Consider the following 461,373-nt stretch of genomic DNA (forward strand, 5'->3'; position numbering starts at 1 on the left):
CGCGCGGTGCTGGAGAAAGAAGGGTTTCGCTACCGCAACTATATCGACATTTTCGACGGCGGGCCGACGCTGGAGTGCGACATTGACCGGGTGCGGGCGATTCGTAAAAGCCGGCTGGTGACCGTGGCGGAAGGGCAGCCCGCGCCGGGGGAATGGCCGGTATGCCTGGTGGCCAACGAGCAGTATCTGCAATTTCGCGCGCTGCTGGTGCACGCCGATCCGCATACCGATCGCCTGCTGTTAAGCGCGCGCGAACTGGATGCCCTGAAATGCCATGTCGGCGACCAGGTGAGACTGGTTGGTCTGATTCCGGAGGAGAAAAAATCATGAGTTTATGGATCAACGGTGAGTGGCAGAGTGGACACGGTCCGGCGCGCAGCAAAATCAACCCGGTCAGCCAGGCGCTGCTCTGGCAGGGCAACGACGCCGACGCCGGGCAGGTGGCGCTGGCGGTCAGTGCCGCGAGACGGGCCTTCCCGACATGGGCCAGGCAGCCGTTCAGCGTCCGTCAGGCGATCGTGGAAAAATTTGCCGCGCTGCTGGAAGCGAACAAAACCGAGCTAACCGCGGTCATTGCCGCAGAAACCGGTAAGCCGCAGTGGGAAGCGGTAACCGAAATCAGCGCGATGATCAACAAGATCGCTATTTCCCTGAAAGCCTACCATAGCCGCACCGGTGAGTCGCAAACGGTCATGGGCGATGGCTCGGCGACGCTGCGCCATCGCCCGCATGGCGTGCTGGCGGTGTTTGGTCCGTACAATTTTCCCGGCCATCTGCCTAACGGGCATATTGTGCCGGCGCTGCTGGCGGGGAATACGCTGGTGTTTAAGCCCAGCGAACTGACGCCGCACAGCGGCGAGGCGGTGGTGAAACTGTGGGCCGAGGCGGGACTGCCGCCGGGGGTGCTGAACTTACTGCAGGGCGGACGGGAAACCGGCGAAGCGCTGAGCGCCCAGCCGGATATTGACGGGCTGCTGTTTACCGGCAGCTCGGCGACGGGGTTTCAGCTGCACCGCCAGCTCGCCGGCCAGCCGGAAAAGATTCTGGCGCTGGAGATGGGCGGCAACAATCCGCTGATTGTCGACGACCCGCAGGATATCGATGCGGCGGTGCATCTGACCATTCAATCGGCCTTTATTACCGCCGGACAGCGCTGTACCTGCGCTCGTCGCCTGCTGGTGAAGCGCGGCGAGAGAGGCGATGCGTTTCTCGAACGACTGGTGACAGTGTCACAAACCCTGGTGCCCGACGCCTGGGATGCGTCGCCGCAGCCGTTCCTTGGCGGGCTTATCTCGGCCCAGGCGGCGCAAAAGGTGCACCAGGCCTGGCTGGGACAGGTTGCGAAGGGCGGAAAAACGCTGCTGGAGCCGCGGCTGTTGCGGGCTGGTACTTCGCTGTTGACGCCGGGAATTATCGAACTGACGGCGGTGGCTGAAGTGGCCGACGAGGAAGTTTTTGGTCCGCTGCTCAGCGTCTGGCGCTATGACGATTTTGCCGAGGCGATCGCCCTCGCGAATGCCACCCGGTTTGGTCTTTCCTGCGGGCTGATTTCCGCAGAGCGCGAGAAATTCGACCGCCTGCTGCTGGAAGCGCGGGCCGGAATCGTCAACTGGAACAAACCGCTGACCGGCGCCGCCAGCACCGCGCCGTTTGGCGGCGTGGGGGCCTCCGGTAACCACCGGCCGGGGGCATGGTACGCGGCCGATTATTGTGCGTGGCCGATGGCAAGTCTCGAAACGCCGGAACTGACGCTACCGGCGACCCTCAGTCCCGGTCTCGACATCCTGCGAGGAGCCGCCCGATGAAAGCTTTTGAGGTAAATTTTGACGGACTTCCCGGTCTGACCCATCACTACGCCGGGCTCTCCTTTGGCAATGAGGCGTCGACACGACATCGCTATCGGGTATCTAACCCGCAGCTGGCGGCGAAGCAGGGGCTGAAAAAGATGAAGGCGCTGGCGGACGCGGGCTATCCCCAGGCCGTCATCCCGCCACAGGAACGGCCGAATGTTCCTCTGCTGCGCCGGCTCGGATTCAGCGGCAGCGACCCGCAGGTCATCGAGAAGGCGGCGCGCCAGGCGCCGGATCTGCTGTCGGCGGTGAGCTCGGCTTCGTCAATGTGGGTGGCCAACGCGGCGACGGTTTCGCCCTCGGCCGATTCGCTGGATGGCCGGGTTCACCTGACGGTGGCCAATCTTAACGATAAATTCCACCGCGCCAGTGAAGCACCAACGACCGAAGCGTTGCTGCGCGCTATCTTCCCTGATGAGCAGCGCTTTGCCATCCATCCCCCTTTGCCGCAGGTGGCGTTGTTTGGCGATGAAGGGGCGGCGAACCATAACCGCCTCGGCGGCGAGTATGGCGCGCCGGGCGTGCAGCTTTTTGTCTACGGTCGCCAGCAGGGCGGCGAGGGCGAAAGCCCGCTGCGCTACCCGGCACGACAGACGCTGGAAGCCAGTCAGGCGGTTGCGCGCCTGAATCAGGTGAATCCGCGGCAGGTTATTTTTGCCCGGCAGAATCCGGCGGTGATTGATAAAGGGGTATTTCACAACGATGTGATTGCGGTGAGTAATCGCCAGGTGCTGTTTTGCCATGAACAGGCGTTCGTCGATCAGCCTCAGTTGATGCGCGAGCTTGCCGGGCAGGTGGCCGGGTTTACGCCCGTTATTGTACCGACCCGCGCGGTGACGGTAGAAGAGGCGGTAGCGACCTATCTGTTCAACAGTCAGCTATTGAGTAAACCCGATGGCACGATGCGGCTGATTCTTCCCCAGGAGGCGCAGGAACATGCTGGGGTCTGGCGTTACCTGAACACGCTGCTGGACGCTGACAACCCGATTGATGAACTGCAGGTTTACGATCTGCGCGAAAGTATGGCCAACGGCGGGGGGCCGGCCTGTTTGCGCCTGCGAGTAGTGTTGACGGAGGAGGAACTGCGGGCGGTGAATCCGGCGGTATTGATGAACGAGGCGCTGTTTGTGACCCTCAATGACTGGGTCGATCGCTACTATCGCGATCGTCTCACCCAGGCGGATCTGGCGGATCCACAGCTGCTTGTCGAAGGTCGCGAGGCGCTCGATCGGCTGACGCAAATCCTGCAGCTGGGTTCCGTTTATCCGTTTCAGCAGGCGCTGTGACTTCGTTTTCGTTTCAAGGAGGCGTCGTGGACGACTTTCTGGCATTAACTCTGGCGGGGCGTTTGCCCCACCATTTTCATGGCGAAACGGCGCATTTTCGCTGGCACTGGCTGGATTGCGGGGTGTTGCAACTGACGCCGCATGCGCGCTGCGAGCGGTCGCTGGTTCTGTCCGCGGGTATCCACGGCAATGAAACCGCGCCGGTGGAGATGACCCATCAGCTGCTACAGCAGCTGTTTAGCGGTGAGCTGCCGCTGCACTGGCGGATGCTGGTTATCTTCGGCAATCCGCCCGCGCTGCGGCAAAATAAGCGCTACCTGGACTGCGACATGAACCGGATGTTTGGCGGGCGCTGGCAGGGTTTTCCCGTCAGCGACGAAACGGCCAGAGCGCGTCAGCTGGAGCAGGTGTTGACGCGGTTTTATGCTGGCGGAACGGGCGGCCGCTGGCACCTTGATTTACATACCGCGATTCGCGGGTCGCTGCATACGCGCTTTGGCGTGCTGCCGGCGCGTGAAGCTCCGTGGGATGAGGATTTTTTGCGTTGGCTGGGCGGCGCCGGGCTGGAGGCGCTGGTCTTCCATCAGCAGCCGGCGGGGACATTCACCCATTTCAGCTGTGAACGTTTTGCCGCGCTCTCCTGTACCCTGGAACTCGGGAAGGCGTTACCGTTTGGCGCTAACGATCTGGCGCAATTTAGCGTCACCCAACGGGCGCTAATGCGTTTGCTGGTGGGCGACATGACGGTTGTTGACGCCGAGCCGGCGCCGCTGCGCTATCGGGTGGTGCAGCAAATTACCCGCCATAGTGATAAATTTCATCTGTTTATGTCGGATCGGACGCTCAATTTTACCGCCTTTCCCGGCGGAACCCTGCTTGCCGAAGATGGCGATATTCGCTATGTGGTAGAAAAAGCGCAGGAGTTTGTTCTGTTCCCTAATCCGTCCGTGGCGCGGGGGCTACGGGCTGGGTTGATGCTGGAGCGTTTACCGTAGCCTCGGGCCGAATATTTTGCCGCTCATCCGGGCGGCTGTTTAATTTCGGATGGTGACTTTTTCGCGCAATCTTATTTTTTCGTGCGCTGGAGTCTGATTGCGGATTATTCCTGGATAAATGCTTTGTTTTTAATCTTTGCTGCTTTATAATCCATAAAAACCATCTAAAAACAGTAAGTTATTTATTTTCTGTTGCAATTCCCTCCTTAATTTCCTTATTTTCTCCACAATTGGTGAGAAAATGTTTTTTACACTTTCATTGTTTTACTCTTGCTCTGACTAATTGACGATAAACGTCGTAAAGTTTATCTCGTCAACACGGCAACACGCCGTAAAAATAACTTAAAGTAAGGACCAGATATGAAGAAGATGACTGCTCTGTTTGTTGCCTCTACACTGGCTCTGGGTGCGGCTAACCTGGCTCACGCTGCCGATACCACCGCCGTTCAGACCGATAGCAAACCGATGATGCACCATAAGGGTATGCATGGCGGCCAGCATGAAATGATGTTTAAAGGGCTGAATCTGACCGATGCGCAAAAACAGCAGATTCGCGACATCATGAAGGACCAGCGTGAAAATATGAAACGCCCGTCGCTGGATGAACGCCGCGCGATGCATGAGCTTATCGCCAGCGATACCTTCGATAAAGCGAAAGCGGAAGCGCAGATCGATAAAATGGAGGCGCAGCACAAAGCGATGGCGCTTTCCCGTATGGAAACCCAGAACAAGATTTACAACATTCTGACGCCGGAACAGAAAAAACAGTTCAATGCGAATTTTGAGAAGCATCTGACAGAACGCAACGCGGCAGAAGGTAAAATGCCCGCATCAGCTGAATAACTCAGCGCTTTGAATGAAGACCGCCGGTCTTGCCCAACATACGCCGTCAGGCATTGGGCAGGACCGGCGGTTTTTTTTGCCCTAACGGGGGGGAGAGCGGATGCAGCGTAAAGCAGCCACTCAGCAGCGGTTTACAGAGAATTTTGTAGCCGTCATGATCGAAACTGGCCGACTGGCGCGTTAAGGACTCTGCCTGCTCCAGCGTCTCGACCGCTCCCAGCCACAGCCAGTTATGAATGACGTGATAGTGGGTGAGGTCTGGACCTTTCTCTTCCAGCGCGATGGCCCCAGGCCACGGCCAGCACACCAGCTGCATCTGCGCCATCCGGGCGCGAAGTCTTTCATGATGCGCGGCAAGAGTTTCCTGGCCGCAGCAGGCGCCGGCGCAGCGTCCCAGCGCGTGCCGGAAACAGGCGCGGCCCGCAGTGAGCGTCTCCAGTCCCAGCAGCCCGTAACAAAGATGCTGTTCGTCTGCGAGGGTTTGCAGCGCCTGCAGCGCTGCCCGCCGGTTGGCGAACAGGCCGTACAGATGATTCTGGTGGGAGAAATCAACCTCGCGGGCGTACACCACCTGCGGGCGAGCCCCTTCCAGCCGCAACGAGCAGAGCTGCTTATTACGCCGCAGGCGCTTATTAAACAGCGGCTGGCGTTCTTTAATCAACTGCGCCTCCAGCAGCAGCGCACCCAGCTCTCCCGCGGTACGCTGCCAACTGATGCTTCGCGCCTGGCGCAGCATGGCCGCCTCTTCGGGCGTACGCAGGTGCGACAGCACCCGACTGCGGAGATTCACGCTCTTACCGATATACAGCGGGAGCGTCTCGCTCTCACCGTGAAACAGATAAACGCCCGGCAGAGTAGGCAGCGCCTCCACCCATGGACGCAGATGTTCGGGATATTCATAGATAGCCGCCGCCTCGAATTCCAGACGCGGGGCAGATTGCCTTCTCACTACACGGGCTCCTGATGCTGGTTATTTGTCCAGTATAGCAGGGCGTTCAGGCAGCGAAAAGTACAAAAAATAACCCCGGCGGTGGCCGGGGTCAGCGAAATGCAGGGCGCGCGTTATTTTTTCCAGAAGTCGTCGAAAACGGTGATCGGCGTCCGGCGCTTATGCTCGGTTTTCAGATACCAGCCTTCAATAATTCTGGCGATGCCCGCATCCAGCGTTTTGCCTTCCAGATAGTCATCGATATTGTCGTAGGTCACCCCCAGCGCAACTTCATCCGGCAGAGAGGGGCGGTCGTCTTCCAGGTCGGCGGTCGGCAGCTTCTTATACAGATGCTCCGGGCAGCCCAGCAGCGCCAGCAGCTGCTTGCCCTGGCGCTTATTGAGACGGAAGATAGGGTTGATATCCGTGCCGCCGTCTCCGTACTTGGTAAAGAAGCCGGTAATCGCCTCAGCCGCATGGTCAGTGCCTACCACCACACCGTGGGTCATCCCGGCAATGCTGTACTGCGCTTTCATGCGTTCGCGAGCTTTCTCATTGCCGCGAACAAAGTCGCTAAGCTCAATACCGGCCTCCCGCAAGGCCTGCTCGCTGGCCAGGACGGCGCCTTTAATATTTACCGTCAGCACCCGATCCGGCTGGATGAAGGCGATCGCATCCTGGCAATCCTGCTCATCCGCCTGGACGCCATAAGGCAGGCGTACGGCAATAAACTGCAGCTTTTCATCGCCGGTTTCGGCCCGCAGTTCAGTGATGGCCTGCTGACAAAGTTTGCCTGTCAGGGTTGAATCCTGGCCGCCGCTGATTCCCAGAACCAGTGACTTAATAAAAGGGTAGGTCTGCAAGTACGACTTCAAAAAGTCCACGCTGCGGCGAATTTCACCCTCAGCATCGATCTGGGGCTTTGCGCCCAGCGCCTGAATAATTTCTTGTTGTAGCGTCATCGCGCCCTCCGGAAAGTGAATCTGTTTGGCTGCCAGTAAGGGTTAAAGCTACCTCTTTGCCGGGAAAACGACAAGGATCACAGAATTGAGTGGCGTAAAAGAAAGCAATCAACGACATAGGTTTTTTTTATTAGAAAGAGCTTAAATTTGCCCCTTTTGTACCTTCGGCTTGAAAAATAACGCTATTTATTCCAGGCTTATTAACACGCAGAATAAAAGAGGACGGAATATGAACAACAATTTAACTGGATTTCTGGGCGCAGCAGCCGTTTTGACCATGCTGGCAGGTTGTACGGCTTACGATCGTACCGCCGATCAGTTCACGCAACCGGTCGTCAAAGATGTCAAAAAAGGTATGACCCGCTCGCAGGTCTTACAGATTGCGGGTAAACCGTCTTCTGAGGTTACCATGATCCATGCCCGCGGAACCTGTCAGACCTATATCCTCGGTCAACGGGATGGTAAAATTGAAACCTACTTTGTTGCCCTCGACGATACCGGCCGCGTGATGAACTCCGGCTACCAGACCTGTGCGGAGTACGATACCGACCCGCGTAACAGCAAGTAGTGCAACATGCTGGGATCTACGAAAGCCCGACCACTGGTCGGGTTTTTTTATGACCGCTAATGCTTATTTAATTGCGCGAATTATTTGGGGGAAATGTGAAGGTAGTCAAAACGCGAGGTCAATGAGAGACAATTTTGATTAACCAGGAATTATCCAGGCATCCGAACGATGCCGTATACTCAATGCATAAACAATACTAATTGAATGATGACCTGTCTTACCCGGCCTTCAGACAGAAAATGGTACTGAGGCCGCCAGGTTTTACACATTGAGGAAGCGCTCATGGAAAAGAAACACATCTATTTGTTTTGCTCGGCTGGAATGTCAACTTCACTGCTGGTCTCTAAAATGCGTGCGCAGGCGGAAAAATATGAAGTGCCGGTCATCATCGAGGCTTATCCTGAGACACTTGCGGGAGAAAAGGGCCCTGAAGCCGATGTCGTATTATTAGGCCCACAAATCGCGTATATGCTTCCTGAAATTCAGCGGCTGTTACCAAATAAGCCGGTGGAAGTTATCGACTCTGTACTGTATGGCAAAGTCGATGGTTTAGGTGTACTGAAAGCGGCCGTTGCGGCCATTAAGAAAGCTGCTGCACATTAATTTAATTTTAAAACTCAATATCTTTTCGGTTTTCGCTGAATCAATAGTGCGCTAAGGCACTATCTTATTTGCCGGAATAGCGCAAGGTGAGAGTTTATTTTCCCGTCAAAGAGTAATTTCATACATCTATGCCGTAATGATTCGATTACGGCTTTTAAGGGTATTTGCTATGAGTAAAGTGATTGATTCGCTTGAAAAGGTACTCCTTCCTTTCGCAGTGAAAATAGGAAAGCAACCGCACATTAATGCGATTAAAAACGGCTTTATTAAATTAATGCCGTTGACCCTCGCCGGGGCTATGTTCGTATTAATCAACAACGTTTTTCTGAGTTTTGGTGAGGGTTCTTTCTTCTATTCAATGGGGATTCGCCTGGATGCTTCCACCATTGAAACGTTAAATGGCTTTAAGGCCATCGGCGGCAACGTTTATAACGGGACGTTAGGAATTATGTCGTTGATGGCGCCGTTCTTTATCGGTATGGCGCTGGCTGAAGAGCGTAAAGTCGATCCGCTGGCCGCGGGGCTGCTATCGGTCGCCGCCTTTATGACCGTCACGCCGTACAGCGTGGGCGAGGCCTATGCGGTCGGCGCGAACTGGCTGGGTGGGGCAAACATTATCTCGGGTATGATCATTGGCCTGCTGGTGGCGGAAATGTTCACCTTTGTTATCCGCCGCAACTGGGTTATTACCTTGCCGGACAGCGTTCCGGCCTCGGTATCACGCTCATTCTCGGCGCTGATTCCGGGCTTCCTGATCCTCTCCGTGTTCGGCATTATCTCCTGGCTGCTGGCCAACCATGGCAGCAACTTCCACCAGATCATCATGGACTCCATCTCCAGACCGCTGGCGTCGATGGGCAGCGTGGTGGGCTGGGCCTACGTTATCTTTAACTCCCTGCTGTGGTTCTTCGGCGTACACGGGTCTCTGGCGCTGACCGCGCTGGACAACGGCATCATGACCCCGTGGGCGCTGGAAAACATCGCGCTGTACAACCAGTACGGTTCCGTTGAGGCGGCCATCGCTGCGGGCAAAGAGTTCCACTTCTGGGCCAAGCCGATGCTGGACTCTTACATCCTGCTGGGGGGCTCCGGGGCCACACTCGGTCTGATTATCGCTATCTTCATCGGCTCACGCCGCGCAGATCACCGTCAGGTGGCGAAACTGGCGCTGCCGTCAGGCATCTTCCAGATTAACGAGCCGATTCTGTTTGGTCTGCCGATTATCATGAACCCGGTAATGTTCATCCCGTTTGTCCTGATTCAGCCGATTCTGGCCGCGATTACGCTTGTTGCCTACTCGATGGGGATTATCCCGCCGGTGACTAACCTGGCGCCGTGGACCATGCCTACCGGCCTCGGGGCGTTCTTCAACAGTAACGGGAGTATCGCCGCACTTTGCGTGGCGCTGTTCAACCTCGGGGTGTCGGTGCTGGTTTACCTGCCGTTCGTCGCGGTCTCCAACAAGGCACAGGCGGTTATTGAAGAGCAGGAAAGCGAAGAAGATATCGCTAACGCGCTGAAATTCTGATGTCGAGCGGTACGGGAGCTTTCCCGTACCGCCTGAGAAATGAGGAAATAGTATGTTTGATCTGGATAATATCGAAGCGGTTGACGTACCTGAGAACGATCTCGAAGAGGTGGTGATGGGGCTGATTATCAACTCCGGACAGGCCCGTAGCCTGGCCTATGCTGCACTTAAGCAGGCCAAGCAAGGGGATTTCGCCGCCGCCAAAAATATGATGGAACAGTCGCGAATGGCGCTGAGTGAAGCGCATCGCGTGCAGACGCAGCTCATTGAAAGCGATGAAGGCGAAGGCAAAATGAAGGTCAGTCTGGTACTGGTCCATGCGCAGGATCATTTGATGACCTCCATGCTGGCGCGTGAGCTGGTCGCCGAATTGATTGAGCTGCATGAGAAGGTACAATAGGCCATCTACACGATGAGGCAGCCAAAGATGATCACCACTGAAATCAGTACCGCGCGGGAACAGCAGCTTTTCAACGGGAAAAATTTTCATGTGGTTATCTACAACAAAACGGAAAGCGTAAGCGGGCTTCACCAGCATGATTATTACGAGTACACCATCGTTTTAACCGGGCGCTATTATCAGGAAATCAATGGCAAGCGGGTATTGCTGGAGCGCGGGGATTTCGTCTTTATCCCGATGGGGTCGCACCACCAGAGTTTTTATGCTTTTGGCGCGACTCGCATTCTTAACGTCGGTATCAGCAAAAGTTTCTTTGAGAAACACTATCTGCCGCTGCTGCCGTTTGGTCTGGTTGCTTCGCAGGTCTACGCGGTAAAAAGCACCTTTCTCAGCTACATCGAGTCGGTTATCGCTTCGCTGAACTTTCGCGAAACTGAGTTTGACGAATTTATTGAACTGGTCTCGTTTTATACCATTAACCGTTTACGGCATTATCGCGAGGAGCCAGCGCAGGATGTCATTCCGCAATGGCTGAAAAATACCGTCGAAGATATGCACGATAAGCTGAAATTTGGCGAAGGCGCGCTGGAAAATATGGTCGCCCTCTCCGGGAAAACACAGGAATATTTAACCCGGGCAACCCAACGCTATTATGGTAAAACGCCGATGCAGATTATTAATGATATTCGCATCAATTTCGCCAAGAAGCAGCTGGAAATCACCAACTACTCGGTAACCGATATTGCTTACGAGTCGGGGTACAGTAGCCCAAGTCTGTTTATTAAAACATTCAAGAAGCTGACCTCATTTACGCCAAGCAATTACCGAAAACAGCTGACCAGCATTAATTAACCGGAGCGGGTTATTCCGCGTCAGGACATATTCAATTTAACTTTCCGTTTCTATGCGGAGGGCGGACTACGGTCAATTCGTAGTGCCACAAGGGAGAATATAATGAGCCAGAAACTAAAAATTGTCACTATCGGCGGCGGCAGCAGTTATACCCCGGAGTTACTGGAAGGGTTTATCAAACGCTATCACGAACTGCCGGTAACGGAATTATGGCTGGTTGATGTCGAAGAAGGACGGGAGAAACTCGATATTATCCATGCGCTGTGCCAGCGTATGGTGGAAAAAGCGGGCGTTCCGATGCAGGTTTACAAAACGCTGGATCGTCGCGCCGCGCTGGAAGGGGCGCATTTCGTCACCACGCAACTGCGGGTTGGCCAGCTGAAGGCGCGTGAAAAAGATGAGCGCATTCCGCTCAGCCACGGCTACCTCGGGCAGGAGACTAACGGTGCTGGTGGCCTGTTTAAAGGTCTGCGTACCATTCCGGTGATTTTTGATATCGTGAAGGATGTACAGGAGATCTGCCCGGATGCCTGGATCATCAACTTTACCAACCCGGCGGGGATGGTCACCGAGGCGGTGTATCGCCACACCAACTTTAAGCGCTTTATCGGCGTGTGTAATATTCCGATCGGCATGAAAATGTTTATCACCGATGTGCTGCAGTTGAGCCCGGAAGATGAACTGCATATCGACCTGTTTGGTCTCAATCACCTGGTGTTCGTTCGCGATGTGCTGGTGAATGGCAAATCGCGCTTCGATGAACTGCTCGATGGCGTTGCTTCCGGTACCCTGAGCGCCAACTCGGTGAAAAACATTTTCGACTTACCGTTCAGCGAAGGGCTGATCCGCTCGCTGCGCCTGATTCCGTGCTCCTATCTGCTCTACTACTTTAAACCTAAAGAGATGCTGGCCATCGAAATGGGTGAGTATTACAAAGGCGGCGCGCGAGCCCAGGTGGTGCAGAAGGTCGAAAAACAGCTGTTCGAGCTGTATAAAAACCCGGATCTGAAGGTCAAACCAAAAGAGCTGGAGCAGCGCGGCGGCGCCTATTACTCCGATGCGGCCTGTGAAGTGATCAATGCTATCTACAATGACAAGCAGGCCGAGCACTACGTAAACATCCCGCATCATGGCCACATTGATAATATTCCGGCGGACTGGGCGGTGGAGATGACCTGCACGCTCGGCAGTGAAGGGGCGACGCCGACGCCGCGCATCACCCATTTCGATGAGAAGGTGCTGGGGCTGATTTATACCATCAAAGGCTTTGAAGTGGCGGCCAGCCAGGCCGCGATCAGCGGCGAGCTGAACGACGTACTGCTGGCGCTTAATTTGAGCACGTTGATTCACTCTGACCGCGATGCCGAGCAGCTGGCGCGTGAAATGATCCTCGCGCACGAAAAGTGGCTGCCAAACTTTGCCGCGACAATCGAGCAACTGAAACAGTAACGGGAGGGCTGATGGAACGCGTGTTAATCGTTAATGCCGACGATTTTGGCCTGAGTAAAGGCCAGAACTACGGCATTATTGAAGCCTGTAAAAATGGCCTGGTCACCTCGACAACGGCGCTGGTTAACGGGGCGGCGATTAGTCATGCGGCCCAGCTGAGCCGCAGCGTGCCGGAGCTGGGGGTCGGGATGCATTTTGTCCTGACCCTGGGCGAGCCTTTATCGGCGATGCCGGGTCTGACCCGCGACGGGCGACTGGGGAAGTGGATCTGGCAAATGGCGGAAGAAGATAGCCTGCCGCTGGATGAAATCGCCCATGAGCTGGAGTGCCAGTATCACCGGTTTATTGCGCTGTTTGGCTGCGAACCGACGCATATCGACAGCCATCACCACGTGCATATGATCGCCGGGATTTATCCCATTGTCGCCGCATTTGCCCGCGAGAAGGGGGTGGCGCTGCGTATTGATCGTCAGCTCGCTCAACGTGACAAACTGGCGCAGGATACCGCGCGCAGCAGCGACGGTTTTACCAGCGAGTTCTACGGCGAGGCCATCTCGGAGGCGCTGTTTTTACACACCCTGGACGCCTCTATCCAGCGGGGAGAATCATCGCTGGAGGTGATGTGCCACCCGGCGTTTGTGGATAACACCCTCATGGGCAGCGCCTATTGCTACCCGCGACTGGCGGAGCTGGATGTCCTGACCTCGGCATCACTGAAGTACGCGGTGGCCGAGCGTGGGTACCGTTTAGGCACCTACCGCGACGTTTGATATCAAAGCGCAGGGGAAGACCTCATCTTCCCCGCTATTTTACCGGTTCCTGCCAGACTTCACATCCGTATGCGAAGAGACACGTAAGGGGCGACGAAAGGGGATGCAATCGGCTATGATAACCCTTCTGTCTCCCGCTTTGTTTAGTGAATCTATCGGTTATGAAAACACTTCGCCAACAAAATCGCCCTGTCATTAGCTACGTGCCTCGGGTGGAACCCGCCCCGCCGGAACACGCCGTCAAAATGGACGGTTTTCGCGATGTGTGGCTGTTGCGCGGCAAGTATGTTGCCTTTGTGCTGATGGGAGAGCATTTCCGCCGTTCGCCGGCGTTTAGCGTACCGGAGTCGGCGCAGCGCTGGGCCATACAAACGCGACAGGAAGGCGAAATCGCCTCCTGAATACGGCTTAAAAATAAAAAACCGCAGAGCGGTGGGCTCTGCGGTTTTTTTATGCCTGCCAGCCTGAGGTTATGCTGTCGTCAGTCTGGCCACGGCGTCGGCGATACCTTGCCGGGAGGGCGATTAGCGATGCGCCAGTTCGGCGTCGTCTTCGCTGTCGAGAATCGTTTTATCGGTCTGGCGCAGCCATTGGCTGGTCAGGGTACCGGCGGTCATTGAACCGCTGACGTTCAATGCCGTACGACCCATATCGATCAGCGGTTCGACGGAAATAAGCAGGGCCACCAGGGTCACCGGCAGGCCCATGGCCGGCAGGACGATCAGCGCCGCGAACGTTGCGCCGCCGCCGACACCTGCAACCCCTGCGGAGCTGACGGTGACGATGCCGACCAGCGTGGCTATCCACAGCGGATCAAACGGGTTGATGCCGACAGTCGGTGCCACCATCACGGCCAGCATCGCCGGGTAGAGACCCGCACAACCGTTCTGACCGATGGTGGCGCCAAAGGAGGCGGAGAAGCTGGCAATTGATTCCGGTACGCCCAGACGACGGGTTTGCGCTTCGACATTCAGCGGAATCGACGCGGCGCTGGAGCGACTGGTGAAGGCGAACGTCAGGACCGGCCACACCTTGCGGAAGTATTTCAGCGGGCTCACGCCGTTAATCGCCAGCAGCAGACCGTGAACCACAAACATAATGCCGAGGCCAATGTAGGAGGCAACCACGAAGCTGCCGAGCTTGATGATGTCCTGCAGATTGGAACCGGCCACCACTTTGGTCATCAGCGCCAGCACGCCGTACGGCGTTAACTGCATGACCAGGCGCACCAGCTTCATCACCCAGCTTTGCAGGGTATCGATGGCAGTCAGGACGCGTTGGCCCTTCTCAACGTCATCTTTCAGCAGCTTCAGCGCCGCGACGCCGAGGAAGGCGGAGAAGATAACGATGCTGATGATCGAGGTCGGGTTCGCGCCGGTCAGGTCGGCAAACGGATTCTTCGGTACAAAAGAGAGAATCAGCTGCGGTACGCTGAGATCGGCGACTTTACCGACATAGTTGCTCTGAATCGCATTCAGACGTGCGGTTTCCGCGCTGCCCTGCACCAGCCCTTCGGCGGTCAGACCAAACAGGTTGGTCACCAGCACGCCGACCAGCGCCGCAATCAGCGTGGTAAACAGCAGGGTACCGATGCTCAGGAAACTGATTTTCCCCAGCTGCGAGGCATTATGCAGACGGGCGACAGCGCTGAGAATAGATGCGAAAACCAGCGGCATGACGATCATCTGCAGCAACTGGACATAGCCATTGCCGACGATATTGAACCATTGAATGGAGTCTTTCAGCACCGGGCTGTCGGAGCCATAAATCAACTGCAGCGCCAGGCCGAACACCACGCCAATGACGAGGCCGAGCAGTACTTTTTTGGCGAGGCTCCACTGTTTGTGGCGGGTTTGCCCCAGCGCAAACAGCAAAACCGCGAACACGATAACGTTCGCTATTAATGGAAAATTCATCCCCGTTCTCCTGATAGGTTTTTATCTGGCCGGTCTGTTACCAGCTCTAATGGCGCAAGGTTAGCAGAAGAGGAATTCATTACTTATATTCAAATGGAATGGGTTATAACTATTTTGACTGTTTCGTTTGTTTATCGTCCGGTCTGGTGACTAATAAAACGATTAAAGGTTATCTGCAGTGAATTAATCATCCCCGAAGACCAGCGCACCGCGCTGTTTTCAGCGAAAGTTTGCGGCATCCAGACGGCGTAAACGAACAGCGCCATACAGAGCGCTCGCTCCAGCTGGTTACCTTTACGCGGCGCGAGGATCGGCAGGCGGAAGCGCCAGCGGCAGGGCCACAGCAGCGGCACGCCCGCCGGGGTGAGCATATCGGCAAGAATATGGCTGAGATAGCCAAGCACCAGCCCCTGCACGGCGTCGGCGGGCACGAACCAGCTTTCCGGCACTTTCAAATAAAACAGCGTGATAGCGCCAAAAACCGCCAGCAGACTATGGGTGAACCCGCGGTGACCAAAGGCGCGGGCGACGGGCTTCGATATCCAGCTTAGCCGCTGCCCGAGAAATGACCTGGGATGATCGATATCCGGCAGCAGGCAGGTCAGTACCGCTGAGGGAACAATATGCCACCAGTCACCCTGTGCCAGTACGGGGGTTAATTCCGCATTTTTCGCAAATACCGCACAGGCGATAGAAAAGAGGAGATGGCCTTCCGCCGTCATGATAAAAACCCTAAACTGTCAATTCATACAGTATAGGGTTTTTATACAGTGCGCGAAAGAGGTGACGGTGTAACTCTTTGTCACAAAATTATCAACGCGCCAGCCAGCCGCCATCAACCGCCAGCGTATAGCCATTGACGTAATCCGCGGCCTGCGACGCCAGGAATACCACCGGACCCTGTAAATCACCCGCAACGCCCCAGCGTCCGGCCGGGATACGGTCGAGGATCTCTTTGCTGCGATCGGCATCATCGCGCAGTTGCCGGGTATTCTCGGTGGCCATATAGCCGGGAGCGATGGCGTTGACGTTAATATTCTGTCCGGCCCATTCGTTGGCCATCAGGCGGGTTAACCCGAGCACGCCGCTCTTTGATGCCGTATACGAGGGGACGCGAATCCCGCCCTGAAACGAGAGCATAGAGGCGATGTTAATGATTTTTCCGCCGCTGCCCTGCTCAATGAACTGTCTGGCGACCGCCTGCGATAAAAAGAATACCGACTTGAGGTTGAGATTGAGGACGTCGTCCCACTCTTTTTCGCTAAAGGTAAGCGCATCGGCGCGGCGTATGGTACCGGCGTTATTCACCAGAATATCTACCCGTCCCATGGCGGAGACGGCTTTCGCGACGATGTCGGCGATAGCATCCTGATGGCTGAGGTCTGCCTGGATGGCGGTAAATCGCCGTCCCAGCGCCAGCACCTGTTCGGCCGTTTGATGTGGGATCTTACGATTGACGCCGACGATATCGCAGCCGGCCTGGGCAAGGGCCAGCGTCATTCCCTGGCCCAGACCGGTGTCACATCCCGTCACGATGGCGACCTTACCCGTCAGGTCGAAGGCGTTAAGTACCATATGCACCTCTGTATGCTGATTTATGCGCGTAACCACGCCGTTTTTTCAAGCATAGGGGGTGCAGAACGGAAAAACAATAAAAAATAAAACGGTGTTTTATTTTTTATAATCGGGCAACCGCGCCGATCACTGGCCGGAAAGGGGGCCGCAAAGTCCGCTGGCGGTGAGGGATTCCAGCGTCGTGAGCTTAACGTCTGCCAGTACAAAACGCGGATCGTGGTGATTTTCCTCGGCCGGAACGACGACAGAGCGCATGCGGGCGGCCTTACTGGCGATCATACCGTTGACCGAATCTTCCAGCGCGACGCAGGCCATCGGGTCCACGCCCAGGCTGGCGGCGCAGTTGAGATAGACCTGAGGATGGGGTTTGCTGTACGGCAGCGATTCGGCAGAGGAGAGGGCGTCAAATTGTTCGCGCAGTTCAAACATGGTGAGGACCTTTTCCAGCATCCGCAGCGGCGAGGCCGACGCCAGGCCAACCTTCAGCCCCTGCGCTTTACACAGGGCAACGGCTTCGCGTACGCCGGGTAACAGAGGGCGGGAGGCTTCAACCAGCTCAATCGCGCGGCTGATAATGCGGGCGGTGACTTCGTCACGAGCCGGGCCTTGCCACGGCTGCTGGGCAAACCACAGGTCCACCACCAAATCGATGCGCAATCCCAGCATATCGGGCAGCTCATCGCGGCGGCTGATATCGACTCCGAGGCTTTCAATGACCTCCAGCTCCGCCTGATCCCATAGCGGCTCGGAATCAATCAGTAATCCATCCATATCGAAAATAGCGGCATGAATTTGTCGCCTGGCTGACATAAGTCCTTCTCCTGTAGCGCAAGTAGATAACGAATTTGTCCTCATGGTATATCATACCGCGCATTATTGGGCGAAATTCGCCGCTGAGGGTAGACTTAGACGGTGATGAAAGCGTCTTAAACAAGGGGAATCCATGACGTATCAACAAGCTGGACGCATTGCAGTGCTTAAACGTATTTTAGGGTGGGTGATTTTTATCCCCGCGGTGATTTCAACGCTGATTTCGGTACTGAAGTTTATGTACGAACACAGTGAAAAAAAACCGGGCATTGATGCGGTACTGATGGATTTTGCACACGTCATGATTGAAATGATGCGTTTTAATACGCCATTCCTTAACTTTTTCTGGTACAACTCGCCGCTGCCGGATTTTAAACACAGCCTGAATATTGGCTTCTGGATTATCTATATTCTGGTGTTTGTCGGCATGGCGCTGCAGGCGTCAGGCGCGCGCATGAGCCGCCAGGCGAAGTTCCTGCGTGAAGGGGTGGAAGATCAGCTGATTCTTGAGCAGGCGAAAGGAGCGGAAGGGCTCACGCGCGAGCAAATTGCGGAGCGTATCGTGGTGCCTCGTCATACGATTCTGGTGCAGTACTTTCCACTGTACATCCTGCCAGTTGTCATGATTGTCCTCGGCTATGTCTTCTTCTCGCTGCTCGGATTCCTGTAAAAATGGCCCGGCACGCCGGGCGCTTTGTTACTCGCCGGGTATCGCGCGCGGCTTACCCTGATTGTCGACCGCCACGTAGATAAACAGCGCTTCCGTGGCTTTGTAACGTTGGCCAATCGGCTCAGACGACACTTTTTTCACCCAGACTTCGATGTTGATGGTGATCGAGGTGTTACCGCGTTTCACGCAGCGCGCGTAGCAGCACACCACGTCACCCACGGCGACCGGCCGTAGAAAGGTCATGCCGTCAACGCGCACGGTTACCACACGGCCTTGCGCAATCTCTTTGGCCATAATCGCGCCGCCGATATCCATCTGCGACATCAACCAGCCGCCAAAAATATCGCCATTGGCGTTGGTGTCCGCTGGCATTGCCAGGGTGCGTAAAACCATTTCACCCTTTGGGGTGAGATCTGATGTTGTCATTCTGTACTCTGTGCTGGTCAAAGAGGATCAGCGCGATGCTACTATGAAAACGGCGGGGTGAAAACAGGGGAATACGCCCGCGGCTGCGGATGTGGGGATTCAGAAGCAGAGGATAACGCTGGCGCTACTGGCGCGCCGGGATTGTGACAGAGCGAAGCGCGCGCGTTTTCGCGATAAATTTGCTTAACGAACAGGCTGCTGATACCGGTAGCCCGCCAATAAACGGCCTGAGAGGTGCGTAGGCCGCTCAGCAGATGTGCTGTATCGGCGAAGAGGCAGACAGGCGATTCTCAAGAGAAAGCGCGGCCAACGCCGAAAACGAGAAGCAGGCGATGAGAGGGGAACAGGCAACGCAAGAAGGGCGGGGGCAGAAGCGCTACCCCCGGCTTCGCAATTAGTGGTTATCATCCTGCGGCATATGGCGATAGATATATACGCCGCTCAACAGGGTGAAGACCAGCGTCAGCGCCGTCAGGCCGAAGACCTTGAAGTTGACCCAGATATTCTGTGGCAACCAGAATGCGATGTAGATATTGGCCAGACCGCAGAGAATAAAAAACAGCGCCCAGGCAAGGTTCAGACGTGACCAGACCTGCTGTGGCAGGGTCAGCTCTTTTCCGAGCATGCGTTGAATCAATGGTTTTTTCATCACCCATTGGCTGAACAGCAAGGCGCCGGCGAACAGAGCGTAGATCACCGTGACCTTCCATTTTATAAACTCATCGTTATGGAAGAAAATGGTCAGGCCGCCAAATACGGCAACCAGCACAAAGGTAATCAGCGCCATCTTTTCGACTTTACGATAGCGTACCCAGGTATAGATCAGCACGATAGCGGTGGCGATAATCAGCGCGGTGGTTGCGGCATAAATATCGTAGAGCTTGTAGAAGGCGAAAAAGACTACCAGCGGTAAAAAATCCAGAAACTGCTTCATACATCGGACCCGTCGTTCAGATAGGGCCGGAGAATCCCGGCCCAGGTTAATTTAGTTGCGGATAAGCATATACAGGCGGAACAAATAGATCAGCAACAGCGCAGATATCAGATTGCTGATCGTATTGATAACCACCGCGCCGACGTTCGGCGTCAGTACCGCGAAGCTGGATGCAAACAGCAGCAGCAGTGTTTTCGCCAGCAGCCAGCCCATCACCGCCGGGGCGACCAGACGCATATTGGCCCACGCCAGACGCATACTGCTGCGCATAGCGCTAAAAATCCCCAGCTTATCCTGCACCAGCATGACAGGGGCGAAAGCCAGCACGATAGCCAGCAGTACGCCCGGCACCAGCACCAGCATGATCCCCATCTGCACCACAAAGGTGGTGAACAGGATCAGCAGCAGCAGCTTCGGCAGTACCGGCGCAGAAGCCCCGATAGCGCGCAGCGCGCTGACCCGCTGTCCGGCGGAGACCAGTTGAATCAGCAGCAGCACGCCGCCGGCAAGAATGGCATTACCCACCAGACCGGAGAAGGTCGATGCGGCCGAGGCGCGCAGCAGGATCTGCTGTTGCTCTGGCGTCATGTTTTGTACCAGCTCAAACAGCCCGACGCTCCCCGCCAGATTATCCCCTTCGCTCAGAATCGAGAGCTGCTCTTCACTGGGTGAAAAAGCGTGGCCAAGGACTACCGTAATGAACGCGCATAACAACGCAATCAGTAAAATGGTGACAAACTGATTACGAAAAAAATTTCCCGTGTCACGGTAGACGGTCTTCGCCGTGATAGACATGCACTCTCCTTGAGTATTGCAGGTGTTAACTAGCCGGCGATTGTACCGCAAATCCCTCCTGGGTAGCAGCCTCTGCCGTTGTCAGGCTAAGTATATCTTTGTAAAGAGGGATGAGCGGCGGCAGGCCGTAGCGGGCGCGGGCCCGGTTGCAGGCGTCGTTTAGCTCGCCGCCTTCGCCGGACTGAGCGAATTCGCGGCAGGGAGAGGGGCGATGCTGATAGATAGCGCAGTGCACCGATTCGCCGATTTCACCCGTGAGGGCGGCGCAGCGGATTTGTCGTTGGTTGGTGCCGCTCATGCAGCGCAGAAAAGGGGTCAGCGGCTCGGTAAGCTGCGTCGGCACAATGCCGCCAGCATCGTCGGCTTCCGCCCAGTAGAAAGAGACTCGAAAATACGCACAACAGGCACCGCACGTCATGCACGGGTTGATTTCACTCATGATTACACCTGATAAAAACGCATCAACACAGATTGTCGGCAGATAAATTATCCAGACGCATTGAGGGCGGCAAGAGGTGGCGGAAAATTTTTTTGCTGTTCGAAAAGTCAAAATTGACGCGAAGTTGTGTTTTTTGGTATCGCCATGAAAGTAAAAATTAATCTGGATCAATAAATGTTAAATCTCACGACTTTATGTGATCCAGAACGGATCAAAAGTAACTCGTTATAGGTATATTGACCGGCGCTAAATAACCATAACGGGAAAGTGGATATGAAAAAGTTAGCAGCGGTTGGCATTATTTTGAGTACCCTTTCCGGCAGCGTCTGGGCGCATGAAGCCGGGGAGTTTTTTATTCGTGCGGGTTCTGCCACCGTTCGGCCGACGGAAGGGTCTGATAACGTGTTGGGCAGTCTGGGTGGTTTTAACGTCAGTAACAACACGCAACTGGGGTTGACCTTCACCTATATGGCGACGGACAACATCGGCGTTGAGCTGCTGGCGGCCACGCCATTCCGTCATAAGGTTGGCACCGGCCCGACCGGGACCATCGCCACCGTGAATCAGCTGCCGCCAACGCTGATGGCGCAATGGTATTTCGGTGACGCTCAGAGCAAAGTACGTCCGTATATCGGTGCAGGTATTAACTACACCACCTTCTTTAATGCCGACTTTAATGACACCGGTAAAAATGCCGGATTGAGCGATCTGAGTCTTAAAGACTCCTGGGGAGCGGCAGGGCAGGTAGGGCTGGATTATCTGATTAACCGCGACTGGTTGCTGAACATGTCGGTGTGGTACATGGATATCGACACCGACGTGAAATTTAAAGCCGGCGGCGTGGACCAGAAAGTCAGTACCCGCATCGATCCGTGGGTGTTTATGTTCTCTGCCGGTTACCGGTTCTGAGTTCTTCTGCAAACCCCCTGCAAAACTGGTCATGATATGGCCAGTTTTTTTGTCTGTTTTTAATGTTAAGACGGCATATCAGGAAAAATTTTCCGCCACCATTCAGGTTTCATATCTTCGAAAGAATGAGACTCCGGGGCAAAAATGTCACTCTGACACGGGTCAAAAACGCCTGACAATAACCCTATTCCCGAATCGTCATCAATAGCACCGAGAGAACTGCCGCATCGTGGGCAAAAAGCCCGGCTTGATGTTTCAGAAGAACGATACAAAGAAGGTTTACCGCCTGCGCCAGTCCACTGCACATCCGCTGAAGAGAACTCCAGCCAGACAACAGTCTGGCTTCCGGTATGTTTCTGGCAAAGGTCGCAGGAGCAGGAGTGAGGACTTCCAGGGTTAATAGCCCTGAAGCGTATAAACTGGCACAAACAACCGCCAGATAATGCAGTCGTCATAAATAATTCCCTTCCGCAGTTGGTATGCGGAAAATATAGCAGAAAATTTGAACAGTTCCTGCGACAGGGAAGTCCCTATATAATTAGCGTGTATTGATGGGGTTATTCTGAAGTTTTTCTCGCCGGTTGAAATACGGAGATCCTCTCTATCCCTGTGCTCAGCGACACGGTGCCGTGTGGTTTTCCCCGATGAACAGCGCCTGTTCCTCTTCTTCATACTCAGCGCGAAGAAGAGGAACGGGATGCGCAGAATTATCTCAGCAGGACGATCCCGCTGTGGATAGCCAGATAGAGACCCATTGCGGCAATCAGCAGGCTTGAAAAATAGGGGGCTCTGCGGGCAAGGGTATGAAAACCTTCCCAGCGTCTGGCGACCTGACGGACGCCGATTGCGGCACCCACGCCCACCGTCACCAGCGTCAGGGCAAGTCCAATACTAAAACTCACGACCAGCGTTGCGCCCAGCGCCAGAGCTTTGATCTGGATACAAATCAACATCACCGTAATGGCCGCAGGACAGGGGATTAACCCGCCGGTCAGGCCAAAGAGTAAAATCTGCCCGTTGGTGACCTCTTTATTGGTGAACCGTTTTTCTATGTCGTGCGCGTGGGCCAACTCATGCGCATCCCGGTACGCTGTGGAATCGACATCCAGCCCTTCAAGTTCCGTATGATCGTGCGCATGTTCATGCTCGCAAAATTCCAAATCGTAATCATGGACATGGCCGCGATGCCCCAGCGACAGGCGCACGCGAAAATCGTGCGGTTCCGGAATGGGGGATGTTGACTGCAGATAGCTACCGCAATCGATAAAATCAAATGACTGCGTACCCGCGGGCGTTTCTCGCTGCGTGACTAACGAAACAGTCCCGGCATCCCATTCTCTGCCGCTGAGCGTACGTATGCGCCAGTGCGGCGGCTGACCCTCTTCAAAAATGGACAGTTCCACTTTGCCATGACCGGTATCGATCAGTCTTGATTCATCATGATGGTGCCGCTCGCTTTCCTGCTGGCTGGTCAGCCAGTTTTTTTCTCCCTTCCAGGTTCGGCAGAACATCCAGACGGCGGTACCCAGAATAATGATGGCAGAAACCAGCTGCAGCCACGGCTCAGCCGATTCGGCGGTAAAGCGGTTACTGATATACATGCCGCCAAAAGCAATCAGCCAGACGATGGCGGTGTGTGAAAGGGTGGCAGCCAGTCCAAGCATGGCCGCCTGCCTGGCCGTGCCTTTTATCGCAATGATGAAGGCCGCCATCATCGTTTTTGAATGTCCTGGCTCCAGCCCATGAAGTGCGCCGAGAAGCACCGCGCCTGGAATGAAGAACCAGGCGTTTCCTTGCTGAAGTAGCGTTGTAAAGTCGGTCATGAGTTGTGCTCTGGGTTATGGAAGATGGGCGGGATTCTACTCCCCCCTAGTACATAATACTACCCCCCAGTAGAATTGTAATAGTATAATCAGCCAGGATTTTTCCATGGGAGATTGCAGCATGTCGCATACCATCCGCGATCAAAAAAAGCTTAAAGCCCGCACCAACAAGATTCAGGGCCAGGTCATTGCGCTGAAAAAAATGCTCGATGAACCGCATGAATGTGCCGCCGTACTTCAGCAGATCGCCGCGATACGCGGGGCGGTCAATGGATTAATGCGTGAAGTCATTAAAGGCCATCTGGTCGAACATATCGTTCATGAAGGGGACGAGGCGAAGCGGGAAGAAGATCTGGACGTCGTGCTCAAGGTCCTCGACTCCTATATCAAGTAAGCACTCCGTCGAGAATCATAAAACAGGTGCCATACTCTGCTACGAGAGTCAGGGGGCGCCGGGACGGTCGATAGGCCTTCGCACGGATCACCACGGCACGGTTTTTCCCTGATAATCCAGGTACTCCAGACCAGGCCTCTGCTGTTTTGCCAGCAGCACGGCAACCAGATGAGGAATCGTCTCTTCGATACTCAACGGCGCCTCATCGCCGCCCAACGCGGTACGAATCCACCCCGGCGCCATCACTACCAGCGGACGTGATGGCGAACGGGCGGCGAAACTGCGCATAAACATATTGAGTGCCGCTTTGCTGCCGCGATAGAGCTCGCGCTGACCGCGGAGGTTATTGGTCAGGCTGCCCTGGCCTGAGGACATCGCCCCCAGCAGTCCCTGCGGCACCACATGGTGCTGAAGGCGCTCAAGTACCCGCATTGGCGCAAGGGCGTTCGTCAGCATCACCTCAATAAACTCCTCGGTGGAGACCTCGCCGATGGTCTGCGTCGGATCGCGATTGGTGGTCCCCGCATTAACAAACAGCATATCCAGACGGTCAGCGGCGAGCTTTGTATCCAGCGCGGCCAGCTGGTCATCGTCACACACATCCAGCGTTTCCAGACGTACCCGTTCGGGGTTTTCCAGCGCGAGTTGATGCAGCGGAGTGGTGTGTTGCATATCGCGTACGGTGCCGATCACATTCCAGTCATGGCGCAGAAATTCAGCGGCCATCGCGTGGCCGAGGCCGCGTGAAGCGCCGACAATCAGTACGGTAGGGCGAACGTTCGTGGTCATAATAAAACTCCCTGAGTAAAACGTGAGTTTATGACTATAGTCATAAGACATATCAGGCGGAAGGCGCAGCATTTGCAGTAATAAGATGCAGCAGACGCCATGACTAAACACAGGACGCACATGACCGATCCCGATTTTAATTTGCTCGTGGCGCTGGATATTTTACTGGCGGAAGAGAGCGTGGCGGGGGCAGCGCGGCGCTCAGGACTCAGTGCCTCGGCGATGAGCCGCACTCTGAGCCGTTTGCGTGAGGTCACCGGCGATCCGTTACTGGTGAGAGCCGGGCGCAAAATGGTCTTAACGCCGCATGCGCAAAACTTAAAAGCGCGAACGCAAAACGTGGTGTCTGAGATGCGTTCGGTGCTCAACAATTCCGCGGCACCGCTCCATCTTCCGACGCTGGAGCAAACCTTTACTCTGCGTACCAACGAGGGATTTGTGGAAACTTTTGGCCCGGCATTAATTTGCGCCTGTGCGGCGCAGGCGCCAGGGGTGAAGCTTAATTTTGTCGCCAAAAGTGAAAAAGGACCGCAGTTTCTGCGCGACGGGAGCGTGGATCTGGAGATCGGGGTCCTGAAAAATATGGGGCCGGAAATTCGTCTGCAGGCGCTGTTTCGCGATCGTTTTGTTGGCGTTCTGGCTAAAACACATCCGCTGGCGCAGGGCGGAAAAATCACTCGCGAGCGCTATGCCGCCTGCGAGCATGTGATTGTTTCCCGCCACGGGATGGTACGCGGGCCCGTTGATGACGCGCTGGCGGAATTTGGCCTGAGCCGCAAAATTGCGGCGGTGGTGCCGGGTTTTACCGCGGCGCTGGCGGTTGCCCGCGGCTCGCAACTGATGGCGCTGGTCCCGGCTTCCTGTCTGCGTCATGGCATGAATGACGGCATCGTCATGTTCGAACTGCCGGTCAGTACACCGGAGATTACCGTCTCGCAGATGTGGCATCCGCGTCAGGAGCTTGATCCCGGTCATTACTGGCTGCGCCAGCAGGTGTTGAGCGTTTGTCGGCAGGGGATATGATGGCAAAAAAAGCCCGCACAAGTGCGGGCGAAAAATACTGGAAGCAATGTGAGCAATGTCGTACCAAATACCTGAGTGTTTTGCTCAACTATTCGGTAATGAGAAAGATAACGATTATCATCTAAGATATCAACCCCAACTTTTGTGCGGAAGCGACTTTTTTAGCTGAGCAGAAATACGGTCCGTTTCTGGCTGTTATCACGCGGCCATGCGCGCGCCACTTCGCTGAGCGCGAGCGGGGTGGTGGCGATGGTAAAATCGCCTGCAACGGCGGCCTGCAGCATTTCGCCGGTAGCCGCCAGAAGTTGCGGCATCGACAGGCTACCGATACCGCTGCCCATCAGCTGTAGCGGGGCCGCTCTCAGTACCGCGCCGTTGAGCGCAATTTCAGCGCCGGAAAGCGAACCCACCTGTACGTAGCGCACTGGCGCGTTGCCTGGACTGTGTTGCGCCAGCGCGGGCAGCAGCAGTTCCGCGCTGCGGCCCCATAAATAATCCACCACTACATCAACCTGCTGTGCCGCCTGTTCGCTGAATTGTGCCTGTAGCGTCGGGTCATCGGCCGTTAAGTCGATACAGACGTCGGCGCCGAGGGCGGCCAGTATCTGCATATTTCGACCGGTGGCAACGATCTTCCTTGCGCCGAGGAAACGGGCAATCTGTACCGCTAGCTGACCGGCGCTGCCGGTTGCGCCGTTGATCAGCACGCTCTCTCCGGCAGCCAGTCCGGCACGTTTCACGAGCGCGGCCCACGCGGACATTCCGGGATTAGCCATCGCCGCGGCGGTAATATCGTCCAGGCCATCTGGTAAAGGCAGGCAGTTTTCGACGGCGACCGGTGCCCACTGCGCCATGCTGCCCCACGGCGCCATCGGGAAAGCGAAATAAACGCGCTGTCCTCCGGCCAGCGTTCCAACGCCATCAATGCCGACCACAAACGGCAGTCGGCCGTCGAAACTGTAATGCTTACCGGAAGCGCGACCTTTCACCACATGGCTGATGGCGGCGGCATTCACCTTCACCAGGGCGTGACGGGCGTCGGCCTGCGGATCGGTAAAATCGGCCCATACCGGACCCTGTTGCAGATCAAAAACCACGGCTGCTTTCATAATGTTATCTCCTGAAGGCAATTATGTGTAAAATGCACATAATAGATAACGGCACTATACCCGGTTAAAAAATACATGCAAGATGCACATAATAATTACGACATTACCGATTTCCACGGCGCGCTGCTCGATATCATTAGCGTGATGAATCAGCCCGTGCGTGATGAGCAGCTGCTTCAGGCCGCAGATGTCCAAATCGATCAAATTCTGTTTCCGCTGCTGGTGGCCATCGGACGTTGCGGGCCGGTGGGAGTCGTGGAGCTGGCGGATAGCCTGGGGCGCGATTACACCACCGTCAGTCGGCAGGTAAAAAAACTGGAGGCGCAGGGACTGGCGCTAAAACAGCCTAATGCCCACGATCGGCGGATTAGCGAAGTCACCTTGAGCGAGCGGGGAAAAACACTGATTGAACGCATCGCGGTGGCGAGGACACGACTTATCAATCAGGTACTGGCAGGGTGGGCTGAGGAAGAGGTAGCGGCGCTGTTCCGTCTGACGCGCAAATACGCTGACAGCTTGCAGAGGAAGTAGTCCTCTGGTGTCGATATTGACGGCAGAGAAGATTCTGCCGTCAGATGGCCACTTGCAACATCTGGATAAATGTCTGTAACCGAACTGCGGTTTTTTGATTGTTGGCATTGCAGCCCTCCCAGGCTTGTTGCGGCGTGTTCTTCAGCCGCAATAATAATCCGTTGGTGAAAAAACAGCGGGGCTTGCGGCTGAGCATGTTGTCGGATTAGAGGATAAAGGCAAGGTCAGTGATGAAATCGAGAAACCGAGGTCTTAATTTATCAAGGTGGCGAATGAAAAAGATAAAGGTATAAAGTTTTTTAATTATTCACGCTGAAATAAAAGCGTGGTTTTCTTTTATTGGTTTCTTTGGTGAATGTCATTTTTTATTTAATAAATGCTATGAATGAATATACTTGCTTTCTGTTATGAAGGAACAGGTTAATATATTGAATTTTATAATAATAAAATTATCTTCTGATTTCGTTTGATCTCATTGAAGAACAGGAGTAAATAAAATCCAGTAAATGAATATTAGCAAACATAAGGATTTTATATGCAAGGTCAGCCCTGTTTCACTTCCAGGCGAAGGCCGTTTGATTCTTGCCAGAAAATATTTTCCATAAAACGATGCTGGCGTATTGTGGCTGTGTTGGCAGGATTGTTTCTCCGGGTCATAACGCCATATACCCGCGCGGATCAATCTAGTGCTGCAGTGGAGCAATCCACAGCAAAGGGGGGCACTGCTAACAAGTCATTAAGAAAACTGTCTCCTAAGCAGTTCTGTGTGGACGTGGAAATTCCAGGGAAATACAGTATCAGTATTCTTTTTGATATAGGGTTTTCAACCAATGAAAGCAGTAAGGACTATCAGCCTGAAATAAATAAGTTCATGGAAAGAGAACGTGAGGTTTTAACTTTGTTAAAAAATGAAGTTGAAGGTGAAATTAATGTTTATAGAATTGCGAATGATAAATTTGTTCGAAAAATAAAAATTCCAACAGAAAATGGGGGCTATTTATCTCATTGATCGTGCTGGAACTGATCGGTACTATGCCAGTTTTTGGCTAGATAAAGGACGGCACATAATTGTTCCAGACATATGATATTGAATTAACATATAAGAGGCAATAATGATAGATAATCCAGATGCAAGGGAGAATAAAATTTTCGCGAGAGCTGATTTTTTTATATTGATCTTTTTACCATTGCAAGGAATAGGGTATTTGTTTTATAAAAATATAAATACCAGTAATCTGGCTGGGTGGTTTTCTGTTGTTATTTTTTCTATGACTATTTTTTGTTTGATTTTATCTTGCTGGTTTGTTACATCTTTCTTAACTATATCAAGAAAGAGTACTGAAAAAAGAGAGCCGCCATGGCTTGTGTTTTTACAGTTAATACGATGGTATGTGACCTCTTTTCTTGTTATTACATATGACTTGTCATTTATTTTTAATGTTATCAGAGGAGGGTATTTATGAGTCATGACGAGGAACGCGTATCCGAAAAGTATGAGTTGTCATTTGTGTTGGTTGATAATGTTCAAAACTATTTTGAGATAATTCGTGCTGACCGCGTCCCTGACAAAGCACAATTTATCCGCGTTGTGAGTGGGAAATTTGGCGCGACCGCCTCTTTTATCAACTTGATGGATAAATATAAAAATGGAACCGATACGGTTAGTGACTGATTAGGTGTAGGGGCCGATTTAGCCACAATTGTTGTAGGATATACGGCTAATCCTTTTGTTGCTGGAGTTGCAACAACCCTGGGAATTGCATCATTTCTGACATCAGATACGGCGAAAATTATGGCAGGAATCTGGCTTGATAGTGTGAATAAATATGGGCTTTTTGATGCGGAAACAGGCCGGTTTATTCTTCCTCCTGGTATGTTGGATTCGTTTCTTTCATCGGAAGGGCCCGATATGTCAAACGTGGAAAACAATGCCAGCCCCATTATTATTGACCTCTACGGCGATGGCATCGAAACCTTATCCGTCAGCAGCGGTGTTTTCTTCGAACATGCTGATAACCCGTTTGTGGGGAAGCCAGCAGTGTTTACGGTAAAGCATTTTTCAGATTGAACTATAGTGGTAATGAGAATTATTAAATTCAGAGTGGAACTGAATGTATTGATTTATCAAGATGGAGAATGAGAAAGATAAAGGCATGAGGTTTTTATATTTTTTGCGATAAGATAAAGGAATGATTTTCTTTCATTGTTTTATTTGGTGAATGTTATTCTGCATTTGATAAATGCAATGAATGAATATACTTGCTTTCTTTTAGGAAGTAACAAGTTAATACATTGAATTTCATAATAATAAAATTATCTTCTGATTTCGTTTGATCTCATTGAAGAACAGGAGTAAATAAAATCCAGTAAATGAATATAAGCAAACATAAGGATTTTATATGCAAGGTCAGCCCTGTTTCACTTCCAGGCAAAGGCCGTTTGATTCTTGCCAAAAAATATTTCCCACAAAACGATGCTGGCGTATTGTTGCTGTGCTGACTGGACTGATTTGTCTGGCAGTGTCGCCATATACCCATGCGGAGCAAACCATTGCAGAAACGGGGCAATCCACAGCAGAGGGGGACACTGGTAACAAGTCATTGAGGCAACTGTCATGAGTGATTCTCTATATATTAATATAATAAATGATTTGAATATGGTTTTTATTTAAAGATGGCGAATGAGCGATTTAATAGAGTACTCATTGGGGTTGTTATTTAACGGGGTATTTAAAGGGGTGATTTAATGAGATATGATGGGGTTGAGACGAAAGATTTATTAAAAAGTAATTCTTCAAAGATGAGTTTATTACTTTTGTGCTCTCTTGTCTTTGAAGTTTTGGGGTATGTCTTATATAAAAGGTCAATAGATAATCATCAATGGACGGTTTATTTTTCTGTTTTTCTATTTTCTGCAGTTATATTTTGTTTTGTTTTAATATATAAAACGTTGCTCTTTCCTAAGGCATTAACACTTGTTTATGGCAGGATTGATGTCCCTGAAAAGTATTTTTGCTCCACTGTTGATTTATTGAGGCATGGTGCAGTCGCTTTAGCGGTGGTGCTATATGATCTCATTTGCATATTTAGGATTATTAGTGGTGATAGTATATGAAAGATAGTGAAGGTGTTGCCTCAATGGATGTGGTCGGAACCATTGCCGATCTTGTTCAGTCTGTTCTTGAATTGCAATTTAAGTATAAATTTCCGGCCGATGAGCAGTTTTCCAAGGTTATTAGTGGAAAGTTTGGTGCTGTTTTTTCCACTGCTAACTTAATGGATAAATATAAAAATGGAACCGATACGGTTAGTGACTGGTTAGGTGTAGGGGCCGATTTAGCCACAATTGTTGCAGGATATACAGCTAATCCTTTTGTTGCTGGAGTTGCGACAGCCCTGGGAATTGCATCATTCCTGACTTCAGACACGGCGAAAATTATGGCAGGAATCTGGCTTGATAGTGTGAATAAATATGGGCTTTTTGATGTGGAAACAGGCCAGTTTATTCTTCCTCCTGGTATGTTGGATTCGTTTCTTTCATCGGAAGGGCCCGATATGTCAAACGCGGAAAACAATGCCAGCCCCATTATTATTGACCTCGACGGCGATGGCATCGAAACCTTATCCGTCAGCAGCGGTGTTTTCTTCGATCATGATGGTAACCCGGTTGCGGGAAAGTCAGCAGGGTTTGCGGCAAAGCATTTTGTCAGCTTGAGCTATAGCGGTAATGGGACTTATTAATTTCAGAATGGAATTGTACGTGTTGATTTATCACGATGGAGAATGAGAAAGATAAAATCATTAAATTTTTATATTATTTGCGATAAGGGAAAGGAATGATTTCCTTTCATTGGTTTATTTGGCGAATGTTATCCTGTATTTGATAAATGTAATGAATGAATATGCTTATTTTATTTGATGGAGAAACAGGTTAATGCATTGAATTTTATAATAATAAAATTATTTTCTGATTTCATTTGATCTCACTGAAGAACAGGAGTAAATAAAATATATTAAATTAATTTAAACAAATATAAGAATTTTATATGCAAAGTCAGCTCTTTTTCACCTCCAGACAAAGGCAGTTTGATTCGTCCCAAAACATATTTTTCACAAAACGCTGTTGGCGTATTGTTGCTGTGCTGGCCGGATTGTTTTGTCTGGCAATTTTGCCCTTTATCCGTGCGGAACAGTCTGGGGCAGAGGCAGAATCCGGTGAAAAATAGAAAAATGGCTCGCATTTGTCATGTTTCTTTCGGAAAAATCTTTCATGAAATATTGATACCGGGTAAATAGGTTGTAATTTAATGCCTCAGTCATTAGCAGAGAGTAGATAGTGTAGTTAATACAGTATCCGACTTGCAGGATAGTGAGTGTAAGATACAGGAGAAGTTCGAATGGTATATATAACAGATAAAAAACTTTCTGCAAAAGAGCGGATTCAGAAAGAAATAAGAAATAAAATTCTTGTGTGTGCTTTCACTTTCCTGGTTCTGGAAAGTGTTGGTCATATTATATATGATCATTATCTTAATACATTATTATCTGAGTTGATTGTTGTTTTTTGTTTCGTATCTGGTTTTTTTCTGGTCTGCTTTTTTACTAAATTGATATTAATTCAGGGGCGTTTGTGGAAAAAAGAGAGAAAAAAAGAGTCGCCTGATTCTTTCTGGGATAATGTGGAATATTGGGGGAATGTATTTATAGGTGCTGGCACGGTTCTGTATAGTATGATTTTGGTGTTTAAAATAATTATTTCGTGGGGTGCTAAATAATGGGTTCTGAGTCTGAAGATATAGAGTTAAATAAAGTTGACTTTACAGATGAATGGGATAAGCTAACAAATTTAACTCAGTTTATTTTAACTAATATTGTAGGGGGGATTGATATTAAAGGTAGTAAACAATTCTTCCATGAAAATAAACAATTCATCCGGGTAATAAGTGGAAAACTTGGTGCAGCAGCTTCCCTTGCAGATCTGATGGCTAAACATAAAGCAGGCGAAGCGACTCTGAGCGACTGGTTAGGTGCCACTTCGGATATTACGTTGTTAGTGGCCGGGTATACCGGTAACCCGCTGCTTGCAGGTGTGGCAACCGCGCTGGGTGTGGCCTCTTTTCTGACTTCTGAGGGTGGTCAGAAAATGGCTAAATCTTTATGGGATGCGATTCAAAAATACGGTATTGCCGATCCGGATACCGGTGGTTGGTTATTGCCTCCACATGACTTTCTTATGGAACAGTTATTCGGTAGTTCAGGACCGAGTATGTCAAACGCGGAAAACCAGGCCAGCCCCATTATTATTGACCTCGACGGCGATGGCATCGAAACCTTATCCGTCAGTAGCGGTGTTTTCTTCGATCACGATGGTAACCAGTTTGCGGAAAATACCGGCTGGGTGGCCCCGGACGACGGGTTACTGATATTTGATCGTGATGGTAACGGGCAGATTGATAGCGGCAGTGAACTCTTTGGCAATAATACGCTACTGAAAAATGGCAAACTGGCGGCCAATGGCTATCAGGCCTTGCAGGAACTGGATGAAAATAAAGACGGGCAGTTGAACAGCAATGACGCTATCTGGGCATCGTTACGTATCTGGCAGGATGGTAACAGTAATGGTCGGGTTGACGAAGGAGAGTTACTTTCTCTTGAAGAAGCCGGTGTGGCTGCCATTGGCACCGGATACAGCACGTCACAATATGTTGACGTACAAGGAAATGCCCACCGGCAAACTGGCAGCATTACGCATATAGATGGATCTGTCGGCCAATCGACGGACGTCTGGTTTGCGGCGAACAAAGGATACTCACGTTACACAGGTGATGTGACCCTGTCCGCTGAAATTCAGGCTCTGCCGTATATTCGCGGGTTTGGGAATATGGCCGACCTGCATACGGCGATGAGTCTTAATCCGCAACTTATCGCGCTGGTTCAGCAGTTTGTGGCCGATCCCTCGGCGGCTAAAGCGTCTGGCCTTATCGAAAAGCTCCTTTTTACCTGGGCTGGCGTAGCGGATATCGCTGAAAACAGTCGCGGGAGCTATATCGATGCCCGCAAGCTTGCGGTTATCGAAACCGCTGCTGGCAGGGGATACCAGAACACGGTTAACGGTACGGTTAACCCTCTGAGCAACGCCGCGGCCTTATTACAGGATGAATACCGCCGTTTTGCTGCCTATACCGAAGCCTGCCTGCTGACCTCAACACTGTATGCCAGCGATTTTGATTTCATTCATCTGCAACTTGACTCCGATCTCAGCGGTTTGACGCTGAACTTTGAAGCATTTGAGGTACATCTGAATACTTTGATGCATACGGATATGGAGCGTTATTTGCGGGTGAGTAATGTCTTGTATGCATATATGGAATACCTGCCATCCTTTGCGGACGTCCGGGTGAGATTAGGTATTCCTGAGGCGTTGACATTTACCGGCAGTGACGATGTGGATGTCGTGACGGGAAAAAACACGAACGATGTGCTGTGGGGAGGAAAAGGAAATGACCTGCTGAAGGGCGGATACGGGGATGACACCTACCTCTTTAACGCCGGAGATGGGCAGGACACGATTTTTGAGGGCAGCGGAACGGACACGCTGCGGCTGGGAGAGGGGCTGCTGGCGGAGCAGGCGGTGGTCAGCCGCCAGTCCGTGCAGGGGTATGACAGCCTGGTACTCGGCTTCTGCGACCGGGCGGACAGCGTGATTATCCAGGGGTACTTCAGTCTGGACTACTATCAGGTGGAGCAGATTGTCTTTGCCGACGGCACGGTATGGGACGTGCCCGCAGTGAAGGCGATGCTGCTGGCGGGAACGGAGGCGGCGCAGAGCCTGCAGGCCTTTCGGGAGGGGAGTGAGATCCACGCCGGAGGCGGGAATGACGTGCTGACCGGGGACAATGGCAACGATGCGCTGTACGGCGAGGCGGGGGACGATACCCTCGACGGCGGCTTCGGCAACGACCTGCTCCACGGCGGAACGGGAAAAGACACCCTGAAAGGCGGCAGCGGTAACGATATTTACCTCTTTAACGCCGGAGACGGGCAGGACACGATTATCGAGAGCGGCGGAACGGACACGCTGCGGCTTGGGGAGGGACTGCTGGCGGAGCAGACGGTGCTCTCCCGGCAGCGGGTACAGGGCTATGACAGCCTGGTGCTCAGCTTCCGCGACCGGGCGGACAGCGTGATTATCCAGGGGTACTTCAGTCTGGACTACTATCAGGTTGAGCAGATTGTCTTTGCCGACGGCACGGTATGGGACGTGCCCGCAGTGAAGGCGATGCTGCTGGCGGGAACGGAGGCGGCGCAGAGCCTGCAGGCCTACCGGGAGGGGAGTGAGATCCACGCCGGAGGCGGGAATGACGTGCTGACCGGGGACAATGGCAACGATGCGCTGTACGGCGAGGCGGGGGACGATACCCTCGACGGCGGCTTCGGCAACGACCTGCTCCACGGCGGAACGGGAAAAGACACCCTGAAAGGCGGCAGCGGTAACGATATTTACCTCTTTAACGCCGGAGACGGGCAGGACACGATTATCGAGAGCGGCGGAACGGACACGCTGCGGCTCGGGGAGGGACTGCTGGCGGAGCAGACAGTGCTCTCCCGGCAGCGGGTACAGGGCTATGACAGCCTGGTGCTCAGTTTCCGCGACCGGGCGGACAGCGTGATTATCCAGGGGTACTTCAGTCTGGACTACTATCAGGTTGAGCAGATTGTCTTTGCCGACGGCACGGTATGGGACGTGCCCGCAGTGAAGGCGATGCTGCTGGCGGGAACGGAGGCGGCGCAGAGCCTGCAGGCCTACCGGGAGGGGAGTGAGATCCGCGCCGGAGGCGGGAATGACGTGCTGACCGGGGACAATGGCAACGATGCGCTGTACGGTGAGGCGGGGGACGATACCCTCGACGGCGGCTTCGGCAACGACCTGCTCCACGGCGGAACGGGAAAAGACACCCTGAAAGGCGGCAGCGGTAACGATATTTACCTCTTTAACGCCGGAGACGGACAGGACACGATTATCGAGAGCGGCGGGACGGACACGCTGCGGCTGGGAGAAGGGCTGCTGGCGGAGCAGGCAGTACTCTCCCGGCAGCGGGTGCAGGGCCATGACAGCCTGGTGCTCAGCTTCCGCGACCGGGCGGACAGCGTGATTATCCAGGGGTACTTCAGTCTGGACTACTATCAGGTTGAGCAGATTGTCTTTGCCGATGGCACGGTATGGGACGTGCCCGCAGTGAAGGCGATGCTGCTGACGGGAACGGAGGCGGCGCAGAGCCTGCAGGCCTACCGGGAGGGGAGTGAGATCCACGCCGGAGGCGGGAATGACGTGCTGACCGGGGACAATGGCAACGATGCGCTGTACGGCGAGGCGGGGGACGATACCCTCGACGGCAGCTTCGGCAACGACCTGCTCCACGGCGGAACGGGAAAAGACACCCTGAAAGGCGGCAGCGGTAACGATATTTACCTCTTTAACGCCGGAGACGGGCAGGACACGATTATCGAGAGCGGCGGAACGGACACGCTGCGGCTCGGGGAGGGGCTGCTGGCGGAGCAGACGGTGCTTTCCCGGCAGCGGGTACAGGGCTATGACAGTCTGGTTCTCAGCTTCCGCGACCGGGCGGACAGCGTGATTATCCAGGGGTACTTCAGTCTGGACTACTATCAGGTGGAGCAGCTCGTCTTCGCCGATGGCACGCTATGGCTGCCGGAGGATGTGCTGAATTATATCGAACACAATATTCCTTTACCGGTCATGGATACCGCGGAAAGCACAGCAGACATCGCGCTGTTGAAGCAGGAGATCTGCCAGTTTCTGGCCTCGGGTGACGTTGATGATGCGGACGATGCCGGGGTGGCTATACCGCTGGCTACCGCGCAAACGACGGCGGAAAACTGGCGAACGGCCATTGGCTATTAGTGGAGCTGCGTTATGTCATCGGATGATAATCTATGGCAGGGGCTGCGGCTGATCGCCCGCTACCACGGTACGGCGGTGAATATCCGCGCCCTGCGTGAGCAATTTTTTGTCGATGCGGAACATCACATCACCCTGCAACTGGTACGTGCGGCCCGCCATTGTGGCTTTCGTTGTCGCTACTATCCCCGCCTGCACGTTACCTCGCGCTTACCTCTGCCGGCGCTGGTTCATTTACCCGATCGGGGATATAGCGTGCTGTTGGCGGTTAAGGACGGGCAATGGCTGGTTCAGGAGATCGATCGGCCGCAACCCTCCGTGTACTCGCCTGTGGAAGGGGCCAGGGTAGGCGGTTTTTTATTTAGCCAACGCTTCTCTGTGGAAAAGCTGGTCAGCGAGTTCAATCTGCGCTGGTTCTGGCAGGCATTTATGCAGTATCGCAGGCTGGTTGGTGAAGTCTTGCTGGCCTCATTTTTTATTCAATTGCTGGCATTAGTCACCCCCCTTTTTTTCCAGGTCGTGGTCGATAAGGTTTTGGCCCATCAGAGTCTGACGACGCTGGACGTCCTGGCGCTGGGAATGCTCGGTATTACCGTTGCTGAAGTCGTACTGGATGGACTACGAACTTACCAGCTGGCGCATACCGCGCAAAGAATTGATGTCACCTTGAGCTCATTGCTCTTTCGTCATCTCCTGGCGCTGCCGCTGGCGTGGTTTAAAGAACGACAGGCAGGCGTTACCGTAGCGCGGGTTCACGAACTCAAAACGGTACGGGAATTTCTCACCGGCAGCGCTCTGACGCTCTGTACCGACCTGCTCTTTATGGTGCTCTTCTTCGTCGTCATGGCGCTCTACAGTATTCCATTGACTCTTATCGTCATTATTTCACTGGTTTTTTACGCCATTTTATCGGCGCTTATCACGCCATCTCTGCGCCGTCGTCTCAACGATCAGTTTCGCCAGGGAGCGCAGAATCAGGCTTTTCTGGTGGAGAGCATCACGGCGATCGAACCGCTGAAAGCGATGGCGGTTGAGCATCATATGGTCCGTCGCTGGGATACCCGAATCGCCGCTTTTGTCAGCAGCAGCTTCAGAACGCAGAATTTGGGGAATATTGCCGGGCAGATTTCCCGCTTTATTAGCCGGGCAACCAGCGTGGCTATCCTGTGGTACGGCGCGCAGCAGGTTATTCAGGGCGACATGACGGTCGGCGCGCTGATTGCCTTTAACATGTTTGCCGGCCAGGTTACCGCGCCGGTGCTGCGCCTCGTACAGCTATGGCAGGACATACAGCAGGTCTCGGTTTCCATCAAACGGCTGGGGGATATTCTGAATATGCCTACCGAGCAACAGCCTGCGAGCGGCATCGTTCTCGCCCGGATGAAGGGGGCGGTAAGGTTCGCCGGGATCAGTTTTGCCTATCATCCCGGCGGCGCTCAGGTGCTGAACAGCGTGACGCTATCCGTGCGGCCAGGCGAGGTGATTGGCATCGTAGGGCGCTCGGGATCGGGTAAGAGTACGCTGGCGAGACTGATGCAAAGGCTGTATTTACCCTCGGCAGGCCAGATATTTATTGATGGCACGGATATCGCTCATACCGATCCGCAATGGTTGCGCCGTCAGGTTGGCGTCGTGTTACAAGAAACTCTGCTTTTCTCCGGCACCCTGCGGGAGAATATCGCCCTTGCCGTACCCGATGCCTCGCAGCAGCAGGTCATGGCCGCTGCCGCGCTGGCCGGCGCCCATGAGTTTATCAGTGAACTTCCGATGGGCTATGACACACCGGTTGGCGAACACGGCGGGCAACTTTCCGGCGGGCAGAAACAACGTATCGGCCTTGCCCGCGCCCTGATAACTGACCCGAAGGTATTGATTCTCGACGAAGCCACCAGCGCGCTGGATTACGAGTCTGAACGGATTATTCACCACAATATGGCGGAAATCTGTCGGGGAAGGACGGTATTCATTATTGCTCACCGCTTGTCCGCCGTGCGGCTGGCCGACCGTATTATCGTGATGGAAAGGGGCGGGATCGGCGAGCAGGGAACGCATGCTGCACTCCTTACGCAGAACGGTCTGTACGCACGTTTATATGCGCTACAGCAGGGGATGGTCGGATGAAGCGCTATCGGGAATTTCTCCCCGCGGTGCTGGAGGTTCAGGATACGCCGCCTTCGCCTGCGGGCAGGGGCATCATCTGGTGCGTGATGTTGACGATGTCCGCGGCGTTCTTATGGGCGGCCTGGGGTAAGGTTGATATTGTTGCCGTGACGCAGGGGAAAATTGTGGTGAGCGAACTGTCGCGTCCGGTGAATGCCGCGGTCACCGCTGAAGTCGCGGCGGTGATGGTGCGGGAGGGGATGCACGTGGCTCAGGGCCAGCCGCTGATCAAATTTAACGATGGTCATTTGCAGGCGCAAATAAAAGAGAACTGGCTGCGCCAGCGTATTAACCGGTTTCACATTGCGCGTCTGACCTTGCTTAACCGTTATTATCATCAGGGGATCGTTACCGCTCAGCTTTCTCCCGCGTACCAACAAGAGGATGTCGCGCTGGCGGAACAGGCGGCGTTGCGGCTAACGGCGGAAATCGAGGCGGACCGTCGTGAAAAAGCGGTGTTTGACAGCAGAAGAGCGGTACTGCTGGCGCAGCTGGCCGAGGGGCAGGGAGAAAAAGCGCTGGCTGAAAAGCTGCTGCCGGTTTTCAGAGAACAATATCAGGCGCTGGAATCGCTGTATCAAAAGAAGCTCACCAGTCGGGACAGCCTGCTGGAGAGTGGGAAAAAATATACCGAGTCCCGGCATCGGGTGGTGGCCGCAGAAACTCGTTTACAGGAGGTACGCGACAGTCTCCATCAGACAGAGCAGGAAGCCTTGGCCAGAACGGCCGATAAAACCAACGCCCTTGCCAAAGAGAGCGCTGAGCGCAGCGATGAAAACCGGGTGCTGGAAACCCAGTTAAGCCAGCTCCAGTCCCTGAGCGCGCAATACCTGTTGCGCGCGCCGGTCAGCGGAACGGTGGAGTCTTTGGTCTTCAGGGATGCGGGCGGCGCCGTGGAGCCCGCGCAGGAGCTGCTGAAGATAGTCCCGGATAGCGGTGAACGGGTGGCGGAAGTCATGGTCAGGAACCAGGATGTCGGTTTTCTTCGGCCCGGACAAAAAGCGGCGGTGAAAATCAGTACCTTTGACTTCACCCGCTATGGGTGGGTGACGGGAGAGCTCCGGCAGGTCTCGGCTGATGCCGTTGAAGATCGGGAGCTGGGGTTGGTTTATCGGGCGGTGATTTCCCTGAAACAGCGAACGTTGATGGTGGAAGGAGAGGAAAAACCTCTTGAACCGGGGATGCAGGTTACCGGTGAAATAAAAACGGGACGCAGAACAATCCTGAGTTATCTGCTGAGTCCCGTTATGGAAGCGCTGGATGGGGTGGGTAAACAGCGCTAGTAACGGCTTTTCGCTTAAAGCCGTTACCGTATGCCGTGTTCGATTAGCGCGTCGCCGCCTTCAGGCTCTGCACGAATGCTTTGAGCTCGGCCAGCATGGTCTGCGGATCGTTAACGTTGCGCTCGATGATCTTCACGATCGCCGAACCGGAAATCGCCCCGGCGGCCCCGGCTTCAAGCGCGGCGCTCACCTGCTCCGGCGCGGAGATGCCAAAGCCCTGCAGCGGCGGCGCGGCGTTATATTCGGCCAGCTTTTCCACCAGGTGGTGCAACGGCAGCGCGGCGCGGTTTTCCGCTCCGGTCACGCCGGCGCGCGACAGCAGGTAGGTATAGCCGCGGCCCCAGGAGGCAATCTGGCGCAGCAGGTCATCATCGGCGTTAGGCGGGCAGATGAAGATCGGCGCGATATTATGGCGCAGCGCCGCCTGACGGAATGGGGCTGACTCTTCAATCGGGACATCGGCGACCAGCACCGAATCGACGCCCACGCGTTCGCACTGGGCATAGAATTCGTCGATACCCGGGCTGAATACCAGGTTGGCGTACATCAGCAGGCCAATCGGGATAGTCGGGTGTTTGTGGCGAATCGCCGCCAGCATTTCAAAACATTGCGCCGGGTTAACGCCTGCGGCAAAGGCGCGCAGGGTCGCGCCCTGAATCGTCGGGCCATCCGCCAGCGGATCGGAGAACGGAATCCCCAGCTCCAGTGCGTCGGCGCCAGCTTCAATCAGCGTATCGATGATCTTCAGCGACAGCTCAGGGTTCGGATCGCCGAGGGTGACGAAGGGAACAAACGCGCCTTCCTGGCGGGTTTTCAGTTGTGCAAACAGCGTCTCATAACGTTCCATCAGATTTCCCCTCGCGCTTTCAGAATATCGTGTACGGTGAAGATGTCTTTATCGCCGCGGCCGGACAGGTTAACCACCAGCAACTGCTCTTTCTCCGGGTTTTCGCGCATCATTTTCAACGCATGCGCCAGAGCGTGAGAGGACTCCAGCGCCGGAATAATCCCTTCATGGCGGGAGAGCGCTTTGAAGGCTTCCAGCGCTTCGTTATCGGTAATCGACACGTAATCGGCGCGGCCGGTACTGTTGAGGAAGGCGTGCTGCGGGCCAACGGACGGGAAGTCCAGACCGGCGGAAATGGAGTAGGATTCCTCAATCTGACCGTCTGCGGTTTGCATCATCGGCGACTTCATCCCGAAGTAGATGCCGACGCGACCGTGTTTCAGCGGCGCGCCGTGCTCACCGGTTTCAATCCCATGACCCGCAGGCTCTACGCCGATCAGACCGACGTTGGTTTCATCGATAAAGTCAGCAAACATGCCGATAGCATTAGAGCCGCCGCCGACGCAGGCAATCACCGCATCCGGCAGACGACCTTCTTTTTCGAGAATTTGCGCTTTGGTCTCTTCGCCAATCATGCGCTGGAATTCACGCACGATGGTCGGGAACGGATGCGGGCCCGCTGCGGTACCGAGCATATAGTGCGCGGTCTCGTAGCTACCGGACCAGTCGCGCAGCGCTTCGTTACAGGCATCTTTCAGCGTGGCGGAACCGCTGTGCACCGGAATCACTTCGGCGCCCATTAAACGCATGCGGAACACGTTCGGCGACTGGCGTTCAACGTCTTTTGCGCCCATATAGATGCGACACTTCAGGCCGAGCAGGGCGCTGGCGAGTGCGGATGCCACGCCGTGCTGACCGGCGCCGGTTTCGGCGATAATTTCGGTTTTACCCATTCGTTTAGCCAGCAGCGCCTGGCCCAGCACCTGGTTGGTTTTGTGCGCGCCGCCGTGCAGCAGATCTTCGCGCTTCAGATACAGCGTGGTGCGGGTTCCCGCGGTCAGGTTACGGCATTTGGTCAGCGCCGTCGGGCGACCGGCGTAGTTTTTCAGCAGATCGGTAAATTCCGCCTGAAACGCAGGATCTTTCTGCGCGCTGACGAACGCTTCTTCCAACTGGCGCAGGGCAGGCATCAGAATCTGCGGGACATACATACCGCCAAATTCGCCAAAGTAGGGATTAAGTAAAGTGCTCATTATTGCTCCTTAATATGCGCGCAGTGTTTGAAACACCGAAGCCAGTTTGCTGGGATCTTTAATACCCGGCTGTGACTCTACGCCTGAATTGAAATCGAGTCCGGCACAGCCGCTTTTCGCGGCTTCTACACAGTTATCGGCACCCAGGCCGCCTGCCAGAATGACATTACGCAGGTCCTGGCCCTGCAGCAGCGTCCAGTCGAAACGCTGGCCGCTACCGCCCTGGCCATTATCGAATACATACTTGTCGACATGGGCGAAGTTGCGCGCGGGCAGGGTATCGCTGACGCTGAGGGCTTTCCAGATCTGGACGCTGTCCGGCAGCGCGGCGCGTAGAGCGTCGATATACGTCTGGTCTTCGCTGCCGTGCAGTTGAACGGCAGCCAGCTGCAGATTGTCAGTCCGGACAACGATCTCTTCTACCGGGGCATCACGGAATACGCCAACGTAGCGCAGCGGGGCGGACTGAATAATCTCTTGCGCCTGGACATCGTTCACGGCGCGCGGCGAGGAGGGCACAAAAATCAGCCCGCCATAAATCGCTCCGGATTCACAGGCGATCTGCGCATCCTGAGGACGGGTCAGGCCGCAGACTTTATTCTCGCCGAGCAGCACGCGCTTCACGGCGGCATCAAGATCGGCCTGTTCCATCAGGGCGGAGCCTATCAGGAAACCGTTGGCAAAATGGCTGAGCTCGCGCACTTCGGCGTAAGTATGGATACCGGATTCGCTGATAACCGTCACATCATGATCCAGGCGCGGCGCCAGCTGGCGGGTGCGGTTCAGATCAATCGACATATCGCGCAGGTTGCGGTTGTTAATCCCGACCACTTTGGCCTTCAGCGCGATGGCGCGCTCCAGCTCCTCTTCGTTGCTGACCTCGGTCAGCACGCCCATGTTCAGGCTATGGGCCACGGCAGCAAGCTGGCGATACTGGTCGTCGTCAAGCACCGACAGCATCAGCAGGCAGGCGTCGGCCTGGTAATAGCGCGCCAGGTAGATCTGGTAAGGATCGATGGTGAAATCCTTGCACAGAATCGGCTGCGGCGCGATGGCGCTGACGATCGGCAGAAAGTCGAAGCTGCCCTGGAAATATTTCTCGTCACACAGAACGGAGATGGCCGAGGCGTAATTTTTATAGACACCGGCGATGGTCGCCGGGTCAAAATCCTGGCGAATCAGTCCTTTCGACGGAGACGCCTTTTTGCACTCCAGAATGAACGCGGTGCGGGTACCGGCGAGCGCATCGTAAAAATTACGCTGAGTCGGGACGACGTCGTTCTGAAAACTGGCTAACGGTTGCTGTTGTTTGCGGGCTTCTACCCAAATCGCTTTGTCGGCAACGATTTTTGCTAAAACGGTCTGCATTGTTTACCCTCTTGCCGCTAATGCGGTCACTCTGTCATAGGCCGCTCCGCTGCGCAGCACATTGATCACCTGCTGAGCGTTGGCCTTCAGGTCTTCGTGGCCGTACAGGCGCATCAGCATGGCGACGTTGGCGGCGACGGCGGCTTCGTGAGCGGCTTCACCTTTACCTTGTAGCAAGCGCGTCAGAATGTCACGGTTTTCTTCCGGCGTGCCGCCAGCCAGCTGCTCCTGATGGTAAGGGGTAAGACCAAAGTCATTGGCTGTCAGCTGATAGCTTTTGATTTCCCCGTTATTCAGCTCGGCGACGACCGTCGGCGCATGCAGCGACACTTCATCCATCCCGCCGCTGTGAACCACCGCGGCACGCTGGTAGCCCAGCACGCGCAGGGTCTCGGCAATCGGCAGCACCAGTTCCGGGCTGTAGACGCCAATCAGCGCCAGCGGCGGATGCGCCGGGTTAATCAGCGGCCCGAGCACGTTGAACAGCGTGCGGGTTTTCAGCTGCTGGCGAACCGGCATCGCATGGCGGAAACCGGTGTGATACTTCGGTGCAAACAGGAAGCAGACGCCCAGTTCATCCAGCGCGGCGCGGGACTTATCGGCATGCATATCCAGGTTGATACCGAACGCCGCCAGCAGATCGGAAGAGCCCGACTTGCTTGAGACGCTGCGGTTGCCGTGTTTGGCGACTTTCAGGCCGCAGGCCGCGGCCACAAAGGCGCTGGCGGTGGAGATGTTGATGCTGTTGCTGCCGTCGCCGCCGGTACCGACGATATCGGCGAACAGGTAATCCGGACGCGGGAACGGCGCGGCGTTTTCCAGCAGGGCGGTGGCGGCGCCGGCAATCTCTTGCGGTTGTTCACCGCGCACCTTCATGCTCACCAGCGCGGCAGCCAACTGCTCGGGTTTGACCTCGCCGCGCACCACCGCAGAGAACAACTGGTGACTTTCCTGCTGGCTCAGGGTTTCCGCCTGATACAGTTTTTCGAGGATCGGCTGAATCACGTTGGTCTGTTCGAGTTTCTGTAGCGCCCATGCCAGGGTCTGCTCCAGCAGACGTGCGCCCTGGGTGGTGAGAATCGACTCCGGATGGAACTGGAAGCCGCAGACGCGGTCGGCATCATGACGCACCGCCATGACCATCCCGTTAAAGTTGGCGTTAATGGTCAGCCCGGCCGGAATATTGCTGCCGACCAGCGAGTGATAGCGCGCCACCGGCAGCGGGTTGCTCAGCCCGGCAAACATTGCCTGACCGTCATGTTCGATGCTGGAGGCTTTGCCGTGGAGGATTTCGCCAGCCTGGCCCACGTAGCCGCCGTAGGCTTCCACAATGGCCTGATGGCCGAGGCAGATACCGATGATCGGCAGCTTGCCGCGCAGCCGGGTCAGCAGCTCCGGCATGCAGCCGGCTTCGCTGGGGGTACCCGGCCCCGGGGAGAGCATCAGTACCGGGTTGTCCATAGTGCCGATACGCTCAATTAAGGTCTGTGCCGGAACCGAGTTACGGTAAATCACCACGTTATGGCCGTTCGCGCGCAGCTGGTCTGCCAGGTTGTAGGTAAAAGAGTCGATATTATCGAGCAGCAGAATGTCGGCCATCAGAAAGTCTCCTTAGCGTGGTGGGCCTGAGCGATTGCGCGCAGCACCGCGCGAGCTTTATTGCGGGTTTCATCCGCTTCGGACTGAGGCACTGAATCCAGAACAATACCGGCGCCAGCCTGGACGGTGGCGATGCCGTCCTGCACGTAGGCAGAACGAATCACGATGCAGGTATCAAGGTCGCCGTGGGCGGTAAAGTAACCCACCGCGCCGCCGTAACTGCCGCGGCGTTTGCCTTCGGCGGCGGCGATAAGCTGCATGGCTCGGACTTTCGGCGCGCCGCTCAGGGTGCCCATATTCATACAGGCGCGATAGGCGTGCAGCACGTCGAGGTCGCTACGCAGTTCGCCAACCACCCTGGATACCAGGTGCATCACAAAGGAGTAGCGGTCTACTTTGGTCAGGTCGGCGACGTAGCGGCTGCCCGGCGTACAGATTCGCGCGAGGTCGTTACGCGCCAGGTCAACCAGCATCAGATGCTCGGAAAGCTCTTTATGGTCGGTGCGCATTTCCAGCTCGATACGGCTGTCGAGATCGCGATCCAGCGATCCGTCGGCACGGCGGCCGCGCGGGCGGGTGCCGGCAATCGGGTAGATCTCAATCTGGCGGCTGACGGCGTCATATTTCAGCGAGCTTTCAGGCGAGGCGCCAAACAGAGAGAAGTCGTTATCCTGCATAAAGAACATGTACGGGCTGGGGTTGCTCTTTTTCAGAACGTCGTAGGCCGCCAGCGCCGACGGGCAGGGCAGAGAGAAGCGACGGGACGGCACAACCTGGAAGATTTCACCGGCGCGAATGGCGCGCTGCATTTTGCGTACCACCGCACCGTACTCTTCATCGCTTTGATCGCAGTCGCAGGTCATCGATTCAACTTTGGTCACCGGCAGCGGCGCAGGCGGCTCGTTAAGCTGCTGGCGAAGCTGGGCAATTCGCTGTACCAGACGCTGTTTTTCATTTTCCAGCGGGGTGAACAGGCTCGACTGAATGCGGGTATTTTTGGTTTGATGGTCGATAACCAGCAGGGTTTCGGCCAGATAGAAGCAGTAGTCCGGGCAGGCGGTGTCGCTTTCCAGCGCCGGCAGATTTTCAAAACCGGCCACCAGGTCATAGGCAAACAGGCCGCCGAAGAACATCGCTTCGCGCTCGTCCGACGGGACGGTCACCAGCTCCTGCAGCAGACGGAAGGCGTCGAAGACTGATAAAGAGCACAGGCGAGCATCTTCATCCAGCAGCGCGCTGACGGGCGGGAAGGTCAGGATCCGGCTGTTGGGCTGACGCTGATTGCCGATGCCCGAAGGCAGGGTGTTATCCAGTAAATCCAGCAACGCCGCGCCGTTAGCGGACAGCGCCTGTAAAGTGACGGTGTCACCTAGCGCGGTAATGCGCAGCGCGCTGTCCACCAGCAGCAGGCTCTTTAAATCATCTTTGCTGTCGATATCCGCGGACTCCAGCAGCAGCGTGGCCGGGCGAGCGCCGCAAAGCTGGTGGAACAACGCCGTGGGATTCTCGCGGTAAATGGCGTCGCTGGTGAGAAGCTCAAGTGCCGGTTTTGATGTTTGCATTATTGTTGTCGCCTTTCGGTATTATAATTTGTCCAATAAAAAGCCCGCTCATTGGCGGGCCGGGTATCTGTATGCTGAGTGCAAAACGCGATCACGCCGCCCGATATCAGGAGGTGCGCCACCAGCCGTGCAGAGTGATATATTGCGTTGTCATCGTGATACCCCTTCATGTGAACTTGCGTACTAGTTAACTGGTCCAGAGGAATAAAGTCAACCCCTGTTTGCAGATTTTCTCCGTGAGTCGTTATGATAATGCGCTAATTTAAGCCCATGTCCAGCAGGAGTCTCTTTGAGCGACACCCAATACGCAGTGATTTACGATCTGCACAGCCATACCACCGCCTCTGACGGGCGGCTGACTCCGCAAGAACTGGTTCATCGCGCTCACCAGATGCGCGTCGGGACGCTGGCGATTACCGACCACGATACCGTGGCGGCGATCCCCGCAGCGCGTGCCGAAATCGCCCGCGCCGGTTTACCGCTTACGCTGGTGACCGGGGTGGAAATTTCAACATTGTGGGAAAACCACGAGATTCATATTGTCGGGCTGAATATTGATATTGCGCACCCGGCGCTGACCGCGCTTCTGGAAGAGCAGAAGGCGCGTCGCCAGCTGCGCGCGCAGATGATCGCCGAGCGGCTGGAGAAAGCGCGGATTTCTGGCGCCTGGGAGGGCGCCATGAAGCTTGCCGACGGCGGGGCGGTCACCCGCGGACATTTCGCGCGCTTCCTGGTGGATGCCGGGCATGCCAGCAATATCGCCGACGTTTTTAAAAAATACCTCGCCCGCGGGAAAACCGGATACGTTCCGCCGCAGTGGTGTACAATAAAACAAGCGATTGATGTCATTCATCATTCTGGCGGCAAAGCGGTTATCGCCCATCCCGGGCGTTACGACCTCTCCGCCAAGTGGCTGAAACGGCTGTTGGCCCACTTCAGCGAGCAGGGTGGCGATGCGATGGAACTGGCGCAATGTCAGCAGGCACCCCATGAACGTACGCAGCTTGCCGCGTATGCCGCGCAGTTTGGTCTTCTGGGTTCGCAAGGCTCTGATTTTCATCAGCCTTGTCCGTGGATCGAACTGGGCCGCAAACTTTGGCTACCCGCTGGTGTGGAAGGGATCTGGCACAGCTGGGAAACGGCCGCAGAATAAAATTGAGAGGGAAGTATGAGCCAGTTTTTTTATATCCATCCGGACAACCCGCAGGTACGGTTGATTAACCAGGCGGTGGAGATTGTGCGTAAGGGCGGGGTGATCGTTTATCCCACCGATTCCGGTTACGCGCTGGGCTGTAAGATTGAAGATAAAGGCGCGATGGAGCGTATTTGCCGTATTCGTCAGCTGCCTGATGGCCACAACTTCACGCTGATGTGCCGCGATCTGTCGGAGCTGTCCACCTACGCGTTTGTCGATAACGTGGCGTTTCGCCTGATTAAAAACAACACTCCGGGCAACTACACGTTTATCCTCAAAGGGACCAAAGAGGTACCGCGTCGCCTGCTGCAGGAGAAGCGTAAGACCATCGGCATGCGCGTGCCGTCGAACCCGATAGCCCAGGCGCTGCTGGAGACGCTCGGCGAACCGATGCTGTCGACCTCGTTGATGCTGCCGGGCAGCGAATTTACCGAATCCGATCCCGAAGAGATCAAAGACCGGCTGGAGAAGCTGGTGGATCTGATTATCCACGGCGGCTATCTGGGTCAGCAGCCGACCACCGTTATCGATCTGACCGAAGACGCGCCCGTGGTGCTGCGCGAAGGCGTCGGCGATGTGAAACCGTTCCAGTAAACCCTTTCCTCCGGGCGGGACTTCCGCGACCGCCCGGCCTTAGCGCACCGCCCAATGTTTATTTCAAGAGAATAGTGGTGTTGTGGTGGGTTATTTCCATTACGACTCGCATCCTGCTGGCGATATCTGCTGAAAACAGCGCGCTAACAGCATCCTAATATCATGCGTCAACCGACAAAATATCCTTCCGGTTATTTTTAGAGGGAGAGCCACTATTGCCGCCGGGGAGTCTGGATATGACAGACCTTGTTAACCCTCCACAGGTTTCGCTTACTTTGAGATGGCATTTCTGTCTTAACAGAGACCAGAATCTGGCTGCGGCTAGTACCGCTGGGCGCAATATCTTCAGCGGGCAGGGAATGGATTTCGCTGAAAGGTGACGAAAAAGTGTTCTTCACCTCGGCGCGGCTGGCGATGCCCTGCAGGGAAGCAGCGGCTGGTCAACTTAACGATGAGAAAGGGGATTTCGGCACCACTATGTAAACAAATTTAAATTCTCTTGTTAAAAACCACTGTATTTGTGAGGTTGTTCACTGTTCCCATTCAGCTTTTCCTTAACATTAACTACACATGTTCAGTCAGCGCTTTTATTCTCATCACCCGTTGTCCTGGGATGCTAAGCCGCTGATAGGGTCATCTGGCGTTTAAACACAGTAATGAACAGTATAACAATCACATTGATTAATAGAGGATGAGTCATGTCGACATATTATTTTCTGCCTGCACGAAATATATTTGGTGAAGGCAGTGTGCAGGAAGCGGGTACTTTGGCAAAAACGTTAAATGTAAAAAAAATCCTTATTGTCACCGACGCGTTTCTCGAAAAGAACGGCATGGCGGATAGTGTTGCGAAAATCTATCAAGAAGCCGGGATCGATGTATATATATTTGGTGGCGCAGAGCCAAACCCCACGGATAAAAACGTCGCGGCAGGCATCGAATGCTATCGTGAACACGGTTGTAACGGGATTGTTTCACTCGGTGGCGGTTCCTCTCATGACTGTGCGAAAGGCATCGGACTGGTCGCGGCAAATGGCGGAAAGATCAGTGATTATGAAGGGGTGGATAAATCCAACAACGATATGATTCCGTTGATGGCTATCAATACCACCGCAGGTACAGCCTCCGAAATTACCCGTTTCTGTATTATTACGGATACCAGTCGCAAGGTGAAAATGGCGATCGTGGACTGGCGTGTAACCCCGCAAATTTCTATTAACGACCCGGTATTAATGGTTGGAATGCCGCCTTCTCTTACCGCCGCCACCGGCATGGATGCGCTGACTCATGCTATCGAAGCCTACGTGTCGACAATGGCTAATCCGCTGACAGATGCTGCCGCATTACAAGCTATTAAGATGATTACTCAATATCTGCCCAAAGCGGTAGCGAACGGTGAGTATATGAAGGCAAGGGACAATATGGCCTATGCCCAGTACCTCGCCGGGATCGCGTTTAATAACGCCTCGCTGGGCTATGTACACGCGATGGCGCACCAGTTGGGCGGATTCTATAACCTTCCTCATGGCGTATGTAACGCTATTCTCCTGCCTTACGTCGAATCTTTTAACCTGATTGGGAATCTTAATCGCTTCCGCGATATTGCAGAAGCCATGGGGGAAAAAGTCGCAGGACTGTCGACCGATGAAGCGGCAGTGAAAGCGATTGCCGCCATCCGTCGTCTGAGCAAACAGGTTGGCATTCCCGCCGATCTGAAAAGTCTGGGGGTCAAAACTGAAGATTTTGCCATTATGGCGGAAAATGCCAAAAAAGATGTTTGCCAGCTAACTAACCCAAGAAAAGCGACGAAAGAGCAGATCATTGAGCTTTATCGTCAAGCTTATGAAGGCGAAGGCTCGCTCTAGACAAGCGCTGTTGTCGCATTCACTGAGGATTTATTACCCCTTACAGGTAATAAGTCCTCAGGCCAGCTTATCGTTGATTAACACTTCCCGCTATCAACCAGGCTTATATTGTCTTTAATAGACATCCCCTGCAAAAATTTTTACAGTAACCCCTCTGGAGAGAAAACGAGTATTACAATAAATCCTAAGGCGTCAGTCCGTCCTTGGACCGTTCAGATTTTGGGGACAGAGAGCTTGCCTGTACTGATTATGGTGACTTCGTGGCGTAAGGGGGCGGAATGAACGATATTGAATTTAAAAAAATTTATTTGTCGCTTCCGATTGCTGCATGCGTCATTGATCGATCCTTATGTTTTGTTGCCGCGAACTCGATGTATGCGGATCTCATGCGCGCGCCGCTGGAAAGCATACCCGGCCGCTCTATGATTGGCTTTAACCCGCCTGAACACATCAGTAATGTTCGTCGTGACTTTGCAATATTAGATGAAGGGAAACAGCTCCAGGATCATGAAATTGAGTTGTGGGATGGGAATTATTGGGTATCGGTCCGGCCTGTCGTGGAGGAGGCTGACGCGCGGGTTATGTGTATTTCGGTGACGTTAACCAATATTACCCATCATATGCAAAAAGAAGAAACGCTCCATCAGCTCATTGGGCAAATGTCTATCGTTAATCAGGAGATTCAACGATTATCAGAAACCGATGCGCTTACCGGCCTCGGAAACCGTCGGGCTCTGGATGCGATACTCAAGCATGAAATGACAAATATATTTCAGGTATCGGGTAACATTTCCGTATTAATTATTGATATCGACTATTTTAAAGGCTTCAATGACACCTACGGACATCTTGCCGGAGATGATTGCCTTCGCTGTATCGCCGAGGTGATTCAAAAAAGCCTTCACAATCCTACGTACGTTGCAACCCGGTTTGGTGGCGAGGAGTTTGTGGTAGTCCTGCCTCATACCGCCATCGAGGAGGCGAATTTGCTTGCCGAAACGATACGGCGCCAAATCGCGGCGATGGGACTTGCAAACCTCAGTAGCCCGTACAAGGTCGTCACGGCAAGCGTGGGAGTCGCAAATTATAATACTTCAGGCGAAAACGCCGGCAATGAAGCGGAGATCATGCAGTGTCTTTTGGCTGGGGCTGACTCGGCACTCTATGACGCAAAACTTCATGGCCGCAACAAGGTTTGTCTTCTTCGCTAACGTCTTTCAGGTCGTACTTCCTGAATCACTCCGTACTCTACTTTTACGTTGGGCCTTTGCCGCGGGAGCCCGGCACATGAAGGCGAACAGGACGGCTGGTCTCTATCGCCGGGCGTACCCGCGCTGAATCCGGCTTCAGCGCAGCGTCCCTCGCTTCACCAGCCGCGCATCAAAAACCCGGCTTTCCGGTCGTTGCGCATCCGGGGAAAGCAGCAGTTCACAGGCCGCTTGCGCCATCTCCGCCAGCGGCTGCGAGAAGGTGGTGAGCTGATAGCCGAGCCAACTGGCTTGCTCAATATCATCGAAGCCGATCACGCAAAGATCCTGCGGAATGCGCAGGCCAAATTCGTGGCGCGCGGCGTCGATAAAACCGCAGGCGATCAAATCGGTGACGCAGAATACGCCGTCCGGGCGCAGCGGCTGGCTTAACAGTTTACGCGCGGCGAGAACGCCGGTCTGGTAGCTGGTGCTGCCGGGGCGGATCAGCGATACGTCGGTCTTCGCATCGGCTGCGGCCTGCATAAAGCGGGTTTCACGAATGACCATGCTGGGCGAGCGTGCGCTGGAGGAGACCACGGCAAGATGCTGGCATCCGGCGACAATCAACTGGTCAAAAGCCTCTTTCATCGTCGTGCTGTAGTCGATGTCGATAGTGTCCGCACCGGCATACTGTCCCATACGGTTAATCAGAATCACCTGCTGGCCGCTTTGCAGACAGATCTCAATTAGCGAGCCGGGTGGTTTGCCCGACAGCACGATGGTGGCGGTGGAGCGGTAGTTTAAGGTCTGTTGCAGCGCCTCTTTCGCACTTGCTTCGCCGTCATCGGTATTGATAACCATCACCGCGCGTCCGGCTTTGTTCAGGCGGCGGGTCAGGTGCTCCAGCAGGCTGGACTGATACGGCGACGCCAGGTTGCCGCCGAGGATACACACCGGGCGGCTGGCTTCTTTCGACAGGCCGCGTGCCAGATGGTTAACGTGGTAGTTCAGCACCTCTGCGGCGGCGAGCACCTTGCGCCGGGTTTCCGCCGAAACGCTGCTGCCGGGGGTAAAGGTACGCGATACTGCCGATCGTGACACGCCCGCCAGGCGCGCCACCTCGGTGGCGCTGGCAAATCCGGACTGTTTACTCTTATCGTTCATCATGCGGTTCCGCTGCGGCTATCGCCCGTTCGCGAAGGATGGCATGTTCCGCCAGGCGGATCAGTGACGGCTTTGGCGCTTCAAACCATTCATCCGGATGGAGCTGTCGGCGATCGCGGATTAACGCCATTGCGGCATCAAGCGTCGGGAAGCGCTGCGGGCACTCCAGGTGCATAAACAGTGCGACTAACGCCACCGAGCGGCTGCGGCCGCCGCGGCAGTTGACCAGGACATTGCCGCGTCGCCGGTTGCGGTAGGAGGCTTTATCCGGGATTTGTTGCAGCAGCGCCGAGCGCATCAGTTGATAGCCCGCGTGCAGCATCTCCGGCGCGTTGCCGTCGCCATCGATCAGCCCCAGCTTGTAGTAACGAACCGGCCCGCCGCCGTGGGAGAGCAGATGTGCGGCGGCTCCGGCTTCCGGCACGTTGACCCAGTCGATGTCGAGATTCACCGCACAGTTAATCACCACCCCGATATCGTGCTCCGCCAGCAGCGCGGCATCGCTCACCCCGACGGATCCGCCGATATAGATATCCATTTCCCAGCCGGGAAAATCTTCCACAATCAGACTGATCGGCGGGCGGGGATATTGCGGCGCCGGGGGTATCTCCGCCGCGCCCGGTAGTGCGCTGGCGCAAGCCGGAGCGGCCTCCGGTTCGCGGTGTGTCATCGTCTCGCCAGTGTTGACCATTGTTCCCGCCGTCGCGGTTTTCGCAGCCGTGTCTTCCGCCAGCGGAATACCCGCCGCACGGGCCAGTTCGGCGGCGATGCCGGGGGCAACCGCCAGCACCGGCAGACCGTTGAAAATCCCTTCTGCCGTGTCGGGCGCGATGCCAGTTCGTCCACCGGCTTCGCGCACCAGCAGCATTCCGGCCAGGCAGTCCCAGGCGTTCATATGAATTTCCACGTAGCCGTCGGTGCGGCCTTCCGCCACCCACGCCAGCGCCAGCGCGCCGGAACCGCCGCGCCGCACACTGGTGCCGAGATTCAGGAGCGATGCCATCACCTCCAGATAGCGGCGCTGGCTGTGGCGGGCAGACCATCCCAGCTCAACGGCGGCGCGCTGCGTGTCGGTAACCGCCGTGCAGCGCAGCGGCTGGTCGTTTTTCAGCGCGTAGTGGCCGCGCCGCGCCAGATACAACTCCTGGCTTGAGGGATTATAAATCGCCCCCAGCTCGGTAACGCCGTGGTGCACCCAGGCAATGCAGACGCAGAAGTGGGCGATGCCGCGGGCAAAGTTGGCGGTGCCGTCAATCGGATCGACTACCCACAGACTCTCCGCGCTGGCAGGCTGGCTGGCGGACTCTTCGCCGAGGATCAGATCATCGGGGAAGGCGTCGCCAATCGCCTGTAGAATCAGCGCCTCAACGAAGGTATCGGCCTCGGTGAGAATATCCTGGTGGCCTTTCAGTTGGTATTCGCCCGCCTGACGGGAGTGGAAGAAGCGCAGGGCGGTGTCCCCGGCCTCGGTAATAATGCGTTTGAGCGCCGCTTCGCGCCGGGCAATATCGAGAGTGGTCAAAGTATGCTGCCTGTTGAGAGTGAATAGGAACGGCTTCGTTGCTACACGATGCGCTATTTTTTGTAGTTCAGGTTCCAGATATCCTGCCAGTCCTGGCGGCTTTTCCAGTCCTCTTTCGCCGTCGCTGTCAGGTATTCCATCAGCTCGCCGCGATATTTTTCGATACCGGAAGCCTCATCGGCAGGCAGTTTTACCGCCGGGTTGGTGGACATTTTGCCATCCACGCCCTGCGGACCAATGCCTTCGGCAGTCAGCAGATAGTGAATAAACAGCTTCGCGGTGTTCGGGCTTTTGCTGCCGGTGGCCACCACGCCGAGGCTCGGATAATTCCAGCCGATAAACGGCTTCAGTCCACCGCACAGGCCCAGCTTCATGCCCTGCTTGTTGTCACGGAATTTGGCGGTGGATACCAGGCCAACGAAGTCGGTTTTACCGTCCGGTGCACCGATAGCCGAGGCCGCATCGTTATCGGAATGGGTCAGCAGCACGCCGTTGCCCGCCAGCGCTTTGACAAAGGCCGCAGTGGCGGATTTCTCATCGGTTTGCAGCGGCTTGCCGAACTGCTGCTGATAGGCATCGCGCATCTGCTGGTCGTAGTGGGTTTCCATCTGGCTGAACCAGTCGGTGTAGGCCGGTTTGCTGGTCGGGTCCTGCATTGCCACACGGCCCCGCCAGGCCGGTTCGGTCAGCTGCCAGAGATTCGTCACCGGGCAGGTGGCGTGATGGGCAGTGTTATAGGCAAAAACGTTCGGGGCCAGTACCACGGTCAGCGGATCCTGATAGCGCGCGGGAATGCTGCCTTTCAGATCGTCCGGAACCCAGCTCTGGACATACCCTTTGTTCAGCAGCTGCGTCATCCCCGCCGGGGCATCCTCAACGATGGCGACGTCGGCCCGCACGTTTTTTGCCTGCGCTTCCCGGCTGATAATTTCAATAATCTGCGGGGCATCGGCCTTGACGCCGTTAGCCTGTAGCCCGTACCGCTCGCTGAAGGCTTTCGCCTGCTGAACGATTTTACCGGTGGAGGCATAGACGGTAATCGGCTGCTCCTGCTTCGCGGCGGCGATCAGTTGCTGAAGATCGACGGTTTCAGCCTGAGCAAATGTGCTGCCCAGCAGGGCGCTGGTGACAACGGCGGCGGTCAAATTGCGCTTCATGGTGGTTCCCTTCAAAGTGATAAAGACGAGTTAACGTGCGTAAATGTCGTGACGCAGCCCGCTGCTGTTAAAGAAGTGCAGGGAGTGGGTCGGGAGCTGGCAGTGCACCTGCTGGCGCGGTTGCCAGCGCGGCCGCAACTGCGTGGAGTGGAACAGGCGATCTTCACCGGCCACCAGCTCAATCACCCAGCTGCCGCCGGTGGGCATAATGTTGTCGATGGTCATCGTAATACCGTTGTTGCCAGCCCCTTCGCTGAGCACGATCTCCTCCGGGCGAATGCCGCAGTGCAGGGTGCGATCGAGCAGGTTAAAGCGCTGCTGAAGGTGCGATGCGAGCAGGCTGACCGGCTGGTTCAGAGGGATCATATTCAGCCGCGGCGTACCGATAAACTCGGCGACAAAGCGGTTGGCCGGGGTGGCGTAAATCTCATCCGGGGTCCCGACCTGCTGCATATGCCCGGCGCTCATCACCGCAATGGTCGTGGCGAGGGTCATCGCTTCCCACTGATCGTGGCTGACGAAGACGATGGTGGTGCCAAAGGTTTCATGCAGACGACGCAGCTCGGCGCGCATCTCCAGACGCAGGGTGGCATCAAGGTTGGAAAGCGGTTCGTCCAGCAGCAATACGCCGGGGTTCACCGCCAGCATGCGCGCCAGGGCCACGCGCTGCTGCTGACCGCCGGAAAGCTGTGCCGGATAGCGTTTGGCGTAATCGGCAATGCGCAGCTTTTCCATCACGTCCTGGCAACGGGCGATACGCTCGTGGGTAGGCGCCTTTTGCAGACGCAGGCCAAAATCCACGTTCTGTTCGACGGTCATATGTGGCCAGAGCGCGTAGCTCTGGAACACCAGGCCGATGCCACGCTTTTCAGGTGGCACGTAAGTGCCATGGGCGATGGAATCGACGAGCTTATCGCCAATGCGGATCTCGCCGCCACTGGCATGCTCAATCCCGGCGATCATCCGCAGGATGGTGGTTTTCCCGCAGCCAGACGGCCCCAGCAGGCACATAAACTCGCCATCTTTCACCGTCAGGTTGATATTGTTGACCGCCGGCGTATCGCTGCCGGGGTAGGTTTTGGTGAGATTGTTCAAATGAATCGTCGGCATCTTATTTCTCCAGTCCGTCAGCCAGACCGGTACCGGTGATCTTCTGGATAATCACCGTGCCAGCCCATGAAATTAGCGCAATCATCAGCACCACGGCGTTGGCCGCCTGCTGGTAGTTGTAGTCAATCAGGCGCAGGGAATAGGTGGTCAGCACATCGGTCGCCGGGGTGGCGAGGATCACGAACAGGCTTACGCCTTTAATCCCTGAGATAAACGGCAGCAGTACCCCGGTGGCCAGCGGCGCGGCCTGAATTGGGATCACGATGCGGCGGATACGGGCGAACCAACCCGCTCCGGCAATGCGCGCCGCCTCTTCGGCTTCTTTGCCCAACTGGGTCATCGCGGCGATACCGGAACGGCTGGCGTACGGCATTTTTTCCGCGATCAGTGCCAGTACCAGAATCAGCGGCGTACCGTACAGCGCCGGGAGCGGTCCTCTGGCCACCGCAAACAACGACAGGAAGGCGGCGGCGAAGGCGATGCCGGGCACCAGATAAGGCAGGAAAGTTAGCTGGCGCAGGCAGGCGGCCATCCAGCGGAAATGGCAGCGCATCACCGCGTAGCCGACCAGCAGCCCCAGCACGCCGCAGGCGACAGACGCCGAGCCGACGATCAGCAGCGTGTTCCACACCGTGTACCAGAACTCGGTGGTCAAGAGAATGCCGTTACGCAGCGCCACCGTATCGAGGTCATGGCCGATCCAGTAGGCGAGGGTGAAGTTATCGGCGGTAAAGCGCCCCGGCAGGATCATAATGGTCGACAGGAACAGGGTCAGCAGCGGGATAGCCACGCCGAGTGCCACGAACAGTAGCGGTATTGTCCCGGCGGCGATGCGCCAGCGGCCCAGATGGCTGCGGCGCTCCATCACGCCCTTGCCGCCCACGGTGACGAAGCGTTTTGCCTCGCGCAGCATTTTCATATCCAGCATCAGGGTCAGCATACCCATCAGCATGATCACCGTGGCGATGACCGCCGCCACGCCGGACTGGCGCGTGCCGATAGCGCGATACAGCCCGGTGGAGAGCGTATCGAAATGCACCGGCAGACCGAGGATATAGGGCAGGGCGAACTCGCCGATGCAATCGGCAAAAATCAGCAGCGCGGCGGAAAGCAGCGCCGGGCGCACCAGCGGAATAATGATTTTAAAGGCGATCGCGTTGCGGGATGCGCCGAGCACCCTGGCGCACTCTTCCATCTGGCTGTCCATGCGCTTCAGCGCGTTACCGACAATCAGGATCACCAGCGGGGCGTAGTGCAGCACCATAATGGTGACGATAGGGAAGTAGCCATAGGCCATCCAGTTCGGCGTCTGAATGCCCATGGCTTCCAGCCAGCCCGGCTGTCCGCCGATGGCGTGGTTTTTGAAAATCGTGCTCCACGCCAGCGCGAAGGTCCAGGAAGGCAGCATAAACGGCACGATCAGCAGGGTGGCAAACCACTTTCTGCCGGCAATATCGGTGCGGTTGATAAGCCACGCCAGCGCAACGCCGACCACCATCGCCCCGGCCACGGTGCTCAGGGCCACCGCCAGCGTATTGAGCATCGGCGTCCACAGGAGCAGTTCGGACATCCGCGAGGTCAGCGTGCGCAGCAGGTAATAGTCGGTGACGGTGCCTTCGGGCGCGCCGGTGCGGCCTTCATCGCCGCTCTGAACCAGAACCGCATTCAGCAGCACCGAGACTACCGGGGCAAGGATTATCCAACTGAACAGCATCAGCAGCAGCGCGGCCAGCAGATTGGCGGGTTCATGGCTGATAATCGACAGCGTATGACGGATTCTGGGCCACACGCCTGGGCGGTGGCGGATTTCAACTTGGTAAGACACGGGTTTACCCCTGGCTATGAAAGACAGACAGGAATATATCGGCGCAATGTGACAGTTTTGCGAGTTTTTTGCACATATGTGCAAATGTGCGCGAGTTTATTTTATCCCCTGTCAATATGTTGCCCTGTCGGGAGTGAGGGCAGGCAGTCGCTGAGTTATTTTACGGCGGCGAAGGCCGAGGCTACGCGCGCGATATTGCCGCGGTTAAGACCCGCGATACAGACACGCCCGCGGGCAATCAAGTAGACGCCAAATGCTTCACGCAGCTTATCCACCTGTTGCGCGCTGAACCCGGTGTCACTGAACATACCGCGCTGGGTTAGCAACCACGAAAAGTCGTGCTCCGGCAGGGCGTCTTTGAGCGTCTCCACCAGGGCCTGGCGCATTCATTACACCGCATAGCGTCCCGGGCGGTGGTTCATGGCAATAATCGAATTGAGGATCACGGCACCTACAATAGAGGTCGCCAGCATCGGCAGGCTCACGAAGAACAGCGACGCGGTCACGATGCAGGCATCGACCACCATCTGGAATTTACCGGCGCGGATGCCGCTTTTATCCTGCAGGTAGAGCGCCAGAATGTTGACGCCGCCGAGGCTTGCTTTATGGCGGAACAGCACCACAAAACCAATCCCCACCACAATGTTGCCGAACAGTGTGGCGTAATAAGGATTGAGCTGGTCGAAATGGATAAAGCGGCCGTGCAGCTCGGAAAATAACGACACCAGCGCTACCGCACAGAAGGTTTTGAGGGTGAACTGCGCCCCCATTCGGCGAACAGAAAGCCAGTAAAACGGCAGGTTAATCGCAAAGAAGGCGGCGCTAAACGGCACATGGGCGGCGTAGTGGATGAGAAACGCCATGCCGGCTGTACCGCCCGTCAGCGCGCCTGCCTGGCGAAATAAAATAATGCCGAAAGAGATCATCAGCGTGCTGAACAGCAGCGCCAGCGCATCTTCCAGCCAGGAGTGCGCGAGTTTATTGGGGGTCAGGACATTATCCATAAGAAAGTACGATCCAATGATGGCGAAAGATAAGTCATATTCTGCAAAAATCGCACCAGACTGCAAAAATCGCACCAGAAACGCTTGCTGGTGCGATTGAATGCGGAAAATACAGACAGCCTTATCGCTAATGCATTGATATTGTGAAAGAGAGTTTTTGCATGCTTCGCGCGTCTTATGGCCTTATTGTGGGCGATGTGTGTATTTTTTGTTGGTCAAATACATCAATTAAGCAAATGATTGCACCAAAATAAAATGCATTGCCTCGTTTCAGGGCACTAAACCGCTTCCTGGCATCAACTGACCATTTTCTTTCAGCCTGTTCAGCACCACCGAGGTTTTCAAATGGGCAACCCCTTTGTTCTGAGCCAAAATATGGCTGATTAAATGGCTCAGTCCCGGCAAATCCGCTACGGCAACCCGGAGTAGATAATCAGCGTCGCCGGTGGTTTTCCAGGCATCAAGAATGGCGTCTACTTCGCTCAGCATCTGGTGGAAGCTCTCCACATACTCCTGCGTGTGGTTTAAGAGGCGCACCTCAATTAACCCCAGCATTTCACGCCCGGCCACGTCCGGAGCGAGCCGCGCGTGGTAGCCGAGAATCAGTTGCGCCTGTTCCAGCGCGATACGACGGCGTGAGCACTGGGAAGCGGAAAGGCCGACGAGACCGCCCAGTTCCTGATTGGTCAAACGGCCATTGGCCTGCAGCAAGGTGAGGATTTTCAGATCAAAGTCGTCAATGTTATACATGTGAGCCAATACCGGAACAAAAAAGAGGCTATCAGACTAACAGTTTTTTTGATGGCGGGAAGCCTGACGGCGTTGCGCTTTTTCCCTTTGCACCAAAATGGTTCGCTTTCATGCATGTTAAGACTGTTTTTCTCATGGAATGTGCGCATCAGGCTTATTTATTGCGCGATTATGATGATAAATCCGCCAATACTCACAAAGTGTGAATCTGGCTGAAGATTTAATTTTCTATTTTTTCAGTTGGTTAGCCTGCCGTTGTCGATTTCTTCCCACTGGCTGGCCTGGAAGTTGCTCAGGCCGGGAGTGATGTTTACAAACAGGGGGAAGCTTAAAGATGGCAGCACAGCAAGATAATGAATTAAAACGCGGGTTAAAAAACCGCCACATCCAGTTAATTGCGCTTGGCGGGGCCGTTGGCACCGGGCTTTTTTTAGGCATTGCGCAGACCATTCGCATGGCCGGACCATCCGTACTGCTGGGGTACGCGATTGCCGGGCTCATTGCTTTTTTTATTATGCGACAGCTCGGCGAAATGGTGGTTGAAGAGCCGGTGGCAGGATCATTCAGCCATTTCGCCAATCGCTACTGGGGGCCCTTCGCCGGGTTTATGTCCGGCTGGAACTACTGGGTGCTGTATGTGCTGGTAAGCATGGCGGAACTGACGGCGGTCGGGATTTATATTCAGTACTGGTGGCCGGGCGTGCCTACGTGGGTGTCGGCGGCCATTTTCTTTGTGGCCATTAACGCCATCAACCTGACGAGCGTCAAAGTGTACGGCGAGATGGAATTTTGGTTCTCCATCATCAAGGTGGCGGCCATCATCAGCATGATTGCCTTTGGTTGCTATCTGCTGTTCAGCGGCAGCGGCGGTCCGGAAGCTTCCGTGGCGAACCTGTGGCAGGACGGCGGTTTCTTCCCGAACGGTATCAGCGGATTGGTGATGGCGATGGCGGTGATCATGTTCTCCTTTGGCGGTCTGGAGCTGGTGGGGATCACGGCGGCGGAAGCCGATAACCCGCAAAAAAGCATTCCTGAAGCCACCAATCAAGTTATCTACCGCATCCTGTTGTTTTATGTGGGTTCGCTGGCCGTGTTGTTGTCGCTCTATCCGTGGAAAAACGTGGTGGAAGGCGGCAGCCCGTTCGTCCTGATTTTCCATGCGCTGGACAGCAATATTGTCGCAAATGCCCTCAACCTGGTGGTGCTCTCCGCCGCACTGTCGGTCTACAACAGCTGCGTTTACTGCAACAGCCGGATGCTGTTTGGCCTGGCGCGGCAGGGTCACGCGCCGCGTTCGCTGCTCAAGGTGAACCGCCGGGGGATCCCGCTGGCCGCGCTCGGCGTTTCCGCTGTCGCAACGGCGCTGTGTGTGCTAATCAACTATGTGATGCCGGGCAAAGCCTTCGAATTGCTGATGGCGCTGGTGGTTGCTGCCCTGGTGATCAACTGGGCGATGATTTGCATCACCCATCTGAAATTCCGTCTCGCCATGCAGAAAGCCGGGAAAACCACCGCTTTTAAAAGCCTTGGTTATCCGCTGACTAACGTTATTTGTCTGCTGTTTCTGGCGGGGATCCTGGTGGTGATGTTTATGACGCCGGGGATCCGTATCTCTGTGTGTCTGATCCCGGCATGGCTGCTGGTGCTGGGGGCGGGCTATATGTTCAAGAAAAAACGCGCCATGGCATCCGTACAACTGACGGAAGTGAACGAAGGTTAAAGTGAATTTCCCTGCTGACTGGCGGACATCGACACTCTCCGTGGCTGAGCAGGGAGGATAAATCGGGATCGGGATTTGATTCACATACCTGCGGGTAAACAGACGTTATGCCGAGGGGGATTCTGCGCCGGAAATACCGGGTTTTCCGGCTAAGCATCTTTGACAGCTGCTGACGTGTGCACTTAAAACATGTTAACTTACCTTTCGGCCTTGCCGGAATGCTTCGCGCGCTTCGTTCAAACTCATAACGTTAGCCCCGCCTCTGTAGTCAGAGTCCCCTGCTTGAACAGGATAATCCTCCCGGCTGCAGCTGGGAAAATCTCAAAACTACCTTCATCGGGAAATTCATATTGACCGCAGCAAGGGCACGAGTGTTTATTAGCTATCAATTTTAAATTTCTCCGCCTGAAATCTGAAAATCTAGATCGTCCTGATAGAATTCTTTACTTAAAATACCTTCAATAGCTCTAACTTTTTGATCAGTAAGGTTCCAGCCCCCAAGTCCAGCCACAAAATCGTTATAGTCCTCTTTGGTCCACCCCATGACTTTACTAATCTCGGGAAGTTTTTCTTTAGGCACTTCAACCTCAAAAACAAGTAGTTCATCTACGCGATCAAATGCATCAACAGTATAAATAATTGTCATTTCTCAACCCTTCTTGTTGGATCTGCCGGTTTGGTCTGCTCTCCTGATACAGGATCAAACTCCCCGAGATGGTTTCGACCTGAACGATCATACATTTCAACTGTACCGTAGGCAGAGGTTGCGACTCTGGATTATTGAGTGTGATACGCCCGGCGTTGGCACTGAATGCAGGTGGAGGTGATGGGGGCTGTTCGGGGTATAATCAAAGATTTCACGAATGACGTTATTCTTCGTTTTGCAAGCGCTAATCGATTTATGCCTGTCAGTCTGAGTATGGCTGATTCAGAAAAGGCGCAGGCGTCGAAGCTGAAGAAGGGGCAGAAGAAAAATAAAAACACATTTAAAATCAATCTATTGAATTGTTGCTGCTTATGGTCGTCTTCATGATGTGTGACAGCTTTAGCAGCACTTTGTATCACTGCTTTTATGCACACCATTTCCGGGCCTGTGACAGGCCTCACTGTCAAACATAAGCCTGATGAATTCGCCCAATGATTTTCATGTTGCTTTGCTCCAAATGGACAATAATTTCTCTGTTGTAAAAGGGTTGCGGAAGGGGACACTGACGGAATTTTCTGAGATATTTCAAGGGTAGGCCAGCATCACTGCTGGCTTATTTTAGGGATGCTATCGAAAGTATAACACTGCTCCGGCGATAACGATTGATACCAATCCTAAAGCAGAGAAAGCGTACTCGACGATAAACCAGTTTTTGAGGTGAGGTGGCAAGTTTCTGATAAATGCAACATCATCATTTGTACTGTCAACTGAGCTTTTACCAAAGATCAAAGGGTTCACGATAAAGTTGATCTTTGCTGCATAACCTGAGCTAAACCCTATAGAATCGGCATTATCGAAGATAATCGCTCCGGCAGGGAGAGAACCAAACTTTTCTTTATACAGTGTGCAGATCGTGGAGAAACGCTTTTTGTTGAGAAATGAGAGCAACGCGACCGCGATACCACAGCAGAGGCTTAACCCCGCGAATCCGCAGATAATCAGATCAGATAGAGTGAACATTTATTTAACAACCTCATAAATTTTCTCTCCTGCAAACTCCCCAACGTTGCTACCAACCTCACCGACGCCATAACCAACTGCACCAGATACGATTACACCACAAGCTAATGCGCCAACTGCCCCAACTTCTACGGTTAATGCGCCGAGTACAACCGAACATGCCGCAGTAGCGCCGCTGTACACTGCTGAAGATGTGTAAATACCCGCAGCAGTACCAACACTGAATCCGCCAACCTGAGTAAATGCTGCTTTTTCACAATCGCTTCCAACGGTGCAGGCTTCATAAACTTTGTCCAGCCTGTTAGCTCCATCGAGAGCAATACCGACATAGCCAACTGCTTTCATCATCTTCACGTATTTTGCTGCGTTCTCCATGAAGGTGGCGTAGCCTTCAATGTCAGCAACCCCTGTCTGATTCCAGCGGTGAGTGATAGAACTGGTCGAAAGTCCTAATGCTCGCTTGATGTCCGGGTAGTCTTGCAATGCGAGTTTGTGACGGGTGAAATCAGTGAGAATGCTATCAAGTTCACCGAATAGCTGACGTCTTTGAACATAGAACTGCTCGCTGATCAGTGAGCCGCTGGTAATGTACTGATTTTTATACGCTTGCTGAATCTTGGCCAGAACACTTTCGATCTTTTCAAAGTATTTTCCCGCAGCATCTGAGGCAATCCCGGTTGTCGTGCTGGCACGAGAAGTGAAAAGATCAATGGTATCTTTATTCTTATGCAGAAAGTTTGCTTCCTCATGAGTCAACGGGGCTAAAGCGGCATCAACTCGCGCTTTTGCTTTTTGCATATGCGCGATCTGTTCGTCGTCCTGCTTATCAGGGTCAACCACCAGCATAATAGAACCCGCTTTGTATTCCTTACCTGCTTCATTTAATGAGCGGTATAGCTCGCGTGTTCCTTTTGGCTGATCACCAGCAAACAGGAAGCTTTCGAAAGTTTCGGTTGTCGATTTTTGAGGAACTACGCAGAAACCCGCATCTACGCCAGTCCGCTTTTTCTTGGCAGTCTGTGCATGTTGTTCAGGTTCCGTAGTAGCTTTAATCCATGCAGGGTCTGGTCTTGGAGTATTACCCATCCATTGACCCGCGGAAGAGATAAGGATGTTAGATCCTATCGGGCAGCCACAAATAACGGTTGCACCATTTCCAGCGGCGATTCTGCCTTCAAGGTTCATCGTTGGGATGTTACCGATTATCTCGCCAATTTTTCCGCATTTAGGACAGGGCGTAGTTTTATCGCCGTGTCTCAGTGCTCCCAGATGTGCGTTTGAAAAGTTTGGCAAACTACTAAGCCCTTGTGCTCCCGTAGTAGTTTCATCCCCGTGAAGTCCTTCAGGAATTCCATCCCATGTTGAGCGGTTACTCATGCAGTAGCCTCATCAGCCAGAAAATCCTCAGGGAAAGGTATGCCTCGACGCACTGGACACATCACCCCAGATTGTGGGGTACTGATAATCTCATCCCCGTTATCCAGTTTACTTCCCACTAAAGCAATGCCACGACCTTTGCAAGTCTTGCTCTTTCCGGTACTCGTCGCAATACGTGCGGTAGTCCCGTCGGGGTAAACAACTTCATCACCTTTCAGTGCAATGCTCATCATTTCGCCATTTTCAGCCTGCATTTTAGCTTCATGGTTAGTCTCGTGAACGATACCGCCCCGGCGCGTAAGACTCCCAACAGTGGCAAAGCGGTAGATGCCTATAACAGGATGGAGGCGATTCGTTTCTCTCTGTTCGGCAATAATGGCTCGCGCGCTTTCAGCCATACTCGCTATTTGTTCAGGGGTGAAAGTCGGTTCGTTGAAAGATGCCTGGATTTGAGCGGTAAATTCATTGGTGTACTGTTTCATAAGTCCCTCTACGTAAATTGAATTAGTTCAAAACATTATTCATTGTATAAATAATATCCTTTCACAGGAAATGGTTTTTCCAGAAAATGAAACTGTATTTCAAATTATTTGCATGCTGAATGTATTGGTGTGATTCATTCAGCTTGCGAAATATCGAAGGTTTTGACCGCAGGGCATTTTTTTGATTTCGTAATGAAGGTAAACGTGCCAGCGACGCTGCTTGTGTAAATGCAAAGAAGCTCACCTTTGGGCAAAGGTTGCGACTCAGGATTATTGAGGGTGATACGCCCGGCGCTGGCGTTGAAGGCCACCATCAAACTGACCCTGACCCCGAATATGATCCAGCGGGATGTATGGACGGATCTGATTCATGATCACTTCGGCTTGTTTTTGGCGGTCAGTACCGAGACTCATACGTACAAAACTAGTTGAATCATTTAGTCTAAAATTCGTGTAGTATGTGCGCCCACGAATCATTGTGTGTGACAGCTTGTGTGACACGTTGTTTGCCATGCTGTGTACCATGAAATAGTTACAGATCAGTGAGTTAAGTTTATTATTCGACTAACTCGTTGTTTTAAAAAGTATACCAGACGCCTGGGAAGGCTGCGCGAGTGACATTATTATCAATGACTTATCTTGTGATTGTTATCTAACCCTTTGATTTTACAACATTGGATGTCACAAGATGACCAACAAGCGACTGTACAACAATCCGAAATACACCACAAAGCGCGGCAATACTTTTTACATTAACTTTCGTCTTCCCACCGGCGCATTCTTTCGTCAATCCTTGGGCACTGATTCCCTGAAAGTGGCAGAGGTGACAATGTCACGTTTAATGCCTTTTATTGCTCTTGTCCAAAATGGAACGATGAGCGAGGAATCTTTCAAACGGGAGATCCGGGGCGTTCGTAAAGCGACAAAACAGGATGTTGACGCGTTGCAACTACATTGGTTGAAGATCGGTGCGATTGAGGCAGAGACAATCCCAGAGGTTGGACAATACCATCTGAAATTGACGGGGGGAGAGGAGATTGATCCCGATCGTTCACAGCAGGTTGCCCGGCAATATGCCCAAGAAAATTTAAAACAACTCTACAAAGGCAAAACCGAGTTCACGGGATTGCTCAAGTATGCGCTCATCAATCAGGATCTGGATGTTTCTGATGTAGGCACGGAACTTGATAAAGCGGCGAGCGAAATAACGATGAGTCGTGCGCTTCTCTATCAGGCGTATGATGCCTTCTACAGTGGTGACCTGTTCAAATTTAAGCAACTGACCTCGCAAATGGTGGAACAGACGGAGGTGTATCAACGCAAGGTTGCTGCCACTTTACCGCAACCAGAACCACAATCAGCAGAACCAGAGAATGATGTCACCCCATCCACACCATTACTTTCTGCTGCCTGGAAGATGTACACCACAGAGAAGGGTAAAGGCTGGGCGGCGACCATTGCCAACGAGAACAATCGCTACTACGAAGTTTTAATGTATGTTGTTGGTGATCTTCCCGTTGGTTCAATCAACAAACAGCATATTCGGCAGACACTGGAAGTCGTTAAAAACCTCCCACGTAGAAATAAAAAGCCTTACTCAGAGTGGACGCTTGAGCAGTGTATTGAATCTGATGTCCCGGAAGAAGATCTGATCAGCAGTGCCAACGTTAAAAAACACCTCAAGATATACTCTTCCTTTTTCAAAGTGTTCCTGAAAGATGAGAAAGATATCTTAGAAAAATCACCTACTGAGGGGATTAAGTATGAAGTTCAGGAGAACAAAGGTGGGCATTACTCGCGGCCTGAGATGAGGCGCTTCGTCGAACGGCTGAACACCTTCACGGATTGGCGGCGGGATTACTTCCTAACTTTGATTTATACGGGAGCACGACGAGGTGAAATTGCGGCCATCCGTAAGGAGCATCTCCGCAAGGATGAAGAGACCGGGCGCTACTACATCTTTATTGCTGGTGGCAAAACTGAACACGCGCAGCGGCAGATACCAATAAGTAAAACCATCGAGGCGCTTCTTCTGGAACGAACCCAAGGGATTAAGCCGGGGGCGCTTGTGTTTGGTGATTTGCCTACTTACGAGCAGATTGGCCTTGAGTGGCATAGCCTGATGGAACAGTGCAACATTCCAAAATTCAACGAGTTCGATCAGAAGAGGGTGATCCATGCCTGCCGCCATACCTTCATCTCTGAGGCCATAGCGAAGACCCAAAATGCTGCGCTGGTACAGTTTGTCGTTGGTCATAGTCGAACACAATCATTAGGTATCACATCGCGATACACGCACCGACCTCCCTTAAAAGATCTGCTTCCAATTGTTGACTGTATTAAATGGTAAAGGGCTGGATTGTTAACTTATGCCAGGTTTATTATCAAAAATGGATACACGTCGCTACCTCCGCCACGGTAAACACCAAGGCGGATCAGATGCATGGCGCACCAATCCCAGAATGTTTAAAAATCTCTCTGGTGAGTTCGGCGGCTTTACCTTGGATGCGGCGGCGAACGCGGATAATGCGTTGTGTGATCGTTTTTGGTCTGAAGAGAATGACGCCCTTACACAGGACTGGTCACTTGAGGGTCGCGTGTTCTGCAATCCTCCGTTCTCCTTGGCGGCTGAGTTCCTTGCTCACGCTCATAAACCGGTGCTATCTGTTTTTCTGATTCCGTGTCGCCCCCAAACATCATGGTGGCTGCGGTACGTCTGGGGCAATCCCCATTGTCACGAGATCCGTTTCTTGCACCGTGGCCCAAAATTCTTGCATCCTGAGACAGGGAATAGTGATATCCGGGCACCGCTTCCCGTTGCTGTGGTCATATACAGAAGTATTCCATGTAACGGCGATAAACGGATGAGCGTTTGTTGTGCTGACACAATGCTCACCCTTGAGGTGATGTCTAAAGGGAGCAAACCGGGACGGCCAAAACTTTATGATTGGCAGACTCTGGATAACGTGATCAACCTATGGGACAACAAACGGCAGACAGCCAAACAGATAGCAGATACGTTATCGATCCCACTGAGAACAGTGCAAAGAGTAGTTCAAAGATTAACCTGATTGCGCCATATTGCACATGGATTATGACGCAATTTGTATTATTTTCATGCGGTAAATGATCGCTGGATATACTCATCACGGCGCTAAATGGCTACTATTGTTTAAAATCGACGCGCAGAGTATTTTTTACAGGCCTAAGCTAATGATGTTCATGAGGTTATGAATGGTGATCAATCGTCAGGTTTGCCAGTGTTTGGCATTGCTTATACTGGGTGCTGTTGCTTTCGGAGTCGAAGCTGAAATTCAATCTCTAAAATGCGTCTACCCGAAATACAGTGATAGTAAGGGATTACATAAAGCAAAAAATCCGATGGTCTTCTCGTTCATCATCGACACTAAGACGAATAAAGTCTACATGACTGGTAATGTTAGCTCTGTGGAGGTGACTCCTATCCCAAATGGGGTAAGTGGAAACTCTTTCATAGAAACTACACCTGTCGGTAATGTTACGGTTACAACTGTGATGGCTAGCGGCGAGTCGGTACATAGCAGGAGTATGGTTTATCCTGATGGCATTTTAGCCTCTCAATACTACGGGACTTGCGTAGCGAACTGACAACCAATGAAGAGGGTTTAAAAGGAAATGGCTGTTCTGCATTCCTGCCTGGCACTTCGTACAACACGCGAAAATAAGAAGGGAAATTTATGTCTGGTATGTTAGCAAGCACAGCGGCGGCTGTGGGGATCATTGATAAAGCCGTAGGTATCGCAAAAAAACTTGCTGATGATAGCGGTGAACTTGATAAAGCAACGTTAAAACTTGAGCTTGCAAACCTTATGAGTGAACTCGCCAGCGTCAAAATGGAAGTTATTACTACTCAGGCGCTATTGTTCGATGCGGAACAGAAAAACAAGCAACTTGAAGAGCAGTTAAAAGATAGGGCATCGTTTGTCTTTAAAGCTCCTCTGTACTGGAAAGAGGGTGACGAAGTCCCCTTCTGTCCTAAATGCTACGAAGGCGAGAACAAGAAAATTCATCTACGTTCTATTGTGAACGATGGAAACCGAGCTTATGGAATTTCGCCTACGAACAAATGGCTATGTATGCATTGCAGATTTTCTCTGTCAAAGAATCAATTGCGTTGATTCTTTCTCCTTGCCGTTAGTAGTCGATCCCTTGGTAAACATCTTCGATATCCTTATCCATGATCCCGCAGTACGCCAGCGTAACCGCCTGGCTGCTGTGACCATACGTCTTTGTAAGTGTCGGCAGGCTTACGCCACGTTGCAGCGCGTGATAGCCCAGGTTCTTACGTGGGGTATGTGCTGCGATATGCAGATTTAGGATCTCCCCAGCCTCTTTGAATTTTGCTGAGACAGTTACGCGGCTGATCGGCTTGCCTTTGGCCCGGTTGCTGTCCACCTCGAAGATATATTCATGGCCCGGATTATCAGCCCGGCGCTGCGCCACCAGTTCAAGCGCCTTAGCGGTCAGCATAATAGAGCGAGTCTTACCGGTTTTCTTCTCTTTGAGGTGTAACACGTTCCCCTCTACATTGCCAAAATCTACAAAACGAAGTGCGAGGGCATCAGTTATACGCGCGGCTGTCTGGTTCAGGAAAACCCACAAATCACCGTAGATTGGGCTTGTGTTATGTTTGCGTAGCAGGGCTTCAACCTCTGCGATCTTCTCTTTGTCTCTGACTGGCTCAACTCGTTTCATCTTATGTTCTCCCGTGGTCCGTTCTGCAATCTCGTTATGTAAGGTATGAACGTAATATTGATCGTAAAATGATCATTGTAAAGGGTTTTTTATAATAATTATTTTCCCGCCTTCCGAGAGGATTACCAACAAGGGGGAGTGCCTCAGGCTGGCTGAATGGGAAATATACTGCTGGAGTAATCGCAGCAGGGTTAGGCAACCGTTCCGATGCTCCAATAAAAATGAAACATAATTTCAAAATATCTTTCCGCCAACACCTTATACAGGCTGGCAAGGGTGCTAGGTTGCATAAACCTAGCCTATTTCTCTTGAGATGACCTATCAGACTGACCCTGTAACATCACAACCCAGATAAACCGGGGATTTCCTTTCTTACACTTGTTTATTGTGTAAGTTAGAGCGTTGTTCTCCTCCCCTCAGCGTCTGGCGCAATTCCACCAACAAGACGCACTGTTGCCGGTGGCAACCTTGCGGCTGACCATATGGCCCTGGTCTTTACTTCCTCCCACAATATAAACAGCAGAACCACATCCCGCCCCCTACATACCCTCTATAACGCGCTGTAACGCGTTCTGCGACGTTTTCCCACAAAAGGTACATCTCGCTAACCGTGATTGCCGAGCCTCTCTCAGGCGCTCCCAGAGGCCAGAAAAGCGATGATTTTTGATTCTTTTTGAGAATGAAATGGCTTTTTATTTTTTTTCGACAAAACAAAAGGGGAAGCGGGATTGTTGCTTAGACCACATCCGAAGGGGCAATACCACGTTATCGGCAGACAGAACTGACGAAGCCGCGCCAGCCGTGGCGCTCAGGCCATACCGCTGCATACCCCACACCATAGCGAATGTCGCTTGTTACCACGCAGACTCTACTCCCGCGCGCGGAGAGTGTCCTAAGTAGGGCCTGAAAGGTCGAAATACGGTAGGTTTTCGGGCTATTAATGTGCATTTATTTTGAGAAAAGATCGCCAGGTAGCGGGGTCTTAACCACTGAATTTTCTTCAGTGGTTAACGTAACCATGTCCCAAAACAGGACATAGAATTCAAAAACCATGTCCCAAAATGGTACATGAATCATGTCCCAAAAAAGGACACTAATAAGATCAATAATAAAATAAAATCAAGAACACCAATAAGATCAGTAAAACCTTATGCGGTCTTCCCTGGCCGTGAAGACCTTACACAAGGTCAACACCCACACATCGTTTTAGAGATCGCCATTGTGATGGCTATCGTTATTTCTGATCTTGTTCAGTCGCTACGCTCGACGCTTCGCGATAGGCATCGCCCATGCGGTGTCCGGCTAATCTCTCCCTTACCGGGAGAGGCCAGCCACCTTTTGGGCAGCAAGGGCGACAGCCCGCGCAGTAATTTGGAAGCACTGTCACGAGACCGTAGGTCGAGAGTCTAGCCGGCGCGAGGGGGTGGCGCATGGGTTTAAGCAATATCCGTGCCAGCTATACACAACCACGCTAAATCCTTAACGTATGGGGTCTAGAATCGCTTATAACGCTTCAGACAATACGATGGTAGCGCCTGAGTGTTAGAACGCGTTACAGCGCGTTTTAGCGTTAATCAAAAAGATCTTGATATTGAAATCAGGATTGTGTCATAGTAAAATAACGAAATCAATGTATTCTATATTTTTGCTTGCTATTTGCAGAAATTACTGATACAATGGTTTTAACAAATAAGGTGCATCGCCGCCCGGTGATTGCTCCTGACAAATGGGTACAAATGACCTCCGGGAATAATTTCAATAACTCAACGGAGAACCCAATGAATAAATCTAAATCCCAACGCATTACCCCAGCCACCATGACCGGCGAGCAGATCGCAGATGCCATCCTCTATGGCACGTACACCAAAACCGCACTTTGGTCTTTCATTAGCCGTAGTGGCGGTGCAGATGCGGCTCATGCGAAATATCCGCAGCTTGCCGTTGCACTTCATATTCTGAAACAGGAACGGAAAAAAGCAAAGAGTGCCCGCGCGGTCAAGACAATTCTCAAGCCCTTATCCCGCCAGTATGCCGACGGTCAGTCGCTGACTGAGATCCTGGACCCGGTACTCCAGAGCTACCGTCGTCTGTATCGTGAAAAACTCAATCTGGATATGACGCCGGAACAAGTGATCCTCTTCCTGGTTGCCACTGATGGTGTGGAAAACCTGGAAAATTACGGTTATAGCGTCGCGGGCTTTCCTACTGCTACAGCAGCGTGATCCTGTCCGGCGCAGTGCCGGGCTATCAGACCACTGAACAAACGTTAAATACATAATCAAACGCAGGCCATACAGGCCGCTGAATCCTGATCGCTCACCCGCGATAGCAGGATCGCATCCGTATACCTCACCGGAGGGAAAATTGAATGATTAATCTACGATTCACACCTGAACTATTCGCCATCATCCGTGCCAATGCGGCGGCTGAGGGGATCGGAGTCGGCCTGTACTTGGTGCGGCTCATTGAAACTACGTTAATTCCAAAAAATGGGAGAGAGAATGTACGAGAAGGAAAAAACTAACGTCCAGCGCACACCGAGCGAGGGATACGGCGTAATAGAGATGCGTTATCTCTGTGCTAAACAACTGATCATCCGATCTACGGGTGAGATTGTGGATGTAACGGACGCAATGCGCCTCCTGTACATTTACATGCAGAACCAGTTTCTTGGATTCTCAAGCCGAGGGCTGTCATTTTATAAAGATCAACGGGAAATGGCTGCGGCGCTGGGTTGGGACAGAAAAAAGGTGATGCGCTCTTTGGATGGGCTGAAAAAGATCGGACTGGTCGAAGAGGCCGGGAAAATCGGTAATAGCGAAGCGTACACGGTTTACTTTTTCAGTGACATAGCGGAGTCTCTGGAGGTTGTCCACGGGAAGTGGAAGGGTGTCCCGGCCTGGGATCACGACCGTGCAAGCGTAAAGAAAACACGCAGGAAAGCGAAGATCAAAAAATCCGGGGAGATACAGGAGAATGGCAAATCCGAAATACAGACACCTACTGATGCACCCACTAATCAGAATGTTGGCTTGGCCGCTGGCAGTGCCGCGCCTATTGTTGGACAACACGATCGCGTGGCATCTAACGACGACTGTAGCGGCAATGATCGCGCCGATGATGATCATAAAGTAAAGCATACTGTGGCTGACACGACAGCAGAGAGGCCCATTGTTGTGACGGGATATAGAATCCCGACTATACAGAGCAAAGGGACGATCTACACTCCCGAACAGATGGCTCGTTTCGCTGCTGAGGAGCGTACAAAGTATGCCAATGGTGGCACACCTTTTTAATGATGAGGAATAATGACGAATGATGATCGCAACGGCGTAAGCGCCGAACCACTCCCCGACCGACCCGATTTAACCCGCCTGTTTAAAAACCGCGCTCGCGACGGCGACATAATCAAAAAATGCAAAATCATGCTCATAGCTGGCTACCCGCCTGGCAAGGTAGCGCTGATCCTGCGTCTGCCGCTGGAGCGTGTTATGGCATTGTACAATTCAAGCTATAACCCACGCTGCCGCAGGTTCGCTAAAAATAATGCGTACAGCAACGCACAGGTTGCCGTGATCTCGTTCAACGAAGGCGCAAAATTAGCCGAAATATGCCAGACGCTGGCGCTACCCTTGTTTACTGTGGTCCAAATGCTGCGGCAAAACAGTGTCACCGATGCCGAAATGGCACCAAAAATGCCTCCATACGATGATTCGTTATCTGTGGAATATCGGCAGGTGGTCGCCAGAAAAGCGGCCTGCAAACAGAAAACGATCCAAATAAGCCCGGTTCGGCGCGTTAGGAAAGCCACAGGCAAGAAAGCCACTGTCTGATATTTAATGCTTTGAATCTACTAGAAATTTTATCTTTGTGCCCTCTGGGCGTGGCGATTTGTCGCGCCTTGATATATCCCACACGATTTATACGGAAAATAATAATGAAAGCAACTCTCGAAAAAGTAAAGGCGTCAATCGCCGCCGCGCTCCTTGGAAAAACTCCAGAACAATTGGCGGACGAACAACGCAAAGCGGCGGTGAAAACCGCCGTTGATAATTATTTGATCCAGCATCCCGATTGGAGACCATCAACGAAGACCGCGCCAGCAGTCGCGCCAGTTGCCAACACCAAACAGAAATCTAAACGCATTATGAAGACGCTGGGCGCTGGGGCGGGTGGTTTTATACACATTGCGGAAGATGACGCGTTACGCCGTGCTCGCGCCAAATGCCGGGCGATTGTTGCCGCCGATCCGGCTGCGTACTCCCACATTATCGAATCCGCCCCGCTGCGTGACCATCAGGAGGCGTAATGTCGGGAACTAATTACACAGTCACGACGTTAACGAACAAAGTCGTTTGGGATGTCGATGAGAACAGTTATCAACGGGCGCTCAAACGCATCAAAAAACTGAGAGAGGAGAACGAAGCCCCTCAAAAAAAACTTGAGCAGGCCCAGAAGCGGATCGCCAATAACGAAGGCAAGGCCGCGTTGGCGGCAGCTAAAGCACAGACACAGCGTTTAAAACTGGCACAGCGCCTTTCTGCTGAACAGCAGAAACAGGCACAGACTGCCGCGAAAGTTGCCCAGCAAGAACAGACCCACGCGAAGAAGATGGCGGCGCTATCTGCTAAAAATGCCGCCCAGGCGATGAGCCAGGATGAGGCTTTAGCCCGGCAGAATCTCCGTTTGAGTCGGATAAGCGATCGTATCCGCGCGGCGACTGCACATCGCGCGATGACGTATAACCCCAACATGGGTGGCACAGCTTCTGATCCGTCGGTTGTTGGACGTCAGGACGCCGCAATGGCGCGTGGTCATGCTGCTGTTTCTGCCGATATCGCGGCGACCAAACGTCGGATTGCCGACGAAGAGAAGCGCGAGGCAGCGCTCAAACGCGAGGTTAATTACTACAATGCGCTTCGCCGCAGTGCCTTAACGCTGGCTAACGTGAACGGGGCTGACGTGGCGACACGTTATAAAGCTATCTCCGCCGCGAAGGAGGCGTTAAAAGCCCAGAAAGAAGAGCGGTTTACCGTCGAGGAAACACGTTTTGAAATGGCCCGTATCACTCAGGAATTGAGGAAGCAAGCCAGACTGCAAAACCGAATAACCCGCGAGCAAAAAGCCGCCGGGCTACGTGCAGGGCGCGTTAATACAGAGAAGAGAGATAAAAGCGGCGCGTGGTTGTTAGCAGGTGGCGCTGTCGGTGCTGCGACCCTAGCAGGCAGCATGGGAATTTCCCGCGCGGGCGGTGTCTTGAGTGAAAGCCTCGAACGCTCGAAAGAAGCGAAAGCCCTAGAACAATACGGCATCTCGCAATTAGAATTTTCCGCTATCCGTGATGTCACTATGAAGGACACAGGTTTTTCTCTGTCTGCTGATAAATACGCCGACATGCAGAAAGATTTCCATGAGAAGGCTGGCGAGCTACTCCAGGGGAGTTTTAAAACCGACAAAAAAGGGAAAACTACGTTCAGCGGCGGGGGCGAGATTGGCAACGATTTAATCAATGCCGTCCTCAGCAAATCAGACCAAAGAACAGCCCAAACTGTAATTAACGAGCTACAAAAAACCGATATCGGCGGCTTTGTCCGGTACGTAAACCAATTGGGGAATATGAAGCGCTTCGGCTGGTCAGAAAACGAGCGAAGATTCTTCCTTGAGAGTATCAATGATGCCAGTTTGTTATTAAAAACGTTCTCAGATGATGGTGACCGGGTCATTGACCGGATGAATCAATTATCAAAAGAAGGCTGGGCACTCAGTACGGCGCAGCAGGCCAACCTTGAAAGATTATCTTCGCTGGGTGCTGAGTACACCCGAGTGCAAGAATCTTTGGGCGATCATTTTTCTGCGTCGTTTGTTGCCGGATTGGGGCAGTACGCCACCAACACGGATACCCTCCGCCAGTCAATGACTGGGTTAATCCAAATTGCTGACGACCTGGGACAATCGTTAGGTGAATTGAGCACAACCGTATTGGCCTGGGCTAGTCGCGTTGGCGAGCTACTAAAGGGGGGCCAGACCCTGCCGGACGCAATTTATAACACCGCCGTTGATGATGGTGGGAATGCTGCTGCTGATTGGTTCACAGAGAAAACTGGATTCGATCCGCGCAGCATCGGACGCTGGTTCGGGGCTGACCAGAAGCAGGGCGGGACCGCTATCCAGAATGCTGCGTCACCGTCCGATTTTGGATATCAGCCCGGCAATCTCTATCCGCCTGTCATGCCGACGTTCACACCGCCGTCGTTAGACGCTTTGTCATATCGTCAACCGCTGCCTGTGAGCGTTACAGGCCAGCCTGTGGATATCAACAACCGCGTCGATATCTTCGTGAATGACGGAAAGATTGATGGTCTGATCGATGCCAAGGTGCAAGATAGCCAGCGCGAACAGCTCAACCTGATCGCAGGGGTAGTGCAGTAAATAAATAAAGGAGGGGTGTAGCTCGCCCCACTTTTGATTCACAAATAAATTGCACAGTCAACAAATTTAACGTAAATTTTGATTGCGCTTTCAATGATAAAGTGGTAAAATAATTACATAGGATGATTATTAGACTCGAAAGAGTCTGCGTACTACAGCCATGTCACGTATAACCTCCTCTCAGGCGGGATGGTTCCCAGACTAGCCTCTTTGCACCAGCCCGCCTTCTTATTCTCCTGTTGTGGTATGCCACCATGATGGGGTTTGCCCTCCTCGGGTTGTCCGCCGGACAGAAAACGGCATCGGGCGCGGCGCGTTTGGGGTTTCTCCCCCCATCAATTGGCGCTGCCGCCGCCCCCTCATTTCCATCTCTCAGAAAAATAACAAGAATACCTTCATTCATTTCTCCTCAACGGGCGGTATCTCCGCCGCCCGGATTTTTTTCTGAACTGATACAGCGGGGAGAACCCCCGTTAACCAAAGGTTAACCCCGACTGGCGGGGCTGAACTGATACAGCGCCACCAAATAAATGAAGGTCGCCATCGCGCGACCTCTTTTGTACTCGCACATCGTCAATTTTGACGAACACAGAAATCATGCGGCCTTGCAGGCCATACCAAACAAATATTTTGGAGTGAAATTATGAAAATGGGTGAATCCCATCGCACGTATAACGACGTGATCACAAGCGCGGTTAGTGGGAACTTTGACCGCAAAACCATCAAAATCCCAACCCTGGCCGTCGAGGTTCAACCAGGTTCTGTTATCAAATCCGATGGCACCGCGTATACCTCTGGTTCTGATGCTCTGCTAGTCCTGAGCCATCACCGCGCCGGAACTGATGCCAACATTATTGTTGCCGATCGCCTGGTATATATCCGCCCGGAAACCATCACCGCCGTTATGGGCGCGACTGTAGGCGCTGCTGCAATTGCTGCATTAACCGCTAATGGCAATATTCGCGTTGCCCTTGCTGACAAATAATAAATAAGATAAGGAAATCACAAGATTATGGCTCTTTCTTCCAATTTCGAGTACGTAGATTATTCTGCATCCTTTACTAGTGTTCCGTCGCGTAACCGCATCCTGACCAACCTGGGCATCTTCCAGCGCGGCACTACCGATCAGTTTAAAACAAGCCTGGATGTGTTAACCGCAATGGCGGATACAGTAGCGCCAGCCGCTAACCGATTCGGCAGTGAATGGGGTTCTACTCCAAAACCAAAAGCGGCTAACCATTTGATTGAATTGCCGTTATTCCCCACGCAGGACATAATTACAGCAGCCGATGTACAACCATATCGTAAGTATGGATCGCCGCTACAGGCTAGTGTTCTGGATGCAGTTACCGCTAAAAGTCTTGCTCACCACGAACGTTTCTCTGCTACCCGTGAAAAGATGTTCGCCGAGTCATTATTCCGTCATCGTGTCACCGATATGGAATTTACAGCCGATGGCCCGATCCTTGATTGGTCTGATGAGTTCGGCTATGACCAAAGCACAGGGACCCTGTCCATCAATATGACAGATGATCCGCTGGAATCCCTGTCTGATGAGGTCAGTAAGATGAAAGCCCGTATGGGTGGCCTGGCTCCGCTGCTGAAGGGCATTTATCTGTTTGCGGGTTCCAACGTGTTCAAGCGAATCCGGTTCAACCCGCAGATCCGCGAGCTGGTGAAATATCACGTCCTGGGCGCACAGGGTCTGGTTTTCGATCAAGATCTGAATCCAGGTTTCAGCTACTACATCGTTGATAACGTGACCGTCGTCGAGATGAGCGATACCGCATTTTACGGTATTGGACCTGATGAGGCGTACCTCGTCCCGCTGATGGATAAACCTCTGAGCGGTGATCAGAGCGCGGTGTTCACCAACCTGGTGGGGCCAACAAGCCGAAATCTTGAGCTGGCCTTTGCTGATGTCGTGGATTTCCGCATTTATAGCAGCACCGATGCGTATAAGAACATCACGCTATCCAGCGAATTCTCGATGCTTCCCACCACGTTCCGCCCCGACCTTGTTACCCACCTCACGATGAACGCATAAAGAAGTTGGGCGGTGATTGCCGCCCTCTTAATCCTTTGGAGAGGTAAATATATGCAATTGAAAATTCTGGGTGTGGGAAATGCGCCGCTGCTATCGGTCAAGGTCAAAACACTTGACGATGCTGCTGGCCTGTTAAACGTCTCAGCGCTCGCCAGGGCTTTAGGGGTAAAGCGCAGCACCTTCTTAAGCAAGGTCGCCAGCGTGGGCCTTGAGGCCGCGATTCTGCACTACGCGACACAGCAAAAATTGAAAGATGCTATCTGACCGGACGGGTAAAACCGCCCGGTTTTTTTTATGCCTGCAATCCGGCGGGGGTGTACAACAAACAGGGTTACACAGTGGTAAAAAGGCTGTATAATAACAACCAAGAAATCAAGTAAGTTATTGAAAATAAACAAAATTTTATTTTCACAACGACGCCTGGGAAGGCGACACCTTAAGGAAGCTCAATGAGCGAGAAATTACAGAAAGTGCTGGCCCGCGCCGGCCACGGCTCCCGCCGTGAAATTGAATCTAAAATCGAAGCTGGCCGCGTCAGCGTCGATGGTAAAGTCGCCACCCTCGGCGATCGTGTAGAAGTGGTTCCGGGTTTAAAAATTCGTATCGATGGTCATCTGATTTCGGTGAAAGAGTCCGCTGAACAGATTTGCCGCGTCCTGGCGTATTACAAGCCGGAAGGCGAACTCTGCACGCGTAACGATCCTGAAGGCCGTCCGACGGTATTTGACCGATTGCCGAAACTGCGCGGCGCGCGCTGGATTGCGGTGGGGCGTCTGGATGTCAACACCTGCGGTCTGCTGCTGTTCACCACCGATGGCGAACTGGCAAACCGTCTGATGCACCCGAGCCGCGAAGTGGAACGTGAGTACGCCGTGCGTGTGTTCGGTCAGGTTGATGACGACAAACTGCGTCAGCTGTCTCGCGGCGTGCAGCTGGAAGATGGCCCGGCGGCGTTTAAAACGATCAAGTTTGCCGGCGGCGAAGGGATTAACCAGTGGTACAATGTCACGCTGACCGAAGGGCGCAACCGTGAAGTCCGCCGTCTGTGGGAAGCGGTTGGCGTGCAGGTCAGCCGTCTGATTCGCGTGCGCTACGGCGATATTCCGTTGCCGAAAGGCCTGCCTCGCGGCGGCTATACCGAGCTGGATCTGGCGCAAACCAACTACCTGCGCGAGCTGGTTGAACTGCCTGCGGAAACCACCTCGAAAGTCGCGGTAGAGAAAGATCGTCGCCGTATGAAGGCGAATCAGATTCGCCGCGCGGTGAAACGCCATTCCCAGGTGGGAAACAGCAACAACCGCCGTTCGGGTGGCAGCCGTAGCAACGGCTAATCTGCTTAAATCCGGCGGGTTCTCGCCGGATTCCTCTTTAAAGTGGTGCTGGCGTCAGGTGGAGATCCATTGCGCCTGCCGCTGAATGCCACGCTTATCAGTAATCAATCCCCATCTGCGCTTTGATACCGGCATCGAATGCGTGCTTAACCGGTCGCAACTCGCTGACGGTATCAGCCAGCTCGATGATCTCCCGGTGGCAGCCGCGTCCGGTGATGATCACCGTTTGCTGTAGCGGGCGGTTGCGCAGCGCACTAAGGACCGTTTCGAGCGGCAAATAGTCGTACGCCACCATGTAAGTCAGCTCATCCAGCAGCACCATGTCCAGGGATTCGTCGGCCAGCATCCGCTGCGCGTGTTCCCAGACCGCAAGGCAGGCCGCCGTATCGCTTTCACGATCCTGGGTATTCCAGGTAAACCCGGTGGCCATCACCTGAAACTCTACGCCGTGCGGCTCCAGCAGGTTGCGCTCGCCGTTGGGCCAGGTGCCTTTGATAAACTGGATGACGCCCGCTTTTTTTCCATGCCCGATAGCGCGGGTGACGGTACCAAAACCGGCCGTCGTTTTGCCTTTTCCGTTGCCGGTGAAGACGATGACGATGCCGCGTTCTTCCTGCGCCGCCGCCACGCGGGCATCCACTTTATCTTTTACCCGCTGCTGGCGTTCACGGTAGCGTTCATCACTCATTGTGCAATTCCTGGTTTACGCCCTGGCTGGGCATCGAAAGTCATTCCCGTCTTGCGACGGCTGTCATCGCCCATCAGCCATAGATAAACCGGCATAATATCGGCGGGGGTTTTGAGCTTTTGCGGATCTTCCGTCGGGAACGCGTTGGCGCGCATTTTGGTGCGCGTTCCGCCTGGATTGATACAGTTAACCCGCAGGTGACGACTCTGGTACTCTTCGGCCAGCACCTGCATCATCCCTTCAGTGGCAAACTTGGAGGCCGCATAGGCGCCCCAGTTGGCGCGTCCCTGGCGGCCGACGCTGGAGGAGGTGAAGACCAGCGAACCCGACTCAGACTTGAGTAATAAAGGAAGCAGCGCCTGGGTCAGCATAAAGGTGCCGTTGACGTTGACCTGCATCACCTGCTGCCAGACTTCCGGCTTTTGTTGATCCATCGGGCAGACATCGCCCAGCAGACCGGCATTGTGCAGTACGCCATCAAGACGCGGGTAGTGGACGCTAATCTGCTGTGCCAGCTGCTGGCACTCCTGCGGCGTGCAGGTTAACAGATCCAACGTGAACCAACGCGCCGGAAGCCCGCCGGCCTGGTCTATTTCCTGCGCCACGCTGCGCAGTTTCTCTTCGTTACGTCCGACCAGCACAACGCTTGCGCTGTAGCGCGAATAGGTCAATGCGGCTTCGCGGCCGATACCGTCGCTGGCGCCGGTAACCAGGATAATGCGATCTTTTAATAAATGATGCTGCGGTTGATAGTGCACGGCGACTCCTTGGGCAATCTGCTGACGATCGCGCGTTGTATTCGGTCTCATACTTTTGCGTTTTATGCCTGAAACAGCCGGGCATTGCAATCAGCGAAGGGGAAACTCTTCGCGGAATGAACATCTTGCAACGATTTCATCGTCGCTGAAAAAAACGGGAAGGGGGCTCGCGCACCACACAAAGCGCAGAGACTTGGTGACGCCGGCTGATGTACACTGTGCTTCAACGTCAGTGGTTTACACAAGGTGAATACGTGGAATTACTTGCTCAATATGGCCTGTTTTTGGCCAAAATCGCGACCGTTGTCGTCGCCATTGCGGTTATTACCGCCCTCATTGTTAACCTGACCCAGCGGAAGAAACAACGTGGGGAACTGCGGGTAACCAATCTCAGCGAGCAATACAAAGAGATGCGGGAAGAGCTGGCGGTCGCGCTGCTGGATGGTCCGCAGCAAAAGGTGTGGCACAAAGCGCAAAAGAAAAAGCACAAGCAGGAGGCGAAGGCAGCCAGGGCGCGGGCTAAGCTTGGGGCTAGCGAACCAAACAGCAAACCGCGCGCCTGGGTGCTGGATTTCAAAGGCAGTATGGACGCCCACGAAGTCGCCAGCCTGCGCGAAGAGATCACCGCGGTTCTGGCGGCCGTAAAACCGCGCGACCAGGTGATCCTCCGTCTGGAAAGCCCCGGCGGGGTGGTTCACGGCTATGGCCTGGCGGCGTCTCAGCTGCAGCGTCTGCGCGATAAGCAAATACCCTTAACCGTGGCGGTTGATAAAGTCGCGGCCAGCGGCGGTTACATGATGGCCTGCGTGGCGAACAAAATTGTGGCTGCGCCGTTCGCCATCCTGGGATCTATCGGTGTGGTTGCGCAGATCCCTAACCTGCATCGCTTCCTGAAGAACAAAGATATCGATATCGAACTGCATACCGCCGGTCAGTACAAACGTACCTTGACGATGCTGGGTGAGAATACTGACGAAGGTCGACGCAAGTTCCGCGAAGATCTGAATGAGACCCATCAGTTGTTCAAAGATTTTGTCCATGAGATGCGGCCATCGCTGGATATTGAGACCGTCGCCACCGGTGAACACTGGTACGGCGTTCAGGCGCTGGAGAAAGGGCTGGTAGACGTCGTGGAAACCAGCGATGAACTGCTTCTGGGGCTGATCGACAATCACGACGTGATCGGCGTTCGTTACCAGCAGCGCAAAAAAATGCTCGACCGTTTTACCGGCAGCGCCGCCGAAAGCGCCGACCGTTTGCTGCTACGCTGGTGGCAGCGAGGGGAAAAGCCGCTGATGTAATCAGTGAATGTGAACAAAGCAACGCGAGGCAACTGCCTCGCGTTGGCGTTTTATGCCCGCTCAATACAGAGAAGAGGGCTTAATCGGCCAGGTGGTATTTCTCTGACAGCGCATGGGCGAGGTATTTGAACATATTGAATACCGCCGTGCTCTTCGCTGTTGGCAAGCCTTGCTCATCAAGATAAAACTCGCCGCTAAATACCAGCACGCCGTTACGCTGAACGACGTCGGTCGCTTCAATCCCGGCTAGCGTATCTTCATGCTCGCGGATGAGTTTGTTGGCTATTTCAAGCAGCGACTGGCGATCGATAGGTTGGGTTGTACCTTGCATAAGTGACTCCTGTGATTCTTCGCCCGGTAGTTTACGCCGCGCGGCGAGATGGGGCAAATTTTCCATTCAGAGTACAGGGTTAATGGCAAAGCTCTAAGAAACATGACTTTACTGGCAGGATTTGCTTTTGCATGCTAATAAAGTTGCGTAACGAATTTTATCAGGTACAGTGTGACGCTTTCGGCGATCTGGCAACAGATTTGCTTGACATTCGGCCAAAAATTCTTCGTGCTATGTCACCTGACGAGAAAAAGTCAGTAAACTCAGCTATCTGGTTTTATGGATGTGGAACTGGACGTGCAAAGGGTTGATATCCATCGACGGCGTCGCAACATTTGACGTACGTCGTCAGTGGATGGTGAATCAAAATGTGCGATGTATTCCTGGATGAATCAAATTAGGTAAAGGTGAATATGGGTAAAGCTCTCGTTATCGTTGAGTCCCCGGCAAAAGCCAAAACGATCAATAAGTATCTGGGTAATGACTATGTGGTGAAATCCAGCGTGGGTCATATCCGCGATTTGCCGACCAGTGGCTCAGCTTCCAAAAAGAGCGCCGACTCTACCTCCACCAAAGGGGCTAAAAAGCCTAAAAAGGATGAACGTAGCGCTCTGGTCAATCGTATGGGCGTAGACCCATGGCATGACTGGGATGCTCAGTATGAAGTACTTCCGGGTAAAGAAAAGGTAGTTTCAGAACTCAAACAGTTGGCGGAAAAAGCCGACCACATCTATCTCGCAACCGACCTTGACCGCGAAGGGGAGGCCATTGCATGGCACCTGCGGGAAGTGATCGGTGGAGATGACAAACGCTATAGCCGCGTGGTGTTCAACGAAATCACCAAAAATGCGATCCGTCAGGCTTTTGAGAAGCCAGGCGAACTGAATATCGATCGTGTTAATGCCCAGCAGGCGCGCCGTTTTATGGACCGCGTCGTGGGCTATATGGTTTCTCCGCTGCTGTGGAAAAAAATTGCCCGCGGTCTGTCCGCAGGCCGCGTCCAGTCGGTTGCCGTACGTCTGGTCGTGGAGCGTGAACGCGAAATTAAAGCGTTCGTACCGGAAGAGTTCTGGGAAATCGACGCCAGCACCACCACTCCGGGCGGCGATGCTCTGTCGCTGCAGGTGACGCATAAGCACGACAAGCCGTTCCGTCCGGTGAACCGCGATGAAACGATGGCTGCCGTTGCGCTGCTGGAGAAAGCCAGCTACAGCGTGCTGGAGCGTGAAGACAAACCGACCAGCAGCAAGCCCGGCGCGCCGTTTATTACCTCGACCTTGCAGCAGGCAGCCAGCACCCGCCTGGGCTTCGGCGTGAAGAAAACCATGATGATGGCGCAGCGTCTCTATGAAGCTGGCTACATCACCTACATGCGTACCGATTCAACGAACCTGAGTCAGGATGCGCTGAGCATGGTTCGCGGCTATATCGGCGATAACTTTGGCAAAAAATATCTGCCAGAGAGCGCCAATCAGTACACCAGCAAAGAAAACTCACAGGAAGCGCACGAAGCGATTCGTCCTTCTGACGTCAACGTGATGGCTGAAGACCTGAAAGGGATGGAAGCCGACGCGCTGAAACTGTATCAGCTGATCTGGCGCCAGTTTGTCGCCTGTCAGATGACGTCGGCGCAGTACGACTCCACCACGCTGACCGTGAAAGCCGGCGACTTTAAACTCAAAGCGCGCGGTCGTACCCTGCGTTTTGACGGCTGGACCAAAGTGATGCCGGCGCTGCGTAAAGGTGATGAAGATCGGACGCTACCGGTCGTCAATCAAGGCGAGAGCCTGAGCCTGGTCGAACTGATTCCGGCACAGCACTTTACCAAGCCGCCTGCGCGCTTTAGCGAAGCCTCGCTGGTTAAAGAGCTGGAAAAACGCGGGATTGGCCGTCCGTCTACCTATGCGTCGATCATTTCGACCATTCAGGATCGCGGCTACGTGCGGGTGGAAAACCGTCGCTTCTATGCCGAGAAAATGGGTGAGATTGTCACCGATCGTCTGGAAGAGAATTTCCGCGACCTGATGAACTACGATTTTACCGCGCAAATGGAAGATCGCCTCGATCAGGTGGCGAATCATCAGGCCGAATGGCGTCAGGTGCTGAATCACTTCTTCGGTGACTTCACCACCCAGCTGGAAACGGCGGAGAAGGATCCGCAAGAGGGCGGCATGCAGCCGAACCCGATGGTGCTGACCAGCATCGACTGTCCGACCTGCGGGCGTAAGATGGGGATTCGCACGGCCAGCACCGGGGTGTTCCTCGGTTGTTCCGGCTATGCGCTGCCGCCGAAAGAACGCTGCAAGACCACCATTAACCTGGTGCCGGAAAACGAAGTGCTCAACGTGCTGGAAGGCGACGATGCCGAAACCAACGCGCTGCGCGCCAAGCGTCGCTGCCAGAAGTGCGGCACGGCGATGGACAGCTACCTGATCGATCCTAAGCGCAAGCTGCACGTCTGTGGTAACAACCCGACCTGCGATGGCTATGAGATTGAAGAGGGCGAGTTCCGCATCAAGGGTTATGACGGCCCAATCGTTGAGTGTGAAAAATGTGGTTCTGAAATGCACCTGAAAATGGGGCGTTTTGGTAAGTACATGGCCTGCACCAACGACGAATGTAAGAATACGCGCAAAATTCTGCGTAACGGCGAAGTCGCTCCGCCGAAGGAAGATCCGGTTCCGTTACCGGAGCTGCCGTGTGAGAAGTCGGACGCCTTTTTCGTCCTGCGTGATGGTGCGGCAGGTGTTTTCCTTGCGGCAAACACCTTCCCGAAATCGCGTGAAACTCGTGCGCCGCTGGTGGAAGAGCTGTACCGCTTCCGCGATCGTCTGCCGGAGAAACTGCGTTATCTGGCCGACGCGCCGCAGCAGGATCCTGACGGTAATAAAACGCTGGTGCGTTTTAGCCGTAAAACGAAGCAGCAGTACGTCGCGTCAGAGAAAGATGGCAAGGCGACCGGTTGGTCAGCCTTCTATATTGACGGTAAATGGACTGAAGCCAGCAAGTAAGCAGTACTCTCCTGAAGGGCCGCGATGCGGCCCTTTTTGTCACTGATTTTCCTGCCTTATTCGCCATTCCTGTACGCCGGACGATAGCCTTATAACCAGCTTATTATTTTTCGTTAGTGTCTATACACTGTAGATATAAATGATATAGTGGTTATAGCTAATCTCTTTTTTATTATTAAATCGTCTTATACATCATCGTGTTCAGGATGCTTTGTGGCGCCATAGCGGCGAGTCGCAGGGACGGCAAACGTGCAGCTTGCCGACAGGCGGCCTGAACGTAAAATGTATGAACGAATTCATTTTACGCGTTAACGGATATCAGCCATGAAACTACAGCAGCTCCGCTACATCGTTGAGGTTGTTAACCATAATCTGAATGTCTCCTCGACTGCCGAAGGTCTGTATACCTCACAGCCCGGTATCAGCAAGCAGGTACGCATGCTGGAAGATGAACTCGGTATTCAGATTTTCGCCCGTAGTGGCAAACATTTAACTCAGGTGACGCCGGCCGGTCAGGAGATCATCCGCATTGCCCGCGAAGTCCTGTCGAAGGTCGATGCGATTAAATCGGTCGCAGGCGAACATACCTGGCCTGACAAAGGCTCGCTGTATGTGGCTACCACCCATACTCAGGCCCGCTATGCGTTACCTGGGGTGATAAAAGGCTTTATTGAGCGCTATCCGCGCGTCTCCTTGCATATGCATCAGGGCTCGCCGACACAAATTGCGGAGGCGGTGTCAAAGGGGAACGCGGATTTCGCCATCGCGACCGAAGCACTGCATCTCTATGATGATCTGGTCATGCTGCCGTGCTATCACTGGAATCGTTCGATTGTGGTGACGCCTGAACACCCGCTGGCCTCCCGTGGGTCGGTGACGATTGAAGAGCTGGCCCAGTACCCGCTGGTCACCTACACCTTCGGCTTTACCGGCCGTTCTGAGCTGGATACCGCCTTTAACCGTGCCGGGCTGACGCCACGTATCGTTTTCACCGCCACCGATGCTGACGTTATCAAAACCTATGTCCGTCTTGGCCTTGGGGTCGGGGTGATTGCCAGCATGGCGGTGGATCCGGTCTCCGATCCTGACCTGGTTAAGCTTGATGCTAACGGTATTTTCAGCCACAGCACCACGAAAATAGGTTTCCGCCGCAGCACCTTCCTTCGTAGCTATATGTATGATTTTATTCAACGTTTTGCGCCGCATTTGACACGAGATGTGGTGGATACCGCGGTGGCCTTGCGCTCGAATGAAGATATTGAGGCAATGTTTAAAGATATTAAACTACCGGAAAAATAGCCCTGTAAATGATAATGGCATCCTTACGGGGATGCCAGAGCCTATTATGGCCTATAATCGGGCCTCTAAACCTCGTATAAATCACAATTTTCGTTAACTCCTCGTACCACATTTTCAAATATACCCGCCGCGATCAAATTAATGATTAAAGGTCTCCGTTTCTAAGAAAATTAGCTGGATTAATCTTAATCCCATAATTAATATTTAATCGTACCTGATAATTTTAGCGATTGGTGGTGATGAAATGATAAGTGATATCGATTATATGAAGTTTGCGATGTCACAGGAAAGTGACAAAACGGAGATCGATCCTGTGTTGAGGAGTCGGGCCTGGAGCGCTGTTATCCTTGGGCTCGCGATGTTCTGGAGTATTGTGGCGCTAGTCATTTGTAACGTCTGGATCATTAGCTGAACCTTTTTTTCTGAGTCTGAATATATTTCATTTTTATGACAGTTAAAATACGAGGTATTATTTAAGTTAATAAACTAATGGCAGCAAGGAGGATATATTTCGCCACAATGGTTTTTAATCCCTGACCCATACTGTTGAACTAATCGTCAATAAGCCGGCGATTAGTTCTTTTTCGTTTCTGCGTATTAATCAACTCCCTCTCTTACCATCGTTTCATCAATTGTATTCAACATTTTCCCGCGATGTTATTCAGGTTTTCTGTCCTTATCGCTTTTCAATTCGTTCCCGCCGATTTTAGCAATTCGGGTTGTTATCAAAGTGTTATGCCCGGTATGTGTTATCTTTAATATTAACCCTGAGGAGGATCAGGGCATGCCATCCCTGTGATAAAGGAGGAGCTATGTCGTCAACCCTACGAGCAGCCAGTAAGGATACGCTACAGGTCAAAGATAAAACCTACCACTACTACAGTTTACCGCTGGCCGCTAAAGAACTGGGCGATCTGACCCGTCTGCCCAAATCGCTTAAAGTCCTGCTGGAGAATCTGCTGCGCTGGCAGGACGGTGACTCGGTCACCGCCGAAGATATTCACGCGCTGGCAGGCTGGCTTGAACATGCCCATGCTGACCGGGAAATCGCCTATCGTCCGGCGCGCGTGCTGATGCAGGATTTTACCGGCGTACCCGCGGTGGTGGATCTCGCGGCAATGCGTGAAGCGGTCAAACGCCTGGGAGGCGATACGGCGAAGGTCAACCCGCTGTCGCCGGTGGACCTGGTTATCGACCACTCGGTCACCGTCGATCGCTTCGGCAATGACGATGCGTTCGAGGAAAACGTGCGTCTTGAGATGGAGCGCAACCACGAGCGCTACGTTTTCCTGCGCTGGGGACAGCAGGCGTTCAGCCGCTTCAGCGTCGTGCCGCCGGGCACCGGTATTTGCCATCAGGTTAACCTGGAGTACCTCGGCAAAACGGTCTGGAGTGAGGAGCAAAACGGCGAATGGGTGGCCTGGCCTGATACGCTGGTCGGTACCGATTCGCATACCACGATGATCAACGGCCTGGGCGTGCTGGGCTGGGGCGTCGGCGGTATTGAAGCGGAAGCCGCGATGCTGGGCCAGCCGGTCTCGATGCTGATCCCGGATGTGGTGGGCTTTAAACTGAGCGGTAAACTGCGCGAGGGCATTACCGCCACCGACCTCGTGCTCACCGTGACCCAGATGTTGCGTCAGCACGGCGTGGTGGGTAAGTTTGTTGAGTTTTACGGCGATGGTCTGGATTCGCTGCCGCTGGCCGACCGCGCGACCATCGCCAATATGTCCCCCGAATACGGTGCGACCTGCGGCTTCTTCCCGATTGATGCGGTAACCCTCAGCTATATGCGGCTGAGCGGTCGTAGCGATGCACAGGTGGCGCTGGTGGAAGCCTATGCTAAAGCGCAGGGCATGTGGCGTCAGACGGGCGATGAGCCGATCTTCACCAGTACGCTGGCACTGGATATGGGCACTGTCGAAGCGAGTCTGGCGGGGCCAAAACGGCCGCAGGATCGCGTGGCGCTGGGGGATGTCCCGAAAGCCTTTGCCGCCAGCAGCGAGTTGGAGGTTAATCAGACACAAAAACAGCGCCAGCCGGTCGACTATACGCTGAACGGACATCGCTATTCGCTGCCCGATGGTGCGGTGGCGATTGCCGCCATCACCTCCTGTACCAACACCTCTAACCCCAGTGTGCTAATGGCCGCCGGCCTGTTGGCCAAGAAAGCGGTTGCGCTGGGCCTGAAGCCGCAGCCGTGGGTGAAAGCCTCTCTGGCGCCAGGATCGAAAGTGGTGTCGGATTATCTGGCCCACGCCGGGCTGACGCCGTATCTCGACGAGCTGGGTTTCAACCTGGTCGGCTATGGGTGTACTACCTGTATCGGTAACTCCGGGCCGCTGCCGGAACCGATCGAAGAGGCTATCAAAAAAGGGGATTTAACCGTCGGCGCGGTGTTGTCCGGTAACCGTAACTTCGAAGGGCGTATTCATCCGCTGGTGAAAACCAACTGGCTGGCATCGCCGCCGCTGGTCGTGGCCTACGCCCTGGCCGGGAACATGAATGTCAATCTGACCCGCGATCCGCTTGGCACCGGTAAAAATGGTCAGCCGGTCTATCTGAAGGATATCTGGCCGAGCGGCCTTGAGATCGCCCAGGCGGTTGAGCAGGTCACGACCGATATGTTCCACAAAGAGTACGCGGAGGTGTTTGAAGGAACGCCAGAATGGAAAGCCATTCACGTCGATCGCTCCGATACTTACGACTGGCAGGAGGATTCAACCTATATCCGTCTGTCGCCATTCTTTGACCAGATGGGGGTTCAGCCTGAGCCGGTAGAGGACATTCACGGCGCGCGTATTCTGGCGATGCTCGGCGACTCGGTCACCACGGACCACATCTCTCCGGCCGGGAGTATCAAGCAGGACAGCCCGGCCGGGCGCTATTTACAGCAACATGGCGTCGCGCGCGTTGACTTTAACTCCTACGGTTCCCGCCGCGGCAACCATGAGGTGATGATGCGCGGGACCTTCGCCAACATCCGTATTCGCAACGAAATGGTGCCGGGCGTGGAAGGAGGGATGACCCGACATCTGCCGGACAGCGAACCGATCGCGATTTATGACGCGGCGATGCGTTATAAAAATGAGGGGATCCCGCTGGCGGTGGTGGCCGGGAAAGAGTACGGTTCCGGCTCCAGTCGCGACTGGGCGGCGAAAGGCCCGCGGTTGCTGGGTGTGCGGGTGGTTATCGCTGAATCATTTGAGCGTATTCACCGTTCCAACCTGATAGGGATGGGGATCCTGCCGCTGGAGTTCCCGCAGGGCGTCACGCGTAAAACGCTGGGGCTGAACGGGGAGGAGCGGATAGATATCAGCAACCTGCAGGCCTTGCAGCCAGGCGCGACGGTGCCGGTGACCCTGACGCGGGCGGACGGTACGCAGGAGACGATCGACTGCCGTTGCCGCATCGATACCGCCACCGAACTGACCTACTATCAGAATGACGGCATTCTGCATTATGTGATCCGCAACATGCTGTAAAAAAAGGGCCAGCAAGCGCTGGCCCTGTCTTTTTTTGCCGACTTATTTATTCAACAGATGCCCCATTTTGGCGGCCTTGGTGTCCAGATAGTGGGCATTTTTCGGGTTGCGCCCGACAATCAGCGGCACGCGTTCAACGATATTAATCCCGGCTTCGCTGAGAATTTCCACTTTTTTCGGGTTGTTGGTCAGCAAACGCACCTGGTCGACGTGGAGCAGTTTGAACATATCCGCGCACAGCGTAAAGTCGCGCTCATCCGCCGCAAAGCCCAGCTGATGGTTGGCTTCCACGGTGTCATAGCCCTGATCCTGCAACGCATAGGCGCGAATTTTATTCAGCAGACCAATGTTGCGGCCTTCCTGACGGTGGTACAGCAGGATACCGCGTCCCTCTTCGGCAATATGCGACAGCGCCGCTTCGAGCTGAAAACCGCAATCACAACGCAGACTAAAAAGGGCGTCGCCCGTTAAGCACTCAGAATGTACGCGAGCAAGGACCGGGGACTGGCCCGAAATATCGCCGAAGACCAGTGCGACATGATCCTGCCCGGTTGCCAGTTCTTCAAATCCCACCATCAGGAAATCGCCCCAGGGGGTTGGCAGTTTGGCTTCTGCCACACGTTTAAGCTGCATGTGATTCTCCAGATTCTGTCAGCACCTGAATGTGCTTTCTGTTTGGCGCTATTTTGCCACAATGGCGCGACGTTCTCCTAATTACGCACGGCTGCCTGCGCGTAAAGCGCACAAACGTACCACTTTCCGTTATGATAGTCGGAAGAAGAGATAAGGAGAGAAGATGCTGTCGATTGCCAGACGAACCGCCCTCGGTGCGGCATTGCTTATGATTATGCCCGGCGTGGTGTGGGTATCCGGTTGGAAGTGGCAGCCAGACCTTCCGCAAGCGTGGTTAAAACTGCTCTACTGGGTGACAGAGAGCGTGACCCAGCCGTGGGGCATCATTACCCATACGGTTTTATGCGGCTGGTTCCTGTGGTGTCTGCGTTTTCGTCTGCGCGCCGCGGTGATGCTGTTTGTGATTCTGGGGGCGGCTATCCTGTTGGGGCAGGGCATAAAATCCTGGATAAAAGAGCAGGTTCAGGAGCCGCGTCCTTTTGTGGTTTGGCTGGAAAAGACGCAGCAGGTGCCGGTTGAGCAATTCTACGCGTTAAAACGCAAAGAACGCGCTAAACTGGTGCATGAGCAGCTGGCGCAAGAGCAGGATATTCCTCGATTCCTGCGCAAGCACTGGCAGAAAGAGACCGGTTTTGCTTTTCCGTCCGGGCACACGATGTTTGCGGCCAGTTGGGCCTTGTTGGGCGTCGGACTGCTGTGGCCGCGGCGACGCTGGCTGACCATCGCCGTGCTGCTGACGTGGGCGACGGCCGTGATGGGCAGTCGCCTGGCGCTGGGCATGCACTGGCCGCAAGATTTGCTGGTCGCCACCTTTATCTCGTGGCTGCTGGTAACCCTGGCCACCTGGATAACCCAGCGGCTGTGCGGTCCGCTTACGCCGCCGGGAGAAGAGGCGCAGGAGATTAAGACGCGGACGATAAATCAGGGATAACGTTGATTTCCGCGCCGGACGGACGCATATCCGGACAGGGTGCCATGCTTTTCCATTTCACCGCTGCGGCGAAAATGATACTTTATAGGGCTGAACGCGGGATTTTTTCGCTCAACCCACAAAACGGGAAGTAGTGTGAAATATTTACTGATTTTCTTACTGGTATTAGCCATCTTCGTCATCTCCGTGACCTTAGGCGCACAGAATGATCAACTGGTCACGTTCAACTATTTGCTCGCGCAGGGTGAATTCCGTATTTCGACGTTGCTGGCAGTGCTCTTTGCCGCAGGGTTTGCAATTGGCTGGTTGATTTGCGGCCTTTTCTGGCTGCGGGTTCGCGTTTCTCTGGTTCGCGCTGAACGTAAAATCAAGCGCCTTGAACATCAGATTGCGCCAGCCAACGCCGCGCCAGCCGACGCAGGTGTTCCTGCGGTGAAGGAATAATCATTTATGCTGGAGTTGTTATTTCTGCTTTTGCCCGTTGCCGCTGCTTACGGATGGTATATGGGGCGCAGAAGTGCACAACAGTCCAGACAGGACGACGCTAGCCGCCTGTCGCGTGACTACGTGACCGGGGTGAACTTTCTGCTGAGCAACCAGCAGGATAAAGCGGTGGATCTGTTCCTCGACATGCTGAAAGAGGACACCGGTACCGTTGAGGCCCACCTGACGCTGGGTAACCTGTTCCGCTCGCGCGGTGAGGTTGACCGGGCTATCCGTATTCACCAGAGCCTGATGGAGAGCGCCTCGCTGACTTACGATCAGCGGCTGCTGGCCGTTCAGCAACTGGGGCGCGACTATATGGCCGCCGGTCTCTACGATCGCGCGGAAGATATGTTCAAGCAACTGGTGGATGAAACCGATTTTCGCCTCAGCGCGCTGCAGCAGCTGCTGCAAATCTATCAGGCCACCAGCGACTGGCAGTCGGCCATTGATGTTGCCGAGCGTTTAGTGAAACTGGGTAAAGAAAAACACCGGGGCGATATTGCCAACTTCTGGTGCGAGCTTGCGCTGCAGCAGATGGCGAACAGCGATATGGATAAAGCAATGTCGCTGCTGAAAAAAGGGGCTGCGGCTGACCGCAACAGCGCCCGCGTGTCGATTATGATCGGCCGGGTATGGATGGAGAAGGGCGACTACGCGAAAGCGGTAGAGAGCCTGGAGCGGGTCATCAATCAGGATAAAGAGCTGGTGGGCGAAACGCTCGACATGCTGCAGACCTGCTATCAGCAGCTGGGCAAACTTGATGAATGGGAACTCTTCCTCCGCCGCTGCGTCGATGAAAACGCCGGAGCGACCGCGGAGCTGATGCTGGCGCAAATTCTCGAACAGCGCGAAGGCGTGGAGGCGGCCCAGAGCTATGTTACCCGCCAGCTGGAGCGTCATCCGACGATGCGGGTGTTCCATAAGCTGATGGACTACCACCTTAATGAAGCCGAAGAGGGGCGCGCGAAGGAGAGCCTCGGCGTTCTGCGCAATATGGTGGGGGAGCAGGTTCGCAGTAAACCGCGCTACCGCTGTCAAAAGTGCGGTTTTACCGCTCACACTCTGTACTGGCACTGTCCGTCCTGCCGGTCGTGGTCAACGATTAAACCCATTCGCGGCCTCGACGGGCAATAGTTTTTAAAAAAAGCGCAATTTAGTTACAACATACTTATCAGTTTTTATCATCCGCTGCCTTTGACACCATCGCTGCCATCGTCCGCCAGGCGGCGAAAAGCAGCCTGTCAATTTCCCTCCATCGCAGGTAGAATGCTGCCCGTTTACCTTTTTTGCGCCAAACGGCGCCCATCAACAATTAAGGTCTGGTCATGACGTCTACTGCTTCATCTTCGCCTCGCGTTGTCACATCCTCTCCCGTTGTTGTTGCGCTCGATTATGACAACCGCGACAAAGCGCTGGCCTTTGTTGACCGTATTGATCCACGCGACTGCCGCCTGAAGGTGGGTAAGGAGATGTTTACGCTGCTGGGGCCACAGTTTGTTTGCGACTTGCATCAGCGCGGTTTTGAGGTCTTCCTCGACCTGAAATTTCATGATATCCCGAATACCACTGCGCGCGCGGTAGCCGCGGCGGCAGAGCTGGGTGTCTGGATGGTCAATGTTCATGCCTCTGGCGGTGCGCGAATGATGACCGCGGCACGTGAAGCGTTGCTGCCGTTTGGCAAGGACGCGCCGCTGCTGATTGCCGTGACCGTCCTGACCAGCATGGAAGCCAGCGATCTCCAGGATCTTGGCATCACGCTTTCTCCCGCCGATCATGCGGCAAAACTGGCGGCGTTAACCCAGCGCTGCGGCCTCGACGGCGTGGTCTGTTCTGCGCAGGAAGCGGCCCGCTTCAAGCACGAACTGGGGCAGGCCTTTAAGCTGGTGACGCCGGGTATTCGCCCGCAGGGCAGCGATGCCGGAGACCAGCGCCGTATCATGACGCCGGAACAGGCGCAGGCAGCCGGCGTAGACTATATGGTGATTGGTCGTCCGGTGACTCAGTCGGCGGATCCGGCAGCGACCTTACGCAGCATCAATGCGTCACTGACTCAGGGGGTATCATGACCGATTCCAATAGCCGTCTGGTCTATTCGACGGAAAGCGGCCGTATCGATGAACCGAAGGCGGTCGTTGAGCGTCCTAAAGGCGATGGCGTGGTACGTATTCAGCGTCAGACCAGCGGCCGCAAGGGCAAGGGCGTATGCCTGATCGTCGGTATTGACCTGGACGATGATGCGCTGGCAAAACTGGCCGCCGAGCTGAAAAAGAAGTGCGGCTGCGGCGGGTCGGTGAAAGATGGCGTGATTGAAATTCAGGGCGATAAGCGCGATTTGCTTAAATCACTGCTGGAAGCCAAAGGCATGAAAGTTAAGCTGGCGGGTGGGTAATCAATAACAAGGCCACGGTAAATACCGTGGCCTTGATTTTTAGCAGGTGCGTGAGTCTGTAAGTCTACTGATGCGGATTATTTTTATCGTTGATCCAGTTGAGACCTTATTTACCAACCTGGTGACCGATAATCCCGCCAACTGCCGCGCCGCCCAGGGTACCGAGCGTGCTGCCATCGGTTAAGACTGCGCCGCCGAGTGCGCCTGCGCCTGCGCCGATGGCGGTATTACGATCGCGTTTGGACCAGTGGGAACATGCGCTCAGAGACATTGCTACGGTAACGGCCAGAACAGCGGCAGCCATTTTTTTGCTCATTGAAGTCATCATAATTTTCTCCTGAATAATCAATTCATGGATACAACTTCCTTTAAAGCATAGCGTGATGCCAGGTTTTAAGGGCTATTCCATGAAACTTAAGTTGCGCAGGCGGTACTTTAATCACGCAGGTGATAGTCACTTCCTGTTATATCGCTAACATTAATTCTACTTTTTTTTAATTTTGCTGGCAGGTAAAAACTCTTAATTGCGGGCTCGGAATACTCTCAGACAGGGATTCATGCGGTCTGCGCCCACGACGGTGGGCGGCGGGGAAAGAAAAAATGCCGGGCGAAAAAGCAAGTCGGGGCGAATTCAGGAACAACTAACAATATCGACGGTGAGTCCGCTTTCTGTCAGCTGCTGACGTGCGTCATCGTGCAGACCGCTGTCGGTAATAATGCGGCTAAACCGCGCCACCGGACCGAGCGGATAAGGGTGCACGACGCTGAACTTCGAACTGTCGCTCAGGACAATCGCCTCACAGCCCTTTTCAAGAACGGCATTGACCACATCCGCGCGCATCATATCCTTGCCGGTAAAACCGGTTTCCGGCTGCCAGCCATCGATGCCAATAAACGCTTTGCTGAAGTGCACCTGCTGAATAAACTGCCGCGTGAGCGGACCGACCATACTTTCGCTGCGCTTCTGATAGATCCCGCCGAGCAGAATGACCTCTGCGGGCGTCTCTTTAAGCAGATGCGCAATATAGCTGCTGACGGTGATGATGGTAATGTCGCCGCGTTCGGCAAGCGTGCGGGCGAGCAGGGCGTTGCAGCTGCCGTTTTCGATAAATACCGTCTCACCGGCGTTGACCAACTCTGCGGCGCGCGTAGCCAGTTCACGTTTGATCGAGAAATGAGTCATCATCCGGGTTTCGACATCTTCACTATCCAGCGGGACGGCGAAACCATGGGTCCGGCGCAGATAGCTCTGTTTTTCCAGTAAATTCAAATCCTGTCGAATCGTGACTTCAGAGACACCGGTCATTTTCGCGAGATCGGTCACGCTCATGCGGCCTTTATCGATGACCATTTGCAAAATACTTTGTTGTCGGGCGTTCATAGCAACATCACAGTTAGGGGGAAATTTTGGCTGCAATCGACTTCATTGAGCGATTGTGGCGATGTGGGCGATCAGATTTCCCAGGGTGCTTTCGGTTGGCCGGGTTTCGCTTCTGGCTCATCGCTGGCAAGCGCCTGCAGCTCCGCTTTGAGGATCTCCAGATTATGAATTGCAGAGTGATAATCTCCGGCAACCAGAATATCCAGCACGGTATCGATACGTTGGGCGAGCAGGCGGGCATTCAGATCAGACATAGCATTATCCTGGTTACAAAAACGAATGAAATCAATGATGCAAAAAACAGATGAAAAAGAGAAGAGAAAAAAACGCACAACGTAAATCATCTGCGTTATAGCGTCAGAAAAACGAGGAAAAACGGGGCAATAGCAGACAATGCGGAGAAAAAACAAGCGGCCCCCGATAACGGGAGCCGCTGAAGACGGCTATCAGGCGAACGGACGCGCGATGACGCTGCGGGTTTCCATACGGACTTCAGCAATCTTGACGTCGATAACGTCAGTGACTTTGTAGACGGTTTCGCCTTTGATCTGCACGGTACCGTTTTCCTGGCTACAAACCAGTTCATCACGCACGGCGTGCAGGAACGGCGCCGGGATAAAGGCGACGGCGCCGTTGTCCACCAGGCGCACGCGCATCCCGCCGCGGCTGATATCGATGATTTCCGCGGCGAAGCGTGTATCGGTACCTGCCTGCGGGCTCAGATAGCGGGCGTACAGCCAGTCACCCACATCGCGTTCAGCCATGCGGTTCAGGCGGCGGCGCTCGGCCATCTGTACGGCAATTTCATCTTGTGGACGCGTTGCCGTTTCACCTTTAATGATCGCTTTCAGCAGACGATGGTTAATCATGTCGCCATATTTACGAATCGGTGAGGTCCAGGTGGCGTAGGCTTCAAGGCCAAGGCCGAAATGCGGACCCGGTTCGGTGCTGATTTCCGCGTAGGACTGGAAGCGACGAATGCGGCTGTCGAGGAAACCCGACGGCTGGGCATCAAGCTCGCGACGCAGTTTACAGAAACCGTCGAGCGTCAGTACTTCGACCGGATCAACGTGGACGTCGTGGGTCTTCAGCAACGTTGCCAGCTGTTCGGTGTTGGCCGGGTCAAAGCCGGTGTGCACGTTATAAACACCAAAGCCCAGCTGGTCGCGCAGAACGCGGGCGGCGCAGATGTTTGCCGCGATCATTGACTCTTCGACAATGCGGTTCGCGATGCGGCGCGGTTCGGCAACGATATCCAGCACCTCGCCTTTCTCGCCCAGTACGAAACGGTAGTCCGGACGGTCCTTGAACACCAGCGCATGGGTTTTACGCCATTCGCCGCGGCGCAGGCAGACATCCTGCAGCAGTGTAATCTGCTGAGCGATGGACTCGCTCGCAGGCTGCCAGCTGCCGGTATTTTCCAGCCAGTCGGAGACGTTGTCGTAGGCCAGTCTGGCTTTTGACTCAATGGTCGCGGCGAAGAATTCGATATCGTCTTCAATCGTGCCGTCAGCCGTGAGGATCATGCGGCAGGCGAGGACCGGACGCACTTCGTTGGCGCGCAGAGAGCACAGATCGTCAGACAGCTCGCGCGGCAACATCGGGATGTTAAAGCCCGGCAGATAGTTGGTGAAGGCACGAATTTTTGCCGCTTTGTCCAGTTTGCTGCCTTCGGCAATCCAGGCGGTCGGATCGGCGATGGCAACGGTCAAATGCAGCTTGCCGTCGGCGGCAGCTTCGACATACAGCGCATCGTCCATATCTTCGGTGCTGGCGCTGTCGATGGTGACGAAGTCCAGCGCCGTTAAGTCACGACGTTCCAGACCCTCATCCAGCATCTCGGTCGCCACGCCGTCCGGGGCTTCTTTTTCCAGATTGTGGCGAGCCAGCGTGACCCACCACGGAACGAAGTGATCGTCGCTGAAGGTAATAAACTGGGTTAATTCGGCATAAAAGCCGCGGTCGCCTTTCAGCGGATGACGGCGCATTTCAGCAACGGCCCAGTCACCCTCTTTAAAATCATGGTTCACGCTACGATCGGCGCGGCAGGGGATGGCGTCTTTCAGCAGCGGATGATCGGGAACGATAGACAGTCGGTCATCTTTCTTATGCACTTTACCGACGAAACGGGTCAGAAAAGGTTCAATCAACTCTTCCGGCTCGGCGCTTTCACGTTCTTTTTCGGTGTGGATCACGGCGCTGATACGGTCGCCATGCATCACTTTTTTCATTTGCGGCGGCGGAATAAAGTAGCTTTTTTGCGCATCAACTTCGAGGAAGCCAAAACCTTTTTCCGTCCCCTTAACGACCCCTTCAACACGAGGAGTCTGGGAATGCAGTTGCTGTTTAAGCTGCGCTAGCAGCGGGTTGTCCTGAAACATAGTTAGGTATTTTCGTGGCTAAAAGAGCGGCTGACATTTTTACGCGATAATGCCTGTGGCAGCAAGCGATGTTTGGCATTTTACGTCTGTTGACGAACGATTCCGAGGGCGATTTTCAGACGATTCATCCAGCCACACGCTCCGCTCCACGCCAGAATGTCGATGATCTGCGCATGGGAAAGCCCATGTTCAGCGAGGGGCGTTAATTGCGCCGCGCTAAAACGGTCGGGCGCCCGGGTTAAAAGCTGTACCGCCTGCAAGATGCTGCGCTCAGCGGGATGGTTTTGTGCCCAGGACTCAAGCGCGCGATCGTCGTTGCGTAGCGCATCAACAAGCTGCGGGGAAACCGTTCCGCTTTCGGCCCAGGCATTAAAGCAGCTGGCGCTACCGTTGATGCGCGCGGTCATCAGCGCCACCAGCGAAGCAAAAGGCTGATTCACGCGCAACCGGGTGAGTAATTGATGTTGGCTGCTGAGAAGGGTTTCGTGGACGGCAAGCAGCGGCGCCAGCCCGGACAGACCTGGATGCGCTAGCCAGTCGGCCAGCAGCGCCTGGCGTTCGTCACTGGCATAGCGGAGGTCGGTATCGTTGATGTCGGGCGCCCAGGTCAGTTGACCGATCGTAAAATCGTCGGACGGCGCATCTTCCTGCTGCGGCATTCCTGGCATCCAGCGCACCGGGAAGCCGAGACCAGCGTGGAACGCGGCAATTACGCGCGCCTGGAAGCCGACAAAACCGACAATCTGATTAATGAGAATCATATCGCGACTGGTTAACCCGACCTCATCCAGTTGGCTGCGGGAAAGGGTGTTAATGACCGATGGCGAACCGGCCAACTGGCGGGCATACTGGGTCATTTGCGCCAGCCGGCGGTTGCTCTCGCGTGAAGAGTCTGGTCCCGGCAGCGGCGCCAGTCGGGCGGCATAATGGTTACACAGCCGCTGCACGCCATACACCTGAGCGACGGTCAGCGCGGTGCTCAGCCGGTCATAGGCGCTAACGGTTTGTAAACGATTGACGACGACCGAGGCGGGAAAGAGCGCGTCGGCCAGACATCGCGCTGGCGTCAGCCAGCCCGCATGCGCGCGAAGCCACTCTTCCGGTAACGTCAGATCGAGTAAAAAGCGATCTTCGACATGGGCGGCTTCAGGGACGAGCGGCAACACATCCACCGGGCAGATGGTTGACTGGGTTTCATGATACCAGTGGTTTTTGCCATAAACGCGGCGTTGCTCCATGGGCGTTCCTTGATCGGTAGGTGGCGGGCCGCACTTCCGTGGGCCCTGTATGCGTAACTATCCTGGCGTAACCCCGAAGCGGGAGAAAATATTGATACGTGCTAACAAATAGCTGTTTGGAATAACAGGGGGGAATGTTCGTCTCTGGAATGCAGAGAATGCAGAGAATGCAGAGAATGCAGAGAATGCAGAGAATGCAGAGAAGTGAGGAATGTGGCGAAGGCAATCCCTCCTCACCGACGTGAGGAGGGAAAAGAACTTATTTCAGTTCCAGTTCGTTCATGGCCGCGATGCTGAAACCGCCATCGACGTGAACGACTTCACCGGAGATACCGGCAGACAGGTTGGAGCACAGGAAGGCTGCGCTGTTACCCACGTCTTCGATAGTCACGGTACGACGAATCGGGGTAACCGCTTCGCAATGCGCCAGCATTTTACGGAAGTCCTTAATGCCGGACGCTGCCAGCGTACGGATTGGACCCGCAGAGATGGCATTGACGCGCACGCCTTCCGGACCCATCGCGTTCGCCATGTAGCGCACGTTCGCTTCCAGAGACGCTTTCGCCAGGCCCATAACGTTGTAGTTAGGAATCGCGCGCTCTGCGCCCAGGTAGGAGAGCGTCAGCAGGGCGGAACCCGGGTTCAGCATACCGCGGCAGGCTTTCGCCATCGCCACGAAGCTGTAGGCGCTGATATCGTGAGCGATTTTGAAACCTTCGCGGGTGACCGCGTTGACATAATCGCCGTCCAGCTGGTCAGCCGGCGCAAAACCGATTGAGTGAACGAAACCATCAAATTTCGGCCAGACTTTAGTCAGTTCAGCGAACAGAGCGTCGATGCTCTCATCTTCCGCCACGTCGCACGGCAGTACGATGTTGGAACCCAGTGCCGCGGCAAATTCTTCCACACGACCTTTCAGTTTTTCGTTCTGATAGGTGAACGCCAGTTCAGCCCCTTCACGGTGCATTGCTTGCGCAATACCGTAGGCGATGGACAGTTTGCTGGCAACGCCAGTGACCAGAATGCGCTTACCGGAAAGAAAACCCATAGCTTTAATCCTTATCGTTATTGCTTATTTTTACTTTAACAATCATGAAGTTAAGTTTGTTATTTCAAAATAACTCAAATTTAGCCGGGAATTATATCCCACTGACGACCCCTTGTGTCACGATATTTTCGTGCGGTAACACGTAATGATAATCGGACACACTCCAGTATATCACCGGATAGCAGGCTCGTTTTACGCCGCTCGCCCGGCGTTCGGCAGGCGAGCGGCGGGGGATGCGGGCCAGCAGAAACCGGCTTCGGATGAGCGCGGAATCCGTGCGCCGGGCAACAGCCTCTGCCGGCAGTTCCCTGACTGCGCTTACCGGCAAGCTGCCAGCATTTTGCAACACCCGGGTTATGTCGTCGCCATTGTCCCCGGCGTTGCGGCAGGGAAGAGCGCTCAAAGGCCGTTATCTTCGCCGTTTCCCCCTCGTTTGTCGCTTAGTGTAAATTTTTAGTTACACGCAATTTTCAATTTGATCACAAATTATTTACAGTGCAGCTCACAAATCCATCATCGGGAGCGTGTGCTGCTTTGTTAATGCTTGTATATACATGCTCTGTCATCTGAATTTTACCTCCGACTGGCAACCCCAGAACGGCATGACTTAAATGAATCAGGAGAATTACCATGAAGCAGAGCATCACTTTTCGCCAGGTCTGTCTGACAACCCTGTTCTCAGGACTCTTGCTCTGCGGCAGCACGGTCAATGCCAAAGAGTGGAAGTCCATCACCATCGCAACGGAAGGGGGTTATGAGCCCTGGAACCTGACGCTGCCGGGCGGAAAGCTGAGCGGCTTTGAACCCGAGCTGATGGCCAATCTCTGCCAGCGCATGGGCATTGAGTGCAAACTGGTGGTGCAAAACTGGGACGGGATGATCGCCGGACTCAACGCCGGGAAATACGATGTGATCATGGATGCCATCGTCATTACGCCGGAAAGAAAACAGGTGGTCTCCTTCACGATCCCCTACGCCGCAACACCGGCGTCATTTATCGCGGTAAAAGGCACGTTGCTGCCGCCAGCGACGGGGGCCAACCACACCATCAAGCTTAACGATGATGACAAAGCGATTCAGGCAGCGATTGCGCCATTAAAAGCGGCCCTGAAAGGCAAAACGATTGGTATCGCTTCCGGCACCGTCTATACCCCGTTTATCGACAAGTACTTTAAAGATGTGGCCGATATTCGCGAATACAGCAATTCAGCTGACGCCATTTTGGATCTCCAGGCTGAACGTATTGATGCCGTCTTTGACGATATTACCTTCGCCAACTCCACGCTTGCCCGCCCGGAAAACAGCAACCTCAACTTCAGCGGCCCGCAGCTGAGCGGCCCCATCTGGGGCGAAGGCGAAGCGCTGGGCGTCCGTCACGCCGATGCCGATTTAAAAGCGAAGCTGGATACCGCGATTAAGGCCGCGCTGGCGGACGGAACGGTGAAAAAGCTGAGCGAAAAATGGTTTAAAAGCGATGTCACGCCATAAGTGAGGTTGGAGATGCTGAGTCTGCTGAGTTTTGGTGACAACGGTTGGGGAACGCTCATCCTGAGCGCGACGCTGACCACGCTGCTGCTGTCTCTCGCCGCGTTAGCGGTCGGTGCCGTGGTCGGCGGCATCATTGCCGCCGCAAAACTGTCGTCACACGCCCCCGTCCGCTGGTTTGGTTCGGCCTATTCGGTCGTATTCCGCGGGATTCCTGAACTGCTGGTTATTTACCTGTTCTATTTTGGCGGTTCAGGGCTGGTCTCGGCGATTGGCCAGCTGTTTGGCGCCGACGGCTTTATCGAGGTCCCGCCGTTCCTGATTGGCTCGCTGGCTATCGGCTTGATTTCCGCCTCGTATCAGGCTGAAGTTTACCGCGCGGCGCGCCTGGCGCTGATGCCCGGCGAAGTCGAGGCGGCGTCGGCAATCGGCATGCCGCGCTGGCGGATTTTTCAGCGCATCATGCTGCCGCAGATTGCCCGCTATTCGCTGCCGGGGCTGGCAAATGTCTGGCAGATGAGCCTGAAAGATTCGGCGCTGGTCTCGGTGACGGGGATTGCGGAGTTAATGCGCGCCAGCCAGATTGCCGCCGGCTCCACCCGCGAATACTTCCTGTTCTATCTGATTGGCGGCGGCTGCTACCTGCTACTCACTCTGGCGTCCAACCGGGCGTTTATGCGAGCGGAACTGCGCCTGAATCGCGCCTGGCTGCGTCGCAGCGCGGCTCAGGCTTAAGGAGAATCTATGTTTATCGACATTGCCTTTCTCAGCGATACCTTCCTCAAGCTCTGCGCTGCGCTGCCGGTTACGCTGGGGCTGTTTATCTGTTCTTTTCTCTGCGGCGGCATACTGGCGGTGGGGGTTCTGGCGCTGCGCATGAGCCGCTGGCCGCTGCTCAGCGGTTTTGCCAAAGGCTACATTCTGGTGTTTCGCGGTTCGCCGCTGCTGATCCAGCTGTTTCTTATCTACTACGGGCTGGGGCAGTTTGGCGTGATTCGCCACAGTTTTTTGTGGCCGCTGCTGCGCGAACCGTTTATCTGCGCGGTGCTGGCGCTGGCGCTGTGTACCGCCGCTTACACCGCTGAAATCCTGCGCGGCGCGCTGCTGGCGGTGCCTTCCGGGCAGATCGAAGCCGGACAGGCCTGCGGGATGTCCCGTTTTTTGCTGCTGCGACGCATCATCGCCCCGGTGATGCTGCGCTATGCGCTGCCGGCCTACTCGACCGAGGCGATTTTGCTGGTGAAATCCACGGCGCTGGCCAGCCTGGTGACGGTGTGGGATGTGACCGGCGTGGCGCAGCAAATTATCCAGAGAACTTACCGGACGATGGAGGTGTTTCTCTGCGCCGCGGTTATCTATTTGCTGCTCAACTTTATCATCGTACAGCTTTATGCGCTGCTTGAGCGTCGTCTGACGCCGCATACCCGGCAAACCCCTGCCACCGTATCACTCAAACCGGCCGCCAAAGGAGAATAGTATGCACGATCCCCGTCCCGTGACGCTGTCCGTCAGCGATATCCATAAATCCTTTGGTTCACTCGATGTGCTGAAGGGGATTTCCATCCAGGCGCAAAAAGGCGATGTGATCTCGATTCTGGGCGCCAGCGGTTCTGGTAAGAGCACGTTGTTGCGCTGCATCAACCTGCTGGAGACGCCCGATGCCGGCGTGGTCAGCGTGGGAGGTGAAACCATTGAGATGAAGCACCATGCGCGCGGCCACCGTTTAGCGGCCAACCCTAAGCAGATCGAGCGCCTGCGCTCGCGGCTGGGGATGGTGTTTCAAAGCTTTAATCTGTGGTCGCATATGACGGTGCTGCAAAACGTGATTGAAGGGCCGCATTACGTCCTCAAGCGCAGCAAACAGGAGTGCATTGAGCAGGCGGAAAAGCTGCTCGACCGCGTCGGTATGCTGAACCGTAAGGATTTCTACCCGGCCCAGCTCTCCGGCGGTCAGCAACAGCGTGTGGCGATAGCCCGGGCGCTGGCGATGGATCCCGAGGTCATGCTCTTTGATGAGCCGACATCGGCGTTGGATCCGGAACTGGTGGGCGAAGTATTAAAAGTGATGCGCAGCCTGGCGGAAGAGGGGCGCACGATGCTGGTGGTCACGCATGAGCTGGGATTTGCCCGCCATGTTTCCAACCGCGTGGTGTTTATGCATCAAGGCACCATCGACTGCGACGGTCCGCCGGAGGCGCTTTTTGGCGCGCATGGGTCGCCGCGTTTTCAGCAGTTTATCTCCAGCCACCATCAGCCAGGGCAAGCCGTATGAGTCAACAGGTGTTGTGGGGCGATGCCCCGTTATGCTGGCAGGATGTCGTGCGGGTCGCCAGAGGCGAGGCGCAGCTGGCGCTCAGCGCCGATGCCTGGGAGCGCATCGCGCAGGGGCGGGCGATTGTTCAGCATATTATCGACGCGGGGCAGGTAGCCTACGGGATTAATACCGGCCTCGGCGCCTTGTGCAATATCACGCTGCCCGCAGAGCAACTGAGCCAGCTATCGCGCAATACGCTGCTCAGTCACGCCTGCGGCGTCGGCCCGCTGCTCGACGACGCGCAGACGCGAGCCATTATGTGTGCCGCTGTCGCCAACTACAGTCATGGTAAATCCGGGATTTCCTGCGCCATCGTGCAACAGCTGATTGCCTTCCTGAATCAGCACATCACCCCGCAGGTGCCTTCGCAAGGTTCAGTGGGCTATCTGACGCATATGGCGCATATCGGTCTGGCGCTGATGGGGACGGGTGAGGTGAGCTGGCAGGGGCGGGTGCTACCGGCCGCCGAAGCGTTGGCGCAGGCGGGGCTTTCCCCCATTTCACCGGGGGCGAAAGAGGGATTAAGCCTGGTCAACGGGACGCCGTGTATGACCGGGATGGCCTGTCTGGCCCTCGACGATGCACGCTGGTTGCTGGACTGGGCCGACGTCACCGGTGCCATGAGTTTTGAAGCGCTGCGCGGCCAGATTGTGGCGTTTGATGCCGGGATCCTGGCATTGAAGGCCAGTCCCGGCATACAGCATAGCGGAGCCCGACTACGCCAGCTGTTGGCCGACAGCCCGCTGTTGAGCGCCAGCGAGGGGATACGCACTCAGGATGCGCTCAGCCTGCGGTCCATGCCGCAGGTGCACGGCGCCTGTCGCGATCAGTTTGACCATGCTGAGCGGCAAATTAACACCGAGCTGAACGCCTGTACGGATAATCCGTTGATTCTCGGCACCCTGGAGAGCTGGCGCGTGGTGTCGCAGGCGCATCCGCATGGCGAATCGGTCGCTATGGCCTGTGATGTGCTGGCGATTGCGATGGCCGAGCTGGGCGCTATCGCCGAGCGGCGTCTGGATCGCCTGGTCAACCCGTTAATCAGCGGTCTGCCGGCGTTTCTGGTGGCGAAACCCGGCGTCAACTCCGGCATGATGATCGCCCAGTACGTGGCGGCCTCGCTCTGCGCGGAAAACAAGCAGCTGGCGCAGCCGGCGGTGCTCGATAATTTTGTGACCTCGGCGCTGCAGGAAGATCATCTGAGTCTGGGGACCGGCGCCTCGCTAAAGCTACAGCGCCTGCTGGATAACCTGTATCAAATCATGGCGATCGAGTATCTGCTCGCCGCGCAAGGGCTGGAGTTTCATGCGCAGGACATGTTGGCCGCCGGCACGCGTCATGCGTTGGCGCTGCTGCGACAGCATGTGGCGACATGGGAAGACGATCGCTGGCTGGCGCCAGAAATAGCCAAAGCGGTTGCGACTATAAAGAACCATCGCGCAGACTGGCTGGCATAGCGGCGGGATGGTCCACCGCGGTCAATAACAATGCGCTATCGCGAGGCAGCCTGTGGTCGGTTTTATCCGTCGGCGGCTTCGCGTGCGGCCTGTCGCGCGCCGTTCCCGGACCTGAGCTGTCTTACCCGCCGCTGGCGCGGAAGGTTATTTACCGTCTTTGCGCCAGGCATCGGCGGTCAGCGCCTCGCCAAAGTGTCCGGCAATCAAGCGGCGGGTGAGGTCATGCAGCGGTGACGCCAGCACGTCGGCGGTGCTGCCGCGTTCGACGACCTCGCCCTGATGCATCACCAGTACCTGATCGCTGATATGCTTCATCATCCCCAGATGCTGGGTTACGTAGATATACGAAATCCCCTGTTTCTCCTGTAATTCCAGCATCAGGTTGATCAGCTGCGAACGCATCGACATGTCCAGCGACGCCAGGGCTTCATCGCAGATGATCACTTTCGGGCGCAGAATCAGCGCGCGCGCGAGGCCCAGACGCTGCTTCTGGCCGGGAGCCAGCATATGCGGATAGTAGCTTACGTGGTCCGGCAGCAGGCCAACCATCCGCAGCGTCTCAATAATCTGCTTCTCCCGCGCTTCCGGTTCGAGATCGGTATTCAGGCGCAGCGGGAAGTCGAGGATCTGCGAAATACGCTGTCGCGGGTTCAGCGAGGTCGACGGGTCCTGAAAAATCATGCGGATACGCTGGCTGCGGAAAGAGTAGTCGCCGAACGTCAGCGGATGATCGTCAATCAGCAGCTCGCCGGATGTCGGCTCGATCATGCCCGCCAGCATTTTCGCCAGCGTTGATTTTCCCGAGCCGTTCTCACCAATAATCGCCAGCGTCTGGCGCTCGCGCAGCGTAAAACTGAGCGGTTTCACCGCTTCCACCATCTGACGACGAAACCAGCCGGTACGGTAGCGAAAGGTCTTACTCAGATTACGCACTTCGAGCAATGTTTCGACCATTTCACTCTTTCTCCATGTTTAGCGGGAAATGACAGGCGTACAGATGCGTTCTGGCTCCGGTCAGACGCGGCGTTTCAATGCATTCACGCTGCGCATAGGGGCAGCGCGGCCCAAGACGACAGCCGATCGGCAGCTGTTCGAGCAGGGGAATGGCGCCCGGCAGCGTATTCAGGCGACTTTTATGCGGGAGCGCGCTGCCAAAATCCGGGATCGCGCGGATTAATGCCTGGGTATACGGATGATGGGGCGTGGTCACCAGCTCTTCGCTGGGCGCCGTTTCTACCGTTTGTCCGCAATACATGACATTGATTTTATCCGCCCATTTGCTGAGCATCTGCATATCGTGGCTGATCAGCAAAATGGTGGTGTTATTGTTCTGGTTCAGACGGGTAAGCAGGCGGATGATTTGTGCCTGGGTCGTCGGTTCCATGGCGTTGGTCGGCTCATCGGCGATCAGCAGACGCGGCTGGTTGGCGAGGGCGATGGCAATCATCACCTTCTGGCACTCCCCGTCGGTTAATTCGTAGGGGAAACTGCGCATGGTGTCTTTGTGATCTTTAATGCCGACGCGGTGCAGCAGTTCGATGGCCCGGCGTTTCCGCCAGCCGATACGCTGCCACCAGCGGCCTTTAAAGGTCCAGCCGGGGATATTCTGCATTAACTGCAGGCCGATACGCTCCGACGGATCGAGACAGGACTGCGGCTCCTGAAAGATCATCGACACGTTGTGGCCAATCAGCTTGCGGCGCTCGCGGCTGGAGAGACGTAAGAGATCGATATCATCGAAACGCATACGGTCGGCGGTGACCCGCCAGTTGTCTTTGGTGACGCCACAGATAGCTTTGGCTATTAAGCTCTTACCGGAGCCGGATTCGCCCACCAGACCACGAATTTCACCTTCCGCAAGGGTCAGGCTGACGCGGTCGACGGCTTTAACCCAGCCTTCGTTGGTTTTGAACTCAATGGTTAAGTTGCGAATATCGAGTAACGGCATTTATTCCACCCCGGCGATAATGGCGCGGCGGATCCCGTCGCCCAGCAGGTTGACCAACAGGACGCTGATCATAATCGCCGCGCCGGGTAGCATGACCGCCCATGGCGCGACGTAAATCAGCTCCAGCGCGTCGCCCAGCATCGCGCCCCATTCCGGTGAAGGAAGCTGGGCGCCGAGGTCGAGAAAGCCCAGGGCAGCGATATCGAGAATCGCCATGGATAACGCGCGGGTGATCTCCGTGACCAGCCCGGAGGCGATATTCGGCAACACCGCGAACCAGAGAATATTTAATGTCGACGCGCCGTCGAGACGGGCGGCAATGACGTACTCTTTTTCCAGCTCATCATGCACCATGCTGTAGACCGAGCGCACGATCCGCGGCAGCAGCGCCAGCCAGACGGCGAACATCGCGTGGCTCAGATGCGGCCCGGCGAAAGCCACGACAATAATGGCCAGCAGCAGCGACGGAATCGACAGCAGGGTATCGAGGATATGGTTCAACATCGCCGACAGCAGGCCATGGGTTGAACCGGCAACGACGCCGAGCACCAGACCAAACAGCGTGGCCGCGAAGGTGACGACAAAAGCGCCGCCGACGGTCGGCGCCGCGCCGCTCAGCAGACGGCTCAACACATCGCGACCGAGATCGTCGGTTCCGAGGAAGAATGACACTTCGCCATAGCGCGACCATGACGGCGGCAGCAGCTGGTAGCCAAGAAACTGCTGATCGATCCCATAAGGAGCAAACCAGCCGCCGAAGACGCACAGCAGCACCAGACCCGCGCAGCCGTACAGGCCGATCATCGCGGTCGTATCGCCGTAGAATTTTCGCCAGACGGTACGCAGCGCCCCGGGCGGACGCTTTTCCAGATACACGCTATCGTAGGGCATAGGAATCCGTTTTATGTTCGTTAATCATGCTTGACGTCTTTTTAATGTTTCCGCTTTCTGAGCGGCTTTGCCGCCCGTTTTCGCTTTAAATCTGTTTCGCCCGGACAACCCTGAAGGTTCTCAATCTGCAGAAAATGCATATGCTCATGCGTCTATGGTCTGCACAATGCACACAGGCTCGCTGATACTGAGTTAAGAAAGGCCTTCGGCAAGAAAATCGATGTCATTTCAACTGCTCACGGAGTGAATGTCAGGCTCTCTATAACCGGCAGTATAACATTCTTTAGCGCTACGGATGGAACGACGAGGCGGTAGCGCTGACGACTGGCGATTATCCGAGCGTATCCTTAGCTCATGCCAGGGCGCTCAGGCGGCAATACCGATCCTGAGCGCGGGAGGGACTGGCGCGAGGACGCAAGGCGAAAGCGGGCAAGCAGGCGATTCAGCGGGTGAGCGGTCCTGGTAGCGGACGACAAATCACCGCCAGGGCAACGGCGCTACACAAGGGAAACAGCGCCAGCAGTAGCCACGGATAGATGGCCTGGGGTGAGGGTACCAGCGCCGCATCCAGCAACGGACCAAACAATAAATTACCCAGCAGCACCGCGAAGCCGCCGGCGGTGGCGAGCGCGCCATAGTGCGCGCCAAGCGTCGACTCGTCGGCAAACAATGGGATCAGATCCTTTGCCGAGGGTACCAGCAGCATCTGCCCCAGCGTTAACAGCGTCACAAGACATACCGAGGGGATTAACCGCCACCAACCTTCCGGCGGCTCTGTCGCCGCAAACAGGGCCACGCTCATAAAAGCGGTGGAGAGCAGCAAAAAACCAACCGGTAAGATTTTGACCGCCCCCATTCGTCGCGCGAAGCGCGCAAGCGGAAGCTGGAAGGTAATGATCAGGAGCGAAGCCAGCATAAAAAGTGGGCCGAGATCTTTCTCGCTGCCGCCCGATCGCTGAATCTCCACCGGTAGCGCCAGATAAAGCTGGTTGTAGCTTAACAGCCACGAGCTATAGGCGATGATAAAGGCGACAAAACGCGGCTGGCGGAATGTCGTCCACCAGGGCAGAATTTTTAGCGCCTGTTTGCTGTAACGAGGAGCAGGGAGGCAAAAGTACAGTACCACCAGGGCGCCGACAAAGACGCCTGCTCCAGCGAGCGCCACCTGGCGGAAGCCGAACCCCGCCAGCAGCGCGCCAGCAACCGGGCCCAGCACGGCTCCGAGTTCGCCGCACACGGCAAAAAGGGCGAACCACTCCGCGCGGCTGCGCTTACCGTTCGTCTCGCTTTGCGTTCCCGCTTTTGCCAGTAGCGCTTCAATCGACGGGGAAAACAAGGCACCGCCGATGCCCGTCAGACATGCGCCGAGAATGATGGACCACAGGGAGTGCCCGAATGCCAGCAACAGATAACCGGCGACACGAACAATGCAGCCACACAGGATAACGGCCTTCGCGCCGTAGCGGTCAGAGAGCGCGCCGCCGAGGATAAACATCCCTTGCTGCGAGAAGGTGCGCAGCCCGAGGACCAGCCCGATAACCCCGCCGGAGAGCAGCATATCGTCGCGTAAAAAGATGGCCAGGAAAGGGACGACCGCATAAAAGCCAATGTTGAAAATAAACTGGCTGCCCAGTAAAACGGGCGGCCGAAGCGTTGTGACAGGGCGCAGAGAGAAAAGAGACATGCTACCTGAACCTAAACAATAAAATGAATGTGCTGCTTGCCATGAAAGCGCGAGGTCTCAATTTTCGTTTTCACCCGGAACACTTCCCAGAGAAGCTCTTCGGACAGAATGTCCTGCGGCGTCCCGGTCGCGATGATCTCGCCTTCCTGCATCACAATCAGCGCATCACAGAACATGGCGGCATGGTTGAGATCGTGGATGGCCACAATGCTGGTGACGGGTAGCTCACTAATCAATTGCATTAACTGCATCTGGTGGTGAATGTCCAGATGGTTGGTCGGCTCATCGAGCAGGATTTCGCTGGGGGTCTGCGCCAGCGCGCGGGCAATGTGGACCCGCTGGCGTTCCCCGCCGGAGAGACTCAGCCAGCCCTGCGCGCTTTTTTCCAGCATGTCCACTCTTTGCAGGGCGGCGGTGACGGTCTCGTCATCGTGCGTACTCCAGTTCGAAAAAGGAGAGTGATGCGGAATACGCCCAAGTTTTACTACGTCGCGAACGCGCATATTGGCATCGGTCATGCCGTGTTGTTCAACAAAGGCCACCCGGCGGGCAAACTGCTTTTTGCCCATGCGGGAAATGTCCTGCCCGTCCAGCTTCACGCAACCGGCATCCGGGCGCCGCAGCCCCGCAAGGATGCGCAGAAGTGAGGATTTGCCGCAGCCATTAGGGCCGAGAAGTCCTACGGTTTCGCCACGAGAAACATCGAGCGAGACACCGTTGACGATGACTTTTTTGCCTACCTTCCAGGTAATATTGTCGGCAGAGATACTCATTACTTATTTATTCCTTGAGCGGTAGATAATCACGGCAAAGAAAGGAACGCCGACCAGCGCGGTCACCACGCCGACAGGAAGGCTTTGCGGCGCGATCAGCAGGCGTGAAGCAATATCGGCCAGCACCATCAGGACCGCACCTGCCAGAGCGCTGGCAATCAGCAGCGTACGGTGCAGGGGACCAAAGAAGAAACGCATCATATGCGGAACCACCAGACCAACAAAGCCGATAGAGCCGGCCATACTGACGATAGTGGCGGTGATGAGCGCGGTAACGGTGAAGAGAATCAGGCGCACCCACGGCACGGCGATGCCCAGCGACGCGGCGGCATCATCACCAAAAGTAAAGGCATCCAGCGCCCGGGAGTAGTAGAGGCAAATGGCCAGTCCGGTCAGTACCACCACCAGCACCAGCTGAAATTCAGGCCAGCGCACGCCGCTAAAGCTGCCCAGCAGCCAGAACATCACATCGCGCGCCTGCTGCGCGCTGGCGGAGGTGCTGATGGTATAAGCGGTAATCGCATTGAAGAGCTGGGAAGCGGCAACGCCGGCCAGAATGGTGCGTTCATTACCGCCGCGCGCGCCGTTGGTCAGGAAGGCGACAAAGGCGAAGGCGGCAAACGCCCCGGCAAAGGCACCCGCGGACAGAGAAACCGCCCCGGTACCGATGCCCAACACGACAACCGCAACGGCCCCGGTGGAGGCACCGGCAGAAACGCCGAGCACATAAGGCTCAGCCAGCGCATTCTTCAGCAGGCTTTGCAACACGGCGCCGCAGATAGCTAACCCGGCGCCACAGCAGGCTGCCACCAGCGCGCGGCTCAGACGAAAGTCCCAAATCACGCTTTCATAGATGCGGTTGAGCGGAACCTCGGTCAGGCCCATTTTATTACTGATGGCGTAAAAGACGTTTTGCAGCGGGATCGACAGCTCACCCACACTGACGCCAATCGCAATCACCAGAAATAACAAAACGATAGAAAGCAAAAGCGAGATAGTCAGTAACAGCCCCTGGCGGGGCTGAAGAATAGCGGTCGTCATCAGTTCAGTCCCAGCTTTCTGAGCTGCTCGCCGACCTGTTCAGCACCGTAGATAGTCCGGATGGTCGGGTTCATTGCCTGACCGTCCATGACCACGATATGCCCTTTTTTCACCGCGTCCAGTTGGCTGACGGCAGGATCGCTTTTCAGGAATTTGATTTTTTCCTCAGCGTTATCAAGCGCCCAGCGGTTACGATCGAGGCTGGAGACCACAATCACATCCGGGTTTGCAGCGATAATACTTTCCCAGCTTACCGTCGGCCATTCGGTCTCGGAGGTGATGGCGTTATGCCCACCCAGAACGTTGGCAATAAATCCGGAAGAACTGTTTTTACCGCCGACATAAGCATCAGAAGACGGGGATGCGCTGGAGAACCAAAAAACAAAAGAGAGATCCCGTTTGTTTTTACCGAACTCTTTACGCAGGTCCGCTTCACGTTTTTTGAAATCGGCAATAACGGCCTGGCCACGATCTTCTACGTTAAATATTTTGGCGAAATCTTCAATTTCTTTATAGAGATACGTCATATCCCACAGTTTCTGGCGGCTGCCGTACATATCGCCAGAGGCTTTTTTGGTCGCGCACATGCCAGGGGACACATAGCTGTTCACACCCACGGTCATCAAATCTTCGCGCTTCGCGACCTTACTTTCCGGCCCCAGCAACAGCGGTAACTGAGCCGCCACAAAATCCGGATTTTGCGCAAGCACAGATTCAAGGGTTGGGATTTCAACCGTTAGCGTTTTAATTTTTGCATTCTGTTCAGCCAGCTGCGGCAAGACTTTGGTCGGCCAGAATGCACTGGCGGCCACCTTATCCTGCAGGCCCAGCAGGAGTAAAATTTCAACGGTATTTTGCCCCAGCGCCACGACGCGTTCAGGCGATTTGGTAAATGTCTCTTTATACCCGCAGTTTTCAATGGTCAGAGGATACGTGGTCGCCAGAGCGGAACTGACCGACGCAAACACCATACCTAACGCGCAGATGACCTTTTTCATTAAACGCTATCCTTCATTATTAAAATCGTTTTCAAAAATCCCGGAGCTATTTTAATGCAAATGTAACTCATTACTGAAGCGGGGTTTTATACAATGGCGGATATAGGGTGTCAATGATAGCCCCGGCAGTCGCTATCAAAACATGGATTGCCGGGGCAAACGGAAAGGGCCGATGCGGACGTTTTGGCGGACCACAATCAGTAAAATTTGATGACGAAATTTTATATCAAATTGATTTATATTGAATTAATGTTTTTTATCCCTGCTAGCGCAGGGCATACCATTCCTTATGCTTCAGCGGGTTAGCCATCGCCCCCAAAATATCGGATATTACGTTGACGGTAATCACCAGCGCGCCAATAACCATGACGCCGGCCGAAATGGCGGCGTAATCCTGCTGGCGGATAGCATTGATCAACCAGCGGCCGAGTCCCGGCCAGCTGAAGACCATCTCGGTAATCATCGCCAGAGTCAGCATGGTCGAAAACTGTAGCCCGAGGCGGGGGATAACCGGCGGCAGGGCGTTGTGCAGAACGTGGCGGAGCAAAATCGTCCGCCGCGAGACGCCGCGGGTGGCGGCGGCCTTCACGTAGTTGGCATCAAACACTTCGCTGGTGCTGATGCGCATCAGGCGGATCACTTCGGTGGTGGGGGCGACTGCCAGCGTCAGCACCGGCAGCACCATATGGCGTACGGCGCTGACGATCATTTCATGGCGCCACGGCGAGTCGGAGAGCCAGGCGTCAATCAGCGCAAAACCGGTGACCGTCTTCACCTCGTACAGCAGGTCGAAACGCCCGGAGACCGGGAACCAGCCGAGAGTCAGAGAGAAAAAGAGCGTCAGCAGCAGCGCCAGCCAGAACACGGGAATCGAGAAACCAAGCAGCGCCAGGGCGCTGATCAGCGTATCGGGCCACTTGTTGCGCATAATCCCCGCCAGCAGACCGACGGGGATACCCACCAGCAGCGCGAAGCCAAACGCGAGGATACACAGCTCCATGGTGGCCGGGAAAACCTCTTTCAGCTGTTCGGAAATCAGCTGACCGTTAATGCTGGAGACACCGAAGTCCCCGTGCAGCAGCCCGCCGAACCAGAACTGCCAGGCGTTCCACAGCGAGGCGCCCTGCAACGGGGCGTGGGGGGTAAAATAGCTCAGGCTGAAGCCGACGAAGGTCAGGAAAAAGAGCGTGACCAGCAGTAGCAGCAGGCGGCGCAGGGTAAAAATAATCATGGTTTTTTCACCTCGTCTTTTTTCACCTCATCTTTTTTCTCCCGCGAGACCCCCGCAAAGGAGGCGTTGCCAAACGGACTCAGTATCAGACCTTTCATATCATAGCGGTAGGCCTGCAGACGCAGCGATGAAGCCAGCGGCAGCACCGGCAGCTCACGAGCGAGGATATGCTGCGCCTCTTTATAGGCTTCAATGCGCGACGCCAGTTGCTGGGAGCGCAGGGCCTTTTGCAACACGTCGTCAAATTCGCGATTGCACCAGTGGGCGAAGTTGGTCTGTGAGGCAATGGCCGCACAGCTCAACAGCGGGCGGAAAAAACTATCCGGGTCGTTGCTGTCCGTGGCCCAGCCGGAGAGCGTCAGATCGTGGTTCATGTCCATCAGCCGGGCCTCCTGGAAACGGCCTTCGACTGGCACAATAATCACCTTCACGCCAATTTGCGCCATGTCCGCCTGAATCAGCTCGGCGGTCTTCAGCGGGCTGGGGTTCCAGGCCTGTGAGCTGGTGGGCACCCAGAGCTTAAGCGTCAGATTCTCCAGCCCCAGCGCTTTGAGGCGCTCGCGGGCTTCTTTCGGGTTGTATTCGGTAATTTTAGCGTCGTTATCGTAGGCCCACGAGGCGCGCGGCAACATCGAGGCGGCGGTTTCCGCCGTCCCGTAGTAAATAGACTGCATCAGACGTTGGTTATTGATAGCCAGCGCCAGCGCATGGCGCACTTCCGGTTTATCCAGCGGTGGCCGGGCGGTATTGAACGCCAGCCAGGCGATATTCATTCCCGGGCGCAGGGTCAGACGCAGACGGGGATCGTCGCGTAAAATGGTCAACTGGCTGGCGGCAGGCCAGGCCAGAACGTCGCACTCCCCGGTGAGCAGTTTCGACAGGCGGCCGGTGCCGCCGGAACCGAGGTCGATCACCACCTGCGGCATCAGCGGTTTGCCGCGCCAGTAGTCCGGGTGACGCTGCAGGCGTACGTACTGCCCGGCGCGATACTCTTCAAGCTGGAACGGGCCGGTACCGACCGGCTGGCGGTCAAGCTGTTCCGGACGATCGGCTTTGGTCAACTGCGCGCCGTATTCCGCAGACATGACCGATGCATAGTGGGTCGCCAGGTGCCAGAGGAACGAAGCATCCGGGTGCTTCAGGCGAAATTCGACGGTCTGGTTGTCCAGCTTGCGCACGCTTTCTACGCTGTCGGCGAACTGTAAACTGTCGAAATAGGGGAAGCTGCTGCCGTTGACGCTGTGCCACGGATCGTCGCGGTTAAAAATACGACTGAAGGTGAAAATCACATCGTCAGCGTTAAAGGCGCGGCTGGGCTTAAACCAGGGTGTCGACTGGAAAGGGACGTGGCTACGCAGATGGAAGCGGTAAGTCGCGCCGTTATCCAGGACTTCCCAGCTTTCGGCCAGTTCAGGGACCAGACGGTAGGTATAAGGATCGACATCCAGCAGGCGATCGTATAGCTGGGCGGCTAAGGTGTCGACAATCAGACCGCTGCTGACTTTCTGCGGGTTAAAGGTATTAACCTGGCCGCTTACGCAGTAAACAAAGCCGCTATCGCGAATATCGGCATTCGCGGGCAGCGTGGGCGCGGCAAGAGCCTGCCCGCACAGCAGCGACGCTACTGCGAGAAGAGAAGATATTTTCAGGCGCATAATGTTTTTATGATGACGGAGCGGTGCTCCATCTTATTAATATTGAATGACATATTCCATCACCTTCAACGCTCACAGGGATACTATCACGGCGACGGCGCCGGTTCGCATGCCTGTCACGCCGCTACGTCGAGTATACCTCGTAAAATCACCCGGCGTTTTAATCCGCCATCCCCCTGAATAAACGAACAACGCGCACGAACGTATGGGGCTGCCGATCGTGATGCTGCAAAGGGGGTTACGGATTGATATTTATCAAAAACCTGAGGGTATGGTGCTCTTTCAGGCGCTTCCCGGCATATTCATGCGCTGTATGGCGGATAATGAAACATGGTATCTTTTTATCGCCACTTTCTCCAGTTGGCTGTTCGTTCGCCGACGCTTACAGCGCAAGTAAGCGGTTATATCGACCAATGTAGTCCCTGGGGGTGATTTCGATAGCCTTCCCGCCCCGATGGGTGGCAACAAAGCTACGCAGCACCAGCCCGCTATGCTTCTCGCTAATTTCCCAGCCCTGATCCCGGTAGGAATTCAGGGTTGAACGGATACATAAATCGGAGAAGATCATCATCACGGAGAGGGCGGGCGATCGATGGTTTTTCATTGTGTGGGTCAAACTGACATGGGCCGCATAGCGACTAAGAGTATGAATATTAACCGGAATCATGTGCATTTTCAGTCCATTGAACGATGATGCGCAGACTATAATTCACATTGGTAGATCTTACCAGTTACAAGTAATTTACCCGGACGGGGTGACTTCGCTGGTGGCGAGGCGGGATAATGCGGGCGGTCTGGCGACCTGCCCGCAGTGTTTATGCTCTGTCAGGCGAGCGATTGCGACAGATTTGCCAGCGCGAATTTAAGCACGCTGTCGCCGTTGAATGAGGCGTAGGGCAGGCTCTCAATAACCGCAATCTCCTGCTTATCTTGCAGCACGTTAGCGATTTCATCCTTTTTATATTGAATATGCGGTGCCACCAAAACGGCGTGGTAGGCTGGCGCAACGCTAAACACATTCTCCAGGCCTACGGCGCTAATTAACAGCTTCAGACCCTGAGCATCCGCTATTTTTTGCATTTTCTTCGCTAAGATGTTTGCCGTCTCGCCTGACAGGCAACATATCAGTAACTTTTTCACGGTTTTATCCTCGATGGAGTAGCGAAACTACCTTATTCCGCTTCTGTCGGAGAAAATGCGTGGCGCATCAATTTTGTCTGACAAATTTATCCGCACGGCGAGACAGGCGAGAGAAAAGTGCGGCCGCGCCAGCGAGCGCGCGAGTGCTGGTTTTGTGACGGTGTCACTTTTCCAGTGCAGACGACGCCGATTGTCCAGCAGGCCCGGTCCGCCTGGCTGCCCATTCGGCGCTCCATGATGGTGTTTACCCCGGCTACCGAAGCGAGCCGGGTGAAAATCCATGATGGAATACAGTAAGGGAAACAGTGATCCGATGGGGGCGAGATTAGCCACTGAGCGGGGTAAATTCGTAGAGAACCAGGGCGTTGCTTTCCAGCGAGTCGACGACATGCCAGCCGTTTTCCGGCCGCTCCTCTGAGACGCTCAGCGCCGGGCGCGCCCGGTGCATTATCCAGTGATAATCCTCTTCGTCCGGCCCGCTCTGGCTGCGGAATGTGTCAAAAAGGGGGAATAACGCCCCGTGATGGCGATCGAAAAGATGCTGTTTAACCCGCCAGCGGCCCTCAAGTCCCGATAGCTGCACGCTATAGGGCTGGCTGAAGCGTTGGATAAAAGCCTCTTCGCTGGAGAGCCAGGGGTTGAACACCACCGTATTACGTAACAGCAGCTGATAATGTTCCCCGTGGCGTAACAGCAGCAGATTTTTGTCATTCACCAGTACCTCGCCACGCAGTCGCCGCCACAGCCACAGCACCCAGTAAACCGGGCGCGGGAGGCCGTGCAGATAGTGCAGCGCCAGGCTTGAGGTATCCAGCTTGCCGTTGGCCCGCGCTTCGCCCTGCAGGCCAGAATTGAGCCAGAACCCGGCCAGCCACACTTGATCCGCCAGCCCCAGCAGGTTATCCATCAACAGCGCGCCGCGAAAGAAACGGCCGTTGGTGTCGCGGGTGTTGCCGGTCAACGTATTCCAGGAGAGCAGCCAGACGGGGAGCGAAAGCTGGCGCAGGGCGCTGTGGATCTGGCGCAGTTTATGTACCGGGTAGTTTTCGCTGGCGGCCAGCCTGCTGCTATCGAGCTGGGCCAGATCCAGCAGTTCGTTCGCGTCGGCCTGGCAGGCGAGAAAACTGGCTTCGCTCAACAGCGGCGAACGCAGCAGCGGGTCTTCAGCAATGGCGCTCTCCGGGAAGCGATGCCAGATCCCCAGCTGCGGCTGTGGCAGTATCGCCCGCAGCGTGTCGCGTTGCTGTTGCCAGGCGTGTTGGCGCGCCTCTTCGCTGGCCTGCGCTGACCAGTGCCAGACAAATCGCCAGCTGGCGAGCGTCGCCGGGGGGAAATGATTCGCGGCGAGGCGTAAAAAACGCTGGAGCAGATCGCAGCGGGTGGTCAGCCCGGTATGCAAAATCAGCCCCCAGCCCATGCTGGACAGCCAGCTGAAAATTTGCTGCAGCTGGTACCAGCAGGCATAGCCAGCCATCTGCGGATCATCCCAGCCGGTGGCGAACAGTCTGCTGCTGAGAAACGGGTCGTTAATATCAATCGCATAGACCGGCAGAGTAGTGTGCAGCCGTTCCAGTTCGCGGCGGACATCCTCACGCAATAAATCATCCAGCTCGCGGACGGTGATAACGATGCGGGTATGGCGCAATGGTGTGGCCCGGCGCGGCAACTGGCGCAGATCAATCTGGCGGGTCTGCTGCGGATTTAGCCGCGGCGGAGGATTATCCCAGCCGTTTTTCTCCGGCTCATTCAGCCGGGCATAGAGGCGCTCCACGGCCACCGGCTGCCAGATATCGCTCGGGACGGAGCGTAAACGGCCGGACTCCGGCGCAGCCTGCGGATGCTGCTGGCGAAACTGACGCGGGGTTTGCTCATGCAGACGTTTAAACAGATCGCTCATGATGCGGGTGCTGGCGAACCCTTGCTCCTGGGCAATCTGCTGCACTGGCTTGCGGGTGGTGAGGAGCTGTTCCGCCGCTTTATTGAGACGCAGAGCGGTGATGTATTGCACAAAACTTACGCCGACTTCTTTACGAAACAGGCGCGACAGCCAGGCTTCGGAGACAAATTCGGCGGCGGCGACATCGTGCAGTGAAAGCCTCTGCTGATAGTTGGCGTCGATCCGCGCCACCACCCGGGCGATGCGGCGGCTCCACTTCTCCGCTCCGCGCTGTGTCCCGGCGATGACGGGCCGGGTATAGCGCGTGGCCAGCAGCAGGGCGATTTCACTGAGCCAGCGATTGGCCTCCAGGCGGTAGCGGGACTGGTGATTCACCAGTTCAATGACCAACAGCTGGCGTAGCAGATGGCGCAGGTTATCATCGGCATCGCGGGTCGCGTCAGAAATCTGGTAGTCGACGGCGAAAAAATCACCGTCAAGGCGCGTCAGCCAGCCGCAAGACAGGGTCAGCAGCATCACCGCATTGGCCGCCGACGCGCTCAGGCTCCAGCGCTGATGACGGTTCACTATCGCCAGGTCGCCAGCATGCAAAGGCTGGCGGAGATCGCCGTCGTGCAGCCCGACGTGGCCTTCCAGCACCCACAGCAACGTTAATGCCTCGCTATCCTGCTGGCTGTACTGACGAATATCGCGCACCGCGACGCTAAAATCGCCTGAATAGTGTTCCACCGTCACGCCCCCTCAAAGACAAAAAACAACAGGTCGTTTTTTGTCATAACCGATTTGTATGAAAAACACTCATGAATAATCCGTCAATATAAAACAAAAAACAGCGCATAGGCGGCTTTTTAACCGCATAAACTCGGAAGTGTCGCGCAAACCCAATGAAGGAATAACAAAAATGACACATCCACTTATTGAGGCCTTACAGGTTAATGAAGCGCAGTTTATTGCCCTGCGTCGCCAGTTCCATCAGCAGCCGGAGATCGGCTTCGAAGAACATCAAACCAGCGATGAAGTCGCTCGCCTGCTGGCCGAATGGGGTTATGAAGTGCATCGCGGTCTGGCGGGAACCGGCGTGGTCGGGACCCTAACCGTCGGCAGCGGTCAGCGCCGCCTCGGCCTGCGCGCCGACATGGACGCGCTGCCGATGCAGGAAGCGAGCGGTAAAGCCTGGGCCAGTCAGGTCGATGGCCGTTTTCACGGCTGCGGTCATGACGGGCACACCACCACGCTCCTTTACGCCGCCGAGTATCTGGCGCGCACCCGGCAGTTTAATGGCACGCTCCAGCTGATTTTCCAGCCCGCGGAGGAGCTGCTGTACGGCGGTCGGGTCATGGTGGAAGACGGCCTGTTCGATAAATTCCCCTGCGACCTGATCTTTGGCCTGCACAATATGCCGGGGCAAGCGCTGGGGAAAATTGGCCTGCGCGACGGTGCCATGATGGCCTCCTCCGACACCCTGCATATTGAAGTTAAAGGAGTCGGCGGACACGGGGCGGTACCGGAGCATACCGTTGACGCCACGCTGGTTGCCTGTCACATCACGCTGGCGCTGCAATCCATCGTTTCGCGCAATATCACGCCATTTGAACCGGCGGTGGTGACCGTCGGCAGTATTCAGGCGGGACATGCACCAAACATTATCAACGATAAGGTGCTGATGAAACTGACAGTCCGCACGCTGAACGAGCAGGTGCGGGAAACGATCCTGCAGCGCATTCACGGTATTGCCGTTGCCCAGGCGGAAAGCTTCAACGCCACCGCCACCTTAACCCACGTCAACGGCAGCCCGGTGCTGAAAAACGACCCCGCCGCCAACCAGATGGTGCGCGAGGTGGCGACGTCGCTGTTTGGCGACGCGCAGGTCGGGGAGGTGAACGCGTTTATGGGCAGCGAAGATTTTGCCTTTATGCTCGAACATAATCCGCACGGGTGTTATTTCACTATCGGCGCCGGAGATGAAGCGGATCGCTGTATGGTGCATAACCCCGGCTATGATTTTAACGACGAAATCCTGCTCAAGGGCGCGGCGCTGTGGTGCGGCCTGACGGAACATTATCTGCGCTAACGACCCGCCACCGTGAGGACCCTGTTATGAGCTCTGTATCTCTGAGCGACACACCGTTTGTCGGCACCGATCGCCTGCTGGCGGGCATCGTGCTGAGCATGCTGACCTTCTGGCTGTTTGCCCAGTCGGTCATCAACGTCGTGCCGGCAATGAAAAGCAGTCTGGATATTTCCCTTGAGACATTGACGCTTGCCGTCAGCCTCAGCGCGCTCTTCAGCGGCTGTTTCGTCGTCGCCAGCGGCGGGCTGGCGGATAAGTTTGGCCGGATGCGCATGACCCATATTGGCCTCGGATTGAGTATTGCCGGCAGTGCGCTGCTGATCCTGGCCCAGGGGCCAGGGTTGTTTCTCGCCGGGCGCGTTTTACAGGGGTTGTCGGCGGCCTGCATCATGCCCGCCACCCTGGCATTAATTAAAACCTGGTATGAAGGCAAGGCCCGCCAGCGCGCGGTGAGTTTCTGGGTTATCGGTTCGTGGGGCGGTAGCGGGCTGTGTTCATTCGTCGGCGGCGCCATCGCCACCGGGCTCGGCTGGCGCTGGATCTTCGTCTTTTCCATTGCCGTTGCGCTGGCGGCGCTGCTGCTGCTTCGCGGCACTCCGGAAAGCCGTAGCGCCGGCGCGCAGCAGCAAAAGCTGGATATCAGCGGCCTGTTGAGTCTGATTGCGTCGCTGGTGCTGTTGAATCTGTTTATCAGTAAGGGGCACGGCTGGGGCTGGAGCAGCGGCCTGTCGCTGACGATGTTTGCCGGTTCGCTGCTGGCGGCGGGGGTTTTCATCCGCAGCGGCCTGCGCAAAGGGGACGCTGCGCTGATTGATTTTGCGCTGTTTCGCAACCGGGCCTACAGCGCTGCCGTGCTGTCAAACTTTCTGCTTAACGGCGCGATTGGCACGATGATGATCACCAGTATCTGGCTGCAAAAAGGGCACAATATGAGCCCGCTGGAGACCGGCGGCATGACGCTGGGTTATCTGGTGACCGTTCTGGCGATGATCCGCGTGGGAGAAAAGCTGCTGCAGCGCTATGGGGCGAGGCTGCCGATGATGACCGGGCCGCTTTTAACCGCCGTGGCGATTGTGCTTATCTCCTGCACCTTTCTCGATAAGTCGCTGTATATCGTCACCGTCTTTTTCAGCAACGTGCTGTTTGGCCTCGGGCTGGGATGCTATGCGACACCCTCTACCGACACGGCGGTCGTCAACGCGCCGGAAAACAAAGTGGGCGTCGCCTCGGGGATTTACAAGATGGGCAGCTCGCTGGGCGGCGCGATGGGAATTGCGGTGACAGCGTCACTTTTCGCTCTATTTTTACCGCTCGGTATGGCCAGCGCCGCGCAGTATGCGCTGTGGTTTAACGCGGCGATGTGCCTGGGGGCCACGCTGGTCAGCGCCCTGATGCTGCCGCGCAGGTCTCACAGCTGATGTTTTTTGAGCAGCGCCCGCAGCTGGTGGTAGGTTAGCCCGAGCAGCGCCGCCGCCTGTTTCTGATTGTACTTCGCCTGCTGCAGACTGGTCTGCAGCAGGTTTTTTTCTTGTTGCTGCTGGAAGGCTCGCAGATCCAGAGGCAGCGCTGGCCCGGCGGGATTCGCGGCAACGTCTGCGGAAGGCGACTGCAGCGGCAGAGGTTGATGAAAAGGATTAATGATGATGTTGTCCAGTTCGCTGTCGCTGGTGCCGTGGCGATAGACCGAGCGCTCCACCACGTTTTTCAGCTCGCGTATATTCCCCGGCCAGCGGTAGCCGAGCAGCGTTTCGCGGGCGCGGTCGCTGAAGCCGGGAAACAGCGGTAGCCCCAGCTCACGACACATCTGGATAGCAAACTGATTTGCCAGCAGCATAATGTCGCTCTGTCTGTCGCGCAGCGGCGGCAGCTGCACCACATCGAAGGCGAGGCGGTCGAGAAGATCGGCGCGGAAATGGCCGGCCTCAACCATCTGCGGCAGGTCGGCGTTGGTGGCGCACACCAGACGCACGTTGACCTGCAGCGGCTGACTGCCGCCCACGCGCTCCAGTTCGCCATATTCAATCACCCGCAGCAGCTTTTCCTGGACCAGCATCGGCGCTGTCGCCAGTTCATCCAGAAACAGGGTTCCCCCGTCGGCGCGCTCAAAGCGCCCCGGATGACGCTTGCTGGCGCCGGTAAAGGCGCCAGCTTCATGACCAAACAGTTCGCTATCCAGCAGGTTTTCATTCAGCGCCGCGCAGTTGAGGGAGATGAACGGTCCCTGCCAGCGCGAAGAGAGAAAGTGCAGGCGGTTGGCGATAAGCTCTTTACCGGTACCGCGCTCGCCAATGACCAGCACCGGCTTGTCCAGCGGCGCCAGCCGCGACACCTGTTCCAGCACCTCGAGAAAGCTGTTCGCTTCTCCGAGCAGATTGTCCTTGTATTCCGCCATGATGAAATTCGCCATTTAATCGTGTGATTCACCAGGTTACTCTAGCAACCCGTTGTGCAGATAACAACCACTCCTTTTAAAATCAACATGATAAAAAGTTGGCACAGGATTTGTATTAACCAACGTAAGTATCACACAGGCCACCGCCTGAAATCAGAACTATGAGGATCAACGTTATGGGTATTTTTTCTCGTTTTGCCGACATCGTGAACGCCAACATCAACTCCCTGCTGGAGAAAGCGGAAGATCCGCAGAAGCTGGTTCGTCTGATGATCCAGGAGATGGAGGATACGCTGGTCGAAGTGCGTTCGACCTCGGCGCGTGCGCTGGCGGAAAAGAAACAGCTGAGCCGCCGCATCGAACAAGCGCTTGCCCAGCAGGCCGAGTGGCAGGAAAAAGCGGAACTGGCGCTGCGTAAAGACAAAGAAGATCTGGCGCGCGCCGCGCTTATCGAAAAACAAAAGCTGACCGACCTTATCGGCAGTCTGGAAAATGAAGCGCAGATGGTGGATGAAACGCTGACGCGCATGAAAAAAGAGATTGGTGAGCTGGAGAATAAACTGAGCGAAACCCGCGCTCGCCAGCAGGCGCTGACGCTGCGTCATCAGGCGGCCAGCTCCTCCCGCGATGTGCGTCGTCAGCTGGATAGCGGTAAAATTGATGAAGCGATGGCGCGTTTTGAATCCTTTGAACGTCGCATCGATCATATGGAAGCCGAAGCGGAAAGCCACGGTTTTGGTAAACAGAAAACGCTGGATCAGCAGTTTGCCGACCTGAAGGCGGATGATGAAATCAGCGCGCAGCTGGCGGCGTTGAAAAGTAAAATGAACCAAAACAACTAATGGCATACGCCAGCGCCTTCGGGAGCGGCGGGGCGGGTCCGGCGGTCGCGACCCGCTGCCCCGACTTTCTGAAGGATAACGCGTTGCGGCGTGGTCATGCGCCGCTATTCACTCACTGTAAGGAGTACACATGAGTACGCTTTTTATTGCCATACCCCTGACGCTGTTCGTGCTGTTCGTTTTACCGGTCTGGCTTTGGCTGCACTACAACAACCGCACTGCGAGCGGCAGCTTATCGCAGAATGAGCAGCAGCGTTTGTTGCAGTTGACCGACGATGCAAAGCGCATGCGCGAACGTATTCAGACGCTGGAAGACATTCTTGATGCCGAACATCCGAACTGGAGAGACAAATAATGGGTGGACTGGATCTGAATAAAAAACTGTGGCGGGTGCCGCAGCGCGGCATGGTAAAAGGCGTCTGCGCCGGTATCGCGCAGTATCTGGATGTGCCGGTCAAACTGGTACGGCTGATTACCGTGCTGGCGATGATCTTTGGCCTGTTTTTCTTTGTGGTGGTGGCGTACATCATCCTGACATTCGCTCTCGATCCGATGCCGGAAAGTGAGTTGTACGGCGAGAAAATGCCGACCAGCGGTGAGCTGCTGGCGGCGGCGGATCAAGAGCTGGCGGCCAGCGAACGCCGCCTGCGCGAAATGGAACGCTATGTCACGTCGGATACCTTTACGTTACGCAGCCGTTTTCGTCAGCTTTAACTGAAAGATGAGGTCACGCATGAACATAAAATGGCAGCAGGCGGGGCAAAAAGTGAAACCCGGCCTGAAAATCGCGGGCAAGCTGGTTGTGCTGACCGCGTTACGCTATGGTCCGGCGGGCGTTGCCGGCTGGGCGGTGAAATCGGTGGCGCGTCGGCCGTTAAAAATGCTGCTGGCGGTGGCGCTGGAACCGTTGCTCAGCCGTCTGGCCAATCGTTTTGCCCGCGCAATGAAATAATTTATCGAGGCGATGCCCGAGCGCATCGTCGCGGCGTCCACGGGGTGAACTCGCGCAGGCGCGCCTGCGCGCAGCCACTGAGGTGAATGCCATCAGCGCTCAGCCTCCGGCATCACGGGCGGGAATCTTGCTACTTATCCTCACCTAATAGCTTATAATCAAAGCACTTTCCTTCAGAGCATAACAGGATGGCAATGAAGCGATTCAAAACTGAATTCAATGCGCTGGTGAACCGCGGCGTTGACCGCCATTTGCGTCTGGCGGTCACGGGCTTAAGCCGCAGCGGCAAAACCGCCTTTATCACCGCGCTGGTCAATCAACTGCTGAATATTCACTCCGGGGCGCGTCTGCCGCTGCTCAGCGCGGTGAGAGAAGAGCGCCTGCTGGGCGTTAAACGGGTTCCGCAACGTGATTTCGGCATTCCACGTTTTACCTATGACGAAGGGCTGGCGCAGTTGTACGGCTCGCCGCCGGTGTGGCCGACGCCAACCCGCGGGGTAAGCGAAATTCGTCTGGCTCTGCGCTACCGCTCCAGCGAATCGCTGCTCCGCCATTTTAAAGAAACCTCCACGTTGTACCTGGAAATCGTCGATTACCCGGGCGAATGGCTGCTTGATTTACCGATGCTGGCGCAGGATTACCTCAGCTGGTCGCGACAGATGACCGGTCTGCTGCAAGGGCAGCGTGAGGCGTGGTCGGCCCGCTGGCGTCAGCTCTGCGACGGGCTGGACCCGCTGGCGCCGGCCGATGAAAATCGTCTGGCGGAGATTGCCGCCGCATGGACGGAGTATCTGCATGCCTGCAAGCGAGAAGGGCTGCACTTTATTCAGCCGGGGCGCTTTGTGCTGCCGGGGGATATGGCCGGGGCGCCGGCCCTGCAGTTTTTCCCCTGGCCGGACGTGGATGCGTTTGGCGAAGCGAAGCTGGCCCAGGCGGATAAACACAGCAACGCCGGGATGCTGCGCGAGCGCTTTAAATATTACTGCGAAAAAGTGGTCAAGGGCTTTTACAAAGACCATTTCCTGCGCTTCGACCGCCAGATCGTGCTTGTGGACTGCCTGCAGCCGCTGAACAGCGGTCCGCAGGCCTTTAACGATATGCGTCTGGCGCTGACTCAGCTGATGCAGAGCTTCCATTACGGTCAGCGAACCCTGTTCCGCCGCCTGTTTTCCCCGGTGATCGACAAGCTGCTGTTTGCCGCGACCAAAGCCGATCACGTTACCGTCGATCAGCACGGCAATATGGTTTCCCTGCTGCAGCAGCTGATTCAGGACGCCTGGCAGAATGCTGCGTTCGAAGGCATCAGTATGGATTGCCTCGGGCTGGCATCGATTCAGGCGACGCAGAGCGGGTTGATTGAGGTGAACGGCGAGAAGATCCCCGCGCTGCGCGGTAACCGCCTGAGCGACGGTCAGCCGCTGACCGTCTACCCCGGAGAGGTGCCGGCCCGGCTGCCGGGTCAGGCGTTCTGGCAACAGCAGGGGTTTCAGTTTGAGAATTTCCGTCCGCAGGTGATGGACGTCGATAAGCCGCTGCCGCATATCCGCCTGGATGCCGCGCTTGAATTTTTGATCGGAGATAAATTGCGATGAGCGAACCTTTAAAACCGCGTATCGACTTCGACGGCCCGCTGGAAGCGGAGAAAATGGCGGCGCTGAAATCGGCCCGTGCCTTTGACGGTGCAGAGGCGGAGAAGTTTGCCCCGGCGCGAGTCGATGCCCCGGAGGAGGACGAGGGGGCGGCAGAAGCGGTGGTTGAATCGGTTCTGCGGCCGAAACGCAGCTTATGGCGCCGCATGGTCAGCGCCGGTCTGGCTATTTTTGGCGTCAGCGTGGTGGCGCAGGGCGTACAGTGGACCCTGAGCGCCTGGCAAACCCAGGACTGGATTGCGCTGGGCGGCTGCGCAGCGGGAGCGCTGATTGTCGGTGCTGGCGTCGGGTCGGTCGCCACCGAATGGCGGCGGCTGTGGCGCCTGCGCCAGCGCGCCCACGAGCGCGATGAGGCGCGGGATTTGCTGCACAGTCATGCGGTCGGAAAAGGGCGCGCGTTTTGCGAGAAACTGGCGCAGCAGGCCGGGCTGGATCAGGCGCATCCTGCGCTGCAGCGCTGGTATGCGGCGATTCATGAAACGCAAAACGATCGGGAAGTGGTCAGCCTGTATGCGCAGCTGGTGCAGCCGGTGCTCGATGCCCAGGCGCGACGGGAAATCAGCCGTTCGGCGGCGGAGTCCACGCTGATGATCGCCGTCAGCCCGCTGGCGCTGGTGGATATGGCCTTTATCGCCTGGCGTAATTTACGCCTGATCAACCGCATCGCCACGCTGTATGGCATTGAGCTGGGGTATTACAGCCGTCTGCGTCTGTTCCGCCTGGTGCTGCTGAATATCGCCTTTGCCGGTGCCAGCGAGCTGGTGCGGGAAGTGGGTATGGACTGGATGTCGCAGGACCTGGCGGCCAGACTCTCGGCGCGTGCGGCGCAGGGGATTGGCGCCGGACTGCTCACCGCGCGTCTGGGGATTAAGGCCATGGAGCTGTGTCGCCCGCTGCCGTGGATTGCTGATGATAAGCCGCGGCTGGGCGATTTCCGCCGTGAACTGATAGGTCAGTTGAAAGAGACGCTGCAAAAAAGTAAAAGCGGTCCACAGCCCTGATCGCCTTTTGAAAACCGCCTCCCGAACGGCGGTTTTCGCTCGCTTCCGCAGCCGTCGGGGCTTTGAACGGATATCTTTACGCCATAACGGCCGTTTTTCCGCCATGCTGTCAATAATTGTTGACAGCTATCTTCACGCCAGCAAATAACTGTCCTATTATTCATCGGTCATTGGCCTTTTTAGGGTGAATACTCCCATGCGTCTTGAAGTCTTTTGTGAAGACCGTCTTGGTCTGACTCGTGAATTGCTTGATTTGCTGGTGCTCCGCGGGATCGATCTGCGCGGCATCGACATTGATCCCATTGGCCGAATTTATCTTAATTTTGCCGAGCTGGAGTTTGCCAGCTTCAGCAGCCTGATGGCGGAAATCCGCCGGATTGCCGGCGTGACCGACGTGCGTACCGTGCCGTGGATGCCGTCGGAACGCGAACACCTGGCGCTCAGCGCGCTGCTGGTGGCGATGCCGGAACCGGTGCTGTCGCTGGATACCAAAGGCAAGGTTGAGCTGGCGAACCCCGCCAGTTGCCAGCTGTTTGCCCAAAGCCAGGAGCGGCTGCGCAGTCATCCGGTCGCCCAGTTAATTACCGATTTTAACGTCCAGCGCTGGCTGGAGAGCAGCCCGCTGGAGTCGCATAGCGAGCATGTGGTGGTTAACGGCCAGAACTTCGTGCTGGAAATCACCCCAGTCTACCTTGAAGGCGAACACGGCGAACGGGTCCTGACCGGTGCGGTGGCAATGCTGCGTTCCACCGTCCGGATGGGGCGGCAACTGCAAACCATGACCACGCAGGACACCAGCGCCTTTAGCCAAATCCTCGCCGTCGGCCCGAAAATGCGCCATGTCGTCGAACAGGCTCGTAAGCTGGCGATGCTCAGCGCGCCGCTGCTGATCGTCGGCGATACCGGAACCGGCAAAGATCTACTCGCCCACGCCTGCCATCTCGCCAGCCCGCGGGCAAGCAAACCCTATCTGGCGCTGAACTGTGGTTCCATCCCGGAAGATGCGGTGGAAAGCGAGCTGTTTGGCGACGCCATTCAGGGTAAAAAAGGGTTCTTTGAGCAGGCGAACGGCGGTTCGGTCCTGCTGGATGAAATCGGCGAAATGTCGCCGCGGATGCAGACCAAGCTGCTGCGTTTTCTCAATGACGGCACCTTCCGGCGCGTCGGGGAAGATCACGAGGTTCACGTCGATGTGCGGGTCATCTGCGCGACGCAGAAAAATCTGCTGGAGCTGGTGCAGAAGGGATTATTCCGCGAGGATCTCTACTACCGCCTCAACGTGCTCACCCTCTACCTGCCGCCGCTGCGCGACTGTCCGCAGGATATCATTCCGCTGACGGAGCTGTTTGTTTCCCGGTTTGCCGACGAGCAGGGGATCCCGCGACCGAAGCTTTCCGCCGACCTCAGCACGGTGTTGACCCGCTATAGCTGGCCCGGCAACGTTCGCCAGTTGAAGAACGCGGTTTACCGCGCGCTGACCCAGCTCGAAGGCTATGAGATGCGTCCGCAGGATATTCTGTTGCCGGATCACGATGTGGCCTCGCTGCCGGTTGGCGAAGAGGCGATGGAAGGGTCGCTGGATGATATTACGCGTCGCTTTGAACGCTCGGTCCTGACCCAGCTTTATCGCAGCTTCCCGAGTACCCGTAAGCTGGCGAAGCGTCTCGGCGTATCGCATACCGCGATCGCCAACAAGCTGCGTGAATACGGTCTGAACCAGAAAAAAGGCGAAGAGTAGCGCGGTCACCGGCGGCTCAGGCGGCCGGTGACCACCTGATGTCAAGGAGGCTTCTGCCTTTCGTCCGCTTCTGGATATACTCAGTTTTCTTCATCTTTTAGGAATACGGATGTCAACTTCGCCGGGTCATCTGCTTCAATGGATGAAACTGCTGGGACTCTCTGCCGGACTCTCCGGGCTTCTGTTCTGGCTGCACCTGCCTGCGGCATTGCTGCTGGGGCCGATGATCGCCGGGATAACCTTGAGTCTGCGCGGGGCGAACATGCGCGTTCCGCGGCCATTTTTTATTGCCGCTCAGGCCATTATCGGCTGCATGATTGCCCGCACGCTGACCCCCTCTGTTTTTAGCGTCCTCATCGGGCACTGGCCGCTGGTGCTGCTTATCCTCTTCTCCACGCTTGCCGTCAGCGCGCTGGCGGGGTGGCTGCTGGTGCGCTATAGCGCGCTACCCGGGGCGACCGGTGCGTGGGGCTGTTCGCCTGGCGGGGCGTCGGCCATGGTGGTGATGGCGCAGGATTACGGCGCCGACGTGCGGCTGGTGGCGCTGATGCAGTATCTGCGGGTGCTGTTTGTCGTGGGCACGGCGGCGCTGGTGGTGCGTTTTGCCCTGGGCGGCGATGCGCAGGCGATGACCCAGCAGATAGTCTGGTTCCCGCCATTGACGTGGCAACTGCCGTGGACGCTGCTGCTGACGATGGTTGCGGGATGGCTGGGGCTGAGAATGCGTTTCCCGTCTGGCGCGATGCTCTTCCCGATGCTGGCGGGCGCGGTGGTGCAGGGAGAGGGCTGGTGGATGCTGGATCTGCCCGAATGGCTGCTGGCGCTGGCGTATGCCGCCATTGGCTGGAGCGTTGGACTAAAGTTTAATCAAGAGATCTTCCTGCTGGCTCTGAAGACGCTGCCGCAGATTATCGCCGCCATTATCGGCCTGATTGTGGTTTGCGCGCTGATGGCGCTGGGCGTGACCCAGGTGCTGCCGCTCGATTTTATGACCGCTTATCTGGCGACAAGCCCCGGCGGGCTGGATACGGTGGCGATTATTGCCGCGGGCACGCGGGCGGATATGTCGTTTATTATGGCGATGCAGACGCTGCGCCTGTTTACCATTTTGCTGACCGGCCCAATGATTGCGCGTTTTATTTCGCGCTATGCGCCACAGAAATAAACAAGCCTCCGTAGGACGGAGGCTTGAGGTAGCCGGAGGCTGGCGCTGACGCCGCCCTCCGGGATAGCCTGTGGTTTAGCCTTTCAGCGAAGCCAGGGCCGCATCGTAGTCCGGCTCTTCGGTGATTTCGTTCACCAGCTGGCTGTAAACAACCTGGTCATTTTCATCAACAACGACCACCGCACGTGCCGCCAGACCAGCCAGCGGACCGGCTGCAATGGCGACGCCGTAATCGGCGAGGAACTGCGGAGCGCGCAGCGTGGACAGGGTGACGACATTGTTCAGGCCTTCCGCGCCGCAGAAGCGAGACTGGGCGAACGGCAGGTCGGCAGAGATGCACAGCACCACGGTGTTATCCAGCTCGGAAGCCAGTTGGTTGAATTTACGAACCGATGCCGCGCAGACGCCGGTATCGATGCTCGGGAAAATATTCAGTACTTTACGTTTGCCGGCGAACTGGCTCAGCGCGACGTCAGAGAGATCTTTGGCGACCAGCGTAAACGGCTGCGCGGTAGCGCCAGCCTGCGGAATGGAGCCCTGAACAGCAACGGGGTTGCCCTGGAAATGCACGGTTTGTGACATGTTTATCTTCCTGTTTACATATAGTTAACGTCACGGGTAGTGTATGACATCCGTTATCGGCACGGCAAATCCTATTTAATGTTTCCCCTGGAGGAACCTGGGAATGCGAAACCTGCGAGTGTACGAAGAAGCCTGGCCGTTACATACGCCTTTTGTGATTGCCCGCGGCAGCCGCAGCGAGGCGAAAGTGGTGGTCGTGGAAATTGAGGAGGACGGCGTCAAAGGGGTTGGCGAGTGTACGCCGTACCCGCGCTATGGTGAGAGCATCGCATCGGTCATGGCGCAGATCCTCACCATCGGCGAGCAGCTGGAAAGCGGGATGACCCGCGAACAACTCCAGCATCTGCTGCCGGCCGGGGCCGCGCGCAACGCCGTAGATTGCGCGTTGTGGGATCTGCAGGCCCGTCGCGTCGGGAAAACGATTCCTCAACTGCTGGGCATCGGGCTCCCTGCTCATGTGGTGACGGCGCAAACGGTGGTGATAGGCCCTCCCGAACAGATGGCGGCCAGCGCCGCCGCGCTGTGGGAGAAGGGCGCCCGGTTGCTGAAGGTGAAACTGGATAATCATCTGATCAGCGAACGACTGATTGCCATTCGCAACGTAGTGCCGCAGGCGACGCTGATCGTGGATGCCAATGAATCCTGGTCCAGCGATGGCCTGGCGGCGCGCTGCCAGCTGCTGGCGGACATCGGCGTGGCTATGCTCGAACAGCCGCTTGCGGCGGACGCTGACGACGCGCTGGAAAATTTTATTCACCCGCTGCCGATCTGTGCCGACGAGAGCTGTCACACCCGTGATAGCCTGCCGCAGCTGCGTGGGCGCTATGAGATGGTGAATATTAAGCTGGATAAAACCGGCGGCTTGACCGAGGCGCTGTTTCTGGCGCAGGAGGCCGGCGAGCTGGGGTTTGAACGTATGCTGGGCTGTATGCTCTGCACGTCGCGGGCGATTGCGGCGGCGCTCCCGCTGGTGCCGCTGGCGCGTTTCGCCGATCTGGATGGCCCGACCTGGCTGGCGGTGGATGTCGAGCCGGCGCTGCATTTCAGCACCGGCGTGCTTCATCTCTGAGCGTGCCAGCGCAGCAGATCCATCATCGCCGACAGATGCTTTTCCGTGGCTTCGTCGGCCGAGATGGGTGGAAACTCGGCGGTGATACAGGGCAGGTCGATATCAGCGCACCAGCTGCCAAAAGAGCCGGGGGTTTCGTAACCGACGCTGCCGACCAGCGGCAGGGCGAACGCGTCGGCCAGCCACTGTCCCAGCTCGCTGTGGCCGGGATCTTCAATGCAGGCCAGCGGATCGTGGAAGGAGACGACCCACGCCGGGTGGATCTGATGGATCAGCTGGCACAGCGCCTGGGTTTCCGGTTCTGAGCCGGGCCTGTCACCGGTCAACAGCACCACGTCGCGCTGCTCTGCCGCGCTGTTCCAGCGATACACCGTTTCCCCTTCTTTCCAGTTTGCCGCGGGAAAGTTGCGGTTCAGATCGACGCCACGGGCGTTGGCCCGTAGTCCCAACTGACAGCCATCGGGATTCACCGCCAGCACGACGTGATGGCGGCGTAATTCCGGCTTCAGGGTACGCAGCGCACAGGAGAGCGTCACGATCGATGAGTTTTCATCGCCGTGGGTACCGGCAAGAATCAGGCCGCTGCGGCTGTCCGCCAGCGGCGCAGGGAACCAAAGCAGCGGCGCACCAAGATGTGACTGACCATAGCGCTGCGTACCGGGCGGGAAGGCGCCGCGCTGAGGGCGAGGACGGGAAACGGGCATAGGACATCCTGTTAGCAGGTTATTTTCTGCAGTGTTGTGTAAAAGCCTCCCGGAATCAAATAGTTTCCTGAGGCGGTTAAATCGGTAGACATGTCAATTTTCTATCACAAGCCGTTTGCAATTTCAGGTGATGAAACAAATAATTATCGCTCTGCCAGCTCTGGTTTTTTATTTTAAAGGGGATCTCATGAAGTATCCTGTCACATTGACATGCGGCGCGCTGTGGTTAGCCAGCATTTCTTCTCTTGCCTGGGCGGCGGATGTCCCCCAGGGAACCGTATTAGCCGAAAAGCAGCTGCTGGTACGGCACATTAAAGATGAACCCGCATCATTAGATCCCGCTAAAGCCGTTGGCCTGCCGGAAATTCAGGTGATTCGCGATCTGTTTGAAGGTTTAGTCAACCAGGACGCGAAAGGCAATATTATCCCCGGCGTGGCGACCCGCTGGCAGAGTAACGATAACCGCGTCTGGACGTTTACCCTGCGTGATGATGCGCGCTGGTCCGATGGCTCGCCGGTGACGGCGCAGGATTTTGTCTATAGCTGGCAGCGTCTGGTCGACCCGAAAACCACGTCGCCTTTCGCCTGGTTCGCCGCGCTGGCGGGGATCGGCAACGCGCAAAATATTATCGACGGGAAAGCGGCGCCGCAAACGCTGGGCGTCACCGCCGTTGACGCGCGTACCCTGCGCGTGCAGCTGGATAAGCCGCTGCCGTGGTTCAGTAATCTGACGGCCAGTTTCGCGTTTTATCCGGTACAGAAGGCTAACGTCGAGAGCGGGGCCAACTGGACGCGTCCGGGCAATCTTATCGGCAACGGCGCTTACGTGTTAAAAGATCGCGTGGTTAACGAAAAACTGGTGCTCGTGCCGAACAGCCACTATTGGGATAATGCGAAAACGGTCATTCAGCAGGTGACTTTTGTCCCAATCAATCAGGAGTCCTCGGCAACGAAGCGCTATCTGGCCGGCGATATTGATATCACCGAGTCTTTCCCGAAGAATCTGTATCAGAAATTGCTGAAGGAGATTCCGGGCCAGGTGTATACGCCGCCGCAGCTGGGAACCTATTACTACGCCTTTAATACTCAGAAAGGTCCCACCGCCGATGAGCGCGTGCGTCTGGCGCTGAGTATGACTATCGACCGTCGTCTGATGGCGGAGAAGATACTGGGAACCGGCGAAAAGCCGGCCTGGCACTTTACGCCGGACGTGACGGCCGGGTTTACCCCGCAGCCGTCGCAGATGGAAAGCATGAGCCAGGCGGAGCTGAATGCCCAGGCCAAAGCGCTATTGCAGGCGGCGGGCTACGGTCCTGGTCGTCCGCTGAAGTTAACGCTGCTGTATAACACGTCGGAAAACCACCAGAAAATCGCGATAGCGGTCGCTTCAATGTGGAAGAAGAATCTCGGCGTGGATGTGAAGCTGCAGAATCAGGAGTGGAAAACCTATATCGATAGCCGCAATAGCGGCAATTTTGATGTCATTCGCGCCTCGTGGGTCGGGGATTACAATGAGCCTTCCACTTTCCTGTCGCTGCTGACCTCGACCCACAGCGGGAATATTTCCCGTTTTAACGACCCGACCTATGACAAGATTCTGAGCCAGGCGGCGCTGGAAACCTCGGATAAAGCGCGCAATGATGATTATAATGCGGCAGAAAAAATCATCATGAGCAAAGCGCCTGTTGCCCCCATTTACCAGTATACCAACGGGCGTTTGATTAAGCCGTGGCTGAAAGGCTATCCGATTAATAACCCGGAAGATGTTGCCTATAGTCGTACGATGTATATCGAAAAACATCCGTAATTCTTACTTCAGCTCCGTTTAACCCGGGCGCGCTATCCGCGCCCGGTTTTTTTGGCAATATTGCACCACCACGATGGCCCGCTATAACGCCGCGTCAGGGGGACAGGCAAATCTCATTTTCTTCAATCACCGCATGCTTTCGCGGATTGCCGTTATTTTAATCTGCTCAGTTTTTAGATTCTCGCCCCGTGCTCCGCATATTCTTATTAATATGAGGTAAATTCTTCATGGTGCAATACAATAAAAAAGCAATAAAATTCAACGATTGTCATATTGATGTTATACGGGAATTAAGTTCGCTGTCAGAATAATATTATTTGAATGAAATGAGCGGCTTAATAGTGACTTTTTATTGTCGAGCAGCAACGGACTTCGCTGGCTGGCGAGAAGAGCCGTCGTTCTGGCGGCACAGCGGATGAGATGGCCCGGCGTTGGCGCACCCTTCGCGGGCAAGGGGACGGCGGGATGACGGCGGCGAGCGCGCTCGGGTGGCCGGCAGACCACCGAGAGGGCAAACAGCATGTTAATGTCGCGGCACGGCCTGTCAACGTCAATCGCCTTTCGCTGTTGACAAGACAGTCAAATAACGCGCTTGATTAACCGACGAGAAATTAAAATCTTACTAATACACTATGAGTAATTGGATTTTCTTATGCGTAATGTTGCTAATACGCATGACCCGTGTGTTTAAAGCGACGTCAATCGTTGACGAGGTATCGCGTTAAACTGGCCATGTCAGACTATCGATCGTTCAGTCAAATTCATTCAGTCAAATTCATTCGGGAAAGTTCACGGATGTGTATCTCTCCTGTTTTGCTTTTGTTATTAACGTCTTTTTTTGAACGTAAACTGCTGTTTTTTTCTGTCTTTGAGATAAGAAACAAGAGAAAAAACAGCAACCAGAAGCAGTACTATAGCTAATACTAAAAAGAATATGTTTGCCATATGGTTTAGTCCCCGGGAAGTTCATGGATATTCTTGCTTTTATGACAGCGAATCTACTCCAGGATTAAGAAAAATCCTAACTAAATATTTTAATAGAATGTAAGAAAAGTTTTTTTAATTCTTTTTGTGTTTTAAAGGTGTCGTTTTGTGCTGAAAATTAAAATATAATTAGCATTATATTGTTATTAGTGACGGTTTTTTCGCTCAAAGATACCGGATTAGCGATGGCTGGCCTGTGCGGCAGGCAAATACAGGCAAGAGGCCGATAGCTGGCGATATCTGATTAATAACTCACTGAAAATGGCAACCGGGCGGTGTGTCGGGAGCGTGGGGCAACAATAAGCGTGCAGGCCTCGCGGGAGACCTGCTGAAGCGGACGGTTTAGCACAATACGCGCGCGGATCGCCCGCGATGGTCATTCAGGAATGGGGTTCGGCGGGTCGTTCATCCATAAACGCTCAGCGGGGCTGTGTCCGAATGAGGAAGAAAAACGTAGGCAGATTCCGACCGGCGTTAGTCCACGTTATTGAAGTAGTCCCGCGCCACGGCTTCGACGCGCTTAGCATCAATGCCCGTTTTTTCGGTAATCAACTCAATGAACTGCCTGAAATTATCGCTCATCACATTACCTCCGTCCCAATGGGCGACGTAGAAACGGCACTGATAGCGATAAAAGTGGAGGGGGGTATCTCCTGACGTGTCATACATAAGAATCTCCAGTTCAGTATCTCGGGCGCATCGCCGGTACGGTGGGGATAACGATGGCCCATAACGGTCGGCTTCACAGAGACTATCCTCCTCCCAACCGGCGAAAATTTCCAGAGATGCGACTAACTCTTTGCCAATTTTCTGGTCATTTCTCCTGCCGGTGGCCGGCAGGGAGAGTCTATCTGACAAGTGACATATCCTGTCGAGCTGGCTGGTGTTAACGCCCGGCTTTTCTCGCTGCCCGTATCCTCAACCGGAACCGTCTCCCCCGATCGCGCCGCAGATTATCTGCTCGCGTTCCCTCAGCCGCTACCTCATGGAACAGGAGGCGCTGTGGCAGGCTATTTGCCGCTAGGCCAATGCCTCGATGTCGTCACGGTATAACCATTTTGTCCGGCGCTGCGCCAGCATCGCCCGCTGTTGTACCGTCGGCGCACGCTCGCTGACGACATAGTCGAAATCACCTACATGGCCGTTACGACAGAGCGCCGTGCGGCCAAATTTCGTGCTGTCGATGACCAGTACCGTGACATCTGCGCTGGCGGTTAAGGCCAGACGGGCCACCACTTCATCATCGTTAAAATCATACAGATCGCCCGTTTCGCCAATGCCGCCGACTGAAACCACGCCGATATCGACCCGATAGCGGCTGAAGAAGGTCTGGGCATCGCTACCAATAATATCCAGATCGCGTTTGCGGATACGCCCACCGGCGATCGTCAGCTCGCAACCGGGAAGGCGGCTGAGCGGCTGCGCGGCATGCAGGTTATTGGTGAAAACGGCGAGAGGACGGTTCTCTGGCAGGGCGCGCGCCACCATCTCCACCGTCGTTCCGGTGCCAAGAAAGCAGCTTTGCGCTGCGCAGAGCAACTGCGCGACCTGTTCGCCAATCCAGCGCTTGCCGTTGATATTGACGATCTCGCGCTGCTTATAGGCGATATTTTCGCGAGCGAAAGGGGCGACCATGCCGTGGCGACGCAGCAACAGCCCCTGTGCCGTTAGGTCGCGCAGATCGCTGCGGATGGTTTGCAGCGACACGCTAAAGTACCGGGAAAGCGCTTCAATACTGATTTCTCCGCGCTCTGTCACCAGGGTGACAATGGCGCTGCGACGAATTTCGGGGGTCATTTTCCCCTCCTGCGACGTTATTTTTGGTCATGCTAGCGTGGCAATGTGAAACTATTACTACGAAAGAAATTAGTCATATTTTTGTCAGATTCCCTTGTTTTAATCGTCGCAACGAAAACACTGGGGACGGAACGATGAACAAAAAAAACCTGTTGGCGGCGGTGATGTTGACCATGATGAGCGCGTCGGCTTTGGCCAAATCCACGCTGACGCTCTACACCAGCCAGCCCAACGAAGATGCGCAGATGACCGTTAATGCTTTTGAAAAAGCGCATCCTGATATCGAAGTGAAATGGATCCGCGACGGGACCACGAAGCTGACCGCCCGCCTGCAGGCGGAGTTAGCCGCTGGCGGCGCGACGCCAGATGTCCTGTTGATCGCCGACAGCGTCACCATGGAAGCGCTGAAGCAGCAGAATTTACTGGCCGCGTATCACTCGCCGCAGGCCGCGCGTTTTGATGCGCAGCTCTATGATAAAGACGGTTACTACTACGGCACCAAGCTGATTACTACCGGTATCGCCTGGAATAGCAAAGCGCCGGTCAAACCGACATCATGGCGGGATCTCCTGAAGCCGGAGCTGAAAAACATGACCACCTTGCCAAGCCCGCTTTACTCCGGCGCGGCGCAAATTCATCAGGCGACGCTGATGAACTCTCCTGATCTCGGCTGGCAATACTACGAGAAGCTGAAAGAGAACGGCGCGATGCCGCAAAGCGGCAACGGCGCGGTCATGAATGCTATCGCTTCTGGCAGCAAAGCCTACGGCGTTCTGGTGGATTACATGGCGATCCGGGAAAAAGCCAAAGGCGCGCCGATCGAATTTGTCTTCCCGAAAGAGGGGGTCAGCATCGTGACCGAGCCGGTGGCGATGATGAAAAACGCCAAGAACCCGCAGGCGGCAAAAGCCTTTATTGATTTCCTGCTGTCGGTGGACGGGCAGAAACTGGTGCTACAGCAGGGTTATTTACCTGCGGATGCCTCGCTGCCGGTACCCAAAGGCTTTCCGCCACGCGACAGTATTAAGCTGATGCCTTTCGATGCGGCAAAAGCGCTGGCGGATGCTGAAGCCAACAAAAAACGCTTTGCCGACCTGTTTGGAAACCGTTAATTGATGAGCGATATGACATTGCGTCAGAACGCCAGCAGCAGCCCGGTTAAAGGGCTGCTATGGCTATTATTATGCCTCGTTGCATTGATAAGCCTGCTGCCCAGCCTGCGGCTGCTCATCGCGGCGCTGCTTGACTGGCGGCAGGGCGGTGACAGCAGTTTGTGGCGTGTGCTGAGCAATCCCGCCACATGGACTGCGCTATATAACAGCCTTTATACCAGCGGTCTGGGAACGCTTATCTCCCTGCTGCTTGGCAGCCTGTTCGCTTTTTGCCTGGCGTTGACCAATATCCGCCTCAAGCAGGTGTGGGTATTCCTGTTTATGCTGCCGATGATGATCCCGCCTCAGGTTACCGCCCTGAGCTGGCTGCAGCTCTTCGGTCCGAGCAGCATTCTGCTTAACAGCATCGGGCTTGCGCCGGGCTTTGGTAGCGCGAATCCGCTCTATTCTGCCGAGGGCATCGCCTTGCTGCTTGGCATCCAGCATGCGCCGCTGGTGTTTCTGGCTCTGCGCACGCAGCTGCAATGCCTGCCGAAAGAGCATATTGAAGCGGCGAGACTCAATGGCGCCTCGCTGTGGCGGGTCTTTTTCGATATCGTGCTACCGCTGTGCCGCACTGCACTGTGGGCTGGCGCGGCGATCGCCTTCGTCTCCGCGCTTGGCAACTTCGGCATTCCGGCGATGCTGGGGATCCCTATATCCTACTTTGTGCTCCCGGTTTATATCTACCAGACGCTCTCCAGCTTTGGGCCATCAATGCTTAATGAAGTGGCGGCGCTCTCGGTGCTGATGGGCGTGCTGGCGATCGGTATCGTTATCCTGCAAAGCCGTATGCAGCGACGCTACGCGCTGCCGCTGATTGGCATGGCCGGGCGCGCGTTGGGCTTTTCGCTGGGGAAATGGCGGCTGGCGATGGAAGTGCTGCTGGGGATTGTGCTGTTCGCTATTCTGATTGCGCCGCTGCTGGCTTTGATGGCGACGTCGCTGGTGCCGACGCTTGGCGTTCCGCTGAATGGCGATACGCTGACCTTTGCCGCCTGGCGGGGGATCGTCGATGCGCAGAGCGCCACCTGGCGCGCGCTGACCAACAGCATGCTGCTGTCGGTGTCCGCCGCGCTGGTGTTGATGCTGTTAAGCCTGCCGCTGGCATGGCTGCTGGTGCGCCATCCTACCCGGTTGCTACGTTGGCTCCATGGCGTCATTGATATTCCCTACACGCTCCCCGGCGTGGTTCTGGCGATCGCCTGCATCCTGCTGTTTGCGCGTCCGCTGCCGTTGTTGAATATCAGCCTCAGCGGAACATTGACGATTATCTTTTTCGCTTATCTTGCCCGTTTTCTGACCGTCTGCCTGAAGCCGGTGCACAGCAGCATGCTGCAACTGGACCCGGCGATGGAAGAGGCCGCAAGCCTGGCCGGAGCCAATGTCTCCCAACGATTACGCCATATTGTTCTGCCGCTGATGGCGCCCGCCGCGTTCGCTGGCGCGCTGCTGGTGTTTCTTTCCGCGGTGAACGAACTGACCGTATCGGCGCTGCTATGGAGTGCCGGAAAAGAGACGCTTGGCGTGGTGATTTTCAACCTTGATGAAAGTGGCGATAAGGTGCTGGCGTCGGCGGTATCGGTGCTGGTGGTTGCACTGGTCGCGGTGGTGATGCTGTTGCTCAGCGCGCTCGGCAAATATTTACCCAAAGGAGTGATTCCATGGCAGAACTGAGGCTGGAACAGCTTAGCAAAGTCTTTGGCAACCAGACCGTGGTGCGGGATCTTGATCTGACCATCCCGCAGGGCGCATTTACCGCGCTGCTGGGGCCGAGCGGATGTGGCAAAACGACCACTTTACGTATCCTTGCGGGCCTGGAGCAGCTCAGCGGCGGTCGTTTGCTGTTGGGCGATCGCCTGCTGGCGGATACCTCGCTGCATTTGCCGCCGGAACAGCGTGATATGGGAATGGTCTTTCAGTCCTACGCCCTGTGGCCGCATATGACCGTAGCGGAAAACGTGGGCTATTCGTTGAAGCTGCGCAAAGTGCAGGGGGCCGCGCGTCGTCAGCGAGTGAGCGAAGCGCTGGAGATTGTCGAACTGGGCGCTTATGCCGAACGTTCGCCGCAGGATTTAAGCGGTGGGCAACGTCAGCGCGTGGCGCTGGCGCGCTGCCTGGTCTCAGAGCCTCAGGTTGTGCTGCTGGATGAACCGCTGGCTAACCTCGACAGACATTTACGCGCGACGATGGAGCAGACCTTCCGGGAGTTTCACCGTCGTACCGGGGCAACCTTTGTCTATGTCACTCACGACCAGGCGGAAGCGATGGCGCTGGCCAGCCATATCGCGGTGATGCATCAGGGGGCATTAATGCAGTGGGGCGCGCCGCAGCAGTTGTATCAACAACCGCAAAACGCGTGGGTAGCGCGTTTTATTGGCAAGGGGCAGGTTTTGTCTCTGGCCATCCCCGGCGGCAGCCGACAGCTGGATCGCGCTGTTCTGCATGAGGGGTTCTCCGGCGGTCAATATTATGCCCGGCAGTCGGTACTGGTTCGCCCGGAGCATGTGCAGTTAACGGCTGAAGGGCTGAGTGCCGAAGTCGAAAACTGTATCTATCAGGGAGAGCGCTATTTACTGGATTTACGTCTGGCGGACGGGCAATCGCTGAGCGCTTTCCATCACTCGCCGCTGCGGGCGCAGCAGAGCGTGCGCGTACAGCTGACGCAGGGCTGGCGTCTGGAGGCGGCGTGAAGATAGAGATCGTTAGCGGCTTACACCGCAAAGCCCCGGCCGCGATTTTGCTGAGTACGCCGAGCCAACGCATCCTGCTGGATGCGGGCGGCGCGCTGGAGCCAGATGAAGCGCCGTGGCCGGTACCCGCCGATATTGATGCGGTGCTGTTGAGCCATGACCATGTGGATCATATTGGCGGATTGAACCGTTTGCCGGCGGATATCCCCATCTATTGCAGCGCCGTCACGGCCCAGGCGCTGCCGCCCGGGCGTCGCGTCCATCCCATTGCCGTACGCGGGCAGTTTTCCCTTGGCGACATCACCGTGACCACCGGCAGTTGCGGCCATGCCTGGGGAGGCGTGTGGTTTCATCTTAACGTGGCGGGCGGCATTTTCTATAGCGGCGACATCAGTATGGAATCGATGCTGTTTCGCTTTGATGCGCCGCCCCCCGCAGACATTGCGCTGGTGGATGCTTCCTACGGTTTATACGATATTCCCCAGAGCCAGCAGCTGGAGAAACTGCGGGCCTATCTGTCGCAACCCACGCTGTGCCCCGTTCCTCCTTCCGGACGCGCCGCCGAACTGGCGCTATGGATGGCGCGAGATAACAGCCAGCCGGAGATTGCCCTGGATGCCGCTTGCCGGGCGATGCTTGTGCAGATGGCGGAAGATGACGAGGGGAGTCTGCAGCAGGGTATCGCTACGGCGTTACGGACGCTGGCGCAGACCAACCCGCTATTTTCGACTCAGGCGCCACTGGTGTTGGCCGCCGATCCTGACGGGATGAACGGTATGGCGGGCGTGCTGCGGGCGCGCGACGATTTCCACCATCGTGTTTTATTCACCGGCCATATGAACCGGGTCGCATATCAGCAGTGGCTGGCAGGCGAGGTCGATTTTTGCCGCTGGAATGTGCATCCGACGCTCTCCTGCCTGCAAAAGCTGGTCTCTCAACTGTCGTGCCGCTACGTTGTGCCGCTATTTACCGCGATTGATAATCCTGTCCGCTGGCAACAGGCGCTGAACTGCCAGCTGATGACTCATCCCATGATTGAGATGGAATTATGCCAATAATCTGTAAGCCCTTTGTTTTTGTTCGCCACGGCGAAACCGCCCTTAACCGGGACAAACTGATCGGCGGACGAACGGACGTGCCGCTCACCGATGAGGGGGAGTGGCAAGCGCAGGAAGTGCGCTCGCTGCTGAGCCGCTATCGCTGGAGCGGTATTGCCGTCAGTCCGCTATTGCGCGCCCGGCAAACGGCGGAGTTGGCGCTCCCCGATCTGCCCTATACGGTTTTTGATGACCTGCGCGAGCGGGACTGGGGCGATTTAGAGCTGCGCCCGTGGTCCGAACAGCCGCCGTATGAAGAGACGCCGCCGGGAGGAGAAAGCTGGGAGGCGTTTTGCCGCCGGGTGACTGACGTGCTGAACACGATCCTGACGCAGTACGACCGTCCGTTAATTATTGCCCATTCCGGCGTGTTCCGGGTGCTGCGCCGCTATGCTCTCGGTACCCCTTATGGCGCCCGGCCAGGTAACGTTGTGCCGATGTGGATCTCTCCCGGACAACAGGCGAATGAGTGGCGGATTGTTCCGCTGGAGGAAGCCGATGAGCGCTAAGCCCTGCATTATTGTGGATATTGACGGTACCCTGGCGGAGTTTGATGCGGAAAAAATGCGTGACTGGGTACTGGGGAGCGAGAAACAGTGGCCCCCTTTTTTTGCGTTTATGGCGCAGGCGTTACCGAATGCGGCGATCGGCAAACTGGTGGCGTTGTTGCACGCCGGGCAGCAGTCGATTGTGATTTGCAGCGGGCGCCCCGATGGATTTCGTCACCATACCGAGGCGTGGCTGGCGCGGCACAATATTGCGTATGATGGCCTCTATCTGCGCCCGGAAGGCGACGATCATGTGGCAGATGAAGAGGTCAAAAAGGGGCTACTGCAGCAAATCATCGCCGATGGCTATCAGCCATGGCTGGTGATCGACGACCGCCAGGCCGTCGTGGATTTCTGGCGTAGCGCGGGACTGACCTGTCTGCAGTGCGCGCCCGGCGATTTTTGACCTCTGCCACGCGACCTGAGCAAGCCGGAGAGCACTAAAAAGGCGTCAGACAATGTCTCCTCTGACGCCTGTCCCGGGTGGACGCGGAAAAAACTAAAGCGGCGTAATGGCTTCTACAACATGCTGAAAAACGTAGGGGTCGGAAAGGAGTTCAAACTCTTCATCATCTGGATAAGTCACCGCGACGTGATAGTTTTCTCCAGCAAAGGCTTTTACCGCCTGTAAATCCTGCCAGTAAGTCGCCAGAAAGAAATGCTCCCGCTCGCCCTGGGTTTCCCTGCGTACAAATGCACCTTTGTTACCCTCGATACTCCTTGAGTGCTCGACACCTGTTCTTTGCAGATGATTCGCAAAACCTTCTGCATGCTTAAGCGGAACACAACCGTGCCAGGTCCTTACAATCATTAGCTTTTCCTCTATGAACGACAGAATATAACCCTACCACCTAAAGATATCATGTTGTGCAATTTGAGGCGTATCTTCCCGTGACCCGCGCGATAGTTATCCTCTGACCCGTTCACGAAGGCGTTTCTGGCGCATGCTGAATACAGCCCAGACCCGTTAAGGTCTTGTGCACGGCCTCAATAAGAGGGGTATGTGGTTCGTAGCCCAGAAAATTGACCAGTTTTGCATTGTCCATCCGGATTGGCTGTTGCCACAAATATCGCATCTCCTGCATTTCATGCAGCGTGGTGTTGAAAGGTGACAGCGCAAAGATGAGCCACCAGGGAAACGACTTTATCTTTGCCTGAATCCCGCTAAGTTGCGCGACATGCTGTATGGCCGCGGCCATCGCCGTGCCATCGGCGTCCCAGTGTCCGCGCATATGAAAACAGGCAAACGGTTCGAGTTGATCCCGACGCGCTAACAGCGCCGCAAGGGTTTCTGCGACGTCGGGCAGCCAGGCCCACTGATGACCTGTTCCGGCTTTACCCGGGTTTTTAATTATCCGCGGGCATTGTCCCGGCTTGATCCATCCCTGCGAAAACCAGTTATTGCCTGCGGCAGGGCCGAAGAAGTCGCCTGCTCGCAGAATCAGCACCTTTCCGCCACGCTGCGCGTAGGCTAACAGCGCCTTCTCCATCTGTACCCGTATTGCCCCTTTGCGGGTGACGGGATTTTGCGGGGAGTCTTCCCGCAACAGGGGAAAGGCATCCGGGCCGTAGTTATAAACGGTGCCAGGGAGAACGATTAAGGCGCCATTTCGTTCCGCTGCCTGGATAGTGTTATGTAACATTGGCAAAACCAGGTGTTCCCAGTTGCGATAACCCGGCGGATTAACGGCATGGACAATCACATGACACTCTGACGCGGCAGAGGCCACCTGCCGGGTATTCAGCGCATCGCCGCTTACCCACGTTATACTTCCGGGTTGTTCATTTTGCGGGGCGTTGCGGCGCAATGCATGAACGTCCCATTTTTCGCCGATGAGTTTACGCGCGATTTCGCTACCGATTCCACCTGTCGCGCCCAGGATGAGTACCTTGTTTTTGCTTTGCATGGTCTTACCTTTGCCGGATGTCTGCTGCTTGACAGCGTAATGCCAGCGCGAGCTAAATGTAATTGCATGACATCGGATAGCAGGTATGCATTTTTGTATGAAACTAAATATTCCATGGGAATGGTATCGCACCTTCCTGGCAGTGATGAAAGAGGGATCCCTGTCGGGGGCAGCCCGGATGCTCGCCATTACCCAGCCCACGGCAGGACGCCACGTCGCGGCACTGGAATCAGCATTGGGTCTGGTGTTGTTCATCCGTTCTCAGACTGGCCTGCAGCCGACAGATGCCGCCGTCGCGCTGCAGGGCCATGCGCAAGCGATGGAAAACACGGCCAGTATGATTGAGCGATCGGCTGCCGGCTTTAGCACCCGCACTGGCGAATTGCGTGGCGTGGTGCGTGTTTCTGCGAGTGAAATTATCGGCACCGAAGTTCTGCCGCCTCTGATTGCGCAAATTAAAGAGGCTCACCCGCAGGTTGCCATTGAGCTGGTTTTGTCTAACCGCATTCAGGATTTATTGCATCGGGAGGCGGATATTGCAGTACGCATGACCAGGCCGGTACAAGAGCAACTGATCGCACGTCGGATGGGCAGTATTGAAATGGGTCTGCATGCCGCACCTGCCTATCTGGCGCGGCATGCCGCGCCGGAGAGTATGGAGGCGTTGTTCACGCATACTCTGGTGGGCTTTGATAAAATCACGCCATTTATTTTACAGGCTCTGAAACAGTATCCGCAGCTGCATCGTGAACGGTTTACCGTGCGTACTGACAGTGATGTGGCGCAGTTGAACCTTATTCGCGCAGGCGCCGGCATCGGGATATGTCAGGTGCGACTGGCCGACTTTCCTGTCCCGCTGCAGAGATTGCTGCCTGATTTCTTTGCCTTGCATCTCGACACCTGGCTGGTCATGCATGAGGATCTTCGCCAGAGCAAGGCCTGTAAAACGGTATTCGATATTCTTGCCGAGGGGCTACAGGCTTATATCGCGAAGGCGAAACCGTGATATTCCCGCATCCCCCGGGCCGCAGAAGTGTCCGTTTAACTGTGGACGCATTGGCTGGTTGATTTATGCGCGGGCAGATAGCGCAAAGCGGTTTTCAAGGACATGGGCAATTTCATCTTCAGTCAGCAATTGCTTCTCTACTCTGTCCGCTGTAATCGTCTTAAGCGTATCGCCCAGCAGGATAAATCGTCCCTCGGGTCGATGCTGTATGACAAGCAACTTCTGTACAAAGACGGCATCGGGGTGCGTGGAGTTAAGGTAATTAGCCGGAACAAAGTCAATCCATTCCTGAGGTGAGAGGTCGAAACCGTATTGATCGGCCCAGCTTCCTTCAACCTTTGCCTGCAGCAGATAGTCGCCGCTCGCATCGCGGCTAAGCCGGAAGGTATCGAAATCCTGGATGATGTCCGTCTCCAGTTCGTCTAAGGCCATCGGCGCGCGAATACCGTAGCTGCCAAATCCAAGGTCGCAAAGCCACTGACGGCCATCGACTTCGGCGATGACCGCCATATGGGTTTTAGGTCGGCGCGCAGGATAGAACATTGGCCGCGCCGCGACAAAACGGTAGGTCATACCCAGCGCCTCCAGCGCCATGGTAAACAGTCCGTTGAGTTCATAGCAGTAGCCGCCTCGTCTCTGGCGTAATAGCTTATCGGCAATATCATCAGGTACCATCGAAACGATGTGACCGGCCTGGACATCCAGATTCTCGAAGGGGATCGAAAAGAGCTGGTGACGCATGAGCGCGTGCAGCGTAGCGGTATCCGCAGCCGCGTGTCCGCTATAGCCTATGCGCCGGAAGTAAAGGGAAAGGTCAAAATTGTCGCTGTGCATGTGACTTCCTTGGCTGGTTTGTGTTGAACACACTATAGATGGCGCTCTGCATCGCCTGTATAGTCAGATTTATCAAAAACCAGACTATACAGATAGCGATGTCCGACCCCTTCCCGCCGACTCCCCACTACCGCCGAATCGCCGAAACGCTGCGGCTTACGCTCGCGTCAGGCGCTTTACGAGCCGGCGATCGTATTATCTCCGCGCGTAAACTGGCCGAGCGCGAGCAGGTCAGTCTCCCCACGGCGCTGGAAGCCCTGCGCTGTCTTGAGGCGGAGGGGCTGATTATCGCGCGACCGCGTTCAGGCTACTTTGTTCGCCAGATAACCCCCGGCGGGGAGGCGCAAAGCCCCGCGTCTTTACCAGGGCCCGTGCCGGTAACCATGTCCGCTATAGCCCGCTCGCTGTTCGGTAGCGCTGAAGCGCGTCTGGTCCCGCTTGGCGCCGCGCTACCCGATCCCGCCTGGCTGCCCGTAGATGCGCTGCAGCGGGCGTTACAGACAGCCGGTCGTCGGCTTGATGCGCGCGGACAGAGCTACAGCCTGCCTCCGGGGAGAGCAGACCTGCGCCGCAAGATTGCCGCTCGCGCTGCGCAGTGGGGGGGCCTTTTTGGCGCGGATGACCTGATCATTACCGCCGGCGCAACGCAGGCGCTACGTCTGGCGCTCCATGCCGTGTGCCGGCCAGGCGATGCCGTGGCGATTGAGCAGCCCGCCTACTTCGGCACGCTCCTGCTGTTGGAGAGTCTGGGTCTGAAGGCATTACAGATCCCCACGGACCCGATTGAAGGTTTATTACTGGCGCCGCTTGAAGAGGCCATTCTGCGCCATCGTCCTGTCGCCGTTCTGGCCTCGCCCACGGTGCAAAATCCGTTGGGTGCCAGCATGCCCGTTGAACGCAAGCGGGATCTGGTGACCCTGCTTGCCAGTCAGGGCATTCCGTTAATTGAGGATGATGTATATGGCGATCTGGCCGGCGGCGCGCAGCGGCCGCCAGCGTGTAAAGCCTTTGACAGGTGCGGAAATGTTATTTATTGCAGCTCGCTGTCTAAAACCCTGGCGCCGGGCTGGAGAATCGGCTGGATTGCTGCCGGACGCTATCACGCAACGGTATTGCAGGCCCGCATGGCAGGGGAGTGGGCAGGCTCGCCGCTGATGGAAGCCGCGGCAAACGAGATTCTGGCCAGCGGTGATTATGACAGGCATCTGCGGCACCTGAAGCTGCGGATTGCGCAGGGTATCCGGGCTATTATCGCAAAGGTTGAAACCAGCTTCCCTCCGGGCACGCGCGTCGCCGCGCCAGAAGCCGGTTTTCTGATTTGGGTACAACTTCCGTCCGGGATAGAGGCGCTGGAGGTCCATCGTCGCGCTCTCGCCCTTGGCATTGGCGTCAGTCCGGGACCGCTGTTTTCCCCTGGGGCGGCGGAACTGCAAAACTACCTGCGGTTGAACTGCGCGAATGAACCCACCCGCCAGCTTTTACATGCGGTGGAACAACTCGGTAGCTTATGCCATGAATTGGTCAGGGGGCATTGACCGAATCGCCATAAGTTTAAAGATTATGGGGGCACATATTGTCTGTATGGCTCAGTCTGAATATTGCACATTGCCGCTAACGTCCGCTCATAGCGGACTACGCCTGTTTACCGTAGTGTGCGTTGTCCCCAGTGTAATGCCAGCCTGGTACCGTCAGCTTGATAGCGCCAGTTTCAGATCTTCGGCATTAAAAACGGTGTCTGTCTTCAGGACGCCATATCTGGATATTATTGCAGAGAATAACGGTGCAAGAAGAGGTTATGAACGTACCGGGTTTTATGAAATTGGGCGAAAAAACGCTTCTGTTTTCTTGCCAATTAGATTGAATTCCTGAACACCTCTGCACTTGCATCTGTAAGTGTTGATGCCCGGTGTTCAGGGTGCGCTGACAAATAACGGGCAACCAAATCAAAACCCAGAGAATATCCCAGCCATCTGGGCAAATCGCCAGCACCGAAAAACCAGACATTATGGTTATAATCCGTGTTCTGCCATTCTCTTGATACCCGTGCCTTGTAAAGATTCATTTCATGTGAATCAAGACATTCCCAGGGTTCTGGCGGCCCCCCAAAGAGCTGAATAGCGAAATGCCCGGCTAATCCCTCGGAGACAAGAACTTCACCCAGAGAAAAGCCATATCCCGGACCACGCCATCTTGCTGCATGGTGGAGTTCATGAGCAAACATTCGTTCCAGTGATTGATTGGCATTAGCACAAAATGCCGGGTTCGCAGGATCAACCGTAATGTACACAACCCCAGGTTCCGGGCAATATCCCAGATGTCCTTTTTCAGGAATAACATGGACTCCGGCTTTAACGATTACATCCAGAGAAGGTAATGGCATAGGGATATTGGCTTTCATGTACGTCTCTGACAGACATGTTTCAAGCCAGTTGTAATGTGCTGTTAGCTTCTTTTGCGCATTAAGGAAATGAAGAACCATCGATGACATGAGACCTCCTGTTTTAGGGGGTGAGGACCAATGGAACGAGATCATACGTTAGTGGGTAACTTTATGATATATCAAAATATAACAGAGAGAAAAACAGTCTGAAAATGCTGTCTTTATTAAGCGGGAAATGGCATTTAGTGGACCATCATGTCTCATGATCGATTTTTCAGACAATGATTTTTCTCTTCTCGGATGATTCTGGACACAGAAATGCCGTAGCCACGACGTTCGGGAAAACTGATTTATTCAACAACGCCGCAGTATTATTATCTGGAATGAAATTCTGTTGGGACGGTCTCTGAATGACGTCTTATCAAAATAATAATCTGCCTGATGTGAAGTCAAAAACCCGGCATATTATGCCGGGGTAAGATTTTATTGCTGAATGCCTTCGACAGAGATTATCAGCTCAACGTCTTGTGACGCTGGTCCAAGATCGCTTTTAATATTAAAGTCTTTGAGGTGGATGTTGCCCTTGGCTTCAAAACCTGCGCGTTTACCGCCCCATGGATCATCCCCTTTACCAACTAGTTTTGCATTAAGGGTGACTGGGTGCGTTACACCATTGAGTGTCAGGTCACCGGTAATATCAAGGTTGTCACCATTTTGTTTCACTTCCTTCGACAAGAAAGTTGCTTCCGGAAATTTACTTACGTTCAGGAATTCAGCACCACGCAGATGTTTATCTCGTTCTGCGTGGTTAGTGTCGAGACTGCCGGTAGCGATTTTCACACTCACTTTATCAGCCGCTGGGTTAGATTCATCATAGGTGAAAGTCCCGTCAAAGTCTTTGAAGGTACCATATAACCAACTATAGCCGAGATGTTTAATCTTGAAGTTTATAAATGCGTGCTGCCCCTCTTTATCAATTTTATAATTAGCTGCAAAAGCAGGAGCGGATGAAAACAGGACAGCAAACAGCGAAAGACCCAGCAGGTGTTTTTTCATTTTTTAACTCCAGTTTGTGATGACGATTTACCAAGCATTCTGAGAAGTGTTTCGTCTTTATCGATAATATGGTGTTTAACGGCCATCAGCCCATGCATCACAGAGACAATAACAACGGCCCAGGCAACCCATAGATGGATTGTTCCTGCGAGATCCGCTTGTATTGCCGCATCGGTTAATGTTGCCGGAACTTCAAATAAACCAAACACATTAATGGGTTTACCATCTGCTGTTGATATTAGATATCCGCTAATGACAATGGTCAACAGGGTAGCATATAGAAATATATGCGCTAAACTCGCGCCAATGCGTGTCAGTCGCGAATAGCTTTTTAACGGGGCTGGCGGTGGTGAGATGACTCTCCATGCAATCCTAATCACCAATCCCATCATTAAAAGGATACCGATTCCTTTATGGATCTCCGGGGCTTTGTGATACCAGACATCGTAATAGCCTAATGTGACCATCCACAAACCTAAGGCAAACATCGCATAGACTGCTACTGCTGTCAGCCAATGCAAGGTTATGGATATAAGGCCAAACGTTGTTTTTGAGTTTGTCAGACGCATGAAATAAAGGCTCTGTTATGTAACAAAATACTAAAATGACGACATTCTGTTAATTAATCAATCATTAATTTGCGGATGATGTGAAATTAAATTCTAGTTCAAATTTATTGTTTAACCCCCATGTTTTTCCACCAGTTTTTAGCACAATAATTCATATTCCCTATTGGGTTTTATATAGTTAAGTAAATATCGTTTACATTAATTTGAGAAAATATTCATATCTTTATCAGACCGGATGGCGCTTTTATTCACATATTCGGCATGTGACTCCGTTTGTGCTGCGACGCAGAGTCTGCCGTTTTGGCGCGCACGGGTCCTGCCAGCTCATTATTTGTAGCGGAAATTGTTTTCTCTCGTTCTTACGTCTATGGTGGCGGCAAGACATAAGGCATATCTTAATCGCGCAGTGCCACGTTTCTACAATCTGTAACCCCTGTGCTTTTGTCCGCTCTGACGGGCGGAAAGATTAAAACCGCAAAAGTTGAGGTACAGTCGGTAGTGGGGGAAACGTGTCAGATCGCCACTTTCAGCAATGACATAACGGCAATGACCGCGCCAATCCCCGGATCGTACATAAGTGCTCGTAGTGACTCCGCGTCCGGGACATATGCAGAAACTGCCCAGCTTCGGGAAAATAAAGGCGCTGATAGTGGTTATTGCCAGTTTTTACTTACCCCTCGACTGATTATTTCATTGATTCCTTGGTAAAAATGGGCATAAAATAAGCATCTTTTACCAGGGTGGTTTGTCAATTAAAAAATAAGGAATACAAGTGAAACTTACAGTGCTGGTTGACAATAATACATTTATAGATCGCTATTTGATTGGTGAACCTGGGGTATCTTATCTGATTGAATGCGATGGAAAGAAAATACTTTTTGATACCGGGTATTCAGACGTCTTTATAAAAAATGCCCAGTTCTTAAATATTGATTTACTGGACCTCGATAGTATTGTTTTTTCTCATGGTCATAACGATCATACTTGGGGGTTGAATCATTTGATACAATATTATGATCGCGCGACCAATCCCCCGGCTAAAAAAATACAGTTAATCTGCCATCCTGATGCCTTAATCCCAAAGTATTATAATGCAAAGCCGATTGGTATAAACTTCATGTTGGAGGAAAATCATTATTTCTTCACGAAAATTTGTTCGGCAACTCCAGTTAATATAACAAAAAACATTATTTTCCTTGGGCAGATCCCACGAAATAACAATTTTGAGGCAACTGAATCTATAGGCCATACTCTCGATCATTGTGGTGATATATCAGATGACTTTGTTCTCGATGATTCTGCGTTGGTCGTAAAAACAAAAAAAGGAATAGTTGTCATTACCGGGTGTTCCCATGCCGGTATTTCTAATATTATCGAATATGCTAAACTGGTTAGCGGAGAAACACACATTGTTTCAGTGATCGGTGGGTTTCACTTGCAAAATGCGGATAAAAATACCTTGTCAAAAACAGGGGAGTATTTTCAAGAGCTGTCTGCGGACTCGCTTTATCCATGTCATTGTACCGACCTCGCCGCGAAAATAAACTTAGCCAGTTATGTAAAGATAAATGAAGTCGGTGTTGGCCTCAGGCTCCATTTTCCTGTTACAGAAGAGTGATTGCCGCTCATTGTCGGTTTCATCCAGATCTCAGGGGCAAAATCCGCAAGACTGACGCCAGTGCCCGCGCAGTCGTAGGGGCATAATGCTGAATCCAGCGGTAAAGTGTTGTACGCTCGACACTGTATTCGCTATCTGTGCCCCGGCAATGGCGGCTGGCATGATCGCCAGCAACGCCATCTCTCTCAACTGGCTTCACTGTTCAGAACGGATATTTCTGAAGGCTGCTCCTGTGACATCACGGTCAATTGCTCAGGACGTCTTTTCCGCAAGGAACTGACTTATCGATTCATAGCCAGCAAAGGCTAAACATCGTTGCCAGACAGTTCAACAACAGGCCGGATAATACGTTTAGCCAGTTTTTTTTGCAGTATTATGACCATAACAGGAAATCCACAGGCGGCTAATGCACTAACAACCAACAGTCTGTTGAGATTTTGCGTTGTTATTCCCGGGTCAGGTAGTAATAAGGAAGACAGAAAGAATGCGAGAGTTGTTATCAGGTACATTATTGCTGTCTGTAGTGAAGTAAAACTGGCTCGTCGTTCATCCTCAGGATACCGGACTGCAACCGATGAAGCGGCAACAAGTCGGCTATATGCAGCACCAGTAAATAAGGTTATAAATAGAACTGCATTATGATAACCCATTGCAGGCAGCAGCAAGCTTGCGACAAACAACAGAGTTGAAATGGTTGCCAGCATCAGCGCAGATAAATGCGATATCAGAATACCTGTTATTTTTGTAGACAAATAACCTGCTATCCCGCCACTTAAAAACAAAAAGGGTAATAAGTTTTGTGCTGCGCCCATATACTGCGTCATTAATGGAGTCAAAACAGGAATGATCAGCATGGGACTAAATTGTACCAGTGCAGGGCAAGAGGCGAAAAGTAAGGTTTGAGCGTCAATAGACAGATTTCTCTTCACGCCCGCTGGAAGCGTATCCCTGGGGACAATCAATATTATCAACGGTACAGACAGCAGGCAGAGTGAACTGATTAACCACAGCGCGCTATGCCAGCCATTGTGCGTGCACAAAAATAAGACCGCTGGCATGCCGACAATACTGACCATCGAAAATGAGGCAATCACCGTTGCCAGCATTTTTCCACGTAAGTTAAGCGGGGCACAGTTTATCAAAATGCTCATGCCCACTCCCATTGTTGTGCCACCAACCAGTCCTGCGCAAAATCGGAGGGCGAGTAGAGCGCCAAAATGAGTCATCAGTGTGGACAAAAATGTTAACACTGCCAGCAGCACCATATTCCTGATCAGGAATCGTTTTTTATTAACCCGGTCGATCATATAAAAAGCAACCATTCCGGAAAGGACGGCACCCAGTGTGTACATACCGGAAACATAGCCAGAAAATGATACGGGAACTGCAAGCCCGTCTGCCATAAAAGCAAAAACCGGCGTTAACGCCATATACTCCAGCGCATTAGTGAACTGGATAAAAGCCATGACAATGGCTATCCGCATGAGGACTTTATGATTAAACGTCTGCGTGACCTGTAGCATAGCAAGCAACCTATGGATAAAAGATACCCTGAGTTTAACCGCTATCAATGGTATGTATTATATGATAGAAATGGCATTTATTATTATCAAATATGGGATAATTGATGCGTCCGGCTCTTGATTTTAATACCCTGAAAGTGTTCATTGCGGTGGTTGAAAGAGAAAGTTTTGTTGGGGCATCTAAAGTCCTTGAAATGCCGACATCAAATGTCAGCCGCTGTATTTCTCAGTTAGAAGAAAGACTCAATCTTCAGCTCATAGAGCGCAGCACCCGACATATGAAACTCACCCCGGCGGGGCGTCTGCTCTATACCCGAGCGAAGCCATTACTGGAGGCGCTTGAGCAAACTGAGATAGAATTAACGTTGCGGCAAATGCAACTCAAGGGGCCTTTACGCATCTGTATTCCCAATGAAATAGGTCCCGCATTGCTGGGTTCTGTTATTGCCGATTTTGCCTGTCTGTACCCGGACCTGGAGATCAGCTGTATTACAAATTTGTCTGGCCTTGAATCTCTGCGCGATGATCTGGATTTAGCTATCATTATTACCCGTGGTCAGATGGAGGACGGTGACTATATAGCCCGTCATCTGGTGACGATCCCTTGCACTATTGTGGCAGCCCCGGCCGTTATTCAGCGTTATGGTACCCCTTCTCATATCCGGCAATTTGCAGAATTACCCTGTATTACAACGGTAAGTGCACTGAAAGGCGCGCCCTGGCAGTTTGTTAATATCAAGGGGGGATTCGAGACCATTAAGGTTAATGGGCATTATCGGGTAAACAGCGGAGAGATGGCAGGCCGCGCGGCGCTAGCAGGTGTCGGTTTTGCAATTCTATAGAAACAAGCCTGCCAACCCTACATTAGCGATGGACGGTTGATTGAGGTTGAGTTTGAACAAGCGCCGGCGCCATTGCAATTGTTCGCACTGTATTCCGACCGGCGTTACTTGCCCGCTAAAACAAGAGCGCTCATTGATTTCATGCATCAGAAATTGCGCAATGACTGACGGAATACAACAGCGCCTGAATAACCTGCCGCCAGCGGTAAACCCGGAAATCGCAAAACGTGCGTGGAACTAAAACCGGCATGCTGACAGGCGAGCGGCGAAACAAAGCGCCAGGGTGAGCCGATAAAAAGCGGCTGCGCGCAGGCTTTTTATCGGCTCATGGCACGAACGGTTAGGGGTTCTCCAGCAGGGTGGAAAGACGCGCCAGCACAGCGGCGCATCCGGCCAGCACCAGATTGCCGTTTAACAGACCATTATCGGCGAGAAACGCATTACTGACACCGCCCGCTTCGACAATGATCAACATCCCCGCCAGCGCGTCCCAGCTGTTCATATGCTCTTCGTAATAGGCATGCACCTGCCCGCTGGCAACGTGGGCGAGCATCAGCGCCCCGGCGCCAAAGCGGCGATACTCCATTCCGCCATTGAGCACGCGGTCCAGGGCGCGGGTATAGTTTTCGACCGGCGCGCGGCTCGAGCGCCCGATACCGATAACCACCGTTTCCGGATCCGGCTCGCGTAGCGTCAGACGCCGATCGTTAAGAAATGTCCCTGCGCCACGGCGGGCAAAGAAAAACTCATTCCGATCCGGGGCGTAGATAATCCCCAGCTCCGTGGTGTTCTCGCGAACGTAAGCCAGCGAGATGCACCAGTAATCCATCCCCTGAATATAGTTGGTGGTCCCGTCGATAGGGTCCAGTACCCAGGTACCGTGCTCGCCAGCCTGCAGGCCGCTCTCTTCCCCGAGAAAACCATCCTGCGGACAGTGAGCGTTCAGCCAGCTTTTGATCTCTTTTTCCACATACAGATCGGCATGTGAAACAAAATCCTGGCGGGCTTTTTTATCCACTTGTAACCCGGCATTGCGTAATGCCTGCGCTTCTGCGCCCAACCGGCGAATCAATACACATAATGATTGTTGCTGTTCTTCCGTCATGGCCTGCTCTTTTGAGGTGATGGCGACGTGCGCCGGGAAATGAGCTCTACATCCACCCAGGTTGTCCGCGAGGGTTGCAACGGATCGTCCGCGCGCTCCAGCAGGCGGGTTAATGCCTGGCGGGAAATCTCCGCAACGTCCTGATGCAGGGTGGTGAGCTGATAACTGTATTGCGCCGTTTGTGGCGTATTGTCAAAACCGATGAGCTGAAAATCGTCCGGGGCGTGCCTGCCGCGCTGGCGCATCCCGTCAAGAAAACCGCAGGCCAGCTGCGCATTGGCGCAGAAGATGCCATCAAGAGTCTCATCGGCTCCGACTGCGGCCTGAAACCCACCGTCATAACCCTCGTCGGGCGCGATGATCGCCTGCAGATTGCGGGCGGTGTCGATACCGAAGGTCTGTAGCGCCTGATAAAAAGCATCGCCGCGCATTCGTCCGGCCCAGGTGGAGTGCGCGGTATTGAGCCAGCCGAAACTATGGCAGCCGTTGCGCACCAGTTGCCCGGCGGCGAGGGTTGCGCCGTAGACGTTGTCTGAGCTGACGTAATCCACAAAGGGGATACCCGGCTGGCGGTTGATGCCTACCACCGGGATCTGTTGCGACACGCACTCATTCACCAGCGATTCCGGTGGCTGACCCGAGGTCACGATCACCCCGGACACACGGAACTGGGAAAAACGGCGCAGCGTGCGGGCCAGGTCCTTTTCGCTGCGAATTTCACTCACCAGCGCCTGAAAACCACAGCGCTGGATCTCGCTCAGCAGGGCATCCAGCAGGCTGCTGCGAAACGGGTCGCTGATGCGTGAGACAATCACGCCAACCAGATGGCTGCGGCGGCGGTTGAGCCCCTGCGCGAGAAAGTTAACCTGATAACCCAGTTCCTCCGCCGCGCGCAGGACCCGCTCCCGGGTGTCGGGGGAGATACTGCCGTTATTGCTCAGCGCGCGCGAGACCACCGCCCGTGAGACGCCCGCCCGGTGGGCGACATCCTGCGCGGTGACGCTCTGTTTACGGGGGACTGAACTCATGCCGGGCGTTCCTGCGCAGAAATCACGGGGGGGTTGAGCGCGCATTGCAGGCCGTCATGGCTGACGAACAATCCGTTCCACGGCTGGCAAGCGCGCTTAAGGTCATCCAGTATCGCGTCGTGACAGTGATAGAGTCCCAGCGCCGGGAGATTCAGTTGCTGAAACAGCGCCAGACAGGAGGGAAAATCGCCGTGTGACGCCTCACTGCTGAGCGCCGTCAGCGATGCACATTCCTGGAAAGCAAGATCGGCGCCCTCCATAAGCGCCACTGACTCTGGCGTTGGGCGGCCGTCACCGCTGTAAAACAGCGTCTGCTGGCCCTGGGTGATACGAATGGCGCGGTTGGTGAGCTCATGCCGGGTTTCGGCGGTCTGGATATGCCAGTCGTGCCACGTCCATACGTCGGTGGTGTCGCGCCAGTCGAGATCAAAACACAGCGTGGTCTGCGGCCAGGTGGCGAGCGCGGCCAGTTGCCTCAGCACGGGGCGCTGCTGCGGTTGACTGTAAATAATCAACGCTTTGTGGCGCGAGAAGCTGTGCCAGTAGTTGAGCAGTGCCGCCAGCCCGCTACAGTGGTCCGGGTGAACGTGGGTAAAATAGACGGCGTCGATATCATTGGCGTCTCCCCCGCGTTGCCACAAGGCCCGGGGAATGGTGGGGCCGCAGTCAATCAACCATTGCCGGTTCGCCTCATCGATTATCCGCAGCGCAGAGGTATTTTGTTCACGGGAGAAGGCGCTGCCGCACCCAAGTACATCTATTTTCATTTTCCCTCACCAAAAAATGTTTGACGCTTAATTAAATTGTCACAAATACCCGACAAAGTAGGCTCACATAATGTCGAGTCAACATTGCATTTTTTTTACATTCGAATGAACACGTGTTCATTGCAGTAAAAAAAGTCCACGCAGCGATTTTTGGGTAATGAATATGAGTTATTTACAGATTGCCGGGCTTCAAATTAGCTATGGCGAAAAGGTTGTGTTGCATAATATCGATCTGCAGGTCGGGAAAGGCGAGATGATTGCCCTGTTGGGGCCGTCCGGCTGCGGAAAAACAACGCTGCTCAATGCGCTTTGTGGTTTTATTCCGGTAAAAACCGGGGAGATTACCGTTGCCCATCGCGATATTACCCACAGTGCGCCGGAGCAGCGCAATATCACGATGGTATTTCAAAGCTACGCGCTGTGGCCGCATCTGACGGTGGCGCGCAATATTGGCTATGGGCTGAAACTGCGCAAATGGCGTCGTGACGATATTGACCGCCGCGTCACGGAACTGCTCGGCATCGTCAATTTGACCGGTCTGGCGGATGTGAAGGTGACGGAGCTTTCCGGCGGGCAGCGGCAACGTGTCGCTCTGGCGCGGGCGCTGGCCATTGAGCCGGACGTGCTGGTGCTGGATGAACCGCTGTCGAATCTCGATGCCAAAGTGCGTCTCAACGTGCGGCATGAAATAAAAACCCTGCAAAAACGTCTCGGCTTTACCTCATTAATTGTCACCCACGATCAGCAGGAAGCGCTGGTTATGGCTGACCGCATCGCGGTGTTAAATAATGGCCGCATCGAGCAAACAGGCACGCCGGAAGATATTTATCAACGTCCCGCCACACCATTTGTTGCGGATTTTATGGGGGCGGACAATAAAATTTCTGCCAACCAACTCTTTGCCGCTCAGGACATTTCCCTGCGCGTCCAGGGGAAATATTCCGCTGACGATTTTCGCGACCGGACGCTTTATTTTCGCAGCGCCGATACGGCGCTCGGTGCGTTAACCACCCGCATGCCTGACGAGGGCTTAAGCCTGAATGGCGTAGTCGAGCAAAGTGTTTTTCTTGGCAATTTATATCGCCACAGCGTGCGCTGTCGCGATCGCGTGTTACTGGCGGATTCAACCCAGTGCTGGCCCGCGCAGTCATCCGTGCGACTGCACGTTCCGGCCGCCGCGTTACATATTTTTCCATCGTCTCAAGCAAATTAATTTCATTGTGTTCATTTTGGGGATAGACCATGTTGACTAAAACGAAAGCTGCGGTAGTGACTGCCTTGTTTCTGAGCTACGGCGCACAGGCCGACACCATCCTGAACGTTGCCACCGCAGGCGATCAGAATATGGTGGATTACGTGAAAACCTGGCTGGGACCGAAGTTTGAAGCGGCGCATCCGGGCGTAAAAGTGCAGGTGGTGGGGACCGGTCCCGGCGATGCTGGCTCGAATAAAATCATCGAGAAACTGAGCGCGCAAAAAGAGAGTGGCGCGAAGACCTGGGATATTGATGTGGCGGTCGTTCATCAGAAAGCCGGTGGCGAGCTGGTGGAAAAGGGGCTGCTGGAGAAATACCGCCAGCAGATTAGCACCGGCAGCATGGTGAGCGCCGATAGCGCCAAAAATGCCCTCGGCGTGAACGTCGACGGCTACGTGATGCCGATGTTCTTAAGCCAGACCGCTATCGCATGGAACAGCGAAGCCATCAAAACGCCCCCGGCGTCTTACGATGAACTGGTGAGCTGGGCGCAGAAAAACCCGCAGGCTTTCGGCTATAACGGCATCAAAAACGGCATGTCCGGCGTGAGCTTTGTGGTGGGCTGGATGTACGCCTACGGCACGGACGCCCGGCGTCTGTCTGCGCTGCCTTACGACAAAGGCGTGGAGAAAAACTGGAGCCAGGCCTACGAGAAGCTGAAGGCCTTCAATAAGAATGTGACCTTCACGCCAGGTAATGCCGGTACGCTCGATATGCTCAGCCGCGGCGAGATCACCATGGGGCCGGTGTGGGTGGATATGTTCTACAGCTGGAAAGATCAGGGCAAGCTGCCGCCGTCTATCAAGCTGGCGCTGCTGTCGCCGGGGATGCCGGGACAGCCGATGTACTACGTGATCCCGGCGAAGGCGGCAAACCCACAGCTGGCGCGTGAATTTATCGAGCTGGCAACCAGCCCGGACGTGCAGGCGCAGGGGATCGTGAAACAGTTTAACTGGTACCCAGGGATCAATGCGGAGTACGTGAAGCCGAAGCTGGATCCGGCGACCTGGCAGAAGCTGTTCGCGGAAATCTCCCCGAAAGCGCTGGCGGACTACGGCAAAAGCTTCCCGATAGCCCCTTACTTTGACGACATAAAAGAAGGCTACGAAAGCCAGGTCGCCAACTAATTATACCCGTCATACTTCCCGCTGCAGGCGCGTTGGCTACACTCGTTCACTGCCTGCCTGCAGCGGGAATTATTGAGGGTATACCGTCAATGTTCAGGCGCGACATGACGTCGCCCTGAGCGTTTCTTTTTCTGATGTCAGGTTTGCTATGCGCCGTTCGTTGAAATATCTGTTACTGGTCGCGCCTGCCGCGCTGATGATCGCCGTGCTCTTTTTGTACCCGCTGGGGTTCTCGCTGATTGCCGCGTTTACCAACGATGCGCGGCAGTTGACCCTGGGCCATTTCGCTAAGGTCTATGCTCTCTATTCCAGCGATATTGCCTTTACGGTGGTGATTGTGCTGATCTCCGTGGCGCTGCTGGCCGCGATTTCGATCACCCTCTCGGCGGTGATCACATTGTCACCCTGTCGGCCGATTGTGCGCATGCTGGGGTTCTTGTACCGTCTGCCGCTGTTTATCCCTTTTATTGTCGCCGCGCAGATGATGCGGACCTTCCTCGCCAAAAACGGCCTGATGAACAATGCTCTGGTGGCAACCGATCTGTTTACGCCGATGGAGACCGTCTCCTGGCTGGGCTGGAAAGGGATCATCATTACCTTTGTCTGGAAACAACTGGCGTTCGCCACGCTGCTTATCTGCGGCGCGATGGCGGCGCTGGAGCAGTCGCAGATCCTGGCCGCTCGCAATCTCGGGGCTTCGCGCGTGCGTATTCTGTTCGACGTTATTCTGCCGCAGGTGCTGCCTGCTATCGGTGTGGCGCTGGTGCTCTCGACCGTGACCATGATGTCGGTGCTTTCCGTGCCGCTGATGATCGGTGTCGGCACGCCGACGATGATGACCGTGGACATGGCGTTTCGCGTCAACTCTTACGGCGACTACGCGGTGGCCAATGCGCTGGGGGTGGTATCACTGCTGATATGCGGCGCGCTGTCGTGGTTCTACCTGCGCCATAGCCTGCAACAGAAGGGGGGCGATTTATGAAAGAGGTCAGTATGACTTTACCGGAGACGTGGCTGGCGAAAGGGCGGCGAAAACTGAGCGCCAGTCTGCCGCTGCAGACGCTGCTGTTGGTTTTTATGCTGTTGGCGATGTTTGGCCCGCTGCTGAACTTACTCATCTGGACGGTGGCGGAGAGCTGGTTTTTCCCCCATGCGCTGCCCAGCCAGTGGGGGCTGAAATACTGGTATCAGGTGTTCAGTCCCTACAGCGATGTTTCCGGTTCACTCCTCACCAGCGTGCTGATTGCGGTGCTGTCGGTGGGGGTGTGTCTGGTGATTTCGGTGCCGGCAGGTTATGCGCTTTCACGGCGAGGGATGCCGCTGCGGGTGCTGTTCATGCTGCTGTTTTTGATTCCGCAGGCGTTTCCGAACCTGACGGTGTACATGAATATCGCCCGGCTTTTCTATCAGTGGGGGTTAAACGGGACGGTAGCGGGCGTGGTGCTGGTGCATAGCATGCACGGCCTGATGTACTCGGTATGGATTTGCGTGGCGGCCTTTTCCGCCGTGGATCCGTTGCTGGCGAGGGCGTCACGTAACCTCGGCGCCGGGCCGATTTACACCTTCTGGCATATTGTGCTGCCGCAGGCCTCGCCGGGCATTATTGCCGCCAGTATTTTTGTTTTCCTCGAATCGCTGGATGAATTTACCGGCACGTTTTTCGTCGGCGCACCGGACATCAGCACGCTGCCGCTGCTGCTGTACAACGCCAGTATGTCGGGGAACTATCAGGTGTCGTCCATTACCGCCCTGATTCTGCTGGTGCCATCGCTGCTGTTTATGCTGGTCATCCATAAGTTTATGCGCCCGGAGATGCTGTCAAAACTGGGCAAAGGGTGAGGGGAAGGGCCCGTTCTTCATCGTCGAACGGGCATACTCAACGCCTCACTCCGGATAGCAAATCTGCTCCGGCTGACGTTGCATAATCACCTCACCGTGGCGGATAGAGGTCAGCACTTTGGCCTGGCGACGTACCGCGTCATAGTCGTTTTCCGCATCAAGGATCAGCAGGTTGGCCGGGCGCCCTTCGGCAATACCGTAGTTAGCGCCCAGGCACAGCGCCCGGGCGCTGTTCTCGGTAATGAGATCGAGGCAGCGCTGCAAATCTTCATACCCCAGCATATGGCAGATATGCAGTCCGGCGTCGAGAATGCGCATGATGTTGCCATTGCCCAGCGGATACCACGGATCCTGGATGGAGTCCTGGGCAAAGCAGACGTTGATCCCGGCGCGATCCAGCTCTGCGACGCGCGTCACGCCGCGGCGTTTCGGCCAGCTATCGAAGCGCCCCTGCAGGTGAATGCTTTCGGTCGGGCAGGAGATAAAGTTGATGCCTGAGGCTTTGAGCAGGCGGAACAGCTTCGAACAGTAGGCATTATCGTAGGAGCCCATGGCGCAGGTATGGCTGGCCGTTACCTGGGCGCCGATGCCGCGTACCCGGGCTTCTTCCGCCAGCACCTCCAGAAAACGCGACTGCGGGTCGTCGATTTCATCGCAGTGGACATCCACCAGGCAGCCGTGGCGCTGGGCCAGATCCATCAGGAAAACCAGCGAGCTGACTCCCTTATCGCGGGTGTTTTCGTAATGCGGAATACCGCCCACCACGTCGGCGCCCATCTCAATGGCACGGGTCATCAGGTCGCGTCCGCCGGGAAAGGATTCGATGCCCTCCTGCGGGAAAGCGACGATTTGCAGATCGATAAGGTGGGCCGCCTCTTTTTTCACCATCAGCATCGCTTCCAACGCCGTCAGCGAGGGGTCGGTGACATCAATATGGGTACGCACATGCTGCACGCCGTTATCGCGCAACATGCCGATGGTTTTCAGCGCCCGCTGGCGCGTATCTTCAACCGTGACGCGCTCTTTACGCTGGCTCCAGCGGGCGATGCCCTCGAACAGCGTGCCGCTCATATTCCACTCCGGTTCGCCCGCTGTCAGGGTGGCGTCGAGATGGATATGCGGCTCGACAAACGGCGGAATAACCAGCTTGTGCCGCGCGTCGATATCGCCGGTGTCAGCCGCGCGTGCGGCATCCTGCGCGGTGATGCTTTTAATCAAACCATCCTGTAGCTCCAGGGTATAGAGCGCTTCTTTATGGCGCAGGCGCGCGTTGATAATGTTCATGGTTGTTCCCGTAAATGGTTTTGCGACATACGCCAGATAGCCAGGGCGACCGAGGCGTTGAGATGAAATTGCGGATGGCTGACCGGATAGCCGGTCAGTTTTTCAATACGTTGGATGCGCTGATGCAGCGTGTTGCGGTGAATAGCCAACCGCTCGGCGGCCCTGACCACGTTGCCGCTCTCCTGAAGCAGCGTTTCCAGGGTCTCCATTAACAGCCACGGACTTTTGCGGTCGGGTTCGATCAGGCAGCCGAGGGTGTCATGCATAAAGTCGGTGAGTAGAGTCGGGTCGCTGACGGCGGAAAGCAGCTTGATAAAGCCCAGTTGCTGATAGTCGCTGATGCGCTGGGCCGGGCGCAGGTTATCGCTGAGATCCAGCGCCTGGCGCGCCTGCGACAGCGCGCGCTGATAGCCCTGTAGCTGCTGCACCGGCGCCGACAGGCCGCACAGCAGCGACAGCCCGTCGCGGCCTTCCGCCTGGGTCAGCAGCCACTGTTCTAACCCCTTTTTCTGCTGATAAAATTCGCCTTCCTCGTCCGGAAGCAGGAAGAGAAACATATTGCTGCGTTCAACCAGCGGAAAGGGATTGCCCTGCTGGTTGAGCTGCTGCTGCAGGCGCTGGCGCACGGTGCGGCGAGCCTGCTGGAGCCAGGCTTCGGCCTGCTCCGGTGGCAGCTGGCGAAACAGGCGCGGTATCCCCTCAAGGCGCAGCGCCGCCACCCGCAGCGGGCGGGTAAAATCCAGCTGCTGGTGGAGCGCGCGTTGATGCAGGATATGCAGGTCGGGGTAGTCGCCGGTCAGCAGCTGCAGCAGAATATCGCGCTGTGATTGCAGGGCATTCTCGCTACGTACCAGCGCGGTGCCGATGCGTTCGGTCACCATCACCATCTTCAGCAGATAGGGCTGTTCGATCAGCGGAATACCCATCTCGTCGGCCAGCGCGATCAGGCGCGGCGGAATCGCCTGAATATATTGGTCGCCGGTGAGGATCACCATCCCGGCGATCCCGCGCTGTTTGCCTTCCATCAGCAAATGAATCAGGTTGTTTTCATCGCGGGGGTGGTTGATCCCGGTGATAAAGACCAGCTCCCCGCCCATGATCCATTCGGCGATATTTTCATTTTCCGCCACGTAATACCAGCGCACCGCCAGCTGCAGCCCCTGTTGCCCCGCGCGCAGGCGCAGGGGGGAGAGCCCGTCAAGCGCGAGGATTTCACTGACCGTCAGGCCCATGATTACTGCTCCGCGACCGAGTCAGCGGCGGGCTGACGTTTGCTCAGACGCGTCAGGGCGATGTAGAGCAGCGCGGAAACGGTAATACCCACCAGTGGCGCAATCCACGGCGACAGGTAAGCCACCACCGCGCCCACGGCGTAGGCGCCAAGCCCCAGCCAGTTAAAGCGCGGCAGGCGGGCGGTGTGCAGCAGGGGATAGCGGCCGCCGCGATAAAACCAGTAGTCGGCAAGGATAACGCCGCCGATGGGCGGAATGATGCTGCCCAGCAGCACGAGGAAAGGGATCAGCATTTCATACATCCCGCCAATGGCCAGCAGAATGCCGACACCGGCGGCGACTACGGTCATGGTGCGGCGACGTTCGCTGCGCAGCAGGTGGCAGGCGGCCGCCGAGACGTTATAAATCGTCGGCCCCTGAATGGTCAGCAGGTTGAGGCACAGCATTACCACCGCCGCCACGGACAGCCCCTGTAGAATCAGTACCTCCACAATATCGGCCTGCTGATAGACGATGGCGCACCACGCCCCGGCAACAATCATCAGCCCGTTGCCGACGAGGAAGCTGCTCATGCTGGCGACGATGGCGGTACGGCTGGAGTTAGCCAGCCGCGTCCAGTTCGTCGCCTGGGTCGCGCCGCTGGCGAAAGTGCCGAATACCATGGTGATGGCCGCCGACCAGGTCATGGTTGAGCCCGGTTCGATTTGGGTCATCGCTTGCCAGCCACCGGCGTGATGGGCGGCAAGATACATAGAGACCACCAGCAGAATAAACATCAGCGGCACCGACACGCGGGACAGCGCATCCAGCCCCTTGTAGCCGACCAGGGCGGTGACGCAGAACAGGATGCCGAACAGAATCATCAGCACAATAGTCATCGCCTCGGGCAGGGCGAGGATCTTGACCAGCGAGATAGCGACCGTCGCCGTACCCCAGGCGTACCAGCCCAGTTCGGCGAAGCCGAGAATAAAATCGGCGAGCTTGCTGCCGATTTCACCGAAGCAAAAACGGCCCATCAGTACGGTATTCAGCCCGCTGCGCGCGGCAATCCAGCCGAGCGACGCGGCATACAGGGCCAGCAGAAAGTTGCCGATAACCGCGATCCACAGCAGGTTTACGATGGAAAAAGAGACGCCGAGCTTGCCGCCTGCAAACATGGTGCCGGTAAAAAAGGTGAAGCTGAACAGGACCATGGAAATCGAAAACACGCCCTTACGCCCGGAGGCGGGCGCTTCGACGAGTGGAAAATCATTGCTGTTTGACATTGTGGAACCTCTGAGTGGTTATCCGAATAGCGATACCAGAGGTTTAGCAAGAGATATGCCAAAAATATCACTGCACAGGCAACATAATGAAGTGGGCACTTTGCACATAAAACGGCGTTAATCTGCCGCTAAGGGTCATAAGAGTGTGCAGGGTGCAAACTTTCGCACCATGATGGCGCAGTCGCTCAGCCATCCGTTGCGTGGGGCATTTTCCCATCGTCCTGTTTCCTGACCTGAGGCCGCGCGCTTTTTGCCGATCTTTACCGCCGGATATGTCAGCGGGCAGGTCTTTTATCCGGAACAAGAACGGCTGAACAGAGACGCGAAAATCCGCCGCCCCAACGGCTCCTGGTGAAAGTCAAACGAAGGTTAAACGAAACGTTTTCTTCAACCCGGCGCAGTGTATCGCTATTAAAGATGTCACCGCTAAGGATTATATTCACGCAGGGTACTGAATGGATTCATGACCTGATGCTTTGTCTTAGTATTTAACATGGGAATCCATCACCCGGAGAAAATATGACCTTTTTGAACATATTGATTTTGGCAGTCATTCAGGGGCTGGCTGAGCTGTTGCCTGTTTCCAGCTCGGCACACGTTATTATGGCGGAAAAAATACTGGGGCTGAATCCAAGTGCACCAGACATGACATTGCTGTTGGTTATGCTGCACACCGGGACGATGTTTGCTGTTATCGTTCATTTCTGGAAATCCTGGCGCGTCACCTATTTTAGCTCTGGTGCGGCGTTTAAACATTATGCTCTGCGCATTATTATTGCCACCATGATGACGGGGATCGTCGGCTTAACCCTGCAACATATCATCAAGGTTTATTTCTCTGGCAATACGCCAGATTTCGAAATTGAATCACTGTTCAGCAACAGTAAACTGATTGCTTGCGGGCTTGTCGTGTCGGGCATTCTCATTATTGTCTCGTCGCGAATAAAAGAAAGTCATAGTCAGCGTCTCTCTTTAATCCAGTCGGTCATTGTGGGGATGGTGCAGGGACTTTGTCTGCCTTTTCGCGGGTTATCCCGTTCCGGCGCGACAATTTCTACTGCATTATCCGTCGGCGTTGCCCGAAAAACCGCAGAAGAATTCAGTTTTGCGCTGGCGGTTGTGCTGACGCCCATTGTTATCGTCAAAGAAGTGGCGCGCGCTTTCCATGCCAGCGCTGCACTCAAGGCGGTCTCACCGACCGTTTCCTCCATCGTTCTGCCGAGTTTGCTGGGTATGGTTTTCAGTTTTATCGCCGGTTTAGTGGCGCTTCGCTGGCTGGCGGGCTGGCTGGAACATGATAAGTGGCACCTTTTTGGCGGCTACTGTCTTCTTGCCGCCTGCGCCGTTCTTTGGATAGGGTAATTCTTATCGTCGTGGCGCGTAAGATACCCTAAATCATGCGCGTCGCAGGGCAAAGCATCCCCCTTCGGGAATAGCGCAAGTGCTGTTCCCGAAAGGGCAGCGGCCACAGGGCGAATGACACGGCAATGCCGTAGCCCGGCGTCAATGACAGAGATGAGCATCTGCCGCCAACGCCCGTGCAGCGTGAGGTCTTTTAATCGCGGCGACTGGCAGAGCGTGATATTCCCGTAGTGAGCGATACCCCTGTGCACGTGCGGGCGAGGTTGATTGTCATGACTCAACGCCAGCGCAGATTCATCGCCGCCACTTGACCGTCCGGTTTTAGCATGAGGCTGCTGTCATCCCGTTTATCGTCTTCCCGAACGTTTGCTATACCGTGGCTTTGCAGATGGCGTGCCGCTGCTGTGCACCGCGTAGTTCCCGCCATTCGGACGCGTCCCCTCGCTTCATGGACTCTGTAAGCCGAACCATTATCCGTCAGCCATTCCGCATTGCCTGAGCATGGCCGATCCGCACATGAGAAGTCGCTGTTTTCCGCCAGATATCCTCCTTCGCCCCCGGATATGCAACCGTTACATAACATTCCATAATGGAATGTTATGTATTCTAAATATTCACTTTTAGAATACATGGATTAGAGTATGATTGCCCTGTTGTTTTTAATCCGCCAGCCTTGGCTAATGAAAAATGTATATTAATTAAGGCATTTAAATGAAAGATAAATCCTCTTCCTGTCTTATGCGTTTAACCATTCAGGATATACTGGAGTGGATAGAATTTAATTTAACAGAGGAGTTAACACTTCGGGTCCTGGAAGAAAAAACAGGATACTCCCAATGGCACTTTCAAAAAAGTTTCAAAGGAGTGACTGGTATGTCTCCAGGTGTATATATAAGAAAGCGTAAAATGGTTATTGCCAGGGATTTACTGAAGGAAACAAACAGTTCAATCACAGAGATCGCAATGTATCTCGGTTACAGACAGCAGTCAACCTTCTGTCGGTCATTTCGACAGCATTATCATTTAACTCCACGTCAATATCGTCTTAATACACGGAGCTGATCCGTTCAGTAATCATCCTGCACCAGGGATAATCTGAATGATACAGGAATTAAGAAATAATCATTTGCCAATAAAAATCCATTGACAGGTATCATTATGACCCATAAACAAGATTTACGGCAAGCATCTCAACCTGTTACTCGCTGGCTGACTTTCACAGGCACTCTTCTGGCCCAGTTCGCGTTGGGCTCGGTATATACCTGGAGTTTGTTTAATAGTCATTTTGCAACACAGCTCCACACTACGGTTCCAAACGTTGCTTTCACCTTTGGTATCCTGTGTCTCTGTCTGGCTTTTGCATCCAGTTTTGCGGGGAGGCTACAGGATAAATTTGGCGTTAAAGTGCTTACCATATTTTCTGGTATCGCACTGTTACTGGGTTTAGGGCTGACGGGGATCGCTCATAATCTGACAATGCTGTGGATTTTTGGCGGTGTCCTGGTAGGACTGGCTGACGGTATTGGCTACTTACTTACGCTGACCAACTGTATTCGCTGGTTCCCGGAACGTAAAGGACTCATTTCCGCTTTATCTATCGGTTGTTATGGGCTGGGGTCGCTAGCCTTCAAATTCATTAATATGGATCTGCTTGCCAATAACGCATTACATACCGCATTACTGTACTGGGGAGTTATTGCTGCGGTGATTTGCATCATTGGCGGGATATTAATGACAGATGCGCCATATCAAAATGTGAAAGTTGCCAGTGGTGCGGTCCAGAAAGAATATACTCTGCGTGAAGCTGTTTGTACGGCGCAATTCTGGATGTTATGTCTAATGTTCGGAACCGCAATGATGGGAGGGTTGTACATTATTGGTGTAGCAAAAGATATTGCGCAAACCATCGCCCATCTCGATGGCGTGACGGCTGCAAATGCGGTAACTGTTGTTGCTGTCGCCAACTTAGTCGGTCGTCTGGTGATGGGCATAATGTCCGATAGCATACGCATCATTCGAATTGTCACCTTTGGTCAGATAATCCTCCTGATGGGTATGGTTCTGCTTAATTTCTTCCATCTGAATGAGTATAGTTTCTTCTTTGCTCTGGGGTGTGTCGCGTTTAATTTTGGTGGTCACCTTACTACTTTTCCATCCCTGGTGGCTGAGTTCTTTGGTCTGAATAATGTCACTAAGAATTATGGCGTCATTTATCTGGGTTTTGGGATCGGATCTTTCCTGGGGTCTGTGATTGCTTCGGTCTTCGGTGGCTTCCAGTCAACTTTCTGGGTCATCTTCATTTTAGCCATTATCTCTATCATCTTCTCACTAACGGTGAAGCGTCCTGCGAACACTGAGGACGACTCTTATATTCCATGGGGTATCTGAGTTTAACCGAACCCGTTTTAAGTCGAGTCATGTATTCAGCAATGACCATGATAGTCACGATGGTGAGAATCTGTTGGCGTCAGATGTGAGGTGAAAAGTAAATGATTTTTAATATCTGCTGGTCTCTACCGTTAACTTTATGTCTGTTCTTTTCAGCTCGCTGGCTGTCGATGAATAAAATAAAAAACCCTTTGTTCAATCCACTTCTCATTACGCTGATTATCATCATTGCTATCCTGGCATTTGGACACATTCCTTATGCGAGCTATTTCCAGGGTTCTTCTTCACTCAACGCTCTGTTGCAGCCAGCCGTTGTGGCACTGGCTTTTCCTCTTTATGAGCAACTGGTTCAGCTCCGTGCGAAATGGAAATCGTTGATCATCATCTGCACGGTAGGTAGCCTTACAGCAATGTTTTCAGGCAGCATTATCGCCCTGGAAATGGGCGCAACGCCTCAAATGGCCGCGACCATCCTGCCTAAATCAGTGACAACACCCATTGCAATGGCGGCAAGTAGCGCGATTGGAGGTATCCCTGCTATCACTGCAGTATGCGTTATTCTGGTTGGTATTTTGGGGGCTGTGCTTGGTCATGTGTATCTGAACATTGTGCATATTAATCACAAGATCGCGCGGGGACTTTCAATGGGCTCTGCAAGTCATGCGTTGGGCACTTCCCGCTGTGCAGAAATTGACGCGGAAGAAGCCGCATTTAGTTCCGTGGCCCTGGTGCTATGCGGAATCATAACCGCAGTTCTGGCGCCGTATGTTTTCAAAATAGTCATGCTTCTCGTACCCTGGCTACTGAATAGATAATCCAGAGGTTATTATTTATGCATATTTCAGCTTCGGTTATCGACACTATTGTGGAATGGATTAATGAGAATTTACATCGAAAGCTATCTATTGAAGAAATTTCAATTCATTCTGGCTATTCAAAATGGCATATCCAGAGGTTATTTTTTCATTACAAGGGAGAAAACCTGGCAAGTTATATCAGAAGAAGGAAAATGGAGCTTGCGGTTCTTCAGTTAACCCACACTGATGCCTGTATCTACGAAGTTGCCTTGGCTTGTGGGTATGATTCTCAGCAAACGTTTACCCGCGTATTTTCTCGTGCCTTTGGGCTATCGCCCGGTGCCTGGCGTAAAGAGAGAAGAAAACATATGGCAGACTGTTTGCGTCAGATTAGCACCCAACATTATTATTGATGTCGATACTATTAAATATAACAGGGTATTTAATCATGCCTACCTGGATGGTTGTAAGAAAATGCATTTTATACTCATTAAGTATAATTGGATGTGGATATATGGAATATGTTTTTGTTTTTAATCATTACTGGTAGATTTATTATTTTTGGGGGGGGTGTGTTTTAAATGTAATCTGGTTACTTCGAGCCGGTGAGGGATATGTCATGCCTGCTATCATTATGAAATATATACGTGCATTCGTCATAATTTATTTTTGTCTCTATCTGGGTTTATTTATAGCCCCGATATTACCAGTAGCTATTCCAGGAAGTATTCTGGGGTTGATTATTTTGTTCGTTCTTCTCTCATTTCAGATAATCCCTGAAAGGTGGGTTAATCCGGGATGTACTCTTCTTGTTCGTTATATGGCATTGTTATTTGTTCCGATTGGCGCAGGCGTTATACAGTATACGGGTTTACTGCGAGCACAGTTTGGTCTGATTTTTGTTTCCTGTCTGGGAAGCACCATCATCGTGATGGTTGTTGTGAGCTATACGTCGCATCTGGTGCATAATAAACATCATGCCAAAGAGAAGTCATGACTGATGTGTCGGGTATAATTAAATGTATCCTTAGCCAATGTTTTAATTTTCAGATAATGGTATAAAAATTATACTGTTAACAGGGTTTATCAGATAAATTCAATGACTAATCACTGGAGATGTTATGAATAATTCCAGGCCTGACATAAATCATCAACAAAAAATGGCTGATACAGAGCATTTTTTATGGTGTGCGCTTATAGCGCTGCATCTGTCGCGTATTGATGGAAAAACTCCCTCACCACTAATGGAGCATATTTTTCTGCAAAACTGGCTTGTTACCGCTAAAAAACAGAGACGTTTCCCTCAGACTGTTGCAAAAGACATTGACTACCTTATACAACTTAGCAGAGATCTGGGGCCATCAGCGAAGCTAGGTCAACGTTTAGACACGCTGTGGAAAACCAGTATTATCAGGCCACAGGAGGATTCTCCACTCTCACGATTGACACGAGTGATCCGGATACTTAAATGTCAGGGGTGGTCAGATATCACGCTGAAACAACGAAGCTGGACAGCTGTTAAGCATGTGGACATCAATACTGAAGCGCCGGCTATTTTTATCCTGGGAATTGATTTGGTTGAGTGTTTTTCAGATGCTGGCGATCTGACTAAATCAATGGATATCCTGTCAACGGGTGATGCGGACATATTATTCAATGCATTCAAAACCGAAGGTTTAACTATAAAAATACATTCAAAAAAACAGTCTTACTTTACCATCGAAAATTAATTCATCAAAAGCAGACTGTTCGCATCCCGACGCCAGCCAGTACGGGTTGATCTGCCACGTGAGTCTCAGATCTGCCTGATGGCGTTATGAATACAGCAGATGGAGCAGGCGTAAACTCCCCCGGATGCCCATCCCGCCCCCGATAGCGTCGTCGGGCTACGTTGCGAAGTGCGCCGCAATCTTTTTAATATGTCCCGTTCAGCAGTAACCCGCTTTCATTCCTTCTGGAGTCGGTGGAGCTTGCTTTACCGGGTAAATTTACACCGCCAGCTCTCTTTTTCTTCGCCTTATCACCACCGCCAGAACATACCCGTCCACCAGATGAGTTTCCCGGGCTTCCCCGCGTTCTTTTTTTGTGCGCATCCGGCATGACAACTCCTGAGCCCCCCGATGTCGTTCGGTAAAAAAAGACCCGGCAGACTAGCGGTATAGAACTTTAACTCCCGCAGTTCCGTTCGGAAAACCGAACATGTTATCCGTGTTTTTCCGGTTAACCGGAATGTCTGACACCGAAAATTTAATCTAATCGTTATTTATCAATGGGTTAATTATTATTAAATAGTGGCACGCGCAATGCAATATCACTGGTGCGATGAACGTTTCATTCATCAATAGACAATGATTTAATTTGGAGAGTTGAATATGACTGTGTTGCAGAACTCCATCCTGAAAGGGGTCGAATTATTAAAAAATCCAGGCCTGAATAAAGGCACGGCTTTCACCCAATCAGAACGTCGTACCTGTGGTTTAGAAGGGCTGTTGCCATCAAATGTTGAAACGCTGGATTTGCAGGTCAGACGCGCATTGTTAAACGTGGAGAAAAAAGCAAACGATCTTGAGCGCTACAGTTATTTGCAGGATCTGGAAGAACGTAATGAGGTGGTGTTTTATAAAACGATTATGTCGGATCCGAAACGCTTTATCCCTGTTCTTTATGATCCGGTGGTTGCGGATGCCTGTCTGGAATTCGGCCACATTTATCGCCGCCCCCGCGGAATGTACATTACTCACCATATGCAGGGGCGTATCGCGGAAGTATTGCGCAACTGGCCTGTAAAAGATGTGCGCTTTATCTGCGTCACTACCGGTGGGCGTATTCTAGGGCTGGGCGATATCGGCGCCAACGGTATGGGCATTCCTATTGGCAAACTCCAGCTTTACACCGCTTGCGCAGGTGTCCCGCCGGAATGCCTGTTGCCTGTGCTGTTCGACATCGGCACCACGAACAAGGCACTGCTGAACGATCCGATGTATCTCGGCTTGCATGAGGAGCCGATCAGCACGAGTAAGCTGGATGAACTGACCGCAGAGTTTGTCGAGGCGGTACAGGAAGTCTTCCCGGAATGCTGCATTCATTTTGAAGACTGGAAGGGCACTGATGCTATTCGCTATCTCGACCGCTATAAAGATGAGGTGCTCTGCTACAACGATGATATTCAGGGAACAGCGAGCATCGCGCTGGCTGGTATTTCCGCAGCACTGAATATCACCGGCGGCAAGCTGGTCGATCAGCGCGTTTTGTTCCTCGGCGCGGGGTCAGCCGGGCTGGGCATCGCCAAACTGATTGTCAAAGAGATGGCAACAGAGGGGTTGAGCGAGGAAGAAGCCGTTAAGCGCATCCGCTTAATGGATATCAATGGGCTCATCAACCAGAAACGTGAGGATCTCAGCCCTGCGCAGTTGCGCTATGCGCATGATGAGCCTGCAACTAACGACCTGGTTGAAATGATTGAACGCTTCAAACCCACCATTTTGTTTGGTGTCAGCACTCAGGCTGGCGCATTTACCCAACAGGTGGTGGAGGCCATGAGCCGTCTTAACGGCCGTCCCATTATTTTTGCTCTCTCCAATCCGACCAGTAAAGTTGAATGTACCGCAGAGCAGGCATACCGGTGGTCGCAAGGAAAAGCCCTGTTTGCTGCCGGCGTACAATTTCCAGAGTTCAGTCTCAAGGGCAAAACATTCCATCCGGGCCAGGCAAACAATTTCTACATCTATCCAGCAATTGGTCTGGCAACCTATGCCGCCCGCCCCAAACGTCTGACCGACGAGTGTTTTATTGTGGCGGCCCATGCCACTGCAGATCAGATAAGCCCCGAAATGCGGGAAAAAGGGATGCTCTATCCAGGTCAGGACGACATCCTCGCCACCGAGGTGAAAACCGCAGTCCGTGTGGCCGAATATCTGTTTGATGCAGGACTGGCTCAGGTACAACGTCCCGATAATATCCCGCAATGGATAGCGTCTCTGCTCTACAAACCAGAATACTAACTTTTATCACGATATTTCCCCGGAGTTGGCAAACTCCGGGGCTTCGCGTTACGAGGATGGATCATGCAATATATAATGACTCTTTTTCATCAATATCCTGAAGTGGCCGTCTATCTGACGATGGCTCTTGGATTCTGGTTTGGGGCACTGAAGTTCGGGAAATTCAGTCTGGGTGTGGTCACCAGCACGCTGATTGCCGGTTTGCTCATTGGACAGTTTCATATCACCATCCCGACCGTCATGCAGGCGATGTTTTTTGACATGTTTTTGTTCGCTGTGGGTTATTCTGTGGGGCCGCAGTTCATTCGCGCGATTCGCAGCGATGGCCTGCCGCAGGTGATTTTTACGGTTATCGTCTGCCTGTCAGGGCTGGGTACTGCCATTCTGATTGGTAAAGGTCTGCATTATGGCGGACCGATGACGGCGGGATTGCTGGCCGGCGGATATACCAACTCAACGGTACTGGGAGTGGCTTCAAGTCTGGTTCATCAGGACAAAGATGTGAATAGCGCTGCCATTGCGCTGATCCCGGTGGCGTATGCCGTAACCTATCCATTCGGTACTGCCGGTTCAGCCTGGTTTCTCTCATCTTTTGCCCCAAAACTGCTGGGTATTAATCTGGTTGAGGCTTGCAAAGATTATGAGAAGCAGCATGGCACGACAAAAATCAGAAACTCCGCGTATCGGGCCTATACCACCCGTAGCTATAAGCTGACCAACCAGAAGCTGTGGCACAAATCAGTCAATGAGGTGGAAGCAGACTTTGGGCATGAGTTTACCATTCGACGTATGCGCCCTGATGACAAGACAAAAGCCGTTGAATGCGATGCCGCGACAAGCCTGCTGCCGAACGCGATTATCTCTATCAGCGGTCCACTGGCGACTATCGTGAAATATCAGGCAGACTTCGGGCTGGAAATCAAAGATGAAAACCTGCTTGATTATGCCATTGAAGAACTTGATATCGTGGTTCTTGAAAAAAACTACCTTGGCAAAAAACTGGGCGACCTGATCGCTGAATGCTTCGGTACTCCCGGACACGGTCTGTTTTTAACCGGACTGACTCGCGCAGATGTCCGCGCAGAACCCAATATGTCCCTGTCGCTGCAGCGAGGAGATGTACTCAGTGTTCGGGGGCCGAATAAAGACGTCGACAAGCTGGCAGCAAAACTGGGCTATGCCGATCGGCCAAACGAAAACTCTGACATGGCATTTATGAGTTTCGGGATCGTCGTGGGTTGCATTCTGGGCGCCATCACGTTGCACATTCACGGCATCCCGCTCAGTTTAGGAACCTCAGTTGGCGCCATCGTCGCAGGGATTGTATGCGGCTATTTGCGGGCAACGCGACGCACATTTGGTCGTATACCCGGTCCGGCAATCTGGGTATTTAATAATTTGGGCTTAAACGGTTTTATTGCCATTATTGGACTCAATGCCGCCTCCAGCTTCATTGCGGGTCTGCAGAATTACGGTCTGGCGCTCTTTATCAGCGGGATTATTGTCACACTGGTGCCGCTTATTGTTGGCGTGCTACTGGGGAAATACGTCTTCAAATTCCATCCAGGCATTCTGTTTGGCGTTTGTGCTGGCGCCCGCTCCACGACGGCAGCCCTGGGGGCGCTGGAGTCGGCCGCCCAGAGCCACGTGCCTGCTATCGGTTACACTATTGGCTACGCGGTATCACGGCTGGTGATGGCAATCCTGACCATTTTACTGTTAAACGTTTTTTAATCGCCATCCAGTTCTCACGGCCGGGAATACCGTGGGAACTGGATTGAAAACAGCAGGGTGGACAGGCATAATTTCGTCCCGGGCCAGGACCGACCTCCGCACTGAGCGCGCAAAATATGAAAATCTCTTCCCTGGCAGCCAGCGGTAAGCAATGGCTGCTAAACAAAAAAAATCAACTACTGTGGTTTTTGCTGGCGCTCGCACTGGGTGGCATACTGTGGTTTAGTTATTACTCTTTCCGTGTCGATTTCAGGTCACAGACAGATATATTAAACGCTCATCTCTACCAGCAGGGACAAGAACTGACTTTTGATATCAGCCGCTATGAATTTATTCCGCTTTCGCTCTCATTTGATAATAGTATTACTGAAAGCTTAAAAGATACCGCGGGCAGTCGCGCATCCGAAGATATTAACTCGCGCTTAAAAATTCTGCAGAGCAGAATTGGCGCTCAGGCGATATTTGTCGTAAATAATCAGGGAAACATCGTTTTTTCAAGTGATGCACAAGCGCCGGACAGCCTGATTGGGCACAATGTAAAATATCGACCTTATTTTCAGCGAGTGAAAGCGGGTATCACCGATCACTATTTTGCTGTCGGCACGACACATGATATCCCTGGATATTATCAGTCCAATGGCTATTTCTCAGGCAAGGAAAAACTGGGGGTTGTAGTCGTTAAGGTCGATATTAACGATTTGCTTAAAAACGTACAGCCCGGGCAGGAAAATATCCTCCTCGACCAGGCTGGCGTCATCGTCAGCACTCAGCATTCAGCCTGGCTGTACCATTCCCTGACACCATTACCTGCGCCAACACTGAGAGAAGCGAACAAAGAACATAAATATCTGTCCACCAACATTCCTTCGCTGAGTTTTAAAAGAATACGCGCGATCAATGCCCGGACTGATGAAGTTTTTATCGACGGCACCCGATATATCATGGTCAGGCAGTATCTCCCTAAGATCGACATGACACTGGCCACACTTTCACCCGTCAGTTTGCTTTATAAGAATATTGCCGTGCGCATCGCGCTCGGAACCGCAGTGCTGATTTTTATCGTGATTTCAGTCTTTATTCTTGCCCAGCGGAATCAAATAATTCACCTGAGGCTGAAAAACCAGCAGGCGCTCAGAGAGGCGTATAATTGCCTTGAAGAACTGGTGAGACAAAGAACGCAGGAGCTGGAAGCACAACGTTATGAGCTTGAAGTGGCGCTTCGCCAGCGAATAGCCTCTGAAGAGGCGCTTTTAAATATGCAGAAAGAACTGGTTCGTAGCGAGAAGCTGGCTGTCATTGGTCAGCTTTCGGCTGGCCTTGCTCACGAGATTAATCAGCCTCTCTCGGCAATAGGTATCATGGCGGCCAATGCCGTGCGGTTTCTGGCGATTGGTGAATATGATGAAGCGAAAGCTAACCTGGAACGCATCAGCCGACTGGTGGATTTTATCGGTCGAATAAGCAATCAGTTACGTTCATTTTCCCGCAATACCGATGACGCTATTCAGCGTGTCCTGGTGGCCGGCAGCATTGATAATGCCATGCTTCTGCTGGGCCACCGGTTTAAGGAGCATGCAAGTCAGTTTGTGCGCCACCCCCCTTCGCGTAACCTGTACTGCCTCTGTAATGGCGTTCGTCTGGAACAGGTGCTGGTTAATATCATCAGTAACGCTCTCGACGCGATTAAGGAACAACACAGTGAACGCCGCGTCAGTGTGCAATGGTATCAGCAGGGGAATGATGTCGTGATTGCTATCGCAGATAACGGTCCGGGGATCCCTGTCAGCATCATTGAACACATTTTTGAACCCTTTTTCACGACCAAAAAAAATCGCGGACTGGGACTGGGGCTGGCGATATCAGCCGATATTATCCGTTCCTATGGGGGATCCATCAGCGTGGAAAGCCAGGAATCAGGAGCAAAATTCACCCTCCGTTTGCCCGCCGCACCCGAGATCAAGCCGGAGAATAAGCATGACTGAGTTTGACGTGTTACTGATTGAAGATGATCTGGATGTTCAGCTTGGCTGCGTACAGGCGCTGAAGCTTGATAAAATTAAAGCTATCGGAGTGAGTTCAGTGGAAGAGGCCCAGCATCTTCTTCCTGCTCTGCGTCAGCATGGCATCGTGGTCACGGATATGAAGCTCCCTGGCATGAGTGGACTGGCCTTTCAAAAAACGCTCAATGAGCAGGACCCCGATCTACCGGTCATTATTATTACCGGCCATGGCGACGTCGCAACGGCGGTGGAGGCCATGCACAACGGCGCTTACGACTTTTTATCAAAACCCTTTACCCCGCAACAGCTCACGAATGTTGTGCGGCGGGCTCTGGATAAGCGGCGTTTACTGCAGGAAGTTTATTCGTTAAAGCGTCGCCTTGCTGATGTCAGTGCGCTGGAAACCCGGCTGGTGGGGAATTCGGCGGCGATAATGGAGGTCCGCGAGATAATCAAAGACATTGCTGTCACGCCCGCCAATGTCATGATCTATGGTGAAACGGGCACTGGTAAAGAACTGGTGGCCCGCTGCATACATGAGCTCAGTGGTCGCAGCGGGCCATTCGTCGCGATTAACTGTGGCGGGCTTCCGGAAACGCTGTTCGACAGCGAAATTTTCGGCCATGAGTCTGGCGCATTCTCAGGTGCGCTGAAGCAACGCATCGGTAAACTGGAATATGCGAATAAGGGCACTCTCTTCCTCGATGAAATCGAGAGTATGACACTGCCGATGCAAATCAAACTCCTGCGTGTACTGCAGGAGCGGAAGCTGGAACGACTGGGCTCAAACACCCTAATCCCCATTGATATTCGGGTTATTTCTGCCACAAAAGCTAATTTGCTCGAGCTGGCAGAGCAGGGGCAGTTTCGCGCTGATTTACATTTTCGACTGGATGTGGTCAATCTCAAATTACCGCCTTTACGTGAACGTGTGGAGGATATTCCACTGTTGTTCAACCTGTTTGTGAACCAGTCGTCGGTCAGTTTCGATCGCTCTGCGCCGGTGATTAAAGAGGCAAAACTTCATCAGTTGATGGCCTGGCGCTGGCCTGGGAACGTAAGGGAGCTGCGCAATGAAGCGGAGCGATTCGTTCTGGGCATCAAGAGTACCATCACCATGGGCGATATCTCTTCGGATCTCTCTTCCTTATCGCTGACGCAAACCGTTGAGCACTTTGAGAGAGGGTTGATTGCCACTGAGCTGGCGCGCTATGAAGGTAGTCTGTCTCGTGCAGCAGAGTCACTACAGGTAGCCAAAAGTACGCTGTCGGATAAGATAAAGAAATATGGGCTGAAATTTTGAACAAACCGCGGAGAATCATAAAAAAGCCCGCTACGCTTGCTGACAAGCCATCATCAACCTGAAAACTGTCGTCGTGTGAGACTCCGCTCTCCCTTGATTCGTTCAGCAGACCTGACCACGCAAAGCCAGAGGAACGGAAGAGGGCACCGCCTTGACAGTCATTACGCCTCGTCAGGAGCAATGCTGAATATCGCCTGGGGGCCAGAAGCGGGCATTAAGCGCCTTACTCGGTATCCAGCCTGTGCCTCACTCAGGGATCTGCCGCTCTTCGACCGGCAAAATAGTGCGCGGGCGTGCTGCCCATTGTTTTTCTGAACATGGTGATAAAAGCGTTTACCGACTCATACCCCAGATTAGCCGCGACGTTTTGCACCGATACCCCGCTTGCCAGCTCCCGAAGGGCAATAATCAAATGCAGTTGCTGACGCCATCGTCCGAAGGTCAACCCGGTTTCGCGCAGCATCAGGCGTGCTAATGAACGCTCGCTGAGCGCCAGCCGTTTCGCCCAGACTTTAAACGTGCTTCGATCCTCCGGGTGGCTAACCAGCGCATCAGCCATGGCGCGGATCTTCGGGTGCGCCGAAACCGGCAGACTCAATTTCTGCTGCGGCATGGTGGCCAGTTCATCGAGCGTCACTCTGGTCAGCCTGCCGACATGGCTCTGCGCCGGGTAATCAACGTCCTCATGCGTCAAGCGATCAACTAACTCTTTAATCAGCGGAGAAATCGCCAGCGTGCAGCATTTCTCCGGCAGCGCGGCGGCGCCGGGTTCAATAAACAAATAGTTGAGATGCGCATTCCAGGTCGCTTTAGCACTATGGGGGATCCCGCCGGGGATCCACACCGCGCAATCTGGCGGTACTATCCAGATATCGTTTTCCGCGCGACAAATCACCGCCCCATAGCGGGCCACGATCAGTTGTCCCTTACGGTGCGTATGCACCGGCACTTCTGCTGCATAATCAACGAAATCAATATGCCGCGCGACGGCCGGGCCCGGCGTGCTGTCGGGATCAAACAGGGTATGGGCAAGTCTGGATGACATCTTATTGGCAACATTTAGGTATTTTTTGACAGAATAGAGTATTTAAGGACAAGCGCAAAGCGGGAATAATTCCCGGCATGAGCAAATTAACTCCCCATCACCGCCGCGTTTTGCAGGCGATAAGCCGTTGGTCAGGCCGCATGGCCTCTCCCGCGCTACTGAGCGACGCCCATGCGCTACTCTATTCCGTCAGGAGTTTTGTCGCAGCGATGCTCGCGTATTACATTGCCCTGGCGATTGGCCTTGAACGGCCTTCATGGGCCATCATTACCGTCTATATCGTTTCGCAAACGTCGGTGGGCGCGTCTTTGAGCAGGTGCCTGTATCGCCTGGCAGGAACCGTGACCGGCGCGGGGGCCACGGTGTTGATTGTGCCCATGTTTGTGAATACGCCGATTTTATGCAGCGTGATTCTGGCAGGCTGGATCTCCTTCTGCCTCTGTTTATCCCTGCTTGAACGCACGCCCCGCGCCTATGCCTTTGTGCTGGCCGGTTACACCGCAAGTCTGATTGGTTTTCCCGCCGTCTCAGACCCTGGCACGGTATTTAACATTGCCATCATTCGGGTACAGGAGATAACGATAGGCATCGTCTGCGCCGCGCTGATTCACCGATACATTTTGCCTGTCCGGATATCCGGGCTGTTCAACAGCAAATTAGCGCAGACGCTGCAGGCCGCGCGTCAACGGATTGCCGACACCCTGGCAGGCAGGTCCGACGCGCAGTCAGAGCCTCTGCATCTGGCGCTGGCGCTCCAGTTCCTGCAGGGCATCAGCCACCACATCCCGTATGATTTTGCCCTTTCAGTGCCGGTCCGTCAGGCCAGGAAAGCGCTCCATGACAGGCTGGCGCGGTTAGTTATTGTCAACGGTGAATTACGCGATCGTTTACAGGCGATCGCGGAGATGCCCGCCGATATGCAGAGGCTGCTGGATGAAGTTCAGGCCTGGCTGAGCTGCGACGATACCGGGAAACGCAAAAACGCAGCAGCTACGCTACAACAACGCAGCGCGCAGTTAGCACAGCGGCACGCTGCGCAGGCGCTGACGTTCGAGGATGCGCTGCGGGTGAATTTCTTACGCTACGTCGCTGAGTTGCTTACCCTCCTGCAACAGTGTGAGCGCCTTTCGGATGCCATCCATCACGGCAAAACTTCGCCAATGCCGGCGGAAGATCATGCAGTGAAAGGGTATGTTTTCCATCGCGATCCCCTCAGTGCCGCCCGAACGGCGCTGGGCGCTTTTGTCATCATCCTGGGCGGCTGTTTGCTCTGGATTTACTCCGCCTGGCCCGATGGCGGCACGGCGGTGTCGATTCTTGGGGTGTGCTGCACGCTGTTTGGCAGTTTCGATACGCCGGCCCCGCATCTTGTCAAATACATTATCGGCTCCGTCTGGGGCGTGTTGATAAGCCTTATCTATAGCTTCGCTCTGCTTCCCCCGCTCAGCGATTTCCCGGTGCTGGTGGCGGTGCTTGCCCCAGTCTATCTGCTTGCCGGATCGCTGCAGGCGCGACCGCCCACGACCTTTATGGCGATGGGCATCACCCTGACGCTGCCTGTGCTATGCGAGCTGGGGGCACACTACAGCGGCGACTTCGCCGCTGCGGCCAACACCGCTATCGCGCTGTTTTTTGCGACCGGCTTTGCGGTTATCGGCATGAGTCTGCTGCAAACCGTACAGGCGGACGCGGCGATAAACCGTCTGCTAAAACTTTGCCAACGCGATATTCGCCGCAGCGTGAACGGTGTGTTTAAAGGTGATGAAACGCACTGGACCAATCTGATGATCGATCGGGCCGCTCTGTTGCTGCCACGCTTGCCGCGCAGCGGGCCGTCATCCGCACGGGCGCTTGCACGCCTGGTCCATTTTCTGCGCATTGGCCTCTGCGTGATGCGCCTGCGCCGTTGCGATACGCCCGCAGGCAGCGATATCAACGAGGTGCTTTCTCATCTGACCCGCACAACGCACACCGACGCCTTACGCGAGCGTATTGCCGCAATGGCCAGCCTCTGCCTGCCCGCGACAGATGAACAATCATGCCAGTTTGTCGACAGACTGGTGGATCTGCACTGCGCATTACGGACGCAGAACAAGGAGCCCAGCCATGATAAATGACATCAATATCGGGGGTGTTTTTATCCCCGGACTGCTACTGACCGCGTTCCTTGCTGTGGTCTGTACGCTGTTACTCGTGCCGCTTTTTTCTTGCAGCAGGCTTTACCGGCGTTTGCCTTTGCGCCCGTTGCTTGATGTCTCAACCTATATCGTGACCTTTTTCCTGCTTTTGCAGGGCCTGACCACTCTGGGGTTATTCGCATGAAATCTTTACTCTCTTTACTGGGTCGTTACGCGCTGACGTTAATCGCTGTGGCGGTGGCGATTTTCGTGGCGTTTATTTTCTGGAAACAGTATGCGCAGACGCCCTGGACGCGCGATGGAAGGGTCAGGGCCGATGTGGTGCAGATTGCGCCGGATGTTTCCGGGCCGGTGAGCCGCGTGGCGGTCCGCGATAATCAATGGGTTAACCAGGGCGATGTGCTTTATGCTATCGACCCGCGCTGGCTGAAGCTGGCGGTGCTCAGCGCGCAGGCCGACGTTGAAGCAAAACGTCATGAGATGCTGATGCGCCAGGATGCGGCCAGGCGACGCGCGCTCATCAAAGGGGCCATTTCCGGCGAGGACATCCAGCAAACGGGCAGCGCAGCGCGCGTCGCGGCGGCCAATTATCAGGGGGCGCTGGCTGCGCTGGAACTGGCGCAGCTTAATTTATCTCATGCTACCGTGCGCGCACCGGTTGCTGGCTACGTCACGCATCTTCGGCTGCGTCCAGGCGACTACGCCACTGCGGGAGAGACCAGGGTCGCCGTTGTCGATGCGCACAGTTTCTGGGTGGTGAGCTATTTTGAGGAGACCAAACTGCGTCATATTCGTATCGGGAACGCCGCACAAATTTCGCTGATGGGGTTTGACCCGCTCATCACGGGGCATGTGGAGAGTATCGGTCGGGGGATCGATGATAGCAATGATCAGACGGGTGGGCTCGGGCTGCCGGATGTCAATCCCACCTTCAGTTGGGTGCGACTTGCGCAGCGAGTCCCTGTCCGTATCCAGTTAGATAAGATACCGCAAGGGATTGAACTGGTGGCGGGATTATCCGCCAGCGTTTCCATTATGCCTTAAACGTTTTAACCGTCCTGCCGACGGACATCGCCGAAGACCGGTTTGTGTGACTCAGGCAGCGATAAATATGGTGTGGCAAGCTGCTCGCAGATTGCCTGAATATGGATGAGCGCCGACCTGATCCCGCGGGAGCAACGCTCAAAAATACGACATGCGCAGAGCAAACGTTACGCCAGAGTGTCTGGGGCGGCCTGGAGAGCGGAACATATCCAACGCCAGGCAAATGTTATCTCCGACGCGCTCGTTACTCAGCCAGATATCCGCCATCAACAGGATAAACACCGCCGGTACAGAACCCTGATTTTTCTGACAATAAAAACAGGATAAAATCAGCCACTTCGGTCATGGTAGCCATTCTTTTCATGGGATGGCTGTTTGCAAACGCACTGATAATATTTTCAGGAAGTTCATTGATTCGCGGCGTACTGACATAACCCGGCGCAACCGCGTTAACCCGCACACCTTGACAGGCAAATTCCAGCGCCGCGCTTCTGGTTAAACCAATTATGCCATGCTTTGCCGTCGTGTAAGGGGCCAGACCGGGGATACCTGCTAACCCATTTACTGCCGACAAATTCACTATTGAACCGCCTCCTGATTTTAATATTTCTGGTATTTCGTATTTCATACAGTAAAAGACGCTACTCAGTGTGTTTGATATGACGTTATTCCAGTTGTCTACTGTCTGCTCTGTTATTGTTTTATTATGTTCACCGGTGGTGCCTGCATTATTTACGGCATAATCAAGCCTGCCGAAATGATCTACGGCATGATTAATCATGCTGCTGACTTGTTCAGGGTCTGCAACATCACATTCTATGCCGATCGCCGTTTTTTCATCGGGTGATAACGATCTGGCTTTTTGTCTGGCCTCATGTAATGACCGGGATACAATGATGACTCTGGCGCCATATCGGTGTAATTGTCCTGCGACCTCTTCGCCAATACCCGTGGTACTTCCCGTGATTAATGCAACTTTGTTATGAAAGTTCATACGCTCTCCTGTCATCATCCTGGTGTCTTTTCTACAGGAGCGTACACGATCGTTGCGACAATTTTTGTCAGTACTCACTGTCCAGGCTGATACCTTCCGCATCTCGCCATCTTTTCAACAAGATAGCTCTGCTCTCCGGGTAAGTGGTGCTCAGTACAGTGATTTTCTTTATTCTGTCGGTTCTGAAATGACGAAAATCGTTTCTCATCTCGCACCATCCTGCAAGTAGCCAGCAGGACTCCATATATACCAGCGCGACTGGCCAGATTACACGGGATGATACGGTATTATTTTTATCGGAGTAGGTTATAGTGATTTTTTTTCTTTCATTAATTGCGTGGTGTATATCACCAAAGCCGTAACATTCTCTTTCAGTCGGACCTGTCAGATATGACTGATATTCAATGTGTTCCTGTAATCTATCAGGAATAACTGCGCGTATTTTGGCAATGGCTTTTTTTGCATTTTTTTTAAAGTCCGCGTCCGTGTTGTGACACACCCAGTTAAGACCCAGTGTCAGAGCATTCAGCTCCTGCGCGGTGAATACCAGCGGCGGTAAATGATAATCAGAATTAATAATATATCCAATCCCGGCACTCCCCTCAATACATACTCCCTGGTGCTGGAGCGTTTTTATATCCCTGTAAACGGTGCGCACGCTTATCTTTAAGTTTGCAGAAAGCGTCAGTGCAGTGACCGGATAGCGGTGAGCCCGTAATATCTGGAGTAATTCAAGAAGCCTTTGTGTTCGGGTCATATCTGTTGCGCCTCCCTTATCCTGATGACCATGTGTCGGGGTGTCTTACATTCGCGCGCGACCGCGCTTACGCAGTTTCTGGCGTTTAGTTGTTCAGGGCGTGATGCGGTTCACGCCGCCCTGCGCCAGACAGTGTACACGAATATCGGATACCTTCTGGTCGTCCCATCTGGAAATCAGCGTCAGTAAAGCAGGAAAATCGCCAGCGCGTTTGCGTCGCCTACATCGTCAACACAATTTTTTCGGTGTTCAGACCGTCTTCCATACGCTGGTGAGCTTTACTGGCGTCTGCGAGCGGGAATACGCTGTCAATGACCGGGCTCAGCCCGTTATTGCCGAAGCGGGTTAACCAGCACTCTTTAAAGCGACGGTACAGCACTCGCTCCAGCGGGATCCAAGGCCGCGACGTAAGTGGGCCGGTAGTTCACTGGAATGATTCAGGGCAATAAGACAGGCGATGGTCATCAGGCTACGGTCGCGCGGCGCCAGATCCAAGTCCGTCCGGACATCGGAATACAGCGGTTGCTCAACAAAGTCAGAGAGTTTGGGAGTAAAGGCGCGGGCAGCTTCATGCGGACGCGTAAAATCAACAGGTTTCATCGTCAGTTCCTCTTATGTTCTGTCATTAGCGATCGGGTGTTTTAAATTTGGCTGATGAATTTATTCACCAGATAATGGCTGATACCTTCCCGACCGCCTTCAGAGCCATGTCCGCTCTCTTTCATCCCGCCAAAAGGCAGTTCCGTCGCCACCATGCGGTACTGGTTAATCCCGATCATTCCGGCTTCAAGGCCATCGCTAACGTCCAGCACAGTACGGGCGTCACGCGTGAAGGCATATGCCGACAGGGCATACGGCAGACGGTTCGCTTCTGCCAGCCCGTCTTCAAGCGTGTCGAACGGGCGCATCACGGCAATCGGACCAAATGGCTCTTCCTGCATGATCCGCGCCTCCATCGGCACATCGGCAAGCACGGTGGGTTCAAAGAAAAAACCCGGACGCGGGCGTCGTTTGCCGCCGGTGAGTACCCTGGCGCCCAGGGCGACAGCATCAGCAATCAGCGCTTGCATTTTTTCCAGTTGACGGATATTCGCCAGCGGCCCCAACTGGGTGTTTTCTGCCATACCATCACCGATAACCAGCTGTTCCGTCGCGTTCACGAAGCGTTCGACAAACTGTGGGTAAACATCGCGCTGAATCAGAAAGCGGGTTGAAGAGATACAGATTTGCCCGGTGCCCCGGAACCGGTTCGCCGCCCCGCCAGCTGCAGCCGCTTCAATATCTGCATCGGCAAAAACCAGTACCGGTCCATGGCCGCCCAGTTCCAGGGTAATCGGTTTAACACCAGCGGCGGCGCGCCCGGACAACAGGCGACCCACCGGGACGGAGCCGGTGAACGCCACCTTGCGAATGACCGGCGAGGCGATAAGCGTGGCGGAAATCTGATCCGGCGCGCCAAACACAATTTGCAGTACGCCTTTGGGCAAACCGGCATCATCCAGGCAGCGGGCCAGGGCCAGCGCCGTCGCCGGACTCTCTTCACCGGGTTTCAGGATCACGCTGCAGCCTGCGGCCAGTGCCGCCGAGAGTTTGCGTGCCGGGGTAATAGCCGGGAAATTCCAGGGCGTGAACGCAGCAACCGGGCCAATCGGTTCTCTTTTGACCAGTTGCAGGACGCCTGGGCGATTTGACGGCACAACGCGTCCATCAATGCGGCGTGCTTCCTCCGCAAACCACTCAAAATAGTCTGCTGCCCGCAGTACTTCATCACGGCTTTCATAAAGCGGCTTACCTTCCTCCAGCGTCATCAGCATGGCGATATGTTCCGCGCGTTCTCGTATCAGGGCCGCAGCAGACTTCATGATGCGGGCGCGTTCGGCAGGAACGGTATGGCGCCAGACGTCAAAGCCTGAACGGGCGGCAGAAAGCGCACATTCAAGATCGGCAGCGCTCGCCAGCGGCAGGTGGCCGATAGTGGCTTCGGTTGCCGGGTTAATCACGGCGACGGTGTCGCGGTTGCCTGCTTCGATCCAGTTACCGTCGATAAAAAGATACAGGGGATCGTATTGATGATTGTGCATGGTTGTTATCCTCAATGTGTGTGGTTGTGTACTGTCATTCGGCTGAGAGGATATTAAGTTCAGCGCACATCGCTGATAAGATGGCGTCTTCCCACAACAGCTATGCAAGAAATGCACAGATGCAATCAGAGAAATTTGCCGAGTTCCTGGGGGTCTTTGTCGATGTCGCCCGTGAGAGCAGTTTTTCAGGCGCAGGCCGCCGTCGCGGACGCACGCCCTCCTCGATAGGGCGGCAGATTGATGCGCTGGAAGCCTACCTGGATACGCCGCTATTTTTGCGCTCTACGCGGCATTTAACCCTGACCGATGCCGGGGAAACGTTGCTTATCCGCGCCAGACAGATCCTGGATTCATTGGTGGATGCGCAGCAGGAACTGGCGTCAATGAAAGGAGAAGTCACGGGCGTGCTGAGAGTGGCGTGTTATCCCACATTTGGTAAACGTTATGTGCTGCCGGTCATGGCGAAACTCTCCCGCCAGTATCCTGAGCTGAGCCTCGATTTGGATCTGACCGAACGGCTGGCAGACCCCGTCGCTGAACGCCTTGATGTTGTCATTCGCATTGGCGAAATGGCCGACAGCACGCTGATAGCCAGCAAAATAGCGACGCAAATACGCGTGCTGTGCGCAAGTCCAGCTTATCTGGAAAACACGGGAGTTCCCGCCTCGCTGGATGAAATCGTCTCCCATCGTTTAATCGATAAACTGCATGGCGCGGATCTGCTTTGCTGGTCGAGAGTGATTGGCCATCCGGCCAGAGAAAACACCCACTTACCCATGTTTGGCTGCGATGATTTCGAGGCAATGCGTCAGGCGGCGGTTGAAGGGCTGGGTATTGCGTTCCTGCCGGACTGGGTGGCGGGAGATGACATTAACAGCGGCGCGCTCGTCCAGCTCTTCCCGGAACTGGACGAGCAACCGCATATGTCCACAGGAATCTATGCGTTACGCGCATTACGTCACCCGCCTGCCAGAGTCACGGTGTTTCTCGACGCATTGCGTGAGTTCATCGGACACCCTGCAAAATGGTCAACGCGTCGCTGTCAGCCATGAAGAACATCTGACATTGAGGACCTGTACTCCAAAAGGGCGACGACACGATCCTCCCGTCGGGCAGCGGGATTTTCTGTTCAGGGCGCTTCATGATTGTGCTCGTTTGCTTCGGTTTTTCTGGCCCCGGTGGCGTTTTCCTGCTATTCCGGCAAGCCGTCTGAACGTCGGACAGTCCATATGTGATGGGGCAGGGCAACTGGCCACGTGAAGCAGCGTGTCGCGCAGTGCGGTCAGGTCGTTGATTTGCTCGTTCAGCTCCCGGGCTTTCGCACTGCACAGGGGCCGGGAAATATCAGGCTTCCCGTCTCTGCCAAACATTTCCGCGATTTCATTAAGCGAAAAGTTTGCCGCCTTACCCATAATAATCAGGTTAAGCCGCAGGAGCACGTCAGGGGAGTACTGCCTCCGCAGCCCCCGACGGGCAACTGCACAAATCAGACCGGTTTCTTCGTAATAGCGAAGGGCTGACGGGCTGATTCCGCTTGTCTTCGCAACTTCACCAATATCCAGAAGTTTCATGATAACCCCAACGATTGCGACAGAGAAAAGTCCCTGAATGAAGATCAATATCCGTCATCAGATTACTGAAAAACAGACGTTGACTTCAAGTTGACTTGAAGTGGTAAGGTTCAGCGAAATTGACCCGACCAGGAATGAGAATCATGAAAACTGATGAGAAAACAAAGAGTCGCCACAATACAGGCATCACCGTGACGCTTTCTCTGGCAACGCTTCTGGCCTCGCTGGGCACCAGTATTGCGAATATTGCTTTACCGACCCTGGTACAGGCTTTTATGGCTCCGTTTGAGCAGGTTCAGGCTGTTGTCGTGGTCTATCTTGTCGCGCTGACCCTCTCTGCTGTTATTGCGGGCGGGCTCGGTGACAGATTTGGACTGAAGCGGATGCTGGTCAGCGGGCTGATGTTATTTACCGTCGCTTGTCTGCTTTGCGCGGTTATGCCTGACCTGGAGTTGCTGGTTGGCGCACGGGGAATACAGGGCGTCGGGGCCGCCTTTCTGATGACGCTGTCGATGGCTCTTATGCGCCAGGAAGCAGACAGCGCCTGTCTCGGAAGAGCAATGGGTATCCTCGGAACCCTATCCGCACTGGGTACGGCGCTGGGGCCATCGCTCGGCGGTTTACTGCTCCCGCTTGCGGGTTGGCGCGGTATCTTCTGGGTTCAGATTCCTCTGGCCGTGCTCACGACGATTCTGGCTGTCGCCGTCTTACCGGGCGATATGGTCAAACGTAAACCCGCTGGCTGCGGTTTGAAGTCTCCGCTGAGCAGGAAAATCATAAGCAGCCTGTTCGTCAATGTGCTGGTTGCCGCTGTGATGATGACCACGCTGGTTGTCGGACCGTTTTTCCTCAGTTCGGGGCTGGGTATGAACAGCGTACATGTCGGTCTCGTGATGGCTATCGGTCCTGTTATCTCGGTATTCAGTGGGATCCCGTCAGGCCGCTTCGTTGACAGACTGGGTAGCCGTCGTATTGTGGCGGCTGGAATATCCCTTCTGGCTGCAGGCACCTTTCTGATGGCGGGGCTGCCGCAAATAATGGGCGTTTCCGGGTATATTATTTCGCTGGCCGTGCTTACGCCGGGCTATCAGCTTTTCCAGGCGGCGAATAACACGGCGGTGTTATCTGATGTTCCTGATGACAGGCGCGGCGCGGTTTCCGGGCTACTCAGCCTCTCGCGTAATACCGGCCTGATTGCAGGGGCTGCCGCTATGGGAGCCGTATTTGCACACCTGGTGGGAACGCATGACTTCGCGCACGCTTGCGCACAGGCTATCCGCGCCGCAATGGGGGGCACCTTTCTGCTGGCGGGCGTATTCATGCTGGTCGCCGTTGTTGTGGTTTTCCTCAGTGTATTTAACCGGGGGCCGGACGGCTCTCTTGCATCAAAAGCGAAAGATATTACGCATTGATCGTTGCTGATATGATGGTTCTGCGTAAGAAAATGAGGTGTATGGGTATGGATTCGATAGTGACGTTATTTAAGTACAAGCGTTGGATAGACACAGAAACGCTACGAGCAATAAACAGGGTGGATACCGCCGTTAATGCAGATAAACACCATCTCATGCTCAGACTGATGAACCATATTCATGTAGTTGATATGATTTTCAGAGCAAATATTACCGGCCAAAATCACGGCTATACAGCGCTGAATACGCCAGAAACTCCGTCGGGTGATGAGCTTTTGTCAAAGATGGCAGAATGCACAGACTGGTATCTTCAACATGTCAGTGCGATGAGTACCGTTGACCTTTCAGAAACGATAAAATTCCGCTTCGTTGATGGCGGATGTGGTGAAATGAAAGCGAGGGATATGCTTAACCATGTGCTGTTTCACGGTACCTATCATCGCGGCGCGGTGGGTTGGCTGCTTTCAGAATGTGGTATAACCCCGCCTAAGGACGTCTTCACCGTTTTTCTCAGAGATCATAACCACCAGGGTTAAATTTTTAACCCAGCGCGAAATGATATTATCTTTTAAGGCTTAGAACCTGAAAATAGAGAGGGAGAGGCAGTGCGACAAGAAATGAAGGAAAAAATCATCAGGGTCTGCGATTCAAAAATTGCCTCCAGGGGAAGCAATACAGGACTTTTGTTCTATGCTTTTTTTGCCAATAAAAATGACGATCCTGAATTGCTTATGGAAGTTGCGCATTGGTGGATTATCGAGATGAAACTGGACCACTTTGAAAAGGCGGAAAAGATAAGAGCCCTCGTCCAGGCGATGTAACACACCTGCGATTCAGGTAAGGGGTTTAACCGAGAACAGACTTCACCCTGGCCTGACCGGGAACACCATTTTCAGTCACCGGCCATGGTGTAAGTTGTAAGTAGCAATTAATTAAACGGCTATGGCAACATCAGCTGATCTTTTATCCCATCGAACAGGGTAATTAAATGATCGGCGACCACTCTGACGCGCCGCGAATTGGCTAAATCTGAATGCATCACCAGCCATAAGGTTTGATCGACGCCGAGATCCGAATTCACACAATGCAGACCGTTTTTCCGCGCCATAAAGTGTGGCAGCACCCCCAACCCCAGGCCTGCTGAAACTGCCGATAACTGCGCTGCCAGCGTGTTCGCTTCCACTCTGCATGGACTGCCGCGAAGCGTCTGCGTGACCCATCGCGCAGCGGGCAGGTGTTGATGCGATTCCGGCCAGCCCACATACTGAGCGTGACCTGACGCTACGCCAGTGGCGCCATTTAAACAGGCATCGGCGGCGTATAAGCCAAATCCCACGATACCGAGACGCTTTAGCGTCAGGTTTCCGCTGTCTGGTTTGACCATCCGTATTGCTAAATCAGCATCCCGCCGATGCAGATTGACGGATTGCACACCGCTTATCACCTCGACCCGCAGGTCGGGATATTTTTCCATCAACGCGTTGAGCGAAGGAAGAATAAAATACGCCGCCAGGTTATCCGATGTAGCCAGTCGGGTAAGCCCGGCAACGTTCCCTTGCAGCCTGGCCGTCTCGCCGAACGCGAGTCCGGCATGTTCAAGCGCCTCGGCACGTTCCAGAAGCGCCTCGCCATCATCCGTGAGTCGGTAGCCGCTCTGGTGTCTGCTGAACAGAGGGACGGCCAGCGACTTTTCAAGCCTGTCCAGCCTTCTTGAGAGGGTCGCGATGCCCATATCCAGGGCATTTGCAGCGCCGCTAAGGGTGCCCGCTCGGGCGACAGCCAGAAAAACCCGCGTATCGTCCCAGTTAAAATCTGTTGTCATCTATTTTCCGATTATGGAAAACGGCTCTCCGTTTTCAGGTCTGTTTTATCACTTATCTCGGGATGATACTGCACTCCACATAAGGAGATAAACAGGCAATGAGGAACGACGCGGAAAACCGATCGCCTCTGGTAAACATCCCCCTTTCACATATTATTCCTGGGAAATTCATTCAATGAACGACACCGTTTTACAGGCAAACACGGCGCCCATGCGCGCCTGGCTCGCCGTAACTGCACTGGGGATCAGTGCATTTTCGATTGTAACCAGCGAACTTTCGCCGGTTGGCATGCTCAGCGCGTTAGCGAAAGATTTACATCAGACTGAAGCGGGGGCGGGTCTTGCCGTCACCGCATATGGATGGGTTGCCGCGCTGGCGGCTTTGCTGGCCGGCGCAATCCCCGTCCGGCTTTCCCGCAAGGCGCTGCTGGTGGCGTTGATGCTAATTCTGTCGCTCTCTTGTCTGATGGCGACGCAATCGCACACCATGCGGGAATTTATGACGGCGCGAATGACAGGGGCGCTTGCGCACGGCGCTTTCTGGGCATTAATTGGTACCGTGGTGATAAAGCTTCTGCCGGTAGATAAGCTGGGATTAGCCACGTCAGTCATCTTTGCCGGTGTCTCGGCGGCCAGCGTGCTGGGTGTGCCGCTATCAAGTTTTATTGCCGGCCTGGCCGGATGGCGACAGGCGTTTACCGCGATCTCCTTGCTGTCATTTGTCACCGCCGTTGCGTTATTCTGGACGCTTCCCGCGTTGGCGGCTCCGCAACCGCTGAGTCTGAGGGTTTACGGGGCGATCTTTAAAAATCCGTTGCTCCTTTCACTCTTTGGCGCAACGGCCTGCATTATTTCAGCACACTTTGCCGCCTTCACTTATCTTGAACCCTTGCTAACCCAGGCCCGTGGTATACCTACATCTGCTATTTCAGCTCTGCTACTGATTTCAGGTCTCTCCGGGCTGCTGGGAAATATCATTGCCGGTAAACTCATTGATCGATATATCAAGATACTGATTATGACATCGCTGTTGCTCAGTGCGGGCGCACCAGGGATGTCGGGTATCAAGGGCTGGCCATCATGTCCAATGTGGTTTACCGGAACGCTGCTCGCCCTATGGGGCGCAGGTATGGCAATTGTGTTCGTTGGCTTACAAACCTGGCTGCTTTGCAGCGCGGGAGAGGCCACTCAGCCCGCATCAGCCGTCTACGTTGCCATTTTCAATGCTGCGATCGGTACGGGGGCGCTTGTCGGAGGCCTGGTGTCGGCGAAGGTCGGTCTTCAGACCATGGTGATACTGGCGGCGGCGGTCATCGCCTGCGGTATGGTACTGGTTTGGATGCTGAAAAGCCCGGAAAGGCAGGCGTAATTCTGCAGCGTCAAGCCTGATTAGCGACCTAATCAGGCGCCAGTGAGAACGGTGCATCCCGGCGGTGTTAATGTCTTTATTCACCCGGACACTGAGTGCAGAAGAGGTGATTTCTCATAGTGCGCAGGTAACAGTCAGGGAGGGGATATTGTCGTGCTACCGATTAACTGGTCAGCAAGTATGTCAATAATCAAATCGAGTGGAAAGATCGTTTCATTTGTATGTCTGAGTTCTTCTAATGTCCACCAGCGGTGAGCATGGATAACTTTTTTTTCGTTGCTGCTCCATCCGGAACAATCGATATCTGATTTTTCTGTGTGAATAATAAAAAAATGCTCTTCTGCGAGAACCGTTTCCCCGCAGGGCAGCATCATTGTGAAGCTTCTGGAAGCGACTTGCGGCCCCGCAGTGCTTCTTGTCAATCCCGTTTCTTCTCTTAATTCACGTAAGGCTGCCTGTTCAAAAGATTCATTGAGTTCAAGTCCTCCACCGGGCGTTGCCCAGTAAGATTTTCCACTCAACGCGTCATCTTTATGGTTGAAGCTAAAGAGCAGCACGCGGTTTTCAGGCGAAAGCACTATCAAACGGGATGATGGCCGAGTACGCACGATATAACCTCCTGAAATAAATAATAATGGCTACCTCTCATATTTTGAGGTAGCCATTATTCTGTCTGAATCCCTAAAATATCGAGAATGAATTTTATCCGGGCCTTCTTATCTCAGGCAAACAGTTATTTTTCGGAACAAGGGGCGCTGTGGATGAGGAAATGCGCAATCGATTCGATTAAACCTGGCGCTAAGGGAAGGGTGGGGTCGGTGTAGGAAGCGATATTGGCCTCGCGATCGTCCGAAGTGACCTCTTTCATCACATGGTTCATATTGGGCAGTATCACCAGGGAGGCTCGAGGATTGGCCGTTTTAAGCCTTCTTGCATCCATTTCTTCTACCTGGATATCGCGTTGCCCTTGTAGAACTAATACGGGTTTGGAAATGGTCGCAATGAGTTGGTCCGGGTTATATGAAAACGCATCGATCAAAAACCCCTGAATCGCAGGATTAAAGAGATTTTGCAGCGCTGGATGTATATTCGTTGTATCGACTCGCCGCCGATGCTCCAGAGCATCAATTATCGGTAAAGCTTCCTTTAATAAAGGTGCGTTTGCCGGATTAGCCATTAATTGTCCTTTCAACACCTCGCCCATCGGCCTCCCGGGCGTTGCAATAAGAACCACTCCGCACACATCCTCTTCCTGAGCCGAGGCCAGTGCGACAAGACCTCCTTCACTGTGTCCCATTATCCAAATACAGGGAGTTTGCGTCTCACGTCTCAGCACTTTTATCCAGGCCCGAACGTCGTCAACATAGTCAGCAATTGTCACCGCATTGGCATTATCTACCGCCAATGCGCTAGCGAACATTCCTCGTTTATCGATACGAAGCGTGGCAAAGCCTTTCGAAGCCAGGCCTTCGGCAAGAAGTCGGTAAGGCGATGCATTGACACCAGGCGGATTGTTTCCATCCCGATCGGTCGGCCCGGAGCCAGGAACGATAAGAGCAACGGCGGTTGGTTTCGAATTTGGGGTCAGTAACGTGCCTTTCAAAGGGCCTTTTGGTCCAGGAGCATCCAGGAATATTTCGGAAAAGGTCAGCGGCATCGACGCCTGACTTACAAATGGACATGCGCTCAAAAGAGCAATGCAGGCTGTAATATTCACCGATTATGTTCCTGTAGAACTAAGCGTACATGACAATTTATATGATAAATATGTTCTGCTCTTTATTAATTAACACATTAGTGATGGTAGTCAAGTTCACCCCCGATAAAGCCTAATCAGGAACAGATAGCGAGATTAACGCCTGGCTTGAGTTTTCCAACGCGGAGTTATTGTTGAAAAGTTGTGTTTATGGATAGCCATTGACGTCGGCCTGCCTCAAGTCAGAGGATGCGAATATCGGTCAGATATGCCGGGAATATCCCCCTGCGCCATAGGCGGCAGGGGGTTAATCATGTCAGGCCGGTCTGGCCGTGAATAACGTAGGCCGTTATTTTGTGGGGGTGATTTTCGTCACTGAGCCTGTTTGAGCTTTATCCCCGGTCGTCCCATACATAGACACCAGATAAACGGCACCATCAGGGGCGACGGTCAGGTGGTTTGGCGTATCATCCATCGGAATATTAGCAACCAGTTTACCGTCCTTGTCCAGAACAGCAACGGTTCCGCCTGCACGCGTGGCGGCGAAAACCTGCGACGTCACCGGATCCCAGACGACAGATACGCCCCCGGCGCCAATGTAAGTATCGGCGAGAACCTTGCCGTCCGCATCAAGAACCACGACATTGTTCGTCTCCTGGGAAACGACGTAGAGACGACCGGTCTTCGGATCGCGAGCGATGTCGGTTGCGCCTTGCGCCTGAGGTATTTTCACCGTCGTACTCTTACCCGTTTTGAGATCAATCCAGCCCACCCAGGGCGTATCGCGGCTGACGCCATAGAGTTTCTGACCGGCACTGTCGAGGGCAAGATCGGTACTGTAAAACTGGTCGCGGCCGCGGTTGGTCACAAACTCTATCTGACCGATATGCTCCAGCGTTTTTGTATCATATACCTCGATAAAACCGGTTAGCGCTGCGCTGACATAAGCCCGATTGTGGGCTTCATCAATAATCACATCGCGTGGATGTACGACTGACCCCTCCGGGAAGACTTTCACGACGGAAAGGGTCTTTGCGTCATAGACGGTCACCGTCTCGGCAAGCGTGTTCGTCGTCCAGACATGATTATGGACATTATCAACAGCGATGCCGAAGACGCCAATCTGCTCACCCTTTTTGTCTTTAGGCAGCGTAGCCTCCGCTTCGACAGCCAGCGTTCCGGCGTTCAGTCTCATCAGGCGGCTACCATCCTTCGGGCCGCGCGCAGAGGTCACGAACAGCTTCCCGTTGGCCGAAACTGCCGACTGGTAAGCCCGCTCACCGACGGGAACTGTTTGCAGTCTGAAAGCCTCAATGTTTTTCGGCGCAACAATCTGGGACAATTTCAACATGACTTGCGAAACGCTCGCGGGATTTTCAGTGATCGCCGTGAGTGGATGAAGGCCTGTCGCGGCATCGGCCGGAATGGTCAGCGGAATCGTGAGGTTTCCCTTATCATCGGCGGTCAGTGGTTTCGATGTCAGAACTTCAGCACCATTCAGCATGGTGACGGTCGCGCCCGCTGGCAGGCTCTTAATCGTTATCACCGTTTTATCTCCGGGCTTAACGGGAATGTCCCGTGATCCGGCACGAATACTGCCAGGAAAGGTCGTGGTGGCGGCTGCCCATTGGCTATCGGCGTATGCCGTTGTGGCGGTTGACATCGCAAGAGTGGAGGCCAACAGCACTGAACGGATTGACATTCTTCTCATCTTATCTCCATAAGTTGTATTGATGCTGCATCTCAATGCAGTCACCGGTGATTCCCCACGCGCAGCGTCTTACCTTCCGCCATGAGAAATATCACGTGGCATGCGCGCATTGAATGTATCACATCAATGCAAATAATTATCATTACTATTTTGGGTGGTATTGCAGAGGTGGGGGGAGTTTGATGTATAGCGGGTGAACGTACTGGAGATTTTCCGGGAAGGGGGCGGCATTGTGCCAGGAGCGGACATTATTGCCGTCGTGTTATGTCATTAATCGTGAGCAGTTCATGGGTATGCGGTTCGCGCAATGATATATGAGCCTGAAAGGTCATTTAGCTTCGCCCTGCAGCCGGTGCCGATAATATTTCAGGACAACGTGTGTCACGATCTGGCCGTAAATAAAGCCACCCAACCCGGCAAATATTACGGTGCCGGCCATGCCGCCAAAGTACGCTCCCGCGCCGCTGAAGGCTCCGCAGAGGGCGAGGCCGCCCCAAGTCTGCCAGTGCCGGAAGGCCGATATATACGCACTCCGCCACCGTTTTCCGCGCTCCCGAAAAGATAAGTCTTTTAGTTCGTTAATACTTTTTAGGGTCCAGTAGATTTTCACGGTGATTTCCCTGTTCCGTTGCCTAAGCGAAGGAAAACATAAAAAGCCTGGATAGAAAAGGATTACTCAAGGTCCGCTCCTCGCTCATAGCTGCTGGCCGGATGTTTCGCTCAACTGACTCCTCAGCAGCAGAGCAACCTGCTATGGACAGCATCACCTAAAAGCCCTGCCAGGACGAAAATTAATCTTACCCCTACATTTAGCGGTGGTTATGTGAGGGCGGTTCATCTATTCTGCCTTCATCAGCGAGCAGGCCGGAGTCACTGTTGGTGGATAATCCCATACTTCAGAAAATCATCATTATCCTTATTCTCGTCCTGTGGGTAATCGATGAATTCAGGACAAAGAAAAGACAACGTTCTGCCCCCGCCATTGAAGAAGCTGATGCCAGAGAACGCCATGAATGGCGCTACCTCAGATGGACGTTCCGGGCATTGCAAGTGGCAGCAACGGTGTATATTTTTGTTCAGCTGATCCAGTTATTACTGAGATAGATGCCACAGGCAGGCATGACCGGACAGAAGCACCTGACTGTCCAGGCTGATAGCCGTTGAGCCTCGGTGCTAGCTGCTGTGAATGTCTCCTGTGTCCTGGGTTGCTTAACTCGTTTTTTCCCAGCCATACTCTGAATATGTTTGGCCCTTGCTGATAGCCTTTATCGCCTGTCGGACATAAGGGATGGTATCCTCTGGCAATAATGCGATATCTTCCCAGCTAAGTTGCGCGTGTTTTTCTGGCTCGGCGAGAAACGCGATACCATCCCAATTTTGACAAATAAAATAATGCCCTACCCATGAACGGTTTTCGGTCCAGACATGCATTGTGTGGGCAAGGGTCATTTCAAAGGGGGATGCCTGCATACCTGTTTCTTCTGCCAACTCTCTTGCAGCAGCACAGGAAAGTGTTTCACCATATTCAAGCCCACCGGCAGGCAAGCTATAGCACCCGTCCATCCAACCGGTATTAGCTCGTCGCAACATGCAGATTTCATTTCCCCTGAGAACTAAAACGAAAACTGCGATAGAAAGGTTATATCTTTCCCTGCTCATGAGTTGGTTCCTGTTAATCAATATGACTGTATTTATATACAGTATATCGGCGTTTAAGTGAATCGCCAAATTTCAGGATCTGACGAGAGGCGGGAGGCTGAAAGGCGGCCGCCGGGGCAGGGGTATAAATCGTCCCTCACGGTCTGTTCAGGGGCAGATTGGCGCCAGGCGCGGAGTTGAATTCAGGAAGCAGCGCGTCTGTCGCGATTGCACTCTTTTTAATCAAAAAAGCACCATTTGAGTGCATGATAACCATACATATCCCCATCACCAAAAAACCAGCACAGAGCACATCCAGTGCTACATCATAAAATAAATATTATTTTTCATAGTGATAAAAATTTTACTGCTGATTTTAACGTCATTGGCATGCTTCATGCTTTCATTAAATTCAAGTAACTTTCATGTAGTTCATATACCTTTATTGGAGCATGCCATGAAGCTAAATCGTTTTTCTTTACCCGTGCTTATTTCCACCTGCCTTTTTTGCTCTACGGCTTTCAGCGCCGATCTGCTTGAACGAATTAAAGAAGCAAAAGAGATCACCGTTGCCACTGAAGCGCGATACGCCCCCTTTGAGTACGTTGATAACGGCAAAATTGTCGGTTACGACGTTGACCTGATGAACCACATCTTTGCCAAATCATTACCAGGCGTGAAAGTGAAACAGCTGGATCTGCCTTTCCAGGGCATCCTGCCAGGGCTTGATGCGAAAAAATTTGACTTCGTGGTGACCGCCGTCACCGTCAATAAACAGCGTATTGAACGCTTCAGTTTTACCGCTCCGGTGGCGGAATCTACCGTCGCACTGCTCAAAAGAGCAGAGGACAGCGCGATTAAAACTCCGGATGACCTGAGCGGTAAAGTGGTGGGCTCGCAGGCCGGTTCCGGTCAGTTGCAGGTGCTGCAATCCTTCGATCAGGCGCTACGAGCCAGCGGCAAACCGGGCATCAAAGAGATCAAACAGTATGTCGCGTTTGATGAAGCCTATGCCGATCTGGCATCCCGCCGTCTTGATGGCGTCGCCCAGTCGCTCTCGAACCTGGGTCCGCTGATTAAAACCCGCCCGGGCGTTTTTGCCACACTGCCGGAAATGATAGGGCCACAGACCTTCTTTGGCTGGGTAGGGCGTAAAGATGCCGACAGCGCCGCTCTGGTAAAACTGATCGCTGACGGGATCATTGAAGCCAATCGCGACGGCACCATGAAGGCACTGCAGCAGAAATGGTTCGGCTTCACGATGAGCGTTCCGGCAACAGAAATGCCCGCACCGGCGCTGTGAGTGGAAAACGATGACGGATTTCATGACGAGCTTTATCCACTGGCTTCCGATGCTGATGCAGGGAGCACTCACCACCGCAGCGCTCTGCCTGACAGCGATGGTCGCCGGCTTTCTGGTGGGTATTGGCGTATGGCGGATGTCGACCAGTCCGTTACCGATTTACCGCATGACGGCCCATGGATGGGTCAGTCTGTTTCGCGGGACCCCGGTTCTGGCTCAGCTGCTGCTCTGCTTTTATTTACCGTCACAATTGGGGATCGACATTCCCGGCTTTGCCGCCGCCACGCTGGCATTAACGCTGAACACGGCGGCCTATCAATCGCAAATTCTGAAAAGTGGTTTCGCCAGCATCACCCCAGGTCAACTGGAAGCCGCCGCGATTTGCGGGCTGAGCCCACGGCAGACTTTATGGCGCATCCAGGTACCGCAGGTTGTCCGTACTACGCTGCCGTCACTGATTTCCGAGCTGATTGATGTGATCAAAGCCTCTGCGGTGGTGTCGGTCATCGCGCTGACGGATCTGATGCGCGTGGGCCAGCAACTGGCCTCATCTACGTACCAGCCGCTGCAGGTCTATCTGGCCGTGGCTCTGGTCTATCTACTGCTGACCAGCCTGCTGGCGCTGTTGGGCCGTCAGGCAGAACGCCACTGGCAGAGGGAACAACGATGACGGAACTCGCGCAATACCTGCCAGCCTACATTCAGGCCCTGGGCGTGACCCTGTGGATAAGCCTCTGCGCCGCATGCGGCGGCATGCTGTTGGGGTTTGCCTTAAACGGACTCTGCGGCAGACGTGGTCTGGCGTTTCGTCTGTGGCGCGCCTACGTGTGGGTGATCCGCGGCACGCCATTTCTGGCGCAGCTGGCCGTTATCTACTTTGGCCTGCCGTCCATCGGCATCATGCTGAGCGCTGTTGACGCCACGCTACTGTCGTTGACGCTGTATAGCGCGGCCTATTTCGGCGAAATTTTTCGCGCCGCGTGGAACACCATTCCGCCGGGACAGCGAGAGGCGGCGCTGGCAAACAACATCTCTACGGTCCACTGTTTCTGGCATATCCAGACGCCGCAGGCCGTTCGTTTTGCGCTACCGCTGTTGGGCAATCAGTTCATTCTGACGATTAAAGAGAGCGCCGTCGCATCGATCATTACCGTACCGGAACTGACCATGACGACGAGTCAGATCGTTGCTAACACCTACAGCTATATCTTGCCTTATACCTTGCTGATCGTCAGCTACTGGCTGCTGGCGCAGGGGGTGAGTATGAGCATAAAAACATTGAGCCACCTACTACGGACCGGAGAATAACGTGGGCAATACATCTGTGCCGGTGCTCGAAATGCGCCATGTAGGCAAGTCATTCGCAAACCATGTGGTACTGAATGACATCAATTTACGCGTCGATCACGGTGAGATAGTCACGCTGATTGGCCCGTCGGGCTCCGGGAAAACCACCGCGCTACGCTGCATGAATTTTCTGGAAGCCTACGACAAAGGGGACGTGCTGATTAAAGGACAACTGCTCGGCTATTCCGGCACGCAGCGTGGCCTCGCGTATGCCGACAGCGCCAGCCTCATAGCCGATGTGCGCAAACCGCTCTCGATGGTGTTCCAGCAGTTCAATCTCTGGCCGCACATGACGGTGCAGGAAAATGTCGCCGCGCCGCTGGTACTGGGGAAAAAAATGTCCCGCCAGGCGGCAAAAACGGCCGCGATGGCTGCCCTCAGCCGTGTCGGGATGGCGCAAAAAGCGAATGACTGGCCGGTGCGACTCTCCGGCGGCCAGCAACAACGAGTGGGTATTGCCCGCGCACTGGCGCTGAATCCGGAGTTATTGCTGCTCGACGAGCCCACCTCGGCGCTCGATCCCGAACGTGTTGAAGAGGTGCTGGACGTTATCCGGGATCTGGCCGGGCAGGGAATGACCATGGTGATGGTCACCCATGAGATGGCGTTTGCGGCCCATATCTCGTCACGGCTGGTGTTTATGGCCGACGACAACATTATTGAAAGCGGCACGCCGCGACAGATTTTTACACAGCCGAAAAGCGAGCGCCTGCGGAGCTTTCTCGCGCCGCTGTTTCGTCGGCCTCTGCAACCCGAAGAACTGGAGAAACTACCATGATGGAAACAGGCTTACGGGTTGCCCGACAGCTGGATGAGGATTGGCTGAACCAACTGTTGGCGCAGCTTGCAGAATATGGAAAGTTAGCGAATGGCGGCGTCGATCGCCAGGCTTTGAGCGCGGCGGAACTCGATGCCCGGTCCTGGCTTATTGATGTCGCCCGAGAGCTCGGGTGTGAAGTCTACCGCGATGCGGCGGCGAATTTATTCTTCCGTCGTCCAGGACGCGTTGCTGTATCGCCCGTGACCACCGGTAGCCACATCGATACGCAACCGTCCGGTGGCAACTACGATGGCTGTTACGGCGTGATGGCCGGACTTGCGTGCCTGAAAGCGCTCAATGAGGCACGGGTTGTCACCGAACGCCCGGTCGAAGTGGTTATCTGGACCAATGAAGAGGGCAGCCGCTTTGCGCCGGGGGCGATGGGCTCCAGCACCTTCGTCGACCCTGCGAGATTGTCTGACCATCTTGGCGCGGTGGGCGTAGATGGCGTCTCGTTTCGCGATGCGCTGGCAGACCACCAGGCCCGCTTTGCAGCCATCCCGTTACGCCCGGATCGCGAGATGGCCTGCTTCGTGGAATTGCACATCGAGCAAGGTCCGGTACTGGAAAGTCGCCGCGTGCCGCTGGCCATCGTCAGAGGTATCCAGGGCGTGCGCTGGTACCAGATCACCTGCCATGGGATATCGGCACATGCGGGGACCACGCCGATGGCGCTGCGCCAGGATGCGATGACCCTGGCACGCGAACAGCTTGCGATCATTGAGCAGGCGATGGGTGACACGGCAGATGACGAGTTGCGGTTGACGTTTGGCCGTTGGCAGGTCATGCCAAATGCCATCAACACCATCCCGTCGAGCGTGCGTTTTACCCTTGATTTCCGCCACCCATCGGCCGAAACGCTGGCCCGGTTCGACGCGGTGATTGCCTCTCTGGCAAGCGAACAAGTCACCATCGAGCTGCTACTGAATAAAGCGCCGGTCACCTTTGACCCGCGCATCAATCATGTCTTGAAAGCGGCCGGAAATGCGCTGGATATCGCCCATATGGAGCTGTTATCTGGCGCGTTTCACGACGCCATGTATCTGGCCGAACACTGTCCGACCAGCATGCTTTTTGTCCCCAGCCATCAAGGCATTAGCCACAATCCGGCTGAATATACCGATCCTCGTTCACTGGCGGCAGGTGCCCGTACGCTGGCCTGTGCACTGACTGAGCTATCCCAATCACTTGAAGGAGTTAAATCATGACCGCAACTGCACACTACCCAACCTGCTGCGATAAAGACAATGGCGATGCCCTGGGCCTCAACCCAACGGCAACCTCACCGATTTCAGCCGATGGCGCACCGACGTTAAACGAACTGTATACCATCCCGCCGCGCTGCGGACGCGCCGTTTTGCTGAAAAAAGGGCAGGTGATTAAGATCATCAATACCCCAGGCAGCCAGGTCTGCGACACGTGGTTTTTCAATACCGGCGATCTCAGCGAGTTTGCGTCCATGGAACATACCCGTGCCTTTATCGACAAAATTATTCCGCAGCCAGGTGATGTGCTGGTGACCAACCAGCGCCGTGCTATCGCCACTCTGCTCACCGATACCTCACCTGGTGTGCATGACACGTTGATCGCCGCCTGCGATCTTTACCGCTATACCAACATGGGGATTACGGAGTATCACGACAGCTGCGCTGACAATATGCGCATGGCGCTGAAGGCGATTGGCCTGCGCGCGCGTGAAGTGCCGCAGCCGCTTAATTTGTGGATGAACACGCCAGTAAATCCTGATTATTCAATTTCCTGGTTGCCAACTGTCAGCAAAGCAGGTGATTATGTAGAGATTCGTGCCGAGCTGGATTGCGTGGTGGTGATGTCCGCTTGCCCGCAGGACATTGTGCCGATTAACGGCTGCTCACCGAAAGAAATTCAGTTCGCCGTGATGGCATGATTTCTCTTACCAGGCCTGCATGATGCAGGCCGTTGGCAGACTTTAATGAAGCAGACAGATGAAAAAAAACGCTGACATCAAATCTACCGGAACCCCGCTGGGAATGAGGTTGCGCCACGCGCGTCTGGTGCAGGAGCTGACCCTCAAGCAGCTCGCGCAAAAGGTGGAATGCTCGGAAAGTCTGTTATCCAAACTGGAAAATGACGCTGCCTCGCCGTCGCTGGCAATGTTGCACCGCCTGGCAAAAGCGCTGGAGACCAGTATCGCCGACCTGATGGCCGATGACTGGACGGCCGATCGGCCTGTACTGAAGCCTGAACAGCGAAACCGTAAGCGGTTCCTGCAGCGCAGTAAAAAGGGGGGGATCGAACTGGAGAACCTGACCTGGCACCACAAAGGCGGGTTGCTGCAGGGTAATATTCATATTATCGAACCGGGCGTCGCCAGCGATGGCCTGATTGAGCACCACGGCGAAGAGATGGGCTATGTGCTGGAAGGCGCGCTGGAATTGCGTCTGGGAGACAATATCTGGATCCTTGAGCAGGGGGATTCGTTCTATTTTCCCAGCCAGATCCCGCATGGTTACCGCAATATCGGCCCCGTTGTCGCCAAAGTTTTGTGGGTGAATACTCCAGTTACCTTCTGATTAGCCATCATCGGTCGTTTATCGGCTAATCGCCCCTGTTTAAGCCGGAAACTTCGTCATGAAGGCATCGGCCTGGACCGGTGTTTAAGCCACGTCCCGTGCAAAGAAGCGATCGCGGACGAGCAACAACGCCGTCGCTATCGTGCCGAAGAACAATCCCGTTTTGTTGCGCCCGCCATTCACCCCAGCGACATAAATACCGCGATAGCAATCCATAGACTCTCCATCATCTGCGCAATAGAAATCAACAATCCTCTGTCAAAATACTTATCATAAGGAGGAAGAATGAACAAAATAAATTATCATATTAAGTCTATCGAATATTTTTTCAGAAAGTGTAGAGTGTTTTTCATCACCGACCTTTCCTTTCATACCGCCAGACTGAAGAAAATATCAGGGGCTTATGCAAACATACGTGAACCATTAACTCTGAATGAGAAAATCTGTCACCGACTCGTCTATGAACGTGACTTATTTCATACCATGCTTGCGGATAAACTTGCTGTCCGGGAATATGTCACGACACGGACTACCTTAGTTAAACTTACGCCTTTAATTGGTGTTTATCATCGGGTGGAAGATATCGATATCACCAAACTACCAAAAGAATTTGTTTTAAAATGTAATCATGATAGTGGTAGTACTATTATCTGCAAAGACAAAAATAACTTTAATGCTGCCAGGGCGTTAAATAAACTAAAGTTCGCGCTTAAAAAGAACATGTATTACACGACCAGAGAGTGGCAGTATAAAAATATCCCTCCCGTAATTCTCTGCGAAATGTATGTAGATTTATTTTCCGGGAAAGATAAAGATTACACGCCGGAAATGTTAAGGATCCACTGTTTTCATGGCGTGGCCTGTTTTATTGAGGCGGATTTTACCAGCGACGATGGCAGAGAGTTTATTAATGTCTATGACAGGTCCTGGAATCTGCAGCCATTCCAGATGGAGTATCCAAATACGCCAGTTACAATTCAGGAACCCGAGTCATTCCATAACGCATTAATTGCCGCTCAGGATTTGGCAAAAGACATTGACTATTGTCGTGTCGATCTCATGCTAAAAGGAAAGGACATCTATTTTAGTGAAATAACATTAAGTCCCGAAAGAGGTAAGCTTAAAATCACCCCGGCATCATGGAACGCTAAACTAGGGGCAATGTGGGATTTGCATCTGGCTAAAAACAGGCTCAATTGAGCCTGTTTTATCAGGACCGTCAATCGGGCCATGATAGCTTAAAAATTGAGTGGTTTTCTTTTGTTAAGCTATGGCTTACGTTTCCCCCGTGGGCGAGCATGATAGCTTTCACAACCGATAAGCCTAAGCCGCACCCCTCAGGATGAATGTGTTTGGCATATTCGCCACGATGAAAGGGCTGAAATAAGGTTTTCTGCAGCTCGTCAGATATTCCGGGGCCACTATCTTCAACGATAATGAAATTTTCACCATCCTCAATACCATTCTTCACCAGGATCGTTCCTGGCGTCGAATACTTTAATGCATTGTCAAAGATAACAGTCAGGCACTGAATAATACGAAACGCGTCGCAGATACAAGGCTGATGCTTAAGTTCAGTGACTATTTTGAATGGTTTCGCTTCAAAGTCCGGAGAAAATGTATCCAGCGTATTGCTAATGGTTGTCCCGAGATCGACTTCACTGAGCATCAGGGTATATCCTGCGCCTCCAGAGGAACTCACAACACGCAGATCCTCAATTAAGTTGGTCAGCCCTTCGGTTTGTTTAAGTAGATTACGGAAGAGCGCGGGTTCTGGCTTGAATACGCCATCAACTAACCCCTGGAGCCTTCCCCGCAGAATAGTCACGGGAGTGCGCAGTTCGTGAGCGATTGCCGCATTCCATAGATTCCGCTGGGTGTCCAGCGTCTGTAGCTTTTCCGCCATTTCGTTAAAATCATTGACGAGGTTATTCATCTCACCCAGTTGCGAAGTGTTTGCGGATGCTCTCGCATCAAGATTTCCCTGCGAAATTTGTTTCAGGCTATAGGCTACGGCATTTAATGGTTTTAATATTCTTGCCGACAGTGTAACGGTAAAAAAGAGTGAAACGACAAGACTGGTTATCGAAGCTATCAGGATCCATACCCAGTCAAGTAAGGTCATCTCATCTTCATTTCCCGCGCTCATCCCTGCAGGCAGGTAGTCAATCAAGAAACTATAGAATAAGTAGGATCCAAGGACAGCGATGACAATAATAATAAATGTTAACGACAGCATATGCGTCAATATCTGCCGGCTGAGAATTGTTTCTTTGTTCATTTATTGTCGCCCAAACGGTAACCCAATCCTCGGATGCTTTCAGGAACGCCTTTAAGTCCGGCATGTTCAAGCTTTTTCCGCAGTTTACTCATGTGACTGTCTACGGTGCGATCCAGCGAATCCCCCTCGGGCAGACAGGCATCGAGTAACTCTTCACGCGAACACACCTTTCGTGGATTTCGCGCCAGGTAGGTCAGAAGCTTAAATTCAGTGGTGGTCAATACCGGGGTGGATATCTGACCCCGGACAGTGATTTCAACATAAAATTCATCGGGATAAATGGTAAGGCAATATGTTCTTAATGGCCGTAAATGAGCCACTTCTGCGCTGGATTTGGTTCTACGCAGTACCGCTTCGACTCTGGCGACAACCTCTGATGGGTTAAAGGGTTTGATGACATAATCGTCGGCCCCGAGCCGCAGGCCCATCAGTTTATCTACGTCCTGATCCAGTGCGGTCACCATGATAACGGGTACATTGCTCTCCTTTCTCAACGTGGTAAGAACGTTCCAGCCATCGTACACGGGCAGGTGAATGTCCAGTAATATGAGATCAGGTTTATGCACACGAGTAAGATTGATCGCCTGTTCGCCATCCTCGGCTCTTAAGGTTTGCATTCCTGCCTTATGCAAATAGCCTGTCAGTATGGCGGCGATTTCATCATCGTCTTCGGCGACGATAATCAGATTGTTTTTGTTCATTTTTTCTTCCACAGTACCGATGACATCATGCATTGTACCTCGAATGACCTTTTGTCGAAATTTTTAAAGATTATTGACGTAACCAGACGAGGTTATTTTTAATTTAGCCAGATTGACAGCTTCATTTTAAAAAAGTTTCATACACATGATGTAAAATGAAGTGCTGGCGTCGTCCGGTTAATCTCTCCATACTGGCTACATAATCCCGGAATAAAAAATCAACATACTGCAGCGATAATGTTTAATCGAGGAATAACCTTCCCGGGCATCAGGAATAATACCAAGAGAAATCTAGTGATGAAATATGTGGGGTTGCAAATCAGGAAGGTGATGACAGGGCTTGTGGTTAATTTTCGTCGTGAGAATTTCATCGCCGCATTTTTATTTTTCTTGATTTCATGGGAGCTGTTATATTCCTGGCTTTATCTGATGCACTCAATTGATGAAACGGTAGCTTCTACTGTACTCTCATCATCATTGATCCATGTTTTGATAATCACCGCCGCATGCTCTTTTATTTTTCAAAAAAGATCGGGGGTGTTAATCGGGTTAGTCGTCATCACCGCTGGGTTTATTTTTATCTTTATAAATAGCATTGTTATATTTAACCTGATTTTTAACATCACGCCAGACATCAATGATTTTATTTTTTATTATGAATGTTTTTTATTGATCTTTTTTTGTGGGATGCCGGTGTATTCATTTATCAGGATGATTTGAGTACACATATCCTCCATAAACAATCCATCAGGGGCTCACATCATTACTTTATACTTAACGTATCCCCTGGCGCTGGCGATTTTACGCCAGACTATATTTGCGGCGGGCCTGGACGATGCTCTGCTGCTCCTTGAAAAATCGCTCAGCTCAAGGATATCGGTAAGCGGGTCGCAACAGACGATGAGAATCGTGTATCGAATGAGCCATCTTGAGTTTTCTGATCCTCTGTATGTTGACTGGAAGTATATCTGATGCCGCACTTTTTCATTGACCGTCCCATTTTTGCATGGGTGATTGCGCTGTTTATTGTCTTAGCCGGAATCTTGTCCATTCCCCGTTTACCGGTAGCTCAATATCCTGCGGTGGCCCCGCCGGGGATTATTATTTCAGTCAGCTATCCTGGCGCCAGTCTGGATGTCATGAACTCATCGGTCATTTCCCTGATTGAACGTGAGATATCTGGCGTGGACAATTTACTGTATTTTGAATCCTCCAGTGACACCACCGGTATGGCATCAATTACGGTAACCTTCAAACCGGGAACCGATGTCAAACTCGCTCAGATGGATCTGCAAAACCAAATTAAGATTGTGGAGCCTCGTCTGCCACAGGCTGTACGGCAAAATGGTATAAACGTTGAGGCGGCCAACTCCGGTTTCTTGATGATGGTGGGATTAAAATCCCAAAGTGGAGAATATCAGGAGGCCGATTTAAGCGATTATTTTGCCCGAAATGTGACGGATGAACTTCGACGCGTCCCCGGTGTAGGGAAGGTCCAGCTTTTTGGCGGAGAAAAGGCACTCCGTATATGGCTGGATCCAATGAAGTTACACGGCTATGGATTGTCTGTCACGGATGTATTAACCGCGGTCAGTCAGCAAAACGTGATTGTTTCTCCCGGTAGAACGGGGGATGAACCTGCGATTAACGGACAAAGGGTGACCTATCCGATAACCGTCACAGGGCAACTTTCTTCGGTTGAGGCCTTTCGCAATATCACGATTAAATCAGAGACCTCGGGGGCTCGTCTGACATTAGCCGATGTCGCTCGCGTTGAATCCGGGTTACAAAGCTATGCATTTGGAATTCGTGAAAATGGCGTACCCGCAACGGCCGCAGCTATTCAGCTTTCTCCTGGCGCCAATGCTATCAACACGGCATCGGGTATCCGCTCACGATTAACAGAACTATCAGGCGTTCTTCCCGAAGGAATGACCTTTACCGTTCCTTTCGATACGGCTCCATTTGTTAAACTTTCTATCCTGAAAGTGGTTGAGACGTTTGTTGAAGCCATGGTTCTGGTTTTTCTCGTTATGCTGCTTTTTCTGCACAAGATTCGCTGTACGCTGATTCCTGCGATAGTGGCGCCGGTAGCGCTGTTAGGCACCTTTACGATTATGTTATTTAGCGGCTATTCGATTAATATTCTGACCATGTTTGGCATGGTGCTGGCCATTGGGATTATCGTCGATGACGCCATCATTGTTGTCGAGAATGTCGAGCGCTTGATCGAAGAAAAAAACTTAACCCCGCGCGATGCAACGCGAGAAGCGATGCGTGAAATTACGCCAGCAATTATTGGTATTACGCTGGTGCTTACCGCGGTATTTATTCCAATGGCTTTTGCTAGCGGGTCCGTCGGTATTATTTACCGGCAGTTCTGTATTTCGATGGCGGTATCTATTTTACTCTCAGCATTCCTGGCGCTGACGTTAACCCCGGCGCTTTGTGCAACCCTGCTCAAGCCCCATAGCCAACATCAGAGTAAAGGCAGAACCTTTTCCGTATGGTTTAATACCCATTTTCATTCTCTGACGTCGTTTTACGCCTCCGGCCTGGGATTTGTTATTAAGCATGCTGGCCGTACGATGATGATCTACGCCGCTTTATGCCTCGCGCTGTATGCTGGTCTGTCTTCCTTACCTTCGTCATTTTTGCCTGATGAGGATCAGGGCTATTTTATGTCGTCAATCCAGCTCCCTTCAGATGCCACCATGCAGCGAACGCTTAAGGTTGTCGAAAAGTTTGAAGACGAAATCGCCCTTCGGCAGGCGGTGGAAAGTAATATTATGATCCTGGGATTTGGTTTTTCTGGCTCTGGTCAGAACTCAGCAATGGCTTTCACCACGCTGAAGGACTGGAAACAACGCGGCGGGACGACTGCGCAAGACGAAGCTGACCATATTCAGTCCACAATGACGGGTGTGCCGGATGCCGTCACGATGAGCCTGTTGCCGCCCGCGATTTCTGATATGGGAACCTCATCTGGCTTCACCTATTATTTGCAGGACAGAGGCAGTAAAGGTTATCAGGCGCTAAAAAAAGCGGCGGATGATCTGGTTGCGCATGCCAATCAGAATCATCAATTGGCCGATGTCTATATTGATGGGTTAGGTGAGGGGGCGCGTCTGACTCTCAATGTCGACAGGGAAAAAGCGGAAGCGATGGGCGTGTCGTTTGATGAGATTAATCAAACCCTTTCCGTCGCCACGGGTTCCAATTATGTCAATGACTATACGAATAATGGTCGGGTTCAGCAGGTGATTGTCCAGGCCGATGCGCCACACCGGATGCAGCCGGAACAATTGCTGACCTTGTCAGTCAGAAATCGCCTGGGGCAGATGCTTCCGTTATCCACTTTTGCGACGCTTTCGTGGAATGTCGCTCCGCAGCAGTTGAATCGCTATCAGGGATATCCTGCCATTCGCATAACCGGAAGCGCCGCCCAGGGGGAGTCTACCGGCACCGCAATGGCGGCAATGGAAAAACTGGCGCGCGACTTACCGTCAGGATTTGCAGGAGAGTGGGCGGGGAGTTCGTTACAAGAAAAGGCCTCTGCGTCACAGCTTCCGGGGTTGATTGTGCTGTCAATGTTAGTGGTCTTTATGGTGCTTGCCGCACTGTATGAAAGCTGGTCCGTGCCCTTTGCGGTAATGTTTGTTGTCCCCCTAGGCCTGCTTGGCGCAGTGCTGGCCGTAACCGTGGCAAATATGACTAACGACGTATTTTTCAAAGTGGGCCTGATAACCCTGATTGGGCTTTCCGCCAAGAATGCGATTCTGATTATTGAATTTGCACGGCAATTAATCGCTGAAGGCAAAACTCTGCTTGAGGCAACGTTAACCGCGTCGAAGCAGCGTTTACGCCCAATACTGATGACATCGCTGGCGTTTACATTAGGTGTTGTTCCACTGATGCTTGCCAGCGGGGCAAGTGACAGCACTCAGCATGCTATCGGTACCGGCGTTTTCGGCGGCATGATTAGCGCAACGCTGCTTGCCGTTTTCTTTGTGCCGGTATTTTTCGTGGTGATTACCCGCTTTACTGGCATGCGAAAACGTCGCCACAAGAACAACCGGAACGACTAATCGCAGTCATATTTTCCAGCCAGTAAACATCCTGCGTAGCGCGCGACTGGCTGGTATTTTATCAACTGGAAAACTATTTGAGGTCCTCATGAGCATAATGACCACCCCAAGGTTGATTATTCGCCCTTTCAAGGCAAAAGATGCAGCCGCGCTTTTCGATTACCTTGCTTCACCACGTGCCCCTTGTTTTCAGGATGAAAAATTGCATTCAATCGCAGAGGCGCAGGTTGAAGTGGCCAGACGGGCCAATGATCCAGGGCTGTTTGCCGTTTGTATAAAAGAGACTGATGCCTTAATCGGGCATCTGTTTGCGGAAAATAGCGGCGAGCCGGACCGCGACACCTGGTCGGTGGGCTGGCATTTTAATCAGCGTTATGAAAAGCAGGGTTATGCGACAGAATCGGTTACTGCTCTTTTCGATTATTTATTTAATGAGAAAGGGGCAAGGCGTTTGTATGCCTGGGTCGAGGATTATAATCAGGCTTCGCAAAAACTATGCGAACGCTTGCATATGCGACGCGAAGGCTGCTTTAAAGAGTTTGTCTCCTTCGTTACTGAGAATGGTCACAAGCGATATGATGACACCTACATTTATGCGCTGCTGCGTACAGAATGGCTTAAATAGAGAGTCCGTCTAAGCGTGTCATGTCCGTCCCTGGTTGTAAGTTCATAGCGGCCGTCAAAGCCGCTAATAATAGTGGTTGAAAAGCGGTCAGGGATGACGGGAATATATGCCAATATTGCTAAGGTATAAATGGAGTGGGGGCAAGAAGTGGGATCGTCTGAAACCGTAATGAAAATCGTGATGCTGACCATTGTGGTCAGCCTGGCCGCGGGCTGCGCGCCGTTACATCCTTCCGGCTGCCATAAAACCACGGCATTGGGGAGTTGCGGTTCAGGGCGTTGGGAGGATCAGGATGCATGGGGGGCGCAAGCGCGGGCAATCAGGGCGGCGATCAATGCCAAACTTGATGAGCCGCAACGCTGGCAGGGGAAAAAATGCAGGCTGCATATTGAATTTGCTCAGGACGGAACGGCTTTCAACATATCAACCAGCAACGGCAATAAAACCTATTGCGAAGCGATAAAATCGGCAGCCCAAAAAGCCAAATTTCCAGCCTTCAACAATGCGGAAGTCTATCGAGATTTTCAAAAATCCGGCTTCGATATGCGCGGTTAGCCCGATAATAATCCATTCCAGGTCGGCTCCTCGCTCAGAGTGGACCTCTTGACGCTTTAGGCGGTCCGCTTCGTGCCAGGAGTGGACATTGATACCATTGATCTATGTTAGCTTATGAGGATCAAATCAGGATGTCCTCATGGGTGATATGAGGACATTGCTGATGTCGTGATGTGCTCATTAGTGGGAAACAATCACTATCGCTTTGCCTCGCAAGCAATCTTCAGGGCTAACCCTGCCAGTACAGTACCCATAAACCAACGTTGCGCTTTTATCCATGAAGGACGACTTGAAAGAAACCCTGCTATTGAACCTGCAACAAGGACAATCATGGAATTTACCATCAGGCTTATAAAGATTTGGACACATCCAAGGGCCAGTGACTGACTTAGAACGCTGCCATGGTCTGGTTGAATAAATTGTGGAAGCAAAGATAAATACATGATGGCAATTTTAGGGTTAGCGAGATTAGTAATGAAGCCCATCATAAATAGTTTATTAGAGCCATCAACCGACATCTCTTTAACGGAAAAAGGGGCATTTCCACCGGGTTTTACAGCTTGCCAGGCGAGATAGAGAAGGTAAGCAGCTCCACCAAAACGAAGTAAATCATAGGCATAAGGAATGGCAAACACAAATGCTGTTATGCCGAATGCGGCACAAAGCATGTAGAAGACAAAGCCAAGCGCAATGCCGCCCAGGGAAATAAGCCCAGCGCGTTTTCCCTGGCAAATGGAGCGAGAAATTAAATAGATCATGTTTGGGCCGGGAGTTAATACCATTCCTAACGCAACCAGACCAAAAGTAAGAATATGTACGTAATCAGGCATAACTTATCTCCAGGGAAGGTTATGCCCAGACGCGCGGCTAGCAATGACCCATGCTCCCCGATAGTGATCTATCTTTAAGCGTCAGTAACATGAGCGCATTTATTATTACACAATATCAACAACACAGGGCTTCGCAAATCATAAACATTAATTGCTGCGGCAGTGAGCAGTTTACTCTATTCTCAGGGCCTTATGGTTATGGCCGCCGAAATGGGCCTAAATGCCTGTATATGTCGAATTAACCGCTTACTTAAGTCCCAGCTCCTCAGTACTCAGGACACTTCAAGGTGAGTATGGATTCCAAACTTCCACTGCGCGCTTGCAGCTGACGTCCGGCTCTGTTAACTGACCGCACCGTGCCAGAAGCGGACTGATTGCACTTCAGCCGCCCGGCGGGCGGCTCGCAGTCTTATCTTATTTCTCAGAATAAAAGCTCCAGTCCGCTGCTGTCGCGAGCGTCACAAATGGGCCAGCCAGGGTGACGTTATGATGGTTGATGATTTCATTAGCTGACAGGTAGCTGTTATCCATTGTCGTATGCGCATCTGAAATCAGCACAGTCCTGAATCCCAGCCCGGGCGCTGCACGGCAGGTAGTGTCCACACAGAATTCTGTTTTCATCCCGGCGATGACAAGTTGTTTTATTCCCCGCCTGCTTAGCTGAAGCAGCAGGCTCGTATCCCGGAAACAGCTGGGATACTTTTTGACAAAAACGACGTCGTGCTCAGCGTTCACACCCATTTCGGGTATCAGTTGTGTTAAGGGACTTTGCTCAGAAAAGGAGGAATCGTCAGGTCCGGTGTGACGGGCAAAAAAGACTGGCACCTGCGCCTGCCTGGCTTTTTCTATAAGCAGGCAGATGTTTGACAAAATCGTGTCTGCGAGATGCGGTGAAGCGGGGCCACGGAAAAGCCCCTGCTGCATATCAATAACTAAAAGTGCATTTTCGGATGAACTCATGATGTATCTCCATTCAGTAAATCATGAACGGAGAGACATTCTTCCCCGTCCGGTTTGGCGGGGAGTCAGAATCTGTTTTGTCAGGAGCCAGTCACAGATGCGCACACGCCGCCGAAGGTTTCGGTGGTGGTAACGGTGGTCGCTGACTGAACTGGCTTAATCATTTTCCGGCGTTCTCTTTTGAGTTGAGAATCAGTAAACCTAAAAATCTTAAAAAAGGCTCTTCATCTTTTAGCACTGGGAGTTAAAGATTTCAACGGATATGTTTCCTGATTGATAACGTACCCTATTGGTATTTTCCGACAATAATTTAGCTTCCGCTTCTCGCTCAAAGCTGACCCCCACCGGAACCAACGTCGCCTGGATTCTTTTCCGAGATCAAAATGCTTTAGTCGTTCAAGTTGGTGTAAAACGGCATCTTCACTCACAGACCGGCTCAGGGATTAATCATCGCCACTGAATGCCGGTTGTTTGGAATATTACCGGGTTTAATGCGCCCTTCAGGATTGTCATGCAGCATGTAGACAATCCTGAAGGGCGGACCTGCTTGCTATTGGCACGGATAGTCTGGATATCAGCTCATGCATGCTACGGCCAGGCGGGTATCCCGTGTTAAACACCTTTTTGCCTGCTTTTGAAGTAATCTGCCCATTGTAACAACAGGCTAAATGACGCGGGTAATACCGTTAAGGTAACCAGCGTCGCAACCAGCAGTCCGCCGATAATCGCATAAGCCATTGGCCCCCAGAATACCTGATGCGAGATAGGGATCATGCCCAGAACGGCGGCGCAGGCTGTCAGACAGATGGGTCTGGCGCGGTGCTTTGCGGCGGCAATAATCGCCTCATCGTTAACCATGCCCTGCGCAAGATTGCTGTCCACCTCACTAATCAGGATCACCGCGTTACGAATAATCATCCCGGCCAGGGCGATTACGCCCAGCAGCGCGACAAACCCCATCGGCGTTCCGCCGGGTAACATCGCCAGTACGATCCCCGGTAAACCAAACGGGGCCATCAGGAGGGCAAGCAACATCCGGGAATATCGCCGCAGCTGAAGCATCAGCAGTAGCAACATGATGACAAGCGTCACGGGAAGAACGGTAAACACCGAGCTATTTCCCTTAGCGGATTCGGCAACCGCGCCGCCTTCTTCAATGCTGTAACCCGCAGGCAGCTCCGCACGGAGTTTATCTACCGCCGGACGCAGAGCCGCGGATACCGCTTCGGCCCGGCTCCCTGGGGCAAGATCCGTTTGCACCGTGATAAAAGGCAACCGCTGCCGACGCCAGATCACCGGATCATCCACGCCCCAGACCGGCGTCGCGACGGCGCTGAGCGGGATTTTTTTACCGTCATTCCCCTGAATCGTCAGTGAGGAGAGGGTGGCGGTGCTAAGACGCTCATTGTCCCTGGCCCGGAGCACCACATCGACAAGGCGGTCATTATCCCTGAGCGATGTGACAATGCTGCCGGACCAGACCGTATTCAGCGTCCGGGCGAGACTTTCTGATGATATTCCCGCCGCTCTGGCAGCAGTCTGATTCACTTTAAGGGTAATTATTCTCTCTGGTTCTCCCGCCGTCTGGTTAACTTCGCGTGATAATGGCGAGCGGCCAATCACCTCCGTCAGCCGGTTCGCTAGCGCCCGGACCTGCAGATAATCAGGCCCGCTTACCCGATATTTGAGCGGCCAGCCGACGGGTGGCCCAAGCTCAAGGGGCGAGACACGCGTGATGATGTCGCTAAATTGCGTCGCCAGTATCCGGTTCAACTGTTGATGCAGACGATCCCGTGCGTCAAGATCTTTGGCCACCACAACCAGCTGGGCGATATTTTCATTCTCCAGCAGCACATCCATCGGCAGGTAAAAACGTATAGCGCCCGAGCCGACGTACGACGAGTAATGATCGATATTGCTGTTGCCCGTCAGCATTTTTTCAAGCCTTTCTACCTCTCTTTGCGTTTCCGGCTGCGACGCGTTTGCCGGAAGTGTCAGGCTGACCAGCAGCTCTGGCCGATCGGAGGCGGGGAAAAACTCGCCCTGCATAAATGTCGTTCCATAAACTGACAGCCCCAGAGCGGAAAGCGCAAGCAGTACGGTGACCAGCCGGTGGCGCAGCGCCAGGGTTAAAAGCCCCCCGTATCCGCGAGCGATACGCCCCGGTCCTGCCGCGTGATGTCTGACTTTTTCCGGCAGCAGCCATGTCCCCGTCAACGGAGAAAACAGGATCGCGACAACCCAGGAACAAAGCAGGGCAATGAGCACCACCGCAAAGAGGGAAAAACAGTATTCGCCGGCGCTGGAGGCGGCAAAACCCACGGGAATAAAACCGGCAATCATCACCAGGGTGCCGGTGAGCATCGGGAATGCCGTCGTTTTGAAAGCGCAGGTGGCCGCGTGTCGACGGGAATCTCCGGCTTCCAGTCGGGAGACCATCGTTTCTACGGTTATCATGGCGTCATCCACCAGCAGACCCAGAGCAATGATCAACGCGCCGAGCGAGATACGCTGGAGACCGATGCCAGCCAGCATCATGCCGGCGAAGGTCATGGCCAGCACCAGTGGGATTGCCGCCGCCACCACCAGCCCTGCCCGTAAACCGAGAGAGACAAATGAAACCGCCAGAACGATAACAACGGCTTCGATAAGCACCCGGATAAAACCACTTACCGCGTCACTGACCACCGCTGACTGATCGGCGATTTTAACCATCTCTATTCCGTGCGGCAGACCGGCGCTGATGGTCGCCATTCGGGCATTCAGCGCGGCGCCGAAACGCAACATATTGCCTGTCGGCGCCATTGAAACCGCCAGCCCGATAGCCGGTTTTCCGTTAACCCGCCAGGCTGGGGCTGGCGGCTCGGCGGTTTCCCGCGTGAGGGTGGCGATGTCAGTCAACGGGATATAGCGATTGTTAATATGTAGCGTGACGGCCCGTAAACTCTCTTCGCAAGTGAGCGCTCCGCTGACCTTTAGCGCGATATTTTCCTGCCCGGTGCGCATAATCCCTGCCGGGACTACCGCGTTTTGCGCCCTGAGGGCATCGGCGACCTCCTGAATATCCAGCCCCATCCCCGCCAGACGAGCCGGAGAAAAGGCGAGGACCAGCTGTTCCTGCTGTTCACCCAGCAGGGTGGTTTTGCCGATATCCGGTAAGGACATGAGCTCACGACGTATTGTCTCTACGCGATCCCGCGTTTCCCGCAAGGTGTAACCCTCGGGAACAAAGCCGTAAATCGTACCGTAGGTGTCGTCAAACTCGTCGTTCACGGCGGGGCCCTGAACCCCTTCTGGTAAAGACGGGGCGATATCCTGCATTTTTTTGCGGACCTGATACCAGATATCCGCGACTTTTTGCGGCGGCGTATCATCGCGGAGATTGACATGGATAACGCTGCGACCGGCCCGGGTTTCACTTTCGATATAATCCAGCCAGGGGGTTTCCTGTAGCTTTTTTTCAAGCGTGTCGGTCAGCAGACGGGTCGTATCCCCCACGGATGCTCCCGGCCACTGCGCGGATACGACGGCCGTTTTAATGGTGAAAGCGGGGTCCTCATTACGCGGCAGTCGCTCATAGCAAAATACGCCTAGCGCCATCACCAGCAGCATCAAGAAACTGACCAACTGCTGATTTTCAAGCGCCCAGGCGGACAGGTTAAATTTCTCTCCCGCTGCTGTTTTCATGGCTGGACCTCCCCGGCAATGACCGGTTCGCCCGAACGTAATTTGCTTACGCCAGCCGTAATGACCCGATCGCCAGGCTCAAGACCGGAAGCGATAAAGACGGAGGAGGCCGTGTAATATGCCGGCACCACCGCGCGCAGCTGCGCCTGTGAGTCAGCGTTGATCACAAAAACAGCCGGTTTATCGCCGGCCCGACTCAGTGCCGATGCGGGAAGGGCGTACCCGTGGGGGGCGGTGGATGGCAACGTCACGGTGACGCTGGCACCCAGCGCCATGGCCTCCGGCGGGTTTATCAGAGTGGCTCTGACGCGCCAGGTGCGGGTCTGAGGATCGGCCTGAGGCGTGATATCCCGTAGCACGGCGGAAGCGTTGACCGCCTGGTTGCTGAGGAGGGAAACCCGCAAATTCGCATTATTCCCGGCTGGGATCTCATCGGGCGTGGCAATATCAAACACCACGTCGCGGGCTTCGCCGGTCGCCAGCGTGAGCACCGACTGGCCCGCGCTGACAACCTGCCCGGCAGAGGCGCTGACGCCGGTGATCACGCCCGCTTGCGGAGAGATCAAGCGTGTCCAGCTCAGACTTTCGCGCGCATTACGCAACGCGGCCTCGCTGCTTTTTAAGCGCGCGCTGGCGACAAGCCAGTCAGCGCGGGCGCTGTCGAGCTGGGTGCGGGCTATCGCGCCTGTTAGTATCAGCTTTTGCATGCGATTGACGTTAAGCGCAGCAACCTGGGCAGAGGCTTTGGCCCCTTCATAGTCAGCCGTTGCGCTGTCGAACTGATTTTTTCCGGTGGTATTTTCAAGCGTGGCCAGCTGTTGTCCGGCGTTGACCCGATCGCCAATATCGACGTCACGCGTCAGGATCCGGCCCTCGGTACGAAAGCTGAGGGTCGTTTCATCGTGGGCATGGATCTCGCCGGTTCTCTCCTCGGTGGGAAGGGAGCGGGCGGCGCCCACGATAACGTAGCGTACCTTTCGCGCCGGGTCTGGCTTATTTTCGTGTTTATCGCCGCAGCCGGTCAGTGGGAAAATAGCCAGCGCAAGCAGGGCCAGAGGGAGAAAATGCAGCCAGGGAAGGGTGCGCGCCACGCCGTACATATGATGCAGACAGTGGCGGAGGGAGAGAAAAAATTCGTCTGACATAACGCCGCTCCATAAAGGTGATGGCGTTATTAAATGCGCGGTAAGTCGAGAAAGATTCGACGTTGTGTCAAGGGATTATCAAGAGTGACTGTTTTCCTCATCAGCAGGGCGCCAGGGCAACAGAATACGTACCACCAGGCCTCCGGTGTCGGCTAATGAGGCGCTAATGCTTCCCCCGTGCGCCTGACAAATAGCCTGAGCGATTGACAAACCGAGACCGCTGCCGCCGGAATGCCGCGCGCGGGACTGCTCCTCCCGGCTAAAGCGCTTAAACATTTCCGGCAGAAACTGTGGCGATACGCCCGGTCCGTTATCCTTAAATTCGAGGGTGTAACGCCCTTTAGCGTAGTGGATAGTCACCGCAAGATGGCCGCCATCGTGTCCGTAGCGTAGCGCATTTTCCATAAGGATTGTAAACACTTGCCCCATACGGAAGGCATCGCCACTGAAGGGGCAAGCGCGCGGGTTGCGAAGGGTGATGCTAAAATTATGCGCATCGGCCTGGGGCGTCATCCAGGCCGCGCGCTCCTCAATCAACTCGTCGAGACAAAACGGCTGGTCTTCCAGCACAAGGTTACCCGCATCGGCCAAAGAAAGAAGATGGAGTTCATCGGTCAGGCGATTGAGGTGCTGGAGTTGTTTCATCACCATCCCCAGTTGCTCCGGGCTGGCATCAAACACCCCGTCGAGCATTCCCTGCAGACGGCCAATGGCTGCCGTCAGGGGAGAGCGCAGTTCATGCGCCATCGCGACGTGCGAGGCGCGCAGCTCTTTTTCATAGCGGGCCAGTTGCCTCGTCATGGTATTAAAGTCAGTGGCAAAACTGACCATTTCAGCCGGCGCATCCTTGATGAGCTCTGCCTGACGGCCAAATTGTCCGTTGGCGACATCCTTTGCCGCATCACGAAGACGGCTGAACTGCAGTGCCAGCGGCCGCGCGTGTTTTAGCCCCATCACGACAATAAAAGGGATCATGACCAGCACCAGCAGGGCCACGGTGACCCAGTCTGCTGAGGCGATGGACGGCGTTGAATAACTCAGGCCCCACCAGGTATCGACAATGTTGTGAAAGCGGGCCGGGTTGGCCTGTGGATTCTGGCTGAGGGTCAGAAATTCTTGCCGCACCGCCGCCGGCATCCTGCCCATTATCCAGTAGTTCTGGACGGCATAACGTAGCCACATACAGGTTGCAATGACAATCACGCTGCCGATGGCCAGTGCCAGAATACGCGCGCAAATCCAGCGCCACAGAGAAGAATGATGGTTTTTTATCATGGTTGTCTGAACCTGTAGCCCACGCCGCGAACGTTGACCAGTACGCCGGAGATACCCACCGCTTCGAGTTTTTTGCGCAGGTTATAAATATGGGTATCCACGACTCGTTCAAGGGCTTCGCTTTCCGGCAAACAGTGTTCCAGTAAATACTGGCGGGAAAACGGGTGTGCAGGCGAACGCAGCAGGGTTGCCAGAAGAGAGAATTCCGTCGGGGTAAGATCCAGTATCACCGGCGTGTCGTCGCCGTTAACCACGCTTGCCAAAATGGCGGCGACATCCACCTCCAGGGTATGCCAGCGAAGTATCTCTTCCTCTGTCTCTTTTTTATTGCTGCGTCGCAGCACCGCCTGCACCCGCGCCACCACTTCTCCCGGATGATAAGGTTTAACAACATAATCATCGGCACCGTACCTGAGGGCGCCAATGCGATCGGGGGTATCGCCCATGGCGGTCACCATGATCACCGGCACATCGCTTTTGCGGCGCAGGCTCGCCAGCACTTCCGTGCCGTTAAGACCGGGGAGCATCACATCCAGCAGGATAAGGTCAGGTTTCCACCGTTGCGCCATATCCAGCCCGGCCAGGCCGTCTCCGGTAATGGTGACGTCGTAATTCTCGCGACGTAGATAGGCTTCGAGCACGCCTGCTGCATCGGCGTCATCTTCAATAATCAACACTCTTCTGGACAACATCCGTTCACCTTGACCGTTTCTTAACACTATCCGGACTATTCATTGATTTAACCCAATCATACTGCACCCACATTGGGTGGCGATTCCTGTATCAGGAGAAGCCAGAGTCTGTGTGGAGAAACAGTATGATAGCGATAAAAAAAGTCCTGTATATGTCCGTTGCGCTTCTCACTGCCGCTGCATTCGGCGTCCAGGCTGATGATGGCACGTCTTCCGATTCATTAACTCTCGGGGTGGCCGGACAATATGTCCCCCGTTACTCAGGCTCTGACAAGCAGGTATGGCAGGTGGTTCCTGTGCTACAGGGACGCAAAGGCGCATTTTTTATTGATGCGCAAAAAGGAGCAGGATATGACCTGCAAAACGCCAGCGGTTGGTACTTCGAGCATACGTTGGGTTATAACCTGGGCAGGGGGGAGAAAAATGCCAGCTGGCGCGAGGGGGCAAATAATCTGCAAGGCATGGGCAACATTGATGCCACTCTTAATACCGGCCTTGCCATCGGCTGGCAAGTCGTTCCCTGGCTCAGTTTTGAAGGCAAAGCAACACTGCCTCTGACGGACAGTCAGGGAGTAAACTATCAGACATCCGTGACGTTGATTCCCTTCCAGGACAGCCAGGATACGGTCGCTTTTCAGTCTGCGGCCCTGTTTGGCGACAGTCGATATATGAATACCTGGTATGGGGTTAGTCAGCAACAGAGCCGCCGCTCCGGCTATCGCCGCTATTCTGCGCCGGGCGGATTTTATGGCGTAGACAACAGTCTGAGCTGGAGTCACCAGTTCGATGCTCACTGGGGTTCGCTACTGAGCGCTGGCTATACCTGGTCTGGCGAGCATGCGAATGAAAGCCCGATTGTTTCACGGCGTAGTGAGGGCTCGGTAACCGTCGCGGTCACCTGGACATTTTAGTCGGTTAACTTCAGCCAGGCATATCCTGTGTGGTTAAATATGCCGGATATGCTGGGTTTAAAAGTGAGACTGTGTTACATAGTGCTATTCGCCTGACAAAATCTGGATGGGATTATGCTGACAACTCTGATTTACAGAAGTCAAAAGCATTTTATACAAGACGCTGATCTCATATTGCTGGTGGAAAAAGCGAATATCGAGAACGCAGCATGTGGGGTTACGGGCATACTTCTTTTAAAAGATAACTTTTACCTTCAGGTACTTGAGGGTGATGAGTGCGTGCTTGAGCAGCTATTCAACAAGATTAAGCATGACCAACGCCACTATCAGATAGTGGAGTTAATGCGCGATTATGCACCGCGCAGGCGCTTTGAGAACGTGGGGATGATGTTTTTTGACCTGAACAAGCAGCACATTGGTGACGTTCTGGAAAAGATCCATCAGCTTAGCCATTTGAAAAGTTATCTTTCCGCGGAAGAGCGCGCCTACAAATTTATCCATACTTTTATCAGCCAAAAAAGAGATTGCTCGCCGTCACCCTTTTTATGGCCTGAAAAGTGGTCAATTCACCCGCGTAAACATTCATTTCACGCGCCGGAAGAGCCGGTTGCTGCCCATTACTGCTGCCAGTTTGCTTTCCAGCCCATTATTGAACCCATGAGCGGAAATATCACTTCGCTGGAAGCGCTTATTCGGGATAAAGATGGCGGCAGCCCCGCCAGTTTTTTTGCATCGATTCCGCAGGATCAACGCTATGAAGTTGATCTTAAAGCTAAGTCGGTTGCTCTTGCCCAGGCGAAAGCCATTAATATCGGCGACCATAAAATATCGATTAATATTCTTCCGATGTCGTTGGTCGTTATTCCTGATGCCATCGAATTTCTGTTACAGGAAATAAAAAAACAGGGGCTGGTGCCGGAGCAGGTTACTGTCGAAGTGACGGAAGATGAAATGATCTCCGGTTTTAGCCAGTTCAGCAGTGCTATCAAAAAACTGCGCGTCTCAGGAATGGGGCTGGCCATTGATGACTTCGGTGCGGGATATGCCGGGCTGTCGTTGTTAACAAAAATTCAGCCAGATAAAGTCAAAATCGACCGTGAGATTATTACCGATATCCATAAGAGCGGGCCTAAACAGGCGGTGGTGAGATCGATAATCAACTGCTGCCGTGAGCTCGAGATTACCGTGGTTGCTGAAGGCATTGAGCAGATAGAGGAGTGGTGCTGGCTTGAGGCTGCGGGCATTAAGCGCTTCCAGTGGTTCTTATTTGCGTTGCCAAAAGTGAACGGCGTCGGTGAGATTCGCTGGCCTGTGAAAACCGCTGACAGTTCCATCCGACCTTAATCATCCACGATAATCAGGATACAGGTCAGTATCCTGAGCTGTCCCCCGTTGATGACTACATGATTTTTATGAGTTTCACCACCATGGGCCTGTTCCACACGCAAGAGTGACGGCTCATCGCTCATCGCTCATCGCTCACCGCAGACTTAGCGCCCTTGCTTTCTGTCCACTGGACTCACAGTGCCTGTCTGGAAAAAACCGTCTAATGCCCGAACGTTCATCTGAAGGAAACGTTTCTTATTCAGAATGATGGAAGCGGATCGTTAGATACATTTTGAGTGGGGCCTGCAGTGCGTCTTTTCCATTTCAGCGATAGTCCTGATATCACTATCTTCAAACCTCGCCCATTACGGGTGCATGTTGAGAGGCCTGCAGGACAGGAGTGGCTTAACGGGTCACTTATATGGGCTACGGACGAAGCACACGAACTTCTTTACCTTTTCCCTCGCGAGTGCCCACGTATCGTGTTCTGGCCATTGCCTGAGACGACCGGAGAGGACGTTGAAAAATGGATGGGCGATGAGTCTCATGCTACTGCCATTGCCTGCATAGAGCAGGCATGGTTTTCACGCTTTATCAGCGGCAAAATTTACAGATATGAACTGCCCATTGATGGCTTTGAACCTACCGGCGAGGTTGGTATGTGGGTATGTCGAACAGACGTTATCCCTGTCAGCTTAAGAATAATGTCCGATCTTCCAGCAGAACTTGCCGTCAGGAATATCTCCCTGCGTGTAATGGAGAGGCTTGCGCCGCTTAAAAGTATATGGCTGACATCGTTTCACGCCAGTGGCATTCGATTACGAAATGCGCAAGACTGGGGCAAACCAGGCTGGACGCACTCAAAACCGGGCCGTCAGATGAGTGTATAGGGTAATAACCGTTAGTTTTTGAAGATCTGTCTGAAGAAGGAGGCTCCTTGAGCTACGTTTCAGAAATTCGCAGCATTATTGGCCACAGAATGCTATTGCTGGCTGGTGCCAATGTCATTCTTGTTCGGGATGATGGATATATATTGCTTCAACAACGCAAGGACACCACATGGGGATTACCCGGCGGACTGCTGGAGCCTGGCGAATCTTTAGAGGAAACCGCGATCCGGGAAGTAAAAGAAGAAACTAATTTGGATATTAAGCACCTTGATTTCTTAAAAATTTTCTCGGGTGCAGAATACACGTTTACTCTTCCCAATAAAGACGAGATCAATGTTATCACCGCATTATATTCTGCTGAAATCTGGTCAGGAGAAATACTCAACGATCCCACAGAAGGTCTTGCCATAGAGTTTTACCCGCCTGACCAATTGCCCTTACCCATGAATGAGGAGTACTTAACCTATATCCGCTTTTATTTAAGGCATAAGGCTGAAAAGAGATGTCAGCAGGCACTGTGAACTAAAATATCCGCCCTCTGATGAACACGCATGCCCGCAACACCGACATTGGCGTGAGTCCCGGTTTCGCCAGTTCGGTTATGGGAAAATGCGCAGGGCGGTTGCGATTAGCGGTCAATGACAGGCAAAAACTGGTAGCGGAGAATACCGCTTCGCCCGGCTCTTTCCGCTGTTTTTATGGAGGGTAAATTGTCCGGAATAATCGTTCCCATAAGCAGAGAATCTTCCCGGCGGGTAGGGGAAAGACAGTTAAACAGCAAGCGTTGTGCCCGGGAGGCCAGTGAGCGCCCCCGAAAGTCCGGGAGAATAATTTCTTCTGAAATTTTGCAACCCGGTAAAAACGCGATTTCCCCCTTTTCACAAATTATCAGTCCAGCACGATTCGCATGTTCATAAATAATGTACACCTCGCCTTGTGAAATATTATCTATGAGATCTTCATCATCAGCATAGTTCAGGTTGCGGTTGGTTAAGGCAGGAACAGAACGCCACGTATGCTGATAGGCTTCAACCAGAGCCTGTCGGCACCATTCAAAATCGGCGTATACCGCGGGTCTCAGAGTTAATGCGTCATCCTGATACTCTGCTGCGCAGGACAGGCGCGATGCATATATGAGCTGGTCTGTTATACCCTGAACGTTAGAGTGGAACGGAGTGAGAATACGGATGTACTCAGGTTTTAGCTGCGCCCATTCCTGGCTGACAGCCTGAAGGACTAAAGGATTAATGTCGGAATCTGAGGCCACGATATCAATGAAGGGTCTGTTGATATCGCCTCCGTGATAACGGGGGCCGGTGAGAAAATGTCGACCAGCAATGCGTAGTTTTCGCTGTAAAAAGTCATGCTGGGGTAAACCCGTTTCCTGCCATGGAAATTGTGCTGAAAAGGCTTCATCTGTACATCGTCGCTCCTGCTCATAAATCCATTTTTCGAGCCAGCCAGCGAGCGTTTTTTGGGATAAAGGTAGATCGGCATATTGAGAAAGCATATAAGTCATCATCGCGATTTGATATTACTCCTGGTATCAGTCACGCTTCCCGGATTGCCTTGTCTCCTGCTTAAATAGCAAGCGGGGCTCTGGTTTTTATAGCCGGTTCGTCCCCCTGGATCCTGTTTATTACTGCGGTTTCTGCAGTGATAACCGCTTAGTTGCCGTTGAGAAGCGCCATACGTCGGCGATCTTTCTCACGGCCACACAACAGGAAAATCGAGGCCAGTTTTTTTCGTGTCGGTAGAAATAACGTTTGTGATCTGATGAAAAACATCTGTGTTTCGCCGACGGGTACTTCAACCCATTCGTCCATTGTTGATACACGGAAACCACCGAGAATTTCAACAGGCACAGGGCCAAAATTTGGTCTCAGCAGATATTCAGAACGAAATCTCGGGGACTGCGTATTTGCAAAATTTGGCCATGAAAATTGCTTGCTCAGAAAGGCTGCTGAGCTTGATGACAGAACAATATCGATATCTGCAACCGGGCCATCTTCAAAGCCGTAAAGCACCATCGCCGCCCCGCCGATTATCATCCAGGAAAGAGCGTGTTGATTGAGAAACTGCGCCGTATTTTCCAGCGTGTTGATTAGCCCGTATGCATTGGATGGTATGCTCATTTTCGGCTCTTCAGTATGTGAATAAAGGCGTCTCTCGTGCTCCAGAGCTAGCGTCTGAAAAGATTATATGACCACTTTATGACCGTTTGAGAAGCAATGAGTCGGGCATCAATACGCCCCCTAAACCCTAAGTTCATCATAAGAAACCATAATATGCTCACGAAATGCCGGTCGCTGTCGCAAACCTTCATAGTACTTCCTGAGCTGAGGAAGCGTTGTACGGGAAATATCTATGTCGAAGTAGCGAAAAAGCACATGCCCAAATTGTATATCTGCGAGCGTAAAATCTTTACCGGCAAGGTATGGATGTTGCGTTAGCTGCGTTTCGGCAATCATCAGGCGCTTTTCAAAAGATTCTACAGCCTTTTTGATGGTTGAAGGATCTCGCAAATGCGCAGGCGTGCGCACTACTCGCCAGAAAATGGGTTCATTAAAGTTCATTGCAACACTGATTTTTGCCCATTCAGTCCAGCGATCAACATGCGTTCTTTCCAGTAAATCTTTTGGCCAGAAGGTATCGCGCCCGTAACGACAGGCCAGATATCGCAGGATTGCGCCTGTCTCCCAGAAAGACGGCCCCCCGTTATCTCTGATAACGGGTATGGTTCGGTTAGGATTTAACCGGTAAAACTCATCAGAATCTGTTCCTCCATACTTATGCCCTACGTCATATCGTTGATAAGGTAATTCCAGTTCACCGATACACCACATTAAAGCCTGAACGTTCGACGATGTTTTCCTTCCCCATACTTCCAGCATCTGAAAAACCTCTTTGGAATAAACCCGGTTAATTGTTAACTCACTCAGATGGAAAAGAACGCATATACATGACTTGATATGTGTTCTTCGTTTCAAGGCAACATCCCCCTGATCTGTTCCCCATTGATTAATACAACATGATGTTAGTCATGCCTTAGACGCTTTTGTTCCTTGCTCATATCAGCGCCACTTTTCCCGAACTTCTACGATCTGCGCTAAAGGATAGCCTTGCGTCATAAGGCTAATTTTGTCAATGATGTTAATGTCAGGATTTAATGAGGAAGAACGCAATGCTCCTGGAAAAGCTCAAAGCGCTTGAATGTACCCTTCATCACTCAAGGCGGAATGACAGGGAATGGCTTGAGCGACTCCTTCATCTCGAGTTTCGGGAAATCACCCGTTCAGGCGTGATAGTTGACCGTGCAGAGACGATAGCATCTCTGTTAAGTGAGAAAACCCCATCGCCCATTCTCAGCAGCGATTTCCGCCTTACCAGGATGGGAGAAGATTGCGCCATACTTTATTACAGAACATTTTATAAAGACGGCAGCTGCGAATCACTTCGTTCCTCGTGCTGGCTTCGCACTGAGGAGGAACGGTGGACTCTGGTTTTCCATCAGGGTACGCCAGCAGCAGGAGCGGCTTAGGTTCGTCGTCGGGATTTTTTTCGGTAAGACAAGGAAATTGAGGGCGTATTTATGCGGAAAATCGCTGTAGTGCCATACGATGAAAAATGGCCTCAACTGTTTGAAGCTGAAAGTTTATTGATTAAGACAGTGCTCGGCGGGGTGGCTGAAAATGTCCATCACATTGGTAGTACGTCAGTTCCAGGTCTTTCAGCAAAGCCAGTCATTGACATATTGCTTGAAGTTTCCGATATCAGCGCGCTGGATAACTCGGCCATGACCCGTGTCGGATATATTGCGCGTGGTGAGAACGGGATTACAGGTCGTCAATACTTCATTAAAGGCGGCGATCGGCGTAGCCATCAAGTGCATGCGTTTGCGGTTGGAGATATACAGGTTTTAAGGCATCTTGCTTTTCGCGATTATCTTATAAAAAACAAAGATATTGCAGAAGAATACGCGGATATTAAACGTGAGGCGGCAGTGATCTGTCAGAACGATGCTCGTCGCTACAGCGCACTCAAAGAAAAGTTTATCGAGCATCATCTGCAACTGGCGCTGAATGACCTGGAACGATAAAGAAAGATTACGTTTGTTACAGGGTAGGCATGTTCAATGTACTGGAAACACTCATCTGACCTGAGTGAAACGTCTGCTCCTCGCTCATTGCTGCCCTCTGGTGCTGCCGTTCAGTTCGTAGCTTTCACCGTTTGACGCGCCACAGAGTCCCGGCACCGGTGGAGGAGATATCTGGACGCTCGCGATTCCTGGCGGAGGGAAGGGGAGAGTGATCATTAATACCATTACTGATCGATGGCAGAAGCGTGGCGTACTCGATATCTGCTTCCACTCATCACCGCCATTGAGATGTCCCAAATAACTACCATAATCGTCATTTAAGACACTTCTTTCTCACTTATGATTCTCGCATCGAATCAATGGTGACCGAAAGGAGTCTGCAATGAGTCTCGCAACACAATCAGCCAAAGGCACCGCAGTGATAACGGGTGCATCCACCGGTATCGGTGCGATTTACGCCAGCCGACTGGCGCGCATTGGATATGACCTGATTATTATTGCCCGCAATCATCACCGCCTGAATCAGATGGCCAGCCACATTACGGCTGACACCGCCCGCAATGTGGAAGTCCTTGCAGCCGATCTTGGTGATGCCCAACAGTTGGCCGCCGTGGAGCGAAGACTGCGCGACGACGCCAGCATTACGCTGCTGGTGAATAATGCCGGCGTCGGAACACATACGCCCCTGTTAACGAGCGATGTCGATCAGATGCAGGCGATGATTAATCTCAATGTCGTCGCCCTGACGCGTCTGACTTATAGCGTGGTTCCGGGTTTTGTCGAGCGGGGTGCGGGCGCCATCATCAATATTTCATCGATTGTCAGCCTCGCGCCGGAACTGCTGAACGGCGTGTACGGCGGCACAAAAGCCTTTGTGCTGGCATTCAGTCAGTCACTGCATCATGAACTCGCCGACAAGGGCATCCACATCCAGGCCGTGCTGCCGGGTGCTACGGCAACGCCATTCTGGGATAACGGCGGTTTACCTCTTGAACAACTCGATAAGTCGATAGTGATGAGCGCTGATGACCTGGTGGATGCCGCTCTGGCGGGTTTTCTTAACGGGGAACTGGTCACTATCCCGTCATTGCATAACGACGCTTACTGGCTGGCGATGGAAAGCCGTCGCCAGGCCATGATTCCACACCTTTCCAGTCATGTACCCGCCGAACGTTATCGCGTCGGCCTTACTCGCTAACAGGGCATTTAGCCAACAGGAATAACCGTATGAAACTGACAGGCAATACTATTTTTATCACTGGCGGCACGTCGGGTATTGGTCGCGCGATGGCAGAAAAATTTCATCAGCTGGGGAATCAGGTGATCATTTCGGGTCGTCGTAAAGCGCTTCTGGACACGGTTACCGCGGCGAATCCGGGGATGGACTCCGTGGTGCTGGATGTAACCCGTGCCTCAAGTATTAAATCGGCGGCGCAAGAGGTGCTCTCGCGCTATCCGGCACTTAATGTGGTGATCAATAACGCCGGCATTATGCCATTCGATAATGCCTCTGCCGAACTGGATGACAACATGGCCACCACTTTACTGGATACCAACCTGTTGGGCACGGTTCGGGTGAGTTCAGCATTTGTTGAACATCTGAAACAGCAAGCGGATGCGGTCTTGATCAATAACAGTTCGATTCTGGCCTTTTTACCGCTGGCGACCAATGCACTTTACTCCGCAACCAAAGCGGCGATTCACTCTTACACTCTGTCTCAGCGTTTTTTACTGCGCGATGCAGGGGTGACGGTTATTGAAATTTCACCGCCATGGGTCGATACCGATTTGATCTACAAAAGCGGTGATTCCCGTGCGATGCCGGTTGCCGATTTTATCCAGCAGACCTTTGACAAACTGGCGACAGATTCCATTGAAGCAATTGTCGATAGCGTGCTCCCTGCACGTGCGAATCCGGGGGCTAATGAACACGAGATGGTGAACGCGTTTAATCAGTCAATGATGGATAACCCTATCCCGGTTGCCTGACCGACCCTGGGGCAAGTCACTGCCCCATCCCTGGAGTTTATCATGCAAAATCACCTGTCCACATCGCAAAGGCGCGCGCTATGGGCGCTGAGCCTGGCGTATTTTATTCAGGCGACCGGTTCACTTGCCGTGGCGGGCAGCCTGGCCGCAATTTCTCAGGAGTGGGGGATCAGCGACGGGCAAAGCGCTCGTCTGCTCTCTATTTTCGGTCTGACATTTGCGCTGGGCGCTCCGCTGGCACAGGTCCTGTTCGGCAAGTTGATGCGCAGGACACAGGTGCTGGCCGGCATGTTGGTATTTGGGCTGGGCGCCCTGATTTTTGCCATTGCTCCGGACTACAGAGTACTGGTGGTTTCCCGGATGGTGATGGGGCTGGGGGCATCGCTGATAGGACCCGTGCTGGTTGCTCTCGGCGCTGAGCTGGTCGCCCCGCAAGAGCGTGGCAGCGCCATTGCCACCATCCTGCTGGGGGTGTCGATGGCCAGTATGGTTGGCATTCCGCTGGCGACATGGATAGCCAGTGTCGGGGGACCACGCGTGCTGTTCGCGCTTGTCGCGCTGCTCAGCTTGCTGACGGCGGCGAGAGTGTGGCTTCTGGTGCCGAATGTGGTCAAAGGCGTTGATATTCATTTACGGCAGGTCGGGCAGGTGCTGATGGAAGGGAAATCGCTGGCCGCCTTTCTGGTGGTGTTTTTTATTACCTCCGGCGTATACGACATGTATGCCTTTATCTCTCCAATGATCCGCGACCGTTGGCAGGGCGATATCTCTTCCGTATCGATAGCTCTGGCTGTTATCGGCGTCGCGGGTATTGTGGGGAATCTTTTTGTTACTCGGGCCGCCCGGCGCTACAGTGCAGAGCACTTACTGGTTGCCGGTCTGAGCTTACTGGTTGCGGTTATGCTGATTATCATGCTGTTACCGGCTCAGCTGTCATTGCTGTATCTCCTGCTGGTGGTCTGGGCCTTCTCCACGGATCTGTTATGGCCCACGCAACAGCGACGTATCGTGGAGATCTCGACAGCGGAGACGCGTGGCATTTCGCTGGCATTAACCAGCGCCTTTATGTTCTGCGGCATTGGTTGTGGATCGGCGGTGGCATCCTGGCTTTATCCGCTGTCGGGCTTTTACGGAGTAATGATAAGCTCAGTCCTGTTCCTGCTGCTGGCATTGGCCAGTCTGTGGGCTTCTGAGCGCTTACGGGCTCGCTCTGCGCAATATCAGGCGGTTCGCCAGCCATAAAGGAGTTACGATGCACCGTGTGGGATTCATCATTGCCGACCATTTCCAGATGCTGGCGCTGTCTACGCTGACGGTATTTGAGTTTGCTAACCTGGTGGCCGATCGCCCGTTTTACCAGTCCGTGGTCTATTCCGAACATGGCGGAACCGTACGCTCTTCTTCAGGTATTGGCGTGGACTCCGTAAAATTGAGCGAGGAAGCGCAGGTGGATACCTGGCTGGTGGCAGGCGTATTATCACCAATGGACGAACCTGCCAGTTCTGGCGTGATTCACTTTCTGCAAACAACCGCCCGCCAGGCGCGGCGGATTGCCGGGATCTGCACCGGGGCATTTGTGCTGGCCCAGGCCGGGCTACTGGAGCAAAAAAGCGCCACTACGCACTGGGCGCACGCACACAGTCTGGCCTCGCAGCATCCCACGATTCAGCTTGAAGATGACCGTATTTTTATTATCGATGGCACCATCTGGACGTCGGCAGGCATGACCGCCGGGCTGGATATGGCACTCGGGATGGTGGAGAAAGATCTCGGCGCAGACATTGCCCGTATTGTGGCACATCGTCTGGTGATGAATCAGCGCCGTTCTGGTGGTCAGACCCAGCATTCAGAAATGCTTTCCCTGGCGCCTCGCTCAGATCGTCTGCAAACCGCGCTGGAATATGCGCGTAATAATCTGCACAAAACGCTGACGGTGGAAATACTGGCCGATGCGGTTCATGTGAGCGCCCGCCAGCTTAGCCGTCTTTTTCGTCAGGAAACGGGCAAGTCGCCGGCAAAAGCAATTGAAGGGCTTCGGCTTGAAGCCGCACGTTTAATGATAGAGCAAAGCCGACTGTCGCTGGATGCTATTGCCCGCGAGTCCGGTTTTCGCGACAGACGGCATATGCGCGAGGTGTTTATTCGAGGGTATGGCATTCCGCCTCAGTCGCTTCGCGCGGGGCGATAATTTTCAATGGGCTGATAATGGGCTGATGTAAGTGTTCATCGGGGGTATTTTTCTTTTCCGCGTGTGCAGGTTAACGGCATGGTTCGTCACTGAAAGGAAGTGGCAGCCTGCAGGATATATTACGCCCGGTCACCGTTAACCCGCGGTAAGGTTGCCGTGAAGAAGGTATTTTCCCCATTTATACGATACTGAGCAGGCGGCATACTAAATTGCGACGGTTTATATAGACACTCTGGTGGGGGCAGTCCACAGTCCAATGAATGTCTGTTCCTCGCTCAAAGCTGTTCAGGCGGCCCCAAAGTGGGTTATTCGATGCGCGTAACATCGGGGTGACGTGTGCTGGCCGCCTCATGAAAAATATCGCCCAGCCATCCCGCGATCTCGGCTTCTGTCAGCTCATCTGGAATGATGATATCGTACAGACGGGAGAACTTTCTTTCCGTCATATCGGCACGAAATACCTGCCAGTGATTCTCAACCCTTTTGACGCCAACATGCCGTCCGAATACATTGTAAATCAGCAATTTTTATCCTCCTGGTCACCCAAGTTTTTACCTCGATCTTAGCAGAGCATGTTATGTCTCATTTGTCCAACGACAACAGTGACTTCTTAATTTCGTTATCGCCGATGTGAATGCTAAAATTCCTGAAAGTTTCACTATTGCCAAAGAATCCATTTATGAAGAACGCTGATTTTAAACGCCCGCAACTGACGCTGCCGAACGGCGCAGACAAGCTATTGCTGCACTCGTGCTGTGCGCCCTGTTCGGGGGAAGTCATGGAGGCGATTCAGGCCTCGGGCATTGATTACACGATTTTCTTTTATAACCCCAATATTCATCCGCAAAAGGAGTACCTCATCCGCAAGGAAGAGAATATCCGGTTTGCCGAAAAAAACGGTGTTCCTTTTGTCGATGCGGATTATGACACCGACAACTGGTTCGAACGTGCGAAAGGGATGGAGTGGGAGCCTGAGCGCGGTGTTCGGTGCACTATGTGCTTTGATATGCGCTTCGAACGTACAGCGCTGTATGCCGCGGAACATGGGTTCAGCGTGATCAGCAGTTCACTCGGAATTTCCCGCTGGAAGAATATGCAGCAGATTAACGATTGTGGACAACGCGCTGCCGCCCATTATCCGGGAATGGCGTACTGGGATTACAACTGGCGTAAGCAGGGCGGCTCATCGCGCATGATTGAGATCAGCAAGCGCGAGCAGTTTTACCAGCAGGAGTATTGTGGTTGCGTCTATTCATTGCGTGATACCAATATGCACCGTAAATCGCAGGGCAGGCCGCTCATCAAACTCGGTAAACTTTACTACGGTAAGGAAGGCGAAGAACAGTAATACCAGAAGCCCACATTCACATGTGGGCTTCTGTAAGCATTGGCTCATCCACGGCGTTTATCCCACCCATTTCATTTATTCGTGTAACGTAAGGACAGTGCAGTTTAGACTGGTACTGTTTTCCGGGGGAAGGTCACAGGGTAAGTGGAGCTAATGGGTGATAAATGCAAAAAAGCCGGCATGAAAACTTAGATCTGGGGAAATATAAAAAAACACACAAAAAGAGACAGGCCAGCTTTGTTCTGAAATTTACTTACGTTAATGTTCTTCATCTCACTTGGCGGATTAAGAATCTTAAGTCATTAATACAGGGGGCTGTCAGAGTTAGCGTTTTTACCTGCCAGTACGCAACTGCAAGGCGGTATATCTCCAGGCTAATTAAGGATACCTTCTAATGTTCAATCGTTTTATAACCCATTCGGCATCTTTCTTTTTGTCATTGACAGTCTTCATTATAAGTTTACCGGGGCACGCAGAATCTTTAACTGACACGGCCGAATACCAACAGATAAGCGAGCTGATCAGGGAACCACTGACGCTGTCTGTCACTTTAAATAATGGCCAGCCTGCGATACTTGATGCTTTCGTCACACGGCCGGTTAGCAAGAAGCCTTTGCCGGTCGTGTTAATCACCAATGGAACTACCGGTACGGCCGAGTTTGACCGCTGGACGCTTAACCCAAACAGATATTCTTCAACAGCAATCGCGTTTGCACGCCACGGGTATGCTGCGGTGGTTGTCCTGCGAGAGGGATATGGTCAGTCCAGTGGTGCTGCAGAATATACAGGACACTCATGCATCCAGCCCTTTCATCTTCAGGCCGGAGAACAGGACGTCCAAAATATGGTTGCGGCGCTTGAGGCTGTGCGCCGGAACTCATGGGCTTCCGCTGATAACGCGATGCTGGTTGGTATGTCTGCCGGTGGATTTGCTGCTATCGCAACAGGCGCAACGAATCCGCCAGGCGTCAAGGCGGTTATCAATTTTGATGGCGGCAGAGGGGCTATCGACGGAAAATCCCTCTGTGATAAGACAGGGCTAATGAAAACGTATGAACAATACGGAAAAACAGCAAAGCTTCCTTCGCTGTGGCTTTATGCAAAAAATGATAAGTCGTTTCCCCCGGATATGGGCAGAGAAATGTTTAATGCGTATCAGCAGAGTAAAAACCCCGCTCAGTTCATCGTCATGCCTTCTTACGGGAAGGATGGCCATGTCTTTATGGATTCAGCGCCTGAGAGTTTCTGGTGGAATACCGTTGCCGCTTTTCTTGAGCAGAATCATCAGCCCTTCCAGGAGATAATCAAGCTTCCCGTCGTAAATCTCATTGAACCGCCAGCCCTGAATGCTGCCGGAAAAAAAGCTTTTTCCGAGTATGAATCAACGCAGCGATATGAAAAAGCATTTGCTACCGATCCGGACGGAGACTGGGGCGCTGCATACTGGGCCAGAAACAGTCAGGAAGCTGCTGCAACGGCGCTTAGTCTCTGTACAAAGGAACAACGGAGAGGGGCACCTAAATGCTCTGTCTACGCTATCAACAATAATTACGCCTCAGAGAAAACGCACTGAAATAAGCTGATATAACCGCAGCCCTGGTGCTTGTACGAGATTAGGTTTCTTCTTTTCTCACCGCGGATATCCTTTCTTCTGGCGCGTCAGGAGCGGATGCTGCTGAAACTGTGTTACGGTGATAATTGGGAACGATTCATAAGGTGTGTGATTCGAAACTGACTGACGTTTAATATTGTGGAGAACATAAATGACAAATGATTTGATTGCGCTTTCTGCTATTGGCGTTGCTATTCTTTTTGGTGCGATGAGCCCGGGAGTCAGCTTCCTTCTCGTTGCTCGCACGGCCATGTCCAGTTCAAGACGGGCGGCATTATCTGTGGCGGTAGGTATGGGTTTTGGTGCACTTATCTTTGCTGTCATTGCGTTAGCGGGGCTTCACACCCTGCTGACATTGGTTCCATCACTTTACACAGGCCTGAAGATTGCCGGTGGTTGTTATCTATTATGGCTTGCGTTAAAGATTTTTCGGCGCTCTTCAAACAGGTTTATCGACTTGGCCGTTACTGAGAAAGTCAGCGCCTCAAAAGCTTTTCTAACTGGTGTGTTCACGCAAATCAGTAATCCCCATACCGCCCTGATATTTGCCAGTATTTTTTCCGCAGCGCTTAGCAAAAACATTCAGCCTGTTATGTACATCATCCTGCCCATAATGGCATTCGTTATTGATGTGCTCTGGTATGCCATCGTTGCATACTTATTATCCACTGATGGGCCACGTCAGGCTTACATTAAATACCGTAAGCTCATAGATAGATTAAGCGGGGGAGTCATGGCCTTTCTGGGAATACGGCTTCTGTTAAAGTAATTTAAACGATTACAAACTAAGTCTATGGATGAGAAACATTAAGGTCTGCTCCTGCTGTGAGTTCACAACGCTATCCTCAATCAAGGGGGGACGTTGCTATGAAACGAAGAACTCACAGCCAAAAGCGAACATATGTGCAGGGTTACGCTTTTTTACTACTTATAGTCCCTGACTGAACAAAGTTGCTGGCAGTTTTTGAGGCAGCAGGCAGAAAGAACCTGAACGTGAGACTAAAGTGCTTTTATCTACTCCTTTTAAAATCGCACCCAGTACGGTTATGGTAGGAATTCATCGTTAACTGGAAACAGGTGTCGCACATGTCGGCTTTACAATCGAATAAAGACTGGGTCAGAGTTGCACACACGCCGGGAAAAATTGAACGCCTGGAGGCCTACTTCAGTGGGTATGGTTATGAACCCCATCGTCATGATACTTATGCGATCGGCAGGACACTGTCAGGAGTGCAAAGCTTTCGTTATCGAGACAGTAAACAACACAGCTTACCAGGCGGGACAATAGTCCTGCATCCGGATGAAATTCATGATGGAGAGGCAGGAACGACAGAAGGGTTTCAGTACCGGATGCTATATATCGAACCTGCGTTAATTCAGAAAATTTTGGGCGGAAAACCATTACCCTTTATTCCAGGTGGCATATCAGCGGATCCTCGGCTTTTTGCCGCCACCGGACCGCTGTTAAAAGCGTCAGAAGATTCTATTGATGTCCTTGAAGAGGAGGACGCACTTTATGATCTTGCCCAGACTTTGGCCGTCGTAGGAGGGCAACGCTTTCGTCGCTGCCTTGTGGATTATCAGTCTGCAGAGCGCGCGCGAGAATATATACAATCTGAATTCAGCCAGAACATTACGCTGGAAACCTTATCCACCGTCTGTGGTAAAGATCGCTGGAGCCTGAGCCGGGATTTTCGGGCACTTTTTGGCACGAGTCCTTATCGCTATGTAACAATGCGCCGTCTCGCATACTGCAGACATCTGATTCAGACAGGTCTGTCACTTGCAGAATCTGCTTTAGAGGCAGGGTTCTCAGATCAAAGTCATATGACACGGCAGTTTATAAAGGCATACGGTATTTCTCCGGGCCGTTGGCAAACCTTCATTCACCCCCACAGTGCCTGAGTTGCACGATCGTTCAAGACCATCACAGCGACTTTATTTATCCTCGACGTTTCTTGAACATTAAGGAATGTCATCATGTCTTTACCGGTAAATCTAGAACAAAAATTCTCTCTTTTCGAAACCCATTGGCAGCCAAAAGTCATTGCGCAGATGAACGATTATCAGTTCAAAATCGTGAAAATAGCGGGCGACTTTATATGGCACTCACATCCTGAAACCGATGAGGCCTTTATTGTAGTAGAGGGGGTATTGCGTATCGATTTTCGCGACGGCCACGTCCTCGTTAATCCGGGAGAAATCTACGTTGTACCAAAAGGTGTAGAACATAAAACGTCAGCCCAAATGACGGTAAAAATGATGATGATAGAACCCTGTGGTGTCCTGAATACTGGACACGAAGGTGGGGAACGAACCGCTGAAAACGATATCTGGATCTAGCTTGGATTGTATCAGACTACCCGGCTGGCCGATCTGTCTGATAAACCACGACTACATAGATAACCTCAGGCTCAATACGAGCCTGAACGGCAGCTTTTCGCTCACCGTCGACTCTGTCATCTGGAAGGGATACGATGCCCTGACCCGCGAATACGGGGTTTGCCGGTCAATGATGTAAAAAACATGCTAAGCAGATAACTCATTGTTATATAAGTATTAGATCGGATTTTTTCTGAGATAACTATGGCACAAAGCCTGGCCTAATTTAATAGTCCACTTTGTGCTATTGCATAATGCTACGAAAGCTGAAAAACGCCAGCACTCCAGTATCCTTTTCCGGCACGGGTGTGTTCTTTCCATCCCAATGATGTTAACTCTTTCGCTATAAGCCGATTCATAATCCCGTGTCCCATCAGGAGGATTGGTCCATCGTGTTCTTTCGCATGATTGATCAGGATGTCAGCGGCTCGTCGGGCACGCTTTTTCGCCATAGATAGAGATTCAGCCTCTTTTGACATGCCACAAAGCCATATTAGACGAAAGAAAACAATCCAGCTAAAAGGAGATAGTCTGAGGACAGGTATACGATATATTGGCAGTTCAGCTTCCCTGAAAATGTCATCCACAATTTTAGGCTCTAAATTAAGTGTAGTTCCAGAGGATATTGCTCTGGGAAGGTGGCTACTTGCGGTCATCCGCGCCCTACGCGCGATTACCCGGCAGGCTTCGGGTGGTTGATTGTCGCTGATATCTGAAAGGTCGTAATGCTCGATCCATTCGGGCATTTCATGGGCAGCTACTTTTTTTGTGTCGGTGAAGCTAGGTTTACCGTGACGCATTAGGATAATTTCCATATTTACTTTATCCGTTGTGTTTATACCTGAGAGGAAAATGGTAACAATCTCAGCTCCGCTTGTGTTACAAAATCACGAATTTTACTGATGATTGCAGGTTCCAGCTTGAATATCGCTCTTACATGATCGCCTGCACACCCGATTTACTGTAGCGACAGACATTCAGATTTATTTCTGTGATCCTCAATCTCCCTGGCAACGCGGCTCAAATGAAAATACAAACAGATTACTCAGACAGTATTTTCCAAAAGGAACTGACTTATCAGTTCACAGCCAAAAAGACTAAACCGTGTTGCCAGGCAGCCCAACGAGAGGCCGAGAAAAACGCTAGACTATGAGTCACCCGCAGAGCGGTTCAATCAATGTGTTGCATCCATCGGTTGAACTCACAGCCGATATCGGCGATAACCGTGTCGCCGCTGACAAGTAAAATCCCGCCGGTAAAGGGCGGGATTCATCCTCTTATCTACTATTTTTTTATTACTTCGATATAAGATCCAGCTCACTAAGCTACATAGCAGAGAGCAATACACAGCTATTTTTAACGCTCTCACAATATCAACATAAGAGAATAAAAAATCACCACCGATCCAATAATATGCAAATACTCTGATGGAGAAAAATATTGCTACTGCCATGATAAATATAGCGAAAAACCATATCAGCACAGTCATTAAAAAACGCAGAAGGAAAGATTGATACTTCATTTTTTCTTCTCTTGTTGGTTTTTTATCTGATCCTGAATTATAGCTCCTGATCCTTCTGAACCAATTGAAGATCCTATATTTCCAGCAATTCCAGGCGTTGGGTTTGGTGGCAGAGGCTTGCTGATCCCATACCAACATCAGTCCATTCCCAGTTTTTCCAGTTAGGATCAATTACTTTCTCAAGTGGCCCTTGAATAACCTTTCCTACACCATAACCTATTGCCGATGTACCACCACTCATCGCAGCACCAGATAATGGATCTTTCCCATCCAGCCAGTTTCCAAACGCACCACCGGCAGCATTCCAGCCCACGGTACCCGCCAGTCCTGCCGGCAGCGTTGCCAGCGTCGAGACGGTCTGCTTCTGCGTTTCGTCCAGTTCGCTGGCCGGTTTACCGTACATCTGTGTGGCGATGAGGCCGACGATTTCCGCCGTGGCTGCGCCAGCGGCACCGGCGAGGGCGCTCTGGTTCTGCGCGGCGGCAAGGGCGGCGTTGACCACCGCATGCGCGGCGACCTTGCCCGCATCATCCAGATTACTGTAGTGACCGATAATCTCCGCGACATACGGCGCGGCGGCGCCTGCCAGCGCGGCTTTCAGGTCGCTGCCCGCCAGCCCCTGCATGCCCGGATGGAACTGGATAAGCTTTGAGTTTGCAAAAAACTACCCGCCCGGATAGGGCGGGATTACTACTTACGGTTATTCAGGCCATGCTAAGCCAGCACTAAATTTTTCATGCCAATACTTTCTTGAGTAAAAATCATCCCGGTCTAGATGATATATTAAATCTCTAATTCTTTTTTCTGGCTCATATTCATATTTGTATAACATAGTGGCAAGTTCAGATTGCATACCAAAAAGCTCATCAAATAGAGATTGCGCACTATCAAAATCTATACTCCCGATCTGATGAATTAACGATTCAATGCACTCTTCATACAATCGAATGCTACGTTTTATCGATAAAACAGCATCTCGATATCTCTCCAGATCCTGTTGAAACTCAGGCCAAATGTCCATCCAGCCCCCGTTACTTTATTCGTACCCCTTATACTAGGGGTGTTAGCCAGCCAGACCCGGCATGATTACTGCCCCCAGTCGTCCATGATCCGGGGGGTGATGTCACCGGGTCTGGTGGGGCGCTGGTAACCGCTAATAGGGGTCAGGCCAGGCACTTTTGCCGGGGCCGTCTGTAACGTGGATGCCGGTACCTGCTCCCCGAGGTTATCTGGTTAACCCGTTTAAACAGGGAGACAGAATGACCGAATCCAGTGATTACGAATCAGTCCAGGTCTTTATTGGCGTGGATGTCGGTAAAGATACCCATCACGCCGTTGCCGTTAATCGTTCAGGTAAACGATTGTTCGATAAAGCATTACCCAACGACGAAATCAAACTCAGAGCACTGATATCTGATCTGAAACAGCATGGTCAGATACTGCTGGTCGTTGACCAGCCTGCCACCATCGGTGCGTTACCTGTCGCCGTTGCCCGCTCTGAAGGCGTCCTTGTCGGATACCTTCCTGGACTGGCAATGCGCCGTATCGCCGACTTACACGCCGGTGAAGCCAAAACCGATGCCCGCGACGCAGCCATCATCGCCGAAGCTGCCCGAACTCTGCCTCACGCGCTACGCACGCTGAAGGTGGCTGACGAGCACATCGCCGAGCTCTCCATGCTCTGCGGCTTCGATGATGATCTTGCCGCGCAGACCACGCAGGCCAGCAACCGTATCCGTGGTCTGTTGACCCAGATACATCCGGCTCTGGAGCGCGTTCTCGGACCGAGACTGGATCACCCGGCCGTGCTCGATCTGCTCCAGCGATATCCCTCGCCCGAAAAACTCGCTTCGCTGGGAGAGAAAAAACTGGCAACCCAACTCAACAAACTCGCGCCCCGTCTGGGAAAGAGCCTTGCTGCTGACATCAGCCAGGCACTGACCGAGCAAACCGTCGTCGTTCCTGGCACGAATGCTGCTGTCATCGTCCTCCCACGCCTGGCACTCCAGCTCATCACACTGCGTAAGCAAAGAGACGAGGTGGCCCTTGAGGTAGAGCAAAGGGTACTCGCCCACCCTCTTTACCCGGTCCTGACCAGCATGCCCGGAGTCGGTGTCAGGACCGCAGCCAGACTCCTCACAGAGGTCGCCTGTCGCGCCTTCGCCTCCGCCGCACATCTCGCTGCTTATGCTGGCCTTGCGCCGGTAACCCGGCGCTCCGGTTCGTCGATACGTGGCGAACACCCGTCAAGACGGGGCAATAAAACCCTCAAGCGGGCTCTGTTCCTGTCGGCCTTCGCTGCGCTCAGGGATCCGATATCCAGGGCTTACTACACACGCAAAATGAGCCAGGGGAAACGACACAACCAGGCGCTTATCGCCCTGGCAAGGCGACGCTGCGACGTGCTGTACGCCATGATGCGTGACGGTACTTTTTATACCCCTACGGCGTCATAAATATGCTTGACAACTTAATAGGGGCACCCCCCTTATTTAGTCTTAACTGGTTGAATATGACCAACCTGTCCGGTTTTCGGGTTATAGATCATTTCAAGTCCCGCACCTTCATATCTAAAGTAGCCAGGTGCATCTCTAGGGGCTGGCTCAATTTTTGGATTACCATTTAAAACTTCTCTTGCTTGAATGAATGGAGCAGGTCTGCCTTGTGACCATAGTTTCTCATAATAACTTTTGCTGAATTTCATTCCATCAACAGCATAAAAATCGCCATCGAAGGATATCTTTTTCCCTACACCAAGAAACAGAATGGCCAGGAGTTGGAGAAGAGTTTACATTCAATCGATCAACATAAGGAACTGTAATTATCACATGCACGTCCAGTGGAAAGCCGCCGTAGCGGCTTAATATAAAATTAACGAAGTTTATTTTTCAATTGTTTGACAGGGCAAAAACTCAGCTAATCTTTCATGCGTCTCTACCTTTTCGGCATGTCCATTATTCTGATTTATCTGCACTAATTTCATTGAGCAAATATTGCCGGCTTTATTTAGACGATTTCGGACTTCGTAAAGCGCGCCTTTTTCAGGCTTAAACCAATGGGTGCCTAGAGTACACAAGCCACCATCGCTTGCGAATAATGCAGATCTGACTTCAATCCACCCTTTAGCAGGAATGAGTCGTTCTTGATAGTCTAACGGCATGTTTTCCGGTGTTGGAACCGATTTTTTAAATCCTTTATCAACTACTCTTGGTGGGTTTCGTTCTTCATAATGTTTATCTCTAAGGTACCCCAAATCAGATGACTCTGTGCAGGACAATATTTGATGTATAGTTGTATCGTCTGTAAATCCAATTACTCGTATTTTTGCAGTGTCTCCAGTTGCATCTTTATATAACGTGTAAGGCTTTTGTTTTTGAGCACAGGAACTTAAAAAGGCTAATGCCATGATTGTTATAAGTGTCTTATTTGATTTTTTCATCATATTCCCTATTATAAAAATACAGAAACAGTACCATTTAGTGAATTTGATTTCCATAAAACTAATCGAAAATGTTGGGCGCCTCTGCAGAATTTTTCGTCATAGACAGAACAATCTGAACGTCCAGTCGAGTCCGTAGGTGAGATGCCTGACGTATAAAAGGCCACTGTCGCAGCCTGCTCTGGAAAGCTACAGTTCATCAAAATAGCCAGTCTGACCTGCCCCCCGTTGATTAATACACTGAGGTTTGAGAAATACCTTTATCAGTTGAACTCACAGCTCATAGCGGCCACTGGCCGTTACCGTAAACTGCTTTGTGCCAGGAGCTGCCGTTGCCGACTAATTATACTTTATGCAGCTTACAAAATCCTTTATTTCACTAACTTGAATGATTTTGTGCCTTGACTTTTTCAAGTAACTTTAATAGTGGGTTGTCATAAGGGTAATATTCTTTTCTTATATTATCTTTAAAGTGCTCAGATAATATTGGCTTATCCTCCCTATAAAATATTTCATTTTTTGAATATATCTGAACGGTGTCGTTACAGATTGTCACTTCTTCCTCGTTTACCGCTACTGATATCAACGAATCATTCTTTTTTCTTTCTTTTGCATCAATAATGACACATATATGAGGTGTAAGTGGACATACTAATGTTGGTGATCTACTTGGTATAGTGACTGTTGGAATGTCATGATAAAATCCATCACCAAAGATAAACTCTTTTTCTTTACTTAGAAGAAGATAAATGAATGCTTCGTTTTTTATATAGTTTGTAATATTTTTAAGAGCATCTCTCATATTGATAGAGATCAATCTATCCTTCTCTAGCGCCCGTATCTCACCCCTAAGTTTTTCAGCAATAGCTATACATCCATCCCTATACATTGGGCTTCTTACTGCCAAGGAAACAATTATTTCTATGAGTAATTCATGTTCTTCTGACGAACAGATATTAGCTTTGGTAAAGCTTTCACTCTCACATTGAAAGTGCTTAAATCGAATTTCTGATAATAGCTCTATTTATTGTGTTTGAATTACTGTCTGCTTTATCAAAATAATTCGAAATTATGATCAAAACTCGACCGTTTTTCTGGATTATCGCTGAGTTTAATTATATGGCCGTTTTTTATTACAGCTAAGGATTTCGGTTTTACTTCGGTACTTTCTCCCTTTGTATTCACTCTATTAACGAAGCCTCTTGAGTTCCTCCAGTATTTAGAGATTGTTTGTGGCCACCAATGGTTGTGAGTTCAACGGGTCGATGCAACGCTATCCTTAATCAAGGGGGACGTTGCCATGAAACTAAGAATGCCCGTGTTATCTCTGGCGGGGCCATAAGGAACTGGAAAACATAGTTCTCTATTTAGGTATTGAACTTAATGAGGAGCTGGAGATATCTGGGTCACTTAAAGCCTGTGTCTGTAAGGGCTGCTAACGATATCTTTAACCCCTCAGGTGCGATTATCCAACTTTTGAGCGAACTGTTACAAAAGTTGGATTTGGGTATTAACTGGATTTTACATGTTGGTTTATATTATATTTTTTAAGGCAGACTTGCTACCTAAAGCAACAACCTCAGTATCTCTCTCGTCAAAATGACCTAAGAGGAAGAAGATGACTCCATCATTGCGGAGGATATTGTTTATCCAATGAGTAAGACGATCAAATTGAGGGTCGTCATCAGTGCTTATATATGGCTCCAGATTCGAAAGGAATAATTTTTCTTCCGAATTCATTAATTTCTGGAGTTCATTGTCTACATGCTTAGAAATATATCCGGCTCCTGTTAGTACTAGTCCTTTAATACCATTGTCAATGAAAGATGTTTTATTGTGAATATTATTTGTATTTACTCCTGAATTTTCAATCAATCCCCATGTTTTTTTATATTTAACTATTGCCGTATTAGGCTGTTCGGGAACCAACTGCACCATTACGTGAATATTCTCAATATTATCATCAGTTACATATGTATACATATCCTTCAATAGTTTCTCACCATACTCTCTCCGTGCACAACCTGGTAACTCCCAACTTACAGCTGAAATCCCATCCAATGAGAAAGATAGCTTATCGAAATTAGTTATGTCATTTTTGATAGTTAAATCGGCAGCATATCGTTTTACGCAATTAATAGTCATAGTGGTTGCCTTGCTCATCGTTAAAATGTGGGCCGCGGTTTTGGCTGGCATCATCCTCATAAAAATGACTACCGGCATCATCACGAATATACACTTTTTGAGTTCCTCCGCCTGGTTTCGGTACATCAAATTCATATATATAACCGGGCTGAATATTGCCACGCCTATCAACGTTAGGAGATACTTTACTCGGACTTTGGCTAACAGGAACACCAGATTGTCTTTTAGCTTCATTGAATGCACCAGCTCTTGCCGAACCTTCTGGTGATAAGTTCGCCGGTTTATCTCCTGTAGCCAGGTTGGCTAAATCATCCTTATTCGGCCCATCCAGGATCGGCGTTACTGTGGTATTTCCACCTGTATCCGGAGTACCTTCAGTATTTCCGGTATTACTGCCTCTTTGATCGTCAGACTGATCCGGCGTGATAAGCGACGTTCCCTTATTCTCATCCTGAATCGGATTAACCAGTTTTCCACCCGTCAGGTCATCATTCACCGGCAGAGTTTCAGTTCTGCTTCCTGATCCGTCCGTATGTTTCTGACTCTGTTGTGCTTGAACCACAGCCATCAGCACGCACATCTCATTTGCCAGACAACCTGCACTCAGTCCTTCTTTCACTTTCTTCGTCAGCGCAAGAGCGGCCCGATCGTTCGCCGTCCCTTTACCAGCTTCTGCCATAGCGGCTGCATTCAGTGTTTCCTGCGCCATCATCTGCTGCAACATACCGATGCTGGCCATATTATTACTGATTTCGTTCTGTCCCGCCTGTGCTCCGGCCATTGCACTGGCTGAACTGTCACCCGCCAGACCTGCCGCCAGCGTGCCCAGCGTAACCAGCGTCTGTTTCTGATCTTCGCTTAACTGGTTGACCGGTATATCACCATACAGGGTTTTCTTGATGGCTTCACCCATCAGCGCGGTGGTGGCTGCTCCCGCCGCTCCTGCCGCCGCGGAATTACCCTGAACGGCGGCTATCACGCCCGCCACCGCTGCATGAGCCATGATGCGGCTTGCTTCATCCGGCGCGGTCTGCTTAATGACTTCCGCAATATATGGTGCTGCGCCTCCGGCAATGGCCTTCGCTATATCGCCCCCGGACAGCCCCTGAATGGCAGCGGTTGCAGCCTGTAACCCCTGCTGGACCGCACTGCCGGTACCGTATTTTGCCATTTCCGCTTTATAGACATCGCTGTTACGCAGCGCGTCGGTATACGCGGCGCGCTCTTTCTCCGTCGCATTTTCCTTCAGTGGGCCGAGTGCCTCTTTCGCTTTTTCCAGTCCGTTTATTTCCCCCTGTGTCCGCGCAATATCCGCCACCTGGCTGCCAATCTTGCCAATCAGCTGGCTCTGCTGCAGGCGCTGCTGCTCCTTCTCTTTATCGAAGATCGGCGACAGGGTCTGGCTGGCGTGCTCCACGTCGCGGCTGAGGTTCGCCACATCCTGCTGTTGCTTATCCTTATCCCGCACGATGATGGCACCCTTACTGACCGCCGCATGCGTGGTGCTGCTGTCGTGGCCTTCGTTGTTCCCGCCGGTCAGCAGGCCGTTAGCCATGTTCCCCGCGAACTGGCTGCCGATGCTGCCGCCGCTGCTGAAGCCGACGCTCTGGTGCTCAGTTTTAAAACCGGCCCGGTTGTCGATATCGCCCCAGCCCAGCGTGCCGGTGTCGAGGCGGTTTTTGTCCGCCGTCGCCGTGCTGCCAGTCACCGCGCCATCCAGCTGCGTATGCCCGCCCACGGTGATGTCGTAGCCGCCTTTCCCGGCAAAAGCAGGCCGTTGGCCATGTTCCCCGCGAACTGGCTGCCGATGCTGCCGCCGCTGCTGAACCCGACGCTCTGGTGCTCGGTTTTAAAACCGGCCCGGTTGTCGATATCGCCCCAGCCCAGCGTGCCGGTGTCGAGTCGGTTTTTATCTGCGGTGGCAGTGCTGCCAGTCACCGCGCCATCCAGCTGCGTATGTTCACCCACGGTGATGTCATACCCGCCTTTGCCTGCAAAGATGCCGGTCTGCTCCACCACGGAATCGTAGTTGCTGTGCATCCTGTCCTGGCTGAGGTTGACGCTGGCGGAGCCGCTCATGGAGCCGAAGGTGAAGCTGCCCCCGGCGCTGGCATTCTGCTGTTTTGAGTCGTAGCGGTCGCTGTCCTGCTCAGAGGTGAGGGTCAGGTTGCGGCCGATACCGGCGATAACCGTATCCCCGCTGACCTGGGCGCCGGTGAGGGTGGTGTCGCGTCCGCTGTTGAGGGTGAGCCGGTTGCCCGCATCGACGGTGGTTTCGCTGTGGGTGGTGCCGGTGCCGCTTTCACTGCCTTTGCCCTTGTTGGCGCTGGCGGAGACGCTGATCCCCCAGCCGCCGGAGCCGACGCCAATCCCGACGCCGACCGTGCCGCCGTGGCTGTCGTTTTTACCTTCCAGCAGCTGAGTGTTCTGCGCCGATTGTAAGGTGATATCGCGGCTGGCCGACAGCGCCACGTCATTACCGGCCTTCAGCTGGCTGCCGACGGCAGTCAGATCGCCTTCGCGGGCGCTGATGCTGAGGTCGCGGCCCGCCGTGCCGGAGAGGGCCAGGGTCAGGCCGGAGGTTTTCTGTTCGACCACGTGGGTCTGCTGACTCTGGTTTTCGGCGGCGGTGATGGCGACGTTTTTGCCGGAGAGGGCCATGTCGCGACCGGCGATCAGGTCGGAGCCGGTGACCGTCAGGTTGTCGCCCGCGTGCAGGGTCAGGTCGCCGTTGACGCTGCCGACGGTGCTGCCCGCCCGGGTGATATCCGCCCCGGTGTCGGTGGTTTTTACGCTCTGGGTGCCGTAGCTGAAGCCGATCCCGCCGGAGCTCATCAGCCCCGATTTTTTCTCCTGCTTCAGGTGCTGCTCGCTGTTGTACTCATCCCGGGTGTCGATCCGCAGATTGTTGCCCGCCAGCAGCGCCACGTCGCCGCTGCCGGCCACGCTGCTGCCGCGCACGGTGAGATCGTTGCCGGCGGTGATGCTGACGCTGTCGCCGTTGAGTTCGCTGCCCTGGGCCGTCTGCCGCGACACGCTGTCCTGGGTGCGGGTGGTGGTTCTGGACAGCCAGCCGCTGCTGCCGCTCACCTTGTGGCGTTCGTCCAGCGTCTGACGGTTTTCGCCCGCGTCCAGGGTGACGTTGCCTTTGCCGGTCACCTCGCTGCCTGTGCTGCGGCTCTGGCTCTGGTCAAGGGTGTTGTCGGCATCCCACACCAGACTATCGCGCCAGGCGGTGGTGACGTCGTTGAGCCGGATATCGCGCCCGGCGACCAGCTGGACCTCGCCGCGTTCGCCGCTCTGCAGGGGATACTGTTTGCCGAAGGTTATGCCCTGATCCATCAAGGCTTTAAACTGCGCTTCGTCGCTGGTGTAGCCGTCAAGGTAGCGCTGGCCGGTCAGGGCGATCACCTGCTCGCGGATCAGCCGCTGCTCGTAGTAGCCGTCGCCCAGTCGTTTCGCTGTCGTTGGTGAATCTTGATAAATAACATATCGTTAAGTGACAGCAGGCAAGGCTACCGCTCACCCTGATCCACAGATCTGTCCCACAGGGAGTTTAACGAAAAAAGGCACCTCAGTTCTGTAGTATTTTTATTATTTATTAGTGTGTTAGTTAAGTGTTAATGTAATAAGAGAAAGGCGGATGTGCTGTCGGAGGTGAAGGGATTTAAGACTGACGGATAAAGTTGATGAACTGAGCTAAGCCGAGCCTGATGGTCTGCTCTGTGCCAGGAGCAGACGTTAACGTTTTACTTATCGTAAAATGGTGGGTACAGCCAGTATGTGTTCAGGCGGAGCTAATTGTTAGTTTTAGTTCATCCAAGGCGAGATTAAATCCTCTCCAATTAGAAGCTTATCTATCGCAACTTGAAATGGTCTACGATATTTCCAACTAGAACTAATATATTGTCGTTCGAAGTCATTAGGGGTTTCAGGGAAAGCCTCTTTTCCATTCCCGATCTCGTATGAAATCCAGTTCCATGGGCAAAAATATAGCTTCTGATGACCCAAAGTGCTGATTTCAACAAAGGGGCACTCCCCCTCATAAATTGTTTTGGAAACAATTATGGATGGGTTTTCTAATGTCTTCGCGTCGTATTTAATAGTTACCTCCACTTTGTCCCCTTGACTCAATTGCAGGTTTGCAGTTTGCTTTGCCACTGATTTTTCAAATGATTTCAGAAGAGAAAAATAGCTACTTTCCAGGCCCAGTTCGCGAATAGCGGATAATCTTTCTTTATGATTTTTAACTGCTGCTAAGAAATCTTCGTCATTAAAAAAATCAACTTCGAAGCTTATATAGGTTCCCGTGGAGGACCCTATATGCTGACTAATAACATCTTCATAGATATCAAATGCCTCCTCGGGATCGGATGTTTTTAGGATGTTATTCATCCCTTCAACAACATCTGCGATATTAAAAAGTGTAGATTGCAGGAGCTTCTTGTTTTTGAAAAATTCCTTTTTCAGATCTGCATACCCATTATCCAGTGGTAATAAAAAATCATGTTCTATTTGCTCGGGGCATAGTTTTATATAATTGGTTGCCCCCAGGAACAGACGATTACGCATGAAGTCTGATTTTTTAATAGCGTGTTCTATTTTATCAAGCGCCATACTCTTATTTAAAATCTCAATATTTTTATTATTCAGTATATTTTTTCCCGAGGTCTGTAAAATTATCTTCCCTTTGACTTCTTTTTCCTCGAAATTATCTGAAACCTCCTGTGAGGTGATCAAAAAACTTCTTGCTTCATCTTCTTGGCCAGAAAATACAAGCAAAAAAAATTCTCCATACGGTTCACCTGACTGATTAATGACATAGTCTTTATTGATCCTGATATAAGTGTTGCCGTCTTGTATATATTTGACTTGAACAACACCAAGTTTTGGTGGCTCTTTGTCCATAAAGTTTTGGGAGGTGATTTTTCTCTGTATTAAGTAATCAGCACCTTGAATGTCAACAGAACGCTCTAAAACCCAAAATCTTTCCAACAAAAATGCTTTTGCTCTGGCTTCACCAAGGCCACCATTTTCTATTGACTTCAACCAAGACTCAGTATTACTCAATGTATTCTCCTTGAAATCTAATGATTTTATAAAAGATTCAACACTAGATGCGTACTTTTGTACAAAAATGTTAAACCCGATTTTCACTTAGACCACGTATAATATCGTATACCAACACTTTTGTTGACCCTAACTCATGTTCGAGGCTATGTTCCCACTGTCAAAGCTAAGTTCAGATGCCGGGGTAGGGCAAAGTTCAAATGCCCGCTCTGTGCCAGAAGCGGACATCGGTGGGAAGTTTAACCAGTAGTTAGGGTGCAATGGGAAACATAAATACAGAATATCAGTAGCAAAGTCGGGAGCATTCATCTTTCTATTAAGTTGAAATGTGGCATAAATTTTAACCATGGCTGTTGTCAAGACCCGCAAATTGACCCATAGTATCAAAGCTCAGCGGTAGGGTTGTCCAAACCTTAACAGTGCATCAGCCTTTTGGAGAAAATATGAGGTTTTTTCAGGAAGGAGCATTTAATTGGCGTAGTCTGCAGGATCTACCTAATGCCTCATTCGTATGTGGCTACTGCAATATTAATGTTTCATCTGTAAAAGGATACAAACTAGGACAGCATGGTGACGGAAGTGGTTCACAGGTTGGCGCTGTATATGTTTGCCCAAATTGTGGTGGTCCGGTTTTTTTCACTCCAGATAGCCAACAGCTTCCATCCCCTGCTCTTGGAAATTCAGTACAACATGTACCCGCTCATCTAACTGAGCTTTATGAAGAAGCGCGGCGCAGTACTGGCGAGGGTTGTTATACCGGTGCGGTTTTACTTTGTAGAAAAATGCTAATGAATATCGCAGTCGATCAGGGGGCGAAAGAAGGACTAAAATTTATCGAGTACGTTACTTACCTTTCCGATAATGGATACACGCCACCAAATGGAAAACATTGGGTTGACCATATACGAAAAAAAGGCAATGAAGCCACGCATGAAATAACGGTAATGAGCGAAAACGATGCCAAAGAGCTAATCGTGTTTATTGAAATGCTTCTCCGGTTTATTTTTGAATTTCCAAGTATGGTGCCTAACAAAAGTAGCTTTTAGGCTAATTAGGGGATCAACTAGGATACCCTTTGCTTCACACCCATTAGGTATGAGTTATACATATGGACCCTAAGAAGCTATTTATTGATGACCGTATGAAGGGCATTTGCGCCTATTGCGGTGGTACGCCAAATTCACGTGACCATGTACCGTCAAAGGTCTTGTTGGATGAGCCATATCCGAAGAACTTACCCGTTGTGGAATCATGTGCCTCCTGCAATCAGGGGTTCTCGGCAGCCGAAGAGTACATTGCTTGTCTGATCGAGTGCGTGATGCAAGGTACTACGATTCCTAACGAAAAGTTTCGGCCGAAGATATTTGCCACCCTTAATGCCAGACCATCGATTGCAAGTAGAATTGAGAATGGAAAACAAGCTGATCGTCACGGAAATCTATTTTGGCAGCCAGAAGAAGGAAGTGTTAAAGAGGTTGTTCTAAAACTTGCCCGTGGACATATTGCTTATGAACTTGGCATTCAACGCATTGATGAACCAGAATTTATAGATATTTCCCCGCTGCCTAGCATGACTAAAGAACAATTAGAAATGTTTTTCTCGTTAAGCTCAAGTCATCTGTATCCAGAGATTGGTAGCCGAGCGTTTGTAAGTGTGCTCTCGGGTAAGGTCAGCGCTTTTGAGAATTGGTTAGTCGTGCAGAACGGACGATATCAATATGCCATAGGTCAGTCCGATGGCGATTGGGTAAAGATAATAATAAATGGCTACTTAGCTTGCCATGTAGTATGGGACTAATAGTGTATAACAATAGGATAAATGAATATGATTGTTGAAGCGACAGAACTCTTAAGTGCTTTTGTAAAAGAAGAACAAGATAAACTTGAAAGCATCAACATGCCACATATGCCAACGTTGGGGAAAGCCTACGAGGAGATTACAAAACACGGTATTAACCAATCATTTTCAATCCCTAAGGGGTTGAATCTCTCTGTTGTTAGCGGATTCATCCGCGTCGGGGAAGAGCAACTACCCAATCAGATAGATTGCATGTTGGTGAAAGGCAAGGGGGATAAATATGGATTAACGGATGAATATATATATGATATAGAAAATGTAGTAGCAATATTTGAAGTAAAGAAAACTCTCAACAAAGATGATTTTATCGATGCATATGAACATTTAGCTATCCTAAGAAAGAAATATAGCGAATTTTTTTCGGGAAAAATGGATGCTATGGAGTTGAGGCCAAATATAAATGTGGCTTCAGAAATTTTTTCAAAAATAACAGGTGTAAGTGGCCCAAGTAACTACGATGACATTTTTTATTTAGATAAGGAAAGTCAAGTGTTGTTTTACTCGTTAGTAATTGAACAGTTGGCGCCAGTGACAATTATTCACGGGTATGGGGGATATAAATCAGAGAAAGGCCTGAGAGATGTCTTTCTGGATTATTTAGATGAAGATAATTATTTAAAAAACCTTACGAAGAAAAAGAAAAAAGAGGAAGAAAAAAAAGCAGATTCAATTAACATGATTAGAGGCATAAATAGTATTCCGACTCTAATAACTGCAAACGAGTTTTCGTTAGTGAAAACAAATGGTCTTCCTTATTCCTTTTCAAAGGAAAGGAATAAAAATGACTGGGCAGTTATAGCTTCGGGAAGAGATAACCCACTTAGGATTATGCTTGAATTAATTTGGAGTAAAATATCTATTCAGTTCGATATAAGTATGCCATGGGGCAATGATGATCATGTCGAAGGATTAGCTCCATTACTTTATGCTAAGGTTGTTAAAAAAGATGAGTTATTAGGTTGGTACTATAGGTCATTCGAGCTTTCCACGAAAAAATTAAAATCGTTTCTACCTTCAAAATATGAGCCGCTAAGAATTTCTAATGGAGCAATACATTTAGTTCGTAAATTGCCATTAATGCCTGATGGATATATAGTAAATGATGAAAATCGAAATATGTTTGATACAAAAGGATTTGATCTTGATGGGGTGGTTGCGGAGCTAATATCTACATCATATTTTGCACTTAACGGTAGTAATTTGCTCACAATTCATCATACAACATATGTATGCGATTTTGATGAGTATGGTTTCATAGATAGTCAATTTCAGCGGCTAAAGTCATGGTGTGATAATAATGAAGGTAATGCAGGAATTATTCATTGCATCATTTTAAGTTGACTTGGTGAAGAGTCCACTTTCGTCAGGTTACGATGTTAATTAGCGTATTCATCAGTAATACAGAGTAATTTCCTTAGGGAAAATTTATGCCAAAAACTTTACAGAGGTTACTCTACTTCTGGCTTTACCATTTCATCTTGTCCCACCTACAACAAAGCCCTTATCAACAGGGGCTCCATGACTTTCAGGCTGGATGATGAGGTTATTCAGGCCAGCAACACCTTCATCACGTGGGCACCCTCAGCGCTATTCTGGCCTCGCCATCACGACTGTCCCGGTGATTAAAAGTGTATTCCGGCTAACCCTGTGGGCCGTACAGGGTGAAGTGCTCCCCTTTGATAAAACACGCCAATGCTAATAATCCCCGTTCCGACTCGATTGCGAACCTCCGCTTTTCGCTCACAGCGGACCTTCAGCGCCACGTGTTTGTCTGCTGTGTGCCATAATAGGGGACACCTCGGACATTACGACACGTTAGGTTAGATATCAAAAAGTGAATTGTTCGATTTTGCAGGGATACTTACAGAGAGACTGGCGTATGGCGATGAGCCGCTTTATTATCGAGTTCGGTGACCGCTGGACGGTAACTTCTGAGAAAAAGCATTTACACAGAATTGTGTATAGGGTCTGATAAACAGATCCCGGCGCTGAGGGCGGGATTGATCATTACATTACATTTTTTCTGCTTGCTTAACAAGAGACTGGAACTCTTTAAAATTAAAACTCCAAAACCCTCCATCAGGACAATTAAAAATATCAATCCGAAGGCCAATATCCGGTTCATTTGAGATTTCTGCGACTTGGTGAGAGCCATAATAGATCTCATAAACAACATTTTCTCGATCTGGCAAACTGGCAATTTGTGCAATCAATTTATTCGTCATTTAGGTGGCTCCAAAAATCCTATAAGTTTACCTTGTGTATCAATCAGTACCCCATCCTTATAGCCATCCACAATCACTTTTGTGATGTTAGCACCTTCAGGCAGGTCACGTTTAGCCAGTTGATCCAGTCCAGCCTATGTCTGCACCGGCATCAGGTTTTTATCTACTACATACTGATCTGCCGGGAATAAAATGTGACCGCTATGACTGTCTGATCCGAAGTAAGTAGCCGTTATAGGTCAAATCCCGGCTCAGCAGCCGGGATTTGACCATTCAACCCTGGTAAATGATTTTGTATTCATTTCCTGGTAACTGGTTTAATAAGCTGTTTCTTAACTTTTTATAATAAAAACAACCAACCATGTTAAATATAATATTCTTGATAACCAAAGAAATGCAGAGCCGATATTTAAATCTAGTCTTGTTAAGAAAACTTTAACAAAAAAGAAAGGCTTTTCGTATTCAGTGTAATTATGAAAAAAATATTTTCCATATACAGCGAAGAGAAGAAAAGAGACTCCTCCAGATAAGTCAGCAAACAATTTCAAATCATCAAACTCTCTTCGATATTCTAGAAATGCTGCTGAAATATAACCCAGTACGAGAAAAATCAAGGCGATGTTTGAAAGCATCTCCTTCTTGAAAAACATAAAGTTAAAGTATAGCAACGCATCTCTACCTACTTTCGGTCCACCAAGTTTTTTATATACAAATATAAAAAAACATGCTCCCCATGCGGCTAAGAAGAACAACATAACTAGCGCTGATGTATTAAGCGCCATATCATTTGAAATCATGGTGGTAAATTTCCTTAGTAGTATCGCCGTTCAGTTCTATTTTTTCACCGTGAGGGGCAGTGGAAGAACCAGTAAAACCTATACTTGGCCCGACAGAGAAGGAAAAACCAATTCCATCTTTACCTGCAGACACTCCTACAGAGCCGGGACCAAAGCCGATACTGGTTGAATAGTCACGTCTCAAGTCCCCAAATACTCCAGGATAATATGGCCCAAAATCAATACCCATAGAGGCGCCAGCCTTCACACCAAACTCTGGTGTATAACCTGTAGAAACAGAAAGGTAATCATTATTAATCTCTGCTCCCCCCTTCATGGCAAGTCCCATACCACCGGAAACTTCAATTTTTCCATTAGGTTTAACTTTATACTCAACCCCCCATGATGGCCCCATATGTGAAGCATCAATAGCATTACTAATCTCTTCGGCATTTTTCCCATTTTGCGCTTGATCTAGTGCCAGAGATGCATCTTGTTGAACACGCGGAGGCACCAGACTTCCCCAGTTTCCTAAGTCATTATTTTCAACTGTATTTTTCCCAGTCTGCCCACCTGCCAAGACGCTGCTTGTATTTCCCCCGACAAGACCACCTGCCAGGCCGCTTGTCAGTGTACCCAGAGTACTAATGGTTTGTTTCTGGATCTCATTCAGTTTGCTGTAATCATCTGTACCATATAGCGCTTTCGCTATCACTGATGTTCCGATCGCTGCCGTGGCGGCACCCGCAGCGCCTGCTGCAGCACTATTTCCCTGTAATTCTGCCGCTATCCCGGCCATGATGGCATGAGCCATTACCCTGCTAGCTTCATCCGGCGCAAGCTGATGTATCTTTTCCGCAACATATGGTGCTGCACCTCCGGCAATGGCCTGAGCCATGTCCCCTCCCGCCAGCCCCTGCACGGCGGCGGTTGCCGCCTGAATCGCCTGCTGAACGCTGCTGCCGGTACCCCATTGCTGCTGCGCGGCCTTATAGCCTTCGGTCGCCGCCAGCTGAGCGTTGTATTTCTCCCAAGCCTCCTTGCTGGCGCCTTTCCCCGGCTCGTTTATCTTTTCCTTCGCCAGGTCGGCCTTGCCTGCGTTGATGGCGTTAATCTGTCCCTCGGTGCGCGCAATATCCGCCACCTGGTTACCAATCTCGCCAATCAGCTGGCTCTGCTGCAGGCGCTGCTGCTCCTTCTCTTTATCAAATATCGGCGACAGGGTCTGGCTGGCGTGCTCCACGTCGCGGCTGAGGTTCGCCACATCCTGCTGTTGCTTATCCTTATTCCGCACGATGATGGCACCCTCACTGACCGCCGCGTGCGTGGTACTGCTGTCATGTCCTTCGTTGTTCCCGCCGGTCAGCAGGCCGTTGGCCATGTTCCCCGCGAACTGGCTGCCGATGCTGCCGCCGGTGCTGAACCCGACGCTCTGGTGCTCGGTTTTAAAATCGGCCCGGTTGTCGATATCGCCCCAGCCCAGCGTGCCGGTGTCGAGGCGGTTTTTGTCCGCCGTCGCCGTCGAGCCAATTACCGCGCCATCCAGCTGCGTATGTTCACCCACGGTGATGTCATAGCCGCCTTTGCCGGCAAAGATGCCGGTCTGCTCCACCACCGAGTCGTAGTTGCTGTGCATCCTGTCCTGGCTGAGGTTGACGCTGGCGGAGCCGCTCATGGAGCCGAAGGTGAAGCTGCCCCCGGCGCTGGCGTTCTGCTGTTTTGAGTCGTAGCGGTCGCTGTCCTGCTCGGAGGTGAGGGTGAGGTTGCGGCCGATACCGGCGATAACCGTGTCGCCGCTGACCTGGGCGCCGGTGAGGGTGGTGTCGCGTCCGCTGTTGAGGGTGAGCCGGTTGCCCGCATCGACGGTGGTTTCGCTGTGGGTGGTGCCGGTGCCGCTTTCGCTGCCTTTGCCTTTGTTGGCGCTGGCGGAGACGCTGATCCCCCAGCCGCCGGAGCCGACGCCAATCCCGACGCCGACTGTGCCGCCGTGGCTGTCGTTTTTACCTTCCAGCAGCTGAGTGTTCTGCGCCGATTGTAAGGTGATATCGCGGCTGGCGGAGAGGGCCACGTCATTACCGGCCTTCAGCTGGCTGCCGGCGGCAGTCAGGTCGCCCTCGCGGGCGCTGATGCTGAGGTCGCGGCCCGCCGTCAGGGTGCTGCCCTGGGCGGTGGTCTGCGTACTGCGCTGGGTTGATGTCGACGACTGGCTGCCGTAGGAGAGGCTGATACCCACGGTATTGTTGTTGGCCGGATCGTTGCCCTGGGCCGCATCCAGGCGGGCGGCCTGGCTGGCCTGTACGCCTGAGAGCACGGCTTTCACCCCCTGCAGGGCCTGTAACCGGCTGCTGCCGGCGGATTTGGCGTCCTGGGTGGCCTGCACCACGCTGTTGAGGGCGCTGCCCGCCGTGCCGGAGAGGGCGAGGGTCAGGCCGGAGGTTTTCTGTTCGACCACATGGGTCTGCTGACTCTGGTTTTCGGCGGCGGTGATGGCGACGTTTTTGCCGGAGAGGGCCATGTCGCGACCGGCGATCAGGTCGGAGCCGGTGACCGTCAGGTTGTCGCCCGCGCGCAGGGTCAGGTCGCCGTTGACGCTGCCGACGGTGCTGCCCGCCCGGGTGATATCCGCCCCGGTGTCGGTGGTTTTCATGCTTTGGGTGCCGTAGCTGAAGCCGATCCCGCCGGAGCTCATCAGCCCCGATTTTTTCTCCTGCTTCAGGTGCTGCTCGCTGTTGTACTCATCCCGGGTGTCGATCCGCAGATTGTTGCCCGCCAGCAGCGCCACGTCGCCGCTGCCGGCCACGCTGCTGCCGCGCACGGTGAGATCGTTCCCGGCGCTGAGGCTGACGCGGTCGCCGTTGAGTTCGCTGCCCTGGGCCGTCTGCCGCGAGACGCTGTCCTGAGTGCGGGTGGTGGTGGTGGACAGCCAGCCGCTGCTGCCGGTGACCTTGTGGCGTTCGTCCAGCGTCTGACGGTTTTCGCCCGCGTCCAGGGTGAGGTTGTTGCCTGCGCCGAGGTTCAGCGCCGCGCCGGAGGAGAGGGCGGTACCGCGGGCGCTGAGGTCGTTCCCGGCGCTGAGGGTGACGTTGCCTTTGCCGGTCACTTCGCTGCCGGTGCTGCGGCTCTGGCTCTGATCAAGGGTGTTGTCGGCGTTCCACACCAGGTTGTCGTGCCAGGCGGTGGTGACGTCGTTGAGCCGGATATCGCGCCCGGCCACCAGCTGGACTTCGCCACGTTCGCCGCTGGCGACCACCTGCGCGCCGCCGAGGGTGATATCGCGCCCGGAGTGCAGCGTCAGCCTGCCGTCATCGCCCTGAACATAAATGCCGGAGACGCTGTCGAGGGTGGTGCGGCTGAAGCGGTTATCGCCGCTGACGCTCTGCGCGTCGGCGAGGGTGGTGGTGGCGTTGATGTCGCGCCCGGCCACCGCCAGCAGGCTGCTGCCGCCCTGGATGATGCCGCCGGTGTTGTTGATGTCGTTGCGGGCGTTCAGGCGCACGTCGTCGCCGAGCAGGGTGCCCGCCTGATTGGTAATGTTCCCGGCGTCAAGCTGCAGGACGCGGCGGCCGTTCAGGGTGCCGCTGTTGAAGAGGTCACCGTCGAGTTTAATGTTGACGTTATTCCCGGCGATCAGCGCGCCGGAGCCGTCGATGTCGCCGGGTTTAACTTTGGCGTAGACCTGCGGCACCAGCACGGTCTGCAGTGAGCCGTCGGGCATCTTCACGGTGGTGTTCACCAGCCAGACGATGTCGCCGGTCAGCAGTGCCATCTGCTCGGGGGTCAGCGCCACACCGCTCTTCAGCGCGTACTGTTTGCCGAAGGTAATGCCCTGATCCATCAAGGCTTTAAACTGCGCTTCGTCACTGGCGTAGCCGTCAAGGTAGCGCTGGCCGGTCAGGGCGATCACCTGCTCGCGGATCAGCCGCTGCTCATAGTAGCCGTCGCCCAGCCGTTTCAGCGTCGTGTCGCCGTTGCCGACCAGCGCCTGCTGCATATAGTCGCTGCCAAGCCACTGTTTCTGGTTAGTGAAGCGCGGATCGGTCTCCACCAGATAGGGGACGTCGCTGGCGGGATTAAGCGTAAACAGGCTGTTATCCGGCAGGGTGGTGTTCGGGCCGACTATGCGAATCGTCCCTTGTGCGGGCGTGACCTCAAACTGCTGGCCCGCGGGCGGCGTGACCGGCTCGCCGGGCGAGACGGTGTGCTGACCGGCGACGGCGCCCGCCACGCCGATGGCCGCCGCCGTGCCCTGCGGGGTCAGCGGCGCAATGGTGAGCGGCGTGCCCTCGACGCTGCCGCCGCTGATCAGTTGCCCCGGCTTCAGGGCGATACTTTGAATGTTGGTCGGCGGCGTATAGTCAGTACGGTCGCGGCCCTGCTCATCGCCCCCTTTGTGGCGAATGCGGTAGTAATGGGTGGCGCTCCCGACGTCGGTGGTTCGCCGCTCGCCCGGCACATCGTCGTTTTTCACCTCCTGCAGACCGGCTATCGCCAGGGTGCCACCAGCGATGACCTGGCTTTTGTCGTTCAACAGGCGGTCGCCGGTGAGGGTTATATTGCCGCCGGCGAGGAGCTTCGCCGGGTCGGATTCGAGGATCCGCGTCTCTTCCACCGTGCGGGTATAGTCGAACTGGTTGAAGTTGTCGTTATTACTCCCGGTATCGTCCGGGGTGTTGAGATTGCGCAGGCCATCGGCGGAGTTACCGTCGACAAACACCCCGTTGTCCGTGGCGTTCCAGCGGGTAGGGGAGCCGGTATGCTGATATTCGGTCACCTGCTGCTGAGAAACGGTGACCAGGCCGATGGTGAAGCGATCGTTGATGTTGTTAATCTGCCCGGCGGCGAGGGTCATATCGCCTGCCGATTCAATGGTCGCGCTGTGGTTGTTGATGGTTCCCGCCCGGCCGCTGGCCGCGCCGTTATCCGCCAGTGCGCCGCCAATCAGCAGATCGCCGCCGCTGTAGATTAACCCGTGATCGCGGTTGTTCAGCGTCTGCACGCCGAGGTCGACGCGCTCGCGCCCGGCGAGGGTCGCCGCCGTACCGTGCTCTGCCAGGTTATTGAAGGTGAGGGCGTTGACGCCAATCGCATTGCCGTAGATGCGCCCGCTGCCGCTATTGGTGAGAGTATCGGCGTTAATCCGCGTATAGCCGCCGTCAATCAGTCCGGTGTTGAACAGCGTGTCGCTGACGTTAAGGGTGTTTTGCCCGGCATTAATTTCGCCGTTTATCCCGTTGTTCAGGTTGCGGCTGGTAAGGTCGAGACGGCTGCCCGCCAGCAGCTTACCGCTGTTGACGATATCCCCCGCGGAGGTGAGCGTGAAGCGGCCGTTGGCGACCATCGTGCCGCGGTTATTCAGCGACTGTTGGCTGCTTAGCGCCATATCGCCGAGCGACAGCAGCTGGCCGTCACCGTCGAGCGTATCCGCCTCGATGCGCAGTAGCTTGCCGGCTTTCACCGTGCCATCCTGGTTAAACAGCGCCAGTTTATCGCCGCGAAGATCCACCGTCCCGGAGGCCGCCAGCCCGCCGTTGCGGTTGTTGAGTTCGCCGCTGTTGCGCACCGTCAACGACTTATCGGCCAGAATTATCCCGTGCTGGTTATCGAGCGTGTCGGTGGTGAGCGCGATGTTTTGCGCCTCCAGCCCTTTATTGTCGCCGGAGGTATGCTGGTTGATCAGGTTCAGCGCATTGAGCGTTAAGGTCGCGCCGCTGCGCATCAGCCCGGAAATGTTGTCCACGACGCCGTGGGCGCTGTCGATCAGCAGATCGCCGACGCTCTGAATCTCGCCGCCGCCGTTTTGCAGGCGCTGAGTATGCAGGCTGGCCTGTGCGCTGCTGATAATGCTGCCGCCGCTGCGGTTGCTGATGTCGTCGGCGGTTAACGTCAGGCTATCGCCGCTCTGGATCAGGCCGCGGTTATCATTGATCACCTGCCTGCCGTTAACGCTCAGCGCCCGCTGTGCCGCCAGCTGGCCGCCCTGATTATCCAACCGGTCGGCGCGCAGAAGGGCGTCTGCGCTGCTGACCAGGGTGCCCGCGCGGTTGTCGAGGGCGGTGACGCCGATGTTGAGCCCGCCGTCTGCGCCGACAGTTCCGTGAGCGTTGTCCAGCGTGCCGCCGTTCAGCGTCATCGCGCCCTGCGCCTTCAGGCTGCCGTTCTGGTTGAGGAAGGTGCTGAAGCTGGCGTCCAGCGCCTGGGCTGTGGCGAACTGGCCGTCGCGGTTATCAACCTCGCTCCCTTTGAAGGTGAGCGGGCCGCCGCTGGCGAGGAACCCCTGCTGGTTGTTGAGCGCGCCGCTGCGAATAGCCAGCGCGCTGTGCGAGTACAGTGAACCGGACAGGTTGTTGAGCAGGCCGTCGGCGAGCGCCAGCGTGGCCCCGTCGGCGACGATAACGCCCAGCTGGTTATCCAGCCCGGCGGCGTTGAGCGTCTGCGTTTTTGCCGCCTCAATGCGCCCCTGGCGGTTGCTGACCGCCTGCGCGCTGCGGATGTCGCCGCTGCCGGTAGCGGCGGAGATCAGCCCTTCGTTATTGTTGAGCATCCCGGCGTCGATCCGCGTATCGCCTGCCGCCGCGAGGGTGCCTTGACGGTTATCCAGCGTTGTCCGGGCGTGTGCCGTCAGGCTGCCGTGTTGCGCCGCCAGCACTTTCCCGCCCTGGTTATCAACAGACTGCGCGGCGAGCTGAATATCGCCATTGGCGGCAATCTCCCCCTCCCGGTTATCGATGTTGCCCGCCAGTTTCACCGCCAGGGCGCCGTCGCCGGTCTGCACCAGTTTGCCTTTGCGGTTCGACAGATGCTGAGCGGCGAGGGTTATCGCGTCGGCGCTGAGCGTGCCGCCGTCGTTGTTGAGCGTTTGACCGCTGCGCAGGGTCAGCGCGTTGGCATTGACCTGGGCTGCGGACGTCGTCAGGTCGCCCGCGCCGCTGTCCAGCGTGACCTGCCGGGCCTGGGTCTGGCTGCCGCTGACGTCTATCCCCTGGCCGCTGGCGCGCAGGTTTCCGCCCGCCAGTGTCTGGCCGTGGGCGCTCAGCTGGCCGTCGGCCTGCAGCCGCAGGTCGCCGCTCTCCGCCAGCTTACCGTCGCTTTTTACCCCGGCGGCCAGCACGCTGTTTTTCGTGCTGGTGAGGCTTGCCGCCTGAATATCCACATCACGACCGGCGGTCAGCGCGCCGTTGTTGCTGAACTCGCCGGCGGTGCGGATGGCGGCGTCTTCGCTGGCGCGCAGCGTGCCGCTGTTTTCAATGCGGCCGTCGGCGGTGAGGGTCACGCTCCCGGCCTGGGCGCCAATCGCCCCGGCGTTACGCACCCCGACGCCGCGCTCGGTGCCGACCATGCGGATTTTACCCGCGTACATGCCGCCGAGGCTGGCGACATCCACCGCCAGCTGCGGGCGGGTTGCCGGGTCATCGCCGGTTTTTTCGATGCGTTGATGGGCGGCATCCACCCGGTTGCGCCCGGTGGTGACCTGCAGATCCTTCGCCCACAGCCCGGCGTTAACCTTCACCGAGCGGGCGATAATATCGGTGTAATCGGCGGTCGAGCTGTCCATCCCGGTGCCTTCGATGGTCACTTCGCCGCGTTCGACCTGATAGCCGGTGAGATTGCCGTTGGTGAGCTGCGCCTGGCCGGTGGTCAGCGTGGCGCGATTGGCATTGATAAAGCCGCAGCCGTTACAGGTAATACCGGACGGGTTGGCGATGACGACCTGGGCTTTTTTCCCGGCCACTTCAATCATCCCGTTCAGATGGCTGGGGTCGCGCGAGTTAACCTCGTTAAGAATGACCTTCGCTTCGCCTTTCGCCAGCCAGGGGTTCCCCGCCACCATTCCGCCCAGTTGGGTCTGGACGTTTTGATGCGAGTTATTGAGGATCGCCCCCTGCTGGTTGACGTCGAACTGGCTGTACGTATTGTGCGATACCCCGGCGGCCGACGGGGTCTGAATATTGACCTGCGGCGTACCGTTGGCGCTTTGCATTACCGTGGGCTGCTGATTATTTGGCGCCCCGGCATCGGCGACGATATTGGCCTGCGCCGGCTGTATCACGCCCAGCGCCAGCCACAGGCTGAAGCTGATGGTGCTGACTTTGCCGCACAGCTGGCGCGGGAGGGCTCCCGGCGCGGAGGATCGCGCGGAGCCCGCGCGGCCGGAACGGGCGATATCCGCCACCACCATCAGCATGCCGCGCGCTTTGTTGAAGACAATACGGTAGAGGTTCTTATTCATGGTTTAGTCCTTTAAACGCTTCCGGCAGGCCGACGGCGAGCGGGTGAGCCTGCCGCCAGCTTCTGGCCTGTTGGCGGCTGACGCGGCGGCCGTGGAACATCACTACCCGTTTACCGCGCTGTGCGCCGCGGTGATACAGCGCCCGCGCGCAGTGATCGGCAAAGATGTCCTGGCGCATCAGGGCGTTGATGGCGGCGGTATGGCCGAATGGCGCGATCCAGTCGCAAAACCACATCCGGTCGCCGCTGTTCCAGTCGGCCTCCGCCATGTCAATCGCCGGGCGGGTGAGATAGCGGGCTTCTGACTCCGGGTTGAGCCACGCCCAGCTGAGGAAAAATACCGGCCGTTCGTTTTCAATAATCAGCACATACTGGCGGCGCTTGATAATCGGCAGCAGCAGCGTGGGGAGGGCGTGCAGCGGGGCGTCCCGGTGCATCGGCGAGTGCATCCACAGCCAGACGCTGGCCCCCAGCACTTCGGCTTCGTTGTCCGTGCCGCCGAGCATCAGCGGCGCTTTAATTTCGTATTGTCCGACGCGCATCACCAGCTCCAGTTGAGGTTGAAGCCCAGGGAGACGGCGCTGGTGTGGAACCCATCCGGCTTCGACAATGGTGTTCCGGCGAACAGGTCATAGCCGGTGCGCAAGGCGTTGCCGCGCACGCCGATAACGCCGCCCGCCAGGTGTTGGCCGATCAGGTAATCAGAGCTGTAGCCGCCGACTTCACCGTAGTCCGCCCCGAGGTAGAGTTCCTGATTCTCCAGCGGCGTACGCCACGCCAGATCGTTGCGCACGTACCAGCCGTGGCTGGCATTGAGGGTGCGCTCGCCGTCGAACCCGCGTACCGTCCAGCGGTTGCCAATGGCGAACTGATCCTGCGGGGTGAGCGGAGTGTTGCTGATCTGGCGCAGATACTGCACGTTGTAGCGGAAATTCTGGCTGCCGAGGGTAAATGGCAGGTCGAGCTGGGCGTTAAGTTGGGTGATTTTGCTCAGCGCGGTGGCGTCGCCGACGAACTCTTCCGGCGCCGGCTGCGCGCCAAACCAGCGGGTGCCGCGCTGGTAGCTGGCGCCGACGTCAAGCACGGCCTGGCCGATATAATGACGATGCTGTAGCCCCACGCGCCAGGCTGCCGTCTGGCGACGCTGTACGTTGACTTCGGTATCGTCGATGTAGTTGCGGCTTTCGCGCGCCAGCACATCATAGGTAAAGGTTGTCTTCTGCGTCCCGCTGCGGTGCAGGACCCGGCTTAGCTGTACGTCGAGGTTTTTACTTTTGCCGCTGTAGCGGTAATCGCTGTTGAGGCCAGCCACCGTCTGGTGGTAGTCGTAGTCGCTGCCGGTTACCCCCAGCATCCAGTAGCCGTACGGTACCGAATAGTGGCCGACGTAGTTGCGGCTTTTCTTGCCGCCGTTATTGTCGAGATCGTGGCTGGCGGAAAAATAGAGCAAATCGCTGAGCGAGAAGGGATTATCAAGTGACAGTGTCACGCCTCCCTGATAGCGGCCGGTGGTTTCGGTGCCGGAATCGTCCAGTGACAGCCCCAGGCGCCACATCTTCGCCTGCTTGCGGGTAATGACGATGTCGCTCTCGCCGGGATTGTCGCCGGGCACAATTTCCATACTGGCCTCAACCGTGGGCAGGCGCTGGAGGTTTTCCAACCCCTGTTCGATATCGCGCAGATCGAGCAAATTGCCCTCATGTGCCGGAAAGGCGCTGTACAGCCGGATATAGTCGTCGCTCTGCTCCGTCAGCCGTACATGGCGCACGTAGCCTGGCACAATCATCAGTTTCAGCGTCCCGCTTTTCAAATCCTGCGAGGGGGCCAGCACGCGGGTGGTTATCCAGCCATGATCGACCAGCCGGTTTTGCAGAGTGCTCATCAGCAGGTTAATCCCTTTGCCCCCCAGACAATGCCCCTGCGCCTGGTCGGCGATGCGCTGCAGCGGCAGCCAGCGGGGGAGCGCTTGCTGGCCGCTTAACGCCACGCGGTGGATGGCAAAGCAGGGTGTTTCCGTCGGGAAGGGAATTTGACCGAAGCCGGAGGCGGGCCCGGACAGTCGGACGTCCGGCGTCGGCGGCGTCAGCTGTTGCTCCAGCGCCTTCTGCCGCTGCTGCTGAATAATAAACTGGTCGTCAGAGCTTGCGGCGTGGGCCGGTAGCAGGAAAAACAGGCCGATCGCCGAGGCGATCGCTTTGCAGGGTATTTCTTCGCGGCTCATTGGCATCCTTGCAATGTCAGAAAATGAACAACTGTGAATTTGTGTAAAATTGTTCAGCTATCGTCAAGGAAAGGGAATTAGGCTTATTCCGAAAACGCGATCGTTCCCGTCGCGAGATGTGGGGAAATAAAATTAATCTAACTTATTGTATTTTAATTTAAAACCATGAGGTATCGCGCTTTTTTTCGCGTCGCGGATGGGGGCAGAACTACCAGAAAAGGCACCGCAGGCTGCAGAGGGCGCCGTTCGCAGGAGAAAAGGAATAAGAATTTACCCGAAACCATACCCGGCAGCGGGCTAGTGCATCCCGCCAGGCCTCGACGCCGTTGAACGGCGGGCAATCAGCGCCACAGTGCGCCAGAGTGTGAGCAGGCTGGCCCGGCAAATGCCGCGACCCGCCCCGTCCGGCGGTTCATGACCGGCGGAAAAGCGCCGGTCATGGGGGAACGCGAGTTATTGCAACGCCGCCAGCTCATCTGCGGTCAGGGCAACGCTCTGCACCGTACCCGATTCCGCCGACCGTACCGCCGCTTCTAAGACCGCCATTACCGCCAGCGCCTGTAGCGGCTGGACCGGATTCTCTATCTTACCGGTTAGCGCATCGCGCACATGAATATAGTACTGGCGCTGGTCGCCCTGTGGGGTGGGGATTTCGCGCGGCGGCGAGCTGGCATCAAACACCACCAGATTGTCGTCATCATGTCCCCAGCTTTCGCTGCCCGGAACCACCCCGGCCAGCAGCTGGCTTTCCTGCTGGTCGGCTCGCGATTTCACGACGCTGCCCCGGTCTCCGTGGACGGTAAAGCGCGATACGCCGCCGGCCACCAGCATGCTGCAGTGCAAAATCACCTTATGCTGCGCGTAGTTTAAGACCACATGCGCCCAGTCATTAATCTCCGCGCCCTGGCGCAGGGTGGCGATATTGCCCTGTACCGACTGCGGCAGGCCGAACAGCTGTAAAGCCTGATCGATCAGGTGCGGCCCCAAATCGAACCATAAGCCGCTGCCGGGGACATTTTGTTCTCTCCAGCGCACGCGAACTTCCGGGCGGAAGCGGTCAAAATGCGACTCAAAGTGCTTAACGTTGCCGATAAGCCCTTGTTCGATAACTTGTTTAATGCCGAGGAAATCGCTGTCCCAGCGACGGTTGTGGAAGACCGAAAGCAACCGCTGTTTCTCTTGCGCCAGCGCAATCAGCTCGCGCGCTTCCTGCATATCCAGGGTAAACGGCTTATCCACTACCACATGTTTCCCGGCATTCAGCGCCAGTTTGGCTAACGGGGCATGGGTGGCATTAGGGGAGGCGATCACCACGAGGTCAATATCCGGGTGTTGAACGGCCTGTTCTGGCGAGCCGATGACGGTGACATCGGGCAGGTCGCGCTTTACCTTCTCTTCGTCGCCGGACGCCACGACCGCCAGCGTGAGACCTTCCACCGACTGAATCAGCGGGGCGTGAAACGTTTTGCCGACGAAGCCATAGCCGATCAGCGCAATATTCATGTTTTTACCTTCACCTGCGATGACTTTATTCATTACCCTCTCCACGTTATTGAGCGTCAGCAATGTTGACCTGCAGCGCGCCAGTATCCCCGAGTTCTTCCCAGGGCTTGTCTAAAAATAACTGATGTATGTCTGTCAATTCGGCCACCAGATGCGGCTCGCAGTGGTTCAACTTCAGATGATCGGCCACCAGCCAGTGCCCGGTGCTTGCCGCCAGCATCGCGCGTTTAATTTCAGCATCGGCCTCCTGGCTGGCGCTTAAGCCGAGTTGCGCATGGATGGCGCAAGCGCCGAGGATAGCGATATCGGCGCGATAGCGCGCCAGCAAGGCCAGGGTGGCGCTGCCGGCAAACAGTCGCTGCCGCGCATCCCATGTTCCCCCCAGCACGATCAGCTGGATATCCGGGCGGGTGCTGAAATGCGTGGCAATATCTAATGACGGAGTGATGACCGTCATCGGGCCTTGAATCTGGCTAGCGACGGCCAGAACGGTACTGCCGGCATCTAAAAAGAGGGTCGAACCGGTGGGTATTTTGCTGGCGACCATACGGCCTAAACGCTGTTTAGTCTGCGGCAGCAGGGCGTTTCTGCCCTGGCGGTTCATCGCGGAAATATCGAGCGCGATTGCGCCGCCGTGGTTCTTCTGCGCCAGCCCCTGCTTTTCAAGATCGGCCAGATCGCGACGCAGGGTGTCTGCGGAAACCTGCAGCTTTTCCACCAGTTCGCTGATGCTGACTTGCCCATTTTCACTAATAAGTTCAACCAGGTACTTTTGTCTGGCGGTTTTATGCATGGTGATGAAATCCTGCAAAATGCTGCAATAACTTGCATAATACAGCATTTTGCAGGAAAAGAAATCTTCCTTGCACCGCGGCGAGGAGCGCAGCGCAGGCGCGGCCCGAAACGTTGTCAGGGGCGACTTGCAAAACGGCAACAGCGGTCTACGCTTATTCCTGCGCATAACAATCAAGGAGATAAAACATGTGTACACATTTGCACGACAACGCGCGTCGGTACGCAGAAGAGAAAAAATGAGCGGCGCCAGCTGGCCTGCCATCCTGCCGCCATTCATTCTGGCGCTGGTTCATTCAGCGGGCCGGACATACTCTTGTGAAACGCACTCATCACCCGCCGTCGGCGGGTTCTTTTTTTCCATTTTTACCCCCGCTTTTCATTAGTAAATTCAGCGCTCTGCTGACTTTCCCCCTTGATTAACCGATGCGTCAGGCTAGACTAGCAAAAATAAGTACTGACTGACGGAGGTCCGGTGGACGCCATTAAGGGATCGGAATTGAACGTGCCGGATGCGGTTTTTGCCTGGCAATTCGACGGGCAGGGCGGAGTCAAGCCGCTGACTGACAGTGATGCTATTGATAAGGATCACCCCTGTTGGTTGCATCTGAACTATACCCACGCCGACAGCGCCGAATGGCTGGCATCGACGCCGCTGTTACCCAACAGCGTCCGCGATGCGTTGGCCGGGGAAAGTACCCGTCCTCGGGTCACCCGGGTGGGCGACGGGACGTTGATTACCCTGCGCTGCATCAACGGCAGTACCGATGAGCGGCCGGACCAGCTGGTGGCGATGCGTCTGTATATGGACGAGCGCTTAATCGTCTCCACCCGCCAGCGTCGGGTGCTGGCGCTGGATGATGTGCTCGGCGATCTGCGTGAGGGCACCGGTCCGGTGGACTGCGGCGGCTGGCTGGTGGATATTTGCGATGCGCTGACCGACCACGCCAGCGAATTTATCGAGCAGCTGCATGACCGGATTATCGACCTCGAAGATAACCTGCTGGATCAGCAGGTGCCGCCGCGGGGGTTTCTGGCGCTGCTGCGTAAACAGCTGATTGTGATGCGCCGCTATATGTCACCGCAGCGCGATGTTTACTCCCGTCTTGCCAGCGAACGCCTGCCGTGGATGAATGACGACCACCGCCGGAGAATGCAGGATATCGCCGACCGACTGGGGCGCGGCCTGGATGAGATTGACAGCTGTATTTCCCGAACGGCGATTATGAGCGATGAGATTGCCCAGATTATGCAGGAGGCGCTGTCGCGGCGTACCTATACGATGTCGCTGATGGCGATGGTGTTTCTGCCCAGCACCTTTTTGACCGGTCTGTTTGGCGTTAACCTCGGCGGGATCCCTGGCAATGCGTGGCATTTAGGCTTTTCTATTTTCTGCATAATGTTAGTCGTTCTCATTGGCGGTGTTACATGGTGGTTGCATCGTAGTAAATGGTTGTAAATAATCGTTTTTCATTGCCGCCCGTAGCGCGAAAACCCGGGAATGTTTGAGCGAAATCAATAAACCGTCTACCCATTCGGGGCAATATCTCTCTCGCAGGTGAATGCAACGTCAAGCGATGGGCGTTGCGCTCCATATTGTCTTACTTCCTTTTTTGAATTACTGCATAGCACAATTGATTCGTACGACGCCGACTTGATTAAGTCGGCTTTTTTTTGCTCTCTGGTTAGCAGCTTCTACGCTTAATGGGTGTACCCGCTGACTACCGGGAGAGCCAATATGCGCTATCAGCCCCTGACATCGATCCCTGTTCCGCCAGAACCTAACGATCCCATTCCGGTGCCCGATCCCCGACCGCGGCCGCATCCGTTACCCGACCCGCCGCCGGATGATGAGCCGATTAAATTGTCGCATCGCAGGCGCAGATCTGCGAGGATACGCGCCTGCCCTTTGTGTGCCTGTTAATTCGAGAAAAAATTGTGACCGCTTTTTCAACACTGAACGTTTTACCCGCAGCCCAGCTCGCCAATCTCAATGAGCTGGGTTATCTCACGATGACCCCTGTGCAGGCCGCCGCCTTGCCCGCGATTCTGGCGGGTAAAGATGTGCGCGTGCAGGCCAAAACCGGTAGCGGTAAAACAGCGGCATTTGGTCTGGGGCTGCTTCAGCACGTCGATGCGACCCTGTTCCAGACACAATCTCTGGTACTGTGCCCGACCCGCGAGCTGGCCGATCAGGTCGCGGGTGAGCTGCGTCGTCTGGCGCGCTTTTTACCGAATATCAAAATTTTGACCCTCTGTGGCGGCCAGCCTTTCGGCGCGCAGCGCGATTCGCTGCAGCATGCGCCGCATATCATCGTCGCCACCCCGGGTCGTTTACTCGATCACCTGCAAAAAGGCACCGTGTCGCTGGATGCGCTGCAGACGCTGGTGATGGATGAAGCTGACCGGATGCTGGATATGGGCTTCAGCGAGGCCATCGATGAGGTGATCCGCTTTGCCCCGGCTGAACGCCAGACGCTGCTGTTTTCCGCCACCTGGCCGGAAGCGATCGCGGCGATCAGCGGACGGGTGCAGAACCATCCGTTAACCATTGAGACCGATTCTGTCGACGCGCTGCCGGCAATCGAGCAGCAGTTTTTCGAAACCTCCCAGTGCGGAAAAATCCCGCTGCTGCAAACGCTGCTCAGCCAGCATCAGCCGGCCTCCTGCGTGGTGTTTTGCAACACCAAAAAGGATTGCCAGGCGGTTTGCGATTCGCTGAATGCCGCAGGGCAGAGCGCGCTGTCGCTGCACGGCGATCTTGAACAACGCGATCGCGATCAGACGCTGGTGCGCTTTGCCAACGGCAGCTCTCGCGTGCTGGTCGCCACCGACGTTGCCGCGCGCGGCCTCGATATTAAATCGCTGGAGCTGGTGGTTAACTACGAGCTGGCCTGGGATCCGGAGGTTCATGTGCACCGTATCGGCCGTACCGCCCGCGCCGGTGAGAGCGGTCTGGCTATCAGCCTCTGCGCGCCGGAAGAGGCGCAGCGCGCCAACATCCTGGCCGAAATGCTGCAGCTGAAGCTGAACTGGGTGAACGCGCCGACCAACGGCACCATCAAACCGCTTGACGCTGAGATGGCGACGCTGTGTATCGATGGCGGGAAGAAAGCGAAAATGCGCGCTGGCGATGTGCTTGGCGCATTGACCGGCGATATGGGCTTTGACGGCGCCGATATCGGCAAGATTAACGTCCATCCTGCGCATGTTTATGTGGCGATTCGCCAGGGCGTCGCGCAGAAAGCCTATAAGCAGTTGCAAAACGGCAAGATTAAAGGCAAAAACTGCCGCGTCCGCCTGCTGAAATAAGCGATGACAAGGCGTCTCAGAGGTGACTCTGAGACGCCGGTTGGTTACTTCACTTCCACCACGTTCAGACGCAGTTCATCCAGCTGTGCGGCATCGTCTTCCGGCTGCCAGCCGGCAGGCTGCAGCGGGATCTCTTCCCGGTCAAAAGCCAGATCGCCGCCGTCAACCACGGCGGAATTGTGGTTAATCCCTTTAAAGTCAAACAGGTTAGTGTCGCTCAGATGAGACGGCACCACGTTCTGCATGGCGCTGAACATGGTCTCGATACGGCCAGGATAGCGTTTATCCCAGTCGCGCAGCATATCGGCAATGACCTGGCGCTGCAGGTTAGGCTGCGAGCCGCACAGGTTGCACGGAATGATCGGGAAGCCTTTCGCCTGCGAAAAACGCTCAATGTCTTTTTCGCGGCAGTATGCCAGCGGACGGATAACGATGTGTTTACCGTCATCGCTCATCAGCTTCGGTGGCATACCTTTCATTTTGCCGCCGTAGAACATGTTCAGGAACAGCGTCTGCAAAATATCGTCGCGGTGATGGCCGAGGGCAATCTTAGTTGCGCCCAGTTCGCTTGCGGTACGGTACAGGATCCCGCGACGCAGGCGCGAACAGAGCGAGCAGGTGGTTTTGCCTTCAGGAATCTTCTCTTTGACGATCCCGTAGGTGTTTTCTTCGACAATTTTATACTCGACGCCCAGCTGCTCCAGATATTCCGGCAGAATGTGCGCGGGGAAACCCGGCTGTTTCTGATCGAGGTTGACCGCGACCAGTGAGAATGAAATCGGCGCGCTTTTCTGCAGGCTGCGCAGGATTTCCAGCATGGTGTAGCTATCTTTACCGCCGGACAGGCAAACCATAATCCGGTCGCCGTCTTCGATCATGTTGAAATCGGCAATGGCTTCGCCGACATTACGGCGCAGGCGCTTTTGCAATTTATCGAGGTTATATTTCTCTTTCTTGGTAAGTTCTTGATTTTCTTGCATTATTAACATTCTCTAAATCTAAAAGGGGCATATAGGGGGCAAAATGTTTTAAAGCCCAAGCCGGGAATTCAACATAGAAACCTGGTCGCCGTTCATCTCTTCTATCCATGTACTATAAACGTCGTACACCATTTGCGCGTTTTCATGCCCCATCTGATTGGCTATAAAAGACGGGTTTGCACCAGCCGTCAGGAGCCAGCAGGCAAAAGTATGCCGCGTATGGTACGGATTCCTGCGGCGAATGCCAGCGCGTTTTACTGCAGCTTCCCATCTGCTGCCTATGCTACTGTGCGAGTAGCAGGGTTTTTGCTCTCCTTTCCTTTTCCGCGGCATGAAAACGAATCGCAATTCCTGTTCCTCGCTTGAACCATATTCCCTGTGGTGAAACGTAATAGTGGATACCGAATGACCAGCCGTCAGTTCATGCTGCGCTTTCAGCGCGTCCAGGGCAGGGCCGAGCAGTTGAATCGTCCGGTTTCCTGCTGCTGTTTTTGGTGGGCCGAACATGCCGTTCGCTGTCAGATTCCGTCTAACGTGTATCACGCCCTTATCCAGATCGACATCCTCCCATGCTAGTGCCGCCAGCTCACCATGCCGCACACCAGAAGGGGAACATAAAGAACGAATGCCGCTGCCGGGGGCGAGGCGAGGTTCTCGATAAGAAAAAATCTGAGCTGCAGGGAGTTCCTGTTTTTAAGCAATGTCCTCGCTGTACCGGTCGCGGCTATCCCAGATTAAAGGACTCGGAGGTATTCAAAGCGCTGGGTGTTACTGAAACCACCTGGCGCAGAAACTTCAAATTGTTCTTCGATCGGCTGGTGGAGTATTGCCACGTTGAAGAATCCTTTGCTGAAAAGATGCTTGAAAAGGTAACGAGGTGATTTTGCAACCGGCTATTGCAAACGTGGCGGAAATTGGCTAATCTCGCTTCAACGATGGGTTATTACGCCCATGACGTTACAGACATTAAGAACCCGCCTCGGCGGGTTTTTTTAACCGCTGCGCAGGAGTGCGGCTCTAACTATCTAAACAGTAGGAGAGCGCATTATGCGTCATCATTTGGTTTGCCACATACGGTACTTTGACCCTGAGCACCCTTGGGAACCAGTTTACGCAACTTTTCATGAGAAATACCGCATGGATACGCTGGTCTGTGTAGCCATAAGCGACGATCTCGGTAACACAATAAATCGCTTTTTCAGACAAGAAATCTTTAGCCAGCTAGGAGCAGCCAGGCTGCCCCTACCGAATAAATTAAGAGAGCTTCGCCGAAGCAGAACTTCGCTAAGTTAGTTCAAACATAATACTTTCCTCCTTACGAGCTCGCTTTGGCGGCCCTTTTTAATTTCTGCAATCCGGTCAGGGCTCTTGAGTGAATGCGTGCCGCACTACACGTTGAAGCTCATACGCGAGAGTCCTGAGCCATATTGCTGATTTAGCTCAGCAGGTAGAGCTCCTGCCTTGTAAGCAGGATGTCGGCGGTTCGATTCCGTCAATCAGCACCACATACTCCCCGAAGATTCTGCCGGTGTAATCACGCGTTTTTAGATAGTTTTATTCCTTTGCATGAACGTGTTACTCGGTTAACACTAAACTAAGCTTGAATTGCGCAAAGAAGAATCAAGCTAGTCGACTAGCTTAAATTTGGATGCTCTTTGCATGCATTACAGATAGCAATTGGTTTTTTTATATTTTCTTCGAGGTTACGAAATGAAAAAATCATTGATCGCATACGTCTTATTGGCAGGCTGCGTAACTTCACAGGCAGCGCCACCAACCTCTACAATCACTGAATCAACAACGTCCTCGATACATAATAAATTAGAGCAAACTAGTGCTTTGAGTAGAAAAGCAGATAATGAAATTTATGTCCGCATGAGTGTAGATGTTGATGGTGCTCCAAACGCTTATGGCCCTAAAAACAAAAAAACTCTGGACTACGAACTAAACGCCCATGTTGGCGCAAAGAAATCGGGAGCTATTGTCGGTTATCTTGTTGATATGGATGGAAATCCTATTATTCAAGGAAAGAGTGATCCTGCCCCAGGTTTTTATATTTCAAAAACTGGGTATGTCGATGTTAAAAATAATAATAAATTCGACCCTCGTCGGTATGTAAATGCTACCGAAATAAATTACACACTCTTAGCTGATAGCGCGAAGAAAAAAGGTGTCAAAACTGGTGACTTTTGTGTGGTCCACTCTGTTAATAATAACAAGACTGTCTTTGCTATAGTGGGAGACACCGGAAACAGCAATGGAGAAGAAGGCTCGCTGGCACTTCTCCAGCGTCTTGGGTATCCAGTAAAAAATGGAAAAGGTGGAAAAGGTGCTCCCGAAACTAAAGACATCGTTGTACGTTATTTTGCAAACTTAAATCCATCTAAGCAGTTCTTTTTCGACCAATCTGATCTAGATCTCGCCGCTAAGGCATTGAATCTAGATACCGATTTCTCAAAATATCACTAGCCTCAATCGAGTACGGATAAGTGTAATCAGCACTTAAATGGCAGCGGGGCCAGCGTTTGAAGCGAATCCCGATCACGATGCGAAACTTACATGTCCCAGATGAGCGCAAAGTGACTCCAAATCAGGGCCACAATTTGATTCTGCGACAACTGCAGTTGGTCGCTCCGTATCAGTAAGCGGAACTAACAGGCTCGCGTTCGCGGGCCTTTTTTATATCCGCGTCACGCCCGGCGCATAAACCTGCAGAGCTTTTCGGGGTGGGCCTTTGGAATGGTTGCGTGACTGTTCTGCAGGGCGGCTACTCCGGGCGAAGGCTCACCTCAAAAGTAAAGTGGATTTGACCCTTTATATCCAGACGCTTTTTCTCTCTTATGGTTACGATAACTTTCTGCGTATATATTCCCGTGGTGAGCGGTATCCCAGCGCACTGTGCGGATGATGTTCATTGTAATGGCTGAACGCCACTGCCAGATTTATCAACGCCATCTGGCTGTCCGCTTTTGGCATGATGCTGATGTAGTCCCGCTTTATCGTCTTCACGAAGCTTTCTGCGATGCCGTTACTTTCCGGGCTACGCACTCTTGTCGTGCACGGTTCAAGCCCCAGCATCCGGGCGAACGCCCGCGTTTCATGTGCCCTGTAGGCTGAACCGTTATCCGTCAGCCATTCCAGCGGCTCTGACGGCAGATGTTGCCCAAAGCGTTTTTCCACCGCACCCAGCATCACATCCTGCACTGTTTCTTTGTCATAGCCACCTGTGCCCGCTGCCCAGTCGATGATCTCCCGGTCACAGCAGTCCTGGGCGAAGGTTACCCGCAACTTTTCGCCATTGTCACAGCGGAACTCGAAGCCGTCTGAGCACCAGCGCCGGTTGCTTTCAGCCACCGCCACGCGTCCTTTATGGGCCCGCTTCCGGTGGTGATCAGCTGGCTTACGCTCAAGAAGAAGATGGTGAGTGCTCATAATGCGGTACACCCGCTTCGCATTCACAACAGGCTGCCCGTCCTGCTCAGACTCCCGTCGCAACAGCGCCCATACCCGGCGATAACCGTATGTGGGCAGTTCAGCCACCGCCGTATTTATCCGGGACAACACCGCGGCGTCGTCGAAGCTGGATTGTCTTCTGCGATCCTGCCAGCCAGATGGCCGGTTAACCCTGATACTCAGCTGCGCACGCGACACACCGATACTCCGGCAGACGTCAGTTATTCGTCGTCCCCGGGCAACAGGGGTGCATGCGCAATCCATTTTTTTGCCCGACCGAACTCCACAGCCTCTTTAAGTATTTCAGCTTCCATCGTCTTTTTGCCCAGAAGGCGCTGAAGCTCGCGGATTTGCTTATTGGCAGCAGCAAGTTCAGATGCGGGAACGACCTCTTCGCCTGATGCCACGGCGGTCAGAGAGCCGTCTTCATACTGCCTGTGCCATTTGAAGATCTGGTTAGCATTGATGCCATGAAGACGGGCAACATGAGACACGGTCATGCCGGGCTCCATAGTCTGCTGAATAATGGCAATTTTTTCCTGCGGTGTTCGGCGTCGTCGCCGCTCGGGTCCTGATAACACTTCAACCATCTTATTATTCTGACTGGTGTTAAACATAGGTCTAAGACTACCTCTTATTTTAAGAGAGGCGAAGTGTCCGGTGATCTATGGGGCTAGTCTACTGTTTATCAACCAGAGAGTAAGGGGGCAACTGTATCGGATGGTTTAATAATGTCTAATTTTTGAGTAAAGTAACTGTGTCGAAACGCTTAGCGTCTCTCAGCGGTTGCCTCCTGAGACTGATGATGACAGGCATGTTAGGAACGCAATACGGCTTAACCTCGTTTTTGTTTTCTTTCATGATCGCGGAATCAATTAGTTTGTTCGCAGAAATTATCTGCAAGGAGGGTACATGTATGGGAAATAAATCTCGTGAGAAATTGACTCAAATGTATAGTGTTAAAGGTACTGTTTCATCAGGACTGGAGGCATGCCGCATTTACAGGATAACCTGCTGATGATCTCGTGAAACTCGAGTGAAAAATGAATGAGAACTAAGCCACCTCCGGGTGGCTTTTTTAATGGCACTACAGAAGCATCTATAAATAGTGACTTCAATAATGCTCTCCACATTGCATAGAGGTAAGACAGACATGGCAGAAATAACACCTGCAGAACAGATTCGCCTGAACCTGCTTTCAACTCTGAACTACGATACCGCAGCTGCAAAAGAAGCGATTGAGTTTGTTAAGGATAGTGAGCTCAAGTACCAGATTTTCATTCAGCAGTTTAATCGTGTTGTGAGTGAAAGCACGGTGGTAGCCAAGACCATTAAAGCTATTCCTGCACCGCCCGGAGGGAGTTTCCAGGCCATATATTCCGGCCAGTTGCCGCAGCGAATATGATGGCGTTCGGCGATATAGACCACCCCGACATCCAGCCCTTTAATAATGAACTGTGGGTAGCCAGATTCTGATATTGAGGCCGCAGCCTTCAGGCAGTTTTTAAATGCAAAATCCTGTGGTGCGGAAGTCTGTTTCAGGCTTTTTGCACGGGCCCAGGCCATGCGAATTTCATTTCCCTCAAAGCGACGTTTCCACAGACGCCCCAGCGAGTCACGGATATGCACGCAGTCGTCGTCGGGGATGGTCATTACCGCGCCGCCGGGAACTTGATCGAAAATCCCCTGAGCACCATCCAGTCGGGTTTCGGCTCCGCCGCACATAATTGAGTTGCCCGCCCCAGTGAAATTTCGCATCTGCGCATAGGTGGCCTGCCCAATGAGACTAAACCCTTCGCCTGAACCCAGGTTTGAACGAATAACATCAGCATTTTACAATCTGTATTTTCAGGGAGTTACACAGTGCTGATTGGTTATGCCAGGGTCTCAACAGGGGATCAAAACCTCGATTTGCAGAAAAACGCGCTGGTACGCGCAGAATGTGAGCAGATTTTCGAAGATACAGCGAGCGGGAAAAATTCTAGGCGCCCAGGGCTGAGGCGTGCTATCCGTCGTTTAAAACCAGGTGATTTTCTTGTGGTCTGGAAGCTGGATCGCCTTGGGCGTAGTGTTCGTGACCTCATAATTCTGGTCTCAGAGTTGCAGGATAGAGGTATTCACTTTCGTAGTCTGACCGACAGCATCGATACCAGTACGCCAGCAGGCCGGTTTTTCTTCCACGTCATGAGCGCCCTGGCAGAGATGGAGCGCGAGCTGATCGTCGAGCGTACCCGAGCCGGTTTAGCTGTTGCGAGGGAACAGGGGAGAGTCGGCGGTCGCCGCCGGGTAATGACTGAAGAAGTGGTGGAGCGGTGCCGCAGAATGCTGGAGAACGGCGCTACCCGGCAACAGATCGCAGATGTGATAGGGGTGGGAGTGAAGACGATTTATAAATATTTTCCAGCCGGTTAAGTTTGCTCACCTGCGACCGTATGCAAGAGATCGCAGGTGAGCAATTTGCCATATAGAAAACTGTATTACTGGCTGGTATTGCTTCACCGAGATGAATTGAGTTCAAGGGTAAGCTGGTAGTCAGAATATTCACAAAAACCGCAGGTGCTGTGAGTTTAAGTAGTTGCTAAGTTCATGATTTAAAATCTCAAAAATAATTATCTAGCTCTATTGTTAGATTATTTAGCTTTTGAATCGTATTAGAGCCCCCACTAGCTTGAGTAGCGTTAATTCCCTCATTAGTCTTATTGTTGAAATAAACTAAATCATCATTTTTTGATGCAGAAAAGGTTTGATTGCTTATACTGATTGCTTTCATGGTAAAGTATGTCTGAAAATTAGTAAATGCACTGCCGTTAACGCTATTGACTCGCTGTGAACAGCATCCAGCAAGGTTGTTTAACGAATCAACAAGTTGGTCTTGATATTGATTACTAGGCATATCCACCTCCAATACATTTAATCACTAGAGAGTGACCGCGGCTAATATAATAGGTTTGGCTAACTCAGCTATAAGTTTTAGGCCTGTAATAAGTTGTTTACGTTCAATTTCTAATTTACTTGCCTTTTGTTCCTCCGATAGATTTCCCTTCGATAAATCAATCAAGGATGCATGGTATGCCATGAACTTTTCTATAGCCAGACTGGCAGGGTTTGTTGATTTCGTACTCTGTATAATTGGTCCTATTTTTCCATAGAAAGAGATTCTTTTATCATAAGAATTAAATTCAGGGCCATCAGCGTTCTCTCTATAATAATTTGCCAAAGATGATATAATTAATTTCTCTACCGAAATTTTATATAGTGCATTCATTTTATCGATGTCATCTTTAACTTTCTTAATGTTTTCCTGTTGTGTTGGTCCTTCTCTTAGAACAATATCTGTAATATTTTTACCTTGTTGGTATTCTGCTAACATCTTCTCAAGATAATATGCTAAACCAGTGACTGCTTCTTTTTGTACAACATTTAGGAATTTCAGTGACTTAACATTATTTGCATTGCCTATTGCTGTGCTGAGGCGGTCGCTTATAGGAGTTTTGGGGTCCTCAGTATATTGAGTTAATGCAATAAGATAGTCAGAAAATACACTTATAATCTCAAGATCTGTCTGAAATCGGGTTCTATCTAACGGTGTAAGGCTCATTAATGAAGGGTCATTTATATTCATTGTATCCAAGGGCAGGCAAAGCTTTGATTTCCCCGTTGTTTGATTCGTATTATAGCGTATAGTATTACTATCATTTGGAATGCATTCAGGATGAGTGGCATATATAATGGCTGCATTCTGATCTTGAAGTATTAGGAGTGAATCAAAGAAAACCATTGATTGTTTTTTTACTTCATTTCCTGCATCAATAGTATCTTTGGTTTGTTTTTTTAACATAGGCCCAGAAGCACAATTAGTTAATAACATGGCTGAAAATATAATAATCAAAGGATGAACTATCTTCATACTAACCTCGTTTTTTCTAATCATAATGTGGTAGTTTATTGTTCTTGGTAAAATAAATCTTCTTTAAATTTAGACTTGTTAAAGTACAATTCCAGTGGTTACCTCTATTTAAACTAAAAAAAAATTAAAACCCTGGGTTTTGTTTTTGTTGTAGTGTTAAGTTTTAAGGTGTAAGCTGTATTCGGTTTTTTTAGTTAAAGTCTGAGTTCCAGAATTGAAATTCCTACTAATAATTTCATTGCTAATTATTTGTTGTTGTCGGCTTGCCAATATTTTTTATATTCAGGTAATGATTAGCAACAATGATTAACATTGATAATGACTAGCATTTACAGGGGGGGCTAAAAACGTGCCTTTCTCGTCGATTTTTTTCTTCAAAGCGGACAGATAACTATATCTATGGCATCATTATTTCAGCCACTTCTCTACGAGATCTACACCTAGGTTTTCACATTCACTACAGCTCACGTCACAGCATGCCAGATAAACTTGTCGGCGGGCACTGCTCCGTTGGTGGCTATCTCTTCGGCTTCCTTCCCGCCTATATCCAGGCGCATCCATTCGCGTGCTGCTTCCGGCGTCATGACCAGCGGCCTGCGGTCATGAATATCGACCAATCCCTGATCGGCCGCAGTGGTCACTATCAAAAACCCTTCAGTTTCGTCGCCTCGTTCAAAAGGCACGCTGCCGATCGCAGCCATGAATATTGGTTGGCCATCAGCACGATGAATGAAATAGGGCTGATTCTTGTCTCCTTCACGTTTCCATTCAAACCAGCCATCGGCAAAGCAGATCGCTCGACCGTGCTGCCAAAGCGGTTTAAACATCCTGCTGGTGGCTGCGGTCTCCACCCGGGCATTAATCAGCGGTGATTTATCCCACCACCCTGGTGCGTAACCCCAGTGGACCGGATCGAGATGCAGTTGCTCATCACGTTCGCTCAGGAGCAAAACTTTAGTCCCAGGTGCCACGTTGTAACGCCCAATTGGCTCAGGATCGTATGCAATGTCGCGCTCGGCCTCTTCAGCCAAATAAGCCAGGTACTCTTCACGGGTTTGGGCTTGTGCAAAACGTCCACACATAGAAACCTCCAGTCAGTAAGACTAAAAGTATAGACGTTGCGAGTGATGGCCAACTGATGGGTTTTCCTAGGGAAGGCCGTTATCATGAAAGAGTGGTGCACACCGAAAATTACATGATTAACGCAGGAGATGATGCCATGGGAGGATATTGTCGTAAACATGCACTTTTTCTTTCTGGAAAGCTGCTCGCAAAAGAGGGGCATAGAAGGGGCATCGGATAAGAAAAAGGGGCAAAAAAGGGCATTAAATTCGTAGGCTGGCGTCGGTTGGCGTTGTTCGTAAGGGGTAATAACTGACTGTATTAGAAGATAAAATTAATAAATTCAGGGGTTTGAAATTATTTGGGAAACTTATCGAGGTTGTACTTTTCTTTTTTGCTAATTTCTTGATTTTGCAGCATTTAATAATAGCTCAATTCATAGTGTGGCACACGCACGCTGCTCGCGGCACGGCGGGTGATCGCAATTAATGACGTTGGACCTGATGAGTCTCAGTCTGTGGCGTGTATGGTACGGATTCGCGGTGGGGATGTCAGCACATTTCAGGTAGTTTAGCCTGAGAGATTGAGACAAAAAGCCCGCCATAGCGGCGGGCTGAAGGGGATTAACGCACAACCAGTACGGAACAGTCGGCATGACGAACCACGGCCGCGGCGTTGGAGCCGAGCAGATAGGTCGTAATATCCGGGCGGTGAGAGGCGATAATCACCAGCTCAGCCGGCAGCGTTTTCGCCAGTTCCAGAATGTTATCCTTCGGCGAACCTTCCTTAACATGGAAATGCACCCGGTCTTCAGGAATGGCGAACTGGGCGACAATCTCTTTCAGGCGCGTTGCCGATTCTGCTTTAAACTCGTCCATCGGCGGTAGTTCGGTGGTATAGGCCATCCCCAGCGAGGCGTAATAGGGAAGGGATGGAATCACGGTCAGAAAGTGTACTTCGGCATCATCAATGCGCGCTTCTGCCTCAACGTGACTGACAACACGCTGCGTTAATTCCTTATCAGAAATATCAATAGGTACAAGAATGATTCTGGCCATAAAACCTCCTGTTTAAGTCACCTCTTAAAGGGTACGTCATTTGGCGGTGCGATGTACCTTGACGGGTCACATTTTCGCGTTAGTCACCCGGCGTTCGGTAAATTTCCCTTTGATGACGCCATCATAAAAACGCCCTTTGGACACCACCTGCAAAAAATGGCGATAGATGCGCTCCGGCACCTTCTCATAACGCAGCGTGATATCGCCGTGAAAGCGGATTTCGAGGAGGCCAGAGGCTTCGTCATAGGCGACGGAGGCGATTCGGGATGATTTTACAGGTTGATGTTGCATGGCAGGCGTCCTTTACGACAAAGCTTTAGTGGCAATATATCATTTATCGGGTAACGGTTTTAATACGCCAGGTATATTGTTTTGATTTGATTGATGTTGCCGGCAAGCCCGCCTGTCCGCGCGGCTAAGTCCGCCCAGCGGCACCGTGACTGAGATAAACGTTGTCCTTCTGGCCCTGGAAACCGGCTTTCGAGCCGACAGCGGGGGGCATATTCTGCGTGGATGAATAAAGCGTCATCATATTGAGATATTCAACACGGCTTTCATCGTCAGCGGACCCGATCGGGGTTTTATTTATAACGCGCTGGGAAAGTTGTCGATGGATTGTTATTTCGCTGGCCGGATTAATGTTCGGGGAGTGTGGCTAATGGCGGGATAATAACAAACCCCTTTACTCATAATTAATGTTAATGTGTTGATAAATATGGTTTAAATTGGTGTTTTGAATGTTGACTGATAAAGTCGCTCCGTCAAGGCTATAGTTTCTATGAATATATCAAGCCGAAGCATGAAAAATAAAAATTATACATCGTGACATGAAGGGTGTATTCTGCGCGCGTTAGATGCCTTTTATTATTGTCAGCTTTTATTATGATCGTCACATATTATATTCACGCATGATATTTTTTTGACGATAGAAATGACAAGCCCGAATGAATATTCGGGCTTTTTTTATGGCTACGCTTAAAGGAGCGGGTTAACTCTCAGTTGCCGGTTTCTCCGCTTTGCCAGCCATCCGGGCCAGGAAGTCATAGCGTTTTTGCAAATCCTCCGCCGCATCTTTCCACAGTTGCTCCGCGACTTCAGGCTGCTGGGCATTGAGGCGCCGGAAACGTTGCTCGTTAAGCAGCGTTTCGGCCAGCGCGTCCGATGGCGGGCGAGAGTCCAGCGCCAGCGGCAGTTTGCCTTCATCTGCGCGACGAGGGTCGAAGCGGTACAGCGGCCAGAAGCCGGTGGCGGTCAGCTGACGCATCTGATCGTGGCTGAGCGCCAGATCGTAACCGTGCTCTTCACACGGGCTGTAGGCGATAATCAGCGACGGGCCAGGATAGGCCTCCGCTTCCTGAATCGCTTTCACCGTCTGATTCAACTGTGCACCCAGCGAAATTTGCGCCACGTAAACATGCCCGTACATCATCATGCTGACGCCGAGGTCCTTACGCGCTTTGCGCTTGCCGTGCTCGCCAAACTTGGTGACCGCGCCGAGCGGGGTCGCCTTCGACGCCTGGCCGCCGGTGTTGGAGTAACACTGCGTATCGAGGACCAGAATGTTGACGTTTTCTGTCAGGCTCAGGACGTGGTCGAGACCGCCGAAGCCAATGTCATAGGCCCAGCCATCGCCGCCGATAAGCCAGATGGATTTCTCAACCAGCGCATCGGCATCGGTTAAGAGCTCCTTCGCGCCTTCTTCATTAGCCAGAACTTTACGCAGTTCGGCTACCTGTTCACGGCGCGCCTCCGGCGTGGCGTCGGCATGCAGCGCGTCGTTCAATGCGGGCGGCAGCTTGTCGGCAAACGTTGACAGCAGGCGCATCACGCGCTGGCGGTGCTGGTCGACGGTTAAGCGGAAGCCGAGGCCAAATTCGGCGTTGTCTTCGAACAGCGAGTTCGCCCACGCCGGGCCGCGGCCGTTGGCGTCGGTGGTATACGGGGTAGAGGGCAGATTGCCGCCGTAAATGGACGAGCAGCCGGTGGCGTTAGCGATCAGCATCCGATCGCCGTACAGCTGGGTCAACAGTTTGATATACGGCGTTTCGCCGCAGCCGGAGCAGGCTCCGGAATATTCAAACAGCGGGCTAATCAGCTGCGAGGTGCGAATATCAATGCGCTCCAGAGTGCTGCGGTCGATCTCCGGCAGGTTGAGGAAGAAGTCGAAGTTGACTTTCTCCTCTTCCACATGCTCAAGGCGCGACATCATGTTGATGGCCTTGATATCAGGGTTCTGCCGGTCTTTTGCCGGGCACACTTCTACGCACAGGTTACAGCCGGTGCAATCTTCCGGCGCCACCTGCAGCACATATTTTTGCCCGCGCATATCGCGCGATTTGACATCCAGGGAGTGCAGGCTGGCCGGCGCCGCGTCCATCGCTTGCGGTGGGACAACTTTGGCGCGAATCGCCGAGTGCGGACAGGCGGCGACGCAGTGGTTGCACTGGGTACACAGCTCCTCTTTCCAGACAGGGATCTCTTCGGCGATATTGCGTTTTTCCCAGCGCGTGGTGCCCATCGGCCAGGTGCCATCCGGCGGCAGAGCGGAGACCGGCAGCGCGTCGCCGAGTCCGGCCAGCATGGCGGCGGTGACGGTTTTGACAAAGTCCGGCGCGGCGTCGGAGACTACCGGCGGGCGGTTCGGGCTGGAGGCATCGACCGGGCGCAACGGCACTGCGGCCAACGATTCGCGCGCCAGCGCCAGCGCCTGCCAGTTGCGTTCAACCAGATCCTGGCCTTTGCTGCCGTAGCTTTTCGCAATGGCGCCCTGCAGTTCGGCCAGCGCGCTGTCGCCCGGCAGAATTTGCGTTAAGTGGAAGAATGCCATCTGCATGACGGTATTGATTCGCGCGCCGAGGCTACACTCCCGGGCAATCTTCGCGGCGTTGACGATATAAAAGCGCGCTTTTTTCTGATTCAGCGTCGCCTGTACTTCCTGCGGCAGGCGCGACCACACTTCATCGGCGCCGTAAGGCGTATTGAGCAAGAAGATCCCGCCGGGTTTTAAACGCTCAACCATTTGATATTTGTCGATAAACTGGAGCTGATGGCAACCAACGAAATCGGCCTGCGAGATCAAATAGGAGGAACGAATCGGTTTCTCGCTGACCCGCAAATGCGACACGGTCAAACCGCCGGCTTTTTTCGAGTCATAGACAAAATAGCCCTGCGAGAACCACGGCGTGGAGTTGCCGATAATTTTGATATTGTTTTTCGTCGCCGATACGCTGCCATCGCTGCCGAGGCCGTAGAACAGCGCCTCCAGTTTGGCTTCTGACGGCAGGGTGTTCTCCCCGAGCGGCAGGGAGAGATTGGTCACATCATCGTAAATGCCGACGGTGAACCGCGGTTTGGGTCGGGCTTCGCGTAATTCATTGAAGATAGCCAGCACGCACTCCGGGCCGAACTCTTTGGATGAAAGACCGTAGCGGCCGCCGATGGTGCGGGGCAGGGTTTCACGTTCGCCGCGGTTAAAGGCTTCCGCCAGCGCGGTCATGATATCCAGGTACAGCGGCTCGGCATGGGCGCCCGGTTCTTTGGTGCGGTCGAGAACGGCGATCGCGCGCGCGCTTTCCGGCAGCGCCTCCAGCAGATGGGCGGCCGAGAAGGGACGATAGAGGCGAACTTTGAGAACGCCGACTTTTTCGCCGCGGCTCAGCAGTTCGTCTACCACCTCTTCACAGGTGCCGATAGCCGAGCCCATAATCACAATTACCCGTTCTGCCTGCGGATGGCCGTAAAACTCGAACGGTTTGTACTGGCGGCCGGTCGCGGCGGCGAAATCATTCATCGCCGTTTCAACGTGATCATAGACCGCGTCGTACCAGGGGTTTGTGGCTTCGCGGGACTGGAAATAAGTATCCGGGTTCGCCGACGTGCCGCGGATCACCGGATGTTCCGGGTTCAGCGCGCGCAGACGGTGCGCGTCAATCTCGTCCTGAGGCAGCAGGCTGCGAATCGTGTCATCCGCCAGCGGGGCGATTTTATTGATTTCATGCGAAGTGCGGAAACCATCGAAGAAATGAATAAACGGCACCCGGCTCTTAAGCGTGGCGATATGGGAAATCAGCGCAAAGTCCTGAGCTTCCTGGACGTTGCTGGCGCACAGCATGGCGCAACCGGTCTGGCGCACGGCCATGACGTCGGAATGATCGCCAAATATCGACAGCGCGTGGGTGGCGACGGTACGGGCGGCAACGTGCAGGACAAACGGCATCAGCTGACCGGCCAGTTTGTACAGCGTTGGGATCATCAGCAGCAAACCCTGCGATGAAGTAAAGGAGGTTGAGAGCGCACCGGTCTGCAGCGCGCCGTGTACGGCACCAATCGCCCCGGCCTCCGACTGCATTTCGACAACGCGAGGGACATCGCCCCACACGTTTTTCAGCCCGTTACCCGCCCAGGCATCCGCCTGTTCCGCCATCGTTGAACTGGGCGTAATCGGGTAGATGGCGATAACTTCGCTCGTGCGAAACGCGACTGAAGCGGCCGCGCCATTACCGTCGATAGTAATCATAAAAGACACCCTAACATTGCGCAAAAGAAGAGACCTGACAAACGGCTACAGGTCCTGTAATTATAGCGGCTAGTATACGGGCATTATCTATACCCTTGAAGTTGTGAGGCTTTCAAGTGCACAAATTGATCCACGATTTCTGGTGTTGCGGGCCGGGCTGCGGATAAATCGCCATGATATTGCACGGATTATTTAGCCGCAGCCGCGGTGGCGTTATGACGACAGCGCCCCTTTGGCAAACGCTAAAGGCGGCGCTGGGATGGGCTTAAAACCAGGTTTCAAGCTGCGCGCCGAAAACTAAGGTCCCCCCGCTGTGGTAGCCTGCGCTGCCAAAGGTATCGCTGGTGGAGTAGTTATCCAGCGATTTGTCCCAGTTCATCCAGGTGGCGAAAAAGCGAATTTCCGGGCGCTCAAAAAAGTCAGTCACATTGTGCATTTTGAAGGTGGGAGCAAAGGTCAGTTTGTAATAGCTGCCGCTGACCGGCCGGTTGCCGTTAAACCCTTTCGGGTCGATATCCATATACTGATAGCTGGCCTCATACTGCAGCGCGAAGTTTTGATTCATCTCCTGAATAAGGCGGGCGTTCAGGGTTAACCAGTCGTAATGATCCGAATCCAGATAGCGGTTGTTGCTGCTTTGGGCAACGATGAGCGGCGCCAGACTCAGCCGGTCGGTCAGGCTGGTGATGCCATAGGAGGCAAATTTCAGGGTCCAGGCGTTATCAATGAGGTAGCCATCTGACCCTGGCCCCCGGACCTCCGCGCCGAGCGACTGACCATAGAGCAGCACCGTTTTAGACAGGCCGGGACGTAACCCGTAAAAACTGTCGCCGTGATACGCCAGCATCGTATTGAAACCCTGCGCTGCCGCTTTATCGGATGCCAGTCCGTCATTAATGCGCTTGTCGTTGTCTTTGGAGTAAAGACCGTTAACCATCCACTGCCACGGGCCTGATTTGTTATTGACAGAGAAGGTATAGTTCTGGATATAGGTATTGGTAGCCCCGGTCATGTTGTTATATTCAACATTTTCCATGCTATCAATATCATTAAAATTACGTCCGTAGACCGAAAAATTGGTTTTTACATCCCCCCAGAAATTAACATCATAAATACCGGCGCCAGTACCGATCAAATTCATCATATCGGAGTCCAGCCAGTGAATATCAAAATTATCGCGGTCTTCTCGTTTTCCTGCCCAGAGGGTGGCGTGCGTAAATGCGCCGGTGAACGAGGGGAGATCGCTCATTTCAGCAAAGGCCTGACGTAAATTCATCTGGCCGTTAAAGGCGCTGTCGGTGTTATAGGTTTTATCCCATTCGGCGATTTTCATGTAATAGCGCAGTCGGGCGTTATTATCGTACTGACGTATATAGTTAATGTCGGCGGTGACATAGGTATCCGATTCATTACCCAGACGCCCGACGCTACCGCCGGTGCTGCCGGCCGGCGTCAGCGAAGGGCCAATGGTACTGGTGGTTCCTTGTCGCCCGGTCAAAATGCCGCTGCGCGCATAGCCGCCGATTTTAATCTCGTGATTATCGCCACTATTCGGCGGCGTATTGACGGTCGGGTTTTTGCTTAATACCCGATCCGCCGGCGTTGCTTGTTCAACGGCCTGCAACTGCTGGCGGCTTAGCATCGCATTATGCTCAGCGGCAGTCGCTCTTTTTTCTGCATTATCAATTTTCTGTTCGGCGTGCTGTAACTGTATTTTCGACAGTTTTAATTCCGTTTCTAGTTTTTCCAGCCGGGCACTGATTTCTTTAAGCGTCATATCGGCGCTGTGTGCAGCGAGTGGCAACGTCAGCGCGCAAAGGGTAAGGGCATAAATTTTCATCATTAATAACCTGTACGGATTCCCCGTATTCAAGGCGCAAGGGCGCCTGGCGCACGGGGAAGGTGCCATTAAAAAGTGGAGCTATTTAAGTTGACGAGTCAGGACATTAAATATATCGCGGCTTATTTATCTCATTTTTTCGCGACCGGATTATTTGTATTGACGAAGAGCGTGGCGGTAATAAATGCAAAGATAAATACCGCAATACCCACGATGATATAGCTCACGAATTGATAGCTATCGTATATATACATCAGCGGCGAGAGCAGTACCGCCAGTCCATACGAGTTAGCTTTGATTGATAAAAGAGAGAGTATCATTCCGCCTAATGCTGAACTGGTGAGCATGACAGCAATCGCGCGGATACCTGACTGCATGACAATACCGAACAGCGCTGGCTCAGACACCCCCAGTAGCTGCGTTACCGTGGCCGAGATCCCGGCGGTTTTAAAGGCCGTATTTTTTGATTTCAACGAAATCGCCAGGCACACGGCGGCATTAGCAAAACCGTACATGGCGCAAACGGTGATCAGCGGATTAAAGCCGGTTCCGGCAATCAGGGATGTTTCAATCATAATGAACATATGATGCATGCCGGTCATGACCGCGATGGGATAAATAAACCCGATCAACAGACCGCCAATTCCAGCGGGCAGGGCAAGGAATTGCTCAATTGCCATCACCGCATAATGTTCAAACCCGTGTACCAGTGGACCTAAAATGAATAGCGCTATCGCAATAGCAATCAGGATCACGATGAACGGAGTGAATATCAGATCCATGGCGTTTGGCATGATTCGCCGAAAATAGATTTCAAGCTTTGCCCCGATAATACCGGTAATCAGCGCAGTGAGAATGGAACCCTGATAGCCAACCAGCGGGATAAAACCCAATACGTAAATCGGCGAGGCATGTCCATACGCCACGTCATAGGCATTGGGGAGTGCCGGAGAGACCAGCATCAGGCCAATGAGAAAGCCGATAATCGGCGTGCCGCCAAATTTCTTGAAGGCCGACCAACAAATAAATGCGGCGAGAAAAGCAAAAGCGGTGTCGCACAGTACGGTCGTCAGGGTCTTGAGATAAACGGGAATATCCTGCACGCTGCTGCTAAAAAGAGACAGCACGGTATCATTAAACATGACCCCTTTCAGCCCCAGAAACAGCCCGGTGGCACCCAGTATCGGCACGATGGGAACAAAGACGTCAGAAAGGTTTCTGATCCCTCGCTGTAGTCTACCGGCGTCCTGTCGGGTCATTTCGTCTTTACTGACCTCCGCCACCTGAAATTCGGCCATAAATGCCTGATAAACTTTATTGACGATGCCGGTACCCAGAATGATCTGATACTGGCCGGAATGGTAAAAGACACCTTTCACTTCACTAATATTACGTATTTTTTCATCATCAATACTCTGGCGATCCTTTACCTGTAAGCGCAAACGTGTCGCACAGTGGGTCGCCGAAGCGATGTTATCCTTGCCAATTGTATTGACGATATCAACAGCGATATTTTTATATTTGCTCATTTTTAGCATGTACCTTAATGAGAAGGGTCTGGTAGGGTTGCAACGGAGAAGTCATATTGTCGTTATTGCTGAGTAAAATTTCGCCGTCAGGTAAGGCAAACGGCTGCGCTTTGCTGCTCAGATTAGTGATGCACAGAATACGCGCGTCGGCGGAACATCGCTCATAAGCGATAATGTCATCGGCAACGTTGTTCAGCGGCGTAAACTGGCCATAAATAAGCGTCTCGGGAAACGCGATATTTCTCAAGGCAATCATGCGCTGATAAAACGAAAAAACGGAGTTTTCCCGCGAGATCTGCTCTTGCGCATTCAGTGAAAAATCGTCGGATGTAAACGCCAGCCACGGTTTAGCCCCTTGATTAAACCCGCCGTTGCTGCCGTTGGACCACGGAAATGGCGTGCGCGCATTATCTCTTGAACGTCGGTTAATAAACGCCATTGCCTCATCTGCACTAAAACCTTCCGCCAGCGAACGAGAGTAGTTATCGAGGCTGGAAATATCATCAAACTCGCTAATATTGCTGCGGCTGAAGTTTTTCATCCCCAGCTCCTGCCCCTGATAGATAAAAGGCGTGCCGTGCATAAAAAAGTACATCGCCGCCAGCGCCGTGGCGCCGGTGTCGTTCTGGTAGTTAACGTCCTTGACCAGCTTAGACAGAGCGCGAGGCTGGTCATGATTTTCGATAAACGAGGTGCCCCATCCCGCGCGGATAAACGCAAGCTGACTGGCAAACAGGGTTTCTCTGAACTCTTTGACACCCCAGTCGCATTGCCGGAACCATTCAGAACCATTTTCCACGTCAATATCGGCGGCATGAAAATCAAAGATCATGTCGAAATATCCTTCGGGCCCGATAAAGCGCTCGTACTCATCCAGCGGCACGCCAGGCGCTTCCCCAACGGTTACGCAATGATATTTTCTGAAGGTTTTTTCTTTTAGCTCGTTCAGGAAAATCTCAATTCCCGGTCTGTTACGGGCTTTATTTTTGATGGAGACGAGGCCATCGATACCATCCGCCGGAAGAGAGCCGAAATCCTGGTCCTTTTTGATAAAGGTGATTGCATCGATGCGAAAACCCGCGATCCCTTTATTCAGCCACCAGTTAATCATTGCATAGATATTTTCACGTAATGCCGGGTTTTCCCAGTTCAGGTCAGGTTGCTTTTTATGGAACACATGGAGGTAGTACATCGCTTCGCCGGGGACTTTTTCCCACGCGCTACCGCCAAAAATGGAACGCCAGTTATTCGGCGGCGCGCCGTTAACTTCGGGTTTAAAGATGTAATAGTCGCGATAGGGGGACTCAGGATCCGCCAGCGCCTGCTGAAACCAGGCGTGCTCGTCGCTGGTATGATTGACGACCAGATCAATCATCACTTTTATGCCCATTTCTCCCGACCGGGCGATCAGTTCATCGACATCCTGCATGCTGCCAAAGTCAGGGTTCACAGCAAAATAATCGGCAATATCGTATCCGTTATCCGCCATCGGCGAGCGATAGAACGGTGATACCCAAATCACAGTGATACCTAGCGTCTTGAGATAAGGCAGTTTCTCGATGATGCCGCGAATGTCGCCGACCCCATCATTGTTGCTGTCATAAAAACTCTTTGGATAGATCTGATAGATGACAGATTCCTTCCACCATGCGGATTGCCGGGGAATATTCATAACTTCTCCTTGATATGAAATCGATACCATATTGAGATAAAAAAATTAAGCGGACGCTCTGATAATCAATTCAGATTGCAGATCTTTTTCATCGTACTGATACCGTGTGCCGTTAATGAGCGAAAGCAGACGCTCAATCGAAATTCGCCCCAGTTGTTCCACAGGCTGGCTGACGGTGGTGAGAGGGACGTTAATCATTTCCGCGACCGGTAAATTATCGAAACCCATTACCGCAAGATCGGTCGGAACCTTAATACCCCTGGCGGTCAGATTGGCAATTAAACCGCACGCCACCTCGTCACTGCCGGCAAAGATGGCATCGGGACGTTTATCGATATCCATCTGCATAATGTTATCGGCAAGACGCTGCCCGTCTTTATAGGTATGCATCTGGCGGAAAATCAGCGCGGGATCAATAGCCAGCTTGCCCGCCTGCATGGCTTCACTAAAGCCGTTATTTCTTCTGCTGCCGTGACCTTTTTGTTGAAACGCGCCGCCGGTGGAGTAGGCGATTTTTTTATAACCTTTGTTAATCAGGTACATCACGGCGTTATAGGTCGCCTGGCGGTCGTCAACTTTTACTACCGGCAGGCTGATATTATCAACGCTGGTATTACACAGCAGAATCGGACCATATTGCTGATATTTTTCCAGCACATTTTTATCGTTTTCGACGGCGCATAAAATAAGGCCATCGATAATTTTCTTCTTCAGCAGATCGAGGCAATTCTTTTCTTCACCCGCGCTGTCGTGGTTTTGCACGATCAGTACCGAATAGCCATTTTTACGCGCGGTGACCTCCAGCGCGTCGACCAGGCTTGCGAAAAACGGGTTGGTGATCCGCGAGATAAGCACGCCGATACGGTATGTTTTTACCCCGCGCATCTGCTGGGCAACGGTGCTTGGCTCGTAATCCAGCGCCTTCATTGCCGCCAGAATCTTCTCTTTTTTATCATCGGAGATATAAGGATGATTATTCAGGAAGCGTGAGACCGTCGTCACCGAGAGTCCCGCTTTTTCTGCTACGTCTTTTATCGTTGCCATATCAGTCTATGAAATCGTTATCATAGTGTTGTAAGCTATTTTCAGCAGGTGATTAAGTCAACAACCTTTTTTTAAAACATGATCGGCTTCACAACAAAATGCGAGCGGCCGCTTGTCGCGATAGCCGCTCATCTTCGCCGCGTTTTCCGCAAACGCACTCGCCCCCTGACAAGATCAACATTTGGGCGGAAAATTTGCTAAGAAATGTTAATGAGGCGCATAAATACGTATTTCGCCTCTCGACGTCAGGCGCTGCGCTGCCTATTATTCTGGGGTTTGTTTATTTTGGGAAGTTTCTGAGGGGAGAGACGATGCGAGCTGCGTTTTTAGTAGGGTGTGCCGCGTTATTATTGTCGGCCTGTAGTAGCGAACCGGTTCAACAGGCGACGGCGGCACACGTGTCACCGGGAATGCGTGCCGCGATGAGCAGCTCAGGGCAGGCGAACTGCGCGATGATTGGCGGCTCATTGTCCGTGGCACGACAGCTTGACGGTTCGACAATCGGCATGTGCGCGTTACCTAACGGCAAGCGCTGCAGCGAGCAGGCGTTAGCGGGTGGAAGCTGCGGCAACTACTAGCTGACCAGGTCGGCGAGGGTATAGACCAGGGTCTGATCGGCGGTGGCCAGCGTCAGCTGATGTTCCGTCAGGTCGACCTGTGCGCCATCGCGCAACATTTTGCTCAGCGTACTGTCCAGCGTATTCTGCCGGGAATCGGCGCACAGCTGACCAGTCATCACCAGCGTTTTGACCTTCAGCTCGCCGTCGCTGATTTTACCTTTCCCGCTAAAGCCGTTGCACATGTTGCCTGAAACATACATATCTTCGCCAAAACTCAGCGCCAGCGGTTTGGTTCCCGCCTTTAGCGCCTGGCCATTGACGCTGGTCAGGACGAAACGATGGTGCTGAAGTTGCTCCGCGCCGGTGGAGACCTTGCTGTTGTAGACGCAGCCAGATAACAGCATTCCTGCCGCCAGCAGTGCAGCAAACTTGTTCATTTTTCCTCCAGAAACATTGATCATATCTATCGAATGAGCACAGTTTAACTTTACTGCGGGCAATTTCTGTCGGGGTTATCTGAATGTGCCCCCCGTGGAAGGAGGGCACAAAAGGGGAAGGATTTTCAGACCAGCGCGTTCGGGCAGGTTTCGCCAGCATCGACCTGGCGCAGGTTATCAAGGGTGGTTTGTGAAATGCTGATCAGCGCTTCGGCGGTGAGGAAAGCCTGATGCCCGGTGAACAACACGTTATGACAGGCAGAGAGGCGACGGAAAACGTCATCCTGAATCACGTCATTGGACTTGTCTTCGAAGAACAGATCGCGCTCGTTCTCATACACGTCCATGCCCAGTGCCCCGATTTTCTGGTGTTTCAGCGCATCGATAGCCGCCTGAGAATCAATCAGCGCCCCACGACTGGTGTTGATCACCATCACGCCGTTTTTCATTTGCTCAAACGCCGCATGATTCAGCAGATGGTAGTTCTCTTCCGTCAGCGGGCAGTGCAGGGAGATAACATCGGACTGCGCATACAGCGTCGGCAAATCGACATACTCGACGCCAAGATCCAGCGCTGCGGCGCTTGGGTAGGGATCGAACGCCAGCAGGCGCATGCCAAACCCTTTCAGAATACGCAGCGTGGCAACGCCGATTTTGCCGGTCCCGATCACCCCGGCGGTTTTACCGTGCATGGTAAAGCCGGTTAAGCCTTCCAGCGAGAAGTTAGCATCGCGGGTACGCTGGTAGGCGCGGTGGATGCGGCGGTTCAACGACATCATCATACCGACGGCATGTTCAGCGACCGCTTCCGGCGAATAGGCGGGAACGCGGACAACGCGCAGACCCAGCTCTTTGGCCGCATCCAGATCGACGTTGTTAAACCCGGCGCAGCGCAGGGCGATGTATTTCACGCCATAGGCTTTCAGCTCTTCCAGTACCGGACGGCTTCCGTCATCGTTGACAAATATGCACACGGCTTCACAACCGTTGGCCGTTTTCGCGGTTTTCCCGGTTAACAGGAAGTCGAAAAATTCGAGTTCAAAGCCATATGTATTATTAACATGCTGAAGGTACTTTTTATCGTACTGCTTTGTACTATACACAGCGATTTTCATAAGACTTTTCTCCAGTGATTATACCGTCACGGTAGCATATTTAAAATATTCGTACAAATATTAAAAATTAGTTTAACCTGGTGGATATAACCTTAATTCTAGAGCATATCGCTGAATTGAGGTATCTCTTTAAAACACAATGAATTTTACCAAAAACTGAAGCTGAAGGCGCCGGGAGCCAGCAGGAGCAGTGGCCAGAGGAATCCCGAGCTGACATTGGCCAACTGAAAATGCCAGAACGGAGTGCCGCTGACGCCGCTGGCCAGGGGGAGTGTGGCGCGCAGCGGTGAGAGAAAACGCCCGAAAAACACCGCCCATGCGCCGTGGCGATGAAGAAAAGCCAGACTACGGGCCAGCCGTTCGCCGCGCAACCAGCGAAGCTGTAGCAGCCGATACTGATGGTGTCGTCCCAGCCACCAGGAGATCCAGAATCCGCCGATTGCCCCCAGACTGGCGCTGAGCCACATAAACAGGAAGTGATTCAGGCTGGCGGAGGCGAGCGGGCCGAGCAGCAATAGTCCGGAAGTGCCCGGCACCAGCAGGGAAATCAGCGCACAGGATTTGCTGAAGGTCAGCAGGAAGACCAGCAGCAGCAGGAAGGAATAGTGGCGTTGGGCATAGTCAATAAGCGAAACAAAAAACTCCACGAGGTCCACCCACTTGTTTGAACGATTCCAGCGAGTGTGACAGGCGCTGGCTAAATGGTGGTTAAATAAGCGAATGGCAAAAATTCACCATAACGATGATGTCTCAGCAACTATTCTTAGGCTGGATAGAAACTTTAACTCGCTGGTCGAACGTGCCACAATACGCGCTACTTTCGGCTTTTACTTTTGTTGAATCAGGATATTAACTGCCCATGAGGGGTAAATATAAAGCCGCCATCGCGCTATTGTTAGCATTGATTCTGCTACCGTTGGCCTTGTTGTCGACGCTTACCCATTGGGTTCCTACCCTGGCAGGGATCTGGCTGCCTGAGGGAACCCGTATTGCGCTGCATGACAGTCCGCGCCTGACGCGTTCTGCGCTGCGCATTCCCGATTTACGCTATCTGGTCGGCGACTGCGAGCTGGCCCGGATAACCAACGCCCGGCTCTCCCATCCCAGCCGCTGGCGGTTGCAGGTTGACGAACTTGATATCAACAGCGCCTGCCTGAGCAAGCTGCCTGAAAGCGAACCGGCATCCGGCGCGCCGCGCACGCTGGCGGAATGGCAGTCCATGCTTCCCTATAGCTGGTTGACAATTGAGAACCTGCGTCTCTCGCCGTGGGAAAAGTGGCAGGGACGGCTGGCGATGTCATTGACTCCGCAGCAGCAGGATATCGGCTACAGCGGTAAAGAGCTGACGCTGCAGGCGCGCCTGCGTGGACAGGCGCTGACGGTGAGCGACTTTTCCGCGCAGCTGATCGAAGGACAGGCGCCGGTGAAGCTGGTGGGCGAGTTTCATATGCCGCTGGTGCCGGACGGTTTGCCGGTGGATGGTCATCTGATCGCCACGCTCGAATTTCCGCAGACGGCAGGGCTGGTTGATGCGGAGCTGGAGTGGCAGAAAAACCGTGGACAGTTGCTGGTTACGCCGCGCGGCGATGTGCAGCCGATGCTCGATTTGCCCTGGGAAATCACCCCGGATCGTATTGCCATCAGCGATGGCCGCTGGAGCACCGAGTATGCCGGGTATCCGCTGAGCGGCCGGGTGGCCTTGTCGGTTGGCAACTGGCAACAGGGCACCGAGCAGATGCGGGTCAGCGGTCGTCTCAACGTTCTCACCCACGGCGACGCCGGGAAGGGCAACGCCGTGCTGACGCTAGGTCCTGGCAAACTGAGCATGGACAACAGCGACATGCCGTTGCAGTTAACCGGGGAGGTCAAGCTCGGCGATCTGATTGTCTATGCCGGGCTGCCGGCGAAGCTGAGCGGGCCGCTGAGCGCGCCGATACTGGCGTTCCATCCCGGCGCGCTGCTGCGCTCCCGCGGCCGGGTCATTGACACGCTCAATATTGATGAAGTCCGCCTGCCGCTGGCCGGGGTGAAGGTCACTCAGCAGGGCATCGACGGCCGTCTGCAGGCCATTTTGCGCGCTCACGAACAGCAAATGGGCGACTTCACGCTGCACCTTGACGGCCAGGCCGACAACTTTATGCCCGACAGCGGCCGCTGGCAGTGGCGCTACTGGGGCGAGGGCCGCTTTACGCCGATGCAGGCGAAGTGGGACGTCAAAGGGGCCGGGGCGTGGATAGACAATTCGATAGTGCTGAACAGCCTGTCGACGGGCTTCGATAAACTGCAGTACGGCACGATGCTGGTCAGCACGCCGCGGTTAACCTTAGACGAACCGGTTCACTGGCTGCGCGGCGAGCAGCACCCGAAACTGACCGGCACGCTGTCGCTGGATGCGGGTAAAACCAGCTTTAGCAGCGGCAGCGAACTGCCTCCCTCGACCTTAAAGTTCAAGATAGATGGACGGGATCCCACCTGGTTCCAGTTCAACGGGGCGCTCCACGCCAATAAGATAGGTCCCGTGCGGGTCACCGGGCGTTGGGACGGCGAACGTCTGCGGGGCCAGGCCTGGTGGCCGAAACAGTCGTTAACCGTGTTTCAGCCGCTGGTGCCGCCAGACTGGAAAATGAACCTGCGCGAAGGCATGTTGTATGCGCAGGTGGCCTTCTCCGCGGCGGCAGACCAGGGATTTGAAGCCGGTGGCCACGGCGTCTTAAAAGGCGGTAGCGCCTGGATGCCTGATAATCAGATTAATGGCGTAGATTTTGTTCTGCCTTTCCGCTTTAGTCAGGGGACCTGGCAACTGGGGACCCGGCGTCCGGTATCGCTGCGTATCGGTGAAGTCGTCAACCAGGTGACGGCGAAAAACCTCTCGGCGGATCTGCAGGGCTCCTGGCCCTGGAGCGAGAGCGAACCGCTGCAACTGAGTAACGTCAGCGTGGATATTCTCGGGGGTAAGGTGACCATGCAGCAGCTGCGGATGCCGCAGCATGACCCGGCGCTACTGCGTTTGCAGCACATCTCCAGCAGCGAACTGGTGAGCGCGATAAATATCAAGCAGTTTGCCATGTCCGGCGCCTTTAACGGCGCGCTGCCGCTGTGGCTGAACAATGACAAATGGATCATTAAAGACGGCTGGCTGGGTAACCCGGGGCCGATGACCTTACGTCTTGATAAGGATATGGCGGATGCGATGGTTAACGACAATATTTCCGCCGGGGCGGCGATTAACTGGCTGCGCTATATGGAGATCTCCCGCTCATGGACGCGCATCGATCTCGATAATCTGGGCATGCTGACGCTGAAGGCGACCATCAGCGGAACCAGCCGCGTCGGGGAGCAGAGTAATACGGTGCATTTAAACTATTCTCATCAAGAGAATATTTTTGACCTGTGGCGCAGTTTACGTTTTGGCGACAATTTACAGGCATGGTTTGAGCAAAATGCCGTGCTCCCCGTGCGCAGCTGTACGGACAGTAAAAAGTGTAAGGAACAACAATGATGAAATTGCTAACGCCGGTGCTGATGACCATGCTGCTGGCGGGCTGTACGCCGCGCATTGAAATCGCGGCGTCAAAAGAGCCGATCACCATCAATATGAATGTCAAAATCGAGCATGAGATTCATATCAAAGTGGATAAGGATGTCGAACAGTTACTGAAGTCGCGTAGCGATCTATTCTGAGGTGGCGATGAGAAAACGACTGTTAACGGCGGCGTTGGCGCTGGGCCTTCTCAGTTCATCGGCGCTGGCGCTGACGCTGGGCGAGGCGCGGCAACAAGGGCGGGTCGGTGAAACGCTGAATGGCTACCTGGCGCCGCTGCGTCAGGACAAGGAAACGCGGGATCTGGTCAAACAGATCAATGCGGCCAGAAGTGAAAGCTATCAGCAGCTGGCGGATGATAATAACCTGCCGGTTGATGAAGTGGCGAAAATGGCCGGGCAAAAACTGGTCTCCCGGGCGCAACCCGGCGAGTATGTTCAGGGACTGAACGGCAAATGGCTGCGGAAATAGCGCGCCCGCCGCTTTTGCCTGGTAGAAGCGGCCGCTGATGAGATGCCCTTTCATCAGCGGCGGCGAGGCCGGATGGCCATAATGGAAGGCTAGCGGTGTTGTTGTAGAATCGTCAGAAAGTCCTGCTTACTGGAGATCAATGACAGCGCATTGGCAATGATTTCATCACTGAAAATAGAGGCGATGTCCTTCAGAACATCAATATGTTCCTTCTCTCTGGCAATCACGCCAATAGCGATAAACATGACGTTGCTTCTGTCCCAGATGACCCCGTCCGGGAACTGAAATATCTCTATTCCGGTTTTGAGAATGATATGGGTCGCAGATTTCGGCAGGTGCGGAAGGGTAATGCCATTGCCTAAAAAGGTGGAAACCTGACGCTCCCTTTCATCAAGAAAAGCGACGCAGTCTGCGCTGACGTAGCCTTTCTGTTTAAATTCCGCGCCGAGCAGGGCGAGGACTTCAGCCTTATTTTTTGCCTTGTAGCCAAGGTGAAGGTTTTCTTGCGTAATATTAGCGATCATTGTGAGCGACCTCCGCGCCGTTATTCACCCGCGTATCATATTTAGTAGACGATAACTCTGCTTCTAATTGTTCCAGCGATTTGTTTGAGGTTTCCGGGAGCGCCGTGACCACAAAGATAATTGCCATATAGTTAATGGCCGCAAAAATCAGGAATACCGGGCCAAGGCCGAGTTTGGCCTGGAGCAGCGGAAACAGGTAGCTGACAATGGCATTCATGATCCACATGAAAAACACTGAAATACCCATCGACAGGCCGCGGAATTTCAGCGGGAACAGTTCGGCCAACACCACCCAGGTAATAAAGCCCATCGTCCCTTGCATGACCCCGACAAACATCGCGCCAAGCAGCCAGATGGCCGTCGCTTTGACATCGCCAACCAGCGTGTAATCAACACCGGCAATAATCAGGTGCAGCGTCGCCATAATCGCAAAGCCGTAAATAATGATGGTTTTGCGTTTAAAGCGGTCAACAAGGAAAAAGACCCCAACCAGCATTCCGCCCACGGAGAAGACGCCGTTGAGCACATTGCATATTAAAGAGGTTCTTTCTGAGAACCCGGCGATACTGAGGATCTCGGTGCCATAGTACATAATGACATTGACCCCGGTGGTCTGTTGCAACGCGGCCCAAATGATGCCCACCAGCAGTAATTTAAAAATCCACGGCGTACTGAGAATGGTGACAAATGCGCTTTGTGTACTGAATTTACGATCGGCTTCAACTTTGATAAGGGTGGATATATCGGCGAATTCTTGCGCTGCGCGTTCCGGCGAGCGAATCTGTTTTAAGACTTCCAGCGCTTCCTGATGACGGTTTTTGCTGACCAGCCAGCGCGGACTTTCCGGAGAACGCAACATTCCGACAAATAAACAGATGGCCGGGATGGCCTGGACCATTAACATATATCGCCAGACGTCGGGGAGATGTCCCCAGAGGATGCCAATCACGGCGTTGATGGCAAATGCGGCAAGCTGCCCGATAACAATGGCGACCTCATTCAGCCCCGTGAGTTTACCGCGCATTTCAGTGGGCGCGACTTCAGAAATAAAGGTCGGCGCCGTAACGGAAGCGCCGCCCACGGCATACCCGAGCAGAAAACGGGATATCAGTAATACGGTAATATCCGGCGCGAGGGCCGACATTAATGCCCCGACAAGGAAAATAAATGACAGGCAAAGCAGATATTTTCGTCTGCCAAAATAGTCGGCGAGGGTACCGCCAAAAACGCTGCCAATAGCCGCGCCCACCAGTAATACGCTCATCACCAGACCTTCGGTGGTCGGCGTCAGGCTCATATATTGTTTCAGTGAAGAAAATGCACCATTAATAACCCCGGTGTCATAGCCGAAAAGCAGGCCGCCAAATGTTGCCACGAGCGTTATTTGGTGAAGCCGCTTTCTTTGCTGTACGTTCAGTTTCATGATAGCTGACATTTTCATACCTTTTATTTTCATTAACAGCACCGGTTATGCCGTTTCTCTTCGCCACGGTGACCGCTTTACGGTGGGAAACGAGACGGGTGGTGCGATTATTCGTCTTCATCGCCATAGGCTGAGGAGCAACGGGCGATGAGGCGTGTTTTTGATTGACGGTGTGTTATCAGTGTCTCTGGGTGGTGTGTGGCATCAGTGATGCAGGCTGTCGATATTCACACGGTTAGCCGACAGCACTTTTGCATCGAGCGGGCTGGGCGAATCCGACACCGGGTTTGCGCCTCGCGCAAGAAGCGAGAGAAGCCAACCTGCGGTACGGGGTAGCGTGCCGCCCCGTTGTTTTTCATCGCCAGCTCGTTGCTGTGGCGCAACCGCCGCGGCCGCAACGTGGTCACTGGCATGACCGCGTATCCTGGCGTCCGGGGTGATAAATCTTCTTTCTGTTTCCTTCATGGTCTCCTCCGTGCTTGCGGGTTTGCGTACCGCCGAGAGTGGACAGATTGCGTTTATCGAAGGCTACTATGACAGTTGATAATGAAATAAAATCACAAATAGATCACAAACTGGAAATTTCATTTCATTTTAATTGATTCGGAAGGCGCCGGATTTTGATTTTTGAGATAAAAGGATATGATTGTATATGATTGATTTACAATGATAATTGTTGATGGCGTTTGCGGATTTTTCAAAAATAAGCTATTGAATTAAAAGTTAAATTTTTGATACGAGTCACGCTTTTAAACCCATCCGCTTGTTAATGAAATTAAAATTCCATTTTATATTTTTTATACACTTTTGTTTTTTTAGGGCAAGAGCCCGGCCAGGCGGGAACAGAGGGGAATACGTGGGATGAGGCCTCGGGAACGCCAGAGGCGGGGCCAGCAGCGGATAAAGCGGCTTGAGCTAATTGAGCGACGATCACCGCGAGGGGCAGGCTATGGCGGGTTTCCGGTCCATTGCCGTATAAATGTCAGCGGCAGCGCTTGCGATATTCCCCAGGCGACACGCCAAAACGCTGTTTGAAGGCGGTAGAGAAGTGGCTGTGGTCGCTGAATCCCCAGCTATAGCCAATTCCTGCCAGCTTTTCGTCATCGCGGGCATTGTGCAGCGCCTGCGCGCAGAGATCGAGACGCCGGTTCTTAATATACTGTGCGACCACCAGACCCTTATCGGCAAACAGCCGGTACAGGCTGCGAACCGACATCCCGGTCTCGCTGGCCAGCCATTCCGGACGCAGATGTTCCGCCTGTATCGACTCATCAATTAAATCCATGATCTTCTGAAACTGCTTCTCCCTGCGCGACGGTTGGGCATCGTGATGATGCAGCATCGGTCGCAGCAGACAGACGATGGCCTCCAGCGCCGCGGCACTCTCACTTTCCGACAGCCCCGGGCTGCACATACTCTCCTGCAACAGCCGTTGGCTGAGCTGGACCATCGGCAGCGATTTTTCCAGCCGCGTGGCGATGCTTATCTCACTGCCGCGCAGCTGTTGTTCAAGCAACTGACGAGGGAGCAGCAGGGAGGCCTGGCGCGAGGTCTGCTGCCAGAAAAGAGAGCAGGGGCGCGATGCATCAATCAGGGTGATGTCGCCGGCGTCAAGGACCACCTGGCGATCGTCCTGCTCGATGGCCGCCTGGCCGGAGAGCTGAAAGACGGTATAAAACCAGTCGTCATTGCTGCGTTTAATTTCGTTGCGGGTGCGGAACAGATTGACGCTGCTGGCGGTGACGGTGCTGACTTTGAGAGTGCCCGCATAGCTGGCGTCAATCTCCCCGTGAAAGCGACCTTCCAGCGGACGAGCGGCAAAATGGCCGCAGACCTGATTGATTTTTGCCAACCAGCGCTGGTAGTCCTGTCCGTACTCCGCCGTCGCCATAATCTGTCTCATGTAAACATAATGTTTTTGTATTGTTGCATTTTAACGGCTGCAGGCAAGAGCGAGGCGCCGGGTATATGAAAGAACTATTACCTGAGGCACATTTCTGCCGCCGCAATATGTTGAATTGCGGCGGCTGTCACAGCGGCACAAACGAATGTCACAGAGAAAAAAGCGCGATCGTCAGCCGCGTCGTAGACTGAATTCACGATCCGTGATCAATAGGGAAGCGATATGTCCACAGCACAGGTAGCGCTGCTTGCCAGCGTTCAACAGTTTTTAGACAGACAGCATGGTTTATATATCGACGGTCACCAGCAGGCGTCGCAGAGCGAACAGCGCCTGACCGTCTGGAACCCGGCAACCGGGCAGGCCATCGCCAGCACGGCGGATGCTAACGCGGCCGATGTCGATCGCGCGGTGATGTCGGCCTGGCGCGCCTTTGTCGCCCGCAGCTGGGCGGGGCGCACGCCGGCTGAGCGTGAGCGCATCCTGCTGCGTTTTGCCGATCTGGTCGAACAGCATGGCGAAGAGCTGGCGCAGCTGGAAACCCTGGAGCAGGGGAAATCCATCCAGATTTCTCGCGCATTTGAAGTGGGTTGTACGCTGAACTGGATGCGTTATACCGCCGGGCTGACGACCAAAATCAGCGGGCGCACGCTCGATGTGTCCATTCCGTTCCCGCCAGGCGCGCGCTATCAGGCATGGACCCGAAAAGAGCCGGTGGGCGTTGTCGCCGGTATCGTGCCGTGGAACTTCCCGCTGATGATCGGCATGTGGAAAGTGATGCCGGCGCTGGCGGCAGGATGCTCTATTGTCATTAAGCCGTCGGAGACCACGCCGCTGACGCTACTGCGCGTTGCCGAACTGGCCAGCGAGGCGGGGATCCCGGACGGGGTATTTAACGTTGTGACCGGCAGCGGTGCAGGATGCGGCTCGGCGCTAACCTCCCATACGCAGGTGGCGAAAGTCAGCTTCACCGGCTCCACTGCGACCGGTAAGCATATCGCCAGAGTGGCCGCCGACCGTCTGACCCGCGTGACGCTGGAGCTGGGAGGGAAAAACCCGGCAATTGTGCTGAAAGATGCCAACCCGGAGTGGGTCATCGAAGGGCTGATGACCGGCAGCTTCCTCAATCAGGGCCAGGTCTGCGCCGCCAGCTCGCGTATCTATATTGAAGCCCCGCTGTTCGATAAGCTGGTGAGTGGTTTTGAACAGGCGGTGAAATCGCTACAGGTGGGACCGGGAATGCTGGAAACGACCCAGATTAACCCGGTGGTCTCGAAAGGGCACTGCGAGAAAGTGGCGGCTTATCTCGATGAGGCGCGTAAGCAAAATGCGGAGCTGATTTCCGGCCAGGTCGGTCCGAATCCGCAGGGCTATTACATTGCGCCAACGCTGGTCATTAACCCGGACGCCGGGCTGCGCCTGAACCGGGAAGAGGTCTTTGGGCCGGTGGTCAATCTGGTGCGCGTCGCCGATGGCGAAGAGGCGCTGCGCCTTGCTAACGACAGCGATTTCGGTCTGACCGCCAGCGTCTGGACCGGCGATTTGACGCAGGCGCTGAGCTACACCGAACGCCTGCAGGCCGGGACGGTGTGGGTCAACAGCCATACGCTTATCGATGCCAACCTGCCGTTTGGCGGTATGAAGCAGTCCGGAACCGGGCGCGACTTTGGTCCCGACTGGCTCGACGACTGGTGCGAAACGAAATCGGTCTGCGTGCGTTATTAATTCCCGCCCCAGCGCCTGACGCCCGGCAATGAACCGCGGTGTCGGGCGCTCTCCACTTCTCTTTGTGCTCTGTTTTGTACAGCGTGCCCGTCGTTATCCGCGAACAGGGGTTGCTGAATCAGCACATTTATCGCTACTGTTAATGCCTTCCCGCCATGGTGGCGGAGCTTATCATCAGGAGGCGGATATGATGTCGAAGGAGCCTGCCGTTGCCATTCTTGGCCCCGGCGCGATTGGCACCACGATAGCCGCAGCGCTACATGAGGTGGGGCGCACGCCGGTGGTGTGCGGACGAACATCTCATGCGCAGCTGTTGCTCAAATTCGATGGCGGAGAGATTACGGTCCCCGGTCCGGTACTGACCGACCCCGCGGCCATTGTGCGGCCGTTTTCGCTGGTTTTCGTTGCGGTCAAAGCGACCCAGAACCCCGATATTGCCCCGTGGCTGACCGCGTTGTGCGATGAAAAAACGGTGGTGTGCGTGTTGCAAAACGGCGTCGAACAGCAGGCGCAGTTTGCCGATCACGTCGCGGGAGCGACGGTGTTGCCCGCGGTGGTGTGGTTTCCGGCGCAGCGCGAACCCGATGCCTCCGTCTGGCTGCGAGCGACGCCCCGGCTGACCTTGCCGGATCTGCCGCAGGCCCGGCTGGTACAGCAAACGCTGCAAGGTACCCGCTGCGCGGTGGAGCTGGCCGATGACTTCACCACCGTCGCCTGGCGTAAGCTGTTGCAAAATGCGGTGGCTGGCCTGATGGTGCTGACGGGCCGCCGGGCCGGTATGTTCGCCCGTGACGATATCACCGACATCGCGCTGGCCTATTTACGCGAATGCCTGCTCGTCGCGCGCGCGGAAGGCGCCAGGCTGAGCGACAGCGTGCCGCAGGAAATTGTCGAAGGATTCCATCGTGCGCCGCCCGATCTCAGTACCTCGATTCTGATTGACCGCGAAAGCGGGCGGCCGCTGGAATGGGCGATTCGTAACGGCGTGGTACAGCGCCGCGGGCGCCTGCACGGCATTGTGACGCCGCTGAGCGATCTTATCGTACCGCTGCTGGCGGCTGCCAGCGACGGGCCAGGCTGACGGGGGAACGCGGCGGCGAGGATCTGGCGAGCGTTGGCTATTATCTCGTTTTTACTCTTCTGAATGCCGACTATGCTGCAACACGCACTTTGTTATCACCACTATGGGCCGCCATCATCGGCGCTGACGCTGCGCATCTTTCCTTTACCGCTGCTGGCGGCGGGGAAGGTGCGGGTTAAAATGCGCTACGCCGCGGTTAATCCTTCCGACCTTATCCCGGTGACCGGCGCCTATCGCCACCGCACCCGGCTCCCGGCGACGGCGGGCTATGAAGGGGTTGGCGTGGTGGTTGACGCGCCGCCAGGCGTCAGCGTGGCGCCCGGTCAGCGGGTGCTGCCTCTACGGGGCGCGGGCACCTGGCAGAGCTACCTGGATATCGACGCACGCTGGCTGGTACCGGTCCCTGATGAGATTGACGATCGGCTGGCCGCCCGCGCTTATATTAACCCTCTGACCGCGCTGCTGATTCTCCGGCGGTGGCCGGTAGCGGGGCAAAACATTGTACTGACCGCGGCGGGCTCCTCGTGTGCCAGCCTGCTGGCGCAGTGGGCGCTGCTAAAAGGAGCGCGTTCGGTGAGCGGGGCGATCCGTTCGCAGCGGCATTTTCACCGCCTGGCGCAGCAGGGTGTTTATCCTGTGCTGGAGAGCGACCGGTTGATGCTGGAACAGGTGAGTCATCACGCCGATCGGGTGTTTGATGCCGTCGGCGGCGGCCTGGCGAATGCGATATTGTCGGTGCTGCCGGAGCGGGCTGAGCTGGTGTCCTACGGGTTGTTGTCCGGGCAGGCGCTGAGTCAAACCCGGGCGACGCCCAGGGTGTATAAATTTCATCTGCGTGAGGCGCTGGCCGCGCTTTCAACCGCCGCGTGGCAGGCGGCATTTCGCGAAATCTGGCCACTGTTGCAGGCAACGCAGCTGCCGCCAGCGCAAGTGCTCCCCCTGAGTCGCTGGCGTGAGGCGATAAGCGCCCGTGCTCCGGGAGACGGTCACGGTAAAATCCTGCTCGATTTTACCGCTGAGGATTAGACCGCCGCAGGCAAGCGTGAACCGTTGACGGCATCCGTGCCGTCATCAGCGCGACAAACCTACTTTTTCTTTTCGCCCAGCGTCGGGGTTTCATCAAAGAAGTTCCACGGTTTCAACAGCGCATGCGCCCATTCGGTCGGCATAATCGGCCACTCTTCCGCCCGCGCCACGTGGGTGGTGCCGGTGGTTATCCAGACCACGTCATCATGGTTGGTCAGCGACTCGTTATCCTTCGCATAGGCGCCAAGGCCGGTATCATGGGTCGAGCGGTTGGGGTATTTCCCTTCCGGGTAACGCTCTGACGGATGATAGCGGGTGACCCACAGCTGTTTATCCATAAAGCTCAGACGGTGGTAAATCCACTCATCCGGCGCGAATTTAGCCCCGGTTGCCACCGGGTGGGTGCCGCCCGCGTACGGGATAATCTGATACGACACCGGGTTACCCATCCGGTTCTCTTTGGTGGTGTTGCTCAGCAGGCGAATGGTGCCCGGATCGAACTTCTGCGCCGCTTGTTGTTCACTGTCGATGGTGTACTGGTTAATCTGCATGGTGCTGGTGCGCGGGCCGCCGGCGGTATTGGGCTTCACTTGCGGGTCCATGGCCACCAGCGTGTTGTTCTCGCCATCAACGTCAAGGTCGAGGCGGAAGTTGTAGATATGCTGGTGGGTAGTACCGACGATGTTATGGTCGATCAGCGTCCCGTAACGGGTATCTTCTTTGGCGCTCGGATCGTGCATGGTCTTCGCCATGACGCCTTTGACCGCTTCGATTCCGGTGGCACCGGCGTCGATGCCGATGGTGCCGTTCTCGTGGAACACCCAGTCAAAGATATAGTCGTAGTTGCCGACGGTACTGATCCAGCGCACCACCAGCTCGCGGCGCTCGGTGCTGACGTTCGGTTGGCCCATCTCCTGATGTTTGTATTCCGGACCGGCATAGCGCTCGAAGATCGCGATAGCATGCGGGATGGTGGTCGGTGCCCCGGTATAATCAGCAATGGTTTCATCCAGCAGGACCGAGTTCGCCGGCGCATCTTTGCCGCGAACGATCGGCGAGGTCAGGGTGCCCATGCCGTAGTCGCCGGAGTCGAGATAGGCTTTGAAGTACCAGCCCACGTCAGGGTCACCGTAAGGCACGATCATCCCGCCCAGCGAGCCTTCATACATCACCTGACGTTTCTGCCCGTTGTCGTTGTAGGTCACGGTGGAGAGAATCGGCCCGACGCGGGAGTTCAGCCGCAGGTGGAAATCCCAGTTCTGCCAGTGAATCATGTCGCCGGTAATGGTGTAGTTTTTGCCTTCCGGTTCGGTGATATCCAGCGGTTTAACCGCGGCAGCCACGCGGTCGCGGCCATCATAAGGACGCGATTCCATCGGCACCGGGATTACCGGACCCTCTTCAATTTTGATGATTTTCTTCTGCTCAAGATCCACCACGGCGACCAGGTTTTCGATCGGGTGCGCCCAGTAGTTACCGTCGCCGGTATCCAGATAGCTCACCACTTTCAGCAGGCGGGAATCCTGCTTCAGGCCATCTTTACCGTCAAAGTAACCGACGGTCAGCGGGGTGGTAATGACTTTTTTGCTGTCGGTGATGCCGTGTTTTTTGAGCACCGCGGCAAATTCGTCACTGGCGTTAATGATGTTCTGCACGCTGGCGAAATCATCCAGCAGGACCATGCCGTGAGCGTCTTTAATCGGTTGCCAGGAGAGGATTTTCTTATTCTGTAAATCCACCACGCTTTCGATGACCTGTTTGCCATCGAGCATCACCACGTCAGCGGTGCGCGGTGCCTCAACGGCGGTTCCTTTAAGCGTGAAGGCCCACACCGCCGCTTTATCCGGCTCGTGCAGCGAGATTTCGGTAAAACGGGTGTTGGGGCGGAATTGCGGCGAGGCTTTGACAATCGTTACCGCTTCGCTGATTTCCGCCGCAGATAACGAGTTGAGCGGATGCGGGCGTTTCTCGACCTGGAAGGTTTGATCAAGACCGGACTGGAAGACATCGTTGATAAAGGTATCCGAGACCCACGCCTTGCCGTCTTTCATCACCACCGGAACCGGTAAATCCAGCGACTTGCCGTTGACGATGGCCGTTTTTGCGCCGGGCTTCACTTTGACGTAGGCACCGTCCTTCATCAGGGTAAACATCTGGGCATAATCATCCCACTGCACGTCGGCGCCAAACGCCTGCAGCGTTTTATCCATCGGGACCATATGCGCTTCGTCGCCGTGCGCGAACCCCGGTGATTGCCAGGCACAAAACAGCGCAACGGCCAGGGCTAAAGCCGTTTTACGCGGGGAACGCATTGAGTTATTTGCCATTGTGACCTCATCTTATATTTATATTCCCGTCATGCTTTGGGTTGCATCTACGGTGACCACGCGTCCCTGCTGACTGCCTGCAACGCCAATGATTCCGGCGCGTTGTGTTGTCGCTTGCCGCTGCGAAATGTCGGCTTTACTCGCTTTAACCTACCAGCGGTTGGCCGGTTGGCGTTTGTTTGCTCTTGCCAGGTTGTTTGTCAGATTTGCCAGTTATGCCTGGAATACCGCCGGGCGGGGCGCAAAAAATGCCTCCGCAGAGGCATCGTGAACAGTCCTGCACGTCGAAGCGGCGGGGCAGGCAGCGTTTAATCGGCAAAGTCGCCGCGCTGGCGGGCCACCAGCGTCAGGATGGAATAGAGCGCCACCGGCTGCTGGTGCTGATTGAATATCTCTACCGCCCACTCCACCACCCCGGTCGCTTTCTCCTCGGCGCTACGCTGGCGCTTCACCGTTTTACGCTTGCAGGTCAGGCGAACCTGAATGGTATCGCCCGGTTTCACCGGCTCGATAAAGCGCAGGTTTTCCATGCCATAGTTAGCGATAACCGGCCCGACGCCGGCATCGACAAACAGCCCGGCCGCCGCGGAGATCAGGAAATAACCGTGGACCACGCGCTCGCCGAAAATGGAGTCTGCGGCGGCAATTTTGTCCATGTGCGCATAGAAGTGATCGCCGCTGAGACAGGCAAAATTGACGATATCCGCTTCGCTCAGCGTGCGGCGCGGGGTCAGCAGGCTATCGCCGGGCTGGATCTCTTCAAAATATTTACGGAACGGATGAATACGATCCTCGCTGACTTCGGCACCGCGAACCCACTGTTGACCGATGGCGGCCAGCATCGTCGGGCTGCCCTGAACCGCGGTACGCTGCATATAGTGTTTCACCGCGCGCAAACCGCCGAGTTCTTCGCCGCCGCCAGCGCGACCCGGCCCGCCGTGAACCAGCTGCGGCAGCGGTGAACCGTGGCCGGTGGACTCGACGGAAGAGGTCTGGTTGAGGACCTGAATACGACCATGCGCACGGGCGGCGCCGAGAATAAACTCCCGCGCCAGCTCGCCGCTGGCGGTTACCAGCGTGGCGACCAGGCTGCCTTCGCCGGCGCGCGCCAGCGACAGGGCGTGCTCGCGATGTTGATACGGCATCAGGGTGGCAACCGGGCCGAAGGCTTCGATGGCATGCACCGCCGGGGTTTCATCCGGCTGCGGGCAGAACAGCAGCGTCGGCGGGAAGAAGGCGCCGGCGGCGTTAAGATCGGCCTGACCGCCGAGCAGAACCTCGCACCCGGCCTGAATCAGCGCGTTGACGTTGTCCTGTACATCCTGGCGCTGCTCCTGGCTGACCAGTGCGCCCATTTTTACCCCTTCCTGCGCCGGGTCACCGACGGTCACTTTTTGCAGACGGGCAATCAGCGCTTCGCTGACCGCATCAACCTGGGCCTGCGGAACGAGGATGCGGCGAATCGCGGTACATTTCTGCCCGGCTTTGGTGGTCATCTCGCGCACCACTTCGCGGATAAACAGGGCAAATTCCGGCTGTTCGGGGGTGATGTCCTCTGCGAGCACGCAGCAGTTCAGCGAATCGGCCTCCATGGTGAAGGGGATCGATTTCGCGACCAGGTTCGGGTGTACGCGCAGCTGCTGGCCGGTATGGGCGGAGCCGGTAAAGGTCACCACATCCTGGCTATCCAGGTGATCGAGCAGATCGCCCGCGCCGCCGCAAATCAGGCTGATGGCCCCGTCCGGTACCAGCCCGCTGTCGATGATCGATTTGACCATGGCCTGGGTCAACTGGGCGGTGGCGGTGGCTGGCTTGATGATGGCCGGCATCCCGGCAAGCCAGGTTGGCGCCAGCTTTTCCAGCATGCCCCAGCAGGGGAAATTAAAGGCGTTGATATGCACCGCGACGCCGGATTTTGAGGTCAGAACATGACGAGCGGCAAAACCTCCCTGTTTCGACAGCGGGATCAGTTCATCTTCCGGCCACAGCGTATCGTCCGGCAGCTCGCGACTGCCGAGGCTGGCGTAGGTAAACAGCGTGCCGATCCCACCTTCAATATCGACCCAGCTATCGCCGCGGGTCGCCCCGGTTTGCGCTGAAATGGCATAAAACGCCTCTTTTTCTGCCAGCAGGTGTTTCGCCACCGCTTTCAGCATCGCGCTACGTTCGATAAAGGTCATGGCCTGTAACGCCTTAGCGCCGTGGTCGATGGCAAAACGGCGCGCCTGCGCCATATCCAGCCCTTCGCTGGTGACGTCCCATAATGCCTCACCGCTGATGGCGTGGCGAAGCGTGCGGGCGCGGCCCCGACCGCTCTGCCAGGCGCCGGATAAATAGCTGGCTAACTGCTGCATGGCGAATCTCCAATGTGTTACGTGAAATATCGATAAATAGTTATTTTATGAATCATGAAATGCAAGCGACTATTTAATAATTTATTAACATTGTGATCGCGGGCGCGTCGTGTCTTGCCGCATTTAGCCTGTTTTCAGGCGCTGATAAGGCGATTTTTTGTCGTTACCATCACAAAAAACACAAACAAAATTTGTGGATTTATTTAACCTTGGCGTAACTTTTATAAAACAAAGTGATTCACAAATGCATGCTTAGTGAGTTTATCGGAATCATAAAGGTGATGACGTGACAGAAGAACAACGCTTTGAGCAGCGGATCGCGCAGGATACGGCCATCGAACCGCAGGACTGGATGCCGGATGCCTACCGCCAGACGCTGATCCGTCAGATTGGCCAGCACGCGCACTCGGAAATCGTCGGCATGCTGCCGGAAGGCAACTGGATTACCCGCGCGCCGACGCTGCGCCGCAAGGCGATTCTGTTGGCGAAGGTGCAGGATGAGGCCGGACATGGCCTGTATCTGTATAGCGCCGCGGAGACGCTCGGCTGCGCCCGGGAAGACTTGTATCAGAAGTTGCTCGACGGGCAGATGAAATACTCCTCGATCTTTAACTACCCGACGCTGAGCTGGGCGGATATCGGCGTGATCGGCTGGCTGGTCGACGGCGCCGCCATCGTCAACCAGGTGGCGCTGTGCCGGACCTCCTACGGCCCCTACGCCCGGGCAATGGTCAAAATCTGCAAAGAGGAGAGCTTTCACCAGCGCCAGGGGTTTGAAGCCTGCATGGCGCTGGCCGAGGGCAACGAAGCGCAGCGTCAGATGTTACAGGATGCGATTAACCGCTTCTGGTGGCCGGCCCTGATGATGTTTGGCCCGAGCGACGATAACTCGCCGAACAGCGCGCGCAGCATGGCGTGGAAAATCAAACTGCACTCCAACGACGAACTGCGTCAGCGCTTTGTCGATAACACCGTACCGCAGGTGGCGATCCTCGGCATGACCGTGCCGGACGCCGATTTGCAGCTGGATGAGGCCAGCGGCCATTACCGCTTCGGCGAGATCGACTGGCAGGAATTTAACGAGGTGATCGCCGGGCGCGGCATTTGTAACCACGAACGCCTGGCCGCCAGGCGTAAAGCCTGGGAAGAGGGGGCATGGGTGCGGGAAGCCGCGCTGGCGCATGCGCAAAAACAACACACCCGCGACGTGGCATAAGGAGAAGCAGGATGAGCAACGTTTACTGGCCGTTATATGAAGTCTTTGTCCGCAGCAAACAGGGGTTATCCCATCGTCACGTCGGCAGCCTGCACGCCGCCGATGATCAGATGGCGCTGGAAAATGCCCGCGACGTCTACACCCGTCGCAGCGAAGGCTGCTCGCTGTGGGTGGTGAAAGCCAGCCAGATAGTCGCCTCCCAGCCGGAAGAACGCGGCGAGTTTTTTGACCCGGCGGAGAGCAAAGTCTATCGCCATCCGACTTTCTACCGCGTGCCGGACGGCATGGAACATATGTGAGGCAACGATGACCAACCTGAATCCCGTTGCAACCTATGCGCTGCGTCTCGGCGATAACGGCCTGGTGCTGGCCCAGCGCTTAGGCGCGTGGTGCGGCCATGCCCCGGAGCTGGAAATCGATCTCGCGCTGGCCAATATCGGCCTCGATCTGCTGGGCCAGGCGCGCAACTTCCTCAGCTATGCGGCAGAGCTTATCGGGAGCGGCGATGAAGATACCCTGGCCTATGGTCGGGATGAACGTCAGTACGGCAATTTACTGCTGGTGGAGCAGCCAAACGGCAACTTCGCCGATACCATCGCCCGCCAGTTCTTTATCGATGCCTGGCACGTGGCGCTGTTTACCCGGCTGGTTAATAGCCGCGATGCGCAAATTGCCGCCATCGCCGCCAAGGGGCTTAAAGAAGTGCGCTATCACCTGCGCTTCAGCCGCGGCTGGCTGGAACGCCTGGGCAACGGCACCGAGGTGTCGGCGCAGAAAATGCAGCAGGCGGTCGATGGCCTGTGGCGTTTTACCGGCGAACTGTTCCTCGCCGACGCGCTGGAAATCACCCTTGCCGAACAGGGTATTGCCGTTGACCCGCGCGACCTGCAGGCGGAGTGGCGGAGTACGGTTCACACCGCGCTGCTCGACGCTGGCTTGCAGATCCCGCAACAGGCGGCGTTTCGCCACGGCGGCAAACAGGGGCTGCACAGCGAACATCTCGGGCCGTTGCTGGCGGAAATGCAGTATCTGCAACGCGCTTACCCCGGTCAGCAGTGGTAACAGGAGGTGGCTATGCAACGTCTTGCCGCTATCGCGCCCGCAGAAGTCCACGCTATCTGGGCGCTGTTAAGCGAGATCCCCGACCCGGAAGTGCCGGTGCTGACCATTACCGACCTCGGCATGGTGCGCAGCGTGGCGCCGCACGACGAAGGCTGGGTGATTGGCTTCACGCCGACCTACTCGGGCTGCCCGGCAACCGAGCATTTGCTGGGCGAGATCCGCGCGACGATGGCCCGCCACGGCTATACGCCGGTGCATGTTGTCCTGCAGCTTGACCCGCCGTGGACCACCGACTGGATCAACCAGGATGCCCGCGAGCGTCTGCGCCAGTACGGCATCAGCCCGCCGCAGGGGCACGCCTGCCACGCCGGTCTGCCGCAGGAGGTGGTTTGCCCGCGCTGCGGCAGCGTACACACCACGCCGATCAGTGAATTCGGTTCGACGGCCTGTAAAGCGCTTTACCGCTGCGACAGCTGCCGTGAACCCTTTGATTACTTTAAATGTATTTGAGGTTGCCATGACGACGTTTCATTCGCTTACCGTCGCGAAAGTGGAGCCGGAAACCCGCGATGCGGTGACCATAACCTTTGCGATTCCCGACGCGCTGCAGGCGGAGTACGCCTTCCGTCCGGGCCAGCACCTGACGGTGAAAGCCCGCCTCGGCGGGGAAGAACTGCGTCGCTGCTACTCCATCTGCCGCAGCCGCTCGCCGGCGGAAATCAGCGTGGCGGTCAAAGCCATCGACGGCGGGCGTTTCTCCCGCTATGCGCAGCGCGATATCTGCCAGGGGATGGTGCTGGAGGTGATGGTGCCGCAGGGGCACTTCGGCTACCAGCCGCAGGCCGGGCGCGAGGCCGACTATCTGGCGATTGCCGCCGGATCCGGCATCACGCCGATGATGGCGATTATTAGCGCCACGCTGGCCAGCGAAACGAACAGCCGCTTCACCCTGATTTATGGTAACCGCAGCAGTAGCAGCATGATGTTCCGTCAGGCGCTGGCGGACTTAAAAGACCGCTATCCGCAAAGACTACAGGTGGTGCATCTGTTCAGCCAGGAGTCGATGGACAGCGATTTGCTGCAGGGGCGCATTGATGGCGAAAAACTGCGCGCGCTCTCCGCCAGACTGCTCGATTTCAGCCGCTTCGACGAGGCCTTTATTTGCGGCCCGGCGCTGATGATGGATGAAGCCGAAACGGCGCTGCGCGAGCTGGGGATGGCGCAAAACCGGATTCATCTCGAGCGCTTTAATACGCCAGGCAGCAGCGTTAAACGCGCCGCCGGCGTGCAGGCGGAAGGCCGCACCGTCACGATTCGTCAGGACGGCCGCGATCGGCAGATTGCCCTCAGCGCGGAAGATGACAGCATTCTCGATGCGGCGCTGCGCCAGGGGGCGGATTTGCCCTTTGCCTGTAAAGGCGGCGTCTGCGCCACCTGCAAATGTAAAGTGCTGCGCGGCGAAGTGGCGATGGCGGCCAACTACAGCCTGGAAGCGGACGAACTGGCCGCCGGATATGTGCTGAGCTGCCAGGCGCTGCCGACCAGCGGCGATGTGGTGGTCGACTTTGACGCAAGGGGAATGGCATGAGCGATCTGCTGATAACCCGTCACCAGCGGGTCCTGCTGCTGACCCTCAATCGTCCGCAGGCGCGGAATGCCTTGAATAACGCACTGTTGATGCAGATTGCCGATGCGCTGGACGCGGCGGCGGCTGACCCGGATATTCGTGCCTGTGTGATCGGCGGCAACCGCCGTTTCTTTGCCGCTGGCGCCGACCTCAACGAAATGGCGGAAAAAGACCTGCCTGCCACGATGGATGATATTCGCCCACGCCTGTGGGCGCGGATTGATGCGTTTGCGAAGCCGCTGATCGCCGCGGTCAACGGCTACGCCCTTGGCGCGGGCTGCGAGCTGGCGCTGCTCTGCGACCTGGTGGTGGCGGGCGATAACGCGCGCTTCGGCCTGCCGGAAATCACTCTCGGCATCATGCCCGGCGCCGGAGGCACCCAGCGTCTGATCCGCTGCGTCGGGAAAGCGCTGGCCAGCCGGATGGTGCTGAGCGGCGAAAGTATTGATGCGCAGCGGGCGCAACAGGCCGGGCTGGTGTGCGATATCACTCCGGCGCTGTTGACCGACGAATATGCCCTGAAGCTGGCGGCGACCATCGCCGGTCATTCGCCGCTAGCGCTGCGTGCGGCGAAACAGTCGCTGCGCCAGGCGCAGGAAGTGAGCCTTCAGGCCGGACTTCAACAGGAGCGCCAGCTGTTTACGCTGCTGAGCGCCACCGACGATCGCCGCGAAGGTATTGCCGCCTTCTTACAAAAACGACCCCCGGAATTTAAAGGACGCTAATCGTGGACGCTTTTATTCTCAGCGAAGTAGAACAGGGTGTGATGACGATGACCCTTAACCGCCCGGATCGTCTGAACAGCTTTAACGACCTTATGCATCAGCAACTGGCGGCCTGTCTGACTCAGGCCGAGCGCGATGAGAACGTGCGCTGCCTGCTGATTACCGGTGCCGGACGCGGTTTTTGCGCCGGTCAGGATTTAAACGATCGCAACGTCGACCCCAGCGGTCCGCCGCCGGATCTGGGTCTGTCCGTTGAGCGTTTCTATAACCCGCTGGTACGCCGTCTGGCGGCGCTGCCGAAGCCGGTGATTGCCGCGGTGAACGGCGTGGCGGCCGGTGCGGGCGCCACCCTCGCACTGGGCTGCGATATTGTCCTTGCCGCGCGGTCGGCGAATTTTGTCATGGCCTTCAGCAAGCTGGGGCTGGTCCCCGACTGCGGCGGTAGCTGGTTCCTGCCGCGGGTGGCCGGGCGCGCCCGGGCAATGGGACTGGCGCTGCTCGGTGAGAAGCTCAGCGCCGAACAGGCCGCGCAGTGGGGGATTATCTGGCAAGTGGTGGCGGACGCCGAACTGGCCGACGCCAGTAGTCAGCTGGCCCGCCATCTGGCGGCGCAGCCGACTTTCGGTCTGGGGCTTATCAAAAAAGCGCTGCAGGCCGCGGAGACCAACGGCCTCGATGCGCAGCTCGATCTTGAGCGCGATTATCAGCGTCTGGCCGGACGCAGCGATGACTATCGGGAAGGCGTCAGCGCCTTCCTGGCGAAGCGTCCTCCACAGTTCAGCGGGAAATAGACCATGAGCCAAACACTGCAAACCGTCGCCGTGATCGGCGCGGGCACCATGGGGGCAGGCATTGCGGAAGTGGCCGCTGCGGCCGGACATCCGGTTCTGCTCTACGATATTGCCGCCGAGGCGTTAACCCGCGCGGTGGAAGGTATGGGTCAGCGTCTGGCCGCCCGCGTGGCGCGTGGCAAGCTGACGGCGGACCAGGCGGCTGCGCTGACCGCCCGGATTGTGCCGGTGACGGAGCTTTCCGCGCTGTCCGATGCCTGGCTGGTGATTGAAGCGGCGTCAGAGCGCCCGGATGTCAAAAAAGCGCTTTTCAGCCAGTTAGCGACGATCTGCTCCCCGTCAACGCTGCTGACCAGCAATACCTCATCGATCTCGATTACCGCCATTGCCGCCGATGTTAAGCACCCTGAACGGGTGGCCGGGCTGCACTTCTTTAACCCCGCGCCGGTGATGAAACTGGTGGAGGTGGTCAGCGGCCTGGCGACATCGCCGGAAGTGGTTGAACAGCTGTGTCGGTGCGTGACGGCATGGGGAAAACAGCCGGTACGCTGCCGCTCGACGCCGGGCTTTATCGTCAACCGCGTGGCGCGGCCGTTTTATGCCGAAGCGTGGCGGGCGCTGGAGGAGCAGGTGGCTCCCGCGGCGGTGATTGATGCCGCATTGCGCGACGGCGGCGGTTTCCCGATGGGGCCGCTGGCGCTGACCGACCTGATTGGTCAGGACGTCAACTTCGCCGTGACCTGTTCGGTCTTTAACGCCTTCTGGCAGGAGCGCCGTTTTCTGCCGTCGCTGGTGCAGCAGGAGCTGGCGCTGGCCGGGCGTCTGGGTAAGAAGAGCGGCCAGGGCGTCTATCGCTGGCCCATTGAGAGCGCATCCGTACCGGCGCTGCCCGCCGTGGCTGAGACTCGCAGTGCCAAAACCGTTTGTACGACAGGTGACAGTGTCACTGACAGGGTGGCGATCGCGCTGGACGACGTACGACTGCTGGAAACGGAGGGTGAAACCGCCCAGGCGTTGAGCGTGCGGTATGGCTGCCCGGTGGTGGTGTATGACTATTGCGCGGGTGACACCGTGGTTCTGGCGACCGCAGCGACAAACCCGCCGTCGGCGACCGATAAAGCGGTGCGCTATTTCCAGCAGCAGGGCAAAAAAGTGCTGCTGATTGCCGATTATCCCGGCCTGCTGGTCTGGCGCACCCTCGCCATGCTGATTAATGAAGCCCTCGACGCGGTGCAAAAAGGGGTCGCCAGCCCGGAAGATATCGATACCGCGATGCGCCTGGGCGTCAACTATCCGCATGGCCCGCTGGCGTGGGGCGAATCTTTAGGCTGGCAGCGCGTGCTGCGCCTGCTGGAGAACCTGCAACAGCACTATGGCGAAGAGCGTTATCGCCCCGGTTCCTTACTGCGCCAGAAGGCGCTGGTGGAGAAGCGTAATGAGCAATGAGGCCTGGCGCAACGCGCGCGCGATGTACGAAAAAGATACCTGTGCCAGAACCCTGGGCATCGAGATGATTGAAATGGATGACGGCTATGCGCAGATGAGCATGACCGTCTCGCCAGCCATGCTTAACGGCCATCAGACCTGTCACGGCGGGCAGCTGTTTTCGCTGGCCGACACCGCGTTTGCCTACGCCTGCAACAGTCAGGGGCTGGCGGCGGTGGCTTCTGCCGCCAGTATCGACTTCCTGCGTCCGGCCTTTGCCGGCGACCGACTGGTCGCCACGGCAAGAGTCAAGCAGCAGGGGAAACTGGCCGGCGTCTACGACATTGAAATCGTTAATCAACAACACAAGATTGTGGCCCTGTTTCGCGGCAAATCGCACCGCATCGGCGGCACAATAACGGGAGAAGTCTGATGCGTGACGCCTTTATCTGTGATGGGATTCGTACACCGATTGGTCGTTACGGTGGGGCGCTGGCCAGCGTCCGCGCCGATGATTTAGCCGCCATTCCGCTGCGAGAGTTGCTGAGCCGTAATCCGGGTCTCGATCCATCGGCTATCGATGATGTGATTTTCGGCTGCGCGAACCAGGCCGGGGAAGATAACCGCAACGTGGCGCATATGGCGACGCTGTTGGCGGGCTACCCGCAGAGCGTTTCCGGCACCACCATCAACCGGCTGTGCGGTTCCGGGCTGGATGCGATCGGTTTTGCTGCGCGCGCCATCAAAGCCGGGGAGGCGGATCTGATGATTGCCGGCGGCGTGGAATCGATGTCGCGGGCGCCGTTTGTGATGGGCAAAGCCAGCGCGCCGTTCCAGCGTCAGGCAGAGCTGTTTGATACCACCATCGGCTGGCGTTTTGTGAACCCGCTCATGCAGCAACAATTTGGCACTGACAGTATGCCGGAAACGGCAGAGAATGTAGCTGAATTGTTAAATGTCAGCCGGGCCGATCAGGATGCCTTCGCTTTTCGCAGCCAGCAGCGGACGGCGAAAGCGCAGCGGGCGGGGATTCTGGCGCAGGAAATCGTGCCGGTACAGATTATTGGCAAGAAAGGGGCGCAGAGCGCGGTTGGCGAGGATGAACATCCGCGTGCCGAGACCACCCTCGAACAGCTGGCGGGGTTAAAGACGCCCTTTCGCAAAGGCGGCGTGGTCACCGCCGGAAACGCCTCCGGGGTGAACGATGGCGCCGCCGCGCTAATTATCGCCAACGAACGGCAGGCGCGGGCGCAGGGGTTAACCCCGCGAGCGCGAATTGTGGCGATGGCGACCGCGGGCGTGGAGCCAAAGTTTATGGGGCTGGGGCCGGTGCCGGCGGTACGCAAAGTGCTGGAGCGCGCCGGGCTGAATATTAACGATATGGATGTTATCGAACTGAACGAAGCCTTTGCTGCGCAGGCCCTGGGCGTGCTCAGGCAGTTGGGGCTGGCGGACGATGCGGAGCATGTTAACCCCAACGGCGGCGCTATCGCCTTAGGTCATCCCTTAGGAATGAGCGGCGCGCGGCTGGCATTGAGCGCCAGCCTTGAGCTGCAGCGACGGAACGGGCGCTATGCGCTGTGTACGATGTGTATTGGCGTGGGTCAGGGCATTGCCATGATCCTTGAGCGAGTGTGAGCGATTTTACCTGCGAGTACCCTAAAATGATAACTAATACAAAATTAGATCCGATTGAAACTGCTTCTCGTGACGAATTACACGCTTTGCAAACCCGGCGCCTGAAATGGACGCTGAAACATGCCTATGACAATGTGCCGATGTACCGGCGTAAATTTGCTGCGGCGGGCGTCCATCCTGACGATTTTCGCGAACTGAGCGACCTGAGCAAGTTCCCGTGCACCACCAAACAGGATCTGCGCGATAACTATCCGTTTGATACCTTTGCGGTCCCGATGGAACAAATTGTGCGTATTCACGCCTCTTCCGGTACCACCGGCAAACCGACGGTGGTGGGCTATACGCAAAATGATATCGACACCTGGGCCAACATCGTTGCCCGCTCCCTGCGCGCGGCGGGCGGTACGGCAAAAGATAAAATTCATGTCGCCTACGGTTACGGCCTGTTCACCGGCGGTCTCGGCGCCCACTACGGCGCAGAGCGGCTGGGGGCCACGGTGATCCCGATGTCCGGCGGCCAGACGGAAAAACAGGCGCAGCTGATCCGCGATTTTCAGCCGGACATGATCATGGTCACGCCGTCCTACTGCCTGAATCTGATTGAAGAGCTGGAACGCCAGATGGGCGGCGACGCCAGCGGCTGCTCGCTGCGGGTCGGGGTCTTCGGCGCCGAGCCGTGGACGCTGGCGATGCGGGCGGAGATTGAGCGTCGCCTGGGGATCTCGGCGCTGGATATTTACGGCCTGTCGGAAGTGATGGGACCGGGGGTGGCGATGGAGTGTCTGGAAACCGCCGACGGCCCGACCATTTGGGAAGATCACTTCTTCCCGGAAGTGGTTAACCCCAACGACGGTACGCCGCTGGCGGATGGCGAACATGGCGAGCTGCTGTTTACCACGCTGACCAAAGAGGCGCTGCCGGTGATTCGCTACCGTACCCGCGATCTGACCCGCCTGCTGCCGGGTACCGCGCGCACCATGCGCCGGATGGATCGCATCAGCGGGCGCAGCGACGATATGCTGATTATTCGCGGGGTAAACGTCTTCCCGTCGCAGCTGGAAGAGGAGATCCTTAAAGTCGAGCATCTGTCGCCGCACTATCAGCTGGAAGTCAATCGCCGCGGCCATCTTGATTCACTTTCGGTGCGCGTTGAGCTAAAAGAGAGCAGTTTGTCGCTGAGTCATGAACAGCGCTGCCAGATCTGCCATCAGCTGCGCCACCGTATTAAGTCGATGGTCGGGATCTCGACCGACATCAGCATCGTCAACTGCGGCAGTATCCCTCGCTCGGAAGGCAAGGCCTGCCGCGTCTCCGACCGGCGCAAAATCGTCGCCAACGGTTAATCTTTCCCCCGGAGGCGGCGCCTGAGGCGCCTTGTCCGGGCTACCGTCCGCGCGGTCTGGGGCCTGCAACCCGGCTAAGGCACGCCTGCTACCCGGCTAAGGTACACTTGTAGCCCGGCTAAGGCGTTCACGCCGCAAGACGGGGAGTGACGGCAGTGGATTAGACACTCTGCCCCCTCGCGCCGCATTTTTCCCCGGAGGCGGCGCCTGAAGCGCCTTGTCCGGGCTACCGTCCGCGCGGTCTGGGGCCTGCAGCCCGGCTAAGGCGTTCACGCCGCAAGCCGGGGAAGGCGGCAGTGCATTGACTGGCACGGACAGGTGCGCGCACCGCCTCAGGATTTCCCTGTGCTATGATTCAGAAAGGACAACAATAACAACAGAATGAATCAGATGAGTAAACTCGATACTTTTATTCAACAGGCGGTCGAAGCGATGCCCATCAGCGGTACTTCGCTGATTGCCTCGCTGTACGGCGATTCATTGCTACAACGCGGTGGCGAAGTGTGGCTCGGCAGCGTGGCCGCGCTGCTGGAAGGGCTGGGCTTTGGCGAACGGTTCGTGCGCACGGCGCTGTTCCGGCTGAACAAAGAGGAGTGGCTGGATGTGGTGCGCATCGGCCGCCGCAGTTTCTATCGTCTGAGTGACAAAGGACTGCGTCTGACGCGGCGAGCGGAGCATAAAATCTACCGCGCCAGCGCGCCGGAATGGGACGGGACCTGGCTGCTGCTGCTGTCGGAAGGGCTGGAGAAGAGCACTCTGGCGGAAGTCAAAAAACAGCTGCTGTGGCAGGGATTTGGCGCGCTGGCGCCGAGCCTGCTGGCTTCGCCATCGCAGAAGCTGGCGGACGTGCAATCTCTGCTGCACGAAGCGGGCGTGGCGGAAAACGTGATCTGTTTTGCCGCCCACTCGCCACTGGCGCTCTCCCGGGCGGCGCTGCGCGCCCGCGTTGAAGAGTGCTGGCATTTGACCGAGCAGAACACGATGTACGACGCCTTTATTGCCCTGTTTCGCCCGCTGCTGCCGCTGCTGCGCGATGCGGACGCCGATGAGTTAACGCCGCAACGTTGCTTCCAGATCCAGCTGCTGCTGATCCATTTCTATCGCCGTGTGGTACTCAAAGATCCGCTGTTGCCGGAGGAGCTCCTGCCTGCGCACTGGGCCGGACAAACCGCGCGCCAGCTGTGCATCAATATTTACCAGCGGGTGGCGCCGGGCGCGCTGATCTTCGTCGGCGAAAAAGGCGAAAGCTCGGTGGGGGAACTGCCTGCACCGGGGCCGCTCTATTATCAGCGTTTTGGCGGCTTGCCAGGCGCCTAAGGAGGCTTGATGCCGATTTATCAGATTGACGGTATGACCCCGGTGGTACCGGATGAAAGCTATGTGCATCCCACGGCGGTACTGATTGGCGATGTGATCCTCGGGAAAGGCGTGTACATTGGCCCCAATGCCAGCCTGCGCGGCGACTTTGGTCGCATTGTGGTGAAAGACGGTGCTAACATTCAGGATAACTGCGTGATGCACGGCTTCCCCGGTCAGGATACGGTGGTGGAAGAGGACGGACATATTGGCCACGGGGCGATTCTTCACGGTTGCGTCATTGGCCGCAACGCGCTGGTGGGGATGAGCGCGGTGATTATCGACGGCGCGACCATCGGCGAAAACAGCATTGTTGGCGCATCGGCGTTTGTGAAGGCGAAAGCCGAGATGCCGGCCAACCATCTGATTGTCGGCAGCCCGGCCAAAGCGATCCGCACCCTGAGCGAGCAGGAGATCGCATGGAAAAAGCAGGGGACGCGGGAGTATCAGGTGCTGGTTGAACGCTGCCAGCAGACGCTGCGTCAGGTGGAGCCGCTGAAAGAGGTGGAGCCGCAGAGAAAACGGCTGGAGTTTGATGAAAACCTGCGGCCGAAATCATCATCCTGAATCCGTTTGAGGGTTTACAGGCAGATTGGGCTGCTGATTTTACGAGGCATCGCGTAAGGTGGGTGACGGAGAGAAGACACTCCCACCGGGCGGTGGGAGTGGCAATCTATATTACGCGGCAACCACGCTGTCGATGGCCGCTTTGGCATCGGACTGTGCTTTGGCTGCGACTTCCGGGCCGTAAGCAATGCCTTCTGCGAAGACAAAGTTCACATCGGTGATACCGATGAAGCCGAGGAAGGTAGACAGGTACGGCGTGACCAGGTCGGTCGGGGTATCTTTATGGATACCGCCACGGCTGGTCAGTACGACCGCACGTTTACCGGTCACCAGACCTTCCGGTCCTTTTTCGGTGTAGCGGAAGGTCACACCGGCGCGAGCCACCAGGTCGAAGTAGTTTTTCAGCTGGGTCGGGATGTTGAAGTTATACATCGGCGCCGCGATAACAATCACATCGTTTGCCTGCAGTTCAGCAATCAGTTCGTCAGACAGCGTCAGCGCTTCCTGCTGGCGCGGAGTCAGCGGCGTGTCGCTCGGACGCAGTGCGCCAACCAGTTCACCATCCAGTACCGGAATCGGATTGGCGGCCAGGTCACGCACGGTGATCACGTCTTCAGCGTGCTGTTCACGCCATTGTTCAACAAAATAGTCGGACAGCTGACCGGATTGTGAGTACCCTGCCAGAATACTGGATTTCAGTACTAATACTTTGCTCATGGGTGTTTCCTTATATGAGGTTGACGGGTCGATGCCCTGGTGCTTGTTGACACTTTATTCACAATCATGCCACAGAGAAAGCGCAATAAATCGAACTCTGTATTCAATTTCTTTGAACAAGGCATGCGATTCGCAGATGTGATAATATACAGCAATACATCAAAAGAGATTTTTCCCGGCAGTGCGCTGCCCGATAACGCTATGACAGAACAACAAAAGTTCACCTTCTCTCTGCTATTCCAACAGCTTGATGGCCTGATGCTGCGCGACAAGTCACGCTTCTCCCGTCGCCTGCATGGCGTGAAGAAGGTTAAAAATCCTGAATCCCAGCAGGCCATTCTTCAGGAGATGGCGCAAGAGATCGAACAAGCCGCAGGGAGAGTCCTGCTGCGTGAAGCATCGCGCCCGACGATTACCTACCCGGAAAATTTGCCGGTCAGCCAGAAAAAAGATGAGATTTTGCAGGCGGTTCGCGACCATCAGGTGGTGATTGTGGCGGGGGAGACCGGCTCCGGTAAAACCACCCAGCTGCCGAAAATCTGCATGGAGCTGGGGCGCGGGGTGAAAGGGCTGATTGGCCACACGCAGCCGCGTCGACTGGCGGCGCGCACCGTCGCCAACCGTATTGCCGAAGAGCTGCAAAGCGAGCCGGGCGGCTGCATCGGCTATAAGGTCCGTTTTAGCGACCACGTTAGCGACAACACCATGGTCAAGCTGATGACCGACGGTATTCTGCTGGCGGAAATCCAGCAGGATCGGCTGTTGATGCAGTACGACACCATCATCATCGATGAAGCGCACGAACGTAGCCTCAACATCGACTTCCTGCTCGGCTATCTGCGCGAGCTGCTGCCGCGTCGCCCGGACCTGAAAATTATTATCACCTCGGCGACCATCGACCCGGAACGCTTTTCGCGCCACTTTAACAATGCGCCGATTATCGAGGTGTCCGGGCGGACTTATCCGGTGGAAGTGCGCTATCGGCCAATCGTTGAAGAGGCCGACGACAGCGAACGCGATCAGCTGCAGGCAATTTTCGATGCCGTTGATGAGCTGGGGCGTGAAAGCCCCGGCGACATTCTGATCTTTATGAGCGGCGAGCGGGAAATCCGCGATACCGCCGATGCGCTCAATAAGCTTAATTTGCGCCATACCGAAGTGCTGCCGCTGTATGCGCGCTTATCGAACAGCGAGCAGAATCGCGTCTTCCAGTCCCACAGCGGGCGGCGGATCGTGCTGGCGACCAACGTCGCCGAAACCTCGTTGACCGTGCCGGGCATTAAGTATGTTATCGACCCCGGTACCGCGCGCATCAGCCGCTACAGCTACCGTACCAAAGTGCAGCGGCTGCCGATTGAACCGGTGTCGCAGGCCTCCGCTAACCAGCGTAAAGGGCGCTGCGGTCGTGTTTCCGAAGGGATCTGTATTCGTCTCTATTCGGAAGACGATTTCCTCTCGCGCCCGGAATTTACCGACCCGGAAATTCTGCGCACCAACCTGGCGTCGGTTATTCTGCAAATGACCGCCCTCGGGCTGGGCGATATCGCCGCTTTCCCGTTCGTTGAGGCGCCGGATAAGCGCAATATCCAGGACGGCGTGCGCCTGCTTGAGGAGCTCGGGGCGATTACCACCGACGAGCAGCAGACCGCCTATAAGCTGACACCGATGGGCCGTCAGCTCAGCCAGCTGCCGGTGGACCCACGCCTGGCGCGGATGGTACTGGAAGCGCAACAGCATGGCTGCGTGCGTGAAGCGATGATCATCACCTCGGCGCTCTCCATTCAGGACCCGCGTGAACGCCCGATGGACAAACAGCAGGCCTCCGATGAGAAGCATCGCCGCTTCCATGATAAAGAGTCCGACTTCCTCGCGTTTGTTAACCTGTGGAACTACCTCGGCGAGCAGCAAAAGGCGCTCTCCTCGAACCAGTTCCGTCGCCAGTGCCGCACCGATTTTCTCAACTATCTGCGAGTGCGCGAATGGCAGGATATCTACACCCAGCTGCGCCAGGTGGTGAAAGAGCTGGGGCTGCCGATTAACAGCGAACCGGCGGAGTATCGCGAAATTCATACCGCGCTGCTGACCGGTCTGCTGTCGCACATCGGGATGAAAGATAACGATAAGCAGGAGTTTACCGGCGCGCGCAATGCGCGTTTCTCTATCTTTCCGGGCTCCGGTTTGTTCAAGAAGCCACCGAAGTGGACGATGGTCGCCGAACTGGTGGAGACCAGCCGCCTGTGGGGACGGATTGCCGCGCGCATCGATCCGGAATGGATCGAGCCGGTGGCGCAGCATCTGCTTAAACGCTCCTACAGCGAACCGCACTGGGAGCGGGCGCAGGGGGCGGTGATGGCGACGGAAAAAGTGACCGTCTACGGTCTGCCGATCGTCGCCGCGCGTAAAGTGAACTATAGCCAGATAGACCCGGCGCTGTGCCGTGAGCTGTTTATCCGCCACGCGCTGGTGGAAGGGGACTGGCAGACGCGTCATGCCTTCTTGCGCGACAACCTCAGGCTGCGTACGGAAATCGAAGAGCTGGAGCACAAATCGCGCCGCCGCGACATTCTCGTCGATGACGAAACGCTGTTTGAGTTCTACGACCAGCGCATCAGCCACGATGTGATCTCCGCGCGCCACTTCGATAAGTGGTGGAAAGCGGCCAGCCGCGAAACGCCGGATCTGCTCAACTTCGAAAAGAGTATGTTGATCAAAGAGGGGGCGGAGCAGGTCAGTAAGCTCGACTATCCGAACTTCTGGCATCAGGGCAACCTGAAGCTGCGGTTGACCTATCAGTTTGAACCGGGCGCCGATGCGGACGGGGTGACGGTACATATTCCGCTGCCGTTGCTCAACCAGGTGGAAGAGGCCGGGTTTGAGTGGCAGATCCCCGGCCTGCGCCGCGAGCTGGTTATCGCGCTGATTAAATCGCTGCCGAAACCGGTACGGCGTAACTTTGTACCGGCGCCGAACTACGCCGAGGCATTTTTAGGCCGCGCGACGCCGCTGGCGCTGCCGCTGCTGGATTCGCTGGAGCGCGAGCTGCGGCGAATGAGCGGCGTGACCATTGACCGCGAGGCCTGGCAGTGGGAACAGGTGCCCGATCATCTGAAAATCACCTTCCGGGTGGTGGATGACAAGAACAAAAAGCTGGCGGAAGGGCGCTCGCTAGCGGATCTCAAAGAGGCGTTGAAGGGCAAAGTGCAGGAGACGCTTTCTGCGGTTGCCGACGATGGCATCGAGCAGAGCGGGCTGCATATCTGGAGTTTTGGTCAACTGCCGGAGAGCTACGAGCAAAAACGCGGCAACTATCAGGTGAAAGCCTGGCCGGCGCTGGTGGATGAACGTGACAGCGTGGCGATTAAGCTGTTTGATAATCCGCTGGAGCAGCAGCAGGCGATGTGGCAGGGGCTGCGCCGTTTGCTGCTGCTGAATATCCCGTCGCCGATTAAGTATCTGCATGAGAAGTTGCCGAATAAAGCCAAGCTGGGGCTCTATTTTAACCCTTACGGCAAAGTGCTGGATCTGATTGATGACTGTATCTCCTGCGGCGTCGATAAGCTGATTGATGAAGCAGGCGGCCCGGTGTGGAGCGAAGAGGCGTTTGCCGCGCTGCATGAAAAAGTGCGCGCCGAACTGAACGAAACGGTGGTGGAGATAGCCAAACAGGTCGAACAGATTCTGACCGCGGTGTTCAACATCAATAAGCGGCTGAAAGGGCGCGTTGACATGAGCATGGCGTTGGGGCTGTCGGATATCAAAGCGCAGATGGGCGGGCTGGTCTATCGCGGTTTCGTCACCGGCAACGGTTTCCGTCGGCTGGGGGATACCCTGCGCTATCTGCAGGCGATTGAAAAACGGCTGGAGAAAATGGCCATCGATCCGCACCGCGACCGGGCGCAGATGCTGAAAGTGGAGAGCATCCAGCAGGCCTGGCAGCAGTGGCTGAATAAGCTGCCGCCGGGACGTCGTGGGGATGCGGATGTGCAGGAGATTCGCTGGATGATTGAGGAGCTGCGCGTCAGCTTCTTCGCCCAGCAACTCGGTACGCCGTATCCCATTTCCGACAAGCGGGTACTACAGGCGATGGAGCAGATAGTCCCCTGATCCCGGCGGCGTTGCCTGATCCGGCCTGCGGGTTTCCCGGGGTTCCCCCGGTCGTGAACGGCCTGCACGACGTTTGTAGGCCCGATAAGCGCAGCGCCATCGGGCAGTCCTGCGGAGATAGCCGGATGGCGGCGTTGCCTTATCCGTCCTGTGGGGTTTCCCGGGGGATCCTCTGTCGTCTATGCATTCACCCACGCCAGGGTAAAACCATCCCAGCCTTTGCTGCCTACCGTTTGCAGCGCCGTGACCGTCAGGCGCGGATCGCGGGCCATCATCTCGATAAAGCGTCGTACACCCTGCACGCGGTCGTCCTCGCTGTGCGGGTTCACCACCTCGCCGTCGCGCACCACGTTATCGCCGATAATCAATGTTCCCGGTCGGGAATAGCGCAAGGCCCAGCGCAAATAGTCGGGATTACTGGGTTTATCGGCGTCGATGAAAATCATGTCGAAAGCGGGGCGATCGCCGAGAGCTTCCAGTGATTGCAGCGCGGGGCCTTCCCGCAGTGTGACCCGATCGTCGACGCCCGCCAGGCGCAGATTTTCCCTCGCCACCGCGGCATGATGCGCATCGGCTTCCAGGGTCAGCAGCTCGCCATCTTCCGGCAGCTCACGGGCCATCCAGATGGAGCTATATGCACCGAGCGTGCCGATTTCCAGCACCCGTTGCGCCCGTACCATGCGCACCAGCAGCGCCAGAAACTGCCCCTGGTTGGCGGCGACGTCGTGAGCGGGTAGCCCGGCGCGCTGATTGTTCGCCAGCACCTGTGCGAGCAGCGGATCGTGGGGAATTAAAGTATCAACCAGATAACTGTCAACGGCAGACCATTTTTGTTGCATAAGCGATTTCCCGCGTTACATCCCTGATGAGTCAGACCAGCCGCCTCCCTGCAACCGGTATCAATCCATCTGCGCCTGCTGCAGATTGTTTTTCACCTGCACGACGCTCATTTGCGTGGCGCCAGGTGTCGAGATATCCACCCAGGCATTGGCGGTTGAGGAACGACGCAAGAATGCTGTCGCCCAGGCTCCATAAGCGTAGCGGATTACCGGGCAGAGGGAGGCCAGTGGAATGCCCGGGCGCACGGGCAAAAAAAGCCCGGGCCATCGCCCGGGCGGTGGTCGCTGCATCTTAACCCGGATAGATACCGCGATCTTTACGCGCCATCAGGATGCGTTCACAGGCGACGATATAGGCTGCGGTACGCAGTGAGCACGCTTTGTCAGCGGCCTTCTCGCAGACGTGGATGATAGCGTCCGTCATGATGCGGTCCATTTTGGCGTTAATCTCCTCCTCGCTCCAGAAGAAGCTCGCCATGTCCTGGACCCATTCGAAGTAGCTGACGGTCACGCCGCCAGCGTTGCAGACAACGTCCGGAACCACGACGACGCCGCGTTCGGCAAGGACATCATCCGCTTCCGGATAGGTCGGGCCGTTCGCCCCTTCCAGCACCAGTTTACAGGTCAGTTTTTCTGCGCGCTCGCGCGTGATCTGGCCTTCCAGCGCGGCGGGGATCAGAATGTCCATCCGGGTGGTCCAGAAGGCCTCTTTATCAATTTCATGGGCACCCGGGAAACCGGCAATTTGCTTCTTCTCAGCCTGCCATGCGGTCAGGGCAGCCATATCAATGCCCCCTTCGTTATACAGGGTGGCGGTGTGGTCCTGAATCACCACGATACGCGCGCCCGCTTCGGCGAACAGACGTGCGGCTTCACTACCAACGTTACCGAAACCTTGCAGCGCCACTTTCGCGCCCTCAATTTCAACGCCACAACGACCGGCGACTTCACGGCCGGTAATAAAGACGCCGCGACCGGTCGCTTTTTCACGTCCCAGCGAACCGCCGAGGTGAATCGGCTTGCCGGTTACCACGCCGGTAATGGTGGTGCCATGGTTCATGGAGTAAGTATCCATCATCCACGCCATCACTTTACCGTTGGTACCGACGTCCGGGGCCGGGATATCTTTCTGCGGCCCGATGATCAGACCGATTTCGCTGGTATAGCGGCGGGTCAGACGTTCCAGTTCGCCCTCTGACAGGCTGAACGGGTCGACGCGCACGCCGCCTTTAGCCCCGCCGTAAGGAATATTGACCGCGGCGCACTTGATGGTCATCCAGGCAGAAAGTGCCATCACTTCGTTCAGGTCAACGTCCGGATGGTAGCGAACACCACCTTTACCCGGTCCGCGCGATAGATTGTGCTGAACGCGATAACCTTCAAAGTGACGGATAGTGCCATCATCCATCTGCACCGGAATGTCGACAATCAGCGCGCGTTTGGGGTGACGCAGGGTTTCCACCCAGTAAGCGAGATCGCCCAGATAAGGCGCGACGCGGTCGATCTGGCGCAGGTAGGTTGTCCATGGAGATGTATGACTTTCAGATGCGTAAGATAACTTTTCCATAAGAGTCCTGTTCTTAATGTTATTTATGGCGTGTGAAACCGTGGAAGAGGTACAGCAGTAAACTCTGTGCAATGAATGTTATCACCAATTTTATAAACCGGTATTTGACGGCCATTGCGAATTTTAAATTTTTGTTAGAAATTTGGTTTTTTTGAGTGCATAACTACGCAGCGAAAAATGCGCTCATGTTGTGCATTTATATGCATATTTATGCTATATAGTGAATGATAAAATAAATTTTTCATATTTATCATTATCTTGATGGCCTTCAAAAAGTTAATAAAATGATAATGCTGGTATTGACTTTGTTACGTGACAGGGCCAGGTGTGGAAGCGTGAAGCGCACAAAATATTAACCGTGAATTAACAAATGCCCATAAATATAAAAAGGCTTTCTTTACGGCGAAGAAATCAGGCGCAAGCCGATCGTTTTAGCTATGGTAGGGTCGTTTACTGACCTGTTACCGTTGATGACCCGGCGCTGCGGGCGGCGGTTTATGCTATGCCGGACGTCCTTGATGGATGCGATGGCGTGAAAGGAGCGAGTATGACTGAGCATTTCCCATCCCTGCCGGAGGCCACGCTGGCGGCGGCCAACCGCCTGGGCCAGTGGCTGGCGCTGGATGACTTTACCGTCCAGGCGTCGGCGGTGGATATTGTGGTGCTGGCGGGCAATGCGGTGATCCCGACCATCGACGCCGCCTGTCGACTGGCGGCTGATGTCGGGGTACCGCTGCTGATTAGCGGCGGGGTCGGTCACTCCACCGTCTTTCTCTACGACGCGGTACGTAACGATCCGCGCTATCGGTCAGTGCCGGTTGACGGACGTCCGGAGGCGCATATCCTCGCCGATATCGCCCACCTTTTCTGGCATATCCCCCGCGACAAGATTGTGGTCGAGGACCGCTCCACCAACTGCGGCGAGAACGCGCGCTTTACCCGCGAGAGGCTGGCGGCGACGGGATTGGCTCCTCGCGCCGGCGTCGTGCTCCAGGATCCGACGATGCAGCGGCGGACCATGGCGACGTTTGCCCGCGTCTGGCAGGGCGAGGCGGCCATGCCGCAGTGGTACAGTATGCCGGGCTGCGCGCCGCTGCTGGGCAATACGGCAAACGGGCTGGCTTTTTGCGGTGATTCTGCCGGACTGTGGCCAGTCGGACGCTATCTGTCGCTGATTCTTGGCGAGCTGCCGCGACTGCTGGATGCGCCTCAGGGATACGGCCCGCGCGGAAAAGATTTTATCGTCCATGTGGATATCCCCGCGCAGATCCTTGACGCCGGACAACGACTGAGTGAAGACAGCCTGCTGAGCGACGCGCTGAATGCCCGGGCGCCTGGCTGAGGGGCGTCCGTTTACACATCAGCGCCGGATGTTGGCCGACAAAAAAGCGGATAGCCGGGCTACCCGCCGGGTTTCACCGCCGCGCTGGCTAGCGGGCAAATTTATCCAGCACGCGGATGAGCTGGGTGACAAAACCGTACTCGTTATCGTACCAGGCCACGGTTTTGACCAGCTGCAGGTCGCCAGCTTCGGCGACTTCAAGCTGGGTGGCATCGTAAATCGAGCCGAAGTGGCTGCCGATAATATCGGAAGAGACGATCTCTTCTTCGGTATAGCCGAAGGACTCGTTGTTCTCCGCCGCTTGCTTCATCGCCTGATTAACCTCATCGGCGGTGACTTTTTTCTCCAGGATGGAGACCAGTTCAGTGACTGAGCCGGTTTTGGTCGGCACGCGCTGGGCGTGGCCCTTCAGCTTGCCGCTGAGCGCAGGAATAACCAGTCCGATAGCTTTCGCCGCCCCGGTGGTATGCGGGATGATGTTTTCCGCCGCCGCGCGCGAGGCGCGTAAATCTTTCCCCCGCGGGCCGTCGACCAGCGACTGCGTGCCGGTGTAGGCATGAATAGTGGTCATGGTGCCGAGCTTAATGCCGAAGGCGTCGTTGAGCACTTTGGCCATCGGCGCCAGGCAGTTGGTGGTACAGGAGGCGACGGAAATGATGGTGTCATCGGCGGTCAGGGTATCGTCGTTGACGTTATAGACGATGGTCTTCATGTCGCCGGCCGGGGCGGAAATCAGGACTTTCTTCGCCCCGGCATCGAGGTGAGCCTGCGCCTTCGCGGTTGATGTGTAGAAGCCGGTGCACTCGACAATCAGTTCTGCGCCCACCGCTGTCCACGGAATATGCCGGGCCTCTTTCTCGGCATAGACGGTAATTTTTTTACCGTTCACGATGAGCGCATCTTCCGTAAAATCAACGCTCCACGGGAACGGCCCGTAGTTTGAATCATGTTTTAACAGATAGGCCAGCACCTTCGGCGAGGTCAGATCGTTGATCGCCACCACTTCAAGCGGGCTGTTCACTTCCAGTAAACGGCGTAATACCAGGCGTCCGATACGACCAAAGCCATTAATCCCAAGTTTGCTCATGTGAAGCCTCCGGTAGGATGGTGAGTGAGGTTGTGGGTATAAGACAAGATACTCCAGGCATACTCTACTGATGGTGAATCGGCAACCCGGAAAGCCTGTCTGTCCGCTAAGCGCTTGAAAAGCGCTGTAGAAAAATTAATCAATGCGGGAGGGCGGGCTATCCATGTTGCCGCGTCTTGCTAAGCGCCGCGTTCCCTCGTATTTTGAACCTCTTCACCGCCCGTCGGGCATGAGTGACTTTGCGACGAGGAATCATGGAACGCTTATTTGTCTACGGTACGCTGCGTCCGGGGCATGAAAATGCCCCCATTCTGGAAAATATCGGCGGCGAGTGGTTGCCGGGCTGGGTGCACGGCACGTTTTATGCGCGCGGCTGGGGAGCCGCTGCCGACTTCCCGGGAATCGTTCTCGATACCGACGGTCCCCGGGTTGACGGTTATCTCTTTATATCGGATAAACTTGCCGCGCACTGGCCGATGCTGGATGAGTTTGAGGAGGGCTACGACCGCGTGGCGGTCGAGGTGACGACGGCTGAAGAGCAGCGCGTGACCGCGTGGATCTATCAGCTTCAGCCGCCGACCTGTCCGTAAGCCATCCCGGCGGCGCAGGGGGAGCAACGCCCCGCAGGTTGTTAACGGGCGGGGCGTTGAGATGGCTTACTTGTCGCGCCAGCCCATCGCCGGCGCAACATGTCGCAGTATGGACTCGATGACGTGCACGTTGTAGTCGACGCCGAGCTGATTCGGCACGGTCAGCAGCAGCGTATCCGCCTCGGCAATCGCCTCATCCTGCTGCAACTGGGCGATCAGCTTGTCCGGCTCGGCGGCATAGCTGCGACCGAAAATAGCGCGGGTCTTCTCGTCGAGGAAACCAACTTTATCGCTGTCGTCATGGCTGGAGCCAAAATAGCGCCGGTCCCGATCGTCCATCAGGGCAAAAATGCTGCGGCTGACCGAGACGCGCGGCGTGTGCGTATGCCCGGCCTGCGCCCAGGCGTCGCGATAGGCGCGGATCTGTTTCGCCTGTTGGATATGGAACGGCTCGCCGGTTTCATCGTCTTTCAGGGTCGAGCTTTGCAGGTTCATACCCAGTCTGGCGGCCCACTCCGCCGTGGCATTCGAACCGGCTCCCCACCAGATGCGCTCGCGCAGTCCTGCGGAATGGGGTTCCGGGCGCAGCAGACCCGGCGGGTTGGGGAACATCGGCTGCGGATTGGGTTTGGCAAAGCCTTCGCCGCGCAGGACGTCCAGCAGGACCTCAGTATGCCGACGCGCCATATCGGATTCATTTTCCCCTTCGCCAGGGACGTAACCGAAATAGCGCCAGCCATCGATCACCTGCTCCGGGGAGCCCCGGCTGACGCCCAGCTGCAGGCGTCCGCCGGAGATCAAGTCCGCCGCGCCGGCATCTTCGGCCATGTACAGCGGGTTTTCATAACGCATATCGATAACGCCGGTGCCTATCTCAATATGCCGGGTTCTGGCGCCGATCGCCGCCAGCAGAGGAAAAGGCGAGCTGAGCTGGCGAGCAAAGTGGTGCACTCTGAACCAGGCGCCGTCAGCGCCCAGCTCTTCCGCGGCCACCGCCAGATCGATGGATTGCAGCAACGCGTCAGCGGCCGAGCGGGTGGCGGACTGCGGCGATGGCGTCCAGTGACCAAATGACAAAAATCCAATCTTTTTCATGACGTCGTTATCCTGGTTTTCAGGGAAATATTTAGCAGACGGGCGCCGGGCTTGTTGAAGGCCACCGGTTCTCGTTGAGGATGATCACTACTTTACGTATTCCCCGCGAAGAATAAATAACGTTTGTTTAACATAATGCATCAAATAAATTGATTGAACGGGGACGGATTGCCCGCGTCGCTGCCGCCTGGGCGGCAGGAACCGCGTCCGCCTCCGTATTCAGTCTGCTGCGCCGGGAATCTGGTGTTGAGCGGCCCGCAGTCGCTGGTGCCTGTGCGGCGATATGGGCTTTAATTCTGAGATTGAGCAATTAGCCAACGGCCAGATGGCCCGATCTGTTTGCATCGGCGGTTCCCGGTGGTACGCTGCATCTCTTTTCCCGCACCCGATACTCTTGTTCTCTGAGCGACATATGACCCTGAATCAGTTTTATCCAATCGGTACCCCGGGGCAACCCTGGACAGCAGACGAAATACAACAGTGGCGGCAGAATCAGACCCGCTCCAGGAGCTATCAGCGCGATGTGTCAGAGGTGCTCGATGGCCTGAAGCACCGCTACGACATCATTCAGTATGGCGAACTGCATTACGCCGATGATGTTTATCCGTTGAGGGCGGTAAAATCAACAAACTGGGACGAGACTCTGCCGGTGGCGCTGGTGACGGGCGGCGTCCACGGGTATGAAACCAGCGGCGTGATGGGTGCCCTGACGTTTTTAACTGAGTATCAGAATGAGTATGCGGGAAAAATCAATTTACTGGTTGTTCCCTGCGTCAGCCCCTGGGCTTATGAGCGTATTTCCCGCTGGAACTACGATGCCGTCGACCCTAACCGGCAATTTTTCCCGGAGGGCGCCGCGGAGGAGTCACGGGCATTGATGAGACTCATTTCTCCGCTGAAAGGGCGGTTTGCCGTGCATGTGGATTTGCATGAAACGACCGATACGGACGAGAGCGAATTCAGCCCCGCGCGGGCGGCCAGAGACGGCGTGGCGTATACGCCGGAGAATATTCCCGATGGCTTCTATCTGGTCAGCGACGAGCGCAATTCAAGACTGGATTTCCAGAGCGCATTGATTTGCGCCGTTGCGCAGGTGACGCACATTGCCCCGTCGGTCCCCGGCGAGACCGTGCTCGGTTATCCGGTCATCGGTCATGGCATCGTGGAGTATGACAATAGCGCCTGGCATCTGTGCTCGACCATGACCGGCGCGCCGTTTACCACCACCACCGAAGTCTATCCCGATAGCGCGAAAACGTCCCCGCAGGAGTGTACCCGGGCGCAGGTTGTCACCGTCCGTCGGGCCATCGAATTTGCATTATCGCAGTGATTTATCCGAGCGGGCGGATATCGCCCGGTCTGCCTGCGGGTCTTCTGATTGGTCTTTATCACAGGGGCCTGGCGCAAATGACCGGTTGCCATCACCACAATAAAATTGTCATGATAATAATCAGCGTTTGCCAGTTGCTATGAAATCAAACGCTGGCTTTTGACGATATCAGCGGGGCCAAATGGCGACTGTTTAAGTCAATTATTACGGGTAATAAACAGATAATGAATGATGATTTCGGGTATTCATATTTCTGTATTTGTGACGGCTGTTATTCAGTTTATCTTTATTGTGCCAGTTAATACTTTTATCACCCGTGTCGCGCCATAAAATCCCCGGTGAGCAAAAGTGATGGCCAGACTCCTGAGCGGTAAGGTAACGGTTCTGAGGGGGCATGCTGATTCAGATACCCTCGCAATCAGGAGCCTGCTGCGCACGCCTTCGGAAACCCTGTGCGGGGAGCAGATCGGAGCGCGTCTGCGTACTACGCCCCGTGATATAACGTTGCGACTGGAAAGGGATCAATGTGCACCATCACATTCAGTACCCCGTGCTGGTGTAAAACCCGTTCCCGTGCCGCCACCGCTATGTCGTGACCATCCCTGACCGAGAGGTGTTCCGGCACCTCCAGGTGCACATCGACAAGGATGAGATCTCCCACCTTACGCGTTTTCAGATCGTGAAGCCCGGCGACCCCCGGCGTTGACAGCAGAAGCGCTTTGATTTCATGTTCCTTATCGCTATCCGCCGCGCGGTCCATCAGGTCATGCATGGCGTCGGCAGCGAATGAGTAGCCCATGCGCAGGATCAGTAACCCGACCACCAAAGCCGCCGCCGGATCAAACCAGGGATACCCGGCCAGTGTCCCGGTAATACCGATAGCGACAACCACCGATGAAGCGGCATCAGAGCGGGCATGCCATGCATTGGCCATCAGCAGGGAGGACTGGAGACGAATGGCCACCCTGCGCATGTAGCGGAACAGCGTTTCCTTGATAGCGAGCGCGGTCAGCGCGATCCACAGAGCGGTAACATGCACCTCAGAGAGTGACTCAGGGTGGAGTAATTTCCCGCCAGCCGACCACAGCATACCGGCGCCCACGGCCATCAGCATCATGCCGAGAATCATTGAAGCACCGTTCTCATACCGCCAGTGACCGTAATGGTGGTCACTGTCCGAGGGTTTACGGCTCTTTTTATTGGCCAGCAGCACCACAAAATCTGCCACTAAATCAGAAAGAGAATGAATACCATCAGCAATTAAACCTTGAGAGCCGGAAAATATACCGCTAAGAATTTGCATGAGCGACAAAATAATATTAATCAGCGCACTGATTAATGTGCTTTTTTGCGCTACTTTTGAACGTTCATGATACCCATTATCATTCCGCATAAAACAGTCCGCTTAAATAAATAATCTCAGACACGGGATTATACTGGCGCAATCTTAATGTAAGGTTAATGATGAAAGAATAAATTGCGGATGAAGCGATTTTTATATATCGGCGATGCCGGAATGACTCATTTCCTGAGTAAAAGGAAAACAACATGCATCTGGAACGACACAGTATCGGAAAAGTAGGCTGGCTGAGAGCGGCAGTGCTGGGGGCGAATGATGGCATCGTCTCGACCGCCAGTCTGGTGCTCGGGGTCGCCGCGGCGGGCACGTCGTCGTCGGGGATCTTACTGGCCGGCGTGGCCGGACTGGTTGCGGGCGCGATGTCGATGGCAACCGGCGAATATGTTTCCGTCTCATCGCAGGCAGATAGCGAACATGCGGCGCTCAGTCAGGAAAAAAGAGAGCTTGCGGCAAATTATGAGGAAGAGGTGCAGGAACTGACTTCGCTGTACAGACAGCGAGGACTGGAACCGGCCCTGGCGCGCCAGGTTGCGGAACAACTGATGGCGAAGGATGCGCTGGATGCTCATGCCCGGGAGGAACTGGGGCTGACGGAGACAAATTCTGCGCAGCCGCTGCAGGCCGCGATGTTTTCAGCGTTCAGCTTTTCCGCCGGCGCGCTGCTGCCGGTCATCATTGCATGGTTAGCGCCTGCAGGTCTGGTTTTGCCGTTGGTTATTCTCTCCACGCTTTTTTCGCTGGTTATTCTTGGCTATATCTCCTCCGTTGCGGGTAATGCCTCTGCGATAAAGGCAATAATCAGAATCACTTTCTGGAGCGCAATGGCCATGGCTATATCAATGGCGGCCGGTTCTCTCGCCGGTCAGGTGATGGCCTGAGCGCGTCCTCTACGCCGTCTATCCCGACACGCGCTTTATCTCCCGGTGAGACGCTGGCGTTCACGAGGCGTTAAAAGGAGAGAATGGGGCGAACTGACAGAGCGCCAGCGTCGCCAGGAGACTCAATATCACACTGATGATGAAGTAGGTTTTAAACGGCTGCTTTTGCGTTTTATGGCGGAAGATCTGTTGACCGGCTATCGCGCCAGGCCATCCGCCGACCAACCCGAATATCAGCAAGGTCGATTCCGGCACCCGACGCCAGGCCTTGCGCGCCGCCATTTTATCAATGCCGTAAATCACCAGCGTCAGTACGCTGGCCAACAGGAACCACGTGACATAAGGGTGCGGAGCGAACAGGCTACCGGTAGCCGCGCAGACCAGGAGTAAATAACAGAAGCGATTGAGATTCATACCATTAGCCAGCCGCGTTCGGTGAATGTTGAGGGCGAATTATACGCAACCGGCGGGCGGAAAACATCCCGGCGATAGTGGCGCGGAGAAGAGGTGATTTCATTGTTTCTTCTGGAAATATATGTTTATCGACAATTGTTTCTTATAAGTACGTAAAAGTTAATGAATTTTTAATAAAAGGTCGTTATGTTGTCGGCATCATAGTTTTGTTAAGGGTTTACCATGCGCGATAAATACACTGGCCTGCAGACAGGTATCCACTGGCTGGTCTTTTTATTGGTGGTCGGCGCCTATGCCACCATGGAGCTGAGGGGCTTTTTCCCCCGCAGTGACCGTCCGGTCATTAATATGATTCACGTTTCCTGCGGGGTAGCTATCCTCGTGTTGATGATCGCGCGCCTGCTGGTCCGGCTGAAATATCCGGCGCCGCCGATTGTGCCAAAACCGTCACCGATGATGACCGGTTTGGCTCACCTGGGCCATCTGATTATCTATCTGCTGTTTATCGCCCAGCCGATTGTCGGCATGGTGATGATGTATTACCGCGGCAATCCGTGGTTCGCCTTCGGCCTGGCCATGCCCTTTGCGGCGCAAAGTCAGTTTGAGCTGGTGGATACACTGAAGGGCGTGCATAGCCTGCTGGCGAACACCGGTTACTTTATTATCGGCGCGCACGCGCTGGCCGCACTGCTGCACCACTATCTGTGGAAAGATAATACGCTGCTGCGGATGATGCCGCGTAAGCGCTAATCACGCCCGACCAATTGACCCGCTTCCGAGCGGGTTTTTTTATTCCTTTCGCCGCAGGCTGTGGTAGAACTGATACGGACTGAGGAAAAGGGGAACAATATGAAAGTCAGACTTGCTACGCCGGATGAGGCGCCTGCGCTATGGATAATCCGCAATCAGGCCATCCGCAACGGCTGTCGTGAGAGTTACGCAGCCGCGGTTCTGGAGGCCTGGACGCCGGATACGATGCCGGAAGGGTATCGCCATGCGGTGTGCGCTAACCCCTTTTATGTCGTTGAAGAAGAGGGCGGGCAGCCGGTGGCAACCGGCTATCTTGATCTCCGCGCGGCCAGTGTGGAAGCCATCTTTACGTTGCCGGAATGGGGCGGAAAAGGTTGCGCCGGCATGATTTTGACGACCATTATCGCCGACGCGCGGCGGCGGAATTTCCGTCGTCTGACGCTGGAAGCGACGCCGAATGCGGCCGGTTTTTATCTGCGCCACGGTTTTGTCGCCGTGCGCGAAAAGCTGCTGCCGTCAACGCTGGCGAAGGCGGATTTACGCTGCGTGGAGATGGCGCTTCAGCTCGACTGATAGCAACGACTCGCCGCTGTACTACGGTTTAAAGTGGTGTTTCAGTTTGCCACTTTGCTTAATAAAATATCGTCCCCCTCCGAATAAAATCGATATACCATTTTCGTGATTGCTGCGCGTAGAGAAGGGAAAAGCCCGAGCTGTAAATGGCCTCGGGCAAGGACTGCAGTAAAGCGGGGTATTAGTCGTATAACCAGCGTCCGGCATTGGCTGATTCTATAATCATCTCAACAGTGAGCGGTTTGATTTTTATATCTGGTTTTTTTTGCCAGAAAGGGTACTCATATTCGATGTAATTTGTGCTTTCAAACGTTGAATAGTCAATGTTGAAATGCTCGAATATGTCTAACAAAAAATCTTCGGCATCTTCAGGAAAAAACCAAAAATCGCCCTGTAAAGTCCATTCCTTAGTAACTTGTTTAAAGCCTGGTTTAAACCAATGAATTCTTATCGGGTATCGCTGCATAATGTATCCGATAACCTCCGCTTCATAGTCTCTTTCCATTAGAACGAAGTCCACTGTATACGGTCAATTGGTGGCTGTTGAGAGCTTGCCTGAAACGTGAATATAAGGTTGTATAATCAGAATCATGCTCACACCTTCCGTTGCCATCCCTAAAGCATCTGCAAGTTGTTCAATAACAACCCGATCGAACAGCCCACCGGCCGTTACGTTAGGGTGTCCGCGATAACAGTATGTCCTGTTACTTGCTTCTGTTGTGTCCATTTACTATAAAGCTGTTTTTTATTTCGATCTATAAATGATGATATATATCATGGTGATATAAATCTTTTTGGCATTCCCTCAGTAAATAACTGACGGTATATGCTGCGCATATAACCAGTATTTATTGGAGGGGACGGCTTCGTTATGACGAAATCGAATCGGTATTTTGGTCAGCAATGAAGAGAGGTTTTCGAGATACACAGCCCTTGTACCTATGTGATCCAGCATGAAGCTGTTTCAGGGCGTGAAGGGATTAAACCCGGTTCACGACTTGTGACAGAGATGGGAAGCAAAGCCTGCGATGACTCACATTACCGCCGACGCACGGCGGCGGAATTTCTGTCGTCTGACGCTGGAAGCGACGCCTAATGCGGCCGGTTTTGTCGCCGTGCGCGAAAAGCTGCTGCCGTCAACGCTGGCGAAGGCGGATTTACGCTGCGTGGAGATGGCGCTTCAGCTCCACTGATAGCAACGGCTCGCCGCTGTGCTACGGTTAAAGTGGTGTTTCAGTTTGCCACTTTGCTTAATAAAATATAGTATACCCCCCTATACAATATTGAGGGTGTCATCGTGCCACATTCACCTGAAGACAAAAAACGCGCGCTCAGTCGCGTACGTCGCATTCGCGGGCAGGTTGAGGCCCTGGAAAGGGCGCTGGAGTCCGGCGAATCCTGCATGTCGATTTTGCAGCAGATTGCCTCTATCCGCGGAGCGACCAACGGCCTGATGGGCGAAATGGTCGAAATTCATCTCCAGGATGAGCTGGTCAGCGGCGAAACGACCCCGGATCAGCGCGCGGCCAGAATGGCGGAAGTCGGCCATCTGCTACGATCCTATTTAAAATAAATCACCACGAAGGAAGAGACGGTTATGAAATCACGTGCAGCTGTCGCGTTTGGCCCAGGCCAGCCGCTGAAGATTGTTGAAATTGACGTTGCTCCGCCGAAAAAAGGCGAAGTGCTGGTCAAAATTACCCATACCGGCGTCTGTCATACCGATGCGTTTACGCTGTCCGGTGACGATCCGGAAGGCGTATTCCCGGCCGTGCTGGGTCACGAAGGCGGCGGTATCGTGGTCGAAGTTGGCGAAGGCGTCACCAGCCTGCAGCCTGGCGATCACGTTATCCCGCTGTATACCGCAGAGTGCCGCGAGTGCAAATTCTGTAAATCCGGTAAAACTAACCTCTGCCAGGCGGTACGCGCCACCCAGGGGAAAGGTCTGATGCCGGACGGCACCACCCGTTTCTCCTATAACGGCGAGCCGATTTACCACTACATGGGCACCAGCACGTTCAGCGAATACACCGTAGTAGCCGAAATTTCACTGGCGAAGGTGAACCCGCAGGCGCCGCTGGATAAAGTCTGTCTGCTGGGCTGCGGCGTGACCACCGGTATCGGTGCCGTTCACAACACCGCGAAGGTCAAAGAGGGCGATACCGTGGCGGTGTTTGGCCTCGGCGGGATTGGTCTGGCGGTCATTCAGGGCGCAGTACAGGCGAAAGCCGGGCGTATTCTGGCGGTTGATACCAACCCGGAAAAATTCACCCTCGCCAAAGAGATGGGCGCGACCGATTTTATTAACCCGAATGATTATGATAAGCCGGTTCAGGATGTGATCGTTGAGCTCACCGATGGCGGCGTGGACTTCAGCTTCGAATGTATCGGCAACGTCAACGTGATGCGTGCGGCGCTTGAGTGTTGTCACAAAGGCTGGGGTGAGAGCGTGATTATCGGCGTTGCCGGTGCGGGCCAGGAGATCAAAACCCGTCCGTTCCAGCTGGTGACCGGGCGCGTATGGCGCGGTTCGGCGTTCGGTGGGGTGAAAGGGCGTACACAGCTGCCGGGGATGGTTGAAGACGCGATGGCCGGTAAAATCGACCTCGATCCGTTTATCACCCACCGCCTGCCGCTGGAGCAGATTAACGAGGCCTTTGATTTGATGCACGAAGGGAAATCGATTCGTACCGTCATTCATTTTGGCGAGCATTGATTTTCAGGCGTGAAAATAACCCGGGCATGCCCGGGTTATTGCTAAACAGAGTTTACCCCGCCGCAGATTTGTATATCCATTTCACCCCCGCCGCAGTTCGCGATGCCCCGTGTCGGGTGGCGGCTGGCGCCTGACCCGACCTACAAAAGCGTCGTTTCCTGCAGGACCGCGCAAACACCGTTCCGCTAGACCCGTGCAAGCGTTGTTCCCGGTAGGCCCGCGCAGGTACTGTTCCTGGTAGGCCCGTGCAAGCGTAGCGCCGCCGGGCAAATCGCCGACGTTCGCCGGTTACCAGCAATCAGGGCCCCGTGCGGGGCCCTGAGCGTGGTGATCAAAGGGTTTAGCGATTGGCTGGTTTCGTCGGGTGGCGGCTGGCGCCTGACCCGACCTACAAAAGCGTCGTTTCCTGCAGGACCGTGCAAACACCGTTCCGCTAGACCCCTGCAAGCGTTGTTCCCGGTAGGCCCACGCAGGTACTGTTCCTGGTAGGCCCGTGCAAGCGTAGCGCCGCCGGGCAAATCGCCGACGTTCGCCGGTTGCCAGCAATCAGGGCCCCGTGCGGGGCCCTGGTGTTTACTTCTGTTCTGGTAACGCGTAGGCGATGATGTAATCGCCGCGATCCGGAGACTGACGAGCGCCGCCAGCGTTGATGATAATGTACTGTTTGCCGGTTTTTGGCGAAACGTAGGTCATCGGGCCGGACTGACTGCCGACCGGCAGACGAGATTTCCAGATCTCCTTACCGTTGGCGGTATCAAATGCGCGCAGGTAGAAGTCCTGAGTCCCGGCGAAGAACAGCAGACCAGACTGGGTCGACAGCGATGCGCCCAGCGTCGGCATCCCGATGGGGATTGGCATATGCATGCGAATACCCAGCGGACCGGTATCTTCAACGGTGCCTACCGGCACCTGCCACACCAGTTTACCGCTCTTCAGATCCACGGCGGACATGGTACCGAACGGCGGTTTCTGGCACGGAATACCCAGCGGCGACAGGAAGCGCTCACGCATTGCGCCGAACGGCGTCCCTTCCATCGGCACAATCCCCATCTCAATGCCGCTGGCATTTTTGGCGACTTTTTCACGCGGAACCATATAGTTCGCCAGACCCAGGCGCATATCGTTGACGAACATCAGGCTGTTGTTCGGATCCACCGAGACGCTGCCCCAGTTCATACCGCCCAGCGAGCCCGGATACTGCAGCGAACGGTCTTCGCCCGGCGGTGTGAAGACGCCTTGATGACGCATGGCTTTAAAGGCGATTCGACAGATCAGCAGGTCCACCGGCGTGGCGCCCCACATATCCGACTCTTTCAGGGTGTCATTGCCAATCATCGGCATGCCCACGGAGTAGGGCTGTGTCGGAGAGTAACGTTCGCCTTTAACCGTCCCGGCGGGCACCGGGCGCTCTTCCACTTTCGCCACCGGTTCCCCGGTCGCGCGGTTGAGCATAAAGATCATCCCCTGCTTGCTGGTCTGCACCAGCACCGGCGTGGTGCCGCCTTTCCCGTCAGGGAGGTCGTACAGCAGCGGTTGTGACGGCAGGTCGAAGTCCCACAGATCGTGGTGGGTGGTCTGGTAGTGCCAGCGCACCTGGCCGGTCGTTGCGTCGACGGCGACGATCGAGGAGCTGTATTTGTCATCCAGCGCGGTTCGTTCACCGCCGAAGAAGTCCGGAGTGGCGTTGCCGGTTGGCAGATAGATCAGGTTCAGCTTCGCGTCATAGGACATTGCCGACCAGACGTTTGGCGTCCCGCGGGTATAGGTCTGCCCCTCCGGCGGCAGGCCGGTCAGCGCCGGGTTACCCGGATCCCACGCCCAGGCCAGTTTACCGGTATGGACATCGTAGGCGCGGACCACGCCAGGAGGCTCGCCGGTAGAGAAATTATCCGCCACGCGGCCGCCGACAACGACGACGTTACCGGCAACCAGCGGGGTGGAGGTTTGCTGATAGTAACCCGGTTTGATTTCACCCATCCCGACGCTCAGATCGACGATACCGCGATCGCCGAAAGCCTCACAGGTCTTGCCGGTATCGGCGTCAATCGCGATAAGACGGGCATCGGTGGTCGGCAGGAACAGACGCCGGGCGCAGGCGGCCGGCTGAACGTCACCCGTGGCGGCGGCCTGGGCGTGGCTGTCTTCGTAATAGCCGAGACCGCGGCAGCGCTGCCAGTTTGGCGCGGTGGCTTTTGCATCATAGCGCCACTTTTCTTTTCCGCTATCGACATCCAGCGCCAGCACTTTGCTGTACGGCGTACAGACATACAGCGTATCGCCGATTTGCAGCGGGGTGTTCTGGTCTTCCGCGCCGGAACCGTTGCTTTGCGGGATATCGCCGGTATGGGCGACCCAGGCAACCTGCAGCTGGTTAACGTTCTGTTTGTTAATCTGATCAAGGGCGGCAAAGCGGTCGCCGTGGGTGGTGTTACCCCAGTGCTCCCAGTTCTTCTGCTGTTCGCCCGGAGCAACCGGTTTGACCGGTACGGCTTGCGTAGCGCTGACCAGCGGCTGTGATTTGAACATCCAGCCAAAGCTGGCGGCCAGCACGACGGCCAGCACCGCAGCCAGGCCAAACGCCGGGCCTTTCTTCGTCGGCTGGGCCGAAAGATAGGGCCAGACGAGCGCCGAGAGCAGCGCCAGCGCGCCGAAGGTGAACAGGCGCGAGAACAGCGGCCAGTAGCTCCAGCCGGCATCGCCGATCGCCCAGACGATGGAGGCGATGAAGGCGATGGCATACAGCGCAATGCCGATGCGACGATTGCGGAAGATAAGCACGGCGGCGATAACCATCACCAGACCCATGATTGCGAAATAGAGGGTGCCGCCCAGCGTGGCGAGCTTGATCCCAGGAATACCGATAGCCAGGCCGATGATGAGCATCAGCCCGGCGAGAAGCCACTGCAGGATCCGGGGGAATCCTCGCGGCACGTTGCCAGTTGCCATTTTGTCTCCTTAACCATCCGTTCTCAGATGCGAACCAAATGAATCAAAAAATACAGGGGTGCTTTTGAGTGAAGTGGAATACGCTTTCATGTTAGCGGCATTCACAGGTGCTATTGATTTCGAATGAACCATTTGGTGAAATCGAAGTAATGATAAATCTGTTAATGAAGTTTGCGCAATTGTTAATAAACAATACCGCATTAATTGATTAGCACGCTGATCTTTCTGCCTGGCAACGGCGGTCAAAAGCCTGATGGCTGGCGAGAAAGCAGGGCGGAGAAGGGCCGGACAGGGCGTCAGGTGCCATATCCGGCGTTGATCATGTCGGCATGGATTTGCGAATGGCGCTGAGTAAGGTTTGTGCGCCGGATGAGAAGGCGGCATCGACGCGCGTCAAAATACCGATCGGTTCCCCTGCGCCCTGCGTGGGCACCGGCAGGGCGGTCAGCAGCCCGCGGCGCAGGTCGTCTTTGACCGCGCCGGAAGGGACGAACCAGATGTAGTCATAATCCACGGTCAGCTGACGCGAGAGCGACGCGGAGAGGGTTTCGATACAGCCGGCGGGAATTTTGCACCCCTGACTTTGCAGCAGCGTTTCCGCATTCTGCCGCGGAATCGTGCCTTTGGGGGAGACGACGACCGGCCACTCCATCACCCGACTGAGGGTCACGGTTTCCTGCAATAGCGGATGACCAGGACGCACCACCAGCTTCAGGGATTCGAGAAACAGCAGTTCGTAGTTGAGGCCGCTCATCAGCTCCGGGTCAGACATGCGCCCGATCCCAATATCGATCTCTCCCGATTTTAAGCCCGCCAGCAGCATGGTGTTGTTCATGGTCGCGACCTGCAGGGTGATATCTTTTTGCTGCTTATGAAACTGGCCGATGACGGTGGGCAGAATACCTAAGGCGGCGGTCGGGAGTGCGCCGATGCGCACCACATCGTTATTCAGCCCCTCTTTGCGGTTAAGCGCCTGGCCTGCGGTATTCAGCGCATCGAGGACCTTAACCGCATGGGTGAGAAACTGTTCACCGACCAGCGTCAGCTGGGCGCCCAGTCGCCCGCGCTCGAACAGTCGCGTACCGGTCAACTGCTCCAGTTCATTGAGCGTTTTTGATAACGCAGGTTGGCTCAGATTGAGTGTTTCAGCCGCACGCCCCAGCGTTCCCTGTTGAGCGACGGCCACGAAAGTATGTAGATGGCGCAAGCGAATGCGCTGACTAAAAAGACCATTTTTTTCCATAAGTGATGTTAAAAACAGAGCGCTGTGGGTGACAAGCGAAGTTATTGGAATTTGATAACCTGATAGCAAAATATTATTAACATTTCACCCTCTTGTATTACAAATTTTTTATTTTGCTGAAAAAACAGACGCCCCGAACCTGGTCGGGGCAAAATCGGACGGAAAGTCATTCAAATATCGAAGAAGACGGTTTCGTTTTCACCCTGCAGGTGAATATCAAAACGGTAGACGATTTCACTGCCGCGCATCTCGCGTTGGGCAATTAACGTCTGGCGACGCACCTCCCACTCGATCAGATTCAGCACCGGATCGGCCTGGTTCGCCTCCTGCTCGTCGGAGAAGTACATCCGCGTGTTGAGACCAATATTGATGCCTCGCGCCACCACCCATAAATTGATGTGCGGCGCCATCATCCGGCCATCGCGACCAACGACGGCGCCCGGCTTGATGGTCTCAAAACGCCAGATGCCGGAGGTAAAGTCCGAGCAGCTGCGGCCCCAGCCGCGAAAGGCCGGATCACGCTTTTTGTCCTGCTGGCGATCGTCGGGGTGGTGATAGCGCCCGGCGGCATTGGCCTGCCAGAGTTCGAGCAGCACATCGCGCACCGGCGTCCCGGAGCCATCGATCACCCGGCCTTCGATAGTAATGCGCTCGCCTTCGGTATCCGGCGTGGTGAGCTGCGGACCGAAATTCTTTTCAAAAATATGAAAACCGGCGGCGTCGGGGGCGAGGCCGATATGTACATAGGGACCGGCGGTCTGCGAGGCGGTTTCGGCTAAATACTCTTTCATCGGGCGGCCCCCTGAGTGCGGTTTTCAAACAGCGTCGCGCGATGACCGCGCAGCACAAGATCAAAGCGGTAGGCGAGGCAATCCAGCGGCACGGCGGCATGGGTGTCGAGTTCGGCAATCAGCGTGCGAACCGCCTCGTCGTTATTGATGGTTTTGACGATCGGACACTGTTTAATTAACGGATCGCCCTCGAAATACATTTGCGTAATCAGGCGCTGCGCCCACGCATCCCCGGAGAGGGAAAAGTGAATATGCGCCGGGCGCCAGTCGCTGACCTGATTACGCCACGGATAGGGCCCCGGCTTAATGGTGCGGAAGCAGTAATAGCCGTTTTCATCCGTCAGCACCCGACCGCAGCCGCCAAAATTGGGGTCGATGGGCGCCAGATACTGATCCTTTTTATGTCGATAGCGGCCGCCAGCGTTGGCCTGCCACACTTCGACCAGCGTGTTTTTCATCGGGCGGCCGAAGCCGTCGCGCACGTAGCCGTGGACAATAATACGCTCGCCAATAGGCAGACCTTCTTTGGCGTAATTAAGGATCAGGTCATTATCCAGCGGCCCGAGATCGTCGTGGCTGAAGACCGGGCCGGTAATTTCAGACAGAGAATTCTGCAGTGAGATCAGCGCATTGCGCGGCGAGCGCAGGACGCTGGTTTTGTAGCCCGGGGCATAGGCGGGCGGGTGACTGCTATAGTCGCGATGCACGACCTCGCGCGGTGACCATTTATCATTCATAGGGTAGCGGCTCCGTTTTTATCGGTAGAGGGCTTGTTATTGTCATATCGCCAGAAACAGTGTGTGTAAATGCTTTGTTAATTTAAAGTGAAATTAATGGTCGTTTTACATAACCCACGGTTATGCCCAGCGCCGCCCGGATGACAGAGGCAGGTTATCCTCATCACAATTTGTAAATTCTTCCCGCCGTCGCCAGCGGCCTTTTCTACACTCCAGGAAGTATTCACTGGAGGTAAGGCATCATGGCGAACACCATCACGGCAGATGAGATTCGGGAAAATTTTTCGCAGGCAATGTCGGCAATGTACCAGCAGGAAGTTCCACAATACGGGACGTTACTGGAGCTGGTGGCCGACGTAAATCTGGCGGTGCTGGAACATAATCATGAACTGCATGAGCAACTGGCGAATGCCGATGAGCTGTCGCGGCTTAACGTCGAGCGCCACGGTGCGATCCGCGTTGGCACGGCGGAGGAACTGGCGACGCTGCGGCGTATGTTTGCCATTATGGGGATGTTCCCCGTCAGTTATTACGACCTGTCGCAGGCCGGCGTGCCGGTGCACTCCACCGCGTTTCGTCCGGTTGATGATGCGGCGCTGGCGCGTAATCCGTTTCGTATTTTTACCTCGCTGCTGCGCCTGGAGCTGATTGCCAACGTTGAGCTGCGCCAGCGCGCGGCGGCGATCCTCGCCCGGCGCGATATTTTTACCCCCCGCTGTCGCGAACTGATCGCGGTGCACGAAGAGCAGGGCCACTTTTCCCCGGCCCAGGCCCGGGAATTTGTCCGTGAAGCGCTGGAGACGTTCCGCTGGCACAGCCACGCAACGGTGGGCGCCGACACCTATCATGCGCTGCATAATGAGCATCGGCTGATTGCCGATGTGGTCTGCTTCCCCGGCTGCCATATCAACCATCTGACGCCGCGCACGCTGGATATCGACCGGGTGCAGGCGCTGATGCCGGGGTGCGGAATTGTGCCGAAGGCCTTGATTGAAGGGCCGCCGCGTCGTGAGGTGCCGATTCTGCTGCGCCAGACCAGTTTTAAGGCCCTTGAAGAGCCGGTGATGTTTGCCGGAGAGCATCAGGGAACCCACAGCGCGCGTTTTGGCGAGATAGAGCAACGCGGGATTGCGCTGACGGCAAAAGGCCGGGCGCTGTACGATCGCTTGCTGAACGAGGCTGGCGTTGGCAAAGACAACCTCAACCATCAGCGCCATCTGCAGGAGGTATTCAGCCAGTTCCCGGACAGTGAGTTTCTGCTGCGTCAGCAGGGGCTGGCGTGGTTCCGCTATCGTCTGACTCCCGCCGGGGAAGCCCATCGCCATGCCTTTGGCCCCGGCGACGATCCGCAGCCGTTGATCGAACGCGGCTGGGTGGTGGCGCAACCGATTATTTATGAAGATTTTTTACCGGTGAGCGCGGCAGGAATTTTCCAGTCGAATCTCGGCAATGAAACTCAGGCCCGCAGCCACGGCAATGCCAGCCGTGACGCCTTTGAAACGGCGTTGGGTTGCCCGGTACTCGATGAGTTTGCCCTCTATCAACAGGCGGAGGAGCGCAGTAAACGCCGTTGCGGTCTGCTCTGAAACCGGTACTCTGCTGACATGAATCATTGACGACAGTCAGTAAGACCGTCAGTAAAAGGAAGCAGGTCATGCAGAACCCGTCCACCCCACTGGTCAAAACCCGGCAGGGGACGTTATCCGGTATCACTGAACAGGGCATTCATCTCTGGCGCGGCATTCCCTTCGCCGCGCCGCCGGTCGGCGATCTTCGCTGGCGCGCGCCGCAACCGCCCGCGCGCTGGCAGGGCGTGCGCCAGGCCGATACTTTCTCCGCCGCCAGCTGGCAGGATATTGAGTACTGCCGTGAGCTGGGCGGCGGCGATCCCGGTCGCTTTTCGGAAGATTGTCTCTACCTCAACGTCTGGGCGCCCGCCGGGCGTACTCAGCCGCTACCGGTCATGGTCTGGCTGCATGGCGGCGGGTTTACCATCGGCGCCGGTAGCCTGCCGCCTTACGATGGCAAAGCGCTGGCGGCCCGCGACGTGGTAGTGGTGACCGTCAACTATCGGCTGGGTCATCTCGGGTTCTTCGCCCATCCGGCGCTGGAAGGGGAAGATGGCGAGCGGGTGTATAATTTTGCCCTCCTTGACCAAATCGCCGCGCTGCAATGGGTGCAGGATAACATTCACGCTTTTGGCGGCGATGCCACCAACGTCACCCTGTTTGGCGAGTCGGCCGGGGCGCGCAGCGTGCTCTCGCTGATGGTATCGCCTAAATCCCGCGGCCTGTTCCATAAAGCCATCATTCAGAGCGGCTATACGCTGCCGGATCTGCCGCGAGAAAAAGCGCTGGAGAAAGGGCGTTTGCTGGCGGAACACTTCTCGTTGCCGCAGGCCAGCGCCGCGCAGCTGCGGGCGATTCCGGCGCAGGCGTTCTGGTCGCTGACCGCGCCGCTGAATACCGGGCCGGCGCCAATCGTCGGCGATGCGGTGCTACCGCAGTCGATGCTGGAGGCCTTTTTTGCCGGTCGACAGCATCCGATGCCGGTGATGGTTGGCTCTAACAGCGATGAGGCCAGCGTGATGGCGGTGTTTGGCGTCGATATCGCCGGGCAGATCCAAAAACTGCGCCGCGAGCGGCGCTTTGGCCTTGGGCTGATCAAACTGCTCTATCCCGGCGTGAAGGGGGATGAGAATCTGGGGCGCGAAGTGTGCCGCGATATGGCCTTCACCACGCTGGGCTACGTGGTGATGCAGGCCCAGCAGCGGGTCGGTCAGCCGTGCTGGCGCTACTGGTTTGACTATGTTCCCCGCGGTGCCGAGGAAAGCTGTCCGCACGGGGCGTGGCACGGCGACGAAGTGCCTTATGCGTTTGACACGCTCACCCTGGCCGAGCCGGTGCGCACCTACGCCAGCGAGGAAGACCGCGCGTTTGCTGCTCAGGTCGCCGATTACTGGGCGAACTTCGCCCGCCTTGCCGGGCATCGCTGCAGCGAACTGCCGGGGGTAGTACGCTGGCCCGCCAGCCTGCGCGGGCGCGATCGTTTGCTGCGCATCGGGCTCCATAAACGGGCCGGGTTTAAGCTGGAAAACCGCTTTATGCGCGCCCGGCTGGCGCTGTTTCGCCGGGTGATGCGCCACCACGTTACGCTGGATTAACCAGCTCCTCCCGAAACCGCGCCAGACCGTCGGCTTTGCTCTGCGAACTGCGGACCACCAGCCGGTAGCTGGCGCCGGTTTTTACGCTGAAGGTGAAAGGGCGCACCAGACGGCCGGCGCGCACATCTTCAGCAACCAGAGTGGCGTCAGCCATGGCGACGCCCAGCCCCTGCATGGCAGCGGTAATCGCCAGATCCATGGTATCGAAGTGCTGGTTTTTACGCATTGGCGGCGGGGCGTCCGGGGAGAATGCCGCCAGCCATAGCGACCAGTCGGTCTTATCGCGGGTCGGGTGCAAAAAAGTGACGTCGTTCAGCCTGTTGTCGCCGGTCAGGGCCGCGCTGCTGACCGGCGTCAGCGCCTCTTCAAACAGCAGATCGCCGACGCAGTGGTGAGTCCCAAAGACGATGGCGGCGTCATAGGGTTCGGTCCTGAAATTGACGCCGTGTTCCGTGGTGGTGGTCAGGGCGATTTGCAGTTCCGGGTGACGCCGCTCGATGCTGACCAACCGGGGAACCAGCCAGCGAATGGCGCAGGTCGGCGCCTTCAGGCGCACCACGGTCTGCTGTTGACGAGCCTGCTCCGCTACCGCAAGCAGATGGCCGAAGGCAGATTGCAGTTCGGGATAGAGCGCGCTGCCCTGCGGCGAAAGATGCAGCCCGCGCGCGTGGCGGGCAAAAAGCGGGAAACCAAACCACGCCTCCAGCGCCGCTATCTGGCGGCTGACGGCGCCCTGAGTCAGGCAGAGCTCGCGCGCGGCATGGGTTAAGTTAAGGTGCCTGGCGGTGACCAGAAAGGTTTCCACGGCATGAAAAGGCAGGGCGCTTCGCGACATCTCATCTCCAGCTATGCATTTTGATCATGGACAGTATGCCTGCTTTGTTCCGCGAATGGGACCCGGTATTTATCGACCCGCAAAAATTCAAGGACAACGTGCTGGCGCTGGGGAGCTGGCTAACTATGTCGGCCTGCCGACCATCCTGACCCCCGCGTTGAGAATGGCCCGAATGTTCCGCGGCTGCCGGAGCTGACAGCGCCGTTCCCGGACGCGCCCTGTATTGCCTGTCCGGGGAATATCAATGGCCGGGCTGGCCGTCTCTATTTCTCAAGGTATGAGCAAAATGCATGGCTACTATGACAACAATTCGGTTGTCGCCGGGGAGCGCATTGGATTGAATGGTTATGCAAATAAAATGAGAAAGGATTAACTATGAGTCTCCGTTCCCCGCTGACTACGCGCTCCAAACTGCCGGATGTCGGCACGACCATTTTTACCGTGATCGGTCAACTTTCCGCTCAGCACCATGCCATCAACCTTTCTCAGGGCGCGCCGAATTTTGCCTGCGATGCCCGGCTGGTTGCCGGAGTCACGCGGGCGATGGAAGAGGGGCATAACCAGTATGCGCCGATGACCGGCCTGCCAGAGCTGAAGGAGCGAATTGCCGGGAAGATTGCCACCCTGTACGGCACGCGCTATGACGTAGACCGCGAAGTCCTGATTACCGCCAGCGCCAGCCAGGGGATCTACTCGGCTATCGGTGGGCTGGTGCATCCGGGCGATGAGGTTATTTACTTCGAACCCTCTTTCGATAGCTATGCGCCGATTGTCCGTTTGCAGGGGGCGACGCCGGTGGCCATCAAGCTGACGGTGCCTGACTTTAGCGTCAACTGGGATCACGTTCGCGCCGCCATCACCCCGCGCACGCGGATGATTATCGTCAATACGCCGCATAACCCCAGCGGCCAGGTCTTTTCCCGCGCTGATTTAGATCAGCTGGCGGCGCTGACGCGCAATACCGATATCGTGATTTTGTCGGACGAAGTGTATGAGCACGTGGTTTTTGACGGTGAACACCACCACGGGATGGCGACCCATCCTCAGCTGGCTGAACGTAGCGTCATCATCTCATCGTTCGGCAAGACCTACCACGTGACCGGTTGGCGCGTGGGCTACTGTGTTGCGCCGGCGGTGCTGATGGATGAGATCTGCAAGGTTCACCAGTTCCTGATGTTCTCCGCCGACACGCCGATGCAATACGCCTTTGCCGGGCATATGACCGATCCCCAGTCCTGGCTTTCGCTGGCCTCGTTCTACCAGCAGAAGCGGGATCTACTCCGCCAGCTGCTGGCTGATTCACCATTCCGCCTGTTGCCGAGCGCGGGCTCTTTCTTCATGCTGGCCGACTACAGCCATTTCAGCGATGAAAGCGACAGCGAGATGGTGAAGCGGTTGATAACCGACTACGGCGTGGCGACGATCCCGCTGTCGGCGTTTTATACGGATGGTACTGATAACAAACTGATTCGCCTCTCTTTTGCTAAAGATGAAGCCACGTTGCGGGCCGGTGCGCAGGCACTGTGTCACGTTAAGCCGCGTTAAGGAGCCCCATGATGAAGATGAAAATTACCGCTTTTACCCTCGCTTTGGGGATGATGTCTGCCTTCTCTGCGTTTGCCGCCGGCGAACTGCGCTACGGCGTGGAAGCGGAGTATCCACCGTTTGAAAGCCGCAACACGGCTGGGGAGCTGGAAGGTTTTGATATCGACCTCGGCAACGCCATTTGCCAGGCGGCCGAGCTGAAATGCAGTTGGGTGGAGACGTCGTTTGATGCGCTGATCCCGGGGCTGGTGGCGAAAAAGTTCGACGCCATTAACTCGGCGATGAATATCACTGAACAGCGGCGCAAAAGCATCGATTTTACGCAGCCGATTTATCGCATTCCCTCGCAGCTGGTCGGTAAAGCCGATAGCGGCATGACGGCTACCCCGGAAGGGTTGAAAGGCAAAACCATCGGTGTGCTGCAAGGGTCGATTCAGGAAACCTTTGCCAAAGAGCACTGGGAGAAGCACGGCGTGACGGTGGTGTCCTACAAAGATCAAAATATGGCGTGGGCGGATCTGCTCAACGGCCGGATCGATGCTTCGCTGGTGATGTCTGCCGCCGGGCAGGCCGGTTTCCTCAGCAAGCCGCAGGGTAAAGGCTTTGGCTTTATCGGCAAACCGGTGGCTGACGATACGATTCTCGGCAGCGGGATCGGCTATGGCCTGCGCAAAGGCGACGAGGCGACCAAAAAACAGCTCGACGCGGCAATCGACAAGGTTCGCGCTGACGGCACAATCACTCGTCTGGCGGCCAAATACTTCCCGGGGATTGATGTGAGCATCAAATAATCACTTTTTGCGCTCTGCCACCGACCGCAGAGCAGCCTGCAGGCTCTTTTACCGGACTGAAGTCGCTGACAGAGGGGAATATGATTTCCCCTCTGTTGTCGTCAGCTAAAAAGCAATCAAGGATGTCCTTGATTGACGGGGTTTTCCGCGAAGTTGTCTGTCCTCTCAGATTTGTTGTCAGGTTAAGCCTTCGATTCGCCCGCGAAGCGCCTCGTTTGCGCCAGTACATCTGAACGTTTGCGAGCCGCTATTATTAATATGTTCCCGGTAAAACTTTTCTCAAATAAATCAATGTGACTTTGCGGGACAGTACGTCGGTTCTGATACGACGGTAACCTAAACTTTCATACAACCGTATATTGGCCTCACTTCGCGAGCCGGTAAACAGCTCACAATAACGTGATGAGGGGAAAAGGGCTTCACAAGCCAGCAGCAGTGAACGACCGATGCCTCTTTTTTGATAGTGTGGACTGACGCTGAGACGCCCGATTTCGCAGATTTCACCTTTCAGCCTGGCGCGCACCGACGCTACCGCAACCCCCTCCAGCTCTGCCTTGAGCACCACGCTACTGGACAGCGCCTGGGTAAAATCAATAAGGGTTTCAGTTAACGGTGGGATCGCGTAGTCAGAATAGATATCCGCTTCAGCCAGGTAGGCCTCTTTCTGAATGTCGAGGAGGGTGGGGAGATCTTTCAGATTTGCTTTTGTTATATTCATGGTGTCAGGTATCACATAAAGAAATAAAATAGCAGCTGTTGTGATTATTTATTTCACTATAAAAAAGAGAACCGCTATCTGAGCTGATTAATATCAACTCTGTCCGCGATGCCGTTTATCTCTGAGGCCATATTGACTGTGGCAAATGGCCCACCGCCGGGACGACATGACCACGCCGTTCTCGCCCTGGGCGATGAGGACGACGCGGCTATATTGAGACTGCGAGCGCTGGCCTTCGGTCAGACGGCCCGGTAAAAGACAATTCAGTCTGCTCCGATGGAGAGAATTTTTTTGACGTTTTTTCTGTCGCCAACAATTGGATTATCAACCGTTTTTGTCTAGAGTGGGCGAAATTCACGGCGCATCAGTTTGTCGCGTTGCGTACCCATTGGCATAACAGAAGGATGCTTTCTCAGGCATGAATCGCAGACGTTTTCTCAAATCTTCCATGGCTGTTGCCGCCGTATGCGGAACGTCAGGAGTCGCTTCACTTTTTTCTAACGCCGCGCTTGCCGAGGAATCGGGCATTGCTGATGGGATGACGCGCCGTTTTGACTTTACCGTTTTGCAATCGATGGCCCACGATCTCTCGCGTCAGCCGTGGGGCGGCGCCCCGCGCGACCTGCCGTCAACGCTGGCCAATCTGACCCCACAGGCCTACAACAGCATTCAGTACGATGCGGGACATTCGCTGTGGAATAATATCGACGACCGCAAACTGGACATCCAGTTTTTCCACGTCGGTATGGGTTTTCGCCGCCGCGTGCGCATGTTCTCGCTGGATTCGCAAACCCAGCAGGCGCGGGAAATTCACTTCCGCCCGGAGCTGTTTAACTACAACAACGCCGGCGTAGACACCAAACAGCTGGTCGGGCAAACCGACCTCGGTTTTGCCGGATTCCGCGTGTTTAAAGCGCCGGAGCTGGCGCGCCGCGATATCGTCGCCTTCCTCGGCGCCAGCTACTTCCGCGCGGTGGACAGTACCTACCAGTACGGGCTCTCCGCTCGTGGTCTGGCGGTCGATACCTTTACCGATACCCCGGAAGAGTTCCCGGACTTTACCTCGTTCTGGTTCGAGACGGTTAAGCCGGGCGCGACGGTCTTTACCGTGTATGCGCTGCTCGACAGCCCGAGCGTCACCGGCGCCTATAAATTTGTCATCAACTGCCAGGAGACGCAGGTGATTATGGATGTGGAAAACCACATCTACGCCCGCAAAGATATTAAACAGCTGGGGATTGCGCCGATGACCAGTATGTTCAGCTGCGGCAACAACGAGCGCCGGATGTGCGATACCATCCACCCGCAAATTCACGACTCCGACCGTCTCGCCATGTGGCTCGGCAACGGCGAGTGGGTCTGCCGTCCGCTGAACAACCCGCAAAAACTGCAGTTCAACGCCTTCCAGGACAAGAACCCGCGCGGCTTTGGTCTGCTGCAGCTCGATCGCGATTTCAGCCATTACCAGGACATTATGGGCTGGTACAACAAGCGTCCGAGCCTGTGGGTCGAGCCGCGTAACCAGTGGGGTAAAGGGGCCGTCAGCCTGATGGAGATCCCCACCACCGGTGAGACGCTGGATAACATCGTCTGCTTCTGGCAGCCGGAAAAAGCGATCAAGGCCGGTGATGAGCTGGACTTTAGCTATCGCCTGTACTGGAGCGCGCAGCCACCGGTGCGTTCACCGCTGGCTCGGGTGATGGCCACCCGCACCGGGATGGGCGGTTTCCCGGAAGGCTGGGCGCCGGGCGAACACTACCCGGACAAATGGGCGCGCCGTTTTGCCATTGATTTCGTCGGCGGTGATCTGAAGGCCGCTGCGCCAAAAGGCATCGAACCGGTGATTACCCTGTCTAACGGCGAAGCGAAGCAAATAGAGATTCTGTACGTTGAACCATTCGACGGCTATCGTATCCAGTTTGACTGGTACCCGACCAACGATTCCACCGACCCGGTGGAGATGCGCATGTTCCTGCGCTGCCAGGGCAATGCCATCAGTGAGACCTGGCTGTACCAGTATTTCCCGCCGGCTCCGGATAAACGTAACTACGTTGATGACCGGGTCATGAAGTAACCGTCGCGGTTGCCCGTCCGCATGCCGTGGACGGGTTTGCCCGCAGTGAGAGATAGCCATGTCCGCAGAAAATATCCCCGTTCCTGAAATCATCCCGGTGACCGACCAGCTGACGCTACGCGCAGTGGACGAGCGCTATGTGACCGACTTACACCTGCTGGTGGAAAAGAATAAACTCTGGCTACAGCACTCGCTTAGCTGGCCCGCCGCGGTCGACAGCGAAGGTGAAACCCGTCGCCATGTACAGGGGAACGTCATGCTGCACCAGCGCGGCTACGCCAAAATGTTTTTCCTGTTTTGGCGCGATGAGATGGTGGGCGTGCTGTCGTTCAACCAGATTGAACCGCTGAATAAAACCGGCTACATCGGCTACTGGATTGATGAGGATCACCAGGGGCAAGGGCTGCTTTCCCAGGCGCTGCAGGCGTTTATGCATTACTACGCCCGCCGCGGCGAAGTCCGGCGTTTTGTTATCAAATGCCGGGTGGCTAACCACAAGAGCAATCAGGTGGCGCTGCGCAATGGCTTTACTCTTGAAGGTTGTCTGCAGCAGGCCGAGTATCTGAACGGCGCGTATGACGATCAGAATATCTACGGACGGATTATCGATAGCCCCACGGCCTGATGATTTGGCTTCCCGGCCCGGCCCGGCGCGCGGCACTTTAGCTAGCCAGCAAGGGCTACAGCGACCCCAGCAGCGGCGTGCGGGTAATATGCTGCGCGCCGTTGATCACTTTGCGGCCGCGCAGATGAATCGCCTCGCCGTTAAGCGCTTCAATCCGCGCGTCGTCGGTAATTTCAATCTGATGTTCGATCACCACATCGCCGCTGATGTGGGCATTCCCCTGCACCAGTACGTCGTCGTCCAGCAGAACAGGGCCGCCGCACAGCCGCGCGTGGCCGCCGATCAGCACCCGATGTTTGAGCACGCAGTTGCCCTCGACCACGGCATTCTCTGCCACCTGCGCGCTGTAGCGTAGCGTCGGTATCGCATCCTCCGCGCGTCCGGCGATAAGGCGCGCATGGTCGTAGACTCTGGCGTTATCGCAGACCCAGACATCGTTCTCTTCGTTACCTTCCAGCCGCGCATAGTCAAAGATTTCCGCCCGGTGCTCCACAAAGGCGTGGTCCACGAAGGCATCACCGTAAATCTGCGCCTGATGAACGATGCGCGAAGCGCTGACCGTCGCCCGCTGGTAGATTTGCAGAAACTTGTCGCGGTCGGCGGTCAGCCCCTGGGCGGCGATAATCAGACAGTGGGGGAGAATGCGCGCCCGGTCAGCGAGACGGCAGAAGCCGCGAACGCAGGAGTCCTGAAGCGTGACGTTGTCACAGATAAGGGCGTGATGGCTGATGGTGCCGCTGTCGATCCATACATCGTCGCGGATAATAGCGGAGTGGCTGACGACGCAGGTTCCCGTCAGACGCGCGTTGCCTTCAATCCGCGCCCCGGCAAACACCGCGCTGTTGGGGTCGTAGATCCAGCAGTTGCCCGCCTGACTCAGCGCCGTTTCCTCGTCCAGCCAGCCGCCTTCGCTACCGGCCTGCACATCGGCGAAATCACGCAGGGCCACAATTTGCCGCAGATTTACGCTATGTTTAATCCCGTCTTCTTCATAGTGAAACGGGCGAACCTTGTCGCTCAGACGATATTTGTTCATCAGGACTTCTCTTATCAAGGTTTCATTTTACTTTTGGTTAACACAAACATAGCAAAAATCTCCGTAGCGCGTTGTATAAGGTTCTTTTAAAATGCAACTTAAAGATAAATTGAAAAAATAAATAAAATGAATAAAAACCCGCTCGAACGGCAGGTCCTGAATTTACCAGCGGGCTATTTTGGCATGGTGCTGGGTACCATCGGCATGGGCTTCGCGTGGCGCTATGCCAGCACCCTCTGGCCGGTGAGTCGGGCTATCGGCGATGGTCTGGTGGCGCTGGCGACGATGATTTGGGCGCTGCTGACGATAGCGTTTATCTCCCGGGCGATTCGCTTTCCGGGGAGTGTGCTGCGGGAGATGCGCCACCCGGTGGCCAGCAGTTTTGTCAGCCTGTTTCCCGCCACCACGATGCTGGTGGCTATCGGTTTCGTGCCGTGGTTTCGTCCGCTCTCGCTGCTGCTGTTCGGCATTGGCGTGGTACTCCAGTTGAGCTATTCCGCCTGGCAGAGCGCCGGATTATGGCGCGGCACACATCCGAGCGACGCCACCACGCCGGGACTCTATTTACCGACGGTGGCAAACAACTTCATCAGCGCGATGGCCTGCGGGGCGCTCGGCTTTAACGACGCCGGGCTGGTGTTTCTCGGCGCCGGGATCTTCTCGTGGTTGAGCCTGGAGCCGGTGATTCTGCAACGACTGCGCAGCCATGGCGAGCTGCCCGCCGCGATGCGGACCTCGCTGGGTATCCAGCTGGCGCCGGCGCTGGTGGCCTGTAGCGCCTGGCTCAGCGTCAACGGCGCAGAGGCGGATACCTTCGCCAAACTGCTGTTTGGCTACGGCCTCCTGCAACTGCTGTTTATGCTCCGTCTGATGCCGTGGTATCTCCGGCAGCCGTTCAATGCCTCCTTCTGGAGCTTTTCATTTGGTATTTCCGCACTGGCCAGCACCGGACTGCATCTTGGACACAGCCAGCCGAACGGCTTTTTCCATTACTTATCAATCCCGTTGTTTATCTTTACCAATCTGATTATTGGCCTGCTGTTGCTACGCACGTTTCTGCTGCTGATGCGGGGGAAATTACTGATCCGCGTCGACCGGGCCACATTATTAAATACTAAGGACTCATCATGACTATCCGTGACGAAAACTATTTTACTGATAAATACGGACTGACCCGTACCCACTCGGAAGTGCTCTATGCCGCGACCCAGGTGCCGCCGGGAACGGCGCTGGATCTGGGGTGTGGCAACGGGCGCAATAGCCTCTATCTGGCGGCGAACGGCTTTGAGGTGACGGCGTGGGATAAAAACCCGATGAGCATCAAGAATCTGGAGAACATTCGCGCGCAGGAAAATCTGACCAATCTCCAGGCGGCGGTCAAGGATCTGAATAGCTTAAGCTTCGACGGTGAATATGACTTTATTCTCTCCACCGTGGTGCTGATGTTCCTTGAAGCGAAAACCATTCCGGGACTCATCGCCAATATGCAGCGTTGCACCAGACCGGGCGGCTACAACCTGATCGTGGCGGCGATGGACACCGACGATTATCCCTGCACCGTAGGGTTCCCGTTTGCCTTTAAACCTGAGGAACTGCGGCGCTACTACGCCGGCTGGTCGTTCCTCAGGTACAACGAAGAGGTGGGCGAACTGCATCGCACCGATGCCAACGGCAACCGTATCAAACTGCGTTTTGCCACCATGCTGGCGCAAAAACCGGCTTAACGGGCCGCCAGCAGACAGAGTTGTAACGCGGTATGGTACGACGCTTCAAAGGCGCGCAATGGCAAAAACTCAAATTTCGAGTGGAAGTTATGCGCGCCGGTGAAGAAGTTGGGCGTCAGCAGGCCTTTTGCCGAGAGCGCCGCACCATCGGTACCGCCGCGCATTGGCGTCGGCTTCGGCGTCACGCCAATGCTTTCCATGGCTTCGAACATCAGGTCAATGGCCCGCCGATCGTCGCCGATGGCATTGCTGATGTTGCTGTAGGTGTCGCTAAGCGAAAACTCGACGCTGGCCGTCGGGTATTGCGCGGCAATTTTTTCGGCGACGTCGCCAATCTGCCGTTTACGGCGTAAAAAACTCTCGCTGTCGAAATCACGAATGCTGGCCTGCAGCAGGGCGCTGTTTTGATCGCCCTGAATGCCATTGAACCAGACGTAACCTTCGCGTCCGGCGGTGTGTTCCGGCGTCTGCAGGCGATCGAAATGGCTGATGTAATCCGCGGCCATCAGCAGCGGATTGACCAGTACGCCTTTGGCGGACATTGGATGAGCGGTCACGCCGGTGAAGCGAATCTCCGCCGCCGCGGCATTAAAGTTCTCATACACGATCTCGCCGAGTTCGCAGCAGTCGATAGTCCAGGCGAAATCGACGGCAAAACGGCTGAGATCCAGCGCTTTTGCCCCCCGCAGGCCCACCTCTTCATCCGGTACAAAGGCCACTACGATATCGCCGTGGCGCTGTTCCGGCGTCAGGTTTTCCAGCACCGTCATCACCACCGTGACCGCCGATTTGTTGTCGGCGCCGAGCACGCTGGTGCCATCGCTGAAGATAATTTCTTCGTCCCGGTAGGCGAGAATCTCGGGATGCTCGGCGACCCGCAGCCAGATCTGCTGTTCACGATTCAGACACAGATCATCGCCGGTAAAACGCAAAATTTGCGGATGAATGTCCGGGGACAGCCCGACGTCCACAGTGTCGATGTGGGTGATAAAGCCAATCCGCGGCGCGCCTGGAACGTTACCTCTTTTTACCGCGGTGACGGTGGCGTGGTCATCAATCACAATATCGTCCAGTCCGAGGCGGCGTAGCTCGTCGGCAAGCTCGCGGGCCATCTCGTGTTGCCCCGGCGTGGTTGGCAGCGTGGTGGCGCGCGGGTCGCTCTGGCTGCTGATGGCGAGATAGCGGAAGAAGCGCTGGGTCAATTGACTGGCGAGTGGAGATGGCATAGTGATTCCTTCTTTATTTATTCTTTCAGGTGTTTGCAATCTGGCTTTAGTGTTATGTATGGACAGGAAAACAACAAGCTATTCATTAGCTGACAAATTAAAAAAGGAAAACGTTATGCAACGCAAACTCACCACGCTTGCTCTGACAATAACGGCGCTCACGTTTGGTTCCGCCGTGAGCGCAAAAACGCTGGTTTACTGCTCCGAAGGATCGCCGGAGAATTTCAATCCTCAACTCTATACCTCGGGTACCAGCGTGGACGCCAGCGCGGTACCCGTTTATAACCGGCTGGTTGATTTTAAGGTGGGCACCACCGAACTGCAGCCGAGCCTCGCCGAAAGCTGGGAGGTGAGCGATGACGGAAAAGTGTATACCTTCCATCTACGCAAAGGCGTGAAGTTTCAAAGTAATAAATATTTCACCCCCACCCGCGATTTTAACGCCGATGATGTGATTTTCTCCTTTATGCGGCAAAAAGATCCGCAGCATCCTTATCACAACGTCTCTGGCGGCAGCTACTCTAACTTTGAAAGTCTGGAGTTTGGCCAGTTAATTACCGCGATTGATAAGCCTGATGAATATACGGTGCGCTTTACGTTGGCCCGCGCCGAAGCGCCGTTTGTCGCGGACCTGGCGTGGTATTTCGCCTCCATTTTATCGGCGGAATATGCGGAGGCGATGCTCAAAGCCGGGACCCCGCAGCGCGTCGATTCCGACCCGCTTGGCACCGGCCCCTATAAGCTGGCGCAATATCAGAAAGATTCGCGCATTCTTTATACCGCCTTCCCGGACTACTGGCAGGGTAAAGCAAAAATCGATCGTCTGGTTTTTAGCATTACCCCGGACGCTTCGGTTCGCTATGCCAAACTGGAAAAGAATGAATGCCAGGTGATGCCGTTCCCTAATCCGGCCGATTTACCGAGGATGAAGGAAAATAAAAACATTACGCTGCTGAGCAAGGCGGGGCTGAATACCGGGTTCCTTGCCTTTAATACGCAAAAACCGCCGCTGGATAATGTTAAAGTGCGTCAGGCTCTGGCGATGGCGATTAATAAACCGGCGATTATTGAGGCGGTATTCCACGGTACCGGCACGCAGGCGAAAAACCTGCTGCCGCCGGGAGTATGGAGCGCCGACGCGGAGCTGAAAGATTATGACTACGACCCGCAAAAGGCCAAAGCGCTGCTGCAGGAGGCGGGCATTAGCGGCCCGCTAACCATCGATCTGTGGGCGATGCCGGTGCAGCGTCCTTATAACCCGAACGCCAAACGGATGGCCGAGATGATTCAGGCTGACTGGGCCAAAATTGGCGTGCAGACCAACATCACCACCTATGAGTGGGGTGAATATCTGAAGCGGGTAAAAGAGGGCGAACATCAGGCGGCGCTGATGGGCTGGACCACTGCGACCGGCGACCCGGACAACTTCTTCGGGCCGTTATTTACCTGTCAGTCGGCGAACGGCGGTTCTAACTCGGCGAAATGGTGCTATCAGCCATTTGATAAAATTATCGCCGAGGCAAAATCGATTACCGATCGTCCAAAACGCGAAGCGCTGTATAAACAGGCGCAGCAGATGATGCATGACCAAATGCCGGCGGTGATGATTGCCCATTCGACGATTTTCGAACCGGTCCGCAAAGAGGTTTCTGGCTACGAAATTGATCCTTTTGGTAAGCATATTTTCTATCAGGTCGATATAAAATAAACAGCAAATGTAAATCCGCCCGGGGGGCGGATTTATTCTTTCCTGCGTTTGCCATTCCTTTTTTTGCCGCAAAGCTTACCCCGGTATTTTGCTATAAATCGCGCCGACAACTGCATTTACAGGGATTCACTCAGGGGATTGTCAACGGAGTAAGCCTGTCAAATTGCCCGACGGCGCTGCGCTTGTACGGGCCTACAGAGTTTGTGCAACTCTTCGAGGTGACAGGTTTTGTAGGCCGGGTCAGGCGCAGCCGCCATCCGGCAAAACGCGGGCGCCATATGCACAACCGGCCTGTCATGGGCCTCAGAGGCGCTTCAGGAGAGCGCTCTGGATGGTCAACGGAGCACGCCTGTCAAATTGCCCGACGGCGCTGCGCTTGTACGGGCCTACAGAGCTTGTGCAAATCTTTGAGGTGACGGGTTTTGTAGGCCGGGTCAGGCGCAGCCGCCACCCGGCAAAACGTGGGCGCCATATGCAAAACGGGCCTGTCATGGGCCTCAGACGCGCTTCAGGAGAGCCCCTGGATGGTCAACGGAGCGCGCCTGTTCAATTGCCCGACGGCGCTGCGCTTGTGCGGGCCTACAGAGCTTGTGCAAATCTTTGAGGTGACGGGTTTTGTAGGCCGGGTCAGGCGCAGCCGCCACCCGGCAAAACGCGGACGCCGTATGCAAAACGGGCTTGCCATGAGGCTCAGACGGGCACCATATGCAAAACAGGATTGCCGTGAGGCACAGGCGCCCTGCTGGAGGGCGCTTTTTTATGCCAGCAGGCAGGGGCTAAGCCAGTCTGCGGCGCAGGAACCACTGCTCGGGACGGGCAAACATCACCAGATTACCCACCAGAATCAGCATCAGCCCGATAACCGCGTTGCTGTGCCAGACGTAGCCTTCGTAAAACGTTGAAATCGTCAGGGCCACCAGCGGGAACAGCAGGGTACTGTAGGCGGCTTTGCCGGCGCCGATCCGCCCAACCAGCGTAAAGTAAGCGCCGAACGCAATCACCGATCCGAACAGCGCCAGGTACAACAGCGCGCCCATATAGCTTAGCGTCCACTGGGGAGTGAAATCATCGCCGCGCACCAGAGCGATAGCCCCCATGACCAGGGTACCGTAGAGCATCGCCCAGCTGTTGGTGGTCAGGGTTTCCAGGCCACGGCGCTGGTGGCGCATACTGAGCATATTGCCGAGGGAAAAACCGTAGGTTCCCAGCGCGCTGAGGCCAATCCCCCACAGCAGGGACGCGTTGAGCCCGTTGCTGAGCAAATCGTCCCAGAACAGCGTGATGATTCCCACAAGGCCGAGCGCGGCGGCAAGCCAGAAACGAGCGGGCGGCTGCTGACGGAAGAAAATAAACCCGTTGACGGCGTTAAACAGAACCGCCATGGAAAAAATAACCGATTCGAGGCCGGTATTAATGTACGCGGCAGCGGTATAAAAGCACCAGAAGTTGAAACAGAAGACGCAGCAGCCCTGTAGCACACAGAACAGATGATCGCGCAGCGCCAGCGGACGCAGACGACGAGTTGCCAGCAGAATCGCCAGCATCGTGACGCTGGCTACCGCAAAACGCCAGAAAATGGAGACCGGCGCGGAGACCGGCCCCTGTTGTAAAAAGATGGCAATCCACGTCGTGCCCCAGATAACAACCACCAGTCCGTACAGTATTGCGTTCAAAACATGTCTCCCATAAGTACACCAGGGACGCAGTGTGGCGGTTTTTGCGCGCCGTCGCTGTCATCCATGCGGCCTGGACTTGCAAATTCTTGCGCTTATTTTTGCCGAATGGCCGGAGAGGTCTGGTATCTGCGGTCGACTCTTCATAGACTAGAGGCTCGCGAAATCAGATGTGTGAAGGTTATGGCATACGGGACGTTCGAAATATTACGCCGACAAAAAGCTGTCCTGCGGGAGACGGTGGAGCTCAACTCCGGTATTCAACTGGCGGCGTGGTATAACAATCGCGATACGGTCACGGTGCGCAGCGACCATCATACGCTGAGTCTGTACGTTGCCGATGGTTACGAAAGTTACCAGAAAACGCCGCAGGGCTGGAAAAACGGCGGCGGCCCGGATCGTTTTTGCCTGATGCCAAAAGGGGCGGAGAGCACCTGGGATATTCGCGGCGACCTCTCGTTCGTACACCTGTACTGTACAGACGAACATCTACGTCGGGTCGGCGAGCAGATCTGGGACCGCAGCCCGGCGTCATTTAGCCTGCAGGAACAGACCTTTTCCCGGGATGATAAAATCACCGCCGTCTATCGCCAGTTTCTGCTCGATTGCGACTGGCAGCAGCAGGCCAACCAACTGACGCTAAGCTCCGCCAGCACGCTGCTGCTGACCCACCTTATTCAGCACTATTCGAACGTTCAGTGGCGTTTACCCACGGTCTCTGGCGGCCTGGCGCCGCACGTTCTGCGCAATCTGCTGGCGTGGATTGAGGAGCATCTGGATCAGCCGCTGACGCTGGCGGATCTGGCGCAGGAGGCGGCGCTCAGCGAATATCACTTCGCGCGGATGTTCCGGCAGTCAATGAACATGGCGCCGCACCAGTATGTGATGCAGCGGCGGATGGTTAAGGCGCAGGCGCTTATCTGCCACAGCGCCCGGTCATTGACCGATATCGCGATGGCCTGTGGTTTCAGCTCCGCCAGCCATTTCAGCAACCGGGTGAAAAGCGTCACCGGCCTGACGCCCTCACAATTACGCGCGGCGCAGCGCTGACAGCAGGGCGAAACTCACCCCGCCGAGCGCCAGTCCCCAGAAGGCCGAGCCGATCCCCGCCAGGGTCACGCCGCTGGCGGTGACCAGAAACGTCACCACCGCCGCGTCGCGCTCATTCTCCTGATTCAGCGCCTGAAACAGACTTCCGCCAAGCGTCCCGAGCAGCGCCAGCCCGGCCAGCATCTGAATCCACGCCGTCGGCAGCGCGGACATCAACGACGTAATCGATCCGCCGAACAGGCCGGCCAGCAGATAAAAACCGCCCGCGGCGGCGGCGGCCAGCCAACGTCGCTGCGGGTCAGGATGGGCCTCCGGACTTTGGCAAATTGCGGCGGTAATGGCGGCAATACAGATCGAATAAACGCCAAAAGGTGACAGTACCAGCGCCAGACCCGCGGTAGCGACAATCAGCGGCGACACGGGCACCCGGTAGCCGGAAGCCTGCATGGTGGCGAACCCGGGGGCGTTTTGCGAGGCCATGGTGACCAGGAAGAAGGGGACGCCGACGCTGAGCAACAGCGAAGGGGTAAACTGCGGCGCGATATATTCCGGGGCGACAAAAGCGAGACTGATGTGCGTCCCGACGACATCGCCGGAGAACACGGCGATGGCGCCGCCAACCAGCAGCGCTGCCACCACCGCAAAGCGCGGGTACAGCGCTTTACACAGCAGCCAGGCTGCCAGCATCCCGCCGCACAGCAGCAGATGGCCTTCAAGGGTGGCGAAGGCCTGCAGACCGAAGCGCAGTAAAATCCCTGCCAGCATGGCGGCTGCGAGCGAGTGGGGGATGATTTTCATCAGCCGGGCAAAAAGGCCGGTCAGCCCGCATAGCACCATTAAGCCATTCGCAAAGATAAACACGCCGATCGCCTGGTGCAGCGTCACCCCCTGTAATCCGCTGACCAGCAGCGCCGCGCCGGGGGTCGACCAGGCGGTGAGGATCGGCACTTTGCGCCAGAGCGTGAGGGCCAGTGTGCTGACCCCCATTCCCAGCCCGAGAGCCGTCATCCAGCCAGCTATCTGACTCGCGCTGGCGCCGGCGCTGGCGGCGGCTTGCCAGATAATGGCGGCCGAACTGGCGTAGCCCACCAGAACGGCGATAAACCCGGCGAGCAACGTCGGTAGCGGGAGTGAGAATGAGCGCATAGTGACCTCTTGTACGTTATAGCGTCGGGTAAAATGTAGCACTGTGCGTTATAGCGCACAACCATCTTTCCCCGCTTTGCATGTCGCCGTCAACATCGTCCCGGACGTTCCCGGCGCGTTTCCCGACTAAACTCCCTGTAGAATCATACCAATGCGCGTATAATTTCCGCTGAGCATATCAGGAGGTGGAATGAATATTGCGCAACATCTGGCGACGACCCTGAAAACGCTGCGTCAACAGCGCGGCTGGAGCCTGTCGCGGCTGGCGGAAGAAACCGGGGTATCAAAAGCGATGCTCGGGCAGGTTGAACGAAATGAATCCAGCCCGACGGTGGCCACGTTATGGAAAATCGCCACCGGTCTGAACGTGCCGTTCTCGGCGTTTATCGTCACCGATGAAGCGACCGCGCCGACCGCCTTTGACCCGCAGCAGCAGGCGATGGTGGTGACGCCCGTTTTCCCGTGGGACCCGGAACTGCGTTTCGACCATTTTTCGATTACTCTTGCCCCCGGCGCGCTCAGTGAATCCACGCCGCATGAGAAGGGGGTGATTGAACATGTGGTGGTGATAAGCGGTGAGCTGGATCTGTGTCTGCAGGGGAAGTGGCTGACGCTAACGAGCGGAGAGGGGCGGCGGTTTGCCGGAGACATGGCCCATGCCTATCGTAACCGCGGCGCGCAAACGGTCCATTTTCACTCGCTGATACATTATCCCAAAGAAAAAGCCGCGGGCATTTAACCTGCGGCCAATCAAATGATTAATGTAACCACTCACAACGTGACGAGGAAAATCCGGAATACAAGATGACTGTAACTGTAGCCGTTTTGCGAAGGAAATACCTTTTCCTTCAATGCTTTGCTGGAAACTGAAAATTCACCCGTTCCGCGCGATGGAAAATGATTTCGTCTGTGCCCACTTCTGACTACAATAGCCGCCATTTCGACCCCCTATAACGGATAACGACGAGCGTATGCGCCTGCACAACCATCATCTTGAACTTCTTAGCCCCGCCCGCGATGCCGGGATCGCCCGTGAAGCGATTTTACACGGCGCAGACGCGGTTTATATCGGCGGACCGGGTTTTGGCGCACGCCACAACGCCAGCAACAGCCTCAGCGACATCGCCGGACTGGTGCCTTTCGCCCATCGCTACGGCGCGAAAATCTTTGTGACGCTGAATACGATTCTTCACGATGATGAACTGGAACCTGCGCAGCGACTGATTACCGATCTGTATGAATCCGGCGTTGATGCGCTGATCGTGCAGGATATGGGGGTGATGGAGCTGGATATTCCGCCTGTTGAACTCCACGCCAGCACCCAGTGCGACATTCGCAGCGTCGAGAAGGCAAAATTCCTCTCCGACGTCGGCTTTAGCCAAATCGTGCTGGCGCGCGAGCTGAACCTGCAACAGATTAAAGCGATTTACGACAATACCGACGCGACGATCGAGTTCTTTATTCACGGCGCCCTGTGCGTGGCCTATTCCGGGCAGTGCAATATCTCCCACGCCCAGACCGGGCGCAGCGCCAACCGCGGCGACTGCTCCCAGGCGTGCCGTTTGCCGTATACCCTGAAAGATGACCAGGGCCGGGTGGTGGCGTACGAGAAGCATCTGCTGTCGATGAAGGATAATGACCAGACGGCAAACCTGGCCCAGCTGATTGACGCCGGGGTGCGCTCCTTCAAAATTGAAGGTCGCTATAAAGATATGAGCTATGTGAAGAACATCACCGCGCACTATCGGCAGATGCTCGATGCGATTATTGAAGATCGTGGCGATCTGAGGCGTTCGTCCGCCGGGCGCACCGAACACTTTTTCGTTCCCTCCACCGATAAAACCTTCCATCGCGGCAGCACCGACTACTTTGTCAATGCCCGCAAAGGCGACATCGGCGCGTTCGATTCGCCGAAATTTATCGGTCTGCCGGTGGGCGAAGTGCTGAAAGTGGCTAAAGACCACCTCGATGTCGAAGTGAGCGAGGCGCTGACCAATGGCGATGGCCTCAACGTGATGATTAAGCGCGAAATCGTCGGGTTCCGCGCCAATACGGTGGAAAAAACCGGCGAAAATCGCTATCGCGTCTGGCCGAACGAGATGCCGGCAGATCTGCATAAAGTCCGCCCGCACCAGGTGCTGAACCGTAACCTCGACCATAACTGGCAGCAGGCTTTGCAAAAGACCTCCAGCGAGCGGCGGATTGCGGTGGACATCGAACTCAGCGGCTGGCAGGAACAGCTGGTGCTGACGATGACCTGCGAAGATGGTGTCAGCGTCACCCACACCCTCGACGGCGAGTTTGCCGAAGCGACCCACGCGGAGAAAGCGCTAGCGAACCTGCGGGACGGCGTGGCGAAGCTGGGGCAAACTATCTATTTTGCCCGCGATGTGCGGATCAATCTCCCCGGCGCGCTGTTTGTGCCCAATAGCCTGCTCAATCAGCTGCGTCGGGAAACGGCAGAACGGCTGGACGAGGCGCGGGTGAATGCCGCGCCGCGCGGCCAGCGTAAAGCGGTTTCCGTCCCGCCGCCGGTTTATCCCGAAACCCATTTATCGTTCCTTGCTAACGTCTATAACCATAAGGCGCGTGCGTTTTACCAGCGCTATGGCGTCAAGCTCATTGATGCGGCCTATGAAGCGCATCAAGAGAAGGGCGATGTGCCGGTGATGATCACCAAGCACTGCCTGCGTTTTGCCTTCAATTTATGCCCGAAACAGGCCAAGGGCTCGATTAAGAGCTGGAAAGCGACGCCGATGCAGCTCATTCACGGCGATGAAGTGCTGACGCTGAAATTCGACTGTCGTCCGTGCGAAATGCACGTCATCGGCAAGATGAAAAATCATATTTTGAAAATGCCGCTTCCGGGGAGCATCGTCGCCTCGGTCAGCCCGGATGAGCTGTTAAAAACCCTGCCGAAGCGGAAAGGCGCCTGATCGACGGCAGACGCTACAGGCGGAAGTGCATTTTCGGTTTGCGCGCATTCTGCCAGTGGTGACGCTCGCGCAGATCGGCGGCGGCCTCGTCCCGCTGGCTGCGCAGTTCATCACTATCGGCCTCGTGCAGCAGCTGCTGTTCGAGGCTTTGTACCGGGAAGTAGTCATGTCCTTGCTTGCGGGCCAGCAAATGGCCGGAAAATAACGCACACATCAGCACCAATGCCGAAACGCATCTCCTGAGCATATCTATTTCCAGTGACAGACGAGTGGGGCTACTATGCCCTGAATTTCTTGAGCTTTATTATCGGGTTATCAAAGAAGAGCAAAGTCTGCGTCAGTTGTTGCTGACGAAAGGCGAAAAAAAGCCCGATGCGATGAACGCGTCGGGCCTGAGAGCGATGATGGATACTGTCAGCCACTCAACATGGTGATAACCCGGAGTGCCTGGGTATCAGCGTTATCCTGAGCGCTGCGGATTAAACTTTCAGCCCCGCCGCGGTCATTAAAAAGCGAAAGAGCATACTGACTGCGCCCAGCACCAGCACGCTGGCACCCCATAGTGTGACCATCCATAATAATTGCTTCAGTCGTGACTGATTCATCAATGATACCCCTCACCATGTTGGACTTTGCCGCGGAACACGTAGTAGCTCCAGAAGGTATAGCCCAGGATCACCGGAATAATGAGCAGGGCGCCCACCAGCATAAACCCCTGGCTCTGCGGCGGTGCGGCGGCCTGCCACAGCGTAATACCCGGTGGAATAATGTGCGGCCAGATACTGATCCCCAGACCGCTGAAACCGAGGAACACCAGGCCCAGCGTCAGAATAAAGGGCAGCGCGTGACGCTCAGGGTTGTGCAGATCCCGCCACAGCCAGACGCCGATCGCCACAACCAGCAGGGGAACCGGCAGCAGGAAAAAGAGGTTCGGCAGAGTGAACCAGCGGTCGGCGATGGCCGGTTGCGCCAGCGGCGTCCACAGGCTGATGACGGCGATGGTGACCAGCAGCGCCAGCAGCAGCGTCCGCGAGGTATGACGCATTTTTTCCTGTAGCGGATTTCCGCTCTTCATCACCAGCCAGGTGGCTCCCAGCAGCGCATAGGCGATGGTCAACCCCAGACCGCAGAACAGGGTGAACGGCGTCAGCCAGTCGAGCATGCCGCCGCTGAACGTGCGGCCGCTCACCGGGAAGCCGTTAATGACCGCCCCGACAACTACCCCCTGGGAGAAGGTGGCCAGCAGCGAACCGCCAAGGAATGCGCGATCCCAGAACGGACGATGCGACGGCGTTGCCTGGAAGCGAAACTCAAACGCCACGCCGCGAAAAATCAGGCCGATTAACATTAACGTCAGCGGGATCGCCAGCGCATCGATAATCACCGCATAGGCGAGGGGAAACGCGCCGAACAGCCCGGCGCCGCCAAGCACCAGCCAGGTTTCGTTGCCGTCCCATACCGGCGCCACGCTGTTAACCATGACGTCGCGGTCTTGCGCATCGCGGGTGGTCGAGAACAAAATGCCGATCCCTAAATCGAAGCCATCCATCACGATGTACATCAGGGTGGCGAAGACGATAATGACGAACCAGATAACTGAGAGATCGATCCCCATTAGTGGGACTCCTTATGCTGAAAACCTTCTGTTGCCGCGGAGAGCGGGCGGGCCGGGGTACCGGATACCGGTGGATTGAAGGTCTGTGGTCCTTTGCGGATCAGGCGCAGCATATAGCTGTAACCGACGCCAAATACCGAGCTATAGACGACGAAGAAAGTCAGCAGACTGATGGTCATATGCATGTCGCCGTGGGCGGAGACGGCATCAGCAGTGCGTTGTACGCCATAGACCACCCAGGGCTGGCGGCCCACTTCGGTCGTGACCCAACCGGCGAGAATGGCAATCAGCCCGGAAGGCCCCATCAACAGCGCAAAGCGCAGGAAGGGTTTCGACTGATACAGACGTTTGCGGTAGCGCAGCCACAGCGCCAGCGTACCAAGCAGGATCATCAACATGCCGAGTCCGGCCATCAGGCGAAATGACCAGAACACCACGGTGGCGTTGGGACGGTCCTGTGGCGCGAATTCCTTCAGGGCAGGAACCTGTTTGTCCAGACTATGGGTCAGGATCAGGCTGCCGAGAGCCGGGATCTCCAGTCCGTAGCGGGTGCGTTCCTGCTCCATATCCGGCCAGCCGACCAGCAGCAGGGGCGTCGGTTCGCCCGGAGGGTTTTCCCAGTGTCCCTCGATGGCGGCAATTTTCGCCGGCTGATGTTTCAGGGTGTTCAGACCGTGCATATCGCCGATCATCGCCTGAACAGGGGCAACGATAAGCGTCATCCACAGCGCCATCGAAAACATCGCGCGGATCGCCGGCGTGTTGTTACCGCGCAGCAGATGCCACGCCGCCGAGGACCCGACAAACAGGGCGCTGCTGAGAAAAGCCGCCACCGTCATATGAAACAGACGATACGGGAACGACGGGTTGAAGATAACCGCGAACCAGTCGACGGGGACCACCTGGCCGTTAACGACTTCGAACCCCTGCGGGGTCTGCATCCAGCTGTTGGAGGCGAGGATCCAGAAGGTTGAGATGATGGTTCCCAGGGCGACCATGCAGGTGGCGAAAAAGTGCATGCCGGGGCTGACACGATTCCAGCCAAAGAGCATGACCCCGAGGAATCCCGCCTCAAGGAAGAAGGCGGTCAGGACTTCATAAGTCAGCAGCGGGCCGGTAATACTGCCGGCAAACTCGGAGAAACCGCTCCAGTTAGTGCCGAACTGGTAGGCCATCACCAGACCGGAGACGACGCCCATGCCGAAGTTAACGGCGAAAATCTTTGACCAGAAGTGGTAAAGCGAGCGCCAGACAGGATTTTTTGTCTTCAGCCACAATCCTTCCAGTACCGCCAGATAGCTGGCCAGGCCAATGGTGATGGCGGGAAAGATAATGTGGAATGAGACGGTAAAGGCGAATTGGATTCGCGCAAGGTGGAATGCATCAAGACCGAACATGCAGAACTCCGCAAGAAAATTGATTCAGCGCAATTATAGGTGCCGAATGGGTAGGGTTGCAGAGGCAGAAAGGGTGTTTTTTGTAATAACAGTTGCCTGACTGTTATGGCTTTTATCGGCTGTTAGTGAGCGATGACCTGTCGCTGTTGGTTTTCCATATAAAGCTCCGCGTCATTAAGTTGAAAGGGCCAGATTCCACGGCACACGGCCGCGGTCGGAGAGCGCTGCCGCGCCGATTTGCGCTTCGTTACTGACATCCCACGGTGCGACAGTCGCCCCCGTCTTTATACTGCGACAGGCCGTTGCAACTGTCGATACCGACGATCGGGGGCCTGTTTTTCCGTCGCGAGTCGACAGTAGAGCGGGGCGGGCAGAGATATAACAGTTATTATAAACGGCTATTTTTTTATGGCTGATATACTATAGGCATAAACCTGAACCGCGAGACTCCTCATGAAAAAGTATCAGCAGCTTGCGCAGCAGCTGACCGAACAGATTGCGCTCGGTGTCTGGCAACCCGGCGACCGGCTGCCTTCTCTACGCGAGCAGGTGATCAGCAGCGGCATGAGCTTTATGACCGTCAGCCACGCTTACCAACTGCTGGAAAGCCAGGGGCGGATTATTGCCCGCCCGCAGTCCGGCTACTACGTGGCGCCAAAACCGGTCAGGCTTCGCCAGCCGCCACCGCCTGCGCAGGTGACGCGTGATGAATCGGTCGATATCAACACCTACATTTTTGAGGTGCTGCAGGCCAGCCGTCGGGCTGCGATGCTGCCCTTCGCCTCGGCATTCCCCGACCCGCGGCTGTTTCCGCTCCAGCAGCTTAATCGCTCGCTGGCGCAAGTGAGCAAACACGCCACCGCCATGAGCGTGATTGAGAATTTGCCGCCGGGCAATGACGATCTGCGCCACGCGATCGCCCGCCGCTACGCGCTGCAGGGGATGAATATCTCGCCGGATGAAATCGTGATTACCGCGGGGGCCCTGGAAGCGCTGAATCTCAGCCTGCAGGCGGTGACGGAACCGGGCGACTGGGTGGTGGTGGAAAATCCCTGTTTTTACGGCGCGCTGCAGGCGCTGGAAAGGCTGCGCCTGAAAGCACTGTCGGTGGCGACGGATGTCAAAGAGGGGATTGATTTAGCCGCGCTGGAGCAGGCGCTGCAGAGTTACCCGGTCAAGGCCTGCTGGCTGATGACCAATGGACAGAATCCGCTCGGCTTTACGCTTAGCGCGGAGAAAAAGGCGCAACTGGTGGATCTGCTGGCTCGCTATAACGTGGTGCTGATTGAGGATGATGTTTACAGTGAACTCTATTTTGGCCGCGAAAAACCGCTCCCCGCCAAATTCTGGGACCGGCAGGAGATGACGCTGCACTGTAGTTCGTTCTCAAAATGCCTGGTGCCTGGTTTTCGTATCGGCTGGGTCGCGGCCGGTAAACATGCTAAACGGATTCAGCAACTACAGTTAATGAGTACGCTTTCCACCAGTTCGCCGATGCAGATGGCGTTGGTCGATTACCTCTCTACCCGGCGCTATGACGCCCACCTCCGCCGCCTGCGTCGCCAGCTTGCTGAGCGTAAACAGCAGGCCTGGCAGGCGCTGCTGCGCCATCTGCCCGCTGAGGTGAAAATCCATCACAGCGACAGCGGTTACTTTTTGTGGCTCGAACTGCCGGAAGGGGCCGATGCCGGAGAGCTTAGCGCCCGGGCCTTGCGCGATAATATCAGTATTGCGCCCGGGAAGATGTTCTCTATCACCGCCAGCTGGACGTCATTTTTCCGCTTTAATACCGCGTGGGGCTGGGGAGAAAGAGAAGAGCAGGGGGTTAAACGACTCGGCGAACTTATTCGTGAGCAGCTGAGCTGAAACGCTGATTGTTTTATCTACGGTCAAACAGTCGCGGATAAAATAACTAAATAGTATTATCAAACCCGGCCGGTTAATATTTTACCGGCCCTGGTCATAGGAAATACGCATAGCCGTATCCTGCCTCTAACTCCTTGTCTATAATCCATATTGTTGTCAGGCATTCATCGATTTTTGTGGAATGCGCCCCTTGTCACAACCTGAATAAATTTCTCCAGGGGGCGTAAGTGCGCCGTCTATGGTTATTAAGGGAGATATTTTTACGGCATGGCTGCCGCTAATTTTATTGTGACAGGAGTAACACCCGATGAGCAAAAAAATTGCCCGTGGCAGCCTCTATGCGCTGGGGATGGCTATCCTGACGGCGCAGGCCGCTGAGCCGCCCGCTTCACTGGATAAAGGCGAAGGGCGGCTTGATATTATCGCCTGGCCGGGCTATATCGAGCGCGGCCAGACGGATAAAAACTATGACTGGGTGAGCCAGTTTGAAAAAGAGAGCGGATGTCAGGTGAACGTGAAAACGGCCGCCACGTCCGATGAGATGGTCAGCCTGATGGCGAAAGGCGGGTATGACCTGGTCACCGCCTCGGGTGACGCCTCGCTGCGCTTAATTATGGGCAAGCGGGTACAGCCCATTAATACGGCGCTGATCGGCAACTGGTCTACCCTCGATCCCCGTGTTGAAAAAGGCGCCTGGTTTAACGTCGGCGGTAAAGTCTACGGCACCCCGTACCAGTGGGGACCCAACCTGCTGATGTACAACACTAAAATATTCCCGACGCCGCCGGACAGCTGGAACGTGGTCTTTGTTGAGCAGAAACTCTCCGATGGTAAAAGTAATCAAGGGCGCGTCCAGGCCTACGACGGCCCTATCTATATTGCCGATGCGGCGCTGTTCGTGAAAGCAACCCAGCCGCAGCTGGGCATTACCGACCCCTACCAACTGACCGAAGCCCAGTATCAGGCGGTACTGAAGGTGCTACGCGCGCAGCATGGGCTAATCCACCGCTACTGGCATGACACCACCGTTCAGATGAGCGACTTCAAAAACGAAGGCGTGGTGGCCTCCAGCGCCTGGCCATATCAGGCCAACGGCTTAAAAGCCGACGGCCAGCCGATAGCCACCGTCTTTCCGAAAGAGGGCGTCACAGGCTGGGCGGATACCACAATGTTACATAGCGACGCCAGACACCCGGTGTGCGCCTATAAATGGATGAACTGGTCGCTGACGCCGAAGGTACAGGGCGACGTGGCGGCGTGGTTCGGCTCGTTGCCGGTGGTACCGCAAGGCTGTAAGGCGAGTACGCTACTGGGTGACAAAGGGTGCGAAACCAATGGCTACAACGAGTTCGCTAAAATTGCATTCTGGAAAACGCCGGTGGCCGAAGGGGGGAAATATGTGCCCTATAGCCGCTGGACGCAGGACTATATCGCGATTATGGGCGGCCGGTAATCGGCCGGAGGCAGAACATGACGTACGCGGTAGAGTTTCACAATGTCTCTCGTTTCTATGGTGACGTTCGCGCGGTGGACGGCGTCAACATGGGGATCCGTGATGGCGAATTTTTCTCCATGCTGGGGCCATCCGGCTCCGGCAAAACCACCTGCCTGCGGCTGATTGCCGGATTCGAACAGCTCTCGGGCGGGGCGATTGCCATTTACGGTCACAAGGCCAGCGAGCTGCCGCCGTGGCAGCGCGATGTGAATACCGTCTTTCAGGACTATGCGCTGTTTCCGCATATGTCGATCCTCGATAACGTGGCCTACGGGCTGATGGTCAAAGGTATCGGCAAAAAGGAGCGCCATTTTCGCGCGCAGGAGGCGCTGGAAAAGGTGGCACTCGGGTTTGTGCACACCCGCAAACCGTCGCAGCTCTCCGGCGGACAGCGGCAGCGGGTGGCGATTGCCCGCGCTTTAGTGAATGAACCGCGGGTGCTGCTGCTTGATGAGCCGCTTGGCGCGCTGGACTTAAAGCTGCGCGAACAGATGCAGGTCGAGCTGAAAAAACTTCAGCAGACGCTGGGGATCACCTTTATCTTCGTCACCCACGATCAGGGCGAAGCGCTGTCGATGTCCGATCGGGTGGCGGTCTTTAATAACGGGCGTATCGAGCAGATTGATGCCCCGCACGACCTCTATCTGCGTCCGAAAACCGCGTTTGTTGCCGGGTTTGTTGGTACCGCTAACGTATTTGATAGCGAGCTTGCCGCTCGCCTGTGCGGGATGCGCGGGGTCTGGTCGCTGCGGCCGGAACATATTCGTCTCGACAGCGGTGGAGAAGTGCAGGTTCAGGGCGTGGTGCAGGCGGTCCAGTACCAGGGGGCCGCGACGCGTATCGAACTGAAGCTGGCGAATGGCGATAAGCTGCTGGTCAGCCAGGCGAACAGCGATGGCGGGATGGTATCCAGCGCGCCGCAGACCGGACAGACGGTGCTGGCTTCGTGGTCACGTTCGGCGATGGTGCCTTTGGAACAAGGGGGCTGAGATGACGATGGTCATTCCGCGCGTGCCGTCCGGGCGTCTGTCCGGACTCTTCTGGCGCAGGCCATCGCTGGGCCTGTTCTTACTCCTGCTGGGTCCGTTGATGTGGTTCGGCATCGTCTATCTGGGGTCGCTGCTGACATTGCTGTGGCAAAGCGTCTACACCTTTGATGATTTCACCATGTCGGTCACCACCGATCTGACGCTCGCCAATCTCAAAGCGCTGTTTAATCCGGCGAACTACGACATCATTGTCCGCACGCTGGTGATGGCGTTGGCGGTGACGGTGGCCAGCGCGGTGCTGGCTTTGCCGATGTCGTGGTATATGGCCCGCTATACCTGCGGCAAAATGAAAGCGTTCTTCTATATTGCCGTCATGCTGCCCATGTGGGCGAGCTATATCGTAAAGGCCTACGCCTGGACGCTACTGCTGGCGAAAGATGGCGTGGCGCAGTGGTTTCTCGGGCATCTCGGGCTGGAGGGAGTGTTAAACCTGGTGATGGCGATTCCGGCGGTCGGCGGAAATACGCTGTCGACCTCGGGCCTCGGCCGTTTTCTGGTGTTCGTCTATATCTGGCTGCCGTTTATGATCCTGCCGGTACAGGCGGCGCTGGAACGTTTGCCGCCTTCGCTGCTGCAGGCTTCCGCCGATCTCGGCGCCCGCCCGCGGCAGACCTTCCGTTACGTGGTGTTGCCGCTGGCGATACCCGGCATTGCCGCCGGGTCGATTTTTACTTTCTCCCTGACGCTGGGGGACTTTATCGTACCGCAACTGGTGGGGCCGCCCGGCTTCTTTATTGGCAATATGGTCTATTCCCAGCAGGGGGCGATCGGCAACATGCCGATGGCGGCCGCGTTTACCCTGGTGCCGATTGTGCTGATTGCCCTCTATCTGGCGTTCGTGAAGCGCCTGGGAGCGTTCGATGCACTCTGATCGGGCACCGTTGTTGCTGAAAGTGGCCACCTGGGGCGGGGTGGTATTCCTCCATTTTCCGCTGCTGATTATCGCGCTGTATGCCTTCAATACCGAAGATGCCGCCTTTAGCTTTCCGCCTCAGGGCCTGACGCTGCGCTGGTTCAGCGAGGCGGCGGGGCGCAGCGATATTATCGACGCCGTGACGTTGTCACTTAAAATTGCCGCGCTGTCGACGGCGATTGCGTTGGTACTTGGCACGTTGGCTGCAGGCGCATTATGGCGCAGTACGTTTTTTGGTAAAAACGCCGTATCGCTCCTGCTGCTGTTGCCGATCGCGCTGCCGGGGATTATCACCGGACTGGCGCTGCTGACGGCCTTTAAGGCCGTCAATCTGGAACCTGGCCTGCTCACTATCGTCGTGGGGCATGCCACGTTTTGCGTGGTGGTGGTGTTCAACAATGTCATCGCCCGTTTTCGCCGGACGTCGTGGAGTCTGGTGGAGGCATCAATGGACTTAGGCGCGACGGGCTGGCAGACCTTTCGCTACGTCGTGCTGCCGAATCTGGGTTCGGCGCTGCTGGCGGGGGGAATGCTGGCCTTCGCCTTATCGTTTGATGAAATTATCGTCACCACGTTTACCGCCGGGCATGAGCGTACTTTGCCGCTGTGGTTGTTAAACCAACTGGGGCGCCCGCGCGATGTGCCGGTAACCAACGTGGTTGCACTGCTGGTGATGCTGGTGACGACGATACCCATTTTGGGCGCCTGGTGGCTAACCCGTGATAGCGACATGAGCGCTGAAAACAGTAAATAATTCATTTCTACAGGATAATGCTATGCAACATAACCTTTTGATTAACGGTGAGTTAGTGGCGGGTGAAGGCGAAATGGTGCCGGTATTCAATCCTGCTAATGGTGAAGTCATTCTGCAGATTGCGGAAGCCTCGGAGGCCCAGGTCAACGCGGCGGTTGAGGCGGCGGATCGGGCCTTTGTCAACTGGGGCCAGACGACGCCGAAAACCCGCGCCGAGACTCTGTTAAAGCTGGCGGAGGCGATTACCGACCACGCTGAAGCGCTGGCGAAGCTGGAATCCTTAAACTGCGGCAAACCCCTGCACTGCGTGATAAACGACGAGCTGCCCGCCGTTGCCGACGTGTTTCGCTTTTTTGCCGGCGCGGCGCGTTGCCTGCCGGGCATGGCGGCGGGCGAATACCTGGAAGGGCACACCTCGATGATTCGCCGGGATCCGGTTGGCGTGATGGCCTCTATCGCGCCGTGGAACTATCCGTTAATGATGGCGGCGTGGAAGCTGGCGCCAGCGCTGGCGGCCGGCAACTGCGTGGTCATCAAACCGTCAGAGATTACGCCGCTGACCGCGCTGAAGCTGGCGGAGCTGGCCAGGGATATTCTCCCCGCCGGCGTGCTGAACGTGCTGTTTGGTCGCGGCAAAAGCGTAGGCGATCCGCTGACCGGTCATCCGAAAGTGCGCATGGTGTCGCTCACTGGGTCGATTGCCACCGGCGCCCACATTATCGGCCATACCGCCTCGTCAATAAAACGCACGCACATGGAGCTGGGGGGCAAAGCGCCGGTGATCGTGTTTGACGATGCGGATATCGCTGCCGTTGTGGAAGGGGTGAGAACCTTCGGTTTTTATAATGCCGGTCAGGATTGCACCGCTGCCTGTCGCATTTATGCCCAGCAGGGGATCTACGATCGGCTGGTGGAGAAGCTGGGTGCGGCCGTGGCCACGCTGAAAATGGGCCAGCCGGACGACCCGTCCACCGAACTGGGGCCGCTGAGTTCGCAGGCGCATCTCGAGCGGGTCAGCGCTGCCGTTGAGGCTGCACGCGCGTTACCGCATATCCAGGTGGTGACCGGCGGAAGCCAGGCGGCAGGTAAGGGATATTTCTATCAGCCGACGCTGCTGGCTGGCGCAAAGCAGGATGATGATATTGTTCAGCGCGAGGTGTTTGGCCCGGTGGTCAGCGTGACGTCGTTCAACGATGAAGATCAGGTGCTGGCATGGGCCAATGACTCGCAGTACGGGCTGGCTTCGTCGGTATGGACCCGCGATGTGGGCAGGGCTCATCGCCTGAGCGCGCGTCTGCAGTACGGCTGCACCTGGGTCAATACCCACTTTATGCTGGTCAGCGAGATGCCGCACGGTGGGCAGAAGCTCTCCGGCTATGGTAAGGACATGTCGATGTACGGTCTGGAAGACTACACCGTCGTGCGCCATGTGATGATAAAACACTAATACTCAGGTAAGCGGTTGTAATGTATTTATATTCCGACCGCTTACTTGTGGGGCATAGATGGGGGATTGAAAGCAAAATTAGTGTTCAGGAGAGCAAGCCGCTCGCTGTTTTGTTCCGACACCCGCTTTCCGTAAACGTTGAAAACCATCTGGCCATTCGTATGCGCTGGCTGGCATGCAAATGTATGACGGGAGTCATTCCATCACTCCTCCATCATCCACATATCCGCCTCTTCAAACATCTCTTGTACAACCCGGCTGATTTGCTCCTTTTCGTGTTTGCTGGCATCCGTATTGATCGTGGGTAAGGTCGTCATCGGTTTTACGCATACGTCGGCATCGGGAAAAATTCTATGAATACGCTGAGTTAATTCTGCCGTAATGGTCTCCTTTGCCCCGTTCAGCCCTTCAAAGTTTCTCTTGTCATAAATCAGTTCCACAAACATTTCTCGCCCTCTTTACTGGATATAATTACAGTATATATACTGTATGCATGACCAGTGTCAACATGAGAGGGGGCATTATGAAGTTTTATACACCGAATGAGATCCGCGAAGTCCTTTTCATTCCGCTATTTAGCGACCCGGTGCCGTGTGGTTTTCCCAGTCCGGCGCAGGATTATGTTGAGCAACGTATCGACCTCAACGCGTTGTTGATCAGTCACCCCAGCGCGACGTATTTCGTTAAGGCCGCCGGAGACAGCATGATCGAGGGCGGTATCAGTGAGGGCGATCTCCTTGTCGTCGACAGTTCGCGTAAAGCGGAGCATGGCAATATTGTGATCGCCTCCGTAGCAGGGGATTTTACCGTCAAAAAGTTGCAGTTGCGGCCGACGGTGCAGCTTAACCCAATGAACAGCGCCTATTCCCCGATTATCATCGGGAGCGAAGATACGTTAGATGTGTTCGGTGTCGTCACGTACATCATCAAGTCCGCAGGCTGAACAATGTTCGCGCTATGTGATGTGAACTCGTTTTACGCGAGTTGTGAGACGGTCTTTCGACCCGATTTGAAAGGGCGACCGGTGGTTGTCCTTTCGAATAACGATGGCTGCGTGATAGCACACTCTGCGGAGGCAAAGAAATTTGTGAAAATGGGGGCGCCGTTTTTCAAACAGCAGGATATTTTCCGCCAGCACGGCGTCATCTGTTTCAGCAGTAATTACGAGCTATACGCGGACATGTCGAACCGGGTCATGACAACGTTAGAGGAGCTTTTGCCGCGGTGCGAAATTTACAGTATCGATGAAGCCTTTTGCGACCTGACTGGCGTGCGTAACTGTCGTGACCTGACCGATTTTGGCCGGGAGATACGCGAAACGGTACGGCGAAGGACGCATCTCACCGTGGGTATCGGTATCGCCCAGACTAAAACCCTCGCAAAGCTGGCCAACCACGCGGCGAAGAAGTGGCAGCAGCAAACGGGCGGGGTGGTGGACCTGTCCAATATCGACAAACAGCGTAAGTTGATGGCTGTACTGCAAATTGATGAGGTCTGGGGTGTCGGGCGCCGCATCAGTAAAAAACTGGAAGCCATGGGCATCAAAACGGTACTTCAACTGGCGGATACCGATATCCGCTTTATCCGGAAGCATTTCAATGTGGTGCTGGAGCGCACGGTGCGCGAGTTGCGCGGCGAGCCATGTCTTGGCCTCGAAGAGTTTGCCCCGGAAAAACAGGAGATCGTCTGTAGCCGTTCGTTCGGCGGCCGCATTACGGAATATCATGAGATGCGGCAGGCGATATGCAGCTATGCATCGCGCGCAGCGGAAAAACTCCGCAGTGAGCATCAGTACTGCCGGTTTATCTCGGCATTTGTCAAAACCAGCCCATTTGCGCTGAATAAGCCCTATTACAGCAACAACGCATCGGTAAAACTACTGACCCCGACCCAGGATAGTCGGGACATCATCGCTGCGGCCAGCAGGTGCCTCGATGGCATCTGGAAAGATGGACACCGTTATCAAAAAGCGGGTGTGATGCTCTGCGACTTCTACAGCCAGGGCGTAGCCCAGTTGAACCTGTTCGACGACAATGCGCCACGAAAGAACAGTGAAAAACTGATGGCGGTTCTGGATCATCTCAATGCCAAAAACGGCAGAGGATCTCTGTACTTTGCGGGACAAGGGATACAGGCGGGATGGCAGATGAAAAGGAACATGATATCTCCACGCTATACGACACGATATAGCGACTTGCTGCAGGTCAGGTGAACGCTGACTACCAAAATTTTTTGCCCGGCAGCCATGTAAGGAGGTTATGAGCGAGACAGGAAAGTGGTTTTTCCCATAAATTTGGTAGAATTTGCGAATAATTTCCTTTTTAAGAAACTTGCGAACACATGAAAAAATTACTTCTGCTGCCAGTCCTGCTTTTCTCAACTCTTGTTTCAGCGGGCAATGACCTGGATCTTTATGACAATCAAGGCGACCCAGTCGCTTACATTGCTCTCGATGATGATTTAACTATATATAGCTGGGATGGTGAACCTGGCGCCTACCTTAAACGCAGTCAGAACAATGAGTTTGATGTTTATGGATTCAATGGCAGTCATTTAGGCTGGTTTACTAAAGGTATGTTGGTTGACCACGATGGTTATGTGGCTTGTGCGGTAAAGAATTTGATTGCGGCACCTAATTTGCCATCGCTGAAGTCACTTAAGAATCTCAAACCTCTAAAATCGATACCGGAAATTCCACCGATTTTCCCGCTGCTTAACAATGAATTTGGCCAGACAAATTGTTCGTTGTTAGTCGCTTCAGGCGCGGCATAAATGCACAACGAATGCACCCCTTATAGATAGCCAGGATGCACTTGAATAAAAATGAGCGCAGTAAGTAATCCGGAATCAAGTTTAACCGTGCTCGTAAATAAGAATTACAAAAATTGACAGTTGCTTCATATTTGTATGAGATTTAAACTACATCTGCAACTTATGGAATACCTTTTGCCTATGGGAATAAAAATGAAAAAAAGTACTGTTGCAGTAATGATGATGGCCACGCTTTCAGGAACTACTTATGCAGAATCAACGCAGTTAACTCCGAATTTCTCTCCGGAAAGTTTTTCTGTATCAACCTCTGCAGGGATGCTAAGCGGAAAGTCTCATGAGATGGTTTATGACGCGGGTACAGGTAGAAAAATCAGTCAGTTGGACTGGAAAATCAAGAATGTCGCCATTCTGAAAGGCGATATTTCCTGGGATGCATACTCCTTTCTGACACTGAACGCTCGCGGGTGGACATCTCTGGCTTCTGGGTCTGGTCATATGGATGATTACGACTGGATGAATGACAACCAATCCGGATGGACTGATCACTCATCTCACCCTGCCACGAATGTCAATTATGCCAATGAATACGACCTCAATGTAAAAGGCTGGATCTTCCAGAATGAAGCTTATAAAGCCGGTGTAATCGCAGGTTATCAGGAAACTCGTTTCAGCTGGACGGCTACCGGTGGTTCATACAACTATGATAACGGTGCTTATACTGGAAATTTCCCGACAGGAGAACAAGGAATCGGTTATAGTCAGCGGTTCTCTATGCCATACATTGGCCTTGCTGGTCAGTATCGTATCAATGATTTTGAATTTAATGCCTTGTTTAAATTCAGCGACTGGGTTCGGGCACATGATAACGATGAGCACTACATGCGGGATCTCACTTTCCGTGAGAAGACGACTAACTCGCGTTATTATGGTACGTCTATTGATGCCGGATATTATGTCACACCTAATGCCAAAGTTTTTGCTGAATTTACATACAGTAAATATGAAGAAGGCAAGGGCGGCACTCAGATCATTGACACCAATAGCGGCGAGTCGGCCTCCATTGGTGGAGACGCTGCCGGCATTTCAAATAAAAACTATACCGTGACCGCTGGTCTGCAATATCGATTCTAAGTAGTACCGTTCGTAGATATATCTCTCTTTGAACATAAAGCCCCAAATGGGGCTTTTCAGTTAATTCACTCGAGAGGCTCCGTCAATTCCAGCCCTGATTATTTACGTCCGCTATTGCCGGGTGCAACCTGCAAGCGTCTCCTGTGAATATGGGGCTATGCCTCGGCGAAGGTAGTGGCGCGGTCGCAAGCTTGTTACGGATGAGATAATCACCTTTTTTATACATTAGCCTGCTAATAGTCGCAATGGCAGTTATTGCTAAAACAGAGGCGGCGAAATATGAGAGGATTCTTATGCCCCTTCAAGAGCTAAGCCAGAATGAGTGCCGGAGATAAGCGCCGGGTGGGGCGAGTAACATGCCGTTCAGCACGGACAAACAGAGACATAACCCTGATTAATATCTGTCGCTGCCAGCAAGTGACAAGAAAACCCCTGTTTTGAGTACAGGGGTTTTTTTCGTGCGCGCCAAACGTCGAGACAATAGCCAAGAGAAAGTGAAGGCAGACCGCGACGATCTATTTTCCACATAGACTATAATGTTATTTATCGCGTATGAAGCCGCAGTGAGCAAAAGGTTTTCTGGCGCATGCGTATGCCGTTGTCAGCAGCGCGTAGTTCTATCGCTTTGATTTTTTAATTGGTAACCCAGACTGGCGACGGTCGCGAATGTAAGAAACCAGATTATACGCTGCAATTACCAGCAACAGCAGTGCCACAATAAGCACAATAATTCCAGACATATACCACCCCAAAATAAATGAGTAACAGAAAAAATCAAAAATATGTAATTAAGAATGTAATTTCTAAAAGATGGTAACGCAAATAATATTTACTGATAAGTGCATTGTTAGCCAGTACTGAAAATACAGTCTGTATTTAATTTTGTTTGAAAAACAATGTCTTGTGGTGTTTTTCTTGCTGGCTTTGTGGTTGGTTTCTTAAATTCTCTGCGCATTTTTAGTCAACTTGTGGGCGGTTTTTTTATTATGCGTTATTAATTCTCCTTGGGATTTATGCTGCTTTTTAGGTTTGTTCTTATACACTATTTTTATTATTCATCGAATCTTCGTAACATCATGTCAGGTATCAGGCATTTATTTCCTTTGTCATTTCACCTGATCAGATTGTTTCTATAGGGATAAATGACGACCACTTGTTCATATTGTCCAATAACCTGCTGCGGTTAAAGATGGAGAATGAAAAGGGAGCGGCAGGGACATTGTTTGAACCACGCTATTGCGTGGAACAAAAGTTAAAAAACCCTGCCTGGCCGCGGCGGCCAGGGGGAAAAGGCGGTTGAGGTTTGACTTTACCGACTGGCTCATGCGAACATTTGTCATAGTTTGTTACTTTGACGTTGATCTTGTTTTGAAAAAGATAGCTTTTTTTCTGCCAGTGGCCTGCGCCACGGCAATTCTGTACGGTCATTTACCCGCCCAGCGTATTAGTCTTTGTGAACAGCAGGGGGTCAGCGAGCCCATCTGTATGGCGGCTGAGTGGGATAATGAAAGAATTAATCTGCTGCCCGGCTATAACCCTGAGAATATAAAGGCTATTGCTGTGCTACAGGCGCAGAGCCGCGCGGATAACACCGTCGCGATTAAATCGTAAAAAAGCAGCCCACGGAGGCTGCTTTTTTAGGTCTCTTTGCTGAATAAAATCAGTAAAACCAACCAAAACGAACAGATAACAGGCTGATAAGCGCGAAAGCTACGCCGACATTAATCAGAATTACGGTTTTGCTGGAAACATCCATAACGCCACCTTTATGAGTAAGCCTCTACATGTATAGTACGGGGAGAAAGGAAGTGCTATCAGACAAGGATGAATTGGTTGTTTTCCGCTGATTAAGCGCGCGATTCGTTGTGTGATTTTGCGGGCTGTGTCGCACTCTTTGTGCCGCTCATCTCCGTATCATAATGGGGCTTATCAGGGAAGGAAGAATAATGACCTTATACCAGAAAATGCTGGTTTTTTATGCAGTTATGGGATGTATTTGTGCGATCATCAGCTGGTTTCTGACCAAAGAAAGCCGTTTGATTCGCCTGCTGGCCGCGCTGCTGATCGGGGCCACCTGGCCGTTTAGCTTTCCGATGGCGCTACTGATCTCTTTATTCTGACAGCATAAAGCGATGGCAACCGTCACTGTTTTACTGTATAAAAACACAGCAATCATGGGCGGAGCAACCTGATGAATAGCTATTTTTCCTTATTCGCTGGCGCTAACGTGCGCTGGTTCGATTTCCCTGGGTACGGCGACCCGCTGGTCTTTATTCACGGGCTGGGTTGCGCGTCCTCTTATGACTATCTACGCGTGGTGACCGATCCGGCTTTTCCCGGGCAGCGGGTTTTGCTGATCGACCTGCCTGGTTTTGGCTATAGCGGTAAGCCTGACTCCTTTGGCTACGGTACCAGTGAGCAGGCGCGGGTTGTTGTGGAACTGCTTGACAGTCTGCAACTGACCCGCTGCTCTCTGTTCGGGCATAGCATGGGCGGCAGTATTGCCATTGAAACCGCTGAGCTTCTGGGCCACCGCGTCCAGGCTCTGCTGGTCTCTGAACCCAATCTTTATGCCGGTGGCGGCATGTACAGTCGGGCTATCGCCGCCCAGTCGGAAGCCGGGTTTATCGCGCAGGGCTTCGCCGATCTGCTGGCGGCAGAAACGTCTCCCTGGGCCGGGTGCCTGCAAAACAGTGCCCCCAGAGCCGTATGGCGAGGGGCCCGCAGCCTGGTTGACGGGGTGTCGCCGTCCTGGTTCGCGCGCTTTCAGCAATTATCCTGTCGCAAGGCGCTGATCTATGGCGAATTGTCGCTCCCGGCTCAGGAAGCCGACGACGTCGCCGCCGCCGGTATTCCGCTGCTGGTAGTGCCGGATGCGGGCCACTCTATGGCCTGGGAGAATCCCGTTGCGCTGGCCGATTGCATGGCGCAATTTTTCGCCCCCGCTCAGGCAAACGCCTCGATATCACCGTAGTGAAGCGTTTGCCTGTCCGCGTCCGATGGCAAGCGACCCTATGTGGCATGCCGATGGCGATCGCTTGCAGTGGGAACCGCGTTATCTGCTGGCCTGAACGCTAAAACGGCAGTTCGCGCGGGGTGGTCTGCAATGTCATCCAGCGTAGCTCGGTAAACTCAGCAATGCCTGCGCGGCCGCCAAAGCGTCCGTAGCCGGAGGCTTTACAGCCGCCAAACGGCATCTGCGCTTCATCGTGTACGGTAGGGCCATTAATGTGGCAAATGCCGGTTTGTAACCCCTGGGCTACGTTCCACGCCCGGGCGGTGTCGCGGCTGTAGACCGCCGAAGAGAGCCCGTATTCACTGTCGTTGGCTACCGCCAGCGCTTCCTGCTCGCCGTGTACCCGAATAATGGCTTTTACCGGACCGAAGGATTCTTCCTGCCATATCCGCATGCTGCGGGTTACCCCATCAAGCAGCGTGGCGCGCATCTGCGTGGTGTCGGCTTTACCTCCGGTTAAAAGGTGGGCCCCTTTTGCCAGCGCGTCATCAATGAGTTCATTGCAGCGCGTGACGGTTTTCATATCGACAACCGGTCCCATCAGCCCGGCAGGCAGCGTTGCCGCGCGGCGGCTGAGCAGGGCGATAAAAGCGTCGGCTATTGATTCGTCGACGATAATGCGCTCGGTTGACATACAGATCTGTCCGGCGTTAGCGAATGCGCCAAAGAGGGCGCCAGCCGCCGCTTGCTCGAGATCGGCATCGTCGAGGACCAGTAGCGGCGCTTTGCCGCCAAGTTCCAGCACCGCCGGTTTCAGATACTGCCCGCAGGTGCGGGCGATAATGCGCCCGACCGGCGTGGAGCCGGTAAAGTTAACGCGGCGCACCGCCGGATGGGCGATAAGCGACTCCACCAGCGCGGGCGCATCCGCCGGCGCGCAGGTGAGATAGTTCACGACGCCGTCCGGTAATCCGGCCGCCGCCAGCGCATCAATAATCAGCGCCTGGCTGGCGGGCGACATTTCCGCCCCTTTGAGGATCACCGTATTCCCACAGGCGAGCGGCGTCGCAATCGCGCGAGTAGCGAGGATCAGCGGCGCATTCCACGGCGCCATTGCCAGTACCACGCCAGCCCCCTGACGGACGGCCATCGCCAGATTACCCGGGACATTCGACGGAATAATCTGCCCCTCAATCTGGGTGGTAAGGGCGGCGGCTTCACGCAAAATGTCGGCGGCCAGATGGACGTTAAAGCCCGCCCAGTGTGCCGTCGCACCTGTCTCCGCCGACATGGCGGCGATGAATTTGGCTTCACGACGCTGCATTTGTTCCGCCGCCCCCAGCAGCAGGCGACGGCGCTCGGCGGGGGCGGTGTCGCGCCATTGCGGGAAGGCGGCAGCGGCGGCTTCGACGCTGTGCCGGGCATCGGCCAGGCTCGCAGCCGCTGCGATGGACGCGGGCTGTTCGCTGAGCGGATTAGTGCGGGTAAAGGTGGCCTGGCCTTCAGCATCATGCCACTGGCCACGGGTATATAAGTTGCAGGTTATTGTCATGGGAAAACCTCGTTGTACTGCGTTCTGCGGTTTTCCGAGTGTATCGGGCGCCGGGGCCGCGTGGGGCAGGCAGGGCGGTTATCGCACGTTTTTTTTCTGGTTTTATAAGCAGTTCACAACTTCAGCAGGTTGACCCGGTCTGGAGAATAAATCGGCAAAAAAAGCGCTTTCAGCATAACCTGATAGCGATTGATTATTTGCTGGTTGAATGCTGTTGTGTTGTTATTAGAACACTTATAACAAATTGATAAGGTTTATAACCATGTCTACCAGGAAAACGCTGATTGCGCTGGCGTTAAGCACCTTGCTGCCCGCCGGAGCCGCGTGGGCGGCCGGTAACGATACGCTGGTCTATTGCTCCGAAGCATCGCCGGAATCATTTAACCCGCAGATTGCCAGCTCCGGACCTTCTTTCGTCGCCAGCTCCCAGGTGCTCTACAACCGTCTGATTACCTTTGATCCGGTGAAAAATACGCCGATTCCTTCACTGGCGACTGACTGGACCGTTTCCCCGGATGGTAAAACCTGGACTTTCACGCTGCGCAAAGGCGTTCAGTTCAACAGCAATAAATATTTTAAACCGACCCGCGATTTTAACGCGGATGACGTGATCTTCTCGGTCCTGCGGCAGAAGGATGCGAATCATCCATATCATAAAGTCTCGCAGGGTAATTATGAGTATTTCCACGACGTCGGGCTGGATAAGCTGATTAAAGAGGTGAAAAAGGTCGACGATTATCATGTCCAGTTCGTACTGACGGAACCGAATGCCGCCTTCCTCGCCGACTGGGGAATGGATTTTGCCTCAATACTGTCGGCGGAATACGCCGATGCGATGATGAAGAAAGGCACGCCGGAGTATGTTGATACCTGGCCTGTCGGCACCGGCCCGTATGCGCTTCAGCAGTATAAAGTCGATTCGCTAATCCGTTACATTGCCAACCCGCATTACTGGGAAGGTGACGTGCCGACAAAACATCTGATCTTCTCCATCACCCCGAATGTCGAGACCCGTCTGGCGAAACTGCAAACCAACGAATGTCAGATTATCCCGGCACCGTCGCCGGTACAGTTCGCCGTTATCAAGGGCAATAAAGATCTGGCGCTGCATGCTGTTGAAGCGCTGAACGTCGGCTATCTGGCGTTTAATACCGAGAAAAAACCGTTTGATAACGTGCTGGTCCGTCAGGCGCTGAACTACGCCACCGACAAACAGGCCATCGTCAACGCGGTGTTTATGGATTCTGGCGCGGTGGCCAAATCTCCGCTGCCGGCAAATATGCTCGGTTATAAGAAAGATCTGCCGGATTACGACTACGATCCGCAAAAGGCCAAAGCGCTGCTGAAGCAGGCCGGGCTGGAAAAAGGGGCAGAGGTGACCTTGTGGTCGATGCCGGTACAGCGCCCCTACAACCCTAACTCGCGGCGCATTGCCGAAATGATTCAGAACGACTGGAGCAAAGTGGGCATCAAGGCCAAAATCGTCACCTATGAATGGGGTGAATATCTCTCCGGCATGCGCAAAGGTGAACACGACAGCGCCCTGTTTGGCTGGATGTCGGACAATGGCGACCCGGACAACTTCGCCGGCACATTGCTGAGCTGTGATAATATCAAGACCGGTTCCAACGTTGCCCGCTGGTGCGATAAGTCATATGACGCGCTGGTCAAAAAAGCGATTCTGGTCAGCGATCCGCAGCAACGCGCCAAACTGTATGGTCAGGCGCAAGAGATCTTTTATCAGCAGGCGCCATGGATTACCCTCGCGACCGGGAAAACCTTCTACGCCACGCGCAGTAACGTCAGCGGCTATAGCGTGAGCCTGATGGGTAGCGATTTTTCGAAAGTTAAATTGAACTAAGCCGGGGAAGCATACATGGCACATCTGGATGACGTTATCGCCCGCGTCGATGCGGCGATTGCCGAGGGGGTGATTACTCACATGAACGAACTGCTGGTGGCGTTGAGTGACGATGCTGAGCTGACCCGCGACGAGCGTTTTACCCAGCAGCAGCGTTTACGGACCACGATTGCCCATCACGGCCGTCAGCAGCATGAAGAGCAGGAAGCGCGCCGCGAGCAGTTGAACAAAGGCGGCGCCATTCTCTGATATTGCGCGCTAAAACTGGCGTCTGGCAACCAGCCAGGCGCCTGCCACCAGCATGACTGCGCCGCACAGCGGCCCTAGTAACGCCCGCCACGGCACGCCGTGAGCGCGAATAATATCCATCGCTAATCCTCCCACCAGTTGACTGGCAACCAGTACCGCAATGGTGGTGGCCGCGCCAACGTTCTGATAACCGCTGATGCTGGCGAAGACAAAAAACGACCCCAGCAATCCGGGAATCAGCGTCCACCATTGTATGTTGAGCGCCAGCTCCTGAAAGCCTGCCGCACCGTGACGCAGGAGCAGGATGGTAACGAAAATCACCATTCCGACCAGTGAGTTCAGCAGCATCGCAATGAGTATTGTCGAGGCGGACTGCGTAATACGTACCATCAGCGTATTTTGTACGACCAGTCCGACGCCTGCGGCAATCAGACAGGCGAGGGTCAAAGAAGCGTTCATGCGCTGGCGTCCGGATCGCGACGATCGTCGAGCTGGAGCTGCATAAAGGTCAGATCCAGCCAGCGGCCAAATTTTGTGCCGACCTGCGGCATCTGCCCGCTGATCACAAATCCGAGCGTTTCGTGCAGATGCAAAGAGGCCTGGTTTTGCGCTTCGATACCGGCCACCATGACATGTTTGTTCAGGCGACGGGCTTCTTTAATCAGCGCCACCAGCAGGCTGCGGCCTAATCCTTTACCCTGATGATCGGGGTGGACGTAGACCGAATGCTCGACGGTATGGCGAAAGCCATCAAAGGCGCGCCAGTCGCCAAACGAAGAGTAGCCGGTGACGACGCCGTTTTCTTCGCTCACCAGAACCGGGTAGCCTGCCAGCTGACGTGCTTCAAACCAGGCGATGCGATTATCGGTATCGACGGTTTTGTCATTCCAGATGGCGGCGGTATGCAGCACCGCGTGGTTGTAAATTTCGGCAATCGCCGCGCAATCTTCTTTGCTGGCATAACGAATGGTCATAGCAAACCTCAACTCAATCTCTGTACACTATAGTAGTACGATATTATTACAATAATGTACGCGATGCTGCCATCTGTTTTCGCAAGAAATTTATCATGGCCGGTGGTTACCAGGCAGATGCAGCGGGGCCGCCGCTCCTCAGGGGACGGCGCAGGCGTCGCCTTGTCGGGGATTGATTCATACACTATAGTACTACGCTATGAATACTATTGAAGACAATATGAATCAGCGCATTAGCGCCCGTATCCGCATTGAACGCGAATCTCGCGGCTGGTCACTCAGCGAACTGGCCGAACGCGCCGGTGCCTCACGCGCGATGATCCACAAGATCGAACGCGGCGAGAGCAGCCCGACGGCGTCGATGCTGGGGCGGCTTTCCGGCGCGTTCGGGATCAGTATGTCGACGCTGATCGCCCGCGCGGAGATGCAGGAAGGCAAACTGCTGCGCTTTGCCCAGCAGCCGGTATGGCGCGATCCGCAAAGCCACTATTTACGGCGTCATGTTTCGCCGCGCAGCGATCTGCCCATTGATCTGGTGCAGGTAGAGCTGCCGGCAGGCAGCGATGTGTCGATGCACGCCTCCTCCTACGCGTTGGCGCGTCAGCTTATCTGGCTGCAACAGGGGGAGCTGGTTTTTGTCGAGGGCGCGACCCGGCATGAGATGCGGGCCGGCGATTGCCTTGAGCTGGGGCCGCCTGACGACTGCCGTTTTATCAATGAGTCCAGCGCATCGTGCACCTATCTGGTCGTGCGCTTAAATCAATCTGCCTCATAATGCCAATGTGCGCGGCAGCAATTGCGACTAGCCTCATTACAGGTCTTAAACAAGAGGAGTTTGTTATGGCTTTTCATCCACAACGTCACCGCCGCTGGGTGCTGGCCTCTCGCCCGCACGGCGAGCCGACGGGGGATAATTTCCGTCTGGAAGAGAGCGATGCCCCGACGCCCGGTCCCGGGCAGGTGCTTCTGCGCACGGTTTATCTTTCGTTAGACCCCTACATGCGCGGACGCATGAGCGACGCGCCGTCCTACTCGCCGCCGGTTGCCATCGGTGCCGTGATGGTCGGCGGAACGGTGAGTCGCGTTGAAGCGTCTGACCATGCTGACTTTAAAGCGGGAGAGTGGGTGCTGAACTACGGCGGCTGGCAGGATTTTGAACTCTCCGATGGCAACGGGCTGGTCAAGCTGGGCGAGCATCCGCAACACCCCTCGTGGGCGCTCGGTATTCTTGGGATGCCTGGTTTTACAGCCTATATGGGGCTGCTGGATATCGGCCAGCCGAAGGCGGGAGAAACGCTGGTCGTGGCCGCGGCTACCGGTCCGGTTGGCGGCACGGTCGGCCAGATCGCGAAACTGAAAGGCTGTCGCACGGTGGGAATTGCCGGGGGCAGCGAGAAGTGCCGTTATGCGGTCGAAACCCTTGGGTTTGATATCTGCCTCGATCATCATGCCGTTGACTTTGCCAGCCAGCTGGCCGAGGCCTGCCCGCAGGGTATTGATATCTACTACGAAAACGTCGGCGGCAAGGTGTTTGATGCCGTACTGCCGCTGCTCAACACCTCGGCGCGGGTTCCGCTGTGCGGCCTGGTCAGTGGCTATAATGCGACCGGCCTGCCGGAAGGCCCGGATCGTCTGCCGCTATTGATGGCGACGCTGCTGAAAAAACGTATCCGGATGCAGGGCTTTATCATCGGCCAGGATTACGGGCATCGTATTGCCGAGTTCCAGGCGGAGATGGGGCGCTGGGTACAGGAAGGTAAAATCAAATACCGCGAGCAGCTTGTCGATGGCCTGGAACAGGCGCCCAATGCGCTGATTGGCCTGCTGAAGGGTGAAAACTTCGGTAAAGTGGTGGTGCGCGTCTCCCCGGACGATTAATCAATATTACCCCGGCAGTTCGGCACATGCCGGGGCTTGCCCGTTGATTCAGCAGGAAAAGCACAGCGCGTGCTTTTCCTGAGAACAGAGCCAGCAGGCTCTCCGTTAGCCATAAAACGCCAGCCGCTCGGCTAACAAATCCACGAACCCTTGTCTGTCGACATCCAGCAGGAGCGTCGTATTTGGCGGATTGCCGGTCAGGAAATAATAATCGACCACCGTCATCCCCTGGGTATATTTTCCCTGTGTTTCCACGCCCACCCAGCGTTCAATGCTGGTGAACAGCTCCGGCTTCAACAGCCAGGCGATAGTACAAGGATCGTGCAGCGGCGCGCCGACAAAGCCCCATTTCTCGTCTCTGTGGTATGCCATAAAGAAATCGAGCAGCCCGGCAACGACCGTCGCCACCGGGTTGCCCAGCTGGCGAAAACGCGCGATATCCTGATCATGGATCTGCGCTTTATGCGTCACGTCCAGCCCGGCCATGACTATCGGGATGCCGGACTGAAAGACGATCTCCGCCGCTTCCGGGTCGACGTAGATATTAAACTCGGCGGCGGGCTGCCAGTTGCCCAACGCCATCGCGCCGCCCATCAGGACAATGCGGGCAATCTTGTCATGCAGTTCCGGGTGGCTGTTGAGCAGCAGGGCAACGTTGGTTTGCGGGCCGGTCGCGACAAGGGTTATTGGCTGCGGGCTTGCGCGTAACGTGCTCGCCATCAGTTCGACGGCGGTGCAGGTCTGCGGCGCAAAATCAGGCTCCGGCAGCGCCGGGCCATCAAGCCCGCTTTCGCCGTGAACGTTGTCGGCGATGATCAGCTCCCGCATCAGCGGTTTGCGCGCGCCGCTGGCCACCGGAATATCCTGCCGTCTCAGTAGCGTCAGCATACGCAGCACGTTGCGCAGGGTTTTGTCCGGTGTCTGGTTGCCCGCGGAGGCGGTGATCGCTTTGACGTCAAGTTCGGGTGAGGCGAGGGCGAGAATCATCGCAATGGCGTCATCATGACCGGGATCGCAATCGAGAATGATCGGCAGTGCCATAGCAGCTCCTTGTTGGCGGTTATTTGTGACAAGAGTAACGCTCGGGAGCACAACAGACGAGAAAGGATAAAACAAAGCGTGAAGTAAGCCGCAATAAGACGGGAGTGAGAGCGTTTCCCCGGTGGTGCTACGTTTACCGGGGCGACAATTGATGCCGGGCCGTAGCCCGGGCAAGGGATGTATCCCGCCGCCCGGGAACCTCTCCCCGGTGGCGCTACGCTTACCGGGGCTACGGAATGGTGCGGTTTGTCTCCCCGGTGGCGCTACGCTTACCGGGGCTACGGGGTGGTGCGGTCTGTTTCCCCGGTGGCGCTACGCTTACCGGGGCTACGGGGTGGTGCGGTCTGTTTCCCCGGTGGCGCTACGCTTACCGGGGCTACGGGGTGGTGCGGTCTGTCTCCCCGGTGGTGCTGGGGTTATTCAAAACGCCAGGCGAGGTTCAGGCCGACGCCATAGTTACGTCCCGGGGCGGGCTCGTAGTAGCGCCCGTTGGACTCGTTGACAATCACCGAGCCGACGTAGCGGCGATCGAAGAGGTTATCGACGCGGCCGAACAGATCCATGTCCATCTTGCCGTAGCTCCACTTATAGCCTGTGGTGAGGCCGACCACCGTCCAGGACGGCGCTTTGGCGCTGTTCTTATCGTTAGCCATGATATCGCTCAGATAGCGAATATCGCTGCCGGCGTACCAGCCGTGTTCCGGCTGATAGCCGAACGACGCGTAGCCCATATTGCGCGCGATACCCGGAATACGGTTACCGTTGCAATCGGCATCGTTACAGACGTTGGTCCGGTAGGTGGCATCCAGCCAGGTCCATGCGGCTTTCAGTCGCCAGCTTTCGCCGAACTGCTGATCCAGCCCCAGCTCCATGCCCTGACGACGCGTTTTACCGGCGTTTTTGTAGCTGGTACGCCCGCCGCTGCTGGCATCCACCACAATCTCGTTATCGGTATTGGTCTGGAAGAGCGCGGCGGTAAACAGGCCATTGCCAACCCGCGTCTTACTGCCTACCTCGACCGTATCATTGGTCGCAGGCTGCAGGCCGAAATTCAGGCCGCTCTGGTTACCGGAACGGTAGGAGAGCTCGTTAATGGTCGGCGTTTCAAAGCCGCGACCGGCGGAAAGATAGACATTCCAGGCATCGGTGAGCGCATATTTCAGCGAGCTGGCGGGCAGCCATTTGTGGTAGCTGGCATCGCCGCTGTCATCGCCGTTACCCGGCGTCACGTAATAATCGTTGGAGTCGAACCACACCGAGCTGTAGCGCACCCCGGCATCAAGGGAGAGTTTGTCCGTCAGCTGCCACTGGGTCTGCAGATACGGGTCGATGTTCCACATCAGATTACGTTCATTACGCCGCAGGCTGCCCTCTTCGCCATACTGCGGCGCGCCGTTGCTCATAACAAAGTTTTCGTAACCCTTACGGCGCTCGCTCATGTTTTCATAGTCGAGACCGGTGGTGAAGGTGACCGGCACCAGCAGCTCGCCGCGGTGGGTCCAGCGGGTATCAATCCCCTGATAATGACGCGTCAGGTCGATAACGCCGCCCGCATGGCCTGGATTGAGCTGCGGCGCGCGCGGGATTGACTGATATTGTGTGGTTTCACGCTCGCCGGCGTACATCATCACGCTCAGGTCATCTTGTTCGCTCAGTTGACGTTCATAACGTAACCCGGCCTGGGTCTGCTTCGTCGACTTACGGGTATTGTACTGATCGCCGCGCGGCGACTGGCGCGGGTTATTCTGCCATTCATCGTAGCTCAGGCCGCCGGCGTCATTGGCTTTAATATCCACGCTGTTAAACAGCAGAGTCAGCTTACTGACCTCATTGATGCGCACGCCCAGTTTGGCGTTGGCCAGATTTTTACGGGCGCCGCTGTGATCGCGGTAGCCGTGGGTGGTAAAGCGGTTGGTCGATACGGTGTAATCGACATCTCCGGCGTGGGTGCCGTCGCCGACGGCACCGGTCGCTTTCATACCGTAGTGCCAGCTGCCGAAGCTGCCGTAATAGCTGCTGGCTTCGAGGGTTGGCGGCTGACTGCCGGTTTGCGTCGTCACGTTAATGACGCCGCCGGAGGAGTTGCCGTACAGCGCAGAGAACGGTCCGCGCAGGACATCGAGCGTCTCTATGCTGCCAATATCAATATTTGAAGTCTGTCCCTGGCCATCGGGCATGGTGGCCGGAATGCCGTCAACATAAATGCGCAGTCCGCGCACGCCAAAAGTGGAGCGAGAACCGAAGCCGCGAATCGATAATTGCAGATCCTGAGCGTAGTTCTGGCGGTTCTGAACCTGTAGCCCCGGTACGGCGCCCAGCGATTCCGAGAGATTCACCCGCGGCGCCGCCTGACGCATCTCATCCCCGTTAACGACGCTGACCGCCGCAGGGGTATCGAGTTCGGAGACCGCGGTCGGGGCGGCGGTCACAACCATAGTTTGTTCATCGCTGGCGTTAGTCTGGGCCACCGCGATCAGCGGAAAGAGGAGGGCAGGTAGTGCAGCCGTGCGCACGGAATGGATTTTCATAAAGCTACTCGTAAAACGAACCAAACGGAACATATGTCGATATGTTAACTCTTTTGTAATTTTTTGAAAATTATTAACGTTATTTTCGTTAAATAATGGCACCGAATGGTTATTTTCAGCGTCGGTTGCCATAAATAACGCTCCACTTCATGTCAAATAATGATTACTATTCGCATTTGAAAAAGAACGCAAAGCCAGGACTTTGCGTCAGGGAAGCAATGTCAAGCAGGCACATAGGTGTTTTATTCAAGGGAGTCGTCATGTCATTACGTCATCTGTCCGCGCCGCGTCTGCGCCGTTCACTGTTATTAACCTCTTTACTGCTGGCGGGGAGCTTCAGCGCTCACGCGGCAGAAGAAATGTTGCGCAAGGCGGTCGGTAAGGGCGCGTACGAAATGGCTTACAGCCAGCAGGAAAATGCGCTGTGGGTCGCTACTTCGCAAAGCCGTTCACTGGATAAGGGCGGGATTGTTTATCGTCTTGACCCGACCACGCTGGAGGTGACGCAGGTTATTCATAACGATCTGAAACCGTTCGGCGCGACGATCAATAACGCGACGCAAACGCTGTGGCTGGGTAACACCACTGACAGTACCGTTACCGCCATTGACGCCAAAACCGGCGCGGTGAAAGGCCGCCTGGTGCTCGACAATCGTCAACGCAGCGAAACCGTGCGCCCGCTGGCGCCGCGTGAACTGGCCGTCAATGAAAAAACCAATACGGTCTACATCACCGGGTTGGGTAAAGAGAGCGTCATCTGGGTGGTGGATGGTGAAAAGCTGACGCTGAAAGAGACCATCACCAATACCGGGGCCATGGCGACCGGGCTGGCGGTGGATGCTGATGCGAAGCGTATTTACACCACCAACGCCGACGGTGAACTGCTGACCATCGACAGCGAGAGCAACAAAATTCTGAGCCGCAAGAAGTTGCAGGATGACGGTAAAGAGCACTTCTATCTGAACCTGAGCCTGGATACCGCGGGTCACCGCGCCTTCATTACCGATAGCAAACAGCCGGAAGTGCTGGTTGTTGATCTGCGCGACGGCAAAGTGCTGCAGAAAATCGCGGCGCCGGAATCCCTGGCGGTGCTGTTCAACCCGACGCGCAATGAAGTCTACGTGACGCATCGTAAAGCCGGGGAAGTCAGCGTGATTGATGGTAAAAGCAACAAAGTGGTCAAAACCTTCAAAACGCCAACCCACCCCAACAGCCTCGCGCTCTCCGCCGACGGTAAAACGCTGTACGTCAGCGTGAAGCAAGAATCAAGCCGTCAGAAAGAAGCGACCCAGCCGGATGACGTTATCCGCATTGCGCTGTAAACCCTGATTGAGGAGGGGGAAACCCCTCCCGCCTGCCGGAATCACCCTCTGTTACAAACACTTATTGGCCCTACGGCGATTATGGTTTTACACTTATCGTTTTGCCGCCTGCTATCGGGCGGAATGAATCATTCTGGAGGATGTATGAATAAGCCATTTATGGCTCTGTGCGCTGGCGTGATGCTGGCACTGCTTGCCGGTTGTACTTCAAACTATGTGATGACGACGAAAAGCGGGCAGACCATTGTGACTCAGGGTAAGCCGCGTCTGGATAAAGAGACCGGTATGACCAGCTATGTGGATGAATCCGGCAACCATCGCCAGATTAACAGCAGCGATGTATCGCAACTGGTGGAAGATAACTAAGCCGCAAGAGGCGGTTTGCCCGGAAACGGACAAACCGCGATAGCGTTATTTTTTCGCGGACTGTGCGCCCGGCGCAGTACTATGAATAGCATGAACGCGCTTACGTACGCCGAACCAACCGGCCACCAGCAGTACCGCAATCAGCGGAATGGAGCCGATGGTATAGGTCCCGTTCGGGTAATCGAAGGCCATCAGCACCAGCACGCTGAACAGGAACAACAGGGTCAGCCACGAGGTGAACGGTGCACCCGGCATCTTGAAGCTGACATCCGCCGCTTTCCCTTCCTTGATGGCTTGACGCAGGCGCATCTGGCACACCACGATAAAGCCCCACGATGCAATAATCCCCAGCGAAGCCACGTTGAGGACGATTTCGAAGACCTGCGACGGCACCAGATAGTTCAGGAACACCCCGACGATATACACCGCCAGCGTAGCCAGAATCCCGGCATAAGGCACGTGATGACGGCTCATCTTCGACATAAACTTCGGTGCAGAACCGCCCATCGACATCGAACGCAGAATACGCCCGGTGGAGTACAGACCCGAGTTGAGGCTGGAGAGCGCGGCGGTGAGCACCACGATATTCATCACGCTACCGATATACGGCACGCCCAGCTTCGAGAAGAAGGTCACAAACGGGCTCTGTCCGGCCTGATAGGCATTCCACGGCAGCAGCAGCACCAGCAGCAGCACGGAACCGACGTAGAACAGGCCGATACGCCAGATAACGCTGTTGATGGCGCGCGGCACCATCGTCTGCGGCTCTTTACACTCACCGGCTGCGGTCCCGACCAGTTCGATGGAGGCAAAGGCAAACACCACCCCCTGTACCAGCACCAGCGCAGGCATCAGTCCGTGCGGGAACAGGCCGCCGTTATCGGTAATCAGGTGGAAGCCGGTGGCATTGCCGTCCAGCGGTTTGCCGCTGCCGAGGAAAATGGTCCCCACCACCAGGAAGGCGACAATCGCCAGCACTTTGACCAGGGCGAACCAGAACTCCATTTCGGCGAACCACTTCACGCCGATCATGTTCATGGTACCGACAATCGCCAGCGCCCCGAGCGCGAAGACCCACTGCGGGACATCGCCAAAGGCGCCCCAGTAGTGCATATACAGCGCCACGGCGGTGATATCGACAATCCCGGTCATCGCCCAGTTGACGAAGTACATCCAGCCGGCGACGTAGGCCGCTTTTTCACCCAAAAACTCGCGGGCGTAGGAGACGAAACTGCCGCTGGAAGGCCGATGCAGAACCAGTTCGCCGAGTGCGCGTAAAATAAAGAATGAGAACAGGCCGCATACCAGATAAACCAGCGCCAGCGCGGGGCCAGCCATCTGTAAACGCGCGCCTGCGCCGAGAAACAGCCCGGTACCGATGGCGCCGCCGATGGCAATCATCTGTACCTGACGGTTGCCCATCGCTTTGTGATAGCCCGATTCCTGAGAATTGAGCCAGTGACGTCTGGCGGCATGGTGCTCCGCCGTCGAGTTTTGCTTTGTATTCATTGATGTACCCATTTTCCTGTCAATGTCCATGAGTGGTTCTTCGCACCGCCAAGTCGCAGTACGTTATGCTGGCTTTCCCATCATTCTGACGTAGGAGATAAGCAGAGCATGGCGCAGCATCCTACACGTATCGAGATAGTCACGCACGTAAAACATTTATCGACCGCACTTGCTTAAATATCAATGAGTTCGACGACGAAGGGCGTCCATCAGCAGGCGGAAGGTCGTGGTATGGTGACGGCGGCTGGAGAAAAAGAGGGGCTAACCGGGGAAAGAGGGGGTCCGCTCATCAAGGGCCCGGGTGAGCCATCCTTCCGCCAGCACCCGTTGCACGCTATCTTCCGGCACATAGGCTAGCCTACTCCGGACTCTGCGGCATGCTCGCTGGCCCTCAGGCGCGTTCTCCGGGCCAGCCGGTAGCGCCAGCCCGCTGTTTCGGGCTATGATTCCCAGCAAAGCAATGGCTGAGAGATAACGATGAATATCAACGTAGTGGGTACCAGCGGCGTCGGCAAATCGACGCTGGCGCGACGGCTCGCGCAGATCCTGTCCGTTCCCTGTATTGAGATGGACAGGCTTTACTGGCGCGCGGACTGGCAGGGCGCGCCGGATGAGACGTTCTTCGCCGACGTGGCCGCTGCCATCGAGGCTCCTGGCTGGGTGCTGGACGGCAATTACAACCGCAGTCGCCCGGTGAAGTGGCGCGACGTCGATCTGGTGGTGTGGGTGGATTACAGTTTTGCCCGAACCCTGCGACAGGCCGTCTGTCGGGCCATCTCCCGGGCCAGCCGCGGTCAGGAGCTGTGGCCGGGAACCGGCAACTGTGAAAGCTTCCGTCGCGCCTTCTTCAGCCGCGACTCGATTATCGGCTGGACCATCAAAACCTGGAAGAATAATCGCCAGCGTTATCAGTCTGATATGACTGACCCGGCGTACCGGCACATTCGCTTTGTACGCCTGCGCCATCCGCGGCAAACCGAGGATTTTATCCGCCAGCTACAGCGGCAGGTGGCGGCGCGTTAACGGCGTATATCTATTTTCCGGCAGAGTACATGTAAATAAATTGTTTCTCAGTGGCCGCAGCAGATTCTAATAATGCAGGTATGTTAATTAATACGAGCCTGCGAAATGTCTTATCGAATCAGTATCCTGGATAAAAGTCCGCTGGCGGCGGGAGAAACGGCCGCTCAGGCGCTGACGCGTACATTAACGTTGGCGCAACAGGCGGAAGCCTGGGGCTATCATCGCTTCTGGATTGCCGAGCACCACAACACCGATCAATTAGCCAGCCCGTCGCCGGAAGTGGTGATCGCCTGGATCCTCGGCCAGACCCGGCAGATTCGCGTCGGATCCGGCGGCGTCATGCTGCAACACTACAGCCCGTACAAAGTGGCGGAAAACTTCAATCTGCTGGCCTCGATAGCGCCTGGACGTGTCGATCTTGGCGTCGGGAAAGCGCCGGGCGGCCTGCCGCTGTCAACGCGGGCGCTGCAACTGGGGGTTCATCCGGCGGAGAAAGGAACATTTGCCGACAGCCTCGCGCAGCTGGATAACTGGCTGTCGCTCACCGATGCCGAGGGGGAAGAGAGCCTGCGCGCCACGCCAATCCCGCCGCGCCGCGCCGACGGATTTCTGCTCGGCGCCAGCCTGGAGAGCGTTGAGCTCGCCGCCCGGCTGGACTGGAATTTTGTTTTCGCCGCCCATCTTAACGGCGACAAAACGCTGCTGCGCGAGGTGTTAACCCGCTGGCGGGCGCTGAGTCGCCGCGACGCCATCGTCGCGATTCAGGTCATCGTCGCCGAAGAGCGCGCCACGGCGCTTGAGCTGGCGCAACAGGTTGAAGTCTGGGGCGTTGAACTGGAAAACGGCCAGCGGGTGACGGTGGCGAGCGAAGCGCAGGCGGCCGCCTTTGCCCGCCAGGCCGGAAGTCCGCCGGTGCGCATCGCCCGTCGCGATGCCTCGCTGCTGGCGGGAACCGCTGATGAGGTAAAAGCGCAGCTCGACGCCCTGCATGCTGCCTGGCATATTGACGAATTTATCATCGACACGCCGGTCAGCGAAGGGCAGGCGCGCCTCGACTCACTCCGCCTGCTGGCTCAGGCCCATCACGGCGCGGAGGTGTTGCCATGAGCTTTGAACAACAGCTGATTAGCTGGCGGCGCGAGCTGCATCAATATCCGGAACTCTCGTTGCAGGAGGTGGCGACGACGGCGCGCATTCGCGACTGGCTTGAAAGCGGCGGCCTGCGGGTGCTGCCCTATGAGCTGACAACCGGGCTGGTCGTCGAAGTGGGCAGCGGCGAGAAGATTATCGCCCTGCGCGCGGATATCGATGCGCTGCCGATTGCCGAGACTACCGGCCTGCCGTATCGCTCGCAACACGAAGGGGTGATGCACGCCTGCGGCCATGATATTCACACCAGCGTGATGCTGGGGGCGGCGCTGCTGCTCAAAGAACGCGAAGCGACGCTCCCTGGACGGGTACGGATTCTGTTCCAGCCGGCGGAAGAGAACTTTGGCGGGGCGAAAACCCTGATTCGCGCCGGGGCGCTGGAGGGGGTCGCGGCTATCTTCGGTATGCATAATGAACCCGGCCTGCCGGTGGGCGAGTTTGCTACCCGCGGCGGGGCGTTTTACGCCAACGTCGATCGCTTCGTCTTTAAGGTCACCGGTAAAGGGGCGCATGCTGCCCGGCCGCACGAAGGCAAAGATGCGATTTTGCTGGCCAGTCAACTGGTCACCGTCCTGCAGAGCGTGGCCAGCCGCGAGGTGAATACCCTCGATTCGGTGGTCCTGAGCGTAACGCGGATTCAGGGCGGCAATACCTGGAACGTACTGCCGGAAAGCGTGGAGCTGGAAGGGACCTTGCGTACCCACAGCAGCGAAGTGCAGCAGCGGGTTAAAGCGCGGGTCAGCGACATTGCCGCCGGTTTTGCCAGTGCTTTTGGTGCCCAGATTGATGTGTTCTGGTACGCCGGGCCGACGGCGTTGGTCAATGACTCGCGCTGGGCGACATTTGCCGGCGATGTTGCCGCCCACTCCGGCTACCGCACCCGGCATGCGGATCTGCATATGGGCGGCGAGGATTTCGCCGTCTATCTACAGCATATTCCCGGCGCGTTTGTCAGTATCGGCAGCGCCAGCGAATTTGGCCTTCACCACCCGGCCTACAATCCGGACGACAGCTTAATCGCCCCGGCGGCCCGCTATTTTGCGGCGCTGGCTGAGCAGGCTTTACGCCAGATCTGACGCCTGAGCGTTCGGGTTTCTGTTTTCATTTTCGACAAGGAAAGGGGTTGCTATGTCTGAAAAACGACAATTGCGTCTGGGCACAATATTACACGGCGCATCGGGAAATATGTCCGCCTGGCGTCATCCGGCCGCCCAGGCGGATGCCAGTATTAATTTTGAGTTCGTTAAACAGACGGCCTTAAAAGCCGAAGAGGGCAAGCTGGACTTTTTATTTGTCGCCGATGGTTTATATATTAATGAGAAATCTATCCCGCATTTTTTAAACCGTTTTGAACCGCTGACCGTGCTCTCGACGCTGGCGGCGGTCACCCGCAATCTCGGGCTGGTGGGCACCTTATCCACCTCCTACAGCGAGCCTTTCACCACCGCGAGGCAGTTTGCCAGCCTTGACCATCTGAGCCAGGGACGCGCGGGCTGGAACGTGGTGACCTCACCGCTGGAAGGGTCGGCAAAGAACTTTTCGCGCGCGCAGCATCCCGACCACGCGCTGCGCTACCGCATTGCCGATGAATATTTACAGGTGGTGAAAGGCTTATGGGATTCCTGGGAGGAGGATGCCTTTGTCCGTAATAAAGCCAGCGGACAGTTCTTCGATAAAAATAAGCTGCACACCCTCGACCATCGCGGTGATTTTTTCCAGGTTGCCGGCCCGCTGAATATTTCCCGCACGCCGCAGGGGCGGCCGATTATTTTTCAGGCCGGGGCCTCCGATGACGGCAAAAAACTGGCGGCCCGCCATGCCGATGCCATTTTTACCCACCAGGCATCGCTGGCGGAAGCGCAGGCGTTTTATCGCGATGTGAAAAATCAGCTGGCGGCCTGTGGTCGTCAGGATAACCAATTACATATTTTCCAGGGCGTCAGCGTGATTGTCGGTGACGATGCCGACGATGTCGAACAGCAATACCAGACCACCGCCGCGCTGGTATCGATTGAGGATGCCCTCAACTATCTCGGGCGCTATTTCGAACACCACGACTTTGCGCAGTACCCGCTGGATGAACCGTTCCCCGATATTGGCGATCTGGGGAAAAACAGCTTCCGCAGCACCACCGATGAAATTAAGCGCAACGCCCGCGAACGCGGTCTGACCCTGCGTCAGGTCGCGCTGGAAGCCGCCAGTCCGCGCCCGCTGTTCGCCGGTACGCCGCAGGAGGTTGCCGATGGCTTGCAGCAGTGGTTCGAACAGCGGGGGGCCGACGGTTTTATCATTCAGGGCGGCACGCCGGATACCTTCCCGCGCTTTGTCGATCGGGTGGTGCCGCTTTTGCAAGCGCGCGGGCTGTTCCGCCGGGAGTATCCGGGAACGACGCTGCGTGAAAGCCTGGGGCTGACGCTGCCGGTTAATCAATTCCAACAACAATAACAACGAGAACGTTTGCTATGCAGAAAAAGTCACTTTTACTGGCCTTTGCGCTGGGTTTCAGCGCGCCATTATGGGCGCAGGACGTCAATATCAACGGGACCGGCGTGAGCGTGGAGGCCAACAAAGTCCCGGTGCATACGGCAAAAAATCCGCAGGCTATCGCCCGGTTGCCGGCCAATTATCACTTTGCGGTGCCGGGGAAATTTACCGTGGCGGTCGCGGCGCTGAACTCGCCGCCGCTGACCGTGTTTTCGGACGATAACAAGACCCTGCTTGGCAGCGAAGTCGATATCGCCCGCCTGGTCGCCGACAGCCTGGGACTGGAACTGAACGTTGTACCGACCTCCTGGGAAGACTGGCCGCTGGGCGTCTCCTCCGGCAAATATGATGCCGCGATCAGCAATATTACCGTCACCAAAGAGCGCAAAGAGAAGTTCGACTTTGCCACCTATCGTAAGGACTCGCTGGGTTTCTACGTCAAGAGTACCAGCCCGCTGAATAAAATTGACCAGGCGCAAGAGATTGCCGGGCTGCGGATTATCGTCGGCTCCGGCACCAACCAGGAAGCCATTCTGCTGGCGTGGAATGCGGAAAACCTGAAAAAGGGGCTGAAGCCCTTTACGCCGGTCTACACCAAAGATGATGCCGCCCAGACGCTGGCCATTCAGTCCGGTCGCGCCGACGCCTTTTTTGGCCCGAACGTGATCGGCGCCTGGAAGGCCGCGCTGACCGGGAAGACCAAACTGGTGGGCAGCGTGGATGGCGGCTGGCCGAAAGCGGCGCACATCGCGGTCACGCTGAAAAAAGGCAGCGGGTTGGTGGACGCCGTACAGACCGCGTTAAACGGCGCCATTCAGAACGGCGACTATGGCAAAGTGCTTACCCGCTGGGGGGAAAGCGTGGAGAGCATCCCGCAATCTGAAATTAACCCGGTCGGGCTCGGCGATTAACAGGAGGCAATATGAGTGCAGCATTTCGCGATATCTCACCTGAAGCGCCGGAACTCCAGCCGATTATTCACCGCCTGTTCGCCGAATACGCGTCGCGCTATGGCGACTATTTTTCTCGCGATGCGGAGGTCGAGCTGACCGAGTGGTATCTGCCGCCGCAGGGGCTGTTTATCGTCCTTGAACGTGACGGCGAGATTATCGCCACCGGCGCCTATAAGCCCAAGGATAGCCGCACGGCGGAAATCAAACGTATCTGGACCCATCCGGCCCTGCGCCAGCAGGGGCTGGCGGCGAAGGTGGTCCAGGAACTGGAGCGGCGGGCGGTGCTGGCAGGCTACAGCCATATCTACCTGACGACCGGCTTTCGCCAGCCGGAAGCGGTCAGGCTCTATCTGAGCCAGGGCTACGATGCGCAGTTTGACCTGGCGCGCAACCCGGAGGAGTACAGCCAGCCGCCGTTTGATGGGCGACTGCGCTTCACTAAAGCGCTGGCGGTAAGCATTTTAAGCCACAGCGCCTGAGGAGAGAACATGAACAGAACGGAAACGATTAAAGTGATCCCGGCGCGCTATCCGCTGCGCGCCGTTGGCGCGGTAGCGGCGCTACTGGTGTTGGCGGTCGTCGTGCAGTCGGTGGCCTTTAACCCGCGTTGGGAGTGGGCGGTTTTCGCTCGCTGGTTCTTTGACCCGGTTATCCTGGAAGGACTGGGACAAACGCTGCTGCTGACGCTGCTGGGTACCGTACTGAGCGTGATACTCGGCGGTCTGCTGGCGCTGGCCAGGCTCTCTTCTTCATGGCTGCTGAGCAGCCTGGCCTGGGGCTATATCTGGCTGTTCCGCTCGCTGCCGCTGATTGTGGTGCTGATCATCCTCTACAACTTCTCCTATCTCTACGACACGCTGTCGCTCGGTATTCCGTTTACCGGGATCAGTTGGGGTAATTATCAGACCATCAACGTGCTGGGGCAGTTTTCCACGGCGGTCGTGGGGCTGACGCTGGTGCAGAGCGCCTATACCGCGGAGATCATTCGCGGCGGCTTCCTCGGCGTCGACCACGGTCAGTATGAGGCCGCCGCTGCGCTGGGGCTGCCGGCGTGGCGGCGTACGCTGCGTATTATTCTGCCTCAGGCGCTGCGCACGATTTTGCCTGCGGGTTTCAATGAAATTATCAGCCTCGCCAAAGGGACCGCGATGGTTTATGTGCTGGCGATGCCCGAGCTGTTTTACACCATCCAGATGATTTACAACCGGACCCAGGAGGTGATCCCGCTGCTGATGGTCGGGGCCGTCTGGTATCTGGCGATCACCAGCGTCCTGTCGCTGATTCAATATCTGGTGGAACGCGCCCTGGCACGCAGCGAACGCCGTTCGGCGGTCAACTCGCCGCGCCGCGCGCGCGCCGATGAATCCTCTCGTCAACCGCAGAAATCGCAGGAGGCCATTCATGCCCAACTCTCGTAACGGCCATATCTCGATTACCGGCGTCAGCAAGTATTTTGGCCGCCATAAAGCGCTGGATGATGTCTCTCTGGAGATCCCTCCCGGCACGGTGACGGTGATCCTCGGGCCGTCCGGTTCGGGGAAATCAACCCTGCTGCGCGCCATAAACCATCTGGAACGGGTAGATGAAGGGTTTATTCAGATTGATGGCGACTATATCGGCTATCGACGTCAGGGCGATAAGCTCTATGAGCTGAAGGAGAGGGAGATTCTGCGTCAGCGCGTTAACGTGGGCTATGTCTTTCAGAACTTCAATCTGTTCCCGCATCTGACGGTGCTGGAAAACCTGATTGAAGCGCCGATTGCCCACCGGCAGACGAGCCGCAAAGAGGCCATCGCCAACGCTTACGAACTCCTGGAGGTGGTGGGGCTGCGCCACAAAGCCGATGCCTGGTCGCGCCATCTCTCCGGCGGCCAGCAGCAGCGTATTGCTATCGCCAGGGCGCTGGCCCTCAAGCCGCGAGTGCTGTTGTTTGATGAACCCACATCGGCGCTGGACCCGGAACTGGTGGGCGAAGTGCTCGATGTGATTAAAAAGCTGGCCCGCTCCGGCACTACGCTGGTGGTGGTGACGCATGAGATTGGTTTTGCCCGCGAAGTGGCCGATCAGGTGGTGTTTATGGTCGAGGGGAAAATTATTGAGCAGGGCAGCAGCGACGCGGTGCTTAATCATCCGCAGCATCAGCGTACGCGGCAATTTTTATCAAAGGTGCTGGCATGAGAAAATGGTTAGTTGTTATGGCGCTGGGCGCCCTCTCTGCGCAGGCGCAGGCGAAAATTGATCTCCGGGCGAATGAACAGCCGCTGCCGGTAACGGTTGATAACGCGGCGATCGCCAGGATCCCGCCCGGCTATCGTTTTGTCGAGCCCGGTACGCTGACGGTGGCGATTTCTGCGCTTAACTCGCCGCCGCTGGCGCTGCTGGCCAGCGACAACCGGACGCGCATCGGTAGCGACCCGGATATTGCCCGTCTGCTGGCGGGCAGTTTAGGGCTGAAGCTCCGGCTGGTGCCGACGGCATGGGAAGACTGGCCGCTGGGGATCACCTCCGGGCGCTATGACGTGGCGCTGGTCAATATTGCCGTCACCGAACAGCGCAAAGAGAAATTCGATTTCGCCACCTATCGCGTCGATTCGCTGGCATTTTCCGTTAAATCCACCAGCGCCATCGAGAAAATCAGCGGCGCGGCGGATTTGGCCGGGCGTAAGGTGATCGTGGGATCCGGTACGAATCAGGAGCGCATTTTGCTGGGCTGGAACGAGGAAAACAACGCGGCGGGGCGGCAACCGGCGTTGCCGATCTATTTGACCGATGACGCCTCCGGCAACCTGTATATCCAGTCAGGACGCGCCGACGTCTTTTTTGGCCCGCAGTCTGCGGCAGCGTATAAAGCGGCGCTGAGCGGGACAACCAAAGTGGTCGGGCTGGGGCCGAAAAAAGCGTGGGTCGCCACCACCACCAAAAAGGGCAGTGGGCTGGTGTATGCGCTGCAGGCGGCGCTCAATGGCGCGATTGCGCGCGGGGAGTACCAGCAGGTGCTGGAGCGCTGGGGCGAACAGGGAGAGGCGGTGGCACAATCGCAGGTGAATCCGCCGGGGATTACCTACTAAAAAACCGCTGTTTCGCCGGAGTACAGGGCGAAACAGCGGGGGCGAATCTTCGCCAGCGATATGACATCAGGCGGCGATGTTGTTAGTTGACTGGGCAGAAGGCTATGGCGAAGGCGCCGCGATTATTGATATCGGCTTTCATCGCGTTGTTCACCAATCGGCAAAGATGATGCCAATGCCACTTTATGCGTTGTGTGGCTGATTTAGCTTTCGACAACGTATTTAATATGATAAACGCCCCCTGATTTTCAGCTCTCCGGTTTTTAATCCCAAAGATAAATATGATGATGACGATTTTGATTTTTATCAAAATCCGTAGGTTTTTCGTATGATTAATATTTTCACTTCGTAGTTCTGTTGGAACGATTTTCTTACATCAATAATCATCAAAGGATTGAAGTGAATATATTATCAGAAGTTATTATACCCTTGTCGGGCGTGGTGTTTCCTGCTGTTGTCGCATTCATTCGCGCTGTTTATAATCGCTGGGGAGAAGGCAGGAAGCTTCATCGTGACAGTCAGTTTGATAAAGTGAATGTGGAAAAACGCCTGGCAACGTTTCGCCGTATTAATCAATTGAAAAATAAAAACGATCTTACCCCGTTTGATTTACTGGCTATCAAGGCGTTATATGAAGGTATCGGCATAAGATATCCGGTGACCATCAGTCATAAAATTCTTGAGTATATTGCCAGCAACAATATCGATTTCAATGAGCCAACCCTGAATAGCTTTCTTCGGATGTCGAGGCTGCTGAATGTTACGGATTCAGGCGTGACGCAACCGTCCAGTAAAAGGAAAAAGGCGCGCCGGGAGATAGTTATTTTCGGCGTGCTGATGATTGCCGCTATCATATACGGATTCTTTATGTCGGTGCCCGATGTAGTAGCCGAAATGTCAGGCGCGGCCGCGGTAGCCTGTTTTGTCGTTTTATTTCTTGTTTACCTGGCGATGTTTATTCTGATTGTCAGTGCCGTGGTTAACAGCTTATATGACATTCAGTGCGCCAAAAAATTCTGGAAGACATTTTCACCCTTTCTCAATGGTCAGCCATGAATATTGCTTGCAGCGCCGCGAGTATTCTGCGGATAAACGGTAAGGTATGAGGTATTGAAAAGCAGGGCGTCGCTACGCTAAACGTAGCGCTACCGGTCAAAGATCATCGCGGATAACGCCTGTTCTGTATCATTTTGCGCCGTACTGCTGCCCGATACCTCCTGCCTGTCACCCCGGTTTTCTGCCTAAACTTAGGCTTTATCGTGGAGGCAGATGATGATTACCGTCTATGGCGTTCCCGGCTGGGGATCGGCGATTAGCGAGCTGATGCTGACCCTGGCCAATATTCCTTACCATTTCGTCGATGTGGCGGGTTTCGACCAGCCTGGCCCGCAGCGCGACAGTCTGATGCAGATAAACCCGTTGTGTCAGGTTCCCACTTTACGACTGGCGGACGGCAGCGTGATGACCGAATCCGCCGCTATCGCCCTGATGATCCTCGATAGCCGTCCGGATCTGGCGCCTGCGCCGGGCACAGCGCAGCGCCATCAGTTTCAGCGTCTGTTGATCTGGCTGGTGGCCAATGTTTATCCCACCTTTACCTATGCCGATTATCCGCAGCGCTGGGCCGCCGACGCGGCGGAACAGCTGCGGGAAAACTGCATCCGCTATCGTCAATCGCTGTATCTGTGGCTGGAGCAGCAGCTGGCGGCGGCGCCTTATGCGCTGGGGGCGGAGATAACCCTGCTGGATTGTTATATCGCGACGATGTGCCGCTGGGGCCCGCGGCGGGAGTGGTTTGCCGAACATACGCCGAAGTTTATCGCCGTGGCTGACAAGGTCTGCCAGCGCCCGGAGCTGCAGCGGGTACTGCGTGACAACGAGTTGATTTAAAGCACAAAAGGCCAACCGACTGGCTACCGCTATGCTAGTTTATCGATCTCACAATAAGGAGCCTGCTATGCCGCATGTTGATATTAAATGTTTCCCCCGCGAACTGAGCGATGAACAAAAAAGCGCTCTGGCCGCCGACATCACCGAGGTGTTGATCCGCCATCTGAACAGTAAAGACGGGGCGGTGAGCGTCGCCCTCACTCTGGTTGAGCAAAGCGACTGGCAAAAAGTCTGGGACAGCGAAATCGCCCCGCAGATGGCGCAGTTGATTAAGAAGCCAGGTTACAGCATGTAGTCGCGCCCCCCGGGGTGGTGCGCTTGCACCGCTCCGGGCTCCCTGCCTTCAGTCGGCCGCCTGTGCTTATCAAATGGCGGTTATCACTTCCCGGGCAATCTCCGGCCCGTTTTCCCCGGCGAAGACCGGCGTGGTTGGCGGTGCTGAGGAGGCCATTATTTCAAGGCGACATGCTGTTGTTTCGCCCACTTGCGCAGGCGCGCGCTGGCGTTGGCATAAGGCGACGAGGTGTTAAGTGAAATCATCCGCCCCAGCGTCCATTTCCCGTACCACGGTCGGCCATAAAGCGTGTCATCATTCCGCGCCTCGATGTGGGCGATAATCTGCCGTTTAGCCTGATGCAAAGAGACGAGCAGAGTGGGGTAGTCCTGCGAGGGGTAATCGAGGTAGAACTTTTGCGCCAGCAGCCCAAGCTGGTTCCACTGAAAACCGGTTTCCGGGAAGTCGATGGGTTGCTGCGCTTCGTCGTGAGCCAGCCATTTGAGCACCAGATCCTGCCATCCCAGAAGGTAACAGACCAGATCGCGAACGCTCATTTCGCTTCCCTGGACATGACCGGGGAGGGTCTTTTGCTCCGCGATCTCCGGGGGAATATGCGCCAGATAACCGGCTAATTTATCGTAGTTTTTATTGATGGCTTGCAGAAGTTGCGCCTGGGTTTGCGGTACGCTCATAGTGAGTTCCTTGCCGTGTCGATGGTGCGGCTATACGGTATATGTCCAAAGAATGAGGCTGGTCGCCAGCGTCGCTCCTCAGATTAAATTTCGCCTCGCGCGCTGGCAAATACGCAAGATGGCGGGTGCAGAGGTGTCTGCCAGCCATTGCGCGTATAGCGATTGTACCCGCTGCCGATTCTCTTTACCCGCGTCATTCAGCCAGTTGGCTACGGAATCCTGGACATATTTCGACGGGTCTGCGCGCAGGGGGGAAAGGATTGCCAGTTTCAGCTCGCCGATATGCGCGCACCAGACGCCGCGCGGACGCAGAGACTCGCAGGCGAAACGGCGAATATTTTCCGAAGCGCAAGAGGTCCAGGGGGGAGCAGGGCAACAGTGAGATCCAAATCGTGCGCCAGATGCGGGCGCAGCGCCAGCCAGGCCCATTCGCGAATGCCAAAATTGCCGGGTGGCGGCTGACGCCTTACCCGGCCTACCGGTTGGGCTAGCGGTGGTTGCGGATTTGCTTGCGTAATGAGTGATGGGCCCTTGTGCTGGCCTGGACGGCGTACCGGTATTTTGCCGGGTGGCGGCTGACGCCTTACCCGGCCTACCGGTCGGGCTAGCGGTGGCTGCGGATTTGCTTGCGCGATGGTCCTGACGGGTGAGGGCGTTGATGTTATGCGCCGATCGCGTAGGCCCGCGCCAGCGAAGCGCCGCCGGGCTATTTTCCTGAAACGCACTGTGCAGTCAGCCATCCGGGCAGGCCGTGAAATCCTGCCGCTACCGGCTTGCGGGCTTTACTCTTCCAGAGTATTGGCGCGCACGTGGCGGCCGCTGGCGACAAAGTTGCCGGTGCCGAGATGATGCAGCGTATTGAGCTTATCGTCGTCGAACTGCCAGCGCCCGGTAACGAAAACGCGCTCATCGGCGGCGGCGGAAACCACCTCGCCAAACAGCGTATCGTACTGCTCCTGAGCTGCCGTTGGCGGCAACAGTCGGCACTCCATCCACGCCAGGCACTTCTCTTCAATCAGCGGTAGTCCCAGCTCCGGCCCCTGCACGACGGGAATGCCGTAAGCGTTAAATTTATCCTCATCGCGTCCGCTGATGCTGCCGACCGCGTAGGTCCAGCTGGCGGCCTCGACACCGGGTACGACGATGCCGAAAGTGCCGTTGCGCTCAATGATTTCCCGTGTCCAGGCGCTCTTATCCACCACGATGGCGAGCCGGGGCGGCGCAAACTCGACCGGCATCGACCATGCGGCGGCCATGACGTTACGGCGCTGCGAAGCGGCATCGTAGCTGGTTATCAGAATGGTCGGCCCATGATTGAGCAGGCGGCTGGCGTACTGGAGTTCCACATGGCGAAAACGGCTCATAAGCGTTCCTTGGTAAATGGGTCTGGTGCCAGACAACACGTTAATCCGCAATGAAAATGTAATCAATACGTCATACAGGCTCCCTATAGTCGGCACCACTAAATCCCAAAGAGGATAACAATATGTTAGCTCTCCTGTCTTTATCACAGGTGAGTGCGGCCCGTCGGCTGTTGACGGCGGGCGGAGCAACGCTTTCCCGGCAGGGAGGGCGATAATGCGCGCGCTTACCGGCATCAAACTCGACGGCGTTTCGTTCGCCTTCGGCACTCATACCGTTCTGAATCAGATAGACCTGCATATCGATGCTGGCAGCATCGTGGCGCTGCTGGGGCCGTCTGGCTGCGGCAAAAGCACCCTGCTGCGCCTGCTGGCGGGGCTCAGCGTCCCGGCTGGCGGCGAAATACGCTTTGGCGATCGTCTGGTGGCGAAACCCGGCTGGGGCATGCCGCCGGAGCAGCGTGATATCGGCATGGTTTTTCAGGATTACGCCCTGTGGCCGCATATGACGGCGGCGCAGAATGTCGCCTTTCCTCTGCGTATGCGCGGCGTAGCGCGCGATGCCCGACAGCAGCGGGTGAATGACGCGCTGGCGATGGTTGGTCTGAGCGGCTTTGCCGATCGTAAACCCTCCGGCCTTTCCGGCGGCCAGCAGCAGCGCGTGGCGCTGGCTCGCGCCATCGTCGCTGAACCTCGCGTGCTGCTATTTGACGAACCGCTCTCCAACCTCGATAGCGAACTGCGCGAATCGCTGTGCGTGGAGATGAGCCGTCTGCTGCGCCAGCTGGGGATCACCGCGGTGTATGTGACTCACGACCGCCGCGAAGCCGAACTGCTGGCCGACCGAATTGTTCATTTATCTGCCGGCACTATTGCCGCCGTTCGTACCATCACTTCATCCTCCGGGGAACTCGCATGAAAACCGTTATGACCGTTAAGAAAGGAGCTGTGCTCGCGATGTTGTTGTCTGCCACCATGATGTCCAGCGCCCACGCGCTGACCGTATATACCGCTGGACCGGGTTCGCTGGCGAAAAGTCTCGCCAGCGGCTATGAGAAGAAAACCGGGGTGAAGGTCAATATTTTCCAGGCCACGACCGGCAAAGTAATGGCTCGTCTTGATGCGGAGCAGGCCAACCCGCAGGCGGATGTGCTGATCTCCGCCTCCTGGGATACCGCGGAAGATTTGCATCAACGGGGCTGGCTGCTGCCGTATCAAAGCGCTAATGCCGATAAGGTCCCGGCGAACCTGAAATCGGCGGATTATGTGGCGCAGGGGATATCGGCACTGGGGATCGTCTGGAACAGCAAAAGTGGCACCCCGGAGCCGAAAGAGTGGCGCGACCTGACCGAAACGGCGTTTAAAGATAAGGTCACCACGCCAGATCCGGCGCTCTCCGGCGCATCGCTGGATTTGCTGATCGGGTTGCAAAATGGCATGGGCGACAAGGCCTGGGCACTGTTCGACGATCTGAAAAAGAACGGCATGGTGGTCAGCGGGCCGAATGCGCAGGCGGTGACGCCGGTGATGCAGGGGGCGAAAGCGGCGGTGTTTGGCGCGGTGGACTATGTCTCTTACGGCAATATCGACCAGGGTGAATCCCTGAAGGTGATTTTCCCCGCCAGCGGCACGGTGATTGCCCCGCGACCGATGATGATCCTCAAAACCACGGCGCATGCTGACGATGCCAAAGCCTTCGTGGACTACGTGCTGTCGCCGGAGGGCCAGGCGCTGGTCGCCGGGGCGTGGCTGATGCCTGCGCGTAGCGACATTCCGGCCAAACGCCCGCTGCTCAAAGAACTGAAAATCCTGCCGACCACCAGCGATGGCAAGAGCGAACGCAGCGCGGTGCTTTCCCGCTTTAATACGCTTTTCGCCCAGTAAACCAACTTTTCCCGGGTTGCGAAAGTTTGCTCGGGCACATTACCCGGAGGCGGCGCTGGCGCGCCTGTCCGGGCTACTGGACCGCAGATGGCTGTGAACCTGTAGCCCGGCTAAGCGCAGCGCGAGCCGGGTAAGATCGTATCCAGGAAAATACCGTGAAACAGAAACTGATTTCCGGCGTCACCCTGACGGTGCTGCTGGTGCTGGTGGCGTTACCGCTTTTATTCATCGTGTTACAGGCGATTTTCCCCCATTTTAGCGCCGGTTCCCTGAGCGAAGCGTTGACCGGCGTACCGACGCTGTTAGCCGATCCTCAGCTCCTGCCGATGCTCGGCGGCACCCTGTGGGTCGCCGGCGGCGTGGCGCTGATGAGTGTGGTTATCGGCCTGCCGCTGGGGGTGCTGCGCGGTCTGTTTAATGTTCCGCTGCCGCGCCTGTGGGACCTGCTGTTCCTGATCCCGTTTCTCACGCCGCCCTATATCGCGGCGCTGTCGTGGATGCTGGTGCTGCAAAGCAACGGTTATCTGCAACAGCTAACCGGCTGGGATCTGAACGATCTGTTGTTCAGCCGCAGCGGCATCGTGCTGGTGATGACCTTTAATATTTTCCCGGTGGTCTATTTTGCCGTCTCCCGCAGCCTGCTGGCGAGCGGCCAGCGGCTGGCGATCGTCGCGCGCGTTCACGGCGCCAGCGCCTGGCGGGCCTTCTGGCATATTACGCTGCCGATGCTTTCCCCGGCGCTGGCGGCAGGGATGCTGCTGGCGTTTACCCTGGCGATTGAGGAGTTTGGCGTCCCGGCGGCGCTGGGCACGCGGGCCGGGCTGGTGATGCTGACCGTCGGTATCGAGAAAAAGCTGGCCGACTGGCCCATCGATCTGCCCGGCGCGTCGTTGCTGTCGCTGCTGCTGATTGCGGTGGCGCTGCTGGCCTGGTGGCTGCAAAAGCGGTTGGTGGGGGATAAAGAGATTACCAGCGTGACCGGCAAGCCGGGAGAAAATTGTGGGGCGGAGCTGGGGTGGCTGGCGTTGCCCGCGGTTCTGCTGATGCTGGGCATCGGAGGCGTCGCGGTGGTGCTGCCGGGGGCGGCGATGGTTCTGACCGGCCTGATGGGCACCTTATCAGGCGGCATTCATGCCGATAATTTTACCTTCCGCCATTTTGCCGCGCTGTTTGCCCGGCAGGGGGATGCGCTGTCGGCGCTGGGCACCAGCCTTTCTCTGGCGCTGGCCTCGGCGCTGATCGTCGGTCTGTTGGGGCTGGTCGTCGCGTGGCTGGTGCTGGTGCAGAAAATCAAAGGCCGCGGGATCGTCGATGCGCTGTCGCTGGTGCCGGCGGCGCTGCCGGGCGTGGTCGTCGGCGTCGGGCTGATTCTGCTGTGGAACCAGCCGTTCTGGCCGGTTTCGCCCTATAACAGCGGATGGATGCTGCTGCTGTCTTATTGTTGCCTGTTGCTGCCGTGGCCGGTGCGCTATGTTGGCAGCGCCCTGCGTCAGCTGGGCACGAATCTCGAACCGGCGGCGCGAGTGCACGGCGCGTCGCCGCTGCAGGCGCTGCGTCTGATTGTGCTGCCGCTGGTCTTTCCGGCGCTGCTGGCGGCGATGCTGATGGTGTTTGCCATCGCTTCACGCGAGCTGGTGACGTCGCTGCTGCTGGCTCCGGCGGGGACGCAAACCGTGGCGGTATTTATCTGGCGTCAGTTTGAGCAGGGGTCGATAGGCGAGGGTATGGCGATGGCCTCGCTGACGCTGTTGACCGGTCTGGTGTTGATGCTCGGCGCGCTGGCCTTGATGCAGCGCGGCACGCGCGGTCAACGGTGAACGCACAAAATATGCAGTCAGACGGGAAAAATAGGCTATAAATGTCGGACACCGATTGCTGGAGGCATTGATGAGTCAATTTTTAAGCGCTTATTTTTCTCGTCTGGGCTGGACGGGAACCCCTGAGGTATCGCTTAACACCCTGCGCGAACTGCATATTCACCACAATGGCGCGATCCCGTTTGAAAATCTGGATGTGCTGCTGCCCAGAGAGATCCATCTCGACGATCGGACGCTGGAAGAGAAGCTGATTCATGGCCGTCGCGGTGGTTACTGCTTTGAGCAAAACGGGCTGCTGGAGCGGGCGCTGCGCGAGCTGGGTTTTGATGTCCGCAGCCTGCTGGGCCGCGTGGTGCTGGCGAATCCGCCGCAGATGCCGCCGCGAACCCATCGCCTGCTGCTGGTCGAGGTTGAAGGCGAGCGCTGGATTGCCGATGTCGGCTTCGGCGGCCAGACCCTGACCGCGCCCATCCGCCTGCTGGCGGATGTGGAACAGTCAACTCCGCACGGCGTCTACCGGCTGATTTGTGAAGGCGATGAATGGACGTTGCAGTACAGCCATCACGGCCACTGGCAGTCGATGTACCTTTTCGACCTCGGGCACCAGTATGCCGCTGACTATGTGATGGGGAATTTCTGGTCGGCGCACTGGCCGCAGTCGCATTTCCGCCACCATCTGCTGATGTGCCGTCACCTGCCGGACGGCGGAAAAATGACGTTAACCAATTTCCACTTCACCCATTGGGATAACGCCCATGTGGTCGAGAAGGTTGATTTACCGGATGTTCCGGCGCTGTATGAAGCGCTGCAAACCCGCTTCGGTCTTGGCGTCGATGATACCAAATATGGCTTTACCGAAGCCGAGCTTGCAGCGGTCATGGCGGCGTTTGATACCCATCCGGAGGCGGGGAAGTAGTCAGTCATTGCCAGGACGAGGGGGCGAAAGCCTGTCTCCGGCCCCTCGCTGAACTCAGCCTCCGTTATCCGCACATTGCTCACAGCGGCGGCGGAATATCCGTTAAGCCGAACATTTTCCCGCAGCCGAATGACCAGTCCTCCGGCGCGGTAAATGCGATGACCACCATGATGTTGTGCGGGCTGATCCCCAACGACTGTTCAAGTCTGGCGACTAAATGTTGATAAAAAACCTGTTTCTGATGAGGGCTGCGCGCTTTACCGGCCGTTATCTGAAACAGCAGATAATCGTCGCTGCGCCCGCCCTCTGCGCCGCAGAGGTAGTCAGGGTCAAACACGCGCTGTCGCGGGCTGTAGCAGTCAAAAAGCTGAAAACAGTCGCCAGGCGGGACCGAAAAATGGTCGACAAGCGCCTGCTGCAAGTCGATGGAGATTTGAGCGTGCCATTGCCCGAAGCGCGCCTCAGATATGGCGATGTGGGTTACCGGCATAAATGTCTCCTCATTCGGTATCGGGCTGGCTAAACACATTCAGTGCCGACACCGCCGCAGGCCATCCGGCGTAAAACGACAGATGGGTAAAAAGCTCGGTGATTTCGCTCTCCGTTACGCCGTTAGCGCGGGCAAATTTCAGGTGCCAGGCAAGCTGTTCCGGGCGATACATCGCGACCAGCGCGCTGAGAGTGATGAGGCTTCTGTCGCGCGGCGACAGCGCCGGGCGCTGCCAGATATCGCCAAACAGGACCTCTTCACTCAGTGATGCCAGCTTTGGCGCCAGCGCCGCCAGGTTTTCTCGTGTCAGATTAACTTTGTCCATTTTCAACCTCATAGGTGGGATGTCAGGGAGACGATATCCGGTTATGATGGTTTCGATAATCATATAATTTATGACTAATAATCCTGAAAAACGGGATGGTTAATGATGAGCAGACGACCTCTGACCTTTGATGCCGACGCGCTGCGCGCTTTCGTGACCGGGATGGAACTCGGCAGTTTTGCGTTGGCTGCCGAACGCCTCGGGCGTTCCACATCGGCTATCAGCGCTCAGCTTAAAAAGCTTGAGCAGCAGACCGGTACGGCGCTGGTACAAAAAGCCGGGCGTCATCTGGCGTTGACGGCAGAAGGGGAGATCATGCTGAGCTACGCGCGGCGCATGCTGAGCCTGAATGACGAAGCCTGGACTGCGCTCCAGGCCAGAAGGGTAAGCGGCGAGGTGCGTCTTGGACTGCAGGAAGATTTTGGCGAGGTGCTACTGCCGGCGGTCCTCGGGCAGTTTGCCCGGGCCTGTCCCGCGGTTGAGATCGCGGTTACCGTCACGCGAAATGCGCCGCTGCGCGAGGCGATGATGCGCCAGGAACTTGATCTGGCCCTGAGCTGGGAAGGGCCAGACGAACCGGCTTTTGATCATCTGTTGGGAAGACTGCCGCTGCAATGGATCGCGGCGACGGAGTTCGATCTCTCCGGCTGCCTCGACAGAAACCAGCCGCTGCCGCTGCTGGCCTTCGAAGCGCCGTGCGTCATGCGCACCGCCGCCACCAGGGCGTTGGACAAAGCCGGTATCCCCTGGCGTATTGCCGTTACCAGCCGCAGCCTGAACGGTATCTGGGCCGCCGCATCGGCAGGACTGGGGGTGGCGCTACGGCCCACAATGGGCATGCCCGCTTCGCTACAGGTCGTTCATGGCGCGAAATTACCCGCGGCGGGTGATATTGGCGTCGGGTTATACGGTGATGAAAATCTGCTTTCCGCGCCGGCGAAACTGCTGCTGCACACGATTATCGCCTGTTTTGCGCCGCCTGTACCGCCGACGGATGATTCTGGTTGGCGCTGAAAGCCGGTCTGTGAACCGGTGTTTGTGAGCCTGGCGGCGTAAATTCGCTAGCTATTTGAAAAGAGAAAAACGATGAAAATAACCATCGCGCACAGGCAGATAAATATAGTGCTTGCGCTGTACTCCTTGACCTCCGTCAGGTAATCGTCATTAAATTGATTTAACGCTTTAACGGCATCTGCTTCATTTTCAGCGTCTACATCAAGGTGATGTTTTCTGAAACCCTGTCGTTTAATCTCTTTAATCAAAGAGGATGTCACCTGGTCTTTTGGTACGGCTTTCCCGCCACGGCTGCTGATAAAAATGACATATTTACCCATGGTTCCCTCGCAAACGTATCATCCGGCTGAGTCAGAGGCTTCAGGCGCAGGTCTGAAACACGAAAAGAGTATAAGCCATTGCCGGCAGCGACTACAGCTTTACCCCTTCTTTAGCGCCTGTTTTTAAACGCATCAGCCCCTGGCGCGGAGGCTGATTTGTCTGCTGAACAGGATGCCAGTTTGTGCCTTATACCTGAAATGTGATGCAAACTGCCGTGCTGTTGGCGGCGCAAAGGCTTTAGCGGGGCATCAGCTCTAACGTTATGTAATGATTGATGTATTGTGTAAATGCGCTGTCGTCGATAGCCTCCATTCCCAGCGCATAAATCCCGTCCAGCCCGCAGACCAGGGCAATTAAGCGCCAGGCGATATTCTCCGCGCTATCCACGGGGTGGAATTCGCCGCTGTCACAACCGCGGCGTATTATCCTGACCGTCTCTTCATGCCACATCGACATGGTGAGCAGATAGGCCTCTTTGATGTCGCTATCGCTACCGGAAAGCAGCTGTCCCTCGCGCCACAGGCGGATGTAGGGTTCCAGCCGACCATCCTCGCTGCCGAGCATTGAGAATAAACGCTCGCGGGAGCTGGCGTCTTCCGCGACCAGCTGGATATCGAGCATCTCGCGGTTTAAACGGACGAAGACCTGCGCCTTAAGTTTGCCGATGGAGGTGAAATGGTGATGCAGCTGCCCGGTGGCGACCCCGGCTTCGGCGGCGATTTGCCGGACGGTCATGGCGCCCAGGCCACCCTGCAGTGCGACGCGCATCGCCGCCAGCATGATCACCTCGCGACGAGCTTCCCGATTTAAGTAGTGCATATTTCCCCGCAGAACCGTGGTTTTCCTCGATAGTAACAAAAAGTTGGACAGTCGTTCAACAATCCGGCAGGATCGTAATCCTGGACGCGTGTCCAATTTGGAAAGTAGAGGAACAAGGTATGTCTCGGCAATGGTTAACGCTGGTGGCGATTTTACTGGTTTATCTGCCGGTGGCGATTGACGCCACGGTACTGCATGTCGCCGCGCCAACGCTTAGTATGTCGTTGGGGACCAGCAGCAATGAGCTGCTGTGGATCATTGATATTTATTCATTAGTGATGGCCGGTATGGTGCTGCCGATGGGCGCGCTCGGCGATAAAATCGGCTTTAAACGTCTGCTGCTGCTCGGCAGCGCTATTTTTGGCGTCTCGTCGCTGGCGGCGGCATTTTCACCCACAGCGCTGGCGCTGATCGGCTCCCGCGCGCTGCTGGCTATCGGCGCGGCGATGATCGTCCCGGCGACGCTCGCCGGTATCCGCACCACGTTTTCGCAGGCGCGTCACCGCAACATGGCGCTTGGCCTGTGGGCGGCGATTGGCTCTGGCGGGGCCGCCTTCGGCCCGCTGGTGGGCGGCATCCTGCTGGAACATTTTTACTGGGGGTCGGTGTTCCTGCTCAACGTGCCCATCGTGCTGGCGGTTATCGCCTTCAGCGCCCGGATGGTACCGCGTCAGCCGGCGCGCCGCGAACAGCCGCTTAATCTGACCCAGGCATTGATGCTGATTGTGGCGATCCTGATGCTGGTGTTCAGCGCAAAATCGGCGCTGAAAGGGCAAATGGCCGTATGGATGACCGGCGCCATCGCGCTGGTGGGGCTGGCGCTGCTGGTGCGTTTTGTTCGCCAGCAGCTTTCCGCCGCGACTCCGATGGTCGATATGCGCCTGTTTACGCATCGCATTATCTTAAGCGGCGTGATGATGGCGATGACCGCGCTGATCACCCTCGTCGGCTTTGAGTTGCTGATGGCGCAGGAACTGCAGTTCGTCCACGGCAAAACGCCGTTTGAAGCCGGGCTGTTTATGCTGCCGCTGATGCTGGCGAGCGGGTTTAGCGGCCCCGTCGCCGGAGCGATGGTTTCCCGTCTCGGTCTGCGCCAGGTCGCAACCGGCGGGATGCTGCTGAGCGCGCTCAGTTTCCTTGGCCTGTCGATGACCGATTTCAGCACCCAGCAGTGGCTGGCATGGGGATTAATGACTCTCTTAGGGTTCAGCGTCGCCAGCGCATTGTTGGCTTCCAGCTCCGCCATTATGGCGGCGGCGCCGAAAGAGAAAGCGGCGGCGGCTGGCGCCATTGAAACCATGGCGTATGAGCTGGGGGCCGGTCTGGGGATCGCGCTGTTCGGCCTGATCCTGACCCGCAGCTACAGTTCATCGATTGTGCTGCCCGTCGGGGTGGACGGCCAGACCGCGGCGCAGGCCTCATCATCCATCAGCGAAGCGATCGCGCTGGCGCAGTCGCTGCCCGCGGTTCCGGCGCATTCGCTGATTGTCGCGGCGAAAACCGCATTTATCAGCGCTCACAGTATTGTGCTGGCCACCGCCGGAGTGCTGCTGTTGCTGCTGGCCGCCGGGATCTGGCGCAGTCTGGCGCAGGCGCCGAAAATGAACTAGCCCTATAGCTGGAGAGAAAGCGCCATGGCCGCTCGTCGCAGCGGGTCCAGCGCTTTCTCTCGCAGCGCGGCGGCGCTCATGGCGCTGGCGGGTACGCCGACATTGAGCGCCGCGACCACCTGGCCGCTGCGGGACAGCAGCGGAACCGCCAGCGAACATAATCCCACCTCAATTTGCCGATCGGCTATCGCGTACCCCTGCATACGGACCCGGGCTATTTCCTGCCGCAATCCCGCTAAATCACACAGCGTATGCGGGGTGTAGCGAAGTAAATTTGCGCGTGACAATGTCACGTTTAGCTGTTCTTCCGCCAGGGCGCTAAGCAGGACGCGGCCCATTGAGGTCGCCCACGCGGGGAGACGACTGCCGCGACCGATGTCGACGCTCAGCAGATTGTTGACGGCGGCTCTGGCGATGTAGAGCACGTTATCGCCATCGAGGGTGGCGGCGGAGCAGGACTCGCCGAGGGTCTTGCCGAGATTATCCAGCGCGCTCTGAGCCACTTTCGCCAGCGGCGTCCCGGCCAGGTAGGCATGGCCGACGGCCAATACCCGCGGTAGCAATTCATAGCTGCGTCCGTCCGTGCTGTGCACCATGCCGAGCGCGGCGAGGGTATACAGGCAGCGGCGGACGGCGGCGCGGGAAATCTGCGTTTTCTGACTGAGCTGCGAGATAGTCAGCCGCTGGCGCTGGGGAGTAAAGGCATTGAGAACTTCCAGTCCGCGCGCCAGCGACAGCATGAAATTCGGGTCGTGTTCGGCCTGCCTGGCGCTGAGGGGGGTTGGCGGTGTCGCGCTCATTGAATTCCTCTCCGTTCGAAAACAAAAGCTCACGGGGCACCACTATACCGCGGGGAAAAAGGGCGGCGACGGAATGTGCCCGTTTTACCACCCGGATCACACTATTAACCTCATTTTAACAAGCGCGTCGATAATCGCACAACATTTCGATTATCGCCGTTGACCATTTCACCGGCTCGCCCCTATTGTCAAAGTCACCGTCACCCCTCGTTATGGTTGGCGGCACAAAAAGTTATGTATTTAACGAGCAGGAAGAAAACATGACCGCGACCGTAGAACGCATTGAAAGCTGGCTGGTTGACGTCCCGACCATTCGCCCGCACAAACTCTCGATGACAACCATGGGCTGCCAGACGTTGGTGATTGTCCGCATTACGCGCTCTGACGGCATTTGTGGAATCGGCGAGGCGACCACCATCGGCGGGTTGAGCTATGGCGTCGAGAGTCCGGAAGCCATCTCCAGCGCCATTAACCATTACCTGACGCCGCTGCTCAAGGGGCAGCCCGCCGATAACCTGAATGCGCTGATGCAGCGTATCAACAGCGCCATCAAAGGTAATACGTTCGCCAAATCGGCGATTGAAACCGCGCTGTTGGATGCGCAGGGCAAGGCGCTGGGTCTGCCGGTTTCGGCGCTGCTGGGCGGCGCGCTGCAGACGTCGCTGCCGGTGCTGTGGACCCTGGCGAGCGGGGAGACCAGCAAGGACATCGCCGAAGGGGAAAGGCTGCTGGTCGAAGGCCGCCACCAGGCATTTAAGTTAAAAATCGGCGCGCGCGAACTGGCGACCGATTTACGCCACACCCGAGCGATTGTCGAGGCGCTGGGCGATCGGGCGAGTATTCGCGTCGACGTTAACCAGGCCTGGGACGCCACCGCGGCGGCCAAAGGCTGTCGTGAACTGGCGGCAATGGGCATCGACTTAATTGAGCAACCGGTCAGCGCGCAGGACAGCGCGGCGCTGGTTCGCCTTAGTCAGCATATTGAAACCGCGATTCTGGCGGATGAAGCGGTGGCGACGCATTACGATGGTTATCGCCTGGCGCAGCAGGGCTTTAGCGGCGCCTATGCGCTGAAAATCGCCAAAGCGGGCGGCCCGGCCAGCGTTTTAGCCCTGGCGCATGTCGCGCAGGCGGCGGGTATCGGGTTGTATGGCGGAACCATGCTGGAAGGCACCGTCGGCACCGTCGCATCGCTGCACGCCTGGTCGACGCTGCCGCTGCAATGGGGCACGGAAATGTTCGGCCCGCTGTTGCTCAAAGATGACATCGTCAGCGTACCGCTGACCTTCGCCAACGGCAGCGTCGTTGTGCCTCAGACCCCGGGCTTAGGTGTCGAACTTGATGAAGATAAATTGCACTTCTATGCCCGCAAAGCGTAGGGCATGACAGGAGAAAAATATGCTGTTTAAAGTGGATATGACCGTCAAGATCCCGCTGGGCTATCCCGCCGCCGAGCTTGAGGAGATTAAACAACGAGAAAAAGCTTATTCGCAGCAATTACAGCGTGCAGGCACCTGGCGACATATCTGGCGCGTCGCCGGACTGTACGCCAATGTCAGTATTTTTGATGTGCGTGATGCCGATGAGTTGCACCAGATATTAATGGGGTTGCCATTATACCCGTTTATGGAAATCCGCGTGGAGGCCTTGTGCCGCCATCCCTCCTCGATTCGTGAAGACGATAGCTAAAAATAATAAAAACCTCGCGCCGGACAGGCCGGCGTAAACCCTACAAGCCACCTGCAAGCAATAAGTGAGAATCAAAATGAAAAATTCTTTCGTACAACAAGAAGCCGTGCAGAAATTATTACGTGAAAGTGCCGGATTAACCGTTCCCGGCGGTAATGAGCGTTTTAAAGTCATTGTCCATCGTTTACTGGAAGATATATGCACCCTGATCGACGATTATAATATTACCCAGGAAGAGTTCTGGCATGCGGTGAACTATCTGCACGAACTGGGCGGACGTCAGGAAGCGGCGCTGCTGGCGGCGGGTCTCGGGCTGGAACATTTCCTCGATCTGCGTCAGGATGCGATCGACGCCGCAGCGCATCGTGAAACCGGCACGCCGCGTACCATTGAAGGGCCGCTGTACGTTGCCAATGCGCCGCTTGTCGAAGGGCACGCGCGGATGGATGACGGTCTCGATGCCGGGGAGGTCATGTGGTTGCACGGTCAGGTTTGCGATACCCAGGGCCGTCCGGTCGCCAACGCGATTGTGGATATCTGGCATGCCAACACCCTCGGGAACTACTCGTTCTTTGACCAGAGCCAGAGTGAATACAACCTGCGTCGCCGCATCCGTACCGGCGCAGATGGCCGCTACAGCGTGCGCAGTATCATGCCTTCCGGTTACGGCTGTCCGCCGGATGGTCCGACGCAAAAGTTGCTTAACCAGTTGGGTCGTCACGGCAACCGTCCGGCGCATATTCACTTCTTCGTCTCCGCGCCGGGCCACAAGCATTTAACCAGCCAGATTAACCTTAACGGCGATAAGTATCTGTGGGACGACTTTGCCTTCGCCACCCGCGATGGCCTGATTGCCGACCCGGTAAAAATCACCGATCGTGAGCTGATTGCGCAGCGTAAGCTCGACGGCGAGCACACCGAAGTTCGCTTCGACTTTACCTTGTGCCCGGCCCTCAACGCCGAAGAAGAGCAGCGTATTTCCCGCCTGCGCGCACAAGAGTCATGACCGGTACACCTCCCGGGCCGGTGCGCCCGGGGCGGTGAGTCATACTATTGCCCGGCCTGCCGCGCGGCCGGGGATATTCCTGAATTGATTATTCTTGCCAGCGATGAGGCCAGTTATATCACCGGCGTCACGCTGCCGGTGGCCGGAGGCGACCTCGGTTAGCGTCGGGTGGCATACCAGCAGAGCAGGGAGCCGGCGCAAACCATACCGGCGCCCTGCCAGAACGGCCAGGAGAGGGCCGCGCTGAGCAGCACCGCCGCCAGCGCCGAAGAGAGCACCGGGGTAAAGTAAGAGGCGGCCGCCAGCAGGCTGACGTTGCCGTGCAGAATACCGACGTTCCAGGCCGCATAGCCAAATCCCAGCGCCACCGCGCACATTACCAGCTTAATGACCACCGGCCAGCTGAAAATCATCGGCGGTTGATCGCTGAGCATAAACTTCAGCCACAGGGTCAGGGCGGTTAATAAAACAAACAGGGTAATGCCGTTTTTGCCGCGCGCATATTTCGCGGTGACCGTGCAGTAGGTCGCCCAGATAAATGCGCCGACAAAAGCCAGAATATAGCTCAGGGGGCTGGAGACGACGTTGCGGGTAATTTCATCACTATTCAGGCCGTGCTCGCCGCCTAATACCCAGGTGACGCCAAGCAGCGCGAGAAATAAGCCGGGCACGACCAGCCAGCTGGTTTTCTGCCCATTAAAGAGAATGGCAAAGAGTATCGTCAGGCTGGGCCACAGATAATTGACCATCCCGACTTCAATCGCCTGCTGACGGCTACCGGCAAAGCCCAGCGACAGCGCCAGACATATTTCATAGCTGACGAACAGCAGACTGCCGGCCAGCAGATAGGCGCGCGGCATCTGCCGCAGCCGGGGAAACCCGACGGTGGTCAGCAGCAATAAGCCGCTCAGCGTATAGATCATTGCCGCGCCGCCGACCGGGCCTAACCCTTCGCTGACGCCGCGAATTAATCCGACCATCGTGCTCCACAGCACAATGGCGGCCAGACCGGTCAACGTCGCTTTTTTCTTTTCCATGTCAAACCTGACACCGATATTTATCAAGAGCCGATTTATAACACTTTTTCATTCCGTCTGGCCCCTGTTTTCCTTCGCGCTTAATACCAAGGGGGTAATGAAATCCGCTGACCTTGACTATTAAGGGGGCGACGGTTTTCGACATTGATTTGACGCAAAAAAATCAGGGACATTGCTGGTAGTTTCCCCCGCGATGAACACGCATCCTGCATGGAGAAAATCAATGGACGTCAGCCGCAGAAAGTTTTTTAAAATCTGCGCAGGCGGTATGGCCGGAACAACAGCCGCTGCCCTGGGTTTCGCACCCAAAATGGCGCTGGCTCAGGCGCGTAATTACAAATTATTGCGCGCCAAAGAGATCCGCAACACCTGCACATACTGCTCCGTGGGCTGCGGGCTATTAATGTATAGCCTCGGCGACGGCGCGAAGAACGCGAAAGAAGCCATCTATCATATTGAAGGGGATCCCGATCATCCGGTCAGCCGGGGCGCTTTATGCCCGAAAGGCGCGGGGCTGCTGGATTATGTTCATAGCGACAACCGACTGCGCTACCCGGAATACCGCGCGCCGGGGTCTGACAAATGGCAGCGTATCTCCTGGGACGACGCCTTCAACCGGATCGCCAGGCTGATGAAAGCCGACCGTGATGCCAACTTTATTGAGAAAAACGAGCAGGGCACCGTGGTTAACCGCTGGCTTTCAACCGGGATGCTGTGCGCCTCGGCGGCCAGTAACGAAACCGGGATGCTGACGCAGAAATTTGCGCGCTCGCTCGGCATGCTGGCAGTGGATAACCAGGCGCGCGTCTGACACGGACCAACGGTAGCAAGTCTTGCTCCAACATTTGGTCGCGGTGCGATGACCAACCACTGGGTTGATATCAAAAACGCTAATGTCGTGATGGTGATGGGCGGCAACGCCGCTGAAGCCCATCCGGTGGGATTCCGCTGGGTGATGGAGGCGAAAAACAACAACGATGCTCTGCTTATCGTCGTCGACCCGCGCTTTACGCGCACGGCTTCGGTGGCCGATATCTATGCGCCGATTCGTTCCGGCACCGACATTACCTTCCTGTCGGGGGTGCTGCTGTACCTGATTGAAAACAACAAAATCAATGCGCAGTACGTTAAACACTACACCAACGCCAACCTGCTGGTACGCGACGATTTTGCCTTCGAAGATGGCTTGTTCAGCGGCTATGACGCTGAAAAACGGCGGTATGACAAAACATCGTGGAACTATCAGTTTGACGAAAACGGCTATGCGCTGCGCGATGAAACCCTGCAACATCCGCGCTGCGTATGGAACCTGCTGAAGCAGCATGTCTCGCGCTACACGCCGGAGGTGGTGGAGAACATCTGCGGGACGCCGAAAGCCGACTTCCTGAAAGTGTGCGAAGTGCTGGCGTCGACCAGCGCCGCGGACCGGACCACCACTTTCCTGTACGCATTGGGCTGGACGCAGCATACCGTCGGGGCGCAGAACATCCGCACCATGGCGATGATCCAACTGCTGCTCGGCAACATGGGGATGGCGGGCGGTGGGGTGAATGCCCTGCGCGGTCACTCCAACATTCAGGGCTTAACCGACTTAGGTCTGCTCTCTACCAGCCTGCCGGGTTATCTGACGCTGCCATCAGAAAAACAGAGCGACTGGCAGACCTGGCTGAACGCCAACACGCCGAAGGCCACGCTGGCCGACCAGGTGAACTACTGGAGCAACTATCCGAAGTTTGCGGTCAGCCTGATGAAAGCGTTTTACGGCGATGCGGCGCAGAAAGAGAACGACTGGGGCTTTAACTGGCTGCCGAAGTGGGACCAGGCTTACGACGTCATCAAGTATTTCAACATGATGGATAAAGGTCAGATCACGGGCTATATCTGCCAGGGCTTTAACCCGGTGGCCTCGTTCCCGGACAAAAACAAGGTGGTCCGCAGCCTGAGCAAGCTTAAGTACATGGTGGTTATCGACCCGCTGGTGACCGAAACCTCGACCTTCTGGCAAAACCACGGCGAGTCGAACGATGTCGACCCGGCGGCGATTCAGACCGAAGTGTTCCGTCTGCCGTCCACCTGCTTTGCGGAAGAGGACGGGTCGATTGCCAACTCCGGACGCTGGCTGCAATGGCACTGGAAAGGCCAGGATGCGCCGGGCGAAGCGCGTAACGACGGCGAAATTCTGGCCGGCATTTACCATCGCCTGCGCGAAATGTATCGCACCGAAGGTGGGAAAGGCGCCGAGCCGCTGCTGAAGATGAGCTGGAGCTACAAACAGCCGGATCATCCGGAATCGGAAGAGGTGGCGAAAGAGAACAACGGCTATGCGCTGGCGGATCTGTATGACGGCAACGGTGCCCTGCTGGCGAAAAAAGGCCAGCTGTTGAGCAGCTTCGCGCTGCTGCGCGATGACGGCACCACGGCATCGTCCTGCTGGATCTACGCCGGGAGCTGGACGGAGCAGGGTAACCAGATGGCCAACCGCGATAACGCCGATCCGTCAGGGCTGGGCAATACGCTGGGCTGGGCCTGGGCGTGGCCGCTCAACCGCCGCGTGCTGTATAACCGCGCTTCGGCGGATATTAACGGCAAACCGTGGGATGCGAAACGGATGCTGATCCAGTGGAACGGAACGAAGTGGACGGGGAACGATATCCCTGACTTCAATACCGCCGCGCCGGGCAGCAACACCGGGCCGTTTATCATGCAGCCGGAGGGGCTGGGGCGTCTGTTTGCCCTCGATAAGCTGGCGGAAGGTCCGTTCCCGGAACATTACGAGCCGATGGAAACGCCGCTGGGTACCAACCCGCTGCACCCGAACGTGATCTCCAGTCCGGTGGTGCGTCTGTATGAAGACGACGCCCTGCGCTTAGGGAAGAAAGATAAGTTCCCGTACGTCGGGACCACCTATCGTCTGACCGAGCATTTCCATACCTGGACCAAGCATGCGCGGCTCAACGCCATTGCCCAGCCGGAACAGTTTGTGGAAATCAGCGAAGGTCTGGCGCAGGCGAAAGGGATTGCCAACGGCGATCGGGTGACGGTGAGCAGCCAGCGCGGCTTTATCCGCGCGGTGGCGGTGGTGACCCGCCGTCTGCGGACCCTCAACGTTCACGGCCAGCAGGTAGAAACCGTCGGCATCCCGCTGCACTGGGGCTTTGAAGGGGTGGCGCGGAAGGGCTACATCGCCAACACCCTGACGCCAAACGTCGGCGATTCCAATTCGCAAACGCCGGAGTACAAAGCGTTTCTGGTCAACATCGAGAAAGCGTAAGGAGCGATTCAATGGCGATGGAAACACAGGACATTATTCAGCGCTCCGCAACCAACCCGATGACCCCCGCGCCGCGTGCGCGGGACTACAAGGCGGAAGTGGCCAAGCTGATTGATGTCTCCACCTGCGTGGGCTGCAAAGCCTGCCAGGTGGCCTGTTCCGAGTGGAACGATATCCGCGACGAGGTGGGGCACTGCGTCGGGGTGTACGATAACCCGGCGGACCTGAGCGCAAAATCGTGGACGGTGATGCGCTTTAGCGAAACCGAGCAGAACGGCAAGCTGGAGTGGCTGATCCGCAAAGACGGCTGCATGCACTGCGAGGAGCCCGGCTGTCTGAAAGCCTGTCCTTCCGCCGGAGCGATTATTCAGTACGCCAACGGCATCGTCGATTTTCAGCAGGAGAACTGCATCGGCTGCGGCTACTGCATTGCCGGCTGTCCATTTAATGTCCCGCGGCTCAATAAAGAGGATAACCGGGTCTATAAATGTACTCTCTGCGTGGATCGCGTCAGCGTCGGCCAGGAGCCGGCCTGCGTGAAGACCTGCCCAACCGGAGCGATTCATTTTGGTACTAAGAAAGAGATGCTGGAGGTGGCGCACGAGCGCGTGGAAAAGCTGAAGAAGCGCGGCTATCCACACGCCGGGGTCTACAACCCGCCGGGGGTGGGCGGTACCCACGTGATGTACGTCCTGCACCATGCCGACCAGCCTGAGCTGTACCACAATTTGCCGAAGCAGCCGCAGATAGATACCAGTATTAATCTGTGGAAGGGGGCGCTTAAACCGCTGTCGGCGGTCGGCTTTATCGCCACCTTTGCTGGCCTGATTTACCACTACATCGGCATCGGGCCGAATAAAGAAGTGGATGACGACGAGGAGGAGCATGATGCATAAATCGAAAATGATTGTGCGCACCAGGTTTATCGATCGCGCCTGTCACTGGACGGTGGTTATCTGTTTCTTTCTGGTGGCGCTCTCCGGGATCTCGTTCTTTTTCCCGACGCTGCAGTGGCTGACGGAAACCTTCGGTACGCCGCAGATGGGGCGCATTTTGCATCCCTTCTTCGGCGTGGCTATCTTCATGGCGCTGATGTTGATGTTTGTGCGCTTTGTCCAGCATAACATTCCGGACAAGCAGGACATCCCGTGGCTGAAGGGCATTGTTGAAGTGCTGAAGGGCAATGAACATAAAGTGGCCCGCGTCGGCAAATATAACGCCGGGCAGAAGATGATGTTCTGGACCATCATGAGCATGATTTTTGTGCTGCTGGTGACCGGAGTGATCATCTGGCGTCCCTGGTTTGCCCCTTTCTTCCCGATCGAAGTCATTCGCTACAGCCTGCTGCTTCACGCCACCTCGGCGATTATTTTGATTCACGCCATCCTTATCCATATGTATATGGCATTCTGGGTGAAAGGGTCGATTAAGGGGATGGTCGAAGGGAAAGTGAGCCGCCGCTGGGCGCAGAAGCATCACCCGCGCTGGTATCGCGACGTTGAGCGTCTGGAGGCGAAAAAAGAGAGTGAGGAAGGCATCGCCGCGCGCCGTTCCTGATGGTTCTTCATGGCGCGACCGGGTCGCGCCATGTGCTTTCAGCTCTCGCTACGCAGGACTTCCAGTCCGACGCGCTGGCCGTAAGAGAGTTCCAGCGTATTGCCATCCGGGTCGCTGAAAAAGACGTAATAGCCCACCGGCTCCCCGAGCTGCTCCGGCTCCTTTCGCAGCACGCCTTCCCGCCGTGCCATCGCGGTTTTCGCGTCGATCTCCTCTTTGGTCGCGCAGGCGACGCCTAAATGGCCAAACGGCCCCAGCGGGGTATCGGTCGGTTCATCCGCCTGCACCAGTACCAGGGCGAATAAGCGGGTACGATCGCTTAACCACGCCACGTGGCGAGCGGAGGGAAGATCCGGCGAGCGCTGATGGATCACCTGCATGGCGGTGTAGCGGGTATAAAAATCGATGCTCCTGTTGAGATCCCGCACCATAAAGGCCACATGGGTAAAACCGCTGTCAATCTCATGCATATCATGTCCTTATCGTTATCTGACGGTATGCGTTAAGCGTAATACCTGAAGTTAAGTTGAGGTAAACGGCGGATTTATCGATTTGAGCTCACCAGAAAAGGGGGGGATAACCTTTCCCGCTCCGGCAGAAAAGCATGAAGCGGGCAAGGCGAGTCAGCGCTCAGAAGCGCTCGGCAATAAAGCGGAAAGGATAATTGGCGGTTTTCACTTTACCGATTTTACGTTTGGGTAATTTTACCGGTTCGGTATGCACGCTCTTATAGGGGATCTGCGACAGCAGATGGGTAATGATATTCAGGCGCACGCGCTTCTTCTCTTCCGAACGGGCGACAAACCACGGCGCCCAGGCGGTATCGGTGGCGGCAAACATCGCATCCCTGGCCTGCGTGAACTCATCCCAGCGGTTAAACGACTTGATATCCATCGGCGACAATTTCCAGATTTTGCGCCCGTCATCGATGCGGTCGCGGAGCCGACGTTCCTGTTCCTCTGGCGTCACCTCCAGCCAGTATTTGAGCAGGATAATGCCGGACTCTACCATCGAGCGCTCTACCAGCGGCGCCCCCTCGAGGAATTTTTCCACTTCGTCGGCGGTGCAAAATCCCATCACCCGTTCAACGCCGGCCCGGTTATACCAGCTGCGGTCGAAAATGACGATTTCGCCGGCGGCCGGCAGATGCGGGATATAGCGTTGAAAATAGAGCTGGGTCTTCTCTTTGTCGGTCGGGGCCGGCAGAGCAACCACCCGGAATACGCGCGGGCTGACCCGCTCGGTGATCGCTTTAATGGTGCCACCTTTACCGGCGCCATCGCGGCCTTCAAACACAATACAGACCTTCAGTCCCTGGCTGACCACCCACAGCTGTAATTTAACCAGCTCAACGTGAAGTTTACGCAGCGCTTTTTCATACTCTTTCTCGCCAAGCGGCTTCAATTTACTCGAACCCGCTACACCCCTGGCCTTCTTGTTGTTTCCCATGGCTATCGCTCCGTTATGAGAGGGGAAATAGGGCTTGTGTAACGTAAAGTGTAATCACCCCGGGCGAGACTGGCGGACATTATGCAATTTTCGTCGATAAACAGATAACGCTGCGCGGTGTCACAAGCCAGGAGGACGCTGACTTATGCAGATTTGGCGCGGTTTTTCGTTGCTTGCGCGGGCGAGCGCATCCCGTTTGCCGACTGCGGGTCACCAGACCGCCAGGCCTTGCTCATGAGCATTGCCGGTGTGGCGGGCGCCGCATCGAGGCTTCCTGCCTTCTTCTCTGCCAGACCATGACTCGCATGAATGGATCGCGTTATTTTATGGACAAACGGGTCAGCGCACGTTTTTGTCTGGTTTGCCGATCCCGAATGGTCAATAATGCCGACCGAAAAGGCAAAATACGTGATTAACTGAATGAAAAAGACGATTTTTTCGCTCGCGCTGGGCACGTTCGGCCTGGGCATGGCGGAATTTGGCATTATGGGCGTGTTGCCGGAGATCGCTCGCGATGTCGGGATCTCGATTCCTGTCGCCGGCAATATGATAGCCTGGTATGCCTTTGGCGTGGTGATTGGCGCGCCGGTGATGGCGCTGTTTTCCAGCCGCTTTTCATTAAAGTCGGTGATGCTGTTCCTGGCCGCGCTGTGTATTCTCGGGAATACCCTGTTTACCTTTTCCTCCAGCTACCCCATGTTGGCAGCAGGCCGCCTGCTGTCCGGCTTCCCGCATGGTGCCTTTTTTGGCGTCGGGGCGATTATTCTGTCGAAGGTGGCGCCGCCGGGCAAAGTGACCGCCGCAGTGGCCGGGATGATTGCCGGTATGACGGTGGCTAACCTGATCGGTGTTCCCGCCGGAACCTGGCTGGGGCATCAGTTCAGCTGGCGCTATACCTTTCTGGGCATCGCGCTTTTCAACGTTGCGGTGCTGATGGCGATTCTGTGGTGGGTTCCGACGGTCTATGATCGAGCCACGACAAGACTGCGGGAACAGTTTCATTTCTTATCGTCGCCTGCGCCGTGGCTTATTTTCGCTGCGACCCTGTTTGGCAATGCCGGGGTATTTACGTGGTTCAGCTATATCAAACCGTTTATGCTCCATGTCTCCGGGTTTTCCGAAAGCGCGATGATCGCCATCATGATGCTGGTGGGGCTGGGGATGGTTATCGGTAATCTGCTGAGCGGGAAAATCTCCGCTCGCTACAGCCCGCTGCGCATCGCGGCCACCACCGACGGCGCTATTGTGGCGGTGATGCTGCTGATCTTTCTCTTTGGTGACCATAAAACGGCGTCGCTGCTGCTGGCATTTTTGTGCTGTGCCGGACTCTTTGCGCTGGCGGCGCCGCTGCAAATCTTATTGCTGCAAAATGCGCGGGGCGGAGAGATGCTGGGGGCGGCTGGCGGGCAGATAGCCTTCAACCTCGGCAGCGCGCTCGGCGCATTTTGCGGCGGGATGATGATTACCTCCGGCTTTGGCTGGAATACGATCGCGCTCCCGGCGGCGTTCCTCTCCTTCCTCGCGATGACATCGCTGTTGCTTTACGCCCGCGGCCAGCGGAACCGCCCGATCGCGGGCACGATGGATTAATCGATTTCCCACGGCTCGCCGAGGGTTAACATCAGCCGGTTGGCCCATGCGAAAAAGGCCGCCGATTGCAGTAAATCAAGCTGAGCCAGGGTATCCAGACCCTGCTCTTGCAGGCCATGGAGATGCGCGGCGGTCAGGGCCGGCGGCGTGACGGAAAGGGCGGCGGCGAAATCTATTTCCGCCCGCCAGCGCGGCGACTGGCCGTCGCTCAATGTTTCCCCCGGCGTCACCGCCAGCAGCGTTTCTATCGCGCTCTCATCTTTTGCCAACTGCGCCGCCTTGCGGGCATGCACCGATGCGCAGTAAATACAGCCGTTAACCTTACTGGCGACGGTGGCGGCCAGTTCCCGTTCCGCGCGCGGCAGACCGCCGGGCGTATAGAAGATGCCTTTGTCGGTTAGCGTGCGCTGCTCCAGCACCGGCTGATTGCGCGCCAGCAGGCGAAAATAGGGGGAATCCGTATGGCCAAATTTCGCCAGAATCGCCTGTTCATCATCGCTGAAGGCTTCCAGCGGTTTGGCCTCAAGCCAGGGCTCCCAGTTGAGTTCATCGCGGGTGAAATGTCCTGGGGCCCGCTTGCCGCTGACGGTTTGCCGGGTGGTATGCCAGAAACCGGCCGCCACCGGCGTATCGGCGCTGGCGAAGGGTTTACCGTTCAATAAGCGCAGGCCGTTGAGTAACCGGCTCTGGAAGCTGACGAAGGCGATTAGCTGGGCGAGGGTGACTATCCCACGCGGGGTCCAGCCGGCGCGGGTGAGCGCCTGCAGTGCCGAAGGCGTGGCCTCCAGCGGGCTGAAGGTTAGCAGGCGGGCAAACGCCAGCGCCGCGGTCAGCCGCGCGGAGGTCGGGTCGGCAAGGCCAAAACCGGCATAGTGGGCGGCCAGCGCATCGGCCTGATGCAGCTTCGCCACTCTGGCGGCGACGGCAAAACGCTCATCGGGTGGAAAATCCTCATCCTGCTGGCTGAACAGCACCTCGTAGCTGCCCTGCGCGTGGCGGGTCGCCGCGTCGCGCACGGCCCGGGCCTCGGCTAATGGGGAACCCGGGGAAATCTCTGCCAGCTCTGCCAAAATATCCTGACTCAGTGTCATGGTGACTCCTACCTTAGTTGCGGGGTGATATGCTGAGCGATCAGCTCAAGGGAACGCAGCGTGTCACGGTGCGAGGGCTCAACGGAGTGCACCTGGAACGAAATATCGGTGACGCGGGCCAGCACGCTGTCCCGCGCCAGAGATGCCTGCACATGTTCAACATCGCCGACATGGGCATCCAGCTGCGACAAATAATCCGTGACAGTGTCACCGATTATCTCATGTCCGGCAGCGCGATGTGCCGCCGCCTGTTGGCGTAATCCCGGTTCCGCGACCTGTAGGGCGTACTGCTGGCTGTCGGCAATAAAGGCGGTGCGCGAGGCGAGGATCCTTGGCGCTCTGCCAGCGGGCAACGCCGCGAGGTAGGCATCGATCAGGGGATTCTGGATAGCATCAAGCGCTAAATCCGGCTGCCCGAGCGGGCGCGGCTGTGTACGGGAGAGCATCAGGCCGTGACCGGCCTGACCGGCGCGAACGGCGCCGTCAATTGAAAAGGTCGCTATCCAGATCCGTTCAGCCAACTGCGGCGCCGGTGGATAGAGATGATTTTCCGGATGGCCCAGTGAATCACCGCGCCAGGCGCTGTGGATCAGATGCAGATTTTCGGCGAACACGGCTCCCCGCTGCTCGCTGGTTAAGCCAAACGGCAGAAATGAGGTTGGCGTACCGCCGGAGCCAAAGCCGACCTCAAGACGTCCGTTGGCCAGGAGATCCAGCACCGCCGCGTCTTCGGCGACCCGCAGCGCGTTCTCCATCGGCAGCGTAATAATGGCGGTACCGAGGCGAATATGTGCGGTCTGTGCCGCCACGTGGGCGAGAAAGACCAGCGGCGAAGGCAGGCCGCCTTCATGCTCGTGGAAGTGATGCTGGGCAATCCACGCGCTGTCAAAGCCGAGACGTTCGGCGTGGCGAATCTGTTCGGTTGCCAGCCGGTAGCGCTGTTGCGCAGGGGCAGAGTCCAGCAGGCGGGTGAAAAAACCCAGGCGTTTACGCGTCATGCGATCTCCTTGCTCAGGGTGGATACGTGGGGAATGGCGGCGATGAGCTCGCGGGTATAGGGGTGCAGCGGCTGGCTAAACAGGCGGTTGACCTCGCCGTATTCCACGACCTGACCGGCGCGCAGTACCGTAACGCTCTGCGCGATGCGTCGCACCGTCGCCAGGTCGTGGGTGATAAACAGATAGGTCAGCCCCAGCTGTTGCTGGAGCTGCTGAAGCAGGGCGAGAATCTGCGCCTGCACGGTGACATCCAGCGCGGAAGTGGCTTCGTCGAGGACCAGGATCGTCGGCTCCAGCACCAGCGCCCGCGCAATGGCGACCCGCTGGCGCTGGCCGCCGGAGAGCTCGCGGGCGGTTCGCGTCAGCAGCTCCGGTGCCAGCGCGACCCGGGCGGCAACTGCTTCGACGCGGGAGCGGCGGATGGTCGGGCTCAGCGGGTCGAAATTTTTCAGCGGCTCTTCGATAATCTCAAACAGGGTCTGACGCGGGTCGAGCGAGGCGAACGGGTTCTGATAAACGAACTGAATTTTACGCCGTAGCTGGCGCTGCGCCTCGCGGCTTAAATGACCGGCATCAATACCATCAATGGCGATGTGGCCGCTATCGGCCTGTTCAAAACCGAGCAGAATCCGCGCCAGCGTGGTTTTGCCCGAACCCGACTCGCCAACTAACGCATGGGTCGTGCCGCGTTTGACCTCAAAGCTGACGGCGTCCAGCGCCTGTAGCCCGGCATCGCCCAGCGAAAAACGTTTACTGATATTGGCGACGCGGATAGCGGGCGTCGCCACAGGGTGGCGCGGCGCTGTCCCGATGGTAGGCTGGATTCCCTGCAGATCGCTCAACAGCTGGCGGGTGTAGGCGTGTTGTGGCGCGCGGACGATATCCGCGGTGAGGCCCTGTTCCTGAACTTCTCCGTGGCGAAAAACCAGCAGCCGGTCGGCGCGTTGCGCCGCCAGCGCCAGATCGTGGGTGACGAGCAGCACCGCCGTCCCGGACTCCCGGCGCAGGGTATCGAGGAGGTCGAGAATGCGTTTCTGGACGGTAACATCGAGGGCGCTGGTCGGTTCATCGGCAATGATTAAGTCCGGTTTCAGAGCAATAGCGATGGCAATTAACACCCGCTGCTTCATGCCGCCGGAGAGCTGATGAGGATACTGATAAAAGCGCTGTTCGGGATGGCTGAGGCCAACTTTGCTTAACAGGGCCAGCACCTGCTGCTTACGCACGGCGGCGGGCTCTTTCTGGTGCAGACGAAGTATTTCGCCAACCTGCGCGCCGATCGTTTGTACCGGGTTCAGGGAGTTGCCCGGATCCTGCGGGACCAGACTGATGCGCGTGCCGCGCAGACTATCAAGTCGTTTCCCCGACCAGCCGCTGATATCCTCGCCGTTAATTTCCACTCGTCCGCTGTCGCGCCGGGCATTATTCGCCAGCAGACCGATAATGGCCTGGGCGGTGGTGGTTTTACCGGACCCGGACTCCCCGACAAAGGCCAGCATTTCGCCGCGTTGCAGGCTGAAGCTGACGTTATGCACCACTTCCTGCCAGCGGTGCTGCGATCGGTAGCTGATGCGCAGATTTTCCACGCGTAAGACGTTCATGAGCGCTCTCCGCTAAATTGACGGCTGATACGGTTGGCGGCCAGCACCACGGCAACCACCGCCACGCCGGGGAAGGTGGTCAGCCACCAGGCGGTCGAGAGATAGTTGCGTCCTTCGGCAATCAACAGCCCCCACTCCGGTACCGGCGGCGGGGTACCGTAGCCGAGAAAGCTCAGGGTGGAGAGGGCGAGGATCGCCTGACCAAACTGCAGCGTGGCGAAGGCCAGTACGGCGGTCAGCGAGTTGGGTAAAATATGCCGCCAGAACACGGCAAAGAAGGTGCCGCCGCTGCCAAAGGCCGCTTCGACATAGTCGCTGCGGCGCACGCGGACCACTTCCGCGCGCGCCAGGCGGGCAAAGCTGGCAATAGCGGCGACGCCCACGGCCACCGCGGCGTTCACGGTGCCGAAGCCGAGCAGAATAATCACCGTTAACGACAGCAGCAGCGACGGGATGGCCAGCAGGACATCAACCAGCCGCATCACCAGCGACTCGACGCGCCCGGCAACGGCACCGGCCAGCGTACCGAGCGCGGTACCGACCAGCAGGCCGATAGCGACAGCCGCCAGCGCGGCGGAAAGCGAGTGCGCCGCGCCATAGACGATCCGCGTCCACAGGTCGCGACCCAGCTGGTCGGTTCCCAGCCAGTGGCCCGCCTGCGGTGCCAGACGCGGCGCGCCGGAGGTGCCATCAAGCGGGTTATAGTCGCTGAACAGCTGCGGGGCGATCGCCATCAACAGCGCGATGAACATGATGCTCCAGGCGAGCCATAGCCCCGGCTGGAAACGTAGCGGCCGACGGCCAGGCGCCCGTCGGCGGGCGGCGGTAGCGTAATCAACGAGGCTCATACCACGCCTCCGGTTACGGTTTTCAGGCGGGGGTCGAACAGCGGCATCAGCAGATCCACCAGCAGATTAATCAACACAAACGCGAGGGCGGAGATCATCACCACCGCCTGTAATACGGCAATATCCTGGTTGTTGACCGCCTGCTGGGTCAACTGACCCAGACCGCCGCGGCCGAAGACGGTTTCGGTAATCAATGCCCCGGCGATCAGCTCCCCCAGCAGCAGCCCGGCGATATTCAACGCCGGTAGCAGGGCGTTGCCGGTGACGTGTCGCCACAGCACGCCGGTTTCACTCATCCCTTTGGCGCGGGCGACGGCGACAAACGGCAGGGCGGCCACCTGGTCCATGCTGCGCATCAGGATCTGCGCCAGCGGGGCGGAAATGGGCACCGCGACGGCGATGATCGGCAGTATCAGCCCCTGTAGCGGGCCAGGATTAATCACCGGGATCCAGCGCAACTGGAAGGAGAAAAGTTGAATCAGCGCAATCCCCAACCAGAAGGTCGGCAGCGAGATAAACAGCACCGGCAAAGACTGTAAGGTATTGCTCAGCCAGCGCAGCCCCGGCAGACGGGAGGCGAAGGCCAGGCTAAAGGCCAGCGCGATAGCCAGTATAAACGCCGGGATTGCCAGACTGAGGGTGTCCGGCAGGTTGCTGGCCAGCAGGGTACTGACCGCAATACCGGCCTGTAACGAGTAGCCAAAATCCCCCTGCAGCATCGCCGCTAAGGTATGGAAATACTGCTTCCAGACCGGGCTGTCGGCACCGTAGGCGATGCGCATGTCGGCGATTTGCGCCGGGCTGAGACCGAGATCCGGGTTCTGAAACTTGATCAATACCGCATCCCCCGGCAGCACCTGCAGCAGCACGAAGGAGAGGGTAAAGGCCGCCCACAGCACCAGCAAACTCTGGCCCAGACGTCGCAGAAGGTTATGGCTCATCCCAGACTCCTTAGTGTTTTTCCAGCCAGCTGCCGTAGAACGACGGTCGGCCGACGGCTTCAAAGCTTACGCCCTTCACCCAAGGCGCACCGGCAAAGACCTGCGGCTCTTCAAATATCGGGATCACGTAGGCGTTATCCAGCAGATAGCGCTGGGCATCGCCGGTCAGCTGCAGGCGTTTTTGCGCATCGACTTCGGCGGAAATCGCGGTCAGCAGAGCGTTAAGCTTATCGTCGCGAAAGCGCTGCACTTTGTCGCTGGAGCCGCCCTGTTGCAGCAGAGCATCGCGGTTGGCCGGGAAGAACATGCTTTTCACCACGTCCGGGTCGGCGCGACCCACTTCCGAAACGGTCAGCGGGGTCTTCAGCGGATCGAGGTTATCAATAACCCGGCTACCGGCATCGCCGGCTTTTACGCTCAGCGCCACCCCTACCTGGCGCCACTGCTGGGCAATCAGCTGGAGCACCTCTTTGTTTTGCGGCTGCGGCAGAGATTCATAAACCGTCAGCGCCAGGCGCTGGCCATCTTTCTCTCTGATCCCGTCGGCGGCCGGTTTCCAGCCGGCTTCATCGAGCAGCTGCCGGGCCCTGGCCTGATCGAAGGTCAGCTTGCCGCTGAGGTTGACGTAGCCTGCCGCTGAACGGGCCAGCACTGACGTCGCCTGTGGATAGTTAGCCGAGAACAGCGTCTCGACCACCTGTCTGGCGTTGGTGGCGTGCAGCAGTGCCTGGCGGACGCGCAGGTCGGAAACCAGCGGGTTATCCGGGCGGAAACTCAGACTGTCATTGACGCCGCGGGTGGGGGCGGCATACACCTGGAATCCCTGGTCGGTCGCCTGCTTTTCATCGTAGGCCTGCACCTGGCGGATAAAATCGGCCTGACCCGCCAGTAATGCCCCGATACGCACGCTGTCTTCCGGGGTGACGATAAAGGTAATGCCGTCGAGGTTGGCTGGCCCTTGTTGAGCCAGGTTTTTCGGCCCCCACTGATAGTCTTTGCGGGCGACCAGCGTCAGCTCGCGACCCGGTTTTTCATCTTTAACGATAAAGGGCCCGGAGCCGATAATATTACGCGCATCGCCGAGTTCGTCGAAATTACGCTGCAAGGTGCTGAGAGAGACCAGCCCGGAGCCAATGGTGGCGGTACCCTGCAGGAATCCTGGCGACGGTTTTTTGAAGTAAAACTTCACCGTCAGCGGATTGATGACTTCGCTATGGTCGTAGTTGTTGATAACCTCAGAAACCGGCAGCCGCTGGGTTTTATTGCCAAGACCGTAGGTATCAAAATTTTTGGCCACCGCGTTGGCATCCAGCGGGGTGCCGTCGGAGAAGGTGATGCCGGGACGCAGCGTAAAGGTGTATTCGGTTTTATCGGCGTTCGTCGTCCAGCTCTCGGCAATCCACGGTTCGATCTCCAGCGTTTTGGGGTTTTGCCAGGTCAGCTTATCGGTTATCTGATTGAGAATGCCGCCGTTGGGATAGAATCCTCCGGCCGGTGGATAGAGATTGGTGTGCGGCTGCTGCTCCAGATAGATTAATGTCCCGCCCTTGACCGGTGTATCGGCGGCCCAGACGGAAAAAGCGCCGGATAAAAAGAGGGCTGCCAACGCGGGCAGACGAAAACGGTTTTGCATGGTGAATTCCTTTGTTATCTATTGTGTTGCCATCATCGGGCGCAGATATAAACAAGGGAACCAACGAATTGCGCTAAGCATTTGCGGAAAAGGCATTTGTCGCAGCGGGGAAATATTCCCCATGGGGATAGCCGGTGAGGCGGCATGAACCGGACGGGCGTAAAAAAGTGGCGCTGGACGGCTTTAACGATGCCGCTGCGGCGAAGCAGGAGATCAAACAGGCCTGGGATGCCTGGTAAAGCCAAAAATCCACAATAAGATAAAAACAGGCTCTGCCCAGTAGCGGTGATTTTTTCGTCTGGCAATGGCCGGATCAGGCCATTTTTCATCCTGTAAAAGAGCGGCCTGGCCGGAAGCAAATCCTCATCGGGCCGGTTAGCCCAGTGGCGGCGTGGATTGACAGGGTGAGGGTGATGATGGTTGTATTGTACAACCATTAACTCGCCTGCACCGATCGCCATGACACCTCCATCGCTGATTAACGAATCGCTCATTAATGAAATACGCCGCTCTTCCCGTCTGATGGTTCGTGAGCTTGGCTTCATGAATTCCACGCTGGCGGCCACCGACTATTCTCCCTCCGCCGTGCATACGCTGCTGGAAATTTCCGCACACGGGGCGATGACCGCCGCGCAGCTGGTGCAGATCCTGGGCCTGGAGAAATCGAGCGTCAGCCGCATGGTGTCCCGTCTGCTGGCCGCCGGCGAGTTACAGGAAAAACCCGATGGTGCAGATGCTCGCTTTAAACGGCTCGAACTGACGCAACAGGGGTGCGTGACGGTCAGGCGGATCAACGAGTACGGGGCGATGCGGGTGGTTGATGCCCTGATGCATCTCGATGCCGGACAACAGCAAAACGTGGCGCTGGGGCTGACGGCGTACGCGCAGGCGCTGGCGAAATGCCGCGAAGTACAGCGGCCTGCGGCGACTGATAAGGTGACGATTGTCAGCGGATATCGACCCGGGATGATTGGCCGCATCGCGCAGATGCACGGCGAATATTACGCCCGGCACCACGGTTTCGGCCACGTCTTCGAAGGTAAGGTTGCCTGCGGGCTGGCGGAATTTTCCGCCCGACTTAACGCGCAGTGCAATCACATCTGGCTGGCGGTGCAGGAGGGTAACATCGTCGGTTCTGTGGCTATCGATGGCGAAGATCTGGGCAACAACCAGGCGCATCTACGCTGGTTTATTCTCGACGACAGCTGTCGGGGCCGTGGCGTTGGCCGACGTCTGCTGACGGAGGCGATGGCTTTTTGCGACCGCCGCGCTTTTGCTGCCGTCCAGCTGTGGACCTTCAGCGGACTTGACGCTGCCCGCTCGCTGTACGAAAAATTCGGCTTTACGCTACATAAACAGTGGCAGGGCGATCAGTGGGGGATGATGATGACCGAACAGCAGTTCAGCCGCGACAAGACCGATTCTGCTTCGGCCTGACCGCCGTGCGCCGTGACCCCGGCTAAAGTGTCTCCACCTTAGCCAGGGATTTAGCCTCCGTTAACTCAGTCTGGCGGTAATGACCGCTATCTCGTCACGCCACTGGGCCTGCAGGTGCGGCTTCTGGTGCTTAGGTTTACGCGATATATCATCCGCCAGCCGCTGTTCGAGATCGATTAGCCGTTCCAGCAGGGCGTCATGGTCGTCGGCGACGATAGCCGTTGCATCCGCTTCGACACGCCTGTCGACCTCGCGCAGGCGGGCATAGACTTCGTCGGCGGTATGCCACTCGCTGAGCCCGTTATCATCAATCAGCCAGAAGCGGTTACAGCTGCTATCAATTAACTGGCGGTCATGACTGACCAGCAGCAGACCGCCGGAATACTCGCGCAAAGAGGCGGCCAGCGCCTCTTTGCCCTCCATGTCCAGATGGTTGGTGGGCTCATCCAGCAGCAGCAGGCTATAGCTGGCCAGCGACAGACCGACAAACAGCAACCGGGAACGTTCGCCGCCGCTGAGGGTGCTGACCTTTTGCCCGTGACGGTTCCAGCCGAAACCGGCGGAAATCAACGCCCGCTTACGGCGTTCGCCAGCGGGTTCGAAGTTCTCCAGCGCTTCCAGCAGCGTGGCGTTATCCGCCAGCTGATGCAGCGTCTGGTCGTAGTAACCCGGATGCAATCGCGGATGCAGACGCAGTCCGGCATCCGGCGCCGCCTGCTGCATTTGCCGCCACAGCAGGCGCAGCAACGACGATTTCCCGCCGCCGTTACGCCCCATAATCGCCACCCGGTCGCCGCTGCGCAGGCGCGCCAGCCCGGCGGTGAACAGGGCGGGCAATCCCGGAGCCGGGGGGACCGGCAGTTGCTCCATCTCAAGTAAACGATCGGCCCGCAGGGCGTCACCGTTGAGCGCCAGGCGCCACGGCGTACCGGCGGTCAGCTCGGTTTGACTCTCCTTCAGGCGCGCGACCTGTTTTTCCATCTGTTTGGCTTTACGCGACAGATCTTCGTTGTCGTACACCTGTCCCCAGGTGGCCAGCCGTTTAGCGCTGGCGGTGACGCGGTCGATTTCTCGCTGCTCGGCTTTATGACGCAGGGCATTGCTTTCGTCGCGTTCCGCCAACGCCAGGCGCGCCGCGCTGCAGGGAAGAGAGAAGGCGTGCAGGGTTCTGTCGCGCAGGATCCAACTGCTATTAGTTACAGCATCCAGTAAGATGGGGTCATGGGACACCAGCACGAAGCTCCCCTGCCAGGTTTGCAAGAAGCTTTCCAGCCACAACAGGGTCGGCAGGTCGAGATGGTTGCCGGGCTCGTCCAGCAGCAGGAGATCCGGCTGCAGAATTAACGCTCTGGCCAGCAGCAGCCGGGTATGTTGCCCGCCGCTCAGCGTTGCCGCTTGCTGCGTGAACTCCGCCGTCGCGAACCCCATTTCCGCCAGCAGACGCTCTGCCTGCCAGCGCTGTTGTTCACGTCCGCTGGCGGGGAGTCGCGCCAGAACCCCCTCGATCAGCGATTGCTGGAGCAGGGCATCCGGCAGGTGTTGTTCAACCCGTGCCAGCAGGCAATGATGGGCCAGCGCCACGCTACCGGTAGCGGGCGTCAGCGTGCCGTCCAGTACCTGGAGCAGCGTACTTTTGCCGCAGCCGTTATGGCCGATCAGGCCGATGCGATCGCCTTTTTTCAGGGTAAAGGAGAGGTCGGTGAAAAGCGGGCCGAATGCCGTTTCAACATGCAGAGACTGCGCGGTAAATAATGTGCTCATAGTGAACTTACTCAAGAGTTACAGGCGTAAAAACGCCTCGTCAAACATCGCTGACGATAACCCGGTAAGCCCGAGGGAAGGGAATTGGTCTAAGTGTCTTCGCTCAAGCTGAAGTTATCGCAGCACGATACCGATAACGCTTGAGTGGGCACGATCGCCAATGGTCAGTGAAAAAATAAACATTTCACAAGACAGCATGGGGATCCTCCTTTTAAGTTCAGTCAGTTGATGGGTAAAGGCAGTCTAGACGGGAAGAGGATATTTGGCTAGTGACTAAAGATGGTGGGGCGGCGACAGAAAAAACGGGCCGTTGTCAGGCCCGTTGGTGAGTCGCTTAAATCAGATCGAGGTCCGGCGATAGTTGCGATACTCCGGCAGCCAGAAGTTATCGCTAATCGCCTGCAACAGCGCTTCGGCGGAGGTCTTCACCGCCACCCCTTGCTCCTGAGCCGTTTTACCGACGGCAAAGGCGATTGCGCGCGATACGGTCTGGATATCTTTTAGCTCCGGCAGAACCGGACCCTCGCCGTTGTTGACCAGCGGCGAGTGCTTCGCCAGCGTCTCACTGGCCGCCATCAGCATGTCATCGGTGACCCGCGATGCGCCAGAGGCGATGACGCCAAGACCAATACCGGGGAAGATATAGGAGTTGTTGCACTGGGCAATGACATACTGCTTACCTTTCAGCGTGACCGGCGCGAACGGGCTGCCGGTGGCAACCAGCGCTTCGCCGTCGGTCCAGCTGAGGATATTCTGCGGCGTGGCTTCCACGCGAGAAGTCGGGTTCGACAGCGGCATGACGATCGGCCGCGGGCAGTGCTTATGCATCTCACGAATAATCTCTTCGGTGAACAGACCCGGCTGGCCGGAAACGCCGATCAGAATATTCGGTTTAACGTTGCGCACCACATCGAGCAGAGAAAGCACTTCGTTGGTGGTATCCCACTGCTGCAGATTCTCGCGTTTTTGCACCAGTTTGTTCTGGAACGGCAGCAGGTTCGGCATGGCGTCGGTCAGCAGGCCGAAGCGGTCAACCATAAACACGCGCTGACGCGCTTCTTGTTCGCTTAATCCTTCACGCTGGATCTGGGCGATAATCTGCTCGGCAATCCCGCAACCGGCGGAACCGGCGCCGAGGAAGACGATTTTCTGCTCGCTCAGCTGGCTGCCCGCACCGCGGCTAGCGGCAATCAGCGTACCTACGGTCACCGAGGCGGTGCCCTGGATATCGTCATTGAAGGAGCAAATCTCATTGCGATAGCGGTTGAGCAACGGCATGGCGTTTTTCTGTGCGAAGTCTTCGAACTGCAGCAGAACGTCCGGCCAGCGGTGCTTAATCGCCTGGATAACGTCATCGACAAACTGATAATACTCATCGTCGGTAATACGCGGATGGCGCCAGCCCATATACAGCGGATCGTCGAGCAGTTGCTGGTTGTTGGTCCCCACGTCCAGCACGATAGGCAGCGTGTAGGCCGGGCTGATACCGCCGCAGGTGGTGTACAGCGAGAGTTTACCGATAGGGATCCCCATCCCGCCGATGCCCTGATCGCCGAGACCGAGAATACGTTCCCCGTCGGTCACGACGATCACTTTGACGTTGTGGTTCGGCACGTTTTGCAGGATGTCGTCGAGGTTGTGCCGGTTCTGGTAGGAGATAAACACCCCGCGTGAGCGGCGGTAGATCTCAGAGAAGCGTTCGCAGGCGGCGCCGACGGTCGGCGTATAAATGACCGGCATCATCTCATCGAGATGGTTGCCAATCAGGCGATAGAAGAGGGTTTCGTTGGTGTCCTGAATGTTGCGCAGGTAAATGTGTTTGTCGATCTCGGTTTTAAACCCCTGGTACTGGATCCATGCGCGTTCCGCTTGTTCCTCGATTGTTTCAACAACTTCCGGCAGCAGGCCGAGCAGGTTAAAGCTGCTGCGCTCTTCCATGCTGAAGGCGCTACCTTTGTTGAGAAGGGGGAATTCGAGCAGAACGGGGCCAGCGTAGGGGATATACAGAGAACGGTTTTTCTTATGGGTGAATTGCATCGCACTAACTCCTTGATGTTCACTTCAGACCGTGCGCGGCGATAAGCGTGCGGGCTGGCAGGGAAAGCAGCGCAAGCAGTATAGAGCAGATGTTATCAAAGAGGGGAAATTGAATTAAAAAAACACCATCCTGACCAAAGGACGGTGTTTTTATCATCTCTCCGCTGAGAAATTAACCCGCGCGGCGCTTACGCCCGGTGGCATGAGCGTGGTTAATTGTCGTTTCTACATCGCCGTCCAGCACCACTTTTTTCTGCTGGGACAGTTTATAGTTCAGACCGAGAAGATGACGTGCCTGATGGTTCGATTTCATTCTTACTCCTTAATCCAGTTCTGTTTCAAGGACAAGCCCGGCGTGGCCGGACGAAATGTAACCCTAAGAGCGGCGCGCTGCTAACGCGACCGCGCTATCTATCGTGGTCTATTTTTTCGCCCCTGGCAACTTCATCGCCTGGAATCAGGAATAATCTGCGCTTACCACTTCATCTCGCCGGTGTTCACTTTCGCACTCAGCTCCAGCGAACTGACTTCCGCCAGCTGCGGCCAGCGCTGCTTCATGTCGGCGATCACGCCAGCGGAATCTTTGTGCGTTTTCAGCGCCTGCTCAAACTGCTGCAGATAGTCGCGGGTAAAGACGATCGCGCGATCTGCGGCTGGCGGAGTCCCGAGATAGTGACCGGGAATGACCTGCTGCGGGTGGAGCGCGGCCATATCGTCGAGCGTTTTACGCCACTGCAAGCGGCTTTCGGCGCTCTGGGTATCGGCGGTCCATACGTGCATACCCCAGGCGACGCCTGTACCCCCGAGGATGGTCTTGTTCGCCGGGATCCAGACGAACGCCGCATAGTTCTGGGGTTGCCGAATCTCCACTTTTTCACCGTCAATGGTGAACGAGCTGGCTTCAATCTGCTGCGGTACGTACAGCTGCTTTGGCGCGCCGTCTTTCATCTGTGGGCCCCAGAATGCCAGCTTCGCGGAGTGGGTCGCTTCGATGTGCTTAACCACCTCGGCCGTGGCGACAACTTTTGCCTCAGGGAACGCCTTCACCAGCGGTTCGAGGCCGAAATAGAAATCCGGGTCGCCGGAGGTGATAACAATACGGCTCAGTTTCTTGCCGCTTTGACGGATCATATCAACCAGCTTTTCGCCATCTTTAACGCTAAATTGCGCATCAAACAGCACCGCTTCATGCGGGCCGGAAACCAGCGTCGAGTTCACGGCGAAGATGCCTTTATCCTGCGGGTTATAGGTCTGCAAGGTTAAAGGCGCGGCGAACGCAGCGGAGCTGAACAGTGCGGCGGCAACGGCAAGGGCGGATAATTTCATGTCGGTTTTCTCTGTGTCAGGTGAATAACGCTATTTTACGGATTTCCTGATTTGCGAAAATTCCTGAAAAAAGAGATGCTGAGTTTCATAAAACGTGCAGATGGAAGTGAAAAAAGATGGACAGAATTATTGCCGCGCAGGTCTATATGCGGATCTGCGAACTGGGGAGCCTGAGCGCCGCAGCCCGCGCGCTGGGGATGTCGCGCCCGATGGTCAGTCGCTATCTGGAACAGATGGAGCACTGGGCGGGCACCCGCCTGATCCACCGTTCGACGCGCAAATTAACCTTAACCACCGCCGGGGAGAAGGTGCTGCAAAAAACCCGCAGTCTGACGCAGCTGTCGGACGAAATTGCCGGGCAGACCGAGCGGGCGGTACCCAGCGGAACGCTGCGCGTCGCCTGCGCCCACTTTACGGCGATGCACTTAATTTCGCCGTTGTTACCCGATTTTCTCGCCCGTTACCCCCAGTTACGCCTCGAACTGGATATCAATAACCATCCGGTGAGTCTGATTGGCGAGCGCATTGACGTGGCGATTCGGATAACCGATAACCCGGAGCCTGGCGCGATTGCCCGGCGGCTGGGGGTCTGTCGTTCGGTGCTGTGCGCGTCGCCGCGTTGGCTACAGCTCCATGGCCAGCCGCAGACGCCGGCCGAACTCAGCGAACATAACTGCCTGCACTACAGCCATTTTGTCGCGCCGACCTGGCAGCTTACCGACCCGCAGGGCGAGGCCGTTGCCGTGGCGGTTTCCGGGAACCTCAGCGCCGGGATCTCCTCATTATTGCTGGAAGCGGCGGTAGCCGGATGCGGCATCGCGATGCTGCCGGAACTGGAAGCCCAGCGCGCCCTTAACAGCGGGGCGCTGAAACCGGTGTTGCCGGCCTGGACGCCGAAAGCCCTCAGCGTCTACGGCATCTATTTATCGCGTGACTACCAGCCCAGCGCGCTACCGCTGTTTCTCGATGAGATTCAACAGCAGCTGACGCAGCTTAGCTAGTCCACGCGCGTCTGTCCCCCCGGCGGCCATGAATTATGGTTATGATGGTGTAAAAAATAACGACTCACTGCGCCACTTGATAATTTTTTGTTTTATAAGGAATTGTCTTAATCCACATCCAGGATCCGTCTCACCGTCTATACTGTGGGTTCGACATAGCAACAGGAGCGAATTCATGGCAATCCATAAGAAAGGTCAGGCGCACTGGGAAGGCGATTTAAAAAGCGGCAAGGGGACCGTTTCGACAGAAAGCGGGGCGTTGAGCCAGCAGCCGTATGGTTTCAACACCCGTTTTGAGGGGGTGAAAGGGACCAATCCGGAAGAACTGATCGGCGCTGCGCACGCGGCTTGCTTCTCCATGGCGCTGTCGCTGATGCTCAGTGAAGCAGGCTACACGGCCACGACGATTGATACGGTGGCGGTGGTGACGCTGGATAAATCCGGCGGCGGTTTTGCGATTACCGAGGTCGCGTTGCAGAGTCAGATTGTCCTGCCGGGTATTGAAGCCGATGTTTTTGACGGCATTATCCAGAAAGCGAAAGCTGGCTGCCCGGTATCACAGGTGTTAAACGCCGAGATTAGCCTCGACTACCAGCTGAATCCTTGACTCTTTGCTGCCCGTTTGTAACGGGCACGCCCTGCGTCTGTCCGCAGTGGATAACGTCACGGCCTGCGCATGAGTCTCGCGCCGAATAGTGGTATGTTTTGCTGTCACGGAGAACATCAGGCAAAACAATGACCAGTATACGCGGAATGATAGAGGCTCAGGTTCTGGGCTTAACCGGCATGGCGCTGAAAGAGATTGATTTTGAGCACCCGAAAGGGGAGCCGGGGCTGTTCGGCCCCCAATCTGCTATCTGGCAGGTACACGGCGACTTTACGTCGATGCTTTGCGGAGGCGTGAGCGCACTATTGCTGCAGATGCTGCATCCGCTGGCGCTGGCCGGCGTCTGGGATCACTCAAATTTCCGTGACGATATCTTCGGCCGCCTGCGGCGCACCAGCCAGTTTATCTCGGCCACCACCTTTGGCACCACCGTCGATGCGCAAAGGCTGATTGCCAAAGTGCAGAGGATTCACCTGCGGGTCAGCGGTCAGGATAAAGACGGGACGCCTTATGAGGCCAGCGATCCGGCGCTGTTGACCTGGGTACACGTGGCCGAATGCAGCAGCTTTATGGCATCGCATTTGCGCTATAAGCGCACGGTGGTAAGCCAGGACCGCCAGACGCAATATTTCCACGAAGCGGCAGAAATTGCCCGCCGTCTGGGTGCCCGCGATATCCCGCTGACGCCGCAGCAGGTGGCGGAATATCTGCAGGATATGCGCCCGCGTCTGCGCTGCGATGAACGTACGCGGGAGGTGGCGAATGTGCTGCTGACCACCCGGTTACCCGGCCGCCTGAGCCAGTTACCTGGCCAGTTGATGATGCGCGCCGGGATTGATCTGCTCCCGCCCTGGGCGCAGGAGATGCTCTCCCTGACGCTGACCCCCTGGCAGCGGCATAGCGCCCGGATCGCGGTGCACGGTATTGCCAGAGTGCTTCGCGCATCGGTACGCAACGGCGCCTATCATTGCGCGATGCGCAGAATGGCGGTGAATTAACGTTTTCACCGGGGATATCGCGCGTCGGCTATTATTTCAGGAAGTAAAAGTCGGCGGGATTTATATTTTATGCGCGTTATCTACCCTGCGTGAATTAAATTATCGACAATATCTGCCCCAGGCATCGCGGGCGCGTCAACGCCCTGCAGGATGCGGATGATGGCAGACGTTATGTAGCCACATTAATGGCAGGGGTGATTTACCGACGTTATACCCCGCATCCCCACAGTGGTTTTCATATTGCCCGATAAATAAAAAGGGACCATAATTCTTCAGCCATTATTCCATCGCATATTAATGGCCAATAACAAACGCACTGTCGTGTTTATGTTCAATAAAACAATCCAATCGGTTAATAGATATTATCTATAGCCAGGCTGGGCATTCAGGAAGTCATACAATGATCATCCGACCAGAACAACACTGGTTCCTTCGTCTGTTTGACTGGCACGGCTCCGTGCTGTCAAAAATCATTTTCCGCCTGCTGCTTAACGTTCTGATGTCGGTTGTCGCCATCATCAGCTATCAGTGGTACGAACAGCTGGGTATCCATCTGACCGTGGCGCCCTTTAGTTTGCTGGGGATAGCCATCGCGATTTTCCTCGGTTTTCGCAACAGCGCCAGCTACAACCGCTTTGTTGAAGCGCGCAATCTTTGGGGGACGGTACTGATTGCCGAACGTACCCTGATGCGTCAGCTGAAAAATATTCTTCCGACGGAGCATGCAACGCATCGAAAAATCGCCAGCTATCTGATCGCTTTTAGCTGGAGTCTGAAACACCAGTTACGTAAAACCCACCCCGGGGCCGACCTTAACCGGCTGCTGCCTCCCGCTACCGTCGCGGAGATCCTCGGCAGCTCGATGCCGACCAACCGCATCCTGTTGCTGGTCGGCCATGAGCTGGGCCAGCTGCGCGAAGCGGGGAAGGTGAGCGATATCACCTATGGTCTGATGGACAATAAGCTCGATGAGCTGGCCCACGTGCTGGGCGGATGCGAACGCCTGGCCAGCACGCCGGTGCCCTTTGCGTATACCCTGATTCTGCAGCGTACGGTCTATCTGTTCTGCACCCTGCTGCCCTTTGCGCTGGTCGGCGATCTGCACTACATGACGCCGTTTGTGTCGGTCTTTATCTCCTACACCTTCTTGTCCTGGGATTCGCTGGCGGAAGAGCTGGAAGATCCGTTTGGCACCGCGGCGAACGATTTGCCCCTCAACGCCATGTGCAACACCATCGAACGCAACCTGCTGGATATGACCGGGCAGCACCCGCTGCCGGAAACGCTGCAGCCCGACCGCTACTACAATCTGACCTGATCTTTCCCCCGGCGTAACTGTTAAATAAGTTAAATCTAACGCGTGATAGATAACATTGATTATACAGTTACGATCCTGATTGTTATGCTTTCGTTAACAAAAAACGTCCGCCGCGGTGTTCTCCGGCGGACGAACTGTTTTCACGTTGCGGATTGCTCCTTCAGGGCGATTTGCACGTTGTTCTCGCTTATCGACGGCGCATTCTGGAGTAGATATGAATATGAAAAGACGCTCAGTACCTGGCGTGCATCCTTATGATGGCCCGGCTGGCGGCTGGGGCGCGTTGAAAGCAACGGCCATCGCCGTGCGCACACAAATGGATGCTCTGGAGGCGCCCGCCACTCTGCTGCGCACCAACCAGCCTGACGGCTTTGATTGCCCCGGCTGCGCATGGCCGGATAAAGAACACAAGTCCACCTTCCAGTTTTGCGAAAATGGCGCCAAAGCGGTGACCTGGGAAGCGACCAGCAAGCGCGTCACGGCGGAATTTCTGGCGGCGAATACGGTTACCTCGCTACTGGCTAAAAGCGATTTTGAACTCGAAGGTTACGGGCGCTTAACCCATCCGCTGGTCTACGATCGCGCCAGCGACACGCTGCGCCCGACCAGTTGGGAAAGCGCCTTTGCGCGTATCGGCGAGGTGGTCAGCGGCATGCAGCCGGACGCCGTCGAGTTCTATACTTCCGGTCGCGCCTCCAACGAAGCGGCCTGGCTGTTCCAGCTGTTTGCCCGTGAACTGGGTACCAACAACTTCCCGGACTGTTCGAATATGTGCCATGAATCGACCAGTGTCGGGCTGCCGCAGTCGATCGGCATCGGAAAGGGAACCGTGTCGCTGGATGATTTTGACAAAACCGAGCTGGTGATTTCCATCGGTCATAATCCGGGAACCAACCACCCGCGTATGATGGGGACGCTGCACGAACTGGCTCGTCGCGGCGTACCGATTATCGTGTTTAACCCTTTGAAAGAGCGTGCTCTGGAGCGTTTCGCCGACCCGCAGAATGTTATCGAGATGGCGACCCTGGGCTCGACAAATATCGCCTCAACCTATTTTCAGGTGAAGGCGGGGGGCGATGCCGCGGCGCTGAAAGGCATTGCCAAAGCGTTGCTGCAGATGGAAGAAGAGCAGGGTAACGTTCTCGATCGCGCCTTTATCTCCGAGCATACGCAGAATTTCCCGGCGTTTGCCGATGACTTACTGAAGACCGCCTGGCAAGATATCGAACGTGAATCGGGCCTCACCCGCGCTGACCTGCAGCGGGTTGCCGACGCTTACGCCAAATCGAACGCCACGATCGTGACCTATGGTATGGGGATCACCCAGCATAATAAGGGCACGTCAAATGTGCGGCTGATCGCCGACCTGCTGCTGATGCGCGGGAATATCGGCAAACCCGGCGCCGGGATCTGTCCGCTGCGCGGACACTCCAATGTTCAGGGCAACCGCACCGTGGGAATTACCGAAAAGCCGGGCGCCGCCTTCCTGGCGAAGCTGGAAGAGGTGTTTGGTTTCGTACCGCCGCAGGAACATGGTCATGACGCGGTGAAAGCGCTGCAGGCGATGATCGAGGGCAAATCGAAGGTTCTGCTGTGTCTTGGCGGTAACTTTGCGGTGGCGATGCCCGACCACGAACGTGCGTTTCCGGCCATGCGCGGGCTGGATCTCAGCGTGCACGTCGGGACGAAACTGAACCGTTCGCATCTGCTGGTGGCGAAAGAGACGTTCATTCTGCCGTGTCTGGGCCGCACCGAGCTGGATATGCAAGAGACCGGGCGTCAGTCAATTACCGTGGAAGATTCCATGTCGATGGTGCACGCCTCGTCGGGAAAACTAAAGCCGGCCTCGCCGCTGCTGCGTTCAGAACCGGCGATTGTCGCCGGAATGGCGATGGCGACCCTGGCGAACACCAAGGTCGACTGGCTCTCCCTGGTGGCGAATTACGACCGAATCCGCGATCTGATTGAGCGCACCATTCCCGGCTTTGACAACTACAACGAGCGCATTCGTCACCCGGGCGGTTTTCGCATGCCGCTGCCGCCAACCGAGCGCATCTGGCCAACGCCAGGCGGTAAAGCCATGTTCTCGGTATTCCGCGGTGTACATGAGAACGTTCATGTTGCCGGCGAGGAGGTGCTGCGGCTGGTCACGCTGCGTAGTCACGATCAGTACAACACCACCATCTACGCCATGGATGACCGCTATCGCGGTATTTTTGGCCGCCGCGACGTGCTGTTTATGAACGAGCAGGATATGGCCAGTCAGGGATTCGAGCACGGTGACCGGGTGGATATCACCACCGCGTTGCCGGGCAGCGACCTACGATTGCAGGATATTACGCTGGTAGCCTACAACATCGCGCCAGGCACCGTTGCCGCCTATTATCCGGAAGCCAACGTCCTGGTTCCGCTGGACTATCTTGATGAAGAGAGCGGCACACCTTCTTATAAATCCGTGCCGATTCGTCTGACCCTGCGCTCGAAAGAGATACTGCCGGTCCCTGGCCTGGGCTAATCTATCCGCGACCGCTGCCGACCGCAGAGTCGGCAGCGAACTCTCGCTATTCTGGCGCCAGCATCAGCTTGATGCCAGGGCCGACGCAACCCCGTAGCCCCTGTACCCCCCGGACGGCTCTGCACCTGGCCGCGATAAATCGCCGCTTTCGCAAGCGCCTGAGCGGCTTGTATTTGGCGGATGCTGAACGTAACATTTAAATAACATATTTTTGACCGGGCGAGGGGAGTCTGCATCGCGCCGGCGTTCGCGTATCACGCACTGGATTAACCATGGATATTAAACAGCTCAAATACCTGATCGCACTCGATCAAACGCGTCATTTTGGCCAGGCCGCGGCGCTGTGCCATATCACGCAGCCGACGCTTTCGATGCGCATTCGCAATCTGGAAGAGGAACTCAATCTGGTTCTGATTCAGCGCGGCCAGCGGTTTGAGGGGTTTACCGCGGAAGGCGAGCGTATTCTGGCCTGGGCGCGGGCGCTGCTGGCGGCCCATGACGGGCTGGAGGCGGAAGCGGCGATTTGTCGCGGCCAGATGGTGGGGCAACTGCGGGTCGGCATGGTGCCGCTGGCGAGCCTTAATCCGATGCAGCTGATTAAACCGCTGGCCGGGAAGTATCCGGAGCTGCAGTTCAGCCTGCTGTCTCTCACCTCGGAACAGATAATCGATGGCGTCAGCCGTAATCAGCTCGATCTGGGCATCTGCTACCTCCAGCACGTCGATAGCCTGCTTTTCAACGTCAAATGGCTGCCCGCAACGCGAATGGGGCTGCTGCATGATAAACGCCATTTTCAGTTTGCCGAAGGCGCGCCGGACTGGGAAACGCTGGCCGCATTACCGCTGGGTTTTCTCAGCAAAGGGATGTATTACCGTGAATCCATTGAGATGAGTTTTAAGAGCAAAGGGTTAACGCCGAAATATGTTTTTGAGAGCGATTCTACCTTCCAGATTATCCAGGCGGTACAGGCGGGAATTTGCTGCGCCATTATGCCGCTCAACAATGGTCTGGAGGCGTTAAGCGATAATCTGGAGATTATGCCCATCGCCGACACCGAAGTGGATTCAAAGCTGGCGCTGATCATGCGCAGCCAGCAGCCGGTCTCGTCGCTGGCGGAAAAATGTTTTGCCGATGCGCAGGTCATTTTTAATTAATATGGCCTGGGGATGGGAGGCCGTCCCTGGGGCTCAATGGCATATTCATTTGGCAGACTACGGCTTAGTGCGCTGACGATTGCCCGCCATGAGCCGACTGCGCCGCCGATAATCACCCGGCGGCGCAGCGGACAGTCAGATATTTTCCAGCTCGATACCGCGGGTTTTCGGGCCGTAAATACCCACCGAGAGCATCACCATCAGCATGCTGGCCACGATGAAGCTAATCACCCCCGGGGTGCCGGAGTATTGTAAAATCAGGCCGATCAGAAGGCTGGTGAGCGCCGTTGACAGGCGGCTGAACGAGTAGCAAAAGCCCACGGCTCTGGCGCGAATCCGCGTCGGGAAGATTTCCGCCTGGTAGGCATGATAGCTGATGGTCAGCCAGGCGTTGGACCAGGTAATCATAAACCCGCAGACAACCAGCATCACCGGGTTATTCTGCAGCGCAAACAGGGTACCGAACACCACCGTCATCAGCGCGGAAAGAACGATCTGCCACTTATTCTCAAACCGGTGGACAAAGCGGGTGCAGAACAAGCAGCCCAGCGGGTAGGCGAGAGTGATAAAAAAGGCGTACAGCAGGCTGTGGGTAATGCTCGCCCCCTGGCCGGAAAGCAGCGCCGGCAGCCAGTTGCCGAAGCCAAAAAAGCCGATCGCCTGAAAGAAATTCATCACCATCAACATGAGGGTTCGTCTACGGTATTCCGGCGCCCAGATCTCTTTAAAGGTTCCACTTTTGCGCTGCGCTTCCCGGGTGTCCGGGATATGCTGCGGCGAAGGCGTGACGCCACAGCGCCGCTCCATCTGACACATCACCGCGTGCGCATCCGCATGGCGACCTTTCACCTCCAGCCAGCGGGCCGACTCCGGCAATTTTTTGCGGATGACCCAAATGATCAGCGAACACAGTGCGCCAAAGATGATCACCCAGCGCCAGCCGGTCAGGCCGAACAGCGTCGTCGGGACCAGCATCCATGACATCAGCGCGACGGCGGGAACCGAGAGAAACTGGATAAAAAAGGCAAAGGCAAACGCTTTGTTGCGCAGATGGGTCGGGACCCATTCGCTCAGGTAGGTGTCGATGGTCACCAGTTCAATTCCCAGCCCAATACCAACCAGGAAGCGGCACAAGATGACCCCTTCGGCGCTGTTCTGGAAAGCCATCAGCAGTGAAAACGCGCCGTACCAGGCCAGCGCAAACATAAAGGTCAATCGGCGGCCCAGCTTGTCCGCCAGCGGCGCCAGCAGACTGGCGCCGATAAATAATCCGAAGAAGGTGGCCGAGGCAAATGAGGCCTGATCGGAGATGCCAAAAATGCCCTGTTGGTCGGTATGAAAAATATGTTCTGCCAGCAGTCCGGTACTGATATACCCGGTCTGAAAAAGATCGTAGAGCTCAAAGAAGCCGCCCAGCGCCAGCAGAGTAATAAACGACCACAGGCCGACAGAGGCAGGCAGGGCATCAATGCGGCGGGTTAAGCTGGAGTGGGGGTGTTCTGCGGGTGCAAAAGGCGCATCCCCCAGAACCTGGGTGGTAGACATATTATTATTTTCCTCAGATAAAATGTTTGCCTGCTAATGTTATTAGATTGTTAATGGTTTTAAATTTTTAATTCCTCTTCCCATGGGACTTCCACAGCAAAAAATCTCGCCGATATGCAAAATGTCTACTGGATACGCTGGTTTCTTCGCAGGGTGGCCGACAGATTTGAAGTAAATGACCATGACACCGGCGGCCAGCATGATGCGCTGAGCCGCTGCTTACTGGCCCACTTTTACCTGCGGCGGCAGCGCCTGTAATATCCGCTCTGCTTCCGACCCGGTCAGCGAATAATCGAAAAAGCGCTGATAAAAATCGCGGGTGATGGCGATCATATCCAGATCGTTAAAACGCTGTGGTTGCAACCGTTTCGCCGCCCATTGGATCTGCAGCGCACTTTCCGTGCCGTAGCGATCCCACGGGAACACGCCTGCCGGATTCTGCCAGACCTTGCCGTTTTTTACCGCCCGTAGCGGCGCGAACAGCTTGCCATAAGCCGAGTGCTGTAAATCGCCGCACCCGGCGCCGAGGATGATGATATCTGGCTGCCAGGCGAGCACTTTCTCCGGGGAAATTTCCTGCATATTGCCGGAGATTTCCGCCGCGGCGTTTCGCCCACCGGCCAGGTGAATCCAGGTATCGATTAGCGTATGGCTGCCGTCAACCTTAAGAGGCTTCAGCGACTGGATATGCAGCACCCGCGGCCGCTCGCCGTCCGTCAGACCCCGGTTGCGCTGAGCGGTAACGGCGATAACCTGTTGCAGATACCGGTTGTACGCCTGGGCCCTGGCCCGAACCTGGGGCGTATCGAAGACCGCTGCAGTGGTCTCTACGGCGTGGGCCAGCGACGGGTAGTCGGTAAAGTGCATTTCCATCACGGCTAATCCCGCCTGGCGATAGGCGTCCGCATCGCCATTGCCCTGCGCCACAAAGACCACCTGAGCATCGCGCGTCAGCAGCGCTTCGCTGGTGAAGTGGGGGCCGCGACTTATCAGCACCTGATTGAGCCGGGGAGCGATATGAAACATCCACGGGCGGCTATCCGGACGGTTAACCGTGGCGACGATACGGTCGCCGACGCCGAGCGTCATCAGCAGCGAGTGGTGCGCGAACCACCCCTCTGCCACCTGAGTCACCCGATCGGGCAATATCACCGGGTGCCCGGCATCGTCCGTCACCTGACGGTCGGCCAGCACCGGGAAAGCGAGTAGCAGCGAAAGCAGACCAGCGGCTATCTTTTTCATGTTGTTCCTCAGAAATCAAACTGTACTGACGCCGTCGCTTCGCGCGGTGCGCCGGGCTGAGCGCTGGCGTAACCTGCGCCGGTATAGCCTGTCAGCGCGCCGGGCACGATGTTGGTCCAGTAGTGGCGATTAGTAATGTTAGTAATTGCTAACCTGAAGGTGGTGTCGGTGCCAAACAGTCGGGTGCGGTAGTTGCTGCCGATATCCACGGTGGTATAGCTGGCGACCCAGCTGTCATTGGCATTATCCGTCGCCCGGCGCCCGACGTAGTGAATATTGCCGTTGACGTCGAGTCCAGGAACCGGGTCGATGCTGTAAATGGCCAGCAGGTTGGCGGTGAAGCGCGGCAGGCCGACAACCTGCTTATCATCGGCATCCGCGCTCGAGGTATTATGCAGACGCGGGTCGAGCCAGGTAGCGCCGCCGAACAGTCGCAGGTTAGAGGTGACGTGTCCGTCGGCCATCAGCTCCAGCCCGCGGTTTTTTTGCGTACCGTCTTCGGCAAAATCGCCGCTATCGTTGGTGTAGGCGAACGGACGTTCGGCCTGGAATAGCGCCGCGGTTAAGAGCAGGTCGCGGTGCGGGGCATATTTCGCGCCGACTTCCAGCTGATGGCTACGATAAGGGTCGAGAACATCTCCGGCATTACTGGCTCCGGCCGGCGCCGTGTCGCCCTGTTGCATGCTGTTTGCCCAGGTCGTGTAGAGCGTTACATTCTCCACCGGTTTATACATCAGACTGGCTGAGCCGCTGGAACCCCGGTCATCATGATTGCTGCTGCGATTTCCGCTTTTGTTGTAATTGTCGACGGTGAACAGGTTTTCGCTACCCGAGAGCAGCAGGCTCCACTGCGGGGTGAAAGTCAGCGTATCGCTCAGTAAAAAAACGTGCTGCGTGGTGGTGGCCGAATGATAGCGATCGGTGAAGTCCGGGTAAGCAGGGCGGGCGTAATCAGGATTTTCCGCCAGCGAGGCGTGTCCCAGCGTTTGCGTCCCGCCTTTGCGTGGATTGTCGTTTTTCCACACGAAACCGCGCATGCCGACCGCCAGATCATGCTGCAGCCAGCCCGTCTCGACGCTGCCGGTAAGATTGGCAAGATAGCTGTTGATGGTAAAACGGCTGGCGGCAGAGTTGGCGGTTGTGGTGGTGTAATGGCCGCGATTGTCGGTGAGCGTATTGGTCACGGCGGTGGATTCGCGGTCGGCAATCTGGCGCAGTACGCCAATGTCCAGCAGCCAGTTACCGTCAAAATCATGCTTAATATGCAGGCTTCCGGTTGTGGTGGTGTTGTCGTTGCCGGCGTAGTACTGCCCATATTGGCTTTTGGTCGGATCCAGCGGTGACGGGAAACGGGTGCCTTTTGCGAGGGCAAAAGTGCCGGGAAGACCTTTTTGATAGAAGTGGTAGTAGCTGAAATTGCTCTCCAGCACCGTCTGGTCGGTCAGCTGGAAGTCGAGCGCCAGACCCGCATACTGGTTGCGCTGACGGCTACCGTGGGTATAGCTGCTGCCGTCCTGATCCCGCAGATTGAGGCGATATTTTACTCTGTCGGCCGCGTCAACCGGCCCGCTCAGGTCCAACGCGGCATTCGCGCCGGAGGCGGTCCCACCGCCAACGGTTACCCTGCGCAGCGGCACATCGGTAGGCCGTTTCGAGACCAGGTTAAACATGCCTGCCGGGTTCGCCGGGCCATATAACGCGCCGGCCATACCGTTCAGTACCTCAATGCGTTGAAACTGTTCAGCGGGGTACTCGGTGGTCGACACCACGTTCAGGCCATCAATCATGCTGTTCTGGACCACGCTGCCCTGCATACCGCGGGTTTGCGGACGAACGCCGTCGCCCTGGACGGAGGGCAGATAACGGTAGATATCTTTGACGCTGCTGGCCTGCACCTGGCGGGTCAGAGAGTCGGAGAGCGTCTGCACGGACCACGGAACGTTAATCA

General features: G+C 55.1%; 423 protein-coding genes, 1 tRNA gene, 16 pseudogenes, 1 riboswitch and 1 other annotated feature (2 of these 442 only partly in view). Of the genes and pseudogenes, 245 read left to right on the forward strand and 195 right to left on the reverse strand.

Features of this window, described 5'->3' with window-relative positions:
• The 5 genes from astA to spy all read left to right on the forward strand — a co-directional run.
• Window positions 1-330, forward strand: the final stretch of a protein-coding gene (astA, locus tag FNY10_RS05405) for an arginine N-succinyltransferase (protein WP_100686073.1). Its footprint begins 705 nt before the window's first position; the window shows 330 of its 1,035 coding nt (coding positions 706-1,035); its start codon lies off the left edge, out of view; the stop codon is at window positions 328-330.
• Complete coding sequence (gene astD, locus FNY10_RS05410) at window positions 327-1,805, forward strand: succinylglutamate-semialdehyde dehydrogenase (RefSeq protein WP_160703726.1); 1,479 nt, start codon at window positions 327-329, stop codon at window positions 1,803-1,805. The genes astA and astD overlap by 4 nt, the downstream gene beginning before the upstream one ends.
• Window positions 1,802-3,136 (forward strand): N-succinylarginine dihydrolase, encoded by a 1,335-nt coding sequence (gene astB, locus FNY10_RS05415; RefSeq protein WP_160703724.1) that lies wholly within the window; start codon window positions 1,802-1,804, stop codon window positions 3,134-3,136. The genes astD and astB overlap by 4 nt, the downstream gene beginning before the upstream one ends.
• 26 nt (window positions 3,137-3,162) lie before the next feature.
• Window positions 3,163-4,131 carry a succinylglutamate desuccinylase gene (gene astE, locus FNY10_RS05420; protein WP_160703722.1) on the forward strand — a complete coding sequence of 323 codons (969 nt, stop codon included), beginning with the start codon at window positions 3,163-3,165 and terminating at the stop codon, window positions 4,129-4,131.
• A gap of 360 nt (window positions 4,132-4,491) precedes the next feature.
• Window positions 4,492-4,974, forward strand: a complete 483-nt coding sequence (spy, locus tag FNY10_RS05425; protein ID WP_100686077.1) for an ATP-independent periplasmic protein-refolding chaperone Spy — start codon at window positions 4,492-4,494, stop codon at window positions 4,972-4,974.
• Between the two features lie 46 nt (window positions 4,975-5,020).
• Here spy and cho read toward each other — a convergent pair whose 3' ends face one another.
• Together cho and nadE are read right to left on the reverse strand one after the other, a co-directional pair.
• Complete coding sequence (gene cho, locus FNY10_RS05430; protein ID WP_160703720.1) at window positions 5,021-5,923, reverse strand: excinuclease Cho; 903 nt, start codon at window positions 5,921-5,923, stop codon at window positions 5,021-5,023.
• A gap of 113 nt (window positions 5,924-6,036) precedes the next feature.
• Entirely contained in the window at window positions 6,037-6,864 is an 828-nt protein-coding gene (gene nadE / locus FNY10_RS05435; RefSeq protein ID WP_141964841.1) for an ammonia-dependent NAD(+) synthetase, read from the reverse strand.
• Between the two features lie 229 nt (window positions 6,865-7,093).
• Here nadE and osmE point away from each other — a divergent pair, with 229 nt between their 5' ends.
• The 8 genes from osmE to cedA all read left to right on the forward strand — a co-directional run bounded on the left by osmE (window position 7,094) and on the right by cedA (window position 13,435).
• A complete protein-coding gene (gene osmE / locus FNY10_RS05440; RefSeq protein WP_131049672.1) occupies window positions 7,094-7,432 on the forward strand; it encodes an osmotically-inducible lipoprotein OsmE in 339 nt (112 codons plus the stop codon).
• A 282-nt stretch (window positions 7,433-7,714) separates the two neighbouring features.
• Window positions 7,715-8,035, forward strand: a complete 321-nt coding sequence (gene chbB, locus FNY10_RS05445; protein WP_100686081.1) for a PTS N,N'-diacetylchitobiose transporter subunit IIB — start codon at window positions 7,715-7,717, stop codon at window positions 8,033-8,035.
• A 169-nt stretch (window positions 8,036-8,204) separates the two neighbouring features.
• Entirely contained in the window at window positions 8,205-9,563 is a 1,359-nt protein-coding gene (chbC, locus tag FNY10_RS05450) for a PTS N,N'-diacetylchitobiose transporter subunit IIC (RefSeq protein WP_100686082.1), read from the forward strand.
• Between the two features lie 52 nt (window positions 9,564-9,615).
• The gene (chbA, locus tag FNY10_RS05455) at window positions 9,616-9,963 is read left to right on the forward strand and encodes a PTS N,N'-diacetylchitobiose transporter subunit IIA (RefSeq protein WP_100686083.1); all 348 of its coding nucleotides are present in this window, start codon (window positions 9,616-9,618) and stop codon (window positions 9,961-9,963) included.
• Between the two features lie 27 nt (window positions 9,964-9,990).
• Window positions 9,991-10,815, forward strand: a complete 825-nt coding sequence (gene chbR, locus FNY10_RS05460) for a transcriptional regulator ChbR (protein ID WP_100686084.1) — start codon at window positions 9,991-9,993, stop codon at window positions 10,813-10,815.
• Between the two features lie 102 nt (window positions 10,816-10,917).
• Entirely contained in the window at window positions 10,918-12,264 is a 1,347-nt protein-coding gene (locus tag FNY10_RS05465) for a 6-phospho-beta-glucosidase (RefSeq protein WP_160703718.1), read from the forward strand.
• 11 nt (window positions 12,265-12,275) lie between these two features.
• The gene (chbG, locus tag FNY10_RS05470) at window positions 12,276-13,034 is read left to right on the forward strand and encodes a chitin disaccharide deacetylase (RefSeq protein ID WP_160703716.1); all 759 of its coding nucleotides are present in this window, start codon (window positions 12,276-12,278) and stop codon (window positions 13,032-13,034) included.
• Window positions 13,035-13,195: 161 nt separating this feature from the next.
• Entirely contained in the window at window positions 13,196-13,435 is a 240-nt protein-coding gene (gene cedA, locus FNY10_RS05475; RefSeq protein ID WP_202395396.1) for a cell division activator CedA, read from the forward strand.
• Window positions 13,436-13,558: 123 nt separating this feature from the next.
• Here the strand turns inward: cedA and FNY10_RS05480 are convergent, their stop codons facing one another.
• The 4 genes from FNY10_RS05480 to hxpB form a co-directional block, all read right to left on the reverse strand.
• Window positions 13,559-14,950, reverse strand: a complete 1,392-nt coding sequence (locus FNY10_RS05480) for an L-cystine transporter (RefSeq protein ID WP_100686088.1) — start codon at window positions 14,948-14,950, stop codon at window positions 13,559-13,561.
• Window positions 14,951-15,081: 131 nt separating this feature from the next.
• On the reverse strand, window positions 15,082-15,672 hold the full coding sequence (locus FNY10_RS05485) for a metal-dependent hydrolase (protein ID WP_100686089.1): 591 nt from the start codon (window positions 15,670-15,672) through the stop codon (window positions 15,082-15,084).
• A 91-nt stretch (window positions 15,673-15,763) separates the two neighbouring features.
• Window positions 15,764-16,525, reverse strand: coding sequence for a 2-dehydro-3-deoxy-D-gluconate 5-dehydrogenase KduD (gene kduD, locus FNY10_RS05490; RefSeq protein WP_160703714.1), 762 nt, complete (start codon window positions 16,523-16,525; stop codon window positions 15,764-15,766).
• Window positions 16,526-16,651: 126 nt separating this feature from the next.
• Window positions 16,652-17,335 (reverse strand): hexitol phosphatase HxpB, encoded by a 684-nt coding sequence (hxpB, locus tag FNY10_RS05495; protein WP_131049668.1) that lies wholly within the window; start codon window positions 17,333-17,335, stop codon window positions 16,652-16,654.
• A gap of 133 nt (window positions 17,336-17,468) precedes the next feature.
• Between hxpB and FNY10_RS05500 the strand changes: the two genes are divergently transcribed.
• The gene (locus tag FNY10_RS05500; RefSeq protein ID WP_100686091.1) at window positions 17,469-18,005 is read left to right on the forward strand and encodes a YniB family protein; all 537 of its coding nucleotides are present in this window, start codon (window positions 17,469-17,471) and stop codon (window positions 18,003-18,005) included.
• 27 nt (window positions 18,006-18,032) lie between these two features.
• On the opposite strand, the gene yciA is transcribed toward FNY10_RS05500, so the two are convergent.
• The 4 genes from yciA to FNY10_RS05520 form a co-directional block, all read right to left on the reverse strand.
• A complete protein-coding gene (gene yciA, locus FNY10_RS05505) occupies window positions 18,033-18,431 on the reverse strand; it encodes an acyl-CoA thioester hydrolase YciA (RefSeq protein WP_131049666.1) in 399 nt (132 codons plus the stop codon).
• Between the two features lie 394 nt (window positions 18,432-18,825).
• The gene (locus tag FNY10_RS05510; protein ID WP_004860967.1) at window positions 18,826-19,365 is read right to left on the reverse strand and encodes a septation protein A; all 540 of its coding nucleotides are present in this window, start codon (window positions 19,363-19,365) and stop codon (window positions 18,826-18,828) included.
• Between the two features lie 51 nt (window positions 19,366-19,416).
• Window positions 19,417-20,160 (reverse strand): YciC family protein, encoded by a 744-nt coding sequence (locus tag FNY10_RS05515; protein WP_131049665.1) that lies wholly within the window; start codon window positions 20,158-20,160, stop codon window positions 19,417-19,419.
• Window positions 20,161-20,185: 25 nt separating this feature from the next.
• Entirely contained in the window at window positions 20,186-20,599 is a 414-nt protein-coding gene (locus FNY10_RS05520) for a YkgJ family cysteine cluster protein (protein WP_100686093.1), read from the reverse strand.
• A 273-nt stretch (window positions 20,600-20,872) separates the two neighbouring features.
• Between FNY10_RS05520 and ompW the strand changes: the two genes are divergently transcribed.
• Window positions 20,873-21,508 carry an outer membrane protein OmpW gene (gene ompW / locus FNY10_RS05525; protein ID WP_032695859.1) on the forward strand — a complete coding sequence of 212 codons (636 nt, stop codon included), beginning with the start codon at window positions 20,873-20,875 and terminating at the stop codon, window positions 21,506-21,508.
• Window positions 21,509-21,573: 65 nt separating this feature from the next.
• Here ompW and FNY10_RS05530 read toward each other — a convergent pair whose 3' ends face one another.
• Window positions 21,574-21,963 carry a GFA family protein gene (locus FNY10_RS05530; RefSeq protein ID WP_160703712.1) on the reverse strand — a complete coding sequence of 130 codons (390 nt, stop codon included), beginning with the start codon at window positions 21,961-21,963 and terminating at the stop codon, window positions 21,574-21,576.
• Between the two features lie 252 nt (window positions 21,964-22,215).
• Window positions 22,216-23,331, reverse strand: a complete 1,116-nt coding sequence (locus FNY10_RS05535; RefSeq protein ID WP_160703710.1) for a nickel/cobalt efflux protein RcnA — start codon at window positions 23,329-23,331, stop codon at window positions 22,216-22,218.
• Between the two features lie 121 nt (window positions 23,332-23,452).
• On the opposite strand from FNY10_RS05535, the gene rcnR reads away from it, so the two are divergent.
• Window positions 23,453-23,725: a Ni(II)/Co(II)-binding transcriptional repressor RcnR gene (gene rcnR / locus FNY10_RS05540; protein WP_064793093.1), complete on the forward strand. Its 273-nt coding sequence runs from the start codon at window positions 23,453-23,455 to the stop codon at window positions 23,723-23,725.
• Window positions 23,726-23,812: 87 nt separating this feature from the next.
• Here rcnR and FNY10_RS05545 read toward each other — a convergent pair whose 3' ends face one another.
• A complete protein-coding gene (locus FNY10_RS05545; protein WP_160703708.1) occupies window positions 23,813-24,514 on the reverse strand; it encodes an SDR family NAD(P)-dependent oxidoreductase in 702 nt (233 codons plus the stop codon).
• Window positions 24,515-24,634: 120 nt separating this feature from the next.
• Here FNY10_RS05545 and FNY10_RS05550 point away from each other — a divergent pair, with 120 nt between their 5' ends.
• Complete coding sequence (locus tag FNY10_RS05550) at window positions 24,635-25,537, forward strand: LysR family transcriptional regulator (protein WP_100686098.1); 903 nt, start codon at window positions 24,635-24,637, stop codon at window positions 25,535-25,537.
• 161 nt (window positions 25,538-25,698) lie between these two features.
• Here FNY10_RS05550 and FNY10_RS05555 read toward each other — a convergent pair whose 3' ends face one another.
• Window positions 25,699-26,646, reverse strand: coding sequence for a quinone oxidoreductase family protein (locus FNY10_RS05555; RefSeq protein ID WP_160703706.1), 948 nt, complete (start codon window positions 26,644-26,646; stop codon window positions 25,699-25,701).
• Between the two features lie 75 nt (window positions 26,647-26,721).
• Between FNY10_RS05555 and FNY10_RS05560 the strand changes: the two genes are divergently transcribed.
• The 10 genes from FNY10_RS05560 to FNY10_RS05630 all read left to right on the forward strand — a co-directional run bounded on the left by FNY10_RS05560 (window position 26,722) and on the right by FNY10_RS05630 (window position 39,539).
• Window positions 26,722-27,177: a MarR family winged helix-turn-helix transcriptional regulator gene (locus tag FNY10_RS05560; protein WP_100686100.1), complete on the forward strand. Its 456-nt coding sequence runs from the start codon at window positions 26,722-26,724 to the stop codon at window positions 27,175-27,177.
• Window positions 27,178-27,712: 535 nt separating this feature from the next.
• On the forward strand, window positions 27,713-28,186 hold the full coding sequence (locus FNY10_RS05565) for a hypothetical protein (RefSeq protein ID WP_160703704.1): 474 nt from the start codon (window positions 27,713-27,715) through the stop codon (window positions 28,184-28,186).
• Window positions 28,187-28,636: 450 nt separating this feature from the next.
• Complete coding sequence (locus FNY10_RS05570; RefSeq protein WP_131049657.1) at window positions 28,637-28,849, forward strand: hypothetical protein; 213 nt, start codon at window positions 28,637-28,639, stop codon at window positions 28,847-28,849.
• Between the two features lie 120 nt (window positions 28,850-28,969).
• Window positions 28,970-29,245, forward strand: coding sequence for a hypothetical protein (locus FNY10_RS05575; RefSeq protein ID WP_160703702.1), 276 nt, complete (start codon window positions 28,970-28,972; stop codon window positions 29,243-29,245).
• A 677-nt stretch (window positions 29,246-29,922) separates the two neighbouring features.
• Window positions 29,923-30,291: a hypothetical protein gene (locus FNY10_RS05580; protein ID WP_160703700.1), complete on the forward strand. Its 369-nt coding sequence runs from the start codon at window positions 29,923-29,925 to the stop codon at window positions 30,289-30,291.
• Window positions 30,288-30,917, forward strand: coding sequence for a hypothetical protein (locus tag FNY10_RS05585; RefSeq protein ID WP_160703698.1), 630 nt, complete (start codon window positions 30,288-30,290; stop codon window positions 30,915-30,917). The genes FNY10_RS05580 and FNY10_RS05585 overlap by 4 nt, the downstream gene beginning before the upstream one ends.
• Before the next feature lie 656 nt (window positions 30,918-31,573).
• On the forward strand, window positions 31,574-31,951 hold the full coding sequence (locus tag FNY10_RS05590; protein ID WP_141964828.1) for a hypothetical protein: 378 nt from the start codon (window positions 31,574-31,576) through the stop codon (window positions 31,949-31,951).
• Between the two features lie 206 nt (window positions 31,952-32,157).
• Window positions 32,158-36,099, forward strand: coding sequence for a calcium-binding protein (locus tag FNY10_RS27215; protein WP_304623824.1), 3,942 nt, complete (start codon window positions 32,158-32,160; stop codon window positions 36,097-36,099).
• Window positions 36,100-36,111: 12 nt separating this feature from the next.
• Window positions 36,112-38,217, forward strand: coding sequence for a type I secretion system permease/ATPase (locus FNY10_RS05625; RefSeq protein ID WP_160703696.1), 2,106 nt, complete (start codon window positions 36,112-36,114; stop codon window positions 38,215-38,217).
• A complete protein-coding gene (locus tag FNY10_RS05630; RefSeq protein ID WP_160703694.1) occupies window positions 38,214-39,539 on the forward strand; it encodes an HlyD family type I secretion periplasmic adaptor subunit in 1,326 nt (441 codons plus the stop codon). Before FNY10_RS05625 ends, FNY10_RS05630 begins: the two co-directional genes overlap by 4 nt.
• Window positions 39,540-39,582: 43 nt before the next feature.
• Here FNY10_RS05630 and trpA read toward each other — a convergent pair whose 3' ends face one another.
• The 5 genes from trpA to FNY10_RS05655 are packed head-to-tail and all read right to left on the reverse strand — an operon-like array spanning window position 39,583 to window position 46,108.
• Window positions 39,583-40,386, reverse strand: coding sequence for a tryptophan synthase subunit alpha (trpA, locus tag FNY10_RS05635; RefSeq protein WP_160703692.1), 804 nt, complete (start codon window positions 40,384-40,386; stop codon window positions 39,583-39,585).
• Window positions 40,386-41,579, reverse strand: coding sequence for a tryptophan synthase subunit beta (trpB, locus tag FNY10_RS05640; protein ID WP_131050222.1), 1,194 nt, complete (start codon window positions 41,577-41,579; stop codon window positions 40,386-40,388). Before trpB ends, trpA begins: the two co-directional genes overlap by 1 nt.
• 9 nt (window positions 41,580-41,588) lie before the next feature.
• Window positions 41,589-42,947, reverse strand: a complete 1,359-nt coding sequence (gene trpCF, locus FNY10_RS05645; protein ID WP_160703690.1) for a bifunctional indole-3-glycerol-phosphate synthase TrpC/phosphoribosylanthranilate isomerase TrpF — start codon at window positions 42,945-42,947, stop codon at window positions 41,589-41,591.
• Between the two features lie 3 nt (window positions 42,948-42,950).
• Window positions 42,951-44,546 (reverse strand): bifunctional anthranilate synthase glutamate amidotransferase component TrpG/anthranilate phosphoribosyltransferase TrpD, encoded by a 1,596-nt coding sequence (gene trpD / locus FNY10_RS05650; RefSeq protein ID WP_100683965.1) that lies wholly within the window; start codon window positions 44,544-44,546, stop codon window positions 42,951-42,953.
• Window positions 44,546-46,108 carry an anthranilate synthase component 1 gene (locus tag FNY10_RS05655; protein WP_131050219.1) on the reverse strand — a complete coding sequence of 521 codons (1,563 nt, stop codon included), beginning with the start codon at window positions 46,106-46,108 and terminating at the stop codon, window positions 44,546-44,548. The genes trpD and FNY10_RS05655 overlap by 1 nt, the downstream gene beginning before the upstream one ends.
• Window positions 46,109-46,142: 34 nt before the next feature.
• Window positions 46,143-46,238: a sequence feature (Trp leader region), on the reverse strand.
• A 159-nt stretch (window positions 46,239-46,397) separates the two neighbouring features.
• Here FNY10_RS05655 and rnm point away from each other — a divergent pair.
• From rnm to FNY10_RS05675, 4 genes are all read left to right on the forward strand, one after another.
• Entirely contained in the window at window positions 46,398-47,261 is an 864-nt protein-coding gene (gene rnm, locus FNY10_RS05660) for an RNase RNM (RefSeq protein ID WP_160703688.1), read from the forward strand.
• A 15-nt stretch (window positions 47,262-47,276) separates the two neighbouring features.
• Entirely contained in the window at window positions 47,277-47,897 is a 621-nt protein-coding gene (locus tag FNY10_RS05665) for an L-threonylcarbamoyladenylate synthase (RefSeq protein WP_100683962.1), read from the forward strand.
• Between the two features lie 698 nt (window positions 47,898-48,595).
• On the forward strand, window positions 48,596-49,762 hold the full coding sequence (locus FNY10_RS05670; RefSeq protein ID WP_100683961.1) for an iron-containing alcohol dehydrogenase: 1,167 nt from the start codon (window positions 48,596-48,598) through the stop codon (window positions 49,760-49,762).
• 278 nt (window positions 49,763-50,040) lie between these two features.
• Window positions 50,041-50,973: a sensor domain-containing diguanylate cyclase gene (locus FNY10_RS05675; RefSeq protein ID WP_160703686.1), complete on the forward strand. Its 933-nt coding sequence runs from the start codon at window positions 50,041-50,043 to the stop codon at window positions 50,971-50,973.
• A 135-nt stretch (window positions 50,974-51,108) separates the two neighbouring features.
• On the opposite strand, the gene FNY10_RS05680 is transcribed toward FNY10_RS05675, so the two are convergent.
• The 8 genes and pseudogenes from FNY10_RS05680 to FNY10_RS05715 form a co-directional block, all read right to left on the reverse strand.
• Window positions 51,109-52,119 carry a substrate-binding domain-containing protein gene (locus tag FNY10_RS05680; RefSeq protein ID WP_131050217.1) on the reverse strand — a complete coding sequence of 337 codons (1,011 nt, stop codon included), beginning with the start codon at window positions 52,117-52,119 and terminating at the stop codon, window positions 51,109-51,111.
• Window positions 52,106-53,638, reverse strand: a complete 1,533-nt coding sequence (locus FNY10_RS05685; RefSeq protein WP_160703684.1) for an inositol monophosphatase family protein — start codon at window positions 53,636-53,638, stop codon at window positions 52,106-52,108. Before FNY10_RS05685 ends, FNY10_RS05680 begins: the two co-directional genes overlap by 14 nt.
• A 53-nt stretch (window positions 53,639-53,691) precedes the next feature.
• Window positions 53,692-54,795 (reverse strand): ABC transporter substrate-binding protein, encoded by a 1,104-nt coding sequence (locus tag FNY10_RS05690; RefSeq protein ID WP_131050215.1) that lies wholly within the window; start codon window positions 54,793-54,795, stop codon window positions 53,692-53,694.
• A gap of 30 nt (window positions 54,796-54,825) precedes the next feature.
• Window positions 54,826-55,905, reverse strand: a complete 1,080-nt coding sequence (locus tag FNY10_RS05695; RefSeq protein WP_131050214.1) for an ABC transporter ATP-binding protein — start codon at window positions 55,903-55,905, stop codon at window positions 54,826-54,828.
• A gap of 1 nt (window position 55,906) precedes the next feature.
• Window positions 55,907-57,730: an ABC transporter permease gene (locus FNY10_RS05700; RefSeq protein WP_131050213.1), complete on the reverse strand. Its 1,824-nt coding sequence runs from the start codon at window positions 57,728-57,730 to the stop codon at window positions 55,907-55,909.
• Window positions 57,731-57,885: 155 nt separating this feature from the next.
• Window positions 57,886-58,116 (reverse strand): annotated as a pseudogene (locus FNY10_RS05705) (aminotransferase class I/II-fold pyridoxal phosphate-dependent enzyme); the annotation flags it as partial.
• Between the two features lie 3 nt (window positions 58,117-58,119).
• Complete coding sequence (locus tag FNY10_RS05710) at window positions 58,120-58,734, reverse strand: YitT family protein (RefSeq protein WP_131050211.1); 615 nt, start codon at window positions 58,732-58,734, stop codon at window positions 58,120-58,122.
• Between the two features lie 270 nt (window positions 58,735-59,004).
• The gene (locus tag FNY10_RS05715) at window positions 59,005-59,484 is read right to left on the reverse strand and encodes an Lrp/AsnC family transcriptional regulator (protein ID WP_131050210.1); all 480 of its coding nucleotides are present in this window, start codon (window positions 59,482-59,484) and stop codon (window positions 59,005-59,007) included.
• Between the two features lie 334 nt (window positions 59,485-59,818).
• Between FNY10_RS05715 and FNY10_RS05720 the strand changes: the two genes are divergently transcribed.
• On the forward strand, window positions 59,819-61,204 hold the full coding sequence (locus FNY10_RS05720; protein ID WP_160703683.1) for an amino acid permease: 1,386 nt from the start codon (window positions 59,819-59,821) through the stop codon (window positions 61,202-61,204).
• 391 nt (window positions 61,205-61,595) lie between these two features.
• Here the strand turns inward: FNY10_RS05720 and FNY10_RS05730 are convergent, their stop codons facing one another.
• The 6 genes and pseudogenes from FNY10_RS05730 to FNY10_RS26590 all read right to left on the reverse strand — a co-directional run bounded on the left by FNY10_RS05730 (window position 61,596) and on the right by FNY10_RS26590 (window position 65,043).
• Window positions 61,596-61,850, reverse strand: coding sequence for a hypothetical protein (locus FNY10_RS05730; protein ID WP_131050208.1), 255 nt, complete (start codon window positions 61,848-61,850; stop codon window positions 61,596-61,598).
• A pseudogene (locus FNY10_RS05735) lies at window positions 61,847-61,954 on the reverse strand (colicin E3/pyocin S6 family cytotoxin); the annotation flags it as partial. The gene FNY10_RS05730 and the pseudogene FNY10_RS05735, both read right to left, overlap by 4 nt.
• A gap of 523 nt (window positions 61,955-62,477) precedes the next feature.
• Window positions 62,478-62,870, reverse strand: a complete 393-nt coding sequence (locus FNY10_RS05740) for a hypothetical protein (RefSeq protein WP_160703682.1) — start codon at window positions 62,868-62,870, stop codon at window positions 62,478-62,480.
• Window positions 62,871-64,247 (reverse strand): PAAR domain-containing protein, encoded by a 1,377-nt coding sequence (locus tag FNY10_RS05745; protein WP_160703681.1) that lies wholly within the window; start codon window positions 64,245-64,247, stop codon window positions 62,871-62,873.
• Window positions 64,244-64,729 carry a PAAR domain-containing protein gene (locus FNY10_RS05750; RefSeq protein ID WP_131050205.1) on the reverse strand — a complete coding sequence of 162 codons (486 nt, stop codon included), beginning with the start codon at window positions 64,727-64,729 and terminating at the stop codon, window positions 64,244-64,246. Before FNY10_RS05750 ends, FNY10_RS05745 begins: the two co-directional genes overlap by 4 nt.
• Window positions 64,730-64,863: 134 nt before the next feature.
• On the reverse strand, window positions 64,864-65,043 hold the full coding sequence (locus tag FNY10_RS26590; protein ID WP_100683948.1) for a hypothetical protein: 180 nt from the start codon (window positions 65,041-65,043) through the stop codon (window positions 64,864-64,866).
• Between the two features lie 374 nt (window positions 65,044-65,417).
• Here FNY10_RS26590 and FNY10_RS05755 point away from each other — a divergent pair, with 374 nt between their 5' ends.
• The 3 genes from FNY10_RS05755 to FNY10_RS05765 all read left to right on the forward strand — a co-directional run bounded on the left by FNY10_RS05755 (window position 65,418) and on the right by FNY10_RS05765 (window position 68,886).
• Complete coding sequence (locus FNY10_RS05755) at window positions 65,418-67,079, forward strand: site-specific integrase (RefSeq protein ID WP_160703680.1); 1,662 nt, start codon at window positions 65,418-65,420, stop codon at window positions 67,077-67,079.
• Window positions 67,080-67,119: 40 nt separating this feature from the next.
• Window positions 67,120-67,800 (forward strand): DNA N-6-adenine-methyltransferase, encoded by a 681-nt coding sequence (locus tag FNY10_RS05760; protein ID WP_160703679.1) that lies wholly within the window; start codon window positions 67,120-67,122, stop codon window positions 67,798-67,800.
• A gap of 645 nt (window positions 67,801-68,445) precedes the next feature.
• Entirely contained in the window at window positions 68,446-68,886 is a 441-nt protein-coding gene (locus FNY10_RS05765; protein WP_227699347.1) for a hypothetical protein, read from the forward strand.
• Window positions 68,887-68,902: 16 nt separating this feature from the next.
• Here FNY10_RS05765 and FNY10_RS05770 read toward each other — a convergent pair whose 3' ends face one another.
• The gene (locus FNY10_RS05770) at window positions 68,903-69,463 is read right to left on the reverse strand and encodes a tyrosine-type recombinase/integrase (RefSeq protein WP_160703678.1); all 561 of its coding nucleotides are present in this window, start codon (window positions 69,461-69,463) and stop codon (window positions 68,903-68,905) included.
• Window positions 69,464-71,241: 1,778 nt separating this feature from the next.
• Between FNY10_RS05770 and FNY10_RS05775 the strand changes: the two genes are divergently transcribed.
• The 9 genes from FNY10_RS05775 (at window position 71,242) to rluB (ending at window position 79,270) form a co-directional block, all read left to right on the forward strand.
• Entirely contained in the window at window positions 71,242-71,685 is a 444-nt protein-coding gene (locus tag FNY10_RS05775; RefSeq protein ID WP_160703677.1) for a hypothetical protein, read from the forward strand.
• 279 nt (window positions 71,686-71,964) lie between these two features.
• Window positions 71,965-72,759 (forward strand): DUF6945 domain-containing protein, encoded by a 795-nt coding sequence (locus FNY10_RS05780; protein WP_160703676.1) that lies wholly within the window; start codon window positions 71,965-71,967, stop codon window positions 72,757-72,759.
• A gap of 12 nt (window positions 72,760-72,771) precedes the next feature.
• On the forward strand, window positions 72,772-73,296 hold the full coding sequence (locus FNY10_RS05785; RefSeq protein WP_160703675.1) for a hypothetical protein: 525 nt from the start codon (window positions 72,772-72,774) through the stop codon (window positions 73,294-73,296).
• Window positions 73,297-73,400: 104 nt separating this feature from the next.
• Complete coding sequence (locus FNY10_RS05790) at window positions 73,401-73,772, forward strand: hypothetical protein (RefSeq protein WP_160703674.1); 372 nt, start codon at window positions 73,401-73,403, stop codon at window positions 73,770-73,772.
• Window positions 73,772-75,892 (forward strand): chemotaxis protein, encoded by a 2,121-nt coding sequence (locus FNY10_RS05795; RefSeq protein ID WP_160703672.1) that lies wholly within the window; start codon window positions 73,772-73,774, stop codon window positions 75,890-75,892. Before FNY10_RS05790 ends, FNY10_RS05795 begins: the two co-directional genes overlap by 1 nt.
• 643 nt (window positions 75,893-76,535) lie before the next feature.
• Window positions 76,536-76,877: a hypothetical protein gene (locus tag FNY10_RS05800; RefSeq protein ID WP_160703670.1), complete on the forward strand. Its 342-nt coding sequence runs from the start codon at window positions 76,536-76,538 to the stop codon at window positions 76,875-76,877.
• A 27-nt stretch (window positions 76,878-76,904) separates the two neighbouring features.
• A complete protein-coding gene (locus FNY10_RS05805; RefSeq protein ID WP_160703668.1) occupies window positions 76,905-77,939 on the forward strand; it encodes a major capsid protein in 1,035 nt (344 codons plus the stop codon).
• A 51-nt stretch (window positions 77,940-77,990) separates the two neighbouring features.
• Complete coding sequence (locus tag FNY10_RS05810) at window positions 77,991-78,203, forward strand: hypothetical protein (protein WP_160703666.1); 213 nt, start codon at window positions 77,991-77,993, stop codon at window positions 78,201-78,203.
• Window positions 78,204-78,388: 185 nt separating this feature from the next.
• On the forward strand, window positions 78,389-79,270 hold the full coding sequence (gene rluB / locus FNY10_RS05815; protein WP_004861010.1) for a 23S rRNA pseudouridine(2605) synthase RluB: 882 nt from the start codon (window positions 78,389-78,391) through the stop codon (window positions 79,268-79,270).
• Between the two features lie 97 nt (window positions 79,271-79,367).
• Here the strand turns inward: rluB and cobO are convergent, their stop codons facing one another.
• On the reverse strand, window positions 79,368-79,958 hold the full coding sequence (gene cobO / locus FNY10_RS05820; protein WP_100683932.1) for a cob(I)yrinic acid a,c-diamide adenosyltransferase: 591 nt from the start codon (window positions 79,956-79,958) through the stop codon (window positions 79,368-79,370).
• Complete coding sequence (locus FNY10_RS05825) at window positions 79,955-80,716, reverse strand: YciK family oxidoreductase (protein ID WP_100683931.1); 762 nt, start codon at window positions 80,714-80,716, stop codon at window positions 79,955-79,957. Before FNY10_RS05825 ends, cobO begins: the two co-directional genes overlap by 4 nt.
• A gap of 254 nt (window positions 80,717-80,970) precedes the next feature.
• Between FNY10_RS05825 and sohB the strand changes: the two genes are divergently transcribed.
• Entirely contained in the window at window positions 80,971-82,017 is a 1,047-nt protein-coding gene (sohB, locus tag FNY10_RS05830) for a protease SohB (protein WP_100683930.1), read from the forward strand.
• A 79-nt stretch (window positions 82,018-82,096) separates the two neighbouring features.
• Here sohB and FNY10_RS05835 read toward each other — a convergent pair whose 3' ends face one another.
• The gene (locus FNY10_RS05835) at window positions 82,097-82,348 is read right to left on the reverse strand and encodes a YciN family protein (RefSeq protein ID WP_100683929.1); all 252 of its coding nucleotides are present in this window, start codon (window positions 82,346-82,348) and stop codon (window positions 82,097-82,099) included.
• Between the two features lie 413 nt (window positions 82,349-82,761).
• Here FNY10_RS05835 and topA point away from each other — a divergent pair, with 413 nt between their 5' ends.
• The 4 genes from topA (at window position 82,762) to acnA (ending at window position 90,143) form a co-directional block, all read left to right on the forward strand.
• Window positions 82,762-85,359: a type I DNA topoisomerase gene (topA, locus tag FNY10_RS05840; protein WP_160703664.1), complete on the forward strand. Its 2,598-nt coding sequence runs from the start codon at window positions 82,762-82,764 to the stop codon at window positions 85,357-85,359.
• 324 nt (window positions 85,360-85,683) lie between these two features.
• A complete protein-coding gene (gene cysB, locus FNY10_RS05845; RefSeq protein ID WP_004861036.1) occupies window positions 85,684-86,658 on the forward strand; it encodes an HTH-type transcriptional regulator CysB in 975 nt (324 codons plus the stop codon).
• Window positions 86,659-86,902: 244 nt separating this feature from the next.
• The gene (locus FNY10_RS05850) at window positions 86,903-87,070 is read left to right on the forward strand and encodes a YmiA family putative membrane protein (RefSeq protein WP_100683926.1); all 168 of its coding nucleotides are present in this window, start codon (window positions 86,903-86,905) and stop codon (window positions 87,068-87,070) included.
• A 400-nt stretch (window positions 87,071-87,470) separates the two neighbouring features.
• Window positions 87,471-90,143, forward strand: coding sequence for an aconitate hydratase AcnA (acnA, locus tag FNY10_RS05855; RefSeq protein ID WP_160703662.1), 2,673 nt, complete (start codon window positions 87,471-87,473; stop codon window positions 90,141-90,143).
• Window positions 90,144-90,185: 42 nt separating this feature from the next.
• Here the strand turns inward: acnA and ribA are convergent, their stop codons facing one another.
• The gene (ribA, locus tag FNY10_RS05860; RefSeq protein ID WP_004861045.1) at window positions 90,186-90,776 is read right to left on the reverse strand and encodes a GTP cyclohydrolase II; all 591 of its coding nucleotides are present in this window, start codon (window positions 90,774-90,776) and stop codon (window positions 90,186-90,188) included.
• Window positions 90,777-90,939: 163 nt separating this feature from the next.
• On the opposite strand from ribA, the gene pgpB reads away from it, so the two are divergent.
• From pgpB to yciH, 5 genes are all read left to right on the forward strand, one after another.
• Window positions 90,940-91,707 carry a phosphatidylglycerophosphatase B gene (gene pgpB / locus FNY10_RS05865; RefSeq protein WP_131050200.1) on the forward strand — a complete coding sequence of 256 codons (768 nt, stop codon included), beginning with the start codon at window positions 90,940-90,942 and terminating at the stop codon, window positions 91,705-91,707.
• A gap of 135 nt (window positions 91,708-91,842) precedes the next feature.
• Window positions 91,843-92,151, forward strand: coding sequence for a LapA family protein (locus tag FNY10_RS05870; RefSeq protein ID WP_100683923.1), 309 nt, complete (start codon window positions 91,843-91,845; stop codon window positions 92,149-92,151).
• Between the two features lie 6 nt (window positions 92,152-92,157).
• On the forward strand, window positions 92,158-93,327 hold the full coding sequence (lapB, locus tag FNY10_RS05875; RefSeq protein ID WP_100683922.1) for a lipopolysaccharide assembly protein LapB: 1,170 nt from the start codon (window positions 92,158-92,160) through the stop codon (window positions 93,325-93,327).
• Between the two features lie 191 nt (window positions 93,328-93,518).
• A complete protein-coding gene (gene pyrF, locus FNY10_RS05880; RefSeq protein ID WP_160703660.1) occupies window positions 93,519-94,259 on the forward strand; it encodes an orotidine-5'-phosphate decarboxylase in 741 nt (246 codons plus the stop codon).
• Window positions 94,256-94,582: a stress response translation initiation inhibitor YciH gene (gene yciH / locus FNY10_RS05885; protein WP_100683920.1), complete on the forward strand. Its 327-nt coding sequence runs from the start codon at window positions 94,256-94,258 to the stop codon at window positions 94,580-94,582. Before pyrF ends, yciH begins: the two co-directional genes overlap by 4 nt.
• A gap of 106 nt (window positions 94,583-94,688) precedes the next feature.
• Here the strand turns inward: yciH and osmB are convergent, their stop codons facing one another.
• The 6 genes from osmB to fabI form a co-directional block, all read right to left on the reverse strand.
• A complete protein-coding gene (osmB, locus tag FNY10_RS05890) occupies window positions 94,689-94,907 on the reverse strand; it encodes an osmotically-inducible lipoprotein OsmB (protein WP_100683974.1) in 219 nt (72 codons plus the stop codon).
• Window positions 94,908-95,213: 306 nt separating this feature from the next.
• Window positions 95,214-95,963, reverse strand: coding sequence for a DNA-binding transcriptional regulator YciT (locus FNY10_RS05895; protein WP_160703658.1), 750 nt, complete (start codon window positions 95,961-95,963; stop codon window positions 95,214-95,216).
• A gap of 71 nt (window positions 95,964-96,034) precedes the next feature.
• Window positions 96,035-96,217 (reverse strand): hypothetical protein, encoded by a 183-nt coding sequence (locus tag FNY10_RS05900; RefSeq protein WP_131050198.1) that lies wholly within the window; start codon window positions 96,215-96,217, stop codon window positions 96,035-96,037.
• Window positions 96,218-96,409: 192 nt separating this feature from the next.
• Window positions 96,410-98,344, reverse strand: a complete 1,935-nt coding sequence (locus FNY10_RS05905; RefSeq protein WP_160703654.1) for an exoribonuclease II — start codon at window positions 98,342-98,344, stop codon at window positions 96,410-96,412.
• 80 nt (window positions 98,345-98,424) lie between these two features.
• Window positions 98,425-99,582 (reverse strand): carboxymuconolactone decarboxylase family protein, encoded by a 1,158-nt coding sequence (locus FNY10_RS05910; protein ID WP_131050196.1) that lies wholly within the window; start codon window positions 99,580-99,582, stop codon window positions 98,425-98,427.
• 259 nt (window positions 99,583-99,841) lie between these two features.
• The gene (gene fabI, locus FNY10_RS05915; protein ID WP_100683915.1) at window positions 99,842-100,630 is read right to left on the reverse strand and encodes an enoyl-ACP reductase FabI; all 789 of its coding nucleotides are present in this window, start codon (window positions 100,628-100,630) and stop codon (window positions 99,842-99,844) included.
• 630 nt (window positions 100,631-101,260) lie between these two features.
• Between fabI and FNY10_RS05920 the strand changes: the two genes are divergently transcribed.
• From FNY10_RS05920 to FNY10_RS05940, 5 genes are read left to right on the forward strand one after another with little or no spacing between them, the layout of a single operon-like run.
• Window positions 101,261-102,118 (forward strand): transporter substrate-binding domain-containing protein, encoded by an 858-nt coding sequence (locus FNY10_RS05920; RefSeq protein ID WP_141964806.1) that lies wholly within the window; start codon window positions 101,261-101,263, stop codon window positions 102,116-102,118.
• 12 nt (window positions 102,119-102,130) lie between these two features.
• Window positions 102,131-102,850, forward strand: a complete 720-nt coding sequence (locus FNY10_RS05925; protein ID WP_160703652.1) for an ABC transporter permease — start codon at window positions 102,131-102,133, stop codon at window positions 102,848-102,850.
• 9 nt (window positions 102,851-102,859) lie between these two features.
• A complete protein-coding gene (locus FNY10_RS05930) occupies window positions 102,860-103,591 on the forward strand; it encodes an ABC transporter permease (RefSeq protein WP_141964804.1) in 732 nt (243 codons plus the stop codon).
• A 1-nt stretch (window position 103,592) separates the two neighbouring features.
• The gene (locus FNY10_RS05935; RefSeq protein WP_131050192.1) at window positions 103,593-104,387 is read left to right on the forward strand and encodes an ABC transporter ATP-binding protein; all 795 of its coding nucleotides are present in this window, start codon (window positions 103,593-103,595) and stop codon (window positions 104,385-104,387) included.
• Window positions 104,384-105,886 (forward strand): HAL/PAL/TAL family ammonia-lyase, encoded by a 1,503-nt coding sequence (locus tag FNY10_RS05940; protein ID WP_160703650.1) that lies wholly within the window; start codon window positions 104,384-104,386, stop codon window positions 105,884-105,886. Before FNY10_RS05935 ends, FNY10_RS05940 begins: the two co-directional genes overlap by 4 nt.
• 144 nt (window positions 105,887-106,030) lie before the next feature.
• Here the strand turns inward: FNY10_RS05940 and sapF are convergent, their stop codons facing one another.
• From sapF to sapC, 3 genes are read right to left on the reverse strand one after another with little or no spacing between them, the layout of a single operon-like run.
• The gene (sapF, locus tag FNY10_RS05945) at window positions 106,031-106,840 is read right to left on the reverse strand and encodes a peptide ABC transporter ATP-binding protein SapF (RefSeq protein WP_004861112.1); all 810 of its coding nucleotides are present in this window, start codon (window positions 106,838-106,840) and stop codon (window positions 106,031-106,033) included.
• Between the two features lies 1 nt (window position 106,841).
• Entirely contained in the window at window positions 106,842-107,834 is a 993-nt protein-coding gene (sapD, locus tag FNY10_RS05950) for a putrescine export ABC transporter ATP-binding protein SapD (RefSeq protein ID WP_131050190.1), read from the reverse strand.
• Window positions 107,835-108,725 (reverse strand): putrescine export ABC transporter permease SapC, encoded by an 891-nt coding sequence (gene sapC / locus FNY10_RS05955; RefSeq protein WP_131050189.1) that lies wholly within the window; start codon window positions 108,723-108,725, stop codon window positions 107,835-107,837.
• A 159-nt stretch (window positions 108,726-108,884) separates the two neighbouring features.
• Between sapC and FNY10_RS26790 the strand changes: the two are divergent.
• Window positions 108,885-109,111, forward strand: a pseudogene (locus FNY10_RS26790) (Arm DNA-binding domain-containing protein); the annotation flags it as partial.
• 56 nt (window positions 109,112-109,167) lie between these two features.
• On the opposite strand, the gene FNY10_RS05960 reads toward FNY10_RS26790, so the two are convergent.
• The 6 genes from FNY10_RS05960 to sapA form a co-directional block, all read right to left on the reverse strand.
• Window positions 109,168-110,409: an MDR family MFS transporter gene (locus tag FNY10_RS05960; protein WP_160703648.1), complete on the reverse strand. Its 1,242-nt coding sequence runs from the start codon at window positions 110,407-110,409 to the stop codon at window positions 109,168-109,170.
• An 11-nt stretch (window positions 110,410-110,420) separates the two neighbouring features.
• Window positions 110,421-111,182 carry an ABC transporter ATP-binding protein gene (locus tag FNY10_RS05965; protein ID WP_131050187.1) on the reverse strand — a complete coding sequence of 254 codons (762 nt, stop codon included), beginning with the start codon at window positions 111,180-111,182 and terminating at the stop codon, window positions 110,421-110,423.
• A 3-nt stretch (window positions 111,183-111,185) separates the two neighbouring features.
• Window positions 111,186-112,223: a FecCD family ABC transporter permease gene (locus tag FNY10_RS05970; RefSeq protein WP_131050186.1), complete on the reverse strand. Its 1,038-nt coding sequence runs from the start codon at window positions 112,221-112,223 to the stop codon at window positions 111,186-111,188.
• Window positions 112,223-113,221, reverse strand: a complete 999-nt coding sequence (locus FNY10_RS05975; RefSeq protein WP_160703646.1) for an ABC transporter substrate-binding protein — start codon at window positions 113,219-113,221, stop codon at window positions 112,223-112,225. Before FNY10_RS05975 ends, FNY10_RS05970 begins: the two co-directional genes overlap by 1 nt.
• Window positions 113,222-113,486: 265 nt before the next feature.
• The gene (sapB, locus tag FNY10_RS05980) at window positions 113,487-114,452 is read right to left on the reverse strand and encodes a putrescine export ABC transporter permease SapB (RefSeq protein ID WP_160703644.1); all 966 of its coding nucleotides are present in this window, start codon (window positions 114,450-114,452) and stop codon (window positions 113,487-113,489) included.
• The gene (sapA, locus tag FNY10_RS05985) at window positions 114,449-116,107 is read right to left on the reverse strand and encodes an ABC transporter substrate-binding protein SapA (RefSeq protein ID WP_131050184.1); all 1,659 of its coding nucleotides are present in this window, start codon (window positions 116,105-116,107) and stop codon (window positions 114,449-114,451) included. The genes sapB and sapA overlap by 4 nt, the downstream gene beginning before the upstream one ends.
• 205 nt (window positions 116,108-116,312) lie before the next feature.
• On the opposite strand from sapA, the gene FNY10_RS05990 reads away from it, so the two are divergent.
• Window positions 116,313-116,504, forward strand: a complete 192-nt coding sequence (locus FNY10_RS05990) for a hypothetical protein (RefSeq protein ID WP_131050183.1) — start codon at window positions 116,313-116,315, stop codon at window positions 116,502-116,504.
• Here FNY10_RS05990 and FNY10_RS05995 read toward each other — a convergent pair.
• The 3 genes from FNY10_RS05995 to FNY10_RS06005 all read right to left on the reverse strand — a co-directional run bounded on the left by FNY10_RS05995 (window position 116,490) and on the right by FNY10_RS06005 (window position 119,873).
• The gene (locus FNY10_RS05995) at window positions 116,490-116,711 is read right to left on the reverse strand and encodes a hypothetical protein (protein ID WP_227699348.1); all 222 of its coding nucleotides are present in this window, start codon (window positions 116,709-116,711) and stop codon (window positions 116,490-116,492) included. The genes FNY10_RS05990 and FNY10_RS05995 overlap by 15 nt on opposite strands.
• A 221-nt stretch (window positions 116,712-116,932) precedes the next feature.
• A complete protein-coding gene (locus FNY10_RS06000; protein ID WP_131050182.1) occupies window positions 116,933-117,247 on the reverse strand; it encodes a PTS sugar transporter subunit IIB in 315 nt (104 codons plus the stop codon).
• Window positions 117,248-117,572: 325 nt separating this feature from the next.
• The gene (locus FNY10_RS06005; protein WP_160703642.1) at window positions 117,573-119,873 is read right to left on the reverse strand and encodes a helix-turn-helix domain-containing protein; all 2,301 of its coding nucleotides are present in this window, start codon (window positions 119,871-119,873) and stop codon (window positions 117,573-117,575) included.
• A 172-nt stretch (window positions 119,874-120,045) separates the two neighbouring features.
• On the opposite strand from FNY10_RS06005, the gene FNY10_RS06010 reads away from it, so the two are divergent.
• Together FNY10_RS06010 and FNY10_RS06015 are read left to right on the forward strand one after the other, a co-directional pair.
• Entirely contained in the window at window positions 120,046-121,215 is a 1,170-nt protein-coding gene (locus FNY10_RS06010; RefSeq protein WP_160703640.1) for a M20 aminoacylase family protein, read from the forward strand.
• 26 nt (window positions 121,216-121,241) lie between these two features.
• A complete protein-coding gene (locus FNY10_RS06015) occupies window positions 121,242-122,633 on the forward strand; it encodes an MFS transporter (RefSeq protein WP_160703638.1) in 1,392 nt (463 codons plus the stop codon).
• Here the strand turns inward: FNY10_RS06015 and pspF are convergent.
• Window positions 122,624-123,622 carry a phage shock protein operon transcriptional activator gene (gene pspF, locus FNY10_RS06020; protein WP_160703636.1) on the reverse strand — a complete coding sequence of 333 codons (999 nt, stop codon included), beginning with the start codon at window positions 123,620-123,622 and terminating at the stop codon, window positions 122,624-122,626. The two genes, FNY10_RS06015 and pspF, sit on opposite strands and share 10 nt — an antisense overlap.
• Before the next feature lie 161 nt (window positions 123,623-123,783).
• On the opposite strand from pspF, the gene pspA reads away from it, so the two are divergent.
• The 8 genes from pspA to FNY10_RS06060 all read left to right on the forward strand — a co-directional run bounded on the left by pspA (window position 123,784) and on the right by FNY10_RS06060 (window position 130,954).
• Complete coding sequence (gene pspA / locus FNY10_RS06025) at window positions 123,784-124,449, forward strand: phage shock protein PspA (protein WP_004861156.1); 666 nt, start codon at window positions 123,784-123,786, stop codon at window positions 124,447-124,449.
• A gap of 130 nt (window positions 124,450-124,579) precedes the next feature.
• Window positions 124,580-124,804 carry an envelope stress response membrane protein PspB gene (pspB, locus tag FNY10_RS06030; protein ID WP_004861160.1) on the forward strand — a complete coding sequence of 75 codons (225 nt, stop codon included), beginning with the start codon at window positions 124,580-124,582 and terminating at the stop codon, window positions 124,802-124,804.
• Complete coding sequence (pspC, locus tag FNY10_RS06035; RefSeq protein WP_100683883.1) at window positions 124,804-125,163, forward strand: envelope stress response membrane protein PspC; 360 nt, start codon at window positions 124,804-124,806, stop codon at window positions 125,161-125,163. Before pspB ends, pspC begins: the two co-directional genes overlap by 1 nt.
• A gap of 19 nt (window positions 125,164-125,182) precedes the next feature.
• Window positions 125,183-125,401, forward strand: a complete 219-nt coding sequence (pspD, locus tag FNY10_RS06040) for a phage shock protein PspD (protein WP_160703634.1) — start codon at window positions 125,183-125,185, stop codon at window positions 125,399-125,401.
• A gap of 194 nt (window positions 125,402-125,595) precedes the next feature.
• On the forward strand, window positions 125,596-126,993 hold the full coding sequence (locus tag FNY10_RS06045) for a YcjX family protein (RefSeq protein ID WP_141964797.1): 1,398 nt from the start codon (window positions 125,596-125,598) through the stop codon (window positions 126,991-126,993).
• Window positions 126,990-128,051: a YcjF family protein gene (locus FNY10_RS06050; RefSeq protein WP_141964796.1), complete on the forward strand. Its 1,062-nt coding sequence runs from the start codon at window positions 126,990-126,992 to the stop codon at window positions 128,049-128,051. The genes FNY10_RS06045 and FNY10_RS06050 overlap by 4 nt, the downstream gene beginning before the upstream one ends.
• A gap of 196 nt (window positions 128,052-128,247) precedes the next feature.
• Window positions 128,248-129,789 (forward strand): transcriptional regulator TyrR, encoded by a 1,542-nt coding sequence (tyrR, locus tag FNY10_RS06055; RefSeq protein ID WP_160703632.1) that lies wholly within the window; start codon window positions 128,248-128,250, stop codon window positions 129,787-129,789.
• A 109-nt stretch (window positions 129,790-129,898) separates the two neighbouring features.
• Window positions 129,899-130,954, forward strand: coding sequence for an AbrB family transcriptional regulator (locus FNY10_RS06060; RefSeq protein ID WP_160703630.1), 1,056 nt, complete (start codon window positions 129,899-129,901; stop codon window positions 130,952-130,954).
• Window positions 130,955-131,029: 75 nt separating this feature from the next.
• Here the strand turns inward: FNY10_RS06060 and tpx are convergent, their stop codons facing one another.
• Window positions 131,030-131,536: a thiol peroxidase gene (gene tpx, locus FNY10_RS06065; RefSeq protein WP_100683879.1), complete on the reverse strand. Its 507-nt coding sequence runs from the start codon at window positions 131,534-131,536 to the stop codon at window positions 131,030-131,032.
• Between the two features lie 103 nt (window positions 131,537-131,639).
• On the opposite strand from tpx, the gene ycjG reads away from it, so the two are divergent.
• On the forward strand, window positions 131,640-132,605 hold the full coding sequence (ycjG, locus tag FNY10_RS06070) for an L-Ala-D/L-Glu epimerase (RefSeq protein ID WP_131050175.1): 966 nt from the start codon (window positions 131,640-131,642) through the stop codon (window positions 132,603-132,605).
• Here ycjG and mpaA read toward each other — a convergent pair.
• Window positions 132,596-133,309: a murein tripeptide amidase MpaA gene (gene mpaA / locus FNY10_RS06075; protein ID WP_131050174.1), complete on the reverse strand. Its 714-nt coding sequence runs from the start codon at window positions 133,307-133,309 to the stop codon at window positions 132,596-132,598. The genes ycjG and mpaA overlap by 10 nt on opposite strands.
• Before the next feature lie 187 nt (window positions 133,310-133,496).
• Here mpaA and FNY10_RS06080 point away from each other — a divergent pair, with 187 nt between their 5' ends.
• Window positions 133,497-135,116 carry a peptide ABC transporter substrate-binding protein gene (locus tag FNY10_RS06080; protein WP_131050173.1) on the forward strand — a complete coding sequence of 540 codons (1,620 nt, stop codon included), beginning with the start codon at window positions 133,497-133,499 and terminating at the stop codon, window positions 135,114-135,116.
• An 825-nt stretch (window positions 135,117-135,941) separates the two neighbouring features.
• Here FNY10_RS06080 and FNY10_RS06085 read toward each other — a convergent pair.
• The 3 genes from FNY10_RS06085 to FNY10_RS06095 form a co-directional block, all read right to left on the reverse strand.
• Window positions 135,942-136,061, reverse strand: a complete 120-nt coding sequence (locus FNY10_RS06085) for a small membrane protein (RefSeq protein ID WP_141964794.1) — start codon at window positions 136,059-136,061, stop codon at window positions 135,942-135,944.
• 513 nt (window positions 136,062-136,574) lie between these two features.
• Window positions 136,575-136,769 carry a hypothetical protein gene (locus tag FNY10_RS06090; RefSeq protein WP_131050056.1) on the reverse strand — a complete coding sequence of 65 codons (195 nt, stop codon included), beginning with the start codon at window positions 136,767-136,769 and terminating at the stop codon, window positions 136,575-136,577.
• A 351-nt stretch (window positions 136,770-137,120) separates the two neighbouring features.
• Entirely contained in the window at window positions 137,121-137,897 is a 777-nt protein-coding gene (locus FNY10_RS06095) for a DeoR/GlpR family DNA-binding transcription regulator (protein WP_160703628.1), read from the reverse strand.
• Between the two features lie 134 nt (window positions 137,898-138,031).
• Between FNY10_RS06095 and FNY10_RS06100 the strand changes: the two genes are divergently transcribed.
• Genes FNY10_RS06100 through FNY10_RS06125 form a run of 6 tightly spaced genes read left to right on the forward strand, consistent with a single transcriptional unit; the run spans window position 138,032 to window position 143,792 of the window.
• Window positions 138,032-139,009, forward strand: coding sequence for an ABC transporter substrate-binding protein (locus FNY10_RS06100; RefSeq protein ID WP_160703626.1), 978 nt, complete (start codon window positions 138,032-138,034; stop codon window positions 139,007-139,009).
• Between the two features lie 3 nt (window positions 139,010-139,012).
• On the forward strand, window positions 139,013-140,725 hold the full coding sequence (locus FNY10_RS06105) for an ABC transporter permease (protein ID WP_224742482.1): 1,713 nt from the start codon (window positions 139,013-139,015) through the stop codon (window positions 140,723-140,725).
• Window positions 140,713-141,741, forward strand: coding sequence for an ABC transporter ATP-binding protein (locus FNY10_RS06110; RefSeq protein ID WP_160703624.1), 1,029 nt, complete (start codon window positions 140,713-140,715; stop codon window positions 141,739-141,741). The genes FNY10_RS06105 and FNY10_RS06110 overlap by 13 nt, the downstream gene beginning before the upstream one ends.
• Window positions 141,738-142,799, forward strand: coding sequence for an MBL fold metallo-hydrolase (locus FNY10_RS06115; protein ID WP_160703622.1), 1,062 nt, complete (start codon window positions 141,738-141,740; stop codon window positions 142,797-142,799). The genes FNY10_RS06110 and FNY10_RS06115 overlap by 4 nt, the downstream gene beginning before the upstream one ends.
• Window positions 142,790-143,347, forward strand: a complete 558-nt coding sequence (locus FNY10_RS06120) for a histidine phosphatase family protein (protein WP_100683870.1) — start codon at window positions 142,790-142,792, stop codon at window positions 143,345-143,347. Before FNY10_RS06115 ends, FNY10_RS06120 begins: the two co-directional genes overlap by 10 nt.
• Entirely contained in the window at window positions 143,337-143,792 is a 456-nt protein-coding gene (locus FNY10_RS06125; protein WP_131050060.1) for a polynucleotide kinase, read from the forward strand. The genes FNY10_RS06120 and FNY10_RS06125 overlap by 11 nt, the downstream gene beginning before the upstream one ends.
• A gap of 93 nt (window positions 143,793-143,885) precedes the next feature.
• On the opposite strand, the gene FNY10_RS06130 is transcribed toward FNY10_RS06125, so the two are convergent.
• Both FNY10_RS06130 and FNY10_RS06135 read right to left on the reverse strand, forming a co-directional pair.
• A complete protein-coding gene (locus FNY10_RS06130; protein WP_100683868.1) occupies window positions 143,886-144,197 on the reverse strand; it encodes a hypothetical protein in 312 nt (103 codons plus the stop codon).
• Between the two features lie 112 nt (window positions 144,198-144,309).
• A complete protein-coding gene (locus tag FNY10_RS06135; protein WP_160704039.1) occupies window positions 144,310-145,293 on the reverse strand; it encodes an NAD-dependent epimerase/dehydratase family protein in 984 nt (327 codons plus the stop codon).
• 97 nt (window positions 145,294-145,390) lie between these two features.
• Between FNY10_RS06135 and FNY10_RS06140 the strand changes: the two genes are divergently transcribed.
• Window positions 145,391-146,299 carry a LysR family transcriptional regulator gene (locus FNY10_RS06140; protein ID WP_131050062.1) on the forward strand — a complete coding sequence of 303 codons (909 nt, stop codon included), beginning with the start codon at window positions 145,391-145,393 and terminating at the stop codon, window positions 146,297-146,299.
• 63 nt (window positions 146,300-146,362) lie between these two features.
• Here the strand turns inward: FNY10_RS06140 and FNY10_RS06145 are convergent, their stop codons facing one another.
• Window positions 146,363-147,133: an arylamine N-acetyltransferase family protein gene (locus tag FNY10_RS06145; RefSeq protein ID WP_141964789.1), complete on the reverse strand. Its 771-nt coding sequence runs from the start codon at window positions 147,131-147,133 to the stop codon at window positions 146,363-146,365.
• Window positions 147,134-147,171: 38 nt separating this feature from the next.
• On the opposite strand from FNY10_RS06145, the gene FNY10_RS06150 reads away from it, so the two are divergent.
• Window positions 147,172-148,668 (forward strand): PLP-dependent aminotransferase family protein, encoded by a 1,497-nt coding sequence (locus FNY10_RS06150; RefSeq protein ID WP_141964788.1) that lies wholly within the window; start codon window positions 147,172-147,174, stop codon window positions 148,666-148,668.
• A 317-nt stretch (window positions 148,669-148,985) separates the two neighbouring features.
• Here the strand turns inward: FNY10_RS06150 and FNY10_RS06155 are convergent, their stop codons facing one another.
• The 4 genes and pseudogenes from FNY10_RS06155 to FNY10_RS06170 form a co-directional block, all read right to left on the reverse strand.
• Window positions 148,986-149,621 (reverse strand): DUF2268 domain-containing putative Zn-dependent protease, encoded by a 636-nt coding sequence (locus tag FNY10_RS06155; RefSeq protein WP_141964787.1) that lies wholly within the window; start codon window positions 149,619-149,621, stop codon window positions 148,986-148,988.
• Between the two features lie 375 nt (window positions 149,622-149,996).
• Window positions 149,997-150,569: a YceI family protein gene (locus FNY10_RS06160; RefSeq protein WP_141964786.1), complete on the reverse strand. Its 573-nt coding sequence runs from the start codon at window positions 150,567-150,569 to the stop codon at window positions 149,997-149,999.
• On the reverse strand, window positions 150,566-151,138 hold the full coding sequence (locus FNY10_RS06165) for a cytochrome b (protein ID WP_141964785.1): 573 nt from the start codon (window positions 151,136-151,138) through the stop codon (window positions 150,566-150,568). Before FNY10_RS06165 ends, FNY10_RS06160 begins: the two co-directional genes overlap by 4 nt.
• Before the next feature lie 330 nt (window positions 151,139-151,468).
• Window positions 151,469-151,716, reverse strand: a pseudogene (locus FNY10_RS06170) (IS110 family transposase); the annotation flags it as partial.
• 194 nt (window positions 151,717-151,910) lie between these two features.
• Between FNY10_RS06170 and FNY10_RS06175 the strand changes: the two are divergent.
• A complete protein-coding gene (locus FNY10_RS06175; protein WP_160703620.1) occupies window positions 151,911-152,756 on the forward strand; it encodes an MBL fold metallo-hydrolase in 846 nt (281 codons plus the stop codon).
• Between the two features lie 305 nt (window positions 152,757-153,061).
• On the opposite strand, the gene FNY10_RS06180 is transcribed toward FNY10_RS06175, so the two are convergent.
• Window positions 153,062-154,279, reverse strand: coding sequence for an MFS transporter (locus tag FNY10_RS06180; protein WP_160703618.1), 1,218 nt, complete (start codon window positions 154,277-154,279; stop codon window positions 153,062-153,064).
• Window positions 154,280-154,383: 104 nt separating this feature from the next.
• On the opposite strand from FNY10_RS06180, the pseudogene FNY10_RS06185 reads away from it, so the two are divergent.
• Window positions 154,384-155,289 (forward strand): annotated as a pseudogene (locus FNY10_RS06185) (LysR family transcriptional regulator).
• A 172-nt stretch (window positions 155,290-155,461) separates the two neighbouring features.
• On the opposite strand, the gene FNY10_RS06190 reads toward FNY10_RS06185, so the two are convergent.
• The 3 genes from FNY10_RS06190 to FNY10_RS06200 are packed head-to-tail and all read right to left on the reverse strand — an operon-like array spanning window position 155,462 to window position 158,021.
• A complete protein-coding gene (locus FNY10_RS06190; protein ID WP_141964783.1) occupies window positions 155,462-156,226 on the reverse strand; it encodes an inositol monophosphatase family protein in 765 nt (254 codons plus the stop codon).
• Window positions 156,223-157,254 (reverse strand): LacI family DNA-binding transcriptional regulator, encoded by a 1,032-nt coding sequence (locus FNY10_RS06195; protein WP_160703617.1) that lies wholly within the window; start codon window positions 157,252-157,254, stop codon window positions 156,223-156,225. Before FNY10_RS06195 ends, FNY10_RS06190 begins: the two co-directional genes overlap by 4 nt.
• The gene (locus FNY10_RS06200) at window positions 157,251-158,021 is read right to left on the reverse strand and encodes an MBL fold metallo-hydrolase (RefSeq protein WP_160703616.1); all 771 of its coding nucleotides are present in this window, start codon (window positions 158,019-158,021) and stop codon (window positions 157,251-157,253) included. The genes FNY10_RS06195 and FNY10_RS06200 overlap by 4 nt, the downstream gene beginning before the upstream one ends.
• A 163-nt stretch (window positions 158,022-158,184) precedes the next feature.
• Here FNY10_RS06200 and FNY10_RS06205 point away from each other — a divergent pair, with 163 nt between their 5' ends.
• The 4 genes from FNY10_RS06205 to FNY10_RS06220 all read left to right on the forward strand — a co-directional run bounded on the left by FNY10_RS06205 (window position 158,185) and on the right by FNY10_RS06220 (window position 162,242).
• Entirely contained in the window at window positions 158,185-159,234 is a 1,050-nt protein-coding gene (locus tag FNY10_RS06205) for an ABC transporter ATP-binding protein (RefSeq protein WP_131050073.1), read from the forward strand.
• Window positions 159,235-159,263: 29 nt separating this feature from the next.
• Window positions 159,264-160,403, forward strand: coding sequence for an extracellular solute-binding protein (locus FNY10_RS06210; RefSeq protein WP_131050074.1), 1,140 nt, complete (start codon window positions 159,264-159,266; stop codon window positions 160,401-160,403).
• A 148-nt stretch (window positions 160,404-160,551) separates the two neighbouring features.
• Window positions 160,552-161,385, forward strand: a complete 834-nt coding sequence (locus FNY10_RS06215) for an ABC transporter permease (protein WP_131050075.1) — start codon at window positions 160,552-160,554, stop codon at window positions 161,383-161,385.
• On the forward strand, window positions 161,382-162,242 hold the full coding sequence (locus tag FNY10_RS06220; protein ID WP_160703615.1) for an ABC transporter permease: 861 nt from the start codon (window positions 161,382-161,384) through the stop codon (window positions 162,240-162,242). Before FNY10_RS06215 ends, FNY10_RS06220 begins: the two co-directional genes overlap by 4 nt.
• A 45-nt stretch (window positions 162,243-162,287) precedes the next feature.
• Here FNY10_RS06220 and codA read toward each other — a convergent pair whose 3' ends face one another.
• The 3 genes from codA to codB are packed head-to-tail and all read right to left on the reverse strand — an operon-like array spanning window position 162,288 to window position 166,023.
• On the reverse strand, window positions 162,288-163,526 hold the full coding sequence (gene codA / locus FNY10_RS06225) for a cytosine deaminase (protein WP_160703614.1): 1,239 nt from the start codon (window positions 163,524-163,526) through the stop codon (window positions 162,288-162,290).
• Window positions 163,523-164,758, reverse strand: coding sequence for a PucR family transcriptional regulator ligand-binding domain-containing protein (locus FNY10_RS06230; RefSeq protein ID WP_160703613.1), 1,236 nt, complete (start codon window positions 164,756-164,758; stop codon window positions 163,523-163,525). Before FNY10_RS06230 ends, codA begins: the two co-directional genes overlap by 4 nt.
• A 2-nt stretch (window positions 164,759-164,760) precedes the next feature.
• A complete protein-coding gene (gene codB / locus FNY10_RS06235) occupies window positions 164,761-166,023 on the reverse strand; it encodes a cytosine permease (protein ID WP_160703612.1) in 1,263 nt (420 codons plus the stop codon).
• Window positions 166,024-166,542: 519 nt separating this feature from the next.
• Between codB and FNY10_RS06240 the strand changes: the two genes are divergently transcribed.
• From FNY10_RS06240 to FNY10_RS06290, 11 genes are all read left to right on the forward strand, one after another.
• Window positions 166,543-167,385, forward strand: a complete 843-nt coding sequence (locus FNY10_RS06240) for an undecaprenyl-diphosphate phosphatase (protein WP_160703611.1) — start codon at window positions 166,543-166,545, stop codon at window positions 167,383-167,385.
• A 711-nt stretch (window positions 167,386-168,096) separates the two neighbouring features.
• Window positions 168,097-168,447 carry a helix-turn-helix transcriptional regulator gene (locus tag FNY10_RS06245; RefSeq protein WP_100683851.1) on the forward strand — a complete coding sequence of 117 codons (351 nt, stop codon included), beginning with the start codon at window positions 168,097-168,099 and terminating at the stop codon, window positions 168,445-168,447.
• Window positions 168,448-168,543: 96 nt separating this feature from the next.
• On the forward strand, window positions 168,544-169,773 hold the full coding sequence (locus FNY10_RS06250) for an MFS transporter (protein ID WP_160703610.1): 1,230 nt from the start codon (window positions 168,544-168,546) through the stop codon (window positions 169,771-169,773).
• A gap of 101 nt (window positions 169,774-169,874) precedes the next feature.
• Entirely contained in the window at window positions 169,875-170,588 is a 714-nt protein-coding gene (locus FNY10_RS06255; RefSeq protein ID WP_131050082.1) for a CidB/LrgB family autolysis modulator, read from the forward strand.
• A 17-nt stretch (window positions 170,589-170,605) separates the two neighbouring features.
• On the forward strand, window positions 170,606-170,983 hold the full coding sequence (locus FNY10_RS06260; RefSeq protein ID WP_131050083.1) for a helix-turn-helix domain-containing protein: 378 nt from the start codon (window positions 170,606-170,608) through the stop codon (window positions 170,981-170,983).
• A gap of 206 nt (window positions 170,984-171,189) precedes the next feature.
• Window positions 171,190-171,567, forward strand: a complete 378-nt coding sequence (locus FNY10_RS06265) for a CidA/LrgA family protein (protein WP_160703609.1) — start codon at window positions 171,190-171,192, stop codon at window positions 171,565-171,567.
• A gap of 124 nt (window positions 171,568-171,691) precedes the next feature.
• Window positions 171,692-172,300, forward strand: a complete 609-nt coding sequence (locus FNY10_RS06270; RefSeq protein WP_160703608.1) for a DUF2913 family protein — start codon at window positions 171,692-171,694, stop codon at window positions 172,298-172,300.
• 642 nt (window positions 172,301-172,942) lie between these two features.
• Complete coding sequence (locus FNY10_RS06275) at window positions 172,943-174,571, forward strand: NAD-dependent malic enzyme (protein ID WP_160703607.1); 1,629 nt, start codon at window positions 172,943-172,945, stop codon at window positions 174,569-174,571.
• A 63-nt stretch (window positions 174,572-174,634) separates the two neighbouring features.
• Window positions 174,635-176,305 (forward strand): aspartate-alanine antiporter, encoded by a 1,671-nt coding sequence (locus tag FNY10_RS06280; protein ID WP_160703606.1) that lies wholly within the window; start codon window positions 174,635-174,637, stop codon window positions 176,303-176,305.
• A gap of 116 nt (window positions 176,306-176,421) precedes the next feature.
• Window positions 176,422-178,287 carry an ATP-binding protein gene (locus FNY10_RS06285; RefSeq protein WP_160703605.1) on the forward strand — a complete coding sequence of 622 codons (1,866 nt, stop codon included), beginning with the start codon at window positions 176,422-176,424 and terminating at the stop codon, window positions 178,285-178,287.
• Window positions 178,280-179,608 (forward strand): sigma-54-dependent transcriptional regulator, encoded by a 1,329-nt coding sequence (locus tag FNY10_RS06290; RefSeq protein ID WP_131050089.1) that lies wholly within the window; start codon window positions 178,280-178,282, stop codon window positions 179,606-179,608. The genes FNY10_RS06285 and FNY10_RS06290 overlap by 8 nt, the downstream gene beginning before the upstream one ends.
• A 250-nt stretch (window positions 179,609-179,858) precedes the next feature.
• Here FNY10_RS06290 and FNY10_RS06295 read toward each other — a convergent pair whose 3' ends face one another.
• The gene (locus tag FNY10_RS06295) at window positions 179,859-180,653 is read right to left on the reverse strand and encodes an AraC family transcriptional regulator (RefSeq protein ID WP_100686031.1); all 795 of its coding nucleotides are present in this window, start codon (window positions 180,651-180,653) and stop codon (window positions 179,859-179,861) included.
• Between the two features lie 77 nt (window positions 180,654-180,730).
• Between FNY10_RS06295 and FNY10_RS06300 the strand changes: the two genes are divergently transcribed.
• Genes FNY10_RS06300 through FNY10_RS06310 form a run of 3 tightly spaced genes read left to right on the forward strand, consistent with a single transcriptional unit; the run spans window position 180,731 to window position 183,835 of the window.
• Window positions 180,731-182,770, forward strand: coding sequence for an FUSC family protein (locus tag FNY10_RS06300; protein ID WP_160703604.1), 2,040 nt, complete (start codon window positions 180,731-180,733; stop codon window positions 182,768-182,770).
• Window positions 182,760-182,975: a DUF1656 domain-containing protein gene (locus FNY10_RS06305; protein ID WP_100686033.1), complete on the forward strand. Its 216-nt coding sequence runs from the start codon at window positions 182,760-182,762 to the stop codon at window positions 182,973-182,975. The genes FNY10_RS06300 and FNY10_RS06305 overlap by 11 nt, the downstream gene beginning before the upstream one ends.
• The gene (locus tag FNY10_RS06310; protein WP_160703603.1) at window positions 182,972-183,835 is read left to right on the forward strand and encodes an HlyD family secretion protein; all 864 of its coding nucleotides are present in this window, start codon (window positions 182,972-182,974) and stop codon (window positions 183,833-183,835) included. The genes FNY10_RS06305 and FNY10_RS06310 overlap by 4 nt, the downstream gene beginning before the upstream one ends.
• 244 nt (window positions 183,836-184,079) lie before the next feature.
• Here FNY10_RS06310 and FNY10_RS06315 read toward each other — a convergent pair whose 3' ends face one another.
• From FNY10_RS06315 to FNY10_RS06335, 5 genes are all read right to left on the reverse strand, one after another.
• Entirely contained in the window at window positions 184,080-184,829 is a 750-nt protein-coding gene (locus FNY10_RS06315; protein ID WP_131050092.1) for an SDR family NAD(P)-dependent oxidoreductase, read from the reverse strand.
• A gap of 67 nt (window positions 184,830-184,896) precedes the next feature.
• A complete protein-coding gene (locus FNY10_RS06320) occupies window positions 184,897-185,586 on the reverse strand; it encodes a helix-turn-helix transcriptional regulator (RefSeq protein WP_131050093.1) in 690 nt (229 codons plus the stop codon).
• Window positions 185,587-185,806: 220 nt separating this feature from the next.
• Window positions 185,807-185,965, reverse strand: coding sequence for a zinc-binding dehydrogenase (locus FNY10_RS06325; RefSeq protein ID WP_224742478.1), 159 nt, complete (start codon window positions 185,963-185,965; stop codon window positions 185,807-185,809).
• On the reverse strand, window positions 185,932-186,186 hold the full coding sequence (locus FNY10_RS06330) for a carboxymuconolactone decarboxylase family protein (protein ID WP_227699349.1): 255 nt from the start codon (window positions 186,184-186,186) through the stop codon (window positions 185,932-185,934). The genes FNY10_RS06325 and FNY10_RS06330 overlap by 34 nt, the downstream gene beginning before the upstream one ends.
• 41 nt (window positions 186,187-186,227) lie before the next feature.
• Window positions 186,228-187,667 carry an NAD-dependent succinate-semialdehyde dehydrogenase gene (locus tag FNY10_RS06335; protein WP_160703602.1) on the reverse strand — a complete coding sequence of 480 codons (1,440 nt, stop codon included), beginning with the start codon at window positions 187,665-187,667 and terminating at the stop codon, window positions 186,228-186,230.
• A gap of 119 nt (window positions 187,668-187,786) precedes the next feature.
• Here FNY10_RS06335 and FNY10_RS06340 point away from each other — a divergent pair, with 119 nt between their 5' ends.
• Window positions 187,787-188,719 carry a LysR family transcriptional regulator gene (locus FNY10_RS06340; protein WP_160703601.1) on the forward strand — a complete coding sequence of 311 codons (933 nt, stop codon included), beginning with the start codon at window positions 187,787-187,789 and terminating at the stop codon, window positions 188,717-188,719.
• Between the two features lie 87 nt (window positions 188,720-188,806).
• Here FNY10_RS06340 and FNY10_RS06345 read toward each other — a convergent pair whose 3' ends face one another.
• Entirely contained in the window at window positions 188,807-189,238 is a 432-nt protein-coding gene (locus FNY10_RS06345) for a helix-turn-helix domain-containing protein (protein WP_131050096.1), read from the reverse strand.
• A gap of 143 nt (window positions 189,239-189,381) precedes the next feature.
• Between FNY10_RS06345 and FNY10_RS06350 the strand changes: the two genes are divergently transcribed.
• The 3 genes from FNY10_RS06350 to FNY10_RS06360 all read left to right on the forward strand — a co-directional run bounded on the left by FNY10_RS06350 (window position 189,382) and on the right by FNY10_RS06360 (window position 191,471).
• On the forward strand, window positions 189,382-190,650 hold the full coding sequence (locus FNY10_RS06350; RefSeq protein ID WP_131050097.1) for an MFS transporter: 1,269 nt from the start codon (window positions 189,382-189,384) through the stop codon (window positions 190,648-190,650).
• A gap of 41 nt (window positions 190,651-190,691) precedes the next feature.
• Window positions 190,692-191,186, forward strand: a complete 495-nt coding sequence (locus FNY10_RS06355) for a DinB family protein (protein WP_131050098.1) — start codon at window positions 190,692-190,694, stop codon at window positions 191,184-191,186.
• A gap of 69 nt (window positions 191,187-191,255) precedes the next feature.
• Entirely contained in the window at window positions 191,256-191,471 is a 216-nt protein-coding gene (locus tag FNY10_RS06360; RefSeq protein WP_160703600.1) for a DUF6500 family protein, read from the forward strand.
• A 119-nt stretch (window positions 191,472-191,590) separates the two neighbouring features.
• Here FNY10_RS06360 and FNY10_RS06365 read toward each other — a convergent pair whose 3' ends face one another.
• The gene (locus FNY10_RS06365; RefSeq protein ID WP_160703598.1) at window positions 191,591-192,472 is read right to left on the reverse strand and encodes a LysR family transcriptional regulator; all 882 of its coding nucleotides are present in this window, start codon (window positions 192,470-192,472) and stop codon (window positions 191,591-191,593) included.
• Window positions 192,473-192,647: 175 nt separating this feature from the next.
• On the opposite strand from FNY10_RS06365, the gene FNY10_RS06370 reads away from it, so the two are divergent.
• Window positions 192,648-193,841, forward strand: a complete 1,194-nt coding sequence (locus FNY10_RS06370) for an MFS transporter (protein WP_160703596.1) — start codon at window positions 192,648-192,650, stop codon at window positions 193,839-193,841.
• 134 nt (window positions 193,842-193,975) lie between these two features.
• On the opposite strand, the gene FNY10_RS06375 is transcribed toward FNY10_RS06370, so the two are convergent.
• From FNY10_RS06375 to FNY10_RS06390, 4 genes are all read right to left on the reverse strand, one after another.
• On the reverse strand, window positions 193,976-194,449 hold the full coding sequence (locus tag FNY10_RS06375; RefSeq protein WP_131050101.1) for an NUDIX hydrolase: 474 nt from the start codon (window positions 194,447-194,449) through the stop codon (window positions 193,976-193,978).
• A gap of 125 nt (window positions 194,450-194,574) precedes the next feature.
• Window positions 194,575-195,558, reverse strand: a complete 984-nt coding sequence (locus FNY10_RS06380; RefSeq protein ID WP_160703594.1) for an alpha/beta fold hydrolase — start codon at window positions 195,556-195,558, stop codon at window positions 194,575-194,577.
• A gap of 328 nt (window positions 195,559-195,886) precedes the next feature.
• Entirely contained in the window at window positions 195,887-197,239 is a 1,353-nt protein-coding gene (locus FNY10_RS06385; RefSeq protein WP_227699350.1) for a beta-propeller fold lactonase family protein, read from the reverse strand.
• A gap of 337 nt (window positions 197,240-197,576) precedes the next feature.
• The gene (locus tag FNY10_RS06390; protein WP_160703590.1) at window positions 197,577-197,858 is read right to left on the reverse strand and encodes a hypothetical protein; all 282 of its coding nucleotides are present in this window, start codon (window positions 197,856-197,858) and stop codon (window positions 197,577-197,579) included.
• 269 nt (window positions 197,859-198,127) lie between these two features.
• Here FNY10_RS06390 and FNY10_RS06395 point away from each other — a divergent pair, with 269 nt between their 5' ends.
• Window positions 198,128-198,352 (forward strand): hypothetical protein, encoded by a 225-nt coding sequence (locus FNY10_RS06395; protein WP_160703588.1) that lies wholly within the window; start codon window positions 198,128-198,130, stop codon window positions 198,350-198,352.
• 105 nt (window positions 198,353-198,457) lie between these two features.
• On the opposite strand, the gene FNY10_RS06400 is transcribed toward FNY10_RS06395, so the two are convergent.
• Window positions 198,458-198,907 carry an NUDIX hydrolase gene (locus FNY10_RS06400; protein ID WP_160703586.1) on the reverse strand — a complete coding sequence of 150 codons (450 nt, stop codon included), beginning with the start codon at window positions 198,905-198,907 and terminating at the stop codon, window positions 198,458-198,460.
• Window positions 198,908-199,343: 436 nt separating this feature from the next.
• Here FNY10_RS06400 and FNY10_RS06405 point away from each other — a divergent pair, with 436 nt between their 5' ends.
• From FNY10_RS06405 to FNY10_RS06435, 7 genes are read left to right on the forward strand one after another with little or no spacing between them, the layout of a single operon-like run.
• Window positions 199,344-200,189: a transporter substrate-binding domain-containing protein gene (locus FNY10_RS06405; protein WP_032432500.1), complete on the forward strand. Its 846-nt coding sequence runs from the start codon at window positions 199,344-199,346 to the stop codon at window positions 200,187-200,189.
• Between the two features lie 22 nt (window positions 200,190-200,211).
• Window positions 200,212-200,859, forward strand: coding sequence for an amino acid ABC transporter permease (locus FNY10_RS06410; protein WP_227699351.1), 648 nt, complete (start codon window positions 200,212-200,214; stop codon window positions 200,857-200,859).
• Window positions 200,856-201,497, forward strand: coding sequence for an amino acid ABC transporter permease (locus tag FNY10_RS06415; protein ID WP_032432503.1), 642 nt, complete (start codon window positions 200,856-200,858; stop codon window positions 201,495-201,497). The genes FNY10_RS06410 and FNY10_RS06415 overlap by 4 nt, the downstream gene beginning before the upstream one ends.
• Window positions 201,498-201,528: 31 nt before the next feature.
• The gene (locus tag FNY10_RS06420; RefSeq protein ID WP_160704037.1) at window positions 201,529-202,314 is read left to right on the forward strand and encodes an amino acid ABC transporter ATP-binding protein; all 786 of its coding nucleotides are present in this window, start codon (window positions 201,529-201,531) and stop codon (window positions 202,312-202,314) included.
• A complete protein-coding gene (locus tag FNY10_RS06425) occupies window positions 202,311-203,564 on the forward strand; it encodes a M20 family metallo-hydrolase (RefSeq protein WP_160703584.1) in 1,254 nt (417 codons plus the stop codon). The genes FNY10_RS06420 and FNY10_RS06425 overlap by 4 nt, the downstream gene beginning before the upstream one ends.
• Window positions 203,561-204,262, forward strand: a complete 702-nt coding sequence (locus tag FNY10_RS06430; protein WP_131050107.1) for a DUF1989 domain-containing protein — start codon at window positions 203,561-203,563, stop codon at window positions 204,260-204,262. Before FNY10_RS06425 ends, FNY10_RS06430 begins: the two co-directional genes overlap by 4 nt.
• A gap of 58 nt (window positions 204,263-204,320) precedes the next feature.
• Window positions 204,321-204,908, forward strand: a complete 588-nt coding sequence (locus tag FNY10_RS06435; protein WP_131050108.1) for a cupin domain-containing protein — start codon at window positions 204,321-204,323, stop codon at window positions 204,906-204,908.
• An 84-nt stretch (window positions 204,909-204,992) separates the two neighbouring features.
• Here FNY10_RS06435 and FNY10_RS27150 read toward each other — a convergent pair whose 3' ends face one another.
• A complete protein-coding gene (locus FNY10_RS27150) occupies window positions 204,993-205,124 on the reverse strand; it encodes a hypothetical protein (protein WP_255493163.1) in 132 nt (43 codons plus the stop codon).
• Window positions 205,125-205,193: 69 nt separating this feature from the next.
• On the opposite strand from FNY10_RS27150, the gene FNY10_RS06440 reads away from it, so the two are divergent.
• Window positions 205,194-206,108 (forward strand): ATP-grasp fold amidoligase family protein, encoded by a 915-nt coding sequence (locus FNY10_RS06440; RefSeq protein ID WP_160703582.1) that lies wholly within the window; start codon window positions 205,194-205,196, stop codon window positions 206,106-206,108.
• A gap of 19 nt (window positions 206,109-206,127) precedes the next feature.
• Here FNY10_RS06440 and FNY10_RS06445 read toward each other — a convergent pair whose 3' ends face one another.
• Together FNY10_RS06445 and FNY10_RS06450 are read right to left on the reverse strand one after the other, a co-directional pair.
• Window positions 206,128-207,189 carry an ATP-binding protein gene (locus FNY10_RS06445; RefSeq protein ID WP_160703580.1) on the reverse strand — a complete coding sequence of 354 codons (1,062 nt, stop codon included), beginning with the start codon at window positions 207,187-207,189 and terminating at the stop codon, window positions 206,128-206,130.
• The gene (locus tag FNY10_RS06450) at window positions 207,186-207,890 is read right to left on the reverse strand and encodes a response regulator (protein ID WP_160704035.1); all 705 of its coding nucleotides are present in this window, start codon (window positions 207,888-207,890) and stop codon (window positions 207,186-207,188) included. Before FNY10_RS06450 ends, FNY10_RS06445 begins: the two co-directional genes overlap by 4 nt.
• A gap of 330 nt (window positions 207,891-208,220) precedes the next feature.
• On the opposite strand from FNY10_RS06450, the gene FNY10_RS06455 reads away from it, so the two are divergent.
• The 4 genes from FNY10_RS06455 (at window position 208,221) to FNY10_RS06470 (ending at window position 213,158) form a co-directional block, all read left to right on the forward strand.
• Entirely contained in the window at window positions 208,221-208,610 is a 390-nt protein-coding gene (locus tag FNY10_RS06455) for a transporter (protein WP_160703578.1), read from the forward strand.
• Between the two features lie 251 nt (window positions 208,611-208,861).
• The gene (locus FNY10_RS06460) at window positions 208,862-211,978 is read left to right on the forward strand and encodes a multidrug efflux RND transporter permease subunit (RefSeq protein WP_160703576.1); all 3,117 of its coding nucleotides are present in this window, start codon (window positions 208,862-208,864) and stop codon (window positions 211,976-211,978) included.
• 88 nt (window positions 211,979-212,066) lie between these two features.
• A complete protein-coding gene (locus tag FNY10_RS06465; protein WP_160703574.1) occupies window positions 212,067-212,603 on the forward strand; it encodes a GNAT family N-acetyltransferase in 537 nt (178 codons plus the stop codon).
• Between the two features lie 129 nt (window positions 212,604-212,732).
• Window positions 212,733-213,158, forward strand: a complete 426-nt coding sequence (locus FNY10_RS06470) for a cell envelope integrity TolA C-terminal domain-containing protein (protein WP_160703572.1) — start codon at window positions 212,733-212,735, stop codon at window positions 213,156-213,158.
• A 197-nt stretch (window positions 213,159-213,355) separates the two neighbouring features.
• Here the strand turns inward: FNY10_RS06470 and FNY10_RS06475 are convergent, their stop codons facing one another.
• From FNY10_RS06475 to FNY10_RS06500, 6 genes are all read right to left on the reverse strand, one after another.
• The gene (locus tag FNY10_RS06475) at window positions 213,356-213,988 is read right to left on the reverse strand and encodes a LysE family translocator (RefSeq protein ID WP_160703570.1); all 633 of its coding nucleotides are present in this window, start codon (window positions 213,986-213,988) and stop codon (window positions 213,356-213,358) included.
• Window positions 213,989-214,004: 16 nt separating this feature from the next.
• Window positions 214,005-214,087, reverse strand: a riboswitch (ZMP/ZTP riboswitch).
• Between the two features lie 315 nt (window positions 214,088-214,402).
• On the reverse strand, window positions 214,403-214,948 hold the full coding sequence (locus FNY10_RS06480) for a cysteine hydrolase family protein (RefSeq protein ID WP_160703568.1): 546 nt from the start codon (window positions 214,946-214,948) through the stop codon (window positions 214,403-214,405).
• Between the two features lie 612 nt (window positions 214,949-215,560).
• Complete coding sequence (locus tag FNY10_RS06485; RefSeq protein ID WP_160703566.1) at window positions 215,561-218,635, reverse strand: efflux RND transporter permease subunit; 3,075 nt, start codon at window positions 218,633-218,635, stop codon at window positions 215,561-215,563.
• Complete coding sequence (locus FNY10_RS06490; RefSeq protein ID WP_131050117.1) at window positions 218,632-219,780, reverse strand: efflux RND transporter periplasmic adaptor subunit; 1,149 nt, start codon at window positions 219,778-219,780, stop codon at window positions 218,632-218,634. Before FNY10_RS06490 ends, FNY10_RS06485 begins: the two co-directional genes overlap by 4 nt.
• Before the next feature lie 78 nt (window positions 219,781-219,858).
• Window positions 219,859-221,055, reverse strand: coding sequence for an ATP-binding protein (locus FNY10_RS06495; RefSeq protein WP_160703565.1), 1,197 nt, complete (start codon window positions 221,053-221,055; stop codon window positions 219,859-219,861).
• Window positions 221,052-221,747, reverse strand: a complete 696-nt coding sequence (locus FNY10_RS06500) for a response regulator (RefSeq protein ID WP_160703563.1) — start codon at window positions 221,745-221,747, stop codon at window positions 221,052-221,054. The genes FNY10_RS06495 and FNY10_RS06500 overlap by 4 nt, the downstream gene beginning before the upstream one ends.
• Window positions 221,748-221,872: 125 nt before the next feature.
• Between FNY10_RS06500 and FNY10_RS06505 the strand changes: the two genes are divergently transcribed.
• The 4 genes from FNY10_RS06505 to FNY10_RS06520 all read left to right on the forward strand — a co-directional run bounded on the left by FNY10_RS06505 (window position 221,873) and on the right by FNY10_RS06520 (window position 225,395).
• A complete protein-coding gene (locus tag FNY10_RS06505) occupies window positions 221,873-222,658 on the forward strand; it encodes a MipA/OmpV family protein (protein ID WP_160703561.1) in 786 nt (261 codons plus the stop codon).
• A 114-nt stretch (window positions 222,659-222,772) separates the two neighbouring features.
• Window positions 222,773-224,002 carry a diguanylate phosphodiesterase gene (locus FNY10_RS06510; protein ID WP_160703559.1) on the forward strand — a complete coding sequence of 410 codons (1,230 nt, stop codon included), beginning with the start codon at window positions 222,773-222,775 and terminating at the stop codon, window positions 224,000-224,002.
• A gap of 290 nt (window positions 224,003-224,292) precedes the next feature.
• Window positions 224,293-224,874 carry a DUF6886 family protein gene (locus FNY10_RS06515; protein WP_131050122.1) on the forward strand — a complete coding sequence of 194 codons (582 nt, stop codon included), beginning with the start codon at window positions 224,293-224,295 and terminating at the stop codon, window positions 224,872-224,874.
• A 47-nt stretch (window positions 224,875-224,921) separates the two neighbouring features.
• Window positions 224,922-225,395 carry an NUDIX hydrolase gene (locus FNY10_RS06520; protein ID WP_160703557.1) on the forward strand — a complete coding sequence of 158 codons (474 nt, stop codon included), beginning with the start codon at window positions 224,922-224,924 and terminating at the stop codon, window positions 225,393-225,395.
• A gap of 107 nt (window positions 225,396-225,502) precedes the next feature.
• Here FNY10_RS06520 and FNY10_RS06525 read toward each other — a convergent pair whose 3' ends face one another.
• The 3 genes from FNY10_RS06525 to FNY10_RS06535 all read right to left on the reverse strand — a co-directional run bounded on the left by FNY10_RS06525 (window position 225,503) and on the right by FNY10_RS06535 (window position 227,768).
• Entirely contained in the window at window positions 225,503-226,396 is an 894-nt protein-coding gene (locus tag FNY10_RS06525; protein ID WP_131049751.1) for a GNAT family N-acetyltransferase, read from the reverse strand.
• 145 nt (window positions 226,397-226,541) lie between these two features.
• Window positions 226,542-227,009 carry a hypothetical protein gene (locus tag FNY10_RS06530; RefSeq protein ID WP_160703555.1) on the reverse strand — a complete coding sequence of 156 codons (468 nt, stop codon included), beginning with the start codon at window positions 227,007-227,009 and terminating at the stop codon, window positions 226,542-226,544.
• A gap of 120 nt (window positions 227,010-227,129) precedes the next feature.
• Window positions 227,130-227,768 (reverse strand): glutathione S-transferase family protein, encoded by a 639-nt coding sequence (locus tag FNY10_RS06535; protein ID WP_160703553.1) that lies wholly within the window; start codon window positions 227,766-227,768, stop codon window positions 227,130-227,132.
• Between the two features lie 290 nt (window positions 227,769-228,058).
• On the opposite strand from FNY10_RS06535, the gene FNY10_RS06540 reads away from it, so the two are divergent.
• From FNY10_RS06540 to FNY10_RS06565, 6 genes are all read left to right on the forward strand, one after another.
• Window positions 228,059-228,415 (forward strand): DUF4440 domain-containing protein, encoded by a 357-nt coding sequence (locus FNY10_RS06540; RefSeq protein ID WP_100685219.1) that lies wholly within the window; start codon window positions 228,059-228,061, stop codon window positions 228,413-228,415.
• Window positions 228,416-228,466: 51 nt separating this feature from the next.
• Window positions 228,467-228,973, forward strand: coding sequence for a GrpB family protein (locus tag FNY10_RS06545; protein WP_160703551.1), 507 nt, complete (start codon window positions 228,467-228,469; stop codon window positions 228,971-228,973).
• A 382-nt stretch (window positions 228,974-229,355) separates the two neighbouring features.
• Window positions 229,356-230,171: an SDR family NAD(P)-dependent oxidoreductase gene (locus FNY10_RS06550; protein ID WP_160703549.1), complete on the forward strand. Its 816-nt coding sequence runs from the start codon at window positions 229,356-229,358 to the stop codon at window positions 230,169-230,171.
• Between the two features lie 29 nt (window positions 230,172-230,200).
• Window positions 230,201-230,962, forward strand: a complete 762-nt coding sequence (locus FNY10_RS06555) for an SDR family oxidoreductase (protein ID WP_131049756.1) — start codon at window positions 230,201-230,203, stop codon at window positions 230,960-230,962.
• Between the two features lie 42 nt (window positions 230,963-231,004).
• Window positions 231,005-232,204 carry an MFS transporter gene (locus tag FNY10_RS06560; protein ID WP_160703547.1) on the forward strand — a complete coding sequence of 400 codons (1,200 nt, stop codon included), beginning with the start codon at window positions 231,005-231,007 and terminating at the stop codon, window positions 232,202-232,204.
• Between the two features lie 10 nt (window positions 232,205-232,214).
• The gene (locus tag FNY10_RS06565) at window positions 232,215-233,150 is read left to right on the forward strand and encodes a GlxA family transcriptional regulator (RefSeq protein ID WP_160703545.1); all 936 of its coding nucleotides are present in this window, start codon (window positions 232,215-232,217) and stop codon (window positions 233,148-233,150) included.
• Window positions 233,151-233,455: 305 nt separating this feature from the next.
• Here the strand turns inward: FNY10_RS06565 and FNY10_RS06570 are convergent, their stop codons facing one another.
• The gene (locus FNY10_RS06570) at window positions 233,456-233,674 is read right to left on the reverse strand and encodes a hypothetical protein (protein WP_131049759.1); all 219 of its coding nucleotides are present in this window, start codon (window positions 233,672-233,674) and stop codon (window positions 233,456-233,458) included.
• A gap of 155 nt (window positions 233,675-233,829) precedes the next feature.
• On the opposite strand from FNY10_RS06570, the gene FNY10_RS06575 reads away from it, so the two are divergent.
• The 5 genes from FNY10_RS06575 to FNY10_RS06595 all read left to right on the forward strand — a co-directional run bounded on the left by FNY10_RS06575 (window position 233,830) and on the right by FNY10_RS06595 (window position 238,453).
• Entirely contained in the window at window positions 233,830-234,498 is a 669-nt protein-coding gene (locus FNY10_RS06575) for an epoxyqueuosine reductase QueH (protein WP_131049760.1), read from the forward strand.
• A 394-nt stretch (window positions 234,499-234,892) separates the two neighbouring features.
• Window positions 234,893-236,071, forward strand: a complete 1,179-nt coding sequence (locus FNY10_RS06580; protein WP_160703543.1) for a CocE/NonD family hydrolase — start codon at window positions 234,893-234,895, stop codon at window positions 236,069-236,071.
• 190 nt (window positions 236,072-236,261) lie between these two features.
• Window positions 236,262-236,879 (forward strand): LysE family transporter, encoded by a 618-nt coding sequence (locus FNY10_RS06585; protein WP_160703541.1) that lies wholly within the window; start codon window positions 236,262-236,264, stop codon window positions 236,877-236,879.
• 317 nt (window positions 236,880-237,196) lie between these two features.
• On the forward strand, window positions 237,197-238,015 hold the full coding sequence (locus FNY10_RS06590) for an AraC family transcriptional regulator (RefSeq protein ID WP_131049763.1): 819 nt from the start codon (window positions 237,197-237,199) through the stop codon (window positions 238,013-238,015).
• Between the two features lie 75 nt (window positions 238,016-238,090).
• Window positions 238,091-238,453 (forward strand): cupin domain-containing protein, encoded by a 363-nt coding sequence (locus FNY10_RS06595; protein WP_100685201.1) that lies wholly within the window; start codon window positions 238,091-238,093, stop codon window positions 238,451-238,453.
• Between the two features lie 296 nt (window positions 238,454-238,749).
• Here the strand turns inward: FNY10_RS06595 and FNY10_RS06600 are convergent, their stop codons facing one another.
• Window positions 238,750-239,307 carry a histidine phosphatase family protein gene (locus FNY10_RS06600; RefSeq protein WP_227699352.1) on the reverse strand — a complete coding sequence of 186 codons (558 nt, stop codon included), beginning with the start codon at window positions 239,305-239,307 and terminating at the stop codon, window positions 238,750-238,752.
• A 133-nt stretch (window positions 239,308-239,440) separates the two neighbouring features.
• On the opposite strand from FNY10_RS06600, the pseudogene FNY10_RS06605 reads away from it, so the two are divergent.
• Window positions 239,441-239,691: pseudogene (locus FNY10_RS06605) on the forward strand (IS30 family transposase); the annotation flags it as partial.
• 319 nt (window positions 239,692-240,010) lie between these two features.
• Here the strand turns inward: FNY10_RS06605 and FNY10_RS26795 are convergent.
• Both FNY10_RS26795 and FNY10_RS06615 read right to left on the reverse strand, forming a co-directional pair.
• Window positions 240,011-240,639 (reverse strand): annotated as a pseudogene (locus FNY10_RS26795) (VENN motif pre-toxin domain-containing protein); the annotation flags it as partial.
• Between the two features lie 75 nt (window positions 240,640-240,714).
• The gene (locus FNY10_RS06615) at window positions 240,715-241,035 is read right to left on the reverse strand and encodes a hypothetical protein (protein ID WP_160703539.1); all 321 of its coding nucleotides are present in this window, start codon (window positions 241,033-241,035) and stop codon (window positions 240,715-240,717) included.
• A gap of 238 nt (window positions 241,036-241,273) precedes the next feature.
• On the opposite strand from FNY10_RS06615, the gene FNY10_RS06620 reads away from it, so the two are divergent.
• Complete coding sequence (locus FNY10_RS06620; RefSeq protein WP_160703537.1) at window positions 241,274-242,470, forward strand: IS110 family transposase; 1,197 nt, start codon at window positions 241,274-241,276, stop codon at window positions 242,468-242,470.
• A 32-nt stretch (window positions 242,471-242,502) separates the two neighbouring features.
• Here the strand turns inward: FNY10_RS06620 and FNY10_RS06625 are convergent, their stop codons facing one another.
• The 7 genes and pseudogenes from FNY10_RS06625 to FNY10_RS06655 all read right to left on the reverse strand — a co-directional run bounded on the left by FNY10_RS06625 (window position 242,503) and on the right by FNY10_RS06655 (window position 250,668).
• The gene (locus tag FNY10_RS06625; RefSeq protein WP_227699354.1) at window positions 242,503-242,718 is read right to left on the reverse strand and encodes a hypothetical protein; all 216 of its coding nucleotides are present in this window, start codon (window positions 242,716-242,718) and stop codon (window positions 242,503-242,505) included.
• A 177-nt stretch (window positions 242,719-242,895) separates the two neighbouring features.
• Window positions 242,896-243,456: a hypothetical protein gene (locus FNY10_RS06630; RefSeq protein ID WP_141964733.1), complete on the reverse strand. Its 561-nt coding sequence runs from the start codon at window positions 243,454-243,456 to the stop codon at window positions 242,896-242,898.
• A gap of 376 nt (window positions 243,457-243,832) precedes the next feature.
• A complete protein-coding gene (locus tag FNY10_RS06635) occupies window positions 243,833-244,342 on the reverse strand; it encodes a hypothetical protein (protein WP_416309039.1) in 510 nt (169 codons plus the stop codon).
• A 644-nt stretch (window positions 244,343-244,986) separates the two neighbouring features.
• Complete coding sequence (locus FNY10_RS06640; protein WP_160703532.1) at window positions 244,987-245,598, reverse strand: hypothetical protein; 612 nt, start codon at window positions 245,596-245,598, stop codon at window positions 244,987-244,989.
• The gene (locus FNY10_RS27290) at window positions 245,588-246,769 is read right to left on the reverse strand and encodes a VENN motif pre-toxin domain-containing protein (RefSeq protein WP_416309068.1); all 1,182 of its coding nucleotides are present in this window, start codon (window positions 246,767-246,769) and stop codon (window positions 245,588-245,590) included. The genes FNY10_RS06640 and FNY10_RS27290 overlap by 11 nt, the downstream gene beginning before the upstream one ends.
• Before the next feature lie 264 nt (window positions 246,770-247,033).
• Window positions 247,034-249,078, reverse strand: a pseudogene (locus FNY10_RS06650) (hemagglutinin repeat-containing protein); the annotation flags it as partial.
• A 330-nt stretch (window positions 249,079-249,408) separates the two neighbouring features.
• Window positions 249,409-250,668: a hypothetical protein gene (locus FNY10_RS06655; protein ID WP_202395392.1), complete on the reverse strand. Its 1,260-nt coding sequence runs from the start codon at window positions 250,666-250,668 to the stop codon at window positions 249,409-249,411.
• A gap of 443 nt (window positions 250,669-251,111) precedes the next feature.
• On the opposite strand from FNY10_RS06655, the gene FNY10_RS06660 reads away from it, so the two are divergent.
• From FNY10_RS06660 to FNY10_RS06675, 4 genes and pseudogenes are all read left to right on the forward strand, one after another.
• A complete protein-coding gene (locus FNY10_RS06660) occupies window positions 251,112-251,714 on the forward strand; it encodes a DUF4145 domain-containing protein (protein WP_023340184.1) in 603 nt (200 codons plus the stop codon).
• A 62-nt stretch (window positions 251,715-251,776) separates the two neighbouring features.
• A complete protein-coding gene (locus FNY10_RS06665; protein ID WP_160703528.1) occupies window positions 251,777-252,466 on the forward strand; it encodes a hypothetical protein in 690 nt (229 codons plus the stop codon).
• Between the two features lie 27 nt (window positions 252,467-252,493).
• A complete protein-coding gene (locus tag FNY10_RS06670) occupies window positions 252,494-253,867 on the forward strand; it encodes a DUF6602 domain-containing protein (RefSeq protein WP_160703526.1) in 1,374 nt (457 codons plus the stop codon).
• Window positions 253,868-253,996: 129 nt separating this feature from the next.
• Window positions 253,997-254,189 (forward strand): annotated as a pseudogene (locus FNY10_RS06675) (transposase); the annotation flags it as partial.
• A 349-nt stretch (window positions 254,190-254,538) separates the two neighbouring features.
• Here FNY10_RS06675 and FNY10_RS06680 read toward each other — a convergent pair.
• The 7 genes from FNY10_RS06680 to FNY10_RS06710 all read right to left on the reverse strand — a co-directional run bounded on the left by FNY10_RS06680 (window position 254,539) and on the right by FNY10_RS06710 (window position 268,270).
• Window positions 254,539-254,751, reverse strand: coding sequence for a hypothetical protein (locus tag FNY10_RS06680; RefSeq protein ID WP_160703524.1), 213 nt, complete (start codon window positions 254,749-254,751; stop codon window positions 254,539-254,541).
• A gap of 332 nt (window positions 254,752-255,083) precedes the next feature.
• Window positions 255,084-255,548, reverse strand: coding sequence for a hypothetical protein (locus tag FNY10_RS06685; protein WP_160703522.1), 465 nt, complete (start codon window positions 255,546-255,548; stop codon window positions 255,084-255,086).
• Window positions 255,535-263,754: a polymorphic toxin type 25 domain-containing protein gene (locus FNY10_RS06690; RefSeq protein ID WP_160703520.1), complete on the reverse strand. Its 8,220-nt coding sequence runs from the start codon at window positions 263,752-263,754 to the stop codon at window positions 255,535-255,537. The genes FNY10_RS06685 and FNY10_RS06690 overlap by 14 nt, the downstream gene beginning before the upstream one ends.
• Window positions 263,747-264,295, reverse strand: coding sequence for a toxin-activating lysine-acyltransferase (locus FNY10_RS06695; protein WP_160703518.1), 549 nt, complete (start codon window positions 264,293-264,295; stop codon window positions 263,747-263,749). The genes FNY10_RS06690 and FNY10_RS06695 overlap by 8 nt, the downstream gene beginning before the upstream one ends.
• Complete coding sequence (locus FNY10_RS06700; RefSeq protein ID WP_202395391.1) at window positions 264,295-265,974, reverse strand: ShlB/FhaC/HecB family hemolysin secretion/activation protein; 1,680 nt, start codon at window positions 265,972-265,974, stop codon at window positions 264,295-264,297. The genes FNY10_RS06695 and FNY10_RS06700 overlap by 1 nt, the downstream gene beginning before the upstream one ends.
• A gap of 453 nt (window positions 265,975-266,427) precedes the next feature.
• A complete protein-coding gene (locus FNY10_RS06705; RefSeq protein ID WP_160703514.1) occupies window positions 266,428-267,510 on the reverse strand; it encodes an oxidoreductase in 1,083 nt (360 codons plus the stop codon).
• Between the two features lie 13 nt (window positions 267,511-267,523).
• Complete coding sequence (locus tag FNY10_RS06710) at window positions 267,524-268,270, reverse strand: DeoR/GlpR family DNA-binding transcription regulator (RefSeq protein ID WP_160703512.1); 747 nt, start codon at window positions 268,268-268,270, stop codon at window positions 267,524-267,526.
• A gap of 474 nt (window positions 268,271-268,744) precedes the next feature.
• Here FNY10_RS06710 and zntB point away from each other — a divergent pair, with 474 nt between their 5' ends.
• The 3 genes from zntB to dbpA all read left to right on the forward strand — a co-directional run bounded on the left by zntB (window position 268,745) and on the right by dbpA (window position 271,581).
• Window positions 268,745-269,728, forward strand: coding sequence for a zinc transporter ZntB (gene zntB / locus FNY10_RS06715; protein ID WP_100685195.1), 984 nt, complete (start codon window positions 268,745-268,747; stop codon window positions 269,726-269,728).
• A 279-nt stretch (window positions 269,729-270,007) separates the two neighbouring features.
• The gene (locus tag FNY10_RS27220; RefSeq protein ID WP_100685194.1) at window positions 270,008-270,193 is read left to right on the forward strand and encodes a hypothetical protein; all 186 of its coding nucleotides are present in this window, start codon (window positions 270,008-270,010) and stop codon (window positions 270,191-270,193) included.
• Window positions 270,194-270,207: 14 nt separating this feature from the next.
• On the forward strand, window positions 270,208-271,581 hold the full coding sequence (gene dbpA / locus FNY10_RS06720) for an ATP-dependent RNA helicase DbpA (RefSeq protein WP_160703510.1): 1,374 nt from the start codon (window positions 270,208-270,210) through the stop codon (window positions 271,579-271,581).
• Between the two features lie 44 nt (window positions 271,582-271,625).
• Here the strand turns inward: dbpA and ttcA are convergent, their stop codons facing one another.
• Both ttcA and FNY10_RS06730 read right to left on the reverse strand, forming a co-directional pair.
• Window positions 271,626-272,561 (reverse strand): tRNA 2-thiocytidine(32) synthetase TtcA, encoded by a 936-nt coding sequence (gene ttcA / locus FNY10_RS06725; RefSeq protein ID WP_160703508.1) that lies wholly within the window; start codon window positions 272,559-272,561, stop codon window positions 271,626-271,628.
• 48 nt (window positions 272,562-272,609) lie between these two features.
• Window positions 272,610-273,167: pseudogene (locus tag FNY10_RS06730) on the reverse strand (site-specific integrase); the annotation flags it as partial.
• Here FNY10_RS06730 and FNY10_RS06735 point away from each other — a divergent pair.
• The 3 genes and pseudogenes from FNY10_RS06735 to FNY10_RS06745 all read left to right on the forward strand — a co-directional run.
• Window positions 273,167-273,442 (forward strand): annotated as a pseudogene (locus tag FNY10_RS06735) (antitermination protein); the annotation flags it as partial. The pseudogenes FNY10_RS06730 and FNY10_RS06735 overlap by 1 nt on opposite strands.
• Window positions 273,443-273,990: 548 nt before the next feature.
• Window positions 273,991-274,066: transfer RNA gene (locus FNY10_RS06740), tRNA-Thr, on the forward strand.
• Between the two features lie 205 nt (window positions 274,067-274,271).
• Entirely contained in the window at window positions 274,272-275,030 is a 759-nt protein-coding gene (locus FNY10_RS06745) for a glycoside hydrolase family 75 protein (RefSeq protein ID WP_141964713.1), read from the forward strand.
• A 375-nt stretch (window positions 275,031-275,405) separates the two neighbouring features.
• Here the strand turns inward: FNY10_RS06745 and FNY10_RS06750 are convergent.
• Window positions 275,406-276,604, reverse strand: a protein-coding gene (locus FNY10_RS06750) for an IS3 family transposase (protein WP_160704027.1) whose coding sequence is annotated in 2 segments (ribosomal slippage) — window positions 275,406-276,286 and window positions 276,286-276,604 — 1,200 coding nt in all. Because the reading frame shifts where the segments join, the coding sequence is not laid out codon by codon here.
• Between the two features lie 563 nt (window positions 276,605-277,167).
• Between FNY10_RS06750 and FNY10_RS06755 the strand changes: the two genes are divergently transcribed.
• Window positions 277,168-277,419 (forward strand): DUF2560 family protein, encoded by a 252-nt coding sequence (locus tag FNY10_RS06755; RefSeq protein WP_160703506.1) that lies wholly within the window; start codon window positions 277,168-277,170, stop codon window positions 277,417-277,419.
• 458 nt (window positions 277,420-277,877) lie between these two features.
• Window positions 277,878-278,426: a recombinase family protein gene (locus tag FNY10_RS06760; RefSeq protein WP_160703504.1), complete on the forward strand. Its 549-nt coding sequence runs from the start codon at window positions 277,878-277,880 to the stop codon at window positions 278,424-278,426.
• A gap of 187 nt (window positions 278,427-278,613) precedes the next feature.
• Here FNY10_RS06760 and FNY10_RS06765 read toward each other — a convergent pair whose 3' ends face one another.
• From FNY10_RS06765 to FNY10_RS06810, 10 genes are all read right to left on the reverse strand, one after another.
• Window positions 278,614-278,907: a hypothetical protein gene (locus FNY10_RS06765; protein ID WP_136027906.1), complete on the reverse strand. Its 294-nt coding sequence runs from the start codon at window positions 278,905-278,907 to the stop codon at window positions 278,614-278,616.
• 24 nt (window positions 278,908-278,931) lie between these two features.
• Window positions 278,932-279,921, reverse strand: a complete 990-nt coding sequence (locus tag FNY10_RS06770) for a hypothetical protein (protein WP_160703502.1) — start codon at window positions 279,919-279,921, stop codon at window positions 278,932-278,934.
• Between the two features lie 464 nt (window positions 279,922-280,385).
• Window positions 280,386-281,003 carry an SOS response-associated peptidase gene (locus FNY10_RS06775; RefSeq protein WP_160703500.1) on the reverse strand — a complete coding sequence of 206 codons (618 nt, stop codon included), beginning with the start codon at window positions 281,001-281,003 and terminating at the stop codon, window positions 280,386-280,388.
• Window positions 281,004-281,606: 603 nt separating this feature from the next.
• Complete coding sequence (uspF, locus tag FNY10_RS06780) at window positions 281,607-282,041, reverse strand: universal stress protein UspF (protein ID WP_141964704.1); 435 nt, start codon at window positions 282,039-282,041, stop codon at window positions 281,607-281,609.
• A gap of 66 nt (window positions 282,042-282,107) precedes the next feature.
• On the reverse strand, window positions 282,108-282,332 hold the full coding sequence (locus FNY10_RS06785) for a KTSC domain-containing protein (RefSeq protein ID WP_131049775.1): 225 nt from the start codon (window positions 282,330-282,332) through the stop codon (window positions 282,108-282,110).
• 697 nt (window positions 282,333-283,029) lie between these two features.
• Window positions 283,030-286,557 carry a pyruvate:ferredoxin (flavodoxin) oxidoreductase gene (gene nifJ, locus FNY10_RS06790; protein WP_141964703.1) on the reverse strand — a complete coding sequence of 1,176 codons (3,528 nt, stop codon included), beginning with the start codon at window positions 286,555-286,557 and terminating at the stop codon, window positions 283,030-283,032.
• 265 nt (window positions 286,558-286,822) lie between these two features.
• Window positions 286,823-288,400, reverse strand: a complete 1,578-nt coding sequence (locus FNY10_RS06795; protein WP_160703498.1) for a carbohydrate porin — start codon at window positions 288,398-288,400, stop codon at window positions 286,823-286,825.
• Between the two features lie 128 nt (window positions 288,401-288,528).
• Window positions 288,529-289,926 carry a PTS transporter subunit EIIC gene (locus tag FNY10_RS06800; RefSeq protein WP_160703496.1) on the reverse strand — a complete coding sequence of 466 codons (1,398 nt, stop codon included), beginning with the start codon at window positions 289,924-289,926 and terminating at the stop codon, window positions 288,529-288,531.
• Entirely contained in the window at window positions 289,913-291,598 is a 1,686-nt protein-coding gene (locus FNY10_RS06805) for a glycoside hydrolase family 13 protein (protein ID WP_160703494.1), read from the reverse strand. The genes FNY10_RS06800 and FNY10_RS06805 overlap by 14 nt, the downstream gene beginning before the upstream one ends.
• Before the next feature lie 45 nt (window positions 291,599-291,643).
• Window positions 291,644-292,642: a LacI family DNA-binding transcriptional regulator gene (locus tag FNY10_RS06810; protein ID WP_141964699.1), complete on the reverse strand. Its 999-nt coding sequence runs from the start codon at window positions 292,640-292,642 to the stop codon at window positions 291,644-291,646.
• A 311-nt stretch (window positions 292,643-292,953) separates the two neighbouring features.
• On the opposite strand from FNY10_RS06810, the gene FNY10_RS06815 reads away from it, so the two are divergent.
• The gene (locus FNY10_RS06815; protein ID WP_100685215.1) at window positions 292,954-293,220 is read left to right on the forward strand and encodes a DUF333 domain-containing protein; all 267 of its coding nucleotides are present in this window, start codon (window positions 292,954-292,956) and stop codon (window positions 293,218-293,220) included.
• On the opposite strand, the gene hslJ is transcribed toward FNY10_RS06815, so the two are convergent.
• From hslJ to FNY10_RS06830, 3 genes are all read right to left on the reverse strand, one after another.
• Window positions 293,217-293,639, reverse strand: coding sequence for a heat shock protein HslJ (hslJ, locus tag FNY10_RS06820; protein ID WP_141964698.1), 423 nt, complete (start codon window positions 293,637-293,639; stop codon window positions 293,217-293,219). The two genes, FNY10_RS06815 and hslJ, sit on opposite strands and share 4 nt — an antisense overlap.
• Window positions 293,640-293,764: 125 nt before the next feature.
• Window positions 293,765-294,754: a 2-hydroxyacid dehydrogenase gene (locus tag FNY10_RS06825; RefSeq protein ID WP_100685184.1), complete on the reverse strand. Its 990-nt coding sequence runs from the start codon at window positions 294,752-294,754 to the stop codon at window positions 293,765-293,767.
• A gap of 146 nt (window positions 294,755-294,900) precedes the next feature.
• Window positions 294,901-295,401, reverse strand: coding sequence for a DedA family protein (locus FNY10_RS06830; protein ID WP_160703492.1), 501 nt, complete (start codon window positions 295,399-295,401; stop codon window positions 294,901-294,903).
• Window positions 295,402-295,613: 212 nt separating this feature from the next.
• On the opposite strand from FNY10_RS06830, the gene FNY10_RS06835 reads away from it, so the two are divergent.
• From FNY10_RS06835 to FNY10_RS06845, 3 genes are read left to right on the forward strand one after another with little or no spacing between them, the layout of a single operon-like run.
• Window positions 295,614-298,253 carry a YdbH family protein gene (locus FNY10_RS06835; protein WP_160703490.1) on the forward strand — a complete coding sequence of 880 codons (2,640 nt, stop codon included), beginning with the start codon at window positions 295,614-295,616 and terminating at the stop codon, window positions 298,251-298,253.
• A complete protein-coding gene (locus tag FNY10_RS06840) occupies window positions 298,250-298,435 on the forward strand; it encodes a YnbE family lipoprotein (RefSeq protein ID WP_100685181.1) in 186 nt (61 codons plus the stop codon). Before FNY10_RS06835 ends, FNY10_RS06840 begins: the two co-directional genes overlap by 4 nt.
• A 7-nt stretch (window positions 298,436-298,442) precedes the next feature.
• Window positions 298,443-298,766, forward strand: a complete 324-nt coding sequence (locus tag FNY10_RS06845) for a YdbL family protein (RefSeq protein ID WP_131049784.1) — start codon at window positions 298,443-298,445, stop codon at window positions 298,764-298,766.
• Window positions 298,767-298,855: 89 nt separating this feature from the next.
• On the opposite strand, the gene FNY10_RS06850 is transcribed toward FNY10_RS06845, so the two are convergent.
• The 4 genes from FNY10_RS06850 to feaR all read right to left on the reverse strand — a co-directional run bounded on the left by FNY10_RS06850 (window position 298,856) and on the right by feaR (window position 302,607).
• Window positions 298,856-299,290: a PTS sugar transporter subunit IIA gene (locus FNY10_RS06850; protein WP_160703488.1), complete on the reverse strand. Its 435-nt coding sequence runs from the start codon at window positions 299,288-299,290 to the stop codon at window positions 298,856-298,858.
• Entirely contained in the window at window positions 299,280-300,725 is a 1,446-nt protein-coding gene (locus FNY10_RS06855) for a sugar porter family MFS transporter (protein WP_160703486.1), read from the reverse strand. The genes FNY10_RS06850 and FNY10_RS06855 overlap by 11 nt, the downstream gene beginning before the upstream one ends.
• Before the next feature lie 192 nt (window positions 300,726-300,917).
• A complete protein-coding gene (locus FNY10_RS06860) occupies window positions 300,918-301,178 on the reverse strand; it encodes a hypothetical protein (protein WP_141964695.1) in 261 nt (86 codons plus the stop codon).
• A 517-nt stretch (window positions 301,179-301,695) separates the two neighbouring features.
• On the reverse strand, window positions 301,696-302,607 hold the full coding sequence (feaR, locus tag FNY10_RS06865; protein ID WP_160704025.1) for a transcriptional regulator FeaR: 912 nt from the start codon (window positions 302,605-302,607) through the stop codon (window positions 301,696-301,698).
• Between the two features lie 231 nt (window positions 302,608-302,838).
• On the opposite strand from feaR, the gene FNY10_RS06870 reads away from it, so the two are divergent.
• The 3 genes from FNY10_RS06870 to FNY10_RS06880 all read left to right on the forward strand — a co-directional run bounded on the left by FNY10_RS06870 (window position 302,839) and on the right by FNY10_RS06880 (window position 306,445).
• On the forward strand, window positions 302,839-304,338 hold the full coding sequence (locus tag FNY10_RS06870; RefSeq protein WP_160703484.1) for an aldehyde dehydrogenase family protein: 1,500 nt from the start codon (window positions 302,839-302,841) through the stop codon (window positions 304,336-304,338).
• Window positions 304,339-304,528: 190 nt separating this feature from the next.
• Window positions 304,529-305,419, forward strand: coding sequence for an oxidoreductase (locus tag FNY10_RS06875; RefSeq protein ID WP_160704023.1), 891 nt, complete (start codon window positions 304,529-304,531; stop codon window positions 305,417-305,419).
• 72 nt (window positions 305,420-305,491) lie between these two features.
• The gene (locus FNY10_RS06880; RefSeq protein ID WP_160703482.1) at window positions 305,492-306,445 is read left to right on the forward strand and encodes a zinc-dependent alcohol dehydrogenase family protein; all 954 of its coding nucleotides are present in this window, start codon (window positions 305,492-305,494) and stop codon (window positions 306,443-306,445) included.
• Window positions 306,446-306,504: 59 nt separating this feature from the next.
• On the opposite strand, the gene tynA is transcribed toward FNY10_RS06880, so the two are convergent.
• Both tynA and paaZ read right to left on the reverse strand, forming a co-directional pair.
• Window positions 306,505-308,772, reverse strand: coding sequence for a primary-amine oxidase (tynA, locus tag FNY10_RS06885; protein WP_160703480.1), 2,268 nt, complete (start codon window positions 308,770-308,772; stop codon window positions 306,505-306,507).
• Between the two features lie 308 nt (window positions 308,773-309,080).
• Complete coding sequence (gene paaZ / locus FNY10_RS06890; RefSeq protein ID WP_160703478.1) at window positions 309,081-311,126, reverse strand: phenylacetic acid degradation bifunctional protein PaaZ; 2,046 nt, start codon at window positions 311,124-311,126, stop codon at window positions 309,081-309,083.
• Window positions 311,127-311,412: 286 nt separating this feature from the next.
• Between paaZ and paaA the strand changes: the two genes are divergently transcribed.
• The 13 genes from paaA (at window position 311,413) to paaY (ending at window position 322,876) form a co-directional block, all read left to right on the forward strand.
• Window positions 311,413-312,342 (forward strand): 1,2-phenylacetyl-CoA epoxidase subunit PaaA, encoded by a 930-nt coding sequence (gene paaA / locus FNY10_RS06895; RefSeq protein WP_131049793.1) that lies wholly within the window; start codon window positions 311,413-311,415, stop codon window positions 312,340-312,342.
• Window positions 312,343-312,353: 11 nt separating this feature from the next.
• Window positions 312,354-312,641, forward strand: a complete 288-nt coding sequence (gene paaB, locus FNY10_RS06900; protein WP_131049794.1) for a 1,2-phenylacetyl-CoA epoxidase subunit PaaB — start codon at window positions 312,354-312,356, stop codon at window positions 312,639-312,641.
• Window positions 312,642-312,648: 7 nt separating this feature from the next.
• Complete coding sequence (gene paaC, locus FNY10_RS06905; RefSeq protein ID WP_160703476.1) at window positions 312,649-313,404, forward strand: 1,2-phenylacetyl-CoA epoxidase subunit PaaC; 756 nt, start codon at window positions 312,649-312,651, stop codon at window positions 313,402-313,404.
• Between the two features lie 12 nt (window positions 313,405-313,416).
• The gene (gene paaD / locus FNY10_RS06910) at window positions 313,417-313,914 is read left to right on the forward strand and encodes a 1,2-phenylacetyl-CoA epoxidase subunit PaaD (protein WP_131049796.1); all 498 of its coding nucleotides are present in this window, start codon (window positions 313,417-313,419) and stop codon (window positions 313,912-313,914) included.
• A 7-nt stretch (window positions 313,915-313,921) separates the two neighbouring features.
• Window positions 313,922-314,992: a 1,2-phenylacetyl-CoA epoxidase subunit PaaE gene (gene paaE, locus FNY10_RS06915; protein WP_160703474.1), complete on the forward strand. Its 1,071-nt coding sequence runs from the start codon at window positions 313,922-313,924 to the stop codon at window positions 314,990-314,992.
• Complete coding sequence (gene paaF / locus FNY10_RS06920; RefSeq protein ID WP_160703472.1) at window positions 314,989-315,756, forward strand: 2,3-dehydroadipyl-CoA hydratase PaaF; 768 nt, start codon at window positions 314,989-314,991, stop codon at window positions 315,754-315,756. The genes paaE and paaF overlap by 4 nt, the downstream gene beginning before the upstream one ends.
• Before the next feature lie 2 nt (window positions 315,757-315,758).
• Window positions 315,759-316,547 (forward strand): 2-(1,2-epoxy-1,2-dihydrophenyl)acetyl-CoA isomerase PaaG, encoded by a 789-nt coding sequence (paaG, locus tag FNY10_RS06925; RefSeq protein WP_160703470.1) that lies wholly within the window; start codon window positions 315,759-315,761, stop codon window positions 316,545-316,547.
• A gap of 3 nt (window positions 316,548-316,550) precedes the next feature.
• Window positions 316,551-317,993 carry a 3-hydroxyacyl-CoA dehydrogenase PaaH gene (gene paaH, locus FNY10_RS06930; protein WP_160703468.1) on the forward strand — a complete coding sequence of 481 codons (1,443 nt, stop codon included), beginning with the start codon at window positions 316,551-316,553 and terminating at the stop codon, window positions 317,991-317,993.
• Window positions 317,983-318,405, forward strand: coding sequence for a hydroxyphenylacetyl-CoA thioesterase PaaI (gene paaI, locus FNY10_RS06935; RefSeq protein WP_160703466.1), 423 nt, complete (start codon window positions 317,983-317,985; stop codon window positions 318,403-318,405). Before paaH ends, paaI begins: the two co-directional genes overlap by 11 nt.
• Entirely contained in the window at window positions 318,405-319,610 is a 1,206-nt protein-coding gene (gene pcaF, locus FNY10_RS06940) for a 3-oxoadipyl-CoA thiolase (RefSeq protein ID WP_160703464.1), read from the forward strand. Before paaI ends, pcaF begins: the two co-directional genes overlap by 1 nt.
• 26 nt (window positions 319,611-319,636) lie before the next feature.
• Entirely contained in the window at window positions 319,637-320,953 is a 1,317-nt protein-coding gene (paaK, locus tag FNY10_RS06945) for a phenylacetate--CoA ligase PaaK (RefSeq protein ID WP_160703462.1), read from the forward strand.
• Window positions 320,954-321,343: 390 nt separating this feature from the next.
• Window positions 321,344-322,270 carry a phenylacetic acid degradation operon negative regulatory protein PaaX gene (gene paaX / locus FNY10_RS06950; RefSeq protein ID WP_160703461.1) on the forward strand — a complete coding sequence of 309 codons (927 nt, stop codon included), beginning with the start codon at window positions 321,344-321,346 and terminating at the stop codon, window positions 322,268-322,270.
• A 9-nt stretch (window positions 322,271-322,279) separates the two neighbouring features.
• Window positions 322,280-322,876: a phenylacetic acid degradation protein PaaY gene (gene paaY / locus FNY10_RS06955; protein WP_131048988.1), complete on the forward strand. Its 597-nt coding sequence runs from the start codon at window positions 322,280-322,282 to the stop codon at window positions 322,874-322,876.
• 111 nt (window positions 322,877-322,987) lie between these two features.
• On the opposite strand, the gene azoR is transcribed toward paaY, so the two are convergent.
• Window positions 322,988-323,593: an FMN-dependent NADH-azoreductase gene (gene azoR, locus FNY10_RS06960; RefSeq protein WP_131048989.1), complete on the reverse strand. Its 606-nt coding sequence runs from the start codon at window positions 323,591-323,593 to the stop codon at window positions 322,988-322,990.
• 201 nt (window positions 323,594-323,794) lie between these two features.
• On the opposite strand from azoR, the gene hrpA reads away from it, so the two are divergent.
• Window positions 323,795-327,697, forward strand: coding sequence for an ATP-dependent RNA helicase HrpA (gene hrpA, locus FNY10_RS06965; protein ID WP_160703460.1), 3,903 nt, complete (start codon window positions 323,795-323,797; stop codon window positions 327,695-327,697).
• 179 nt (window positions 327,698-327,876) lie between these two features.
• Here the strand turns inward: hrpA and FNY10_RS06970 are convergent, their stop codons facing one another.
• Together FNY10_RS06970 and FNY10_RS06975 are read right to left on the reverse strand one after the other, a co-directional pair.
• On the reverse strand, window positions 327,877-328,536 hold the full coding sequence (locus tag FNY10_RS06970; RefSeq protein ID WP_160703459.1) for an O-methyltransferase: 660 nt from the start codon (window positions 328,534-328,536) through the stop codon (window positions 327,877-327,879).
• 292 nt (window positions 328,537-328,828) lie between these two features.
• Window positions 328,829-330,103, reverse strand: a complete 1,275-nt coding sequence (locus FNY10_RS06975; protein ID WP_131048992.1) for a Glu/Leu/Phe/Val family dehydrogenase — start codon at window positions 330,101-330,103, stop codon at window positions 328,829-328,831.
• A gap of 547 nt (window positions 330,104-330,650) precedes the next feature.
• On the opposite strand from FNY10_RS06975, the gene FNY10_RS06980 reads away from it, so the two are divergent.
• Window positions 330,651-331,445, forward strand: a complete 795-nt coding sequence (locus FNY10_RS06980) for a YdcF family protein (protein ID WP_160703458.1) — start codon at window positions 330,651-330,653, stop codon at window positions 331,443-331,445.
• Window positions 331,446-331,533: 88 nt separating this feature from the next.
• Here FNY10_RS06980 and gap read toward each other — a convergent pair whose 3' ends face one another.
• The gene (gap, locus tag FNY10_RS06985; RefSeq protein ID WP_100685171.1) at window positions 331,534-332,532 is read right to left on the reverse strand and encodes a type I glyceraldehyde-3-phosphate dehydrogenase; all 999 of its coding nucleotides are present in this window, start codon (window positions 332,530-332,532) and stop codon (window positions 331,534-331,536) included.
• Window positions 332,533-332,786: 254 nt separating this feature from the next.
• On the opposite strand from gap, the gene FNY10_RS06990 reads away from it, so the two are divergent.
• Window positions 332,787-333,122, forward strand: coding sequence for a gamma-glutamylcyclotransferase family protein (locus FNY10_RS06990; RefSeq protein ID WP_141964681.1), 336 nt, complete (start codon window positions 332,787-332,789; stop codon window positions 333,120-333,122).
• 66 nt (window positions 333,123-333,188) lie between these two features.
• On the opposite strand, the gene FNY10_RS06995 is transcribed toward FNY10_RS06990, so the two are convergent.
• The gene (locus FNY10_RS06995) at window positions 333,189-334,217 is read right to left on the reverse strand and encodes an LLM class flavin-dependent oxidoreductase (protein WP_100685169.1); all 1,029 of its coding nucleotides are present in this window, start codon (window positions 334,215-334,217) and stop codon (window positions 333,189-333,191) included.
• A gap of 412 nt (window positions 334,218-334,629) precedes the next feature.
• Here FNY10_RS06995 and FNY10_RS07000 point away from each other — a divergent pair, with 412 nt between their 5' ends.
• A complete protein-coding gene (locus tag FNY10_RS07000; protein WP_160703457.1) occupies window positions 334,630-335,547 on the forward strand; it encodes a M14 family metallocarboxypeptidase in 918 nt (305 codons plus the stop codon).
• A gap of 484 nt (window positions 335,548-336,031) precedes the next feature.
• Here FNY10_RS07000 and FNY10_RS07005 read toward each other — a convergent pair whose 3' ends face one another.
• On the reverse strand, window positions 336,032-336,940 hold the full coding sequence (locus FNY10_RS07005) for a cation diffusion facilitator family transporter (RefSeq protein WP_160703456.1): 909 nt from the start codon (window positions 336,938-336,940) through the stop codon (window positions 336,032-336,034).
• A gap of 155 nt (window positions 336,941-337,095) precedes the next feature.
• Here FNY10_RS07005 and FNY10_RS07010 point away from each other — a divergent pair, with 155 nt between their 5' ends.
• The gene (locus FNY10_RS07010) at window positions 337,096-337,785 is read left to right on the forward strand and encodes a VIT1/CCC1 transporter family protein (protein WP_131048996.1); all 690 of its coding nucleotides are present in this window, start codon (window positions 337,096-337,098) and stop codon (window positions 337,783-337,785) included.
• A gap of 60 nt (window positions 337,786-337,845) precedes the next feature.
• Here FNY10_RS07010 and FNY10_RS07015 read toward each other — a convergent pair whose 3' ends face one another.
• The gene (locus FNY10_RS07015) at window positions 337,846-338,199 is read right to left on the reverse strand and encodes a DUF1294 domain-containing protein (protein WP_160703455.1); all 354 of its coding nucleotides are present in this window, start codon (window positions 338,197-338,199) and stop codon (window positions 337,846-337,848) included.
• Between the two features lie 222 nt (window positions 338,200-338,421).
• On the opposite strand from FNY10_RS07015, the gene cybB reads away from it, so the two are divergent.
• Window positions 338,422-338,949, forward strand: coding sequence for a cytochrome b561 (gene cybB / locus FNY10_RS07020; protein ID WP_160703454.1), 528 nt, complete (start codon window positions 338,422-338,424; stop codon window positions 338,947-338,949).
• Between the two features lie 99 nt (window positions 338,950-339,048).
• Window positions 339,049-339,522: a GNAT family N-acetyltransferase gene (locus tag FNY10_RS07025; protein ID WP_160703453.1), complete on the forward strand. Its 474-nt coding sequence runs from the start codon at window positions 339,049-339,051 to the stop codon at window positions 339,520-339,522.
• A gap of 181 nt (window positions 339,523-339,703) precedes the next feature.
• On the opposite strand, the gene FNY10_RS07030 is transcribed toward FNY10_RS07025, so the two are convergent.
• Entirely contained in the window at window positions 339,704-340,027 is a 324-nt protein-coding gene (locus FNY10_RS07030; RefSeq protein WP_131049000.1) for a DUF1493 family protein, read from the reverse strand.
• A 523-nt stretch (window positions 340,028-340,550) separates the two neighbouring features.
• On the opposite strand from FNY10_RS07030, the gene FNY10_RS07035 reads away from it, so the two are divergent.
• The 3 genes from FNY10_RS07035 to FNY10_RS07045 all read left to right on the forward strand — a co-directional run bounded on the left by FNY10_RS07035 (window position 340,551) and on the right by FNY10_RS07045 (window position 342,238).
• Window positions 340,551-340,715: a hypothetical protein gene (locus tag FNY10_RS07035; RefSeq protein WP_227699355.1), complete on the forward strand. Its 165-nt coding sequence runs from the start codon at window positions 340,551-340,553 to the stop codon at window positions 340,713-340,715.
• A gap of 104 nt (window positions 340,716-340,819) precedes the next feature.
• Window positions 340,820-341,095 carry a metal/formaldehyde-sensitive transcriptional repressor gene (locus FNY10_RS07040; RefSeq protein ID WP_004861424.1) on the forward strand — a complete coding sequence of 92 codons (276 nt, stop codon included), beginning with the start codon at window positions 340,820-340,822 and terminating at the stop codon, window positions 341,093-341,095.
• A 24-nt stretch (window positions 341,096-341,119) separates the two neighbouring features.
• Window positions 341,120-342,238, forward strand: coding sequence for an S-(hydroxymethyl)glutathione dehydrogenase/class III alcohol dehydrogenase (locus FNY10_RS07045; protein ID WP_100686396.1), 1,119 nt, complete (start codon window positions 341,120-341,122; stop codon window positions 342,236-342,238).
• Between the two features lie 573 nt (window positions 342,239-342,811).
• Here FNY10_RS07045 and FNY10_RS07050 read toward each other — a convergent pair.
• From FNY10_RS07050 to pcaH, 4 genes are all read right to left on the reverse strand, one after another.
• Window positions 342,812-345,184 (reverse strand): membrane-bound PQQ-dependent dehydrogenase, glucose/quinate/shikimate family, encoded by a 2,373-nt coding sequence (locus FNY10_RS07050; RefSeq protein WP_160703451.1) that lies wholly within the window; start codon window positions 345,182-345,184, stop codon window positions 342,812-342,814.
• A 319-nt stretch (window positions 345,185-345,503) separates the two neighbouring features.
• Window positions 345,504-346,427 carry a LysR substrate-binding domain-containing protein gene (locus tag FNY10_RS07055; RefSeq protein ID WP_100686398.1) on the reverse strand — a complete coding sequence of 308 codons (924 nt, stop codon included), beginning with the start codon at window positions 346,425-346,427 and terminating at the stop codon, window positions 345,504-345,506.
• Between the two features lie 170 nt (window positions 346,428-346,597).
• Window positions 346,598-347,218 carry a protocatechuate 3,4-dioxygenase subunit alpha gene (pcaG, locus tag FNY10_RS07060; RefSeq protein WP_160703449.1) on the reverse strand — a complete coding sequence of 207 codons (621 nt, stop codon included), beginning with the start codon at window positions 347,216-347,218 and terminating at the stop codon, window positions 346,598-346,600.
• A complete protein-coding gene (gene pcaH / locus FNY10_RS07065; protein WP_131049003.1) occupies window positions 347,215-347,955 on the reverse strand; it encodes a protocatechuate 3,4-dioxygenase subunit beta in 741 nt (246 codons plus the stop codon). The genes pcaG and pcaH overlap by 4 nt, the downstream gene beginning before the upstream one ends.
• Before the next feature lie 242 nt (window positions 347,956-348,197).
• On the opposite strand from pcaH, the gene FNY10_RS07070 reads away from it, so the two are divergent.
• Window positions 348,198-349,541: a VOC family protein gene (locus FNY10_RS07070; RefSeq protein ID WP_160703447.1), complete on the forward strand. Its 1,344-nt coding sequence runs from the start codon at window positions 348,198-348,200 to the stop codon at window positions 349,539-349,541.
• Between the two features lie 68 nt (window positions 349,542-349,609).
• A complete protein-coding gene (locus FNY10_RS07075) occupies window positions 349,610-351,118 on the forward strand; it encodes a carboxylesterase/lipase family protein (protein WP_160703445.1) in 1,509 nt (502 codons plus the stop codon).
• Here FNY10_RS07075 and FNY10_RS07080 read toward each other — a convergent pair.
• Window positions 351,105-351,953: a LysR family transcriptional regulator gene (locus FNY10_RS07080; protein ID WP_160703443.1), complete on the reverse strand. Its 849-nt coding sequence runs from the start codon at window positions 351,951-351,953 to the stop codon at window positions 351,105-351,107. The genes FNY10_RS07075 and FNY10_RS07080 overlap by 14 nt on opposite strands.
• Window positions 351,954-352,024: 71 nt before the next feature.
• Between FNY10_RS07080 and FNY10_RS07085 the strand changes: the two are divergent.
• The 4 genes and pseudogenes from FNY10_RS07085 to FNY10_RS07095 all read left to right on the forward strand — a co-directional run.
• Window positions 352,025-352,199, forward strand: a pseudogene (locus tag FNY10_RS07085) (hydrolase); the annotation flags it as partial.
• Complete coding sequence (locus FNY10_RS27155; RefSeq protein WP_255493240.1) at window positions 352,198-352,326, forward strand: hypothetical protein; 129 nt, start codon at window positions 352,198-352,200, stop codon at window positions 352,324-352,326. The pseudogene FNY10_RS07085 and the gene FNY10_RS27155, both read left to right, overlap by 2 nt.
• Window positions 352,327-352,328: 2 nt before the next feature.
• On the forward strand, window positions 352,329-353,498 hold the full coding sequence (locus FNY10_RS07090) for a pyridoxal phosphate-dependent aminotransferase (RefSeq protein WP_100686404.1): 1,170 nt from the start codon (window positions 352,329-352,331) through the stop codon (window positions 353,496-353,498).
• Window positions 353,499-353,515: 17 nt separating this feature from the next.
• Complete coding sequence (locus FNY10_RS07095; protein ID WP_131049109.1) at window positions 353,516-354,289, forward strand: transporter substrate-binding domain-containing protein; 774 nt, start codon at window positions 353,516-353,518, stop codon at window positions 354,287-354,289.
• A 253-nt stretch (window positions 354,290-354,542) separates the two neighbouring features.
• Here FNY10_RS07095 and FNY10_RS07100 read toward each other — a convergent pair whose 3' ends face one another.
• Window positions 354,543-355,007, reverse strand: coding sequence for a GNAT family N-acetyltransferase (locus FNY10_RS07100; protein WP_100686405.1), 465 nt, complete (start codon window positions 355,005-355,007; stop codon window positions 354,543-354,545).
• A 418-nt stretch (window positions 355,008-355,425) separates the two neighbouring features.
• On the opposite strand from FNY10_RS07100, the gene FNY10_RS07105 reads away from it, so the two are divergent.
• On the forward strand, window positions 355,426-357,081 hold the full coding sequence (locus tag FNY10_RS07105; protein WP_160703441.1) for a glucan biosynthesis protein: 1,656 nt from the start codon (window positions 355,426-355,428) through the stop codon (window positions 357,079-357,081).
• Window positions 357,082-357,139: 58 nt separating this feature from the next.
• Window positions 357,140-357,706, forward strand: coding sequence for a 50S ribosomal protein L7/L12-serine acetyltransferase (gene rimL, locus FNY10_RS07110; protein ID WP_141964669.1), 567 nt, complete (start codon window positions 357,140-357,142; stop codon window positions 357,704-357,706).
• A 55-nt stretch (window positions 357,707-357,761) separates the two neighbouring features.
• On the opposite strand, the gene ydcK is transcribed toward rimL, so the two are convergent.
• The gene (gene ydcK, locus FNY10_RS07115; protein ID WP_141964668.1) at window positions 357,762-358,742 is read right to left on the reverse strand and encodes a YdcK family protein; all 981 of its coding nucleotides are present in this window, start codon (window positions 358,740-358,742) and stop codon (window positions 357,762-357,764) included.
• A gap of 126 nt (window positions 358,743-358,868) precedes the next feature.
• Here ydcK and tehA point away from each other — a divergent pair, with 126 nt between their 5' ends.
• Both tehA and tehB read left to right on the forward strand, forming a co-directional pair.
• On the forward strand, window positions 358,869-359,873 hold the full coding sequence (gene tehA / locus FNY10_RS07120; protein WP_160703439.1) for a dicarboxylate transporter/tellurite-resistance protein TehA: 1,005 nt from the start codon (window positions 358,869-358,871) through the stop codon (window positions 359,871-359,873).
• A complete protein-coding gene (tehB, locus tag FNY10_RS07125) occupies window positions 359,870-360,466 on the forward strand; it encodes a tellurite resistance methyltransferase TehB (RefSeq protein ID WP_141964666.1) in 597 nt (198 codons plus the stop codon). Before tehA ends, tehB begins: the two co-directional genes overlap by 4 nt.
• Here tehB and pepT read toward each other — a convergent pair.
• Window positions 360,463-361,692: a peptidase T gene (gene pepT / locus FNY10_RS07130; RefSeq protein ID WP_131049013.1), complete on the reverse strand. Its 1,230-nt coding sequence runs from the start codon at window positions 361,690-361,692 to the stop codon at window positions 360,463-360,465. The two genes, tehB and pepT, sit on opposite strands and share 4 nt — an antisense overlap.
• 115 nt (window positions 361,693-361,807) lie before the next feature.
• Between pepT and FNY10_RS07135 the strand changes: the two genes are divergently transcribed.
• Window positions 361,808-363,400 (forward strand): ABC transporter substrate-binding protein, encoded by a 1,593-nt coding sequence (locus FNY10_RS07135; protein ID WP_160703437.1) that lies wholly within the window; start codon window positions 361,808-361,810, stop codon window positions 363,398-363,400.
• 776 nt (window positions 363,401-364,176) lie between these two features.
• Here the strand turns inward: FNY10_RS07135 and FNY10_RS07140 are convergent.
• Window positions 364,177-365,073: a DMT family transporter gene (locus FNY10_RS07140; RefSeq protein WP_100686330.1), complete on the reverse strand. Its 897-nt coding sequence runs from the start codon at window positions 365,071-365,073 to the stop codon at window positions 364,177-364,179.
• Window positions 365,074-365,256: 183 nt separating this feature from the next.
• Here FNY10_RS07140 and FNY10_RS07145 point away from each other — a divergent pair, with 183 nt between their 5' ends.
• A complete protein-coding gene (locus FNY10_RS07145; RefSeq protein ID WP_100686329.1) occupies window positions 365,257-366,123 on the forward strand; it encodes an AraC family transcriptional regulator in 867 nt (288 codons plus the stop codon).
• Here FNY10_RS07145 and FNY10_RS07150 read toward each other — a convergent pair.
• Window positions 366,103-367,269, reverse strand: a complete 1,167-nt coding sequence (locus FNY10_RS07150) for a benzoate/H(+) symporter BenE family transporter (protein WP_131049014.1) — start codon at window positions 367,267-367,269, stop codon at window positions 366,103-366,105. The genes FNY10_RS07145 and FNY10_RS07150 overlap by 21 nt on opposite strands.
• A gap of 190 nt (window positions 367,270-367,459) precedes the next feature.
• On the opposite strand from FNY10_RS07150, the gene FNY10_RS07155 reads away from it, so the two are divergent.
• Both FNY10_RS07155 and FNY10_RS07160 read left to right on the forward strand, forming a co-directional pair.
• On the forward strand, window positions 367,460-368,008 hold the full coding sequence (locus FNY10_RS07155) for a helix-turn-helix domain-containing protein (RefSeq protein WP_141964663.1): 549 nt from the start codon (window positions 367,460-367,462) through the stop codon (window positions 368,006-368,008).
• Window positions 368,009-368,240: 232 nt separating this feature from the next.
• Window positions 368,241-370,205, forward strand: coding sequence for a peptidase U32 family protein (locus FNY10_RS07160; RefSeq protein WP_160703435.1), 1,965 nt, complete (start codon window positions 368,241-368,243; stop codon window positions 370,203-370,205).
• A 13-nt stretch (window positions 370,206-370,218) separates the two neighbouring features.
• Here FNY10_RS07160 and FNY10_RS07165 read toward each other — a convergent pair whose 3' ends face one another.
• The 4 genes from FNY10_RS07165 to FNY10_RS07180 form a co-directional block, all read right to left on the reverse strand.
• Complete coding sequence (locus FNY10_RS07165; RefSeq protein WP_131049017.1) at window positions 370,219-370,452, reverse strand: DUF2554 family protein; 234 nt, start codon at window positions 370,450-370,452, stop codon at window positions 370,219-370,221.
• A gap of 232 nt (window positions 370,453-370,684) precedes the next feature.
• On the reverse strand, window positions 370,685-370,810 hold the full coding sequence (locus FNY10_RS07170; protein WP_160703433.1) for a DUF2474 domain-containing protein: 126 nt from the start codon (window positions 370,808-370,810) through the stop codon (window positions 370,685-370,687).
• The gene (gene cydB, locus FNY10_RS07175; RefSeq protein WP_100686323.1) at window positions 370,810-371,820 is read right to left on the reverse strand and encodes a cytochrome d ubiquinol oxidase subunit II; all 1,011 of its coding nucleotides are present in this window, start codon (window positions 371,818-371,820) and stop codon (window positions 370,810-370,812) included. Before cydB ends, FNY10_RS07170 begins: the two co-directional genes overlap by 1 nt.
• On the reverse strand, window positions 371,820-373,217 hold the full coding sequence (locus FNY10_RS07180) for a cytochrome ubiquinol oxidase subunit I (protein ID WP_160703431.1): 1,398 nt from the start codon (window positions 373,215-373,217) through the stop codon (window positions 371,820-371,822). The genes cydB and FNY10_RS07180 overlap by 1 nt, the downstream gene beginning before the upstream one ends.
• 453 nt (window positions 373,218-373,670) lie before the next feature.
• Between FNY10_RS07180 and FNY10_RS07185 the strand changes: the two genes are divergently transcribed.
• The 6 genes from FNY10_RS07185 (at window position 373,671) to patD (ending at window position 380,741) form a co-directional block, all read left to right on the forward strand.
• Window positions 373,671-375,083, forward strand: coding sequence for a PLP-dependent aminotransferase family protein (locus tag FNY10_RS07185; protein ID WP_141964661.1), 1,413 nt, complete (start codon window positions 373,671-373,673; stop codon window positions 375,081-375,083).
• A gap of 307 nt (window positions 375,084-375,390) precedes the next feature.
• The gene (gene ydcS, locus FNY10_RS07190) at window positions 375,391-376,536 is read left to right on the forward strand and encodes a putative ABC transporter substrate-binding protein YdcS (RefSeq protein ID WP_131049021.1); all 1,146 of its coding nucleotides are present in this window, start codon (window positions 375,391-375,393) and stop codon (window positions 376,534-376,536) included.
• A gap of 17 nt (window positions 376,537-376,553) precedes the next feature.
• Window positions 376,554-377,567, forward strand: coding sequence for an ABC transporter ATP-binding protein (locus FNY10_RS07195; protein WP_141964660.1), 1,014 nt, complete (start codon window positions 376,554-376,556; stop codon window positions 377,565-377,567).
• Window position 377,568: 1 nt separating this feature from the next.
• Window positions 377,569-378,498: an ABC transporter permease gene (locus tag FNY10_RS07200; RefSeq protein WP_160703429.1), complete on the forward strand. Its 930-nt coding sequence runs from the start codon at window positions 377,569-377,571 to the stop codon at window positions 378,496-378,498.
• Window positions 378,488-379,294, forward strand: a complete 807-nt coding sequence (locus tag FNY10_RS07205) for an ABC transporter permease subunit (protein ID WP_160703427.1) — start codon at window positions 378,488-378,490, stop codon at window positions 379,292-379,294. Before FNY10_RS07200 ends, FNY10_RS07205 begins: the two co-directional genes overlap by 11 nt.
• Window positions 379,295-379,316: 22 nt before the next feature.
• Entirely contained in the window at window positions 379,317-380,741 is a 1,425-nt protein-coding gene (gene patD / locus FNY10_RS07210; protein ID WP_160703425.1) for an aminobutyraldehyde dehydrogenase, read from the forward strand.
• A gap of 203 nt (window positions 380,742-380,944) precedes the next feature.
• On the opposite strand, the gene FNY10_RS07215 is transcribed toward patD, so the two are convergent.
• Complete coding sequence (locus tag FNY10_RS07215; RefSeq protein ID WP_131049026.1) at window positions 380,945-381,187, reverse strand: DinI-like family protein; 243 nt, start codon at window positions 381,185-381,187, stop codon at window positions 380,945-380,947.
• Between the two features lie 77 nt (window positions 381,188-381,264).
• On the opposite strand from FNY10_RS07215, the gene FNY10_RS07220 reads away from it, so the two are divergent.
• From FNY10_RS07220 to FNY10_RS07235, 4 genes are all read left to right on the forward strand, one after another.
• On the forward strand, window positions 381,265-381,684 hold the full coding sequence (locus FNY10_RS07220) for a translesion error-prone DNA polymerase V autoproteolytic subunit (RefSeq protein ID WP_160703423.1): 420 nt from the start codon (window positions 381,265-381,267) through the stop codon (window positions 381,682-381,684).
• Window positions 381,685-381,687: 3 nt separating this feature from the next.
• Window positions 381,688-382,953, forward strand: coding sequence for a Y-family DNA polymerase (locus tag FNY10_RS07225; protein ID WP_160703421.1), 1,266 nt, complete (start codon window positions 381,688-381,690; stop codon window positions 382,951-382,953).
• A 128-nt stretch (window positions 382,954-383,081) separates the two neighbouring features.
• Window positions 383,082-383,513 (forward strand): 4-fold beta flower protein, encoded by a 432-nt coding sequence (locus tag FNY10_RS07230; protein ID WP_141964655.1) that lies wholly within the window; start codon window positions 383,082-383,084, stop codon window positions 383,511-383,513.
• Between the two features lie 192 nt (window positions 383,514-383,705).
• The gene (locus tag FNY10_RS07235) at window positions 383,706-384,644 is read left to right on the forward strand and encodes an omptin family outer membrane protease (protein WP_131049030.1); all 939 of its coding nucleotides are present in this window, start codon (window positions 383,706-383,708) and stop codon (window positions 384,642-384,644) included.
• 617 nt (window positions 384,645-385,261) lie between these two features.
• On the opposite strand, the gene FNY10_RS07240 is transcribed toward FNY10_RS07235, so the two are convergent.
• Window positions 385,262-385,384: a small membrane protein gene (locus FNY10_RS07240; protein ID WP_160703419.1), complete on the reverse strand. Its 123-nt coding sequence runs from the start codon at window positions 385,382-385,384 to the stop codon at window positions 385,262-385,264.
• Between the two features lie 556 nt (window positions 385,385-385,940).
• On the opposite strand from FNY10_RS07240, the gene FNY10_RS07245 reads away from it, so the two are divergent.
• Window positions 385,941-386,255 carry a hypothetical protein gene (locus FNY10_RS07245; protein ID WP_227699356.1) on the forward strand — a complete coding sequence of 105 codons (315 nt, stop codon included), beginning with the start codon at window positions 385,941-385,943 and terminating at the stop codon, window positions 386,253-386,255.
• Window positions 386,256-386,304: 49 nt separating this feature from the next.
• On the opposite strand, the gene yncL is transcribed toward FNY10_RS07245, so the two are convergent.
• A complete protein-coding gene (gene yncL, locus FNY10_RS07250; RefSeq protein ID WP_064610873.1) occupies window positions 386,305-386,400 on the reverse strand; it encodes a stress response membrane protein YncL in 96 nt (31 codons plus the stop codon).
• Between the two features lie 190 nt (window positions 386,401-386,590).
• On the opposite strand from yncL, the gene FNY10_RS07255 reads away from it, so the two are divergent.
• Entirely contained in the window at window positions 386,591-386,764 is a 174-nt protein-coding gene (locus tag FNY10_RS07255; RefSeq protein WP_100686312.1) for a GhoT/OrtT family toxin, read from the forward strand.
• Window positions 386,765-386,835: 71 nt separating this feature from the next.
• Window positions 386,836-387,618, forward strand: a complete 783-nt coding sequence (locus FNY10_RS07260) for an alpha/beta fold hydrolase (RefSeq protein WP_131049031.1) — start codon at window positions 386,836-386,838, stop codon at window positions 387,616-387,618.
• A 100-nt stretch (window positions 387,619-387,718) separates the two neighbouring features.
• Here FNY10_RS07260 and FNY10_RS07265 read toward each other — a convergent pair whose 3' ends face one another.
• Complete coding sequence (locus FNY10_RS07265; protein ID WP_160703417.1) at window positions 387,719-389,152, reverse strand: aldehyde dehydrogenase; 1,434 nt, start codon at window positions 389,150-389,152, stop codon at window positions 387,719-387,721.
• 262 nt (window positions 389,153-389,414) lie between these two features.
• On the opposite strand from FNY10_RS07265, the gene FNY10_RS07270 reads away from it, so the two are divergent.
• Window positions 389,415-391,013: an ABC transporter substrate-binding protein gene (locus FNY10_RS07270; protein WP_100686309.1), complete on the forward strand. Its 1,599-nt coding sequence runs from the start codon at window positions 389,415-389,417 to the stop codon at window positions 391,011-391,013.
• 15 nt (window positions 391,014-391,028) lie between these two features.
• Window positions 391,029-391,262, forward strand: coding sequence for a YdcY family protein (locus FNY10_RS07275; protein ID WP_100686308.1), 234 nt, complete (start codon window positions 391,029-391,031; stop codon window positions 391,260-391,262).
• 9 nt (window positions 391,263-391,271) lie between these two features.
• Here FNY10_RS07275 and FNY10_RS07280 read toward each other — a convergent pair whose 3' ends face one another.
• Both FNY10_RS07280 and FNY10_RS07285 read right to left on the reverse strand, forming a co-directional pair.
• Window positions 391,272-391,721 (reverse strand): DMT family transporter, encoded by a 450-nt coding sequence (locus FNY10_RS07280; protein WP_141964652.1) that lies wholly within the window; start codon window positions 391,719-391,721, stop codon window positions 391,272-391,274.
• A complete protein-coding gene (locus FNY10_RS07285; protein ID WP_100686306.1) occupies window positions 391,718-392,236 on the reverse strand; it encodes a GNAT family N-acetyltransferase in 519 nt (172 codons plus the stop codon). Before FNY10_RS07285 ends, FNY10_RS07280 begins: the two co-directional genes overlap by 4 nt.
• Before the next feature lie 199 nt (window positions 392,237-392,435).
• Between FNY10_RS07285 and FNY10_RS07290 the strand changes: the two genes are divergently transcribed.
• A complete protein-coding gene (locus tag FNY10_RS07290) occupies window positions 392,436-393,011 on the forward strand; it encodes an XRE family transcriptional regulator (RefSeq protein ID WP_160703415.1) in 576 nt (191 codons plus the stop codon).
• 65 nt (window positions 393,012-393,076) lie between these two features.
• Window positions 393,077-394,114 carry an NADP-dependent oxidoreductase gene (locus FNY10_RS07295; RefSeq protein ID WP_100686304.1) on the forward strand — a complete coding sequence of 346 codons (1,038 nt, stop codon included), beginning with the start codon at window positions 393,077-393,079 and terminating at the stop codon, window positions 394,112-394,114.
• Window positions 394,115-394,219: 105 nt separating this feature from the next.
• On the opposite strand, the gene rihA is transcribed toward FNY10_RS07295, so the two are convergent.
• Window positions 394,220-395,155, reverse strand: a complete 936-nt coding sequence (rihA, locus tag FNY10_RS07300) for a pyrimidine-specific ribonucleoside hydrolase RihA (RefSeq protein WP_141964651.1) — start codon at window positions 395,153-395,155, stop codon at window positions 394,220-394,222.
• A gap of 416 nt (window positions 395,156-395,571) precedes the next feature.
• A complete protein-coding gene (pqqU, locus tag FNY10_RS07305) occupies window positions 395,572-397,683 on the reverse strand; it encodes a TonB-dependent receptor PqqU (protein WP_160703413.1) in 2,112 nt (703 codons plus the stop codon).
• Between the two features lie 260 nt (window positions 397,684-397,943).
• Between pqqU and FNY10_RS07310 the strand changes: the two genes are divergently transcribed.
• Together FNY10_RS07310 and FNY10_RS07315 are read left to right on the forward strand one after the other, a co-directional pair.
• A complete protein-coding gene (locus tag FNY10_RS07310) occupies window positions 397,944-399,005 on the forward strand; it encodes a YncE family protein (protein WP_100686472.1) in 1,062 nt (353 codons plus the stop codon).
• Window positions 399,006-399,149: 144 nt separating this feature from the next.
• Entirely contained in the window at window positions 399,150-399,371 is a 222-nt protein-coding gene (locus FNY10_RS07315) for a YgdI/YgdR family lipoprotein (protein ID WP_141964650.1), read from the forward strand.
• A 45-nt stretch (window positions 399,372-399,416) separates the two neighbouring features.
• Here FNY10_RS07315 and ansP read toward each other — a convergent pair whose 3' ends face one another.
• Window positions 399,417-400,880, reverse strand: a complete 1,464-nt coding sequence (gene ansP / locus FNY10_RS07320) for an L-asparagine permease (RefSeq protein ID WP_131049035.1) — start codon at window positions 400,878-400,880, stop codon at window positions 399,417-399,419.
• 477 nt (window positions 400,881-401,357) lie between these two features.
• Here ansP and FNY10_RS07325 point away from each other — a divergent pair, with 477 nt between their 5' ends.
• The 12 genes and pseudogenes from FNY10_RS07325 (at window position 401,358) to pptA (ending at window position 411,742) form a co-directional block, all read left to right on the forward strand.
• A complete protein-coding gene (locus tag FNY10_RS07325; RefSeq protein ID WP_100686475.1) occupies window positions 401,358-401,903 on the forward strand; it encodes an adenylate kinase in 546 nt (181 codons plus the stop codon).
• Between the two features lie 105 nt (window positions 401,904-402,008).
• Window positions 402,009-403,010 (forward strand): MsnO8 family LLM class oxidoreductase, encoded by a 1,002-nt coding sequence (locus FNY10_RS07330; protein ID WP_141964649.1) that lies wholly within the window; start codon window positions 402,009-402,011, stop codon window positions 403,008-403,010.
• Complete coding sequence (locus FNY10_RS07335) at window positions 403,007-404,128, forward strand: M20 peptidase aminoacylase family protein (RefSeq protein WP_160703411.1); 1,122 nt, start codon at window positions 403,007-403,009, stop codon at window positions 404,126-404,128. The genes FNY10_RS07330 and FNY10_RS07335 overlap by 4 nt, the downstream gene beginning before the upstream one ends.
• 52 nt (window positions 404,129-404,180) lie before the next feature.
• Window positions 404,181-406,447: pseudogene (locus FNY10_RS26810) on the forward strand (NtaA/DmoA family FMN-dependent monooxygenase).
• 11 nt (window positions 406,448-406,458) lie between these two features.
• The gene (locus FNY10_RS07350) at window positions 406,459-406,968 is read left to right on the forward strand and encodes a GNAT family N-acetyltransferase (protein WP_160703407.1); all 510 of its coding nucleotides are present in this window, start codon (window positions 406,459-406,461) and stop codon (window positions 406,966-406,968) included.
• A gap of 9 nt (window positions 406,969-406,977) precedes the next feature.
• Entirely contained in the window at window positions 406,978-407,907 is a 930-nt protein-coding gene (locus tag FNY10_RS07355; protein WP_160703405.1) for an amino acid ABC transporter permease, read from the forward strand.
• The gene (locus FNY10_RS07360) at window positions 407,891-408,667 is read left to right on the forward strand and encodes an amino acid ABC transporter ATP-binding protein (RefSeq protein ID WP_160703403.1); all 777 of its coding nucleotides are present in this window, start codon (window positions 407,891-407,893) and stop codon (window positions 408,665-408,667) included. The genes FNY10_RS07355 and FNY10_RS07360 overlap by 17 nt, the downstream gene beginning before the upstream one ends.
• A gap of 17 nt (window positions 408,668-408,684) precedes the next feature.
• On the forward strand, window positions 408,685-409,557 hold the full coding sequence (locus FNY10_RS07365; RefSeq protein WP_160704021.1) for a transporter substrate-binding domain-containing protein: 873 nt from the start codon (window positions 408,685-408,687) through the stop codon (window positions 409,555-409,557).
• Window positions 409,558-409,633: 76 nt separating this feature from the next.
• Window positions 409,634-409,759, forward strand: a complete 126-nt coding sequence (locus FNY10_RS27160) for a hypothetical protein (RefSeq protein ID WP_255493167.1) — start codon at window positions 409,634-409,636, stop codon at window positions 409,757-409,759.
• A gap of 197 nt (window positions 409,760-409,956) precedes the next feature.
• Window positions 409,957-410,613: a hypothetical protein gene (locus FNY10_RS07370; RefSeq protein ID WP_160703401.1), complete on the forward strand. Its 657-nt coding sequence runs from the start codon at window positions 409,957-409,959 to the stop codon at window positions 410,611-410,613.
• Window positions 410,614-410,829: 216 nt separating this feature from the next.
• Window positions 410,830-411,447: a glutathione S-transferase family protein gene (locus FNY10_RS07375; RefSeq protein ID WP_131049040.1), complete on the forward strand. Its 618-nt coding sequence runs from the start codon at window positions 410,830-410,832 to the stop codon at window positions 411,445-411,447.
• Window positions 411,448-411,514: 67 nt separating this feature from the next.
• Window positions 411,515-411,742 carry a tautomerase PptA gene (gene pptA / locus FNY10_RS07380; RefSeq protein ID WP_131049041.1) on the forward strand — a complete coding sequence of 76 codons (228 nt, stop codon included), beginning with the start codon at window positions 411,515-411,517 and terminating at the stop codon, window positions 411,740-411,742.
• Between the two features lie 155 nt (window positions 411,743-411,897).
• Here pptA and FNY10_RS07385 read toward each other — a convergent pair whose 3' ends face one another.
• Window positions 411,898-412,416 carry a ClbS/DfsB family four-helix bundle protein gene (locus FNY10_RS07385; RefSeq protein ID WP_100686487.1) on the reverse strand — a complete coding sequence of 173 codons (519 nt, stop codon included), beginning with the start codon at window positions 412,414-412,416 and terminating at the stop codon, window positions 411,898-411,900.
• 782 nt (window positions 412,417-413,198) lie between these two features.
• Complete coding sequence (locus FNY10_RS07390; protein ID WP_100684285.1) at window positions 413,199-413,780, reverse strand: flavin reductase family protein; 582 nt, start codon at window positions 413,778-413,780, stop codon at window positions 413,199-413,201.
• A gap of 211 nt (window positions 413,781-413,991) precedes the next feature.
• On the opposite strand from FNY10_RS07390, the gene FNY10_RS07395 reads away from it, so the two are divergent.
• From FNY10_RS07395 to nhoA, 4 genes are all read left to right on the forward strand, one after another.
• Entirely contained in the window at window positions 413,992-414,696 is a 705-nt protein-coding gene (locus FNY10_RS07395; RefSeq protein ID WP_160704019.1) for an ABC transporter ATP-binding protein, read from the forward strand.
• Entirely contained in the window at window positions 414,693-415,661 is a 969-nt protein-coding gene (locus FNY10_RS07400) for an ABC transporter substrate-binding protein (RefSeq protein ID WP_141964641.1), read from the forward strand. The genes FNY10_RS07395 and FNY10_RS07400 overlap by 4 nt, the downstream gene beginning before the upstream one ends.
• Before the next feature lie 155 nt (window positions 415,662-415,816).
• Window positions 415,817-417,478, forward strand: a complete 1,662-nt coding sequence (locus FNY10_RS07405; protein ID WP_141964640.1) for an ABC transporter permease — start codon at window positions 415,817-415,819, stop codon at window positions 417,476-417,478.
• Window positions 417,479-417,548: 70 nt separating this feature from the next.
• A complete protein-coding gene (gene nhoA, locus FNY10_RS07410) occupies window positions 417,549-418,394 on the forward strand; it encodes an N-hydroxyarylamine O-acetyltransferase (protein ID WP_141964639.1) in 846 nt (281 codons plus the stop codon).
• 79 nt (window positions 418,395-418,473) lie between these two features.
• On the opposite strand, the gene FNY10_RS07415 is transcribed toward nhoA, so the two are convergent.
• A complete protein-coding gene (locus tag FNY10_RS07415; protein WP_141964638.1) occupies window positions 418,474-418,884 on the reverse strand; it encodes a tautomerase family protein in 411 nt (136 codons plus the stop codon).
• Between the two features lie 10 nt (window positions 418,885-418,894).
• A complete protein-coding gene (locus FNY10_RS07420) occupies window positions 418,895-419,209 on the reverse strand; it encodes a carboxymuconolactone decarboxylase family protein (RefSeq protein ID WP_100684279.1) in 315 nt (104 codons plus the stop codon).
• 105 nt (window positions 419,210-419,314) lie between these two features.
• Between FNY10_RS07420 and FNY10_RS07425 the strand changes: the two genes are divergently transcribed.
• Window positions 419,315-420,223 (forward strand): LysR substrate-binding domain-containing protein, encoded by a 909-nt coding sequence (locus FNY10_RS07425; RefSeq protein WP_160704017.1) that lies wholly within the window; start codon window positions 419,315-419,317, stop codon window positions 420,221-420,223.
• A gap of 47 nt (window positions 420,224-420,270) precedes the next feature.
• On the opposite strand, the gene FNY10_RS07430 is transcribed toward FNY10_RS07425, so the two are convergent.
• On the reverse strand, window positions 420,271-420,543 hold the full coding sequence (locus FNY10_RS07430; protein ID WP_141964637.1) for a hypothetical protein: 273 nt from the start codon (window positions 420,541-420,543) through the stop codon (window positions 420,271-420,273).
• A gap of 238 nt (window positions 420,544-420,781) precedes the next feature.
• On the reverse strand, window positions 420,782-421,363 hold the full coding sequence (locus tag FNY10_RS07435) for a TetR family transcriptional regulator (protein ID WP_141964636.1): 582 nt from the start codon (window positions 421,361-421,363) through the stop codon (window positions 420,782-420,784).
• A 119-nt stretch (window positions 421,364-421,482) separates the two neighbouring features.
• Here FNY10_RS07435 and FNY10_RS07440 point away from each other — a divergent pair, with 119 nt between their 5' ends.
• Window positions 421,483-422,973, forward strand: a complete 1,491-nt coding sequence (locus tag FNY10_RS07440) for a SmvA family efflux MFS transporter (protein WP_100684276.1) — start codon at window positions 421,483-421,485, stop codon at window positions 422,971-422,973.
• A 2-nt stretch (window positions 422,974-422,975) separates the two neighbouring features.
• Here FNY10_RS07440 and FNY10_RS07445 read toward each other — a convergent pair.
• A pseudogene (locus FNY10_RS07445) lies at window positions 422,976-423,873 on the reverse strand (IclR family transcriptional regulator domain-containing protein).
• Window positions 423,874-423,985: 112 nt separating this feature from the next.
• Between FNY10_RS07445 and FNY10_RS07450 the strand changes: the two are divergent.
• The 4 genes and pseudogenes from FNY10_RS07450 to FNY10_RS26815 form a co-directional block, all read left to right on the forward strand.
• Complete coding sequence (locus FNY10_RS07450; protein ID WP_160704015.1) at window positions 423,986-425,152, forward strand: muconate cycloisomerase family protein; 1,167 nt, start codon at window positions 423,986-423,988, stop codon at window positions 425,150-425,152.
• 19 nt (window positions 425,153-425,171) lie between these two features.
• Window positions 425,172-425,462: a muconolactone Delta-isomerase gene (gene catC / locus FNY10_RS07455; RefSeq protein ID WP_131049052.1), complete on the forward strand. Its 291-nt coding sequence runs from the start codon at window positions 425,172-425,174 to the stop codon at window positions 425,460-425,462.
• Between the two features lie 76 nt (window positions 425,463-425,538).
• A complete protein-coding gene (gene catA / locus FNY10_RS07460) occupies window positions 425,539-426,468 on the forward strand; it encodes a catechol 1,2-dioxygenase (RefSeq protein ID WP_131049053.1) in 930 nt (309 codons plus the stop codon).
• 84 nt (window positions 426,469-426,552) lie between these two features.
• Window positions 426,553-426,630: pseudogene (locus tag FNY10_RS26815) on the forward strand (hypothetical protein); the annotation flags it as partial.
• On the opposite strand, the gene yddG reads toward FNY10_RS26815, so the two are convergent.
• On the reverse strand, window positions 426,627-427,505 hold the full coding sequence (yddG, locus tag FNY10_RS07465; RefSeq protein WP_100684267.1) for an aromatic amino acid DMT transporter YddG: 879 nt from the start codon (window positions 427,503-427,505) through the stop codon (window positions 426,627-426,629). The pseudogene FNY10_RS26815 and the gene yddG sit on opposite strands and share 4 nt — an antisense overlap.
• Window positions 427,506-427,728: 223 nt before the next feature.
• Here yddG and fdnG point away from each other — a divergent pair, with 223 nt between their 5' ends.
• Genes fdnG through fdnI form a run of 3 tightly spaced genes read left to right on the forward strand, consistent with a single transcriptional unit; the run spans window position 427,729 to window position 432,333 of the window.
• Entirely contained in the window at window positions 427,729-430,776 is a 3,048-nt protein-coding gene (fdnG, locus tag FNY10_RS07470; protein WP_160703399.1) for a formate dehydrogenase-N subunit alpha, read from the forward strand.
• Window positions 430,777-430,787: 11 nt separating this feature from the next.
• Window positions 430,788-431,672, forward strand: a complete 885-nt coding sequence (gene fdxH, locus FNY10_RS07475) for a formate dehydrogenase subunit beta (protein WP_141964632.1) — start codon at window positions 430,788-430,790, stop codon at window positions 431,670-431,672.
• A complete protein-coding gene (gene fdnI / locus FNY10_RS07480) occupies window positions 431,665-432,333 on the forward strand; it encodes a formate dehydrogenase-N subunit gamma (RefSeq protein WP_131049057.1) in 669 nt (222 codons plus the stop codon). The genes fdxH and fdnI overlap by 8 nt, the downstream gene beginning before the upstream one ends.
• 38 nt (window positions 432,334-432,371) lie before the next feature.
• On the opposite strand, the gene FNY10_RS07485 is transcribed toward fdnI, so the two are convergent.
• The gene (locus FNY10_RS07485) at window positions 432,372-432,803 is read right to left on the reverse strand and encodes a VOC family protein (protein WP_141964631.1); all 432 of its coding nucleotides are present in this window, start codon (window positions 432,801-432,803) and stop codon (window positions 432,372-432,374) included.
• Between the two features lie 160 nt (window positions 432,804-432,963).
• Window positions 432,964-433,782, reverse strand: a complete 819-nt coding sequence (ppk2, locus tag FNY10_RS07490) for a polyphosphate kinase 2 (RefSeq protein ID WP_141964630.1) — start codon at window positions 433,780-433,782, stop codon at window positions 432,964-432,966.
• Window positions 433,783-434,202: 420 nt separating this feature from the next.
• Here ppk2 and araJ point away from each other — a divergent pair, with 420 nt between their 5' ends.
• Window positions 434,203-435,372 carry an MFS transporter AraJ gene (araJ, locus tag FNY10_RS07495; protein WP_160703397.1) on the forward strand — a complete coding sequence of 390 codons (1,170 nt, stop codon included), beginning with the start codon at window positions 434,203-434,205 and terminating at the stop codon, window positions 435,370-435,372.
• Here the strand turns inward: araJ and FNY10_RS07500 are convergent.
• From FNY10_RS07500 to FNY10_RS07525, 6 genes are read right to left on the reverse strand one after another with little or no spacing between them, the layout of a single operon-like run.
• Window positions 435,369-436,463, reverse strand: coding sequence for an alkylhydroperoxidase domain protein (locus tag FNY10_RS07500; RefSeq protein WP_160703395.1), 1,095 nt, complete (start codon window positions 436,461-436,463; stop codon window positions 435,369-435,371). The genes araJ and FNY10_RS07500 overlap by 4 nt on opposite strands.
• An 8-nt stretch (window positions 436,464-436,471) precedes the next feature.
• Window positions 436,472-437,461 (reverse strand): putative FMN-dependent luciferase-like monooxygenase, encoded by a 990-nt coding sequence (locus FNY10_RS07505; protein ID WP_141964628.1) that lies wholly within the window; start codon window positions 437,459-437,461, stop codon window positions 436,472-436,474.
• Window positions 437,458-439,062: a dipeptide ABC transporter ATP-binding protein gene (locus FNY10_RS07510; protein ID WP_141964627.1), complete on the reverse strand. Its 1,605-nt coding sequence runs from the start codon at window positions 439,060-439,062 to the stop codon at window positions 437,458-437,460. Before FNY10_RS07510 ends, FNY10_RS07505 begins: the two co-directional genes overlap by 4 nt.
• On the reverse strand, window positions 439,059-439,910 hold the full coding sequence (locus FNY10_RS07515; protein WP_160703393.1) for an ABC transporter permease: 852 nt from the start codon (window positions 439,908-439,910) through the stop codon (window positions 439,059-439,061). Before FNY10_RS07515 ends, FNY10_RS07510 begins: the two co-directional genes overlap by 4 nt.
• Window positions 439,907-440,851: an ABC transporter permease gene (locus FNY10_RS07520; RefSeq protein WP_100684257.1), complete on the reverse strand. Its 945-nt coding sequence runs from the start codon at window positions 440,849-440,851 to the stop codon at window positions 439,907-439,909. Before FNY10_RS07520 ends, FNY10_RS07515 begins: the two co-directional genes overlap by 4 nt.
• A 10-nt stretch (window positions 440,852-440,861) precedes the next feature.
• Complete coding sequence (locus tag FNY10_RS07525; protein WP_160703391.1) at window positions 440,862-442,484, reverse strand: TIGR04028 family ABC transporter substrate-binding protein; 1,623 nt, start codon at window positions 442,482-442,484, stop codon at window positions 440,862-440,864.
• A 149-nt stretch (window positions 442,485-442,633) separates the two neighbouring features.
• Here FNY10_RS07525 and FNY10_RS07530 point away from each other — a divergent pair.
• Together FNY10_RS07530 and FNY10_RS07535 are read left to right on the forward strand one after the other, a co-directional pair.
• A pseudogene (locus FNY10_RS07530) lies at window positions 442,634-442,742 on the forward strand (inorganic diphosphatase); the annotation flags it as partial.
• A 201-nt stretch (window positions 442,743-442,943) separates the two neighbouring features.
• On the forward strand, window positions 442,944-443,921 hold the full coding sequence (locus FNY10_RS07535; protein ID WP_202395389.1) for a bifunctional helix-turn-helix transcriptional regulator/GNAT family N-acetyltransferase: 978 nt from the start codon (window positions 442,944-442,946) through the stop codon (window positions 443,919-443,921).
• A gap of 60 nt (window positions 443,922-443,981) precedes the next feature.
• Here the strand turns inward: FNY10_RS07535 and FNY10_RS07540 are convergent, their stop codons facing one another.
• The 4 genes from FNY10_RS07540 to FNY10_RS07555 form a co-directional block, all read right to left on the reverse strand.
• Entirely contained in the window at window positions 443,982-445,682 is a 1,701-nt protein-coding gene (locus FNY10_RS07540; RefSeq protein WP_160703389.1) for an ATP-binding cassette domain-containing protein, read from the reverse strand.
• A 339-nt stretch (window positions 445,683-446,021) separates the two neighbouring features.
• Window positions 446,022-447,719: an NAD-dependent malic enzyme gene (locus tag FNY10_RS07545; RefSeq protein ID WP_100684253.1), complete on the reverse strand. Its 1,698-nt coding sequence runs from the start codon at window positions 447,717-447,719 to the stop codon at window positions 446,022-446,024.
• Between the two features lie 172 nt (window positions 447,720-447,891).
• Window positions 447,892-448,032: a stationary-phase-induced ribosome-associated protein gene (sra, locus tag FNY10_RS07550; protein WP_004861775.1), complete on the reverse strand. Its 141-nt coding sequence runs from the start codon at window positions 448,030-448,032 to the stop codon at window positions 447,892-447,894.
• 161 nt (window positions 448,033-448,193) lie between these two features.
• Window positions 448,194-449,045: a Vmh family MBL fold metallo-hydrolase gene (locus FNY10_RS07555; RefSeq protein WP_100684251.1), complete on the reverse strand. Its 852-nt coding sequence runs from the start codon at window positions 449,043-449,045 to the stop codon at window positions 448,194-448,196.
• Window positions 449,046-449,161: 116 nt separating this feature from the next.
• On the opposite strand from FNY10_RS07555, the gene FNY10_RS07560 reads away from it, so the two are divergent.
• The 6 genes from FNY10_RS07560 (at window position 449,162) to FNY10_RS07585 (ending at window position 456,638) form a co-directional block, all read left to right on the forward strand.
• Window positions 449,162-450,046, forward strand: a complete 885-nt coding sequence (locus tag FNY10_RS07560; RefSeq protein WP_141964621.1) for a LysR family transcriptional regulator — start codon at window positions 449,162-449,164, stop codon at window positions 450,044-450,046.
• A 175-nt stretch (window positions 450,047-450,221) separates the two neighbouring features.
• Complete coding sequence (locus FNY10_RS07565; protein WP_100684249.1) at window positions 450,222-450,653, forward strand: OsmC family protein; 432 nt, start codon at window positions 450,222-450,224, stop codon at window positions 450,651-450,653.
• Between the two features lie 128 nt (window positions 450,654-450,781).
• Entirely contained in the window at window positions 450,782-451,651 is an 870-nt protein-coding gene (locus tag FNY10_RS07570; RefSeq protein ID WP_160703387.1) for an oxygenase MpaB family protein, read from the forward strand.
• Between the two features lie 400 nt (window positions 451,652-452,051).
• A complete protein-coding gene (locus tag FNY10_RS07575; RefSeq protein WP_160703385.1) occupies window positions 452,052-452,969 on the forward strand; it encodes a bestrophin family protein in 918 nt (305 codons plus the stop codon).
• Between the two features lie 214 nt (window positions 452,970-453,183).
• On the forward strand, window positions 453,184-455,484 hold the full coding sequence (locus tag FNY10_RS07580) for an FdhF/YdeP family oxidoreductase (RefSeq protein WP_100684246.1): 2,301 nt from the start codon (window positions 453,184-453,186) through the stop codon (window positions 455,482-455,484).
• A 272-nt stretch (window positions 455,485-455,756) separates the two neighbouring features.
• Window positions 455,757-456,638 carry a LysR family transcriptional regulator gene (locus FNY10_RS07585; RefSeq protein WP_131049071.1) on the forward strand — a complete coding sequence of 294 codons (882 nt, stop codon included), beginning with the start codon at window positions 455,757-455,759 and terminating at the stop codon, window positions 456,636-456,638.
• 135 nt (window positions 456,639-456,773) lie between these two features.
• Here the strand turns inward: FNY10_RS07585 and FNY10_RS07590 are convergent, their stop codons facing one another.
• From FNY10_RS07590 to FNY10_RS07600, 3 genes are all read right to left on the reverse strand, one after another.
• Window positions 456,774-458,183, reverse strand: coding sequence for an MFS transporter (locus FNY10_RS07590; RefSeq protein ID WP_141964618.1), 1,410 nt, complete (start codon window positions 458,181-458,183; stop codon window positions 456,774-456,776).
• Between the two features lie 219 nt (window positions 458,184-458,402).
• Complete coding sequence (locus tag FNY10_RS07595; protein ID WP_131049072.1) at window positions 458,403-459,425, reverse strand: ABC transporter substrate-binding protein; 1,023 nt, start codon at window positions 459,423-459,425, stop codon at window positions 458,403-458,405.
• An 8-nt stretch (window positions 459,426-459,433) separates the two neighbouring features.
• Window positions 459,434-461,373: the 3' portion of a TonB-dependent receptor gene (locus FNY10_RS07600; RefSeq protein WP_407081234.1), read on the reverse strand. It continues 130 nt past the right edge of the window; only the last 1,940 of its 2,070 coding nucleotides appear in the window; its start codon lies off the right edge, out of view; the stop codon is at window positions 459,434-459,436.

The sequence above is a fragment of the Klebsiella sp. Lac1 genome (assembly GCF_009825425.1).
Classification (GTDB): domain Bacteria; phylum Pseudomonadota; class Gammaproteobacteria; order Enterobacterales; family Enterobacteriaceae; genus Klebsiella; species Klebsiella electrica.

Coding starts and splice junctions, on each gene's coding strand:
- FNY10_RS06160 (WP_141964786.1), bottom strand. CDS start 150,569: ATGAAAAAACACCTGCTGGGTCTTTCGCTGTTTGCTGTCCTGTTTTCA.
- FNY10_RS07540 (WP_160703389.1), bottom strand. CDS start 445,682: ATGAGCACATTATTTACCGCGCAGTCTCTGCATGTTGAAACGGCATTC.
- FNY10_RS06870 (WP_160703484.1), top strand. CDS start 302,839: ATGTCCACAGCACAGGTAGCGCTGCTTGCCAGCGTTCAACAGTTTTTA.
- FNY10_RS05485 (WP_100686089.1), bottom strand. CDS start 15,672: ATGACGGCGGAAGGCCATCTCCTCTTTTCTATCGCCTGTGCGGTATTT.
- FNY10_RS06490 (WP_131050117.1), bottom strand. CDS start 219,780: ATGTCAGACGAATTTTTTCTCTCCCTCCGCCACTGTCTGCATCATATG.
- hslJ (WP_141964698.1), bottom strand. CDS start 293,639: ATGAACAAGTTTGCTGCACTGCTGGCGGCAGGAATGCTGTTATCTGGC.
- FNY10_RS06505 (WP_160703561.1), top strand. CDS start 221,873: ATGATAGCGATAAAAAAAGTCCTGTATATGTCCGTTGCGCTTCTCACT.
- FNY10_RS07535 (WP_202395389.1), top strand. CDS start 442,944: ATGACACCTCCATCGCTGATTAACGAATCGCTCATTAATGAAATACGC.
- FNY10_RS27290 (WP_416309068.1), bottom strand. CDS start 246,769: ATGGCAAAATACGGTACCGGCAGTGCGGTCCAGCAGGGGTTACAGGCT.
- FNY10_RS06990 (WP_141964681.1), top strand. CDS start 332,787: ATGGAACGCTTATTTGTCTACGGTACGCTGCGTCCGGGGCATGAAAAT.
- FNY10_RS07260 (WP_131049031.1), top strand. CDS start 386,836: ATGAATAGCTATTTTTCCTTATTCGCTGGCGCTAACGTGCGCTGGTTC.
- pgpB (WP_131050200.1), top strand. CDS start 90,940: ATGCTGTCGATTGCCAGACGAACCGCCCTCGGTGCGGCATTGCTTATG.
- FNY10_RS07575 (WP_160703385.1), top strand. CDS start 452,052: ATGATCATCCGACCAGAACAACACTGGTTCCTTCGTCTGTTTGACTGG.
- FNY10_RS06335 (WP_160703602.1), bottom strand. CDS start 187,667: ATGCACAATCATCAATACGATCCCCTGTATCTTTTTATCGACGGTAAC.
- FNY10_RS05535 (WP_160703710.1), bottom strand. CDS start 23,331: ATGACCGACTTTACAACGCTACTTCAGCAAGGAAACGCCTGGTTCTTC.
- FNY10_RS06330 (WP_227699349.1), bottom strand. CDS start 186,186: ATGAAACCTGTTGATTTTACGCGTCCGCATGAAGCTGCCCGCGCCTTT.
- FNY10_RS07585 (WP_131049071.1), top strand. CDS start 455,757: ATGGATATTAAACAGCTCAAATACCTGATCGCACTCGATCAAACGCGT.
- FNY10_RS06010 (WP_160703640.1), top strand. CDS start 120,046: ATGACACATCCACTTATTGAGGCCTTACAGGTTAATGAAGCGCAGTTT.
- FNY10_RS06630 (WP_141964733.1), bottom strand. CDS start 243,456: ATGATGAAAAAATCAAATAAGACACTTATAACAATCATGGCATTAGCC.
- FNY10_RS06245 (WP_100683851.1), top strand. CDS start 168,097: ATGAAAGATAAATCCTCTTCCTGTCTTATGCGTTTAACCATTCAGGAT.
- FNY10_RS07050 (WP_160703451.1), bottom strand. CDS start 345,184: ATGGCAACTGGCAACGTGCCGCGAGGATTCCCCCGGATCCTGCAGTGG.
- FNY10_RS06465 (WP_160703574.1), top strand. CDS start 212,067: ATGAGCATAATGACCACCCCAAGGTTGATTATTCGCCCTTTCAAGGCA.
- FNY10_RS06575 (WP_131049760.1), top strand. CDS start 233,830: ATGAAGAACGCTGATTTTAAACGCCCGCAACTGACGCTGCCGAACGGC.
- FNY10_RS06810 (WP_141964699.1), bottom strand. CDS start 292,642: ATGGCAACGATAAAAGACGTAGCAGAAAAAGCGGGACTCTCGGTGACG.
- FNY10_RS06785 (WP_131049775.1), bottom strand. CDS start 282,332: ATGCAACATCAACCTGTAAAATCATCCCGAATCGCCTCCGTCGCCTAT.
- FNY10_RS06695 (WP_160703518.1), bottom strand. CDS start 264,295: ATGCGCGTCGGACAATACGAAATTAAAGCGCCGCTGATGCTCGGCGGC.
- FNY10_RS07555 (WP_100684251.1), bottom strand. CDS start 449,045: ATGAAATTATCCGCCCTTGCCGTTGCCGCCGCACTGTTCAGCTCCGCT.
- FNY10_RS07215 (WP_131049026.1), bottom strand. CDS start 381,187: ATGTTTGTGGAACTGATTTATGACAAGAGAAACTTTGAAGGGCTGAAC.
- FNY10_RS07080 (WP_160703443.1), bottom strand. CDS start 351,953: ATGTCGCGAAGCGCCCTGCCTTTTCATGCCGTGGAAACCTTTCTGGTC.
- FNY10_RS06620 (WP_160703537.1), top strand. CDS start 241,274: ATGACCGAATCCAGTGATTACGAATCAGTCCAGGTCTTTATTGGCGTG.
- FNY10_RS05765 (WP_227699347.1), top strand. CDS start 68,446: ATGTCTGGTATGTTAGCAAGCACAGCGGCGGCTGTGGGGATCATTGAT.
- FNY10_RS07425 (WP_160704017.1), top strand. CDS start 419,315: ATGAGCAGACGACCTCTGACCTTTGATGCCGACGCGCTGCGCGCTTTC.
- FNY10_RS07595 (WP_131049072.1), bottom strand. CDS start 459,425: ATGAAAAAGATAGCCGCTGGTCTGCTTTCGCTGCTACTCGCTTTCCCG.
- FNY10_RS07375 (WP_131049040.1), top strand. CDS start 410,830: ATGATTACCGTCTATGGCGTTCCCGGCTGGGGATCGGCGATTAGCGAG.
- FNY10_RS06840 (WP_100685181.1), top strand. CDS start 298,250: ATGATGAAATTGCTAACGCCGGTGCTGATGACCATGCTGCTGGCGGGC.
- FNY10_RS05965 (WP_131050187.1), bottom strand. CDS start 111,182: ATGAGTATCTCTGCCGACAATATTACCTGGAAGGTAGGCAAAAAAGTC.
- FNY10_RS07010 (WP_131048996.1), top strand. CDS start 337,096: ATGCATCTGGAACGACACAGTATCGGAAAAGTAGGCTGGCTGAGAGCG.
- fabI (WP_100683915.1), bottom strand. CDS start 100,630: ATGGGTTTTCTTTCCGGTAAGCGCATTCTGGTCACTGGCGTTGCCAGC.
- FNY10_RS06510 (WP_160703559.1), top strand. CDS start 222,773: ATGCTGACAACTCTGATTTACAGAAGTCAAAAGCATTTTATACAAGAC.
- chbC (WP_100686082.1), top strand. CDS start 8,205: ATGAGTAAAGTGATTGATTCGCTTGAAAAGGTACTCCTTCCTTTCGCA.
- fdnI (WP_131049057.1), top strand. CDS start 431,665: ATGCATAAATCGAAAATGATTGTGCGCACCAGGTTTATCGATCGCGCC.
- catA (WP_131049053.1), top strand. CDS start 425,539: ATGAAAAATTCTTTCGTACAACAAGAAGCCGTGCAGAAATTATTACGT.
- FNY10_RS27160 (WP_255493167.1), top strand. CDS start 409,634: ATGTTGTTAGTTGACTGGGCAGAAGGCTATGGCGAAGGCGCCGCGATT.
- FNY10_RS05630 (WP_160703694.1), top strand. CDS start 38,214: ATGAAGCGCTATCGGGAATTTCTCCCCGCGGTGCTGGAGGTTCAGGAT.
- paaB (WP_131049794.1), top strand. CDS start 312,354: ATGAGCAACGTTTACTGGCCGTTATATGAAGTCTTTGTCCGCAGCAAA.
- yciA (WP_131049666.1), bottom strand. CDS start 18,431: ATGACAACATCAGATCTCACCCCAAAGGGTGAAATGGTTTTACGCACC.
- FNY10_RS06260 (WP_131050083.1), top strand. CDS start 170,606: ATGCATATTTCAGCTTCGGTTATCGACACTATTGTGGAATGGATTAAT.
- tynA (WP_160703480.1), bottom strand. CDS start 308,772: ATGGCAAATAACTCAATGCGTTCCCCGCGTAAAACGGCTTTAGCCCTG.
- FNY10_RS05940 (WP_160703650.1), top strand. CDS start 104,384: ATGAGTCAACAGGTGTTGTGGGGCGATGCCCCGTTATGCTGGCAGGAT.
- FNY10_RS06440 (WP_160703582.1), top strand. CDS start 205,194: ATGAACAAAATAAATTATCATATTAAGTCTATCGAATATTTTTTCAGA.
- paaK (WP_160703462.1), top strand. CDS start 319,637: ATGATAACTAATACAAAATTAGATCCGATTGAAACTGCTTCTCGTGAC.
- FNY10_RS07420 (WP_100684279.1), bottom strand. CDS start 419,209: ATGGACAAAGTTAATCTGACACGAGAAAACCTGGCGGCGCTGGCGCCA.
- FNY10_RS07145 (WP_100686329.1), top strand. CDS start 365,257: ATGGCATACGGGACGTTCGAAATATTACGCCGACAAAAAGCTGTCCTG.
- FNY10_RS06775 (WP_160703500.1), bottom strand. CDS start 281,003: ATGTGTGGACGTTTTGCACAAGCCCAAACCCGTGAAGAGTACCTGGCT.
- FNY10_RS06370 (WP_160703596.1), top strand. CDS start 192,648: ATGAACGACACCGTTTTACAGGCAAACACGGCGCCCATGCGCGCCTGG.
- mpaA (WP_131050174.1), bottom strand. CDS start 133,309: ATGCCCGTTTCCCGTCCTCGCCCTCAGCGCGGCGCCTTCCCGCCCGGT.
- FNY10_RS07170 (WP_160703433.1), bottom strand. CDS start 370,810: ATGAATCAGTCACGACTGAAGCAATTATTATGGATGGTCACACTATGG.
- FNY10_RS07290 (WP_160703415.1), top strand. CDS start 392,436: ATGAATACTATTGAAGACAATATGAATCAGCGCATTAGCGCCCGTATC.
- FNY10_RS06310 (WP_160703603.1), top strand. CDS start 182,972: ATGAAATCTTTACTCTCTTTACTGGGTCGTTACGCGCTGACGTTAATC.
- FNY10_RS06835 (WP_160703490.1), top strand. CDS start 295,614: ATGAGGGGTAAATATAAAGCCGCCATCGCGCTATTGTTAGCATTGATT.
- FNY10_RS06470 (WP_160703572.1), top strand. CDS start 212,733: ATGGAGTGGGGGCAAGAAGTGGGATCGTCTGAAACCGTAATGAAAATC.
- FNY10_RS06480 (WP_160703568.1), bottom strand. CDS start 214,948: ATGAGTTCATCCGAAAATGCACTTTTAGTTATTGATATGCAGCAGGGG.
- tehA (WP_160703439.1), top strand. CDS start 358,869: ATGAATAAAAACCCGCTCGAACGGCAGGTCCTGAATTTACCAGCGGGC.
- FNY10_RS06060 (WP_160703630.1), top strand. CDS start 129,899: ATGTCAACTTCGCCGGGTCATCTGCTTCAATGGATGAAACTGCTGGGA.
- FNY10_RS06230 (WP_160703613.1), bottom strand. CDS start 164,758: ATGGGCCTGACGGTCAGTGAAATCCTCGCGCTTGACGGGCTCTCCCCC.
- FNY10_RS06125 (WP_131050060.1), top strand. CDS start 143,337: ATGAGCGCTAAGCCCTGCATTATTGTGGATATTGACGGTACCCTGGCG.
- FNY10_RS06845 (WP_131049784.1), top strand. CDS start 298,443: ATGAGAAAACGACTGTTAACGGCGGCGTTGGCGCTGGGCCTTCTCAGT.
- FNY10_RS07590 (WP_141964618.1), bottom strand. CDS start 458,183: ATGTCTACCACCCAGGTTCTGGGGGATGCGCCTTTTGCACCCGCAGAA.
- FNY10_RS06425 (WP_160703584.1), top strand. CDS start 202,311: ATGATGGAAACAGGCTTACGGGTTGCCCGACAGCTGGATGAGGATTGG.
- FNY10_RS05570 (WP_131049657.1), top strand. CDS start 28,637: ATGAGTCATGACGAGGAACGCGTATCCGAAAAGTATGAGTTGTCATTT.
- FNY10_RS06365 (WP_160703598.1), bottom strand. CDS start 192,472: ATGACAACAGATTTTAACTGGGACGATACGCGGGTTTTTCTGGCTGTC.
- FNY10_RS06285 (WP_160703605.1), top strand. CDS start 176,422: ATGAAAATCTCTTCCCTGGCAGCCAGCGGTAAGCAATGGCTGCTAAAC.
- FNY10_RS06155 (WP_141964787.1), bottom strand. CDS start 149,621: ATGTCATCGATGGTTCTTCATTTCCTTAATGCGCAAAAGAAGCTAACA.
- FNY10_RS06050 (WP_141964796.1), top strand. CDS start 126,990: ATGAGCGAACCTTTAAAACCGCGTATCGACTTCGACGGCCCGCTGGAA.
- topA (WP_160703664.1), top strand. CDS start 82,762: ATGGGTAAAGCTCTCGTTATCGTTGAGTCCCCGGCAAAAGCCAAAACG.
- FNY10_RS05655 (WP_131050219.1), bottom strand. CDS start 46,108: ATGCAAACATCAAAACCGGCACTTGAGCTTCTCACCAGCGACGCCATT.
- FNY10_RS06850 (WP_160703488.1), bottom strand. CDS start 299,290: ATGATCGCTAATATTACGCAAGAAAACCTTCACCTTGGCTACAAGGCA.
- FNY10_RS07415 (WP_141964638.1), bottom strand. CDS start 418,884: ATGCCGGTAACCCACATCGCCATATCTGAGGCGCGCTTCGGGCAATGG.
- FNY10_RS06680 (WP_160703524.1), bottom strand. CDS start 254,751: ATGACGAATAAATTGATTGCACAAATTGCCAGTTTGCCAGATCGAGAA.
- gap (WP_100685171.1), bottom strand. CDS start 332,532: ATGAGCAAACTTGGGATTAATGGCTTTGGTCGTATCGGACGCCTGGTA.
- pyrF (WP_160703660.1), top strand. CDS start 93,519: ATGACGTCTACTGCTTCATCTTCGCCTCGCGTTGTCACATCCTCTCCC.
- FNY10_RS06980 (WP_160703458.1), top strand. CDS start 330,651: ATGACTGAGCATTTCCCATCCCTGCCGGAGGCCACGCTGGCGGCGGCC.
- FNY10_RS06250 (WP_160703610.1), top strand. CDS start 168,544: ATGACCCATAAACAAGATTTACGGCAAGCATCTCAACCTGTTACTCGC.
- cysB (WP_004861036.1), top strand. CDS start 85,684: ATGAAACTACAGCAGCTCCGCTACATCGTTGAGGTTGTTAACCATAAT.
- FNY10_RS05895 (WP_160703658.1), bottom strand. CDS start 95,963: ATGAACGCCCGACAACAAAGTATTTTGCAAATGGTCATCGATAAAGGC.
- FNY10_RS06800 (WP_160703496.1), bottom strand. CDS start 289,926: ATGAGCAAATATAAAAATATCGCTGTTGATATCGTCAATACAATTGGC.
- FNY10_RS06455 (WP_160703578.1), top strand. CDS start 208,221: ATGACAGGGCTTGTGGTTAATTTTCGTCGTGAGAATTTCATCGCCGCA.
- cybB (WP_160703454.1), top strand. CDS start 338,422: ATGCGCGATAAATACACTGGCCTGCAGACAGGTATCCACTGGCTGGTC.
- cedA (WP_202395396.1), top strand. CDS start 13,196: ATGAAAACACTTCGCCAACAAAATCGCCCTGTCATTAGCTACGTGCCT.
- FNY10_RS06095 (WP_160703628.1), bottom strand. CDS start 137,897: ATGACCCCCGAAATTCGTCGCAGCGCCATTGTCACCCTGGTGACAGAG.
- FNY10_RS06270 (WP_160703608.1), top strand. CDS start 171,692: ATGAATAATTCCAGGCCTGACATAAATCATCAACAAAAAATGGCTGAT.
- rimL (WP_141964669.1), top strand. CDS start 357,140: ATGTCCGCAGAAAATATCCCCGTTCCTGAAATCATCCCGGTGACCGAC.
- FNY10_RS07310 (WP_100686472.1), top strand. CDS start 397,944: ATGTCATTACGTCATCTGTCCGCGCCGCGTCTGCGCCGTTCACTGTTA.
- FNY10_RS06975 (WP_131048992.1), bottom strand. CDS start 330,103: ATGGAAAAGTTATCTTACGCATCTGAAAGTCATACATCTCCATGGACA.
- FNY10_RS05905 (WP_160703654.1), bottom strand. CDS start 98,344: ATGTTTCAGGACAACCCGCTGCTAGCGCAGCTTAAACAGCAACTGCAT.
- FNY10_RS07520 (WP_100684257.1), bottom strand. CDS start 440,851: ATGAGCCATAACCTTCTGCGACGTCTGGGCCAGAGTTTGCTGGTGCTG.
- FNY10_RS06240 (WP_160703611.1), top strand. CDS start 166,543: ATGACCTTTTTGAACATATTGATTTTGGCAGTCATTCAGGGGCTGGCT.
- FNY10_RS07385 (WP_100686487.1), bottom strand. CDS start 412,416: ATGAGCGTACCGCAAACCCAGGCGCAACTTCTGCAAGCCATCAATAAA.
- FNY10_RS07000 (WP_160703457.1), top strand. CDS start 334,630: ATGACCCTGAATCAGTTTTATCCAATCGGTACCCCGGGGCAACCCTGG.
- uspF (WP_141964704.1), bottom strand. CDS start 282,041: ATGGCCAGAATCATTCTTGTACCTATTGATATTTCTGATAAGGAATTA.
- sapF (WP_004861112.1), bottom strand. CDS start 106,840: ATGGTCGAAACATTGCTCGAAGTGCGTAATCTGAGTAAGACCTTTCGC.
- FNY10_RS07135 (WP_160703437.1), top strand. CDS start 361,808: ATGCAACGCAAACTCACCACGCTTGCTCTGACAATAACGGCGCTCACG.
- pspB (WP_004861160.1), top strand. CDS start 124,580: ATGAGTACGCTTTTTATTGCCATACCCCTGACGCTGTTCGTGCTGTTC.
- FNY10_RS05730 (WP_131050208.1), bottom strand. CDS start 61,850: ATGACAATTATTTATACTGTTGATGCATTTGATCGCGTAGATGAACTA.
- FNY10_RS06795 (WP_160703498.1), bottom strand. CDS start 288,400: ATGATGAAAATTTATGCCCTTACCCTTTGCGCGCTGACGTTGCCACTC.
- FNY10_RS07270 (WP_100686309.1), top strand. CDS start 389,415: ATGTCTACCAGGAAAACGCTGATTGCGCTGGCGTTAAGCACCTTGCTG.
- paaX (WP_160703461.1), top strand. CDS start 321,344: ATGAGTAAACTCGATACTTTTATTCAACAGGCGGTCGAAGCGATGCCC.
- FNY10_RS06045 (WP_141964797.1), top strand. CDS start 125,596: ATGAAGCGATTCAAAACTGAATTCAATGCGCTGGTGAACCGCGGCGTT.
- FNY10_RS07400 (WP_141964641.1), top strand. CDS start 414,693: ATGAAAACCGTTATGACCGTTAAGAAAGGAGCTGTGCTCGCGATGTTG.
- pcaH (WP_131049003.1), bottom strand. CDS start 347,955: ATGAATGATAAATGGTCACCGCGCGAGGTCGTGCATCGCGACTATAGC.
- FNY10_RS05990 (WP_131050183.1), top strand. CDS start 116,313: ATGGGGCTGCCGATCGTGATGCTGCAAAGGGGGTTACGGATTGATATT.
- FNY10_RS06705 (WP_160703514.1), bottom strand. CDS start 267,510: ATGAATAAAGTCATCGCAGGTGAAGGTAAAAACATGAATATTGCGCTG.
- FNY10_RS06540 (WP_100685219.1), top strand. CDS start 228,059: ATGCTCCTGGAAAAGCTCAAAGCGCTTGAATGTACCCTTCATCACTCA.
- FNY10_RS07155 (WP_141964663.1), top strand. CDS start 367,460: ATGAATATTGCGCAACATCTGGCGACGACCCTGAAAACGCTGCGTCAA.
- FNY10_RS06545 (WP_160703551.1), top strand. CDS start 228,467: ATGCGGAAAATCGCTGTAGTGCCATACGATGAAAAATGGCCTCAACTG.
- FNY10_RS07505 (WP_141964628.1), bottom strand. CDS start 437,461: ATGACGCGTAAACGCCTGGGTTTTTTCACCCGCCTGCTGGACTCTGCC.
- FNY10_RS06600 (WP_227699352.1), bottom strand. CDS start 239,307: ATGGAAATTATCCTAATGCGTCACGGTAAACCTAGCTTCACCGACACA.
- FNY10_RS06580 (WP_160703543.1), top strand. CDS start 234,893: ATGTTCAATCGTTTTATAACCCATTCGGCATCTTTCTTTTTGTCATTG.
- pspF (WP_160703636.1), bottom strand. CDS start 123,622: ATGGCGAATTTCATCATGGCGGAATACAAGGACAATCTGCTCGGAGAA.
- FNY10_RS05720 (WP_160703683.1), top strand. CDS start 59,819: ATGGCAGCACAGCAAGATAATGAATTAAAACGCGGGTTAAAAAACCGC.
- FNY10_RS06670 (WP_160703526.1), top strand. CDS start 252,494: ATGATTGTTGAAGCGACAGAACTCTTAAGTGCTTTTGTAAAAGAAGAA.
- paaZ (WP_160703478.1), bottom strand. CDS start 311,126: ATGCAGCAGTTAGCCAGCTATTTATCCGGCGCCTGGCAGAGCGGTCGG.
- FNY10_RS05925 (WP_160703652.1), top strand. CDS start 102,131: ATGCTGAGTCTGCTGAGTTTTGGTGACAACGGTTGGGGAACGCTCATC.
- FNY10_RS05515 (WP_131049665.1), bottom strand. CDS start 20,160: ATGTCTATCACGGCGAAGACCGTCTACCGTGACACGGGAAATTTTTTT.
- FNY10_RS06635 (WP_416309039.1), bottom strand. CDS start 244,342: ATGTATAGGGATGGATGTATAGCTATTGCTGAAAAACTTAGGGGTGAG.
- FNY10_RS06140 (WP_131050062.1), top strand. CDS start 145,391: ATGAAACTAAATATTCCATGGGAATGGTATCGCACCTTCCTGGCAGTG.
- FNY10_RS06530 (WP_160703555.1), bottom strand. CDS start 227,009: ATGAGCATACCATCCAATGCATACGGGCTAATCAACACGCTGGAAAAT.
- FNY10_RS07545 (WP_100684253.1), bottom strand. CDS start 447,719: ATGCAATTCACCCATAAGAAAAACCGTTCTCTGTATATCCCCTACGCT.
- FNY10_RS06350 (WP_131050097.1), top strand. CDS start 189,382: ATGAAAACTGATGAGAAAACAAAGAGTCGCCACAATACAGGCATCACC.
- FNY10_RS05935 (WP_131050192.1), top strand. CDS start 103,593: ATGCACGATCCCCGTCCCGTGACGCTGTCCGTCAGCGATATCCATAAA.
- FNY10_RS05545 (WP_160703708.1), bottom strand. CDS start 24,514: ATGACCACGAACGTTCGCCCTACCGTACTGATTGTCGGCGCTTCACGC.
- FNY10_RS05910 (WP_131050196.1), bottom strand. CDS start 99,582: ATGGAGCAACGCCGCGTTTATGGCAAAAACCACTGGTATCATGAAACC.
- FNY10_RS06435 (WP_131050108.1), top strand. CDS start 204,321: ATGAAAAAAAACGCTGACATCAAATCTACCGGAACCCCGCTGGGAATG.
- sapA (WP_131050184.1), bottom strand. CDS start 116,107: ATGCGCCTGAAAATATCTTCTCTTCTCGCAGTAGCGTCGCTGCTGTGC.
- FNY10_RS05750 (WP_131050205.1), bottom strand. CDS start 64,729: ATGAAACAGTACACCAATGAATTTACCGCTCAAATCCAGGCATCTTTC.
- FNY10_RS06165 (WP_141964785.1), bottom strand. CDS start 151,138: ATGCGTCTGACAAACTCAAAAACAACGTTTGGCCTTATATCCATAACC.
- FNY10_RS07205 (WP_160703427.1), top strand. CDS start 378,488: ATGCACTCTGATCGGGCACCGTTGTTGCTGAAAGTGGCCACCTGGGGC.
- FNY10_RS07045 (WP_100686396.1), top strand. CDS start 341,120: ATGAAATCACGTGCAGCTGTCGCGTTTGGCCCAGGCCAGCCGCTGAAG.
- araJ (WP_160703397.1), top strand. CDS start 434,203: ATGAAAAAGACGATTTTTTCGCTCGCGCTGGGCACGTTCGGCCTGGGC.
- rihA (WP_141964651.1), bottom strand. CDS start 395,155: ATGGCACTGCCGATCATTCTCGATTGCGATCCCGGTCATGATGACGCC.
- FNY10_RS06555 (WP_131049756.1), top strand. CDS start 230,201: ATGAAACTGACAGGCAATACTATTTTTATCACTGGCGGCACGTCGGGT.
- FNY10_RS06105 (WP_224742482.1), top strand. CDS start 139,013: ATGAGCGATATGACATTGCGTCAGAACGCCAGCAGCAGCCCGGTTAAA.
- FNY10_RS06765 (WP_136027906.1), bottom strand. CDS start 278,907: ATGCCTAGTAATCAATATCAAGACCAACTTGTTGATTCGTTAAACAAC.
- FNY10_RS05695 (WP_131050214.1), bottom strand. CDS start 55,905: ATGCCGACGATTCATTTGAACAATCTCACCAAAACCTACCCCGGCAGC.
- FNY10_RS07105 (WP_160703441.1), top strand. CDS start 355,426: ATGAATCGCAGACGTTTTCTCAAATCTTCCATGGCTGTTGCCGCCGTA.
- pcaF (WP_160703464.1), top strand. CDS start 318,405: ATGCGTGACGCCTTTATCTGTGATGGGATTCGTACACCGATTGGTCGT.
- FNY10_RS07075 (WP_160703445.1), top strand. CDS start 349,610: ATGCAGAACCCGTCCACCCCACTGGTCAAAACCCGGCAGGGGACGTTA.
- kduD (WP_160703714.1), bottom strand. CDS start 16,525: ATGGTACTTAACGCCTTCGACCTGACGGGTAAGGTCGCCATCGTGACG.
- pspA (WP_004861156.1), top strand. CDS start 123,784: ATGGGTATTTTTTCTCGTTTTGCCGACATCGTGAACGCCAACATCAAC.
- FNY10_RS06300 (WP_160703604.1), top strand. CDS start 180,731: ATGAGCAAATTAACTCCCCATCACCGCCGCGTTTTGCAGGCGATAAGC.
- paaF (WP_160703472.1), top strand. CDS start 314,989: ATGAGCGATCTGCTGATAACCCGTCACCAGCGGGTCCTGCTGCTGACC.
- FNY10_RS06445 (WP_160703580.1), bottom strand. CDS start 207,189: ATGAACAAAGAAACAATTCTCAGCCGGCAGATATTGACGCATATGCTG.
- trpCF (WP_160703690.1), bottom strand. CDS start 42,947: ATGCAGACCGTTTTAGCAAAAATCGTTGCCGACAAAGCGATTTGGGTA.
- FNY10_RS06535 (WP_160703553.1), bottom strand. CDS start 227,768: ATGCTGGAAGTATGGGGAAGGAAAACATCGTCGAACGTTCAGGCTTTA.
- FNY10_RS05975 (WP_160703646.1), bottom strand. CDS start 113,221: ATGAAAAAGGTCATCTGCGCGTTAGGTATGGTGTTTGCGTCGGTCAGT.
- cobO (WP_100683932.1), bottom strand. CDS start 79,958: ATGAGTGATGAACGCTACCGTGAACGCCAGCAGCGGGTAAAAGATAAA.
- FNY10_RS07185 (WP_141964661.1), top strand. CDS start 373,671: ATGAAAAAGTATCAGCAGCTTGCGCAGCAGCTGACCGAACAGATTGCG.
- FNY10_RS06295 (WP_100686031.1), bottom strand. CDS start 180,653: ATGTCATCCAGACTTGCCCATACCCTGTTTGATCCCGACAGCACGCCG.
- FNY10_RS05690 (WP_131050215.1), bottom strand. CDS start 54,795: ATGAAGCGCAATTTGACCGCCGCCGTTGTCACCAGCGCCCTGCTGGGC.
- FNY10_RS05480 (WP_100686088.1), bottom strand. CDS start 14,950: ATGAATTTTCCATTAATAGCGAACGTTATCGTGTTCGCGGTTTTGCTG.
- rluB (WP_004861010.1), top strand. CDS start 78,389: ATGAGCGAGAAATTACAGAAAGTGCTGGCCCGCGCCGGCCACGGCTCC.
- FNY10_RS05970 (WP_131050186.1), bottom strand. CDS start 112,223: ATGACGACCGCTATTCTTCAGCCCCGCCAGGGGCTGTTACTGACTATC.
- FNY10_RS06485 (WP_160703566.1), bottom strand. CDS start 218,635: ATGAAAACAGCAGCGGGAGAGAAATTTAACCTGTCCGCCTGGGCGCTT.
- FNY10_RS05930 (WP_141964804.1), top strand. CDS start 102,860: ATGTTTATCGACATTGCCTTTCTCAGCGATACCTTCCTCAAGCTCTGC.
- FNY10_RS06180 (WP_160703618.1), bottom strand. CDS start 154,279: ATGCTACAGGTCACGCAGACGTTTAATCATAAAGTCCTCATGCGGATA.
- FNY10_RS05670 (WP_100683961.1), top strand. CDS start 48,596: ATGTCGACATATTATTTTCTGCCTGCACGAAATATATTTGGTGAAGGC.
- pspC (WP_100683883.1), top strand. CDS start 124,804: ATGGGTGGACTGGATCTGAATAAAAAACTGTGGCGGGTGCCGCAGCGC.
- FNY10_RS07365 (WP_160704021.1), top strand. CDS start 408,685: ATGGCGCTGGGCGCCCTCTCTGCGCAGGCGCAGGCGAAAATTGATCTC.
- FNY10_RS06995 (WP_100685169.1), bottom strand. CDS start 334,217: ATGAAAAAGATTGGATTTTTGTCATTTGGTCACTGGACGCCATCGCCG.
- FNY10_RS07335 (WP_160703411.1), top strand. CDS start 403,007: ATGAGCTTTGAACAACAGCTGATTAGCTGGCGGCGCGAGCTGCATCAA.
- FNY10_RS06475 (WP_160703570.1), bottom strand. CDS start 213,988: ATGCCTGATTACGTACATATTCTTACTTTTGGTCTGGTTGCGTTAGGA.
- pepT (WP_131049013.1), bottom strand. CDS start 361,692: ATGCCATCTCCACTCGCCAGTCAATTGACCCAGCGCTTCTTCCGCTAT.
- FNY10_RS07450 (WP_160704015.1), top strand. CDS start 423,986: ATGGTTGGCGGCACAAAAAGTTATGTATTTAACGAGCAGGAAGAAAAC.
- FNY10_RS07220 (WP_160703423.1), top strand. CDS start 381,265: ATGAAGTTTTATACACCGAATGAGATCCGCGAAGTCCTTTTCATTCCG.
- FNY10_RS06550 (WP_160703549.1), top strand. CDS start 229,356: ATGAGTCTCGCAACACAATCAGCCAAAGGCACCGCAGTGATAACGGGT.
- FNY10_RS06320 (WP_131050093.1), bottom strand. CDS start 185,586: ATGACCCGAACACAAAGGCTTCTTGAATTACTCCAGATATTACGGGCT.
- FNY10_RS06560 (WP_160703547.1), top strand. CDS start 231,005: ATGCAAAATCACCTGTCCACATCGCAAAGGCGCGCGCTATGGGCGCTG.
- yncL (WP_064610873.1), bottom strand. CDS start 386,400: ATGGATGTTTCCAGCAAAACCGTAATTCTGATTAATGTCGGCGTAGCT.
- sapD (WP_131050190.1), bottom strand. CDS start 107,834: ATGCCGTTACTCGATATTCGCAACTTAACCATTGAGTTCAAAACCAAC.
- codB (WP_160703612.1), bottom strand. CDS start 166,023: ATGTCAAACAGCAATGATTTTCCACTCGTCGAAGCGCCCGCCTCCGGG.
- FNY10_RS05675 (WP_160703686.1), top strand. CDS start 50,041: ATGAACGATATTGAATTTAAAAAAATTTATTTGTCGCTTCCGATTGCT.
- FNY10_RS05555 (WP_160703706.1), bottom strand. CDS start 26,646: ATGAAAGCAGCCGTGGTTTTTGATCTGCAACAGGGTCCGGTATGGGCC.
- FNY10_RS05745 (WP_160703681.1), bottom strand. CDS start 64,247: ATGAGTAACCGCTCAACATGGGATGGAATTCCTGAAGGACTTCACGGG.
- paaY (WP_131048988.1), top strand. CDS start 322,280: ATGCCGATTTATCAGATTGACGGTATGACCCCGGTGGTACCGGATGAA.
- FNY10_RS07350 (WP_160703407.1), top strand. CDS start 406,459: ATGAGTGCAGCATTTCGCGATATCTCACCTGAAGCGCCGGAACTCCAG.
- yciH (WP_100683920.1), top strand. CDS start 94,256: ATGACCGATTCCAATAGCCGTCTGGTCTATTCGACGGAAAGCGGCCGT.
- FNY10_RS06015 (WP_160703638.1), top strand. CDS start 121,242: ATGAGCTCTGTATCTCTGAGCGACACACCGTTTGTCGGCACCGATCGC.
- FNY10_RS05740 (WP_160703682.1), bottom strand. CDS start 62,870: ATGTTCACTCTATCTGATCTGATTATCTGCGGATTCGCGGGGTTAAGC.
- FNY10_RS06430 (WP_131050107.1), top strand. CDS start 203,561: ATGACCGCAACTGCACACTACCCAACCTGCTGCGATAAAGACAATGGC.
- astD (WP_160703726.1), top strand. CDS start 327: ATGAGTTTATGGATCAACGGTGAGTGGCAGAGTGGACACGGTCCGGCG.
- FNY10_RS05780 (WP_160703676.1), top strand. CDS start 71,965: ATGTACGAGAAGGAAAAAACTAACGTCCAGCGCACACCGAGCGAGGGA.
- FNY10_RS06420 (WP_160704037.1), top strand. CDS start 201,529: ATGCGCCATGTAGGCAAGTCATTCGCAAACCATGTGGTACTGAATGAC.
- hxpB (WP_131049668.1), bottom strand. CDS start 17,335: ATGTCAGCCAGGCGACAAATTCATGCCGCTATTTTCGATATGGATGGA.
- FNY10_RS06615 (WP_160703539.1), bottom strand. CDS start 241,035: ATGGACATTTGGCCTGAGTTTCAACAGGATCTGGAGAGATATCGAGAT.
- FNY10_RS06805 (WP_160703494.1), bottom strand. CDS start 291,598: ATGAATATTCCCCGGCAATCCGCATGGTGGAAGGAATCTGTCATCTAT.
- FNY10_RS06460 (WP_160703576.1), top strand. CDS start 208,862: ATGCCGCACTTTTTCATTGACCGTCCCATTTTTGCATGGGTGATTGCG.
- FNY10_RS07025 (WP_160703453.1), top strand. CDS start 339,049: ATGAAAGTCAGACTTGCTACGCCGGATGAGGCGCCTGCGCTATGGATA.
- FNY10_RS06825 (WP_100685184.1), bottom strand. CDS start 294,754: ATGAAAATCGCTGTGTATAGTACAAAGCAGTACGATAAAAAGTACCTT.
- FNY10_RS05530 (WP_160703712.1), bottom strand. CDS start 21,963: ATGACGACTGCATTATCTGGCGGTTGTTTGTGCCAGTTTATACGCTTC.
- FNY10_RS07255 (WP_100686312.1), top strand. CDS start 386,591: ATGACCTTATACCAGAAAATGCTGGTTTTTTATGCAGTTATGGGATGT.
- chbR (WP_100686084.1), top strand. CDS start 9,991: ATGATCACCACTGAAATCAGTACCGCGCGGGAACAGCAGCTTTTCAAC.
- FNY10_RS06120 (WP_100683870.1), top strand. CDS start 142,790: ATGCCAATAATCTGTAAGCCCTTTGTTTTTGTTCGCCACGGCGAAACC.
- FNY10_RS07515 (WP_160703393.1), bottom strand. CDS start 439,910: ATGAGCCTCGTTGATTACGCTACCGCCGCCCGCCGACGGGCGCCTGGC.
- ttcA (WP_160703508.1), bottom strand. CDS start 272,561: ATGCAAGAAAATCAAGAACTTACCAAGAAAGAGAAATATAACCTCGAT.
- FNY10_RS06135 (WP_160704039.1), bottom strand. CDS start 145,293: ATGCAAAGCAAAAACAAGGTACTCATCCTGGGCGCGACAGGTGGAATC.
- FNY10_RS05920 (WP_141964806.1), top strand. CDS start 101,261: ATGAAGCAGAGCATCACTTTTCGCCAGGTCTGTCTGACAACCCTGTTC.
- FNY10_RS07315 (WP_141964650.1), top strand. CDS start 399,150: ATGAATAAGCCATTTATGGCTCTGTGCGCTGGCGTGATGCTGGCACTG.
- FNY10_RS27220 (WP_100685194.1), top strand. CDS start 270,008: ATGCGCTATCAGCCCCTGACATCGATCCCTGTTCCGCCAGAACCTAAC.
- cydB (WP_100686323.1), bottom strand. CDS start 371,820: ATGGGGATCGATCTCTCAGTTATCTGGTTCGTCATTATCGTCTTCGCC.
- FNY10_RS06290 (WP_131050089.1), top strand. CDS start 178,280: ATGACTGAGTTTGACGTGTTACTGATTGAAGATGATCTGGATGTTCAG.
- FNY10_RS05590 (WP_141964828.1), top strand. CDS start 31,574: ATGGTATATATAACAGATAAAAAACTTTCTGCAAAAGAGCGGATTCAG.
- chbG (WP_160703716.1), top strand. CDS start 12,276: ATGGAACGCGTGTTAATCGTTAATGCCGACGATTTTGGCCTGAGTAAA.
- chbA (WP_100686083.1), top strand. CDS start 9,616: ATGTTTGATCTGGATAATATCGAAGCGGTTGACGTACCTGAGAACGAT.
- FNY10_RS07015 (WP_160703455.1), bottom strand. CDS start 338,199: ATGAATCTCAATCGCTTCTGTTATTTACTCCTGGTCTGCGCGGCTACC.
- FNY10_RS06585 (WP_160703541.1), top strand. CDS start 236,262: ATGACAAATGATTTGATTGCGCTTTCTGCTATTGGCGTTGCTATTCTT.
- FNY10_RS05575 (WP_160703702.1), top strand. CDS start 28,970: ATGGCAGGAATCTGGCTTGATAGTGTGAATAAATATGGGCTTTTTGAT.
- FNY10_RS06220 (WP_160703615.1), top strand. CDS start 161,382: ATGAAAGAGGTCAGTATGACTTTACCGGAGACGTGGCTGGCGAAAGGG.
- osmB (WP_100683974.1), bottom strand. CDS start 94,907: ATGACTTCAATGAGCAAAAAAATGGCTGCCGCTGTTCTGGCCGTTACC.
- FNY10_RS06315 (WP_131050092.1), bottom strand. CDS start 184,829: ATGAACTTTCATAACAAAGTTGCATTAATCACGGGAAGTACCACGGGT.
- FNY10_RS06345 (WP_131050096.1), bottom strand. CDS start 189,238: ATGAAACTTCTGGATATTGGTGAAGTTGCGAAGACAAGCGGAATCAGC.
- FNY10_RS06640 (WP_160703532.1), bottom strand. CDS start 245,598: ATGACTATTAATTGCGTAAAACGATATGCTGCCGATTTAACTATCAAA.
- FNY10_RS05785 (WP_160703675.1), top strand. CDS start 72,772: ATGACGAATGATGATCGCAACGGCGTAAGCGCCGAACCACTCCCCGAC.
- FNY10_RS07500 (WP_160703395.1), bottom strand. CDS start 436,463: ATGACACTGAGTCAGGATATTTTGGCAGAGCTGGCAGAGATTTCCCCG.
- FNY10_RS05585 (WP_160703698.1), top strand. CDS start 30,288: ATGAAAGATAGTGAAGGTGTTGCCTCAATGGATGTGGTCGGAACCATT.
- FNY10_RS07280 (WP_141964652.1), bottom strand. CDS start 391,721: ATGAACGCTTCTTTGACCCTCGCCTGTCTGATTGCCGCAGGCGTCGGA.
- ansP (WP_131049035.1), bottom strand. CDS start 400,880: ATGAATACAAAGCAAAACTCGACGGCGGAGCACCATGCCGCCAGACGT.
- FNY10_RS06855 (WP_160703486.1), bottom strand. CDS start 300,725: ATGTCAGCTATCATGAAACTGAACGTACAGCAAAGAAAGCGGCTTCAC.
- FNY10_RS07070 (WP_160703447.1), top strand. CDS start 348,198: ATGGCGAACACCATCACGGCAGATGAGATTCGGGAAAATTTTTCGCAG.
- FNY10_RS07580 (WP_100684246.1), top strand. CDS start 453,184: ATGAATATGAAAAGACGCTCAGTACCTGGCGTGCATCCTTATGATGGC.
- FNY10_RS05580 (WP_160703700.1), top strand. CDS start 29,923: ATGAGATATGATGGGGTTGAGACGAAAGATTTATTAAAAAGTAATTCT.
- paaD (WP_131049796.1), top strand. CDS start 313,417: ATGCAACGTCTTGCCGCTATCGCGCCCGCAGAAGTCCACGCTATCTGG.
- astB (WP_160703724.1), top strand. CDS start 1,802: ATGAAAGCTTTTGAGGTAAATTTTGACGGACTTCCCGGTCTGACCCAT.
- FNY10_RS07160 (WP_160703435.1), top strand. CDS start 368,241: ATGCGCCTGCACAACCATCATCTTGAACTTCTTAGCCCCGCCCGCGAT.
- FNY10_RS05960 (WP_160703648.1), bottom strand. CDS start 110,409: ATGTCTCTTTTCTCTCTGCGCCCTGTCACAACGCTTCGGCCGCCCGTT.
- ompW (WP_032695859.1), top strand. CDS start 20,873: ATGAAAAAGTTAGCAGCGGTTGGCATTATTTTGAGTACCCTTTCCGGC.
- FNY10_RS07150 (WP_131049014.1), bottom strand. CDS start 367,269: ATGCGCTCATTCTCACTCCCGCTACCGACGTTGCTCGCCGGGTTTATC.
- FNY10_RS06355 (WP_131050098.1), top strand. CDS start 190,692: ATGGGTATGGATTCGATAGTGACGTTATTTAAGTACAAGCGTTGGATA.
- lapB (WP_100683922.1), top strand. CDS start 92,158: ATGCTGGAGTTGTTATTTCTGCTTTTGCCCGTTGCCGCTGCTTACGGA.
- FNY10_RS06210 (WP_131050074.1), top strand. CDS start 159,264: ATGTTGACTAAAACGAAAGCTGCGGTAGTGACTGCCTTGTTTCTGAGC.
- FNY10_RS26590 (WP_100683948.1), bottom strand. CDS start 65,043: ATGGTGGCCTTCAACGCCAGCGCCGGGCGTATCACCCTCAATAATCCT.
- FNY10_RS06190 (WP_141964783.1), bottom strand. CDS start 156,226: ATGACGGAAGAACAGCAACAATCATTATGTGTATTGATTCGCCGGTTG.
- FNY10_RS06280 (WP_160703606.1), top strand. CDS start 174,635: ATGCAATATATAATGACTCTTTTTCATCAATATCCTGAAGTGGCCGTC.
- FNY10_RS05710 (WP_131050211.1), bottom strand. CDS start 58,734: ATGGATAATGTCCTGACCCCCAATAAACTCGCGCACTCCTGGCTGGAA.
- trpB (WP_131050222.1), bottom strand. CDS start 41,579: ATGAGCACTTTACTTAATCCCTACTTTGGCGAATTTGGCGGTATGTAT.
- rcnR (WP_064793093.1), top strand. CDS start 23,453: ATGTCGCATACCATCCGCGATCAAAAAAAGCTTAAAGCCCGCACCAAC.
- FNY10_RS07560 (WP_141964621.1), top strand. CDS start 449,162: ATGGACAGAATTATTGCCGCGCAGGTCTATATGCGGATCTGCGAACTG.
- FNY10_RS06405 (WP_032432500.1), top strand. CDS start 199,344: ATGAAGCTAAATCGTTTTTCTTTACCCGTGCTTATTTCCACCTGCCTT.
- FNY10_RS06665 (WP_160703528.1), top strand. CDS start 251,777: ATGGACCCTAAGAAGCTATTTATTGATGACCGTATGAAGGGCATTTGC.
- FNY10_RS07035 (WP_227699355.1), top strand. CDS start 340,551: ATGACTCACATTACCGCCGACGCACGGCGGCGGAATTTCTGTCGTCTG.
- FNY10_RS06565 (WP_160703545.1), top strand. CDS start 232,215: ATGCACCGTGTGGGATTCATCATTGCCGACCATTTCCAGATGCTGGCG.
- FNY10_RS06085 (WP_141964794.1), bottom strand. CDS start 136,061: ATGGCAAACATATTCTTTTTAGTATTAGCTATAGTACTGCTTCTGGTT.
- FNY10_RS06100 (WP_160703626.1), top strand. CDS start 138,032: ATGAACAAAAAAAACCTGTTGGCGGCGGTGATGTTGACCATGATGAGC.
- FNY10_RS07230 (WP_141964655.1), top strand. CDS start 383,082: ATGAAAAAATTACTTCTGCTGCCAGTCCTGCTTTTCTCAACTCTTGTT.
- FNY10_RS07095 (WP_131049109.1), top strand. CDS start 353,516: ATGAAAATTACCGCTTTTACCCTCGCTTTGGGGATGATGTCTGCCTTC.
- osmE (WP_131049672.1), top strand. CDS start 7,094: ATGAACAACAATTTAACTGGATTTCTGGGCGCAGCAGCCGTTTTGACC.
- FNY10_RS07235 (WP_131049030.1), top strand. CDS start 383,706: ATGAAAAAAAGTACTGTTGCAGTAATGATGATGGCCACGCTTTCAGGA.
- FNY10_RS05625 (WP_160703696.1), top strand. CDS start 36,112: ATGTCATCGGATGATAATCTATGGCAGGGGCTGCGGCTGATCGCCCGC.
- fdxH (WP_141964632.1), top strand. CDS start 430,788: ATGGCGATGGAAACACAGGACATTATTCAGCGCTCCGCAACCAACCCG.
- FNY10_RS07355 (WP_160703405.1), top strand. CDS start 406,978: ATGAACAGAACGGAAACGATTAAAGTGATCCCGGCGCGCTATCCGCTG.
- tpx (WP_100683879.1), bottom strand. CDS start 131,536: ATGTCACAAACCGTGCATTTCCAGGGCAACCCCGTTGCTGTTCAGGGC.
- FNY10_RS07360 (WP_160703403.1), top strand. CDS start 407,891: ATGCCCAACTCTCGTAACGGCCATATCTCGATTACCGGCGTCAGCAAG.
- FNY10_RS05770 (WP_160703678.1), bottom strand. CDS start 69,463: ATGAAACGAGTTGAGCCAGTCAGAGACAAAGAGAAGATCGCAGAGGTT.
- FNY10_RS07240 (WP_160703419.1), bottom strand. CDS start 385,384: ATGTCTGGAATTATTGTGCTTATTGTGGCACTGCTGTTGCTGGTAATT.
- FNY10_RS06590 (WP_131049763.1), top strand. CDS start 237,197: ATGTCGGCTTTACAATCGAATAAAGACTGGGTCAGAGTTGCACACACG.
- FNY10_RS07180 (WP_160703431.1), bottom strand. CDS start 373,217: ATGTTCGGTCTTGATGCATTCCACCTTGCGCGAATCCAATTCGCCTTT.
- FNY10_RS05850 (WP_100683926.1), top strand. CDS start 86,903: ATGATAAGTGATATCGATTATATGAAGTTTGCGATGTCACAGGAAAGT.
- trpD (WP_100683965.1), bottom strand. CDS start 44,546: ATGGCCGACATTCTGCTGCTCGATAATATCGACTCTTTTACCTACAAC.
- FNY10_RS06145 (WP_141964789.1), bottom strand. CDS start 147,133: ATGCACAGCGACAATTTTGACCTTTCCCTTTACTTCCGGCGCATAGGC.
- FNY10_RS05810 (WP_160703666.1), top strand. CDS start 77,991: ATGCAATTGAAAATTCTGGGTGTGGGAAATGCGCCGCTGCTATCGGTC.
- FNY10_RS06690 (WP_160703520.1), bottom strand. CDS start 263,754: ATGAATAAGAACCTCTACCGTATTGTCTTCAACAAAGCGCGCGGCATG.
- pcaG (WP_160703449.1), bottom strand. CDS start 347,218: ATGAAAGAGTATTTAGCCGAAACCGCCTCGCAGACCGCCGGTCCCTAT.
- FNY10_RS27155 (WP_255493240.1), top strand. CDS start 352,198: ATGGCCGGGCTGGCCGTCTCTATTTCTCAAGGTATGAGCAAAATGCAT.
- FNY10_RS05465 (WP_160703718.1), top strand. CDS start 10,918: ATGAGCCAGAAACTAAAAATTGTCACTATCGGCGGCGGCAGCAGTTAT.
- chbB (WP_100686081.1), top strand. CDS start 7,715: ATGGAAAAGAAACACATCTATTTGTTTTGCTCGGCTGGAATGTCAACT.
- FNY10_RS07570 (WP_160703387.1), top strand. CDS start 450,782: ATGACCAGTATACGCGGAATGATAGAGGCTCAGGTTCTGGGCTTAACC.
- FNY10_RS27150 (WP_255493163.1), bottom strand. CDS start 205,124: ATGGATTGCTATCGCGGTATTTATGTCGCTGGGGTGAATGGCGGGCGC.
- FNY10_RS05680 (WP_131050217.1), bottom strand. CDS start 52,119: ATGATGAACGATAAGAGTAAACAGTCCGGATTTGCCAGCGCCACCGAG.
- pspD (WP_160703634.1), top strand. CDS start 125,183: ATGAACATAAAATGGCAGCAGGCGGGGCAAAAAGTGAAACCCGGCCTG.
- FNY10_RS07330 (WP_141964649.1), top strand. CDS start 402,009: ATGTCTTATCGAATCAGTATCCTGGATAAAAGTCCGCTGGCGGCGGGA.
- FNY10_RS06685 (WP_160703522.1), bottom strand. CDS start 255,548: ATGATTTCAAATGATATGGCGCTTAATACATCAGCGCTAGTTATGTTG.
- FNY10_RS05520 (WP_100686093.1), bottom strand. CDS start 20,599: ATGAGTGAAATCAACCCGTGCATGACGTGCGGTGCCTGTTGTGCGTAT.
- FNY10_RS05790 (WP_160703674.1), top strand. CDS start 73,401: ATGAAAGCAACTCTCGAAAAAGTAAAGGCGTCAATCGCCGCCGCGCTC.
- FNY10_RS05550 (WP_100686098.1), top strand. CDS start 24,635: ATGACCGATCCCGATTTTAATTTGCTCGTGGCGCTGGATATTTTACTG.
- FNY10_RS06525 (WP_131049751.1), bottom strand. CDS start 226,396: ATGATGACTTATATGCTTTCTCAATATGCCGATCTACCTTTATCCCAA.
- FNY10_RS07435 (WP_141964636.1), bottom strand. CDS start 421,363: ATGCACTACTTAAATCGGGAAGCTCGTCGCGAGGTGATCATGCTGGCG.
- FNY10_RS07225 (WP_160703421.1), top strand. CDS start 381,688: ATGTTCGCGCTATGTGATGTGAACTCGTTTTACGCGAGTTGTGAGACG.
- codA (WP_160703614.1), bottom strand. CDS start 163,526: ATGAACATTATCAACGCGCGCCTGCGCCATAAAGAAGCGCTCTATACC.
- FNY10_RS05805 (WP_160703668.1), top strand. CDS start 76,905: ATGGCTCTTTCTTCCAATTTCGAGTACGTAGATTATTCTGCATCCTTT.
- FNY10_RS07005 (WP_160703456.1), bottom strand. CDS start 336,940: ATGCGGAATGATAATGGGTATCATGAACGTTCAAAAGTAGCGCAAAAA.
- FNY10_RS05560 (WP_100686100.1), top strand. CDS start 26,722: ATGCAAGATGCACATAATAATTACGACATTACCGATTTCCACGGCGCG.
- FNY10_RS06595 (WP_100685201.1), top strand. CDS start 238,091: ATGTCTTTACCGGTAAATCTAGAACAAAAATTCTCTCTTTTCGAAACC.
- sapC (WP_131050189.1), bottom strand. CDS start 108,725: ATGCCCTACGATAGCGTGTATCTGGAAAAGCGTCCGCCCGGGGCGCTG.
- FNY10_RS07265 (WP_160703417.1), bottom strand. CDS start 389,152: ATGACAATAACCTGCAACTTATATACCCGTGGCCAGTGGCATGATGCT.
- FNY10_RS06385 (WP_227699350.1), bottom strand. CDS start 197,239: ATGTCAATCCGTTCAGTGCTGTTGGCCTCCACTCTTGCGATGTCAACC.
- FNY10_RS06860 (WP_141964695.1), bottom strand. CDS start 301,178: ATGAAGGAAACAGAAAGAAGATTTATCACCCCGGACGCCAGGATACGC.
- FNY10_RS27215 (WP_304623824.1), top strand. CDS start 32,158: ATGGCTAAACATAAAGCAGGCGAAGCGACTCTGAGCGACTGGTTAGGT.
- FNY10_RS06755 (WP_160703506.1), top strand. CDS start 277,168: ATGGCAGAAATAACACCTGCAGAACAGATTCGCCTGAACCTGCTTTCA.
- paaE (WP_160703474.1), top strand. CDS start 313,922: ATGACGACGTTTCATTCGCTTACCGTCGCGAAAGTGGAGCCGGAAACC.
- FNY10_RS05500 (WP_100686091.1), top strand. CDS start 17,469: ATGACGTATCAACAAGCTGGACGCATTGCAGTGCTTAAACGTATTTTA.
- FNY10_RS06415 (WP_032432503.1), top strand. CDS start 200,856: ATGACGGAACTCGCGCAATACCTGCCAGCCTACATTCAGGCCCTGGGC.
- FNY10_RS07430 (WP_141964637.1), bottom strand. CDS start 420,543: ATGGGTAAATATGTCATTTTTATCAGCAGCCGTGGCGGGAAAGCCGTA.
- FNY10_RS06710 (WP_160703512.1), bottom strand. CDS start 268,270: ATGCATAAAACCGCCAGACAAAAGTACCTGGTTGAACTTATTAGTGAA.
- FNY10_RS05835 (WP_100683929.1), bottom strand. CDS start 82,348: ATGCAAGGTACAACCCAACCTATCGATCGCCAGTCGCTGCTTGAAATA.
- nadE (WP_141964841.1), bottom strand. CDS start 6,864: ATGACGCTACAACAAGAAATTATTCAGGCGCTGGGCGCAAAGCCCCAG.
- FNY10_RS05995 (WP_227699348.1), bottom strand. CDS start 116,711: ATGAAAAACCATCGATCGCCCGCCCTCTCCGTGATGATGATCTTCTCC.
- trpA (WP_160703692.1), bottom strand. CDS start 40,386: ATGGAACGTTATGAGACGCTGTTTGCACAACTGAAAACCCGCCAGGAA.
- FNY10_RS07510 (WP_141964627.1), bottom strand. CDS start 439,062: ATGAACGTCTTACGCGTGGAAAATCTGCGCATCAGCTACCGATCGCAG.
- FNY10_RS07485 (WP_141964631.1), bottom strand. CDS start 432,803: ATGCATGAGATTGACAGCGGTTTTACCCATGTGGCCTTTATGGTGCGG.
- FNY10_RS07325 (WP_100686475.1), top strand. CDS start 401,358: ATGAATATCAACGTAGTGGGTACCAGCGGCGTCGGCAAATCGACGCTG.
- FNY10_RS06770 (WP_160703502.1), bottom strand. CDS start 279,921: ATGAAGATAGTTCATCCTTTGATTATTATATTTTCAGCCATGTTATTA.
- tehB (WP_141964666.1), top strand. CDS start 359,870: ATGACTATCCGTGACGAAAACTATTTTACTGATAAATACGGACTGACC.
- FNY10_RS06195 (WP_160703617.1), bottom strand. CDS start 157,254: ATGAGTTCAGTCCCCCGTAAACAGAGCGTCACCGCGCAGGATGTCGCC.
- azoR (WP_131048989.1), bottom strand. CDS start 323,593: ATGAGCAAAGTATTAGTACTGAAATCCAGTATTCTGGCAGGGTACTCA.
- FNY10_RS05715 (WP_131050210.1), bottom strand. CDS start 59,484: ATGTATAACATTGACGACTTTGATCTGAAAATCCTCACCTTGCTGCAG.
- pqqU (WP_160703413.1), bottom strand. CDS start 397,683: ATGAAAATCCATTCCGTGCGCACGGCTGCACTACCTGCCCTCCTCTTT.
- FNY10_RS07100 (WP_100686405.1), bottom strand. CDS start 355,007: ATGAATATAACAAAAGCAAATCTGAAAGATCTCCCCACCCTCCTCGAC.
- spy (WP_100686077.1), top strand. CDS start 4,492: ATGAAGAAGATGACTGCTCTGTTTGTTGCCTCTACACTGGCTCTGGGT.
- FNY10_RS06400 (WP_160703586.1), bottom strand. CDS start 198,907: ATGAGCAGGGAAAGATATAACCTTTCTATCGCAGTTTTCGTTTTAGTT.
- FNY10_RS05760 (WP_160703679.1), top strand. CDS start 67,120: ATGGATACACGTCGCTACCTCCGCCACGGTAAACACCAAGGCGGATCA.
- FNY10_RS06880 (WP_160703482.1), top strand. CDS start 305,492: ATGCTGCAACACGCACTTTGTTATCACCACTATGGGCCGCCATCATCG.
- ppk2 (WP_141964630.1), bottom strand. CDS start 433,782: ATGGGAAACAACAAGAAGGCCAGGGGTGTAGCGGGTTCGAGTAAATTG.
- FNY10_RS06970 (WP_160703459.1), bottom strand. CDS start 328,536: ATGCAACAAAAATGGTCTGCCGTTGACAGTTATCTGGTTGATACTTTA.
- FNY10_RS06090 (WP_131050056.1), bottom strand. CDS start 136,769: ATGTATGACACGTCAGGAGATACCCCCCTCCACTTTTATCGCTATCAG.
- FNY10_RS06745 (WP_141964713.1), top strand. CDS start 274,272: ATGAAAAAATCATTGATCGCATACGTCTTATTGGCAGGCTGCGTAACT.
- FNY10_RS06700 (WP_202395391.1), bottom strand. CDS start 265,974: ATGAGCCGCGAAGAAATACCCTGCAAAGCGATCGCCTCGGCGATCGGC.
- FNY10_RS07390 (WP_100684285.1), bottom strand. CDS start 413,780: ATGAGCCGTTTTCGCCATGTGGAACTCCAGTACGCCAGCCGCCTGCTC.
- nifJ (WP_141964703.1), bottom strand. CDS start 286,557: ATGATTACTATCGACGGTAATGGCGCGGCCGCTTCAGTCGCGTTTCGC.
- FNY10_RS06410 (WP_227699351.1), top strand. CDS start 200,212: ATGACGAGCTTTATCCACTGGCTTCCGATGCTGATGCAGGGAGCACTC.
- FNY10_RS05510 (WP_004860967.1), bottom strand. CDS start 19,365: ATGAAGCAGTTTCTGGATTTTTTACCGCTGGTAGTCTTTTTCGCCTTC.
- FNY10_RS05565 (WP_160703704.1), top strand. CDS start 27,713: ATGCAAGGTCAGCCCTGTTTCACTTCCAGGCGAAGGCCGTTTGATTCT.
- catC (WP_131049052.1), top strand. CDS start 425,172: ATGCTGTTTAAAGTGGATATGACCGTCAAGATCCCGCTGGGCTATCCC.
- FNY10_RS06660 (WP_023340184.1), top strand. CDS start 251,112: ATGAGGTTTTTTCAGGAAGGAGCATTTAATTGGCGTAGTCTGCAGGAT.
- paaC (WP_160703476.1), top strand. CDS start 312,649: ATGACCAACCTGAATCCCGTTGCAACCTATGCGCTGCGTCTCGGCGAT.
- hrpA (WP_160703460.1), top strand. CDS start 323,795: ATGACAGAACAACAAAAGTTCACCTTCTCTCTGCTATTCCAACAGCTT.
- FNY10_RS07275 (WP_100686308.1), top strand. CDS start 391,029: ATGGCACATCTGGATGACGTTATCGCCCGCGTCGATGCGGCGATTGCC.
- FNY10_RS07055 (WP_100686398.1), bottom strand. CDS start 346,427: ATGGAAAAAAATGGTCTTTTTAGTCAGCGCATTCGCTTGCGCCATCTA.
- FNY10_RS07195 (WP_141964660.1), top strand. CDS start 376,554: ATGACGTACGCGGTAGAGTTTCACAATGTCTCTCGTTTCTATGGTGAC.
- FNY10_RS05795 (WP_160703672.1), top strand. CDS start 73,772: ATGTCGGGAACTAATTACACAGTCACGACGTTAACGAACAAAGTCGTT.
- FNY10_RS05775 (WP_160703677.1), top strand. CDS start 71,242: ATGAATAAATCTAAATCCCAACGCATTACCCCAGCCACCATGACCGGC.
- FNY10_RS06255 (WP_131050082.1), top strand. CDS start 169,875: ATGATTTTTAATATCTGCTGGTCTCTACCGTTAACTTTATGTCTGTTC.
- FNY10_RS05755 (WP_160703680.1), top strand. CDS start 65,418: ATGACCAACAAGCGACTGTACAACAATCCGAAATACACCACAAAGCGC.
- FNY10_RS06080 (WP_131050173.1), top strand. CDS start 133,497: ATGAAGTATCCTGTCACATTGACATGCGGCGCGCTGTGGTTAGCCAGC.
- FNY10_RS07200 (WP_160703429.1), top strand. CDS start 377,569: ATGACGATGGTCATTCCGCGCGTGCCGTCCGGGCGTCTGTCCGGACTC.
- FNY10_RS06275 (WP_160703607.1), top strand. CDS start 172,943: ATGACTGTGTTGCAGAACTCCATCCTGAAAGGGGTCGAATTATTAAAA.
- FNY10_RS06875 (WP_160704023.1), top strand. CDS start 304,529: ATGTCGAAGGAGCCTGCCGTTGCCATTCTTGGCCCCGGCGCGATTGGC.
- yddG (WP_100684267.1), bottom strand. CDS start 427,505: ATGGAAAAGAAAAAAGCGACGTTGACCGGTCTGGCCGCCATTGTGCTG.
- FNY10_RS06205 (WP_131050073.1), top strand. CDS start 158,185: ATGAGTTATTTACAGATTGCCGGGCTTCAAATTAGCTATGGCGAAAAG.
- ribA (WP_004861045.1), bottom strand. CDS start 90,776: ATGCAGCTTAAACGTGTGGCAGAAGCCAAACTGCCAACCCCCTGGGGC.
- ydcK (WP_141964668.1), bottom strand. CDS start 358,742: ATGAACAAATATCGTCTGAGCGACAAGGTTCGCCCGTTTCACTATGAA.
- FNY10_RS07295 (WP_100686304.1), top strand. CDS start 393,077: ATGGCTTTTCATCCACAACGTCACCGCCGCTGGGTGCTGGCCTCTCGC.
- sapB (WP_160703644.1), bottom strand. CDS start 114,452: ATGATTATTTTTACCCTGCGCCGCCTGCTGCTACTGCTGGTCACGCTC.
- FNY10_RS07525 (WP_160703391.1), bottom strand. CDS start 442,484: ATGCAAAACCGTTTTCGTCTGCCCGCGTTGGCAGCCCTCTTTTTATCC.
- paaH (WP_160703468.1), top strand. CDS start 316,551: ATGAGCCAAACACTGCAAACCGTCGCCGTGATCGGCGCGGGCACCATG.
- FNY10_RS06625 (WP_227699354.1), bottom strand. CDS start 242,718: ATGAAATTCAGCAAAAGTTATTATGAGAAACTATGGTCACAAGGCAGA.
- paaI (WP_160703466.1), top strand. CDS start 317,983: ATGAGCAATGAGGCCTGGCGCAACGCGCGCGCGATGTACGAAAAAGAT.
- FNY10_RS06130 (WP_100683868.1), bottom strand. CDS start 144,197: ATGATTGTAAGGACCTGGCACGGTTGTGTTCCGCTTAAGCATGCAGAA.
- acnA (WP_160703662.1), top strand. CDS start 87,471: ATGTCGTCAACCCTACGAGCAGCCAGTAAGGATACGCTACAGGTCAAA.
- FNY10_RS06815 (WP_100685215.1), top strand. CDS start 292,954: ATGCGAGCTGCGTTTTTAGTAGGGTGTGCCGCGTTATTATTGTCGGCC.
- FNY10_RS07440 (WP_100684276.1), top strand. CDS start 421,483: ATGTCTCGGCAATGGTTAACGCTGGTGGCGATTTTACTGGTTTATCTG.
- FNY10_RS06200 (WP_160703616.1), bottom strand. CDS start 158,021: ATGAAAATAGATGTACTTGGGTGCGGCAGCGCCTTCTCCCGTGAACAA.
- nhoA (WP_141964639.1), top strand. CDS start 417,549: ATGAGTCAATTTTTAAGCGCTTATTTTTCTCGTCTGGGCTGGACGGGA.
- FNY10_RS05900 (WP_131050198.1), bottom strand. CDS start 96,217: ATGTCTGATCTGAATGCCCGCCTGCTCGCCCAACGTATCGATACCGTG.
- patD (WP_160703425.1), top strand. CDS start 379,317: ATGCAACATAACCTTTTGATTAACGGTGAGTTAGTGGCGGGTGAAGGC.
- FNY10_RS06110 (WP_160703624.1), top strand. CDS start 140,713: ATGGCAGAACTGAGGCTGGAACAGCTTAGCAAAGTCTTTGGCAACCAG.
- FNY10_RS05665 (WP_100683962.1), top strand. CDS start 47,277: ATGAGCCAGTTTTTTTATATCCATCCGGACAACCCGCAGGTACGGTTG.
- FNY10_RS06265 (WP_160703609.1), top strand. CDS start 171,190: ATGCCTGCTATCATTATGAAATATATACGTGCATTCGTCATAATTTAT.
- FNY10_RS06340 (WP_160703601.1), top strand. CDS start 187,787: ATGCAATCAGAGAAATTTGCCGAGTTCCTGGGGGTCTTTGTCGATGTC.
- FNY10_RS07165 (WP_131049017.1), bottom strand. CDS start 370,452: ATGCTCAGGAGATGCGTTTCGGCATTGGTGCTGATGTGTGCGTTATTT.
- FNY10_RS06215 (WP_131050075.1), top strand. CDS start 160,552: ATGCGCCGTTCGTTGAAATATCTGTTACTGGTCGCGCCTGCCGCGCTG.
- FNY10_RS06450 (WP_160704035.1), bottom strand. CDS start 207,890: ATGAACAAAAACAATCTGATTATCGTCGCCGAAGACGATGATGAAATC.
- ydcS (WP_131049021.1), top strand. CDS start 375,391: ATGAGCAAAAAAATTGCCCGTGGCAGCCTCTATGCGCTGGGGATGGCT.
- FNY10_RS07030 (WP_131049000.1), bottom strand. CDS start 340,027: ATGGAAAGAGACTATGAAGCGGAGGTTATCGGATACATTATGCAGCGA.
- FNY10_RS06150 (WP_141964788.1), top strand. CDS start 147,172: ATGGCGCTCTGCATCGCCTGTATAGTCAGATTTATCAAAAACCAGACT.
- ycjG (WP_131050175.1), top strand. CDS start 131,640: ATGCGAAACCTGCGAGTGTACGAAGAAGCCTGGCCGTTACATACGCCT.
- FNY10_RS05800 (WP_160703670.1), top strand. CDS start 76,536: ATGAAAATGGGTGAATCCCATCGCACGTATAACGACGTGATCACAAGC.
- FNY10_RS06305 (WP_100686033.1), top strand. CDS start 182,760: ATGATAAATGACATCAATATCGGGGGTGTTTTTATCCCCGGACTGCTA.
- sra (WP_004861775.1), bottom strand. CDS start 448,032: ATGAAATCGAACCATCAGGCACGTCATCTTCTCGGTCTGAACTATAAA.
- tyrR (WP_160703632.1), top strand. CDS start 128,248: ATGCGTCTTGAAGTCTTTTGTGAAGACCGTCTTGGTCTGACTCGTGAA.
- FNY10_RS07285 (WP_100686306.1), bottom strand. CDS start 392,236: ATGACCATTCGTTATGCCAGCAAAGAAGATTGCGCGGCGATTGCCGAA.
- FNY10_RS06500 (WP_160703563.1), bottom strand. CDS start 221,747: ATGTTGTCCAGAAGAGTGTTGATTATTGAAGATGACGCCGATGCAGCA.
- FNY10_RS07565 (WP_100684249.1), top strand. CDS start 450,222: ATGGCAATCCATAAGAAAGGTCAGGCGCACTGGGAAGGCGATTTAAAA.
- pptA (WP_131049041.1), top strand. CDS start 411,515: ATGCCGCATGTTGATATTAAATGTTTCCCCCGCGAACTGAGCGATGAA.
- FNY10_RS06495 (WP_160703565.1), bottom strand. CDS start 221,055: ATGATAAAAAACCATCATTCTTCTCTGTGGCGCTGGATTTGCGCGCGT.
- FNY10_RS07090 (WP_100686404.1), top strand. CDS start 352,329: ATGAGTCTCCGTTCCCCGCTGACTACGCGCTCCAAACTGCCGGATGTC.